General features: G+C 38.0%; 357 protein-coding genes, 13 tRNA genes, 2 other RNA genes and 10 pseudogenes (1 of these 382 running past the window's edge). 208 read left to right on the top strand and 174 right to left on the bottom strand.

Annotated elements, in window-relative coordinates; genetic code table 11:
* Window positions 1-719: 719 nt before the first annotated feature.
* From FJG96_RS08695 to FJG96_RS08865, 9 genes are all read right to left on the bottom strand, one after another.
* The gene (locus tag FJG96_RS08695; RefSeq protein ID WP_139413602.1) at window positions 720-2084 is read right to left on the bottom strand and encodes an MFS transporter; all 1365 of its coding nucleotides are present in this window, start codon (window positions 2082-2084) and stop codon (window positions 720-722) included.
* A gap of 424 nt (window positions 2085-2508) precedes the next feature.
* Window positions 2509-3375: an abortive infection family protein gene (locus FJG96_RS08690; protein ID WP_139413601.1), complete on the bottom strand. Its 867-nt coding sequence runs from the start codon at window positions 3373-3375 to the stop codon at window positions 2509-2511.
* A 230-nt stretch (window positions 3376-3605) separates the two neighbouring features.
* The gene (locus FJG96_RS08685; protein WP_139413600.1) at window positions 3606-4775 is read right to left on the bottom strand and encodes an MFS transporter; all 1170 of its coding nucleotides are present in this window, start codon (window positions 4773-4775) and stop codon (window positions 3606-3608) included.
* An 829-nt stretch (window positions 4776-5604) separates the two neighbouring features.
* Complete coding sequence (locus tag FJG96_RS08680) at window positions 5605-6759, bottom strand: MFS transporter (protein WP_139413599.1); 1155 nt, start codon at window positions 6757-6759, stop codon at window positions 5605-5607.
* A gap of 799 nt (window positions 6760-7558) precedes the next feature.
* Entirely contained in the window at window positions 7559-8800 is a 1242-nt protein-coding gene (locus tag FJG96_RS08675) for a DUF2087 domain-containing protein (protein WP_139413598.1), read from the bottom strand.
* A 289-nt stretch (window positions 8801-9089) separates the two neighbouring features.
* The gene (locus FJG96_RS08670) at window positions 9090-10271 is read right to left on the bottom strand and encodes an MFS transporter (RefSeq protein ID WP_139413597.1); all 1182 of its coding nucleotides are present in this window, start codon (window positions 10269-10271) and stop codon (window positions 9090-9092) included.
* Window positions 10272-10493: 222 nt separating this feature from the next.
* A complete protein-coding gene (locus FJG96_RS08665; RefSeq protein ID WP_139413596.1) occupies window positions 10494-11582 on the bottom strand; it encodes a DUF3792 domain-containing protein in 1089 nt (362 codons plus the stop codon).
* A gap of 847 nt (window positions 11583-12429) precedes the next feature.
* Complete coding sequence (locus tag FJG96_RS08870) at window positions 12430-13047, bottom strand: hypothetical protein (RefSeq protein WP_180338256.1); 618 nt, start codon at window positions 13045-13047, stop codon at window positions 12430-12432.
* 3 nt (window positions 13048-13050) lie between these two features.
* Entirely contained in the window at window positions 13051-13155 is a 105-nt protein-coding gene (locus tag FJG96_RS08865; RefSeq protein ID WP_180338255.1) for a phage tail assembly protein, read from the bottom strand.
* 619 nt (window positions 13156-13774) lie between these two features.
* On the opposite strand from FJG96_RS08865, the pseudogene FJG96_RS08650 reads away from it, so the two are divergent.
* The 5 genes and pseudogenes from FJG96_RS08650 to FJG96_RS08630 all read left to right on the top strand — a co-directional run.
* Window positions 13775-14629, top strand: a pseudogene (locus FJG96_RS08650) (Bcr/CflA family efflux MFS transporter); the annotation flags it as partial.
* 20 nt (window positions 14630-14649) lie between these two features.
* Window positions 14650-15153: pseudogene (locus FJG96_RS08645) on the top strand (MFS transporter); the annotation flags it as partial.
* A 264-nt stretch (window positions 15154-15417) separates the two neighbouring features.
* Window positions 15418-16149 carry an alpha/beta hydrolase family protein gene (locus FJG96_RS08640; protein ID WP_139413594.1) on the top strand — a complete coding sequence of 244 codons (732 nt, stop codon included), beginning with the start codon at window positions 15418-15420 and terminating at the stop codon, window positions 16147-16149.
* A 604-nt stretch (window positions 16150-16753) separates the two neighbouring features.
* Window positions 16754-17011, top strand: a complete 258-nt coding sequence (locus tag FJG96_RS08635) for a hypothetical protein (RefSeq protein WP_139413593.1) — start codon at window positions 16754-16756, stop codon at window positions 17009-17011.
* 464 nt (window positions 17012-17475) lie between these two features.
* Window positions 17476-18282, top strand: a complete 807-nt coding sequence (locus FJG96_RS08630; protein WP_139413592.1) for an N-acetylmuramoyl-L-alanine amidase — start codon at window positions 17476-17478, stop codon at window positions 18280-18282.
* Window positions 18283-19577: 1295 nt separating this feature from the next.
* Here FJG96_RS08630 and FJG96_RS08625 read toward each other — a convergent pair.
* On the bottom strand, window positions 19578-20792 hold the full coding sequence (locus tag FJG96_RS08625) for a porin (RefSeq protein WP_139413591.1): 1215 nt from the start codon (window positions 20790-20792) through the stop codon (window positions 19578-19580).
* A gap of 314 nt (window positions 20793-21106) precedes the next feature.
* Here FJG96_RS08625 and FJG96_RS08620 point away from each other — a divergent pair.
* A tRNA-Ser gene (locus tag FJG96_RS08620) sits at window positions 21107-21197 on the top strand.
* Between the two features lie 353 nt (window positions 21198-21550).
* Here the strand turns inward: FJG96_RS08620 and FJG96_RS08615 are convergent.
* A pseudogene (locus tag FJG96_RS08615) lies at window positions 21551-22769 on the bottom strand (MFS transporter).
* Between the two features lie 994 nt (window positions 22770-23763).
* Between FJG96_RS08615 and FJG96_RS08610 the strand changes: the two are divergent.
* The 6 genes from FJG96_RS08610 (at window position 23764) to FJG96_RS08585 (ending at window position 28768) form a co-directional block, all read left to right on the top strand.
* Window positions 23764-24354 (top strand): hypothetical protein, encoded by a 591-nt coding sequence (locus FJG96_RS08610; protein ID WP_139413590.1) that lies wholly within the window; start codon window positions 23764-23766, stop codon window positions 24352-24354.
* 642 nt (window positions 24355-24996) lie between these two features.
* A complete protein-coding gene (locus FJG96_RS08605; protein ID WP_139413589.1) occupies window positions 24997-25197 on the top strand; it encodes a hypothetical protein in 201 nt (66 codons plus the stop codon).
* 859 nt (window positions 25198-26056) lie between these two features.
* Window positions 26057-27214, top strand: a complete 1158-nt coding sequence (locus FJG96_RS08600; protein ID WP_139413588.1) for a tyrosine-type recombinase/integrase — start codon at window positions 26057-26059, stop codon at window positions 27212-27214.
* Window positions 27215-27487: 273 nt separating this feature from the next.
* Window positions 27488-28078: an antA/AntB antirepressor family protein gene (locus tag FJG96_RS08595; protein ID WP_139413587.1), complete on the top strand. Its 591-nt coding sequence runs from the start codon at window positions 27488-27490 to the stop codon at window positions 28076-28078.
* Between the two features lie 120 nt (window positions 28079-28198).
* Entirely contained in the window at window positions 28199-28474 is a 276-nt protein-coding gene (locus FJG96_RS08590; RefSeq protein WP_139413586.1) for a type II toxin-antitoxin system RelB/DinJ family antitoxin, read from the top strand.
* A 12-nt stretch (window positions 28475-28486) separates the two neighbouring features.
* Window positions 28487-28768, top strand: a complete 282-nt coding sequence (locus tag FJG96_RS08585) for a type II toxin-antitoxin system YafQ family toxin (RefSeq protein WP_139413585.1) — start codon at window positions 28487-28489, stop codon at window positions 28766-28768.
* 120 nt (window positions 28769-28888) lie between these two features.
* On the opposite strand, the gene FJG96_RS08580 is transcribed toward FJG96_RS08585, so the two are convergent.
* The 4 genes from FJG96_RS08580 to FJG96_RS08565 are packed head-to-tail and all read right to left on the bottom strand — an operon-like array spanning window position 28889 to window position 30116.
* On the bottom strand, window positions 28889-29101 hold the full coding sequence (locus FJG96_RS08580) for a hypothetical protein (RefSeq protein ID WP_139413584.1): 213 nt from the start codon (window positions 29099-29101) through the stop codon (window positions 28889-28891).
* The gene (locus FJG96_RS09160; RefSeq protein WP_139413583.1) at window positions 29094-29297 is read right to left on the bottom strand and encodes a hypothetical protein; all 204 of its coding nucleotides are present in this window, start codon (window positions 29295-29297) and stop codon (window positions 29094-29096) included. Before FJG96_RS09160 ends, FJG96_RS08580 begins: the two co-directional genes overlap by 8 nt.
* Entirely contained in the window at window positions 29230-29457 is a 228-nt protein-coding gene (locus FJG96_RS08570; protein ID WP_139413582.1) for a hypothetical protein, read from the bottom strand. Before FJG96_RS08570 ends, FJG96_RS09160 begins: the two co-directional genes overlap by 68 nt.
* Window positions 29454-30116, bottom strand: coding sequence for a lysozyme (locus FJG96_RS08565; protein WP_139413581.1), 663 nt, complete (start codon window positions 30114-30116; stop codon window positions 29454-29456). The genes FJG96_RS08570 and FJG96_RS08565 overlap by 4 nt, the downstream gene beginning before the upstream one ends.
* 106 nt (window positions 30117-30222) lie before the next feature.
* On the opposite strand from FJG96_RS08565, the gene FJG96_RS08560 reads away from it, so the two are divergent.
* Together FJG96_RS08560 and FJG96_RS08555 are read left to right on the top strand one after the other, a co-directional pair.
* Window positions 30223-30546: a type II toxin-antitoxin system RelE/ParE family toxin gene (locus FJG96_RS08560; protein ID WP_139413580.1), complete on the top strand. Its 324-nt coding sequence runs from the start codon at window positions 30223-30225 to the stop codon at window positions 30544-30546.
* Between the two features lie 12 nt (window positions 30547-30558).
* A complete protein-coding gene (locus FJG96_RS08555) occupies window positions 30559-30870 on the top strand; it encodes a helix-turn-helix domain-containing transcriptional regulator (protein WP_139413579.1) in 312 nt (103 codons plus the stop codon).
* Window positions 30871-30939: 69 nt separating this feature from the next.
* Here the strand turns inward: FJG96_RS08555 and FJG96_RS08550 are convergent, their stop codons facing one another.
* From FJG96_RS08550 to FJG96_RS08515, 8 genes are read right to left on the bottom strand one after another with little or no spacing between them, the layout of a single operon-like run.
* Window positions 30940-32250 (bottom strand): phage late control D family protein, encoded by a 1311-nt coding sequence (locus FJG96_RS08550; protein WP_139413578.1) that lies wholly within the window; start codon window positions 32248-32250, stop codon window positions 30940-30942.
* On the bottom strand, window positions 32247-32471 hold the full coding sequence (locus FJG96_RS08545; protein WP_139413577.1) for a tail protein X: 225 nt from the start codon (window positions 32469-32471) through the stop codon (window positions 32247-32249). Before FJG96_RS08545 ends, FJG96_RS08550 begins: the two co-directional genes overlap by 4 nt.
* On the bottom strand, window positions 32468-32848 hold the full coding sequence (locus FJG96_RS08540) for a phage tail protein (RefSeq protein ID WP_139413576.1): 381 nt from the start codon (window positions 32846-32848) through the stop codon (window positions 32468-32470). Before FJG96_RS08540 ends, FJG96_RS08545 begins: the two co-directional genes overlap by 4 nt.
* Window positions 32849-32853: 5 nt before the next feature.
* Complete coding sequence (locus tag FJG96_RS08535; RefSeq protein ID WP_139413575.1) at window positions 32854-34989, bottom strand: phage tail tape measure protein; 2136 nt, start codon at window positions 34987-34989, stop codon at window positions 32854-32856.
* Window positions 34986-35090, bottom strand: a complete 105-nt coding sequence (locus tag FJG96_RS09325) for a GpE family phage tail protein (RefSeq protein WP_281279031.1) — start codon at window positions 35088-35090, stop codon at window positions 34986-34988. The genes FJG96_RS08535 and FJG96_RS09325 overlap by 4 nt, the downstream gene beginning before the upstream one ends.
* Window positions 35091-35098: 8 nt before the next feature.
* Window positions 35099-35383 carry a phage tail assembly protein gene (locus FJG96_RS08525; protein WP_139413574.1) on the bottom strand — a complete coding sequence of 95 codons (285 nt, stop codon included), beginning with the start codon at window positions 35381-35383 and terminating at the stop codon, window positions 35099-35101.
* A gap of 1 nt (window position 35384) precedes the next feature.
* A complete protein-coding gene (locus FJG96_RS08520) occupies window positions 35385-35891 on the bottom strand; it encodes a phage major tail tube protein (protein WP_139413573.1) in 507 nt (168 codons plus the stop codon).
* Window positions 35891-37102, bottom strand: a complete 1212-nt coding sequence (locus tag FJG96_RS08515; RefSeq protein ID WP_139413572.1) for a phage tail sheath subtilisin-like domain-containing protein — start codon at window positions 37100-37102, stop codon at window positions 35891-35893. The genes FJG96_RS08520 and FJG96_RS08515 overlap by 1 nt, the downstream gene beginning before the upstream one ends.
* Before the next feature lie 470 nt (window positions 37103-37572).
* Here FJG96_RS08515 and FJG96_RS08510 point away from each other — a divergent pair, with 470 nt between their 5' ends.
* From FJG96_RS08510 to FJG96_RS08500, 3 genes are all read left to right on the top strand, one after another.
* Window positions 37573-38094 carry a Rha family transcriptional regulator gene (locus tag FJG96_RS08510; RefSeq protein WP_139413571.1) on the top strand — a complete coding sequence of 174 codons (522 nt, stop codon included), beginning with the start codon at window positions 37573-37575 and terminating at the stop codon, window positions 38092-38094.
* 186 nt (window positions 38095-38280) lie between these two features.
* The gene (locus tag FJG96_RS08505; RefSeq protein ID WP_139413570.1) at window positions 38281-38532 is read left to right on the top strand and encodes a type II toxin-antitoxin system Phd/YefM family antitoxin; all 252 of its coding nucleotides are present in this window, start codon (window positions 38281-38283) and stop codon (window positions 38530-38532) included.
* Window positions 38525-38911, top strand: a complete 387-nt coding sequence (locus FJG96_RS08500; protein ID WP_139413569.1) for a hypothetical protein — start codon at window positions 38525-38527, stop codon at window positions 38909-38911. Before FJG96_RS08505 ends, FJG96_RS08500 begins: the two co-directional genes overlap by 8 nt.
* A 9-nt stretch (window positions 38912-38920) precedes the next feature.
* On the opposite strand, the pseudogene FJG96_RS08495 reads toward FJG96_RS08500, so the two are convergent.
* Window positions 38921-39216: pseudogene (locus tag FJG96_RS08495) on the bottom strand (HigA family addiction module antitoxin).
* Window positions 39217-39304: 88 nt separating this feature from the next.
* Between FJG96_RS08495 and FJG96_RS08490 the strand changes: the two are divergent.
* Complete coding sequence (locus FJG96_RS08490) at window positions 39305-39484, top strand: helix-turn-helix domain-containing protein (protein WP_139413568.1); 180 nt, start codon at window positions 39305-39307, stop codon at window positions 39482-39484.
* 258 nt (window positions 39485-39742) lie between these two features.
* Here FJG96_RS08490 and FJG96_RS08485 read toward each other — a convergent pair whose 3' ends face one another.
* The 29 genes from FJG96_RS08485 to FJG96_RS08340 form a co-directional block, all read right to left on the bottom strand.
* Window positions 39743-41170, bottom strand: a complete 1428-nt coding sequence (locus tag FJG96_RS08485; protein ID WP_139413567.1) for a Bgr_08870 family protein — start codon at window positions 41168-41170, stop codon at window positions 39743-39745.
* Between the two features lie 14 nt (window positions 41171-41184).
* Window positions 41185-44328 carry a DUF4815 domain-containing protein gene (locus tag FJG96_RS08480; RefSeq protein WP_139413566.1) on the bottom strand — a complete coding sequence of 1048 codons (3144 nt, stop codon included), beginning with the start codon at window positions 44326-44328 and terminating at the stop codon, window positions 41185-41187.
* Window position 44329: 1 nt separating this feature from the next.
* Window positions 44330-45436, bottom strand: coding sequence for a phage tail protein (locus FJG96_RS08475; RefSeq protein WP_139413565.1), 1107 nt, complete (start codon window positions 45434-45436; stop codon window positions 44330-44332).
* Window positions 45436-46260: a baseplate J/gp47 family protein gene (locus tag FJG96_RS08470; protein ID WP_139413564.1), complete on the bottom strand. Its 825-nt coding sequence runs from the start codon at window positions 46258-46260 to the stop codon at window positions 45436-45438. The genes FJG96_RS08475 and FJG96_RS08470 overlap by 1 nt, the downstream gene beginning before the upstream one ends.
* Window positions 46257-46598, bottom strand: coding sequence for a GPW/gp25 family protein (locus FJG96_RS08465; RefSeq protein ID WP_139413563.1), 342 nt, complete (start codon window positions 46596-46598; stop codon window positions 46257-46259). The genes FJG96_RS08470 and FJG96_RS08465 overlap by 4 nt, the downstream gene beginning before the upstream one ends.
* Window positions 46595-47260: a phage baseplate assembly protein V gene (locus FJG96_RS08460; protein WP_139413562.1), complete on the bottom strand. Its 666-nt coding sequence runs from the start codon at window positions 47258-47260 to the stop codon at window positions 46595-46597. The genes FJG96_RS08465 and FJG96_RS08460 overlap by 4 nt, the downstream gene beginning before the upstream one ends.
* On the bottom strand, window positions 47241-47786 hold the full coding sequence (locus FJG96_RS08455) for a hypothetical protein (RefSeq protein WP_139413561.1): 546 nt from the start codon (window positions 47784-47786) through the stop codon (window positions 47241-47243). The genes FJG96_RS08460 and FJG96_RS08455 overlap by 20 nt, the downstream gene beginning before the upstream one ends.
* Window positions 47783-48127: a head-tail joining protein gene (locus FJG96_RS08450; protein WP_139413560.1), complete on the bottom strand. Its 345-nt coding sequence runs from the start codon at window positions 48125-48127 to the stop codon at window positions 47783-47785. The genes FJG96_RS08455 and FJG96_RS08450 overlap by 4 nt, the downstream gene beginning before the upstream one ends.
* 1 nt (window position 48128) lies before the next feature.
* Window positions 48129-49205 (bottom strand): major capsid protein, encoded by a 1077-nt coding sequence (locus FJG96_RS08445; RefSeq protein WP_139413559.1) that lies wholly within the window; start codon window positions 49203-49205, stop codon window positions 48129-48131.
* A 12-nt stretch (window positions 49206-49217) separates the two neighbouring features.
* Complete coding sequence (locus tag FJG96_RS08440; protein WP_139413558.1) at window positions 49218-49589, bottom strand: head decoration protein; 372 nt, start codon at window positions 49587-49589, stop codon at window positions 49218-49220.
* Window positions 49586-49954, bottom strand: a complete 369-nt coding sequence (locus tag FJG96_RS08435) for a hypothetical protein (RefSeq protein WP_246046926.1) — start codon at window positions 49952-49954, stop codon at window positions 49586-49588. The genes FJG96_RS08440 and FJG96_RS08435 overlap by 4 nt, the downstream gene beginning before the upstream one ends.
* Window positions 49849-50904, bottom strand: a complete 1056-nt coding sequence (locus tag FJG96_RS08430; RefSeq protein ID WP_139413557.1) for a S49 family peptidase — start codon at window positions 50902-50904, stop codon at window positions 49849-49851. The genes FJG96_RS08435 and FJG96_RS08430 overlap by 106 nt, the downstream gene beginning before the upstream one ends.
* Window positions 50894-52441 (bottom strand): phage portal protein, encoded by a 1548-nt coding sequence (locus FJG96_RS08425; RefSeq protein ID WP_139413556.1) that lies wholly within the window; start codon window positions 52439-52441, stop codon window positions 50894-50896. The genes FJG96_RS08430 and FJG96_RS08425 overlap by 11 nt, the downstream gene beginning before the upstream one ends.
* On the bottom strand, window positions 52441-52689 hold the full coding sequence (locus FJG96_RS08420) for a phage head-tail joining protein (protein WP_139413555.1): 249 nt from the start codon (window positions 52687-52689) through the stop codon (window positions 52441-52443). The genes FJG96_RS08425 and FJG96_RS08420 overlap by 1 nt, the downstream gene beginning before the upstream one ends.
* A 3-nt stretch (window positions 52690-52692) precedes the next feature.
* Complete coding sequence (locus tag FJG96_RS08415) at window positions 52693-54621, bottom strand: phage terminase large subunit family protein (protein ID WP_139413554.1); 1929 nt, start codon at window positions 54619-54621, stop codon at window positions 52693-52695.
* 30 nt (window positions 54622-54651) lie between these two features.
* Window positions 54652-55203 carry a hypothetical protein gene (locus tag FJG96_RS08410; protein WP_139413553.1) on the bottom strand — a complete coding sequence of 184 codons (552 nt, stop codon included), beginning with the start codon at window positions 55201-55203 and terminating at the stop codon, window positions 54652-54654.
* Window positions 55204-55582: 379 nt separating this feature from the next.
* Window positions 55583-56161, bottom strand: a complete 579-nt coding sequence (locus tag FJG96_RS08400) for a hypothetical protein (protein ID WP_139413551.1) — start codon at window positions 56159-56161, stop codon at window positions 55583-55585.
* Window positions 56158-56484: a hypothetical protein gene (locus FJG96_RS08395; protein WP_139413550.1), complete on the bottom strand. Its 327-nt coding sequence runs from the start codon at window positions 56482-56484 to the stop codon at window positions 56158-56160. Before FJG96_RS08395 ends, FJG96_RS08400 begins: the two co-directional genes overlap by 4 nt.
* Before the next feature lie 445 nt (window positions 56485-56929).
* The gene (locus FJG96_RS08390) at window positions 56930-57325 is read right to left on the bottom strand and encodes a type II toxin-antitoxin system HicB family antitoxin (protein WP_005774032.1); all 396 of its coding nucleotides are present in this window, start codon (window positions 57323-57325) and stop codon (window positions 56930-56932) included.
* Window positions 57322-57522: a type II toxin-antitoxin system HicA family toxin gene (locus FJG96_RS08385; protein WP_005774031.1), complete on the bottom strand. Its 201-nt coding sequence runs from the start codon at window positions 57520-57522 to the stop codon at window positions 57322-57324. Before FJG96_RS08385 ends, FJG96_RS08390 begins: the two co-directional genes overlap by 4 nt.
* A gap of 63 nt (window positions 57523-57585) precedes the next feature.
* Complete coding sequence (locus FJG96_RS08380) at window positions 57586-58122, bottom strand: hypothetical protein (RefSeq protein ID WP_139413549.1); 537 nt, start codon at window positions 58120-58122, stop codon at window positions 57586-57588.
* An 11-nt stretch (window positions 58123-58133) separates the two neighbouring features.
* On the bottom strand, window positions 58134-58577 hold the full coding sequence (gene ssb / locus FJG96_RS08375; RefSeq protein ID WP_139413548.1) for a single-stranded DNA-binding protein: 444 nt from the start codon (window positions 58575-58577) through the stop codon (window positions 58134-58136).
* 142 nt (window positions 58578-58719) lie between these two features.
* A complete protein-coding gene (locus tag FJG96_RS08370; protein ID WP_139413547.1) occupies window positions 58720-59094 on the bottom strand; it encodes a helix-turn-helix domain-containing protein in 375 nt (124 codons plus the stop codon).
* Between the two features lie 25 nt (window positions 59095-59119).
* A complete protein-coding gene (locus FJG96_RS08365; protein WP_139413546.1) occupies window positions 59120-59992 on the bottom strand; it encodes a DNA adenine methylase in 873 nt (290 codons plus the stop codon).
* 111 nt (window positions 59993-60103) lie between these two features.
* Window positions 60104-60619 carry a hypothetical protein gene (locus FJG96_RS09150; protein ID WP_139413545.1) on the bottom strand — a complete coding sequence of 172 codons (516 nt, stop codon included), beginning with the start codon at window positions 60617-60619 and terminating at the stop codon, window positions 60104-60106.
* The gene (locus tag FJG96_RS08355; RefSeq protein ID WP_139413544.1) at window positions 60606-60953 is read right to left on the bottom strand and encodes a hypothetical protein; all 348 of its coding nucleotides are present in this window, start codon (window positions 60951-60953) and stop codon (window positions 60606-60608) included. The genes FJG96_RS09150 and FJG96_RS08355 overlap by 14 nt, the downstream gene beginning before the upstream one ends.
* Before the next feature lie 166 nt (window positions 60954-61119).
* Window positions 61120-61470 carry a hypothetical protein gene (locus FJG96_RS08350; RefSeq protein ID WP_246046918.1) on the bottom strand — a complete coding sequence of 117 codons (351 nt, stop codon included), beginning with the start codon at window positions 61468-61470 and terminating at the stop codon, window positions 61120-61122.
* The gene (locus tag FJG96_RS08345) at window positions 61448-62596 is read right to left on the bottom strand and encodes a DUF1376 domain-containing protein (protein ID WP_139413542.1); all 1149 of its coding nucleotides are present in this window, start codon (window positions 62594-62596) and stop codon (window positions 61448-61450) included. Before FJG96_RS08345 ends, FJG96_RS08350 begins: the two co-directional genes overlap by 23 nt.
* A complete protein-coding gene (locus FJG96_RS08340; RefSeq protein WP_139413541.1) occupies window positions 62589-63065 on the bottom strand; it encodes a crossover junction endodeoxyribonuclease RuvC in 477 nt (158 codons plus the stop codon). Before FJG96_RS08340 ends, FJG96_RS08345 begins: the two co-directional genes overlap by 8 nt.
* A 126-nt stretch (window positions 63066-63191) precedes the next feature.
* Between FJG96_RS08340 and FJG96_RS08335 the strand changes: the two genes are divergently transcribed.
* Window positions 63192-63971 (top strand): hypothetical protein, encoded by a 780-nt coding sequence (locus FJG96_RS08335; protein ID WP_139413540.1) that lies wholly within the window; start codon window positions 63192-63194, stop codon window positions 63969-63971.
* Between the two features lies 1 nt (window position 63972).
* On the opposite strand, the gene FJG96_RS08330 is transcribed toward FJG96_RS08335, so the two are convergent.
* Both FJG96_RS08330 and FJG96_RS08325 read right to left on the bottom strand, forming a co-directional pair.
* Window positions 63973-64410, bottom strand: a complete 438-nt coding sequence (locus FJG96_RS08330; RefSeq protein ID WP_139413539.1) for a hypothetical protein — start codon at window positions 64408-64410, stop codon at window positions 63973-63975.
* Between the two features lie 15 nt (window positions 64411-64425).
* A complete protein-coding gene (locus FJG96_RS08325; RefSeq protein WP_139413538.1) occupies window positions 64426-64674 on the bottom strand; it encodes a helix-turn-helix transcriptional regulator in 249 nt (82 codons plus the stop codon).
* A 110-nt stretch (window positions 64675-64784) separates the two neighbouring features.
* Here FJG96_RS08325 and FJG96_RS08320 point away from each other — a divergent pair, with 110 nt between their 5' ends.
* The 10 genes from FJG96_RS08320 (at window position 64785) to FJG96_RS08270 (ending at window position 70386) form a co-directional block, all read left to right on the top strand.
* Window positions 64785-65402, top strand: coding sequence for an XRE family transcriptional regulator (locus FJG96_RS08320; RefSeq protein ID WP_139413537.1), 618 nt, complete (start codon window positions 64785-64787; stop codon window positions 65400-65402).
* A 176-nt stretch (window positions 65403-65578) separates the two neighbouring features.
* The gene (locus FJG96_RS08315) at window positions 65579-65947 is read left to right on the top strand and encodes a hypothetical protein (protein ID WP_139413536.1); all 369 of its coding nucleotides are present in this window, start codon (window positions 65579-65581) and stop codon (window positions 65945-65947) included.
* A gap of 75 nt (window positions 65948-66022) precedes the next feature.
* A complete protein-coding gene (locus tag FJG96_RS08310; protein ID WP_139413535.1) occupies window positions 66023-66379 on the top strand; it encodes an antA/AntB antirepressor family protein in 357 nt (118 codons plus the stop codon).
* 71 nt (window positions 66380-66450) lie between these two features.
* Window positions 66451-67182 carry a Rha family transcriptional regulator gene (locus tag FJG96_RS08305; RefSeq protein ID WP_139413534.1) on the top strand — a complete coding sequence of 244 codons (732 nt, stop codon included), beginning with the start codon at window positions 66451-66453 and terminating at the stop codon, window positions 67180-67182.
* A gap of 12 nt (window positions 67183-67194) precedes the next feature.
* A complete protein-coding gene (locus tag FJG96_RS08300) occupies window positions 67195-67512 on the top strand; it encodes a hypothetical protein (protein ID WP_139413533.1) in 318 nt (105 codons plus the stop codon).
* Between the two features lie 9 nt (window positions 67513-67521).
* On the top strand, window positions 67522-68187 hold the full coding sequence (locus tag FJG96_RS08295) for a hypothetical protein (protein WP_139413532.1): 666 nt from the start codon (window positions 67522-67524) through the stop codon (window positions 68185-68187).
* A gap of 2 nt (window positions 68188-68189) precedes the next feature.
* Window positions 68190-68648, top strand: coding sequence for a hypothetical protein (locus FJG96_RS08290; protein ID WP_139413531.1), 459 nt, complete (start codon window positions 68190-68192; stop codon window positions 68646-68648).
* A gap of 72 nt (window positions 68649-68720) precedes the next feature.
* Complete coding sequence (locus FJG96_RS08280) at window positions 68721-69485, top strand: ERF family protein (RefSeq protein WP_180338254.1); 765 nt, start codon at window positions 68721-68723, stop codon at window positions 69483-69485.
* A gap of 1 nt (window position 69486) precedes the next feature.
* A complete protein-coding gene (locus FJG96_RS08275) occupies window positions 69487-70110 on the top strand; it encodes a lambda exonuclease family protein (RefSeq protein WP_139413529.1) in 624 nt (207 codons plus the stop codon).
* Window positions 70111-70182: 72 nt separating this feature from the next.
* Window positions 70183-70386, top strand: a complete 204-nt coding sequence (locus tag FJG96_RS08270; protein ID WP_139413528.1) for a helix-turn-helix transcriptional regulator — start codon at window positions 70183-70185, stop codon at window positions 70384-70386.
* Window positions 70387-70484: 98 nt separating this feature from the next.
* Here the strand turns inward: FJG96_RS08270 and FJG96_RS08265 are convergent.
* From FJG96_RS08265 to rpmH, 8 genes are all read right to left on the bottom strand, one after another.
* A tRNA-Leu gene (locus tag FJG96_RS08265) sits at window positions 70485-70569 on the bottom strand.
* 114 nt (window positions 70570-70683) lie between these two features.
* On the bottom strand, window positions 70684-71304 hold the full coding sequence (locus FJG96_RS08260) for a 2,3-bisphosphoglycerate-dependent phosphoglycerate mutase (protein WP_005773103.1): 621 nt from the start codon (window positions 71302-71304) through the stop codon (window positions 70684-70686).
* A gap of 28 nt (window positions 71305-71332) precedes the next feature.
* Window positions 71333-72145 carry a 4-hydroxy-tetrahydrodipicolinate reductase gene (gene dapB, locus FJG96_RS08255; protein WP_139413527.1) on the bottom strand — a complete coding sequence of 271 codons (813 nt, stop codon included), beginning with the start codon at window positions 72143-72145 and terminating at the stop codon, window positions 71333-71335.
* A 1206-nt stretch (window positions 72146-73351) separates the two neighbouring features.
* Window positions 73352-74044: a glutathione S-transferase family protein gene (locus tag FJG96_RS08250; protein ID WP_139413526.1), complete on the bottom strand. Its 693-nt coding sequence runs from the start codon at window positions 74042-74044 to the stop codon at window positions 73352-73354.
* Between the two features lie 140 nt (window positions 74045-74184).
* Entirely contained in the window at window positions 74185-74829 is a 645-nt protein-coding gene (gene yihA / locus FJG96_RS08245) for a ribosome biogenesis GTP-binding protein YihA/YsxC (protein ID WP_139413525.1), read from the bottom strand.
* Entirely contained in the window at window positions 74826-76688 is a 1863-nt protein-coding gene (yidC, locus tag FJG96_RS08240) for a membrane protein insertase YidC (RefSeq protein WP_139413524.1), read from the bottom strand. The genes yihA and yidC overlap by 4 nt, the downstream gene beginning before the upstream one ends.
* Entirely contained in the window at window positions 76678-77070 is a 393-nt protein-coding gene (gene rnpA / locus FJG96_RS08235) for a ribonuclease P protein component (RefSeq protein ID WP_139413523.1), read from the bottom strand. Before rnpA ends, yidC begins: the two co-directional genes overlap by 11 nt.
* Before the next feature lie 119 nt (window positions 77071-77189).
* Window positions 77190-77324, bottom strand: a complete 135-nt coding sequence (rpmH, locus tag FJG96_RS08230; RefSeq protein WP_139413522.1) for a 50S ribosomal protein L34 — start codon at window positions 77322-77324, stop codon at window positions 77190-77192.
* A 592-nt stretch (window positions 77325-77916) separates the two neighbouring features.
* Here rpmH and FJG96_RS08225 point away from each other — a divergent pair.
* A complete protein-coding gene (locus FJG96_RS08225; RefSeq protein WP_139413521.1) occupies window positions 77917-78978 on the top strand; it encodes an Mrp/NBP35 family ATP-binding protein in 1062 nt (353 codons plus the stop codon).
* Between the two features lie 858 nt (window positions 78979-79836).
* On the opposite strand, the gene FJG96_RS08220 is transcribed toward FJG96_RS08225, so the two are convergent.
* The 5 genes from FJG96_RS08220 to FJG96_RS08200 form a co-directional block, all read right to left on the bottom strand.
* Window positions 79837-80628, bottom strand: a complete 792-nt coding sequence (locus FJG96_RS08220) for a pyrroline-5-carboxylate reductase (RefSeq protein WP_139413520.1) — start codon at window positions 80626-80628, stop codon at window positions 79837-79839.
* A gap of 55 nt (window positions 80629-80683) precedes the next feature.
* On the bottom strand, window positions 80684-80929 hold the full coding sequence (locus tag FJG96_RS08215; RefSeq protein ID WP_005773112.1) for a hypothetical protein: 246 nt from the start codon (window positions 80927-80929) through the stop codon (window positions 80684-80686).
* A gap of 103 nt (window positions 80930-81032) precedes the next feature.
* A complete protein-coding gene (locus FJG96_RS08210) occupies window positions 81033-81401 on the bottom strand; it encodes a YraN family protein (protein ID WP_180338264.1) in 369 nt (122 codons plus the stop codon).
* A gap of 4 nt (window positions 81402-81405) precedes the next feature.
* Window positions 81406-82296 carry a 16S rRNA (cytidine(1402)-2'-O)-methyltransferase gene (rsmI, locus tag FJG96_RS08205; RefSeq protein ID WP_139413518.1) on the bottom strand — a complete coding sequence of 297 codons (891 nt, stop codon included), beginning with the start codon at window positions 82294-82296 and terminating at the stop codon, window positions 81406-81408.
* Window positions 82297-82590: 294 nt separating this feature from the next.
* Window positions 82591-84252, bottom strand: a complete 1662-nt coding sequence (locus FJG96_RS08200) for an electron transfer flavoprotein-ubiquinone oxidoreductase (protein ID WP_139413517.1) — start codon at window positions 84250-84252, stop codon at window positions 82591-82593.
* Here FJG96_RS08200 and FJG96_RS08860 point away from each other — a divergent pair.
* Window positions 84251-84421, top strand: coding sequence for a hypothetical protein (locus tag FJG96_RS08860; RefSeq protein ID WP_180338253.1), 171 nt, complete (start codon window positions 84251-84253; stop codon window positions 84419-84421). The genes FJG96_RS08200 and FJG96_RS08860 overlap by 2 nt on opposite strands.
* A 1-nt stretch (window position 84422) precedes the next feature.
* Here the strand turns inward: FJG96_RS08860 and FJG96_RS08195 are convergent, their stop codons facing one another.
* Window positions 84423-85343 carry an electron transfer flavoprotein subunit alpha/FixB family protein gene (locus FJG96_RS08195; RefSeq protein WP_139413516.1) on the bottom strand — a complete coding sequence of 307 codons (921 nt, stop codon included), beginning with the start codon at window positions 85341-85343 and terminating at the stop codon, window positions 84423-84425.
* A 47-nt stretch (window positions 85344-85390) separates the two neighbouring features.
* A complete protein-coding gene (locus FJG96_RS08190) occupies window positions 85391-86137 on the bottom strand; it encodes an electron transfer flavoprotein subunit beta/FixA family protein (RefSeq protein WP_139413515.1) in 747 nt (248 codons plus the stop codon).
* Between the two features lie 533 nt (window positions 86138-86670).
* Between FJG96_RS08190 and FJG96_RS08185 the strand changes: the two genes are divergently transcribed.
* The 3 genes from FJG96_RS08185 to FJG96_RS08175 all read left to right on the top strand — a co-directional run bounded on the left by FJG96_RS08185 (window position 86671) and on the right by FJG96_RS08175 (window position 89473).
* The gene (locus FJG96_RS08185) at window positions 86671-87555 is read left to right on the top strand and encodes a hypothetical protein (RefSeq protein ID WP_139413514.1); all 885 of its coding nucleotides are present in this window, start codon (window positions 86671-86673) and stop codon (window positions 87553-87555) included.
* A 179-nt stretch (window positions 87556-87734) separates the two neighbouring features.
* Entirely contained in the window at window positions 87735-88661 is a 927-nt protein-coding gene (locus FJG96_RS08180) for a sulfite exporter TauE/SafE family protein (RefSeq protein ID WP_139413646.1), read from the top strand.
* Between the two features lie 2 nt (window positions 88662-88663).
* Window positions 88664-89473, top strand: coding sequence for a TIGR02186 family protein (locus FJG96_RS08175; RefSeq protein WP_139413513.1), 810 nt, complete (start codon window positions 88664-88666; stop codon window positions 89471-89473).
* Window positions 89474-89498: 25 nt separating this feature from the next.
* Here FJG96_RS08175 and FJG96_RS09145 read toward each other — a convergent pair whose 3' ends face one another.
* Entirely contained in the window at window positions 89499-89780 is a 282-nt protein-coding gene (locus FJG96_RS09145; RefSeq protein ID WP_026500923.1) for a DUF6460 domain-containing protein, read from the bottom strand.
* A gap of 1079 nt (window positions 89781-90859) precedes the next feature.
* On the opposite strand from FJG96_RS09145, the gene FJG96_RS08165 reads away from it, so the two are divergent.
* From FJG96_RS08165 to FJG96_RS08110, 12 genes are all read left to right on the top strand, one after another.
* Window positions 90860-92485, top strand: coding sequence for an ABC transporter substrate-binding protein (locus FJG96_RS08165; RefSeq protein WP_139413512.1), 1626 nt, complete (start codon window positions 90860-90862; stop codon window positions 92483-92485).
* Between the two features lie 335 nt (window positions 92486-92820).
* Window positions 92821-93027: a hypothetical protein gene (locus tag FJG96_RS08160; RefSeq protein ID WP_139413511.1), complete on the top strand. Its 207-nt coding sequence runs from the start codon at window positions 92821-92823 to the stop codon at window positions 93025-93027.
* A gap of 165 nt (window positions 93028-93192) precedes the next feature.
* Window positions 93193-94824: an ABC transporter substrate-binding protein gene (locus FJG96_RS08155; protein ID WP_139413510.1), complete on the top strand. Its 1632-nt coding sequence runs from the start codon at window positions 93193-93195 to the stop codon at window positions 94822-94824.
* Window positions 94825-95722: 898 nt separating this feature from the next.
* Window positions 95723-97354, top strand: coding sequence for an ABC transporter substrate-binding protein (locus tag FJG96_RS08150; protein ID WP_139413509.1), 1632 nt, complete (start codon window positions 95723-95725; stop codon window positions 97352-97354).
* Between the two features lie 402 nt (window positions 97355-97756).
* Complete coding sequence (gene xseA, locus FJG96_RS08145; RefSeq protein ID WP_139413508.1) at window positions 97757-99187, top strand: exodeoxyribonuclease VII large subunit; 1431 nt, start codon at window positions 97757-97759, stop codon at window positions 99185-99187.
* The gene (locus tag FJG96_RS08140) at window positions 99165-99791 is read left to right on the top strand and encodes a DNA-3-methyladenine glycosylase I (protein ID WP_139413507.1); all 627 of its coding nucleotides are present in this window, start codon (window positions 99165-99167) and stop codon (window positions 99789-99791) included. Before xseA ends, FJG96_RS08140 begins: the two co-directional genes overlap by 23 nt.
* Before the next feature lie 1269 nt (window positions 99792-101060).
* Complete coding sequence (locus FJG96_RS08135) at window positions 101061-102686, top strand: ABC transporter substrate-binding protein (protein ID WP_139413506.1); 1626 nt, start codon at window positions 101061-101063, stop codon at window positions 102684-102686.
* A 386-nt stretch (window positions 102687-103072) separates the two neighbouring features.
* Entirely contained in the window at window positions 103073-104674 is a 1602-nt protein-coding gene (locus FJG96_RS08130; RefSeq protein ID WP_139413505.1) for an ABC transporter substrate-binding protein, read from the top strand.
* Between the two features lie 112 nt (window positions 104675-104786).
* Window positions 104787-105860 carry an ABC transporter permease gene (locus tag FJG96_RS08125; protein WP_139413504.1) on the top strand — a complete coding sequence of 358 codons (1074 nt, stop codon included), beginning with the start codon at window positions 104787-104789 and terminating at the stop codon, window positions 105858-105860.
* A gap of 2 nt (window positions 105861-105862) precedes the next feature.
* A complete protein-coding gene (locus FJG96_RS08120; protein WP_139413503.1) occupies window positions 105863-106792 on the top strand; it encodes an ABC transporter permease in 930 nt (309 codons plus the stop codon).
* Window positions 106785-107669, top strand: a complete 885-nt coding sequence (locus FJG96_RS08115; RefSeq protein WP_139413502.1) for an ABC transporter ATP-binding protein — start codon at window positions 106785-106787, stop codon at window positions 107667-107669. The genes FJG96_RS08120 and FJG96_RS08115 overlap by 8 nt, the downstream gene beginning before the upstream one ends.
* On the top strand, window positions 107656-108438 hold the full coding sequence (locus FJG96_RS08110) for an ABC transporter ATP-binding protein (protein ID WP_139413501.1): 783 nt from the start codon (window positions 107656-107658) through the stop codon (window positions 108436-108438). Before FJG96_RS08115 ends, FJG96_RS08110 begins: the two co-directional genes overlap by 14 nt.
* A 609-nt stretch (window positions 108439-109047) precedes the next feature.
* Here the strand turns inward: FJG96_RS08110 and FJG96_RS08105 are convergent.
* The gene (locus tag FJG96_RS08105; RefSeq protein WP_139413500.1) at window positions 109048-112425 is read right to left on the bottom strand and encodes an autotransporter family protein; all 3378 of its coding nucleotides are present in this window, start codon (window positions 112423-112425) and stop codon (window positions 109048-109050) included.
* Between the two features lie 198 nt (window positions 112426-112623).
* On the opposite strand from FJG96_RS08105, the pseudogene FJG96_RS08100 reads away from it, so the two are divergent.
* Window positions 112624-113155 (top strand): annotated as a pseudogene (locus tag FJG96_RS08100) (late control protein); the annotation flags it as partial.
* Window positions 113156-113683: 528 nt separating this feature from the next.
* Here FJG96_RS08100 and FJG96_RS08095 read toward each other — a convergent pair.
* Window positions 113684-113760, bottom strand: a tRNA-Met gene (locus tag FJG96_RS08095).
* 160 nt (window positions 113761-113920) lie between these two features.
* On the opposite strand from FJG96_RS08095, the gene FJG96_RS08090 reads away from it, so the two are divergent.
* Window positions 113921-114877, top strand: a complete 957-nt coding sequence (locus tag FJG96_RS08090; RefSeq protein WP_139413499.1) for a Gfo/Idh/MocA family protein — start codon at window positions 113921-113923, stop codon at window positions 114875-114877.
* 50 nt (window positions 114878-114927) lie between these two features.
* Window positions 114928-116046: a DegT/DnrJ/EryC1/StrS family aminotransferase gene (locus FJG96_RS08085; protein WP_139413498.1), complete on the top strand. Its 1119-nt coding sequence runs from the start codon at window positions 114928-114930 to the stop codon at window positions 116044-116046.
* A 271-nt stretch (window positions 116047-116317) separates the two neighbouring features.
* On the opposite strand, the pseudogene FJG96_RS09140 reads toward FJG96_RS08085, so the two are convergent.
* Window positions 116318-116963: pseudogene (locus tag FJG96_RS09140) on the bottom strand (hypothetical protein).
* Window positions 116964-116990: 27 nt separating this feature from the next.
* Window positions 116991-117587, bottom strand: a complete 597-nt coding sequence (locus tag FJG96_RS08070; protein WP_139413496.1) for a DUF1134 domain-containing protein — start codon at window positions 117585-117587, stop codon at window positions 116991-116993.
* A gap of 214 nt (window positions 117588-117801) precedes the next feature.
* On the opposite strand from FJG96_RS08070, the gene chpT reads away from it, so the two are divergent.
* Window positions 117802-118440, top strand: a complete 639-nt coding sequence (chpT, locus tag FJG96_RS08065; RefSeq protein WP_139413495.1) for a histidine phosphotransferase ChpT — start codon at window positions 117802-117804, stop codon at window positions 118438-118440.
* Between the two features lie 223 nt (window positions 118441-118663).
* Here the strand turns inward: chpT and ctrA are convergent, their stop codons facing one another.
* The gene (ctrA, locus tag FJG96_RS08060; protein ID WP_005773147.1) at window positions 118664-119365 is read right to left on the bottom strand and encodes a response regulator transcription factor CtrA; all 702 of its coding nucleotides are present in this window, start codon (window positions 119363-119365) and stop codon (window positions 118664-118666) included.
* Window positions 119366-119927: 562 nt separating this feature from the next.
* Between ctrA and FJG96_RS08055 the strand changes: the two genes are divergently transcribed.
* Complete coding sequence (locus FJG96_RS08055) at window positions 119928-120323, top strand: flagellar export protein FliJ (RefSeq protein ID WP_139413494.1); 396 nt, start codon at window positions 119928-119930, stop codon at window positions 120321-120323.
* A gap of 148 nt (window positions 120324-120471) precedes the next feature.
* On the opposite strand, the gene sciP is transcribed toward FJG96_RS08055, so the two are convergent.
* On the bottom strand, window positions 120472-120747 hold the full coding sequence (gene sciP / locus FJG96_RS08050) for a CtrA inhibitor SciP (protein ID WP_005773151.1): 276 nt from the start codon (window positions 120745-120747) through the stop codon (window positions 120472-120474).
* Window positions 120748-121186: 439 nt separating this feature from the next.
* On the opposite strand from sciP, the gene mnmA reads away from it, so the two are divergent.
* Entirely contained in the window at window positions 121187-122410 is a 1224-nt protein-coding gene (gene mnmA, locus FJG96_RS08045) for a tRNA 2-thiouridine(34) synthase MnmA (RefSeq protein WP_005773152.1), read from the top strand.
* A 280-nt stretch (window positions 122411-122690) separates the two neighbouring features.
* Here mnmA and FJG96_RS08040 read toward each other — a convergent pair whose 3' ends face one another.
* Complete coding sequence (locus FJG96_RS08040; RefSeq protein ID WP_139413493.1) at window positions 122691-123506, bottom strand: TrmH family RNA methyltransferase; 816 nt, start codon at window positions 123504-123506, stop codon at window positions 122691-122693.
* Window positions 123507-124255: 749 nt separating this feature from the next.
* Here FJG96_RS08040 and FJG96_RS08035 point away from each other — a divergent pair.
* Window positions 124256-125164: a cation diffusion facilitator family transporter gene (locus tag FJG96_RS08035; RefSeq protein WP_139413492.1), complete on the top strand. Its 909-nt coding sequence runs from the start codon at window positions 124256-124258 to the stop codon at window positions 125162-125164.
* A gap of 103 nt (window positions 125165-125267) precedes the next feature.
* On the opposite strand, the gene FJG96_RS08030 is transcribed toward FJG96_RS08035, so the two are convergent.
* Window positions 125268-126104 (bottom strand): DUF1460 domain-containing protein, encoded by an 837-nt coding sequence (locus tag FJG96_RS08030; RefSeq protein WP_139413491.1) that lies wholly within the window; start codon window positions 126102-126104, stop codon window positions 125268-125270.
* A 647-nt stretch (window positions 126105-126751) separates the two neighbouring features.
* Here FJG96_RS08030 and FJG96_RS08025 point away from each other — a divergent pair.
* The gene (locus tag FJG96_RS08025) at window positions 126752-127972 is read left to right on the top strand and encodes an MFS transporter (protein WP_425456572.1); all 1221 of its coding nucleotides are present in this window, start codon (window positions 126752-126754) and stop codon (window positions 127970-127972) included.
* Window positions 127973-128203: 231 nt separating this feature from the next.
* Here the strand turns inward: FJG96_RS08025 and carA are convergent, their stop codons facing one another.
* Entirely contained in the window at window positions 128204-129400 is a 1197-nt protein-coding gene (gene carA, locus FJG96_RS08020) for a glutamine-hydrolyzing carbamoyl-phosphate synthase small subunit (RefSeq protein ID WP_139413489.1), read from the bottom strand.
* Window positions 129401-129659: 259 nt separating this feature from the next.
* Here carA and FJG96_RS08015 point away from each other — a divergent pair, with 259 nt between their 5' ends.
* Window positions 129660-130112 (top strand): GatB/YqeY domain-containing protein, encoded by a 453-nt coding sequence (locus FJG96_RS08015; RefSeq protein ID WP_139413488.1) that lies wholly within the window; start codon window positions 129660-129662, stop codon window positions 130110-130112.
* 597 nt (window positions 130113-130709) lie between these two features.
* Here the strand turns inward: FJG96_RS08015 and ubiC are convergent.
* The 4 genes from ubiC to FJG96_RS07995 all read right to left on the bottom strand — a co-directional run bounded on the left by ubiC (window position 130710) and on the right by FJG96_RS07995 (window position 136739).
* A complete protein-coding gene (ubiC, locus tag FJG96_RS08010) occupies window positions 130710-131216 on the bottom strand; it encodes a chorismate lyase (RefSeq protein ID WP_139413487.1) in 507 nt (168 codons plus the stop codon).
* A gap of 1059 nt (window positions 131217-132275) precedes the next feature.
* Entirely contained in the window at window positions 132276-132527 is a 252-nt protein-coding gene (locus tag FJG96_RS08005; RefSeq protein WP_139413486.1) for a GlsB/YeaQ/YmgE family stress response membrane protein, read from the bottom strand.
* Window positions 132528-133759: 1232 nt separating this feature from the next.
* Entirely contained in the window at window positions 133760-135451 is a 1692-nt protein-coding gene (locus FJG96_RS08000) for a Na/Pi cotransporter family protein (RefSeq protein ID WP_139413485.1), read from the bottom strand.
* A gap of 70 nt (window positions 135452-135521) precedes the next feature.
* Complete coding sequence (locus tag FJG96_RS07995) at window positions 135522-136739, bottom strand: mechanosensitive ion channel family protein (RefSeq protein WP_139413484.1); 1218 nt, start codon at window positions 136737-136739, stop codon at window positions 135522-135524.
* A gap of 135 nt (window positions 136740-136874) precedes the next feature.
* Between FJG96_RS07995 and dnaG the strand changes: the two genes are divergently transcribed.
* The 3 genes from dnaG (at window position 136875) to FJG96_RS07980 (ending at window position 142300) form a co-directional block, all read left to right on the top strand.
* A complete protein-coding gene (gene dnaG, locus FJG96_RS07990) occupies window positions 136875-138812 on the top strand; it encodes a DNA primase (RefSeq protein WP_139413483.1) in 1938 nt (645 codons plus the stop codon).
* A gap of 403 nt (window positions 138813-139215) precedes the next feature.
* Entirely contained in the window at window positions 139216-141231 is a 2016-nt protein-coding gene (gene rpoD / locus FJG96_RS07985; protein WP_139413482.1) for an RNA polymerase sigma factor RpoD, read from the top strand.
* Window positions 141232-141838: 607 nt separating this feature from the next.
* Window positions 141839-142300 (top strand): YcgN family cysteine cluster protein, encoded by a 462-nt coding sequence (locus FJG96_RS07980; protein ID WP_139413481.1) that lies wholly within the window; start codon window positions 141839-141841, stop codon window positions 142298-142300.
* A gap of 29 nt (window positions 142301-142329) precedes the next feature.
* Here FJG96_RS07980 and FJG96_RS07975 read toward each other — a convergent pair whose 3' ends face one another.
* Complete coding sequence (locus FJG96_RS07975; RefSeq protein WP_139413480.1) at window positions 142330-143061, bottom strand: SIMPL domain-containing protein; 732 nt, start codon at window positions 143059-143061, stop codon at window positions 142330-142332.
* A gap of 168 nt (window positions 143062-143229) precedes the next feature.
* Here FJG96_RS07975 and FJG96_RS07970 point away from each other — a divergent pair.
* Window positions 143230-143306 (top strand) — tRNA-Ile (locus FJG96_RS07970).
* Between the two features lie 1145 nt (window positions 143307-144451).
* Window positions 144452-144634 carry a hypothetical protein gene (locus tag FJG96_RS09135; protein WP_139413479.1) on the top strand — a complete coding sequence of 61 codons (183 nt, stop codon included), beginning with the start codon at window positions 144452-144454 and terminating at the stop codon, window positions 144632-144634.
* Here the strand turns inward: FJG96_RS09135 and FJG96_RS07960 are convergent.
* Complete coding sequence (locus tag FJG96_RS07960) at window positions 144558-144872, bottom strand: helix-turn-helix domain-containing protein (protein ID WP_005773173.1); 315 nt, start codon at window positions 144870-144872, stop codon at window positions 144558-144560. The two genes, FJG96_RS09135 and FJG96_RS07960, sit on opposite strands and share 77 nt — an antisense overlap.
* Window positions 144873-146190: 1318 nt before the next feature.
* On the opposite strand from FJG96_RS07960, the gene FJG96_RS07950 reads away from it, so the two are divergent.
* Entirely contained in the window at window positions 146191-146502 is a 312-nt protein-coding gene (locus FJG96_RS07950; RefSeq protein ID WP_139413478.1) for a hypothetical protein, read from the top strand.
* Window positions 146503-147315: 813 nt separating this feature from the next.
* Here FJG96_RS07950 and FJG96_RS07945 read toward each other — a convergent pair.
* Both FJG96_RS07945 and FJG96_RS07940 read right to left on the bottom strand, forming a co-directional pair.
* Window positions 147316-147495, bottom strand: a complete 180-nt coding sequence (locus FJG96_RS07945; protein WP_139413477.1) for a YegP family protein — start codon at window positions 147493-147495, stop codon at window positions 147316-147318.
* Window positions 147496-147881: 386 nt separating this feature from the next.
* Complete coding sequence (locus FJG96_RS07940) at window positions 147882-148421, bottom strand: helix-turn-helix domain-containing protein (protein ID WP_139413476.1); 540 nt, start codon at window positions 148419-148421, stop codon at window positions 147882-147884.
* A gap of 364 nt (window positions 148422-148785) precedes the next feature.
* Here FJG96_RS07940 and FJG96_RS07935 point away from each other — a divergent pair, with 364 nt between their 5' ends.
* Window positions 148786-149835: a DUF475 domain-containing protein gene (locus FJG96_RS07935; RefSeq protein WP_139413475.1), complete on the top strand. Its 1050-nt coding sequence runs from the start codon at window positions 148786-148788 to the stop codon at window positions 149833-149835.
* Window positions 149836-150297: 462 nt separating this feature from the next.
* Here the strand turns inward: FJG96_RS07935 and pncA are convergent, their stop codons facing one another.
* Together pncA and FJG96_RS07925 are read right to left on the bottom strand one after the other, a co-directional pair.
* A complete protein-coding gene (gene pncA, locus FJG96_RS07930; RefSeq protein ID WP_139413474.1) occupies window positions 150298-150906 on the bottom strand; it encodes a bifunctional nicotinamidase/pyrazinamidase in 609 nt (202 codons plus the stop codon).
* A 46-nt stretch (window positions 150907-150952) separates the two neighbouring features.
* On the bottom strand, window positions 150953-151489 hold the full coding sequence (locus FJG96_RS07925; RefSeq protein WP_139413473.1) for a hypothetical protein: 537 nt from the start codon (window positions 151487-151489) through the stop codon (window positions 150953-150955).
* A 178-nt stretch (window positions 151490-151667) separates the two neighbouring features.
* On the opposite strand from FJG96_RS07925, the gene ettA reads away from it, so the two are divergent.
* The 24 genes from ettA (at window position 151668) to ligA (ending at window position 184499) form a co-directional block, all read left to right on the top strand.
* The gene (ettA, locus tag FJG96_RS07920; protein WP_139413472.1) at window positions 151668-153317 is read left to right on the top strand and encodes an energy-dependent translational throttle protein EttA; all 1650 of its coding nucleotides are present in this window, start codon (window positions 151668-151670) and stop codon (window positions 153315-153317) included.
* A 671-nt stretch (window positions 153318-153988) separates the two neighbouring features.
* Complete coding sequence (locus FJG96_RS07915) at window positions 153989-154927, top strand: ArsR/SmtB family transcription factor (RefSeq protein WP_139413471.1); 939 nt, start codon at window positions 153989-153991, stop codon at window positions 154925-154927.
* Window positions 154928-157010: 2083 nt separating this feature from the next.
* Complete coding sequence (locus FJG96_RS07905) at window positions 157011-157397, top strand: hypothetical protein (protein WP_139413469.1); 387 nt, start codon at window positions 157011-157013, stop codon at window positions 157395-157397.
* A 1228-nt stretch (window positions 157398-158625) separates the two neighbouring features.
* Window positions 158626-159135 (top strand): lytic transglycosylase domain-containing protein, encoded by a 510-nt coding sequence (locus tag FJG96_RS07900; RefSeq protein ID WP_139413468.1) that lies wholly within the window; start codon window positions 158626-158628, stop codon window positions 159133-159135.
* A gap of 83 nt (window positions 159136-159218) precedes the next feature.
* Window positions 159219-159609: RNase P RNA component class A (gene rnpB / locus FJG96_RS07895), an RNA gene on the top strand.
* Between the two features lie 263 nt (window positions 159610-159872).
* The gene (gene rsmH, locus FJG96_RS07890) at window positions 159873-160871 is read left to right on the top strand and encodes a 16S rRNA (cytosine(1402)-N(4))-methyltransferase RsmH (protein ID WP_139413467.1); all 999 of its coding nucleotides are present in this window, start codon (window positions 159873-159875) and stop codon (window positions 160869-160871) included.
* Complete coding sequence (ftsL, locus tag FJG96_RS07885; RefSeq protein ID WP_139413466.1) at window positions 160868-161275, top strand: cell division protein FtsL; 408 nt, start codon at window positions 160868-160870, stop codon at window positions 161273-161275. Before rsmH ends, ftsL begins: the two co-directional genes overlap by 4 nt.
* Window positions 161272-163014, top strand: a complete 1743-nt coding sequence (locus tag FJG96_RS07880) for a peptidoglycan D,D-transpeptidase FtsI family protein (protein ID WP_139413465.1) — start codon at window positions 161272-161274, stop codon at window positions 163012-163014. Before ftsL ends, FJG96_RS07880 begins: the two co-directional genes overlap by 4 nt.
* A gap of 23 nt (window positions 163015-163037) precedes the next feature.
* Entirely contained in the window at window positions 163038-164489 is a 1452-nt protein-coding gene (locus tag FJG96_RS07875; protein WP_139413464.1) for a UDP-N-acetylmuramoyl-L-alanyl-D-glutamate--2,6-diaminopimelate ligase, read from the top strand.
* Window positions 164486-165907: a UDP-N-acetylmuramoylalanyl-D-glutamyl-2,6-diaminopimelate--D-alanyl-D-alanine ligase gene (locus FJG96_RS07870; RefSeq protein WP_139413463.1), complete on the top strand. Its 1422-nt coding sequence runs from the start codon at window positions 164486-164488 to the stop codon at window positions 165905-165907. The genes FJG96_RS07875 and FJG96_RS07870 overlap by 4 nt, the downstream gene beginning before the upstream one ends.
* Before the next feature lie 21 nt (window positions 165908-165928).
* A complete protein-coding gene (mraY, locus tag FJG96_RS07865; protein ID WP_139413462.1) occupies window positions 165929-166999 on the top strand; it encodes a phospho-N-acetylmuramoyl-pentapeptide-transferase in 1071 nt (356 codons plus the stop codon).
* Window positions 167000-167003: 4 nt separating this feature from the next.
* Window positions 167004-168398 carry a UDP-N-acetylmuramoyl-L-alanine--D-glutamate ligase gene (gene murD / locus FJG96_RS07860; RefSeq protein WP_139413461.1) on the top strand — a complete coding sequence of 465 codons (1395 nt, stop codon included), beginning with the start codon at window positions 167004-167006 and terminating at the stop codon, window positions 168396-168398.
* A 145-nt stretch (window positions 168399-168543) separates the two neighbouring features.
* Window positions 168544-169692, top strand: a complete 1149-nt coding sequence (locus FJG96_RS07855) for an FtsW/RodA/SpoVE family cell cycle protein (protein WP_139413460.1) — start codon at window positions 168544-168546, stop codon at window positions 169690-169692.
* Window positions 169689-170825: an undecaprenyldiphospho-muramoylpentapeptide beta-N-acetylglucosaminyltransferase gene (gene murG, locus FJG96_RS07850; RefSeq protein ID WP_139413459.1), complete on the top strand. Its 1137-nt coding sequence runs from the start codon at window positions 169689-169691 to the stop codon at window positions 170823-170825. The genes FJG96_RS07855 and murG overlap by 4 nt, the downstream gene beginning before the upstream one ends.
* A complete protein-coding gene (gene murC, locus FJG96_RS07845; RefSeq protein ID WP_139413458.1) occupies window positions 170809-172236 on the top strand; it encodes a UDP-N-acetylmuramate--L-alanine ligase in 1428 nt (475 codons plus the stop codon). The genes murG and murC overlap by 17 nt, the downstream gene beginning before the upstream one ends.
* Entirely contained in the window at window positions 172214-173191 is a 978-nt protein-coding gene (gene murB, locus FJG96_RS07840; protein WP_139413457.1) for a UDP-N-acetylmuramate dehydrogenase, read from the top strand. The genes murC and murB overlap by 23 nt, the downstream gene beginning before the upstream one ends.
* 238 nt (window positions 173192-173429) lie before the next feature.
* Window positions 173430-174350 (top strand): D-alanine--D-alanine ligase, encoded by a 921-nt coding sequence (locus tag FJG96_RS07835; RefSeq protein WP_139413456.1) that lies wholly within the window; start codon window positions 173430-173432, stop codon window positions 174348-174350.
* The gene (locus tag FJG96_RS07830; RefSeq protein WP_139413455.1) at window positions 174338-175249 is read left to right on the top strand and encodes a cell division protein FtsQ/DivIB; all 912 of its coding nucleotides are present in this window, start codon (window positions 174338-174340) and stop codon (window positions 175247-175249) included. The genes FJG96_RS07835 and FJG96_RS07830 overlap by 13 nt, the downstream gene beginning before the upstream one ends.
* Entirely contained in the window at window positions 175246-176547 is a 1302-nt protein-coding gene (gene ftsA / locus FJG96_RS07825) for a cell division protein FtsA (RefSeq protein WP_139413454.1), read from the top strand. The genes FJG96_RS07830 and ftsA overlap by 4 nt, the downstream gene beginning before the upstream one ends.
* A gap of 63 nt (window positions 176548-176610) precedes the next feature.
* Window positions 176611-178383: a cell division protein FtsZ gene (gene ftsZ / locus FJG96_RS07820; protein ID WP_139413453.1), complete on the top strand. Its 1773-nt coding sequence runs from the start codon at window positions 176611-176613 to the stop codon at window positions 178381-178383.
* Between the two features lie 213 nt (window positions 178384-178596).
* Window positions 178597-179481 carry a UDP-3-O-acyl-N-acetylglucosamine deacetylase gene (gene lpxC / locus FJG96_RS07815; protein ID WP_139413452.1) on the top strand — a complete coding sequence of 295 codons (885 nt, stop codon included), beginning with the start codon at window positions 178597-178599 and terminating at the stop codon, window positions 179479-179481.
* A gap of 162 nt (window positions 179482-179643) precedes the next feature.
* A complete protein-coding gene (locus FJG96_RS07810; protein ID WP_139413451.1) occupies window positions 179644-180537 on the top strand; it encodes an outer membrane protein assembly factor BamD in 894 nt (297 codons plus the stop codon).
* A gap of 7 nt (window positions 180538-180544) precedes the next feature.
* Entirely contained in the window at window positions 180545-182206 is a 1662-nt protein-coding gene (gene recN, locus FJG96_RS07805) for a DNA repair protein RecN (RefSeq protein ID WP_139413644.1), read from the top strand.
* 133 nt (window positions 182207-182339) lie between these two features.
* Window positions 182340-184499 (top strand): NAD-dependent DNA ligase LigA, encoded by a 2160-nt coding sequence (gene ligA, locus FJG96_RS07800; protein WP_139413450.1) that lies wholly within the window; start codon window positions 182340-182342, stop codon window positions 184497-184499.
* Window positions 184500-184729: 230 nt separating this feature from the next.
* On the opposite strand, the gene FJG96_RS07795 is transcribed toward ligA, so the two are convergent.
* The 3 genes from FJG96_RS07795 to FJG96_RS07785 are packed head-to-tail and all read right to left on the bottom strand — an operon-like array spanning window position 184730 to window position 188055.
* A complete protein-coding gene (locus tag FJG96_RS07795; RefSeq protein WP_139413449.1) occupies window positions 184730-186556 on the bottom strand; it encodes an aminopeptidase P family protein in 1827 nt (608 codons plus the stop codon).
* Between the two features lie 17 nt (window positions 186557-186573).
* Entirely contained in the window at window positions 186574-187443 is an 870-nt protein-coding gene (locus FJG96_RS07790; protein WP_139413448.1) for a 50S ribosomal protein L11 methyltransferase, read from the bottom strand.
* Between the two features lie 30 nt (window positions 187444-187473).
* Window positions 187474-188055: an SCO family protein gene (locus tag FJG96_RS07785; RefSeq protein ID WP_139413447.1), complete on the bottom strand. Its 582-nt coding sequence runs from the start codon at window positions 188053-188055 to the stop codon at window positions 187474-187476.
* Between the two features lie 138 nt (window positions 188056-188193).
* Here FJG96_RS07785 and FJG96_RS07780 point away from each other — a divergent pair, with 138 nt between their 5' ends.
* Window positions 188194-188835 (top strand): DapH/DapD/GlmU-related protein, encoded by a 642-nt coding sequence (locus FJG96_RS07780; protein WP_139413446.1) that lies wholly within the window; start codon window positions 188194-188196, stop codon window positions 188833-188835.
* Between the two features lie 38 nt (window positions 188836-188873).
* Here the strand turns inward: FJG96_RS07780 and FJG96_RS07775 are convergent, their stop codons facing one another.
* From FJG96_RS07775 to ssrA, 5 genes are all read right to left on the bottom strand, one after another.
* Window positions 188874-191210, bottom strand: a complete 2337-nt coding sequence (locus FJG96_RS07775) for an ATP-dependent helicase (protein WP_139413445.1) — start codon at window positions 191208-191210, stop codon at window positions 188874-188876.
* Window positions 191211-191317: 107 nt separating this feature from the next.
* Entirely contained in the window at window positions 191318-191569 is a 252-nt protein-coding gene (locus FJG96_RS07770) for a ribbon-helix-helix domain-containing protein (protein WP_139413444.1), read from the bottom strand.
* A gap of 10 nt (window positions 191570-191579) precedes the next feature.
* Window positions 191580-191762: a DUF4169 family protein gene (locus FJG96_RS07765; RefSeq protein WP_120101773.1), complete on the bottom strand. Its 183-nt coding sequence runs from the start codon at window positions 191760-191762 to the stop codon at window positions 191580-191582.
* Window positions 191763-191770: 8 nt separating this feature from the next.
* The gene (locus FJG96_RS07760; RefSeq protein WP_139413443.1) at window positions 191771-192316 is read right to left on the bottom strand and encodes an SspB family protein; all 546 of its coding nucleotides are present in this window, start codon (window positions 192314-192316) and stop codon (window positions 191771-191773) included.
* 179 nt (window positions 192317-192495) lie between these two features.
* Window positions 192496-192852: a transfer-messenger RNA gene (ssrA, locus tag FJG96_RS07755) on the bottom strand.
* Between the two features lie 97 nt (window positions 192853-192949).
* On the opposite strand from ssrA, the gene FJG96_RS07750 reads away from it, so the two are divergent.
* Window positions 192950-193255 (top strand): DUF2853 family protein, encoded by a 306-nt coding sequence (locus FJG96_RS07750; RefSeq protein ID WP_139413442.1) that lies wholly within the window; start codon window positions 192950-192952, stop codon window positions 193253-193255.
* Window positions 193256-193322: 67 nt separating this feature from the next.
* Here FJG96_RS07750 and FJG96_RS07745 read toward each other — a convergent pair whose 3' ends face one another.
* The 3 genes from FJG96_RS07745 to FJG96_RS07735 all read right to left on the bottom strand — a co-directional run bounded on the left by FJG96_RS07745 (window position 193323) and on the right by FJG96_RS07735 (window position 198654).
* The gene (locus FJG96_RS07745) at window positions 193323-194630 is read right to left on the bottom strand and encodes an MFS transporter (RefSeq protein WP_139413441.1); all 1308 of its coding nucleotides are present in this window, start codon (window positions 194628-194630) and stop codon (window positions 193323-193325) included.
* 522 nt (window positions 194631-195152) lie between these two features.
* Window positions 195153-196460: an MFS family transporter gene (locus tag FJG96_RS07740; protein ID WP_139413440.1), complete on the bottom strand. Its 1308-nt coding sequence runs from the start codon at window positions 196458-196460 to the stop codon at window positions 195153-195155.
* Between the two features lie 886 nt (window positions 196461-197346).
* Window positions 197347-198654 carry an MFS family transporter gene (locus FJG96_RS07735; RefSeq protein ID WP_139413643.1) on the bottom strand — a complete coding sequence of 436 codons (1308 nt, stop codon included), beginning with the start codon at window positions 198652-198654 and terminating at the stop codon, window positions 197347-197349.
* A 220-nt stretch (window positions 198655-198874) separates the two neighbouring features.
* On the opposite strand from FJG96_RS07735, the gene FJG96_RS07730 reads away from it, so the two are divergent.
* The 7 genes from FJG96_RS07730 to FJG96_RS07700 all read left to right on the top strand — a co-directional run bounded on the left by FJG96_RS07730 (window position 198875) and on the right by FJG96_RS07700 (window position 207805).
* Window positions 198875-199669 carry a thymidylate synthase gene (locus FJG96_RS07730; RefSeq protein ID WP_139413439.1) on the top strand — a complete coding sequence of 265 codons (795 nt, stop codon included), beginning with the start codon at window positions 198875-198877 and terminating at the stop codon, window positions 199667-199669.
* Window positions 199666-200175: a dihydrofolate reductase gene (locus FJG96_RS07725; protein WP_139413438.1), complete on the top strand. Its 510-nt coding sequence runs from the start codon at window positions 199666-199668 to the stop codon at window positions 200173-200175. The genes FJG96_RS07730 and FJG96_RS07725 overlap by 4 nt, the downstream gene beginning before the upstream one ends.
* A gap of 120 nt (window positions 200176-200295) precedes the next feature.
* Window positions 200296-201441 (top strand): FtsH protease activity modulator HflK, encoded by a 1146-nt coding sequence (gene hflK / locus FJG96_RS07720; RefSeq protein ID WP_139413437.1) that lies wholly within the window; start codon window positions 200296-200298, stop codon window positions 201439-201441.
* A 2-nt stretch (window positions 201442-201443) separates the two neighbouring features.
* Entirely contained in the window at window positions 201444-202379 is a 936-nt protein-coding gene (hflC, locus tag FJG96_RS07715) for a protease modulator HflC (protein WP_139413436.1), read from the top strand.
* A gap of 148 nt (window positions 202380-202527) precedes the next feature.
* Entirely contained in the window at window positions 202528-204057 is a 1530-nt protein-coding gene (locus FJG96_RS07710) for a Do family serine endopeptidase (RefSeq protein WP_139413435.1), read from the top strand.
* An 837-nt stretch (window positions 204058-204894) separates the two neighbouring features.
* Window positions 204895-205767 (top strand): tRNA (adenosine(37)-N6)-dimethylallyltransferase MiaA, encoded by an 873-nt coding sequence (miaA, locus tag FJG96_RS07705; protein WP_139413434.1) that lies wholly within the window; start codon window positions 204895-204897, stop codon window positions 205765-205767.
* A 235-nt stretch (window positions 205768-206002) separates the two neighbouring features.
* Window positions 206003-207805, top strand: a complete 1803-nt coding sequence (locus tag FJG96_RS07700; protein ID WP_139413433.1) for an acetolactate synthase 3 large subunit — start codon at window positions 206003-206005, stop codon at window positions 207803-207805.
* Between the two features lie 225 nt (window positions 207806-208030).
* On the opposite strand, the gene FJG96_RS09225 is transcribed toward FJG96_RS07700, so the two are convergent.
* The 3 genes from FJG96_RS09225 to FJG96_RS07690 form a co-directional block, all read right to left on the bottom strand.
* Window positions 208031-208162, bottom strand: coding sequence for a hypothetical protein (locus tag FJG96_RS09225; protein ID WP_281279024.1), 132 nt, complete (start codon window positions 208160-208162; stop codon window positions 208031-208033).
* Window positions 208163-208189: 27 nt separating this feature from the next.
* On the bottom strand, window positions 208190-209398 hold the full coding sequence (locus tag FJG96_RS07695; protein ID WP_139413432.1) for an MFS transporter: 1209 nt from the start codon (window positions 209396-209398) through the stop codon (window positions 208190-208192).
* A 231-nt stretch (window positions 209399-209629) separates the two neighbouring features.
* Window positions 209630-210556: a D-2-hydroxyacid dehydrogenase family protein gene (locus FJG96_RS07690; protein ID WP_139413431.1), complete on the bottom strand. Its 927-nt coding sequence runs from the start codon at window positions 210554-210556 to the stop codon at window positions 209630-209632.
* Window positions 210557-211586: 1030 nt separating this feature from the next.
* Here FJG96_RS07690 and FJG96_RS07685 point away from each other — a divergent pair.
* From FJG96_RS07685 to ilvC, 3 genes are all read left to right on the top strand, one after another.
* The gene (locus tag FJG96_RS07685) at window positions 211587-212708 is read left to right on the top strand and encodes an ATP-dependent DNA helicase (RefSeq protein WP_139413430.1); all 1122 of its coding nucleotides are present in this window, start codon (window positions 211587-211589) and stop codon (window positions 212706-212708) included.
* A gap of 86 nt (window positions 212709-212794) precedes the next feature.
* The gene (locus FJG96_RS07680) at window positions 212795-213529 is read left to right on the top strand and encodes a pyridoxine 5'-phosphate synthase (protein WP_139413429.1); all 735 of its coding nucleotides are present in this window, start codon (window positions 212795-212797) and stop codon (window positions 213527-213529) included.
* A gap of 1148 nt (window positions 213530-214677) precedes the next feature.
* Window positions 214678-215697: a ketol-acid reductoisomerase gene (gene ilvC, locus FJG96_RS07675; protein ID WP_139413428.1), complete on the top strand. Its 1020-nt coding sequence runs from the start codon at window positions 214678-214680 to the stop codon at window positions 215695-215697.
* 127 nt (window positions 215698-215824) lie between these two features.
* On the opposite strand, the gene FJG96_RS07670 is transcribed toward ilvC, so the two are convergent.
* From FJG96_RS07670 to FJG96_RS07640, 7 genes are all read right to left on the bottom strand, one after another.
* Window positions 215825-217216: an amino acid permease gene (locus FJG96_RS07670; protein ID WP_139413427.1), complete on the bottom strand. Its 1392-nt coding sequence runs from the start codon at window positions 217214-217216 to the stop codon at window positions 215825-215827.
* A 708-nt stretch (window positions 217217-217924) separates the two neighbouring features.
* Window positions 217925-219325 carry an amino acid permease gene (locus FJG96_RS07665; RefSeq protein ID WP_139413426.1) on the bottom strand — a complete coding sequence of 467 codons (1401 nt, stop codon included), beginning with the start codon at window positions 219323-219325 and terminating at the stop codon, window positions 217925-217927.
* A 770-nt stretch (window positions 219326-220095) separates the two neighbouring features.
* Window positions 220096-220728 (bottom strand): LysE family translocator, encoded by a 633-nt coding sequence (locus FJG96_RS07660; protein ID WP_139413425.1) that lies wholly within the window; start codon window positions 220726-220728, stop codon window positions 220096-220098.
* Window positions 220725-221333, bottom strand: a complete 609-nt coding sequence (locus tag FJG96_RS07655) for a fumarylacetoacetate hydrolase family protein (RefSeq protein WP_139413424.1) — start codon at window positions 221331-221333, stop codon at window positions 220725-220727. The genes FJG96_RS07660 and FJG96_RS07655 overlap by 4 nt, the downstream gene beginning before the upstream one ends.
* The gene (locus FJG96_RS07650; protein WP_180338252.1) at window positions 221326-222315 is read right to left on the bottom strand and encodes an NAD(P)-dependent oxidoreductase; all 990 of its coding nucleotides are present in this window, start codon (window positions 222313-222315) and stop codon (window positions 221326-221328) included. Before FJG96_RS07650 ends, FJG96_RS07655 begins: the two co-directional genes overlap by 8 nt.
* The gene (locus tag FJG96_RS07645; RefSeq protein WP_139413423.1) at window positions 222312-223031 is read right to left on the bottom strand and encodes a 2OG-Fe dioxygenase family protein; all 720 of its coding nucleotides are present in this window, start codon (window positions 223029-223031) and stop codon (window positions 222312-222314) included. Before FJG96_RS07645 ends, FJG96_RS07650 begins: the two co-directional genes overlap by 4 nt.
* Window positions 223032-223979: 948 nt before the next feature.
* The gene (locus tag FJG96_RS07640) at window positions 223980-225548 is read right to left on the bottom strand and encodes a TerC family protein (protein WP_139413422.1); all 1569 of its coding nucleotides are present in this window, start codon (window positions 225546-225548) and stop codon (window positions 223980-223982) included.
* Between the two features lie 446 nt (window positions 225549-225994).
* Here FJG96_RS07640 and FJG96_RS07635 point away from each other — a divergent pair.
* Window positions 225995-226070, top strand: a tRNA-Lys gene (locus FJG96_RS07635).
* 588 nt (window positions 226071-226658) lie between these two features.
* Here FJG96_RS07635 and FJG96_RS07630 read toward each other — a convergent pair.
* The 3 genes from FJG96_RS07630 to secD form a co-directional block, all read right to left on the bottom strand.
* A complete protein-coding gene (locus FJG96_RS07630; RefSeq protein ID WP_139413421.1) occupies window positions 226659-227612 on the bottom strand; it encodes a lysylphosphatidylglycerol synthase transmembrane domain-containing protein in 954 nt (317 codons plus the stop codon).
* 24 nt (window positions 227613-227636) lie between these two features.
* Entirely contained in the window at window positions 227637-229379 is a 1743-nt protein-coding gene (locus tag FJG96_RS07625) for a cation:proton antiporter domain-containing protein (RefSeq protein ID WP_139413420.1), read from the bottom strand.
* A 100-nt stretch (window positions 229380-229479) separates the two neighbouring features.
* Window positions 229480-231993, bottom strand: a complete 2514-nt coding sequence (secD, locus tag FJG96_RS07620) for a protein translocase subunit SecD (RefSeq protein ID WP_139413419.1) — start codon at window positions 231991-231993, stop codon at window positions 229480-229482.
* 666 nt (window positions 231994-232659) lie between these two features.
* Here secD and FJG96_RS07610 point away from each other — a divergent pair.
* From FJG96_RS07610 to FJG96_RS07600, 3 genes are all read left to right on the top strand, one after another.
* Window positions 232660-235035, top strand: coding sequence for a mechanosensitive ion channel domain-containing protein (locus FJG96_RS07610; protein ID WP_139413417.1), 2376 nt, complete (start codon window positions 232660-232662; stop codon window positions 235033-235035).
* A complete protein-coding gene (locus FJG96_RS07605; protein WP_139413416.1) occupies window positions 235029-235301 on the top strand; it encodes a hypothetical protein in 273 nt (90 codons plus the stop codon). Before FJG96_RS07610 ends, FJG96_RS07605 begins: the two co-directional genes overlap by 7 nt.
* A gap of 585 nt (window positions 235302-235886) precedes the next feature.
* On the top strand, window positions 235887-236813 hold the full coding sequence (locus FJG96_RS07600; protein ID WP_180338251.1) for an outer membrane protein: 927 nt from the start codon (window positions 235887-235889) through the stop codon (window positions 236811-236813).
* A 360-nt stretch (window positions 236814-237173) separates the two neighbouring features.
* Here FJG96_RS07600 and FJG96_RS07595 read toward each other — a convergent pair.
* A tRNA-Leu gene (locus FJG96_RS07595) sits at window positions 237174-237259 on the bottom strand.
* A gap of 150 nt (window positions 237260-237409) precedes the next feature.
* On the opposite strand from FJG96_RS07595, the gene ilvA reads away from it, so the two are divergent.
* From ilvA to FJG96_RS07580, 3 genes are all read left to right on the top strand, one after another.
* Window positions 237410-238687 carry a threonine ammonia-lyase IlvA gene (gene ilvA, locus FJG96_RS07590; protein ID WP_139413414.1) on the top strand — a complete coding sequence of 426 codons (1278 nt, stop codon included), beginning with the start codon at window positions 237410-237412 and terminating at the stop codon, window positions 238685-238687.
* Between the two features lie 35 nt (window positions 238688-238722).
* The gene (locus FJG96_RS07585) at window positions 238723-239253 is read left to right on the top strand and encodes a hypothetical protein (RefSeq protein WP_139413413.1); all 531 of its coding nucleotides are present in this window, start codon (window positions 238723-238725) and stop codon (window positions 239251-239253) included.
* A gap of 287 nt (window positions 239254-239540) precedes the next feature.
* Window positions 239541-240923 (top strand): DEAD/DEAH box helicase, encoded by a 1383-nt coding sequence (locus tag FJG96_RS07580; protein ID WP_180338263.1) that lies wholly within the window; start codon window positions 239541-239543, stop codon window positions 240921-240923.
* 1421 nt (window positions 240924-242344) lie between these two features.
* Here the strand turns inward: FJG96_RS07580 and FJG96_RS07575 are convergent.
* Window positions 242345-242419 (bottom strand) — tRNA-Asn (locus FJG96_RS07575).
* 187 nt (window positions 242420-242606) lie between these two features.
* Between FJG96_RS07575 and FJG96_RS07570 the strand changes: the two genes are divergently transcribed.
* The 6 genes from FJG96_RS07570 (at window position 242607) to FJG96_RS07545 (ending at window position 250051) form a co-directional block, all read left to right on the top strand.
* A tRNA-Cys gene (locus FJG96_RS07570) sits at window positions 242607-242680 on the top strand.
* Window positions 242681-242895: 215 nt separating this feature from the next.
* A complete protein-coding gene (locus tag FJG96_RS07565; protein WP_139413411.1) occupies window positions 242896-243570 on the top strand; it encodes a protein-L-isoaspartate O-methyltransferase family protein in 675 nt (224 codons plus the stop codon).
* 57 nt (window positions 243571-243627) lie between these two features.
* Window positions 243628-244929 carry a TolC family outer membrane protein gene (locus tag FJG96_RS07560; protein WP_180338250.1) on the top strand — a complete coding sequence of 434 codons (1302 nt, stop codon included), beginning with the start codon at window positions 243628-243630 and terminating at the stop codon, window positions 244927-244929.
* Window positions 244930-245176: 247 nt separating this feature from the next.
* Window positions 245177-245743 carry a DUF2497 domain-containing protein gene (locus FJG96_RS07555; protein WP_139413410.1) on the top strand — a complete coding sequence of 189 codons (567 nt, stop codon included), beginning with the start codon at window positions 245177-245179 and terminating at the stop codon, window positions 245741-245743.
* Between the two features lie 125 nt (window positions 245744-245868).
* On the top strand, window positions 245869-248592 hold the full coding sequence (locus FJG96_RS07550; RefSeq protein ID WP_139413409.1) for a valine--tRNA ligase: 2724 nt from the start codon (window positions 245869-245871) through the stop codon (window positions 248590-248592).
* Between the two features lie 667 nt (window positions 248593-249259).
* Window positions 249260-250051: a tetratricopeptide repeat protein gene (locus FJG96_RS07545; RefSeq protein WP_139413408.1), complete on the top strand. Its 792-nt coding sequence runs from the start codon at window positions 249260-249262 to the stop codon at window positions 250049-250051.
* Between the two features lie 103 nt (window positions 250052-250154).
* On the opposite strand, the gene FJG96_RS07540 is transcribed toward FJG96_RS07545, so the two are convergent.
* The 5 genes from FJG96_RS07540 to xth all read right to left on the bottom strand — a co-directional run bounded on the left by FJG96_RS07540 (window position 250155) and on the right by xth (window position 254336).
* Window positions 250155-250901 (bottom strand): amino acid ABC transporter ATP-binding protein, encoded by a 747-nt coding sequence (locus FJG96_RS07540; RefSeq protein WP_139413407.1) that lies wholly within the window; start codon window positions 250899-250901, stop codon window positions 250155-250157.
* Window positions 250902-250912: 11 nt separating this feature from the next.
* The gene (locus tag FJG96_RS07535) at window positions 250913-251629 is read right to left on the bottom strand and encodes an amino acid ABC transporter permease (protein WP_139413406.1); all 717 of its coding nucleotides are present in this window, start codon (window positions 251627-251629) and stop codon (window positions 250913-250915) included.
* A gap of 2 nt (window positions 251630-251631) precedes the next feature.
* Window positions 251632-252384, bottom strand: coding sequence for an amino acid ABC transporter permease (locus tag FJG96_RS07530; RefSeq protein WP_139413405.1), 753 nt, complete (start codon window positions 252382-252384; stop codon window positions 251632-251634).
* 140 nt (window positions 252385-252524) lie between these two features.
* A complete protein-coding gene (locus FJG96_RS07525) occupies window positions 252525-253430 on the bottom strand; it encodes a transporter substrate-binding domain-containing protein (RefSeq protein WP_139413404.1) in 906 nt (301 codons plus the stop codon).
* Between the two features lie 123 nt (window positions 253431-253553).
* Window positions 253554-254336: an exodeoxyribonuclease III gene (gene xth / locus FJG96_RS07520; protein WP_139413403.1), complete on the bottom strand. Its 783-nt coding sequence runs from the start codon at window positions 254334-254336 to the stop codon at window positions 253554-253556.
* Window positions 254337-254832: 496 nt separating this feature from the next.
* Here xth and rpsL point away from each other — a divergent pair, with 496 nt between their 5' ends.
* The 36 genes from rpsL (at window position 254833) to alaS (ending at window position 281316) form a co-directional block, all read left to right on the top strand.
* Window positions 254833-255204, top strand: a complete 372-nt coding sequence (gene rpsL, locus FJG96_RS07515) for a 30S ribosomal protein S12 (protein WP_005773262.1) — start codon at window positions 254833-254835, stop codon at window positions 255202-255204.
* A gap of 18 nt (window positions 255205-255222) precedes the next feature.
* Window positions 255223-255693 carry a 30S ribosomal protein S7 gene (gene rpsG / locus FJG96_RS07510; RefSeq protein ID WP_005773264.1) on the top strand — a complete coding sequence of 157 codons (471 nt, stop codon included), beginning with the start codon at window positions 255223-255225 and terminating at the stop codon, window positions 255691-255693.
* A gap of 24 nt (window positions 255694-255717) precedes the next feature.
* Window positions 255718-257802 carry an elongation factor G gene (gene fusA, locus FJG96_RS07505; RefSeq protein WP_139413402.1) on the top strand — a complete coding sequence of 695 codons (2085 nt, stop codon included), beginning with the start codon at window positions 255718-255720 and terminating at the stop codon, window positions 257800-257802.
* 63 nt (window positions 257803-257865) lie between these two features.
* The gene (gene tuf / locus FJG96_RS07500) at window positions 257866-259041 is read left to right on the top strand and encodes an elongation factor Tu (RefSeq protein ID WP_039761634.1); all 1176 of its coding nucleotides are present in this window, start codon (window positions 257866-257868) and stop codon (window positions 259039-259041) included.
* A gap of 61 nt (window positions 259042-259102) precedes the next feature.
* Window positions 259103-259411, top strand: coding sequence for a 30S ribosomal protein S10 (rpsJ, locus tag FJG96_RS07495; RefSeq protein WP_005773267.1), 309 nt, complete (start codon window positions 259103-259105; stop codon window positions 259409-259411).
* Between the two features lie 27 nt (window positions 259412-259438).
* Window positions 259439-260176, top strand: a complete 738-nt coding sequence (gene rplC / locus FJG96_RS07490) for a 50S ribosomal protein L3 (RefSeq protein ID WP_139413401.1) — start codon at window positions 259439-259441, stop codon at window positions 260174-260176.
* A 2-nt stretch (window positions 260177-260178) separates the two neighbouring features.
* Window positions 260179-260799 (top strand): 50S ribosomal protein L4, encoded by a 621-nt coding sequence (gene rplD / locus FJG96_RS07485; RefSeq protein WP_139413400.1) that lies wholly within the window; start codon window positions 260179-260181, stop codon window positions 260797-260799.
* A complete protein-coding gene (locus FJG96_RS07480) occupies window positions 260796-261089 on the top strand; it encodes a 50S ribosomal protein L23 (protein ID WP_005773270.1) in 294 nt (97 codons plus the stop codon). Before rplD ends, FJG96_RS07480 begins: the two co-directional genes overlap by 4 nt.
* Window positions 261090-261110: 21 nt before the next feature.
* Window positions 261111-261944, top strand: a complete 834-nt coding sequence (gene rplB, locus FJG96_RS07475; RefSeq protein WP_139413399.1) for a 50S ribosomal protein L2 — start codon at window positions 261111-261113, stop codon at window positions 261942-261944.
* 15 nt (window positions 261945-261959) lie between these two features.
* Window positions 261960-262238: a 30S ribosomal protein S19 gene (gene rpsS, locus FJG96_RS07470; RefSeq protein ID WP_004855734.1), complete on the top strand. Its 279-nt coding sequence runs from the start codon at window positions 261960-261962 to the stop codon at window positions 262236-262238.
* A 2-nt stretch (window positions 262239-262240) separates the two neighbouring features.
* The gene (gene rplV / locus FJG96_RS07465; RefSeq protein WP_139413398.1) at window positions 262241-262627 is read left to right on the top strand and encodes a 50S ribosomal protein L22; all 387 of its coding nucleotides are present in this window, start codon (window positions 262241-262243) and stop codon (window positions 262625-262627) included.
* Window positions 262627-263337: a 30S ribosomal protein S3 gene (rpsC, locus tag FJG96_RS07460; protein ID WP_005773275.1), complete on the top strand. Its 711-nt coding sequence runs from the start codon at window positions 262627-262629 to the stop codon at window positions 263335-263337. The genes rplV and rpsC overlap by 1 nt, the downstream gene beginning before the upstream one ends.
* Window positions 263338-263373: 36 nt before the next feature.
* Window positions 263374-263787, top strand: coding sequence for a 50S ribosomal protein L16 (rplP, locus tag FJG96_RS07455; protein WP_139413397.1), 414 nt, complete (start codon window positions 263374-263376; stop codon window positions 263785-263787).
* 12 nt (window positions 263788-263799) lie between these two features.
* Complete coding sequence (gene rpmC, locus FJG96_RS07450) at window positions 263800-264000, top strand: 50S ribosomal protein L29 (RefSeq protein WP_120100732.1); 201 nt, start codon at window positions 263800-263802, stop codon at window positions 263998-264000.
* Between the two features lie 11 nt (window positions 264001-264011).
* The gene (gene rpsQ / locus FJG96_RS07445) at window positions 264012-264251 is read left to right on the top strand and encodes a 30S ribosomal protein S17 (RefSeq protein ID WP_012231991.1); all 240 of its coding nucleotides are present in this window, start codon (window positions 264012-264014) and stop codon (window positions 264249-264251) included.
* Window positions 264252-264394: 143 nt separating this feature from the next.
* Window positions 264395-264763, top strand: coding sequence for a 50S ribosomal protein L14 (rplN, locus tag FJG96_RS07440; RefSeq protein WP_004855715.1), 369 nt, complete (start codon window positions 264395-264397; stop codon window positions 264761-264763).
* A 12-nt stretch (window positions 264764-264775) separates the two neighbouring features.
* Window positions 264776-265090, top strand: a complete 315-nt coding sequence (gene rplX / locus FJG96_RS07435; protein WP_139413396.1) for a 50S ribosomal protein L24 — start codon at window positions 264776-264778, stop codon at window positions 265088-265090.
* On the top strand, window positions 265083-265640 hold the full coding sequence (gene rplE / locus FJG96_RS07430; protein WP_100129417.1) for a 50S ribosomal protein L5: 558 nt from the start codon (window positions 265083-265085) through the stop codon (window positions 265638-265640). Before rplX ends, rplE begins: the two co-directional genes overlap by 8 nt.
* 24 nt (window positions 265641-265664) lie before the next feature.
* A complete protein-coding gene (gene rpsN, locus FJG96_RS07425; RefSeq protein ID WP_005773283.1) occupies window positions 265665-265970 on the top strand; it encodes a 30S ribosomal protein S14 in 306 nt (101 codons plus the stop codon).
* Between the two features lie 14 nt (window positions 265971-265984).
* Entirely contained in the window at window positions 265985-266383 is a 399-nt protein-coding gene (rpsH, locus tag FJG96_RS07420; protein WP_139413395.1) for a 30S ribosomal protein S8, read from the top strand.
* A gap of 39 nt (window positions 266384-266422) precedes the next feature.
* Window positions 266423-266956, top strand: a complete 534-nt coding sequence (gene rplF / locus FJG96_RS07415) for a 50S ribosomal protein L6 (protein WP_005773285.1) — start codon at window positions 266423-266425, stop codon at window positions 266954-266956.
* Between the two features lie 12 nt (window positions 266957-266968).
* A complete protein-coding gene (gene rplR / locus FJG96_RS07410) occupies window positions 266969-267331 on the top strand; it encodes a 50S ribosomal protein L18 (RefSeq protein ID WP_120122465.1) in 363 nt (120 codons plus the stop codon).
* Window positions 267332-267442: 111 nt separating this feature from the next.
* Window positions 267443-267997, top strand: coding sequence for a 30S ribosomal protein S5 (rpsE, locus tag FJG96_RS07405; protein WP_139413394.1), 555 nt, complete (start codon window positions 267443-267445; stop codon window positions 267995-267997).
* A gap of 31 nt (window positions 267998-268028) precedes the next feature.
* A complete protein-coding gene (gene rpmD / locus FJG96_RS07400; protein ID WP_005773288.1) occupies window positions 268029-268235 on the top strand; it encodes a 50S ribosomal protein L30 in 207 nt (68 codons plus the stop codon).
* 20 nt (window positions 268236-268255) lie between these two features.
* On the top strand, window positions 268256-268723 hold the full coding sequence (gene rplO, locus FJG96_RS07395; RefSeq protein ID WP_139413393.1) for a 50S ribosomal protein L15: 468 nt from the start codon (window positions 268256-268258) through the stop codon (window positions 268721-268723).
* Between the two features lie 161 nt (window positions 268724-268884).
* Window positions 268885-270231, top strand: coding sequence for a preprotein translocase subunit SecY (gene secY, locus FJG96_RS07390; RefSeq protein WP_139413392.1), 1347 nt, complete (start codon window positions 268885-268887; stop codon window positions 270229-270231).
* The gene (locus FJG96_RS07385) at window positions 270228-270806 is read left to right on the top strand and encodes an adenylate kinase (RefSeq protein ID WP_139413391.1); all 579 of its coding nucleotides are present in this window, start codon (window positions 270228-270230) and stop codon (window positions 270804-270806) included. The genes secY and FJG96_RS07385 overlap by 4 nt, the downstream gene beginning before the upstream one ends.
* Before the next feature lie 181 nt (window positions 270807-270987).
* A complete protein-coding gene (gene rpsM / locus FJG96_RS07380; RefSeq protein ID WP_100129410.1) occupies window positions 270988-271356 on the top strand; it encodes a 30S ribosomal protein S13 in 369 nt (122 codons plus the stop codon).
* Window positions 271357-271472: 116 nt separating this feature from the next.
* Entirely contained in the window at window positions 271473-271862 is a 390-nt protein-coding gene (rpsK, locus tag FJG96_RS07375; protein WP_005773294.1) for a 30S ribosomal protein S11, read from the top strand.
* Between the two features lie 94 nt (window positions 271863-271956).
* Window positions 271957-272970, top strand: coding sequence for a DNA-directed RNA polymerase subunit alpha (locus tag FJG96_RS07370; protein ID WP_139413390.1), 1014 nt, complete (start codon window positions 271957-271959; stop codon window positions 272968-272970).
* Between the two features lie 23 nt (window positions 272971-272993).
* Window positions 272994-273422, top strand: coding sequence for a 50S ribosomal protein L17 (rplQ, locus tag FJG96_RS07365; RefSeq protein ID WP_139413389.1), 429 nt, complete (start codon window positions 272994-272996; stop codon window positions 273420-273422).
* Between the two features lie 267 nt (window positions 273423-273689).
* Window positions 273690-275084: a DegQ family serine endoprotease gene (locus FJG96_RS07360; protein ID WP_139413388.1), complete on the top strand. Its 1395-nt coding sequence runs from the start codon at window positions 273690-273692 to the stop codon at window positions 275082-275084.
* A gap of 8 nt (window positions 275085-275092) precedes the next feature.
* Window positions 275093-276412 carry a replication-associated recombination protein A gene (locus FJG96_RS07355; RefSeq protein ID WP_139413387.1) on the top strand — a complete coding sequence of 440 codons (1320 nt, stop codon included), beginning with the start codon at window positions 275093-275095 and terminating at the stop codon, window positions 276410-276412.
* A gap of 344 nt (window positions 276413-276756) precedes the next feature.
* The gene (locus FJG96_RS07350) at window positions 276757-276966 is read left to right on the top strand and encodes a hypothetical protein (RefSeq protein WP_139413386.1); all 210 of its coding nucleotides are present in this window, start codon (window positions 276757-276759) and stop codon (window positions 276964-276966) included.
* A gap of 424 nt (window positions 276967-277390) precedes the next feature.
* Window positions 277391-278434 (top strand): recombinase RecA, encoded by a 1044-nt coding sequence (recA, locus tag FJG96_RS07345; protein ID WP_005773299.1) that lies wholly within the window; start codon window positions 277391-277393, stop codon window positions 278432-278434.
* Window positions 278435-278643: 209 nt separating this feature from the next.
* Window positions 278644-281316 (top strand): alanine--tRNA ligase, encoded by a 2673-nt coding sequence (alaS, locus tag FJG96_RS07340; protein ID WP_139413385.1) that lies wholly within the window; start codon window positions 278644-278646, stop codon window positions 281314-281316.
* Between the two features lie 669 nt (window positions 281317-281985).
* On the opposite strand, the gene FJG96_RS07335 is transcribed toward alaS, so the two are convergent.
* The gene (locus FJG96_RS07335; RefSeq protein ID WP_139413384.1) at window positions 281986-283773 is read right to left on the bottom strand and encodes a glucan ABC transporter ATP-binding protein/ permease; all 1788 of its coding nucleotides are present in this window, start codon (window positions 283771-283773) and stop codon (window positions 281986-281988) included.
* Between the two features lie 203 nt (window positions 283774-283976).
* Here FJG96_RS07335 and FJG96_RS07330 point away from each other — a divergent pair, with 203 nt between their 5' ends.
* From FJG96_RS07330 to FJG96_RS07310, 7 genes are all read left to right on the top strand, one after another.
* The gene (locus FJG96_RS07330) at window positions 283977-284960 is read left to right on the top strand and encodes an RluA family pseudouridine synthase (protein WP_139413383.1); all 984 of its coding nucleotides are present in this window, start codon (window positions 283977-283979) and stop codon (window positions 284958-284960) included.
* 769 nt (window positions 284961-285729) lie between these two features.
* Window positions 285730-286203 (top strand): ATP-binding cassette domain-containing protein, encoded by a 474-nt coding sequence (locus FJG96_RS09125; protein WP_281279017.1) that lies wholly within the window; start codon window positions 285730-285732, stop codon window positions 286201-286203.
* Entirely contained in the window at window positions 286191-286406 is a 216-nt protein-coding gene (locus tag FJG96_RS09120) for a P-loop NTPase family protein (RefSeq protein WP_246046916.1), read from the top strand. Before FJG96_RS09125 ends, FJG96_RS09120 begins: the two co-directional genes overlap by 13 nt.
* Entirely contained in the window at window positions 286393-286746 is a 354-nt protein-coding gene (locus tag FJG96_RS09115) for an ATP-binding cassette domain-containing protein (RefSeq protein WP_246046915.1), read from the top strand. The genes FJG96_RS09120 and FJG96_RS09115 overlap by 14 nt, the downstream gene beginning before the upstream one ends.
* Before the next feature lie 64 nt (window positions 286747-286810).
* Window positions 286811-287545 (top strand): ABC-2 family transporter protein, encoded by a 735-nt coding sequence (locus FJG96_RS07320; protein ID WP_246046914.1) that lies wholly within the window; start codon window positions 286811-286813, stop codon window positions 287543-287545.
* On the top strand, window positions 287529-288317 hold the full coding sequence (locus FJG96_RS07315; protein ID WP_139413381.1) for an ABC-2 family transporter protein: 789 nt from the start codon (window positions 287529-287531) through the stop codon (window positions 288315-288317). Before FJG96_RS07320 ends, FJG96_RS07315 begins: the two co-directional genes overlap by 17 nt.
* A 712-nt stretch (window positions 288318-289029) precedes the next feature.
* Window positions 289030-289395 carry a response regulator gene (locus FJG96_RS07310; RefSeq protein ID WP_005773308.1) on the top strand — a complete coding sequence of 122 codons (366 nt, stop codon included), beginning with the start codon at window positions 289030-289032 and terminating at the stop codon, window positions 289393-289395.
* A 304-nt stretch (window positions 289396-289699) separates the two neighbouring features.
* Here the strand turns inward: FJG96_RS07310 and rpsI are convergent, their stop codons facing one another.
* Together rpsI and rplM are read right to left on the bottom strand one after the other, a co-directional pair.
* Window positions 289700-290185: a 30S ribosomal protein S9 gene (rpsI, locus tag FJG96_RS07305; protein WP_139413380.1), complete on the bottom strand. Its 486-nt coding sequence runs from the start codon at window positions 290183-290185 to the stop codon at window positions 289700-289702.
* Between the two features lie 2 nt (window positions 290186-290187).
* Complete coding sequence (gene rplM, locus FJG96_RS07300) at window positions 290188-290652, bottom strand: 50S ribosomal protein L13 (RefSeq protein ID WP_120100763.1); 465 nt, start codon at window positions 290650-290652, stop codon at window positions 290188-290190.
* Between the two features lie 295 nt (window positions 290653-290947).
* Between rplM and recJ the strand changes: the two genes are divergently transcribed.
* A complete protein-coding gene (gene recJ / locus FJG96_RS07295) occupies window positions 290948-292732 on the top strand; it encodes a single-stranded-DNA-specific exonuclease RecJ (RefSeq protein ID WP_139413379.1) in 1785 nt (594 codons plus the stop codon).
* A gap of 17 nt (window positions 292733-292749) precedes the next feature.
* On the opposite strand, the gene parE is transcribed toward recJ, so the two are convergent.
* The 4 genes from parE to FJG96_RS07275 form a co-directional block, all read right to left on the bottom strand.
* Entirely contained in the window at window positions 292750-294816 is a 2067-nt protein-coding gene (gene parE, locus FJG96_RS07290; RefSeq protein ID WP_139413378.1) for a DNA topoisomerase IV subunit B, read from the bottom strand.
* A gap of 83 nt (window positions 294817-294899) precedes the next feature.
* Window positions 294900-295637, bottom strand: coding sequence for a lipoyl(octanoyl) transferase LipB (gene lipB / locus FJG96_RS07285; protein ID WP_139413377.1), 738 nt, complete (start codon window positions 295635-295637; stop codon window positions 294900-294902).
* A 147-nt stretch (window positions 295638-295784) separates the two neighbouring features.
* Entirely contained in the window at window positions 295785-296636 is an 852-nt protein-coding gene (locus FJG96_RS07280) for a TPM domain-containing protein (RefSeq protein WP_139413376.1), read from the bottom strand.
* On the bottom strand, window positions 296636-297262 hold the full coding sequence (locus tag FJG96_RS07275; protein ID WP_139413375.1) for a LemA family protein: 627 nt from the start codon (window positions 297260-297262) through the stop codon (window positions 296636-296638). Before FJG96_RS07275 ends, FJG96_RS07280 begins: the two co-directional genes overlap by 1 nt.
* A gap of 420 nt (window positions 297263-297682) precedes the next feature.
* Between FJG96_RS07275 and FJG96_RS09110 the strand changes: the two are divergent.
* The 9 genes and pseudogenes from FJG96_RS09110 to FJG96_RS07230 form a co-directional block, all read left to right on the top strand.
* Window positions 297683-297847, top strand: a pseudogene (locus tag FJG96_RS09110) (class I SAM-dependent methyltransferase); the annotation flags it as partial.
* Between the two features lie 182 nt (window positions 297848-298029).
* The gene (gene hutH, locus FJG96_RS07265; RefSeq protein WP_139413374.1) at window positions 298030-299568 is read left to right on the top strand and encodes a histidine ammonia-lyase; all 1539 of its coding nucleotides are present in this window, start codon (window positions 298030-298032) and stop codon (window positions 299566-299568) included.
* A 408-nt stretch (window positions 299569-299976) separates the two neighbouring features.
* Window positions 299977-300339 (top strand): hypothetical protein, encoded by a 363-nt coding sequence (locus FJG96_RS07260; protein ID WP_139413373.1) that lies wholly within the window; start codon window positions 299977-299979, stop codon window positions 300337-300339.
* A gap of 451 nt (window positions 300340-300790) precedes the next feature.
* Complete coding sequence (locus FJG96_RS07255; protein ID WP_139413372.1) at window positions 300791-302167, top strand: amino acid permease; 1377 nt, start codon at window positions 300791-300793, stop codon at window positions 302165-302167.
* Between the two features lie 458 nt (window positions 302168-302625).
* Window positions 302626-304485, top strand: a pseudogene (locus FJG96_RS07250) (hemagglutinin repeat-containing protein); the annotation flags it as partial.
* Window positions 304482-304885 (top strand): annotated as a pseudogene (locus FJG96_RS07245) (hypothetical protein). The pseudogenes FJG96_RS07250 and FJG96_RS07245, both read left to right, overlap by 4 nt.
* A 374-nt stretch (window positions 304886-305259) precedes the next feature.
* Window positions 305260-305661, top strand: coding sequence for a hypothetical protein (locus FJG96_RS07240; RefSeq protein WP_139413370.1), 402 nt, complete (start codon window positions 305260-305262; stop codon window positions 305659-305661).
* Window positions 305662-306047: 386 nt separating this feature from the next.
* Complete coding sequence (locus tag FJG96_RS09105; protein ID WP_246046912.1) at window positions 306048-306260, top strand: hypothetical protein; 213 nt, start codon at window positions 306048-306050, stop codon at window positions 306258-306260.
* A 759-nt stretch (window positions 306261-307019) separates the two neighbouring features.
* A complete protein-coding gene (locus FJG96_RS07230; protein ID WP_139413369.1) occupies window positions 307020-309773 on the top strand; it encodes an autotransporter outer membrane beta-barrel domain-containing protein in 2754 nt (917 codons plus the stop codon).
* 537 nt (window positions 309774-310310) lie between these two features.
* On the opposite strand, the gene FJG96_RS07225 is transcribed toward FJG96_RS07230, so the two are convergent.
* From FJG96_RS07225 to FJG96_RS07215, 3 genes are all read right to left on the bottom strand, one after another.
* On the bottom strand, window positions 310311-311570 hold the full coding sequence (locus tag FJG96_RS07225) for an ATP-grasp domain-containing protein (protein ID WP_139413368.1): 1260 nt from the start codon (window positions 311568-311570) through the stop codon (window positions 310311-310313).
* Window positions 311567-312427, bottom strand: a complete 861-nt coding sequence (locus tag FJG96_RS07220) for a DMT family transporter (protein ID WP_246046925.1) — start codon at window positions 312425-312427, stop codon at window positions 311567-311569. Before FJG96_RS07220 ends, FJG96_RS07225 begins: the two co-directional genes overlap by 4 nt.
* 83 nt (window positions 312428-312510) lie before the next feature.
* Window positions 312511-312744: a hypothetical protein gene (locus tag FJG96_RS07215; protein ID WP_246046911.1), complete on the bottom strand. Its 234-nt coding sequence runs from the start codon at window positions 312742-312744 to the stop codon at window positions 312511-312513.
* 263 nt (window positions 312745-313007) lie between these two features.
* Between FJG96_RS07215 and FJG96_RS07210 the strand changes: the two genes are divergently transcribed.
* Window positions 313008-313805 (top strand): ATP12 family chaperone protein, encoded by a 798-nt coding sequence (locus FJG96_RS07210; protein WP_139413366.1) that lies wholly within the window; start codon window positions 313008-313010, stop codon window positions 313803-313805.
* 44 nt (window positions 313806-313849) lie between these two features.
* Here FJG96_RS07210 and FJG96_RS07205 read toward each other — a convergent pair whose 3' ends face one another.
* From FJG96_RS07205 to uvrA, 4 genes are all read right to left on the bottom strand, one after another.
* Complete coding sequence (locus FJG96_RS07205; protein ID WP_139413365.1) at window positions 313850-314410, bottom strand: hypothetical protein; 561 nt, start codon at window positions 314408-314410, stop codon at window positions 313850-313852.
* A gap of 156 nt (window positions 314411-314566) precedes the next feature.
* Window positions 314567-315976, bottom strand: coding sequence for a type I glutamate--ammonia ligase (gene glnA, locus FJG96_RS07200; protein WP_139413364.1), 1410 nt, complete (start codon window positions 315974-315976; stop codon window positions 314567-314569).
* 57 nt (window positions 315977-316033) lie between these two features.
* Window positions 316034-316372 carry a P-II family nitrogen regulator gene (locus tag FJG96_RS07195; RefSeq protein ID WP_139413363.1) on the bottom strand — a complete coding sequence of 113 codons (339 nt, stop codon included), beginning with the start codon at window positions 316370-316372 and terminating at the stop codon, window positions 316034-316036.
* A gap of 1087 nt (window positions 316373-317459) precedes the next feature.
* Window positions 317460-320375, bottom strand: coding sequence for an excinuclease ABC subunit UvrA (uvrA, locus tag FJG96_RS07190; RefSeq protein WP_139413362.1), 2916 nt, complete (start codon window positions 320373-320375; stop codon window positions 317460-317462).
* Between the two features lie 331 nt (window positions 320376-320706).
* On the opposite strand from uvrA, the gene ssb (FJG96_RS07185) reads away from it, so the two are divergent.
* The 7 genes from ssb (FJG96_RS07185) (at window position 320707) to FJG96_RS07155 (ending at window position 330917) form a co-directional block, all read left to right on the top strand.
* Window positions 320707-321213, top strand: a complete 507-nt coding sequence (gene ssb, locus FJG96_RS07185; RefSeq protein WP_139413361.1) for a single-stranded DNA-binding protein — start codon at window positions 320707-320709, stop codon at window positions 321211-321213.
* A gap of 231 nt (window positions 321214-321444) precedes the next feature.
* A complete protein-coding gene (gene gyrA / locus FJG96_RS07180) occupies window positions 321445-324228 on the top strand; it encodes a DNA gyrase subunit A (RefSeq protein WP_139413360.1) in 2784 nt (927 codons plus the stop codon).
* 24 nt (window positions 324229-324252) lie between these two features.
* Complete coding sequence (gene coaD / locus FJG96_RS07175; RefSeq protein ID WP_139413359.1) at window positions 324253-324750, top strand: pantetheine-phosphate adenylyltransferase; 498 nt, start codon at window positions 324253-324255, stop codon at window positions 324748-324750.
* A gap of 9 nt (window positions 324751-324759) precedes the next feature.
* Window positions 324760-325365, top strand: coding sequence for a peptidylprolyl isomerase (locus tag FJG96_RS07170; RefSeq protein WP_425456571.1), 606 nt, complete (start codon window positions 324760-324762; stop codon window positions 325363-325365).
* Window positions 325366-325383: 18 nt separating this feature from the next.
* On the top strand, window positions 325384-325896 hold the full coding sequence (locus FJG96_RS07165; protein WP_139413358.1) for a peptidylprolyl isomerase: 513 nt from the start codon (window positions 325384-325386) through the stop codon (window positions 325894-325896).
* 1470 nt (window positions 325897-327366) lie between these two features.
* Window positions 327367-328485 carry a tRNA guanosine(34) transglycosylase Tgt gene (gene tgt / locus FJG96_RS07160; protein WP_139413639.1) on the top strand — a complete coding sequence of 373 codons (1119 nt, stop codon included), beginning with the start codon at window positions 327367-327369 and terminating at the stop codon, window positions 328483-328485.
* Between the two features lie 1232 nt (window positions 328486-329717).
* Window positions 329718-330917, top strand: a complete 1200-nt coding sequence (locus FJG96_RS07155; protein WP_139413357.1) for an MFS transporter — start codon at window positions 329718-329720, stop codon at window positions 330915-330917.
* A gap of 43 nt (window positions 330918-330960) precedes the next feature.
* Here the strand turns inward: FJG96_RS07155 and FJG96_RS07150 are convergent, their stop codons facing one another.
* From FJG96_RS07150 to FJG96_RS07140, 3 genes are all read right to left on the bottom strand, one after another.
* Window positions 330961-332391 carry an MFS transporter gene (locus FJG96_RS07150; protein ID WP_139413356.1) on the bottom strand — a complete coding sequence of 477 codons (1431 nt, stop codon included), beginning with the start codon at window positions 332389-332391 and terminating at the stop codon, window positions 330961-330963.
* Between the two features lie 116 nt (window positions 332392-332507).
* Window positions 332508-333722 (bottom strand): NADP-dependent isocitrate dehydrogenase, encoded by a 1215-nt coding sequence (locus FJG96_RS07145; protein ID WP_139413355.1) that lies wholly within the window; start codon window positions 333720-333722, stop codon window positions 332508-332510.
* A gap of 768 nt (window positions 333723-334490) precedes the next feature.
* Window positions 334491-334565, bottom strand: a tRNA-Glu gene (locus FJG96_RS07140).
* Between the two features lie 1424 nt (window positions 334566-335989).
* Between FJG96_RS07140 and FJG96_RS07135 the strand changes: the two genes are divergently transcribed.
* Both FJG96_RS07135 and glpX read left to right on the top strand, forming a co-directional pair.
* On the top strand, window positions 335990-337306 hold the full coding sequence (locus FJG96_RS07135) for a homoserine dehydrogenase (protein WP_139413354.1): 1317 nt from the start codon (window positions 335990-335992) through the stop codon (window positions 337304-337306).
* A 133-nt stretch (window positions 337307-337439) separates the two neighbouring features.
* On the top strand, window positions 337440-338426 hold the full coding sequence (glpX, locus tag FJG96_RS07130) for a class II fructose-bisphosphatase (protein ID WP_139413353.1): 987 nt from the start codon (window positions 337440-337442) through the stop codon (window positions 338424-338426).
* Window positions 338427-338543: 117 nt separating this feature from the next.
* Here the strand turns inward: glpX and FJG96_RS07125 are convergent, their stop codons facing one another.
* Window positions 338544-339650: a branched-chain amino acid aminotransferase gene (locus tag FJG96_RS07125; RefSeq protein ID WP_139413352.1), complete on the bottom strand. Its 1107-nt coding sequence runs from the start codon at window positions 339648-339650 to the stop codon at window positions 338544-338546.
* A gap of 309 nt (window positions 339651-339959) precedes the next feature.
* On the opposite strand from FJG96_RS07125, the gene FJG96_RS07120 reads away from it, so the two are divergent.
* Window positions 339960-340235: a hypothetical protein gene (locus FJG96_RS07120; protein ID WP_139413351.1), complete on the top strand. Its 276-nt coding sequence runs from the start codon at window positions 339960-339962 to the stop codon at window positions 340233-340235.
* 175 nt (window positions 340236-340410) lie between these two features.
* Here the strand turns inward: FJG96_RS07120 and FJG96_RS07115 are convergent, their stop codons facing one another.
* The 3 genes from FJG96_RS07115 to FJG96_RS07105 all read right to left on the bottom strand — a co-directional run bounded on the left by FJG96_RS07115 (window position 340411) and on the right by FJG96_RS07105 (window position 346039).
* Window positions 340411-342897 (bottom strand): SPOR domain-containing protein, encoded by a 2487-nt coding sequence (locus FJG96_RS07115; protein WP_139413350.1) that lies wholly within the window; start codon window positions 342895-342897, stop codon window positions 340411-340413.
* A gap of 151 nt (window positions 342898-343048) precedes the next feature.
* A complete protein-coding gene (gene argS / locus FJG96_RS07110) occupies window positions 343049-344806 on the bottom strand; it encodes an arginine--tRNA ligase (protein ID WP_139413349.1) in 1758 nt (585 codons plus the stop codon).
* 30 nt (window positions 344807-344836) lie between these two features.
* Entirely contained in the window at window positions 344837-346039 is a 1203-nt protein-coding gene (locus FJG96_RS07105; RefSeq protein ID WP_139413348.1) for a deoxyguanosinetriphosphate triphosphohydrolase, read from the bottom strand.
* Window positions 346040-346149: 110 nt separating this feature from the next.
* Here FJG96_RS07105 and FJG96_RS07100 point away from each other — a divergent pair, with 110 nt between their 5' ends.
* From FJG96_RS07100 to glmS, 5 genes are all read left to right on the top strand, one after another.
* Window positions 346150-346473, top strand: coding sequence for a HesB/IscA family protein (locus tag FJG96_RS07100; protein ID WP_005775141.1), 324 nt, complete (start codon window positions 346150-346152; stop codon window positions 346471-346473).
* Between the two features lie 40 nt (window positions 346474-346513).
* Entirely contained in the window at window positions 346514-347497 is a 984-nt protein-coding gene (locus FJG96_RS07095; RefSeq protein ID WP_180338261.1) for a carboxypeptidase regulatory-like domain-containing protein, read from the top strand.
* A 25-nt stretch (window positions 347498-347522) separates the two neighbouring features.
* Complete coding sequence (locus FJG96_RS07090; protein ID WP_005773411.1) at window positions 347523-348329, top strand: cytochrome c biogenesis CcdA family protein; 807 nt, start codon at window positions 347523-347525, stop codon at window positions 348327-348329.
* A gap of 14 nt (window positions 348330-348343) precedes the next feature.
* Window positions 348344-349693, top strand: a complete 1350-nt coding sequence (glmU, locus tag FJG96_RS07085; RefSeq protein ID WP_139413347.1) for a bifunctional UDP-N-acetylglucosamine diphosphorylase/glucosamine-1-phosphate N-acetyltransferase GlmU — start codon at window positions 348344-348346, stop codon at window positions 349691-349693.
* Window positions 349694-349868: 175 nt separating this feature from the next.
* Window positions 349869-351692 carry a glutamine--fructose-6-phosphate transaminase (isomerizing) gene (gene glmS, locus FJG96_RS07080; protein ID WP_139413346.1) on the top strand — a complete coding sequence of 608 codons (1824 nt, stop codon included), beginning with the start codon at window positions 349869-349871 and terminating at the stop codon, window positions 351690-351692.
* Window positions 351693-352092: 400 nt separating this feature from the next.
* Here glmS and recG read toward each other — a convergent pair whose 3' ends face one another.
* Window positions 352093-354201: an ATP-dependent DNA helicase RecG gene (recG, locus tag FJG96_RS07075; protein WP_139413345.1), complete on the bottom strand. Its 2109-nt coding sequence runs from the start codon at window positions 354199-354201 to the stop codon at window positions 352093-352095.
* A gap of 374 nt (window positions 354202-354575) precedes the next feature.
* Here recG and dnaE point away from each other — a divergent pair, with 374 nt between their 5' ends.
* Window positions 354576-358064 (top strand): DNA polymerase III subunit alpha, encoded by a 3489-nt coding sequence (gene dnaE, locus FJG96_RS07070; protein ID WP_139413344.1) that lies wholly within the window; start codon window positions 354576-354578, stop codon window positions 358062-358064.
* A gap of 190 nt (window positions 358065-358254) precedes the next feature.
* Here dnaE and FJG96_RS07065 read toward each other — a convergent pair whose 3' ends face one another.
* Together FJG96_RS07065 and FJG96_RS07060 are read right to left on the bottom strand one after the other, a co-directional pair.
* Complete coding sequence (locus FJG96_RS07065; protein WP_139413343.1) at window positions 358255-359502, bottom strand: FAD-binding protein; 1248 nt, start codon at window positions 359500-359502, stop codon at window positions 358255-358257.
* Window positions 359503-359548: 46 nt separating this feature from the next.
* Entirely contained in the window at window positions 359549-359797 is a 249-nt protein-coding gene (locus FJG96_RS07060; protein ID WP_120100827.1) for a zinc-finger domain-containing protein, read from the bottom strand.
* Between the two features lie 327 nt (window positions 359798-360124).
* Here FJG96_RS07060 and FJG96_RS07055 point away from each other — a divergent pair, with 327 nt between their 5' ends.
* Together FJG96_RS07055 and ppx are read left to right on the top strand one after the other, a co-directional pair.
* Window positions 360125-362305, top strand: a complete 2181-nt coding sequence (locus FJG96_RS07055) for an RNA degradosome polyphosphate kinase (protein WP_139413342.1) — start codon at window positions 360125-360127, stop codon at window positions 362303-362305.
* 6 nt (window positions 362306-362311) lie between these two features.
* On the top strand, window positions 362312-363829 hold the full coding sequence (gene ppx, locus FJG96_RS07050) for an exopolyphosphatase (protein ID WP_139413341.1): 1518 nt from the start codon (window positions 362312-362314) through the stop codon (window positions 363827-363829).
* 481 nt (window positions 363830-364310) lie between these two features.
* Here ppx and rnd read toward each other — a convergent pair whose 3' ends face one another.
* Window positions 364311-365465, bottom strand: coding sequence for a ribonuclease D (gene rnd, locus FJG96_RS07045; RefSeq protein ID WP_139413340.1), 1155 nt, complete (start codon window positions 365463-365465; stop codon window positions 364311-364313).
* 132 nt (window positions 365466-365597) lie between these two features.
* Here rnd and aspS point away from each other — a divergent pair, with 132 nt between their 5' ends.
* Complete coding sequence (aspS, locus tag FJG96_RS07040) at window positions 365598-367391, top strand: aspartate--tRNA ligase (RefSeq protein WP_139413339.1); 1794 nt, start codon at window positions 365598-365600, stop codon at window positions 367389-367391.
* Between the two features lie 1190 nt (window positions 367392-368581).
* The gene (gene parC, locus FJG96_RS07035; RefSeq protein ID WP_139413338.1) at window positions 368582-370831 is read left to right on the top strand and encodes a DNA topoisomerase IV subunit A; all 2250 of its coding nucleotides are present in this window, start codon (window positions 368582-368584) and stop codon (window positions 370829-370831) included.
* Window positions 370832-371363: 532 nt separating this feature from the next.
* Here parC and FJG96_RS07030 read toward each other — a convergent pair.
* The 10 genes from FJG96_RS07030 to rpe form a co-directional block, all read right to left on the bottom strand.
* A complete protein-coding gene (locus FJG96_RS07030; protein ID WP_139413337.1) occupies window positions 371364-372620 on the bottom strand; it encodes a multidrug effflux MFS transporter in 1257 nt (418 codons plus the stop codon).
* A gap of 73 nt (window positions 372621-372693) precedes the next feature.
* Entirely contained in the window at window positions 372694-373026 is a 333-nt protein-coding gene (grxD, locus tag FJG96_RS07025) for a Grx4 family monothiol glutaredoxin (protein ID WP_139413336.1), read from the bottom strand.
* 94 nt (window positions 373027-373120) lie between these two features.
* Window positions 373121-373354, bottom strand: coding sequence for a BolA/IbaG family iron-sulfur metabolism protein (locus FJG96_RS07020; protein WP_139413637.1), 234 nt, complete (start codon window positions 373352-373354; stop codon window positions 373121-373123).
* A gap of 60 nt (window positions 373355-373414) precedes the next feature.
* Window positions 373415-375625: a phosphoribosylformylglycinamidine synthase subunit PurL gene (purL, locus tag FJG96_RS07015; protein ID WP_139413335.1), complete on the bottom strand. Its 2211-nt coding sequence runs from the start codon at window positions 375623-375625 to the stop codon at window positions 373415-373417.
* Between the two features lie 288 nt (window positions 375626-375913).
* Window positions 375914-376585 carry a phosphoribosylformylglycinamidine synthase subunit PurQ gene (gene purQ / locus FJG96_RS07010; RefSeq protein ID WP_139413334.1) on the bottom strand — a complete coding sequence of 224 codons (672 nt, stop codon included), beginning with the start codon at window positions 376583-376585 and terminating at the stop codon, window positions 375914-375916.
* An 11-nt stretch (window positions 376586-376596) separates the two neighbouring features.
* Window positions 376597-376836, bottom strand: coding sequence for a phosphoribosylformylglycinamidine synthase subunit PurS (purS, locus tag FJG96_RS07005; protein ID WP_139413333.1), 240 nt, complete (start codon window positions 376834-376836; stop codon window positions 376597-376599).
* A gap of 84 nt (window positions 376837-376920) precedes the next feature.
* Entirely contained in the window at window positions 376921-377685 is a 765-nt protein-coding gene (gene purC / locus FJG96_RS07000) for a phosphoribosylaminoimidazolesuccinocarboxamide synthase (protein ID WP_139413332.1), read from the bottom strand.
* Window positions 377686-377845: 160 nt separating this feature from the next.
* A complete protein-coding gene (locus tag FJG96_RS06995) occupies window positions 377846-378394 on the bottom strand; it encodes an RBBP9/YdeN family alpha/beta hydrolase (protein WP_139413331.1) in 549 nt (182 codons plus the stop codon).
* A 66-nt stretch (window positions 378395-378460) separates the two neighbouring features.
* The gene (purB, locus tag FJG96_RS06990) at window positions 378461-379768 is read right to left on the bottom strand and encodes an adenylosuccinate lyase (protein WP_139413636.1); all 1308 of its coding nucleotides are present in this window, start codon (window positions 379766-379768) and stop codon (window positions 378461-378463) included.
* Window positions 379768-380454: a ribulose-phosphate 3-epimerase gene (gene rpe / locus FJG96_RS06985; RefSeq protein WP_139413330.1), complete on the bottom strand. Its 687-nt coding sequence runs from the start codon at window positions 380452-380454 to the stop codon at window positions 379768-379770. Before rpe ends, purB begins: the two co-directional genes overlap by 1 nt.
* A 143-nt stretch (window positions 380455-380597) precedes the next feature.
* On the opposite strand from rpe, the gene FJG96_RS06980 reads away from it, so the two are divergent.
* Together FJG96_RS06980 and dksA are read left to right on the top strand one after the other, a co-directional pair.
* On the top strand, window positions 380598-381131 hold the full coding sequence (locus tag FJG96_RS06980) for a flavin reductase (protein ID WP_139413329.1): 534 nt from the start codon (window positions 380598-380600) through the stop codon (window positions 381129-381131).
* A gap of 310 nt (window positions 381132-381441) precedes the next feature.
* Entirely contained in the window at window positions 381442-381858 is a 417-nt protein-coding gene (dksA, locus tag FJG96_RS06975) for an RNA polymerase-binding protein DksA (RefSeq protein ID WP_139413328.1), read from the top strand.
* Window positions 381859-381910: 52 nt separating this feature from the next.
* Here the strand turns inward: dksA and FJG96_RS06970 are convergent, their stop codons facing one another.
* Complete coding sequence (locus FJG96_RS06970) at window positions 381911-382378, bottom strand: flagellar biosynthetic protein FliO (RefSeq protein WP_139413327.1); 468 nt, start codon at window positions 382376-382378, stop codon at window positions 381911-381913.
* Window positions 382379-382592: 214 nt separating this feature from the next.
* On the opposite strand from FJG96_RS06970, the gene FJG96_RS06965 reads away from it, so the two are divergent.
* Window positions 382593-385136, top strand: coding sequence for a hybrid sensor histidine kinase/response regulator (locus FJG96_RS06965; protein ID WP_139413326.1), 2544 nt, complete (start codon window positions 382593-382595; stop codon window positions 385134-385136).
* 278 nt (window positions 385137-385414) lie between these two features.
* Here FJG96_RS06965 and purN read toward each other — a convergent pair whose 3' ends face one another.
* A complete protein-coding gene (gene purN, locus FJG96_RS06960; protein ID WP_139413325.1) occupies window positions 385415-386026 on the bottom strand; it encodes a phosphoribosylglycinamide formyltransferase in 612 nt (203 codons plus the stop codon).
* Entirely contained in the window at window positions 386023-387114 is a 1092-nt protein-coding gene (gene purM / locus FJG96_RS06955) for a phosphoribosylformylglycinamidine cyclo-ligase (protein WP_139413324.1), read from the bottom strand. The genes purN and purM overlap by 4 nt, the downstream gene beginning before the upstream one ends.
* A 158-nt stretch (window positions 387115-387272) precedes the next feature.
* On the opposite strand from purM, the gene FJG96_RS06950 reads away from it, so the two are divergent.
* From FJG96_RS06950 to FJG96_RS06930, 5 genes are all read left to right on the top strand, one after another.
* Window positions 387273-388484 (top strand): AI-2E family transporter, encoded by a 1212-nt coding sequence (locus tag FJG96_RS06950; RefSeq protein WP_139413323.1) that lies wholly within the window; start codon window positions 387273-387275, stop codon window positions 388482-388484.
* Window positions 388481-389170, top strand: a complete 690-nt coding sequence (hdaA, locus tag FJG96_RS06945) for a DnaA regulatory inactivator HdaA (RefSeq protein ID WP_139413322.1) — start codon at window positions 388481-388483, stop codon at window positions 389168-389170. The genes FJG96_RS06950 and hdaA overlap by 4 nt, the downstream gene beginning before the upstream one ends.
* Window positions 389171-389604: 434 nt before the next feature.
* Window positions 389605-389681, top strand: a tRNA-Pro gene (locus tag FJG96_RS06940).
* 88 nt (window positions 389682-389769) lie between these two features.
* Entirely contained in the window at window positions 389770-390075 is a 306-nt protein-coding gene (locus FJG96_RS06935) for an ETC complex I subunit (protein WP_139413321.1), read from the top strand.
* A gap of 39 nt (window positions 390076-390114) precedes the next feature.
* A tRNA-Arg gene (locus FJG96_RS06930) sits at window positions 390115-390191 on the top strand.
* A gap of 1511 nt (window positions 390192-391702) precedes the next feature.
* On the opposite strand, the gene FJG96_RS06925 is transcribed toward FJG96_RS06930, so the two are convergent.
* The 3 genes from FJG96_RS06925 to FJG96_RS06915 all read right to left on the bottom strand — a co-directional run bounded on the left by FJG96_RS06925 (window position 391703) and on the right by FJG96_RS06915 (window position 393937).
* A tRNA-Val gene (locus FJG96_RS06925) sits at window positions 391703-391777 on the bottom strand.
* 98 nt (window positions 391778-391875) lie between these two features.
* Window positions 391876-392238 (bottom strand): cell cycle two-component system response regulator CpdR, encoded by a 363-nt coding sequence (gene cpdR / locus FJG96_RS06920; protein WP_005773448.1) that lies wholly within the window; start codon window positions 392236-392238, stop codon window positions 391876-391878.
* A 781-nt stretch (window positions 392239-393019) separates the two neighbouring features.
* The gene (locus tag FJG96_RS06915; RefSeq protein ID WP_139413320.1) at window positions 393020-393937 is read right to left on the bottom strand and encodes a serine aminopeptidase domain-containing protein; all 918 of its coding nucleotides are present in this window, start codon (window positions 393935-393937) and stop codon (window positions 393020-393022) included.
* Between the two features lie 279 nt (window positions 393938-394216).
* Here FJG96_RS06915 and FJG96_RS06910 point away from each other — a divergent pair, with 279 nt between their 5' ends.
* Window positions 394217-394684 (top strand): Hsp20 family protein, encoded by a 468-nt coding sequence (locus FJG96_RS06910; RefSeq protein ID WP_139413319.1) that lies wholly within the window; start codon window positions 394217-394219, stop codon window positions 394682-394684.
* A gap of 246 nt (window positions 394685-394930) precedes the next feature.
* Here the strand turns inward: FJG96_RS06910 and FJG96_RS06905 are convergent.
* Window positions 394931-395007: transfer RNA gene (locus FJG96_RS06905), tRNA-Pro, on the bottom strand.
* A gap of 531 nt (window positions 395008-395538) precedes the next feature.
* Between FJG96_RS06905 and FJG96_RS06900 the strand changes: the two genes are divergently transcribed.
* Window positions 395539-395913, top strand: a complete 375-nt coding sequence (locus FJG96_RS06900) for an iron-sulfur cluster assembly accessory protein (RefSeq protein ID WP_005773451.1) — start codon at window positions 395539-395541, stop codon at window positions 395911-395913.
* Window positions 395914-395993: 80 nt separating this feature from the next.
* Here the strand turns inward: FJG96_RS06900 and mazG are convergent, their stop codons facing one another.
* The 9 genes and pseudogenes from mazG to FJG96_RS06855 form a co-directional block, all read right to left on the bottom strand.
* On the bottom strand, window positions 395994-396800 hold the full coding sequence (mazG, locus tag FJG96_RS06895; protein ID WP_139413318.1) for a nucleoside triphosphate pyrophosphohydrolase: 807 nt from the start codon (window positions 396798-396800) through the stop codon (window positions 395994-395996).
* 32 nt (window positions 396801-396832) lie between these two features.
* Complete coding sequence (locus FJG96_RS06890) at window positions 396833-397762, bottom strand: lipid A biosynthesis lauroyl acyltransferase (RefSeq protein ID WP_139413635.1); 930 nt, start codon at window positions 397760-397762, stop codon at window positions 396833-396835.
* A 6-nt stretch (window positions 397763-397768) separates the two neighbouring features.
* The gene (locus FJG96_RS06885; RefSeq protein ID WP_139413317.1) at window positions 397769-398797 is read right to left on the bottom strand and encodes a zinc-binding dehydrogenase; all 1029 of its coding nucleotides are present in this window, start codon (window positions 398795-398797) and stop codon (window positions 397769-397771) included.
* 68 nt (window positions 398798-398865) lie between these two features.
* Window positions 398866-400140 carry a beta-ketoacyl-ACP synthase gene (locus tag FJG96_RS06880; protein ID WP_139413316.1) on the bottom strand — a complete coding sequence of 425 codons (1275 nt, stop codon included), beginning with the start codon at window positions 400138-400140 and terminating at the stop codon, window positions 398866-398868.
* 15 nt (window positions 400141-400155) lie between these two features.
* A complete protein-coding gene (locus FJG96_RS06875) occupies window positions 400156-401331 on the bottom strand; it encodes a beta-ketoacyl-ACP synthase (RefSeq protein ID WP_139413315.1) in 1176 nt (391 codons plus the stop codon).
* 10 nt (window positions 401332-401341) lie between these two features.
* The gene (locus FJG96_RS06870; protein ID WP_005773457.1) at window positions 401342-401626 is read right to left on the bottom strand and encodes an acyl carrier protein; all 285 of its coding nucleotides are present in this window, start codon (window positions 401624-401626) and stop codon (window positions 401342-401344) included.
* A gap of 187 nt (window positions 401627-401813) precedes the next feature.
* Window positions 401814-403403 (bottom strand): phosphate acyltransferase, encoded by a 1590-nt coding sequence (locus FJG96_RS06865; RefSeq protein ID WP_425456570.1) that lies wholly within the window; start codon window positions 403401-403403, stop codon window positions 401814-401816.
* A gap of 26 nt (window positions 403404-403429) precedes the next feature.
* Window positions 403430-404248: pseudogene (locus FJG96_RS09220) on the bottom strand (malic enzyme-like NAD(P)-binding protein); the annotation flags it as partial.
* Window positions 404249-405280: 1032 nt separating this feature from the next.
* On the bottom strand, window positions 405281-409840 hold the full coding sequence (locus FJG96_RS06855) for a rhoptry family protein (RefSeq protein ID WP_139413314.1): 4560 nt from the start codon (window positions 409838-409840) through the stop codon (window positions 405281-405283).
* A gap of 671 nt (window positions 409841-410511) precedes the next feature.
* Here FJG96_RS06855 and hfq point away from each other — a divergent pair.
* From hfq to FJG96_RS06835, 4 genes are all read left to right on the top strand, one after another.
* Window positions 410512-410751, top strand: a complete 240-nt coding sequence (gene hfq, locus FJG96_RS06850) for an RNA chaperone Hfq (protein WP_005773461.1) — start codon at window positions 410512-410514, stop codon at window positions 410749-410751.
* Between the two features lie 54 nt (window positions 410752-410805).
* Window positions 410806-412149, top strand: coding sequence for a GTPase HflX (hflX, locus tag FJG96_RS06845; protein WP_139413313.1), 1344 nt, complete (start codon window positions 410806-410808; stop codon window positions 412147-412149).
* Window positions 412150-412293: 144 nt separating this feature from the next.
* A complete protein-coding gene (locus tag FJG96_RS06840; protein WP_180338249.1) occupies window positions 412294-414117 on the top strand; it encodes a hypothetical protein in 1824 nt (607 codons plus the stop codon).
* Between the two features lie 144 nt (window positions 414118-414261).
* The gene (locus tag FJG96_RS06835) at window positions 414262-415338 is read left to right on the top strand and encodes a COX15/CtaA family protein (protein WP_246046910.1); all 1077 of its coding nucleotides are present in this window, start codon (window positions 414262-414264) and stop codon (window positions 415336-415338) included.
* Between the two features lie 21 nt (window positions 415339-415359).
* Here the strand turns inward: FJG96_RS06835 and argC are convergent, their stop codons facing one another.
* A complete protein-coding gene (argC, locus tag FJG96_RS06830) occupies window positions 415360-416292 on the bottom strand; it encodes an N-acetyl-gamma-glutamyl-phosphate reductase (protein ID WP_139413311.1) in 933 nt (310 codons plus the stop codon).
* A 338-nt stretch (window positions 416293-416630) separates the two neighbouring features.
* On the opposite strand from argC, the gene glyA reads away from it, so the two are divergent.
* The 6 genes from glyA (at window position 416631) to nusB (ending at window position 421166) form a co-directional block, all read left to right on the top strand.
* Complete coding sequence (gene glyA, locus FJG96_RS06825) at window positions 416631-417944, top strand: serine hydroxymethyltransferase (protein WP_139413310.1); 1314 nt, start codon at window positions 416631-416633, stop codon at window positions 417942-417944.
* Window positions 417945-417954: 10 nt separating this feature from the next.
* Window positions 417955-418437 carry a transcriptional regulator NrdR gene (nrdR, locus tag FJG96_RS06820; protein WP_139413309.1) on the top strand — a complete coding sequence of 161 codons (483 nt, stop codon included), beginning with the start codon at window positions 417955-417957 and terminating at the stop codon, window positions 418435-418437.
* Window positions 418430-419557 (top strand): bifunctional diaminohydroxyphosphoribosylaminopyrimidine deaminase/5-amino-6-(5-phosphoribosylamino)uracil reductase RibD, encoded by a 1128-nt coding sequence (gene ribD, locus FJG96_RS06815; protein ID WP_139413308.1) that lies wholly within the window; start codon window positions 418430-418432, stop codon window positions 419555-419557. The genes nrdR and ribD overlap by 8 nt, the downstream gene beginning before the upstream one ends.
* The gene (locus tag FJG96_RS06810; protein WP_139413307.1) at window positions 419539-420156 is read left to right on the top strand and encodes a riboflavin synthase; all 618 of its coding nucleotides are present in this window, start codon (window positions 419539-419541) and stop codon (window positions 420154-420156) included. Before ribD ends, FJG96_RS06810 begins: the two co-directional genes overlap by 19 nt.
* A gap of 81 nt (window positions 420157-420237) precedes the next feature.
* Window positions 420238-420693, top strand: coding sequence for a 6,7-dimethyl-8-ribityllumazine synthase (locus FJG96_RS06805; RefSeq protein WP_139413306.1), 456 nt, complete (start codon window positions 420238-420240; stop codon window positions 420691-420693).
* A 2-nt stretch (window positions 420694-420695) separates the two neighbouring features.
* On the top strand, window positions 420696-421166 hold the full coding sequence (nusB, locus tag FJG96_RS06800) for a transcription antitermination factor NusB (RefSeq protein ID WP_139413305.1): 471 nt from the start codon (window positions 420696-420698) through the stop codon (window positions 421164-421166).
* 77 nt (window positions 421167-421243) lie between these two features.
* Here nusB and FJG96_RS06795 read toward each other — a convergent pair whose 3' ends face one another.
* A complete protein-coding gene (locus tag FJG96_RS06795) occupies window positions 421244-421723 on the bottom strand; it encodes an outer membrane protein assembly factor BamE (RefSeq protein ID WP_139413633.1) in 480 nt (159 codons plus the stop codon).
* Window positions 421724-421945: 222 nt separating this feature from the next.
* Between FJG96_RS06795 and FJG96_RS06790 the strand changes: the two genes are divergently transcribed.
* From FJG96_RS06790 to FJG96_RS06780, 3 genes are all read left to right on the top strand, one after another.
* Window positions 421946-422503 carry a YceD family protein gene (locus tag FJG96_RS06790; RefSeq protein WP_139413304.1) on the top strand — a complete coding sequence of 186 codons (558 nt, stop codon included), beginning with the start codon at window positions 421946-421948 and terminating at the stop codon, window positions 422501-422503.
* 156 nt (window positions 422504-422659) lie between these two features.
* Window positions 422660-423730: a phosphate acyltransferase PlsX gene (gene plsX / locus FJG96_RS06785; RefSeq protein ID WP_139413303.1), complete on the top strand. Its 1071-nt coding sequence runs from the start codon at window positions 422660-422662 to the stop codon at window positions 423728-423730.
* Between the two features lie 49 nt (window positions 423731-423779).
* Window positions 423780-423890, top strand: the start of a protein-coding gene (locus FJG96_RS06780; RefSeq protein ID WP_139413302.1) for a beta-ketoacyl-ACP synthase III. It continues 864 nt past the right edge of the window; only the first 111 of its 975 coding nucleotides appear in the window; the start codon lies at window positions 423780-423782; the stop codon falls past the right edge of the window.

The following is a 423890-nucleotide window of genomic DNA, read 5'->3' as shown; positions in this document are numbered from 1 at the left end:
TGCTCTCTATTCCCCTTTATGTGCCATCAAGATAAACACCATGAAAGCATATGTTACTGTGCTCATATAGTCGACGACAACGCTAGAAAAATATCTCCAGTATAAATAAACACATTATGCGCGCAAAAGTTAAAAACGTCAAAAAATGACACACTTCCCAAAGCATTAAAGACCTAAAATAACACTTGCAACCATTCTACTAGCGGAGAAAAAAACACATGCAAAGCTATAAAACATGAAAGTTTGGAGATAGTAGATGCGCGCAAAAGCCAATTTGTTCCTCCTATAGGCTTTGAGAGTGCAGTATGATTTGCCATAATCACGGCTGCATGCCAGAGAAGCTTGAGGAATGCATGCTTATATTGTGCTGGAGTGCCTTTCGTCAGTAAGCTTATGGGATTATCCAACATCGATAATCCATACTTAATCCTATGAAAATCTTCAAAAACGCTAAAACCCCTATGCAACAGGTTAAAAAAACTCCATAGAATATGTTTAAAACCTTCTTCCTATCCTTTAGTAAAAAAATATAAGGATCAAGGAAGAACAAGTGACTGGGTGTGACCAATGTTAGAACTTAAGGAGTTTTGCGGGTTAGTACTGCTTATAAAGATGAAGGCTGGAGTTAAAGTTACAGCGTAGTGGTGTTTTTAAACCAAAGCACATGCTCTATATTCTTATTACAATTGCAAATGTTTATGAGGTTTCAACAAAGCATCTCATAAATCAGCGTTTTTTTCTTTACGCGATAAGAAGAGTGTGAGGCAAAACAGTAAAAATACAGCGATAGAGAAGAGGAAGAATATGAGATATGTTTGGTTGAGAGAAAGAACTCCTTTTGTTAGCGTATGGAGTAAATAGCCAGAGAACACACCTCCTAAAGCGCCACCTATTTGCTGTAATATACGTGTGATAACCGCCGTATCTTTGACGTATAAAGGATTGACATATTGAATAGGGGCAGACAGGCATACAATGGTGGCAATACCAAGCCCTATACCTCTTAGTAAGAAACCCAGACCATCCATGCTTGTCTGATAGCCAAAGCATAATAAGCCAAAACTTGAGATTAGCAAACCAATTCCTATCATGAAAAAGGGAGATTTTTCTTTCCATTTCTGGTAAATAAATTTTCTGCCAATCCATGCTCCCACCCCTTGTAGTGCAAGGAGGGCACCGATGATAAGAAGGCTTTTTTCATGGGGTTCTTCTGTGGTGCGTGCTAATGGAAAATAAACGAGAAAGCTATAAAAAAGAAAGGAAGCAATAAGCCCCATGATCATGAGCAATGTATAGCGCACATTTGTAAATCCGCTAAAGACGATTAATTTGTTTTTTGCTTTCTGATTAGAAACAATGAAGAATATGAGAGAGATTACCGCTATCAATGCTATGGTATATATGGTTGTGTTATTATTGATGTTTCTGGCTTCTGTGAGGTAAAAAAACGAAATAAGCGATAGGGAAAAAGCTACAAATGCCAGTAGGTTAAATTTTGTTTTTGCCGTTTCATTGGTTTTTAAATGTTTCGCTCCAATGGCAAGTGCTAATAAAATAAGCGGAATATTGATAAAAAATAACAATCGCCAAGACATATACTGAGCAATGGAAGCTCCTACCAGCGGACCAAAGGCAGGAGCAAAAACCGTTGGTACAGCTATGGTACCCATGGCTTGGCGAACGCGGTCTTGTCCAAATTGTAAGGCGATAATGGTTTGGCTTAGGGGCAGCAAGAGACCGGTTCCAAAACCTTGAACGATACGGGCAGAGATAATGCTTTGAAAATTATCGCTTAATCCCACTCCCAGTGATCCAAGCATAAAAATGCAGTTTGCAAGCAGCCACGTTTTTTTTACGCCTATTCTCCCTTGCAGAAAAGCTGCCATTAACAGTCCTGGCACAGTGGCGAGGAAATAGGAAGTTACAACCCATTGTATATTTTTTTCTCCCGTTGAAAAATAATGCGCAAGATTAGGAAGGATGACATTCACAATGCTGCCGTCTAGCAAAGGTAGTATACTGGAAATAATGACGGTATAAATGACAGACTTTTCTGATTTGCTATAGGAATCTCTTTTTTGCATTCTTATGCCCCCTGCTGATATTCTTGACAATATTGGTTCTGCCTCATAAATCACAGGCTTTGAGAATGAATACCTGTTTGCGAGGACTGTGCCTATTGGGATAAATGTGATGGGGAGTGCTGATGACTTCCCCCAATGCTTGTCTCCCCTGATATTCCCTTTGTGTAAGCCCTTTTTTTCCTAAATAAAGCTCTTGTTTAAACGGATTTTGGTGAGTTTATCGAGGAGTCTGTTTGCTGTCAATTCTCTTGGCATGAGAGCAAAACAGAGCCTACACAAATATGTAGGCTCTGCTCCAAAGGTTAATGGTTTGTGGTTCTTATAAGATCCGGTCCGGTTTTACGGAGCCTGTTTGCGTTCTCGTATGAAATTCATGAGGAGAAAATGTTAGGATCAATCTGTTTCGTTTATCGAGAATATTTTTTTATGATGTTTTTTGGCGCAACTTTAAGATATACATTGCAAGGGCAGAGGCGGCATTAACAACTAAACACGCATGACGAGGTTTGAGATTGATTTCTCGAAAACTTGCCTCCGAGCGACCATGGGCTGCACTTTCGTTGTTTCTTAGATTCATGGTACCTTGTACAACTTGGTAGAGACCAGATGCTACCATTTTTAAGTTCTTTTTATCCAGATCGTTTAAGTTTTTTTTCTCCATATCTTTTGGACGAAGCTCAGCATGTTCTATGACTTGTTGCCATAAAGCGGGTAGCGTACAAGCGGTTTCTTTATAGGAGAGAGCGTGGTGGTCGAGATAAACTTTACAAGATGCCTCTAATATATTTGCAGCATAGAGAGCTGAAGCCATTGGATCAGTTTCTATGTTTTCCAATGCTCTCTTTATTTCAGTTTTTATTGCTAATAATCCGTTCTTTGCAACTTCTTTTTGCAATTCTTCTATAGAGAGCAAGCCAGCTTTGATGATATATCCTCCACGGTGGTATTGTAATCCATTCTTCTTTAAAATTTCTAGAACTTTACATTTATCTTCTTCTAGCTGGGGATTTTTGTGAGGATAATAATAATGCTCTTTGTTCATAAAATCCGCAAGAAGATTGCTAAGAATTTCAAGCGGTTCATCGCATTCCATGTTGATGGCTTGGAGTCGTTTCTTGGTTCTAAAGGCTTTGCTATCTCCTTCTGTTTCATCAGGAGCAGATAATTTAAAAAATAAGTGGTTTAACTCCTTCTTCGTATAATGGTCTGAAAATATTTGAGGGAGTAGTCCAATGATTGCTGGAGGGATTTTGTTTTTTTGAGATATTTTTTGCGGGGATGATAATTGCATTGTATGCCTTTATAATATCAAAAATAATCTGTGGATTAGTTTTTAGAATATGATTTTGCTGCTTTCCCTTTGGTAAAAGGTCGCACGCATCATATAGTGTCTGATATAAGAATTTTGCATGAAAAATACTATATCATGTTTAAAAAAATGTTTTCTTTTTTACTGTTATCGTCGTAAGGCGGAATGCTTTTATTGCATGATGAGATAAATAGACGTGAGATAGCTTGAATTTACTTTTTTGCTTTTTTCATAAAAAGCAGGAGAGAGAGAAAAGCAGCGCTGATGGATGCAATGCTTAAGAGTTGCCAAACCGATAAGCCAAAAACAGCTTTGTTGTATAAGAGAGAACCGAAGTAACTGCCTGCCATTCCTCCAAAAGCACTCGACAAACTCATGATGCCAAATGCGCTCGCAATGAGGCGTTCATCTATATTTGTGGCCTCATAATCGAGGCGTATGCGCATAATGATTTCGGCAAAGGTAAAAAGTACGATCGCTAAAAAGAGACTAAAGTAAGAAGGATTAAGAGCGTGGAGAATAAAGAATGAGAGCCAAAAAAACACAAAGGATAACACTATAGGTGTTTTGGAATTTTCCCGACAAGACCATCTTGAGACAGGTATTTGGAAAAAGATAACAATGAGGGCATTGAGGAGAAAAATATAGGAGGGGGTGCTTTTCCCAAAAGTTTCGTCACCAAACAGCGGTATTGTGACTTCAAGTTGTATGTAAAGAAAGAGAAATAAAAACGTGAAAAATGCTACACGCAGCATTGTCTTGTTGGTAAGCAGATTGCAAAAATCAGAAAAATTTATTTTACTGCCTGTGTCGGTAACTCGGCTTTCTTTTAATGTGCAGTTGATAAGCAATAATAAAATAAAGATGAAGCCAACAAGGCTAAATAAGAGTTGAGGATGAACTTTTAAAATAAGCATTCCAAGTAATGGGCCAATGGCAGTCCCTATGTTGGTAAAAATCGATCTGATGGCAAGAATATCAACTTTGTCAGCTTGAGAGACGTTTTTTACTAAAAAAGATTTTGCTGCGGGAAAATACATACTGCTTCCTAGTCCAATCAGGATACAGGAGAGAAGTAGGATGTAAAAATTATGCGTAAAACCAATGATAAAATAACCTGGAATCCGCAGCGCTAAACCCAAAAGCATGGTTTTTTTGATATGCACATAATCGGAAAGGATTCCTCCTAAAAGGGAGCCTGCTCTTTGGCACCAAAAAGCTATTCCAATGATAGTACCTACTTCTATCGCACTGAGCGAATTCAATTTGTTTAAGTAGATCGCCAGAAAAGGAACGACCATAAAAGCACCAATATTGCTCAAAAGTATGGTTATGAGAATAAGGTGTATGCTTGCCTTGAAACTGAGAATTTTCCGTAACATTGATTTTTCTATTACAATATTGACTTTATTCGCTTTGGAGAGTGTCTTTCATAGCGCTGTTTTTGCAGCGATACTAGTCGTAAAAAAATCCTGATACAGGTTTGGTTCATGAGGTTGAGAACTTTTTCTGTAAGCTGTAAAGCGAGAGGTATTTATTTGCGCACTGTATATTTTAAGTGCATATGCTTAAGTGTTCCAGTTATTTTGGTGGTGAGAAATATTTGATCTGTGTGTTTTGGGGGAGTCAATTCTTTACCAAAACATTCAGGCTCTTTTCCTTTTGTCGAGGTGTACATATAAGATGATAAATGTTTTCATCAAGTTTAGAACATGGTAATCCTATGGGACCGATTTCTTGTGTGGTAAAGCTAAGGGGGTAATACCTAAGTCAGGAATTATCTCTCTTATTTTCAAAACAGATTCAGTTTGAAAGGATTCTCCAAGATAGAATAGGTTTTTTCGAGGTTTTAATTTTTGCTTCCAAGATACGATAATAAGTTTATCTGCAAAACTTGGCAAGCATATTATGGTATCAATAGAAAATTCTTCGATAGCTGAACTGAAAGTCTCAAGATCAACCATAGAGGCAAATGGGTAATATGGTACTTTGAGAAGGCGACAAATTTCATGTGCAAGTAAAAATCTGCCCCATAATCCCTCAGCTCTAAGGCAATTGGCTTGAGAGCTTACAGAGAAATTCTTAAAAACAGTTTCGCGTTTTTTGCAGAAGAGTGTGTTACAAACTCATAATTAAGTCACTTATGACGAAGTGTTGTAGGTGCTCTTGTTATGTCATTGGTTGCAAAAATGATATACGACATTGGAGCCCTTATTTTTTCGTTTGCATGAGACAGAGGCAAGAAAAAAAGGAAGATGCAACAATGATCATGCAAAAGATGAAATCGATATAATTGTTGCAATAGCTGATGATCCATCCACTTGCCCATGAGCCTGTCGCTTGACCAATATTTGAAACAACAAGAATATAACTAAAAAGAACACTGGCAGAGAGGGATGCGGTTGTTTTGTTTGCTTGATAGTATATCTCTGGAATCATGATAGATTCATAGATACTGTAGGCAATTAACGCAGTTACAGCGGTAAAGATTCCACCCATGAGAAAGAATGAAGCGAAACTTCCCATAAGCCATAGTAGGTAAAAGGTTGATTTATCGGAAAGGCTAAGGTGTTTATTGATTATTCCTTGCCAGATACAAATACTGATTCCAACAATTGAAAAGAAAATTCCGCTATACGGGGCCAGATTGCTGTCAAATTTACTGAGAAGTGTTGTGGTGGTGATAAAAATTCCCATGATAAACGTGCAAAGAAAAGCTGTGACCAGTAAATAAACAATAGCATGATTATGTGTTATTTTTTTTAAAGAAGAAAGAAGAGAGGCGTTTGTTTTTTTATTCTTTTCAACGGATGCTTTTTTATGGGGGTAGTGATAAACAATTTGAATCGATAGAACACAAAGATACAAACCAATGATTGCAAAACAAGCCATAAAAAAAACCGATGCATTATATTTTATGGCTATCATTGCAACGAGAGGGGCGATAACAACCGCAGCGTTTTGAAAAAAAGAATAGAGTGTTAATGCGCGTTTAAGAGCACTTCCATTGAGATGTTCTGATAAAATTTCTCTCAAAAATGGCTTTGAAATTGCTTTTGAAAAAGCTGTTAAGGTGAAAAAGACCAGCCATGCAGAAGCTGTGGTTGACAGGATAACGCATAGGAAAGCGCTACTCCTTAAAATAAAGGTGGTAGCCATTAAAAGTTTACGCGAAAATCTCTCTAATAAACCCGTTGTGGTTACCATGAGAATGCTTTCGAGGATTACTGATCCAGCGAGATAAAACGCAACATTTGCCGCAGTTATGAGAGAAGAGTTTCCAAGGAGTGGGAGTACAAAGAAATAGGAAAATTCAGAAAGAAAAACCGCGCTATAGATGAAAAAAGTTATTTTATTTTTGCCCATGGAATTTCCATAGAAGTGTTGTTAAATGATCAAAGACATTTTGTTGTATCTTTTGGGGAAGTTTTGTTAGCTCTGTTTTTGCTGTACACATTTCGTTGAAAGAGTATCCTTCCTGATTTACTAGCCAGTCCACTTCAAGAATATTGTTTTTGGTTTTTTCTACGATGTTTTTAGAAATATTAAGCATTTTAAGATAGAATTTTTCCTTGCCCTATACGGTTATAAAAGCTGCTTCTGTTAGGATCTTTTTGGTGCCTCCACGTGCAGCATTTCTTATAGTGTTGTCTCCTCATATGAAGAAATATGCCAGAATGGGAATCGAGAAAAATGGTATTTAATTTTAATGCAAGCCTATCAAATAATAATACGCTTTGCGTAGCTACATATTGCAACCAAATCTCTCTACGGAAGATTCTACGGCATCACTTAATGCTGGATGACGTTATAACCCAGATAGGAAGATGATTATACAATCAATGTAAGTTTCCCCTGATTGAGCAACAACACTGTGCACTGATATCCGCGTAACAATCGTGAGATCATTGAAGACCTTGATCCCATATCTTCTCCTGATGATTTTGACTGTTTCTAATTCTATTTGATAACCAATTGACATTCCCGCATTCTTGTTCCTCCCATGAAACTTTTACAAAGAGGGTGTACTCATTTCTATAGATTGTCAACATATGAATGATTTAATAAGTTTTTCATGAAACGAGATTTTTCGTGAACGGTTACCCATTCTTTTGAAGTGTAGAAGAAAAATGATTGCGTTCATTAATCATTATTTAATTCTTTTTTAGCGTATGCGTTGATATTTGCCGGCATGGCGTTGTAAAAATCCTCTCTCGATAAGGGTGCGTCTTAATCTGGCAAAATCTACCGTAAAGAGGCTGCATATCTTGGAGACTTCCGTTTCACTATAGATTTTTTTCCTTTGAAAGGCTTGGGCAATTTTTGTAAGCATCTCTTCTGTTTCTAAATGGCGATCACTTAAATTTTCTCTCTCCCGCACATTTTTATCTTCTAGTGCTTTCCAAAGTGTTCCTTCTGCTTGAAATCCGGCTGTTGTGTTTTGAATAAGACCAAGGTTTAAAAGACGGTTGATGGATTTGTGAATGGTTTTCGCATCACAATCGACAGTTTTTAGGATCTCAGAAAGATTTTTTGCACCAAGGATAATGGCGGCATAAACAGTGCGCAGTGTTGGTGAGGTCATGGCAGAAATTAGTGAATTCACTTTACTGCGTTTGTGAAGGGTTTCTTTTCCCATAGGCAAAAGATCATTGCGAAGGGGCAGTTCGTTGATTTCTATGAGTTCTGCTTGGAGCGATTGTGTGCGGACAATTTGCTCAGTAGGGGTGCGTTTGCGAATAATCCCCAGACCACTTTGGCAATATTTATGGTTTTCAGGGAGGGTTAAAGCTTCATAGGATCCATCAAGACGGTAGAGAATTTCTTCCCACAAAGGGGTTCTAACACGTCGAACCCGTTGCTCTCCATTAAGAGCAACGGTTGTGGTCATGGTTGGTTCATGCAGACAGAGATAACCACCAGCGGTGATATGTTCCCAAAGTGTGATAACAAATCGCACATCATCTGCGGGCGTTCCAGCATCAAGCCAAGCAAAATCTATGGGGCCCCAAGATTTGAACGTTGCATCATCAAGAGAGAAGAAATTTTCATGGATGAATGTTACCATGTCTTTTTCGATGTCCTCGTCTTTGAGCAGTTTTTGCCATGTTTCTTCAGCGGACTGACTGTCTCCTGAAAAATCATCGATGGTGATCAATCGTGGTTGGTAATTTTCAAGAACCCCTGAAGGGTCAAGCAAAGCTGTGCGTTCTTCCCAAGTGGAGGATTCTAAAAGTTTTTTATCCTGTTGCCATGCTTGTTTTACTTTTTGCAGGGCTTTAGCAATCAAGCGTGTGCTATCGCCTGCGCCGATTTCAAGGACTGTGTGCGGTCTTGCCATTTGAATGAGCGTATAAAGAAGCTTTGTACTGTTTTCTGTTCCCATATCCGGTCTTATCAAGGGCATCTGTTGATCCTTATCCTTTACCCAAGCGCAGCATTCCTGCTTTGATAAAAAATGTGGTTGTTTGTTCCATGGGGTATTGTTGCATGATGTTATCGTTTTTTGCTTTTAAATATCAAATTTTGCAATAATTGTTTGCTGTTCCACACGGAGTGGCTTAGCAAAATCCCATTGATTGGTAGGGGGGAGAGACAATGATGTTGGTTGGGATTTTATCCGGTGGTGATTGTTATCTCCTTTTTGTGCATGGTTTGTCTTAGAGAATAGACGGCAAAGTCTATTAGGTATTATCCTATTCCTTTTTTTGCAGAGTGCTGTTTACGATAAAGCCTAAGATGCCTGTGATCATGGTGGCGATTCCGATGATAAAGAGTGTGTGTTGGGTATGGTGCACTTTTACAAAACCTGCACTGATAAAACCAATGCATACGGCTGTTTGTATGATAAAGATATAGGCAGGCATTTGGCTGTTTCGTTGTTCTTTCTGGATAGCTTTCATCATAAAACTTGCCATCAGAGAATTTTGCACGCCGTTAGCACTCCCAAGAATAAAAAATGACAGCATCATCAGCCATGCGAAGCTCGTTAAAGAAAAGCAGAAAATGGCAAAACCAATGGTTGCGGCAGCCAATGATGCTCCAGCGGCATTGCCAAAGCGGTGGAAAAGGCTGGAAAAGCAGAGTGGGCCAACCACAAGACCGAGACTGATCATGCTGCTGATTATGCCATAGGTTTGTGCACTAAACGCTAGCTCAGTGCGGATGCGGACAATCGACAACACATTGAGAGCTGAAGTGAGGATGATGGTGGTAATAAGGGGCATAAGAGCATAGACAACCTTTTTTTTACGCAAAAGCCCTGTTAAGTCTAGCCCCTTTTTGCTTTTCTGTGATGGGTTTATCGTTTTCTCATGCACTTTTAAACTTTTAAAACAGACTATGGTGATCAAGGCTGCACAGAAAACCATGATGGAGAGTGCAAAGAGTCCTTTTTGCCCGTTTGATAGACCATATAATACGCCCCCTAACAGTGGTCCAGCAATATAACCAAGATTACGAACTGTTTGGATAATGCGATTGATATAGTCTAATTGCTGATCATTTTTTGCGAAGTCAGGTACAGCAACAAGGATAGCGGACCAAAAGATTGAACCAGCACAGCCTAGTGCAAAAGAAAGGGCAATATAAAACCAAAACTGGTTAGCAATTGCAGCTGTAGCTATGAAAAGTGCTTCAAATAATAAAACAACAGTGACTGTGTGCACTGGCTCGAAGCGATGTAAAAGGCGCGGGGCAATGGGGCCTGCACAAATTGCTCCTATAAGCCCTGCAAAAAGTAGCATGGAAATAGAGGCTGTACTTTCTGCTAAGTGTAAAGCAAATGTAACTTGAGCCGTTTCATCGGCAAAGCTGCTAAGCCCCAAAACGAGAAAAAGTCCTATTTGGGCGAAAATCATGGATTTTTTCTTTATCACAATGCTCCTCCCCAAGGTGCTAAAGTTATCATTTTCTCCTGTGTGTTGATGGTATATCACAGGTTTTTGCTCTGTCTATTTTTTTTCCGGATGATTAAGTTTGAGAACATAATCTTTCTCATTCTCATGGCTATATGATGCCAAAAGCTTTTCAAGCCGAGTATAAAAAAAGCTGTACAAAACTGTACAGCTTTTTTTAGGTTCATTTTAGAGCTAGAAATTTTAAAGTTTGAAAAAGTCCTTACGGCTTCTGTAACCATAATAACCACAAACACTGGAAATTATGGCGCCTATCAGACTCCCTAAAAAGCCCCACCATCCCATCTTGGAGGCTGTGTTTGTGACTTTTGTGGCGGTGTTTTTGGCACCTTTGATAGCTCCTTCAAGATTGTCAGAGAGGGTTTCAGCCCGTTCTTCAAGCACTTTTATCGCTTTTGCAGTTTTTTCCTCTGCACTTTGATAAAGTTGAAGAGCACGAGTGGTTGCTGTTTGTGCATCTGCGCGAGTCATGCCATCCTTCATGAGGGCATTGATGATATCGCTTCGATTAAATTTTGCTGTCAGATCTTCTACACGATCAGAAAGACGTTCTTCTAGATCTTTCAGAGTGGTGCGGTAATGAGAAGGATCCTTTTTAAAGGCTGTGATTGCCTCCCCAATATCACTGAGTGCTGCCTGATAGGATGTTTTTAAGCGCTCAGGATTGAGGGCAGGAATATCGCTTTTATGGAGAAGGGTACGCAACTCATTGCCAAGTTGGTCAAAATTGATGCCATCATCGCTGTTTTTTGTTAAAAACTTTGCAAAATCCTCGCTATTTAATTTTGTAAGCAGGGGGGAAATATTTGTTTTGAAACTGTCGACAGTTTGTTGGACCATCGAGCTGTTTTCTAGGGCAGCTTTAGCTCCTATTTTTGCTGTGCTTGAAACGACATGGATGGCTTGGAGGGTCATAAGAAGTGTTATGAGAGCCCAAGTTAAGAAACCATGAAGAGCTCCTGTGGTTTCAGCAAAACGCCCAGCCACAAAACCTCCCAAAGCAAGGCTGATCAGTATAACGATAAGAGAGCCTGTGCCCATCGAGAGGAACGAACCTTCAAAAGGGGAGGACGAAGTGAAATCCATTTGGCTCAATCCTAATGCTCCTACCAGAAAAGAGAGGCAGATTGAGGTGGCTAGAGCCGTTACCAGACCGGCAAAAATGGCTGACCATGAAATGGGTGTTTGAAAAAATGAATATTCTGTTTCTAGAGATGTTTCTCCTAGAAAATTCGTATCGAAAGGTGTTTTTTCAGGAATGCGGGTTTCCATGTTTTATCTCCTTGAATATGCTGGAGATACAATGCCTTATTACCAATTATGTTCCAAAATAGATGGATAGACGCTAAAATGAAGAGAAAAAATGCCTTAACGTTTCTTATGAGAGAAAAAATGTGAAATAAACAGCTCTAAAGATCTAATTTACGCTTGAGGAAAAATGTGTTCGTATGATCATTTTATCTCTTATGAGGCAGCATAATTTTTAATTGTACCTCGTATTGTGGAGGAGAGAGAAGCTGTTTAAGCTGTTGCTTGTGCTGTAGGCTGTGGGGGGCAATGCTGCAAGATCTCAATTGTCTGCTTAGTTTTTTTCTGCTCTTTGGACTTCTTAGGGTGGAAAAAAACGAATTAACCAAAGCGAAAGATTATATATCATCAGAAGATTTATTTGCTTTTGAAGTTTTTTTAGAGCTATTCATGAAGAATTTTGTTGAGCGTTTAAGGTGTAAACAGATTAAACGTTTTTTTATATTATGCGTTGGTTGTGCAAAATGATGTCATAGGCTTGTTCTATCAGGGCTCTGTTGGAAAATTTAAAAAGAGTGTTTTTACGATAATGTTTTGATCAACATATAATCAGCTTCATAAAGAGTATCATTACTCTTGTGTGAAGATTCTTTTGGTTGTTGTTTGCTTTTTTCTAAGAAATCATGGTCGCTATAATTTTTGTCTTTATGCGCTGCTTTTATGACGAATAGTATGTTTTTTATGATCAATAATATTGATACGCTTCAATTTGAAAAGCCTTAAAAAGCTTAGATAAGTGAAGAGGGGAGAAGACCGCTTGATTGTACTCTCTCCTCCTTGTTTTTTTTACTTAGTACTAATGCCCGAAAAATTATTTCAATCTTTTGAATAAAAACTCCCAACACCAAAAGAATAGATGCAAAATTTTTGAGGCAATGCCTAACGATTTTAAGATTATATCCAACGTTGATTTTTTTGTTTTATTTCCAGTTTTTTGATAAGATGTAATATGCATAGATCCTGATGGACTATTTTGTACGAAGGTGCCATAATTTATAATGTTTATTTGAACCTGTGTATTAGAAGGGTTATGCGCTGTTACGGGTGTATAGTCGTTAAATATTTCTTCTTTTATATTTTTTATATTCTGTGTTTCAAATGTATCTTTATAAAAACTGTTTTTGCATTTTTCCGATATGGTGTTGTTGAAAATACAGACACTCATTATTTTTTCCATGTGTAATTTTAGGCTCTTTATTTCATGGTTAAAATCTTTGAGATAGCCTGTGAATGGATTTTTCAAAGTCATTTTTAGATTGTTACTGATGCTGATTATTTTGTCGAGCACTTCTTTTAATGAGGAGTCCAAAATATCTTTGATATTTGAAAAGTCGTGCTTATCAAGTTTGTTGATCATATCATAAGACCATCCTGAAAAACAGGCAATTATTTTTATTGTTTGCTTGATTCCTTCCTTTATGCTTATCAATTCTCAATCTTTAACTTTTGTGCGCCGTAAACAGGTCTCTGTATATGTTTTTCCTTCAACCGTAAGAGGTACCAGCAACGGAATACGTTTTATTTTTATTATGCACATTCATTGCTCCTATAGGTAAATTAAATAATTTCTAACTATATGATATTTATCAATAAGTTATACAGTTTTTATTTTTTTATCTTAAGTAAAAAGCTTTGTGAAATGAGCACATATATTGGATTGTTTGCAGAAGTGTCATTATACTCTATGAGCAGATAGAGTTAAACTCTTTACAATAATGATTTATGTTGATACGGTTCTTAAGTTATTGTCGTATTATACACTCTGTTTATACTATAACGATTTTGGGGTAGAGGCGTTAGAGGTTGTTTTTCTGCTTTGTGTTTTATCGATCAACTTTGGTGGAGCCTGTAGAGAAAGTGGCATTGTTGCCGTGGAAAGAGATTGTGCTTTTGTTTATGTTATCAATGGAAAAAGCAGCGAAAGATTGTGGCAAAGTGTGTGTAAAGGAAAGATTCTTCATGGGTTGAATTTTTTCATGTGAAGCGTGGAAAATAGAATTTTATTTATTAAAAAATAATAGAAATTTTATTTCACAAAGTAAAATAATAACACTTTTCATCATGATTATTTATCTATATAAGAAAAAATATCATTATATTTTTCATTTTTAATTAAATACTATTTAAGCTCTAACTTTAAAAGTGTGATTTTATTTATGGATCGTAAATATACTTTACCATTTATTATACTTATTATATGTTTATCGACAGGGGGATTAATCTCTACTGATATTTTTTTACCAGCACTGGGGGATATGCGTCAGTATTATCAAGTGACTCAATCTCAAATTCAAAGTGCAGTGGCTGTTTTTTTGTTTGCATTGGCACTTGGACAGCTTATTTATGGACCGCTGAGTGATAATTTTGGACGTAAAAAAACACTTCTATTAGGCTTATTCTTGTGGTTATTCACAACAATTGGTGTGATTTATGCCGTTCATATTCATGCTTTTCTTGTATTACGTTTCTTGCAAGGTCTTGGAGCTTGTGCGGGGCTTGTCTTAAGTCGCGCGATCATCAATGATTTGTTGGATAAAAAAGCAGCAGGAAAACTTTATTTGATTGTTTTCCCTTTTATTGGAATGTCGCCAGCACTTGCACCTTTCATTGGTGGACTTTTGATACAAGCTTTTCATTGGCACGCAACTTTTATCTTTTTAGGCTTTTTTATATTTTTGACCATCTTACTGTGTTGTGTTGTGCTCACCGAAACTCTCCCCCCAAAAAAGCGACAGCCTTTTTCTCCGGTAGGATTTATGAAGGGATATTTAGCCGTTCTCAGAAATAAACAATTTATTTTTTATGCACTTATTCCCTGTTTTTCTTACGCGGCTTATTTTGCTTATATTGTGGAGTCGCCTTTTTTACTCACGACTTTGGGTTTATCGCCGATACACATTAGTTACAGCTATATTGGTGTTTCGTTGCCCTATATTTTGGGAAATTTTTTGGCGCGATGGTTTTTTGAACGCGAATCTATGGAAAAGACTGTGGGAAGAGGGTACATTATTTTTGCTGTAGGAGGTGTGNTGTGGAGTCGCCTTTTTTACTCACGACTTTGGGTTTATCGCCGATACACATTAGTTACAGCTATATTGGTGTTTCGTTGCCCTATATTTTGGGAAATTTTTTGGCGCGATGGTTTTTTGAACGCGAATCTATGGAAAAGACTGTGGGAAGAGGGTACATTATTTTTGCTGTAGGAGGTGTGCTTTTTGCCTTGCAAATGTATCTAAGCCCATGGCCCCTTGTGACAAGTTTTATGGCAATTGCTGTTCTTACTTTCGGCAATGGTTTTTTATTACCCTTAGGGACAGCATTGGCTATTTCATCACATCCGAAAGCGGCGGGAGCGGCTTCTGGTGTTATGGGCTCTTTGCAATTGGGAAGTGCAGCGCTTAGTGCGGCGGTTATCGGAAAGATCTCTGGTCATAGCCCACGGGCTATGGCAACTTTGTTAGCCGCCTGTTGTATGATTGGTTTTATCATTTATATTCAAAAAGCGCGTCATTTTATGACTTCAGAAATAAGCTGAGTGAAATGATCAAAAGAGAGCATTATGCAGAAATATTTTTGATGTTTTACATGTTTTTGGACTCTGTTGTTGAATGATTTTTTTATTTAGTGGTTTGATTGAGGGGCTTTAAAATTGGTCATAAGCTTCGTTTAAATTTAACAAATTGGGTGTTATGGGAGGGGTTGTGGGCGTAGAGTTTCAACATACTTGTATTTTTATGACATTTGAGGGAAAGAGTTTGGCTTCTGATGCGTGTGTTGAAGCAAGAGGAACGATCGATCAATGAGTCTTCCTGTTGTTATTCTTTCTCCTGTAATGCCAATTTGGGATGAGGGTGTTTTTTGCTCTTCACTGACAAAGCTCTGCGCAACAAAAGGATTCCAAGTAACGCTGCTGGATACACTCTCGCTTTTTCCTAAGAGTGCTCATTTTCTCAATTATTCTGCTATTGAAACGTTATCTTTTATGATAAAAAAACTCGAAAAGTATTTTAAAGAGCCTGCGGTGCTTGTGGGATTTTCTATGGCTGGAATGTTAGTACAAATATTGGCACCACGGCTTTCCAATGTTCAAGCGGTACTTGCTGTCAATGCACCTGGCTATCCAGATAAACCTTTGCAACGGCGCCTTGGAGATATTTTGTTTCATTTAGAAAATAATGATTTGGTGGGAGCTTTGGAAACACTCAATGCTTTTATGCATTCTCGTGGCGTTATTAAAAAAAGAGTTGCCTTAGAAATTCCACAAGATCAAAAAAGCATGGCCATTGAACGGATGACAAGAGGATTTAAACTCTTATTGGCATTGGATGCTAGAGACGAGATTGTTAAGTATACGGGTAAGTTTTTAGCGTTGGTGGGTGAAAAATCGCAACTTGCAACGGTTGATAATCAAACAAAAAGCCAATGTGTCAATCATGAATATCGAATAATTTCTGGGGCGGGTACGCGTTTGTGGGATGATAATCCTGTTATGACGAATACAATCGTTAGCGAATGGATGGAGGGATTATGAAAAAAAGTTCTTGTGCTATTGGGTCGTGGGTTGGGACCAGAAATCCGCGAGGGGCGTTGAAAGGTCTTTGAGTTATGACTGTTGCTATTCATTTCACTTATGGTGATATGGGGTGGGAATGTTGAAAAAGGGAAGGGGATTGTCTTCCTCAAGTAACTTGGTAAACAGTTTTGGTAAAAAATTACAGAATGCGATGCTCTTTTGCTTGCTGCTGTTGCTGATCTAGGAGATGCAGCAAAAGAATTTGTCCTTCATTTAAGAGAGTATCGATTTCTGTATCTTTCTCCTGTTCTTCTTTAGTGCCAAAAGTTAGGCCTGTTTGCTGATAGATGTTTCGTAAGATACATCATTGGTTCTCAGCCGTCTTTTCATTTTTGTGTTATCAAAAAATATTGAAGGTTTATGTGCTGAATTGGATTGTCGGAGTATTACTTTTCTAACATCCAATTGTGTAATGGATTTTACTCTTGAGATTAAGGGGATAAGATACATGCATCATACAATGTTTTTTTTATCTTTTATGAGAAGTATTTTTACATCTTTCTTCAATGGGTTTTTATCTAACCATTAATTTTGGCTTTTGATGTGCAAATGAAAGGCTTTAATGAACTCAATAGCAGAGGACTTATCCGGTTCTTCCATCCAAGATGCAAAAAAGATTAATGATCATTATAAACTAATCTGTTATCTTGCCTTAGGAGCATATGAAGGAAATCTAGAGGCTTTGTGTGCTTCAAAAGCGTTGTTAATCATCGATATTCTTTCTAAATCAGGAAGAGATGTTGTGAAAAGACAAGATACAGTGTCATTAGACAGAAAAGCTTTGCGAATTTTATTGAAAAATATGTCCATGAAGCATTGATGGTGAATATGGGCTGTTCAGTTGGTGTTCAATAAATTGCTGTAAAGATCTCATAAAATGTTTCCTTTATACTTTTGTCTAGATTGCGTGATAGCTCTGTGTTCGCTTCGGGGAATATTTCCCAATTTGATAATAGGAACAGCTCTTTTTTCTGTAAGATGTGAAGATGTAACAAGTGATCATTTTATGCTTTTATTTCCTTTTTAATTGATCATTGTGTGGGAATTTTTAGGGAAAATATTTGATGTGGTGTGTTTGTGGATGTTGTCAAAAATATTTTATGCGTCTGTGAGGAGAAATAAAAAAATCTGTCTTGATTGTTGATAAGAATGTTGATGGTGTGGGTGAACAAATTTTTGACGTAATCCGCCTAGATAGAAAGTCCATAATGATTTTTTCAACAGCTCGTGTCCTAATCTGTTGTGATACGCGGTGGTTTTTTAAGCAAAAAAGAAAGGGCTTTTATGTATCGGATTGATTACAACAGTTATCGTTCTGTCAAGAGTTTTAGTCGTCGCGTTCGTTTTCTTGTCATGCATTATACGGCTATTGATTTTAAAGCCTCAGTCATGGCGCTTACGGGACAAAAGGTTAGTGCACACTATCTTGTTCCTGATCCTTCAGAGCAGACATATCGTGAAGCTGGATTTAAAGATATGCGTATTTTTAATCTGGTTGATGAGAATGAGCGTGCGTGGCATGCAGGTGTTAGTGCATGGGCTGGGTATAGTCATCTCAATGATTCATCTATTGGGATAGAAATCGTTAATTTAGCAACGAGTCGTTCTAAGTCTTCAGAAGAGACCGCTGATTTAATGAATCATCATAACGAGGTGTTTAGCTTTCCTCCTTATAATCCGATACAAATTGATGCCGTGAAAGAGCTTGCATTGAATATTCTTCAACGCTATCCCAGTATTACGCCAACGAATGTTGTGGGGCATAGTGATATTGCCATTGGAAGAAAAAGTGATCCAGGAGCAGCTTTCCCGTGGAAAGAGCTTTATGAGGCAGGGATAGGGGCGTGGTATGATGATGAGCCCAAAAATCGCTATCAGGAACAATTTTCTAAGAGTTTTCCGTCCAAGGAGGAGGCTTTGGAAAAGCTGAAATGTTATGGGTATGATATTTCAGCAGCATCTACTGAAATAGGATATAAAAATTTGATCCGAGCTTTTCAACTTCATTTTCGTCAAGAAAAGTATGATGGAATTCTCGATGTTGAAACAGCAGCCATTCTTTACGCATTAGTTGATAAATATTTTTCGTGAATTCAATTCTTTTGAATTAAAAGGTATTTTATGATGACATGTGAGCGCTTTTTGTTTCTTAAAAGCGCTCATTTTTTGCTGATTGGTTTCATATAAAAAAGAGCATTTATCGTTTTAGAAAATCGTATAGATGCTATAAGGCATTTTATGGAAACATAACTCTATAGCAAACTTTGTGGTTTGCAGAGATGGAGGTTTGCTGTTTCTTTCTTATATTCTGTTTCGTTTAAAAGTATCCAAAGTTATAAGATGTTGTGTATAATGGGATCATGTAAGATAGAATGTCTCAAACAAAATGGACTTCTCTTGCGTATTTAGCTACTTGTTTTAGAAAATATTTTTTGGTGTGTATCACACACATATTTTGCAACGATCTTCGTAAAGAGTATAAAATCTTTTGTGAAGTGTGTTGTCTATTGTGCATCATTATTCTTATGCTTAATAAAAGAGCAAATCGGCATCATTCTACACGTTGCTCGCTTTCTTTGACATTTGAAACGATTCATAGGTATTTGTCGTTCTTTTTTATTCAGCTTTTATTTATACGCTAATCTTCCTTGTGATGCGTAAGGGGATGATTTTGATTGATTCAACAGGGAGGAATTTGAAATGAGAGAATCTGACGGTATTCAGGTTTTTCATTCAAGTTGAATAAAGATAAATTATCATTATAAATCAATATTCTGTTTTGTTTGAATGTTTTATTCTATGCTGTAAAACACCATCATTAAAGGTGTGATACAGGGACATAAAGTAATATACACTTAATTGAAGTATTTTAAAAATAGAGAGGGGGAAATATTAAGGGTGGAACTTGTCTGTAGAGCCTTATGCAAATGAATCATAAAGAATCCAATCAAGCGTCTCCCCAAAGCAATTTAATTATTTACAAACTGGTGCTGGTAGGAATTTTCGTACTTTGAGAGGAGATAAGGGTTCTTGTTCAGTACAGTTAAACTGAATATTCAGGGTGAGACTTACTTGAGAAGATCATGTCTTAAATTACAAAGGTTAGGTGTAAAAAAACAAAGAAAGATCAATTGGGGAATAAAGTAATGGGGCACGCTTTAAAGAGCAAGAAAGAGATTGTTTGAATTGATGGGTAACATCCTATGAAGTCTTTTTATCAAACTCATAAGGTTAATTTTCTAAGAATATTTTTGTGAAACTAAGCTGTTTTGTCAGAAGGATTAAGAAAATAAGTATCCGGAAAGATTGTTCATGATATTTGATTGAAAAAAATAAAAAACTGGCAACATGAGTTGCCAGTTTTTGAAAGCTCTAGCTTAATAGAATTAGAATGAACGCTGTAAACGGATCATACCTTGGAAAGCACTTTTTCCATGAAAGAGACGTTTTTCATTCTCATGTGCATCCTTTACAATCCGATCATCGTTCCAAGAAACGTAGGTTAATTCAGGTGTAATCACAAACCCTGGAACCAGCGTGTAGGCAATATTGACAGATGTTGCAAAGGTTTTTACAGCACTATAAGAAACTTGCGCATTCAAATCTGCTTTTGGCGTGAGTTTGTAAGTAGCACCTGCCCAAGCAGCCCATTTACCGCCCCAGTTTGCATAGATCGTTGTGCTGCGTCGTGATAACTCACCATCTGCATTTTCTGTGTAGTAATCAACACCATTTTTATAGCCAGCCATCACCCATAGGTTGAAACGGTCGTTAACATTGAAATCTGCACGAACCTTCCCAGCCCACTTTTTGTAGTAAGCATCATATGCAGCAACAGCTGAAAAACCACCCCATTTTTGCATAAACTTTATACCCAAAACCACATTGGGGGTGTAATTTTTAATTCCTTTACTTGGAAGCGTATCGTCTGTGACAGGAATAAGTTTCCCATCTTTCTCAATATAGTTGTCTCCTATTACTTTTGTTTCTTTTACCCCAGGAAGAGAATCTGCATTATTGCCTACTTCAACTCCGATAATAGCAGAAAAGCCGGAATCACCGTTAAAGGTGTAGGAAATAAAATTAGTGCGTGTTGTACCGGCAGGCGCTACACTGTCATCATTGAGCACATTCCCATACCCACCAGTCCAGCTGTTGAAAATGGTATCGTCAAGACCTACACGAAAGCCCCCCAGTTCAATATAAGCGGCTGAAAGTTTTGCACCAGAGCCATCTTTACCATCACCCCAGCTTGAGAAAATTCTCGCATATGAACGAAGGGTTCCCATTTCTGTTTCAGAAGCGGCTTGAAAAACAAGAGTAAGCCGTGATGATGCACCATAGGTTTTTCTTTTGTCGTTCAGTTCATCTTCAGTGGTTGCATCGATATTACCACCGCCAACAAAATCAGTACGAACACTTCCTGACAAACGCATGCAGGTTTCTGTTCCAGGGATATAGAAATATCCTTTTCCGTAGGCATCACAAACGCGAACATATTCTACGGGTTCAGGTTCGGCAACAATTGTTGAAGCAGCATGTGCTCCAGAAATTGCTAAAAAAGCTGCTGTAGAGCTTAAAAAGAGGGATTTAATATTCATATGGGATCTCCGAGGTCCGTTTAATTTTCTTTTAAAGAATATCATTTGCCTAATGCATTAAAGATAAAGGCATAAATAAAATACGCGGTACTTATCATTCTAGCTATACTAATCTTTTTAGAGTTTCAAATATGAAATGAACTTTTTGTAATCTATCTATGTACTATTCGAGAAGATGTGGTAAAAAAGACACAGTTTTTGTTTTGTTAACTTTGGGCCCTATGGAGTGAATAAAGAAAAAAAACTTCAGATATTTGGGAAAAAAAATCGAAAATGTCTTGAACTTTCTATTGATACCATTTATGCAACTCCTTGGAGAGGTGGCCGAGTGGTCGAAGGCGCTCCCCTGCTAAGGGAGTAGGGCTCAAAAGGCTCTCGAGAGTTCGAATCTCTTCCTCTCCGCCATTCTTCTATAAAATCACTGTGTTATAGTGAAGTGTAGGAATTTTAAGCGCGTGTGGCAATAGCTCTTGACACTGAGCGTTTGTTAAGAGTCTTTTTCCTTTTTACATCGTTTTTACCCATACGGTTCTTTCTGCTTATGATGTGCAAGCAAATGATCTTGATTGATTCAACATAAAAACAGATTTGAAAAAATCTTATGATATTTGAGTTCGGTCTATGATCATTATAAATTGTTGTTTTATCGATACGTTGTCTTTTGAAAGCTCGATATAGCAAGGATCTAAAAAAGTTTTGATCTCTTTTAGAAGGAAATCTTGTAGAAAAAACTTTATCAGGGTTGGTTTTCTTCTTACTTAAGACTTTTGAGAGTGTTTTATCCATCTCATGATGATCAAACCACATAGGAAAAAAGTAAGGGTCGGTAAGATGAGGTAATAAGAGGGAGAAATTTTTGCAGGAAGAAAAGAAATAATACTTAATACGATAATTGAAAATAGTCTGCCGCTAAAAGATACAGCACCGATAACACCAGAAATATGCTGTGTTTGTGTTTGATTCAGTTCTGAGAAAAATAAGCTTTTTGCCCCTATCGGGACAGTGCAAATAAATCCATGAATTAAAGAGAACGCAATGACGGATGCAGCTGTTTGATTGTTATGAACGAAAAAATAGAGTGCAATGCACATCAGAGAAGAAAAGAAAGAAAAATATTTGATAGAATTCTTATAATTTTTATCAAGGACATGATACTTAGACATCAGTAAATTTGAAAAATACTGTGCTGAAAAGGCTCCAATATGACAGCACATGAGGACCAACATTTGCGAACCATTGAGGTGATCAATTGTCCCCCCCTTGCCAAGGATAATGGGTTGCCAGAAATGATAAATAATTTGAATTCCAGCGCTAAAAAGACACATGAGGAAAATAAACCATGCTCCTCCCACGGTGTTTTGAAAAATCCACAGCGTTTCCTTGGCATTGTGCAAGATTGTTTTTGTTTTGTGTGTTTCAATCAGCGATTTTTTTCTTCAGGAATAATAAGGAAAACCAAAAAAATAATTTCCATCATGAGGCATGAGATAATATATCCCATAAAATATTGTTCAGAATAATAGATCGTTCCAATGCCTACAATTCCACTGAAAATACTCCCGAAAGAGTTCACTTGGTGATAAAGATGCGCATAATGCGAAAAGTGATCGTGTTTATCACTAAGAGAATGGTAAATCCATCCGTCAATGGCACTGACAATGATGCAAATGTCTGCTGCATAGAGAATTTGCGCAATAATAAGCGCCGTCATATTAGGGTCTTGAAGACAGAGAAGATAAAATATTCCCGTCATAAAGACACCAGCTATTACGGAATATTTACGTCGATATCTATCCGTTAAAACAGCACAAGGAAAATCAAGCAAGAGAATAGTTGTGGAAAAGACAACTTGAAGTGGCGCTAGTTGCGCGAGATTCACCCCCATAGACATTAAAAAATCGCATGGTAGACACCAATGAGCATGCGTACGGCATTATAAGAGCCATAGGTGAGAGCAAGGGTACGTGGTCTGTTCATTGTGTTGTTCCATAGATGATTGTACAGTGGGAACGCTCACTGAAGAGAATGTTTTTCTGTATATTTCGAAATGATGATCCTCTTGTGGAAAACGGTATCCTAAATAGAAAATCGATAACCATTACTTTTATCATGAAAACAACAACCTAAAAGAGCGCTTAATTGAAGATAGTCTTTAGAGATTACAGACAGAAAAAACAAAGAAGTCAAACGTGAGATGAAAGCTTTCATCTCATGACGAATAATGGTGAATTTTAAATTTCATCTACCGTTTTTTGATCTACTGCACTGTAAGAAAAACCAAATTCCCCCAATTCATACTTCTCATTTATCATTGATTATAAACACTTTTTAGCACACTCCAAAACGGCATCTTTTTACGAATAACAATATATCCTGTCTCTCAAATTATAGCTTTGCTCATTGCTTATCCCCATTGATTAAATCAATTTTCTCCTGAAAAATGCTATTTGAGAAAAATGCATCCTATCAGTTTATATTCTACGATCTTTAATTAATTTAAGGAACGTAGCAATAAAATATACTATAGAAAATGAATAAATTCGAAGTTTTGTAAAAAACGCAATTTTTTATGGCTGCGGATAAAAAAACAAATCTACATTAAAAGTAGTCTTTATACCATTCAAGATCGTTGATTATTTTTATCCGTTTTTATGCATCTTTATGCATCCTTCATTTTATAAGTGGAAGTATAATTATTAATTAAAATATTAATTTTGAGCTATTTATAATATTATATTATAATTATTTGTTAATTCACGTATAAAGTGATTAAATTTCTCCCATGGACATATAGAAATAAACAGAAAAGTTTATAACTAATCTGTTGAATAAATTAGTTTTTATAGCTTTATTTTTTTGTATAATTTATCCTTTTTTTATTTTTATTATAGATTATTTTAAAGGGATTGAATAAATTTAATTCCGAATCTTTTAATGAGAATTTAGGTGTTTTGTACGAGAAAATGGAAAAATGTTTATAAAAAAAATTCTGTTGAGAGAAGGCTTATTGCTGATCATATTTTTGCTGGCATATCTTGTGTCCGTCTCGCATGGCTATACGGGCGTGGATAAATTATTTTGTTCCCAAGTTGTTAAGGAGCGGGATGATGCTGTCCAGAGGCTGGATTCTGTTGAGTTTGAAAAAGAAAATGCGCAACGGGGATGGAATGATACAATGAAGCTATTAGGGATAGCGGTAGAGGATTTGAAGAGAATAGCTCTTGAACAGCAGGAACTTTATTTGGCATTGCTGAAGACTATGCCAAACAACAAACAACTTACTTATAAATATGAGATAACGCAAAAACGAAACACTGCAATTTTGGAGCGGATTGAGAAGTTTTTTACGCTATTTGAACATGTTGAGAAAAGAACAAAAGCCTTTCGAGGATTCAACAAAGTCGATCAACTTAAGGATCAGTCTCAGTCATTACATACTTTAGAAGTGATTTCTAAACATCATGGGCATGTTGATGGACTTAATAGAGAACTTGAAAGGCTTAATCACGAAGTTGATCGTTTAAACAACAAACTTAAAAGTCTGAAGAAAATATCGCAATAAAGAAACAGAAAATTATTCATCGATGCAATGGGAAGAGCGCATGAGATGATTAACAACAATTTTATTGAAAAAGGAATAATCGGTGGGATTTGCAATAGTACTCATCATATCCGTTATGGTTATTATAGGAACCCTTTGTTTTTTGTGTAATAGGAACTGTGAAAGAGCAGAAAAGGATAGATGGAAAAGATATAGAGAAGCACGAGAAACACACTCTGAAAATGAAGAATAAAATGAGGCTAATATGACAACACAAGAAATACAGCCATTGTATAAGACGCTTTAAAATTCAGATCATAAAATTTCGGGAGTCTCTTTAGAACTTGGCAAAGAATCTAAAGTCTTAACGTGAAGCTATGGTACTTTCATCGAGGGATTGTAAAATAATCTTTTGCCTATTTATGATAAATATGGCTGTAGGCTTTGTTATCCAGATGTTGGGTGAAGCCAATAGAGAGTTTGATATTCTTACTTTTATATGTGTTTTTATCGCATTCATTTTGTTATATTTTTCGATAGCTTCTCCGATTATTTTAATTTTACACATACGATTGACAAAGAAATTAAAAAAACACTTCAGCAATTAGAAGATACTCTTGAGCAGCGAGATAAAGCTCTTATAGCACAAAAAAGGAGAGAAAAATGAACGGCTCTCTTATGATTTTGTTTTTTCTCGCTATTATAACTATTGGATGTGTTTTAAACACAGCAATTATTACGCTTTATTATTCTTTTATGAAGCGTTTGAAATTGTACAAAAAGGTCATTGCAGAATTAGAAAAAGTGATTAAAGAATGGGATACAGCAATCGAGGGATTATTCGAGAAAGAACAAAAAAAGTGATACAAGGCTTCAAATTTTCTTATGGCACTCGTTTTTGAGCATCGAGATGTGTTATACTGATGATTGAATAGAGTGTATCATGTTTTAGATAGAACAAAAAAGAAGGTTAAAAAATACAGCTTAGATGTGTCTTTAGAATTTTTATCTGCTGTTAAGATTGGCAAAAGTTTGTACCATATTGATATGGGAGCTAAAATCATAGAGCTCTTAGATTAAGAAAAGGCTTTTCTTTTCAGAAAAGGAGTCTCTATCTTTCTCAAAAGAATTCCAAAATTGGAGCTTTCTACTCTGTTGCAACATGAAACTGTTATCACGTGTATGAGAGTTTTAAATGGTTTGATGCAAGAGAGCTTACTCGTGCTCAAAAAATTATTAGAATTTTTCTAAAACGTACTTTGTTGAGGCATATTGAAAAAATTTATTTCCGCAATTTTATTCTCGTATCCCTTACGTTAAAAAATAACAAATTACACACGATAAAAAAGAGCGTGCTGCTCAGAGAGGGCTTTAAAGATTTTGACCTTTTAGAAGTGTAAGTTCTTTGGGCATTGAGCAAATAAGCCTTGATTTTAAATAATTGAGGGACGTGTTAAAAAATCCTATACCCTTAATGTTTATTTGCGTGGCTCTCACATAAAAAATGTGTATAAAATAAAAAAGTTACTATTGATATAAAGTTGATGGTGCCCGGAAGAGGCTAGCTAGGCTTTATCAACGAGATTCAAAGTATATAAATATGTGTAAGAGCGTATTGATATGTATAGTTTTTTATGTTCCAATAAAAAAATTAAGAATTAAAGAAAAAATCTCAAATCAAAAATTTAAGGTGGTCTAAAAGGTGGACGAGAAGGTAAATTAAGTGAGGGCGATTCATAGATTATCAGCTGCATTCGTAAAGGCATCTCCTCAAGGTAAATATTGTGATGGGGCAGGGTTGTGGTTGAATGTTCGAAAAGACAATACTCGCTCTTGGTTTTTTCGCTATACACACCACAATAAGCGCCGTGAAATGGGGCTTGGTTCTGTCACAAGACTTTCTTTAAAAGAAGCGCGAGAACTTGCAAGGCATTATAGCGATATTCTTAAAGAAGGCAATGATCCTATTGTCTTTCGAGAACAAACTGTCTTAAAACAGCAAAGCAATATGTTTAAAGAAATTGCACAAGCAGCTTTTGAAAGTAAAAAAGCTGAGTTAAAAAATGAAGGCAAAAATGGGCGTTGGTTTTCTCCACTGGAATTGCATGTTATTCCACACATAGGTAGCCTATCTATAGAAAAATTAACAGCAAATATCATTCGCAATGTTTTGGCACCTCTTTGGCATGAAAAAGCAGATACGGCACGAAAAGCACTTAATCGTATTAACATTTGCTTGAAATATGCTGCAGCTCTTGGTTTAGATGTTGATCTACAGGCTTGTATGAAAGCACGTGCCCTTTTAGGAAAGCCTCGTGTTACATCAACAAACATTCCAGCTATGCCATGGCAAGAAGTTCCTACTTTTTATCAGAATTTGGATGATAAGATTCTTTCAAATTTAGCACTGAAGCTTTTGATTTTGACTGGAGTACGGTCATATCCATTGCGATATTTACGTCTTGAACAAATAAATAAGGATATATGGACAATACCGAAAGAAAATATGAAAGGTATTGTAGGAAAGGTTTCCGATTTTCGCGTGCCATTAAGTCATGAAGCTTTGAAAGTGATTGAAAAATCTCTCCCTTTTGAGAAAAAAGGTTTTTTATTTGCTGGGAGTTCTGGAAAGCCTATATCTGATGTAACACTATCTAAATTCATGAAAGACAAAGGTTTTGATTATAGACCCCATGGTTTCAGATCTAGTCTTCGTGACTGGATAGCAGAGACAACGTCAACACCATTTGAGATTGCCGAAACTGTTCTTGCGCATTCCGTTGGGAGTTCAGTGACCAAAGCTTATATGCGGACAGATTTTTTAGAACAACGACATGCTCTCTTAGAACAGTGGGCTGTATTTATAACAGGAGCGACTTGACAGAGTTATAACAATGTGTCTATTGTTGAAGCAGGTGCCTAGAAAACACCCTAAAACAACAAGCGGATTGGTTGCCGAAATAACTAATTCTCCGCAAACTAAAAGCTTTGACTCATTGTATGCTGTACGCATATAATAATGTTGTCGGGTGTGGTTATGCTATACAATACTCTTTTAGGGGAAGGCATAACGACGGGCTTGTTGCCGTGTTTTCTAGCACCCGGCATTCTTTGTTGGATGTCAATAGAAAACCTAATCAACAAGGAGTTCATAATGAACACTCTCATTAAAATTACGGAACAAACGATTGATCAAGAAACTGTTCAGACAGTAAATGCACGCGAATTGCATGCATTTTTAGAAGTTAAATCTAATTTTAGAGATTGGATTAAAAATCGTATTGAGGAATACGGCTTCCTAGAAAATAAGGACTTTATAAGTTTCGCTAAAATTTTAGCGAAACCTAATACCTCTCAAGAAAATCAAGACTTTGTGAGTTTTACTCAAAAAAGAGTAAAACCTAAAGGTGGTCGTCCAAGTACAGAATATCATCTCACTTTAGATATGGCAAAGGAACTCTCTATGGTAGAACGCAATGAGAAAGGTAGGCAGGCGCGTCGTTACTTTATTGAGTGTGAGAAAAAGTTAAAAAGCCAATCTGTTGATTATGACAATGATAAACGCTTTGATTTACCAAGTCATTGGGAAGGTATGAATGCTGGTGAAAAAGCTTTGTATCTTTTAGGTCCTATTCATGTTCGTCTTGTTGATGCTTTTAGAGTAGATGAAGAGAACAGAAAATATAAAGCTCTTATTAAAGAAGCAAAGCAGGTTTTAGCAAGATCTGTTGTGAAAGCAGCTTAATTTTAAAAGTATGGTTTATCTCCCCGTTTTAAAAGCGGGGAGGGAATTATTAGATAAATCTCTTGACATGAGTCTTAAATGTAGTACATTGTAGTACAAGTAAATAGGATATTGAGGAAAATGGGTAAAATTCAAGCACGCATCCCTGATGAAGTTCAAGAAGTTGCAAGCGCAGTGATAAAATCTACGGGTTTGACTGTATCGGATGCGGTCCGTATGTTTATGACCCGAATTGCTAGAGATAGAGCATTGCCACTTGATCTCTTTCAACCCAATCCAGAAACATTGCAAGCTATTGAAGATGCAGAGATGGGGCGTGTCGAACGTACGTCATTGGATGATTTGCGTGCCATGATTCGTGCGGATAAAGCAGAAGTATGTAAATCTGCAAAGTGATTTTGGTTAGCTATGCGGGAAATTGTTTATACGAAGTCTTTTCGGCGTGATCTTAAACGTGAAAGTAGGGGGAGATATGCTGATACATTAGAGACAAACTTGCTGCTTGTGATCAAAACATTAGCGGAAAACAAACCCTTAAAAGTTCAGTGGAAAGATCACGCACTAACAGGTCAATGGAAGAACTGTCGTGATTGCCATATCAAACCAGATTTGGTTTTGATCTATCGAAAGCCTGATGATGAAACATTAGAACTTTTAAGGCTTGGTTCACATTCTGAATTGCGTTTATGACAATTTTTCAATTTTTAAAACCACTGTTTTCAACGTGCAAAGACATTATCTCATGCCTTCATGAGACGTGCAAAATTAAAAATCTATTGGCTAAAAAATTTAGCACGTCTCAGAGCGTATTTAGAGTCGGATATTTGGTTTTTGTGTAAAAATACTCTCTATGGCATCTAGGATCCGTGAAAAATCAAGCGCTAATAAGAGTATAATCAGTACAATCCATTTCGTATAACGCGACATCACCTTTACACTTTTATAGGTCATGATGATTTCTTGAAGGATTTCTTTTTCCGCTTCTGTAAGCTCTATATCATCTCTTGTTTTTCTTCTAGCCATGTTTCCATCCACACAAACGTTCACCTAGAGTGTTATGTTTTAAGATATCTCTTGCTAAGCTTGAACTGATGACGTTAACATCTCTTTTGTTTAAATAAATGGGTAACCAGCCAATACAAGAGACATACTTATTTGCCCCGCAGCCAACGAGAGAGAGCAGCGCGCACATCAGAATCGCTTTTTTGATTAACTTCATTTTCCACCTCCAGACGTTTTGTTGCTGCCTTTAGCGTTTTTTCTGTTTGCTTTTGCTGTTCTGCTTTTTTGCCAAGCATGAAAGCTTTGGCTAAAGCCATAAAAAAAGCAGCAAAAGCTGCACCTGTTAACAGCAGATTTTTTTTCATCCATAAGATCATAGGCGGTGCTCTTGAAAGCGTTTGGCAACAAAGAAAAGACCAACACCTGCAGCTAGAACCATAATGCTAGCGAGAGCCCATTGCACTGGACCGTTGCCCGCTAATAAGCCGCCAAGACCTGAAAAGGAGCCAATGACTGGTGCCAATGCTTCTGCTTTAAAGAGCGCTGTTGAATCCTTTGTTTCTACGGTTTGATAGTTGGAGGAAACATAAGCGCCTTTTGCCCATAATCCGGCTTCTGCGACACGCCGGTGGACAAGACCTTGCAAGCGTTTACCACCCGCTTTGGTCCATTTTTGTAATTCGGCCGGTACTGCTTCATATTCACCATTATTAAGCTTTTTTAGCAGTGTAGAATTGCAAAAAGCTGTTGTTCCTACATTATAGCAAAAGGAAACCAATGCCGCGAATTGCCAAGAATTTAAAGAGACTGTAACGGCTTTTGCAACAGTGTTTTTAAATTGTTTTAAGTCTTTACAAAGAAGTTCTTCGGCTTGTTTTTCAGTAATTGTCATGCCCTTGTGAACAAAAGGTTTTCCTGCGGCGCTGGTATGTCCATAACCAATAGTCCACACACCGATGGTGTCTTTATAAGCGTTTAAGCGCAAGCCTTCCCATTGTTTGATAAGCTCTAAGCCTTCTTTCGATATTTTTCTCATCTGGTTCTCCATAAAAAAAGCCCCACACAAGGTGAGGCTGAGTGAAAATCTAAAAATAAAATTCTTTCTATCTTGACAAATGTTCGTTTATAAACGAATATGGATTATGTTTGAAATACGTCACTACCTTACCTCTGATGGCAAAGACTTGATAAATGATTGGCTGCGAAAGCTGCGTGATGTGCAGGCTAAAGCTGCAATTATTCGCCGTCTTAATCGTTTAGAGCAAGGAAACTTTGGCGATTTCAAACCGCTTCGTGATGGTGTCTATGAATTGCGTATGAATATTGGTCCTGGTTACCGCGTTTATTATGCCCAGTCTGGCAAGACCGTATTATTGCTCTTATGCGGTGGTAGCAAAAAAACACAAGACACTGATATCACTCGCGCATGTGCCTGCTGGCGTGATTGGCAAAACCGTGAAGATTAAAGGAGTGCAAGAATGAAAGACCGTAACCATGATGATGCGATGGCAGAAATATTTCATGATGATCCTGAGTTGGCGGCAGCTACCCTTGATGCCATTTTAGCAGATGGTGACCAGGGGGAATTGCTTGTAACACTGCGTCAAATGGCAAAAGCTTATGGTGGTGTTCAAGCTGTCGCTAAAGCAGCCAACCTGAATCCAACACAACTTTATCGGACACTGTCAGAAAAAGGTAATCCAGAGCTCCGTAGTTTAAATGTTTTGCTGCGTACTATGGGGTTTCGCCTGGCTGTACGACCTCTTGAACAACCCGTTCCACACATTTGATATCAGTGTTGAGTGTATTAAACACTTTCCACTCCTAAACAACAGTGTTTTACAGCAAATCATGATAATCTATTCTATATCTTCTTTATCCATATGAATAACGCCGTCTCCTTCGTCATATGCATTGGGAGGGGCGTTTGGATCAAGGGTATCATCTTTGTCTGGTGTGGTATTGGCTACGTTTTTGGCAGCATCTTCTTGGGCTTTATCAAAAAGTTCGCAGTCTATTTTTGTTGTATAGCCACCTGTTTTATCAAGCTTGTGTTTGACGCTTTTGATGCGCCATTCTGCTGGAATATAGGGGCGGAAAGGGGGCTCTTGAATAAGTTTTGCCTCTGCTTGCACAAAGGGATCACCACCGATATCACATGAGAAAGAAGATTTTCCACGCGATGATTTATTGCGATAAGTAGCAATGGCCGCAACAGCTTCTGATTGATTGTGGTAGGTATATTTGAGTTCGTGAAAAGGTTCTTTACCAACCTTAACTTCCTTTTTCTCACCAGTGCGGATATCATGATAGGTGGCAAGTACACCGCCCTTTTTCTCTTCTTCTTGCTCTTGTTTTTCGGGTGTTTCTGCTGTTGTCTCTTCTTTAGGCAAATTAGGAGTATCACTTTCATCCATATGGATCACATCTTCACCTTCCTCAATTTCCTCTGGTTCCCTTGCATCAGCGGCGGCTTTTTGGTCATCTCCTGCATCTGTTGCTAAGCCATTGGCGGCACCTGCTTCATCGCGTGCACTGTATTTAAAATCCCAAGAGGTACATTGTTTTTCATGAATAACAACGACGGGCAGTGTTTCACCGGTAATGGCTTTGCCTTCTCCTCGTTTGGCAAGCACCAATTTGCCATCAACAGGCTTTGCGACCGCGTCATATTCTTCTGCAAGGCGTGTGGCAAAAGCCATATCACTTTCTGCTGTTTGATCAATGTGACGCACGATAATTTTGGCAAGAGCAGGGTCGATTTTTGCTGTATAGCCATTGCGCTGTGCTATCTCTTGAATGATACCCCCGAGGGTTTGTTGATGATAGGATTGACTTTTGGGTGTTCTATAAGATGTGTTCATAGAAGCAGAACGCCCTGTAACATTTAAGGTTTGTGGTGGACTGCTTACAGAGATTTCATCAATCAGATAGGCGCCCATATCGCGGTTTTTACCCCCTTCATAGCCAAGGGTGACAGAAAGGATAGTTCCGATGAGAGGAATATCAAGAAAGCCGTTATCACATTCACGGGCGCGGTCATCAAGCTCTATGGTAATACGGTCGCTTTTGTCTTCTGCTTCATCGGTAATTTCAATCGATAAGACATAGTCCATAAGTATGCGTGTAATATCTTCTCCATTTGCCATCACTGTGCAAAAAGGTTTCATGATTGACTGCCCCAAATTCTAATGACCGGTGTGGTTTTGGGATAGGGGAGGGATGGCAAGAGGATTGTGATACCTGCTTTTAAGATGGGGCCATAGTCTGCAAGACCAAAATTAGCTGCATAAACGCGTTCAACAGCAAGAGCTTGTTGACCCTTGGCATAATATCTCCAGCAAATAGCATCAACCATATCGCCTTCTTTGGTTACGTAAAGATCACTCATAGTTCTTCACCATATTCTCTCAAATTGACGGTAAATTCTTGTTTTTTTGGGCTACCATTTTGATGAAAGAAGCTTTGCTTTTCTTTTACAGAAAGGATGACAAATTTGCCTAAAATCCTCCCCTGACCTGTTACGAGGATATGAGGTCCCTCATGTGCCATTTGCCGCAAATATTCCAGTTGTCTATAACCGCCTTTAAAGTCTGGATAAACCACACCTGTTAGGGAAAATTCCGCATTGGCAACAGCTGGTAATTGAAGAGCAGCCTTGCGCCTCAATCGCCCTTGCTCGACCCATGGAATGTTATAGGTCATATCGAGAGCTTGATAAGCTGCTGTTTCAATGGAAAAGATAAAACGACCTAAAGCTAACATCATGATGATTAATCCGAAAGGCTAGAAGCGATAGCCAAACGCTGTTGTTTGGCATAGTGTTCAAGGGCTTGATTTACGGCGGCGCGGATTTCGTCTTTTAAACCATTGGGAACAGAAATATTTAAATTTGAAATCATCACGCGGGCATCGATTTCTACCGGCTTATGAACGGTAATGGGTTCTGAAACTTTGAAAGAGTCAACCTTTACATTTGTCGCCTGCATTTGTCCTGTTTGAACTATGCCACTATTAGAACTGCTCTTACCTTTCCCAGATGGCGCATTGGGGACAATGGCTGTATCAAGCATTTTTTTGACGGGAGCTTTGGTTTCATCGTTAAGGGTTTTAATGGTTTGGGTTGAATTTTTGTCGATTGTAGCCTTAAATCCTAGCTTTTTTCTCATCCAGTTTGGCATCCAACTGGTTAAACCATCCATATGCTTGCCAAGCCAGTTATACAGATCATTCCATTTGTTTTTGATACCTTCCCAAAGTCCGTTAATCAGATTGGTTCCTGCTGCCATTAAATCGATACCAAACAGCCATTTAATGAGGTCATTGATTTTTTTTGCAATCCAAGAGAGGGGTGAAAACTTTTTAAAGAGACTAAAGAGTTTATTAAAAATAGTACTACATAAGTTGGCAAAAGAATTCCACAAATTTCGTAAGAAATTCATGACCGTATCCCAGTTTTTGTAAAGCAGATATCCAATTCCAATAAGGGCTGCAATACCAGCCATTATCCAGCCTATGGGGGTTGTCATGATGGCAATACCAAGCGATATAAATGAGACTGTAGCGGAGATTATTGCTGGAATAAGTGAAGCGATAAGACTTACCGCGAGACCGGCAACTGCGGAAGCAGCTGGAACCATTGCTGCAATGAATAATCCGATAAGAACGGCTCCAACTGCGGCCAAAGATGCTGCTACCCAGCCATTGAGTTTACCCCAACTTTTGTAAAGTACAACGAGGACAGCAATACCGCCAATGAGCCAACCGATAGGGGTGGTCATCATAGCATAGCCAAGGCTAACAAACGCTATTCCTACGGCTGCTAATGCGGCAATGAGTGGACCAAAAATAAATGAACCAAGGGAGACAAGTCCAACTTTAAAGAGGGTTATTTCACCAATTAAGGGCTCGAGCCATTGGAACCAGCCTTTAATCCTCTCTATGAGATCACTGATGCCCTGTCTTAAATCAGAGGTAGGATTAAGTAAATCCTGCAAGACTTGTTTTAAGGTTTTAGCCCAGCTTGCCACGGTTGTTTGGATGAGGTCACGGTTTTCATCAATCAACTTTGAAAATGCATCAACTAAATCATTGATCACGGGCATGAAGCGTGCGCCAATAAAGCTTGCAATACCACCTATTTTTTTCTTAAAAGCACCAAGCTTATCACTTAAATCTGCTGCATAGCGTGCAACATCGGCACCAATGAGCCATTTTCCTTTTCTCGCCTTTGCAAAGAGCTCTTTAATAGGCGCCATGCCTTGTGAAAGCATGGATGCCATCTCTTTACCATCTCCACCAAACAGTAGGGCAGCAATGTGCTGTCTTTGTGCTTGATTTTTCATCTTACTCATTTTTTCGGTAATTTCTTCTAGTAAGAGAGAATTTGATTTGAGTTTACCAGAAGCGTTTTTGACAGAAATGCCAAGCGCTTCAAATCCCATCATGCCTCTTTTTTGTCCAGCATATGCTTGCGCAGAACGCCTATTTAAGGTTGCCAAGGATTGTTGAAAGAGTTCGGCAGAATATCCTGAATTATCGGCTGCATCACCCCATAATTGAAGGGCTGTGACACTCATTCCTAAATGGCGTGAGGCATGGTGAAGACTATCACCCATATGCATGGTTTTCATGGTAACGGCGGTCAAGCTTGCGACAAGACCACCCCCAGCAAGCCCTAAGATACCGGTAAAGAGCGAAGCACGACTTGCCGCTGTACCAAGAGCACTTTGAACGCCATGAAGGCTTTTTGTCATGTTTTTTACAGCAGCAGAAAAGCGCGGAATACGCAAACTATGAGATAATTTTTTTGATAAATTGTCGAATTCCTTTTGCACACGTTTTAAAGGCGCGGTGAGTTTGTCTTCAAGAGACAACTTGACCTTTGCATCGGCAACTTTTTTACTCATTTTGTCTTATACCTTTCTGCTGCTTGTTTTCGCCAAAAGAGCAACTCTCTTGCTTCCATTTCCATCATCTCTGAAAGAGACCAATGGAACACAATGGCAATATCGGCAATCAGTTTAGCGGCGGTTTCCCAGTCGAGGTTTCCCGCCGTTTGATAAAAGATTCCAAAATTTCTCCAATACTCGATAAGTCATTGATATCGAGTTCACTGATAGCATCATGTGGCCATCCAGAAAGACGTGCAATCATAGCGATTGTTTGCTCTACACCTTCTTTTTTATCAATAGCTTGCAAATCTTTTGTTTTGGGGCGCCGTAAGGTAATTTCGGCGTGTTCTTTTCCTTCAAAGGTAATAGGGATAAGCAATTGATGGGTAACACTTTGTTGTATAGTCATTTTATAATCCTATGTTTTCTCTGTGGCCTGCGAGTTGATTGACGCCATTGAATTTTCTCACCATATTGAGGACGTCTATCTCAACAATTTCAACGTCCTTTTGGACATATTTGAAATATTGCAATGTGAATGTTGCTGTAGAAGTTGCTTTGCCTCCCGGTTGCCATTCTGCCATTTCAAAGCCTTTGCAAAGTCCTCTCATGGTAATGACAACTCCTTCTGCGGGTGTGCCTTGGGCTTGCATTGAACTGCGCAATGAGATGTCAACATCGGTGCGTCCCAACAGTGCCATTAATTCTGGTGAACAATCAGAAATGGTCATGGTAAGGGAGAGGGTTTCAAGACCAAGATCAACCTCAATGGCGCTATCCATGCCGCCGCCGCGATAACTTTCAACGACCAAGTTCAAATTCGGTAGGGTGACGCTTTCACACTTTGCTTGATAGGGAATACCGTCGACAAAAATGTTAAAATATTTCAAAACTCTTGGTAAAACAGGGATAGTCATTAAAAGATCTCCTCTAGGTAATCATTGATGATTTGTGAACGGAAGGTGATGTGTTCTGCGGGTGTTGTGGGCGTGAATTCCACATTGAAATAGACTCTGCCATCTTCAATAGCACTTGCTGTGTTAAGCTCTAGATCTGGTGTACAGCGCCCCCCAAGAATGGCGCCTTGCGCTTTTAAATCACGCAAATAAGCATTGACGCTTTCACTCACATCATTCAGATAGGTCTTTTTGATATTGCGGTCGACCGCCCACAGATGTCCGCGCAAAATAGCATCATTGATCATATCGGCAGTGCGTACTACCGATAAAAAGGCAAATTTTGTATCGCTTGAAAGGGTGCGATTGCCCCAGAGGCGATAACCGTTTTCACGAATAATGGTTGTGATATTTTGTTCGTTAAGAAGGTTAGCGCGGCTTGCACGATCACCAATAGAAAAATCAATGGGGCGCGCAGTTCCTACAATTCCATTGATCACTTTATTGGAAGGGGAATGCCAAAAACCATTGGTAAAATCATTTTTAGCAATGACCCCAGCAACCACCGCACTTGCTGGCTCTTCTAAGATCTTGCCATTGCGATTAACTTTGACAAATGGATCAATGAGAAAAGCGCGTTTTGAATCAAAATCCTTTGCTGCGCTAAGGGCTGCTTCATCTGTTGTGTTGGGGGCATCAATTACCACAATCGCACGTAAACGCTCGGCAATGCCAATCAGCTCTGCTGCAACCGGGTTAGAGGTTGTACTGCTTTCATCTCCTTCAATATTCACACTGGATGGGCGTTGATGGGTAAAGCCTGGAGCAATCAGAATACGTGGTGTTTGTCCCACAACAGATTGTGCTCCAATGAAAGCATGAACACCTTCATAGGCGCCATGTTCGTTCACACCACCTAGAATGTTGGTGATTGTTGCGTTTTCATTGTCTCCTTCTTTCACACGGATAACAACAACAATAGCTCCCACTTGCTTGAAAATAAGATCAAGGGCATTGGGTAAAGTACCACGTCGTTTACCTGTTTTGTCCAGTTTTGCGGCTTGTGAAAGAGAGCCTGCGACCAAGACCGGTGTGTTAAGAGGAAAGGCTTGTTCATCCGCATCGGGTGCTGTGCCGATAATTCCGATAACGCCAGACTGAACTGCACGAAGGGGGCGTGTGCCGTCATCAACCTCGACGACTTCAACACCGTGTAGAAAACCTGTTGCCATTTTATGCTCCTTTAAAATAGTGGCTAATGAAATGAATATGAAAAATGAGGGTTGGATTTGAAATCTCACCCTTTAAAACAGCAAATCATAAGGATTTTGGTTCACTCGCATTTCAAATGCGAGTGAATAGTAAAGGGTAGCATTTCAAATGCGATCCTTTGAAAACAACAATATGTGAAATAATTTTTTAAAAGCATATTGACACTAATAAACCCTTATGTTACCCGAATCACAAGTGCTAGAAACACTAAACCATTAGCGGATAGGTCACGTAAGATCTCTCCCATGCATTTAAAATACTGATTGTCTTTTATGCTATTATTGGCATATAACGATTTTGTCGGGTGTAGCTATGCTATACAATACCTTCTCACGAGGGGAAGGCATAGCGACGGACTAATGGCCGTGTTTCTACCACCCGGCACTCTTGGGGGTGTCAATAGAGACATTAAAACCATTAGGAGTTAATCATGAACAATTTAGTAACAATCAACAATGATGGTATCATTGTCACAACCTCTTTAAAAATTGCTGAGGGTGTAGGGAATACGCATAAAACAGTTATACAGTTAGTACGCAATAATCGTAAGGATTTTGAGGAATTTGGTTCACTTGGATTTGAAATCCAAGTGAGTAAAAAAGATGGTAAAGGTGGTCAAAAGAGAGAAGTCGCTATCCTCAATGAACCACAAGCGACCTTACTCATGACCTATATGCGTAATAATGATACGGTGCGTGCGTTTAAAAAAGCTCTTGTTAAAGCTTTCTATGATTTAAAAAATCAGTTGATTGATAATGACCGCGATACACGGTTTTCTTTTCCAAGCAACTGGGATGAGATGTCTCCAACCGAAAAGGCTGTTTATATTTATGGTCCACTCCATATGCATCTTGTTAAAGCTTTTACGTTAGTAGAAGAAAGCAAACATTATAAAAAACTTGTTGAAGAAGCCAAGAAAGTCTTAGAAAAATCCGTTGTAAAAGCTGCTTAATTAGAAAAGCATAACCTCTCTTCCCTGCTTCTAAGTGGGGAAGAGTTGAGTAGATCCCCTTAAAGAAGCTTATTCCAATTACAAAAATGTGTTTTTTCTCCAGTGTGTTGTAAAACATCTTTACATAATACATATTATACGTACAATATACGTACAATACGTATTGTCTATTAAAGGGCTGTACTGATGAAAAAATATAGTTTTACAGATGTAAATCGCGGGGCAGGTGATATTTTAGACGAGGCGATGTCAAAGCCTGTTGCTTTAACGAAGCGAGGGCGTGAAAAAATCATTATGCTTCCTGTTGATTTATATCATGAATTAATAAAAGCGCGTTCTCACGCACAGTCTTTTTCCTATGCAGATGCACCTCAAAATATATTAGACGATTTAGATCGTGGTTTAGATGACATTTTAAATAGTGATGAACATGTTTAAAGCAGGGGATGTTGTTCGATATTATTATTTATGGCACGAACAAGCACAAAAAGGTGAACATTCAGGGCGGAAATTTCGTCCTTCGTGTGTTATGGTCAAAACTGAAAAGCATCTTTTTTTATTTCCTATCACTTCTCAAGAGCCTCATAATTTGCAGTATAGTTTAAAGGTCCCTGAGATAGAATGTCAGCGTGCGGGTTTGCAAAAGCAATCTTGGGTACGTGTTGATGAATTTAATGTTGTTCCTTGCGAATCTTTGTTTGACTTTGAAGATTTGAAGCCACAAGGGCGTTTTAGCCTTGCTTTCATGCGTAAAATTGCAGTTAAAATTAAAGAAGTTAAAGCAATAAAATCACTTAAAAAAGTTTCTAGAGATTAAGTCACAAAGTCAAACAGCGTGGAGTATCGGAACTTTGCTAACATCTGTTTCACGCTCTGCATGCCAAGCATCATAATTGGCTTGCATACGTAACCATATGCCTGCTCCATTCCCAAACATCTTTCCAAGACAAGCAGAAAGAGAAGGAGAGATAGGTTTTTTGCATTCAGGATATCATAAAGATGTTGGTGTGATATACCAAGCATTTGTGCGATTTCTGAATTTGTTTTACCAGTTTCTGGAATAATATCTGCTAAAAGCTCTCCTGGATGAGTAGGACAACGGTTAGGATTACGTGTGGTCATGGGATAGTCTTCTTTGCAATTAATTTTAAAGCTATTACAATCTAAATAGTATGACTTCAATATTGTGTAATTTAAAGAAATTAAAAAAATGAATATTAAGCCTATTCGCACTGAAGAGGATTATCAAGAAGCCTTAGAAATTGTATCTGCACTGTTTGATAATCAACCTCAAGAGAACACTCCAGAATTTGATCAAATGGAGGCTCTTGTATTATTAATTGAAGCATATGAAGCAAAGCATTATCCTGTTTCTCCACCTCATGCGTAAAGAGAAGCACAAACTTATGGAAGGAATAAATTTGCACGTCAACATCTAGGATTTTCCAACCGCACCAAAGGCTGTCTGATCAAATATTGCTAAAAACTCAGATTTCTTGCCATTTTGCTCTCCAAATCAATGAAGAGACTATAGCAACCAAAAACACTCCCTCATAAGCCTGACAGTGTCAGTCAAAAAAAGCCCTTTAAAAGCCCTTTAAAAGCCCTTTAAAAGAGCGATAAAAGAGCTTTGAAAATATATAAGTTCTTATACAAAAACCTTTAATTTAACTGCGCCATCTCCACCCCGTCCAGCACCACTTGCTGTTCCATCCTCGCCATCTCGATACCCGCCGCCACCGCCGCCGCCATTGCCTGTTTCAGCACCGTTTCCTCCATTGCCACCATACTGGCTTTTCCCACCTTTGCTTCCATTATTATGTACACTACTACCACCACTACCACCTCCACCTGCACCACCATAGCTACTATCGCCACCATCACCGCCACGACTATTATTATAACCTCCGCCGCCGCCTCCACCTCCATGCCAAGGATCTTTTTCCCCCGCATAACCATTACTATTACCACTTGCAACTCCATACCCACCTGGAGTTCCACCACCACTATTCCCACCAATATAACCGTTATTCCCCTTACCACCTCGTGCTGTAAGAATAGAACCAACTAGCGTATTACCACCATTAACACCATTTCCATATCCGCCTTTTCCAATAGTCACTACATCATTATTCTGTAATTGGCGTTTTTGAATCTTTAAAGAAATACATTCACCACCACCTCCTCCTCCACGTTGGCCACCGCTGCCGCCACCTCCCCAAGCCATGATTTCAATATCAGTGTCATCTCTCACCCCATCAGGCCAAGGAATATTACCACTCTGCAACATGGTGATTTCAATGTATTCTTCTTTACGCTTTTTGATTAAAGCATCTAAAAGAGCATCCACTTGCGCCTTGGTATAAACAAGATCACCGTCAACGGTTAGTGGTCCTTTCAGCATACTTCCATTTGCGCTTAAACGGGTAACCACTGATTCTGAGACTGAAAAACTTCTTTTAAGCTCGATGGAGCCGGCGGATAAACCAACTAATGGAGATGTGCTAAATGATGAATTCTTGACGATTTCCAAACCACCACTCATGCTTGAAGATGCCTTAAATGGTGAGTTATCGACGATCTTCAAACCACCACTCATGGTGACTTTACTGGTAAATTTGTTCTCATTTTGCCATTCATTGGCTTGTTTGAGATGTCCATAACTTGTCAGATCTTCGTTAATCTTGGCTCTAAAGTCATCAAGCCCCACGATATCTTCTGTTTTATGTTGATGGGTGCCTAACAGAGAGATGGCACTGCCAAAGGTAAAATTATTGTTGCCTGATTTATAGAGCACATAATTGTTTGCCGCATCTTTTGCGCCCTCGATATCGCTTAAATCGGCAAAAGTGAAGGTTTTATCGGCGGACATCTTGCCATTAAGAGCGCTTTCTAAACCTGTCACATCGCTTATGGTATGTGTATGCTTTGAAGGGGCTTTTCCCTCTATCTTTTCCTCAACAGTTATAAGAGCTTGATCAAGTTTACCCAAGTTTTCACGTAAAATGGGGAATTCAGAACTGATAAAACGTCCTTCTTTGGGTAATTCCATGTCGAGTTTTTTAGTTTTGCTCATTTTTCGTTCTCCCATCATATGATGCCAGCGCCAAAATCACACACCATGGAGCGTGCAGCTGGTCCACCGGTAAGGGTGAGTTTTAAGCGTGCTTGTCGTGCTGTCTTGTCACCACTGATAAATTTGCGCTCTGTCCAAAGCGGTTCAGTAAGCTGTTCTGTCTCATCCAGTTTTAAAGGGACAAAGGTACCATCATCCAGTTGCATCTCCAGTGAGAGGCAAGAACCACCTGGCAAAAAGGTTTTGATATAGCTGGTCAATCTTGCCTTTTCCCCAAAGGCAAAAGCTCTTGTGATATAAGTTGCTGTTTTATGAATCTTTCCTGCAATCAATTGCACAGGGGCAAATAAGACGGGTGAGAGCTTCTCTGTGCCTTTAAGAATGGCGCGAAGGTGAACTCTTTCACTAATATATTCGGTCAGACTAAGCAATTGAAAGGGCAGCAGTTGATAAACTGTACCGTTGTTTCTTTCAATTTCAAAGATGACAGAACAATCGCTTGAAGGCAATTCAATGGCTGCACGCACTTGCAAATCAGAGCAATCCACAAGATCAAAGGTGCCTAAATCCACCGTTTTTTCTGTTTGCCTATAGCGGGCGGCCAACACTCGAAATGCCAAGGCTTCGTCTTGGTGCGCTGTCCAGCTCTGCGCATTGACAGAAGAAAAGCGCGGACCCGTCACATAAGGGTGGCTTGAAACATATCTTTGGTGCTCTTTATCAAAATCCCCAAGTTTGGCAAGTGAGACGGAATGATCCCCATCATCAGTTTTAAGCACAAAGGCGGTCAGACGATCATCGGGCACTAACAAAGGAACAGCGTAACGTGCGCCAGCCCAGCCGGTTTTAGCGCCCTTCATGGAATAGGATGTTTGGGCTTGAATATCGGCGGTAGGATAGCCGTTTTCAGTGGTGACCAAATCAATGACGAGATCATGGGCTTGATTGCCAATTTTACAAAGATGGAAATCAATCCCAGTGATTTGCCGTGTTTCATCGGGGGTAAAGACTTGGGCTTGCGGGTCGACTTGTGTCCAGATTTTTACCGTGGTGGTGCGTCGCATGACTTTTACATCAATCACCCCTTGACCGGTAAAAAGCCCTGTTGCTGTTGTCCCACCTTTCCCTCGTGCGATCATATTTTTTGTCCCAGCGGGAATGTTTGGAGGAATCTTGAAACTCCCTTCAAGGGTACCTTTGCTATCGGCACTAAGGCGGCTTGTTGGCAAGACATTCACGCCATCAAAGCTAAGGCTTTCCAAGATTTCGCCACTGCCAAAGCCTTCAATCTTAAAGTTCAACGGAATTTGTCTTAAAAAATCGATTTGCTCGCTTGTTGTATTTACCAAATCATCACTGATTTCTGTCTTAACGATGCTTCTCCCACCGTTCCAGCCCATATTGAGTTGATTGGTCACACTGGAGAGCCAATCAGTGCGTTCAACATGCCAAAAGTCTGTCGCGGGGGTCAGGGTGACTGTTCCAGGGAGAGGTGCAAAATTTTGATAAGGATTGATCTTTTCACAAGCGGTTGTCAATTCTTGTGCAATGATCACTTCATTGGTCCAGTCAAGCGTGACAGGGGCGTTCAAGGGGGCAGTATAAAATGTTGGATCAATGGCAAGCTGTAAAATACCGTTTCCCACAGCCCCTGTTTGTTCAAAACCTTCGTCTCTATAACTGTCATCGAGAAAAGGGTCTGCAAACATGCCTTTTTTGGCAACAGGCTCTTTAGAGTCAACATTGCTTTTAATGCGCTCTAATTGCATGAGGCGGTCAAGGGAGAGTACGCGTTGAAAATAGCGCCACATCTCATCATAGGGGGCAACACGTGTGCCATCATTTTTCACAAGCGGTACATCAATCCAGTTATTGGTAATGGTGGCAAGGGAGAGCACATCTTCAGGAACGCTTGGCGCCATGGGTTGGTCTGCCGAAACACCTTTGATATAGACAACATCACCTCCTGTATTCAGTCCAATACGGTCAATGCGAGGGAGTTTGTAAGAGTAATTCACAATAATATCACCCCCCTCAGCCCCCTCTGAGACAGTGATTTCTTGTGCTGTGACTTTATCAGCCTTCACACTTGCGCGGTAACGGTAAGTCACCGTATAGCTACTGCCAGGGAGAGGTTCATCTCCAACGGGAGCCCAATCAATGGTATCTCCGGTTTTTTTAAAGTCCTTGCCCTCTTTAAATTCTTTACTTCCTTGCACAATTTTAAGAAAAGCTGTGATACTTTTGTCAGGAACGCCATCACGCCCAGATGTAATAGCCCCGCGGGTGATGTTAACGGTTTTTTCTTTTGTCAATAAAATAGAATGAACATCGGCAATGGGTGCATAATAGGTTTTAAAGGTAAAGCTTTTTTCTTGATTTTTAGGCGCAAAAATATGGGTTTCACTAGGAACTTCGCTTGTTGAAAAGTCCTCTTGTTCTTCATGGCGCAAAGCGGCTAAGCGTTTGCGTTTAAAGCCATTGATATTGGCTTCTCCCTCTTGAATACTGAACACTTGCTTTTGTCCCTCTTGTCCCAAAGCTGTGACACGGCAACCGTTCACGATATAATGTCCATGGGCGCGGTCATAACTGGCAATAGCTTGCATGGCGGGTTCAAGCAGTGAGGGTGATTTTTGATCAATGAGAACACCATCTTGCAAAATATAAACCGGAAAAAATGTACCTTGCTGTCCATCATCTTTGAGAGCCCAGACAAGTTTTGCCACCTCACGGGCGGCACCAGGCTCTCCTTCTGCTAAAGATCCCGGAACTTGCCCCAAGAGCTGTGGATCATCTTCATGATTTACCCAGCTTTTTTGCAGTTTTACACCGATTTCCATCCGTCCAACCATGGAAACATTCTCTAAGACGGCATTTGAGACAGGAAAGATATCGCCGGCGATATAAATCTTGCCCTCTGTTAAAGTGACGGTTTTTGTATCTTTATTGACAAAGGCATCTGCTCGTTCAACACGGTCTCCTTCTTGTGCCACAAGGCGCCCTAAGCGGTTATGGCGCCCCCTTATGATGGTTTGAATTTCATTGAGTTCAGCTGATTGCAGAAAAGGGCGCTGTCCATAAAACACAACGCTTTGTTGTTCATCTTTGCCAACGGATCTGTCAATTGCAAAGGGTAAGCCACTTTCATGCTTCATATTAAAACCTCAATAAAATCTTGAATTGTTCGCGAACATCTGCACGCAAAGGAATATCGACGGGTGTTTTGAGAATCTCTACACCCCCCTTTAGTTCACCAGCGTCACACCAAAGTTTTCCTGGAGATGTCTGCTCTGCTGGCGTGCCATGAACGAGAAGGGAAACAGAGGCGGCTTGTTTGTCTTCAACATCTCCAAAATCGGTGCGCGCTGCAAGAAACAACATTGTCCCTGTTTTCGAGGGCTTAAATCTGTTGCCACAATGGCTGTAAACACCCTCTAAAGCTTGTTCAACAGGCGCTACAGCATAGCAGCGGCGATAGCCAATCAGAGCATTGTCTGGATCTCTTAAAGCGAGATAAAGGGAACGGTTTTGGAACCATTCTGCCATCAATATATCGCGTTCGTGCTTTTTGACCGAACACCATGGAAAATTTGCCAACTCCCAAGGGTAATCGATATGTTCCCAACTTAACTCCTCATCGAAATCATCAATCCAGTTACCAATGAGTGTTCCTTCTTCTTTTGTGAGAACGTGGTTGATTTCTGTTGTGCGTCCAAAGGAAAACAGTGTGCCAAGAGCTGTTACGCGGATGCCACTCTCAAAATCCAGCATGCTGTCATCAAGCCTTGACATATTGGCTTGTATAGCCCCTACATCATAACCAATGACACCACGGCGAAAATCAGAACGCAAGCTTTTGGAAAGGTCGACAATGGCTTCAATCGCCTCAAGATTACCTCGTTCAGGCAATTGATCAAATTCAAGTTGGAAGGAATTCCACCATGCACGCTCTGTCCACGCGGGTATGAATTGTGCAGAAAGTCCAAGCCATTGAAGACCCATATCAATTGCAGCTACAGAGCCACGTATCCGCTGCCATTGGAGACCTTGGTCAAGAAGATCATAGAGGTTTGGAACATAAGGGGTAAGTTCTCCAAGCCCATATTCTTCAATCAACCATGGCAAGAAACGGGGAGGGCGTGTGATCAGTTTAGAGCGTGAAATCCCCAAAACAGAACCATCAACATCTTGATGAAAATCGCAAACATCAGCAAGGCGCCTTTCAAATTCCGTTGCATTTGTTGGGAGTAAAGTACCACCCATTAGCGCGCCCGCCCTTTAAAGTTTAAGGTAACCTTGCCAATGGATAATACTTCCTCATCACAAACGGCATTATCCGTTGTAGGTTCAACGGCAATCACTTTTTGCACACCAGGAATCATCAGTTTAGAAATCCACCACGAGAGGCTTAATTCACGCCCAAGGGCTTGTTCTTGTTTCCAAGCGGTACGTAAATGTGCCTCCATTTGGGTTAAAACGGTCAGTGCCGTTTCTGGTAACAGCCAAACATCAGCTGTTAAGTCCACAACTTTTGCAACAGCCGCGTGCACAAGAATAGTATCATTGGTCATGATGACATTCTTATCGTGAAGAGCTTGTGAGACTTTGTCTAGCAAGTCTTGGCTTGCTGTTTCTTCTTCATTATTGCCAAAAAGTGCAACATGAATAGTTGGGTTTTTCCCCTTTCGATAAATAATGGCATCTTTCACGCGGTTATCTGCGGATAAAGCAATAAATTTGTAATAAGGTTCTGTTCCACTGCCTTTGCCACTGCGGGTATGAAGTCTTATGCGTTCGCGGTATCTCTCATCACTCTCACCGTCCATGCGTTGAACACCGTGCCAATCGCCCAAAGCATCAAGAGATTCCTCTTTTGCAAAATCAAGAATATTATTGCGTGCCGCCTCATTAATGCGTTGTCTTAAAAGAAGCTCTCGATAGCTAAAAGCCTCAATGATTTTTAAAGCGGGATCACTTTCTAAAAAGATATAGGTAGGCAAAAGTTCTTTTAAATGTTCAATATTTGCTGCGCGGATTTCTTCAAAGGAAAGTTCTGAGATGATTTCGGGATTGGCAAGGTTCTTCATTGTATCAATATTCCTTCCATGGTAATGGGCTTGCCTGATGGTAAGTAAATGCCAGCAAAGGATAAGGATACTTTTCCATCATCACCCCTTTTAAAATCAATTTTTTTCAGTTTAAAACGTGGTTCCCACTTGTCTAAAGCCTCGGCAACGGCGGCATAAAGGGCAACGGCAAAGGCGTTATTGGCTGGTGCATCAATGAGTTCTCCAACACGTGAACCATAATTGCGCCGCATCACCCGTGTGCCAATCCGTGTTGTTAAAATATCAAGAATTGATTGGCGCAAATGATCAATACCAGAGAGAGGCTTTCCTGTTGTGCGGTCCATTCCACTATTCATTTTGGACCTCCTGTCATAGCGCCACCAGGAGAAACACCCCCATGAACATGGGTTGCTCCTACATTGGTGCCATTATGCTTTAAGTCACTAGAATGAAGAGCAATGCCATCATCCGCATGGAGTGAAATTCCCCCACCTGCTTTTAGGGCAATGGCTTTTTCTGCGTTTAAATTCAGATCACCTTGTGCGGTAATTTTGATACCTTCTGGTGCTTGCAGCTCTAATTTCTTGCCATCACCTTTTATCGATACACCATCAGAAATCGTGAGACTAAACTTTCCTCCTGATGTGAGATTAAGGGTATAGCTGTTTTGTTTATCATCATATTCAACGGTAGTGCCATCCGGATAAAGTGTCCTATGGATATTGCCTTTATCGGCGACTTGGTTTGCATCCGTGTGGAGTGAACCAACAATTATCCCTTGTGATAAATCGCCAGAGGAAGAGACAACAACGACTTGCTCTCCAACGTCACGCCCTTCATAAGAACGGGTTTTTCCAGCACGGGCTTGTGTATCTGGAATCCAATCACTGACAAGATTGCCACTCTTTACCCGATAGCGTGCATTTTTATGGTCGACATGGCTAATTTTTCCAACCACCACCATATTGGCCACACGTCTTTTTAAATCCGTGATCTCTTTATCGCGTCGCTCTAACATGGGATTCCTCAATTTTTACGTATTTTCCTTCGTTTTCCACACCGGTTTCGGGTTTAAAACCGACAAGAGGTTTAACAATTTCTGCGGTTGTATTTCCTTCATGAGGGGAGGGGATATTGGTCACGTAAGTGACTTCAAAGGTTAAAATGGCACCATGGAGCGCTAGAGCCCCGTTATCGCCAAAGGCAAAAGCAATATTTTGCAAGCGGCATGTCTCAACGGTGTTGTTAAGATTGGGATTGGCATGGAAAATCTCTTCAACTTGCCATGCCAATTGGTCGACGAAGGATGCTCCATTTTCTTGTGTGCTATAACATTCAACATCTACTGTTAAGACGCGCCGCCTTAAGCCAAAATCATGCCCATCTTCAATGGTTTCGTTTTGCGTTGAGATATTAATGGCCGGCATTGCTTCAATAAATAAATTGAAGTCACGCATATTGAAAACATTATCACCCGCTGTTGTTTTGGCTGCTTTGATCAACCCAACAAATGTTTCTCTTATCGTTTCGCGTGGATGTTTCATTGTTTTATCTCCCGCAGAATAAGCTTGTACATACCGGATTCAGAGGCTTGTACCTCTGTGATCACGAAGTGCTCTTGAGAAGTATCTTCAGGAGAAATAATGACAACACTATCTTGAGGCTTTGGGGGTAAGCCGCCGATATCATGGATACAGACATCAAGTTCTTTTCGAGGTACTGTTGTGGGGATTCTCCCACCAGCGTCCGATTCTGAATGTTTAATGCCGTAAATCGCTGTAATCCGAAACGATTGTTGATTGTCTTTTCGCGTGTAGATGACGGGTTGCCCAAAGGTGTTACGTACATCTTGAATCATTTTATGAAGCAACCCGTGCCATCGCATATTATTTTCCTCCACTAACCGCTTTAAAGAGCATTTCAGGGCGTGTGCAGATGTAAAGCGGATAGCTATAGACCTCCGGTTTTACCCATGCATTACGGTCGTTATCGACAATCAACATGGTGTAGAGAGGTCTTCCAACGGTGTTGGCAAAATCCAAGCTTTCTCCCGGTGCAAAGGTTTTTTGGAATACGCCAGGCGCATTGGCAGGAAAGAATTGGCATTCATCAGGCTTAATCCCTATGGCGCGTTTTGTCCCAGCTTTTGCACTCACATTATAGTTATGAATACTCCGGTAATTAATGAAAGTAACACCCGCAAAGTCAAAACTGCCAAAGCTTCCAGAACCAATGGCACTTGGTGTTGCAACACCTCCAGCGCTATTGAGTGTTTGTGCAAGAGCTGTGTTGAGATAGGTTTCACGAATTGTTTTATGGTTTTTCAATTTGGAAAAAAATTCATTTCCACAAAGCCCAATAATCCGTGAACGATCAGAAAATGCTCCCTTTGAAGCTTCAATCATTCTCATAATGACTTGATCAACATGGTCGGCAACATTTGTTGTCTCAACATTGAGTTTAAAATCAATTGGCTTTGGGGGTGCAATTTCCCATTCCTTGTACCAATCAACAATAACAGAGCCATCAGCATCAAGCACAACACCTTGAACAGCGCCAAGCTGCATGTTTTCCCATGTCAATTCGATTTCAGAAATCAGCTTCTTTTGTTTTCTAGCAATATATTTCATTGCTGTCTCTAACTGATCTTCTGTACCAAATTCACGACGGTTCTGGATTTCATCTGATTTTACCGTATCACTTTTGGCAATCCGTGTTGTTTTGAAAAACCTTAGATTACGCCCCTCTCTATCTCCTTCAACCAAAGGGGCGCCCCGTTCACTGGTTTGAATCAAGGACAATGTATTGTCACGTCTTTCAATGCCAACCACTGTGGTGCTTGTTTCCACTTCTTCAAAAAGATCAAGAGAGCTAATGAGACCAGGTTGAAACTCATAGTTTTCAATCGCTTTCATCATGGTAACGGCAGAGAAAGCATCGTGTTTAAAAAAGTTCATATCCATGTGCGCATTCTCCTATCGCAACAGTATTTTGTTATTGTCTTCTAAAGACTGAATGGCAGCACTTTTCTGTTCATCGGTGATGGCATCTGGCCAGAGCAGTTCAGAAGCCTTTACGGTACTCAAGCGCGCTGTAATGACTGCACGTTGCTCTTCCTCTGTTACATCAACAGTGGCATAAGAAATTCCTGCCGGCGTTTGACTGCCATCTGATAGTGCTGGATTAAGGGGAACATATTTTCCCGTTGCTGTTACTTTTCCCATAACAGTGCCGGCTTCAACAAATGCCCCTGATGCAAAAACCACTTCTTCATTGGACATATCCGTGTCATAGCGTCCAAGATAAGCGCCATTGCGAACATCTTCATAAAAAACTTGATTATTCATTTTATTGCCCTCCAAGCTGCTTCCCATTTTGTATGAATTTTTGCCTTGCTCGCCCCATCACTATGGGGCGCTGTGGTCGAGAGTTTTAAAGAGGAACTTTTCGAGACAGCAGCAGATAAGACAACATTTTTAGCCTTCTCAACATTCATGCCACTTTGAATGGCTTTTGCGGCATCAAAAGAAACACCTAAACGCTTTGCTTGCTTTTCAAGGTTTGTCAGTGCCTGTGCGCGTTTTCTTTCCTTTTCAAGAGCTGCTTTTATGGTTTCTTGCTTATCTTCGTTGTCTTCCTCTTCTTCTTCATCATCGTCGAAGTCTTCGGCATCTTCGTCAATGTCGAGAGTGTCTTCTTCGTCTTCATGGATGACGTCGACAATCTTTTCATCATCGTCTTCTTTGGCGCGATAGTGTGTGCGTGCCATGTGTTTTGTCCTTCTTTTGTTGCTGTTGGGGGTGAGTGAATGGAAGCTGTTAAGGCTTCCAAAGCTTGCGCAAGAGTCCCTTGCGCATCTGCTAATCCAAGCGTGATAGCTTGGTTGCCTATAAAAGTTTCTGCTTTGGTGTCGCGGATTGCAGCCGCATTCAGAGGTCTGTTTTGTGCAACCAAATCCACAAACATCTCGTAGAGTAGGGCGCAATCTGCTTGTATTTTTATCTGTGCTGTATCGCTCAAAGGTTCGTGAGAATTTCCATGAACTTTGTGATCCCCTTCAAAAACAAAGGTCCATTTAATCCCATGTTTTTCATCTGCACGGGACTGGTCAAGATGGGCACAAACAACACCAATCGAGCCCACAACTCCTGTACGGGCAATCCATATTTGAGAAGCCGCACAAGCAATGGCATAAGCTGCCGAACAAGCAACCTCATTGGCATGTGCCCAAATGGGTTTGTTATATTTTTGTGAGAGTGCTTGAAACTCTTCCACAAGATCAAACACACCGCCGGCTTCTCCGCCGCTACTGTCAATATCCAGCAATATCGCGCGAACATCAGGTTGCCTAATCGCTTCACAAAAAGAAGCTCTCAAACCTTCATAAGAGGTTAGACCCGATAAAGCCCCGAGCCATGCACCACGGCGTACAAGTGTGCCGTGAACCGGTATGATGGCAATATTGTTTTGCACTACGTAAGTTTCTGGTGGTCTTAAAGGAGCACCGTCTTTTTCTAACAATGCTCTCACAGTAAACTTTTCTCCTTCAAAAAGCCGTGGTGCAAGAGCATTGAGAATAATATCAAGCTTTGTGGAGGCAAGCATGAGGGGAACACCAAAAAGCCGGGATGCCAAAAACGGCATATCAAGATTATTCGCCATTTGCATGTGCCTTACTGTCTTGGTTACTTTCATAAGTTTCAGAAGTCTCTGAATCTTCCGTATCAATCAGTTGATTGGCTGTTGAGGGCGCTAGCGCATTATCGGTATCAAAGGATAAACCCCGCGTGCGCGCATCTGTGCGTTCTTCTTCGAGTTCGGCATGAATGTTATCAATATCAAAGCCTCGTTCAGCCAACGCCATACGTCGTGTTTTCAAGCCAGCACGAATTTCTTCTTTTTCTGCCGAGATATCCTTGATGGGATCAATCATTTCAAGGGGTGGTGCAAAGCTTTCACATTGCAGCCATGGCAAGGAATTTTCTTCCCATCCGGGTAAATTCACGCATCTGCCAAGCACTGCCATTTCGACAAAACGTTCCCAAACAATGCGATTAAACTGAAAGGCAATGATATGTTCTCGCCATTGTTTAACATGGCGTCTAAACTGAATAATGGAGGTTCGCACATTGGAAAAGTTTCCTCGCGTAACATCCCCTGTCACAACGGCATAAGGCATATTGAGAGCAGAACAAATTTTCAAGATATTGCGAAATTGAAAAGCCTCATAAGAGCCACCAACCTCAACAGGATTTGAGAATGTAACCTCTTTATTCTCTCCTAAATAAAGGGATGCACCGGGCACAATGACAGGTGCTTTGTATTCTTCTTCAACGTTGTTTTTATCACGATTATCGGATAATTTTTCGACGTTTGGGGAACTGTCCTTGACAAACGCCGCAAAAAGAGCCGCTGTCCTTTTTCGATCAAGTTCTGCATCATCATAGGATTCGAGTTGAAAGATCTTTGTCATAGAGCGCGTTATTTTGGGAGAACCGCGCAATTGTCCAGCAATACGGCGCTCTTTGATATGAATGACCATTTCAGCAGGTATACGCACGCGCTCTTGGCTCTCAAAGACTGTATTGGAAGGGCAATCATCATAAGGGTGATGTTTCCAGAAATGATAAGCAACACGCTTACCACTGGCATTAAATTCAATCCCCATACGAATGTAATTGCCTTTAATTTCAGCTGGTCCATTGTAAGTTAAATCCAGCATTTCGGTTGGATAAACTTGTAATTGAAGAGGTACACCAGAGCGTCCATAAAGGTCAACATAATGCAGTCTTACAAAGCATTCACCAGTTAAAAAGACCTCTCGTGCAATGGTTGCCTGCAGCCCATAAAAGCTGGCATCTTCATCATAGTCCGCTTCATCAACCCATTGCCACCATAAATCTAAAAGCTTTTTCTTTTCTTCTTGAAAACCTTCAATACGAGGATAAGGTTTAATCCCATCACTCACCGCCGCAGAGACCCATTCTTCCGTTGCAGAACCATAAAGAGCTTCATTGTCATAAAGCCATCTTGAACGAGCAACAATGGTATCACCGCATTCTTCAATGGCTTTATTGATGTGTTTTTTTGCGGGGTCAAAACCACCCATACGGCGGCTTTTGCTTGCCGCTTCAAAATGGGGATTGTGTTGACGAGAAATTGTAAAAAATCCCGTAATTTTATTGAACAAACCAGCCATTAATAGCCTCGTGATATATTAAAATAGAACACGCGTGAACGTTTGCGTCCTTCAAGGTCTGCTATTTGTGTGTTCAGCATCTCAAGCGCTCTGCGCAGTTCCTCAACAGAGCGGTTGCTGACTTGCTTATCGCCATGGCGTACCGATTGTGCTCCCGAATAAAGAGCTTCTTCAATTTGTTCACGCCGTCTTTTTAAACTTTCAAGTCTTTCAATTTTGCTGTTAAATTGTCCTAAAGTTTCATCCACAAATTACCTCCAATCCCCTTGCATATAAGGATTCATCACCGTTCTGGATTGCTTCCTTTGAGGCTGTGCCGTCTGAGATCTTCTTGGAGCAGGAGAGGGGAGATGTCTTGGTGTTGGCTGCTTTATAGAGCCTTCAATTTTAAGTTTTTCCAAACGCTCTTCTAAGATATCGACTTCTCGATTAAGGTTTATTCCTGCCGAAATCAGACCTTGTAAAGCCGCATAAGCATAGACCCTACAATCCAAGGCTTCGTTTCTTGCCTTTTCACTTTTTTGCCATTCAATACGCTTGAAGCCTTTAAAAAATTTGATCACTTTTCTTTCAGCGGTTAGCTGGTCAAAATATTCTCGATCAAGGCTTTTGTGAAAATGTGTTGCACCAGCCCCCGTTGCTTCGGGACCCGATTTTTTAAAGCGCGCTGTGATGATATCTTTCGCCGCATCAACCCCAACAATATAGAGATTAATCTGCCCTTTGTTGTTTCTGCTTGGGCGGCGTGGCCATACCGCGCGCCAGCCAGCTTGTCCCTTAATGCCCCAAATGCGCCGCCCTTCACGGGGGCGCACATAATTATAAACAGCCTGTGTATGTCCACCACCGGTATCAATACAAGCCGCCGTTATCTTAATCCCCTCTTTATAGCCTGGATGTGGCCAACGTTTTGCAAGATATTCATCCAATTGGTCCCACACTTCAAAAGAAGAGGGGTCACCAGGGATAACTTGATAATCAATATGCCAGCTTTCTTCGCTGCGTCCCCATCCCACCACTTCAAGCTCTAAACGGTCATTTTGCACATCAATGCCTGCCGTCAACACGACAGCTTGTTCTGGTGCTAAAGGATATTCTTCGCGTTTTGCATAAAGGCTGTCTGGATCAATAACTTCGCCTGTTCTGTCCTCCCATGGTTCTCCAAGAACAGTATTTACAAAAGGCTGTAGAAGTGCTGGATCATCCTTGGCATTTAAAAACTCGCGTGCACATTCACCCCACGTTAGCCAAGGGGAATAGAGTGCCGAAATATGATAAGAGCGCAAATTGGGTCTGCTTGACTCACTCGTTGGAACCCAACATGCGCCTTTTTCTTCACACATGAGATCTGTTTTTCGGTGTTCGGCATGCTCATGACCACAATGGGCACAAACAAAAACAGCTTTTTCAGGGGCGCCTTTTGGCCATTTAATTTGTGACCAAACAATAGGTTGGAGTGTACGACACTTATCACAAGGGACATTGTAATATCGCTGGTCTCCTAGCACAAAATCCTTGGCAATACGGCTTGTGTCACGGTGGGTGGGCGTGGACAATTTAAAGATCTTTCGTTGTACAAAGGTTGATGTGCGCTTTTCCGCAATCATCACTGGATCACCTTCGTTATCGACACTGAGAGGATAACCATCAACCTCATCCAAAATCAGATAACGAATAGGCATAGAGCGCAAACCAGCTGCACTGTTGGCTCCTGTAAGCATCAGCGCTCCACCATCAAACTCTTTAGAAAACATCGTATTGCCACTATCACGTGCACGAGCAGGGGCTATGCGTTCACTTAAAACGGGACTCGCCATAATCATAGGATCAAGCCGCGTCTTTGAAAGCTTTTTGGCTGTCTCAACGGTGGGCATCACATAAAGGGCAGGTCCTGGACTATAATGAATAGCATAACCACAAAAGTTTAGTCCCGCCTCTGACATGCCAACTTGCGCCCCTTTCATGACAATGGTTGTTTCAATTGGCACGTACGAGGAAAGATTATCCATGATTTCGCGCAAATAGGGGGTGCGTTTTGTTCTCCACAATCCAGGTTCAGCACTTGCTACGGTGCTAAGGTATCTATTCTTATCCGCCCATTCGGAAACCGTGTATGGTTGGTCCGGTTGTCTTGCATCATTGGCATGGGAGAAAAATTCTGTAACAGCATTCTCATCCATTATTCATTCTTTGCTCGCCCCAAAACTCTCTCATTCTGGAGGTTGAGGATCATGATAAGGAACTGGAATATGAACAGCTTCAAGCAAAGCCTTTCGTATGTAATAATCAATAGCCCCTATCAGGCTTGCGGCATCACACCCAACCTGTGCAGCAATGCTTGCACCAAAACGGTGAGGAAAATTCAACATGGCATCACGGTGTGCTCTTCCAAACTCACGCGCTGCTCTCTTGACTTCTTCACGGTCAACGGTTGTTTCGCGTAAGCGTTCAAGGGCAATCTTTTCGCTTTCAAGGGCAACTTGCATTCGCTCCAGTTTAATTTTGTATTCATTTGCACCCTCTGTAGAGATTTGTTTGATCTTTGTGCGTGCTTGACCATCCGGTGCTAAAAATGGGGCAGGGCGCTTTGTTGGATTCTCATTCCAGATAGCTGTTGCAAGCGCTTCATTAACAGAACCATCTTCAAAAAGAGCCTTATCAAATTTTCCAGTTTTAAAACGCGAAACCACCGCATTGGGTGAAACACGCATCTTTTTGGCAAAGGCACGAAGCGATAAACCTTTTCGAGATTTCTTATTCATAATTGCCCCTTTCTTGCTTCTTTGTCCTAAGAAGTAAGTTTTACGGTGTATCAGGATAAAGAGAGATTTATGGTCCCATCTGAAAAACAAGCTTCAATATGATAAGAAAATACTTAACACATTAAATTCGTTATTTATCAATATGTTATGTGTACAATGTCCAGTCAATTTGAAAATTCTGTCGCTAGCGATAGTTCGCGCTCGCCTGCCCCGCAACGAAGCCAACCCGCTGGGAAGTACCTTTTGCATTGATTTTATTGGTTTTTTTATGGAAAAAACAAAGTGTAAGAGATAATCTCTTTTTGAAATTACAATAAGAATAAGTAAGGCATAAACCAATAAGGATATGTAATATAGAGATAGAGTTTAAGAACATGATCTAGCCTCTTTTATTGGTAGCGTATTCTTGACGAGCAAGTTGTCTCTGTATGTTTTTGGTTAGTCTTTCACTGGCATATTGTGCGATAGCATTTGCAATTTCTGGCTTAGACATAACTGTCGCAATTGATGGTCCTTCTTGTTTTGCAATGGGAAATTTATCTCCGTCATCTTTTTGAAAGACGTTTCCTCCCATTTTTAAATCAACCCGCTTAGGAAAACTTCCTCCCTTGATAAAACCATGGGGCAAGATTTGTTTTTTCCCAAACAATTTGTAAGTCACGCCGCGTTTTGTTTCTTTTGCCTTAAAAAATTTAAGAGGTATCGGTGTTCCAGAACCAATGATATCTGTCTCGAGAAACTGTGCGGTAGCCTTGTCTTTAATATAAACGCCTTTTTTAACGCGCTTTGGTTGGGCGGATGAGAGGTCGGCAACTTGCTTCTCAGTAAAGCGCTCGACTTGCTTTGCTGAAGTATTTATAGCGTTGCGTAAAGCCCAATTAAGGCGTGGTGCTTGAAGATTGGTAAAGGTATCTTTTAGCTGTTTAAGATACCATTCTTGATGAATGATTAATTTCAACTTTTAAGCTTTTTAGCAGGAGGTGTTGATGGCTTGGAAACTTTAGGTGTTTCGGTCTGTTGAAGTGAAGTTTCTTCTGCTCCTAGTTTAGAAGATGTTTGTATAACTTCTTTTTCGATTGGCTTAGTCTGTTCAATTACCTTTTCAGATTTTGTTGTGGTTTTACTTTCAACAAAGGGTTTTACGGCATTGGCGCGCTTGAGGCGTGCATAGACTTGATTGGAAATCTCTACAAATGGATTACTTGAAGTTGATGGTTCAAAACGAATAGTGCTTTTGTTATCGCCAACAACACACATTGGTTTTGTGATGATTGCTTTCATCTTGACTCCTTTTGAGGCAATTAATTAATGACATCATTGATCAATTAATGGCTTTTGATATTTGCAAAATAGATAAGCAAATTTTATCAATAAAAACAGTAAGTTAAACTACTTTTAAAGCTTAATATTTTAACAAATTTTAGGGGATATTTTTGAATTTTAGATACAATACGACCAGGGACAGCACTGACATTAAATAAAATTTTTCACACATTGTCAACAGAAAAATCTAAATATTGTATAATTTCTATTTTAAAGAAAAATATGTAGAATTCTAAAAACATTTTACATGTTATAAATTAATTAAACAGTTATTGTAGCAGGGAAGAGAAGTGACAGGTTCAGAAATATTAGATGCCGTGTATATGATATCAATGATAGTCATATCCCTCTTAACTATAGCAATTTGTTTACCAGCTGCTTTTTGATTTTCATTAATATATAGCTAAATATTAAGCTCATGGCGGGCTGCTGTTGCCAAAAAAGCAGATCTTGTTAAACCTCTCTCTTGTGCGCAATTATCAATTGCACGTAAAAGCCCTCGTTCAATTGATATATTTGTACGTACTACTTCTGCATCATTTTCAATAAAAGGAACTTGTATTAAAAAAGCTCCTTCTGATAAAGCTTTTTTAACAGCTTTCTGTTGTATTACTTCTTCAAATTTTAAAGGAACAGGCACTGTATCCATATCTTCACAATAAAGTTGTAAGGCTTCGGTAGCATTTATAATAAGATTTTCTTCTTCATCAGCAGCAGAGAATAGACCTTCAAAATCAGGAAACTGAACACCAAAAGCAGAATCTTCATCTTTATGAACAAGAGCAAAAAATCTTTTCATTCTTCTTCTCCTTTTTTTAACCAGCCTGCTTGTAATGCAATAGAACGCGCTGTACCGATTGGAAGATTTTTCTTAGGATGTGGAACAATAACAACCTTACCATCTTTTTTAAATTTATGGTGTGAACCTTTCACTTTCACAAGTTCAAAGCCATCGCGTTTTAATTTTGCAATTATCTTTCGGCTGTTTTGTTCCATTACCCAATCTCATAATGTGTATATATTTACACACTATACTTTTTCTTATTTTAAGTCAAGTTTTTAATAACCAAAATATTTTTGGAGAGTATTAAGAACGATACGCAATGAAGGTACAAGGTATGCTAACTCTTGATCTTCTACAACAAGGTATTGTAATGCAGCATAAAAATTGTGCTGTCTGTAAAGGTGTTGTGTTTCTTTTATTACCTCTTGCATATTCAAAAATTGTTTTGTTGCAAATTCAACCCATTTCTCTCTTGCTACCTCATCAGAAGATGAGGGCATTTCGTCATAAACAGCACTAGGCAATGTTTTTGCGCACGAATAGTCATTTCTCACTTCAAGATATTTTTGTGCAGCATCGTATTGATCTTGATTGAGATTTCCTTGTAAGTAAAGCCGTCCGATATAAGTACCGGCAAGCGGATTTTTTGCCTCTTCTATGGTCAAACAGAAGCGTTTGGCACGCATTTCTATTGCCAATTTATCGATAGGATCACGAGGCATTTTTGTCCGTGAGATACGACCATTGGGTTCTCTGATACATCCTTCAATGCGTGGGCGACCACGTTTTGCTCGTTTTTTTCTTTTTGTCATATTTTTTTCAATCAGAATGGCATACTGTCATTAAAAGATGCGCTATAATCGGAGGCACCAGAGGCGATAGCATAATTTTGAGAAGTCACGGGTGAGGGGGGAGATTGCTCTTTCTTTGCATCAAGTAGGTGCAATTCACCTTTATATTGTGATAAGACAATCTCTGTTGTGTAACGGTCAATACCGTTTTTATCTTGCCATTTACGGGTTTGTAATTTTCCTTCTACATAAACCTTTGAACCTTTGTTTAAGTATTGAAGAGCGATTTTTGCCAAATGTGGATTAAAAACCACCACAGAATGCCATTCAGTTTTCTCTACTTTTTGATGCGTGTTTTTATCTGTATAGCTCTCAGAAGTAGCCAACCGAAAATTGACGACTTCAGCACCAGAATTCATTGTTTTGCTTTCGGGATCTGCCCCTAAATAGCCAATTAAGATCACTTTATTCAACATATTTGTAAGTTCCATTTGATTTGCATTTTATACACATAAAACCTTATCATAATTTGTTTATTTTTTCAATTATTTCAAAAGGATATTATTAAATATTAACATATAACATTATGTTTTACAGCATACCTATACGATAAGGAGATCAAGGTAATTTATTTTGCTGTTTCTTTTCTATTTTCTTCATGAATTCCTTGAACTCTGTTAGATCTTTTTGTGAAAGGCACTTAAAATTTTTAACAAACGTGTTAGGCATTTCATGGTTAAGTGGATCAGAAGAGTTCATTGTAAAATTTTTGCGACAAATATCAGCTTCTTTTTTTAAGAGAGAAGCCGTATTTTGATCTAAATCGTATAATTCTATGATCTTTTCTTCCATACCAACGGGCACAGATTTTTTGCCAATCTCCACAGAAGATAAAAACGCTACAGATATACCTAATTTATCAGCCATATCTAAAAGACGCTCTGCATGATCTATACGAATTTTACGTAAGGTTTTGCCAAATGATGTAAGCATTTGATTAAAGCTCCTATTCATGCAATCAAGCTGCTTTGAGAAGTGATATTGTGTTCTTTTCTAAGAATGGAGGCACTTTGATTTTAGGTGAAAAAATCATTAGTTCTGTAGCTTGCCTTTTCTCTTGTAGAGAATACTGTATGTTGAATTCTATAAAGAGGTATTTTCTGTACAAAGATTTAATTTCTTCCGCATTATCATAGGTGATTAACCAAGGCACATTCACATATTTGGAGATAGTATTTTCTAAACTTTTATGATCATCAGTTCGATAAAATGAAGAGTATAATCCTCGTCCTTTTTTAAAATAAGGAGGGTCCATATAAAAGAAAATGTTTTCGTTTTTATCTGTTCCATAACGTAGTAAAAACTCTTGTGCATCTAACTGTGTTAAATGTATCCTATTTTTTTGCGTACTTATGCGAAGAATGCGTTCAATGATATTTTTTTTGTTAAACCGGCAATTTATTTTATAATTACCATTTTGTCCTTTGCCTCCAATTGGACCAGAATTTTTAATAATTCCAGATCTATTTGTACGATTTAGAAAGAGTGCAGAAAACCCTAGGCTAAGTACATCTGCATGTTCAGGAGAAATTTCTTTTTGTTTATACCATTCTTCTAAGCTAACGGCCGTTGTGTTAATTTTTTCTATTAATTCTTCTGTTTTGTGTAAGACACAATGCCAAAAGCTCCAGATGAATGGATCAATATCGTTAATATGAATATCTTTAACGTCATCATTCAAAAGAAGCTTGAGAGCAAGCCCACATCCACCAGCAAAAGGTTCCCTATAGGAACATCCATTTAATCCATTTTTTTCAAAAATTTCTTTGATTTTTCCATAAAGTATAGCTTTACCGCCTGGATATCTCAATGGTGAGCAGATATGAGTCATTGCTACACCCCTTTCAATATTTTTGTGATTTCTTTAGTTGATTTCATTAATAGAGTGTTAAGAAGATACAGCACCGATTAACCTAAAAAGTCTTATAAATCGGAAATTTTGCTATGGCTTTTTAGTACAAGACTGTAGTGTGGAGATGGATATGTTTATTAAACTGTGTGTACGAAACATAAGAAATAATACACAGCATAAAAAATAGTACCAAAGTACAATGTCTAAATACCCAAATACGGTATCCAATGAAAAAGAAAATTGATGTTCCACGTGCTTAGAAGTGACAGGCAAAGAAACAGCCTTTTCATAACTATTGGGAAAAATTAAAACGACAAGCGCTAAAATTATTATCTTTAAGAGTTTGTGCATATATTGTTGTAAATCATGTGTTAGGATCACCCAACCCGTTGTATCATTATGTTTATATTTTGGATTATTTTGCAATTCAAAAGGAATATGAGAATTGCATAAAATTACAAAAATATTTGTTATTATTATCAAACCAAAAGATGCAAATATCAAAATACTCTGAATAAAATAGGGATTTTTTTTAATTCCTAAGAAATATAAAAATATAAAGGTTATAATACCAAACAAAGTTTTTATCTGCTTATCTGTAAACATGTTCATTTCCTGCGGCTTTTGATAATTTTTTGATTTTCTTGTTGATTTCATCAATGAGCGGTTCGTAACTGAGAACGCTTTTAGGTACTGCACCACCATAAATCCACGCTTTCACTTGCGCCTTGGTACTGAAATCTGCATTCTTTGGTGTTTTGTAATATTGAGCACCATCAAACTTTTCACACTCTCTCCTGCCGTCTTCATATTCGTAAAGGTTGTAAAAATACTCTGCTGCTCCATCTCCCCATGGAACATAACCAACAGCTGTTGCTACGAACTTTTTTTTCATGGGCTGTTTACGGTTTATTAAGGATAAATGTTTTAAAATTGACATGCTTTAATCCTAACTTTACCTATGGGTTTATTTATCTCAAATTTGATCACACAGAGCGTTTTGTATTTCAAATATAATTTAATCATAAAATCTTCAAATCGCCTTGTACGGTACTTTTTTATCGATTTAAACGCATATCTAATCATAAAATGATCAGCACTTTTCACTATTTTGCTGTTCTCTTAGGTGACGTTAAATACAATTTTACAACTGATGCTTCTGACAAAAGATCTGCTTTCAAATTTCTGCAATAATCTGCAAGCTCTGCCCCTGTTGGCATAAAGGTTTTTGATAACCCCTTTGCTTCTCCACGTATAACGTCCTTAACAGCTCGTTTAAGAGCGTGCTCTGAAGCGTCTGCTAACGCTATGCTATAGTTCAAAGCGATAACATCAGAGTCTGTATTTGCCGGTATTTTGAGACCAGAAAGCAAATAAGCTGCCGCCCCGATATGTTCAACTGTAACTTGCCGTGAAAGCAGTGTTTGTAAGCGGTTACAATCTTGCAAAGTTTGCACTTCTTCCTCCTGCGTCAACGGCTTTCCTCTCATAGAGATCCGAGGATACCAACTCCGGTCCACCCTCTTTGCAAGTTCTTTCAAATGAATTGATAGTCTCTGTATTTCTGCTGCATTCTGATCCGTAAGTATCGCCAGCATAGATTGCTGCTTTGAGGTCACTGAAGCTTTCTGCGAGGTTGCTGGAGAAGTTGTTTGCTGGTCGCTTATAGCGTTCATTCGCATAGCGTTTTTCCCTTTCTAATCTTTCTCGTTTCTTGGCTAGAAATCCATATTCTTGGTGTGTAATCCACTTGTACCATGCCTTTTGCCAATCACTTTTTTTAGCATTTCGATTTGGATTATCTTGCCAATGAAGTTTAAATCTTTCGAATTCTAATAACGCCTCATCATGTGTTAATCCTTGATCAACAGCGTATTGCAAATTAGGTTTGAAATCGGCAGGTAATCGACACTCTCGATTAGTTTTCGCTTGTTTCGTTTTTTTAGGAACGCTTTCTTGCTCGTGAATGGGAGGTTGGTTTTCTGATGACGTTTCGATTTGTTCTGATTGGCTTTTGAGAGCATCATCTTCTGTTGGATCTTCAACTAAATCGTTTGTTTCTAAATTTTCAGAATTAATTTCTTTTTTTGCTAAAACGATAGTTTTAGTTTTTTTATATATATTCTTATTCTGGTTCTTTATAGCTTGATTTTGCTTAGCGTTTGCTTCAGCAAAAAAAACGTTTTGCTTATCATTTGCTTCAGCAAAATTATTAACATGTTGTTTTATCGCATTTTTTGCTTGCGCACCTTTTTTACCAGCTTCACTACGAACTTGTGATATGTGGTCTTTTTTATCAGCAAAATCTTTTAGCTCTTCTTCAACACGCGTATTCCACAATCCATCATCTGTCTCAATAAGTTTATCATTCTTCATGAGATATTCGACAATCATTGCAAATTTTTTCTGCGAACAATGACAAATGCGTGCAAGCGTTTGAAAGTCTGTTTTAAGTGGTTCTTTTTTTTCATACATGCAAACGAGAAGGGTTATATAAACGCCCCGTTGTTCAGATGTCATTCCATTTGTACCACTTATCCAGTCATACAAATAAAATCTTACCCATGGCATACCATTAGACATGCGCACCCCCTTCTTTCATTAAATATAAAATTGCTAAAGCATCTGCTTCATTATCATCTTCAGGCGCGTGCCCTTTTGCATACATCGCCTTAATCATTTCTACTTTTGAGGCGTTCCCTTTTCCTGTCGTTGCTTTTTTAATTGTGCTAACAGGAATGCCTTCATACGGTATCTGATGATGTTCACACCACGCCGTTAAGGTTGCTAACAAACCGCCATACACATGGGCTGCATCAGTACCGATATGCCGGCGTACTTCTTCAAAATACACGGCATTAATGCTGCCTACTGCCTGCTTTATTTCTGATAGCCCCCCCTTAAAGCGTAAGTAACGCATACCACCGCCTTCAAAACGACGTGGCTGGAAATTCATGATACCACTGACGATATGACCATCAGCACCGCATATAGCCCAACCTGTCTTAAACCCTAGATCAAGACATAAAATGGTTTGTGCGTTAGTGATCATTATCCCCCCTTAAGGCTGTTGTATGTTTATGCGTGCGTTATGACAGAGCGCGTTGCGATTGCCTGTCTTGCAAAAATGTTTGTGAAAAAGTAACCTCCCAGCGATTCTAAAAAAGTGGGGGGAGTTATGATGCAAGAATGGATAAAGATATTTCTTACAGGTTTTGTTTCATTTGTTGTATCGCTTTCAGTAGCGCTTATTTTAAGAAATAAAGACCGTAAAGAAGCAGCTAAAATCCGCAAAGATGATTTAGAAAAAGCTGCAAGAAAACGAGAAGAAGATATAGAATGGATAAGCAAGCAATTTGCAGAAAGCCAAGAACAGACGATAGCCCTTAAAGAGCAAGCGATATCGACAAAAGATCTTGCCAAATGGTCAGAAGAACATATTAAAATTTTGTTAGATAACAAAAGATTACAGGATTTAGGGATGCCCCCTTCCATATATACCACTGGACCACATTCTCCAACAATGGGCAAGTGGACACTTCTTTTTTTTAAGATAAAAAACAATGCACAAACTGTCATCCACGTTTTAAATATAAAGCTAAAAGATGGTTCTCGCTTTATTCTTGGATATGGCATTAGATACAAACCTGAAATAGTATGGCGGCAAAAACAATCAACATGTGTTAATCCTGATGCCGTTGAAACGTCACACACAATATCGCATGGCAACTGTGATAAAGCAGAGAATTTTCGAACGGGACAAGAAATCGATGTTAATATTCCCATAGCTCCCTCAGAAGATAGATACACAAGAATCCTTATTGTTGTGGCAGCGCGTGAAGAAGATATAAAAGACCAAGTTACTTTAATCATTACCCACACATCTCCACTGCAACCAGAAATAACAATGACTGTAACTACGCAAACCGACCTCATAGACTTTAAAAAAGTGGATTAACTTACTTAGAAGATACACTGCATGCATTATCTATTAATTTGATTTCTTCTTTTCTTTTTTCGATGAGTTCATCCCTTAAGAAATCAAGCCTACTTTTGACTAAGGCTATAAACAAAATCATTTCATTTAAGTGATAAAAAGATGACAACTTTTGAGAAAAATAATTATCAAACCAACTTGTAAAAGCTTGCGTAAACACAGATAAAAACCATTGCTTAAAATCATCATACGGCGATAACGGAAAATATTTTCTATCATCACGCGCAAAGATACTATGCAGCATATAGACAAGACAACCTGTTGATGAGCGATCTATGCTTATTTCAAAACATACATCTTGAGATGAAAGAGCACCATAATATATGTCTTCCCGTCCAATTTTATTAACAAGGTCGATCAACTGAACTTTGCTTATAGAGATCTGTGGTTCATTTATCATCTCTGATCTTTCTTCTTAAGAGTGTGAGCGCTGCTGGTGCTCGTTGTTATCTGTAGGGGTAGCAATAAAAGCAGGCATAGAACTAGAACTGTTCTTTAATTTTTGTAGTTTCAGGTAATTTATTACAGAGATAGATCCTCTTGTTTCCCATTTGCAAACAGCTGCCTGAGTTACACCAAGCATTTTAGCCATTTCTGATTGTGTCCAATTAAATCTGCCTCGTATTGACTTAGTCAAATTCTTAAAATCTTCTCGTTGATCCATTTAAAAGCTCCAATTACAGCTTTGCCTTATTTTTATAAATATAATTATAGTTATATAAAGTCAAGGAAATTTATCTTTATCAACGACAAAAAAATAAGGTAGACAAAAGTATGAGTAATAAATCTAACATCATAAGCACGTTAAAAAAGATTTTAACTGAATTTAACTTAACGCAAGAAGATGTAGCTAAGCGGCTAAATGTAACGCAAGCTTCAGTGTCTAAGTGGTTAAAAGATTCTGATCCGCGTGGTTCTAACAGAGATGCCATTTTAGAACTATATAAAGAACTAACAGGCGACAATCACTTAACTACTTTTGTTCCTCTTATGGGGTATATCGGAGCAGGAACACAGATAGATCCAAGCTTTGAACAAATTCCAGAAGATGGGCTTGAACAAGTAGAAATCCCTTTTGCTTTACCTGATGATATGGTTGCTTTTGAAGTTAAAGGCGATTCTATGCTTCCTGCATACAAAGATGGGGACATGGTTATTGTAAGACGGCGCCAAATCAAAACAATAGAATCCTTCTTTGGCAAAGAAGCCGTTATTCTTACACATGATAATAAAAGATATATAAAGCAGATTAGCAGAGGGATAAATGGAGAGATAGATTTGCTTTCTTGGAATGCACTCCCCATTAAAAATGTTAAAATTGCATGGATTGGAGAAATCTTTGCTATCTTACCAACGAATTCTTACAATAAACCGATTCGGTTTTCTCGCTAATTATCATCTATATTAGAAAGCACTTTTCTCTTCTTATTTTACAAGATGTTATAATATTTTTTATAAAAAAATATAACTTTTTATAATTTTTTGCTTGATATTTTATAATTATAGTTATATAAATATATTATAAATTAACACAAACAATCGCTATTAGGCGTTAGGGAGGGGAAATTATGGAAAAGCCAATTCTTATAAATTCTAATGAAATTCTCTTAGTTCATTCAGTTTACTTCGATAGAGATGAACACATTGCAGAATCTGGACCGCTTGATGCAAGTCAAATTCTAAGCATTGTTAATGGGGTAGATGATGTTATCCAAATCTTTCGTATAAATCCTTCTGAAAATAGTTGTGAAGATATCTCTGAAGAAATTGCAGACGCATATGTAGAAGAAAATATCGATCATCTCCATGAGGAGAGTGTGGTTCATTACTTTGTACGCGAAAGTGATACTTACAATGACTTTTTAGATGATTTAGCAAAAGAAAGATATAATGATGAGGTCTACGGTACTTATGAACAACAGCACCGTTATCCTTGAGATGTGCTTTAAAATTCTGAAGGGCGTTTAAAAAGCGTCCCCTTTTTCCTATCAATAATTGATTAGAGTAAACTTATGAACACACATGATAATGATAGTGAAGGATATCTCATACCTGAAAACGAGGCAGACAATAGTATTGGTTATGTCCAAATGGTCAATGCCCATGTCATGCATAGGTACTTAAATTTAAAACAAGATTTTAATACTTGGTTTAATGATTGTGTTGAAAAGCTTGATCTAAAAGAAGGTGTGGATTTTGTTTTTACAAAACAAGAATGGAACAAAAAAAAGATTTGTCCAAAATCTGAAATAGAAACAGATAAAACCGATAATCATCACTTCAAAATTCACGCAGCAAGAAAAGTTGCTCAAACAGAACGCCATAGGAACTATGGCAGAATATTATATCAAATCTTGCATTTTCTTTAATTAAGGAAGTGATGATGCAAAATTTTATTAGAACATATGAAAAAAATACAAGCTTCTTAAAGGGGGCCATCATGCATAATTTTGTCACAACGGCCAAAAGCAATTTTAATAACCAAACTGTTCAAACTATGTCCAGTCGTGAAATTGCTGAACTATGTGGTAAACAACATGCACACATTATGCGTGACATCAGACAAATGCTTGAAGAACTTAACGGCTCCAAATTTGGATTGGTTGATTTTATTGGTACTTATGTTGATGCAAAAGGTGAAAGCCGTCCTTGTTATAATCTCCCCAAACGTGAATGCCTCATCTTAGTTTCAGGTTACAACATGACATTACGTGCTAGGATTATAGATCGTTGGCAAGAATTGGAAAAGCAAGTGGTAGCACCACAAATCGACTATTCAAGTCCAAAAGCTATGATTGGCTTTTTGAATTACCTCCAAGGGCAAATAGATCAAAAAGACAGCATTATTGAAGATTTAACACCAAAAGCCATGGCTCTTGAAAGTTTACAGCGCCATGATGGGCTCTTTGGTCTTACAGAAGCGGCTAAAATACTCGAGATACAACCAAAACAATTCATTCAATTTTTACAGCAAAAAGGTTGGATTTACAGACGTGCAGCAGGTGGAAATTTACTCCCTTATCAAGACAAAATCCAAAAGCAACTAATGGATTGTCCAACCATCACACTTCAAACCGCCAGTGGAATAGAAAAAGTCATTCCTTGCGCAAAAATTACCACAAAAGGCATGGGGCTGCTGTCTCAAGAGCTTAAAAGACAAAGCATGCATTAAGAGGAGGTTATCATGATAAAAAAGAAATATAAACTCACTGATGAGAAAATCAAAGTTGATGGAACAACGCTTTATCGCATACGCGCCTTAAAAGATTTTGATGATGTCAAAGAAGGCGACCTTGGAGGCTTTGTCGAGAGTGAATGGAATCTTAGCCATGATGATAATTGCTGGGTTGGAGGTAACGCTTGTGTTTATCAAAATGCATATATTTCTGAAAATGCCAAGGTTTATGATGCTGCCGAAGTTTATAATAACGCAAAAGTTCGTGGTAATGCCATAGTAGCCGGCGAGACAGCTTTTTGTGGAAGTGACGCTATTTTAAGGTAGGGGAAAATCATGGAAAAGAAATACGAACTGACTGATGAGACAATTGAGGTTGCCCTTATGACACTTCATAGAATTAGAGCATTGAGAGACTTTGGAGATGTTAAAGCTGGTGATATCGGCGGCTTTATAGAAAAAGAAGAGAACTTAAGCCATGAGGGTAACTGTTGGGTTGGGGATGATGCCTATGTTTGTGCTTGTGCACAGATTTTTGGCAATGCCAAGGTCTATGGTAATGCCAAGGTTGGTCGTGATGCCAAGGTTTCTAATGATGCCCGTGTTTATGGGAAAGCATGGGTTATTGATGATGCACATGTTTCAAGAAATGCCGAAGTTTATGGTGATGCCATGGTTTATGACAATGCAGAGGCTTCTGGCGGCGCCAAGATTTTTGATAATGCAAAGGTTTTTGGAAATGCACGTATTGGTAGTAGGTTTGATGTTTCTAGAAATACCGAAGTTTATGGTGATGCCATGGTTTATGACAATGCAGAGGCTTTTGGCGGCGCCAAGATTTATGAGAATGCTAAGGTTTATGGCAATGCACGTGTTGGTAGCAGGGCTCGTGTTTTTGGAAATGCTAAGATTTTTGGTGACGCAAGGATTTTTGGTGACGCCGAAATAACTGGAAATACAAAAATATCCATAATGGACCCTCTTTTAATGGAGGAGGAATAATCATGGAAAAGAAATACGAACTTACTGATGAGACAGTTGAGATTGATGGATACATTAATCTTTTCCGTATCCGTGCTTTAAAAGATTTTGGTGATGTTAAAAAAGGTGATCTAGGCGGTTGGGTAGGGTGTGAAGATAATCTCAGTCATGAAGGTGATTGTTGGATTTATAATGATGCCAAAGCGTATTTCTGTGCAAGGATTTACGATAGTGCTAAGGTTTATGATAACGCACAAGTTTGTTATTCTGCACAAGTTTATGGCAATGCACAAATTTATAATAACGCCAAAATAGAGGGGGGTCATTTTTTTGGACATGCACAAATTTATGGAAATGTCATTATTCACAACCATTCAAGAATTTATGGCTATACGAAAATTTACGATAATTCAGAAGCTTGTGAACAAACTATGACAGCCCAGAACAGCGGCTCTTCAGAAAAGGATGTCATTCCTTTCTAGCAAACTAACCAACTTTTAACACATGCGTGATTCACGCCACGGGTGAGTTGCGCTTTAATGGAGGAAATCAAGATGAGAGAACTAAGTACCACACAAACGGAATTAGTGGAAAAAACAAACGCTTGTGAAACCAACTCTACAGCTATGGAGCTTATTTTAGAAAGAGCTTTACAAAGTGATGTCGATCTGGACCGTCTCAAGAGCCTTCTTGAATTGCGAGAAAAGGAGATAGAACGACAAGAGCGCCAAGACTTTGTCCGTGATCTTTCTGCTATGCAAATGGAATATAAAAACATCGAACAAAATGCCCTTAATACACATACTAAAAGTATCTATACAACGCTTGATAAATATATTGATGCAATCAAGGAAACTCTTACAAAACATCACTTTGCCTTGTTTTCTCAGATCAAAGAACAGGATTCAAACGGTATAACCGTAGAAATGACTTTAAAGCATATATCTGGTAATGAAATATCAACACAAGGAACATTTCCCTTTGACACTACAGGGAGCAAAAATAGCATACAAGCGGTTGGCTCTACAATTACCTATGCACGAAGATACCTGCTAGGCATGCTTCTTAATGTAGCAAGAAAAGAAGACGATACAGATGGAGTCACAATTCTTGCTGGTATCTCTTCTGAACAGATGAATGAAATCAAAGAATTAATGGAACAGACACAATCAAAGGAAAGCGATATTATTTCTTTCATAGGAGTAAAAAGCCTAACACAGATGTCTTATAAACAAGCACAAACCGTTTTGTTTGCTTTGAAAAAAAAGCAACGCTCGCAAATGAATAAAGTACAACAAGAGCAACAAAAGGCGGTGTGAAATGGAACAAAGAACAGCAGAATGGTTTCAAGCCCGTTTAGGTAAAGTCACCGCTTCAAACGTTTATAACGTACTCAGTAAAACAGCCAAGGGAATGCCTACGAGCAAATATGAAGACTACAAAATAAAGCTTATGACAGAGCGGTTAACAGAGGAAATAAGCCAATCTTATATAACGCCAGCTATGCAATGGGGCATTGAACATGAAGAAGATGCCTTGAGAGAATATGCCTTTATTTATGATACAGAGGTCACAGGGTGCGGTTTTATTCAACATCCCACAATCCAAATGGCTGGCGCAAGTCCTGATGGATTTGTTGGTGAAGACGGTTTAGTAGAGGTTAAATGCCCACAATCCCCAAACCATCTACGCTTCTTTATAGATAGTAATATCAAGCCTGAATATCTTGCGCAAATGCAATTCCAGATGGCTTGTACGGGACGTAAATGGTGTGATTTTGTTAGCTATAATCCAAACTTTGTAGGCAAATCTACTGGTTTGAGAATGAAAATCAAGCGCATTCACCGTGATGAAGAACAAATTGAACGGATTAATCAAGCGGTCGAAATCTTTTTAGCAGAAATAGACCAAGAGATGCAAAAGATTTTAGCGAAAGCCGCTTGATGTTATGGGGGTGCTTTCTCCTCCCAGCACCCCCACCCATTTACATAATATAAAAAATAGAAAGGCAATGAGATGATATTTGATGATGGCGATAGATATGTAACAACCCGTGAATGTGCAGAGCTTTTTAGTGTGTCGACAACAACGATTCGCAATTGGGTGCTTCAAGGGGTATTTCCAGAGCCATATAAGCTAGGGAGAGCAGTAAGGTGGAGAAAAAAAGAGATTCTAGCCTTTACTCCAAAGAAAAATACGGAGCAAATAACAACAAATTAGATAAAATTGTATAAACCGTAGAAGGTGGTCTAAAAGGTGGTCTTAAAATAATTATTTAAAGAAAAATCTATATATTTCAATGCCATAAAGACACAAAATGGTGCCCGGAAGAGGACTCGAACCTCCACGCCTTGCGGCACAGGTACCTGAAACCTGCGCGTCTACCAATTCCGCCATCTGGGCTCATAAAAATCATCTAAGCGTGTGAAGCAATTCTGTCAATAAAATTATAGAATTTATTTTCTCTGTTTAAAATGATTGAATTAAATTTTGGGGTGGCATCATGGTTTTGAAAGTTTAAGGTGTGATGATTGTCTTTGATGCAATGGTTGAATCGGGATTAAAGGTGTAAAGAATAGGAATGCCGGTTGCTAATTCTTGAGATATAATTTCCTCACTGCTAAGACCTTCAAGCGCCATAATAAGAGCACGAAGAGAATTCCCATGTGCTGCCATCAAAACAGTTTGAGAGCGCAAAATGTGAGGCTGAATATGGTAAAGATAATAAGGCCAAATGCGTGCACCGGTATCGCGTAGACTTTCTCCATTCGGAGGGGCAATCGTATAGGAGCGGCGCCACATTTGCACTTGCTCTTGCCCCCATTGTTGGCGCACTTCATCTTTATTTAAACCAGAAAGATCACCATAATTACGTTCATTCAATGCGGAGGTTTTGATCACTTCTAAATCTGATTGTCCCATTTGCTCTAAAATGTGCTGAGCTGTTTTTTGGGCGCGCTGTAGAGCAGATGTATACGCGATATCAAACTTCAAACCAGATTCTTTCAGTTTTTTTCCTGCTGCTATCGCTTCGGCATGACCTTTTTCTGTTAAATCAGGGTCTTTCCAACCCGTAAAAAGGTTTTTGAGATTCCATTCGCTTTGTCCGTGACGGATGAGTACAAGTGTGCGTCCCATTCTGAATTGCCTCTATTTTATTGATTGTTTAAAATTCATCGTTTAATCCCAAGACATCAAGCATTGAATAAAGACCATTTCCATGGGTTTTTGCCCATAAAGCTGCTTTTAATGCACCATTAGCAAAGATGGAGCGTTCTTGCGCTGTATGGGAGAGAACAATGCGCTCATGGGAACCGGCAAAAATGACATTGTGTTCGCCAACAACTGTTCCGCCCCGTGAACAAGAAAAGCCAATGGAGCCTTTTTCGCGTTTCCCTGTATGGCCATTGCGTTCGTTGACACGGACATCTTGCAGCATGACATTTCGACCTTCAGCTGCTGCTTGTCCAAGAAGAAGGGCTGTTCCAGAAGGGGCATCAACTTTATTCGCGTGATGCATTTCATAAATTTCGATATCAAAATCATTGGCTTCTAATGCTTTGGCTGCTTTCTTTACAAGGTTGGCTAAAAGATTTATTCCAAGGCTCATATTTCCAGATTTGACGATTGTTGTATGTTTTGCAAACTCTGCAATTTTTTTTTCTTCTGTTTGGCTAAATCCTGTGGTGCCAATAATATGGACAAGTTTTCTTTGAGCAGCATAGTGAGCATAAAGAATACTCGCTTGGGGTTGTGAAAAATCTACAATCCCTTCTGTGTTTGAAAAAGCCTTTTCGAGATCATCTGTGATGCACACCCCAAGAGAATCTGAACCGATTAAGGTACTGGCATCTTTTCCTACAAAAGGTGAGCCTTTGCGTACAAGAACAGTACAAAGCTCTACATCCTTCCTCTGCCGGATTGCTGTAATGAGTTCACGTCCCATTCTTCCATTTGCACCAACAACTGTAAGGCGCATTTTTATCTCCTTATGATGCTTTACTGCCTCGTAGTATAGGCAAATTCTTGCCTTCTTTCCAACCGTTCTTTTTCTTTATAGGGAAAAATTTTTTCTTGCTTTAATTTATCCTTTTGTACTGTAAAATTCTATCGTTTAAGCTAAGTGGATAAGATGTACAAATTTATAGAGAGGTGTTTTTTGTTCAAGTGTGTGATGGAGGGGGTGAGATTTTCTTGTAAAGCCTAATAGGGATTGTTCATTGCTTGACGTTTTTATTTCTCTCGTTCTTTAATGGGGCACAGCCCTCGTGTAAAATAAAATACTTCAAAATAAAATACACTTCACTTATGCGCTCGTCTTAAAGAAATAGGGTCTCAATGCTCTTAAAGCTCGTTTTGTGATGGCGTGCGTGAAGGGGATAACGAGAAATCTCCATGAATAATATAAAATCTATTCTGTACGGCTACCTTTCATAAAAGCGCAAATTGGCACCCTCATACGCTTTGCTCACTCTTGAACCTTGGAATGTTTCATAGGCATTTTTATTCTTTTCTTATACAATTTTTTGCATCCCAATCCCCCCTTATGATGCATAAGAAAAAGATTTTAATTGGTTCAAGTGAGAAATATCGTGCCTGAAAACTATTTAAAATTCATGATTCAATTTTAAAATTTATCATTTAAAATCGATATTTATCTATGAATAAAGCACATAAAAGGAAGAAGAAACAGGAAGATGTCTGAGAAGTTGCATTATTGACACATGGGCGTTGATCGGATTCTGTATCTTTTAGGGCAGTCAATTGAAAAAATCGTTATTTTTTAAAAATGCATGATGGTGCTTTTTTTATTAAAAGCAAATAGTGTGCATGTTATACACTGCGTTTTTTCATAGATTGGGAAGAATGGAGGGTAACATGTATTAAGTATTGTTATCTTATTTTTTAGCTTCCAATGGCGTTACAGCTCTCGTCTTTAAAGAGAGACTCTAAAATCCTTTGTTAAATATTTTTATCTCTATAATTGGTCTTTTTGTAAAAATGATTTTTGGGGAGCAGGATAAGAGGGCTTGAAATAAGAGATTATGAGGGGTTCTTATTTTCTGTTCAATAGGATTATGAATTAATCTATTCTTGTATTATTTATATGCAGGCATAAAAATTTATAAACGGAGAAGCTTCCTTTAGGTAAAATATCACTTTTACTTGTGTTGGTGAGAGAAAATTAGAAATCAAGATCAGCATAGTGAGCACTTGCAACAATGCCACGGACACGATCTGTTAAAAGAGAACGAAAAGAAGGTCGTGATTTTATCCGCATATACCAGTCTTTGGCAGCAGGGGATTGTTCCCAGTCAATTTCCCCTAAAAAGTCAAGGACGGAAACAGCAGCGGCGGCTGCTAGGTCAGCATAGGATAAGGTAGAACCCACTAAACTATCGCGAGAGGCACAGAGCCAATTGAGATAGTTCATATGGGGTGGGATATTGGCGCGTGCATTGCGTAAAATTTGTGAATTTGGAGCCCCACCGCCAATGGAAAGGGGCATTTCACGTTTATGAATCCGTTCTCGTACAATATGACGTGTTGCTTCATTTTCAAATTTATTTAAAAACCAGTCATTAAGGCGGCGTACTTCCGCACGATCTAAAGGATTTTCCGGAAAGAGTTTATTTTCTTGTCGTAAACTTCCATGCGTTTCATCTAAATATTCACAGATAACAAAGGGACCTGATAATGGAACTTCGTGTTCATCGAGAAAAACAGGAACATGACCAGCGGGATTGAGAGCGAGAAATTCATGTCTTCTTGCCCATTCATATTCTTCAATCAGTTGTGTGGCTACACCATATTCCCCAAGAATGAGGCGTATGAAGCGCGAAGCGGTGGATAGGGGAGAGTGAAAAAGTGTCAGCATAATTTACACGATTAAATAGAGTTGATAAGAATTCTTTCAAGTCATTCTTTTTTATAAAGGTGCTTGATGAGAAGTACAAGATCATTAGCAGCTGCTGGCAATTATGCTTAATAAATTGTTAATAATATGAATGTCTTTTCTTATGCAATGGTTTGCAAAATGGCAGTACGTAATTCTTCCAAACCGTATGCTTTTTCTGAAGAGGTTGCAAGGATCTCAGGATACGCTGCTGGACGTTTGAGAAGTTTTGTTTGTGTGGTCATCATTAATTTTTCCAAAGCATTTGACTTGATTTTATCGCTTTTTGTCAAAACAATTTGGTAAGAAACGGCTGCTTTATCAAGGAGTGCAAGAACATCTTCATCATTATTTTTGATTCCGTGTCGTGAATCAATCAAGATATACACACGCTTTAGTGTTGTGCGGCCTCGTAAATAGCTAAAAATCAAATTTGTCCAAGCATCAACCAGATTTTTAGGCGCAGCAGCAAAACCATAACCTGGCATATCTACCAATGCGAATGGGGGAAGGTCTCCCTGTTGTCCACTGAAGCCATCGGGGACAAAATAATTAAGCTCTTGAGTGCGTCCTGGTGTATTTGAGGTTCGTGCTAAGCCTTTTTGCTGGACAAGTGCGTTGATTAAAGAGGATTTTCCAACATTAGAACGTCCCGCAAATGCGATTTCTGGTGGTCCTTCAGGGGGAAGAAAGCGTATTGCGGGAACACCACGAATAAAAACCCAATTGCGCGAAAAAATTCCAGAAAGGGAAGAATCTCTTGTCATTCTTGCACTTCTTTTTGGGGGTGCACTTCTTTTTTGGGTGATTTTCTCCACATGGCTTTCAAATTGTCAAAAAGCTCAATTTTAACTCCTTGGCGCTTCATCATGATACCTTGCTGAATGATTGACAATATATTGTTCCATGCCCAATAAATGACAAGACCAACAGGAAAAGAGGCGAGCATAAAAGTAAAGACAACAGGCATCCATGTGAAAATCATCGCTTGGGTTTGATCTTGAGGAGCGGGATTCATACGCATTTGTAAAAACATTGTTATTCCCATAATCAAAGGCCATGCACCAATCATAAGAAATGCTGGGGTTGCGTATGGCAAGAGACCAAACAAATTGAAAAGAGACGTTGGATCAGGGGCTGCTAAATCTTGAATCCAGCCAAAGAAAGGGGCATGGCGCATTTCAATGGTGATATAGAGAACTTTATAAAGAGCAAAGAATATTGGAAATTGAACCAACATTGGCCAACAACCGGCAAGGGGATTAATTTTTTCGGTTTTATACAGTTCTATGATTGCTTGCTGTTGTTTAGTCCGGTCATCAGGATATTTTTCTTTTATTTCTAGCAACCGCGGTTGTATAAGCTTCATGCGCGCCATAGATTTATAAGATTTATTGGCGAGAGGGAAAAGAAGTGTTTTCAAGAGCACTGTAACCAGAAGGATGGCAATACCAAAATTTCCTGTTTGCTTATAAAGAATGTCAATGAGGGCAAACATGGGTTTTGTGATGAAATCAAACCAGCCCCAATCAATTAAGAGAGCAAATTTGTTGATTTTTAGGTCATTTTGATAGTGATTAATGATTTCAACTTGTTTTGCACCAGCAAAAAGACGATTTGTAACGGTTTTTGTTTCATTGGGGGCAATCGTTAAAGGCGATCCTAGCAAGTCAGATTGATAATGCGTTTGCAAACGATCAAAATAAATAAAACGGCTTGTATATTCTTTATCTTGCGGGGGAATAACCGCTACAGCCCAATATTTATCGGTAATACCAATCCAGCCTCCTGTTACTTTGGAAAAAGTCATGCTCTTTTGTCCATTATCAGGATTTGGATCAAGCTCTGCTAAGGTTTTATATTTTTCAGTTTTGAGCGAATCTCCAGCAATACCGATCATCCCCTCATGAAGCAAATAGGTTGCATTGGTATGTTCTGGTGGTGCTGCACGTGCAACGCGGGCATAGGAGGAGAGATAGATCGGTTGATCACTTTCATTGCTGATAGAATCCTCAATGGTAAACATGTAATGATCATCAACAGAAAGGGTACGGCGGAAGATTTGCCCCTGTCCGTTATTATAGATTAAAGTGATGGGTGTTGAAGGGGTCAGGGTTGTATTGTTTCCCTCTATTTGCCACTGTGTATCGGATTGTGGCAAGGCTTTTGCTGGCAAGGATGCACTTGCAAAACCAAATTCGGCCAAGTAGGTCGTTTTGAACCCTTTAGGATTCAGCAAATCGATTTCTGGTGATTTCTTATCGACGGTTACACGATATCTCTTGAGGTAAAGATCATCAAATTGTGCACCAACAAGATTAATAGAGCCTTCCAATTCATCTGTTTTGATCGCAACACGCTCTGTTTTGGCCAATACAGCTTTTCGGATTTCAGGAGTCATTGGCTGTTCGATGATTGATGTTGCTTGATGCGTCAAGGGATCGTCAGAAGAATTCGTCGTGGTCGTAGAAAGGGCTGACTGCTGTTTTGACAATTGCTGTTGTTGTGCGATGACCTGTTGTTTTTGTAACTTTGCTTGTTTGGGAGCAACATGAAGAAATTGCCATGCGACGAGCACTACGAAAGATAAGCCAATAGCGATAAAGAAATTGCGGTTATATTCCATTCGTATTCCCTTGTTGTCGTTGCTGATGTTTTATTTTTGGTTTTATTCGCCGATTCAATTCACTAATTAAAGATGTGAAAGGCGCATGTAATGCGTCACGATACGCTACAATGACATAGTCAGTCCCTGCTTCCATGTGGTTTGTTACACCAACTCTTACAGCTTCACGCAAGCGCCTTTTGATACGATTCCGTTTCACAGCATTCCCGTTTTTGCGGGTAACAGTGAAGCCTACACGCGCAGCAAGAGAAGATTTTTTTTCTGCTGTTTGTTCACGAGATTTAACTTCGAGTAAAAATAAAGGACCACGTCGTTTCTCTCCTGTACGGACAGACAAAAAGTCTGCTCTTTTACGAATGCGGCAGGGATGTTTTTTCTTCATAAAAGAACATTTCGCAATTTCACTAAATGCTTGGCTGACCAAGCATTAGAGGTTCATAACAAAAGTTTCACAACGAAGAAATAATGAGAAGTCCTCAACGGTTGTGAAAATTTAAGTGGTTAAGCAGAGAGCCGCTTACGTCCACGAGCACGTCTTGCAGCAATAACTTTACGTCCTCCAGCTGTAGCCATGCGTGCACGAAATCCATGGCGGCGTTTACGGACAAGTTTAGAGGATTGGTACGTACGTTTCATTTATTTAAATACCGCGGAGTGCGGCCCTTCTTAATCTTCGTTTTATGAGCAGTTCTGCGCGAGATGAATAATTTTATCCTACCAGACAGCTGTTAATCCATAAGAAAAAATATAAAAAAAGTCAATCTCAGATTGTTTTTCTTTCGCTTGAAAAAATATAAAGCAGCTTATAACTGTTTGTGACATTTTTTTATGATACTTCGAAAGTGTCAGAAAATAGCAATTGAGTCTACAGAAAATGAATGGCAAGAACGTTAAAGACTTTAAAGAGAGCATGACAGATTATTGTATGCTCAATTTAAAAAATGCTTTGATATTAAGAGTTTTTCTCAAGTTTTGTGTTTTATAAAGTCCTTATCAAAATATTCATTAAAGTGTTAGCGCACAAACGGGATTGATCGTCTTTTAATAGCAAATTTTGTGCTTGAGTTTTTTTTATTTAAGGATGTTTTTGTGTTTCTAAAGAGATAAAATATAAGTCATTTATACTTTGTAACTCTTAAACTAAAATAGAAAATGTTAGGTGATGAACCTGTCAGTATTTTTCGTTCTTATACTTGTATTTGTTGGTATTTTATAGAGAGGAAAGAGCGTGGATCCTATCACAAGTGAGGCTGTCCGCAACGTGTTACGTAAAGTCACAGGACCAGGTCTTGAAAGCGATATTGTATCGTTGGGGCTTCTTTCAGAAATATTCATTGCTGATGGCAAGGTTTTCTTTTCCATTACAGTTCCTGATGGACGTGTGCAAGAATGGGAATCATTGCGTCGTTCTGCTGAGGAACTGGTGTGCGCTTTGGAGGGGGTCCAATCTGTTGTTGTTACGCTTACAGCAGAAAAAACAACAAAGGGAGTACCTCGACGCAGAGCAAATCTCTTGCCTGTGAAAATGCCCATAGAAGGGGTACGTCATGTCATGGCTGTTGCTTCTGGAAAAGGAGGGGTGGGAAAATCGACGATGGCGATCAATATCGCCTTGGCTTTACAAGATTCAGGTTTCAAAACAGGGGTGATGGATGCAGATATCTATGGTCCATCTTTGCCACGTTTGACAGGACTTGTTAACCAAAAACCACAGCTCATGGGAGGAAAAAAAATTCAACCTCTTGAAAAATTCGGTCTTAAATTGATGTCGATGGGATTTTTGGTTGAGGAAGAAAAGCCGGTGGTCTGGCGTGGTCCTATGGTTATGGCTGCTGTAACGCAATTGTTACGAGATGTTTTATGGGGGCCTTTGGACGTTTTAGTCGTCGATATGCCACCAGGTACAGGGGATGCACAACTAACACTTGCACAACAGGTACAATTAACGGGGGCGTTGGTTGTTTCTACACCTCAGGATCTTGCTTTAGTTGATGCACGTAAAGCAATAGAAATGTTTATGAAAGTTAATGTTCCTATTTTAGGATTGATTGAGAATATGAGTTATTTTATCGCTCCTGATACAGGAAAACGCTACGATATTTTTGGCCATGGTGGTGCGCGGGGAGAAGCAGAACGTCGAGAGGTTCCTTTCTTAGCAGAAATACCGCTTGATGCAGCTTTACGATTTTCTTCAGATGAGGGAATCCCTATTTTTGTTGCTCAGCCTGATGGCGAGCATGCTCAACTGTATCGTACAATTGTTGATCAAATAAAAAATAAACTCTTTTGAATGTGTGTTTGTTTAGGAGAGTTTGTTAAAACATAACGATGAAAGATATAAGAATAGTTGTTCCTTTATAAGGGAAATATGAATTCTAATGCGGAGAAAATGAGTTTCTATCATCATCTTTTTATTTGATTTTTCTATGTTCAAAAGCATTGAAAGAAAGATCTTTAAAAAAAGTAAAGATAACGCATTCTTTTACATTTTCATTTTTCTTGGTTTTTATTAGGCTATGCTTTTTACGTAACAACAAAATTCTCAAGAATATATTTGTATTTCTTATGCAAGCGTTTGTTTTAAAGAGAATATTCCTTAATGCTTTTCATCCATTTCACGAGAGGGGTTGTGAAGGATATAATGTGAAAACTCTTGTGAAGTGTATCGATTTCATACCATTTTTACTTCAATAAAAGAGATAAGCTATACCCATCATTGTGCTCTTTGCGTTCTCAAAGTTTTCCTCTCTTTTTGCATAAAGTTAGCAAGCCTATTTACGTCTTCTTAAACAACTTTATCTCAATGTTGTTTCCTTTTTCGGTAGATAAACAACCCTTTTTTATTTTACGATAAGAGAAAACAAAATGGGAAAAGATTTTGTCAGTCTTTTCATTCAAATGTTAAAGGATGAATGATCCTTCTATAAGCAATTTAGTGCTATAAAAATATCTTGAGTATTAACCAAAAGATTTATTGCTATTCATGTCAATTAAAAGAATGGGGCAATTAAAGGAATAGGCACTTAAAAAGCCAATTTGTTCTGCTCTTGAAAGAGCTATAGCAGACAATTTTATCAATTCATGTTCACAATAAGCTAAATCGATCGATTCATAATTCTCTCTTCATTGAGATGAGAAAAAATATTGGTCAAGCCTTTTTAGAAGCGTTCATTTTTTGTAAAGTTGCCTCAAGAGCCGTTGTTAAAGCTCTTCTTCCCCCTTGATGAGAAAAATAATTTGATAAAAATTCATTTGTTCCCCCCTTTGTTGAAAATTCTTTTTCAAGCAGTGCAAAATTAAGAGTGGTAGAACGATCCGTTGCTATAATTTTACGCATTTCATCTGTAAGATTTCCAAACATCATGGTAAGGAACTCTGCTGATTGCTGTTTTTTTAACCCTTGTGTTATAAACCATTGATGGGCTGTTTCTATAAAATTAAAGTATACGCCCATAAGAGAACCCGCTGTCATAAAAAGATTAAACTGCTCTTCTTCCTCTAGCACCAAGGTGCCCCCCAATGCATCAAATAAACTGCGTAAAAAGGGATGATCTGGATAAATGGGTGTCAAATTTTTGCACTCTGCGACAAAAGGTAACGGAACAGCACGATAAACTTTATGGTTGATCCACGCTTCCACTTGTGCTGCTGTTGCCATAGCGAGAACGGAAATAACCAACTGTTCTGGACGAAAACGAAGAGAGCGCAAAACGCTTTCTGCATTTTGGTTGGGCAAACAAAGAAAAATACACTCACTCACATCGAGCAACGCTTGGTTATTTTCAGCGATCATAACCTTATCATAAGTGCGTGAAAGACGCTCTGCTATTTCAGCATTGCGCGGTGAAACAATAATGGAAGAAACATTAAAGGCGCTTGTCATGAGGCCATCGATTATGCAAGCGCTGATTGTACCTGTTCCCAAAAAGCCTAGTTTCATTTTTATTTCTCAGTTTTATCTTTTAAAAGGAATCTCAATCAATATTTCAGGTGTTTTAACTAACATAAATGCTAATTGAAGAAGCAACACAGAGCATTGCAAGAATAATTAACCCCAAATAAATTTTGGGCTTGTCAAACAGAACGGCAAAAGCAGAAAACCAACCAACAATAGCTGCGGCTAATGCAAATAAAAAACCTGGTTTATTCATCAGTACAATATGCATTGCCATTAAACCACCAATAATCAGCGCTCCAAAAACAATGAGCAAACCTGTTGCAAACTTTTCATAATCATCCATATTCCGCTCCTTCTAGCGCTCAAATTGTTACACACTTTTTAACGCATATATCCATAAAGACGAAATGTTTTTTATGGAGTATGGTTAAAACGTGGGGCGCCTCTTATTGATCAGAGGTAAAAAATGCGGGGATATGCTGTGGCAAACGCCAAGGTAAAATTGCAATCAAATCAAAGCGTACAGACAAAAGCGCATAATCTTTTTGTCGTGCGAGCCAAATATCGGCTGCTGCTTCAATTCGCCTTTCATTCATTCGGGAAATCGCCTCCATTGCTTCTACCAACGTTGAACGTGCTTTAACTTCAACAATTAACACAAGGTTTCCACGTCGTGCAATTAAATCAATTTCCCCACACTTTGTTTTAAAACGCATTTCGGCTATGTGAAATCCTTTAAAACGCAACCACCAAGCGGCCAATTTTTCTGCACGAACCCCTCGATAAAAAGACTTTTGTCTCTGTTTTTTTTGTATCGTCTTACGCATTTTTTAAAAAAATCAATCGCTGAAAAAGTTCTTGCTTTTTAAACCCAGTCTTTCTTGCAACCAAAGCTGCGGCTTGAGCCGCGGAATGTGTTTGTGCGTGTTCTAATAACATTTCATCAATTTCTTGATCACTTATTACATTTAAGCAAGAAGATGATGACTCTCCAACAAGCACAACAATTTCCCCACGAATCTGTGTCTGTTTTTTATAACTCTCCAACAAACTTCCCAAATTAGAAACGTCTACGGTTTCAAATTTTTTGGTTAATTCACGACAAATGGCGGCAGGTCTATCCGCCGAAAAAAGAGCGACCATATCCTGTAAAGTTTCAACAAGTCGATGTGGTGCTTCATAAAAAATCAAAGTCGCTGGAATCTCTTTTAATTGTTCCAATCGTTTTTGACGCTGTGCTTTGCGGGAACTCAAAAAACCTGCAAAGAAAAAGCTATCGGTCGGAAGCCCTGTCGGTATCAGAGCAGCTAAAAGAGCGGAGGCTCCAGGGATCGGAATAACTTTATGACCTCCCTTACGGGCTTCTTCAACTAATCGAAATCCAGGGTCAGAGATAAGCGGTGTTCCCGCATCTGAAACAAGCGCTACCGTTTTGTTTTCCGCTAAAGCCGCTAAGAGCTTCGGGCCTGCTTTTTGCGCATTATATTCGTGATAGAGAAAAGCTTTTTTTTGAATACCGTATCGTTCCAACAAAATACGTGTTACCCGTGTATCCTCACACGCTAGAATATCAACACCTGCCAGCACTTGCAAAGCACGAAGCGTAATATCTGCAAGATTTCCAATAGGCGTTGCTACAAGATAAAGCCCTGGCTCTATGATGGGGGCCGAATAAGCATGCGTACCTATAAAATATGCTTTTTCACACATGCTCTTTTCTCTTCATCAAATTTTCCTTACCACAATAAGATTTTTATCCGTACTCATAAGTTATTTTTTCTCACTTTTTACCAGCAGATTTTTATCATTACAACGGCTTATTTGCTCGAAACTCCTTGCTGAAATCGTTGATCACTTCACAAGAGAATAACTTTTTGTATCGTGAAAGAGCTTAATGCATGAAGGTGATTGATAGACTTCTGATTTGAAGGAAAATATTTTGATTCATTGCGTTTTGTCTATTTCAATTTTAGGAGAACAAACAATGATGATATTGGGGGGAGGTTACATATTGGGGTAGAAGGGACCCTCGCTGCCTTGTGGACAGGTCCAAGTGATGTTTTGATTTGGATCTTTGAGGTCGCACGTTTTACAATGTATGCAATTTGAAGCGTTGATCCTATACGTTAGATGATCATGAGACTCTAGCCATTCGTAAACAGCGGCGGGGCAATAGCGTGTAGAAGGTCCTCCATAGATTGCATATTCGGAGTCCTTTTGTTTTTCTAAAGAGGCTATTTTTAAATGACAAGGCTGATTTTCTTCATGGTGCGTATTGGAAAGGGCAACACTTGTAAGGCGGTCAAAAGTTATAATACCATCGGGCTTTGGGTAAGCAATGGGGTGAAATTTTTCTGCTGGTTCAAGACAGGCATAATCTTCCTTACCATGGGAGAGTGTTTTAAATAAGGAAAATCCGAACAGTTGTTGCCACCACATATCAAAACCGGCAAGTTTAATTCCATATTTTGTCCCATATTTTGCCCATAGCGGTTTGGCATTTCGCACTTTATAAAGATCTTTACCGATGGGCCCTTTTCGCCATTGTTCTTCGATTTCTTTAACTTCATCGTGGGCACGACCTTGTGCGAGAGCGGTAGCAATTTTATCGGCGGCTAATATGCCCGATAAGATGGCATTGTGTGATCCTTTGATACGGGGAACATTGACAAAGCCAGCCGAGCAGCCAATAAGCACTCCACCAGGAAAGGTGAGTTTTGGTACAGATTGCCATCCTCCTTCACTGATCACACGCGCTCCATAGGAAAGGCGTTTTGCCCCTTTGAAGATTTCATAGAATTTTGGATGGGTTTTAAAACGTTGAAATTCTTCAAAGGGAGAAAGATAAGGATTTTTGTAATCTAAGTGCACAACAAAACCGATAGAAATGATATTGTTTTCTTGGTGATAAAGAAAACCACCCCCACCGGTATGATTGTCTAAGGGCCAACCGGTGAAATGTTGCACTAAACCGCGTTGGTGTTTTTCGGGATCAATTTCCCAGAGCTCTTTGAGACCGAGACCAAATTTCTGGGGTTCACGATTCTTGCTAAGGTTAAAATGCTGTATCAGTTGTTTTGCAATAGAGCCGCGTGCGCCTTCCGCAATTAGTGTATATTTTGCCAATAATGCCATACCAGGCATATAATTTTTTCCAAGCGTTCCATCTTTGTTAAGTCCCATATCATTGGTGAGAACACCAATGATGGCTCCGTTCTCATTCTGGATGGTTTCTGTTGCAGCAAAACCTGAATAAATTTCTACACCCAGTGCTTCGGCTTTTTTGCTGAGCCAGCGGCAAACATTCCCAAGTGAAACGATATAACACTCGTCATTGGATAAGATTTTGGGGTACAAGATATTGGGCAATCGTGTCGCTTTTTGAGGCTTTAGAAAAAAAAACTGATCACGGGTGACAGGGGTTGTGAAGGGATGGTCGTGATCACTTCTCCATTCCGGCAAGAGTGTATCAATACCGATGGGGTCAACAACGGCGCCAGAAAGAATATGGGCTCCAACTTCAGACCCTTTTTCAACAATTGTGACAGAAAGCTCAGGATTAATTTGTTTCAGACGAATGGCAGCAGAAAGCCCTGCAGGACCTGCTCCGACAATGACGATGTCAAACTCCATACTTTCACGCTGGTCATGCAGAGGTGCTTTCATGGCTTATAAAGCTTTCTCCAATTCTGGAACAATTTGGCGTGGATTGCCCACAAGAGGTAAAACAACGATTTGCATGGCGAAAAGTTCTATTAGTGCCGATTTTCTGTTTGAACAATCATTTTGTGAAATTTCATCTCTTTCTGTTGAAGATGCTGAGAAGTATTCATAGCTTATAAAGCTTTCTCCAATTCTGGAATAATTTGGTGGAGATCACCGACAAGGGCGTAATCGGCAATTTGCATGATGGGCGCTTCTTCATCTTTATTAATGGCAACAATAATTTGTGCATCCATTATACCGGCTAAATGCTGGATTGCACCGGAAATGCCAACAGCGATATAGAGTTTTGGGGCAACGACTTTTCCTGTTTGTCCAATTTGCCAATCATTGGGAGCATAGCCTGCGTCAACGGCTGCGCGGCTGGCACCTAAAGCAGCATTTAATTTGTTTGCAAGGGGAAGAAGAAGGTCCATAAATTGTTCTTGTGAACCAAGACCACGCCCGCCTGAGATAATAACACGTGCTGAGGTAAGATCAGGACGATCACTTTTGTTGGTTTCTGCTTTTACAAAAGAAGAAAGATTGGGATTAGGTGCTGGTGTTATTGTTTTAATGGGGGCAGCATTATTTTGAGAAGGCGTTGGTGGGAAAGAGGCTGTGCGAACGGTGATAATCTTTTTGTGATCATTGCTGCGGACAGTTTCAATTGCATTGCCTGCATAAATGGGACGTTTGAAGGTATCGGGTGAAAGAACAGCGGTAATATCTGAAATTTGCATAAGATCAAGAAGAGCAGCTACGCGGGGCATCACATTTTTTCCAGTACTACTGGATGGCGCCATGATCACATCATAATCATTGGCTAATGCGATAATCGTATCGGCCATAGGCTCGGCAAGTTGATGAGCTAAATAGTCAGCCTCAGCAATAAGAATTTGCCGCACACCATTAAGTTTAGCACTCCTTTCCGCTATCGTTTGAATGTTTTCTCCGCAAACCAAAATATCGACATCGCTTTTGAGAGCGTGCGCTGCAGTGAGAACTTTTGCGGTTTCTTCTGGATTATGATCGGCTAATAAAAGAATTGCCATAAATTTTTACCCTTTTATGTTGAGTATTGCTTTTACTCTAGAGAATATTAAATGCAGCTTTTTTGTTTGAGTGCACTGACAAGCTCTGCGACATTCGCCACTTTAATCCCAGACTGACGGGGTTTGGGCTCTTCAACACTTAAAATTGCCAAGCGCGCTTTCGTATCGATGCCAAGATCAGCAAGAGTTTTTTGTTCAATGTTTTTCTTTTTTGCTTTCATGATATTGGGGAGAGAGGTGTAACGCGGTTCGTTGAGCCGTAGATCGGCAGTCATAACCATGGGAAGAGGAAGACAAAGGGTTTGTGTTCCATTATCAACCTCACGTGTAACGGTAGCATATCCATTTTCTATGTTAAGATGTGAGGCAAAAGTTGCCTGTCCCCAACCAAGAAGAGCGGCGAGCATTTGTCCAGTTTGGTTGTTATCGTCATCAATTGCTTGTTTTCCTAAAAAGACCATGTCGGGTTTTTCTTCATGAACAATGGCTTTGAGAACCTTAGCGATGCTTAAGGGTTCAAGTGTTTGATCTGTTGTGACAAGAAGGGCGCGATCAGCCCCCATGGCAAGTCCTGTTCGTAAAGTTTCTTGGGCTGTTTCTGGTCCAATTGAAACAAGAACAACTTCTGAAATTTTACCAGATTCTTTTTGGCGAATTGCCTCTTCCACGGCGATTTCGTCAAAGGGATTCATAGACATTTTTACATGAGATAGATCAACACCTGTATTATCGGGCTTGACGCGTATCTTGATATTATAATCAACAACACGTTTGACAGCGACAATTATCTTCATGATGATCCTCTTTGTTTGTCTGGTCACAAGTTTATAGCAATCTTCATAAGAAACCAAATTGTTTAGAATGAAATCTCATTGATAACTTGTGTTTTCTTTCATATAAGCTTTTTTATGTTTACTTGTACTTTCTTGTCGTCATTTTCAATCGTCATCTCTTTTGCCTTTTTATAATTGCCTTATTTGCTTGAATAAAAAGTAAAAAAATAATCAGTCTTGTAAGAATATTCTTTTTTCGTTTTATAGACTCTGTTTATGATGAGGAATAGAGATTTTATGCAATGAAAAATAAGTGAAAAAAATAAAAATGGGGAATGGTTTTACGCTTCAAATTTTGAGGGTAGAAAAATTAAAGATCTTTCTTTCAAATAGTTGGAGTGAATATTAAGCAAATATTGTAGATAAAGATTGGGGAAAAAATATTTCTAACAAAAAAATTGGGAGTTCTTAAAGCTCTATTTACTAAAATAGCGCATACTTTCTCATCATTTCTTGTGATTCTTTTCAAAAAGGTTAATGAGGGGTAAGCATTTGTGAATACGAAGGGTCATACGATCGACCAAGCAGCCAATCAGGTTCGGAGTGATCAATTCTCTTCTTTTATTGAACAGAAGGGGAGAATGGATACGAGAGTGGATACGCCTGTGGAAGTAACAATGTCGGATATTGCTCAAAAATTACGCACTGTTTATGCACAAATGCAAATGAAACACTCACCTCGTCCTTTGGAACAGCAGGGGGCTGTCGAGGAACATTTTAAATCTTACTTAGATGATATTAGTCGGGCCATTTTGGCTGAATATTATATTCGTCGCCAAAGGGAAAAAAGACTTTTTGAGTCTTTAGAGCAGATTAAAACACTTATTCAAAGTTTGCAGAGTGAAAAAAAAAGCTTAGAAGAAGCAGCAATAACACGACAGGTGTCTCGTTCAAAATCATCTGATTCCGTTGTGCAGAAACTTGCTCATATGGAATGTGAGGGAAATCAAGAACGCTTATTCCTTCAAAAGGTGCAAAATTTTTCAAGACAAAACAGTATAACACCATGCCAAACAAATGTTGAAAATGCCTTGCCGCAAGAAAATGAAAGCTCTCTATCCAGTGATGCACTTTTGCCAAGCGAGGCCCTTTTGCCAAGGGATGCTCTGAAGTCTTCTTTTAAAAAGACTGAAGGAGCAGCGGAGCACACTGTGATAGAAGAAAAAAGTATGGGGGTTCCAGCATCTAACCATTGCTCAGTATCTCATCATTGCATGGAGAATGATTTTTCTCCTCCCTTAAAGGCGCGGTCTCGCAGACATGTCTCTTTTTTATCTGTTTTTATAAAAAAAAGTGTCCTTTGTTTTTTAACCGTTGCATTTATGGGGGCGATAACGTTATGTTTTTATAGCTTTTTAAAAGGAACTCGTTTTTTTTAATTTTTACGCTGTTGATGTTAATAGATGTGAAATATATTGCGCATTCGTAAATTGTGCAAAAGTTATAGGAATTCAAATTATCCTTTATAAACACGCAACAGAGATTATTGGAAAAGGGAGAGTTGGAGAAAGACTCTCCAATTGCTAAAAAGCCTCAAATTATCTTAAAGGTTCTGCCAGTGAGTATTTATTTACCAATTGCTGAAATGTCACTCAATATGCTGATCTTAATTGGTATGGGAGTCGTTGCTGGTTTTTTTTCAGGTCTTTTTGGCATTGGGGGTGGTTTTCTCATCACGCCTTTATTGATTTTTTATAATATTCCTCCTGCTATTGCTGTTGGAACAGGCGCTAATCAGATGATTGCATCATCTGTAACGGGGGCAATTACACATTTTAGACGACGGACTCTTGATATCAAACTTGGTATTATTTTGGCGATTGGAGGAGGGCTTGGTTCGTTAATTGGAATTCAGATTTTTTCTGTTTTGAAAAAATTAGGTCAATTAGACCTCATGATTTCGCTTCTTTATGTGATTCTTCTTGGAAGTATAGGAAGCTTGATGATTGTTGAAAGTTGGTATGATATGATGCGCAAGCGTAGGTTAGGGAAAGCCAATGTTCGTCTTGCAGGTCGACATCGACATAACTGGATTCACCGTTTACCGTTAAAAATGCGTTTTCGAACATCTATGATCTATGTCAGCATTATTCCAGTGTTAGGGATTGGTCTCATTGTGGGGTTGTTGTCTTCTATTATGGGAATTGGTGGGGGATTCTTTATGATCCCTGCATTGATTTATCTTTTGCGTGTTCCAACCAGTGTTGTGATAGGGACTTCACTTTTTCAGATTACATTTGTGTCTTCTTTCACGACAATTTTGCAAAGTATGACTCATCAGTCCGTTGATATTGTTTTGGCTTTTTTGTTAATGCTTGGAGGAAGTATTGGTGCACAATATGGAACACGGGCTGGACGGAAGTTAAAGGCTGAACAATTGCGTATGGCTCTTGCATGTTTGGTGTTGATTGTGTGTATGCGTCTTGCTTTTCAATTATTTGTACGCCCTGATAATCTTTTCTCTCTGGATATTCTTATGAGATAAAAATGGGTAGATTATTTTCTTTATGCTTCATTGCAGGTTGCTTTTGTTTTGTTTCTTTTTCTACATGGTCACATGTTGGGACGACAGAAACATTCATTGATCAAGTTGATCACGAAACTGTGCAAATTATCGTCACAACGAATACGATTACGGTGGATACAAATTTTGCTGGTCGTGATCTTTATATTGCTGGTGTTTTGGAAAATATTGATCCATTATATTCTCAACAGAACCGTTATGATGTTGTTGTAAGCTTGGAAGGACAAACTCGGCCAATGGTCATGCGGGAAAAAAAACGCAATGCCGGTGTATGGGTTAATACGGATTCCCTTATTTTTAAAAATGTTCCTCTTTTTTACTCTATGGTTACAACGCGTGAAATTGATGAGATTACTAGCATCGAAGATTATAAACGTTTGGGGTTAGGGGTATCCTATTTGCCATTACAGACAGATGAAAAGGATCAGAAAAAAGTACAAATCTTTCGTGATGAACTTACAAAACTGCAAAAAGCTAAAAATCTTTATTATGAAGAAGTCGGCGGTGTTCGTTTTGGTTCTGATAAACTTTTCACAGCACATTTTCGTTTACCTGCCAATATTCCTGTTGGGCATTATAAGGCTCGTGCTTATCTTTTTCGTGATGGGCAGTTTATTGATAGTGCAACAACGACTCTTGAAATTGTTAAAGCGCATATTGCTTATACAATTTTCTATGCAGCACACAAGTATCGTTTCCTCTATGGTATTGTTGCGGTGATTATCGCTGTGAGCACAGGATTTTTATGTCGTTTGATTTTTCGGAAAGACTAACACCCAAGAAAAATATTTAAGGCGTCTATTTTTTATGAAAAATGCGTAAGATGAGAAAAATAGGCACAACAATAATAGCGCCCATCATGGTTATGTGGAAGAAGTTTTTAAGCGTTATAAATCCTGTTCCCCATAAAGAGTGAAGAAAATCTAATATTTTTTGTATGAGGTTGTGAGGTGTCCATCCAAAAAATTTCATTACAATACCCATGAAGAATGAAAGGATAAGTAATTTTAGACTGACACGACTGAATGTTTCTTTAAGAAATACATAAAAAGAATTTGACAATTTTTTCTTTCGGCTCATTTAAATATACTTTCGAATCTCTAGTGTTTTTGTTATATTATCATTGGACAGTGATATTATTATCATAAAGAAAAAATGTTTTCTTATTTTTTTACCACCTTTGTACTGGTGTAATATCGATGCCGGTCGTTGAAATATACGCGTATTTTTATTATTTCTTGCGTTATTTTCAGGGGACTTCTTTTATTAAATAAAAAAATCCTTTTTTCTAAGGACTTGTAAGGGAATTTTTATAACATTTTGATGTTTCGCATCAGAGTGAAAGCTCTCATCCGTTGAAGATTTTGTAACGGACTTATTATTATTTCGTGTATAGAAATAATATTTCCAAGCAATTTACTTAAAAAAGACTATCTATTCTGATAATGCTGTGCTTATATAGGGGTTATATTTAGATATTTCAACCTTAGTGAATTGAAAAGATACTTTTTGCTGAAAAGTGTAAGCAATGAATTGAGTGTTGTTAAAGGAGCGGGGTATTAAAATAGGATGTTGAAAAAAGTTTTGTGCTGTATAAACACGTGAGTAAATATCAGGGGGTTGCGGTGCTCATGCGCTTTTTGTTTTGAAATAAGATATAATGAGGAGCTTGTTATTGAGCGGGGAATTCAAAGCTTCCTTTTGCAGAAGGCGGAGAGGTGTTTGATATTGAAAAATGGGTGAATTTTCCTGTTTTGTTGAAAGATCAAATTTTTGTTAAGGCTCGTTATTATTAAGGTGCTGGCACTAACAGAGGGGTGTATTTTGATGAGGGAAAAAACACTGGAAGAGAAAAGAAGAGATAAGCTTGCTCGACAAGAGAGAAAAAATCTCTGTTTTATAGTTTTCAAGGGTGAATGTTTTTATATCATCAGTAGATTTTGTTATCGGTTCTACCATTTTATTGTATATTAAATTGTCTTTTGGTGCATATGGGAGGGGATAGCTTATAAGGGTGGCAGGAGGAGTGGTTAGTCAAGGAGTGTTGTCTGAATTTTTAAACCTTTGTTTCTTAGAGCCTATGGTTCATCTAATCTTGTTATTTTGCACGTTCTTATTGCGTGGGGAATTTATACAATAAACGTTAAAAGGAAAAGTCTATGAACTTGAAAAGAAAAATATTGAAAAGTAGCGGCTCTCTTGTTTCTGTTCTTATGGTCCTTGGAGTGGTTGCACAACAGGCTTCAGCAAAAACGCCGGCGAATACTCTTGTGATGGCTTGGAATATGGATGCAATTAGTACATTTGATCCCGCGCAACTCACAGATGTTTATGGAAGTGAAATTATTCGCAATGTTTGTGATAATTTGGTGAGTGGTGCGACAGATAATCCTGCTAAAATGGTTCCATCTTTAGCAACGCATTGGGATGTTTCTGGGGATGATCACAGTACGGTGATTACCTTTCATTTGCGTGATGGTTTAAAGTTTAATGATGGGAGAGCAGCCAACGCCGATGATCTTGTTTGGGGCATGAAGCGGGTTGTTAAATTGAAGATGGGGAATGCAGCAATTTTTAATGAATATGGCATTACAGAGCAAAATGTTGATGATGCTTTGCAAGCGCCTGATGAAAAAACAGTGGTAATGAAATTTGATAAGCCTTATCCAGCAGAGCTTATTCTTAATAATATTGTTGCAAGTCCTGCGACAGCTTTGCTTGATCGTAAAACCATTATGAAGCATGAAAAAGATGGCGATCTGGGCAATCAGTATTTAAAAACACATGCTGCTTGTGTTGGTCCTTATCAGTTAAAAAGTTGGCGCCCTGGAGAAGCTCTTTTGTTGCGTGCAAGCGCCCATTATTGGGGGGAAGCACCAAAATTAAAGCAGATACTCATTCGTCATGTTGCAGAGCCTGGAACACAACGTTTATTGTTGCAAAAACATGATATTGATGTTGCTCGTAATTTGACCCCTGAAGATCTTGCAGACTTGAAAAAAACCACAGATGTTAAAATCGAGGAAGTGTTAGAGCCATCCATGATGTATTGGGGCTTCAACATGACAAATCCCATTTTTGCGAAGGAAAAAGTACGCTTGGCGATGCGCTATCTCATAGACTATGAAGGTCTTGGTAAAAAGCTTCTCAAAGGTGTTGGTGTTCCACGGGCAAGTTTTATTCCTCTTGGCAACCTTGGGGCTTTGGATGAAAAAGAAGGGCAGCCTTTTAAGCTTGATATTCAAAAAGCCAAGAAACTTTTAGCAGAGGCTGGTTATCCGAACGGATTTGAGGCCAATTTCCTCGTTTCAAATGATCCTTATAGGCTGCTCCTTGCTCAATCAATCCAAGATAGTGCAGAACAGGCGGGGGTACATCTTAAAATTGAGCGTTTGGCAGGGACACAGTTGTTTTCCAAACTTTATGCACGTAGCTTTGATACGATTTTTGTCGGATGGAATAATGATTCTGCAGATCCCCATACAATGGCTTCACGTCTTATATATAATCCGGATAATCGGTTTGAGGCAAAAAATACAGCCTATCCTAGTTGGCAGCATGGGTATTTTGATACGAAGATGAATAAAAAAGTTGAAGAGGCTTTATTTCAAAAAGATCCACAAAAACGGGCCAAAATATATGCTGATTTACAACGTGAATTGATGCAAAAAGGACCTTATGCGTTTATCTTCCAGAAATATACTGTTATCGGGATGACACCTAATGTCAAAAAGTGGGTTTGGAATAGCGCACCACAAATTTTTTATAATAAAATTGAAAAATAAGTGGGTCTTTAATGCTGTCAAATAGATAAAAAGCATAGCCATAATATATTCGGCGTTTTGCATAAGTTTTTGAGCTTTACAATACGCCGAATTTATGGCTGAGGAGTGCGTGTGTTGTTGAATGCCTTTTCAAGACATTCTGTAAAGAGAGATTTTCTCTTCTCATTGAGGATGTGTTTGCATGGCTGTTAAGATTGAATATTTTAACTTTTCTGAATGGGAAAGAGGCAATTTCTTTTCTGAAAAAAATCACAACCAATGCCGCATAATTTATTATTTCTAAAGGATAAAAGGCTTTGCAGTGTTGAAGAAAAAATTCTTTATGGAAGTGTCTTGTGGGCAGTGATGAATATCAGCTTTTTTATGGTGTCCGTGTTTTCTTTTGCTTTGAAAAGATGATGAGATGCCCATTGGGAGGTATTGTTTTACAGGGAGTGAAGCAAAAACTTGAAGAAAGAGTAAAAGTCGTTGCACTTGGCAAATTGACGAATTTTTCTGTTTTACCGATGTTTCAAATTATTATGAAGGCTTTTTGTTGTTAAGGTACGTGAGCCAATAGGGGGAGTGCCTTGATGATATTTAAGAGGTTTTGGAGTGAAGGGTTTTAAAACTTTATCTTTTAGAGCCTATGGTTCATCCCATTTTATTATTTTGTGCATCTTTGTAGCATGGAGAATTTATACAATAACTTTTAAAGGGAGAAATCTATGAATTTAAAAAGAAAAATATTAAAAGGGAGCAGTCCTTTTATTTCTGCTCTTATGGCTTTGGGGATGGTTGTGCAACCAGTTTTAGCCAAAACACCGGCTGATACTCTTGTAATGGCTTTGAATCTTGATTCAATTGAGACTTTTGATCCTGCACAGATCAATGAACGTTATGGCAATGAAATCGTTGCCAATATTTGTGATAACCTCATCGATTCTGCAACAGATGATGCAGCAAAAATAGCGCCTTCTTTGGCAAAGAGTTGGGATGTTTCAAATGAGGGCGGGGGTACAGTCATTACTTTTCATTTGCGTGATGGTTTGAAGTTTAATGATGGTCGACCTGCTGGTGCTCGTGATCTTGTTTGGAGTATGAGGCGGGTTGTTAAATTAAAATTGTCTGCAGCGGCAATATTTAACGAGTATGGAATTACAGAACAAAATGTTGATTCTACTCTTCAAGCCCCAGATGATAAGACAGTGGTGATGAAATTTGATAAGCTTTATCCAGCAGAGATAATCCTTGGGCATATTCTTACTACGCGTACTGCTGCTTTGCTTGATCGTGAAACAATTATGAAACATGAACAAGATGGTGATATGGGAAATCATTATTTGGCAAGTCATGCTGCTTGTGTAGGTCCTTATCAGTTAGTGAACTGGCATTCTGGAGAGGCAATTTTGTTGCGTGCAAGTTCCCATTATTGGGGTGAGGCGCCCAAATTAAAACAGGTTCTCATTCGTCATATTGCAGAGCCTGGTACACAACGTTTGTTGTTGGAAAAACACGATATTGATGTGGCCCGTAATTTGATGCCAGAAGATATAGCCGATCTCCAAGCAAAAACAGATATTAAGATTGAAAAAGTGTTGGCTCCATCTGTGATCATGTGGGGATTCAATGTGACAAATCCTATTTTTGCCAATGAAAAGGTGCGTTTGGCAATGCGCTATCTTATCGATTATGACACTTTGGGAAAGACTCTTCTTAAAGATGTGGGTATTCCACGGGCAAGCTTTATTCCCATTGGAAATCTTGGTGCTTTGGATGAAAAAGAAGGGCAACCCTTTAAACTTGATCTTCAAAAAGCCAAGCAGCTTTTAACAGAAGCAGGGTATCCAAATGGTTTTGAGGCTAATATTTATGCAGGAAAATCTCCTTATCCTTTTGCTTTGCCTATTGCTCAGTCCATTCAAGATAATGCAAAAAAAATAGGTGTGCGCTTTAAGATTGAACATTTTGTGGGGACACAGTTGTTTTCAAAGCTTTATGCACGAGGTTTTGATACAATTTTTATGGGATGGAATAACGATTCTGCAGATCCTTATACAATGGCTTCACGTCTTGTTTATAATCCGGATAATCGGTTTGAAGCTAAAAATACAGGCTATCCTAGTTGGTGCCACGGCTATTTTGATGAAGATATGAATAAAAAGGTAAGGGAAGCATTGTTTGAAAAAGATCCACAGAAACGGGCACAAATGTATGCTGACTTACAGCGTGAGTTTATGCAAAAAGGACCATTTGCCTTTATCTATCAGACATATAGCATTATCGCTATGACACCTGATGTTAAAAAATGGGTGTGGAATAGTGCACCACGTATTTTTTATAATGCCATTGAAAAATAAACACGTTTTAAATGTTGTAACATACAACAATGAATGTGATGATGATATCTTCGGTGTTTTGCACAGGGCTTAAAGGCTTTGCAAAATATCGGAGTTTATCGGTAAAATGCATTACAGAATAATTCTCACATACTCTTCTTGAAAGAAGGGCTATGAATTTTTATTAAATGTGTATATATAGGTATTAGGATTGGAGATTTCAATCTTAAGTGAAGTAAAAAATAATAAATTTGTTTATTCAAGAAGTGGGCATACTGAATATAAGCAGAATTTAGTATTTTTTAGAAAAAGCGGGGACCTTAAAGTGTGCTGTTGAGAAAAAATTGGGTTATATGCAGGTGCGTTGGGGGAATATGAGGTTATTGTGGAGCGAATGCTTCAAATTTATCGTCTTTCCTTAAAAAATGATGAGATGCTGGGATTGTCCTTTGTATGGGGTCGTGAAAATACTCAAATTCCTTGTTAGGAAGGAGAGGGGTGGGCATTGTTGGAAACTATACTTGTGAGGATTGTCAAAGGATCAAAGAGTGATTGAGTTTTTTTAAAGCAACCAAAATTGGTGCTCTGAAGACTCTTTTGGAAAAATCACAAAAGGCTTTTAAAGTAGAAGTTCTGTTTGATGCGATAAAGAAGATCTTTGGCTTGTATGTTCAAAGTTACAGGTGTTGTGACATCACCAATAGACGCTGTCATTTGTGGTGTCACTCATCGTTTATCAGATCATTTTCCGTTGTCTCTTTTGTTTTAGCTACCAATATCGTTTAGGGGGCTGCTCCTGCTGTTTCAAGGGCTTGATATTTTGTCTTTAGGAGGTGTGTTTTCTAAGTTTGAACTTTTTATTTATGCACGTTTTTATGGCGTGAAAAATTTATATAATAAACTCTAAGGGGAAAAATCTATGAACTTAAAAAGAAAAATATTCAAAGGAAGCAGTTCTTTTGCCTCTGCAATTATTGCGTTTGGGATGTTAGTGCAACAAGTTGCAGCCAAAACACCGGCCGATACCCTCGTGATGGCTTGGGATCTTGATGCGATTAGTAATTTTGATCCTGCGCAGCTCAATGACCGGTATGGCGCTGAAATTGTTGTCAATGTTTGTGACAATTTGGTCGATTCTGCTAAAAATGATGGAACTAAAATCGTTCCTTCTTTGGCAAAGAGTTGGGATGTTGCAAGCGATGACCAGAGTACAGTCATTACTTTTCATTTGCGCGATGATTTAAAGTTTAATGATGGTCGACCTGCTGGTGCTCGTGATCTTGTTTGGGGGATGAGGCGGGTTGTCAAATTGAAACTGTCTAATGCGGCAACTTTTAATGAATATGGTATCACAGAAAAAAATGTTGATGAGGCTTTTCAAGCACCCGATGAGAAGACTGTGGTGATGAAATTTGATAAACCCTATCCAGCAGAGCTTATTCTGAGCAATATTTCTACTAATCGTACTGTTGCTTTACTTGATCGTGAGACACTTATGAAACACGAACAAGATGGTGATATGGGAAATCGCTATTTGGCAAGTCATGCTGCTTGTGTTGGTCCTTATCAGTTAGAAAGTTGGCGTCCTGGAGAAGGAATTTTGTTGCGGGCAAGTTCCCATTATTGGGGAGAGGCACCCAAATTGAAGAAGATTCTCATTCGGCATATTGCAGAGCCTGGTACACAACGTTTGTTGTTGGAAAAACACGATATTGATGTGGCTCGTAATTTAACACCAGAAAATATAGCCGATCTCCAAGCAACAACAGATATTAAGGTGGAAAAAATATTGGCTCCATCTCTGATCGTATGGGGGTTCAATGTAACAAATCCTATTTTTGCCAATGAAAAGGTGCGTTTGGCAATGCGCTATCTTATCGATTATGACACTTTAGGAAAGACTCTTCTTAAAGATGTGGGTATTCCACGGGCAAGCTTTATTCCTCTTGGTAATTTTGGGGCTTTGGATGAAAAAGAAGGGCAACCCTTTAAACTTGATCTTCAAAAAGCCAAGCAGCTTTTAACAGAAGCAGGGTATCCAGATGGTTTTGAAGCTAATATTTTTGCAGGAAAATCTCCTTACCCTTTTGCTTTGCCTATTGCTCAGTCTATTCAGGACAATGCAAAAAAGGTGGGTGTACGCTTTAAGATTGAACATTTTATCGGGACGCAGTTGTTTTCAAAACTTTATGCCCGCAGTTTTGATACCATTTTTATAGGATGGAATAACTCTTCTTCCGATCCTCATACAATGGCTGCACGTTTTATTTTAAACCCTGACAATCGGTTTGAAGCTAAAAACACAGGTTATCCTAGTTGGTGCCATGGCTATTTGGATGAAGATATGAATAAAAAGGTAAAAGATGCTCTCTTTCAAAGAGATCCACAGAAACGGGCACAAATGTATGCTGATTTACAGCGTGAATTTATGCAAAAAGGACCCTATGCTTTTATCTATCAGACATATAATATTGTCGCTATGACACCTGATGTCAAAAAATGGGTGTGGAATGGTGCACCGCGTATTTTTTATGCTTCCATTGAAAAATAATTTTTATTGGAAAAATAGAAAAATACAATCATGATAGCTTCGACGTTTTGCGTGTGGTTTAAAAGCTTTGCAAAACGTTGAAGTTTATCGCTAACAAACCGATCTATTGTATAGGGAAGGGCTTTCTAAAGAGAGAGCTCTTTTAGAGAAGAGGTTCTTTTTCTCATTAAATTTTTATGGATGTTGAGATTGAATATTTAAACCTTCATTGATAAAATTCTAGATGCAACAATCAGCTGATCTCCATGTTTTTAGCCTTGATGGTTTTGATCATCGGCGTGAGAGGTTAAGGGTGGACACTATTTGCTTATTGGTGTTACGGACATTGGGTAAAGCTATATTAAAAATTAAAGATGCGTTTTTTTAAAAAGATTCACAGAAACGGGCGTAAAGAATTAAAAAATGGTAGGTTTGTTTGGTGAAAAGACAAGTGCAACGAATGTTGCGGAATTTACTGTTTCCGAAATAGCAGGCGCTTTAAAGCGTGTTGTGGAAGAAAAGTTTGGATATGTACGGGTGCGTGGAGAGATCTCGGGTTATCGCGGTGCTCATGCTTCGGGTCATGCTTATTTTGCCTTAAAAGATGATAAGGCGCGGTTGGAAGCTGTTATTTGGCGCGGCGTGATGGAAAAGCTCAAATTTCCTCCTGAAGAAGGGATGGAAGTTATTGCTGTGGGCAAGCTTACAACTTATCCAGGGTCATCGAAATATCAAATTGTCATTGAGGCTCTTGAACCAACAGGGGTTGGTGCTTTGATGACTCTTCTTGAAAATCGTAAAAAAAAATTTGCAGAAGAAGGCTTATTTGATGAAGCAAAGAAAAAGCCTTTGCCTTATATGCCTCGGATTATAGGGGTTGTAACATCACCAACAGGGGCTGTTATTCGCGATATTATTCATCGTATCTCTGATCGTTTTCCGCTGCATGTTTTAGTTTGGCCTGTTCGTGTGCAGGGAGAAACAAGCGGGAGTGAAGTGGCTGCTGCTGTTGAAGGTTTTAATGCACTTGCTTCAGGAGGGCTTATTCCAAAGCCTGATCTGCTTATTGTTGCACGAGGAGGGGGAAGTTTAGAAGATTTATGGGGGTTTAATGATGAAGCTGTTGTTCGTGCTGTTTATGCTTCTGACCTCCCTGTTATTTCTGCTGTTGGGCATGAAACAGACTGGACTTTGATTGATTATGTCGCTGATTGGCGTGCTCCAACCCCTACAGGAGCCGCAGAAAAGGCTGTTCCTGTTAAGCTTGATCTTGAAGTAAGTGTTGCATCACTTGGGGCACGTTTGCGTAAAGGACTTGCACGTTCTTTTGATTTTCATCAACAAAAGTTGCGTGCAGCCAGACGAGGTCTTCCCACTGTCGACCAACTTTTTGCTCTACCGCGGCGTGGTTTTGATGAAATTTCAAGTCGATTACAGCGTGCTCTTTGTGCGAGCTACGATAAAAAACGTTTTTCTTTTCATGCTCTTCACTTCCGTCTTTCGCCACGTTTGTTAAAGAGTGAAAAAGCACAACGCCACACAAAGGAATATACAGCACGTCTTCATCGTGCTTTTATGCGCAGTGTAGAAAAACAACGTGCGGCGTTAGAGTTGGCATGTAGGCTTTTAAAAAGCACTTCTTATCAGAATATTTTAGAGCGTGGTTTTGTTTTGGCTTTGGGGCAAGATCATAAACCTATTAAACGGTTGGCACAGTTTCCGGAAAGTGGACAAATAAATTTACGCTTTTTTGATGGAGATATCTGTGTTGCAACAAAAGAGCCTGTTTCTCCGACACGTTCAAAACATAGGAAGATAAAGTCGCCAAGCGATGATCAAGGAACACTCTTTTAATATGGTGAAGATTATGCTTGCCGATGGTCTTCTTAAGGGAGTGGATGGAAAAGTTCGTTGCGCATGGGCAGGAACGGATCCTCTTTATTGCGCTTATCATGATAACGAATGGGGAAAACCTATTTTTGAGGATATTCCTCTGTTTGAAAAAATTTGTCTTGAAGGTTTTCAAGCGGGGCTTTCTTGGTTTACGATTTTAAAAAAACGCTCTTCTTTTCGCATTGCATTTGATGATTTTGACTTTGAAAAGATTGCTCATTACGATGCGCTAAAGGTGCAAATGTTGATGCAGAATAAAGGCATTGTTCGTCATCAAGGAAAAATTCGTTCAGTGCTTAATAATGCCTTGAGAGTGCAGGAAATTATAACTGAGTGGGGGAGTTTGTCCCACTATTTCTGGTCTTTTCAGCCACCACAATCGGAGCGTTATGAAAAGATAGATTTTCAAACATTGTTAGCAAATCCCATCACTCCAGCTTCTCTTCGTCTTTCTCAAGACTTAAAGAAGCGCGGTTGGACATTTGTTGGCCCCACGATTTGTTATGCTTTTATGCAGTCTGTAGGGATTGTCAATGATCATCTTGAAGGGTGTTTTTGTCGATAAATTGGTAAAATTTCTGTCATAAGGGCCACTGATCGACTAGGATAACCATCGAATTGTTTCATAAATGTGCAATTATAAAATTCTATCGTATAAGATAATTGAAGCATACAAACGATACAATAGTAATGATTTTTTAATTTTTGTTAGCCTTCAAAATGACAAAAGTATACTTTTGGGAATAAAAAAAATGCAAAAAAAGTGTAATATCTTAACCCTCCTGTATCTGGAGTTCGATAAGGACGATATTTTATTATAAAGCAGGATACCATTAGGTTGCTAATTCACATGCCTTCTTTAAAAAACATTTCGCCCCTCAGCTCATTTTCGACGGTGGTGGTGAATGGTATAACAGCGAAGCTATTGAGCATCACTATCTTACGCTTATGAAGGAATGAGCTGGTACCATCATACACACTTTGTCAGTCCTAAAATATTATGACAGTGTTTGGCATTTGAAAGGGTTTAGAAAAGGTATTTTATTTCCGTTAATGCCGTGGACGTTATCATAAGTAATGAATATTTTATTCATGTTTATTGATGAATGCAAAATGGCTTTTAGAGGGAGCTGGTGCTGCATTGTTATATTTTGCTGGGGTTGTATGATCGTTGGTTTATTTGTGGGGAGGTTGATTGTTCAAGACTTTCCTAGGTGATACAAAATAAAATGCAGTGATGAAAAATTGACGCTAAATAACTCAAGCTGCTTGTGTTAGGGGTGATTATCTGATAACTTTCCTCTATGAGAGAGGGGGTTTGCTGCGTGTGAGCTCCAGTTTTGGGGAGGATACTTAAGCTCAGACAGGCTGGTATTCACAACATTGCTCATTGAATCTCTGTGTGTGGCTGTTGAAACTAAACGTTTTATTACAGCATGTTGTTGGCTATTCTATTTTTATAGCGGCAAAGCAATGATGCGTACTAAAGTTTAGAAGGATTTATATTCGTTATGTCTTTGGGGAAAATTATATCATGAATTTTGTTTTGATACTTAATTGGGGGCTGATAAAGCGCATTGTTGTGTGCAAAGAGCTATTATGAAAAGAGTGTGATATTGGTTGGTAAGACATACATTCCATGTTCACTATGGTTTGGTTGAGACTGTCAATCAATGAATTTATAAAGTGTATGGGATTTAAAAGAAGATGACTCTGTATAAGTGATGAGAACGTATTTTCTCAATCTTTATAATTATAAATAGTGCCCTTTATGATTATAAATTTGCATGTCATTTCAGTGTCATTCATTGATAGAAAATAAAGGGGAAATTTTATGAACTTGAAGAAAAAAATATTAAAAGGGAGCAGCTCCCTTATTTCTGTTCTTATGGTACTGGGCGTGGTTGCACAACAGGCTTCAGCTAAAACACCCGCTGATACCCTTGTGATGGCTTGGAATATGGATGCAATCAGTACGTTTGATCCAGCTCAAAGCAATGATGTTTATGCAAGTGAAATTATTGAAAACGTTTGTGATAATTTGGTCAGTATTGCGACAGATGATCCAACGAAAATGGTTCCGGCATTAGCAACACATTGGGATGTTTCTGGGGATGATCACAGTACGGTGATTACCTTTCATTTGCGTGATGGTTTAAAGTTTAATGATGGGAGAGCAGCCAACGCCAATGATCTTGTTTGGGGCATGAAGAGGGTTGTCAAATTAAAAATGGCCGATGCGGCAACTTTTAATGAATACGGAATTACAGAGCAAAATATTGATGATGCTTTGCAAGCGCCTGATGAAAAAACAGTGGTAATGAAATTTGATAAGCCTTATCCAGCAGAGCTTATTCTTAATAATGTTGTTGCAAATCATGTAACGGCTTTGCTTGATCGCGAGACTATTATGAAGCATGAAAAAGATGGCGATTTGGGCAATCAGTATTTAAAAACACATGCTGCTTGTGTTGGTCCTTATCAGTTAAAAAGTTGGCGCCCTGGAGAAGCTCTTTTGTTGCGTGCAAGCGCCCATTATTGGGGGGAAGCACCAAAATTGAAGCAGATACTCATTCGTCATGTTGCAGAGCCTGGAACACAACGTTTATTGTTGCAAAAACACGATATTGATGTTGCTCGTAATTTGACCTCTGAAGATCTTGCAGATCTACAAAAAACAACAGATATTAAAGTCGAAAAGGTGTTGGTGCCAAGCATGATGTATTGGGGCTTCAACATGACAAATCCCATTTTTGCGAATGAAAAAGTACGCTTGGCGATGCGTTATCTCATAGACTATGAGGGTTTTGGTAAGAAGCTTCTCAAAGGTGTTGGTGTTCCACGGGCAAGTTTTATTCCTCTTGGCAACTTTGGCGCTTTGGATGAAAAAGAAGGGCAGCCTTTTAAGCTTGATATTCAAAAAGCCAAGAAACTTTTAGCAGAGGGTGGTTATCCAAATGGATTTGAGGCAAAATTTCTTGTTTCAAATACTCCTTATACTTTAGCTCTTGCCCAGTCACTCCAAGATAGTGCAGCACAGGCGGGGGTGCATCTTAAAATTGAACGTGTGGCAGGGACACAGTTGTTTTCAAAGGTGGATGCTCGAGCTTTTGATACCACTTTTATCGGATGGAATAGCGGGTCTACGGATCCTCATACAATGGCTTCACGTCTTGTATATAATCCGGATAATCGGTTTGAGGCAAAAAATACAGCCTATCCTAGTTGGCAGCATGGGTATTTTGATAAAGAGATGAATAAAAAAGTTGAAGAGGCTTTATTTCAAAAAGATCCACAAAAGCGGGCACAACTCTATGCTGATTTACAACGTGAGTTAATGCAAAAAGGCCCTTATGCATTTATCTTTCAGAAATATAATGTTATCGCGATGACACCTGATGTCAAAAAATGGGTTTGGAATAGTGCGCCGCGTGTTTTTTATAATGAAATTGAAAAATAAGCGTGTCTTTTTGTGTTCTCAAAGGTAAAGAGAGCTTGATCATAATTGTATGATGAAAATATTCTTCCATATAGAAGCTCTTCAGTCTTTTAAAGGAGAATGGAATTGTGGGGGATTGTGCCGTATAAGTTTGAGGTTACTTATAGGGAGAGGTAAATATGGAAAGTTATAATGGGGAGGCTTTGTTTATTGTTACAGATTCTCTTTATCTCGAATATAGATTGATATATGAGAGAATTAATTTATAGATACCTCGTTTGATTAAATGAAGTTGATGTTTGATACTATGCTGTTTAAAAGGTGAAAGACCAAAATCACAATCACTGTGTGTGAAAAGCTACAGAAATACAAAAGCAAGAGACAAGAGATAAAATGGGGAAAAAAGAATGTTGAAAAGAATTTGTGTTTTATTAAGCACAGTAGGATTTTTAAATGGGGCTATAGTCTCAGCATTTAGTGCTTCATCTAAAGATATATTGGTGATGGCATGGAATATTGATTCAATTAGTGGTTTTGATCCAGCGCAAACCGTTGAGGTTGTGACAAGTGAATTATTGACGAATATTTGTAGCGCGCTCGTGCAATATGATGAGCATGATCCTACAAAAATTCGTCCTGCTATGGCAAAATCTTGGGATGTTTTAGATCATGGCAAAAGAATAGTTTTTCATCTTCGTGATGACTTAAAGTTTGATGATGGAAGAGTGGCGACGGCACAAGATCTCGTATGGTCGATGCGACGGATTATTAAATTAGGCTTAAGCTATGCTCAATCTTTAATGGATTATGGGTTTACCAAAGATAATGTTGAAACAAATATTCAGGCTCTTGATGATAAGACTTTACAATTAAAATTAGATAAACCCTATCCTATTCAGCTCATATTGACTGTTATTGGACAATCCTATGCTTCTGCTCTGCTTGATCGCAAAACAATTGAAGCGCAGAGTATTAATGGTGATATGGGGAATAAATACTTAGCAACACATTCGGCTTGTGTTGGACCTTATAAATTGGCAAATTGGTCTCCAGGGGACAAAGTTGTGTTAGAGGCTACACAGCATTATTGGGGGAATGTGCCTAAAATTAAGCAAATTGTCGTGCGGCATGTAGCGGATTCAGCAAGTCAAAGGCTTCTTTTGGAAAAAGGTGATGTGGATATAGCGCGTGATCTTTCTTCAGAGGATATTTTAGACCTTGAAAAAAAAGGTGGCTCGGTCAAAATTAGTCGTGTTTTGCGTCCGCAGATCATTTATCTATCGTTAAACAATAAGAATGCAATTTTTGCAAACGAAAAAGTCAGATTAGCGCTTCGTTATTTGGTTGATTATGAAGGTCTTGGAAAAACTGTGTTGAAGGGGATTGCTATTCCACGGGCAACTTATATGTCTTTAGGTGTTCCAGGTGCTTTGGATGAAAAAGAAGGGCTTCCCTTTAAGTTAGATTTGGAAAAAGCCAAACAGTTAATTACTGAAGCTGGTTATCCTAAAGGTTTTAAAGCTAATCTTTTAGTGGGTAGCCTTAGTTATATGTCGTCTGTTGCGCAGTCTATTCAAGCGAATGCACACAAAATTGGTGTTGAGCTGACACTTGAAAAAATGGCGCAAAATCAATTGTTGAGTCGTGTACGCGGTGGAAATTATGATACAGCCCTTATGGGGTGGGGGAGTGCTGATCCTGATGGGCATCCTGCTTCATTAAATCACGTGTTTAATCCTGATCCAACTTTTACGAAAAAGTATAATATGTATTTAGCTTGGCGCGCTGGTTATTATGATGAAAATGTTAATAAAATGGTGACGGATGCTTTGTTTGAACAAGACCCTAAGAAGCGTATTATGCAATATCGTACTTTACAGCATTATGTGCTAGAGCATGGTCCTATGGTTTATTTATTTCAGACATATTATACCGTTGGTATGGGACCTGATGTCAAAAAATGGGTTTGGAATAGTTACAGACTTTACTACAATGAAGCAGAAAAATAAAAAGAAGCATGTTAGGGAGAAGCGTTGCAGAACATGCTTAATAAGAAATTGTTTCATTCTATAAAAAAAGGTATTCGCTTTATGTTTTATCGCTACAGAGGGGATTTTTATAATGGTTTTGCCACTTTCAGAGACTGAAAGAGCTGTATCAGAAAAGCAGAAAAAATTATTTTTATGGGATTTTTTGTCCAAGGGATTAAAACTTCTTATTTCAGTTTTTATTACATTGCTTGGGTTGGTGACGATCACTTTTTTTCTTGGTCATCTTCTTCCTCTCGATCCTGTTCTGTCTATTCTTGGTGATAATATTAGTCAGGAAGCTTATGATGCCATGTATTATAAGCTGGGTCTTGATAAGCCGTTGATTGTTCAATATTGGAAGTATCTTCATAATGTATTTTTGTTTGATTTTGGAGATGCCTTAACGTCTGGACGTCCTGTTTTAGAAGACATTATGCGCGTATTTCCGGCAACATTAGAGCTTGCAACGGTTGCTATTGTTATTGGCACAACTCTTGGAATCCCTTTTGGTGTTTTTGCAGCAATGTATCGCGATTCATTTATTGATTATGTTGTCCGTGTTTTTACACTTTTGAGTTATTCTACGCCGACATTTTGGCTTGGGCTGATGGCGTTGTTAATCTTTTATGCTAAACTGAGCTGGGTTGGTGGTCCAGGGCGACTTGATTTTCTTTATGAATATTCTTTTGAACCCAAAACAGGATTTTTTCTTTGGGATACCGCGAGCCAAGGACAATGGGAGGCTTTTGGGAATGTCTTTAGTCACATTATTACGCCTGCTTTGATCTTGGCTTTCGGGGCTATGGCTTATATTAGTCGTATGACTCGTGGGTTTATGATTGAGCAACTCAATCAGGAATATATCATTACGGCACGTGTAAAGGGGTTATCGTGGGCGCGAACGGTTTGGGGACATGCCTTTCGGAATGCTGCTGTTCAAGTTATTACCGTTGTTGCACTTTCTTATGCTTTTTTATTAGAAGGGGCTGTTTTGACGGAGACAGTTTTTGCTTGGCCTGGTTTTGGACATTATTTGACAAATGCTCTTCTCGCTGGAGATATGAATGCAGTTGTCGGATGTACTTTACTTGTAGGATTTATCTTTGTCGCCATTAATTTATTTTCTGATTTGCTTTATCGCATTTTTGATCCAAGGACACGTTGAATATGACAGTCAGTAATCATCATAAATCGCCATCATCATCTTCTTTGAGTTCTTGGTTAAATGATCCTGTTCCAAGGTCCGTAATTCAAGCAAACATACAAAGAATTTATCACGCACTGGTTAAATTTTTTCATAACTTTTCGGCTGTATTTGGTCTGCTTATTATTTGTATTATTGTCATATGTGCACTTTTTGCTCCTTGGATTGCGACGCACGATTTTCTGAGCAACGATCTGGGGCATCGATTACAGCCCCCCTCTATGGCTCATTATTTTGGGACAGATGAATTAGGACGTGATATTTTTAGCCGTCTTGTTTTTGGTTCTCGTATTACTCTTTATGTTGTTTTTCTCACAACCATTATTGTCGGACCAATAGGGCTTATTGTTGGAACTGTCTCTGGTTATGTGGGTGGATGGGTTGATACTGTGCTCATGCGTATTGTTGATATTTTTCTCGCTTTTCCAGCGTTGATTTTAGCTCTTGCTTTTTCAGCTGCATTGGGACCAGGGATTGAAAATGCTTCTATTGCCATTTCAATTGCAGCATGGCCGCCAATCGCACGTTTAGCGCGCGCTGAGACTTTGACAATACGTTCTTCTGATTATGTTTCTGTGGTGCGCTTGCAGGGGGCTTCTGCTTGGCGGATTATTTTGTTTCATGTTGCGCCCATGTGTATTCCTTCGGTGATTGTGCGATTAACTTTGGATATGTCTGGGATTATTCTCACGGCTGCAGGCCTTGGATTTTTAGGGTTGGGAGCTCAACTTCCAAGTCCTGAATGGGGGGCGATGCTTTCTTCAGGGCGGGAATTTATGATGACAAATTGGTGGTTGGCGGCAATACCAGGCTGTGCAATATTATTTGCAAGCCTTGCTTTCAATCTTTTAGGTGATGGTCTTCGTGATGTATTGGATCCACGCAATGGGTAATAAATTATTAGAAGTAGAAGATTTACGTATTTCTTTTCCTACAACGCGCGGTATGGCAGAAGTTGTGCGCGGTGTTAGCTTTTCTGTCGGAAAAGAAAAAATTGGCATTGTTGGTGAATCCGGATCTGGAAAATCGATGACTGGACGGGCAATACTAAAGCTGAGTCCAAAATCAGCCATTGTTAAAGCCAAAAAAATGCGCTTTGAGGATGTCGATTTATTGACGGCAAGTGAAGCTCAGATGCGAAAAATCCGCGGTAAGCGTATTTCAATGATTTTACAGGACCCCAAATATTCACTTAATCCACTCATCCGGATTGGGGAACAGATTATGGAGGCTTACCGTATTCATTACCGTGTTTCAAAAGCTGAAGCGCGGGAGCGAACCATATCTATGTTAGAATCTGTTCATATTCGTGATCCTGAACATGTGATGCGTCTCTTTCCTCATGAAATATCTGGGGGGATGGGGCAACGTGTGATGATTGCAATGATGCTCATTCCAAAACCTGATTTAATTATTGCCGATGAACCAACATCTGCGCTTGATATTACAGTCAGACGACAAGTTTTGTCCGTATTAGATGAACTTGTGACAAAGTCGGGAACGGGGCTTATTTTTATTAGTCATGATTTGAATATGATTGCTGATTTTTGTGATCGTATTTTGGTGATGTATGCGGGCCGTGTGCTAGAAGAATTGCCTGCTTCTGATTTGTCTCACGCTTGTCATCCTTATACAAAGGCTTTGCTCGCCAGTTTGCCACGGCTTGATAATCCTGTCGATGTTTTGGCTGTTCCTGAGCGCGATCCTGATTGGTTGTATAATCCTACGATTGTTAATGGTGTTGAGGAGGTTCATCATGACAAATTGTAAGAATATTATTGATGTTTCTAATTTATCTGTCACGTTTGGGCACAGACATAAGGCTGTAACCGTTGTTAGAAATGTTAATTTTCATATTAAGCGTGGAGAAGCTTATGGTTTGATTGGTGAATCTGGATGTGGAAAATCAACTATTTTGAATACATTGGTAGGGCTTATTTCAGAGTATAGTGGACAGTTTCTTTTTGATGGAGAAGAGGTTGCAAAAAAAAGGGACAAGAGTTTTCTGCGTCGTATTCAAATGGTTTTTCAAGATCCTTATGCGTCCCTTCATCCAAGAAAAATGGTTCATACGGTTCTTTCTGAATCGCTTAAAATTCATGGTATGGATAATCAAAGAGAACGGGTAGAGGATGCTTTAGATTCCGTTGGCTTAAATTCTTCGTTTCTTTATCGTTATCCTCATGAATTATCTGGAGGGCAGCGTCAACGTATTGCTCTTGCTCGTGCTTTAATTATCGAGCCAGAGGTTTTGTTGCTTGATGAGCCAACATCTGCATTGGATGTGTCGGTACAGGCTGAAATTTTAAACTTGTTGAAATCGTTACGTGAGAGAAAAAAGCTTACTTATTTGATGGTATCCCATGATCTTGCTGTTGTAGCACATATTTGTGAACGGGTTGGCATTATGCATAAAGGGATTATTCTTGAAGAGCTTAGCAATGATGAATTGCGTAATCTACATGCACAAAACGATTATACAAAGAAGTTTTTTGAAGCCAGTATTGAGCCTATCGTTCATAGAGAACAAAGAGCGTGATTAATTTTCCAGAAGAGAAAATGTCGTTTTTTCTGTGTTGAAGTTTCTGAAGATGCTTGGCGGCTTTGTGAAAGGGAAGGGAGAATAATAGGATTTTTTTTAGTTATGAATTTGCTGGATAGTGTTTGAGCTATAATATTTAAAATCCTATTAGAACTCTGGTTGTGAAATATACAACTGGCTTATAACACACATCCTTTGTTTGATAGTATTGTCTTGTTTTTTGCTTATCATTTTCTGTTTAGTTTTTTTATTTTAAGATTTTAAGCATTAAATGTGTGAGAAATAACAGAAGAGAATAATGGCTGCGTGTTCGGGAAAAGCTTCTTAATTATTTTATAATATCGTCTTATTTTTTAGTTGTGCTCTTTTTTAGAGCTTTGCGTATTATTCATCAAAAAATGCTCAGCTTTCTGCTTTATAAAAGAGAAGTTCTTGTAAAAAGTTTTCAATGGTCAATGACAGTCTTCAATTATTTTGCTGTTTTTGATTTTAAAAAACCGTTTAAAAAACAAATTGTCATAAATTAAAAAAGGCAGCATATTATGCTGCCTTTTTTGTTTGATGCAGTGTATAGAATAACAATACACCTGTTGTTAAAGTTTTGCCTCAAAACTGATAGCGTATTCCGCCTGAAAAACTTGCTCCAGAAATCCCCGTTTTTTGCAGCTTTTGTTGATAACTCACATCACCATGAAGGGAGAGGTTTGTGGACAATTGTGCACTGATACCAAGCCCACCTTCAAGTGCAGATCCCATAGCATCAAGTTTATAATCTTTATCAATATGGAGTGCTTGATCATCTCCAAAAGTTTTGATCAAGTTAACTTTTCCATAGAAAGACATAGGACGGTTGTTTTCAGTGGTAATGCTTTTGGTCAAACGCCCGCCAACACGGATCATCCATTGGTGAGGATTTTGCATGTCAATGGTCAGATTATCAGCATCTAAAATGGTATCAAATGCCAAATGTTGATAAGCAAGTTGTGCCTGCGGTTCGAATGTTACACCCTGAATTCCTGTTGCAAATTGTTTGCCAACGGTTGTGGAGATGTTCAACATTTTGGCATTCTTCAATTTTGCGGTTGTCCCAATGAGGGCATTGGTGATCTCTCCCTTTAAGATGCCATAGGATAACAGCGTATCAAGATAAAAGCCATTGTCGTATTGTATGGTTCCATAAGCTGTGAGGGACCATTTATCAACGGTGTTTTTTCCAGCATCTTGCATATCTTTTGGCGTAAAGGAAAGCTGTCCATAGGTTCCTAAAAGACCGAAATGTGTTGTGGTATTATGTCCTTCCAGTGTTGCGAAGTTCACCCCTCCTTGTAGAGCGGCATAGCGAAGATCAGCACCGCTATAACCATATTGGCGTGGCGCGCTTTCAGAGGAGAAGGTTCCTGTGCTTCCATAGGTGTGTAAGAAAAAGCCATTCTGTTTTTCTTGTCCTTTATCTATGAGCGCTGTTCTGATATTTGCCAACAATGCGTTTTGTTCAGCCATATCAGTCAATCCACTATAGAAGAGAGCATTTGGCATGACCAAATAGCTTGCCATTTGTGCTACAGGCGCATGTACATTTGCTTCAGGATGAGAACCGGACTCTGGATTAGAACCTGATCCCTCTGGATTAGAGCCGGACTCTGGATTAGAATTAAGAAACTCCGGTTGTAGACGAAAATCCCAGAAATTTTCATTTTTTTCATCAAAGAGATTTTGTTTTATATCCGCTTTGCCTTGGCTTGAGTTTGGTCCATAGACACGGAGCATATATTTATCTGGTGAACCATTTATTGTGGTATAGCCATGGGCTAATTTAAAAGAGCTTTCTTCAGCTGTTCCAGAAACTTGGATAAGAGAAAGTCCCCGTATATTTTTCTCAACATCAGAAGGTTTTTGTTGAGTGGTATTTCCTTTTAAATTAACAAAAATATTTGTAGTTCCCGAAACATCCCCATTGATCAAAAGCCGATCGGTTTTTTGGTCAGCAATTGGTTTACCATCACTCCACCAAGTATTGAAAGAAATCTGTGCATCGCCTGTTGCATTATAGACGGCTTTAGTCTCTGGTTTACCAGAGCCTATATGCAATGTGTGGTAATGATTTTCTGTTGGTTCTTGAAAAATAACAGAGCTGTTTTCGAGATCTAGCACAGAAATGTCAGAACGTGACCTTTGAGTGATATCAAGCAAATTGCCCTCAGCATTTTTCTCTTGTGTACTGTTTTTTAAGAACCATTTTGTCCCGTTTTTCAGGTCAAAGCGTACATTTCTCTCTTGTGCAATGTTTGCTCTGCCTTCTAAGGTGGAATGATCTGCATTTAATGTGAAACTGCCGATGGGTATTGCTTTTGCATCTATATAATCCCAAAATTCTTTGTCTCTTACAAAAGTTCCATTGCCTAATAAAACATCGGCATGAATTTCTGAATTTATGAGATTGGCTGTACCGATTGACAGATTGGTAATATTTTCAATGGTATGATCACTGAAAGCTCCAATGAGAATTCCAGCGCCATTATCGACATGAATTTTTGTATCGGTCAAATTAATCTCAGCATTTTGATAATCTTTAAGATCATATAATTCATTGGGAATAGTATGAAGAAGGGACATGAGCTGCACCCCCCCAATTTTCGCTGTTGCAGAAACGTTTGTGGCATCAATATGCCCCCCGTTTGCAGTGTACAAGGAAGCTTCTTTTGCGTTTACTGTTCCTCCCATCATGGTGATTTTAGATTGAGAATCGCTTGCATATAATCCACCACCATTAGATGAGGTAATGTGAGCTTCATCTTTTATATTAATGATGCTTCCAGATTCAGCAGACATCCCTACGGTGCTTGCAGAAACTGATCCTCCTGATACTGTTACTTGAGAATGACCATGAGCATATATGCCTTTATTTGCTTGAGTAATTGTTACATTTTTCAGAGATAGATTGCTGTTGTAGGTGACATATAATCCGACGAATGGTATTTTATCATCTTTAGGACTCGATATCAGCACATTTTCCAATTTGTTTTCTTTGCTGTCACTGTGATATATGTTACCTCCCATGATAGAAGCTGTAATGGAGCCTCCGGTCATTTTGATTATGCCACTCTCAATTGTGTCAATTCCGGTTGAAACATCTTTAATCGTTGTGCCATGTAATTCAATTACACTTCCCTCATTTTCTACGAAAGCACCAGTTCCTGTACTATCTATTGATGTTATAACAGCATCTGTAACATCAATATGACCGCCGTTTTCTGCATGCAATGTGCCTAGAGCATATCCGCTTACAGTTCCTCCTGTCATTGTGATTTTTGATTGTGGTCCATCTGCACGTAAGCCGCTAGAAAGAGATGAGGTAATCTTAGCATTGTTGTTTATATCAATGATGCTGCCTTGCTTAGCAGATACTCCATCAAGCTTTCCATTAAATTCCCCTCCTGATATTGTTATTTGAGAATGATCAGCTGCCTCTAGAGCATTGAAAGCATGAACAGTTACGTCTTTTAAGGTAAGATTGCTGTTCTTAGTAACTATTCCTGAAGTTGTTTCTAGGTCATCCTTTGCATTCGTTATGAGTACATTTTCTAGCATATTTTCTTTGCTCTTACTGTTATTGAAAGAAGCACCAGTGCTGAAAGTTATAATAGAACCTCCAATCATTTTGATTGTAGCTCCGTCTTTGGCTTCAAGACCTAAGTTAATTTCATTATCTTTGTTTTCTATGATTGTATTATCTAATAACTCAATCATACTGTTAGCGCCTTCAGCTGTTACAGCGTATGTATCATAGTAATATGGTGCTTTTACCGTTAAATGGTTGCCGATGATTTGACCGCCTTTTAGAGCATGAAGAGTCTCATAAGTGGCATCTTTGATCTCTTTTTTTTCTCCAGAAACTTCAAGAGATTCAGCATGAACATTGAATTGGATATTAAACAGCACGATAGCGGCTGTCGCCATAGATGACAGAAGGGATTTTTTATACACGAATACTCTCCTTTTGAAGCCCCCAATATTATTCCCCACACTCTTCAAAAGAAGAAAAGAAATAGATATTGCTTTTCGTTAATTACGCATAACTTTGGTAATTTATTTTGTTTTCTCTGTCAAAGTTAAAGTTGAATTTATCGTTACATACGCAATATATGAGTTTAATTTATAATTTATTTTTCAGTATATTAAAAAAATAAGTTTTTATTTTTAAGCGGGGACAATCTCCTCCTCTAGACAATTTATTAACATGAGTGTTCACATTGAGAGTTTAGTCTCGAGCTGCGCATCCAATATAGCATGATAGAAACACGATATTTTGATCGCGCAAAAGGGCAACAGCACGTTGTTACGCATCGCACAGGGTATACGGGGCTCATTCGCCGTCTGCGGACGTGTTACCCTTGTGAGGCAGAAACACAAGCTGCGGCTGCTTTCTGAGTCGGATAGGCTTTGTCGAGCCATGGGCAGTGGTTCTTTAAGCCTTGAGGGGCGCCCTGAAATCATGGCAGGTCAACAGCTTCTCCTGCAAGGGTTTCGAGACGAAATCAATGGTGCATAGAAGGTTGCTACTGTGTTCATCACTATGAAAAGTAAAGCGGATACATCACAGAAATAACCTTTGAAGCACCAGATAAGGGAAAAGAGGCATGAGAAAATTAAACGTATCAGAAACAGAAAATCAAAGGTGCAACCTGCTCCTTTGATCGGTCGTGATGTTTCTTGAGATTAAAGTGCAAGGTTTGCACTTTGGGTGGGAGAGAGTAATTGGGACAAGTTGTCCCTATTCCTTAAAGGAGCAATAGGATCATGTTGATCCAATTGCATGAGGATAGCAATAGGGTAATGTTTATCCAATTTCTCAAACAAGTAATAGTGCAAACATTGCACAATTGCATTAATGGTACGCAATACGGTCAAGTTGACTAAATTTCTCCAAGCTTCTTTTGTTTTTTAATAATACCTCAGAAAACCGAAAAACTGTCACGCAGTTTATGCTAAAGAAAAGATACCATTTTATGCATGCTTCTTCTCAAATAATACGATTCTTTTAATGCGATTCTTGCTCATGACGGATCATCAGAAATTGAGATCTTTAAGAGAAGAAAAATAAAGACTCATTAAAGAGGCTTTAAATGATCTCTGAAAGATCTTTGAAGCCCCTTTGAAAACCCCTTAAAAATCATTTGAAAGAAAATAGATTGGTAGAAAACCTGCTGGCAAGCTACAACTATAAAAACTACTGTGAAAAAAATGGTAGCGGAGGAGGGATTTGAACCCCCGACACAAGGATTATGATTCCTCTGCTCTAACCTACTGAGCTACTCCGCCAAAATAAAATTATAAGTGCAAATAATTACATCTTCTGCGGATATAAGAGGTAGAATAGGGAGATGTCAAGCATCGTTTTTAAGCTTTTCTCTTGTCATTCTATTTTATCCTCGATATGTAAAAGTATAATTTTGTAGATAAAGTAAGGTAAGGCATAAAAATGGTGCCACGTGTAGCGGTTTTAGGTTGCGGTCATTGGGGTGAAAACCATATACGGACACTCCACTCTCTTGGGGCTTTAGCAGCAGTTTCTGATATTAATGCTGATCGTGCTGCCAGTTTTGCAGCGATGTATGGTGTAGAGGTTATTCCACCAGATGATCTTTTCACTCATCAAAATATTGATGCGCTCGTATTAGCGCTGCCGCCACAATTTCATACGCAAAATGTGCTGCGTGCTGTTAAAAATGGCAAAGATGTTTTGGTGGAAAAACCAATAGCCTTGAGTGTTGCTGATGCTAAACGCCAAGTTCAGGAGGCTGAGGACTATGCGCGGGTTTTTATGGTGGGCCATATTTTACGTTTCCATCCGGCTTTTGAAAAAATGTGTGAATTGGTGAAAAACGGGGAATTGGGGGAGGTGCGATATATTTACTCTCATCGATTAGGCTTTGGAAAATTTCACACACACAGTGATGCTTTATGGGATCTTGCCCCTCATGATCTCTCAATGATTTTAGCGTTGACAGGATGTGAGCCTTCCGAAATTCGCGGTGAGGGGGCTGCTGTCGTTGATCAGATTTCTGATTTTTCTCATGTTCATATGACTTTTCCAAATGGTGTACGTAGTCATCTTTTTGCTTCACGTTTGAGCCCTTATCGTGAGAGGCGTTTAACTGTTGTTGGGACAAAGGCTATGCTCGTTTTTGATGATATGGAACCGTGGAGTCGTAAATTGGCAATGCACCATTTTGCCGTTTGGAAAGAGAAGCAAGAGTGGGCTTTTAGCATGGATGAGCTGAGTTACATTGATGTTTGTGAAGATTTGCCCCTTACTTGCGAATTACGGCATTTTCTTTATTGTATTCAAACACGTCAATTGCCTCGTACAAATGGTGATGATGCTATTGCGGTTTTACGGATTTTAACAGCTGCTGGTGTCAATTATGATAAATAAAAAGAGATAAGTAGTGCTTTTGTATTCTTGTGATGATCAATGGAGTTAATATGCAATTCATCGACCTTGGGGCGCAGCGGGCGCGTATTGAAGATAAAATTAATTCTGCAATTGCGCATGTGGTTGCGAGTGGTCAGTATATTTTGGGGCCAAAAGTAACAGAGTTTGAAGAAAAATTGGCTGAGTATCTTGGCGTTAAACATGTCATTGCATGTGCTAATGGAACAGATGCTTTGAAGATGCCTCTTATGGCTAAAAATATCGGTCCAGGGGATGCTGTGTTTTGTCCTAGCTTTACTTTTTCGGCGACGGCTGAAGTTGTTGCTTTGGTGGGGGCTGAGCCTGTTTTTGTGGATGTTTTACCCGATACATTTAATATTGATGTTGAAAAACTTTCTCGCGCTATCGAAATGGTTAAAAAAGAGGGAAGGCTAAAGCCAAAGGCTATTATTGCTGTTGATTTATTTGGGCTTCCTGCTGACTATGTGCAAATTGCTCAAGTGGCAGCAAAGGAAAATCTGTTTGTCATTGAAGATGCTGCTCAATCTATGGGGGGAAGAAGCGGTAAGACGATGTGCGGTGCTTTTGGTGATGTGGCGGCCACAAGCTTTTATCCTGCAAAACCATTAGGGTGTTATGGCGATGGAGGCGCTATGATGACTAATGATGATGATTTGGCAGAACTTTTACGCTCTATTTTGTTTCATGGGAAAGGTGAAACACAATATGATAATGTACGGATTGGTATGAATTCACGTCTTGATAGTATTCAGGCTGCAATTTTACTCGAAAAGTTTGTAATTTTTGAAGATGAAATGGAAAAGCGTGTAGAAATTGCTCAACGCTATTCCAATGGGTTAAGAGATACTGTTACTGTTCCAGAAATAGGAGAAAATATTCGTTCTGCTTATGCACAATATACAATTAAGGTAAGAGAGCGTGATAAATTAAAAGATTTTTTACAAAAAAATTCTATTCCTACCATGATTTATTATAAAACTCCTTTACACCAACAGCTAGCTTATAAACGCTTTCCTTATGTAGAAGATTCCCTTTCTGTTTCAGAGTCTTTAGGAGAGTGTGTGTTAAGTTTACCAATGCATCCTTACTTGGCGCAAGCGGATCAGGATATGATTATCCAAAAGATAAGAGATTTTTATCATTCTTGAGAGCGTGCTTTTATCTTTAAAACTTATGGTAAAAGCTTTATGGGTGATCTATCTTAGATGGTATTTTTTGTTAGAATGTATGATGAATATTTTTTAAGTGTTATTTGCCTTTAGGATTCATGAAATGCTGTCCTTTAAAGCGGTGTAGGGTAAGAAATTTTTTCTTTAGTTTAGCGAGAAAGTCACGTTTAATAAAAGGCATTTGGATTATGAGAGCTACAATGAACCTTTATTGATTTTACTCTTCATTGAAGGTGTTTTAAGAGATAACTTATTTAACAGGGCCTTTAGAGGAGAGATAAGTTATTTTTTTGCGAATACGTGATGCTAAATCATTTTTGCTTTTGGATTTTTGAATCAGTGTGTTGATGGGTGATGTGTGCCCCTCCTGTAGCGCTATTTGGGCCGCTAATGTTGCGGCAAGATCTTTTGTTTCTTCACGGAATTCTTCTAGCAGCTGGTGGTTAGCCGTTATATCAAGCTCATGAGTTTGGATTTTTTGTAAACGTTGCTGATACTGTGCGATTTTTTCATGCATCAGTTTGCTTTCCTGTGAAGGTGTTTGTGTTGACAATATTTTGTTTGATGGCGATCGATTCTTTGGGAGAAGTGTTTTGTGCGGGGAGGTATAGCCGATAAAGTTGTTCTATGACTTGACTCAGATGTATTTTTTGATGGGCATATTTTTTTTGCAAAGATTCATACTTTTGTTGGTTCTTTGCTAATTCTACAGCATGTTGTGCACAGATAAAATCGTGGTTTGCTTGTATTTCTGTGAGTGATAATGGAAGTTGTGCACAAACATCTTTATGCGCAAAATGAACGGCTTTACGCCAAATAAGAGGGGATAAAAGAACGAATAGCCAAGAAGTGGTGGCAACCCCAAGAATAAAAAAAAGAAACGATTGAATAAGCATAATACCCCCTTTCAAATAAGAAGACGTTTAAAACGGATTCCATGTCGGTTTCGGTGTTAATTTTAAATATCCTATGTTGATACCAAGACGTGCACCGATTCCTGTTCGTATTGGGATTAACAAGGTATCATGGTATTTGAGCACATGAAAACCAACCCCTGCAATTAAATAGGCCGAACCTGAAATACCACCATAGCGTCCCCATAAATTATTTATGCTCTTAAGATTGTAAACCAAGATCATGAGACGAGAACCTTGGCCACCAAAATCCCAGCCTACTGAAGGACCTTGCCAAAAAACTTTATGCTGACCATAACTTTTGGTAAAAACTTTTCCTTCGCCATAGGTTAATCCAGCAAAAAAGGCGCCCGAAGCCTCTTCTCCTAAAATATAGGCATTGGGATAACCGTATTGTGAAAAAATATTTTGAATTGCGATCGCTAAACCACTGGTTGTTTTTCCAAAAAAAATATGACCAGAATCAATAATTTCTTGAAGTGAATAATGAGGCTCGCTTTGCTCTATCGGTTTTAGTTGAGCATATGCAGTGTTTATGGTGACGAATAAAAGGAAGATTAAAGATATAATATTTTTGTACCAGTATTTTAGCAGAGAGAGAGCCATAGAGTTTTCTCCTTTTATTAGTGACAAACAAAAAGATAATATTAGGATTTTCATTCTATTCAAATAAAAAATAAGATGTAAGGTTATTTAAATTCTTGAATTTATTTCTAAAAATTTTTTAGCATGACTGTTAATGTTTTCTCTTATGCATCAGATGTTAAGAGTTTTTCTTTAAAATGAAGTTTATTTTTTGAATATAGGAGTTTTCAATCGTATGACGTTTGCTATTTCTTTGAAGCCTATGGATCTTGCTGCTTTGCTTTGTAGTCGACTTTGCCATGATTTAATTTCACCTGTGGGGGCTATTCAAAATGCAATGGAGCTTTATGACGAGGGAGGCGCAGAAGAAGAGGCTTTGCAATTGGTGCGTTTATCCGTTGCGAGTGCTTCTGCACGTCTACAATTTGCGCGATTGGCTTTTGGTTTTGCTGGTGCAAGTGGGGGACAAATAGAGACACGTGCTGCAGAGCAGGTTGCGCAACAATATATGCTGCAAGAAAAAGCAACTTTAAAATGGCAGGTTCCCTCTCTTTTGTTACAAAAAGATGAAGTTAAACTTTTGCTGAATTTGTTATTGATTGCAAATGCAACAGTTTCTCGTGGCGGTGAAATTGTTGTTATGATTGTGCAAGAGGAAAATAAACGTTCTTTTCGATTTGAGATTGTGGGTGAAATTCTTCGTATTCCTCCACATTTTCTTGCGTTATATCATGGAGAAGCTCAAGAAGAGCTTATTGATGCACATGTCATCCAATTTTATTACACAATGTTACTTGCTGAAGTGACAGAGATGAAAATAAATATTGATAAAAGGGATCATTGTATTGTTTTAGAAAGTGTGAAAAAGCTTTGAATAAGAGAGAAGCGCTTAAGCCGTATTGGGGAAAAAGAAACTTCGATCAAACTTATGAGCGATAAAATTATATTTGCGAATAGAGTGTATTATTTCTTAAGCTTTAAGCGCTTTCTATATCAGATTTTTTGTGTGCGAGTTTTTTTACTTGTGACAGAGAAAAATCTCGGGAAAAATCTCGGCCCGCTACACCCCGAGATTTTACAATGTGTATTTTCACTGCTTAAGCGGTTTTTCGTACGTTCTCTTCAACTGGATCACGCAAGACATAACCACGTCCCCAAACGGTATCAATATAATTTGCATTAGAAGAGACTGCTTCCAATTTTTTCCGTAGTTTACAGATAAAAACATCAATAATTTTTAGTTCTGGTTCATCCATTCCACCGTAGAGATGATTGAGAAACATTTCTTTGGTAAGTGTTGTGCCTTTGCGCAAAGAAAGAAGCTCTAGCATTTGGTACTCTTTACCGGTTAAGTGAACAGGGCGTCCTGCAACTTCGACAGTTTTTGCGTCAAGGTTAACAGTGAGATCACCAGTAACAATAACTGATTGTGCATGTCCTTTAGAACGACGAACAACTGCATGAATACGCGCAATAAGCTCATCCTTATGAAAAGGTTTTGTCATATAATCGTCTGCCCCAGAGCCAAAACCACGAACCTTGTCCTCAATGGCATTCATACCAGAAAGGATAAGGACAGGCGTTTTTATTTTTGCCAACCTTAGAGTGCGCAAGACATCGTACCCTGACATATCGGGTAAATTTAGATCAAGCAAAATGATATCATAATCATAGAGTTTTCCTAAATCGATACCTTCTTCACCAAGATCAGTGATATAAACATTAAAATTGGCTGACTTTAGCATCAACTCAATGCTTTGAGTAACCGCTCTATCATCTTCAATTAATAATACGCGCATTTTAGATCCCTCACTTTGCTCCTTTACGAATCACAAGGAGCATTTCTATTTTATAAACAGTTGGTAAAACCACTGTTGATAAAAACAATTCATGAAATCAAACACTTAGCAATAAAGCGTTTATGAATATTTCAGTAGTACGCGTAACAATCACTACTAAATTCCCCACTATCCATGATAGTGGTTAACAAAATATTGTTATTTTTAAAAGAGGCTACAAAATTATTTTAAAAAAATTGCGTACTTTTTAACATAATAAAAAATGAAGGGCTTTTCTTATAAACTGTAATCTAAAAAAATCTTTTAAAAAAAGCTTTATAAATTACTTTTTTACAATTTCAGTGTTTATTTACGGAGCTTTAAACCTCTTCATTTTATAGTGGGGGAAAAAGTGAAGAAATAGTTATGGCTCTTTAAAGAAGGTTGTGTTTGCAGATGCTTTAAGGAAGGGCGGAGTTATGGTCTTATTAATAGACTGTTTTTCGGCTAGACATATAACTAAAACGATATGAATTGAGTATGAATGCGCGTTTTGAGTTGGCACAATCAAGGAGTAGTGAGTATGAAGCCACGGGAAAATATGGTGCGATTGAGGATGTTTCAAGTGCGTGGAAAGCGCCGTGAAATTGCACAGCTTGAAATGATGATCGCAGAATTTGAACGAATGGTGTTAGAACTGGAAACGCAGATTTCTCATGAAGAACGTAAATCTGGAAACAGTGATGTTCACCATTTTGCTTATTCTGCTTTTGCGCGTGCGGCTCGGCAAAGACGTGATAATTTGCTCAATTCCATTCGTGATTTACAGCTTCAAAAAACAAATGCTGAAATTGCTCTTCATGAAGCGCATACCGAGTTGCAACATGCACAACTTTTGGAAGCACGAGAAAAAAAGACTGCTGCGGATGATGTGGATGATGAAGATATTTTGATTCAATCTAATTCAATGGTTGGCTAATTCAATGAATGAGTAATCAAAACAATTCTTAAAAAAGCAATTCTTTCAGATTTATCTGTTGAGAATAATATAAAAACAGCCAAACTTTTATTAAGTTTGGCTGTTTTTATAAAGTGCTTTATGTTATCAAATCATGATCAGTGGCAATTTAATGCCTGTAATCTTGAATCTTGGTCGTTCGCAATCCCGCTAAACCGTGTTCATCGATCAAACTTTGCCATGAAAGAAATTCTTCTACAGTCAAAGTATAGCGTTGACACGCTTCGTCAAGACTTAACAATCCACCTCTGACAGCCGCCACAACTTCAGCTTTGCGACGAATCACCCAGCGCCGTGTTGTTTGTGGCGGTAGGTCGGCAATTGTCAGTGGACTTCCATCTGGCCCAATAACATATTTCATTTGTGTTTTTATCAAATTGGTCATTCGTATCCTCTACCTTTCGTCAAGGACTTGATTCGTTTATAGGGCATGAAATTTAAAAAAGAGCTAAACGCGCTGAAAGAAAAAATTAATAAAGTGATTGAGCGGGTAATAAGGAAGCTTAAGCAAACTGTGTAGAAGCGCCTCTTGCAATATTTTACCAGATTTTATTTTGCTAGATTGAAAAAAAGAGAAAAAAATTTTCCTCAATGATTTTTCTAACTGATTTCTCCCAAATGATTACTATTATGCCTTATTTCTATCACTCTTTTTTATTTACAGCTGCTTTTAAGAAAATGATGCTATGGTTGTAGAAAGGATAAAAAAACAATATAAGGGCAATCAATAGCATAAAAGTGGCAAAAGCATAAAAGAAGAAGCGCATATCAGAATGTTAACATATGGCTATCCATTAATAGAGTACTAAATAGAGAATGAATACATGTTTTTGAACAGTCTTGATTTACCAGGACAACCTAAGGATTCTCGCATTGTTGTTGCAATGTCGGGGGGGGTTGATTCATCGGTTGTTGCAGGTCTTCTAAAAAAGGAAGGGTATAATGTCATTGGCATTACATTGCAGCTTTATGATCATGGGGCTGCAACGCATCGGGTAGGGGCGTGTTGTGCGGGACAAGATATTGAAGATGCGCGTCGTGTTGCAGAAACGTTAGGAATACCGCATTATGTTCTTGATTATGAGAAACGCTTTCGCGAAGCTGTTATTGATCCTTTCGCAGAAAGCTATGCTCATGGAGAGACTCCAGTTCCATGTATTGCATGCAATCAGACAGTTAAGTTTGCTGATTTGTTAGCAACAGCTCGTGAATTGGGAGCCGATGCTTTGGCAACGGGACATTATATTCGTTCGCGTTCTCATGGGGCACATCGAGCACTCTTTCGTCCTCTTGATAATGATCGTGATCAAAGTTATTTTCTTTTTGCAACAACACAAGAACAGATTGATTATTTGCGTTTCCCCCTTGGAGATCTTCCAAAAGCGCGCGTTCGCGAAATGGCTGCAGAAATGGGCTTTGTGGTTGCCAATAAGCATGATAGTCAGGATATTTGTTTTGTTCCACAGGGAAAATATTCAGATGTTATCGCAAAGCTACGTCCAGAAGCTGCTAATCCTGGTTTTATTGTCCATATTGATGGAAAGATTTTAGGCAAACACTCGGGGATTGTTAATTATACTGTTGGTCAACGTCGTGGTATTGGAGTATCAACGGGGGAAGCGCTTTATGTGGTTTATCTCGATGTGGAAAATGCCCGTGTTATTGTTGGTCCGCGTGAAATGTTAGAAACGCATAAGCTTTTTTTACGGGATGTGAATTGGCTTGGTGATGAGTCGTTGGATAATTTTCCTTCTCAAGGTATTGAAGTGGCGGTAAAGGTCCGTTCAACGCGTCCGCCTCATCTTGCGCGCTTGCATTATAAAGAAGGTGTTTTTTCCGTTGATTTGTTGGAATGTGAAAACGGTGTGGCACCAGGGCAAGCTTGCGTTCTTTATGATGGAAATGGTCATGAGGCACGTATTCTTGGGGGAGGATTTGTAACGCATTCAGAGCGTGCGGCTGACATTGAAATGATGTTGAAACGTGTGTTGTGCAATCTTGAAACAAAAGATTCTGTTTCCTCTGAACTTAAGACAACAGCTTCATAAAAAGATAATAAATTGATTGATAATTTTATCCTTCAATGTGAATGAAAGACTTGTGTAGAACTTTCTCATTGCAAATTTGTTTTTGTGATTGAATCCATTCAACCCGTGTCTTTTGCACATTACAAGGGGGATGGTGGATAACTGGGCTTATGGTGGGGAAGTTGATAAAAGAAATGTAAAAAATGTCTTTGTTAAATGTTTTCAAATGCTAGGAGATAGCAACTTGTGGGGTTGGTAAAGAACACACATCATCGAATATTTGTTACAACTTAAAATCTTATCATCTTGAATGGTCAAAGTCGGTAAAATGGGCGAGAGCAATCCCTGAGGCTGTGGCAACATTGAGGCTATCAAAGCCATCAGTCATGGGAATCCGTAAGGCTTGTGATTGTTGTAGTATATGAGGTGGTAAGCCATCACCTTCTGTTCCAAAAATAAGGGCTATTCTTTTAGTTTTGTTTGCTTGCTTGAGCGTGTGTGAGGCAGAGGGAGAGAGTGCATAAAGATGAAAATTTTCATCGTTTAGAGCAGCTATAATGTCATTTATATGAGCGTTTTGCGTATAGGGTACTTTTAGGGCAGCACCAGCAGAAACTCTGATTGATTTGCGATAAAGCGGATCGCAAGAGGTTTTGTCGACAATAATGCCGTGACTGGCAAAGGCTGCTGCATTACGAAAAATTGATCCCATATTATCATGATTTGAGATACCACATAAAACCAGAATCAAAGCTTTTTCTGGTAGGTTGTGTAAAAAACTTTGTAATGATGGGAGCGTTTTGCGTTTACCGATACCCAGAATACCACGATGAACATGAAAACCGGTGATACCATCCATGACTTTTTGTGAAACGCAATAAATGGGACATTGAGGTTGTGTTTTTTCTAAAAGCGGTAGAAGTCCAGGGAGGCGTTTTGCTAGGATAAGCAGCGAGAGAGGAGAAAATTCTTTTGAATGCAATAATGCGGACAATGTTATTTTACCTTCAGCAATAAATTGCTGTTGTCGTCCAACAAGATCTTTTTCACGGATATTATGATAGTCTTTTAGGCGTGGGTCATTGGTTTCGTCAATTGTTGTAATATTTAAATGCATGCGAAATTCTTAATGCTTTTTTCTTTTAATTTCCAGTTGTTAGAATTTGCTTTATTTTTAAAATAAAGAGATAAAAAATATTATTTTAAAACTTATGGTAGAATTTTTGTTGACAACATATACATTTTAGTGTATCGTAAAAACACTGATGCGGGATAATAAGTTTTGTTTTCGTATCGGGTGCAGTGTCTTGGGTCCCCGCTATTTCCCAAGTTCTGTATGCCCTTAGTTATAAGGGAAAAGAATCTGGGTCCCCAATGCCCAGATTCTTTTTGGGGTCCGTGAATCTTTTTCTAAGTCTTTTGGCAGTCCTATTTTAAAATTTCCTTAAGCTGTAGGGGGATAAGGGAGTGCTCAGTCATTTTTTCTAAGATACAGAGATGTTTATAGGTGGCGTCATTATGCATATCATAAAATGTGAAAAAAAATGCGTGATCATGACACATTTGAGCAAAAGAAGTTTTTTCGTTCATAAAACGTGAGATGGTTTTAAGTTGTTCAGAAGATGATTCATGAAGGGAATTTGTTTATTTCCTCTTGGGAAAAGCTGTTTGTTTATGCCTTGTTTTCTTTATCCTTTATTGCTGATGTCTGGTAACTGGGGAGTCTTTTGCGATAACAAGGGTGCGTTGAGGCGTTTAGCGTATGGTAGCTTCTGTAATATTGAGAAAATATTGGTGATATGTCAAAAATATCGTTATAGGGTTTAAAATATTATTCCTTGTTTCCTGAAGAAAAGGACGCGTTTCATGAATGTGAAAATCAATATACAAAGCTTAACTTTATACTCCATTTTTATTGCGTGTATTGTTTTTGCTTTGAAATATTGGGCATATCACATCACAGGGTCGGTTGCACTTTATTCTGACGCGTTGGAATCAATTGTCAATATCCTTGCATCATTGGCGGCATGGTGGGCTGTTAAAGTGAGTTTGAAGCCAGCGGATCATGATCATCCTTTTGGGCATCATAAAGCGGAATATTTTTCCGCGATTCTTGAAGGAATCCTCATTATTATTGCGGCAATTGTTATTTTAAGAGAAGCGTGGATAGCACTTGCCACCGTTAAATTATTGCAGAAACCTGGAATATGGCTTGTTATTCATCTTGTTGCAACTGTTATAAATTGCATGTGGGGAATGGTTCTGCTTTGGCAGGGAAAACATCATCGCTCACCGGCTCTTAAAGCTGATGGGGTACATTTTATAACGGATGTTTTTACGTCGCTTGCAATTTTAATTGGTTTGATTGCTGGTTTTGTAGGGGGATGGGGCGTTTTAGATCCTATTTTAGCGATAATCGTTGCTGTTAATATTCTCTTACAGGGTTGGAAGGTGATTAGGAATGCTGTTCAAGGATTAATGGATGTTGGCGTTGAATTGAATGAAACCATGCGGATTCGGGAGCTGATTTCTGCCAATGCAGATGGCGCACTTGAAATCCATGATTTACGCACGCGTGTTGCTGGTAGAGTTACTTTTATAGAGTTTCATTTGGTTGTACCAGCTGTCATGCAGGTCGGAGAAGCCCATAAAATTTGCGATAAAATTGAAGGTGTTCTTCAAAAAGAATTTGATAATGTGCGTATCTCTATTCATGTCGAACCTGAAGATGAAGCCAAATTGCCTCCCGGTACCACAATGATCCCTTTTATATAAAAGGGATAATTTGTATAAAATACTTTATGAGATAACAATCATAACATATCTCGCTTCATTTATTCTTTCCCAAAAATATGTTTTTCATATCACTATGATGTTATTAAAGAGCCCTTAAAACAATGATTCCTGGTGTTTTTGCAACATAATCCATAAAAGGGGAATCAACGACTTTTTCATTTGCTTTTCGTGAAGAGGCATTTCGTAACATTGGGCCTTTGTCTGTCATGATAAAGAACCCCACGTGTGTCACATCCAATCCAGCAAGTGTTGTATAAATGCCAATGAAATCACCTGATTTTAAACGGCTTATAACCTCTTCATTAATAAAGTTACTCGGAATATACGTTATTGTGCGTTTTACAACAGGAAGTCCAGGAAGATAGTTTCCATCATCAGCTTTTTTATTGAGATATTTTTCTATACTCACCGCATGAGGACTTATTTCAGCGGTAATATCAGCGGCGAGTTTATATTCTCTATAAGCCCAGTCTGTAAAAAAATGTTTTCGATTTAAAAAATGAACTTTACCCTTAATGTAACGCGTTTTTATGACGTTATTAATGAATTCTTTTGGGGATGTTGAGTTGCGCAATGCTTCAACATAATCTAGATACGTGAAGCAATCTAAGCCTCTAAAATCAATAATGAGTTTTTCTGGTATCTTTTCTGAGCCCTGTAACATATTTGCTTTGTAAGGTATCCCTAAAAAAGCTTTAGAAAAAAAATCAATCAGGGCTCCCTTTTCGGGATCATTTATTTCTGAACGTTTTTTGAGAAGAGCATTTAACTTATTTAAAGTGTAGGGATCTAGCTCTATGTTGGTTGTTTGTTGGGTGTCTCTTTTATTTTCTAAAATACCCTTTTGTGAATCAGAGTTTTGAACATCACATCCTGTTACGAATATTAAAGTGAGAATTAATAGGGATATTTTTCGCATTTTATACACTATTTTAAAATTCACAGCTCATGGAGAACTTTCACTAAAAGGGGTATTGCCTCATGCTTATTCGTTAGACCATTATTGGATTTAATAATAGCATATAATCATTGATGGCCTTAATAAATATGATCTGTTTTTACAGTATTAAGCTATTCTGATGATGCTTCTTTAATCTTATCGTATATTCTGAGGATGAGGAAAATTCTTAAGAGCTTATCTTTTGTAATGTTTTAATGATTATCGGCTCTCTGATTTATTCAATAAAATTACGATTTTTAAAAGGTGTGGTATGAGTGGGGGGAATAATGATTGATAAAGTCAATTATGATTTCTTGAAAACTATATAATGTCTCTAAAATTATTAGGGTGTTCTATCTCTTCGGAGATCTTATTAATGATTTTCTCTCATGAATGTTTGTTCGTTTAATGTAAAAAAAATATACTTCATACCTCGATAATTATATATAAAGTAAAAAATAATTTTATATTTTTATCTTGACTCTTTTTAAAATTTTTACTTTGTTATTATTTTGCATGTGAAATTTATACGGTATAGAATACTTAAAAAAGAAGAGGGTAAAAGAAAGCGGGGGTGTAACTGTACGTGTAAAATGAGTAACTGAGTGTAAAATAGTATGTATGTTATGCAAGACCACATGCTCAATCCGAAATTTGTTCGGCGTGGGCTCATTTTAGTGTTCATCACTTTATTGTTAGATATTCTTGGCATTGCAATTATTTGTCCCGTTTTGCCTGAATATTTTTCTCAGTTAACTGGAAAAGATGTCAGTACATCTTTTGTAGAAAGAGGAAAATTACTTGCAGCTTATTCAGTGATGCAGTTTTTATTTGCTCCTGTTATTGGCAATCTTTCTGATCGTTATGGTCGTCGTCCTGTTTTACTTGTTTCTATTATCTGTTTTGCTCTTGATAATCTGATATGTGCTATAGCATGGTGCTATTCTATGTTATTTATCGGGCGTCTTTTATCAGGAATAAGTGGTGCTAGTTTTGCAACGTGTACAGCTTATCTTGCTGATATATCTGATGAAAAAAACCGTACACGCAATTTTGGTCTATTAGGGGTTGCCTCCGCATTAGGGTTTATTTTGGGGTCATTTATTGGTGGTTTTTTAGGTCAGTTTGGTCCGCGTATTCCGTTTTATTTTGCTGCTGGTTTTTCACTCATTAATTTTATTTTTGCTTGGGTTATGCTTCCTGAGACTCTTTCTTTATGGAATCGGCGCTTTTTTGATATTAAGCGGGCAAATCCCTTAGGTGCTTTTTGGCAATTGAAGCAATATCCGATGGTTCTTTGGGTATTGTTGGTCTTTTTTCTTTATTGGTTTGCGGAATCTGTATGGCTAAGCATTTGGGCGTTCATTGCAAAAGAACGCTATGAGTGGAGTTCGTTTTCCATAGGAATATCCTATAGCGTTTTTGGGATAGGCCAATTTATTGTTGTCGCTCTTATTTTGCCTTATTTTTCTAAACGATGGAGCGATTGGCGTATTACAATAGTGGGGCTTTTGTTTGCATCCGTTGCTATGCTAGGCTATACCTTCGCAACAAAGGGGTGGATGGTTTATATGGTTTGTGCGTGTACAATGCTTGAATATCTTGTTCATGCACCTATTCGTGCTATTGCTTCAGCGAAGGTGCCGACAAATGTACAAGGAGAACTACAAGGAGTCATGACATCCGTTGTTTCATTGAGTTTAATATTTGGTTCTGTTTTTTATGTGTTTCTCTTTGAATGTTTTACAGATAAAAATGCACTGTTTTATTTTTCTGGTGCTCCCTTTGTTGGGGGCTTTTTGCTTCTTATCGTAGCAACGGTCATTTTTACTTTGCGCGTACGTTAATTTGTTGAAGGGAGCTGGTCAGAATATTTTACGAGAGAAGACAAAATTTTTCTGTGATGTTTGTTTTGCAAATATGGGGATGCATCGTAAAAGCTTACGTTTTTTGCTTATCTCCATTTAGTGTTCAGAGAGCAACCTGTTGAAAAACCGCATCAGTGTTGTACAAACAATTTCAGGTTTTTATACTCAAATGGGAAGTAAAATACTGCGTATGTTTATTTGCATCTTATTTTAAGATATTTTTTTATAATTCATAATGAGATCAGAAAAATGCTGAAAGAGGTAGTGACTATCTTGTGGTCCTGGGGAAGCTTCGGGGTGATATTGAACAGAAAAAACGGGTTTTCCAATGATTCGAATACCACAGTTTGAACCGTCAAAGAGAGAGATATGTGTTTCTTGAACATGTTTTGGTAAAGAGGTGGCATCGACAGCAAAGCCATGATTCATCGATACAATTTCAACTTTTCCACTGTTAAGGTCTTTAACGGGGTGGTTTGCACCATGATGTCCTTGGTGCATTTTTACAGTTTTTGCGCCAACTGTCAGAGCGAGAAGTTGATGACCAAGACATATTCCAAAAATTGGTAAATGATGATCAATCAATGCGTTGATTGTTGGAATGGCATATTGAGCTGTTGCTGCGGGATCTCCTGGACCATTAGAAAGAAAAACACCATCAGGATTCATCGCCAGAATTTCTTTTGCCGTCGTGTGGGCGGGCACAACAGTAATGCGTGCTTTTTGTGTTGCCATAAGGCGAAGAATATTGCGTTTAATACCATAGTCAATGGCAACAATATGAAGATTGTGCACATTATTTGTGCCATATCCTTTATTCCAACGCCATGGTTCTTCATCCCATTGCATTGACGATTGAGATGTCACTTCTTTCGTAAGATCAAGATTGACGAGACCATGCCATTTTTGTGCACGTTTTTTTAAAGAAGGAATATCAAAATTTCCATCAGGATCATGCACAATGACAGCATTTTGCGCACCTTTTTCACGAATAAGAATTGTGAGTGCGCGTGTATCAATACCACAAAGGGCAATAATTTTATGGGCTTTAAGCCATTGATGAAGGTTTTCATTGGCACGATAGTTTGAAGGATGTGTAATATCTGCCTTGAAAATAGCGCCAACAGCACCGTGGTTGTTGAGAGGCGTGAGAGCTTCAATATCCTCATTATTTGCTCCTACATTTCCTATATGAGGAAATGTAAAATTAACGATTTGTTGTGTGTATGATGGGTCTGTGAGGATCTCTTCATAGCCTGTGATGGCGGTATTAAAACATACTTCAGCTTCAGCAATACCTGTCGCACCTGCTCCTTTGCCTTCAATGACAGTTCCATCAGCAAGAACTAAGAGGGCTGTAGGTTTGCTAACACTCCAAGGGCTGCTCGATGAAATTGTTTGTATCATAATGTCTATCCACAATTTATTTTCTGAAAGGTATAATGATTGACTTTACACAAAAATTATACCGCTAACAGATGCTGTGTCTATTATTCTAGTCATGTTTTGCTTAAAGCAGAGAGTATAAGGACATTCCATGAAGAGGTAAAGTCTTGTTTTTATCTTTTCTAAAATCGAGTTCTCAATTATTTTTTTATCTTCCATTGCAAGATGGATAAAGATTGGTTAAAAGGCGTTTTCCGCTTGGACAAAATTGGATAAATTTATGTTGCGTGATCAGATTGATGGGGCTCTTAAGATTGCTTTGAAAACGCAGGATAGTGTGCGTCTTGCTACACTTCGTTTAATGAATGCTGCGGTTAGGGATCGTGATATTCTTTATTACGATGAAGGGAAGCAAGAAGTCGATGATCAGCAGATACAGTCTGTTTTTACGAAAATGCTTCAACAGCGTGAAGCATTAATGCGTGTCTATAAAGAGTCTGGCTGCTTGGAGTTAGCAGAGAAAGAACAAGCAGAAATAGAAGTTATCCGTGAATTTCTTCCCTATCAGCTTAAGGAGATAGAAGTAGAACAGGTTATTTGTGAAGCCTTGGTACAAACGAAAGCTGAAAAATTACGTGATATCGGTAAGGTGATGGCGTGGCTTAAGGAACGGTATGCGGGGCAAATGAATTTTTCTAAAGTGTGCAATAGTCTTCGTAAAAAATTGCAATAGATCTTATTGATTCTAAGGAATTGTAAAGTAATTTTTATTACGCAAGGACTTTGTCTGTCAGTAGAATATTGGTCAACGGTATTATCTTACACATAAGACTCTTATAAAAAATATTTCTTTGGAATGAACAAGCTTGTTTTTTTGGATTCAGTGAGCAATAAAATATTTTTTCTGTCTCATGTTTCGTTGTTCTTCAAAGCTGTTACATCATTACAAAACAAAAAGATTATAGTTTTTTTACTTTTAAAAGGATTTATTGTCGTCTTTATTTGATGTTTCAAAGCGCTTATTTGATGAAAGAGTTGCTGTTATTTCCCAAGAGTGGTGATTATTTGGCAAGAAGTTTAAATGCAGATGGTTTTATCAATATGGTGCGTATCTGCTTAATTCAAGCGCTGGTTTTCATGATTGTGATAAGGAAAGCAGAACTTTAAAACGCTTTTTTATGGGAAATATTTTAAAGCTGAGATACAGAGATATTTCGAATAGAAGTCTTGATTCGTAATTTGTTTTGAGACGATTTTGAATTTTTTTGCTCTGATACCCCTTTTAAGCTATGCAAAATCCATACATTATGCAGAATAAAATGAATATCCTCTATTTATGGGTATACAGGGGTGAATCGGTTAAAAACAGTTCAGTGAGCAACAATGGCTTACCCGTTAGCCGCAAACGGGAACGGCGTGCCCATAGCGTGCCTTGTTGTCCAATATGAATGTAATCGCGGGTTAGTTTGTCACTGTTAAATAAATAGTGTCCTAAGGGGGTCGTTCCTAAATGCATCAAGGCTTGATTGTGGTGGAGGGTTTCTTGTGGAATGACAGTGCGTCCGAGGAGCCAAGGTTTATTATCGCCCATTAAGATGACTTCGCGTAGCCAATAACGCGCACTTTTGGGGAGATGTTCTGCTTCTTCCTTTAATTTATCGCGTGTAATAAAACATTCGCGTTGTTGTTGAACTTGGAAACAGGTGCAATATTTTTTTAATCGAAGCGTCATCGAGCCCGATTCCATGAGCCAGTCCCGTATGTTTTCTGGTATGGGAGGCTTTTGATCAAAGAGCCACTTCAGAGGTGGTAAGATGGAATCTTCAAGATCAGACATCGTTTTACTCCACATCTAAAATTCTATTCCATATGTTATGCTGAGTGCGCTAAAGAGATGGCTTTATGTCGTACAGGCGTATAAAAGCAGCAAGATTTTAACAGAAAAATATCAAAGGGAACACCGAAAGAAAAGATCTTTAAAAGAAGATATGTGGAAAATAGATTATAGAGTTTTTTGATAACACGAGGGGAATGGGTAGATATTTCGTGTTTTAGCATTCGTTTGTAACGCTGAGGAAAAAGAGAGGAAGAATTCATCTATATAAGACGATATAAAGAGGAAACTTTAAAAGGAGCAAAACCCTTATATTATCGTTTTAAAAGTGGGATACTCAGAGCTTTTGAATTAAGGTGGAAAGGTGATCGTATTTTTTATAATACAGGGAGCATTAATTCGATAGATTTTAAGTATAAGTATTAATATATTTTCATTGTTATAAATCAATGTAAAAGAATATATCATTATTTAAATTTTTTATATTCAATACTTTGGATCCCTTTAATTGATCAACAATAAAAAATACTGAAAAGAAAAAGAAAGATATAAACTTTATCGCGTTTATTTTTCATACTAGAAAAATTCTTTTTATCATTTTGCGCTTACTTCCTATCTTTATCTTTTAAAAATGCAAAAGAGCTCTTCGTTTTTTTTAGTAAAAATGGTCTTATTGGTGAAGTGTATAGGCGTTAAATATTATGCGGTAGGATCTTTAATCATCATTATTATTGGTTCTTGTAACCTTGTAGATTATGATGATAGGGCGATGAGCTGGATTTGCGCGTTTGGTGCAAAAACACGGTACAAAAATAAGTTCGTATTTCATTAAAATGATGCATATACCCTTTCTGATATGCGTAGGCTTATATAGATATGGAAGGGTGCATTATAAAAGTTTTTGCCGTTTTTTTTAAAGATGTATGATGGTGTATGCTAGAAATTGTAACTTAAGCACTTCACCATCATAACAAAAATGATATCAACGCATTACGGGGAAATATTTCAAAATATTCCAATTGTTTTACTGAATACCAAAAGGTGATTGAATAAATAAATGCCCTATGATCGAATTTTTCGTCCTATCCATATAAGAATACAAGCTCCTATAAAACCTGAAATAAGATAACCGAGCCAACCCGCAAAACTTACGCCTAAAAGACTAAAAAGGAAGCTTGCTAAGGCAGCGCCAATAATCCCTAAGATAATATTTAACAATATTCCTGTTTGGCTTTTCATAATATATTGTGCAGCCCACCCAGCAACTCCGCCGATAATAATAGCTGCAATCCAACCGAGGTTTGCATTTTCCATGATACTCTCCTTTGCCTGCATTTAGATTGTAACTAGAGTAAACTTTGTAAAGATCAAGGTTTATTCCCTTTTTACCCAGTGGAAAGGATATTTTTGTTAGAGATTTTACTTATTAATTTCCTGTATATTAAAATAATATTGATATTTATATCAGTATAATATCTAATTATTATAAATATATATAACAAATTTTAATTTATAAAGAAATTATTTAATTTAAAATATGATTTAAAAATAAAATATTTATAAAAATATTTTAAGAATAAATAAAGTGTATTTATCATTTTTTTAAACTATTGTTTTCTAAAAATTTTTGAAAAATAATTCACATTAAAATAATAAGATAAATGGATATTTAAAGCTTTGGCACTTGCCAATTGATATCAACATTGTTTGCAATGAGATTAAAACTGTTTTTTAAATGCGTTATAAAATGCTGTATAAATTCAATCTCTACAAATATTGATATAAATATTTATGGACATAAACGTTGCAATTAGGAGGCATTTTGCATTCCTTATTAGATATTTCTTTATTTTGTTAGACCTGTGAAGTGGAAGCTTTTTTACAAGGTGAATTTAGGCTGGCACGATCATACTTTTTGCCATTGCCTTACGAACCCTCTTTTAAAGCTTCCAAGCGTCATTTTACAATGGTGCCCGTAAAGGGTGATAAATTCATTGAGCACTCGCGCCTTTAGGCTTCATAAAAGAGTAAGCCGGTGGTATCACAACACTTGTCCCGAATGGTTCTTGGTTCTTAAGGCAGTTCACAAGAGACGTGTTAAGTCCTTTTTGTATATTTTTTATCGTCTCATTATTCCACGCAGGATTATCTACTTTTACTGTGTAAGCGGATGGTTTTGATTGATTTAATAGGGGGCAGCTGGGGAATGAGAGAATCTTATGATATTCAGGGTGATCATTCAATATAAATGAGTAAATTATCATTATAAATCAATCTGTTGTTTTATACGACACACAGTTTTTTCTTTGAGAGGAGGAAAACCTTCTTTCTTCAAGAGCTTTATTCTACATGGTTGAATCACTTGTAGAAGTGCAAACGAATAATTTTAAGGAATTTATTATGAATAGATTAACAGTAAAAGAAATTTACTCTATTGAAGAGAGCTCATTTAAAACTTATTACATCAATAGGTTAAGCAAGATATTTGAAGGTTCAAAATTGAATAATTGATGGGATGTGTTTCTTGTTTGATTTATTTTATAAGTTTAAGATTTTTCTATCTGTTCTTCAGCAGGATTGCGTAGGCGTGAACTTTGAAGAAGCCCTTGTTCTTCTAAAATAGGGTAGATCATTGAGGTCAACAGAGAGTTAATTTGTTTAAGGTCACGGACAGTATCAAGATGAAGACTAGATGATTCTATATTTTTGAGATCTCCCTCACGCAAGCGTTTAAAATGTTTTAAACTCATCTCTTTTTCTAAGTTTCGTAGTTGATCTTTTTTTTGCACCAATAGATGGGCCGTGTGGGTATCACGGGAGACGAGAACATTAAATGCGATATGCGCGTTGGCCAGCACAATGGCATGGAAACGAAGGAGATCATCCCAACCTTCACTGCTGAACTTGAGACTTTTTTGTTGTTTCTTTTTAACCAGCATCAGCATATTGTGAATAATGATATCGCCTGCTTGGTCTAATTTTATACAGGCGCCTAGAAGCTCTTGTGTTTTTAGAGCTTCTTCATCCGATAATTTTTGTCCTGCTAATCGCGCAAGATAAAGTTTGATGGCGATATGTTTTTTGTCCAATATGGTATTTAGTTGATTGAGCTCAGCAATAATATTGGGATTTGGCTCTTCATAAAGTCCCATGATTTTTTCTAGCATGATGTCGACAAGATCACAAATATGAATAACTTCACGCATGACATTGGAGAGCGCTAGAGCTGGGCGTTCAAGAACGCTATCATCAAGAGCTGTTTGATCCGATAAATTGAGCGTTTTATCGGCGTGTGTTTTTTTTGTACTCATATAAACGATTTGAGTGGTCAATTTTAAAACCCATTTTGAAAGCGGTATTCCAGCGAGGAGAATGAAAATATTAAAAATAATATGGGCGTTGATCACTTGAGTAGGAGCGTCATTGCCAAGCCATGTGATGGGTGGTTTAAAAGACAAAAATAAGATCAGCACAAGGATTGAACCGGCTCCACGCATGAGTAAATTGCCTAAGGGAACAAGACGGGTATTGGGAGAAGCGTTGCGTGTTAAAAGCGGTGCTATAAGAGAAGAGCCAAAGTTGACACCAAGAACCATGATAACGCAAAGTTGTGTATGGATAAGGTCGTAGTTGGCAAAATTAACCAGCAAAATGATTCCTGCAATGGATGAATGTAAGAGATAGGTTAAAGCCGCAGCCAACAAAAAAGTTGAAACAGGATCAGTTGAAAGGTAACGAATGATGCTTGGCAAAATTTCACTATCCCGCAAAGGTTCTGTCGCTGTACTTATCATTTGTAAAGACAAAATCAAAAGACCAATACCGATGACAATGCGTCCTATTTGGCGCCACTCACGTTTTTGTGTTGTCATGAAGATACAAGTGCCAATTAAAAGACAAAGGGGCACAACAAGTGTGAGATCGTAGGTGAGAATTTTAACAACGAGTGCTGATCCTAATTCTCCTCCACGTACAGCCATAAGTCCCGCTACTCCAGAGACAAAACCAGATTCAACAAAAGAACCAACGAGGAGCGTTATGGCTGTAGAGCTCTGTAAGATCATCGCTGTAAAAAGTCCAAAACTTACAGCAAACAATGGTTTCGAGATGACATGGCGTAGGTTATATTTAAGCCTGTCACCATAGGCGCGTTCAATTCCTGTGCGCACCATGCGTGTCGCCCAGAGAAGTAAAGAAACAGCGCCAGCAAGATGGAGGAGTACCAATGAACCATTCATGATACTTTTTCTTTCTCTTTTGTTTATGAATAGGGTTAACTCAAAATTGATAACTTGAAGTTTATTGTTTTTACTTTGCTTTTACTTTTAATACTTGGTTAAAATCAGAACCGCTTGGATTTTGAAAAACCTTTAGACCAAAACAGTGAAGAATGGAATAAAGATGGTCGAAAATATCACCTTGAATTTGTTCATAGTCTAGCCAAACGGTGGTGTTCGTAAAGCAATAGATTTCCAAGGGTAAACCATTTTCTGTAGGGGGCAATTGTCGGGCCATAAAGGTCATATTGGGGTTGATGTTGAGATGCTGTTGTAGATAAGCAAAAACATAAGCACGAAAAGTTCCAATGTTGGTTAAACGGCGCGTATTGGCGACAACATCATGATTTTTATCTAATTGAGCGTTCCATTGATCAATTTCTGCTCTTTTTTGCGTGAAATAATTTTCTAATAAATTAAACCGAGAAAGATATTTTTGTTCTTCTTCTGTGAGAAAATGGATACTAGATTGATCAATAAAAAGGGAGCGTTTGATGCGTCTGCCTCCTGATTCTTGCATTCCACGCCAATTCTTAAAAGGGTCGGTTACAAGTTTGCGGATCGGTACTGAAGTGATGGTGTTGTCGAAATTTTGAACTTTAACAGTATGAAGGGCAATTTCAATTACATCACCATCAGCACCAAGATTGGGAATTTCAATCCAATCACCAACACGAACCATATCGGTGGATGAAATTTGAATACCGGCAACAAGAGAAAGAAGTGTATCTTGAAAAATTAACATGAGAACTGCGGCCATTGCACCAAGACCGGAGAAAAGAATAAGAGGGGAACGGTCAATTAAGGTGGCGACCATTAAAACGGCTGCAATAGCAAAAAGTGCAATTTTAGCAATTTGAATATACCCTTTTATTGGTTTTAATCGTGCTGTTGGTCGTTGTTCGTAAAGGATATTAATGATATTGAGACAGGCAGAAATTGTTAGAACAACAAAAAAGATAATGAAGGCGTTGGCAACATTATTGATGACAGTGCTGAATGCATCGGGCAATGTTGGTATAAAATTAACACCGACTGAAAGAATAAAAGCTGAAATGATATTCGCTAGGTATTGAATAGCATTTTGAATATCGGTTGTTGTATTCTTGGGGAGGAGAGAAGAAAGTTTTTTTGCTCCGTGAATCAGTAATTTTCGTCCTACAAAGTTGATTAAAAGGGCAAATATAGTAAGAATAACAAGCCAAGAAGTAGCTTCTAACCACGGATATTGAACAATAAATTCGATCACTTTTTTACTCTCCATTTCTAAAATTATAGGCTCTCAAGAGATTAAAATTTTACAACTGCTTAAGAGGAAGTCTTGGAATTATGCTCTAAAGTCGTTAAATATGCAAAAAAGAATTTTTAAACTCTGTGAGAGATAATGCGTTTTCCGCCTGATTTCCTTAATGAACTGCGTAGCAGACTCCCAATTTCAACAGTGATTGGTCAACGGGTAGACTTTGATCCTCGAAAAAGTAAGCCTTCACGGGGAGATTTTTGGTGTTGTTGTCCATTTCATGGTGAGAAAACGCCCAGTTTTCATTGTGATGATCATAAAGGGCGTTATTATTGTTTTGGTTGTGGGGTCAGCGGAGATATTTTTACCTTCCTGTGCGAGCTTGATGGATTGCATTTTTCAGAGAGTGTTGAGCGTTTGGCTGATTTTGCAGGAATGAAACTCCCTGTTTTGGATCCACAAAGTCATCAACGTCAAATGGAAAAAGCTGACCTTTATGACGTAATGAAAATTGCGACAGATTTTTTTCAGTATCATTTACGCTGTCAAGAAGGGGCGCAGGCACGTCGTTATCTGGAGGAACGTGGTGTTACGCAAAAGCTTATAGAGCGTTTTAAAATTGGTTTTGCACCGGTAAGGCGTACAGCTTTGAAAGACGCTTTAAGGGCGCGGGGTATCTCAATAAAGCAAATGGAAGAATGTGGACTTCTCACAGCGCATGAGGAGAGGGCGGATTCTTATGACCGATTTAGAAATCGCATTATGTTTCCTATCGAAGATTTGCGCGGTCGTGTGGTGGCCTTTGGAGGGCGTGCGTTAGAGAAAGAAACACGTGCAAAATACCTTAACAGCCCTGAAACAGTGCTCTTTCATAAAGGCAATATACTTTACAATGCAGCATCGGCGCGCAAAAATAGTCGCTTTGTTGGCGATGAAAAAATTCATTCACTTCTGGTTGTCGAGGGGTATATGGATGTCATTGCATTGACTAAGGCCGGTTTTGAAGGAGTTGTAGCGCCCTTAGGGACAGCATTAACGGAAGCGCAAATTGAGCTGTTATGGCAGATGGGCAAGGAGCCTATTTTGTGCTTTGATGGTGATGATGCTGGTGTAAAGGCTGCTTTTCGCGTTGCTGATAGGGTATTGCCTCTTTTAAAGGTAGGGGTTTGTGTCCACTTTGTTTTATTGCCACAAGGAAAAGATCCTGATGAAATTGTTGGTGCTGGTGGTGCGCCCCTTTTTTCTTCTTTTTTGCAAAAAGCCATCCCTTTGATTGAGCTTTTATGGTGGCGTGCTACCTATGGAAGGCGTTTTGAAACGCCAGAGACACGTGCGGCGCTTGAAAAACAACTCAAACAACAAATTTTTATGATTAAGGATGAAGATGTCCGTCGTTATTATTTGCAAGATATAAAACAACGCCTTTTTGAGTTTTTTCGTCCCTCTTTTTCAAAAAAGAAGGGGGGAGGACGCTATGAACAGACTTCATCCAATAGGGTCTTTAAAGATCAATCCTTTTCTCTGTTAGAAAATTCTGAAATAGTGCGCAATTCTTCACAGGCTATTCCTTTACGTGAAGCTGTGATTTTACTTACTTTAGCTTACTATCCTGAGTTATGGCATGAAAATTTTGAAATTCTCTCTGAGTTAGAATTAAAAAATACACAATTGATATATTTTCACCAAACGATGTTGGAAATTCTCGGGGATCAGTCGCTTCATGATAAAGAAACGATGGTTGCGTTCTTAGAAAAAAGAGGGCAAAAAGCTTTATTAGAGCGTATGAAACATCTTGTGCAGAATATTGGTATGCGTATTATTTTTTCTGGAGCTCCTATAGAAGATGCACGTGCTATATTAAAACAAGCTGTCTACTTGCATCTTCAGGAACACCACCTACATAAGAGGTTACAGGATATTGAAGAGCAACTTGTAGAAAATCCTAAGAGTGAGGTTTTTGATCTGCTTCGGGAGATAAAAAGTGAACTGGAGCAGATGCAGGCAACAGAAGCGTTAATTGAAGGGTTTGGAAGTTGGTTGGATGAAAAAATAGACGGGAACATACAAGATACGATAAAATGATTCGCTTTTTTAATGCGAATCAGTCACTTAAGTTTTAGATGAGGAAGTGTATGTGGAGTGATATTTTCATAAAGATGACAGTTAATTCATAAAGATGATAATGAAATTTTAGAATGAATTTTAGGAAAAGCGGGAAATTGGTTCTTACGATAGGGTGCAGAGATTATCTCAGAAGGGCTGAGAGGTGTCGGGGAAACTTCTGGAGTTTTCCCGCGTTTTTGTTTGGATGACAAGTTTATCTGGATATCAAGGCGTATACAAAATGTATTCTTTCCAATAGTAATCTCTTAAAAGGAAGTATATATGAGAAACTGTTGGTCGATTTAAGTGAGAACAAAAAAGCTGGTCACATGAAGACTATGGTTACATGGAAGCTATGAAGTGATCGAGTGGAGTTTATGGTATGGCAACAAAGGTTAAACAGAAAGATAATGCGGAAGTAACAAGCCAAGCGAGTTTGGATGGTCCTCTTCTTGATTTTTCTGATGATGCCGTCAAGAAAATGATTAAACTTGCCAAAAAAAATGGTTACGTAACGATGGATGAACTCAATGCTGTTCTTCCTTCCGATGAGGTTACGTCCGAACAAATTGAAGATATCTTGGCAATGTTTTCTGAGATGGGGGTTAATGTTGTCGATGATGAGGATGAAGTTGAGTCTGACAATTATGAAGACGAAGTTATGGTAGAGGGAGGGGACTTAGTAGAGGCCTCTAGCCACGCACTTGCGACGACAACAAATAAGCGCGAAGTAACAGATCGTACGGATGATCCGGTGCGTATGTATTTACGTGAAATGGGTGCTGTTGAGCTTCTGTCACGGGAGGGTGAAATTGCCATTGCCAAGCGTATTGAGGCAGGGCGTGAGACAATGATTGCCGGACTTTGTGAAAGTCCTTTGACTTTTCAGGCCCTGATTATCTGGCGTGATGAGTTAAAAGAACAGCGTATTCTTCTTCGTGAAATTATTGATCTTGAAACGACTTATGCTGGTCCAGAAGCAAAACAGGCTCCTGTTATTGAGCGAAGTGAAGTTGATAAGATAAAAGAAGAAAAGATGTCTTCTGCTATACGTAATATGGGGGAAAATGTAGGAGAAAGAAGCATTGAAGAAGATGATGATGAAGACGATGATGATGTTAACTTATCTCTTGCGGCAATGGAAAATGAACTGTGTCCTCAAGTTATGGAAACATTGGATTTCATTGCTCAAACCTATGTAAAATTACGCAAATTACAAGATCAGCATGTTGAAAGCAGTTTGGCAGAGCGTAAAGAGGGGGCTCTTACAGCTTCTCAAAAGAAAAAATACATTCAACTAAAGGGTGAGTTGATTCAAGCCGTAAAGTCTCTCTCTTTAAATCAAAATCGTATCGAAGCTTTGGTTGAACAGCTTTATGACATCAATAAGAGACTCATTCATAATGAAGGTAAGCTGAAACGAATCGCTAATAGTTATGGTATTGGCCATGAAGATTTTTTAAGAGAATACCAAGGACGTGAATTGGATGCAGATTGGATGAATTATATTGCCACTTTGCCTGCACCGGGTTGGAAAGAATTTTCATTGCGTGAGGCAAAAGAAATTCAAAAATTGCGGAGTGAAATACAAAATCTTGCGCAAGAAACGGCTATTTCGATTGGTGAATTTCGTCGGATTGTTATGCAGGTGCAGAAAGGTGAACGCGAATCAACCATTGCAAAAAAAGAGATGGTCGAATCTAATTTACGTCTTGTCATTTCAATTGCAAAAAAATATACGAATCGCGGTTTGCAGTTTCTTGACCTTATTCAAGAGGGCAATATCGGTTTGATGAAAGCTGTGGATAAGTTTGAATATCGGCGCGGTTACAAGTTTTCAACTTATGCAACATGGTGGATTCGTCAGGCCATTACGCGTTCGATTGCGGATCAGGCACGTACTATCCGTATCCCTGTTCATATGATTGAAACAATTAATAAAATCGTTCGTACCTCACGTCAGATTCTCCATGAAATTGGACGAGAGCCAACACCAGAAGAACTCTCTAGCAAGCTTTCTATGCCGTTAGAAAAAGTGCGAAAGGTTCTTAAAATTGCAAAAGAACCTATTTCACTGGAGACGCCTGTTGGTGATGAAGATGATTCCCATTTGGGCGATTTTATTGAGGATAGGAATGCATTACTCCCTATTGATGCTGCTATCCAAGCGAACTTACGCGATACGACAACACGCGTTCTTGCTTCATTAACCCCACGCGAAGAACGTGTTTTGCGGATGCGTTTTGGGATAGGGATGAATACAGATCACACACTAGAGGAAGTAGGACAACAGTTCTCAGTGACGAGAGAACGTATTCGTCAGATTGAAGCAAAGGCACTTCGTAAATTGAAGCATCCTAGCCGCTCACGAAAATTACGCAGTTTTCTTGATTCTTAAATGAAGGAATTGATGTATTTTAATCATTCTCCCTTTCTTTTTCATAGGGGGAGCGTTTGGGGACTGTATGCTTGGATGCTTTTTTGAGAAAAATATGGAAAGACTTCGAATAGTTTAGAAAATTTATGATATTTAACGTTTTCGTAGCTTTGAGACTTTGTGCTTCTCTGTCTCAAAAGAACAGATATAGGGTAAAGAGTGGTTATGAAACAGAGAGGTGAGGGAGGCTCTCTTAAGAAGTGAACGATAAAATATTCTTCTTCCTAGAGCGGTTTGTTTTTTTTAAGATTAAATATCTCAAGAATAAACTATAGTGCAGATTCCTGTCTTTTTGATGAAAAAGGTGTATTCTTTGTAAAATTATTCTACTATTTTAGGAGACGTAATTTGTTCTTTCTCAATTGACGAAGGAATTTTTCAATAGGTTATGTTTATTGATATAGGCTATTTTTTCAATACTCCCTTTTTTCCAGATCAATTTTTAGAAAATTGTATGAAGTATGCATTGAGTTGAAGCTTTTTAAGAGACAGAAATCGATGAAATTATAGAAATTAAATTTTTTCTTTTTTATCGATCGTCGTCATTAAAAAAGGTATATTCAAGTTTATGAGTGGAGAACTTCCTTTTTGGAAAGTAAAAAAATTAGAAGAGCTTTCCTCCTCTGAGTGGGAAAGCCTTTGTGATGGCTGTGGTCGTTGTTGTCTCCACAAAGTTGAGGATGATGATACGGGTGATCTCTATGCGACCAGTATTGCTTGTCGTCTTTTAGATGGGGAAACTTGTCAGTGTCGAGACTATGTTCATCGTAAATCAATTGTACCAGATTGTATATCATTAGACATTACAACAGTTAAAACGGCGCGTTGGCTTCCAGAAAGTTGTGCTTATAAATTAATTTATGAAGGAAAAGATCTCCCATGGTGGCATCCATTGGTATCAGGAGATTGTCAGACGGTGCATAAAGCACACATTTCTGCACGTGGATCCATAGAGATCTACGAAGATGAATTATCATCTGAAGAAGATTATCTCACTCATATTACTGGTCTTCTCTGTGAAGGCCAGTGATATGAGCGTTTTATATAATGCTTGGTGATTTAATCGATCGCAAAGACGACAGTGACACTCACATTATAATTTAATTCACCCCCTGCAAAATTTGTATCTGCGTAGCTTGCATCTGCTGCTCTACTCATGAGACGTGGCGTTGGACGATAGTAATCATCTTTTTCATTGATCTCAATAATTTTTCCTAATTTTAAATCAGCCGCTTGTGCTATTGTTTGCGCTTTTTCAATGGCTTCAGTAATGGCTTTTTTACGTGCTTCTTGATAAAATGGCTTCGTATCTGCATTGGTAAAAGTAATGCCATTCACTGAATTAATTCCCAGTGCCATCGCCTGATCAAAGATCTTACCAGCATTGCTAAGATCACGAATACGTACAGTTAAAGAATTTGAAACTTGATAGAGTTTTTCATTATTCTTTTTTTCGTGGGATGACTGGTAAATAGATAAACCTGATGTTTGCAAATCATTTGCTTGGATGCCATTATTTTTAAAAGCTTTTATAATATCATTGATTGATTGATTATTGGACGCTAATGCTTTCTGAGCTGTTTTGTCATGGGTAACAACAGCGAGATTAATAATTGCCATATCTGGTGCAGCTTGACTTTCTCCGACTGCAGTCACTGTAATTGTTGCATCTCTTTTACTTTCTTCAGCATAAGCATGGACAACAGTCAATGAAGTGGCTAAGAGTGTGAACGTTAATATAGCTATTTTAACCAAAGAACTTTTCAGTGGTTGAATTCTCTCTTCTATCATATCTACTCCTTTACATTTATTATGACGACTCTCTCATTTTTGAGAGTTCTTGTAAAGAAATTAGGGCATTAGAAAAAAAACCAATAGAAAAGAGAAAAAGATGGATTATAATCTACGTCAGCTCTTGTATCATAGAGCATTTTAGTTTAGAGAAAGACCACCTATATGGGGCCTGTAGCTCAATTGGTTAGAGCCAGCGGCTCATAACCGCTTGGTTGGGGGTTCGAGTCCCTCCGGGCCCACCAATAGGAAGTTGTCCGAGAGAAAAATGGATAGCTTAGTAAAAGTTTGAAGATGCTCCTTCCTTCATTTTTTTGATTTATTTCCCTGTTTGTTCTAAATCGTTTTGTCGTTTTTTGTTGCGGTGTTTTTTATCAGCCATTTTAATATATAAAATGATGATATACTTTTCAGTCTCATCAAAAAAATGCTTGCATTTGCAACGTTAGTGCATCTGGATTAATTCGATAGGTTTTGCTGTTTGCATTCTTATTTTTACCATTGTGCATTTTCTGCTTCATGCTCAAATTCCAGTTTTTATGTCATTCAAATTGTTATTGTTATTGTTATTGAAGTTACGAGGTCTTTTTTGGTTTTACACTCATAAAGTATTGGTAATGTTGGGGGGAGCTTTGCTCTTTTTTGTATTTCTAAAATTTTCTCGTATTGATTGTGAAGAGAGTTTTTTCTTTTCTGCAAAATAACTGGCAAGGAAAGTGATTTTTTTAGGAAAAATACACTTCTTCTTCAAAGATCATAATTTTTTATTGACGTGAGAGAATTTCTCCCTTGTTGTGAATCTACATACAATTTACGTATGGAGATCATCGGTGATGATTCATTTTATTTTTTTAACATCGCCATTTTTATTCATAATAGAGAATCAGTATTTAAACAGTGTTTTTGAGGGGAGGTTGCCTTGTCAATGTGTTACAGGTTTTTAGGGGATGTGGCGGTTTATAAGCACTGATTCCAATAACATTGTTATATTCTTGCCTTGTAATATTATTTAAAACATATAGGTGGTGCTAGGTAGAATAAAACTTTGATATATTTTTCTTTTGAAATAAGCTTTTTCGTGTTCCCTTATAAAGAGTTCAGAAGTATTTTCAGAGATATTTTCACATTAATTTGTTATTGGTTCGAATCACAAGATTTGCGTAACATTATTTGCGTTGTTGATAGATCATATCAATTTTCATAAGAAGGTTTGGATCGAGCGATGCTTTCTTTGTCACCCTAGTACATAACTCATAGAACTTTATCTGATTTTATAAAATAAGTTTGTACACAATTGCTTCCATACTGCCTATTGCAAATATTTTTTTCTAAGGTATGAGATATGTTAAACGCTTTAGCGTTATATAGTTTGACAATATGGAGTGTGACTATGAAGAATGGTGAAAAGTTTGAGGCGGCTTTATCGGATATTATTGTGAAATGGGAGTCTTTATCGACGTCTCAAAAGCAAGCGATATTGGATAGAGTGGAAAATTCTACAACTGCTTCTCATTCAACAGAACATTTAAAGCTTCAATCTTCTTTTTATCTCCCGACGAAATCAAAGCTATAAGTTTTAAGTCTTCATCAGAGATGTTAAAGCCAGTTATGACATATATGGCACTAGCATTTCCGAGTGTGTTTAGAATCGCCATAAGTTTATCAACTGAAGGTCTCTTTCCTCCTTTTATCATTTGTTGGACATAGTTTTGTCCACAGCCTGCTGCTCTGCTTATTTCGATCATCGTCCGTCCGTCACTTTTTATTAATTCAATTAAGCGTTGGAACCAATCTTTTTCAGTCTTTGTCATTTTTAGACCTTTACACATTTACGCTATAGCGTTAATATTGCATCGCGAATCCAGAATACATGATACAAGGAGCGTGAAAATATCCATGTGTAGCTCTTCGCTAATGAAGCATATAGAGTTGTTTTTAACTAATAACAAAATGTCCCCATACACTTTTAGATTCGAATCAATAAAAATGGTTCCTTAGTTCCACGGTTGTGAAGAAATCAGCGCGTATACCAGAAACGGTGATGCGCACGCGTGTGTTCATAAGATTTCGCTGTAATAGTATACGTAGCAGCATTATAAATCAAGATATACCCCAACATCAGCATTTGTAAAAAATTCTGTGTTAAGTCGGTATGTGAGCATATAACGAAGCTTTACAGCCTTAAGAGATAAGATCGCGATTGGAGAAAAAAAACATAAATTCATAGGTTTTAAATGCCTATTTCTCTTTTATTGTAATAAATTAGGTCACTATCAGATGGTATGTCGTATGTGTGCGTTAAAAAACTTTGGAAATATCAAAAAAATGATTTTGGTGTTTTTATAGAACATAAAAATAATTTGGAGCACGAAGGTCGTCGTTGGCTAGAATGTGATACATGATACCAATGTTCCTATGAGGTTGGGTGTTCTTTTGATGATGCAAGGGTTTATAATAAAGTCTGTTTACGATGATATTTTTTATTTATGACAATGCGCTATAGGGTCGTCTAGGGGCCAAGAATTTGCATGTTTATGAGAGGGGGGAGCTTTTATTGTCATTGAATATAAGTGGAGAGGCATATGTTTATACTAGTGTAGTTGTTTTTAGCCAAATTTTGAATGCTCAATATATTGAGTTTTTAGGGATACTGGAGATTATAGAAAGATTTGTGTTGATAATAATGCTTTAGTTTGTGGTGATGTAAAGATTTATGGGAAGATAAAACTTTACAGAAAAGCTGTGTTTTGTGACACCGAAGATTTTTGTAGTAATAAAAAAAACTTCCACATACAGCCATATTCCACATAGCGTGAAAGAGGAAGATAGGAGTGTTTCAGAGAAGACATGTATTGATTTTATCACGTCGTTTGTTTTGTTGGAAGTTCCTTATTTTTTATATCTTGGATCAATAAATATGTCGCAAATAATTAGTGTGAGCGTGTGGATTTAGACGCTTTCAGAGTGTTTTTGCGTCATTTGTCAATGTTTAAATGGAGAAAATACGAATGCCGAGGGCGGATTATTCGCACTTGGAATATGTAGTTTATTGCCTTCTTTTTTGATGGAGGATGAATCAAAACAAATTGCTTAAGATGATCACTTGAGCGGCAATGAGAGGAGATCAAAATGAGTATAAACGAAATTTTATTGGGAGCAATGATTGTTGTTTTGTTGTTCAGTGGAGTTATATTTCGGTTTTCTTTATATTATCGCAGTCAAATTAAAGCTCTAAAAGAGGAATCCAGAAGGATAAAGCATGAGTTTTTAAAGGATTCTATGAAGATGACTGAAGAACGAGATAGAACTCTTAGAGAGCAAAATATGGTGATTAAAAGACGCGATCAAGCAATTGAAAAACTGAAAAAACAAATTAGACAATATCAAGAAAACGAAAAAAAATATCAAAAAGTGCTTCAATATGAAGATGATAAAGGGTGATTGTTGTATTCATATTTTGCATCCAGTTTATGCATTAAAGGATTTGGAGATATGTTAGAAAGATTGGAAATAATGAGAAAGAGATAGACTTTCATGAAGTCCATGACGGTGCTTGTGGAGAGGTTGTCTTGGAAGAGAATGTTCAAGCTTACTCTGATCTATAATTTATAAAATCGTTAAAGTTGATAGAAAGGTAATCATTGGCGACAAGATAAAGTTTATGATAATGACCCAGTTTATCGCTATGCTAGAGTATTAAAAAAAGAGAATCTATATGATTCAGCTATTGTTGTGGCGATTTATATTATTCTAGAAAATAATTTTGCGCGTTCCTTTTAGATTTTAGGTATAATATTGCGATAGTTTCAAGGAATAGGCATAAAAAATTGCATCATAATAGAAAGAAAGAGATATTTGATTTTGATGAAGACGAAAGGCATAAGTCAGTTATGATGATACGCTATAAAATAGGACGATGAACGCAAACGACATTGATAGCTAGGAAAGCACTCACATTCCTAATTTATAATTTATTCTCTTCATAGGCGTTTGTTCTATGAAGAGACGCTTTGTTGTATAAAGAGACACAAGGCTTGAGGGATGTTCTTCCTGATAGATGCTATCAAAACTAATTATGTTTGAATATAAACATACACCCTGCAAAAATTTAATTGTGATGCACACGCGTTAAAAATAATACAAAAAATTTTCTCTCATTGAGAAAAAATCAGTCATCTTTTATTGATTACAAAAATGTAAACAAAAAACTCATTATACACAAATTAAACTCTTATATCTTAATGGTAAAGAAAGTTAAGATTGCAATTCTTTAATAAGAGCCTTGTGGGTAATTTCTTTTATTTGCTCAATATTCATTAAGATATCTTGTTTTGTTGGATATCCTTTACTCGAAAAAGCAATTTTTTGTGCATCTCCTGAGATTAAGCGCCAGTACCATTGATTGTGAACTCCTTGAAACACCTCAAAATACATGTTTCTCACCTCATAAAATAGCTGATAATTTTCAGGATAAATACTCAACTAACCCATTTACGAATACTAATGTATGCCTCTATAGGAAGTCGTCAATATATTCCCCTTAAATTTTCTGACCTAAAAAATAATTTCTATGAGAGCTATTACCCTTTTAACAAGAAAAAAATTCTTGTCAATAAGATGTGAATGAGAATTTTATACTATAAAATCATTTTTTTTAATTTAATGACACTATAGGTCTATTTACAATACAAATATTTTTCTTTTACAGAAGTAGATTTTATAAAGCATACAAACCCTCACCAGCATGAAGAGAGAAAAAATACCTCTTTCCATGCTGGTGGCACTTAATCATTTCTTGTTTTTTCTTTTGAAATAGACGTTTATTGATTAGCGATAACTTCTTTTTGCGACACGCTTCGAATGAGTAAATCAATGAATAAGCTAAGCGTATAAGAATTAGCCATTTTGGCTTTCATATCGATTAGAGATGTTGCAGTTTTAGGGTTAAGGCCATTTGATAAACCTTGTCTTGACAAATATTGCTGCAATTTTTCATACGAGCTGTCGATTTTTTCTTGATCGAGTTTTTCATTACGATCACTATTGGCAAGCGTTTCTTCTAGTCCCTCAATTTTTTTTATAAAATAATTCCAGTCAAAATCGCCTTTTGTATATTCGGCGTCAAACATTTTTCCTTGTCCGGTTAAAAGCCAATTAATGTTGACGCCATATAATGTGCGGTATGTTTGTAAGACACTAAGATTGGGTTCTCTTTCTCCACGCTCATAAAAAGCAATAGAATTTTTTGTCATGCTAAAACTTTTAGCTAAGGTCTCACGTGATGGATCGCCTAAAGCAAGGCGTACATAACGTAAACGTTTTCCAAATATGGTTTTTGATTCAGTTTCAGGACGTGCCACGAATTATCTCCCTCAGTAAATCATCATGGTATAAATCATTAAATAATAAAAGCACACTATGTATTAATATTCTCTGACATAATGTCAATATTTATCGTTTTAATTTTTCTTTATTTTTTTATTTTAAGGGTAGAAAACAATCTTTCAACTCTATTGTATTGACGATTAATATTCAGTTCAAAACAAAATTCCCTGTTTATTGCACTTGTCTCTTGCTTTTTTTGAGAAAATTTTCATGTAACTTTACCATATATATTCTATACACCCCTGCATTAGAAGATGCAACTTTAAAGAAATATAAGCTTTCAATTTGCACTATGTGTGTGTTGTAAATGAATGAGAAAATAAATTTTGAGGAACGATCATGGCCCTGTTACGCTATTTTGGGTTTGCTTTTTTTTTCACGATTATTGGTGTCTTTTTAGGAGGAGCTATTGGTTGGTTTGAAACGGGGAGCATGATTGGTTTTCTTAAATATTTTTTTATTTGCTGTGTTTTAGGGGTTTTGGAAATTTCTTTATCCTTTGATAATTCTATTATCAATGCACGTGTTCTTGGTAGGATGAATCCGTTATGGCGTCGTCGTTTTCTTATATGGGGTATTTTGATCGCTGTATTTGGGATGCGGATTGTTTTTCCGTTGTTGGTGGTTGTCGTGGCTGTTGGAATTAATCCAATTGCGGCAGTTCAATTAGCAATAGGGGAGCCACATCGATATGCTGAAGTCTTAACTGATGCGCATATGGGAATTGCCGCTTTTGGAGGAACTTTCCTGATGATGGTTGGCTTAAAATATTTTTTTGATTCTGAAAAAGAGATCCATTGGCTTAATGCTATAGAGAGACCTGCTCAAAAGTTTGGGGCACTTATGGGGATTGATATTGCAATTGTTTTGATTTTGATCTTATTTGTGTCAGGCCAGATTGGTGCGGAAGATAAAGTCACTTTTTTATTAGCAGCTCTTTATGGACTTTTGACTTTTATCGGGGTTGAAGCTGTCGGTCATCTGTTGGATGCTCCTCAGAGGACTTTGACGACAGTGGCTCAAGGGGGACTCGGGGCATTCCTTTATTTAGAAGTTCTTGATGCAAGTTTTTCTTTTGATGGTGTGGTTGGTGCTTTTGCCTTTTCACACAACCTTTTTATTATCGCAATTGGTCTTGGGATCGGTGCATTTTACGTTCGTTCTATGACAATTATGTTAGTCGAATCAGGGACATTGCTGCATTATCGTTATTTGGAGCATGGTGCTTTTTATGCAATTTTAGTTCTTGCCGTGATTATGTATCTGCAAACAATTATATCGGTTCCTGAAGTTTTAACAGGACTTGTGGGAGTCTGTATTATTGGAATGGCATTGTATTCTTCGATTCGTTTTAAGCGTCGTCAATTGGATAAACATGTTGCGTCTTAATTTATTAAAACTTCATATTTTTTCACGCTTTTGTTTTTCGCATATCCTTAATAGAAGAGACCTTTCATGCAAAACAAGATGCTCTTGTCTTTCTTATTGGCTTCCTTATTTTAAAGTTAAATCCATGGCATGATCCTTCCCGTGGAGGAAATACTGTCAAATTTTTTGGAGAGTTTTGACCTAAATACAAGGTGCAAATGGGCATTATACTTTTTACCTGCTTTCAGGTCGAAGACAGCTCTTATCTTTAACGATGCATAAGAGGCATTTTAGCCACTTTTTTGAATGTTTTTATTTCCATATTGATTGATTTGTGACGTGTAAGAGAATGGTTTATTCATTATGAAGAGGTTTGAAATGAGAGAATCTTATCCTATGCTGGTCCCTCACTTAAATATGTAAAAAAAATAATTTATTTCTTATGAATCAGTACATTATAATAGATCATTAGAAAACAATAATTTAGGAGAGCATTAACAGTTCGATACCAGCTTCGTTCATCGTTTTAAGTATCGTGTTCAGAGATTCGTTTACATCAATTCCCGCGCAAGCATTTAATGAAACACTGACTTTAAAACCACATTGTATGGCGTGAAGAGCAGAAAATCCAACACAAAAGTCCGTTGCTAAGCCACACATAACAAGCTTGGTAAAACCAAGTTCTTTGAGATAAACTTGTAAACCTGTTGGTGTTTTTTGATCATTTTCAAGAAAAGCAGAATAACTATCCATTTTTTGATTATAGCCTTTTCTAAGGATAAGTTGTGCCTTTTCCGTTCTGAGAGATGGATGAAATTCTGCCCCGTGTGTTCCTTGTATGCAATGATCAGGCCAAAGTATTTGCGGACCATAGTCAAGATTGATGGTATCATAGGGCTTTTTTTCTGGATAGCAGGAAGCAAAGCTGCAATGGTTTTTGGGGTGCCAGTCCTGGGTTAAGATAACGTGGTCAAAATGATTGATGAGATTATTGACGGCGGGTAAAATAGCATCACCTTGTGGTACTGCAAGCGCTCCACCAGGTAAGAAGTCATTTTGAACATCAATGACGAGTAAGGCTTTTTTTTCCATAAATATATTCCTATAGGAGATGAGCTTTTATCGTACTTTTAAAAAGCTATATTTCGTCTTGAAGTTTTGAAATGATTTGTTGAATATTGATCTTATTTTTATAATTATCAAGCCAAAAGAGGGGAATAGATAAGTTTTTACAATTCATCTTATAATTTTTTACAAAGTGTAACCACGTACCAATGGGAAGTGCACTGTCGTTATTTGTTGCGACATGTTGACGCAAAGCTTTCATGATCATTGGGCTTGGGACGTCAGACCCCATAAGGCGACGGTCGTTTTGTAAACGTAATTTAAGCCACATCAAGGCAAGAGGTGAAGTCCATTGTTTTCCGTAACAAACAATTGATGAAAAGAGGGAAGGATTTTTTACTGCGTAATATAAAGCCCATAAAGAAAAAAAAGAAGGCGCATAGAGAATTGTTTTTCTTTCTGGTCTCATATTACATTGATAGGTTGGTTTAATACGGTAAAAATATAATGTTATATCTGGTATGGAAAAGAGAGGTAATGTTTGATAACACGTTTCAGGTACCGCTAAAAAGATTTTTTTTTTGCTTCTTGAAGAGATGTTTTTTTGCATTTAGAACCATACTGGGGCTTGTGAGATGAGAAAAAATGTACCAATATTAAAGTGAAAAGCTGTTGAGACGATGTAAGCTCTATTTACTGTACAGTTTCAAAAAGCGAAAGCAGTTTTTTCAAAATCCTAATCTTTAATATCGCACAATATAAAAAGAAATTTATATAAAGAGAAATTTATGGCACGTCAATTTATCTACCATATGGCTGGGCTCAACAAGTCTTACGGCAATAAAAAAATTTTAGAAAATATTCATTTGTCTTTTTATCCAGATGCGAAGATCGGCATTTTAGGACCAAATGGTGCAGGTAAATCAACTATTTTACGGATTATGGCGGGGTTAGACAAGGAATATACGGGAGAAGCATGGCTTTCTGAAGGGGCACGTTGTGGCTATCTACCACAAGAACCTGTGCTTGATGCAAGCAAAGATGTGCGTGGCAATGTGATGGAAGGTGTCGCAGATAAACAGGCAATTGTCGAGCGTTATAACGAATTGATGATGAATTATAGTGAGGAAACGGCTGATGAAAGTGCAAAGCTTCAGGATATTATTGACAGTCAGAATCTTTGGGATTTAGAAAGTCAAGTGGAAATGGCGATGGCTGCTCTTGGTTGTCCGCCAGCTGAAGCAGATGTAACAAAACTTTCGGGGGGTGAAAAGCGGCGTGTGGCGCTTTGCAAATTGCTTTTGTCAAAACCTGATTTGTTGCTTTTGGATGAGCCGACAAACCATTTAGATGCTGAAACGACGGCTTGGCTTGAAAGGCATCTGCGTGAATATCTTGGTGCTGTGCTTTTGATAACCCATGATCGTTATTTTCTCGACAATGTTACGGGGTGGATTTTAGAGTTAGATCGCGGTAAAGGTATCCCTTATGAGGGGAATTATTCTGCTTATTTGGGCGCTAAAGCTAAACGTTTGGCTCAAGAGGGGCGTGAAGAGGCTGCGCGTCAACGTGCTTTATCGCGTGAGCAAGAGTGGATTGCTTCTAGTCCAAAAGGGCGACAAGCAAAGTCAAAAGCGCGGATTAAAGCTTACGATGAGTTGGTTCAGGCGGCACGTGAGCGCCGTCCAGGAGAGGCGCAAATCATTATTCCTATTGGAGAAAGATTAGGACAGGTTGTCATTGAAGTTGATCACCTCTCTAAAGCTTATGGCGAACGTGTGTTGATTGATTCTCTTTCTTTTAAACTTCCCGCTGGGGGTATTGTCGGTGTTATTGGGGCCAATGGTATGGGAAAGTCGACTTTGTTTAAAATGTTGACAGGACAAGAACAGCCCGATTCAGGTCAAATACGGATCGGTGAAACAGTTCACATGAGTTATGTCGATCAGAGTCGCGATTCCTTAGCAGGAGATAAGACTGTTTGGGAGGAGATTTCTGGTGGAAATGACATTATTAAGTTAGGCAAGTATGAGATGAATAGTCGTGCTTATTGTGGGGCTTTTAATTTCAAGGGGAGCGATCAGCAGCAGAAGGTGGCAAATTTATCAGGAGGGCAGCGTAATCGCGTCCATTTGGCGAAACTTCTAAAAGAGGGGGGCAATGTGCTTCTTCTTGATGAACCGACAAATGATCTTGATACTGAAACCTTGGGTGCATTGGAAGATGCATTAGAAAATTTTGCTGGTTGTGCAGTGATTATATCGCACGATCGTATGTTTCTTGATCGATTGGCAACGCATATTTTAGCCTTTGAAGGTGATGGTCATGTGGAATGGTTTGAAGGAAATTTTGCTGAATATGAGGCTGATAAAGTTCGCCGTCTTGGGGCAGAATCCCTTAATCCTAAGCACGCAAATTATAAGCCTCTTACACGCTAGAATTTCTTAATCTTATTGGAACTTTATTGAGAAAATAGTGTGTTTTTGTGTTGATGATATTTATCAATAGAGTCGTGTGTGTTTCGTGGAAGTTTTTATTTATTGGAAAGAGGAGAGACTCTTTATGAGTCCATGTTGTCAATAACGCCATTCTACTCGTGATATATAGCTATCCTTACTTGTAAAATTACCATGAAGAGGGAAAATCTTTTTATGGAAAGTGCTATTCTATAAATGCTCTGGTCATTGAGCATGGCGTCTTTTCTTAAAAAGCGACAAGTAAAATCATCCTATTATTTATTCTCTCCCCATGTTGGATTGTTTGTGTTTTGAGATAGTATTTCATTTACCTTTATGTTTTTTTATTCATAGGCGCTGTTTCTGAGGTGCGAGAGAATGGTGTTGTTTGATTTACCATGAATAGGTTTTAAAGGAGAAAAAATTACGATACTTTAGCTTTTTATTGAGGTTATAAATTATGGATTACTATTATAAATCAATGTATTAGAATAATTTTTGGCAATTGGATAAGATCTGTTCATCTTTTACAGTGGCCTGTTTTTTTCGTAGGGTGATAAAATAGCGGGAACGAAATAGATGAGAATATGCGATTGTGTGCTTGACTTTTGTTCCTATAAACAAATCTTTATAGGAAAGTTTAGGGAATAATTATGAAAAAAAGTGCAAATTTAGATGCAATGATTGTACTGCTGAAAGCGGTTGCAGAAGTGAGTCATTTACGTATTCTCAGGCTCTTAAATCATGAAGACTTAACAATTCCTGATTTTATTTTTATTCTTGATCAGTCGCAAGCGTGTATATCACGACATTTATGTTTATTGTACGAAGCACGATTGATTGAGCGTTATCAGAAGGGAGGTTGTCTTTATTTTAAGCTTTGTCATGATTTTTGGGGTAAAGATATTGTAATGAGCATTCTTTCGGCTTTGCCAAAGCATGATATGTTGTTAGCACACGATTTAGAACGTTTGAAGGATATCAAAACGCAGCGTCAAAAAACGAGAAAAAAACATTTCTTACAAAATACGTCGCAATGGGATGTTTTACGGTCATCCTATACGGCAGATCATGGTGTGGAAAGTGCTTTACTTAAAATCGTGGGTGATAGGCCATTTCAGACGATGCTGAATATTGGGATGGGGGGAGATTCTGTCTTAAAATTGTTTTCTGATCTTTATACGCATGCAGTTGAAGTTGTGCTTGATCGTGATGTTTTGCACTTGCCTGTTGGAGAGACAACTTTTGATTTAGTCATTCTCCATTGGGTTTTACATTTTCTTGAAAACCCTGAAATGGTTCTTCATAAGATATCAGGTGTTTTGCGTCCTCATGGGCGTTTATTGATTGTGGATTTTTGTGATCATAAAGTTGAATCTTCATATTCTGATCAAGCGCCTATGCGTCTTGGATTTTCGGCTTTACAAATAGAACAATGGCTTAAAAATGCGGGGCTTGTTTTAGAACAAACTATTTCTCTTACTCCTATACAAAGTAAAAACAGTGAGGCATGTGTGGTGACAATTTGGCTTGCTCGTGATCCGCGCTTATTGGTTGATGATATTAAAGATAAACAAATCGATTTTGCATAAATTGCGTTTGTTAATGTGCTGTATTTTCGGATTTTTCTCAAGGATATAGCGCAGAGATAAGCTTTAATTAAATCATTGAAAAGTTATTGTTTTTTTGTATTTTATTATGTCTTTATATAAGGGTATTGCTATTTCATAGCGGCGCGGAGGCCTGTGTCATGAATTCTTATAGGGTAAGGCTATAAGAATTGTCATTTAAGGTGTTTTGATATCATATTTTTATTAATCAATAAATTGATTTTAAAAGATCATTCAGCTTTTAAAATTCCAATAACAGTCTAGAATACAAGAATATTTTTATTTCAAACCTTTTGTTTTTATAATCCAAAAGTGTCTGTTTGCCTGTTACAAGAAGAGGTTTTTATGTCAATGAAACCGTTTGAAAAAGGAAATATACCTTTTATGCTTATTTCTCAAGCAGCTACAATATAAGGTGGTGGTTTGTGCCTTCATACATGTTAAAGAGGCTGCTTCTCAATCTTATCTTACAAGCATTCATATATATGCTTTGTGTTATATTTATTAAAAATTAGATTGGCGGTGGTCTATGGGGAAGCCGTGGTTGAAAGTAATAAGGAAAAGCGTTATATTATATGAAAGTTTTGTATCTCCTGATCATGAAAAATCATGAAGGTTATTAAATAAGCCCATTTTTCTTGCCAAAAGTGAATTTCTTTTTTGCTTACACGCGCATCTTATGGCGCATTTCATGAGTGATATAGCGTAAAATTCATAGGGCAGCATCGTTTTTCGTTTAAATAAAAGTTGTAAGCCAGCATCATCATTCTATTTCCAGTTTTCAATATTGTGTCTTCCTTGTTTTAAAATAGCTCATAGGAAATATTTTGACTCTTTTTTATTGTTTTTATCCCTATGCCAACCTTATTTATGATGTGCGATAGTATATAGCTGTAATTGATTCAATATTAGAAGATGTTAAATAGGGGGGGCTTATAAGGTTGGGGACAGCCATTTAATATGAACATGATCAATAATTATTAAGATCAATATCTTGATATGTGAAAAAAGTAGAGCAATTTTTGAATACAAAAATTGTTTTATTGATCATTTTGCAAGGCAGTTTAAGGGGTAAAGATTAAAAGAAAATATCTACATTCATCATTTTTGTTATGATAGCATAGAGGGGTTTGTTGGCTATTGTAAGATAGTTTATCATTATTGGGTATGATCATGGGGCATGATTCAAAATAAATACCTTTAGAATTTTCGTTTTTTGTAAGCTGGTCAAATTCTTCATTGATGCTAACAGTCAAGAGATTTGACAATATTTTTTAATGATCATTTTCAGATTTTTTTATGAAGATAGATAAGATTTTTCTCTAATTTATTGTTTTTACTTAAATAATTCATTTGTTCGTTTGAACAGACGTCTCTGCTGTTATTGTATTATATAATAAGGTTTAAAGACAATATTTTTCTTTTGTGGTGATCGCTGTTGGACAAGAGATTCTGTTGATTCTATTTTTTATAGGATGAATATATACAGATTACTTGTTTTTTAATGATGATCATCAAAGTCGCGAAAGAAATTATTATAAAAATTATAATGGTTGTAGATTCTGATTGATATCTTGGGGAATAAAATTGCTTCAAATTGGGTCATTTTAAATTTTTTTTGCCTAAATTTCACCATTTTTAAACAATTTATAATTCTTTTTTGTTTTTTTGCGTAGAAGATGATAAGAATTTCTTGTTGTTTAAAGCATTTTATTCCATAGCAAGAATATTGCATCGGTTATCTTAGTGGTCGATGCGAGAGGACGATCGGGGAACCTCCTCCCCCCCCCCGCGTGGATCCCCTAGATTGTCTGGCCTGACTGAGGATTTCCTCAGTCAGGTTTTTTTGTGATTTGTTTTTAGGGCTTTGTAAGGTGTCATCAGGGGCCTTAAAAGGTGTAAGATTTATTATTGCGTATCATGGAGTACTAGGGGGATAAGAGTTCATTGAGTGGTTAGTATTATCGTATTCATTTTCAGTAATGAGAGTTTTTCTTTATTGAGAAATCGTTGAATGCTATAAGAAGAATCTGTGTTTGATTCTGTAATCTTTAGGTAAGAGATAATGGGATTTTTCTCCGGTCGTATTGCTTTAATTTTATTTATGTTTCTTATTTTGAGCGTTGGCATTTTTGCTCCTCGCAGTGCTGTTGTTCAGAAGTTTCTTTCCGGCTACATATCTTCTTCATCATCATCTTCTCAGCAGGTTGAGGTAACAGAGGCGTTATTGCTAGAGAGATGGGCGATGGCTTTTCCAGATATTATCGTGCAGCTTTCTAAGATGAGTCCTCAGCAGCAAGAGCTGTTTATTGAGCAAGTGCGTCGCGATGCAGTTTCATTTGCTTCTGCAAGCGGTCAGAGTCGTGAAGAGGCTCACAAGTTTGGAGAAACTGTTGCTATGGCTCTCTCAAAGGCAATGTCTCGTCCTTCTATTGCAAATGCTTATTTTTAACTGTTTTTTAATTGCGCTTTTGAGTTTTGTTTTAGAGGTGAGGCTTTTTGTAAAGTTTTGAAAAGCACGAGGGAAATAATCAGAACATAATGATAAGGTTGCGGTCATTACAAGAGTAATCGCAAGTTTATTGAGGGCACTTCAGGCTAACTGCATTATCAATGGCGACAATGACAAAGGAATAAAAAAAAGCTTATATTTTTTAGAGAAGCAAAGATATGAATTGTTATAACAAAACATGTTAAGCCGATTTTAGGTGTTTATTCATTGGTATAATTTGTAAAGATAAGGCGCAAGACTGATAAGATGCCAATCTGGAATTAAGTAAAAAATATTTAGATGAGGGGGAGAGGTCTCTTTTCCTTCATAACTCTTTGAAAGTGTAGCATTTTCGAGAAGTAAAAAACAGATAAAAATGATCGTTACGCTCTGTTATAGCAACAAAGAGTGTTGTAATTTTTTCTAGCATATCGTTTTATAATTGTTATTTATCCTTTTACATGTGAAGTGAATATCTCGAATATTTTGGAATTCTCTTGTTTTCAATCTTTTAAGAAATCAAAATCAGTTTTTTACACAACACAAAGTGGGGAGCTTTTGTGGATAAAAGCTCTTTGAGTTATCTCAAAGACCAAGGCTGTGGCCATATTTTGAATTGGTAAAGAGTATGAGGGTTTTGGTATATTTATGAGCTTTTTATGCACGATGGTGGAATGAGGGATTGGTTTTGGTTAATGGTTTATTGAGGATAAAGAGTGTTGTGGTCATTCATTGGCGTGTGAGAAGTATGGATAACGGTTTTTATTTTTTGTGAAACTTTTGCGATATCGAGGTTCTCCAGTAAAGATGCTTCTATCTCTATTGCTTTGTGGAATTGATCTCAATAAAGAATTTAATCATCGTCTGTAAAAAAGTATTATGTCTATTTAAATTTCCATCTTTGTACTCTAAAAATTTGTGGTACAAAAGCAATAACAGAAATGGATCGAGTATATCATTTTATTGAATGTGTTATAAGATTAACTATAGTCTCTTTATTTTTTTTTATTTTATGATATAGGACAATCTATAATTTGTGCATAAAGAGATTTTCTTTTGATACAGAATTTTATTTTGAAATTGTCTTAGTATTTCCTTTTTCAAGCCGTTCTTTTGCTTTCTTTTTTTGTACAATACGCTTGCAAACTATTTGCGGATAGAATTTGAGAATGTTGTGAAGAGAAAGAAAATGCAATTTTTAAAAATCTTGTTAAGTACAGCGTGTGCTGTATTTTTTATATTTGATATAAACTGGACTCATAGTGCCTTAAATATTGCGGAATCAAAAGAAGGCTCAGTGATTGTTGCTTCTAAGACACCTGCGCGTCCTTATGAGTTTCTTATTCAGAAACTTGCAACGAAGCATAATGTTCCCGTTAATTTAGCTCATGCTGTTGTAAAAGTTGAAAGTAATTATAAGGCAAGCATAAAAGGAGCAGCGGGCGAAATAGGTTTGATGCAAATAAAACCCTCTACGGCGCGAGGGTTGGGCTTTAGTGGTTCTGTAAAAGATTTGTACGATCCTGCGACCAATCTTGAATATGGTATGCGTTATTTAGCGCGGGCCTATAAGCTCAGTGGTGGAAGTACGTGTGGTACAATTCTTAAATATAACGCAGGTCATGCTGCAAAAAAAATGAATTCCATTTCGGCCAAATATTGCGCAAAAGTGAAAATGTATTTGGCTTCATTAAAATAACAACGTCTTTTGAAAGGGATTAGCTATAAAATATTTTAAGATGCTATTTTCACGGAGCAGAAAATGTTTTATAAGTTAATACGTCAGTCGGCTGGGCAGCCGCGCTTGTCCAATGCTGAAAAGCGGCAGGTGAGGAAAGTCCGGGCTCCATGGAAAGACGGTGCCGGGTAACACCCGGCGGGGGTGACCCTAGGGAAAGTGCCACAGAAAGTAAACCGCCTATTTTTATAGGTAAGGGTGAAAGGGTGGAGTAAGAGCCCACCGCGCATTCAGTAATGAATGTGGCAAGGTAAACCCCACCGGGAGCAAGACCAAATAGAAATGACGTGCAAGATTTAATTTGCAGCCGATTTCCGGGCGAGTCATTCGGGTAGGTTGCACGAGGCGGATGGTAACATCCGTCCAAGATGAATGGTTGCCATGTAAAGTATGAGCTTTACTATACAGAACCCGGCTTATAGGCCGACTGATATTTCATGATGATCCGCAATATTTTACACGTTCAATGACGTAGGGGATTTTATGAAGTCTGTGTTTGAAATAGGCACTTGAATAAAGAGTGTTTTAAAAAATTATAACATTTCTTTAAGTATAATACGTTAGGATGTGTCTTGGGATAGCTTTAGCTTTTTTCGTTCATAGTCATTCATATGAAAGTTGAGGGTTGGGTTATTCTGATATTGGTTGCTATGAGAGAGCTGTTGATTTGAAACAGCATAACTTCAAGACGGATTATTTTGACAAAACAGGATCAAAGAGCTGAACGCCATATTCCAGTGTTGTTGCAGCCAGTTTTGGCTGGGCTTATGCCATTGGTTGGAGCAAAAGTGATTGATGGCACCTTTGGAGCTGGTGGTTATACGCGCGCCTTGTTAAAGGCAGGGGCACAAGTGATTGCTCTTGATCGTGATCCGCATGCTATTGGTGCTGGTCAACCCCTTGTTGATGAATTTTTTCCACGACTTCGTTTGGTCCATATGGAATTTTCACAGCTCGATCGTGTCGTTGAAGAAAAGGTGGATGCGGTTATTTTGGATATTGGTGTCTCTTCAATGCAGCTTGATGAAGCAGAAAGAGGCTTTTCTTTTCAAAAAGATGGTCCCTTAGATATGCGAATGGCTCAGACGGGTTTTACAGCGAGCGATGTTGTAAACCATCTACAAGCAAGAGATTTAGCGCGTATTTTTAAGATCTTAGGAGAAGAGCGTTATGCAGGGCGAATTGCACGAATGATTGAAAAGCGTCGTGTTGTTCAGCCTTTTTTGCGGACAGGTGATCTTGCGCATGCCATTGAGGCGTTGGTAGGGCGAAAGCCTGGAGATCGTATTCATCCTGCAACACGGGTATTTCAGGCTCTTCGCATCTATGTTAATGATGAAATTGGTGAATTAGCGCGTGGTTTATTTGCTGCTGAACGCGTTTTAAAAGCTGGAGGCCGTTTGGGGGTTGTCAGTTTTCATTCTCTTGAAGATCGTATGGTCAAAAGATTTTTTGTCTCTCGTTCTGGAGAAGGTATGAGATCACGCTATTTGCCTGAAATAAAGCATTCTCCAGCAACATTTTCCCCTTTGTTTAAAGGAGGAATAACGGCAAATAAAGAGGAATTACAGCAAAATCCTCGTTCACGTTCTGCGAGATTGCGTATGGGGGTGCGGACTGAAGCAGAAGCTCTTTCAGAAGATATGAAATTATTTGGTTTAGCAGAAATTGTCAGTTTTGAAGGCGGCAAGAAATGACAGTTTTCCGTACATTTGATATGATTTTAGTGATGATTATGATTTGTATGGCAGGTCTTACCTATAAAGTAAAATATGATGTTCAAAAACGAATGAGCGAGGTTCGTCATCTAGAGCATGAAATTGCTGCAGCAAAAAATACCGTGAGTTTGCTTCATGCTGAGTGGGCTGTCATGATAAAGCCTTCACGCATGCAAAAACTTGCGAAACGTTATCAAAAAGAACTTGGATTAGAGGTTATAGAGCCGCATCAAATCGTGGAGCTTAAAGATATTCCGGTACGAGAACACGATCCAATTGAAGAAATAATTAAACAAAATATCTTGGAAGATCATCAGGATATTTTGGCAAATAATCGGGCTTCTCAAGTCAATCGCGTTGTTCAAAAAGGCGCACAGCAATGAAATCGTCCTTTTTATTCTCAAAGAAAAAAAAGCGCTTAAAGGATTCGTTGAATCATCATCATGTTTCTGTTCGTCGTTCGTACTCTGGTCGTCCACGTTTACTTTTTTCGTTGTTCTGCTTTTTAATTTTATATGGCATCATGGGAGCTTGCCTTATTTCTTACGGGCTGGAAGGTGGACAGATTGAAGAAGCAAAAGGGCCAAGCATTCTGCAATTGACGGCACGACCTGATATTGTTGATCGTAATGGTCGGCTATTAGCAACAGATATTAAAACCTATTCACTTTTTGCTGAGCCACGACGTATTATTGATGTGGATGAAACAATTGAATTGCTTTCAACAGTTTTGCCTGATCTCAATTGGCAGGAAACCTATAAGCGTTTAAAAAGAAAAACCGGTTTTTCTTGGATACAGCGTGGGTTAACACCCATGCAGAAAACGCAAATTATGGCTCTTGGTATTCCAGGAATTGGTTTTCGGACTGAAATTCGTCGTTTTTATCCCGATGGACCCATAACTTCCCATATTCTCGGCATGGTCAATGTTGATAATCAGGGCATTGCAGGTATGGAAAAATATATTGATGATACGGGGTTGAGTGCTCTGCGTGCAGCTGGTCTTGCCGTGGAAGAATCGTTAAAACAAGTTCAGCTTTCGATTGATGTGCGACTTCAGGCAATTGTTCATGATGAACTTATTCAGGCTATGAAGCGTTATAAGGCAATTGCTGCAGGCGCTGTTATTTTAAATATACATACGGGGGAAATTTTGGCTTTGGCATCACTCCCAGATTTTGATCCTGGAAATCCTATTGAAGCTTTAAAAAGTGATCGTCTTAATCGGATGACGGCTGGAACCTTTGAAATGGGGTCGATCATTAAAAGTTTTACAACCGCCATGGCCCTTGATTCCGATATTTTTCACTTAAACAGTATTATTGATGCCTCAAAGCCCATAAAAGCAAGTAGTGGCTACACGATCCATGATTTTCACGGAAAAAACCGTCCTTTAACGTTATGGGAGGTTTTTATTTATTCTTCCAACATTGGTTCTGCTAAAGAGGCATTGGCGATAGGGATTGATAAACATCGCGATTTTTTACAAAAACTTGGGCTTTTAGATCGCCTTACAACAGAGTTGCCTGAAGTTGCCCATCCTATTGTGCCCCATCATTGGAAGGATATCCATTCTATGACAATTTCTTTTGGGCATGGTATGGCGACAACACCTTTGCAAACAGCTGTTGGGGCTGCTGCTTTAATGAATGGTGGTTGGTTGATTACACCGACATTTTTAAAACGAACAAAAGAACAAACTTTGCACCATGCAAAACAGGTTTTGAAAGCTAAAACAAGTCAAAATATGCGTTACCTTTATAAATTAAATAGTGATATTGGCTCTGGACGTAATGCAAAAGTAGAAGGCTATCGGGTGGGGGGGAAGACAGGAACAGCTGAGAAAGTTGAAAATGGGAAATATTCTAAAACAAAAAATTTCAATAGTTTTCTGGCTGCTTTTCCGATTGATGATCCTGCTTATGTTGTTTTAACAATTATTGATGAACCTAAGCCAGAGGAGGGAAAACATTCCGCAACAGCAGGGATGAATGCTGGACCGATGCTTGCGAATATTGTTCGTCGCTCAGCCAGTTTTCTTGGTGTAAAACCCGATTTTAAAAAAGAATATGAGCCTCTTTTAGGTCAAAAGAGCCATTCAAATTTCGTTAAACAGCGGTAAAATGAATATAAAGGTGCGTCGTTATGTTGTTTGGAACAGTTTTTACAGAATGTCTTGAAGATCAGAAGCTTTCTTCAATGGAAATAACAGGGATCAGTGCAGATTCTCGACAAGTCTTGCCGGGCTATGTTTTTGTTGCTGTTCAAGGAAAACAAGGGGATGGAAGAGACTATATCAATGATGCGATAAAGCGGGGAGCATGCGCAATCGTTACGGATTGCGAGGCTGTTCTTGAGGATTTATCTGTTCCAATTTTACGTGTTTCTAATGTTCGTCATAGTCTCGCGTTGGCCGCTGCCCGTTTTTACGGTTCTCAGCCTGAAACGGTCGTGGCTGTAACGGGTACAAGTGGTAAAACATCTGTTGTTTCTTTTATTCGGCAAATTTGGTCTCATGTTGGATTGTGTGCTGCCAGTATAGGAACAGTTGGTGTTGTTTCACCTCACCGGAATGATTATGGTTCTCTCACAACACCTGATCCGGTTGTCTTGCACCGTCTTCTTTGTGAAATTTCTCGTGAAGGTGTAACCCATGCCGCTCTTGAAGCTTCTTCACATGGGCTTGATCAAGGACGCCTTGATGGAGTCCGTTTAACGGCTGGTGCCTTTACCAATTTAGGGCGAGATCACATGGATTATCACAAATGCGTAGAGGATTATTTGCGGGCTAAAATGAGGTTGTTTGATACACTTTTGCCTGTATCTGCTCCTGCTTTGATTTTTGCTGATGATGTCTATTCACAAAAAGTTATTGATGCTGTTACACAAGCGCGCCGCCGTGTCTTGACAATTGGACGTAAGGGACAATTTATCACAATTAATCGCGTTGAACATCAACGCTCAAAACAGTGTATCGAATGTCGTGTGGAAAATAAGATTTATACATTTGATTTGCCTTTAGCTGGAGATTTTCAGGTAACCAATGCACTTGTGGCGGCTGGGCTAGCCATTGCAACGGGCCTTTCTCCTGATAAGGTTTTTTCTGCACTTGAAACTTTGCAGGGTGCTCCTGGTCGGTTGGAGCTTGTTGGAAAGACAGAAAATAATGCGCCTGTTTATATTGATTATGCGCATAAACCAGAAGCTTTGGAGCAGGTTTTGCTTTCTGTTCGTCCCTTTACGCAAGGACGTTTGGTTGTTGTTTTTGGTTGTGGAGGAGATCGAGATCAAGGAAAAAGAGCTTTGATGGGAAAAATTGCAGCGGATAAAGCGGATATTGTTATTGTAACGGATGATAATCCGCGTACAGAAATACCAGAAAAAATACGCAAGGATATTTTACTGGCGGTCCCAACAGCCACAGAGATAGCAGATCGTGGTGAAGCTATTTCTTATGCGGTGGGGCTTTTGAAAGCTGGTGATACACTCATCATTGCTGGAAAAGGTCATGAAGATGGCCAAATTATAGGGCAGACAACGTATCCTTTTTCAGATCGTTTGAAAGCGATAGAAGCTCTAGAGGACCGGAGGAAATGACAGCTTTATGGGATAAACAAGCACTTGTTGCGGCTATTGATGGTATTGTAATGGGAAACGTGCCAGAAACTTTTCCTGGTGTTTCCATTGATAGCCGTACTCTTGCAGAAGGCGATATTTTTTTCTGCATCAAGGGGCATCATCTTGATGGACATGATTTTGCTGCGCAGGCTTATGCACGAGGTGCAGGCGTTCTTATTGTTGCAGAACACCGTTTGAAGGATATGGAAAAGATATCGGCTCCATTGATTGTTGTTCCTGATGTTTTGCAAGCCCTAGAAAAACTTGGGAAAGCTGCACGCAAACGTTCAAGAGCTAAAATTATCGCGATAACAGGATCGGTGGGAAAAACAACAACAAAAGAAGCTTTAAAACAAGTCCTTGCAACGGCTGGGAAGGTTCATGCCAATCTCGCTTCTTTCAATAATTGCTGGGGGGTTCCGCTTACTTTAGCGCGGATGCCGATGGAGAGTGATTATGGTATCTTTGAAATTGGCATGAATCATAAAGATGAAATTCGCCCTCTGGTTAAACTGGTTTGTCCGCATGTTGCTCTCATTACGCATATTTGTGCAGGACATATGGGTTTTTTCAAAGATCTTGAAGAAATAGCAGAGGCAAAAGCTGAAATTTTTGAAGGGTTGGATGAAGAGGGCATTGCCATTTTAAATGCAGATAGTAATTTTTTTTCTTATCTCGTTCAAAAAGCAAAGCAATGTGGTGTGAAAAAGATCTTAAGCTTTGGTGAGGCTGAAAATGCTGATTATCAAGCGCGGGATATATGTCTTTTAACCGATTGTTCTTCTATGATGGTGCGCATTGAAGGACAGGATAGGCAGGTCAAAATTGGTGCTCCTGGACGCCATATTGTGCAAAATAGTTTAGCTGTTCTTGCGACTTGTGATGCTATTGGTGTTGATTTGGATCCTATTGTGCTTTCTTTGAGCCATTTTTCTTCTCAAAAAGGGCGTGGTGTTCGTTATCGGTTGTCTTTATCGAATGGAGGCGAATTTTATCTCATTGATGAAAGCTATAATGCTAATCCCGCATCTATGCGTGCGGCTCTTGAGCTTCTTGCGACAGGACCCGTTGGGGAAGGGGGGCGGCGAATTGCTGTTTTAGGGGATATGCTAGAGTTAGGGGGGTATAGTGAAAAGCTTCATCGTGATTTAAGGGAGCCAATACGTCTTTCTGGTGCTAATCCCGTTTTTTTATTTGGTGAGGCGATGAAATCTTTAGTCAGTGATTTATCTGCTGATGTTGAGGTTTATTATGCTGAAAATATTGAGAAAATTTTACCGCTTCTTTTGGAAGAAATTTCTCCTGGGGATCTCTTGATGATTAAATCATCCAATAGCCTTTGTTCATCAAATATTGTGACGGCATTGCTTGAGCGCTATAAAGCGGTTTCTTCATAGTTTTAAGAGGTTTTTTGTCCCATGATGCTGTTTTTTTCTTCGTTGAGTGATTGGCTTCCAGGTGTGAATGTTTTTCGCTACATTACTTTTCGCACGATAGCAGCGATGCTGACTTCGGGACTCATTGTTTTTTTGTTTGGACCTAGCATCATTGCTTCTCTTAAGTTGCGGCAGGGCAAAGGGCAACCAATTCGTGCCGATGGTCCTCAAACACATTTTAAAAAGGCTGGAACACCTACAATGGGTGGATTGATGATTTTAACCGGCATTGTTGTATCGGCATTTTTGTGGTGTAATTTATCGAATATTTATTTTTGGGTGTCGCTCTTGGTTATGCTTTCTTTTGGAGCCATTGGATTTTATGATGATTATCTTAAGGTTACAAAACAAACAGACAAAGGATTTTCTGGGAAAGCACGTCTCAGCTTGGAGTTTGTTGTTGCAGCAATTGCTGCTTTTATCATCCTGCAAATTGGCTCAACTGGATTCGCTTTGCCTTTTTTGAAAGATTATCTTATTGATTTAGGTTGGTTTTTCATTCCTTTTTCTGCTTTTGTTATTGTCGCCACGGGGAATGCCGTTAATTTGACGGATGGTCTTGATGGTCTTGCGATTGTTCCTGTGATGGTTGCGGCCTTATCTTTTGCTTTGATTGCTTATCTTTGTGTTAATATGAACTTTGCTGATTATCTCCAAATACACTATGTATCGGGAACAGGTGAACTGGCTGTTTTATTGGGAGCTGTTGTGGGGGCAGGGCTTGGTTTTTTATGGTTTAATGCACCGCCTGCTGCTATTTTTATGGGGGATACCGGCTCGTTGGCTCTTGGAGGTCTATTGGGGACTGTGGCGGTTGCTACGAAGCACGAAATTGTTTTGGCTCTTATTGGTGGGCTGTTTGTTGTGGAAGCTTTTTCAGTCGTTATTCAGGTTGGTTATTTCAAATTGACAAGAAAACGCGTGTTTCTTATGGCACCAATCCATCATCATTTTGAGAAAAAAGGCTGGACTGAAAGCCAAGTGGTGATACGCTTCTGGATTATTTCAATTGTTCTTGCTCTCATTGGTCTTTCAACACTTAAATTGCGGTGAGATTTTGATTTCTGTTGCGTGTTATAAGGGGAAAAAAGTTGCTCTGTTTGGATTAGGGAAGTCTGGATTAGCAACGGCACAAGCGTTGATGCGTGGCGGTGCAGAAGTGGTGGCATGGGATGATCATCCTGCGAGTGTGCAAGCAGCTTTTCGGCAAAATATTCCAACAAGAGATCTTCACGGTGAAGATTGGTCAGAATTTGTGGCATTGATTCTCGCACCTGGCGTTCCTTTAAATTATCCTAAACCCCATTGGGTTGTTGAAAAAGCACGTCAAGCAAATATAGAAATTATCGGTGATATTGAATTATTTGTTCGTGCGCGCCATCATTTTTTACAGCGTTATGGTTTTTGTGATGAGGATGTTCCTTTCATTGCGATTACGGGGACGAATGGAAAGTCGACAACAACGGCTTTGCTTGCACATTTGTTGGAAAAAATGGGTTATGATGTGCAAATGGGGGGAAATATTGGAAATGCAATATTGACGCTTAAGCCTTTTGTTAAACAACGTATCTATGTGATTGAATGTTCATCATTTCAAATTGATCTTACACCCTCTCTTCAGCCAACCATTGGGCTTTTATTGAATTTGTCACCTGATCATATTGATCGTCATGGGAGTTTTGCTGGTTATGTGCAAACCAAAAGGCATCTGGTTGCTCAGGCTTCTCAGGCTTTTATTTCCGTTGATGATGCAGCTTGTGAGATGTTGTATCAACAATTGCTTCACGAGGGGTATCCAATTAAGGCAATTTCCAAGGATCATTTTGTTAAAAATGGTTTTTATGCAGAGGGGACCAAGCTCTTTTCTGTCCGTCAAGGACAGCGACATATGCTTGCAGATCTTGCTTCTATGTCTGCTTTGCGCGGAGGTCATAATGCACAAAATGCTCTTATGGCCTTGGCAACTTTGCAAGCTTTAAAAATAACCGATCCCTCTATAAGCAAGCATTTAGCAAGCTATAAAGGACTGCCTCATCGTATGCAGCAAGTTCGTAAAATGGGGGCGGTTTTATTTATTAATGATAGCAAGGCGACGAATGCAGATGCAACAGCGCCAGCACTTTGCGCTTTTAATGATATTTTTTGGATTGTTGGGGGGCAGGCAAAAAAGGGAGGAATTGAGTCTCTTAGAGAATTTTTTCCTAAAATTCGTAAAGCCTATTTGATTGGGAGTGCAGCAGAAGAATTTGCGCGCATTATTGGATCTTCTTTTCCCTTTTCTATGAGCTTAACTTTGGAAAGTGCAGTGCGTGAAGCCACCATTGACGCAATGCATTGCAAGGCAAAGGAGGTGGTGGTTCTTTTGTCACCTGCTTGTGCAAGTTATGACCAATTTAAAAATTATGAAGTGCGGGGCGAAGCATTTATCTCTTTGGTGATGCAATTACAATAACAAGAAGCATCTCTTATAAAAAATATTTTTACGTTAAGACTCCAGAATCTTTTTTTGTGTAATTTAGTTTTTAAAGTGTTTGTTGAATAGGTTGGGGAACCTTATCACTTTAAGACAATTTATAAAACGGATAAGGTGGCTATAAATGATTACGCGTGCAGATAGGGACCCAATTGCGAATTGGTGGTGGACGATTGATCGCTCTATCTTTGCGGCTTGTTTAATTTTAATGGGGATTGGCATTATGCTGTCTTTTGCTGCTAGCCCCACTATTGCAAAAAAAATCGGAATTGCTGATAGTTTTTATTTTGTTCGCTGGCATATCATTTTTAGCATTTCAGCATTTTTTACGATGGTTACCATTTCTTTTTTTTCGCTTCCTAATATTCGTCGCTTATGTGCTCTTTTGCTCATTGTAACGCTTGCTCTTATGATTGCGACCCTATTTTGGGGCCCTGAATTAAAGGGAGCACGACGGTGGATTTTGCTTTTTGGTTTTTCTGTACAAGCTTCAGAGTTTATGAAGCCAGCTTTTGTGGTGATGTCCGCTTGGCTTTTTTCAGAGCAGATACGCAGGAGGGGAATTCCAGGTTACATGTTAGCAACTCTCCTTTATGCCATTTGTTGTGTTCTTCTGGTTTTACAGCCTGATATTGGACAAACAATTTTAATAAGTGCAACATGGGGAGGGCTGTTTTTTATTGCTGGTGTGCCTCTTACGGTTATTTTTTTCTTTCTTATTTTCGGCGTTGTAGGAATTATTCTCGCTTATCTTTTTCTGCCCCATGTGCGCGATCGTATCAATGGTTTTTTGACAGGGGAAGGAGATACCTTTCAAGTGGATGTAGGACGTGAGGCTATTTTAAATGGTGGTTGGTTTGGGCAAGGTCCCGGAGAGGGAACAGTAAAACGGATCATTCCTGATAGCCATACAGATTTTGTATTTTCTGTTGCTGCGGAAGAATATGGTATTATTCTTTGTTTGTTAATTATGATGCTTTTTGGCTTTATCGTTATGCGTTCATTATATATAGCTATGAATACGCGTGATTCCTTTATACGTCTAGGTATTACGGGTATAGCCATGATGATAGGCTTTCAATCAGCTATTAATATGGCTGTTAATCTTCATTTAATCCCTCCCAAAGGCATGACATTGCCGTTTATTTCTTATGGTGGTTCATCAATGGTGGCAATTGCGTTTTCAATGGGAATTTTACTCAGTTTAACACGTCGTTGGCCAGAAGCACGCCTTTCAGCTTTTTCTTCTTCTGTCTTGGATAGCTCTTCATGAATGATAAAAAAGTTATTGTTTTAGTGGCGGGGGGTACTGGTGGACATCTTTTTCCTGCTGAAGCACTTGCTGTTGAATTAAGGCGACGTGGATATGATGTTCATTTAATAACAGATGAAAGAGCGCGATCTTTTGTAAGGAGCTTTGATAAAGAACATATACATATCGTTTCATCGGCAACATTTACACGACGTCATCCTTTTGCTTTGATAAAAACGTTTTGGTCTTTGCTTAAAGGTATGGGGCAATCGTTGGGGCTGTTTTATAAATTACGTCCTGTTCTGGTTGGTGGTTTTGGGGGGTATCCGAGTTTTCCTCCTCTTTTTATTGCGGCCTTAATGCGGCGTGTAACATTTATTCATGAGCAAAATGCTGTTATGGGGCGTGCCAACCGGATGTTGGCAATTTTTGTGCGTGCAATCGCTGGTGGTTTGTTGTCCCCACATGGTCCTTATGCTCATAAAACGCTTTTGACGGGGAATCCAGTGCGTAAGGCTGTGTTGAAGGCGGCTGCAATTTCCTATCAGCCTTCTACAGGTGATGAGCCATTTTATTTTTTGATTTTTGGGGGTAGCCAAGGGGCTTCTTTTTTTTCACATATTGTTCCAGAAGCGATTGCTTTGCTTGATGATCAGAACCGTAAACGCTTGCGCATTGTACAGCAAATTCGAGGTGAAGCAGTAGAGTTGATTAAAACCTATCGTGATATGGGTGTACAAGCTGAGGTTGCTCCTTTCTTTGATGATATGGCTGAACGTATGGCGCATGCCCATTTTATTTTGTCGCGTGCTGGTGCTTCATCGGTTTGTGAGATAGCGGTGATTGGTAGACCTGCTTTGCTTATTCCTTATCCTCATGCTTTGGATCATGATCAGTCTGCCAATGCTGCCCTTCTTGCACGTGTGGGTGGTGCGCAAATTATATTAGAAAAAGATTTAAATGCGCAAAAACTTGCGACTCTTCTAACGCAAGCTTGTTGTGCACCCCATTTATTGGAAAAACAAGCGCTTGCTGCAAAAAAAGTTGGGCAACCTCGTGCAACGTGTTGCCTTGCTGATATGGCTGAAGCCTTAATTGCAGGGCGATTGTTGTCAGATATAAAAGAGGAGCTTTTTGATGAAAATGCCACTTGATATAGGCGTTATCCATTTTATTGGAATCGGGGGGATCGGTATGAGTGGAATTGCGGAGGTTTTTTATAATCTTGGCTATAAAGTTCAAGGGTCTGATCAAGTTGAGAGTGCCAATGTTGAACGTTTGAAGAGAAAAGGAATTAACGTTCATATCGGTCATTGTGCTGAAAATTTAGGAAATGCTGAGGTTGTTGTTTTTTCTACTGCCGTTAAAAAAACAAATCCTGAGTATATTGCTGCAAAGGAAAGACATTTGCCGCTTGTCAGACGTGCAGAAATGCTTGCCGAGCTGATGCGGTTTAGGCGTGCAATTGCAGTGGGTGGTACACATGGTAAAACAACGACCACATCAATGGTCGCAGCGCTTCTTGATGCTGGTCATTTTGATCCGGTGGTGATTAATGGCGGTATTATTAATGCTTATGGTACGAATTCTCGGACAGGAGAGGGCGATTGGATGATTGTTGAAGCCGATGAAAGCGATGGCACATTTTTAAAACTGCCTGCTGATATTGCTGTCGTTACCAATATTGATGCTGAGCATTTGGATCATTATGGAAGTTTTGATGCTGTCCGCGCAGCTTTTCGACAATTTGTAGAAAATGTTCCTTTTTATGGTTTTGCTGTTTTGTGCCTTGATCATCCAGAGGTTCAGTCATTGGCGGGTCGTATTGATGATCGTTGGGTGATTACTTATGGTGCAAATCCACAAGCGGATGTTCGTTTTCTTAATCTTTCGATGGATGGTCAAAAAACGTATTTTGATGTTCTTATTCGTTCACGCAAGACAGGAAGAAAGATTGAGTTGAAAAATTTGCTCCTGCCCATGGCAGGAGAACATAATGTTGCCAATGCAACAGCGGCAATAGCCATTGCGCATGAACTTGGCATTTCAAATGAATTGATAAAGAAGGGCTTAGCGGAATTTGGGGGCGTAAAACGACGTTTTACCCGAACAGGAAGTTGGCGTGGTATTGAAATATTTGATGATTATGGACATCACCCTGTTGAAATAAAGGCTGTTTTGCGCGCCGCACGTGAGAGTGCAAAAGGGCGTGTCATTGCCATTGCACAACCGCATCGTTATTCACGTTTGCATCATTTATTTGATGAGTTTGCTACTTGTTTTAATGATGCCGATACAGTGTTGATTACCCCCGTATATGCGGCTGGTGAAGAGCCTATTGTAGGCTTTGGTTCGCAAGAATTGGTCGAGCATATTAAAATGGCTGGTCATCGTGATGTGCGTTTGATCCATGGTCTGGAAGATGTTGTGTCTCTTGTCTCAAAATTTGCGCAGCCAGAGGATTATGTTGTTTTTCTTGGTGCGGGCAATATCACCCAATGGGCTTGTGCGTTGCCTCATCAGTTGTCGGGACTTGGTGGTCATGATAAATTTTCAGAACATTGATGGTGAGGCGCTATTGGCGCAATTGCAACCGCTGTTGGGTAATGTCAGAGGCAAGCTTACGCCGAATGTTGAGATGCGTAAGGTGACATGGTTTCGCACTGGTGGGTTAGCAGAGCTTTTTTATCAGCCTGTTGATGAAGAAGATTTGGCTCTCTTTCTTCAAAATTTGCCTGAAACTGTTCCCGTAACAATTGTAGGTATCGGTTCTAATCTTCTGGTGCGTGATGGGGGCGTTCCGGGGGTCGTGATTCGTCTTTCACCTAAAAATTTTGGGCAAGTGCAGCAAGTTTCTTCAAAAGGTTTTTTAGTTGGTGCTGGTACGGCGGATAAACATTTAGCTGCCGCTGCTTTAAAGGCAGAAATTGCAGGTTTTCATTTTTATCATGGTATTCCTGGTGGTCTTGGAGGGGCTCTCAAAATGAATGCGGGGGCGAATGGTGTTGAAACAGCCGCACGTGTTGTTGAGGTCTATGCGCTGGATCGTAAAGGACAACGTCATATCTTAAATTTGAAAGATATGCATTATTCTTATCGCCATTGTGATATTCCTAAAGATTTTATTTTTACGGCTGCTTTATTGGAAGGTGAGCCCGGTCATAGAGATACTATTCGTGCTGCTATGGATGAAGTTGCCCTCCACAGAGAAACAGTGCAACCTATTCGTGAAAAGACAGGAGGCTCAACCTTCAAAAATCCTGAGAATACATCCGCGTGGCGCGTTATTGATGAAGCAGGGTGTCGTGGTTTACAGATTGGTGGTGCTCAAATGAGTGAAATGCACTGTAATTTTATGATTAATACAGGCCAAGCAACAGGCTATGATCTTGAAGCATTGGGAGAAACAGTACGTGCGCGTGTTTTTGCACATTCAGCCCACCTTTTACAATGGGAAATAGAGCGTATCGGTCAATTTGAGCAGGGTCGAAGTGTTTCTCCTTTTGATCCATTTCATTGATTTATTGTTCACTAAAAAAGTGTCAATAAAAAATTGAGTCATTTCAAAGAGATAATAAAAAATTTCTATTAAGAATCAATAAATTAACAAAGAATCTCTTGCATCAGGCTTTTGAGTCTGATTCATTATGCAAAATGCTAGGTTATTGATTCGCAAGGATAAACTTTGTTTTTCCTGTATGTGGTGCTGATGTCTTCTGTATAGACTACATATAGTATGCGAAAGAGGGTGATTGATTATGAGAGATAAACATATAGCTGTGTTAATGGGAGGTTTTTCTTCTGAACGGTCTGTAAGTTTATCTTCAGGAACGGCTTGTGCTGATGTTCTTGAGATGCAAGGGTATCGCGTGAGCCGCGTGGATGTTGATGCTCATATTGCTTCTGTTCTTGAACAGTTGCAGCCTGATATTGCTTTCAATGCATTGCATGGCCCATTTGGTGAAGACGGCCGGATTCAGGGGATTCTTGAATATTTAAAAATTCCTTATACTCATTCTGGTGTGATGGCATCTGCTTTGGCCATGGATAAGGGGCGTGCAAAAATTATTGTTGAAAGTGTGGGGGTTTGTGTTGCTCCTTCTCGTATTATGAATCGCTTTGCTGTTGGGCAAGTGCATCCCATGGAGCCTCCTTATGTCATTAAGCCTGTGTGTGAAGGATCAAGTTTTGGTGTTGTCATTGTCCAGGAAAATGAAGCAGCACCACCTAATAATATTGGGGGAGCTGATTGGGGATATGCCGATGAGGTGATGGTTGAAAAATATATTCCTGGTCGTGAATTGACTTGCGCTGTTTTAGGCAATGAAGTGCTGGATGTGTGTGAAATTCTCCCCAACCAACATTTTCCATTCTACGATTATGACTCAAAATATAAGACGGGTGGTTCTCTTCACATTTGTCCTGCACAACTTTCACTAAATATTTACCAAAGTGTGCAAAGAATGTCTTTAGCAGCCCATCAGGCGATAGGGTGTCGAGGTGTTAGCCGTTCTGATTTTCGTTTTGATGAGAAAACGGGAGAATTGGTTTGGCTTGAAATTAATACGCAACCCGGTATGACATCGACGTCTCTTCTTCCTGATATTGCAAAAGCGAGCGGTCGTACTTACGGCGATATTGTTCAATGGATGGTGGAGGACGCATCATGTATGCGTTGAATGTTAATAAAACAAATGTTCCGATGGAGGTACTTTTAGTGCCGGCTTTACCACGTCTTTATCGTCGTTTTCTTCGCTTTATGTTTGAGTTTGTTTTTGTCAATATTCATATTCCGCGCCATTTCGGTTCTTTTGCTGTTGTATGGTTTTTCTTTGTGACAGCTTTTTATGGACTTTCATCAAGTGGTCAGATGGCTGTGATTGTAAACACGATCATATCGGATAGTGGCTTTGTGGTCACGCAAGTCGATATCAGTGGTAATAAGCGCTTGGCAAAGCAAGATATTTTGAAAATTTTAGGACTTGATGTTGCGCCCTCTATATTCACTTTTGATGTTGAAAGAGCGCGTTCTCTTTTGGAAAAACAGGCTTGGGTTCAATCGGCAAATGTTCAAAAAATTTATCCCAATAGAATGCGTATTTCCATCGTGGAGCGTGAGCCTTATGCTATTTGGCAACATGATAGCATAATGGATATTGTTGATCATACGGGGCGTGTCATTGTGCCCTTTAAAGGAGGAATTGTTCGGGATTTGCCTCTTGTGGTTGGGCAGGGTGCGCAAAATGCAGCTAAAGGATTTATTCAAGCGCTGTCAGTTTATCGGCAAGTGTATGATCGTGTTCGTGCTTTTGTACGGGTAGGTGATCGGCGTTGGGATCTTGTTTTGGATAATGGAATGCGCGTTATGCTGCCTGAAAATGGTGCTCTTGAAAGGCTTTCCTCTCTTATTTCATCCGGTACAATGAAAGATCTTTTATCACGCGATGTTCTCAGTGTTGATTTACGTCTTGCTGATCGAATTACTGTTTCTTTATCAGATGAAACGTTGGAGCGTTATCAAGCTCGTGTCGCAGAAGAAGAGCGTATTTTAAAGGCGCGAAAGGTAGGAAACCCATGATGTTGTTCAGATCACATCATCGGGGGGGGCGTAAGACACGTTTTTTAACGGTTCTTGATGTTGGCTCAAGTAAGATTGTCTGTCTGATTGCCTGTTTGCGTCCTTTGAAGTATGCACACTATTTACATGGTCGTACGCATTCTATGGAAATTCTAGGCTTTGGAGTACAGCGTTCACGCGGTATTAAATCTGGTGTTGTCATGGATATGTTTGCAGCAGAACAATCCATACGCTTGGCTGTTGATGCGGCAGAAAAAATGGCTGGTTTGGTGGTGGATTCAGTAATTGTGAATTTTTCCTCAAGTCGATTACAAAGTGCTTTGATTCATGGAAAGGTCGATTTGAATGGTCGTGAAGTCACTAAGCGTGATATGCGTATGGCCTTTTCAGATGTTTCGCGTAAAGCTTTTGATGCTGAACGTCATATTATGCACTCAGTTCCAGTTTCTTATATCTTGGATGGAGATAAAGGAATTTCTGACCCCGTCGGCATGGCAGGGGAAATATTTGGTGTCGATGTACATGTGGTAACCGCAGAAACAGCCTCTTTGCGTAATTTAGAAACGTGTATTAATCGTGCACATTTGAGTGTTGAAGCAATGGTTGCTACTCCCTTTGCAAGTGGTCTTGCTGTCTTGATGAATGATGAGGCTCATTTAGGAGCTGCATGTATTGATTTTGGTGGTGGAACAACAACGTTTTCAGTGTTTTTTGAAGGAAAATTTGTTCATGCGGATGCTCTTGCTGTTGGCGGGCATCATGTCACTCTTGATGTCGCGCGCGGATTTTCTATGTCTCTAACAGAAGCGGAACGTTTAAAAGTTGTTTATGGTTCAGCACTTTTAACAAGTGCCGATGAGCGGCAAATGATTAATGTCGCAGAAATTGGCAGTGAACAGCGTGAAACGCAATATCCTCGCGCGGTTCTTGGTCGCATCATTCGTGCGCGTGTTGAAGAAATTTTAGAAATGGTGCGTGATTGTTTAAATCGTTCTGGTTTTGGTCACATCATTGGTAAGCGTGTTATTTTAACTGGGGGAGCAAGCCAGTTAACAGGATTGCCAGAAATGGCACGTACTATATTAGGAAGAAATGTTCGTATCGGGCGGCCTTTAGGGATTTCAAGGCTTCCTACTCTTGCAAAAGGGGCGGCGTTTACATCTGCTGTTGGGTTGTTAATTTATCCGCAATTGGTGGGTTTTGAAGAAAAAACAATGCAGGCGGCAGGAAATCATTTATCGATGGGCACGCGTGGGTATTTTCAGCGTGTTGGTCAGTGGTTGCGTGAGAGTTTTTAGTTAAGTCTAGTTGGATAAATTTCATCGCTTTGGCTTGCGGTGTCTTATGAGAAGGAAAAGAAAATGACGATTAATCTGCATCGGCCAGATATCGCGGAATTGAAGCCACGCATTACCGTTTTTGGTGTTGGAGGTGGTGGCGGGAATGCCGTGAATAATATGATAAATGCTGGTCTTCAGGGAGTTGACTTTGTTGTTGCTAATACGGATGCACAGGCTTTGGCTATGTCAAAGGCTGAACGTGTTATCCAGCTTGGTGCTGCTGTGACAGAAGGTTTGGGTGCTGGGGCTTTACCAGAAGTTGGACAAGCCGCGGCAGAGGAATGTATTGATGAAATTATCGATCATCTTGCAGACTCTCATATGGTTTTTATTACTGCTGGTATGGGGGGCGGAACTGGAACAGGGGCTGCTCCCGTTGTTGCGCGCGCAGCGCGTGAAAAAGGTATTTTGACCGTTGGTGTTGTGACAAAGCCATTTCAGTTTGAAGGGGCGCGTCGGATGAAAACGGCAGAGGCTGGTATTGAAGAATTACAAAAGTCTGTCGATACATTGATTGTTATTCCCAATCAAAATCTTTTCCGTATTGCGAATGATAAAACAACGTTTGCTGATGCTTTTGCTATGGCTGACCAAGTGCTTTATTCTGGTGTTGCTTCCATTACGGATTTGATGATTAAAGAGGGCTTGATTAACCTCGATTTTGCTGATGTTCGTTCTGTTATGCACGAAATGGGCCGAGCCATGATGGGAACAGGTGAAGCATCTGGTGAGGGACGAGCTTTGGCTGCTGCTGAAGCGGCTATTGCAAACCCATTGTTGGATGATACCTCTATGCGTGGAGCACGTGGTTTATTGATTTCTATTACAGGTGGGCGTGATATGACCCTCTTTGAGGTTGATGAAGCTGCTAATCGTATTCGTGAAGAAGTGGATGCTGATGCGAATGTGATCTTTGGCGCCATTGATGATGAGTCCTTAGAAGGTGTTATTCGTGTTTCTGTGGTTGCCACCGGTATTGATCGTGAGGTTAGTGATGTGGTTCAGCCCTCTCAGCCTCAGCTCCAAAGGCAAACTTCTTCAATACGCAAGAATGATCCTGGAACGCCACACAGTTCTTTTCATGTTCAGTCACCGCCTTTGCGTTCTGAATCAATGGTAGAAGTTATCGAATCACTTGAAATAGAAAAAGGTAAGCCAACGGGAGAACAGTTTCGTCCCAAAAGTCAAATTTTTGCACAGCCTGCAGAAGCAATGGCGACACGAAATGCGACAAAAGCTGTTGCTTATGGTTCAAATGTTGTGCAGGATCAGATATCAAATGCTCCACGTATGCAAGGAGGTCGTATTTCTCAACAAACTATGACGGTTCCTGTGAGCATGGAGGCTACAGCGCATGTTCTTGATGAGATGACAGGGGTTGTAAAGCAAAAAGAAAAGCTAGTACAACCAAAACAAACACAACATATGCAAGCGCGCGCTCCAATGCGGATGCCTGAGTTAAAGGATTTTCCTCCTGTTGCTCATGGACAGAGACAAAGAACATCTGTGACTGATCAAGGTCCTCGTAATCTTTGGCAGCGTTTGAAACAGAGCTTGACACATCGTGAGGATGAAGAGCCAGAAGCAAGGTTAGAACCTGCTGTGAGATCGTCACAGCAGCAAGAGTCTTCTCTTTACAATAAAAAATCTCAGGCGCTTTCTCAAGATGCTTCTGTTTATATTCCACGCCGTTCTGGTGAGTTGCATCCTCAGGTTCCACAAGATCAGCGTACTTTTATCAGTGAAGAAGATCAGTTAGAAATACCGGCGTTTTTACGTCGTCAGGCAAATTAATTGGTAAAAAATGAGGCAAAGTAAGAAATTTTATATCTTCTTTGGCGATGAGTCAGAATTTATAAAGTAAAATATACTGTTATTTTAGATAAAATACTTTGTTTTAAAAAAAACCGCTTATAACAAGCGGTTTTTTTATTATTTACTATGAATATTTTTTTTATAGTTTTATAAATTTTGTTAAAAGATGTAAAAGAAATGCAATAAAATAATATGATGAATTTAGTGCCAAGATATCAGTCTACTCTTAAAAAAGCAGTAACATTTAAGGGGATTGGCGTTCATAGTGGCTGTTTGTCAGAGGTCAAGGTTTGTCCAGCCGATGTTGGATGTGGTATTCTTTTTAAACGTCGTGGATTAGACGGAACAGAGAAAATATTTCAAGCCCATGCATCGCAAATGGGAGAAACTGAGTTATCAACGGTGCTTGGAGGTGGAGAAGTAAGGGTTGAAACAATTGAACATTTGATGGCAGCCATTGCTGCTTATAATTTAGATAATCTTGTGATTGAAGTGTCGCATAATGAGATCCCTATTTTAGATGGTTCTGCATGGCAATATTGTCAAGCTTTTGAGGATGTTGGTATTGTCCAGCAAAATGCATACCGTTCTTATTTCATGATAAAAAAGCCGTTACGGGTTGAAGACGCTCATGGTTTTGCAGAGCTTTTGCCATTTGATGGGCGTCGTTTTGATATAACGATTTCTTTTCCTTCTTCTGCCATTGGTAGGCAACATTTCAGTTTTGATCTTACCACACAAGGGTTTCGAGATGATTTGTCACGTGCACGTACTTTTGGTTTTATTAAAGACGTGGAAAAATTACGGCTTTCTGGAAAGGCGAGAGGCGCTTCTTTGGAAAATTCTCTTGTTATCGGTTTTGATGACAAAATTTTAAATTCTGATGGTCCTTATTGGGAAAATGAATGTGTTCGGCACAAAATGCTTGATGCGATTGGTGATACTGCTTTACTTGGAGGGCCTTTTATTGGATTATTTCGTTCTTACTGTAGTGGCCATAGAATTAATGCAAAATTGGTGAAAGCTATTTTGGCAGACGAATCATATTACGAAAAAAGCTCTTTAGAGAAAGAGTAAAGGAAAATTGAAAAGATTTTTTTATTGTTTTTTTGATTTTTAAGGGGATGATTGACCTAAATTGCTAAATTGGTTATGTGCATTTTAAAGTGATATGGTATAAAAACTTTTAATAAATTATTTTTGCTACAAAAGTGGTATTCTGTGGAGGCCGGAAAAACTATGAAAAAATCTCATGTGTGCATTAGAAGTATGGCATATAGAAAATCTAGCATTGTACGCAAGATATTAGGGGTGGTGCTTTTGGGAAGCACCTGTATGTTAGCGGGATGTCTCTTTAAAGAGAAAAATACCCTTGATCCATCTGCTTATGTTTTAAAAATGGATCCACCAGATGTTCTCTATAATCAGGGGCTTGCGAGCCTTGAGAGTGGGCGGCTTGGAGATGCTGCGAAAAAGTTTTTGAAGATTGAAAAACAGTATGCTTATACAGATTGGGGCCGTAAATCTTTAGTCATGGGGGCCTTTACAAATTATCGTCTCGGAAAATATGATGATTCAATTAGTATGGCTCAACGCTATATTACTCTTTATCCAGGGTCTAGTGACTCGGCTTATGCGTACTATATTATTGGTCTTTCTTCTTTTCGTCGGATTCCTGATGTTACGCGTGATCAACGTGATACCAAACGCGCTATTGCTGCGATGCAGCTCCTTATAGAGCGTTATCCTAATTCTGAATATGTCAAGGATGCTAAGGATAAAATACGTTTCGGGCGTGAACAATTGGCTGGTAAAGAAATGCAGATTGGCCGTTATTATGAAGAAGGGCGGCGTTATCTTGCTGCAAGTAGAAGGTTTCGTACCGTCGTTGAAGAGTATTCCGATACAAATCAAATTGAAGAAGCGCTTTTCCGCTTAACGGAAGTTAATCTGGCTCTTGGTTTAACGGCGGAAGCACAAACGGCAGCAGCTATTTTAGGACGGAATTATCCCAAAAGTGAGTGGTATAAATTTTCTTATAATCTCTTGCAGAAGAATAAAATAGTGCCACATGAGCATAAATCTTCTTGGATCTCAAATGCTTTAGGTGGTGATAAGAAGAGGGCTCGTTGATTCTCTCATGCTCGTACAGCTTTCGATTCATAATATTGTTTTGATCGAAACGCTCGATATTCATTTTACGGCGGGGTTGACGGTTTTAACTGGAGAAACAGGGGCGGGAAAATCTATTTTACTTGATGCTTTGTCGCTTGCTCTTGGGGGACGGGGAGATGCTTTGCTTGTGCGTCATGGTACTGATCGCGGACAGGTCACCGCTGTTTTTGATGTCCCTCTTTCACATCCTGCACGTCAGCTTATTCGTGAGAATGGTCTTGATGATGAAGGGGATATTATTTTACGACGTGTGCAATCGAGTGATGGACGCAGTCGTGTCTTTATCAATGATCAGGTGGCGAGTGTTGCATTGATGCGGAGTGTTGGTTGTCACTTGGTTGAAATCCATGGACAGCATGATGATCGTGCGCTTGTTGATGTTGCGACACATCGCCAGTTATTAGATGCCTTTGGGGGGCTTGAAGGTGACGTGGAAAATTTACGTCAATGTTATCGGGTATGGCATGAATGTGAAGAGCGTTTGCAACAACAGCGTCTTAAAGTAGAAAATGCAACGCGCGAGATGGATTATCTTCGGGCGTGTGTGGAAGAGCTTGAAAAGCTTGATTTTCAAGTTGGTGAAGAGGAGGCTCTTTCTCTTCGTCGTGCGGATATGCTTAAGTTAGAAAAAATAGCGACGGATATTAAGGAAGCTGATGATCTTTTGAGTGGTCAAAAATCGCCAGTTCCGGTGCTTTCTAATTTGGTGAGGCGTTTGGAGCGAAAAATCCCTGAGGCAGAAGAGCTCATTACACCAGTGGTGAAATCACTTGACGATGCGTTGCATGCACTTGCAACAGCACAAGAAGGCATTGAGACAGCAATACGGGCATTGGATTTTGAACCTGATGAATTGGAACGGATAGAAGAGCGTCTTTTTACGCTTCGCGGTTTTGCGCGTAAATATCAAGTTTCTGCGGATGAATTGGTTCAGTTACGCGATAAAATGGATGCTGAACTTACTGATTTTGAAGAGGCTCAGAACACGTTAATGCGTTTTGAAGATGAGGCAAGAGAGGCACAGAAAAATTATGATACATTGGCACAAACCTTAACAATAAAACGTCGAGAAACAGCAAAGCATTTATCTGAAAGTGTTATGGCTGAGTTGCCGGCATTAAAATTAGAAAAGGCAGAATTTATTGTTGAAATGCAGACTGATGTTGAAAGGCGAAGTGCAGAGGGGTGTGATCGTATTGAATATTGGGTGCGGACCAATCCTGGAACACGGGCTGGCCCCATGCTGAGTGTTGCTTCTGGTGGTGAATTGTCTCGCTTTTTATTGGCATTAAAGGTTGTGTTATCTGATCGCGGATCAGCTCCCACGTTGATTTTTGATGAAATTGATACAGGTGCTGGGGGCGCTGTTGCGGCCGCTATTGGGCAACGGTTGCAACGTTTGTCGGAAAAGATTCAGGTTTTTGCTATTACGCATGCACCCCAAGTTGCATCGAAAGCGCATAGTCATTTTCTTATTTCAAAGATTGAAAGTGATGATAAGGGGTGCTTTATGACTGTTCTTCATAAAATGGAAGAGGAGGAGCGTGCAGAAGAAATTGCTCGTATGTTGGCAGGAGAACAGATTACCGAGGAAGCACGAGCTGCTGCTCAAAAACTTCTTGCATAAAGATTCAGTGATTTAACGATAAAAATATCGCTTATTAATTATTTTACTGACAAGCGTGTGTTCATTTGAGTTCACTTTATAATTTAAAGAGTGAGATTTTTATGACTATAGACCATCATTTGGAATAGATTTTATGAACAAGGACGGAATTAAAAACCTCACTGCTCTTGAAGCAGAAAGTGAATTAGAGTGGTTAGCAAAAGAGATTGCACGTCATGATGTGCTTTATAATCGTGATGATCAACCTGAAATTTCTGATGCTGAATATGATGCTCTTCGCCAGCGTAACGCAGAAATTGAAGCTCTCTTTCCCGAACTCGTTCGTATAGACTCTCCTTCACATAAAATTGGAGCACCGGTTTCTGAAAAGTTTGAAAAATCTGTTCATACACAACCGATGCTTTCCCTTGATAATGCGTTTAGCTCTGAAGATGTTACTGAATTTGTTGAACGTGTGCGTCGTTTTTTACGGTTTTCAGAAACACAAATATTAGAAATAACGGCGGAGCCAAAAATTGATGGTTTATCGTTGTCTTTGCGCTATGAAAAAGGGCGGCTTGTATGTGCTGCAACGCGGGGTGATGGAGCAGTTGGTGAAAATGTGACAGCGAATGCACGAACAATTTCTGATATTCCAAAAGTTTTGCAAGGCAAATTTCCTGATATTCTTGAGGTTCGTGGTGAAGTTTATATGGGACGGGAGGATTTCCAAGCGCTTAATATCAGCCAGCAAGAGAAGGGTAAGTTAACCTTTGCTAACCCTCGAAATGCTGCGGCTGGATCACTGCGTCAACTGGATTCACGGATAACTGCTAGCAGAAAGCTGCGATTTTTTGCTTATGGTTGTGGTGAGGTGAGCAAAATATTTGCAGAAAGCCAAATGGAGATGATAAAAAATCTCGAAAAATATGGCTTTATTATCAATCCATTAACAAAATTTTTTAAGACAGTAGAAGAAATTATTTCCTATTATCATGATATCGAAGAACGCCGTTATTCTTTAAACTATGATATTGATGGCATTGTTTATAAGGTTAATGATTTGATGCTCCAAAAGCGTTTGGGATTTGTTTCTCGTTCGCCGCGTTGGGCTATTGCGCATAAATTTCCAGCAGAAAAGGCTACGGCACTTTTGGAAGACATTGATATTCAAGTGGGGCGCACTGGAGCATTAACACCTGTTGCACGTCTTACGCCTATTACTGTTGGTGGGGTGGTGGTGACCAATGCAAGTTTGCATAATGAGGATTATATTAAAGGAATTGGTCATAAAGGAGAGCCCATTCGTGAGGGGCGCGATATTCGTATCGGCGATACGGTGATTATACAACGTGCTGGCGATGTAATTCCTCAAGTTGTTGATATCGTTGTGGAAAAACGTAAAAAAGATTCTTTTGCTTTTGTTTTTCCTCACCTTTGTCCTGCTTGTGGCAGTCATGCTGTTCGTGAAGCAGGAGAAGCTGTGCGTCGGTGTACCGGTGGGCTTATCTGTCCTGCACAAGCGATTGAGCGTATTCGTCATTTTGTTGCACGCAATGCCTTTGATATTGAAGGGCTTGGAAAAAAACAGGTGGAGTTTTTCTTTCATATTCAAGAAAAAACGCTTCGGATTCATACACCTGCTGATATTTTTACTTTACAGCGGCGCCAAGAAAACTCGTTGGTACGTTTGGAAAATATGGAGGGTTTTGGTGCTGTTTCAGTGCGCAAACTTTATGATGCCATTAATGCACGTCGAAAAATTCCTCTCAGTCGTTTTTTGTTTGCATTGGGCATTCGCCATGTTGGAGAGGTCAATGCACGCCGTCTTGCGCGGGCTTATCAAACTTATACAGCTTTTGAAACTGCGGCGATGGAAGCACTTATGCCATGTGAGAAAGAAAATAAAGAAGGCAATGAAGCTTGGCTGGAGCTTACCAATATTGAAGGAATTGGACCACAGGTAGGGGAGGCAATTATTGATTTTTATCAAGAAGCCCATAACCGTGAGGTTTTGGCTATTTTGCTTGAAGAAGTGACTCCTCTCGATGAGGAGCCTGTTTTGACAGAATCTTCACCGTTAGCGGGAAAGATCATAGTTTTTACAGGAACTTTAGCGCATATGTCTCGCGATGAAGCAAAAGCATTGGCAGAGCGATTAGGGGCAAAGACTTCCGGTTCACTTTCTAAAAAAACAGATCTTCTTGTTGCAGGGCCTGGAGCAGGATCAAAATTGACTAAAGCTGGGGAGTTAGGTGTTGAGGTTATCGATGAAGAGGCTTGGCTACAGCTGATTGAGGGACATTATGGTTAAGAGGGAAAATGACGCTCAAGCATGATGGATATGCTTATCTTTTTTTCTCATTAGATGAGATTTACTGATATTGAAAGCCAATTTATAATTATTAATGCTGTGAAAGTCTTATCAAGACGATAAAATAATGAGGCATTTTAATTATTTCCTTATGTTTAGTCTACATTTTTGCTTGAAAAAAGAGCAAGAGCATTCTTGTTGAAAGCGTAAAAGAAATTGTATTTCTTCACTTAAAGAGGCATAGTTGCCTCTTTTACCCATTCTTTCTCTTCTTCATTTAAATAAGGTTCATTCATTTGATAAACACGTGCATGGTAATTATTGAGCCATTGTCGCTCTTCTTGTGTTAAAAGCTCTGGAAGAATGAGCTTTCGATCGATGGGGCAATGGGTGAGTGTTTCAAACGAGAGCATTTCTTTCTCTCCACCAGCAATTTTTTGTGCTGGCTTTACAATAAGCAAATTTTCAAGACGGATACCAAAAGCACCTTCACGATAATATCCAGGTTCATTAGAAACAATCATTCCAGGAATCAATTCTTGGCATCCTTTGCTTGAAATATTTTGTGGTCCTTCATGAACAGAGAGATAAGAACCAACGCCATGACCCGTACCATGGGCATAATCAAAACCGGCTTTCCACAAGGCAATGCGTGCTAGAACATCAATGTCTTGTCCGCGTGTTCCTTTTGGAAAACATGCTGTTGAAAGAGCAATCATGCCTTTAAGGACGAGAGTAAAACAGCGTTTTTCTTCTTCTCCAATATCCCCAATTGCAACTGTGCGTGTGACATCTGTGGTGCCATCCCTGTATTGTCCACCTGAATCCACAAGATAAAGTTCACCAACCTTGAGTTGTTTATTGGTTTCATTTGTTACACGGTAATGGATAATTGCTCCATTTGCACCTGCTGCTGAGATTGTATCAAAAGAGAGATCTTCAAGTTTTTTTCCCATGTCTTTTGCTGTATTTATGCGAAATTCTTCTAATTTCTGAGCAGCAGAAATTTCATTTATTGTGCTTGGTGTTTGTTTGTCTAACCAAGTAAAAAAACGGGTAAGAGCAACACCATCGCACAGATGTGCTTTCCGCGCTCCTTCTTGTTCTGTGGCATTTTTAATGGCTCGGGGTAGAGCTGCAGGATCGGTCAGTGTGATGAAAGATTTGCCACTTTCTTCAAGGATAGTGCGTAACTTTTCACATGTTAACTGTGGATCTAAAGCAAAAATCATGCCTTTTTGACTATAATCTTGAATCTTTGCAATAAGCTGTTCTGGTTCATATAATTTTGTATAACGTTCCAGATATTGTTTTTGTTCTTCACCAAGCTTGTTGCTATCAATGAATAAGGCTGGTGTTTCGTTTACAGGTATTAGGGCAAAACAAAGAGAAAAAGGTGTGTTGGAAACATCATTGCCACGTATATTGAACATCCATGCAATAGAGGAGGGATCTGTAAAAATAAAAGCATCTGCATTGGCTTGTTGTATGGTTTTGCGAACTAAGGAGAGCTTTTCATCGCTATCCCATCCTGCATATTGGAGAGGATGAATCGATAAGGCAGATTGTGGTGATGGTGGTTGATCATGCCAGATAAGATCAATAGGATTTTGTTGGACTGCTATAAGCTTTCCACCTGTTTTTATCTCTAAGGATTTTTTCAGTGTATCTGTAGCGGCAATGGTGTGGAGCCATGGATCAAAGCCAATAGAAAGTTGTGTTCCATTTTTTTCAAGCCATTGTGAGGGGGGGCACGTTACGAGATCTTCATATTCAAAAATATGAGGATTAGTTTGTTGGCGAACTTGGAGTTTATAGCGTCCATCAGTAAAGATAATAGCTTTATTTTTTAAAATGAGAGCGATCCCTGCTGAACCCGTAAAGCCAGTGAGCCAGCTTAAGCGTTGAGCATGGGGGGGAACATATTCTCCTTGATGTTCATCGCACCGGGGAACAAGAAAACCATCGAGCCCAAGACGATCGAGTTCTTTACGAAGAGAGGAAATACGCCCGAGGGCATGGCGGGGATTTGTTGTTGCTTCAAAAGATTGATACATAACAACGTCCTTTTCATTTATTTAAGATGTATCGTAACCCATCCTTGACGGTGGTATGTTTCAAGATGTTTTAATCCCTGTTTTACATAAGCTTCCAATACAAGATCATGTTGTTCTTCAAGGATTCCAGAAAGTACAAGTGATCCACCTTTTTGAAGGATTTGAACCATTTCTGGAGCAAGTTCAATAAGCGGATTGGCAAGGATATTGGCAATGATGAGATCAAAGGGCGCACGTGATGCAATTTCATCATGAGCAAAACCTATTGCTGTAATTGCCCTAATATATTTTTCTACGCCATTGAGTGCGATATTGTGTTGTGCAACTTTAATAGCAATGGGATCAATATCAGATGCAAGTATAGCAATAGGTTTGAGCTTTGCTATGCCAATGGCTAAGACACCACTGCCAGTTCCAAGATCAAGGGCATTTTGTGGATTCTCGTGTTTCATGATTTTGGCAATCATTTCTAAACAACCGGCTGTTGTTCCATGATGTCCAGTGCCAAAAGCTTGATTTGCGTCAATTTCAATGGGAAAAACACCTTGTGGGATATCATTACGGTTATGGCTTCCATGAAGGAAAAAAGGGCCAGCATGTACAGGTTGTAGTCCTTCTAGGCTTTTTTGCACCCAATCAATATTAGGTAAAACTTCCCTATTAATTTTATCAGAATCTATAGAAAGGGTCTGTGCAAAACGTTGCAGAACACGCTCTTCATTGTCTTGATCTACATAGAGTGAAAGCTCATAGATGGCATTTTTTTCATCTATCTCTGTAAGAGCCAAAGGATACCCTTCTTCGTCAAAAGCTGCTTCTATAAGCGTATAAAATCGTTCTGCTTCACTTTTAAAAGCAGTATAATACAGACGAATTTGCTGTGACATCCTGTTCTTTCTTTATAATTGGCTTTTTATTTAGTTTGAGACAAGTTTTTTGAGTCGTTCAATGGCGATTTCGTCTTTTAATTCATTATCATCTTCTTTGGGTTCATAAGGTATAATACCAGCGAGTTTGCCACCTTTTTTAAGCAAAAAAATTGCTGCTGTATGATCATAAGTATAATTTCCATCTGTTCCAGGTACTTTTTTAGCAAAAATATTAAATGAATTAACCATTTTATGAACTTTCTCAGGCTCTCCGCTAATGCCAATAATTTTATTGGTAAAATTACTGAGATATTCATGAAGAGCTTCCGGTGTATCTCGTTCAGGATCAACGGTCACAAACCATATTCCTAATTTATCAGCCTTTGGTCCAAGAGCTGTTAACCATCGATCAAGATTCATCAATGTTGTAGGACAGATTTCAGGGCACATCGTAAAACCGAAGAAAATAATTGAAGGTTTACTGCGAACATCCGCTTGCGTAACAGTTTGTCCATTTGAATCGGTGAGAGTAAACTCATCACCTAAAGGTTTATTGATCAATGTATCATAAATAGAAATCCCCGTAAGAAATATAACTGTTAGTCCTAAGATGCGGATTACATTTTTCATCGCTTGTCTTTCTTAAAAGTGTCAAAAAAATCTAGCATTGGTTGGTTTGTTTTGCAATGTTTGTTTCACGGTTGATTTTATGGGTTTGCTTGGTATGTCTTTTCATATCTCTTGATGAAACAATTGATGGAAGGTAATATGAATATTGAGAATGATCTTCGATTCCATGAAAGTAAACCGCGTATTCATACAACGGCACGATTGCATGGTTGTAAATTAGGGCGCTATGTGGAAATTAATGAGCGGGTGATTTTGCGGGATGTGACTGTTGGGGATTTTTCTTATTTAGAACGTAACAGTGAGGCTATTTATAGCGATATTGGTCGTTTTTGTTCTATTGCATCTCATGTACGGATGAATGCGTTGGAGCATCCCATGGAGCGCGTTTCAACGCATAAAATAACCTATCGTCCAAATGAATATTTTCGTTATAGGACACTCGATTGTTCTTTTCGCGAAAAGCGTTATGCAAAACGTGTTATCATTGGGCATGATGTGTGGATTGGGCATGGAGCGGTTATTATGCCTGGGGTAACAGTTGGACATGGTGCAATTATTGGAGCTAATGCTGTTATAACAAAAGATATTATGCCTTATACGATTGTTGCTGGGGTTCCAGCTCAACAATTGCGGATGCGTTTTCCCGATCATGTGATAGAAGATCTTTTAGATATGGCTTGGTGGGATTGGCCACTTGATAAAATTTACAACGCATTGCCTGATATGCAAAACCTCTCCATTGAAGCTTTTGTTCGCAAATGGCAAAGGCATTCAAAATAAAGAGGTCTTTTGAAAAAATAGATTGTGGTTTTCTTTCGTTAAGCTTTGTCTACAAAATTATCTAGAACACGCTTTTCTCCAGCTTTTTCAAACATGATTGTCAATTTATGATCATCTATCGCTGTAATACGACCATAACCAAATTTTATGTGAAAAATGCGATCATTGATAGAAAAATCTGATGGTGCGTGAGGGATTGATTGAGCGATAACGCTCCCTTCAATATTTTTGTTTTTTTGTACACGCTTTTGTCTTGGTGTTGCATAGTCATTATAGAAGCAATTGTGATGTTGAAAGGAGGGTTTTCCATAACCACCATAAGATGTTTCCATGGCTATGGCTTCTATATGTTCTGTTGGTAGTTCATCTAAAAAACGGGAGGGAAGAGCTGATTGCCAAAGTCCGTGAACTCTTCGGTTGGATACAAACCATATATGCAGATATTTTTTTGCTCTTGTAAGCCCCACATAAGCAAGACGCCGTTCTTCTTCTAATCCTGAACGTCCACCTTCATCTAATGAGCGCTGATGGGGAAAGAGTCCTTCTTCCCAACCTGGAAGAAAAACGGTTTCAAATTCAAGTCCTTTGGCTGAATGAAGTGTCATGATGTTGACGGCATCCATGTTTTCATTATTTTCTGTTTCCATAACCAGTGCAACATGTTCTAAAAAGCTTTGAAGATTTTCAAATTGTTCCATGGAACGGATCATTTCTTTAAGGTTCTCTAGTCGTGTGGGCGCTTCTGGTGAGCGGTCTTCTAACCACATGGTTGTGTAACCAGAATCATCAAGAATGATCTCGGCAAGCTCTCTGTGGGGGGTGTCTTGCAGCATATTTTGCCAGCGGCGGAAGTTTTCAATAAGGTTTCGTAAAGCACTGCGTGCTTTAGGTTTTAGTTCGTCTGTTTCAATGATGTCAGCGGCCGCAGAAAAAAGAGAAACAGCACGTGCGCGTGCACTCTCATAAAGGATGCGCAAGGTTGCATCGCCTATGCTGCGTTTAGGGGTATTGATAATACGCTCAAAGGCTAAATCATCAGCCGGTTGGACAACAACGCGCAAATAAGCCATGGCATCACGTATTTCCATTCGTTCATAAAAACGCGGACCACCAATAACGCGATAGTTAAGACCAAGCGTTACAAAGCGATCTTCAAATTCACGCATTTGAAATGATGCGCGTACCAAAATAGCCATATGATTTAAGGCATGACCGGTTAGTTTAGCGCGTTCGATTTCTTCTCCGATGGCTCGCGCTTCTTCTGCAGAATCCCATGCTGAATGAATTTTTACTTTTTCTTCCTCACTCTTTATTTGAGCAGAAAAAAGAACTTTGCCCAGTCTTTCTTCATTATGAGCAATCAGATGCGAGGCGGCTTTAAGAATATGAGATGTTGAGCGATAATTGCGTTCTAGACGAATAATTTGGGCAGAAGGAAAATCTTTTTCAAATCGTAATATGTTTTCGACTTTTGCACCACGCCATCCATAAATGGATTGGTCATCATCGCCAACACAACAAAGATTAACATGATGACCTTGAGGATGTTGCGCCAAAAGGCGGAGCCAAAGATATTGTGCTGTATTTGTATCTTGATATTCATCGACAAGAATATAGCGAAATTGAGAATGATATTCGCGAAGAATATCTGGATTGTGTTGGAAGATAGAGATAGAGTGAAGCAGAAGATCGCCAAAATCACAAGCATTAAGATCTTTTAATCGATTTTGATAACTGTGATAAAGATCGCGTCCCATGCCATTGCCAAAGGAATGCGCATCACTTTTTGAGAGATGTTCTGGTGAAAGCCCTTGATTTTTCCAAGAATCAATCATCATGGCAAGGTTTCGTGCGGGCCAGCGCTTGTCGTCTAATCCTTCAGCTTGAATAAGCTGTTTTAAAAGCCGAAGAACATCATCGCTATCGAGAATTGTAAAGTTTCTTTTTAAATCAACAAGCTCTGCGTGGCGGCGTAAAATTTTAGCACCAGTAGAATGAAAAGTTCCAAGCCAAGGCATCCCTTCAACAACTTCACCAATGAGTTCACCAATACGTATTTTCATTTCACGGGCTGCTTTGTTGGTGAAAGTGACAGCAAGTATTTGTTGAGGAGAGGCAAGTCCAGAGCGCAGAATGTGAGAAATACGGGTTGTTAAAACGCGTGTTTTTCCAGTACCAGCACCTGCAAGGACTAAAAGAGGCCCCTCAGTATTCATAACAGCTTGTTGCTGTTCTGGATTGAGCTGTTCTAAATAGTCTGTGTTATATGATTTTTTTTCCTTTAGAACATGGGAAGAAATCCCAGAGTTTTTCTCATCATGGGTTAGGGGGGCATCTTCTTCAAAGAAAGGTATGTGATCGGAAAAATTATTCATTATACCTTTTTTGTAATCTTTTTTTCATTAAAGTGCTAGGTTTAAAAAACTTTTCTTTTAAAAGCTACAACAGTCTTAAATTGAACGAGAGATGTTAAAAGCAAGTATTAAAGACGTTGAGTAAGAATACTTTGAAGGGCGTAAACGCGCAATGAAGCTGAAAGATTGACTTGTTGTGGCCTTTGGCTATCAATATCAGTGATAATAAAGGCTAAAGATTGTCCTTTTTTGCGGGCTATATCTTTGAGAATATCTAAAAATGGCGGTTCTAAAGAGACGCTGGTTGCATGTCCATCAACGCGAACAGATATCTTTTGCGGAATGACTTTTGACCAATCAATAAAATTACTTTCGTTCATTTTTCCCCCTTTACTCGTCGTTTCGTAAACGATTTTGATCAAGAAATTTTTGCGTTTTGAAAGATTTTTGTTGCTCGAAAAGTTTTTCAGTTTTTGTCCGTCCAAAACGATAACGATTTTCCGCAGCATGAAGAGCTTTTTCTGCACGCTTTTTTTGTTTTCGAAATTGGCGAAGATTTATCGGTTCAGTCATGAGAAAATTTATTTTTTCCGAAAAGAATCTAAAGAGACAACATCAGCACTTTGTTTTGTATCGTTATTTGAAAGTTCTTTATTGGTACTGAGATTTTGTTCTTTTGTGAGCATATTGTCCTTTTTTTGTTTGTTTGATGGAGCGAGGGGCGTAGATGGGATATTTTCTGAATCTTCACTTTCTACAGAGGGAAGTTTTGAAGGCAGATCAAATGCAGCTTCAAATGTTGCTACAGGATCGTAAAAAACTTGAATAGAAGTAAAAGGAATTACGAGTTTTTCAGTAATTTCCCTGAAAGAGAGGGTTACTTCGAAGGCTGTTTCTGAAACACTGAGATCTCTAAACTGATGTTGCAAGACAATCGTCATTTGCTCAGGATAGCGATTTTTTAGCCGAGGAGAAATTTTAACGCCTGGGGCATTTGTAAAAAAAGTTATAAAAAAATGATGATTTCCCGGAAGTCCTGCTTTAGAAACTTCCGATAAAACTTTACGGATAACTCCACGAAGCGCATCCTGAACGAGAATATCGTAACGGATTTGATCTTTAACCATCGAAGTTTATTCCTTTTATTTCACGTAGCAGAATGGGTCGTATTGATGTGTTGATATTGTGTAATAGAATATATTTAAAAGTTAGCAGTATTTTGTCTACGAGGTACCTCATTGAATCAAAAAAATAAGAAAAATAATGTCTGATAATGTTTGAAAGATCAATCAATAACATTTTAAAAAGTGAAGGCTTCTGTTGCCAGGTGCCTTCCAACCCCGCTTAAACCTGCGACGGTTTAAGAGTCAATTTGAAACATTCACACCACCTTAGGCGGCGAGACGTGCTTCCGCATAGTTGTCATTTGCAACTACTCATTTAGCCCGATAACGGTGGTACAATGCCGAGTAAAAGAGCGATCTTTACACCCTTGTCGATCCTATTTCGCCCCCACCAAAATATAATTTTGGTTGTTTATATTTTGGTGGAGGCGCCGGGTACCGCCCCCGGGTCCAATAGGTTTATTTCACCGTCCATTTATTACCATAGCTGGAAAGCCAGCTCTCTAAATATAGATGAAGAACAGCCTTAGGAAAAGGGGGGGTTGTTAATATTTTTAATCCTCTAATTATTTATGGAGCTATATGATGCAGCTATAAAAGTATAGCCGCTCATTTTTGGAGAGGAGATGATGTAAAATGACAAATTATCTAGCAGATATTAAAGTATATGATTCAAACCCTGATGCAGCAGCAGTCGAACGACTTAGTCAGCGTTTAGCTTTGGTGATGAAAAAGCAGGATGCAGCGCTTGTTGCAACATCGGATCCAAAAGAATTAGAACGTGTTGAAAAATGGGTTCAAGATGTTTTAGAAGCTGATGAGCAGAGTGCTAAAATGGCTGTTTCAAAAGTTGCTCAGATGATGGCTGGAGAACGTAGAAAAAGTCGTGTAACTTTTTATTATTTAGTCGCTAAGATACTCAATGCACTTGATAAAATTTAAACAATATTAAATTTGTGATAATGATAAAAAAGCCCAATTTTTTGGGCTTTTTCGTTTATAGAAGGTGTTAACGTTTTTCATCCTCTTGGAGGTATCCTCCTTTACGCATACTCGGGACAAAGAGAAGCGCAATGAAAGCCATAATCATTACGATGGTTATGTAAAAATAAAAGAGTGATTCATATCCAACCTTTTTTAATCCAAACGCGACGTATTCAGCAGAACCACCAAATAAAGCATTGCCAATAGCATGAGAGATGCTAACGCCTAATGCACGTATGGAAGAGGGAAACATGGCTGATTTTACGACACCAGAGATAGATGTATACATGCTCATAATGAAGAGCAAGCCAATAATAACAGATAAGGCAACCCATATACTATGGGTGTTACCGATGATCCATAGCCCAGGAAATGTAAAGAGCACAGAGAGTATACTCCAAATGATGAGTAAAGTTTTGGTTCCAATTTTATCGGCGATGATTCCCGCTATGGGTTGGAACAGGATGAAAATAAACAGTACAGCTGTCATTATCGTTGTTGCGGTATGTTTATCAAAGCCGGTGGTGGTGATCAGGTATTTTTGCATATAAGTTGTAAAGGTATAAAATGTGAGTGATCCTCCTGATGCAAAGCAGGCAATGACGACAACGGCTTTTGTATGTTTGGTGAGAAGTTCCTTAAGACTCCCAGAGTGTTTTTGAGAGCGACTTTCTTTTGTGGTTGTTTCATGGAGTGAACGGCGCAGATAAATCGCAACGATTGCTCCACATCCACCAATCACAAAAGGAATACGCCATCCCCATGCTTTTAACTGATCTTCAGTGAGATAAATTGCTAAAATAAATATAGTAAAACTAGCGAGAAGTTGACCTGTAATAAGGGTGCCAGATTGGAAAGAAGCAAAAAGCCCACGATGTTTTTTGAGGGAAACTTCGCTTATATAAGTGGCGGCTGTACCATATTCGCCACCTGCTGAAAGTCCTTGCATCATCCGAGCTAAAAGTAAAAGGATTGCTGATGTTATTCCCAAGGTTTTATAGGTGGGAAGGATGGCAATGAAAAAAGAACCTCCACACATCATAAAAATGGAGACAAGCATCGAGAATTTACGTCCATAACGATCAGCGATAAATCCCAAAAACCAAGCTCCAATAGGGCGCATAAGAAAGCCAATAAAAAAGACACCTGCAGTTTTCAATAGGGGCGTAATCGTATCACCATCTGAAGGAAAAAATTGTGAGGCAAAATAAATTGATGCAAATGAATAAACGTAAAAATCATACCATTCTACGAGATTTCCTGATGCGCTTGCTATAATAGCAAAAATACGTTTTCTTGCATCCTGTGATGCTGAAGTTGTTCCATTTTTCATGAAATGTTCCCCTTTTAGATTTATAATTTATTTTTTTATTATTAAGTTTGTTTTATAATTTGTATCACTAAAATTTAATTATATCATAGTAATTTTTTATGAAAGCTCTTTAAGAGAGTCTGTTTGTATACAGGCTTGAGCCTTTTGAGGGTATTATTGCCGTTGTAGGATAAAGTGCTTCACAGCGTATGTAAGGGAAGGGGGCATTGAACAGGAGATTTAAACGGGATGAAATGTTGGTAAAAAGAGTGCTTAAATAACTGGTTTAAGAATTTCCTATAGGATATTTGAAAAGTGCAAAAAAAGTTGTGTAACTTTTTATGACTTTGTCGCTTCGTGATTAAAGATCTTTGAAAAATTTCAATAATATAGATTTATAGATTCCCCACCTTGTGCAAGAAGCATAAGGGTTTTTCTTGTATGGTAAACGGTCGAAAATGAATTGTTTTATGTTTGTTTTTTAAGATTTTATCACATTCATAAAAAGCCCAATTTCTTGGGCTTTTTATTGTGTGTAAAAATTTAATGGATCTCATCATCTTTCAGATATCCCCCCTTGTCTATATCTGGCATTAAAAGAATTGAGATAAGTGCAATAATCATCATACCAATTATGTAAAAAAAGAAAACAGATTCGTATCCCATATTTTTTAATCCAAGCGCTACATATTCCGCAGAGCCACCAAACAGTGCATTTCCAATGGCAAAGGCAAATCCGACTCCGATTGCTCGGATTGAAGCAGGGAACAATTCTGCTTTTATGATACCAGCGATGGATGTATAAAAACTCATAATACAGAGCATTCCAATAATGATTAATAGTGCACTCCATGCATTATGGGCATTCCCGATCATTTTAAGAACAGGAATTGTGCAGATAATAGATAAGCCTGCCCAACTGATAAGCGAAGCTCTTGCTCCAATTTTATCAGCAAGCGCACCAAAGAGCGGTTGAAGTAAGACAAAAATAAACAGTGCAGCAGTCATTATCGTTGTAGCGGTTTGTTTATCAAATCCGGTGGTTGTAATGAGATATTTTTGCATATAAGTGGTGTACGTGTAAAATGTGAGCGATCCGCCTGCTGTAAAACCAACAACCAAAAAGAACGCTTTTTTATGATTGCGAAAAAGTTCTTTAAGACTACCAGCATGTTGTTCAGAGCGGCTTTTGAGGGTCGTTGTTTCATGAAGCAAGCTACGCAGATAAATTGAAACGATTGCTCCAAAGCCACCAATGACAAAAGGAATACGCCATCCCCACGCTTTTAACTGATCTTCAGTAAGGTAAATGGCTAAGATAAATATTATAAAACTCGCGAGAAGTTGACCTGATATCGTTGTTGCATATTGAAAAGAAGCAAAGAGTCCTCGTCTGTTTTTGGGCGCCACTTCGCTCATATAAGTTGCTGCCGTACCGTATTCACCACCAACGGAGAGCCCTTGAAACATGCGGATTAAAAGCAGCAGGAATGCTGCTGTTATTCCCAAGGTTTCGTAAGTGGGAAGTATAGCAATGAGAAAAGATCCCCCACACATCATAAAAACAGAAATCAGCATGGAGCGTTTGCGTCCATAACGGTCGGCAATGAAACCAAAGAGCCATGCTCCAATAGGACGCATAAGAAAGCCAATAAAAAATATTCCTGCAGTTTTTAATAGCTGTGTAACGTTATCATTATCTTTAGGAAAAAATTGTGATGCAAAATAAACCGATGCAAAGGAGTAAGCATAAAAGTCGTACCATTCTACCAGATTTCCTGAGGCACTGGATATGATAGCAAAAATACGTTTTCTTGTATCATGTGGATCTAAAGTTATTTGGTGATTCATGATGTTTTCCCCTTTTACATTAATAATTTTTATACTCGTCAAAGTTGTTGATGATCTGTATCATAAAAACTTAATTGTATCATGATAATTTCTTAGGAAAACACTTTAAGATCATTTGTTGTATTTTTATTTTTTTAAGAGTTTTTCTTTGCAGCTTAAAAATAATAAACAATATTTATATTAATATAAATAACTCAAATAAAATAAAGTTAAATTATATTATGAGTTATAATTTAATTTATACTGTTTATAATTATTACTTTTATTTCATAATTATATTCTTTTATAGAGGCTAATGGAGAGGTTAAAAGTTTACAATGGTAAAAGAATGATATTGCAACTTAAATTTTAGTGGTCTCACTGTAAGATTTTTTCTAGAGTGATTAATGCTGTTTTGGGCTTATAGATTTGATGTTGTGTCGTGAAATGGACTTGAGTATATTTGAGAAACGTGTCTTTAAAAAGTGCGAAAGTTCATAACATAACGGGTATTTTCTATTTTTCATGGGAGCTTTGTTTTGCATGTAGGCGACCATAAAAGAATGTATTAAACAAAAGCATGAGACAATGTGTCATTTATTATTGATAATATTATTGATAAAACCTCTTGGAGGGTAATCGTTTAGCTTCGACTTTGATGAAGAATAGAAGTATTAAAATAAATCAAATGTTTTTTGTCTTCAGTAAACGAAATTTAGCCCCAAAAGTATCTCTTCATAACAGTGTGGAGTCATAGATTTTTTATAAATGACCCATGCGGGAGGAGAGAAAATTTCTTCTTTAGCGTGTTTAGAGGGATAAAAATAAAAAATTGTAAGTTTTAAATTTCCGTAGAGCAGATATAAAAAAAGCCCAGAATACTGGGCTTTTTTGTTACGATCAAAAGTTAATCGATATCATCTCCTTGTAAATACCCTTTTTTACGAGCATCTGGCATTAAGAGAATTGCGATGAAGGCAATGATCATCATGCCGGCTATGTAAAAGTGGAATATAGATTCATAACCGATTTTTTTAAATTCAAGCGCCACAGCTTCAGCAGAACCACCAAATAGCGCATTAGCAATAGCATAAGAGAGACCAACTCCCATTGCTCGGATTGAAGCAGGAAACATTTCTGCTTTTACGATACCAGAGACGGACGTATAAAAGCTCATAATACAAAGCATACCAATAATAATAGAGAGAGCAACCCACATATCATTAGTGTTTCCAATAATTTTAAGTGCAGGAATTGTAAAGATGATAGATAAGGAACTCCAAATAAGCAGTGAAGCTTTTGTGCCAATTTTATCTGCGAGAGAACCAAAGAACGGTTGGAGTAGCATAAAAACAAATAGTGCGGCAGTCATTATTGTTGTCGCAGTATGCTTATCAAATCCGGTTGTTGTTATCAGATATTTTTGCATATAAGTCGTACAGGTATAAAATGTCAGCGATCCTCCTGCTGTAAAACCGATAACTAAAAGGAACGCTTTTGTGTGATTGCGTAGAAGTTCTTTAAGACTGCCAGCTTGTTTTTTAGAGCGGCTTTCTTTAGTGGTTGTTTCGTGAAGTGAACGACGCAGATAAATTGCAACAATTGCGCCAAATCCACCAATCGCAAAAGGAATACGCCAGCCCCATGCTTTTAACTGATCTTCTGTGAGATAGAGGGCAAGAATAAACATAACCAAACTTGCAAGGAGTTGACCTCCAATGAGCGTGGCGTATTGAAACGAGCTAAAGAAACCACGACGTTTTTTAAGAGCAACTTCACTCATATAAGTCGCTGTTGTTCCGTATTCACCGCCGACTGAGAGCCCTTGAAGCATGCGGAGTAAAATAAGAAGAATTGGTGCTACTGCTCCAATTGTTTCATATGTAGGAAGAAGAGCGATGAGAAATGAACCACCACACATCATAAAAACAGAAATCAGCAAAGAGCGTTTACGTCCATAACGATCCGCAATAAATCCAAAGAGCCAACCGCCAATTGGACGCATGAGGAAGCCTATAAAAAAGACGAAGGAAGATTTTAAAAGTTCGGTAACAACATCTCCATTGGAGGGAAAAAACTGTGAGGCAAAATAAATAGATGTAAAAGAATAAACATAAAAATCATACCATTCCACCAGATTCCCTGATGCACTCGATATGATTGAAAGAACACGTTTTCTTGTATCATGTGGTGCTAAAGATTCTTGTTTTTCCATAGTCAATCCCTTCATTTTACGTTCATCCATCTTTGTTCATTATCCCTCTATGTTATTTTCTTAGAAGCTGTCTATAGTATTTTATCTTTTGCATCAAAATTTTAATCAGATCATGATAATTTCTTGTGTAAGATGTTTTCGGAAAAAGATTTGAATTGTGTTTATACGGATTTTATAGTTTTTGTTTTCTATAATGAAAAGAATCGGACATAATAGCTCTATGAAATCATATCTTGCTCTTTTATCTCATGTTTTAAATCAGGGTATTGATCGCACAGATCGAACGGGGGTGGGGACGCGATCTATTTTTGGCTATCAGATGCGCTTTGATTTACAAGCAGGATTTCCATTGTTAACAACAAAGAAATTACATTTACGTTCAATTATTTATGAGCTTTTGTGGTTTCTTAAAGGCGATACAAATATCGCATGGTTGAAAGAGCATGGTGTGTCTATTTGGGATGAATGGGCTGATGAAAAGGGTGATCTTGGTCCTGTTTATGGGTATCAGTGGCGCTCTTGGCCTGCTCCTGATGGACGCCATATTGATCAAATCAGTAATCTGTTGAGGATGATTAAGGAGATGCCTCATTCTCGTCGTCTCATTGTATCGGCATGGAATCCTGCATTGATAGAAGAGATGGCTCTGCCACCGTGTCATTGTTTTTTTCAATTTTACATTGCTGAGGGTAAATTATCCTGTCAACTTTACCAGCGTTCGGCGGATATTTTCTTAGGGGTTCCATTTAATATTGCATCCTATGCATTGTTAACGATGATGATTGCACAAGTTAGTGGCCTTAAAGTTGGTGATTTTATTCATACGCTGGGGGACGCGCATCTTTATTCTAATCATTTTGAACAGGCAAAATATCAATTGTCTCGTATACCAAATGCTTTGCCCTATATGCGTATAAATCCAACGGTAACAGATCTTTTTTCTTTTAAATTTGAGGATTTTGAATTGCTTAATTATGATGCTCACCCCCATATTAAAGCGCCGGTAGCAATATGAGGATTTCCATTTGTTTAATTGCTGCTGTTGCAGAAAATGGTGTTATCGGTCGTGAAGGTGCAATGCCGTGGCATTTATCAACAGATTTGCAACGCTTTAAGGCGTTGACGTTGGGTAAGCCTATTATAATGGGGCGAAAAACTTGGGACTCTATCGGAAGACCTTTACCAGGGCGCACAAATATCGTCATTACGCGCGATGGTACCTTTAGCGCTGAAGGGGCTGTTGTTGCACATTCTTTATCACAAGCTTGTTCTCTTGCAACAAGTTTTGTTTCTCAAAAGAATGTAGAGGAAATTTTTATTATTGGTGGGGGTGAAATTTTTCAACAAGGGCTTAGTCTTGCTGATAAAATATTCCTTACAGAAGTTTTAGCTTCTATAGATGGTGATTGTTTTTTTCCTATTTTTGATAAAGAAAAGTGGACTATTGTGCAAACACAAGATATTCCAAAAGGGGATAAAGATAGTCATCCGACACGTTTTGTTGTTTATGAGCGGAAATAATTTTTTGTCATATGAAGTGGAAAGGGTTTATCCGTTGCGTAATTGAGATAAGAGGAACCCTATAGGCTTTAAGTGAAGGGTTGGTATTTGAATGAATGGTAGTCAGTTAAAGAGGTGATAATGCCCTGGACAAATCAAAATGGTGGTGGCCCGTGGAGTGGCGATAAAAACAAGAACAGTGGTGATAAAAAAACATCGGCTAAGAATCTTTTTGGTTCTGGTGGCAATAATGGTGGCGGAAATGGCCCCAATCTTGATGATATTTTGCGTAAAGGACAGGATCAGTTTAAACAATTTAGTCGAGGGGGCGTTTTTGTCTTGTTCTTTCTGCTTGTTGTGTTTTTTTTCCTCTATCAGTCACTTTATATTGTTCAACAAAATGAGCAAGCCGTAGAATTGCGTTTCGGTGTGCCTAAGGAAGAAATTATCGGTGATGGATTGCATTTTCATTTTTGGCCTATTGAGACTTATATGAAAGTTCCTTTAACGGAAAAAACAATTGCAATTGGTGGACAGCCTGGACAGAGACAACAAAGTGAAGGTTTGATGCTGTCGAGTGATCAAAATATTGTGAATGTCAATTTTTCTGTTTACTATCGCATTTCACACCCAGGGCAATTTTTATTTAATGTGAATGATCAAGAAGGAACTGTTCGTCAGGTCGCTGAAAGTGCAATGCGAGAGGTTATTGGCTCAAGACCTGTTGATGATGTTTTACGTGATAAAAAAGAAGAAGTTGCTAACGATGTGAGAAAGATTACCCAGTTGACTGTCGATAAATATCAACTCGGGGTTGAAATAAGCCGTGTATCGATTAGTGAAGCTGCTCCTCCTACCAAAGTTGCTGCGGCGTTTAATTCTGTGCAGCAGGCTGAGCAAGAACGTGGACGAATGATTGAAGAAGGAAATCGTGTGCGTTTTACAAAAATTGGTTTAGCAAATGGTGAAGCTTCACGGACACGGGAAATCGCAAAAGGTGAAAAAGCACAAATGGTTGAAGAGGCAACAGGACGTGCTGAACGTTTCCAAGCCATAGCTCGTGAGGCTGCAATTTCACCAGAGGCTGCGCGTTATCGTCTTTATATGGAGACGATGGGGCGTATTTTTTCTTCACCCAATAAATTGCTTCTCGATCAAATTAATTCTCCTGCGGTGCCTTATCTTCCTTTGAATGAATTGCTGCGTCATAATTTATCAGAAAAAGCAAAGATAAAATCAGCACGTTCTACATCGCTCTTGGATACTCAGATTTCTGGAGGACGTTAATCATGCAGCAGTCTCGTTTTTTGTTTGTTTTTAGTACCATAATAATTTTTTTGGTCATGTTGTGGATGTCATTTTTTATTGTCTATCCTCGTCAACAAGTTGCTATTAAGCGCTTTGGACAGATTGTTAAGGTGGAATCTAATCCTGGAATTTATGTAAAAATACCTTTTGTGGATAAGATGATTGTGGTGGATAATCGGTTGTTGCGTTACGATGTTCCTACACAATCTGTGCAAGTTCGTGGGGGGGCTTATTATGAAGTGGATGCGTTCTTTATTTATCGTATTACAGATCCTAAATTGTTTTTACAGCGTATTGCTTCAGGGCGCCCGCAAATTGCAGCACGTGAAAATCTCGCACCACGCTTTATTGACGCTTTGCGGGCTGTTTATGGTAAGCGAGAATTTAAAGCAGCCTTATCAGATGAACGAGGTGCGATGATGGCTGAGGTTCAAAAGCAATTTTCTATAGATGCGGGTTCGCTGGGTATTAAGATTGTTGATGTGCGTATTCGAAAAACCGATTTAACCGATGCTGTTTCCGAAGATGTTTATCGGCAAATGGCTGCGGAGCGGGAAGCGGTTGCGGAAAATATTCGCGCTCGTGGTCAACAAGAACGAGATCGTATCATTGCAGAGGCAAATCGTGAATATGAAGAAATTGTGGCGGCTGCAAAGCGTGATGCTGAAATTACCCGCGGTGAAGGACAGGCTGAAAGTATTCGCATTTTACTCAAAGCGCGAGAAGTTAATCCATCTTTTTACGATTTTTGGTTAGCGATGGAGCAGTATAAGAATTTAGAGAGAATACCGATGGTGATTTCATCAAATGAGGATTTCTTTTTTTATTTTCGAAATTCTCCGCAAGCAAAGAAAAAACTTTCATCAACAATGAGTCCTAATTTGAATAAAACTGATTCAAAGTCCAATGGGGAATAGATGAAACAATGTATGGAGGGTACGTGTCTGAGCAGTATCCTCTATAGCTCCTTGTTTTTATGATGAATATAAAAGAATGTTAAGCCATACTGATTTTGCATAATAAATATTGAGTAAGGCTCTTTACAGCTTTGGTTTAAGGCATGTCATGGGTAGAAGTATCGTGAGTAGAAATATATTTTTGAAGTCTTTTATCACAAGAGTTATTTTTTGTGTGATTTTGCTTTTATTAGGATCCATGCGTTTGTCTTGGAGCGCGGAGACAAATAAGACATTGCCTTCTGTTCCTGATTTAGCTTCTGAGCTTTTGGAGACGGTTGTGAATATTTCTACGGCACAGACTGTTGAAGGAACAGAACAGGATGAAAATACTTCGATACCCGTTATTCCCAAAGATTCATTGCTGGAAGAATATTTTAATGATTTTTTTACACCCAAAGAAGGGGAAAAAAATAGTCAATTTCAAAAGGTGCGTTCTTTGGGGTCTGGTTTTGTAATTGATGCGCAAGAAGGGCTTATTGTTACAAATTATCATGTTATCGTTGATGCTGATGATATTGAAGTGAATTTTACGGATGGTACAAAACTCAAGGCAAAGCTCCTTGGTAAGGATAGCAAAACGGATTTAGCGTTGCTTCAAGTGGATGCGGGACGTAAAAAATTAAAAGCTGTGCGTTTTGGTGACTCAGAAAAAGCGCGTATTGGTGACTGGGTTATGGCTATTGGTAATCCTTATGGTTTTGGTGGGAGTGTAACGGTTGGTATTATTTCTGCACGTAACCGTGATCTTAATGCTGGTCCTTATGATAATTTTATTCAAACAGATGCAGCGATTAATCGAGGCAATTCTGGTGGTCCGTTATTTGATAGAAATGGTGAAGTCATTGGCATTAATACAGCCATTGTTTCTATTTCTGGAGGATCGATTGGTATTGGGTTTGCTATTCCATCGGATATGGCTCTTTCTGTGATTAACCAGTTGCGTGATTTTGGAGAAATAAGGCGTGGGTGGTTGGCTATTCGTATTCAGCCGGTGACAGAGGATATTGCAAAAAGTTTAAAACTAGACAATGCTGTAGGAGCGTTGGTGGCTGGTAAAGTAGAACAGACGGAAAAAAATAATGTCGATAATAGCCAATTGCAAACAGGAGATGTTATTCTTTCCTTTGGGAATTCCAAAATTAAACATGCACATGATTTACCCCGTTTAGTTGCGGAGAGTCCAGAAGGAAGAGTTGTGGATGTCACTATTTTTCGGAATGGGAAAGAAAAAACCGTAAAAGTTAAGCTTGGACGTTTGATTGAGACCGATGACGATGAAGATACAGAAGAAGAAGAAGTCGAAGATAAAAAAGGTAATGATCTGCCGAAAAGTGCAACAATGCAATTGATGGGCATGACGTTATCTGAATTGACAGAGGATTTGCGTCATCGTTATTCAATTTCAGATAAACTTCGAGGACTCGTGGTGACATCTGTTACACAAAATAGTGCTGCGGATAAAAAGCGTATTCGCGTTGGTGAAGTGATTGTTGATATCAATCAGAGCGCTATTACAACAATTGATGAGGCTAAAAAGCGTTTTCATAAATTACGTGAAGCTGGACGCAAAAATGCTCTCTTCATTGTAGCGCGTCCAGATGGAGAGTTACGGTTCGTAACGATCCCAATGGATTGATGCCTTATAGGATTGATGTTTGAAAAACTCGTTTTTTTGTTTTTATTGGCTTTAATATATGGGTATTTAAGTAGCTCAACCTTATATCTATCTCGTGTTTTTTTAAGTCTATTTCACGATGGAGAGTGTGGATTGTATGACATAAAGTCCATTGGACGGCTCCATTTTTGAGCTAAATAAAAGTACAAGTTAGCAGTCATATTTTCCGTCTTTTTAAAGAGATTTTTATAATTTCTGTCGCTTAGGTGAATGGTATTGATATCGTATCTTATGAGAGAGGCAGACTTTCAGCACTTTGTAATTATACGTTTTGTACTGTAGAGAACGTTTTTTCTCTTCAGTTTGAAAAAGCCATTCTGTAGAAAAATCGTATTAGGCTCAATCAAGTTATGGATATATTGACATCTTTCTTTATGATGAATGAAAAAAAGTGCTGATAAAAAAGAAAGTGTGAAGAAGAAAATTTCAGAGGCTCTTATGATAACTCAAAGCAATATGCTGTTTTTATAGAAAAAATAAATCTGTTTGATTGTATAGTTTTAACTTAGTATTATTGACATAAATGAAGATAAAGGCCTAATAGACAGAATGATTATGCTTATGGTTTATTATTGAAGTATGATCGCACAAAATGCTTGGAACATTCCTTTGATGTTGTTATTAAATCCATTCTTTTCTTTTATAGTTTTCATACAAGTTTTCTTTATTTTGAAGGGGAAATCTTGTTCGTATTTTTTTTAAAGTTTTTACTTTATGATAATGGAAGGGAAAATACAGGCGCTTTGCGGACAGTCATGCATGTTGCAATAAGTTGCTAATTGATAGGAATTGCTCTTCATGACAGAGAGAACAATTACATTGATAGCAGGGCCCACGGCGAGTGGAAAATCAGAACTTGCTTTGCAAATGGCTCAAGAAAGAAATGCTCTCATTATTAATACTGATTCAATGCAGGTTTATGACGTTTTAAATATTTTAACGGCACGTCCGAGGGAAGCTGATACCGCGATTGTTCCCCATTATCTTTACGGTCATGTGAGTCCTCGTTTGAATTATTCAGTAGGACAATGGTTGTGTGATGTTGAGAAGCTGTTGGTTACTTTTTCATCGAGATCCGTTATTTTTGTTGGTGGAACAGGACTTTATTTTCGTGCTCTTTTGGAGGGGATTTCGCAAATCCCTCGTGTTCCAGATGTTGTGCGGCAGAAATGGCGCTTGCTGCTTGATAAAGAGGGTGTTGCAAGTCTTTATCGCCAATTGTTACAGATTGATGCTGTTGTTGCTGAAAAGATTTCTTCGCAAGATGGACAGCGTATTGTTCGTGCTTTAGAAGTTTATGAGGCAACCGGTGAGAAGCTCAGTTGGTGGCAGAAGCAAAAAACAACACCTCTCATTGCGCCTAGTTGTGCTGAAAAAATTCTTCTCATGCCACCTCGCCCTCTGCTTTATGAACGTATTCATAAACGTTTGGACACTATGATTGAAGGAGGGGTTTTAGAAGAGGTGGTGGCCATAAAGAAACTTATGCTTTCCCCTTCGTTACCAGCGATGAAAGCAATTGGTATACCTGAATTTATGGCTTATTTGGATGGAGATAGAAGCTTTGAAAATGCTCTGGAAGCGGTGAAAACACAAACGAGGAGATACGCAAAAAGACAAATGACATGGTTTCGTCATCAATTTGATAAAGAATGGATTCTTACTTCTTGATGAAAAAACTGGAGCTTTAAGAAGAAATTTTTGAGAAAATATTAATTTTTTATTGACGAATGGGTTCAATGGAATTAGAAATTCCTCTATAAAGAGTTTTTTTATATATTTTATGCGTTGGAATAATGGGGGAGATCGTACAATATGTGTTGTGTAGAGGGCTCCTTGAGAGTCTTTTTTTATGGGCTCCGTTAGGGGCTTTTTTATTGTCCTATCAAGTAGGTGAGTGGGAAAAATGAGAAATGATCCAAGACAGCAAGAGAGTGCAGATGGAAAAGTAATGTCGGGGGCTGAAATAGTGGTTCAGGCTCTTATAGATCAAGGGGTTACACATATTTTTGGTTATCCTGGTGGGGCTGTTCTTCCTATTTTTGACGTTCTTTATCACCAAGATACACTCCAGCATATTTTGGTACGCCATGAACAAGCAGCGGGGCATGCTGCGGAAGGCTATGCACGCAGTACTGGAAAGGTCGGTGTTATGCTTGTAACTTCTGGTCCAGGAGCAACGAATGCTGTGACACCTTTGCAAGATGCTCTCATGGATTCTATCCCTCTTGTTTGTTTTTCTGGTCAGGTAGCGACAACGCTAATTGGAACAAATGCTTTTCAAGAGGCTGATACAGTTGGAATTACAAAGCCTTGTACGAAGCGTAATTGGTTGGTTAAAGATGTCAATGATCTTGCGAATATTATTCATGAAGCTTTTTCTCTTGCGCGTTCGGGACGCCCAGGACCGGTTTTGATCGATATTCCCAAGGATGTTCAATTTGCTTCAGGATTTTATAGGGCGCCTCAAGTTCAAGAGTCTTCGCGTTCTTCTCTACCGTTGAAAGGGAATAATCGTGAGGCTATTGAAACGGCTGTTTCTCTTTTAGTTGAGGCAAAACGCCCTGTTATTTATTCTGGTGGTGGTGTTATTTCATCGGGAGGGGAGGCTATCCAGCTCTTGCGTAATTTAGTTCAATGGGGAGATTTTCCCATTACCTCAACTTTAATGGGACTTGGTGCTTATCCTGCTTCTGGAAAAAATTGGCTCGGAATGCTGGGAATGCATGGAACCTATGAGGCTAATATGGCCATGCATGATTGTGATGTCATGTTGGCTGTTGGCGCTCGGTTTGATGATCGTATCACAGGGCGCCTTGATGCATTTGCACCTCATGCACGTATTATTCATATTGATATTGATCCTTCTTCCATCAATAAAATCGTCAAAGCAGAAGTTCCACTTATTGGCGATGTAGGGCATGTTTTGGCAGATATAATGCAACATTTGCATGAGCAGAAATCAAAGTTTGATCAAGAAAGTCGAAAAATATGGTGGACGCAAATTAATCGCTGGAAAGCTCGTAATTCATTGGCATATATGGAAAAAAAAGATGTTATCATGCCCCAATATGCTCTTGAACGGCTTTATGCACTGACCAAAGATGCTCGTGCTTATATTACAACGGATGTTGGACAGCATCAGATGTGGGCGGCGCAATATTATCATTTTGATGAACCAAAACATTGGATGACTTCTGGTGGTCTTGGAACAATGGGGTATGGTCTTCCTGCGGCAATTGGTGTTCAAATAGCCCATCCTGATGCGCTTGTTGTTTGTATTTCTGGTGATGCTTCCATTCAGATGAATATTCAAGAGCTAGCAACAGCCATTCAACATGACACACCTGTGAAAATTTTTATTTTAAATAATCAATATATGGGAATGGTTCGTCAGTGGCAGCAATTACTGCATGGTAATCGTCTTTCTCACTCTTATACGGAATCGATGCCTGACTTTGTGAAATTGGCACAAGCTTATGGAGCGGTGGGAATTTATTGTTCAAAACCCGATGAACTTGATGATAAAATTCAGCAAATGATTGACAGTGATAAGCCTGTTCTTTTTGATTGTCGTGTTTATCATTTAGAAAATTGTTTTCCCATGATCCCATCGGGATGTGCCCATAATGAGATGTTATTACCTGATGAAGCAAGCGAGGAAACTGTTGCAAATGCTGTTTCTTCTGCGGGGAAAATTCTTGTATAAAATGAATATGTTCGCAAAATGGTGAAGGATGGTGATGATGAAGTCTTTGGAGGCTTCATCTCTGTCTCTTCTTTGTGTATTATCCTTAGAGCTCATTTTATGATTTTTATTCTTTGTTTAAAGACATGGGGCTTTATTTAAAGATACGGGGTATATTATTATTTGTACACGCTGTTTGTTTTTTTAATTCATACGTTCACATTAATAGCTATTTCGTTGCATCTTTTAGATAATAGATTTTTTTAACTCAACCGAGTATTCAATACCACCGTATGGATCATAAATAGCATGGTCTAAAGTTTCCCAAAGTTTGTTTCTTTCGCCATTGCTCAACTCAAAAGTATTTTCATTTATCATTATAATTTTCTCTCCAATTATATTTGCCTACTTTTTTATTAAGAAAAGTGAAAAAACAATCATTAAAATTAAAATCAGCCATGTTAGTAAATAAGTGTCTGTAAAATCTTGGATTAATCCAAATAATGGTGGGGCAGTAATAATTGCGATTTGGTTGACAGACATTGCTAAACCCAGAGAAAAGCCAATGCTTTCTTTTGGCGAGGAGTCTACAATATAAGCAACCCAAGGGCCATACCATCCCATTCCAAAAAAACCTAACCAAGCAGATAAAAGCGTTAAATAAATTATGGATCCATGAATGCTCAAAATTAATATTAATAATCCAAAAACGACTGCAATCATGCAAAACAAGACTGGAAAAAATCGTCCTTTTCTACAATGATCACTCCACGCTGCTAAGATAATTCTTCCTAAGGCACCAGAAGTTTGTGATACAAAAAACAAATAAGCACTTTTATCTAAAGACAGGTGATAGATTCTATGAAAATAAATCGTTATAAAAATGGTTAAAACATATTGAACTATCGTAAGTGAAACGCCTGAAAAAATAATATTCTTCATATGTGGCGCAGCCAACATTGCAAGACGAGACCTTACATTTGTATAGAATGAAACTCTTCCCCTTTTTTCTGGAACGATAGCGATAACTTTTGCTCGTGAGTGATAAAAAATAATAAATAGACATCCACCTAAAAAAGAAACGATGGCACCAACCAAAAACGCACCTTGTATACCATAGATACGTGCACTCGCAGGAAGAACTATTCCAGCCAAAGCTCCACCTAATGGTAGTCCTGCCTGTCTTATTCCCATTGCAAATCCGCGCTGGGATTGTGGAAACCATGAAGAAACAGATTTAGCACCACCGGGTTGAACAGAACTATAAAATCCCCCGACAATGAGCAAACAAAGCAAAAGGGAAATATAGTTATCTGCGATTGTTCCCAACAAAAGAGTGGCAGAAACACCGACCGCGCCAACGCCAACAATATAGCGCTCGTTAAACTTATCTAGTAATTCGCCAGCTACAAGTAATCCAATAATAGGGAGGAACTGCGCAGCTGAAGACAGCAAACCTATCTGAGAGTCACTGAGCGAAAAATCCTTCTTAAAAAATTCAGCTAAAGGACCAATCCCTTGAACAAAGAAGCAGGCTGATGTTTGGGCGATCGTGGCAACAAGTAATATAATCCATCGATAATAATTTTTTTCTATAAATTTATTATTGCCCACTATGCCCTCCCTCCAATTAAAGAGTAATCCAATAAAATTGCCTTTTTAAATAATGATTGCAACAATAAATTAGTATTTTATGCTGATTACATAAAAATCTATCAATACGATTGGTATTCATATGAAAGCTAAGAAATACGCTTAATTCAAGGAAATAACCTATGATGTGTCGTGCAAATTTGATATGCTAGCGATAAAGAATAAATTTTATAAACATTGACTCAACCGGCATTAAGCGCTCTTCATAAAAGACGCTATATTTTGACAAGCTTTTTCAATATAATTCTCAAAACTTTCTTTAGTCACATAGCCCAGATGCGGTGTGCACAGAACTCTGTCTGATTGCAATAATTTGCTCTCATATACTGGCTCGCTGTCATAAACATCCAGTGCAAAGTAAGTTGAATTTTCCAAAGTTAGTATTTTTTCTATTGCCCCTTTTTCAACCAAAGCTGAACGCGCTGTGTTGACAAAAATAGCATGAGGCTTCATACTCAATAGATCATTTAGTTTAATGATTTCTCTGGTTTTATCGCTTAAACGCAAATGTAGAGATATAATGTCAGGACGTGTAAAAAACTCATCTTTTGAATGCGTAAAATGATAACCTAAATTTTTTGCTTCTTGCGTTGAACGCTCGCTCCCATAAACCAAAATGGACATGCCAAAAGCTTGAGCATATTGAGCAACCATTTTGCCGATACGCCCAAACCCGAATATTCCAAGAGTAGCCCCTTTCATTTGGTTGCCAAATGTTGTTTGCCATTGTCCTTTTTTCATATCAGACACAGATTGATAGAGTTTTCTACGCGCAGACATCATTAAGAGCCATGCAAATTCAGCAGCAGAAGTTGGATCTCCACCACCGTCTAATATTTCAATTCCGAACTCTCTACAAGCTTCTATATCAATATGTGAACCTATAGGACCTGTTTGGCAGATTAATTTTAAATTTGGCAGTTTTAGGAGAAGATTTCTATCAACAATAGTCCGCTCTCTGATTAAGATAAGAATGTCTATTTCTCTGAGCTTATCTTCTAAATTACATTCTTTAGCTAAATTGTTTATAACCAGCACTTCATGCGATTTCATTAATTTTGTAATAGGCTGTAATGTTAGAGTGGCTTTTTGATAATCGTCTGGAATCAATATTTTCAATTTAAACCTCTCGTTTCATTAATATTTGAGCTTATTATTTCATTTCTAAAACAATTAAAAAGCAATATCACCGCTGATATTTTGACATAACAACAAGCCTTATTAACAAATTGTCTTTCTTGATTTCATTATTATTTCTAGCAATAAGAATAGCATTAATCAGTTAGTTTTTATAAACTTTAAAACATTGTGACAAAAAAGTTTGACTGAGTAGATGGAGAATTGCACTTTTCTCATATTTTAGAGGACGAATCTGAAGTGCTAGGCTGGACTGAAACCATGTCCCAGTTGTCTTATAATAGACTACCAAGAAGGCCATCTTTACGAACCAGATTTTATTGTCGAAACAGGAAAAGCTACATATATTTGTGCGAGATAAAGCGTGCTTCATATAAGCGTGATGTCTCTCTTTATTCATTGAGATATAACTTATTTGTAGCATGAAGAGTAAAATTTATTAAAATCATGATAAGAGGGAGATAGGAACTTTATAGGTATATCTTCATGGGATTAAGGAGTTTTGTTGAGAGCTCTTTCTATTTCTGCCAAAAGGTTTTTGATATATTTAATTATTATTTCGTAATAATGGATGTACTTTATTTTATGTGCCAGAAAGCTGATTGATTGTGTAAAATAGTATTCATAAAATTACATACTTCTTATCCTGTTACGGACATTTTTTCTCGCGAGGGTGTTGCACTTGCAATGCTCTTTTTCTCATTCTAAACTTTGGTTCGAAAAAGCGTACAATAGGTGTTATTTTAAATTTAAGATATGCATATTCCATTGTTGGTGTTACTGTTGTAAAAAATGATATTTTATTGGATAAGTATAAGGTGTTACATCGAGGATCGATGTATAGGTAGGATTTAGATTGTTACCAGATCTTGAAAAAGCAATGGGTAAATAATTGATAATTGTGCTACGAAAGTTATTCAATAGCCTGTGTATGAGAAATTCTTAATGACAGTTTTTTGGGTCATGTTTTTTAATGCTTGCTCTTTTTATGCGAATCTTATTTTGATAAATCATGCAATTTTCGTCGGAACAGAATAATGCATTGAAGGCTGTTGCCGCGTGGTTGAGGGAAGGGCATTCTCCTCTTTTTCGCCTTTTTGGCTATGCGGGAACGGGTAAGACGACACTCGCACGCTATTTTGCAGAGACAGTTGATGGTTCTGTCCAGTTTGCTGCTTTTACGGGCAAGGCAGCGCAGGTTTTGCGTTCTAAAGGTGCAAGCAATGCTTGTACAATTCATTCATTGATTTATTGTCCACGTGGAGAAGAGGAAGTTTCCGATGAAATTACGGGAAAAAAGTCTATTGCTCCAACATTTACATTAAATCGAAGAAGTGCTGCTGCACAAGCTAAACTCATTATTGTTGATGAATGCTCGATGGTCGATGAACAATTGGCGCGTGATTTAATGAGTTTTCGGACGCCAATTCTTGTTCTTGGTGATCCAGGTCAATTGCCTCCTATTTCAGGTGGAGGCTTTTTTTCCAATGGGGAACCAGATTTTCTTCTCTCAGAAATTCATCGGCAAGCGAGAGATAATCCGATTATCCGGCTTGCTATGGATGTGCGTGAAGGACGCGATATTGCTTATGGTGACTATGGAGAAGCGCGCGTTGTGACACGTAAAGAGGTTAATCAACAATTGGTTTTGGATGCGGATCAGGTCTTGGTCGGAATTAATCGTACACGTCACCTTTATAATCAGCGTTTGCGTATGTTAAAGGGATTTACAGCAGATTATCCGCAAGCGGGAGATAAGCTTGTGTGTTTGCGAAATGATCCTCCTAAAGGTTTATTAAATGGCTCTTTATGGAAGGTGATGACTTCACAGAAAGAGACGGTTAAACCAAGTATTAATCTTCTGGTAAAACCAGAAGAGAGTGAGCGTGGGGTAACAAAAATTAAACTTTTAAAAGCAGCTTTTGAAAATCCTGATCAGGAAATTTCGTGGGCATTAAAAAAGCGATATGATGATTTTGATTATGGGTATGCTTTGACGGTTCATAAAGCGCAAGGTTCTCAATGGAACAATGTCGTTTTGTTTGATGAAAGTTTTGCCTTTCGTGATATGTATGCACGCTGGCTTTATACGGGAATTACCCGCGCAGCAGAGCGTTTAACGATTGTCCGATAGAAAAAATATGTATATCATCTGAGTTTTAGATGGAAAATGCCTTTTTTCTATCTTGTGATACACTGTAAAAAAATGGAAATATGGGCATGGCGGTAAAACTTTCCGTTAATCTTAATGCTGTTGCTGTTTTGCGCAACCGACGTAATCTTCCGTGGCCAAGTATCAAGAATATTGGGCATATAGCGCTTGCCGCTGGAGCGGCAGGGGTGACGGTTCATCCGCGCCCTGATGAAAGGCATATTCGTTTTGCGGATTTGCCAGATATATATGGTTTAATAAAAAACACTTTTCCTACGGCTGAGTTTAATATTGAAGGTTATCCAAGTGATCAGTTTTTGGGTATTGCTGAAAACTATGCTGACCAGATCACTCTTGTCCCTGATGATCCAGATCAATCAACATCTGATCATGGGTGGAATTTTGCTCAGAGTGCAGAATTTTTAGCCCCTATTATTCAGAATTTAAAAAAAAGAAAGATTCGTGTATCATTGTTTGCTAATCCTTCTATCGATGGTCTTGATATTGCTAAAGCACTAGGGGCTGATCGTGTAGAATTTTACACGGGACCTTACGGTGGTGCATTTCAGGACAAAATAAAACAAAATCAAGAGCTCGATAAACTTGTTCTAGCGGCAAAAAGAGCGAAAGAGTTGCAGTTAGGTATGAATGCAGGGCATGATCTGACGATTATGAATCTTTCTGCTCTAGTCAAAAATATTCCTTGGCTTGATGAAGTTTCTATTGGCCATGGGCTTATTGCTGATGCGTTGGAGTATGGAATGCATGAGACTATTCAGCGTTTTCTCCGGTTATTATCGTAATCCTTTTCTCTCTATAAAATTGGAAAAGAAACTTTTATAAAGTCCAGTTTATCTTAAAAAAATAATTTTATATCTGTTTAAATAAATAGCACTGTTAACACGTGTTATAAATATTCTATTATTTCTCTGTTTATTGATCGTTTTTTGTTTTTTTGAGTGCTTGAGACACTTTTTATTTAGATCGTCATTATGAGTGACCTTCTTACTATACTTTCTTCAAAGGGATAAGATATAGGGGGATGAAAAATAGAATTTTGAAAGTATTTTTCATTATGAGGAAATTTCTAGGACTTTTAATGAATGAGTATACAGAATTTTCTTGGGCTCATTTCATGGTTTTTCTTGTGAAATGCGAGGATTTCAATGATTTCATCAGGAATGGATTTAAAATCAGAAAATACTTTTTATAAATGAGATCCATGCAATACGCGTTGCTGTATATTGGGAGCAAAAAATAGAGTGATGATATCAACTTATCGCTTTATGAAGGAAAGAGGGGGCACCATAAATCTTAGACTTTTACAAATCTTAGGCTAGGGCTTCTTGAAAAGAGCTCGAGCACAGTGAGATATTTAAAAAAAAGTGCATGGGTGAATAACACAAGAGTGTTCTATTTGGGACATTTTGTTTTGTGAGACAGGCGTGGCTATTAGAGAATGTAAAAAGTAAAAGTTGTAAGGGAATGCATATTCTCTGTTATTTCAGAGATATTACTGTCTATATGCTTTTGAAGGTTGTATTAAACAATCTTTGTTATTTTGTAATTTTTCTTGCTATCCATATTAATTTGGTTCATGCTAGAAGTTATATGTTGTATCTTAATTTTAGGCTATAACGTTTTGTTGCGCGATAGAAGAATAGAATCTTAGCAAATATATTTTCTTTGGAAATCTTGTTTTGTGTAAGTATCGCCTTTGTAGGACAGCAGTTGAAGTTTATTTGGGGATTCATATATGTTTTGGGAATGTTTGGGGGCTACAGTTTTTCTATGCAATATGTAAACTTTAAAAAATTATTCAATTGCTGTGTTTTTATAAGCAGCGTTTTTTATCTTTATGAGTGTGTGATGCACTGAAGATAATAGTGTTTCTTATTTAATAAAAATAATCTGAAATCCAGTTTAAATAGAGAAGGAAGGAAGTGTTTTTATGCGTGTTTATTATGATCGTGATGCGGATGTTAATCTCATTAAAGGAAAAAAAGTGGCCATTATTGGTTATGGTTCTCAAGGGCGTGCACACGCTTTGAATTTGAAAGATTCCGGTGTACAAAATGTGCAGATAGCTTTGCGTTCAGGGTCGCAAACAGTTAAAAAGGCTAAGGCCGATGGGTTTGAAGTGGTGAGTGTTGCTGAGGCAGCAAAATGGGCAGATCTTATCATGATGGCAACACCAGATGAGTTGCAAGCTGATATTTATAAAGAGCATATTCATGACCATTTACGTGATGGGGCGGCGATTGCTTTTGCTCATGGTTTGAGCATTCATTTTGGCTTGATTGAACCTAAAAAAACCGTTGATATTGTGATGATTGCTCCTAAAGGTCCAGGGCATACAGTTCGTCATGAATACCAACGGGGTTGTGGTGTTCCTTGCTTAATAGCGGTGGCGCAAGATGCTTCAGGGCATGCTCATAGTGTAGCATTATCTTATGCATGTGGACTTGGTGGTGGACGTGCTGGGGTGATTGAAACAACATTTAAAGAAGAGTGTGAAACGGATCTTTTTGGTGAACAAGCAGTTCTGTGTGGTGGTCTTGTTGAACTGATTCGAGCAGGGTATGAAACACTCACACAAGCAGGTTATGCACCAGAAATGGCTTATTTTGAATGTTTACATGAGGTTAAACTGATTGTTGATCTCATGTATGAAGGGGGCATTGCAAATATGAATTATTCGATTTCTAATACAGCAGAGTGGGGTGAATATATGTCTGGTCCACGTGTGATTACGGATGAAACCAGAGCAGAAATGAAGCGTATATTGAAAGATATTCAAACAGGTAAATTTACATCGAATTGGATTCAAGAATATAAGGCAGGTGCGGCTCATTTTAAAACTATGCGGCGTTTAAATGATAATCATCCTATTGAAGAAGTTGGTAAAAAACTTCGTTCTATGATGCCTTGGATAAAATCTAACGCTTTGGTTGATAAAGAACGTAATTGAAGTCTCTCCAGAGATCTTTTATCAGCTTTATAATTTTATAGACAAATATCAAAAAAGGGTAACTTGAGTTACCCTTTTTATATGTTTTCTTGCAACACAAGCTTTATTGTTTAAAGGGCTTTATTTTTTAAGTTTTCGCATAATTCTTTCTTCCAAAAAGAAAATATACAATGCCTAAAAATATAAACCATGCTGGAGTATATTTTAAAGCTATGGCAGTATCTGCTTCTAATGACAATAAATAAATAATGAATGCAAAGAAAACGAGAAGGATCCAACACATAATAACACCTCCTGGCATTTTATAGGGAGAGACAGCATGCTGGAGAGGACGGTTGCGACGATAGACGATATAGCTGATCAAAATGATAGACCATACAAATATAAACAACGTTGCGGCAATTGTCGTAACAATTGTAAAAGCAGCTATGAGAGTTTGAGATAACGTTACAACCGTATAACCTAATAAGATGCATAAACATGAAAAGAATAATGCGTTGGCTGGAACGTGATTACGAGAAAGTTTTCCTAAAAATTTAGGTGCTCCTTTTTGTGTTGCGAGCCCATATACCATACGGCTGGTAGAAAAAATTCCACTATTTGCGGAAGAAGCTGCTGCTGTGAGGACAACAAAGTTCATCAAACCAGCAGCAGTTGGGATACCAATAAGGGCATACATTGTTACAAAAGGGCTTTTATCTGGACTGATTTGATTCCAAGGCGTCACAGACATAATCACAAGAAGAGAGAAAATATAAAAGAATACAATGCGGATTGGTATTGAATTGACAGCTTGTGGTAGGGCTGTTTGAGGCTCTTTTACTTCAGCAGCCGCTGTTCCTGCCAGCTCAATGCCAACAAAAGCAAAAATAACAATTTGAAATCCAGCAAAAAAGCCTGTAATCCCTCGCGGGAAAAGGTTTCCCCCATTCCATATATTGCTAAGGGAAGCAACTGTACCGTTTGGAGAAATAAAACCGGTGAAGATCATATAAAATCCCACAACAATTAAAACTAAAATTGCTATGATTTTGATAAAACCAAACCAAAACTCAAGTTCGCCAAAGAGTTTTACGGCGACGAGGTTAAGGATTAAAAAGGACATAAGACCAATGATAACAGGAATCCATGGATTGAGTTCAGGCCACCAAAAGTGTGCATAACTGACAATAGCAATAATTTCAGCAGTTCCAGTGACAATCCAACACAACCAATATGTCCAGCCGATGAAGAATCCAGCACATGGCCCTAGAAGATCGGTCGAGAAGTCAATAAAAGATCGATATTGCGTATTAGAAAGCAATAATTCTCCCATAGCACGCATGACAAAGTATAGAGCACAACCAATAATCGCATAAACGAGGAGGATTGAGGGACCTGCTACACTGATTGTTTTTCCTGATCCCATAAAAAGACCTGTTCCAATCGCTCCACCAAGGGCTATAAGTTGTATGTGGCGGTTATGGAGTCCACGTTGCAATTTCTTCTTAGTTTTTTTTTCTAAATTTTGCTTGTTCATTTTTGGGAAGTTCCCTTTAGTTATTTTGAAATAAAAATTATCCTAAAAAAGGTAATACCTTCTATCGGAACACGATATGGTTGATGAGTAAAGGAATTTTTTTCTATGATTTTATATAAATAAAGAAAAAATTTTACCATTTAATGAAATAATTATTTTTTATAAAATTATTGTCATATAAATCTTAGTATAAAATTTTAATTTTTTATTGTTTATACATGGTAATATTAAAAATATAGTATTATTTATTTTGATAAAATAATTTTTTATATAAATATACTTAAAATAATAATTATAATTTATTTAAAAATAAAAAATATTTTTATAGTTTTTTTGGGGGGAAGTACAATCTAAATATTTTTAGTCACCAAGGTAGGTGAAGTTTTATAGAAAATTCTTTGCAGAATAGCTCGTATCTTATCCTATTATGCCGTACAACAACCCTTGTTGAGAGCAGTGATAAAGCATAGAAAATTTTATACATTTTAGGTATTTTAAGAATGTGTGGTCAGTATTCAGGGGAGGCTTTGCTAGAGCCTTATGTAGGCTAGAACCATATGAGTGGTTAGCAGCACACTTCCTTTAACAGGTCAGATTATTTACAAATTTGTGCTGAGAGAAATTCTCTTTTTTTGAGGTGTTGGGAGACAGGTTAAGTAGAAAAAGGGTAACCCTTAGTTACCCTTTTTTGAAATGTTTTGTATAATCTTATTTATTTTTTGGAGCAATTTTTTTTCTTATAAACATAAAGTACATGATGCCTAAGAAAATAAACCAAAAGATACTGTATTTTAAAGCTGTTAGGGTGTCATGTTCTAATGTCAACAAATAAAGCATAAAAGCAAAGAAAACTAACACAACCCCGCACATAATGGGACCTCCCGGCATTTTGTAGACGGATTCAGCATGTAAATGAGGGTGATTGCGACGATACACAATATAGCTAATTAAAATAACGGACCATACGAATAAAAATGCAATCGCTGAAATGCAGGTCACAATTGTAAAAGCACTTATGATGCTTGGAGATGATGATGCAATTGTATATCCTACTAAAATACATAAACAAGAAAAGAAAAGAGCATTGGCTGGAACACGGTATTTAGAAAGTTTGCCCAAAATTGGAGGGGCACCTTTTTGTGTTGCAAGCCCGTATATCATGCGGCTAGTCGAAAAAATACCACTATTGGCTGAAGAAGCTGCTGAGGTGAGAACAACAAAATTGACCAAACCCGCAGCTATTGGAATGCCTGCAAGCCAAAACATGGAGACAAAGGGGCTTTTTTCTGGAACAATTTGATTCCAAGGTGTAACGGACATAATTACAGCAAGAGAAAGGATGTAAAAAAGGACAATACGCACCGGTATTGCATTAATTGCTTTAGGGAGAACTTTTTTAGGTTCTTTGACTTCAGCTGCCGTTGTTCCAGCAATTTCTATACCAACAAAAGAAAAAATGGCAATTTGAAATCCAGCAAAAAAACCTGTAATTCCTCGGGGGAATATGTCTCCACCATTCCATACGTGACTGAGAGAAGCAACCGTACCATTTGGAGAGGTAAAGCCTGTAGCGATCATATAAAATCCAACAATAACTAATGCTAAAATTGCTACAACTTTGATAAGACCAAACCAGAATTCAAGTTCACCGAAAAACTTTACGGCAAGGAGGTTAAGGATTAAAAAGAAACCAATGCAAGCAAAAACAACAATCCACGGATTAAGTGTTGGCCACCAGAAATGCATATAGTTAATGATAGCAATAATATCTGCTGCTCCAGTCACAACCCAGCTTAACCAATAGTTCCAGCCAACAAAAAAAGCGATTCCCGGCCCTAGCATATCGGTTGAAAAATCAACAAGAGATCGATATTGTGAATTAGAAAGCAATAATTCTCCCATTGCACGCATGACAAAGTATAGGGCACATCCAATAATAGCATAAACGAGTATGATAGAAGGGCCTGCTACACTAATTGTTTTTCCTGATCCCATGAAGAGTCCTGTTCCAATAGCTCCTCCCAGCGCTATAAGTTGTACGTGACGATTATCGAGGCCACGTTGTAGTTTCTTTTGAGGATCATCTTTTAAATTTTGTTTATGGTTCATTTTTTGGGGGTTCCCTTTGAATTATTTTGAAATTAAATGACACTAAAAAGGTATATTTCGTATCGAAGCATGATATAAATGAGGTGTAAAGGAAAAAAACATTTTTTATGATTTTGTGTGGATAAAGAAAAGAATATGATTTTGAAAAAGAGAATGTTTTTCTCTTAAACAACATAACAGATATTTGAAGAAGGAGCTTATTATTGTTATTAATAACAAATAAATATGGTTCATAAAAAGGATTCGATAGAGTACTCCTTTAAAATTATCTCTGAGAATTGTTAGACTTTTTTATGACTTTATAATAAATTATCATTTATCATCAGTATATTGTTATTCATAAGAGAGCATTTTAATTTTTTCTCAAGGAGCGTTAGAGAATTGTCATTTTAGTTTAGGGAAAAGTCTTTAATGATCGAAAGTTTAAGTGCTTTCTAAAATCACTTTTTTTATTTTTATGATGCTATCATAAGTGAGAAGGAGTTATCCTTTTCACAAAGAAAAAGAGGAATGCTATACTTTTCTCTTTTAAAGTTGTGAATAATAATTTCCCTTATCTATTGATAATATTTTATAAAATTTTGCGTAAGATTTTTACTTGTTTATACAAAAATTCTTTAGACGATGATAAAGAAATGCGGTTTCATTCAGTTATACAGAGAACATGAGAAGCAACTAGTGGTTGATCAGCTCTGTTAGAGGTTCAAATATTCATAACGATAGATAGAATCACGGAATTAGCTTTGCGATCTCTTATCAAAGAGGAAGTATTATCCAAAGAAAATGAAAAAAGAAAATAGAGACAAAACTGTTCCTGTCGCTATATTAATGCATCCTTTTATTTTTTTCTTTTTTAAAGTGGTGCGAGCAAATGATATAAAAATGGTCATTAAAGTAAACCATGCAAAGATATTAAAGGAATGTATCGTTACAAGTTCAAAACCTTTTTTATGACCGCCGCCAGACGCCAAAAATTTAGGAAAGGCCGCTATATAGAACATAGATACTTTAGGATTGAGTATTTGTGTCATAAAACCATCTACGTAGCTGGTTAAAAACTTCACTTTAGCTTCAGTATTCTTTTCATTTTTTTGTATTATTTCTTTTGAGTTTAAGGTGTTAATTCCAGATTTAATCGATTTAATGCCCATATATAATAAATAGCAGCTCCCCATGAGCTTTACCAAAAAAAAGAGCGTTTTGTTATTGAGAACAATTGCTGATACACCTAGTATGGAAAATGCACCATGTGCATATGTTGCTGTACACAATCCTAAAACATTAGCAAATGCATTCTTTTTCCCCAGTCTCGCTGCATTATCAATGATAAGGGCCATATTCGGCCCTGGTGAGATGACTAAAAAAAATGAAACGATGAAAAAGGTCAGTATTTGATGATTCATTTTACTTTTAGCTCTGAAATTAATTGATCTTCGAGATATAGTTCTATTTCATCAAATGAGGAAAGTTTTCCTACGCCTTGTGGAGTGCCTGTATATATGATATCACCATCTCTTAGCTGAATGTAGTGACTTAAAAATGATATTATTTTTTCAAAGCTAAAGATCATATTTTTCGTATTGTCAACTTGCCTCGTTTCACCATTCAACTTCATTGTAAAGGCTATTGGGGCATTCATTTTTTCTTTTTTTATGAAGTCAGAGACGTATGCAGCTCCTTTAAAGCCTTTAGATAAAAGCCAAGGAAGCTTTTTTTCTTTTAGTTTCGTTTGCAAATCTCTAGCGGTTAGATCAAGACCTATTGCTACAGCATCATAACATTCTTCAGCTTCTCTCTCATTGACCATAAAGGTATCCTTTGAGATTCTGAGCACAATTTCAGTTTCAAAATGTATTTCTTCAGAAAAGCTAGGAAGATCAATTTGATTTCCTAAGATGAGTGAACTATTCGGTTTGCTAAAGATAACAGGTTCATCTTGAACAACATTCCCTAGTTCATGGGCATGTTCCACATAATTGCGTCCAACGCAGTAAATATTATTAATCATAGGAAACTACCAAGTTTTTCATTTTCTTTTTGTATAGGCAAGATATAACAGTTGAAACAATATCTTTTCTCATATCGATGTGTGAACTTTCTGAAAAATACGCGTTGTGTGGGTTAATAACTAACCGCGACGACAGCCACTTCGCATTGTTTCTCCAAGCTTTAATAAGAGGATGGTTATTTGGTGGCTCCATAGGAAGAACGTCAAGGAATACATGAAACTCAGGATTTTTTCTTAAATGTTTTTCTAAGCAATCAAAATCGCTGAGGATTTTCCCTCTTGCGGTATTCACTAAGATAGCGTTTTTTTTCATCCTGTTGAGAAATTCTGAATTAATCATTCCTATTGTTTTGTGTGTAAGAGGACAGTGTAGGGATACCACATCAGACTTTCCTAGAAGGGTATTCATATCTTCTAAAAGTTTGAAGTTAAGCGATTTAGCGAGCCCATCGTCAATATATGGATCATAGACCAAAATTTCAAACCCAAAAGGCCTTAGGCGTTCTAGCGTTGCTTTTCCTATTTTACCCAAGCCAATCAATCCAATAGTTTTATGTTTTGGACGGAATGTTTTAAGATTGTTTTCTTGCCATGTTTTATCATATTTTTTTGCTAAATCATTATGTCTGGACACTTGCCTGCATCCTTCCAAAATCATTGTTAATGCAGTGTCAGCTACTTCATCTATACAATAAGAAGGGTTGTTAGCAAATTCAACGCCGTGTTTTCTGAGCTTTTCGTAATCTACTTGGTCATAACCAATACCAAATCGTACTGCTATTTTACATTTACGCAACTTCTTGGCTGTTTTCTCTGTTATTTTTGCATGCCAGATCAATAAGGCATCAATTTCTTCCAAAATTTCATCAGGAAAGTCGTCTTCATTTAAAGAGTTGAAAAAATAAAATTGAGCGCCCAAATCAGCCAGGGGTTTTTCAAATTCACTGATTTCAGTTATTCTATCGGTTATAGCGATTTTCATTGTCGTTTTTCTCTATAATCGATAACCATCAAATCTCTAAAGCCGTCTTCATCATTTATTGATGAAATTACAGATGCTGAATGGTACATTTCCATATCATCGAGCAGTATACTCTCTAAGTTTCCTTTCAAAACAATCTCTTTTATTTTGTTTCTATTTTCATCATAGATATAGGATGTACCACCTTCAATATTATATCTACCGATCATGTGCATACTTATAAATGTATGACCATCTTTATGAATACCCTCTGGTGTAGGATTTCCTTGCATTCCTTTTTTTGATTCAATACGAAATTGGTGTACAAAAACATCCCATACATTGCTTTCTTTCTTTTTATACATTAAAAAAGCGTTCAGCGTATTTTCAATGATTTTCCGTAATACAATATTAGATGATATTACGTCTGACATTTTAGGCAGTTTTCTTTCAATCCCACCTGCATAACGATTGATTTCAGAGCTCTGAAAAAAAGTATTATCATCTACAAAGTCTATTGTTTTATTCACTATATCTACGATAAATTTGCCGAAGCATCTTCTCCTGTAGGTATCATCTTTTTTCATGTAAGGATCGATTGGCAAATAGTCCCAGCTCTTTTTTAGTAAGGCTAAATCAGTTATCTCATTTGCTTTGATATTGATTTTTTCAGAAGGTATATGGGAAAATTTATTTTGTTTTAGTTCCTCAATGACCTTATCTATATTTACAAACATATATCCCCCCTTTTTTCTATATTAATGAATTTTTTATATCATGGTTTTATTATTAGGTATTTAAATAGTAAAATATTTGTAATTTTTTAGCAACAGTTTTTATAAGGCTTAAATGATTTAAGATGTTAGCGCGATTTACGGCTATGGAGGGGAAGATTCATGATAACTTATACTTTAGCGATGTCGCGCAATACATTGTAATAAAACATATTGTATACTAAAGATATCGCAGAGACATTAAAAAATTTAACACCAGAACCTTATCGTGATTGAAGTGGAGGACACTTTTGCGTGTTATCATTTTATTGATCGTATTATAGACATTCGTTATGATATATTAAATTATGGAGCGGAGAAGAAAGGTTTCGGTTACAGGTTAAATATAACTACTGCTGCTTATTGTTTTGCTTGAGAATATTCTGGTGATAAAGATTCATAGAATAATTATGAAGATACGCTGTTGAGCTATCTTTTGATTGAATCGGAAAATAAGATAAGAAATAGCTCCTTAAGAAATATAAAAAAATCTCAAATTTTACAGAAAATAGAGTGTTGCTCAAAGCCGTCTTCATCAGTTAAGTGAACGCATCAGTGATGGTAATTTAATGTTTAAAAAGCTTTCTTGATATGAAGATGGCGGAGTATTTTAATAAAAAATGATAAATAATTTATTATGCCTCAATATGTTGTATAAAATTATCATTTTTGAGATTAATGACCATTTATAAATGTAATTATGCACCATTTTTCCTTTTAGTGCTCTTTGCAAATCATCAGTGAAAACTTTTTTGTACTGAAAATTTATTGATAACTTAATTTTTGTATATTCATTCTTTTCGCTTAAAAATATAAAATAAGGACAATACAATTAAGTTATCAATTTCTTATTCTTTTCACTTTCTCATCATGAAGAAAAATCTTTTTACTTAACCTTATGGATCAAAAAAATTAGCTTTTTTCTGGTAATACAAGTGGAGAAATAAGGATTTTAGATATGTTTCGCCGTTCCATTTCAACCACTTTAAAGCGTAAACCATCGGTTTCAAAACTTTCCCCTTCATTCGGCAAATGACCAAATTGCCAAAGCATAAAGCCTGCCAGAGTCGTATAACGGTCTGCCTCATCAACAAGATTTCGTCCAAGATAGCCACTTAAACGGCGAATATCAGCGTATCCCTCTACAAGAAGGCTGCCATTTTCAAGTTGTTCTGCGATCATGAGCTCTTCATCGTCATCAGGAAAATCTCCTGCAATAGCTTCAAGAATATCAGTTGGTGTTGCAATTCCTTCAAAAGAGCCATGCTCATCAACAATAATTGCAAGCTGAATCGAAGAATGACGTAATTGCTCCATCAATCGTAAAACACTTGTGTTTTCATGAACAACAAGCGGTTCTCGCATCGCTTTTTTCCAATTAATCTTTTTACCCTCAGCCAGATTCAAAAGAAGATCTTTTGTTAACGCGACGCCAACAAATTCATCCACTTTTTCACGCGCAAGAATTAAGCGGCTATGTTTAACTTTTTGTAATTCTTCACGCATTTCATTTTCATCAGCATTTAAATCTAACCACTCAATCTCATTGCGCGGCGACATGATAGAGCGAACAGGACGATCTGCTAAATCGAGAACACCACGAATCATCTCTTTTTCTTCAGGTCTAAATAACTCAGAAGCTGCGGCTTGTTCAGCAATGACATCTACAGTTTCAGCAAGATGACTATCTTTACTTCCTCCTCCTAAGAGCCTTAAAACAGCATCAGCTGTTCTACTGCGTAGATCATTCGTTGTAATCATCTTTTCACGGTTACGACGTCCAATTTGATTAAAAGCTTCGATGAGAACAGAAAAACCAATAGCGGCATATAAATATCCTTTGGGAATATGAAAACCAAATCCTTCAACGATGAGCGTGAAACCAATCATCATCAAAAATCCAAGACAAAGGATTACAATGGTGGGATGACGATTAATAAAACGCATAAGAGGGCCAGAGCCACACATCATGACTCCCATAGCGGCAATGACTGCGATATACATAACTGTTGCTTGTTCTTTTGCAATCATACCTGTTGCGGTAATAATACTATCGAGTGAAAAAACAGCATCTAGCACCACGACTTGAACAATTACTTGCCAAAAAACAGCATAAGCAACGCCTGTTTTCCTTTCATGTGATACTCCTTCTAACCTTTCATGCAATTCTAACGTTCCTTTTGCCAGCAAAAAGGCTCCTCCACCAATTAAAATAAAGCTATGCCAACTAAAGACAAAAGATGAAAGTGAAAGAATGACCATATCGAGTCTCATGACCCATCCAATAACTGTAAGAAGGAAAAGCCGCATGATTAATGCTAAAGTAAGACCTATCAAGCGTGCTCGGTCACGCAAATGTAGTGGCAATTTTTCAGCTAAAATTGCAATAAAGATAAGGTTATCTATTCCTAAAACAATTTCGAGGAAAACCAACGTGACCAAACCAAACCACGCATGGGGATCAGTGATCCATTCCATCATTTCTCACCTTTTAAAAGCTTAAAAGCGCGCGATTGACAAAAAAATCATGGGCTTTTATTCGTATATTGGATCATGAATTTTGAATGTAAAAAACTTACATTCAAAGGGAAAAACAGAAAAATATTTCCTAAACGCATATGATTATTGATAAAACAAAGCGACGCCCCATTCCGCTGATAACGACAAGAAGGTTCCTCTAAATTTTGCTCGGGCATTATGCTCGATAATCCTCCAGTTATAGATTCTGTATAACAATCAGAATATTTATGTATAGAGCTTCTTATAATGGGTTTATTTTTATGTAAGATCAAGTGGTCAATAGCATATTTTAACCCCTACAGACAATGAGGCTATATAAAAAACAACAAAATATCTAGACATCCACCCTTAGGAGCGTTATAGAAACGCTCATTCTCATTTTTTGGCTCATCTTTTGGGAAGCTTATGGGTGATTAGCTCAGTCGGTAGAGCAGCTGACTCTTAATCAGCGGGTCGTGGGTTCGATCCCCTCATCACCCACCATTTATTTTGCATTATAAATAATTTGTTGATTGCGTAAAATTTTTTAAGATATAAGAGCTTCAATAAAATTGGGGAGGAGGAACAATCCGATACCATCATACTGTTTGCCAGCTCCCAATGGTATTCCAACTGCTCTTGGTACTTGAGTCTCTTGATAAGCAAGAAAGGCGTTTTTAGTCTTTTTGTATAGTTTTATGCCATAAGACTCTTCCCGTTTATAACATGCAAGCGAAGAGTTTTGATTGATTCAATGTGGAAGAAATTGGAAATGAGAAAAATTTACAGTATTCAGGTTTTCATTCAAGTTGAATAAAAATAAATTATATTTATAAATCAACATGTTATATGTTTTGGAAACGATTGTTTTTTACACGGATAACTATTTTCAAGTTTATGGGCATTTTTTTGAAGGAAAATAGATAAATATTTCTCTGTTTTTATTCAGAATAAGTTTCTTATAAAGGGGGCATTTCAAGTTCGAAGGTAAAAAAGATAAATGAAAATAATGATTGTATTAATTTACAGATGCAATTAGACTGCGGTAATGATTATATCATTGATAGGCACATAAAAAACATAGATAGTCTTTTATTTAGGGGGTGTTTTAGGGGATCTTTTCCAATATTGTTGCGCTTCAAAGATGGCGACCACGAATAATGAAATGATGAGTGGTATGATCAAATAAAGTATTCTAAAAACAATAAGTGCTGCGATAACATCGGTTGGATTTATATGGGGCATACCTGTTATGAAGAGCGCTTCAAGAACGCCGACACCTCCTGCTGGTGCATTGGAGAGAAGCGTTATCGTAAAAGATGCTAAGAAAACGCCAAGAACAGAAATAAAATGAATATCTGCATTGTAGGGGAGAACAGCATATATAATTCCTGCTGCTCCTAAAAGCTCTAGGGGGCTAATGAGGAGCTGTTGAATAACAATTTTTAGCCGTGGATAGGAAAGCTGAATTTTCTTGCCCAAGCGTAAGGGTTTCAATTGAAGCCAACTCCCAAACGTATAAAGCGCTATGCAACTGAGTAAAATGACTCCAACTGTCGTTCCAAGCCATTCAGGAAGCCCTTCATGAATGAGGGTGATAAGTTCGGGTTGCAGAACCAAAACGATCCCTAACAGTAAGATTGTGCCGATGACAAAAGTAAAAGAACAAAAACCTACTAATATGGCGATTTCTGTTCCATTTAATCCTTTCATTTTATAGGCACGATAACGCACGACGGCACCAGAAAAAACTGAAGCACCGATATTATGTGAAAGAGCGTAAGTTGTGAATGAACAGATAGCGATGAAAATCCAAGAAATTTTATGGCCTAGGTGTTGTAAGGCAATACGATCGTAGCCAGCAAGAGCAGCATAAGCAAGCAGGGAACATAAACAGGCTAATAACCAGTGCTGTGCATTTAAATCGCTCAAGCGTTCCAACACGTCTTCGAACGAAATGGCAGAGAGCTTTATATAAAGAATCCGAATAGATATCAGCATTGCTAAGATACCAATTAAGGGCCATATAAATTGCTTTATTTTCACGCTTCTTTATCCATTTTTAGTTTTCTATAAATTTTCATGATTATGCATATTTTTGACAGACCTTTGTTCTGTTATATGCTCTATAATGCCATTGGCAATTTCTTCATCATCCGTTACTACAACATCAGCCCCTAAATCAATGAGATAAGCTGTTTCTGTGTCGGATAATGCATGTGTGATTATCTGGATATCCTTCTGCATATCACGTATATTCACGATACATTCTCCGACTTCAATGGTACTTCGCATTGTAATAACAACTTTATGTGCATTATTTATATTGGCTGCGTTTATTATTTCTTGTTGAATGATATTACCACAAATAGCCTCAAAACCATCTGAAATCGCTTTATCAGCGAGGCGTTTTGATTCTTCTACAATCACTATGGGTTTATCTCTATTTATTAAAGATAACGCAACACACTGACCAATACGACCATAGCCAATAATGACAATATGGTTGTTTTTTATGGTCATTGGTAAAAAATCTTGGTCAGGATCTTGTGGATCAATATCAATAATTGTTTGGGTGTTTTTTGAAGAGGCAGAATTTTTTTCTAAACGTTTTTTAATTTTATTACAGGCAATGAACACAAGCGGATTGAGCAAAATAGAAAAAATTGCTCCTCCAAGAATTAAATCATGAGCGTCATTGTTTAAAAGTCCTAAGCTTAGACTTAAACCAGCAAGGATAAAGGAAAATTCTCCGATTTGAGCAAGGCTTGCAGCAATCGTCAAAGCCGTTGCATTTGAATAGCGAAAAGCTTTAACGATGAAAAAAGCGACAGCAGATTTTCCAATGACGATAATAAATAAGGTTGCTAAGAGAGGAAAAAAATGAGTCAAGAGTTTTTCTGGATCAAATAACATGCCTACAGAAACAAAAAAGAGAACAGAAAAGGCATCGCGCAGGGGTAAAGATTCTTCAGCAGCATGGTGACTTAATTCTGATTCGCTCATGACCATACCGGCAAAAAAAGCACCAAGAGAAAGAGAAACCCCAAATAAATGAGCGGCTCCGAAAGCTACGCCTAGGGCAATGGCAAAGACGCTGAGACGAAATAATTCACGTGATCCCGATTGTGCACTCATTTTTAAGAGCCATGGGATGACGCGTCGCCCAATGACGAGCATTAATGCGATAAATATAATGACTTTCAGGATGGTGAGACCAAAAACACCCCAAATACTTAAATCCAACCATTGAACGAGAGGGTCTAATGCTTCTTTTTTTGTATTGTTGAGGGTGCTTGCCAAGGATGGAATGAGGACAAGTATAAGGACCATTGCTAAATCCTCAATAATCAACCATCCAACGGCAATACGGCCTTTTTCTGTTTCAATAAGATGACGCTCTTGCAAAGCACGTAACAGGATAACAGTACTTGCTATGGATAAAGCAAGACCGAAGATCAAACTTCCGCTAACGCCCCATCCCATAATCAGACCAAGACATAAGCCTAAAAAAGTAGAAAATGCCATTTGCGCAATGGCAGCGGGGACAGCAATCGCTTTGACAGATAAAAGGTCTTTTAAGGAAAAGTGGAGCCCAACACCAAACATGAGCAAAATAATACCAATTTCAGCAAGTTGATTGATAATAACGGAATCTATTTTAAATCCACCTGTATTGGGGCCCACAATAACACCAGCTAACAAATAGCCCACAAGGGGTGAAATCCGCAAACGGCTAGCAATCATTCCCAAAAGAAATGCTAAACATAAACCTGCAACAATGGTTGTGATAAGTGGTGTGTCGTGGAGCATGGACTATTTACTATTCTTGATCAAAAAGCGAATGAATGAAAATGCCTCTTATTTCTTTGAAACGGGAGGAATGATGTATCATATGTATCAAAGAACATTTTCATTTTGCTTTCGTATTTACACGATTATTTCGTTCACGCCACCAATTTCCTAGTAGGAGTAAAATAGGAGCAGCAATAAAGATAGAAGATGATGTTGCAATAATAATCCCAAAGACTATGGGCAATGCAAAATTATGGACGGCACTTCCACCCCATATTGCCATAGGAAGCATAGCAAGAATTGTTGTGGCGGATGTAAAAAAGCAACGGACAAGAACCTGATTAATTGATAGATCAATCAGTTCGCGCAATGGCATTTTTTTATAAAGACGCATATTCTCGCGCATCCTATCGTAGACGACAACCTTATCATTTATAGAATATCCAACAATTGTTAAGAGTGCAGCAATGGCTGTTAAATTAAAATCAAATTGAAATAAAGCAAAAAAGCCGATCATTTTTGTGGTGTCTAGAATGAGTGTGACAATGGCTCCAATAGCAAAAAACCATTCGAAGCGTAACCATATATAGAGAGTCATGGCAATGGCTGCGAGAATAACAGCTGTAAACGCAGCCGTGGCAAGTTCGCCTGAAATTTTAGGGCCAACAACTTCTATTTGATCAAATGTGGTATCAGGATAGATATTTTGTACAGCTGTTTTGACCTTATCAATGGCGATGCTTTGTTGTGCTTCGCTTCCACTTTGTTTCTGCATGCGAATGAGTACGGTGTTTTCGTTATCGATATTTTGCAGGCTAATTTCCCCAATATTAAGGGTAGAAAGCTTGGAACGCAGGGTTGCTAGGTCTGCTGGTGCTTTTGTGGTAATACTCATTTGGCTGCCGCCAATAAAATCAATTCCAAAATTCAAGCCAGGCTTAAAAAAGAGAAAAACTGAAGCTATTGATAAAATAATTGAGACACCAATCCCAATGAACCGCGCTTTCATAAAGTGAAAAGTTGTATGTTGGGGGAGAATGTTAAAAGCAGAGTGAATATGCAATTTTTTAATTTTCCATTTACGAACAATCCAAATCATGATGATGCGTACAATGGTGATATTTGTGAACATGGAGATGATAATCCCAAGCAACATAGTTACGGCAAAACCACGAACGGGACCGGTACCAAACCAAAAGAGTAAAACAGTCGCTATAATTGCCGTAACATTTGCATCAACAATGGTTGCAAAAGCCTGTTTAAAACCACGATCTAGAGCAGCAAAAGCACTCACACCTTTTCGACTTTCTTCACGGATACGTTCATTGATGAGAATATTTGCATCAACGGCAATACCGATGCCTAAGATAATACCTGCAATACCAGGCAGGGTCAGCGTCGCACCGAGAAGACTGAGGGCTGCAAATGTTAAAATCGTGTGGAGCGCTAGGGCTATATTGGCAATAAGCCCCCAAATTCGGTAGAGAAGAAAAATAAAAATTGCAACAAGTATAAAACCGATTATACCAGTGTAAAGTCCCATTTGGATAGCATCAGCACCAAGATTTGGTCCTACCGTCCTCTCTTCAATGACTGTGAGTGGAGCAGGGAGAGAACCAGCGCGGAGCAAAGCAGCCAGAGTTGAGGCTTCTTTGGGGTCAAAGTTTCCTGTAATTTGACCTTGCCCATTGGGTATGACACTATTGATGGTAGGAGCGGTTAAAACCTTATGATCCAGAACAATGGCAAAAGGACGATTAATATTTTGTCGTGTTATATCGGCAAATATTTTTGCACCAGCAGAATCTAGCGTAAATGAAATAATAGAACGCCCTGGCATTTGCGGGTCAAAACCAGCGCGGGCGTCTTTAAGGACATTTCCATCTAAGGCAATTTGATCATAAATTGCATAATGTTGTGTTTCATCAGTATATCCAGGAAGAATAGAAACACCTATAGGGGGATTATTGGGGTCCACATTAGAGGGAACAAGATGAAAACTCATCTTAGCGGTCGTGCCTAAAAGATCTCGCAGTTGTTTTGGATCTTGTAAGCCAGGCAATTGAACCATAATACGGTCATTTCCAACCTTTTGGATCGCTGGTTCTGAAACACCAACTTGATCGATACGGCGACGGATGATTTCTAAGCTTTGTTCAATAGCATTGCTTACACGATCTTTTATTCCCGCTTGTGTTAATGTGACACGAAGCATTTCATTTTGAGCACTGATGGTGATGTTATGTTCTGTCGTCCCAAAACTGCTGTGTATGGGGGTTATTAATGTTTTTAAGGCTGCGAGAGCTTTTTCAGTTTGTGATGCATCAGAAATAACGGCAACAACACTATCTTCGACGATACGAACACTTGAGGTACGGATTTGCTTTTCACGCAATGTATTGCGCACGTTGTTTAAAACGATGTGTAATTGATCGCGTTTTAACGTTTTGCTATCGACCTCGAGTAGGAGAGAAGAGCCTCCTTGAAGATCAAGACCAAGGGCTACACGGGTGTCGGGTAAGAATTTTGAATTTTTAACTTGTTCGTGTGAAAATAAATTGGGTAAGGCAATATAAATGCTGCTTAAAAGGATAAAGCAATAAAGGGTAGTTAACCAACGAGGTGTACGCATGATATATTCCGCTAATAGGCAATCTAACAGTGATTCAAAGTTAAAAGCACAAGTAAAGTAAGATGATTGTTTTATAATTCAAGGAAGAAAATTAGGTGTATTCATTGGGAGGAGCCCGTTTATTTGAGAAATATTGTGCTTTTGCGTTATGAAGTTGTTTATAACTAGCTGGAATTTTTATTAAAAAGAGTTCCAATGTTAGAATCTTTTGAAAGGTCCTCATAAAAATAGATTCTGCATGGAATGTTACAATTTTTTTGGTTTCAGTTGTTAGAACATTCAACTGATCACATTTGTTGTGTATGTTTTGTAAATCAAATCTATTCGTTTTAATAATATTCCTAATGATATTATCGGCGTGTGATTGTTTGATTGAAGAGGCACGCGCTCCTAGGTTACTCATCAAAAATATACCCAAACTGGATAGAAAAATCCAGCTCATCAAAGGGAGCAAATTTTCTTTTTTGCAATAGAGGTACAAAAAAATCATGCGAGAGTGTCTTCTTTAATCTTATTAAGTTCAGCTTACAATTATTCCCTCTTATTATCAGTATTATAGGATAAGGGAAAGCTTTTATAAGATTATTCTACAAAAGTTGAAAATATTTGTCTTATACTATATTTAAAAAGAGCGGATAAAATCCTTTTTGTATACCTAAGGTAGATATGTATTCATTTTGTAGAAAAAATACCCATATACTTTTCCTTCTTTTGGGGATTATCGTTATTTTTAATTCTGGTGCATGGGGAAATGAGGGGGCGCACAGTACAATTGTCGAACAGACAATAGCTTCTTATTCAGTTGATGAAATTATTCAAAAACAACAGTTGATTATTGAGAATCTTGAAGAAAATACTGAAACTTTAAAAAGAGATTTTGACAGAAAATTAGAAGATGAGCATGCTCTGGAAGAATTGCGCTTACGTGCACAAGATATCAGTGAACGTGCGCTCGAGGCAGCATTTGTTTTGCGTTCTCCTCTTAATGAGATTAATGCACTTCTTGATCAATTAACCGAGCTTAATCATGATGTAAAAAAACTGAAAAGTTCAGTGAAAGAATACGCTTACTTGATAGAGCAAAAAGCTAAAATTAATCGTATTATGCTTCGCTTTGAAGCAATTTTTTTGGCGACAAATAGAATAGCTGAACTTTCTATTTCTCAATCTCGTGAGCTTTTTAAACGCACACTGACCGATAGGCTTGAATTTTCGATTCCGATGATTAAACATCTTATCCAGAAAACAAAAGAAGCTTCATCAGATTTTCTTTTGCTGTTGAGTTCTTGGTGTGGTTTTATCTTTTATTTCAAGCCTTTACAGCTTTTTCTTTGCTTTTTGATTCCACTTTTCATCACTTTGGGACTTTCATATTTTTCTCGTAAGATTCTTGTCCATGTATATTGCCATTTTACCAAGTCTAATGAGGAAATATCCTATTTACAACGCTTATTGATCGCCTTTATTTCAGTTCTTCTCCCTTCGCTTATCTGTGTTCTTTGCGTTTATCTTGTGTTGTTTTTGTTTCGTAATTTTAATTTAGATCCAGGTAAGCTTACAACTGTTTTTAATACGATCGGTTGTCAAATAATTTTAGTCTTTTTAATCAATCGCTTAGCAGTTGTTCTTTTATCATCAAATATGCCCCATATACGTCTTTTCAATGTTGCACCATCATCGGCTTATCAATTGGTGATTTTACTCACTTCTTTAGGGGGTGTTTTGGCATTTGATGCTGTTTTTGATAGTATTTATCAAATTATTTCAGCACCTCTATCTTTGACAATTGCTAAAAGTTTTATTGCTGTTTTTCTTGTCGCGATATTGCTGTTTATAATAGCATTTATCCCTTTGCGCTTTAGACGTCAGTCTTTTCTAGGAGAGAAAAGAGAAGCATATTTTTGGCCATTTTATATACGCATTCCTTTTATTGGCTTGGGATTATTGCTCTTTGTGTTGAATTTTTTAGGCTATGTTGGTCTCGCGCGTTTTATTATGCAGCAAATTATGATTGGTGGAGCATTTTTAGTTCTCATGTATTTAGGCATAAAAAGCGCTCAAGCAATTGGAACTAAAGGACAATTTATGAAGACAACTGTTGGTCATTTTTTGATGCAGAGGTTTCATTTAGAAGAAAAAACAATGAATCAATTGGGAATTGTTTTAAGCGTTTTTCTCAATTTTTTTGTTGTTGTATTTTGTGCAATGCCAATCGCTGCACAGTTTGGATTTTCCTATTCCGATTTTAAAGCAGTTTTGTGGCAATCGGTGAGCGGTTTTCAGATCGGAAATATGACTCTTTCTTTGATCTCTCTTCTAACAGGAATTATTTCCTTTTGTGTTTGTTGGTTCCTTATTCGCCGATTTATTGGTTGGTTAGATCATGTGGTGTTAGACCATGGAGAATTCGATTCTGGTGTCCGTAATTCTATCAAAACAGTGATAAGTTATGGAGGCGTTGTTCTGTCTGCTTTGACAGGACTATCAATGGCAGGTTTGGATCTTAGAAATTTTGCTCTTATTGCTGGAGGACTTTCGCTTGGTATAGGTTTTGGTTTACAGAATATTGTTCAAAACTTTGTTTCTGGACTTATTATTTTAGTTGGAAGACCATTTAAAATAGGAGATTATATAGAAGCTGGATCAGTCGGGGGGGTTGTTAAGCGTATTAGTGTACGAGCAACAGAACTTGAGACCATTCAGCGCAAAACGATTATTATTCCCAATTCAAGTCTTATTAATAATAACGTTAGTAATTGGACACGACGCAATAAAGTAGGAAGAATTGATATTCCGGTGACTGTGTCATCTAAGGTTGCTCCAGAGCATGTTGTTGAAATTTTACTAGAGATTGCTTCTTCGACAGAAGGTGTTTTAAAAAATCCTCTCCCACAGGTGAGTTTTACAGCATTTGATAATAAGAGCTTTTCCTTTAATTTGGCTGTTTATGTCCCTAATATTACCGCACCTTCTCATGTAACCAATACTCTTCGATTTGTCTTATATAAGCGCTTTACTGAGGAAGGAATCTTAGAATGCTAAAATATATTTATGCTTTGATGATAGGTATTCTGTTGAATATTTTTACCATAACGGCTTTTGCAGCAACAGTGAAAAATATTGATTTAAAGATACAGCCTCTCATTGTTGTCGAAGGAAGTATACCTTCAAAGTTTTCTTTAAATACACATCAAACAATAACAATTTGTATGAAGGGATGCTTTATCACTTTTCCTAATAAAGATCGTTTTGTAATAAAGGCAGATGATATTGTAGAAATTAGTAGGGGAAGGGCAATTTTTAAATAAAATGATTGAGAACTTTTGTTCAGAGACAAGTTTTAGAAGGATAATAAACTTGCACGTGTTTATCATCTTACCTTGTGAAAATTGATAGAAAAAAACGGATGATTTTCGTGTATGATAGTTTTACTCTATATATAGAGTAATCTATAGTATATATTTTTGATATATAAATATTAAGTTATATTTATAATACTTTTAATAAATATTGATTTTATAAAAATAATTACATCATTTTTAGCAATTTTAATAATTTATCTCATTAAAAAAAACGAAAAATATTGTTTTTTGTGTTTTTAGCGAGATATTTTTAATACAAAATGTTTTATATTTACTCATTTCAAAATATACAATAGATGTTTTTGTTAAATATTTATTATTTAAAGTATTAAAATTCTAATATTTTTAAATTTATTAAAATTTATTTGCTAAACTTCAATTTTGATGTAATGATGTATTTATATAGTGATTGTTTTAAATGTAACTATACAAGGAGTAAATGCAATTATTTTGGTGTAATATTTTATAAAACTTTGTTTTTCTAAATGTGATTTTTGATTATATTTAAATTTAGCAATGGGGTATAATTTTATGAATACAAAATTTCTAACAGCATCTATTTTTTCTTTTATTTCACCTTCTATCGTACAGGCTGCCGATGTGGTGGCTCCGGAAGAGCCAATACATGTTGTCTCAGAAGTTGTTGCTTCTTCACCTTTTTCTTGGGCTGGTTTTTATTTTGGAGGTCAAATTGGTGGCTTTTCAAGTAAAGTTTCTGGAACAACGCGTGATGTTGATATTCCTCTCTATCCTGATGAGGAGAGTAAAACTAAGCCATGGGTGCCCCTTGAGAAACAGTATAAGCCTGAACTTTCTGGGTTTATAGGTGGTTTATATGCGGGTGTTAATTTTGATCTTGGTAATAATTTGATTGTTGGGCTTGATACGGATATCATTTTAACGGAAAAAAAGGATACAAAAACGAAATTTCAAGCTGAGAAATCCGGTTCTGATGGATCGAGCACTGAAGAACCTGCATCTGATGGATCGGGCACTGATTCTGAAGATACAGTAGATGGAAAGGAGAAAAAGGCTAAATTTGTCCGTGGATTGGGGCAAGGTCTTTCTCGATCTGATCCAGAGAGTAAAGAAGAGAAAAATAGTTTAACTTTTAATCATACGTTAAAGCAAAAATGGACGGGTGCCACACGGGTACGTGTTGGGTTTTCTACTGGTCGGGTGATGCCTTATATTGCTGGTGGTGTTGCTTATGGACAGTTTGAAGATATTTTATCGACAGTCATTACGGGAGAAGAGCCTTTCAATAAGACAGAAGATGCTACAAAAACGATGATTGGTTATACTCTCGGTGGTGGTATTGATTTTGCAATGACAGATAATCTTGTTGTACGTGCGGAATATCGTTACTCGGATTTTGGTAAAAAGAAATTTAAAGACGAGATTGAAGTTAAGTATAAGACGAATGACTTTCGTGCAGGAATAGCTTACAAATTCTAATTTTGTGGAAATAAAGAAGCTCAAGTTTAAGAGGTCCTATTTTTGATAGGGCCTTTATCTTTTGAAATTTTATGCATTATCAATAGTATATCATAATAAAGAAAGAGATTGTTGATTTTGAATGATGATGAGAAGGTAAGGAAGCCTTACTCAGATTCTTAATTATTAAGAATGAATTTTCTTAAACTCATAGGGTATGGTGATTTAGTGCCAAAAATGTGTCTCAAAAAAGCAGCAATGATTCGTATTTTGTACTATCTCAGTACCATTTGAGAGCGTGATGATAGGGTTTTAAAAGGTGGTTTAATTTCTTTCTGCCTTCTATAACCCATTCAAAAATAAAGGAAAATACACATGTTGTGGTGCGGACGGCGGGACTTGAACCCGCAAGGTCTTCGACCGGCAGATTTTAAGTCTGCTATGTTTACCGTTTTCATCACGTCCGCGATGAGGGTTCTCTCATAAGCTATATCTTTTATTGAATCAAGAATTAATGACAAAAGAAAAAAATTTCATTTTTTTTTCGTGAAATTTTGACTGACAATGGTTTTCTTTATCGTTAGAAGAAGCCTTTAATAATATAAACAAAGTATGAAATGATCAGTGTTATGAGTAAATTTATTCAAGACGTTACAAAAGCTATGGTGGGATTGCATCACGTGTTTGCTGAAACTCCCCTTCAAAGGAATGATTTTCTAAGCCAAAAATATGATGCAGAAATTTATTTGAAGCGTGAAGATTTAACACCGGTGCGGTCTTATAAGATTCGTGGTGCTTTCAATTTTGTTTCAGAAATGCTGAGCAGTATATCGTCAGATTCCGCATTTGTGTGTGCTTCAGCAGGGAATCACGCACAAGGGGTTTCTTTTGTTTGTCGTTATTTTAAACGTAAAGGCGTGATTTTTATGCCTATGACAACGCCACAACAGAAAATTGAGAAGACACGTATTTTTGGTGAAGAGTTTATTGATATTCGTTTGGTTGGTGAAACATTTGATCAATGTTATGAAGCTGCGCAATCTTTTGTCGTGGAGAACGGTGGTGTGATGGCTCCTCCGTTTGATGATATTCGCATTATTACGGGGCAAGCAACAGTGCTCTGTGAAGCTGCTTTGCAATGGAAAAAACTCAATGGAGAAAGTGAGCCAGATTTAATGATTGTGCCGGTAGGGGGAGGTGGTTTGGCAAGTGGGATAAGCAAGTTCTTACGCGAATATGGTTGGAATACAAAGCTTCGTTTTGTTGAGCCCCAAAGAGCTGCAAGTTTGCTTGCTTGTTTGGAGAGTGGAAAAAGGGTCAAACTAGAAAATATTGATACTTTTGTAGATGGGGCTGCGGTGGCTGAAATTGGTGCACTAAACTATACAATTTTAAAGCATTTTTCTCCTGATTCTGTCATTACGGTTCCTGAAAATCGCGTTTGTTCTACGATGGTTGAAATGCTTAATGTAGAAGGTGTGGTTCTTGAACCAGCTGGTGCTTTATCGATTGATGCGCTTAACAGCATTCCATCTCAAGAGTTAAAGGGTAAAAAAATTATTCTCGTTATTTCAGGAGGTAATTTTGATTTTGCGCGTTTGCCAGAGATTAAAGAGCGTTCTTTACGTTTTGAAGGCTTGAGAAAATATTTTATTTTTAGTTTTCCGCAACATCCTGGTGCATTGCGTCATTTTCTGTCCACATTATCACCGGATGATGATATTGTGCGCTTTGAATATTTTAAAAAATCAGCGAGAAATTTTGGTTCTGTATTGGTGGCGATTGAAACAAAAAAATACGGCAATTTTCGTCTCTTAGAAGAAAAATTTCAAGCGTTAGGTTGGCGCTATCGTGATATTACGGATGATCAAACATTATTTGATTTTGTTATTTGAAAAATTGAAATTTTACTAAAACGAGAAGTGTAAAAATGAAATCTATTTTTTATTTTGTGCTGAGTCTATTTTTCTTTTTGATTGTTCATCAACAGAGTTTAGCATCTCAGCCAACAGCACTACAAAAAACTGAACTGTCCAAAATAGTTGTTGATGTCAATAATGCTATAAAAAGTGAGGACTTTTCGCTTATATCTCATTATATGCCTGAGCGGCTTTATAAAGAGATGGCACGTCGATTGAATACAACAGAGGATGCTTTACGTGATAATTTTCTTCAACAGTTGCAGAAGCAATTTGAGAACTTGCCTTCTGGTGCTTATTGTTTAGACAAAGAAAATATTGATTATCTTCAAACAGATAACGGTACTTTATATGCTCTAATTCCAACGATTCTGGAGAAGAAGGATCGCATTATTCAATATAAAACTTTGGCGATTTTTGATAAAACCCAATGGTATTTAATTTATGGCGGTCAAAAAACTTTACAAAATCCAGTTTTTCTCGAGATTTATCCTGATTTTATCAAGGTACATTTACCAATGGAGACAATCATTAAGAAATAAACGATTTCAATATTTGGGGGTCGTGATAAATGTATTTCGTAAAGTCCTTGCTTTTTTATCATAATCCAATGATAATGAGGGTAAGGGTATTTAAGCTGGTTTGTTAGCTTTTTGTAAAGTGAAGTTATATGCCTTTACCTTGACTTCAAGGTACTCATGAGTTGCGCAGGTCGCTTTTCAAGCGTTGCTTCGTTTAAAATGTCAAGGATTTCTCTTGCGCGGATTCTTGAGTGGAGAGTTCAGTTGATGACTTCGTAAAAGTTGCTCAGCTGAGGGAAGATTTTATTTTGCCTATAAAAAAAGAAGATGTTTTTAAGAAGTTAGGTTTGCCTACTCTTTTGATTAAAAATTTACGCATTTCTGGGATGAGTAAACCTAAACCTATACAAGAACAAGCTATTCCAATGATGTTGAAAGGACACGATATTTTAGGGATTGCACAGACAGGTTCTGGAAAAACTTTGGCATTTGGCTTACCTATTTTAAGTCGAGTTTTAACTTTGGGTGATAAACGCTGTCCTAAAACTGCACGCGCTTTGATTTTAGCGCCAACCCGTGAACTTGCTGTTCAGATTGATGAAGCAATTCGTACTGTAGCGAAAGGAACGCATCTTTCGACGTGTCTTATTTTTGGGGGAGTATCACGTTTAAAACAAATTAAACGTATGGAAGCAGGAGTGGATGTTTTGATAGCCACTCCAGGGCGTTTGAGAGATCTTGTTCGTGAAAAGTGTGTTGATCTTTCTCAATCTCGTTTTTTGATATTGGATGAAGCAGATCGTATGTTGGATATGGGATTTATTCATGATGTTAAGCAAATTGCAAAGCTTTTGCATCAAGAGCGTCAAACAGCACTTTTTTCTGCAACAATGCCGAAAGAAATTGCTGCGCTCGCAAAGTGTTTACTCAATGATCCGGTGAAGATTGAAGTTGTTCCTCAAGGCACTACAGCTGTAGAGATTACCCAGAAATTATATTGTGTTCCTACGAGTGAAAAAAAGAATGTTTTAAGTAAAATTTTGACAAATCCAGCTTTTAATTCGGTTATTGTTTTTACGCGAACGAAACATGGGGCTGATGCTGTCACACGTCATTTAGCAAAGATAGGCTATTTAGTTGCAACAATTCATGGGAATAAATCACAAGGTGCTCGCCAATCTGCTTTAAAAGCTTTTCGTGAAAGATCGGTCCAGATCCTTGTTGCAACAGATATTGCTGCACGCGGTATTGATATACCAGGAATAAGCCATGTTATTAATTACGACTTACCAGATGAAGCTGAAAGTTATGTGCATCGTATTGGTCGTACAGGACGCAATGGTGCATCGGGTGAAGCACTGACGCTTTTTGATGAAAAAATAGAAAGGGCTCGGTTGCGTGCCATAGAGCGCTTGATTCGTATGAAATTGGTGCCTGAATCTGTTCCAGAACAATTTGCAGCATTTCCAGAAAAGCTGATTGTGCCAAAAAGTGAAGAAAGAGAAAACAATAAAGAACGCCGTTTAAAAAAATCTAAACGTCAGAAACGATTTTTAGATCGAAAAGATGATGCTGCACAGTTACAGCGGAAGAATGCTTCCTCTCCAAATGAGAGACATAAAAAAGCAAAAGCAGCGGCAAAGCGTGCAAAGGCTTTTCGTTTTCGCAAGTCAGTCAAGAAGGCGGCTTAAATAAAATCTTGAAAAGAAATTATGTCTTGAGAGTTTTTTTTACTTTTATCGATTTCTTTTCAATTAAAAAGAGACATACAACATTCTTGCTAAAACAAGAGAGATCTTCAAAGGTTTTCATTTTTTAGAAATGGGAACCTTTGGATGTTTGGACTGATTTAAAAATCTTTTGAAAAAAAGTTTTATTGTAGAGATGATTATTCATTTGCTTTATTCCCATTTTTAAAAATAGGGATAAAGATCAATTTTATTTATATAAAAGATGCATTTTATTGTTCATGATAACTTTTAATTTAATAATTTTATTATCTGATAATAACTGATTGTTTTATATATTAAATAATCTACCTCTATTGTAAAAATTTTTTCATTTTGAATCTGTTTATATTGATCCCTTAAAACTATTTGTTTGCGTGTTACAAACGAGATTGCCGTATGGATAAAACATTTAAGAAATCAATAAAATGATTCTTATAACCTATTGCAAAAAAGGAATATTTTTAACATTGAGTGTTAGAAAATAGCATGAAGGTATGGCTTTTATGGTAGGTCAAAGATGGTGCTCATCAATGGTTTTTATTATACTATTTACGAGAGCTATTGTAAAACGGATTTGGCAGATTTAAGGGATGTCTCTTTAAATATGGTGTAGATGCACAATACAATGGAGAAAGTACCCATGATTTGTTGAAGGTTTTCACAGGATTTTCATCAACTTAGATTGCTATATTGTTTGTGCTGTAAAACACTCTCGTTTAGGGATGTTATATAAAGCCCATAACACTTTTACGCACTTAGTGTTTTTATGACAGTATAAGAAATATTCAAGACAAGGCTGTTTTTAGAATTTATGAAGTGATGAGAAGGGGGAATCTGTGAGAGTAAGAAGCTAGACTTTATTACAGACTTTTCGGTTGGGAGTTTCTGCTTTCAAGGTAGGAAGGAAGTATGAGGTGTAGGGAGATAATATAAATGATTTTGATTGTGTTTTCCCGTTTTTCAAAATGATTGCTTCAAGAGCAGATTTTTGAGTTTAATTGTTTTATTGAGTAAAAATCATTTTTGGATTGGAAAACAAAGTTTATACGAAATCTTTTTCATTACTGGTGGTGTTTAATAATTTTTTCTCATGAAAGAAATCATCATTTGTAATGTGCAAAAAATTATGGTGTTTTTTGATAGAGATGCGGTGGTTTGAAAAAAGTAATTCTTTCAAATTAACCAATAAGAAAAATACTTGTACAACAGTTTTCTCTTTAAAATGAGTTAATCATTTTCGCGTTCATTGCAAAAAATACATCCCGTAGGACATTGCATTTCTACTTTATTGCAAAAATCCTCTTTCCTAACTTTTATTAACAAATCTCTCATGTTTAAAAAGTGTTAGAAAAAACAATAAACTATATAGGATAAAAAAGAAGTGGCTCCCCGGGCCGGATTCGAACCAGCGACCAACCGGTTAACAGCCGGTTGCTCTACCGCTGAGCTACCGGGGAACGATGCTCAACCATTTAGCTGAAGAGGCTATAGCAAAGCAATACTGATTTGCAAAGGATAAAATTACTTTTTTTAAAAAAAATATGATAAATTGTGTGAGTTAAGAGGAAAAAAGGCGAGAGAAGGTTTCTACACCTTGACGGATGCTTTACCTTCCCTTATTGAGACCTTTATATTTGTTGATGAGGCCTTGTGGCGGAATGGTTACGCAGAGGACTGCAAATCCTTGTATCCCGGTTCGATTCCGGGCGAGGCCTCCAGCCGATTTTAAACAAAACGGCTTTTAGGGGAGGTATAAGCTAAGAGATTATTTTCCTCTACAGTTGTAAAGACACTTTTGTATGACAGACTCTCCTGTTAGAATCGAGTTGTTGACTGTCGTATCTTTTTTTGTAACACCTATAGTTTAAGAGAGCTTAGTCCCTCATTGTTGCTATTTTGTTTATTTTTTGTAGGTTAGGAGAAAATAGTCGTTATGGTTGCAGATTTTGCTGAGCTTCGTCGCAAAATGGTTGACAATCAAATTCGTACAGTTGATGTAACGGATTTATCAGTTCTTGAAGCGTTTTTAACGATATCTCGTGAAGACTTTGTATCGGAAGATATGAAAGCATTAAGCTATCTTGATACCGATATTGTTTTATGTTCAGTACGAGATGAGGTTCCTGCACGCTATTTGATGAAACCTGCATCTCTCGCGAAATTGTTACAGCTTGCTGCTGTAAAATCATCAGATGTTGTTTTAAATATTGGTGCAAATAGTGGTTATTGTGCAGCTTTGCTTTCAAAACTTGCAGGGTCTGTGATTGCGTTGGAAAGTAATCAGTCTCTTTTTGAACATGCTCTTGAAGCTTTGGAACGTAATCAATGTGATAATGTGGTTGTCATTCATGGTCCCTTAGAGCAGGGATACGCTGTTGAAGGGCCTTATGATGTGATTTTTATAGAGGGATCTGTCGATTTTATTCCACAAGGTATCTTTGATCAAATGAAAGACAGTGGACGTCTTGTTGTGGTTGAAGGGGATGGAAATGCTGCTGTAGCACGAATCTATATAAAAGAAGATGGAATCATTTCTCCTCGTCGAGCTTTTAATCTCGCCGTAAAGCCTCTTCCTTGTTTTTTAAAAACACCTAGTTTTGTGTTTTAGTGCTTGTTCGTTTTATGAATAAAAGATAATTTCGTCATTTATTTGGGGTTTGTTATTGTGTGTATTGTGTTTAAGTTAAGCAAGAAGTTTCAGGCGTGTTTTTTATTGGTGTTGAGTCTTTTACTCTCAGAGACTGTTTGTGCTGAAACATTGATGGATGCCTTTTCGAAAGCTTATAAACACAATGCTAAGTTAAATAGTGAACGGGCGGCTGTCCGTATAGCCAGTGATGATGTTGTCATTGCGCGATCAGGGTTCTTACCACAAGTTGAAGGGGTTGGAAGCTATGGACGGAATAAGTCTTTTACAGGTCCTTATGTTACTTCTGGATCTATAGGCGTGAGATTAAATCAAAGATTATTTGACGGTTTTATTACGCAAAATATGTTTTCTTCAGCTCAAGTTAAGCTGCAAGCTCAACGGGAATATCTTCGTAATGCTGAACAAAATACCTTTCTGGAGACTGTGACAGCTTATGCAAATGTCTATCAAGCACGTCGTGTTGCTGATCTTCGGAGAGAAAATTTAGCAGCTCTTGAAGAGCAAGTTCGTTCTAATAAAGCAAAATTTGATGTGGGTGAGGGAGGGCGCGTCGATCTTGCTCAAGCTCAAGCGGCACGTTCCGTGGCTATTTCAGAATTGAGTCTTGCTCGTGCTGATGTAAAAGCAGCAGAGGCAGTTTATCGACAAATTATTGGTTCCGATCCTGAAAAGTTAAAACGCCCACCCATTGCTACAGATTTTCCCGTCAATCTTGATACGGCTTACCAAATGAGCGTTGTGATGCATCCAGCAATCCTTTATGCTCAATATTTAGTCGATGCGAGTGGTTATAATGTAAAGGCGAAAGAAGGAGCACTGCTCCCTAAAGTTGATTTTTCTGCAACAGCTTCTTATAATCGGATTTACAGTGGTGCTGGAGAGGATGGCGTTTCTAAATCGATAGGATTGTCTGTGAGTGTTCCGATCTTTGAAGGGGGACGTACGTCTGCGCAGATTCGCCAGTCGAAGGAACAGCTTGGGCAGGCGCAGCTTCAACTCGATTTGGCCTATAGTAATACGAGACAAGCCCTTACTTCTGCTTGGTTCCAGTTGGAAGGTGCACGCGCATCTGTTATTGCTTACCGTGAAAGTGTTCGTGCTGCTGAAATTGCTCTAAAAGGTCGTGTTCAAGAAAATCGTGTAGGGCAGGCAACGACATTAGATGTTTTAAATTCTCGTACTCAATTGATTAATGCTCAAATTGCGCTTGCAATGGCAGAGCGTAATGCTGTTGTGGCAAGCTATAGTGTTCAATCATCTATTGGTAAATTGACAGCAAATTATCTCGGCTTAAAAACAATTCAATATATTCGATAACACATAAAAATAGCCCCTTTGATTTCAAATCATTTTAGTTTTTAAAAAATTGGTTAATCTGTCGTTGGATATGTCGAAAAATAGCGCAGTAATATGTTCTTTTAAAGTGCAGAAAGTTGTGTGTAGGGCCCTCTTTATGACAAGCATATTTGAAAATATCACGAGAGGCATGTTGATCTTATGATTCTTTTGCATACACTGAAAATATGATTCTATTTGTTGTTGCGTCTTTGAGAGGTTGTAAAGTATGGTACAGAGTTCAAGCGTGTTACGTGAGCCAAGCATGGATGAAATTTTGACATCTATTCGTGAAATAATCGAAGAAAATGCGGTTCAATCTGATCACTTTTTAAATGAAGATGTTGCAGTAAATGCTTCGGAAGATCGTTCAGAAATTGCATCAGAAGGTGTTTATGATACAACTCTATCGGTTGATGATGCTATGAAGGCTTTAGCTGATCGCATTGGTCTTTCTACTGAAAACCAAGGGGGAAGGATAGCACAAGAGAAAGAGGATACAGCGGTAGAAAATAATACAGTTGGTGTGGATGTGCAAAAGATGAAGCTTTCTTCTGAGGAACGGAATTCTGTTTATAAAGCAAAAGAATATGAAGATGAGATCAGGAAGTCACAATCAGAAACTGAAAAGGCTGGTCGTGTGGAATTGTCTGCGTATTGTATTTCTTCCGCGGAAAAAATTGCAAAGGATGTGTTGCGTCCGGCTATAGCAGAATGGTTGCAGTCTAAATTGCCTGTTTTGCTGGAAGATATTTTACGTGAAGAGATTGTGAAGGCGATAAAAAAATCGTCTTAATTATTTTTATGTTTTTTATTTTATGAAAAATTTGTTTGAGGTTTTGCGAGCTCTCTAGTGAGGGATGGGCTTTGCGGGATTTTGATCATATATTGTGTTTTTCAGCGGCGTTATGGATGGATAGAATGTTAGAAAAAAACTATGATGCTGCTTCCATAGAGCAACGGGTTGCAAAGAGATGGGAGACTCGTGGGGCTTTTAAAGCGGGAGCGGGTTCTAAAAGTGGTGCAGAACCTTTTTGCGTTATGCTTCCACCGCCTAATGTTACAGGCTCACTTCATATGGGGCATGCGCTCAATACGACAATTCAAGATATAATGGTTAGATTTCAGCGGATGCGTGGCAGGAATGTGTTGTGGCAGCCTGGTATGGATCATGCTGGGATTGCTACCCAAATGGTTGTAGAGCGTCAGCTTGCAGAGCGCCAAGAGCCAACGCGTCAGGAAATGGGAAGAGAAAAGTTTATTGAGCGTATTTGGGAATGGCGTCATGAAACGGGAGGCATTATTGCAAACCAATTGCGTCGCCTTGGCGTTTCATGTGATTGGTCACGTGAGCGCTTTACAATGGATGAGGGGTTGTCGCAGGCTGTTCGTGAAGTCTTTGTTACGCTTTATAAGCAAGGGTTGATATATAGAGATAAACGCCTCGTCAATTGGGATCCTAAATTGTTGACCGCTATTTCCGATCTTGAAGTTGAGCAAAAAGAAGTTCAAGGACATTTGTGGCATTTTAGATATCCACTTGAGGGTAAAGTTTTTGATCCAAATGATGCGACAACTTTTATAACAGTGGCGACAACACGACCAGAAACAATGCTTGGTGATACAGGAATTGCCGTTAATCCTGAAGATGAGCGTTATAAAAATCTTATCGGTAAAAATGCTCTTTTGCCGCTTGTTGGTCGTAAGTTATTGATTGTTGGTGATACGCACGCTGATCCTGAGGCTGGGAGTGGTGCGGTAAAAATCACACCCGCTCATGATTTTAATGACTTTGAAGTAGGACAGCGTAATGGTTTACGCTTAATCAATATTTTTACCCAAAAAGCCGAGATTTTTCTCCATGAGAATGAGGCATTTTTTGATGATTTGATTTTATCAGATGAATTAAAAATGTTAGTAGAAAATCTTGATAAATCCGATCGTTTTGTTGCGCGCCAGAAGATTATTTCTTTGATGGAAGAACGAGGGTATTTAGCTTCTGTTGATGAACATTCCCATATGGTTCCTCATGGAGATCGTAGTGGTGTGCCTATTGAACCTTTTTTGACAGATCAATGGTATGTTCATGCTGCTGAATTAGCAAAGCCCGCGATAGAAGCTGTGCAACAAGGAAAAACGCAGTTTGTTCCCGATAATTGGAAAAAGACCTATTTCAATTGGATGCAAAATATTCAGCCTTGGTGCATTTCTCGCCAATTATGGTGGGGACATCAGATTCCTGCTTGGTATGGCCCTGATGGAACAGTTTTTGTTGAAAAAAGTGAAAAAGAGGCTTTAGATTCGGCTTTTGCTCATTATGGTGAGATGGTTGATTTAATCCGTGATCCGGATGTTTTAGATACTTGGTTTTCATCAGCTCTTTGGCCTTTTTCAACATTAGGATGGCCCGATAAAACAACTGAATTATCTACTTTTTATCCAACATCTTTATCCGTGACAGGATTTGATATTATTTTTTTCTGGGTTGCTCGTATGATGATGATGGGACTTCACTTTATGGGTGAAGTTCCTTTCCCAACGGTTTATGTGCACGCTCTTGTCCGAGATCAAAAGGGTGCAAAGATGTCAAAATCAAAGGGAAATATTATTGATCCCTTAGAGCTTATTGATCAGTATAGCGCTGATGCTCTTCGTTTTACTTTGGCTATTATGGCAGCGCAAGGTCGTGATGTAAAACTTGATACTTCTCGCATTGCTGGTTATCGTAATTTTGCTACGAAGTTGTGGAATGCAACCCGATTTGCACAGATGAATGGTGTAAAACATGATCCTGCTTTTAAGCCAGAACAAACAAAGCTAGCGCTTAATCGTTGGATTTTAACAGAGCTCTCTAAAACAATTTCAGCAGTGACGACGGGTATTGAACACTACAAGTTTAATGAATCAGCAGCTGCACTTTATCGTTTCATTTGGAATACATTTTGTGACTGGTATTTAGAACTTCTCAAACCTATTTTTCAGGGCGAAAATGAAGAGGCTAAAAATGAGGCTCAAGCTTGTACTGCTTGGGTGTTAGATGAAGTCTATAAACTTCTTCATCCCTTTATGCCGCATATGACAGAAGAGTTGTGGTCTCTTACAGAAACGCAAGAGATAAAGCGTGAAGATATGCTCGCATTGACAAAATGGCCAGAGAAAATATTGATCGATGAAGAGGCTGCTGCTGATATTAATTGGCTTATTGATGTGGTCACAGGGATTCGTTCTGTACGTTTTGAAATGAATATTCCAGCCGCTACACGAGCACCTCTTGTTGTTGTCGAAGCAGGGGAAGTGACGCGAGAGCGTGTGCAGCGTTATGAGGCGCTTCTTAAAAAGTTGGCGCGTATCGAAGTCATTGATTTCTCTGATAAGGTTCCAGAAGTATCGGCACAAATGATTTTGGGAGAGGCTGTTTTTTGTTTGCCATTAGGACAGTTGATTGATTTGGAGGCTGAGCGTGTTCGTTTGAGGAAGGAGGCTTGTAAAATTGAACAAGATATTGAAAAAATATCACTTAAGTTAAATAATCCCAAATTTATAGCAAATGCAAAAACAGAAATTGTTGAAAGTGAACAAAATAGGGTTGTAGAACTGCGTGCTGCGCAAAAGAAGATATCTATTGCTTTAGAGCGGTTGGGCTGATTTTTACTTTTTTAATGGATGATTTTATAGCATTATGGCTGGTATCGATTTTTTTTAGGAAAAACTTTTCTTTTTTTCGTCTTTCGCGAATGCGATTATGAAATCTTTGTGGGGAGTCACAACGTTTTTGTGCTTATCATGAAAGAGACATCTCTTAAGGCACTCAAAGCTCATTTCGCGCCGGCACTCATGAATGGTATAACGGTAAAGCTATTGAACCTCCTCATCTTTACGCTTGTGAAGTAACGAGTCAGTGCCATTGCACACACTTTGGTCAGCGCCCAATATTGCGCGAAAATAGTCTTTGGAATTTGTGACTGTTCATATGAGGCGTTTTAAATTCTCTTTTAAGCTCATCTGCAAATCTCACGCATCGCTTATGAACAAGTGATTTTAATTACTTCAATATAAAAGGGAGAAGGAAGATTCCTGTATTGGAGGGTTTTATTCAAATTGAAATTGATAATTTATCTTTATAAATCAATTGATTGTATATGAAAATAAATGTTTAATTTTATTGAATACTTTTGATAATTTTCATTTATTGGTCTTTTCTTTTAAAAATTTTACTTTAGAATCTCTCGTATTTCTTACGAAGAAGAAGCGTTTAAAGATCTACAAAGAAATTTGTTACAGATAGAACAATTAACATTAAGAGAGGGGGAAAATGGTCAATCGATTTCAGATATGGAAGAAAGCTACGATTATTGTGACGTTAGGGGGATTTTTTTCGACTGTTTATATAATAGAAGCTAATAGCTTGCAGGAAGTGCATGATGGTTCGTTTTATTTTTTGAAACGTGGCATGTCTGCTTATAAAAATGGGCAGATAAATCAGGCTATTTCAGCGCTACATTGTGCCGCTAAGAGAGGTCATATTGGTGCGAATTGGAAACTTGGCTCTATTTACGCAAACGGTGATGGTGTCCCTAAAGATGATTACAAGGCCTATCATTTTTTTGCATACATCGTTGAAAAAGGTACAGATCTTGGCTCAGAGGATCAAAGTTATGTCTCTGATGCATTGGTTAGGCTTGCTGGGTATATAAAAAAAGGTATCCCTCAATCACCTGTGAAACCTAATCTCTCTTATGCGACTCGTCTTTATATGCAGGCTGCGGTGAACTATGGAAATCCTAAAGCTCAGTATCAATTAGGAAAAATATTTTTAAAGGGAGAGGGAAGGGAGAAGAATCTTATACAAGCAGCACGATGGTTTCAACTTTCAGCAAAAAAAGGAAATTCTTCTGCCCAAGCGATGCTCGGAAATATGCTGATTCAAGAAGGAAAAATCATTCGCGGGACGGCAATGTTAACTGCAGCCTATGAAAAAGCTGACGTAAAAGATAAAAATTGGATTTACCCTTTGCAAGAAAAGGCCTTTGCTCTTTGTAATGAATTTGAGAGACGTACAGCAATTTCACTGGTTGCTGATATTTTAAAAAATAAGAACTTTTAACTATCTAATTGTAATATTTTTTACATTCTCTTATTCGTTATTAAACTCTATTGTTTTTTGTGTTCAAGTTTATAGTAGAGAGAGCTTTTTCGATGATATAAAGCTAATGACTTAGGATTTTAGACAAAAACTCTTGCGTTCTTGGTGTTCTAGATTGTGGATTAGAAAAGAATTCTTTAGATGAACAGTCTTCAAGAATTGTTCCTTGATCCATGAAAATAACACGCTCAGAGACTTTTTGTGCAAATCCCATTTCATGCGTTACACACATCATTGTCATCCCTTCTTCGGCTAAGCTGATCATGACGTCAAGTACTTCACCTACCATTTCAGGATCTAGAGCAGAGGTTGGTTCATCAAAAAGCATAACAAGTGGATCCATGGTTAAAGCACGCGCAATAGCAACACGCTGTTGTTGCCCTCCAGAGAGTTGTCCCGGATATTTGTCTTTATGTTCAATGAGTCCAACGCGTTCAAGATACAACAACCCACGTTCAAGTGCTTCTTTTTTGCTTCGTTTTAAGACTTTGATTTGTGCAATTGTCAAGTTTTCTGTGACAGATAAGTGAGGAAAAAGCTCGAAGTGCTGAAAGACCATTCCTACATGGCTACGCAATTTAGGCAGATTTGTTTTTTTTGAATGAACTGGTGTTCCATCAATCCAAATTTCACCTTTTTGAAAAGGAACAAGAGCATTAATTGTTTTAATGAGTGTTGATTTTCCTGAGCCTGATGGCCCACAAACTACAACAACTTCTCCTTTGTTAATATTGGTTGTACAGTTTTTAAGAACTTTAATTTCGCCATACCAATTAGAAACATTTTTTATTTCGATCATATGCGTAGACATTTTTTTTCCTATTAGCGAATAATGGATACTTTTTTTTGTAAATATAAAACGATTTGTGACAGTGTAAAACAGATAACAAAATAGAAAATAGCTGCTAAAATATAAGCTTCTTGCTTTACACCAAAATTATTAGCAGCAATATCAAAACCATTCAAAAGGCTATGACCGCTGATAGCATAAACAAGGGTTGTATCCTGAAAAAGGATAATAACTTGTGTTAAAAAGACTGGAAGCATATCTCTAAAGGCTTGAGGAAGAATGACAATGTACATACTTTGCCAATACGTCATCCCAAGAGCTTGTCCTGCATATTTTTGTCCTTGCGGAACCGAATTGATACCAGCACGCATAATTTCAGCAAAATAAGCTGTTTCAAATGCGGTAAAGGTAATAAGTGCTGATTTATTGGCGCCGATAGATGTCCCCGTTAAAAAAGGCAGAAGCACAAAAAACCATAAGATAACCATCACAAGTGGTATCGAACGCATCGCTGTTATGTAAACGATTGCAACCCAAGAAAGAAGTTTTATGGAAGAAAGGCGCATCATTGCTAAAAGTGTGCCGAAAACAAATCCCAATATCGTTGCAAAAAGCGTTAGAAAAACGCTAAAGAGTAAACCTGATAAAATATAAGAACGAAATACATCAAAGGTAAAAAAGGAAAAATCAAAGTCGGAAAAATTGAAAGGAAAATAAAGTCCAAACTGAGAGCTTATGAAATTTATCATATTCAATTTCCCTTTGTTTGAAAATTAGGAATTTTGAGCATTTGTTCAATGACTGTCATTACAATGAATACGAATAAAGCTATAAGAATATAAAGAATCGTAACAAGCAAATAGTTTTCGTAAACATGGCTTATTTCTTCAATTGCTTGGTATTGAAATTGCATGAGCTCATTTATTGAAACGGCGAATGCTATAGACGAATTCTTTACAATGCCCATTGCTTCTGAAGTAAGCGGCGGCATAATTGTCCGAATAGCACGTGGTAATATGATATAGCGATAACTTTGATAAGTTGTAAACCCCATTGCCATAGCAGCATAGCGTTGTCCTGAAGAAATCGCTTCAATGCCTGAACGAACCTGTTCTGCAATACGTGCCGATGTAAAGAACCCCAACGCGCATGTTACTAAGAGAATAGGGGAAAATTTCATCGCTGGCGGATAAATCTTAGGAACAACAAAATACCATAAAAATACCTGTACAAGAAGGGGAATATTACGCATAATTTCTACCCAAATAGTCCCGATCGTGCGAACAACACAATTGATGATGGACGTTTTAGGTAAAGTGCGCATTGTTCCTATAATAACACCACAAAATATAGCTAATATAAGTGAAGTGATGGACAATATAACCGTATTTTTTAAGCCATCAAGAAGTGTATCTAAATAGGTATGACTTACGCCGGGCGTGCCCAAGCATCCCGTTACTAGTGTTTGAGTAAGGTCATCTCTACAAAGGAAAGAAAAGTCCATTAATTGATATTCCCTCAAATTAGTCATTCACAAATAGGACAATAAATTAAGCGTATCTACATAAGCAGAATTTATTAAAAAGTGAACTAAAATATAAACCACACTCAATTTTTAAAGAGTGTGGTTCTTCTTTTCAAATTCTATAAATCTTTTTCTGTGTAGCTTTCCCGAGGCTTATTGTTTGGGTGATCCCAAGCATATCTTGTTTGTTTTGATAAGGGAAGGTTCATAACAGTATTTGCAGGCGGAATCGGTTTCATAAACCACTTATTATAAAGCTTTTCAAGTGATTCGTCTTTAATTTGACGTAGGATACTATCATTGATTGCTTGTTCAAATGGTTTGTCATGTAATCTCAGCATGCAGGCGATGGGTTCAACTGAAAGTACGGTGTCAAGAATGACGTAATCCGATGGATTTTTTGATTTTGCAATATGTCCTGCAAGAATTGAGGCATCCATAACAAATGCATCGGCACGACCTGATTCGAGTAATAAGAAGCTATCTCCGTGGTCTTTTCCTTTAATGACCTTAAAGTGAATGTTTTTTGCACGTTTGTTTTTACGAATAAGTTGAACAGATGTCGTACCGGTGGTCGTTGCAACTGTTTTTCCATTTAAATCATCAAGAGATTTAATGTTAGAGTTTTTCTTTACAGCAATCCGAACTTCTTCAACGTATGTTGTATAAGCAAATGCCGCTTCTTTGCTGCGTGCAATATCATTTGTTGTTGAACCGCACTCAAAATCATAGGTCTTATTTTTTAAGAGGGGAATTCTATTTTGAGATGTGATGGGAAGATAATGGATTTTAATCGGTTTACCAATTTTTTTTGAGATATCATCAATGATACGTTCTGCCATTTCTGTATGAAAGCCTACATATTTATTATTACCAAGGGCGTAGGCCAAACCAGATGATTCACGAACACCTAAAGTGATTTCCCCTGTTTGTTTTATTTTTTCAAGCGTATCATTTTCAGCATGCGCGACGCTTGTGAGCCCAATGGCTGCTGCTGCAATAAACATTAACAATGATTTCTTCATTTATGTCCTCCATTCATTGATTTTTATTTTAGTTACTTAAGATATACTGTTTGAACGGTGTAGCATAGTTATTCTTCTGAGTGGAATTTTTTTGTTATCTTATGAGGTGAGAGTTATACTTTCTTAATTGATATTAAGATGAATCCAGACAGGAACATGGTCGGATGGTTTTTGGTATCCCCTTACTTCTGTTTGACTATGAGCGCAAATAAGGTGATCAACTGCTTCTGGTGATAAGAGTAAATGATCAATGCGAATCCCATTATTTTTAGGCCATGCTCCAGCTTGGAAATCCCAAAAACTAAAGGAAGGTGTATCGGTGACATTTCGGATAGCATCGTAAAGACCTAAATGAAGGATACGCTGGAATGCTTTTCTTGTTTTTTGAAGAAATAAGGCATCTTGATTCCATTCTTGAGGGTTTTTTGCATCGAGTGGGGTAGGGATGACATTATAATCACCGGCTAGAACAAGGGGCTCCTCATAGGCAAGCAGTGATTTTGCATGTTCATATAACCTTTCCATCCATTCCATTTTATAGGAATATTTTTCACTCTCAATAGGATTTCCATTTGGCAAATAGAGAGATGCAATACGCACAACACCTTTGTTTGTCGAATAAACGGCTTCAATGTAACGTGTTTGTTCATCATTATTGTTGCCTGGTAATCGACGGATCACTTCATCCGGTGTTTTTTTAGAAAGAATTGCAACGCCATTAAAACTTTTTTGTCCGTGTGTTTCTATATGATAGCCTAGATTTTCTATTGCATCACGTGGAAAATTTTCATCAATACTTTTAATTTCCTGTAGACAGACTATGTCTGGCTGACTCTTCTGTAGCCATTGATATAATGTCTCATGTCGTGCTTTTATTCCGGCAATATTCCACGTTGCTATTTTCATGGCGCTCATCATTCGATATCGAGTATGCAATTTAAATTGCTGAATTAATGTTTTACTGCAGTCACATTATTGCTTTTTTTTATTTATAGGGCGATATTACTATGGTAAATTGATTTATCAAGAGTCCTGATAAAGGCAAATTTAAAGTTTTAAAATTTAATTTATTTTGATTTTTGAAAACTTTCTGCTGTTTAGTTCTTGACGAATGTCTGTGTTCTCGCTATTAGAGGCGAACATAACTGATGTGGAGATGACCGTTTATTTTGGATATGAAGCAAAAGGTCATTTAAACGGGTGTTAAGAAGATTAAAAGCAAATGCTAGTGCAAAAGGCTATTGCCTTCTCTGCTTATGATCGGGTAGACTGTTTTTAACAGCTATGCCCGATTTTGTGTGTAGAATTAGACATCTGTTCCTATTCTGTTGGAGTGGATGGAAATAGAAATAGAAATGCCCGATTGGGTGAGACGAATGTAGATCGAAAAGAGGAAGGTTACATGCCTACCGTAAACCAGTTGATTCGCAAGCCGCGTGTGGCGCCAGTTAAACGTAATAAGGTTCCTGCTCTGCAGTCGAATCCTCAGAAGCGTGGTGTTTGTACGCGTGTTTATACAACAACACCGAAGAAGCCTAATTCTGCTCTTCGTAAAGTTGCTAAAATTCGTTTGACGAATGGATTTGAAGTGATTGGTTATATTCCCGGAGAGGGACATAATCTTCAAGAGCACTCTGTTGTGATGATCCGTGGTGGTCGTGTGAAAGATTTGCCAGGGGTTCGTTATCACATTATTCGTGGTTTGCTTGATACTCAAGGTGTCAAGAATCGTAAACAGCGTCGTTCAAAGTATGGCGCGAAGCGTCCGAAATAATATTGAGAGACAAAGCCAATGTCCCGTCGTCATAGAGCAGAAAAGCGTGAAATTAATCCAGATCCTAAGTTTGGTGATTTGGTTATTACAAAATTTATGAATGCCATTATGTTTGATGGTAAGAAGTCAGTTGCAGAGCGTATTGTTTATGGTGCGCTTGATTCTGTAGAGAAAAAAGTAAAAACAGATCCAGTAGATCTCTTTCATCGGGCTTTAGAGAACGTTGCTCCTCATATTGAGGTTCGTTCTCGTCGTGTTGGGGGGGCTACTTATCAGGTTCCGATTGATGTTCGTCCTGATCGTCGTCAGGCTCTTGCTATTCGTTGGTTGATTTCGGCAGCGCGTGGGCGGAATGAGACGACGATGATTGAGCGTTTATCTGGTGAACTCATGGATGCAGCTAATAATCGCGGTTCTGCCGTGAAAAAGCGTGAAGATGTTCATCGTATGGCTGAGGCTAACCGCGCATTCTCGCATTATCGCTGGTAGAAGTTTTAAACTAAGGCAAATATAATGGCTCGCGAATATAAAATTGAAGATTATCGTAATTTTGGTATTATGGCGCATATTGATGCCGGTAAGACTACGATGACTGAACGTATTCTGTTCTATACGGGTAAGAATCATAAAATCGGTGAGACCCATGATGGTGCTTCTACGATGGATTGGATGGAGCAGGAACAAGAACGCGGCATTACCATCACATCTGCTGCGACGACGACTTTTTGGGAAGGGCGTGATGGTCGCAAGCGTCGCTTTAATATCATTGATACGCCAGGACACGTTGATTTTACTATTGAGGTTGAGCGTTCTTTGCGTGTTCTTGATGGGGCGATAGCGTTATTGGATGCGAATGCTGGTGTTGAGCCTCAGACGGAAACTGTTTGGCGGCAAGCTGAGAAATATCGCGTGCCGCGTATGGTTTTTGTTAATAAAATGGATAAAATAGGTGCTGATTTCTATCGCAGTGTAGAAATGGTTGGTTCTCGGTTGGGGGCTAAGGCACTTGTTTTGCAGCTGCCAATTGGTGCTGAAAATGACTTTGAAGGTGTTGTTGATCTCGTTGAGATGAAGGCTTTAAAGTGGGATGGTTCTATTGGTGCCTCAGCAGTGATAAGTGAAATTCCTTCTGACTTAAAGGAAAAAGCTGAAGAATATCGCGAAAAACTTATTGAAATGGCTGTGGAGGTTGATGAGGCTGCTATGGAGGCTTATTTGGAAGGTGTTATGCCAACCAATGAGCAACTTGTTGCTCTCATTCGTAAGGGAACCGTAGAGGTTCAGTTTCATCCTGTTCTTTGTGGTACGGCTTTTAAAAACAAGGGTGTACAACCGCTTTTGGATGCTGTTGTTTCTTATCTTCCTTCTCCGATTGATATTCCGGCGATTAAGGGTGTTGATGTGAAGACTGAAGCTGAGACGACGCGTGAATCTTCTGATGAAGCTCCGCTCTCTATGCTTGCTTTTAAAATTATGAATGACCCTTTTGTTGGTTCGTTGACTTTCTGTCGTATTTACTCTGGTAAGGTTCACAAAGGTATTTCTCTTGAGAATACTGTGAAGAAGAAGAAAGAGCGTTTGGGGCGTATGCTTCAAATGCATTCAAATTCTCGTGAGGATATTGAAGAGGCATTCGCTGGTGATATTGTTGCTCTTGCTGGTCTTAAGGAGACAACAACAGGTGATACGCTTTGTGATCCTTTGAAACCTGTTATTTTGGAGCGGATGGAATTTCCAGAACCTGTTATTGAGATTGCAATTGAACCGAAAACAAAAGCAGATCAGGAAAAAATGGGTATTGCTCTTAATCGTTTAGCTGCGGAAGATCCTTCGTTTCGTGTTAAGTCGGATGAGGAATCAGGTCAGACTATTATCGCTGGAATGGGTGAACTTCATCTTGATATTATTGTCGATCGTATGCGGCGTGAATTTAAGGTTGAAGCAAATGTAGGGCAGCCTCAAGTTGCTTATCGTGAGTCAATTACTAAAATGGCGGAAATTGACTATACCCATAAAAAACAATCGGGTGGCGCTGGTCAATTTGCTCGTGTAAAGATTATTTTTGAGCCTCATGAAGGTGATGATTTTATTTTTGAGTCGAAGATTGTTGGTGGTGCTGTTCCTAAAGAATATATTCCGGGCGTTCAAAAGGGGATTGAAAGTGTTATGGGGTCGGGTCCTCTTGCGGGATTCCCTATGCTCGGTGTAAAGGCAACACTCATTGACGGTGCTTATCACGATGTTGATTCGTCTGTGTTGGCTTTTGAGATTGCTGCTCGTGCTGCTTTTCGTGATGGAGCAAAGAAGGCTGGTGCACAGCTTCTTGAACCAATCATGAAGGTGGAGGTTGTTACACCAGATGATTATGTTGGTGATGTTATTGGTGATCTCAATTCTCGTCGGGGGCAGATTTCAGGAACTGAAGCACGCGGTATTGCAACGGTTGTGAATGCGATGGTTCCATTGGCAAATATGTTTGGTTATGTGAATACCCTTCGCTCTATGAGCCAAGGGCGTGCACAGTATACGATGCAGTTTGATCATTACGAGCCTGTCCCTTCGGCTGTTGCTTTGGAGATTCAAAAGAAATACGCGTAATTTCAGGTTGGTAAATTAATTTTTAACTTAGTCCGTGGCTTGGACAGAAAATGGAGAGCTCAAATGGCAAAGAGCAAATTTGAACGAACGAAACCGCATGTTAATATTGGTACGATTGGTCACGTTGATCATGGGAAGACTTCATTGACAGCAGCGATTACGAAGTTTTTTGGTGAGTTTAAAGCATATGATCAAATTGATGCAGCACCAGAAGAGCGTGCCCGTGGTATTACCATTTCTACAGCACACGTTGAATATGAAACGGAAAATCGTCACTATGCTCACGTTGATTGTCCAGGACACGCAGATTATGTGAAAAACATGATCACAGGGGCAGCGCAGATGGATGGTGCTATTCTTGTTGTTTCTGCAGCTGATGGTCCAATGCCTCAGACACGTGAGCATATTTTGCTTGCTCGTCAGGTTGGTGTTCCAGCGATTGTTGTTTTTCTTAATAAAGTTGATCAGGTTGATGATACCGAACTTTTGGATCTTGTAGAGCTTGAGGTTCGGGAGCTTTTATCCAAATATGATTTCCCAGGAGATGATGTTCCAATTGTAAAGGGTTCTGCGTTGGCTGCCCTTGAGGATAAGGATAAGAGCATTGGTGAAGATGCGGTTCGTCTTTTGATGAGTGAGGTTGATAATTATATTCCAACCCCTGAGCGTCCTGTTGATCAACCATTCTTGATGCCGATAGAAGATGTGTTTTCGATATCGGGACGTGGAACGGTTGTTACGGGTCGTGTTGAGCGTGGTGTTATTAAAGTTGGCGAGGAAATTGAGATTATCGGTATTCGTCCAACATCTAAGACGACGGTGACGGGTGTTGAAATGTTCCGCAAGCTTTTAGATCAAGGTCAAGCTGGTGATAATATTGGTGCGTTGCTTCGTGGTGTTGATCGTGAAGGGATTGAGCGTGGTCAGGTTTTAGCGAAGCCTGGGTCGGTTACTCCTCATACACGTTTTAAAGCCGAGGCTTACATTTTGACGAAAGATGAAGGAGGTCGTCATACGCCTTTTTTCACGAATTATCGTCCACAATTTTACTTCCGTACGACGGATGTTACGGGTATTGTTACGCTTCCCGAAGGAACAGAAATGGTTATGCCCGGTGATAATGTTGCGATGGATGTGTCATTGATTGTGCCGATAGCGATGGAAGAGAAGCTTCGTTTTGCTATTCGTGAAGGTGGTCGTACTGTTGGTGCCGGTATCGTCTCTAAGATCATTGAATAAATAATGCTTGTTGAGCGCCTTAATTATTGAAGGCGCTTTATATGACAGGGAAATAAAGAGCATGAACAGTCAAAATATTCGCATTCGCTTGAAAGCGTTTGATCATAGAATTCTTGATACATCGACACGTGAGATTGTATCGACTGCTAAGCGGACTGGTGCAAATGTCCGTGGTCCTATTCCGCTTCCGACGCGGATTGAGAAATTTACGGTCAATCGTGGACCGCATATCGATAAGAAGAGCCGTGAGCAATTTGAAATGCGTACCCATAAGCGTCTTCTTGATATTGTTGATCCAACGCCACAAACAGTGGATGCGCTTATGAAGCTCGATCTTTCTGCTGGTGTGGATGTAGAAATTAAGCTCTGAGGTTTGAGGACAGAAGGAACAGACCCGATGCGTTCAGGTGTAATAGCACAGAAGCTGGGCATGACCCGTATTTATAATGATGCTGGTGAGCATGTGCCGGTGACAGTACTTCGTTTGGAGAATTGTCAAGTCGTTGCTCAGCGTACAGTTGAAAAGAATGGTTATACTGCTGTTCAATTAGGTGTAGGCTTTGCTAAGGTTAAGAATACTTCACAAGCTCTTCGTGGACATTTTGCTAAGGCTTCTGTTGAGCCTAAAGCGAAAATAGCAGAGTTTCGTGTCAGTCCCGATAATCTTCTTGATATCGGTACAGAGATTACAGTGGAACATTTTGTTCCAGGACAGAGAGTTGATGTGACTGGTACCAGTATTGGTAAGGGGTTTGCTGGTGTTATGAAACGGCATAACTTTGGCGGGCATCGTGCTTCCCATGGTAATTCGATTACACATCGTGCTCATGGTTCTACAGGGCAGTGCCAAGATCCTGGTAAAGTGTTTAAAGGGAAAAAAATGGCTGGCCATATGGGGCAGGTGCGTGTAACAACACAAAATATTGAAGTTGTTTCCACTGATATTGAGCGTGGTTTAATTTTAGTGCGTGGTGCTGTTTCTGGTTCGAAGGGGTCTTGGATCTTGGTAAGAGATGCCGTGAAGAAACCTCTTCCTGATAATGCTCCAAAGCCTGCTGGTATTCGCCGTCTTGTGAAGGAGAAAACAGAAATGGTTACTCCGGTGATGGAAACCTCTGAAGTTGAGGGAGCCTAATAATGGATCTTGTAATTAAAACACTTGATGGAAATGAAGCTGGTAAATTAAAAGTTTCTGAGTCTATCTTTGATCTTGTCCCACGTGAGGACATTTTGCAACGTGTTGTTCGTTGGCAGCTTGCTCGTCGTCAACAGGGAACGCATCAGTCCCAAGGGCGGTCTGATGTGTCACGAACGGGGGCAAAGATGTTTAAACAAAAGGGAACTGGGCGTGCTCGACATTCATCTGCACGTGCACCACAGTTTCGAGGTGGGGGTAAAGCACATGGGCCGGTGGTTCGTAGCCATGCGCATGATCTTCCTAAAAAGATTCGTGCCCTTGGGTTACGTCTTGCTTTATCTGCAAAATTAAAAGCAAAAGATTTAATTATTGTGGATGAGTTGACTGTTAAAGATGCTAAAACGAAAAAGCTTGTTTCTCATTTTTCTAAACTTGGCTTTAATAATGCTCTGTTGATTGGTGGTAAAGAGATTGATATTAACTTTTTTCGTGCAGCATCGAATATCCCTAATATCGATATTTTGCCCATCCAGGGAATTAATGTTTATGATATTTTGCGTCGCAGCAAACTTGTTTTATCAAAGGCAGCTGTTGAGGCTCTTGAGGAGCGTTTTAAATGACAGATCTTCGCCATTATGATGTAATTATTAGTCCAGTTATTACTGAAAAGTCGACTATGATTTCTGAATATAATCAAGTTGCTTTTAATGTCGCGCCGAAAGCGACGAAACCTGAAATTAAGGCTGCTGTTGAAGCGCTTTTTAGCGTGAAAGTAAAAGCAGTTAACACGATCGTCCGTAAGGGTAAAGTGAAACGTTTTAAAGGTATTGTTGGTCGGCAGAGTGATGTCAAAAAAGCGATCGTAACTCTGGCCAGTGGTCAGACTATCGACGTTTCGACAGGTCTTTAAAGAGGCTCGGAGATAGGAATAATGGCACTTAAGCAATTTAATCCAACGACACCTGGGCAGCGTCAGCTTGTCATTGTGGAACGTTCTTGTCTTTATAAGGGAAAACCTGTAAAGATGTTGACAGAAGGTTTGTCTTCAAAGGGAGGACGTAATAATCGCGGTCGTGTCACTGCTCGTTTTCAGGGTGGTGGTCATAAACGGAGTTACCGTTTTGTCGATTTTAAGCGTCTTAAGCGTGATGTTTCAGCGAAAGTTGAGCGTTTAGAGTATGATCCTAATCGCACTGCTTTTATTGCACTCATTCGCTATGAGGATGGACAATTAAGTTATATCCTTGCACCACAGCGCCTTGGTGTTGGTGATTGTGTCGTTGCTGGTTTAAATGTTGATGTTAAACCAGGAAATGCTATGCCCCTTGGTAATATGCCGGTAGGCACAATTATTCATAATGTTGAAATGAAGCCGGGAAAAGGGGGGCAGATTGCACGTTCAGCGGGTACTTATGCGCAGTTGGTCGGGCGAGATCATGGCATGGCTATTCTTCGTTTGAATTCTGGTGAACAGCGTTTGGTCTCTAGCAGCTGTTTTGCAACGGTTGGTGCTGTTTCAAATCCTGATCATGGGAATATTAATGATGGTAAGGCAGGTCGGTCACGTTGGCGTGGTAAGCGTCCACATGTTCGTGGTGTTGCTATGAACCCCGTTGATCATCCACACGGTGGTGGTGAAGGTCGTACATCGGGGGGGCGTCACCCAGTGTCTCCTTGGGGTAAACCTACGAAAGGTAAGCGTACGCGCTCCAATAAAGCCACTGATAAGTTTATTATGCGTACGCGTCATCAGCGCAAGAAATAAGAAAGGTAGTCTGAAGTGGTTCGTTCAGTTTGGAAAGGTCCGTTTGTTGACGGCTATCTTCTTGGTAAAGCAGAGAAGGTACGTGCAAGCGGGCGCAATGAAGTTATAAAAATATGGAGTCGTCGCTCTACTATTTTGCCGCAATTTGTTGGTTTGACTTTTGGTGTTTACAACGGCAATAAGCATATTCCTGTTTCTGTTTCTGAAGAGATGGTTGGACATAAGTTTGGTGAGTTCGCTCCTACCCGGACTTATTATGGTCATGGTGCCGATAAAAAAGCGAAGAGGAAGTAGGAATGGGAAAAGCTAAGGTTCCACGCCAGCTTAAAGATAATGAAGCAAAGGCTGTCACACGAACGATTCGTGTTAGTCCGCAAAAGCTTAATTTGGTTGCTGCAATGATTCGTGGTAAAAGAGTTAATGTAGCGCTCGCTGATTTAATGTTTTCGCGTAAACGTATTGCTGCTACTGTGAAAAAAACGCTTGAATCAGCGATTGCAAACGCAGAAAATAATCACGATCTTGATATTGATTCGCTTGTTGTCGCCGAGGCTTATGTTGGTAAGTCGATCGTGATGAAGCGCTTTCATGTTCGTGGTCGCGGGCGTGCTAGTCGAATTGAGCGTCCATTTTCACATCTTACTGTTATTGTTCGTGAAGTTAGCGAAGTGGAGGCCGCGTAATGGGTCAGAAGATCAATCCAATAGGACTTCGTCTTGGTGTTAATCGGACTTGGGATTCTCGTTGGTATGCTGATAGTGGTGAATATGGACGTCTTCTTCATGAAGATTTGAAAATTCGCTCTTATGTGCTTGAAGAGCTTAAACAGGCTGCGATATCTAAGGTTGTTATTGAGCGTCCTCATAAAAAATGTCGTGTTACGATTCATTCTGCACGTCCTGGTTTGATTATCGGTAAAAAGGGTGCTGATATCGAAAAGCTTCGTCGTAAGCTTTCAGAAATGACTAATGCTGAGACTTCGTTGAATATTGTGGAGATTCGTAAACCAGAGATTGATGCGACGATTATTGCACAATCAATTGCTCAACAGTTAGAGCGTCGGGTTGCTTTTCGTCGCGCCATGAAGCGTGCTGTTCAGTCTGCTATGCGTCTTGGTGCAGAAGGTATTCGTATCAATTGTTCTGGTCGTCTTGGTGGTGCTGAAATTGCGCGTATGGAATGGTATCGTGAAGGTCGTGTTCCACTTCATACCTTGCGTTCTGATGTCGATTACGGTACAGCAGAAGCTAAGACCGCTTACGGTATTTGTGGTATTAAAGTTTGGGTCTTTAAGGGTGAGATTCTTGAACATGATCCGATGGCTTCGGAACGTCGTGCTACGGAAGCTGATCAATCTGGTTCTTCATCGAATCGTCGCCGCGAAAATGCTTAGTTTTTGAAATTGAACTAAAATTTGGAGTAGAGAACAATGTTGCAGCCAAAGCGCACAAAGTTCCGTAAGCAGTTCAAGGGCCGTATTCACGGTGTTGCGAAGGGTGGTACGGATTTGAATTTCGGTGCCTACGGTTTGAAAGCTGTTGAACCGGAGCGGGTTACTGCTCGTCAAATTGAAGCGGCACGTCGTGCGATTACACGTTATATGAAACGTTCTGGTCGTGTATGGATTCGCATTTTTCCAGATCTTCCGGTTACATCTAAACCAACGGAAGTTCGTATGGGTAAAGGTAAGGGAAGTGTTGATTATTGGGCTGCACGTGTTGCTCCTGGGCGCATCATGTTTGAGCTTGATGGGGTTCCTGAAGATGTTGCACGTGAAGCACTAAGGTTGGGCGCTGCAAAGTTGCCTATCAAAACGCGTTTCATCCAGCGGATTGCTGAATAAAGAGGTTAAGCGATGAGAGCCAGAGAATTACGGGCGCAAACGCTCGACCAAATGAAAGATGAATTGGCTAAACTAAAGAAAGAGCAATTTAATTTGCGCTTTCAAAAAGCAACAGGTCAATTAGAAAAGACTGCACGTGTTAGACAAGTCCGTCGTGATATTGCGCGCATTAAGACTTTTCTTCGTCAAAAGTTAAGTGAAAGTAAGGTTTAAGGAAATAAGAGATGCCTAAACGCGTTTTGCAGGGTGTTGTTATTAGCGACAAAAGCGATAAAACTGTTGTTGTTAAAGTTGAGCGTCGTTATTCTCATCCGCTTCTGAAAAAGACTGTTCGGCAGTCTAAAAATTATAAAGCGCATGACGAAAACAACCAATTCAAGATTGGGGATCAAGTTTCTATTCAGGAATCTAGACCAATTTCGAAAGATAAATGTTGGATTGTTGTAAAAGACAATGTAGCATAATGAGCTAAGTTTATTGTTTTAGAATTTAACAGTGGTTTTTCGTTGATAAATTTGAAGACGATGACTTTGTGTATATTTGGCAGGCAAGTCTGAGTGTATAAAAGATACAAGCGGATATATATGTTAAGAAAAGGTGGCCAGTCATGATTCAGATGCAAACAAACCTCGACGTTGCTGATAATTCTGGTGCTCGTCGTGTCATGTGCATCAAGGTGTTAGGCGGTTCAAAGCGGAAATATGCTTCGGTCGGTGACATTATTGTTGTTTCGGTTAAGGATGCTATTCCTCGTGGCCGTGTTAAAAAAGGTGATGTTATGAAAGCTGTTGTGGTGCGTACTGCTAAGGATATTCGTCGCGCAGATGGTAGTGTCATTCGTTTTGATAGTAATGCTGCGGTTTTAGTGGATAATAAAAAAGAGCCGATCGGTACGCGTATCTTTGGACCTGTCCCCCGTGAATTGCGTGGGAGGAATCATATGAAGATCATCTCACTCGCTCCTGAAGTGTTGTAAGGAGTTAATGTTATGCAGAAGATTCGAAAAGGTGATAGAGTTGTTGTTTTATCCGGTAAGGATAAAGGCTCGAGTGGTGAAGTAATTAAGGTTAGTCCAAAAGAGAATAAGGCTTTTGTTCGTGGGATTAATATGATTAAACGTCATCAACGTCAAACGCAGAAGCAAGAAGCTGGAATTATTTCTAAAGAAGCTCCGATTCATCTGTCTAATTTGGCGATTGCTGATCCTAAAGATGGTAAGCCTACGCGTGTAGGCTTTCGTGTGAATGCAGATGGTAATAAGGTACGTTTTGCCAAGCGTTCGGGAGAGTTGATTAATGGCTGAGGAAAGACAAATACCGCGTATGAAAGCGTATTATTTTGAGGTGATTCGTAAAGCACTTCAAGAGAAGTTTAATTACAAGAATGCGATGCAAATTCCGCGGATTGATAAAATTGTAATTAATATGGGGATAGGTGAAGCAACTGCTGATTCAAAGAAGCCTTCCCTTGCTGCTGAGGATTTAGGTCTCATAACAGGTCAGAAGGCTGTTGTTACTCGTGCGCGTAATTCTATTGCGACCTTTAAGGTTCGTGAAGGAATGCCTCTTGGGGCTAAAGTGACATTGCGTAAGGATCGTATGTTTGAGTTTTTGGATCGTCTTGTTACGATTGCTCTTCCACGCGTTCGTGACTTTCGTGGTTTAAATCCAAAGAGTTTTGATGGTCGTGGCAATTTTGCTATGGGTATTAAAGAACACATTGTGTTTCCAGAAATCAACTATGATAAAGTTGATCAAATTTGGGGCATGGATATTATCGTTTGTACGACAGCAAAAACGGATGATGAAGCGCGTGAGTTATTGCGTGCTTTTAATTTTCCTTTTCGTTCGTAACGGCAAACGTAGCGAGGTGAAATTATGGCCAAAGTAAGTGCCGTTGAAAAAAATAAGCGTCGTGAGGTGATGGTGAAGCGTTATGCTGCACGTCGTGCACGTTTGAAAGCAATCGTTATGGATCAGAAGGTTTCTCTTGAGGAACGTTTTAAAGCTTCTGTTCAGTTGGCAGAATTGCCGCGCAATTCTTCGAAAGTTCGTATTCGTAATCGCTGTGAGGTTTCGGGTCGTCCTCGGGCTTATTATCGTAAGTTAAAAATGTCACGGATTGCATTGCGTGAACTTGGCTCTATTGGCCATATTCCTGGTATTGTAAAATCTAGTTGGTAAGAGGAGATTATTTAATGTCTATGTCAGATCCTCTTGGTGATATGTTAACGCGTATTCGTAATGCACTTGGTCGTAAAAAAGGCAAAGTGGTTACTCCAGCTTCGAAGCTTCGTGCCCACGTTCTTGATGTCCTTCAGTCGGAAGGTTATATTCGCGGATATAATCGAGTTGATTTGGGTGATGGAAAAGCTGAACTTGAAATCGAATTGAAGTATTTTGAAGGGATGGCTGCTATTCGTGAGATTTCACGTGTGTCAAAGCCTGGTCGTCGTGTGTATGTCTCTGCTAAGTCACTTCCACAGGTGGCAAACGGTTTAGGTATTTCGATCTTATCGACTCCTAAAGGCGTTATGGCTGATCATGAAGCGCGTGAACAGAATGTTGGTGGAGAACTCCTTTGTCGTGTTTTCTAATTATGTCCAAGAAAACGGAAGAAAAAGTAGGTTAGAACAATGTCTCGTATTGGAAAAAAACCCATTTCAATTCCTTCTGGGGTTACTGCTACTGTTGAAGGTCAGCTGGTTAAGGCCAAAGGTCCAAAAGGTGAATTAAGTTACGTCGTTAATGATGAAGTCTTAGTTAAATTCGAGGACAATGTCATATCCGTTATGCCGCGGGATCAGTCAAAAGATGCGCGCTCTAAATGGGGTATGTCACGTTCAATGATTGAAAACATTTTTTGTGGTGTAAAAGATGGTTTTGAAAAAAGGTTAGAGATCAATGGGGTTGGTTATCGTGCAGCTTTACAGGGTAAGGATATTCAACTCTCTCTAGGCTTTTCACATGATGTGGTTTATAAAGTTCCATCAGGTGTTACTGTAACTGTTCCTAAGCCCACAGAGATTGTTATTTCTGGAATTGATAAACAGCAAGTTGGACAAGTTGCAGCGGAGATTCGCGAGTATCGTAGACCTGAGCCTTATAAAGGTAAAGGTGTTAAGCATGCAGATGAACGTATCTTCCGTAAAGAAGGTAAAAAGAAATAAGGATTTTGTATTATGGTTTCATCTAAGGACATTATCCAGCGTCGTGCAAGACGTGTTCGTCGTAGAATCAAGATGGTTTCTCATGATCGTCCACGGCTTAGCGTTTATCGTTCAAATCAGAACATCTACGCGCAAGTTATTGATGATTTACGGGGATGTACACTTGTTTCAGCTTCTACTCTTGAAAGTGATTTGAAAAAATCATTAAAAAGTGGGGCTGATAAAGAAGCCGCTTTTGCTGTGGGTAAGTTAATTGCTGAGCGTGCAAAGCAAGCTGGTGTTAATGAAGTGGTTTTTGATCGTGGCGCTTATGTGTACCATGGTCGAGTAAAAGCTTTGGCTGAGGCTGCTCGTGAAGGTGGTTTGAATTTTTAAAGTTTCCTCCTTACGGATGGGGATGGATACTTTAGAGTATTTCGTTTAAGTTCTTCCGATTTGATGAAGGGCTTTGTTATCGTGCTTCCGGAAAAGAAAAAGGAATGAGGAATGGCACAAAAAGAACGTGGTGAAAGAGAAGAACGCGATCGCGATAATGAGTTTGTCGATAGACTCGTTCATATTAATCGTGTTGCTAAAGTTGTAAAGGGTGGTAGGCGTTTTGGTTTTGCTGCTCTCGTTGTCGTTGGAGATCAAAAAGGGCGTGTGGGCTTTGGACACGGTAAGGCTCGTGAAGTTCCTGAAGCCGTTCGTAAAGCAACGGAATCTGCAAAACGTGGAATGATTTATGTCCCACTTCGGTCTGGACGTACATTGCATCATGATCTTGAAGGTCGTCACGGGGCTGGGCGTGTTTTGCTTCGTTCAGCGTCTGCTGGTACTGGTATTATTGCTGGGGGACCGATGCGTGCTATTTTTGAAGCTCTTGGTATGCAGGATGTTGTTGCAAAATCACTAGGATCATCAAATCCTTATAACATGGTTCGTGCAACATTTGATGCACTAAAACATCAAATGCATCCGAGAGATATTGCTGCTCAGCGTGGTATAAAATATTCGACTTTGCAGGCGCGTCGTCGCCATTTAGTCGACGTAGAAGGGTAGTTTCTGAGATTGTCAGAAAAGGAATTAGGAAATGGTTCAGAAAAAATCTCAGAGTGGTAAAACTGTGACAGTAGAGCAAATTGGAAGCCCTATTCGAAATTCACAGATTCAGCGTGCAACCTTGAAGGGGCTTGGGCTCAATAAAATGCGTCGCCGGCGCGTTTTGGAAGATACACTTTGTGTACGGGGTATGATTGCTCGGGTTCGGCATCTTGTTCGCATTATAGATGAAGATTAAAGGTTGCGGGAGTATTAGATATGAAACTCAATGAACTACGTGATTGCAAAGGCGCAACAAAAAATCGTAAGCGTGTTGGCCGTGGTATTGGTTCGGGGACTGGTAAGACTGGTGGTCGTGGTGTAAAAGGGCAAAAATCCCGTTCTGGCGTCTCTCTTAATGGTTTTGAAGGTGGGCAAATGCCTATCTATCGGCGTTTACCAAAACGTGGATTTAAAAATTTCTTTTCTAAAGCTTATAATGAAGTCTCACTGGGACGTATTCAGTTGGCCGTTGATGCTGGTAAGTTGAACATTGAAAAGCCTGTTGATATGATTGCTTTGAAAGAGGCTGGTATTATTCGTCGCGAGAAAGACGGAGTTCGCCTTCTTTCTGATGGTGATTTGAAAGCTAAGATTATCTTTCATGTTTCTGGTGCTTCACAAGCTGCTCGTGTTAAGATCGAAAAAGTGGGAGGTCAGGTTATTTTTCCTGATGTTGTTCAATAGTTTTTTGATATAAGTCGTGATTTAAAGAAGAGGTATATCTATTCTTTTGAATATTTTGTGGAGAATAGTTTAAGTTCTGCAATTATTTATGTATAAAGATATGAATTTTAGAGTTATAGTTCTGTGATTTAAAGAACTGGAGTGTGAAGTGGAGACGTTTTATGGCATCAGCAGCAGAGCAATTTGCTTCCAATATAAACTTCGGTACTTTTTCGCGTGCAACTGAATTAAAAAAACGCATATGGTTTACTCTGGCAGCGCTTCTTGTCTATCGTTTCGGTACTTATATTTCTCTTCCAGGTATTAATATCGACGCTTTGCGGCAAACATTTGAGCATCATGCATCCGGTGTCTTAGGACTTTTTAATATGTTTGCTGGAGGCGCTGTTGGGCGTATGGCAATTTTTGCCTTGGGTATTATGCCCTATATATCGGCATCTATTATTGTACAATTACTCACGTCTGTTATTCCTTCTTTGGAAACTCTTAAAAAAGAAGGAGACGTTGGTCGTAAGGTTATTAATCAATATACGCGTTATGTGACAGTCGTATTGGCTATTCTGCAGGCTTTTGGTATTGCGGTTGCTCTTGAAAGTGGTATAGGAACAGGGCTTCAAATTGTTGTAGAACCAGGTTTCATGTTTCGTGTCTCTTCTGTTATTACACTTGTTGGGGGGACAATGTTTCTCATGTGGCTTGGTGAGCAAATTACCTCACGCGGTGTTGGTAATGGAGTTTCTCTCATCATTTTTACAGGGATCGTAGCCAATTTCCCTTCCACTTTTGCTCAGCTTTTGACCGCGCATAGTCAAGCTGATCTATCAACTTTTCTTTTAATTGCAATCGTTTTTATTGCTGTTTTGGTTATCGGACTTATTGTTTTTATAGAGCGTGCGCAACGGCGAATTATTATTCAATACCCGAAACGTCAGGTTGGTAATCAAATGTTTCAAGGCGATATGTCGCATCTTCCTTTAAAATTGAATACTGCTGGTGTTATTCCGCCTATTTTTGCTTCATCTTTATTGTTATTACCCGCCACTATTAATAATTTTTCTGATAAAATGCCACAATGGATGCAAACTATTTCTTATTCTCTTGGTCATGGGCAGCCACTGTATATGATTGTTTATGCATTTTTAATGGCGTTTTTTTGTTTTTTTTATACAGCTATTGTGTTTAATCCGAGTGATACTGCGGATCAGTTGAAGAAACATTCTGGTTTTATTCCAGGAATTCGTCCAGGTGAGCGTACAGCGGAATATATTGATTATGTTTTGACGCGTATTACTGTTGTGGGCGCTATTTATATTATTTTGGTTTGTTTGCTCCCTGAATTTATGATATCTGCATTCCAGGTTCCTTTTTATCTTGGGGGGACGTCTTTGTTGATTGTTGTGACTGTTACTCTTGATACGGTTGCTCAAATCCAGGGGCATCTTGTTGCGCACCAATATGAAGGGTTGATAAAAAAATCAAAACTTCGTGGAGGTCGAAGAAATCGATGAGAGTTGTTCTTTTAGGTCCTCCTGGAGCGGGAAAAGGCACGCAAGCTAAAATGTTGACGGAGGAATATAATATTCCTCATTTATCAACAGGAGATATGTTGCGTGAAGCTATTGCTAAAGAAACGGAAGTTGGTAAAAAAGCTGAAGCTATTATAAGTTCTGGTTCTTTGGTTCCCGATAGTCTTGTTAATCAAATCGTGTCAGATCGGATTGATGAAGCTGATTGTATAAATGGTTTTATTTTGGATGGATATCCAAGGACTGTAGGACAGGCAGAAGCATTACAACAGATCCTTGAGTCAAAAAATATGCGTCTTGATGCCGTTATTGAGTTGCGTGTTGATGAAGATGCATTGATTGAGCGTATGAAAAAGCGTGTTCAGGAGACAGTCGCGGCTGGTGGACAGATCCGTTTAGATGATAACCCTGTTGCTTTTGCAAAAAGATTAGTAGAATATCGTGAAAAAACGGCTCCTTTATCAAAATTTTATTCAGAAAGAGAAATGTTGAAGGTCATTGATGGAATGATTGGTATTGCTGAAGTAACACGTATGATTAAAGGTTTTCTTTCATGAGATTTTTTTTAGAAGGAAATGAAAAGAGTTGACTTTTGAGATAAAATCTATCACAAACAACTTTAATTTATTTCAGTTGAATAAGCGGATTCGGAAGAATTTTGTTCTGAGTCTATTTTTTTTCTGTAAGGTACATCAGGTATTTTATAACAATTTGTCAACATAACTAAGGAGAGTAGGCGTGGCTCGTATTGCTGGCGTCAATATCCCGACAAATAAGCGTGTAATTATTGCGCTTCAATATATCCACGGGATTGGACCAAAATTTGCTCAAGAAATTATTGAAAAGGTTGGCATTCCTACAGGGCGTCGTGTGCATGAGCTTTCAGACGCTGAGGTGTTGCAGATTCGTGAGGCGATCGATCAGGGATATCAAGTTGAAGGTGATCTTCGTCGTGAAGTTGCTATGAATGTTAAGCGTTTGATGGACCTTGGTTGTTATCGTGGATTGCGTCATCGTCGGTCTTTGCCTGTCCGAGGACAACGTACACATACGAATGCTCGTACGCGTAAGGGGCCTGCTAAGGCAATCGCTGGTAAAAAGAAATAAAGAACTTTGAGAGAGGTTTTTTGTATATTCTATTTCTTGTTGAGCTTCGTTTGACAAGGAAAAGAGGGTGGAGCTGCTGATATTACGGCAGTGTTGAGATCGTTGAAAGGAAAATTATGGCCAAGGAAGCCACACGTGTTCGTCGTCGCGAACGTAAAAATATTTCATCGGGTGTTGTGCATATCAATTCAACATTTAATAATACAATGATTACAATTACTGATGCTCAGGGGAATGCGATTGCGTGGTCATCTGCAGGGGCTCAAGGTTTTAAAGGGGCACGTAAATCTACACCTTTTGCCGCTCAAGTTGCTGCGGAAGATTGTGCGAGAAAAGCACAAGAACATGGTATGCGTTCTTTGGAAGTTGAAGTTTGTGGTCCTGGGGCAGGGCGTGAATCTGCTTTACGTGCGTTACAATCTGTTGGTTTTGTCATTACTTCTATTCGTGATGTAACACCAATTCCTCATAATGGATGTCGTCCGCGGAAACGGCGGCGTGTTTAATTGGGTGTTGTTTTTTGTTGTCGGAGATTTCTCTGATGTTCACATTGGTCGTTACGATTGAATGGTAACGGAACTAAAGAACGGGAATAAAAATATGATCCAGAAAAACTGGCAGGAACTTATTAAACCCAATAAGGTTGAATCATGTGCGCATGATAATCCGAATATTACAAGCGTAATTGCTGAGCCTCTGGAGCGAGGATTTGGTTTAACATTAGGAAATGCACTTCGTCGTGTGTTGTTATCTTCGCTTCGTGGGGCTGCTATTACTGCTGTACAGATTGATGGTGTCTTACATGAATTTTCATCCATTCCAGGTGTTCGTGAAGATGTGACGGATATTATCCTGAATATAAAGGAAATTGCACTTCGTATGGAAGAAGAAGGGCCTAAACGTCTCGTCGTTTATAAAGAAGGTCCTGGTGTGGTGAAAGCAGGAGATATTAATACCGTTGGGGATATGGAAATTCTCAATCCAGATCATGTTATCTGTACCCTTGATGAAGAGGCTGAAATTCGTATGGAATTTATTGTCAATACAGGGAAGGGGTATGTTCCATCTGATCGTAATTATGTTGATGATGGTCGTATAGGGCTTATTCCAATTGATAGTCTTTATTCGCCAATTCGCAAAGTGTCTTATAAAGTGGAAAATACGCGTGAAGGTCAAGTTCTCGATTATGATAAATTGACGTTAACGATTGAAACAAATGGTGCTGTGAATGGAGAAGATGCTGTTGCTTTTGCAGCGCGCATTCTTCAGGATCAATTATCGTTATTTATTAACTTTGAAGAACCACAGAAAGAGCCTGTTGAAGAGGCGGATTCTGAGCTTTCCTTTAATCCAGCGCTTCTCAAAAAAGTGGATGAATTAGAGCTTTCTGTTCGTTCGGCAAATTGTCTTAAGAATGATAATATTGTCTATATTGGTGATCTTATTCAAAAAACAGAATCTGAAATGCTTCGGACACCAAATTTTGGTCGTAAGTCTTTGAATGAGATTAAGGAAGTTTTGGCATGTATGGGGTTACATCTTGGAATGGAAATTCCTGCATGGCCGCCTGAAAACATTGATGATCTTGCTAAACGCTATGAAGATCAGTATTAAAATTAGAATTTAGGAGAGAGCTTATGCGCCATAGTAACTCAGGCCGCAAGTTGAACCGGACTGCCAGTCACCGTAAAGCGATGTTTGCAAATATGGCGACTTCGTTGATCGAGCATGAGCAGATTGTGACAACACTTCCAAAGGCTAAAGAAATTCGCCCTATTGTTGAAAAACTTGTTACTCTCGGTAAGCGTGGTGGTTTGCATGCGCGTCGACAAGCGATTGCAGCACTTCGTGATACAGAGAAAGTTGCAAAGTTATTTGATACACTGGCACCGCGTTATGCATCACGCAACGGTGGGTATTTGCGTATTATGAAAGCGGGGTTTCGTACCGGTGATAATGCGCCCATGGCTGTCATAGAATTTGTTGATCGTGATGTCGAAGCAAAGGGGGCAGCGGATCGTGCTCGTATCGAGGCTTCAGAGAATGAGAAGGGTACGTCCTCATAAGTTTTTTATTCTATTGCATTTAAAAAGGCCGCCTTTTCTTAGGCGGTTTTTTTATGTGTATTTTTGAAGTTTTTTTTACTTGAAAAATAGATGGTGAGAGAAAATTATAGGATATTGAATTATTTGATTTTTATAATATTTACTGTTTAAATGGCTTGTTTTTATTCTCTATTGTGAAATATTAATAGAGATCCTTCATTTGCGGGGTTGTTTTTTTTAATTCTATGAATCTTCAACAGAATGGGCTGATTTTATAAGGAGTAGGTTATGAGGTATTCTTTTTGGGTGCGGCTTTTTTTTGCGGTTATGATGCTGATATCGTTTGATCATATCTATGCTCATGTTCCTCAAACACAAAAAGAAATCACTCTTTCATTTTCTCCTTTAGTTAAAAAGACAGTTCCATCTGTTGTCAATATTTACGCAGCTCGACAAATTAGAGCACGCTCACCTTTTGAGGGTGATCCATTTTTTGAGCAATTTTTTGGTCGTTTGCAAAATAATTTTCCTGTCCGGAAGCAATCATCATTAGGGTCAGGAGTGATTGTTGATGCACGTGGTTTGATTGTTACAAATTACCATGTCATTAAAGATGCAAGCGAAATTAAGGTAGCTTTTTCTGATGGGCGAGAATTTGAGAGTAAGGTCGTGCTCAAAGATGAAGCAACGGATATTGCTATTTTGGAAGTTGATGTAAAAGATACTCAGTTTCCTGTTCTTCCTTTGGGGGATTCTGATACTGTTGAAGTTGGTGATCTTGTTCTAGCTATTGGTAATCCTTTTGGTGTTGGTCAAACGGTTACAAGTGGTATTGTTTCAGCGCAAGCGCGTACACGTGTTGGGATTTCTGATTTTGATTTTTTTATTCAAACAGATGCTGCCATTAATCCAGGAAATTCTGGTGGCGCTTTAATTGATATGAAAGGTCAATTAATCGGAATTAATACGGCTATTTATTCACGTTCTGGTGGTTCTGTAGGGATTGGTTTTGCTATTCCAGTTAATCTTGTAAAAGTGATGCTTGATACCGTTAAACGTGGTGGAAAATATTTTGTGCCACCTTATATTGGGGCATCCTTTCAAAATGTTACACCTGATATTGCTAGTGGTTTAGGTTTAGAACGGCCCTATGGTGCTCTTATTATTGAAGTTATCAAAGACAGTCCTGCTGAAAAAGCCGGTTTGAAAGTAGGTGATGTTATTTTGAGTGTGCAGGGGATGCGCGTTGATAGTCCAGATAGTCTTGGCTATCGTTTGATGACAGCGGACGTTGGCCATAGTCTTGCTTTAGAATATTTGCGAGGTGGAAAAACTTTAAAAACACAGATAAAGGTTGCATCGATATCGGAAACTGCATTTTTAAAATCTGAAAAAATTACAGGTGACAGTCCTCTTGCTGGTGCCGAAGTGTTAGATTTAACACCACAAAATAGTCGACGTTTTCATCTTCCTATATCGGCAAAGGGTGTTGTGGTTACCAATCTTGATGAAATGAGCAATGCTGCGGGAATTTTTCGGCCCGGAGATATTTTACGTGTTGTCAATGGCTATAAGATTCAAACAGTTCATCAGTTGAAAAAGATTCTTATGCAAATGCGTTCGCGTACTTGGCAATTGGAATATGAACGTGATGGTATGTATATTCGTCAATTTATTCGTTGAGGTTTTTTTTGAAGAAAGATTTTTTTACTTCATCGATTGATCCTAAAATTAATAAAAATCAGCCACTTGCGGAAAGAATGCGTCCTTGTTCTCTCAATGATGTTGTGGGACAAAAGCATTTAATTGGAGAAGATGGTTTGCTTTCACGGATGGTGGCATCGGGCTCAATTGGATCGATGATTTTTTGGGGGCCTCCAGGGACGGGAAAAACAACGGTTGCACGTTTGTTAGCACTTGAAACAAATTTCGCGTTTGAACAAGTTTCTGCTATTTTTACAGGCGTTTCTGAACTTAAAAAGATTTTTGAAGTTGCACAGAGGCGTTTTATGTCTGGGGATAAAACACTTCTTTTTGTTGATGAAATTCATCGGTTTAATCGTGCACAGCAGGATAGTTTTCTTCCTGTGATGGAAGATGGTACGGTGGTCCTGATCGGTGCAACAACTGAAAATCCTTCTTTTGAACTTAATGCTGCTCTTCTTTCGCGTGCGCGGGTTTTAACATTTCTTTCTCATGATCATGAAAGTTTAGGCATGCTTTTGAAGCGTGCTGAAAAAGTGATAGGAAAGTTGCTTCCTTTAGATGATGGGGCCAGAGACGTTTTGATAGGGATGTCTGATGGTGATGCGCGGGTAGCATTGACATTAGCAGAGGAAGTTTGGTCTGTTGTGCGTTCCGCAGAGATTCTTGATGCTGGTGCGTTGCAAAAAGTTATTCAGCGTCGTGCACCCATTTATGATAAAGGACGAGATGGGCACTATAATCTCATTTCAGCGTTGCATAAATCTGTTCGCGGCTCTGATCCTGATGCGGCGCTTTATTATTTAGCACGTATGTTGGATGCTGGTGAAGATCCTCTCTATATTGGGCGAAGATTGGTTCGTATGGCTGTTGAAGATGTTGGTTTGGCGGATCCTCAAGCTCTTGTCATTTGTAATGCGGCAAAAGACGCCTATGATTACTTAGGATCACCAGAAGGAGAATTGGCTTTGGCGCAGGCATGTCTCTATGTTGCAACTGCACCAAAGTCAAATGCGACATATCTCGCATATAAAGCTGCATTGCGTTGTGCACAAAAAAATGGTTCTTTACCACCTCCTAAACATATCCTTAATGCACCGACGAAATTAATGAAGGAGGAAGGGTATGGAGAGGGTTATTGTTATGACCATGATGAACCAGATGCTTTCTCTGGACAAGAATATTTTCCTGAAAAACTTGGACGCCAGAGTTATTATAAACCAGTTGAGCGTGGTTTTGAGCGTGAAATTGTCAAACGTCTTGAATGGTGGAAACAATTGCGCAAAAAACGTAAAAATCAACCATAAAATTGGGATTGGAACACATTTTTTATTGATTTTGAATTTATTTTTTATTCCTCATGTCGTTGTATGAACTTTAGTTTATATTTTAAACACTTATTGCATTATTCGTAGAACAATTTTTTGATCCCTGCAAAGGCATATCTTTTTATGGATTCAAATTTAAGAAATATGTTATTCAACTCTTAAAATTACTTTATTTTTGTGGTTTTAATTGACTAAGATATTGATTATAATCATTATTAACTGTTTTGTATGTTGAATGAGAGCTCCAAATACCGTACGATTCTCTCATTCTAAATCTCGTTAATTACAACCATTCGCTTGTATGTTACATGCTGGATTGACATGTGATAAAAACTGTACAGGAAAAAACTAAAAATGACTCTTATGAAGAGTTTCAAGGGTCGAGAGCCTTTGCAACATTGGGGGCTGGAAAAGCGTGTGGTGAGGTAATGATCGTGGTGCTGAGTTGTTCCAAGCGTAAAGAGGTTGGTACTCAAGATTTTGCATACACCATTTCACGAGTGCTGTCGCAAAATGGGTGTAACGAGCGTTAAAAAATCCCTTTTAAAAACAAGTGCGTGAATATGCAAACACAAAGGTGTTCTGTTCTTTGATGCAGTAGGGGGGTGATTAATGAGGCGTTTTTATGTGATTAAGGGGGCGTTTTTTCTTAGGGACATAGGGGTAAGCAGGAAGGTTAAACATTGTGTTGAAATTTAAATTGTTACTTTTCTAGAGAGAGATAAATGTGTTAATTTGCTCTCTTATAGAAAGTATTATTTTATTTTGAGTTTATGTTGTGTCATAAGATAGGGAGTGTCAGTTCTTTATTTTGCTGGTCATGATATGTTATAGACATAACGTGGGGATAGAAGTGAAAATAGTCTGTGAAAATCTAAACTCAAGGCTTTAGTTAAATTAAAAGGGCAATATACACTTTAAGTGTTAGATTATTATGAATCGGTCAAGGATATAATCGTGGATAAAACAAAAGCTCTCGATGCTGCTCTCTCACAAATTGAACGTTCTTTTGGTAAAGGCTCGATTATGCGTCTTGGGCAAAAAGAGCAAGTTGTTGAAATTGAAACCGTTCCAACAGGATCATTATCCTTGGATATTGCTTTAGGGATTGGTGGGTTACCCAAGGGGCGTATTGTGGAGATCTATGGACCAGAAAGTTCTGGGAAGACAACATTGGCGCTGCATGCTATTGCTGAGGCTCAGAAAGGAGGGGGAATTTGCGCTTTTATTGATGCTGAACATGCGCTTGATCCTATCTATGCGCGTAAACTTGGTGTTGATTTAGAGAATTTATTCATTTCTCAGCCAGATACTGGTGAACAGGCGTTGGAAATTACAGAGACGTTGGTTCGTTCTGGTGCTGTTGATGTGCTTGTTGTGGATTCTGTTGCAGCTTTAACACCGCGAGCGGAAATTGATGGTGAAATGGGCGATGCTTTACCAGGATTACAGGCGCGATTGATGAGCAAAGCTTTGCGGAAACTTACAGCTTCTATTTTTCGCTCTAACTGCATGGTGATTTTTATTAATCAAATTCGCATGAAAATTGGTGTGATGTTTGGTTCGCCTGAAACAACAACGGGGGGAAATGCTTTAAAGTTTTATGCTTCTGTTCGTTTGGATATTCGTCGTATTGGCTCTATTAAAGATCGGGATATGATTGTTGGTAATCAGACGCGTGTTAAAGTGGTGAAGAATAAGTTGGCTCCTCCCTTCAAACAGGTTGAGTTTGATATTATTTATGGGGAAGGGATTTCCAAGCTAGGTGAATTGATTGATTTAGGAGTCAAAGTGGGTATCGTAGAAAAATCTGGCTCGTGGTTTTCTTATAATTCTCAACGCTTAGGACAGGGACGTGAAAATGCAAAACAGTTTTTACGCGAACATGCAGAAATAGCGGCAGAAATTGAAACGGCTTTGCGTCAAAATGCTGGTTTGATTGCGATTGAGTTGTTAGAAAATGCAGGATCTGAAAATACGGAAGGTGATGAAGTCCTTTAATAGACCGTTTTTTCGTTTATAATTTTTTTTATTTAAGATGTTTTCTGTTTTTATTTGTTTGAGTTTTTAAATATACAGTTATTTTTTTCTCAATTTTTTTTAATAAATATTCCGTTCTTTGATTAAATTGACTCCATGCGTGGCAAAGAGGATATTTAATGGGGGGATTTTTCTTTTAAGGTTTTTTGCGGTATTCTGCAGGTGTAGATATGAATAGTGTTAATAATATCCGGTCAACATTTTTGGATTATTTTCATCGTCATGGGCATCAAGTTCTTTCTTCTAGCCCACTTGTTCCACGCAATGATCCTACACTCATGTTTACAAATGCAGGGATGGTGCAGTTTAAAAATGTTTTTACGGGACTTGAACAGCATCCTTATAAAAAGGCGACAACAGCACAAAAATGTGTTCGTGCGGGTGGAAAGCATAATGATCTTGATAATGTTGGCTATACGGCACGCCATCATACATTTTTTGAAATGTTGGGGAATTTTTCTTTCGGCGATTATTTCAAAGAAGAGGCCATTTTTTTATCATGGGATCTTTTAACAAAAGAATTTTGTCTACCAAAAGATAAATTGTTGGTAACCGTTTATCAAAGTGATGATGTTGCTGCTAAATTATGGCGCAAAATTTCAGGCCTTCCCGATGAAAAAATCATTCGTATTGCGACAGTTGATAATTTTTGGTCAATGGGAGAAACAGGCCCTTGTGGTCCCTGTTCGGAGATTTTTTATGATCATGGTGATGAAATTTGGGGTGGTCCTCCTGGAAGTGTGGATGAAGATGGTGATCGCTTTATTGAGATTTGGAACCTTGTGTTTATGCAGTATGAGCAGCTTTCTAAGGAAGACCGTGTTGACTTGCCTCATCCTTCTATTGATACCGGTATGGGGTTAGAGCGTATTGCGGCTGTTTTACAGGGTGTTCATGATAATTACGACATTAATCTTTTTCGTGCATTAATTGGAGTATCAGAAGAAATTACAGGGGTTGAGGCAAAGGGTGATTTTATTGCTAGTCATCGTGTTATTGCTGATCATCTTCGCTCGTGCGCATTTTTAATTGCCGATGGTGTTCTTCCTTCCAATGAGGGAAGAGGATATGTTTTACGTCGCATTATGCGTCGTGCTATGCGTCATGCACATCTTCTTGGTGTTAAAGAACCTTTAATGTGGCAGCTTTTGCCTGCTCTCATTCGTGAAATGGGACAAGCTTATCCTGAATTGGTGCGGGCTGAATCTTTGATTTCTGAAACTTTAAAATTAGAAGAAATACGTTTTCGTAAAACGCTTGAACGAGGACTGGGTTTGTTAAATGAAGAAAGTGCAAAGCTTAAAGAAGGGGATCACTTAAAGGGTGATGTTGCTTTCAAGCTTTATGATACCTATGGTTTTCCACTTGATTTGACGCAAGATGTTCTTCGGCGTCGTGGAATATCTGTTGATGTTGATGCCTTTGACAAAGCAATGGAACGCCAGAAAGAGGAAGCTCGTGCTCATTGGTCGGGTTCAGGTGAAGCTGTTACGGAGACAATTTGGTTTTCTGTTCGTGATCAGGTTGGGGGTACAGAATTTTTAGGGTATGAAACAGAAAAAGCTAAAGGTATTCTTACAGCTCTTGTGTGTGATGGTAAAATTGTTGATGAGGTTTCTTCAGGGCAGAAAGCCATTCTTGTGTTAAATCAGACTCCTTTTTATGGTGAATCTGGTGGACAAATTGGTGATAGCGGTATCATTTCTAATGAAGGTTTTATTTTTGAGGTGCATGATACGCAGAAAAGAGCTGATGGTGTTTTTATTCATCTTGGAGAAGTTAAATCTGGTCATGCTAAGATCTCTGATTGTGTAGAATTAACCGTTGATGGTGTTCGTCGTAAAAAAATTCGTGCGAACCATTCTGCTACCCATCTATTACACCAAGCTTTACGGCAAGTATTGGGATCTCATGTTACTCAAAAGGGCTCTCTTGTGTCGCCAGAACGGTTACGTTTTGATTTTTCTCATCCAAAAGCTATTTCGGCAGAAGAATTGAAAAAAATAGAAGATTTAGCAAATGAGATTGTTTTGCAAAATAATAAAGTGACAACGCGCCTTATGGCTGTTGATGATGCAATTTCTGAAGGAGCAATGGCACTCTTTGGGGAAAAATATGGAGATGAAGTTCGCGTTGTTTCTATGGGAGAGTTGCTTGAAAAGGAAGATTTAAAAAGGTCTTGGTCACTTGAGCTTTGTGGAGGGACACATGTGGAAAGAACAGGGGATATTGGTTTGATTCATATCGTTTCTGAAAGTTCTGTTTCAGCTGGAGTGCGCCGTATTGAAGCTTTAACAGGTGCCGCAGCGCGTCTTTATCTTAGCCGCCAAGATGTACGCATCCGTGAAATTGCTGATCTTTTAAAAACTTCTTCTTCTGATTTAGAAGAACGGGTGAGAGTTTTGCTTGATGATCGTCGTAAACTTGAAAAAGAGTTGAATGATGTGCGTAAGAAAATGGTGTTGAGTGGGGGAATAACAGAAAGTGGTCAAAGTGATATTACTATCATCAATGGATTTTCTTTTATGGGACGTGTTGTAAATAATATTCCACCACGGGATCTTAAAGCACTCGTTGATTCTGGGAAAAAACAAATTGGATCTGGAGTGGTTGCTTTTATTAGTGTTTCAGAGGATGGCAAGGGGAGTGCTGTTGTTGGCATTACGGATGATTTAACGGATCAGTTAAACGCTGTTGATCTCGTTCGTATTCTTTCATCTGTTCTTGGTGGGAAAGGCGGTGGAGGGCGTCCTGATATGGCGCAGGCTGGTGGTCCTGAGGGAACCAAAGCTGATGAAGCATTTGCAGTATTAAAAGATTTTCTAGAAAAATTTAAAAAGTAAAAAATTTCCTTATCGGTTTTTTTACATTGGTATGTTAGATTGGCGTATAAAAATCACGAATATCTATCGAGTGGATTGCTGAAATATAGATACAGTATTATTGAGAGAGATAAAATCATCAAGATAAAAAAGGGGGGGCGTTAGCAAGATTGTGTTGTGCTTCATGCTTTTGTTTATGATGTAGACGAACCATATCTTTCATAAAAGAAAGTATCTATTATATTGATTTTAAAAGAAACATCTCTACCCTATTTTACAATAGGAATTGTGAAGAGGATAACGCAAGATTTATTGCAAAACAGCTTCTTAAGCTTATGAAGTTGTAAGGTATCGCTTTTTCACTTTCAAATTGCTTAAATTATTTCTCGCTCTTCATAAGAGGCTCGTTTTTTAGAGCCGTTTTATTGGTTTCCTTTGCGGCTCATGTGTAAGAGAACAGATTTTTCTTGCAAGTTATGGAACGTAAATTAATCATATAAATCATATAAATCAGATAAATATTGCACAAAACTAAATATTTATATTAATTCAAGTTTTTCTCTGTGCATTTGCTGCATTTAAAATAGATTATGGCATTTTTAGAAATTTTTGCTTACCCACGAACAAAGCATTTTTGCAATGTTTTGTATTGAGAGATTTTTTGCATAAGATTTGTGAAGAGTGTTATTTTTATGATGCTATGGCTTCATGTAAGGGGATGACGTTTTCATTTTCTCCTTCTCTTTCTGGTGGCGTGATTGTTAAATCGCTTGCTTTTAAAAATTTAGAGAAACGGCCCCCTTTATCGATCAACTCTTGAAAGCTTCCTTTTTCAATTAAATAACCCTGTTCCAGAAAGAGGATCACATCAGCATTGCGTATTGTTGAGAGGCGATGTGCTATAATGAAAGTGGTGCGGTTATGGCTTATGCCCTCAAGAGCATCTTTGACACGTGCTTCTGTTTCAACATCAAGAGCGCTTGTGGCTTCATCGAGAATGAGAATGGGGGCATTTTTTAAAACAGCACGTGCAATTGCTAACCGTTGTTTTTCTCCACCTGATAATCGAGTTCCTCGTTCGCCCACCATTGTGTTATAACAATCAGCTTTTTTTAGAATAAAATCATGAGCTTCTGCTATTTTTGCTGCTTCATAAAGCTCTTCGTTTGTTGCACTTGCTTTTCCTATTGAGATATTGTCATGAATACTGCGATTAAAAAGACCCGCATCTTGAAACACTGTCGCTAGAGATTTTCGTAAAGATTCGCGATTGATTGAGCGTATATTTATTCCATCAATGGAGATATGTCCGAAGGTAGGGTCGTATATGCGCTGCAATAAATTGATTAATGTTGTCTTCCCAGCTCCTGTTGGTCCTACAATCGCAATAGTTTTCCCTGCTTCCACTTTAAAGGAAATGTCAAAAACACCTTGAGAAGAATTTGGAAATTTATAGGTAACGTGGTGAAATTGTATGGCGCCCTTAACATTTTTGAGGGAAGGGAGATTTTGTGGTTCGTTGATATTAAAGGTTGAGTCTTCCATTTCAAAAAACTCTTGCAGTTTTGCTTGTGAGGATATCGCGCAATTAATAAAATTGCTCATTTGGTCTAGACGGCTAATCATGAGTTGTGCAAATCCGACAAAAGCAACGACTTCACCTACCCTTAATTGATCTCTTGCAACAAAAAAAGCTCCAAGGAGAAGAACACAAACGATTGAAACTGTTGAAGCCATTCTATTTAAGCCACTGGCGAGCGCCCACCAATTGAGAACAGGATTTTGTGCTTTAAGAAGGTCATTTGTATGTTGGTACAGTATGGATGTTTCTTCTTTTATTCGATTATAACTTTGTACAATAGAAACATTAGAGATTGAATCACTAACATGTTTAAAAAGGTTATGATGATAGCATTCTACAGCGGCTTGTCCGTCTTTTGTTTTTCGCATCACTAAACGGGCAATTAAGACATAGATGATGGCAAGTACAACTAAGACTATTGAAAGACGCCAATTCATGTTAAAGGCTGTGGGGATGAGAACCAATAAGGCGACAAGTGTTGAAAGATGTTGACGCATAAAATCAAGCCATATGGTTGACATGGCGTCTATTGCACGCAAAAGTGTATGGAGTGCGTTGGACGTTCCGCGTTGTTGATGCCAAATTAAAGGCATGGCAATGATACGTTCAAAAGATTCTGTTAAAACCGTTAAACGGAGTCTATGGGCTAAGCGGTCCGCACCACGAGCAACAAGGACATAAGCGATGATATGGGAAAGGCCAAAACAAACCCAAATGGCAAGGGTAGGGATGATTCCTGATTTTTCTGTAATGGAATCAATAACGTGTCCAAATAAAATAGGTTCTGCAATGGTGATAATCGCTAACATAACATTAGCGTTACAGATTAAAAGAGATGCATTTTTTTCTCTCTTTAGGTAAGTGAGAACACGTGCATAGGTTTTGAATAAGGACACTATTAATGATCTCCATTCGCTGTTAAGCGTAAAGGCTACTGATTTTTATATCGAATTTCTAACTAATAAAAATTGAACGTTAAGAAAAGGCAATTTTGGATACTCATTGTAATATGGTGTGATAAAGCCAACGAGAATATGAATTTTTGTGTTTATAAAGGCGCAAAAATAGATCAATAAAATTATCAGGTAAGGGAACTTTCATGGCAGGTGTCGAAATAAAAAAGGTTGAGACAGACGAAAATGGAATGCGTTTAGATCGTTGGTTTAAAGCGCATTATCCAGGACTTGGGTTTGGAGCTTTACAAAAATTGTTGCGTTCTGGTCAGATACGGGTTGATGGTGGACGTGTTAAAGCTGATACGCGTCTTTGTATGGGACAGTCTGTTCGTGTTCCACCTCTCCCTCTTGATGATACGATAAATCTTCCAATAACGGATAAAACACTTCGTGGGAAAGATGATGGAACTGTTTTGAAAAAAATGCTGCTTTATGAAGACCCAAAGGTCTTTGTTTTTAACAAACCAGCAGGCCTTGCTGTACAAGGAGGCTCTGGTTTAACACGTCATATAGACAGTATGCTTGAGGTATGGCGCAATAAAAAAGGTGAAAAGCCGCGTTTAGTTCATCGCCTTGATCGCGAGACATCAGGAGTGCTTATTGTTGCCCGCTCTAGGGGAGCTGCGCAGGCCTTAACAGCTGCTTTTAGAGAACGGGAAACAAAAAAGACTTATTGGGCGTTGGTTCGGGGTGTTCCTAAAAAAAAACAGGACAAAATTTCGACATGGATGGTTAAGGAAATGACCGCACAAGGTGACAAAATGCGTGTTTGTGACCATGGGGAACCCGATTCACATCATGCAGTTTCCTACTACCGCGTTTTAGAGTCACGTGGGCGGGCTCTTTCGTGGCTTGAAATGGAACCTTATACGGGAAGAACACATCAGCTTCGTGTGCATGCTGCCCATATGGATCATCCTATCATTGGCGATTCAAAGTATTTTTTTTCTGATAGTAATTGGACATTACCAGGAGGCATTCAAAATCGCCTTCACCTTCATGCACGTCGTATTCGTATTCCTCATCCTTCAGGAGGCATCTTGGATATTGTTGCACCTTTACCCCCTCATATGGTCCAAAGTTTTAATCTTTTGTCTTTTAATGAGCGCGATGTTGAAACAGAATAATTTATCTTTATTTGTTCTTTTTGGTTGGTGCAAATTTTGTCTGTAAATTTGATTAAGATGGATAGGGTATCATTTATAAAGAGCTTTAGTAATCGCTATAAGAAAATTGTGTTTTTGAGTAATGAATTTTCAAATATCATAAATTTTTTTCCTACAGTTTTTTTATTTGATTGTATTGTTATTTCTAGATAAGATGTATCTTTAATAATCTGGGCTTATAAAGCTGTTCCTTTGCATTATCTACAGAGGTCATATATTGGGGAGGCATGTTTGTTAAGGAAGATGAATGAGATAAAATCTGAAGGATATTGACTGAAACAGTAAGGGCAATTTTTGATTTTTTCATGGAGAATAATTGAGGACTTTTACAGGAACTCTTAGGGAGAGCAGGTTCTAAACAAATTATTGTTTTCAAGGAAGTTTATCCTGTTAGCAGTGTGATTTGATATATTTATAGATTTATGCTTTTTACCTTTGCTTATACAGTGAAACTTATCAGCAAAGTATTCCTTACAATGATTAATTATTCTTCTGTTCGTTTCTTTGAAAGATTATTTTTCACAAAAGAAAAACAAGTTTTTAGAGTCTTAGCGCTTCATTGAAGTGAATTCATTATATGTGTCATATTAGAAATTGGTGAGAAAGCATCAGGTGTGTTTTAGTGTTCTAAGGATGGCATGAATACTTTTGTTTTTTCCAGTGAAAAAACAAATATTCAAAAATTGTGGAAATGTTCCAAGAGGGGATAAGTTGAAATGAGGAATGACTAATGGGATCATTATTGATTGACGTTAAGAGCGTCTCAAAAATATACCGCAGCATAAACAATGCAACGGGTTTTACCAATAAAGTGTTTTCTCTTTTCAAGCCTACTTATGCAAAATATCAAGCGCTAAAAGAGATCAGTTTTACCTTGTGTTCAGGGCAAGCACTCGCAATTGTTGGTCCTAACGGAGCGGGAAAATCAACATTGATTAAAATACTTTCTGGCATACAAGTTGCTGATGAGGGAGATGTTAAAGTTTTAGGCGTTAATCCCTATAATGCCAAAAAAATTCTGTTCAAGTCTCTGGGGGTGGTCTTTGGTCACAAAAATTGCTTATGGTGGGATTTACCCCTACGTTATAGTTTGGAAATGGCGCGCCCCTTATATAACCTTGAGCCAAGCTCTTTTCACCGTGATCTTAAAGAAATTACCGAGCTCTTGAATATTATATCATGGATAAGCCAGTGCGTATGCTAAGCCTTGGTGAGAGAGTAAAAAGTGAGTTAGCGTTTAATTTGTCCTTTAGACCTCAATTATTGTTTCTCGATGAGCTAACGATTGGTCTTGATATTACCTCCAAACATGAAATCAGGGAGCTGCTTAAAAAACTCAAAAAAGAGAAAGCTATGGGATACATCATTACCAGTCATGACATGGGAGATATCGATGGTTACCGTTGATGATATTCTTCTTTTACATAAAGGAAAAAAGCAGTTTCATGGCGCTATTGATACGTTAAAAGAGATGATCCCCTCAAATGTAAGAATAACGCTTTTTTGTGAACATTTACCAACAGTTTCAACGCTTATAAAGGATATTGATGAACTGGCAATAAAATTGTCCACTCCTTTAAAAGAGAAATACTTTAATGATAAAAAATGTACACTAGAGATTTCACTCCCGCGTGAAGATGTGCCACGTTTTATCAGAGAAATCACAACAGAACTTAACTGTCCCTTTTCTGTATCTACTCCCTCACTTGAAGAGATGCTCCGTGTTAAATTTAAAGAATTTCTCTAACTATTTTTTTGCTCTCTTTCTCTTTGCCAAGAATGGATTGCTCACAATCCTTAGTGACAGAGCAATGTTTTTTACCGATATCGTTATGGGGACGCTCTCACCCTTTGTGATTCAACTTTTGTTGTGGAATGCACTTTTTTCTGACACAAGCAATAGCATAAACGGTTTTAGTTTTCATGATATGATATATTATTATGCCTTTGCCTTAATTTTCTCACGCTTAAATAATGGTTATGGTGTTATTCAATCTTTCTCTCAGCATGTTAAAGAAGGGAAGTTAGAAGTCTATCTCACCAAACCATTCAGTTACATGATGCAAATGCTGTTTACCTTTTTGGGTGAAAGTGTGCTCTATGTTATGCCTTTACTTGCTATTTTTGCTGTAAAGCTTAGTTTATCCTCTGAGAATATTTTAGCATTGCTTATAGCTTTCCTGTCATTTTTTCTCATTGTTGTTTTCTCACAACTGCTGTGCTTTTTTCTCTCCTTTGCCATTGCCTTATTAAGTTTTTGGGTAATTGAATATAATATTTTGCTTTCTTTTAGTATTCTCAGTTCAGCGCTTCTTGGTGGCACTCTTCTGCCTCCCTCTTTTTGGCCAACATGGCTCATTCCAGTGATGCAGTTTAATCCTTATCGTTTTACCATCTCAGCTCCTGCCGAATTTCTTTCAGCGCATGATCTGAAAGTGTTCGAGCAATTTATTGTGGGGTGTGTTTTTTATATTTTGTGTCTTTTATTCTTCATTCATATTGCTTGGAAAAAAGGAATGAAAGCCTATCATGGAGCAGGGGGATGAGGTGAAAACAATCCTTTATTTTATCAGCATGAATGTGCGCCGACAAACTGTTTACGGTAAAAACTTCATTGGAGAATTTATTCTTTCTCTGTGCTATTATTTTATTCAGTTTATCTTTATTGATAAAATCTCTTGCTTTTCAGGAAATATTGGAAACTATAGCAGAGATGAAATTCATCTTATCTTTGTTGTTTTCCTTTTACTTGGGATATTTTTGAATATTTTTACCACCTCTATTGAAACATTTTTTGAAAAAGTAGCCGAAGGGAAAATTGAGGGATATCTGACAAAGCCTGTTTCAGTTTGGCTGTTAATTCTGTTTGGCTGGTGTAAACCTCTTTATTTGATTAAGCTTTTTATTGTTTGTGTGAGTGCTTATTCATTTGTCTTGCTACCAGATATGTTAGAAATAAAGCTGAAATGGTTTTCCTTTATCGTTGCAATTGGTTGTGTCTTTATCGTAAACATGTGTTTTTTCATGATGTTCAACTTTATAACATTCATAACCAGCCGTAAGATGCCCGTTGCTTATTTTCATGCAATGCTTTACCAACTTTCTTTTATTCCCATAGCTATCTATCCCTTAAATCTTGTAAAATGGCTGCTGTTTTTTCTGCCTCTAGCTTTTTCTGCTTCCCTCCCTGTATCATTTCTGCTTGGTAAAAATGAATGGAATATTGGATATCTTCTGTTGAGCACTTGTCTTTCTATTGCTATGACTTTCATAAGTTATAAGAAAGCAATGCGTAAATTTAATGGATTAGGGGGATAATGTAAAATTCTGCCTGATGTAAATAAAAAATTGAGCGAATAATTTTATTTTGCCGTAAAATATTTTGTTATTTATGTTGACGCTATAAGGCATGTAAAATTTGTACAGGGGTGTTTTTTGTTAGATATATTGACGAGTGATATTGGCATGTTCTCACAGCTGTTAGTAAGGAAGAACAAAAGCCAGAGATAATGGCTTGATTTTAGATCAAGTTTGTTTGAGTTAGATGGTAGTTTGATACCAAAAGCGTTTAAGACAACATAAGATTATAAGAATAAATTTTTGATTAGATATATAGACTACCGATTGCTTACAGATCAAAAAATCTATGTATACCAAAGTTACTTAAGTTTTTTTCTCTTTAAAATGCACATTTGAACTAAGTTTGTCGTTGATATTTTTTCTATGATGAAAATACATATCTTTTTGCAAAAGCAACAGGGGTATCATCTGCTTTAATTGAGATATCCATAAACTTTGTGTACTTACTTAAAAAACACAGAGTCATACAATCATGGTTATTGTGGATTTGCATTCTGATGAACTGAAAAAGCATAGTGAAGCGTTTTACAAATATTCGTAAAAATTTTTTTATTGGAAGCTTTTCGTCTCTTTGTAGTTTACAATTTTTTTTATCATTTTATCTTAAGCAAAGAGAATGGGGATTCATTTCTATTTCTTTATTTTATCTGAGAAGGGCGGAGTTATACGAATGTCAAAGAAAGTCATGATCGTGGAAGATAATGAGCTTAATATGAAGTTATTCCGTGATCTTGTAGAAGCGAGTGGCTATGAAACCGTTGAAACACGGAATGGTCTTATGGCATTAGATTTGGCGCGTTCATCGATGCCATCTCTTATCCTTGTGGATATTCAGTTGCCAGAGGTCTCTGGAATAGATGTTATTAAACAATTAAAAGAAGATGAGGAACTAAGATCAATTCCTGTTGTGGCTGTAACAGCTTTTGCTATGAAGGGGGATGAGGAGCGAATTCGAGCAAGTGGATGTGAAGAATATATGTCAAAGCCTATTTCTGTCCCTCATTTTATCACAATGGTAAAGCATTTTGTGGACTAAAGATTTGTTACGTGATGATAGAAAAAGACGTTGAAAAGCGTATGAGATCGCTAAAGTTAGTGTGCAAGTATTTTTGTATTTTAGCAGGTGGATATATTTAAGTTACCAAAACAGACTTGAAAAATTGAAAGGAAATTTTGATTTTTTAGTTTTTGTTTTAAGAGAAGTTGTTTTTTGTACTCTTGTTTTCTTCTAAGTGGTATAAGATTTTTTCCTGCATTCATCTCAAAGTCTGTTTTAGCAGGGCGAAAAAAGCCCCGATGAAAACGGGGCTCTATATCTATATATTGCACAAATATTGAAATTAACGTTTCGAAAATTGGAAAGAACGACGCGCTTTTGCTTTACCGTATTTTTTACGTTCAACGACACGGCTATCGCGGGTAAGAAATCCCCCTTTTTTCAAAATTGGGCGAAGTTCTGGTTCATAATAAGTTAAAGCTTTGGAAATACCATGACGTACTGCACCAGCTTGTCCAGAAAGACCTCCACCTGCAACGGTTGCAATAATATCAAATTGGGTATCCCTATTTGTTGCAACAATTGGTTGACGAAGAATCATTCTCAAAACAGGACGAGCAAAATATTTGTCAAATTCTTTGTTGTTAATGATAATTTTTCCAGAACCTGGTTTAATCCATACGCGAGCAACAGCATCTTTACGTTTTCCTGTTGCATAGGCACGCCCTTGTGAATCAAGCTTTTGCACATGGACAGGAGCGATGTTTTCATGAGCTTCCACAGTATTTGTTACGACACTGAGCTCAGCAAGAGAATTAATTTCAGCCATAATCAAGCAATCCTTTTGTTTTTGCGGTTTAAAGCACTAACGTCAAGAGACTCGGGCTGTTGTGCTTCATGCGGATGTTGGCTTCCAGCATAAACACGGAGATTCTTCAATTGACGGCGACCAAGGGGACCACGCGGAATCATACGTTCTACAGCTTTTTCAACAACGCGTTCAGGAAAACGTCCTTCAAGAAGCTGACGCGCTGTACGTTCTTTGATTCCACCAATATAACCGGTATGCCAATAATATTTTTTATCTGTATATTTTTTACCGGTAAGAGCTATTTTATCAGCATTGATGACAATAACGTTGTCTCCATCATCAACATGTGGCGTAAATGTAGCTTTATGTTTGCCCCGTAAGCGGTTCGCAACAAATGTAGCAAGACGCCCTAAAACAAGGTTTTCTGCGTCAATAATAACCCATTTTTTCACCACTTCAGTTGGCTTTTGTGAAAAAGTTGCCATAGAAGTATCCTTTAATTAACGCCCTCTATCATGAGGGAAATTTTATTGTTGTGTGTTGAAAATTGTTCTCATAGCGAAATATCTAACGCACACTTTTCACTCTGATATAATGTCTTTTGATTGACGTCAAGAGAAAATAAAAACTTTATAAAACAATACATTACGAGAGAGGTATTATGATACCTCGTATGAGGAGGTGTTTTATGTACATTTTTTGGGGTGAATGTTGCAAAAGGCTATTTTGTCTTTAACACATGATTGTATTTTATTAATCTCCATTATAAAATAAATAGTAATGCAGCTGTCTCGTTATTTTCTCAATGTTGAATCTTCTGCTTGTGGTCAGGCTTGGTTAGATGCCCTTGATGTTAAAGGGGTAAGTAATGCGCGTGCGATTTCTCAGAAATTTGGTTTTCCTGATCAGTTAGCACGAGTTCTTTCAGCAAGAGATGTGGATGAAACTGAAGCTGTTGCTTTTATTAATCCAACATTGCGCATGCTCATGCCTGATCCAGAAAGTTTTGTTGATATGCAATGCGCAGCAGAGCGTATTATTAAGGCTCTTCTTAATCAAGAACAGGTTGCTGTTTTTGGTGATTATGATGTTGATGGCGCTTGCGCATCAGCACTTATCGCGCGGTTTTTTCGTTATTTTGGGATTGAAGTCAAAATTTATATTCCTGATCGTATTGTTGAAGGCTATGGGCCAAATGAACAAGCTATGAAAATGCTTGTGCAAGAAGGTGCCCGTTTAATTATTACTGTTGATTGTGGAGCAAATAGTCCAGATGCTGTAAAAGCAGCAAGATTAGCAGGTGCTGATGTTGTAATTTTAGATCATCATCAAATGTCAGAAGTTCATCAAGAAGCTGTTGCTCTTGTTAATCCTAATCGCCCTGATGATTTTTCTGGACAAGGGCATTTATGTGCAGCAGGTGTTGTCTTTGTTACGTTAGCTTGGGTCCATCGTTTACTGCGGCAAAAAAAGTTCGAAGGGCCATTGCCTGATCTTCTCAGTATGCTTGATCTTGTTGCCTTGGCAACCATATGTGATGTTGTTCCATTACAGGGGGTTAACCGCGCTTTTGTGGTAAAAGGACTTCAAGTTGCTCGTTCTATGCATAATCCTGGGGTCGCTGCTTTAACAAAAGTTGCAAGGATAGGCGAACCGCTTAATAGTTTTCATTTAGGCTTTTTGTTAGGTCCTAGAATTAATGCGGGAGGACGCATTGGTGACCAGGCTTTGGGGGCACGTTTGCTCAGCTGTGAGGATAAAGAGGAGGCGAACAGAATAGCAGAACAATTAAATCAACTTAACCAAGAACGCCAAGAAATGGAGAATATTCAATTAGCACAAGCGGAATCTTATATTGCTTCTCTTTATCAAGATCAAGAAACACCATTGTCACTTGTTATTTCTCATCAAGAATGGCATCCAGGGATTATTGGTATTCTTGCTTCCCGCCTCAAAGAGCGTTTTTTTTGTCCTGTTTTTGCTATTGCATTGAGAGAAGATGGAAATGGCGTAGGGTCAGGACGCTCAATTAGCGGCATAGATCTAGGGGCACTCGTTCGTGAGGCTGTTACACTCAATTTATTAGAAAAAGGAGGGGGGCATAGTATGGCAGCAGGCATTACAATTCAATCGACAAAAATTGAAATTTTTCGAACATGGCTAGAAGAAAAAGTTTCTGTCATGGTTTCGCAATTGCATGCCAAAAAGTCTCTTAGTATAGATGGCTCTCTTTCTGCTTCTGGTGTTAATCAAGCACTATTTGAGTTGCTTGAAAAGGCAGGGCCTTTTGGGACAGGGAATGCAACACCTGTTTTTGTTCTTCCCTCTCATCGATTAATGAACCTATCTGAAGTTGGTAAAGGACATCTTCGCCTTATTGTATCTAATGTGGAGGGCAAAAAACTACAAGGAATAGCTTTTCGTGCTGTAGGGACAGCGCTTGGTGATTTTCTGTCGAGAAATATTGGCGAAATGATTCATTTAGCTGGCCATCTTAGTTTGAATTATTGGAATGGGACGATCAATCCACAACTGCGTGTGATTGACGCTGCTGCAGTAGTTTAAAAGAGATATTTTTTACATTAGATGTCTAAATTAGAAGCAAAAGTAGAATTTTCTTGTATAAAACGAAATCGTGCTTCTGGTTTTGTTCCCATGAGACTTTCTACAGTCTTTTTTGTTTCTTGCATTTCCACAGCATCAATAGAAACACGCAGCAGTGTGCGTTTTTGGGGATGCATCGTCGTTTCTTTAAGTTGTTCTGCGCGCATCTCACCCAGTCCTTTAAAACGACCAATTTCAATTTTCGCTTTTCCCGTAAATTCAGTTTTGAGCAATTCATCCTTATGGATGTCATCGCGTGCATAAGCAACTTTTCCGCCTTGCGATATTCTATAAAGGGGAGGGACGGCGAGATATAAATGTCCCTGATGAATAAGATCTGGCATTTCTTGAAAAAAGAAGGTAATGAGCAGTGATGCAATATGAGCACCATCAACATCTGCATCTGTCATGATGATAATACGTTCATATCTGAGATCTTTTTCACGATATTTAGAGCGTGTTCCACATCCAAGAGCAAGAATAAGATCGCTAATTGTTTGGCTTGAGTTCATTTTTTCATGGGCAGCACTGGCAACATTGAGGATTTTACCACGAAGAGGTAAAATTGCTTGGTTTGCTCTATTTCTTGCTTGTTTAGCCGATCCCCCTGCAGAATCCCCTTCAACAATGAATAATTCAGCACCTGTAGCATGGTTTTGGCTACAATCTGCAAGTTTACCGGGCAGACGTAATTTACGGACAGCTGTTTTGCGACTTATTTCTCTATCTTGGCGTCGTCTAACGCGTTCTTCAGCACGTTCAATAACCCAATCAAGAAGTTTTGTTGCTTCTTGGGGGGAATTTGCTAACCAATGGTCAAAAGGATCACGGATTGCATTCTCAACAATACGTTGCGCTTCGATTGTGGCTAGTCGATCTTTTGTTTGTCCAACAAATTCAGGATTTTTGATAAAAATTGAAAGTATTGCAGCCGTTGAAATCATAATATCGTCTGATGTAATGATCGCTGCACGCTTGTTTCCTATTAACTCAGCATAGGATTTCAGTCCACGCAAAAGAGCTTGACGTAATCCTGTTTCGTGCGTTCCACCTTCTCCTGTAGGAATAGTATTGCAATAAGATTGCACATGAGCATCACCGCCATGCCAAGCGATGGCCCATTCAACACAGCCATGACCATTATTTTGTTGTGTTTTGCCAGAAAAAATTTCTGATGTGACGCGATATTCGTCTTTTAATGACGCGAGTAAATAGTCTTTAAGCCCATTGGGAAAATGAAAAATAGCTTTTTCAGGAATATTTTTTACGCCTTCAAGTATGGCGGGATCACAAGTCCAGCGAATTTTTACGCCGCCAAAAAGATAGGCTTTAGAGCACGCCATCTGATAAATTTTTTCTGGATCAAAAGCTGCTTTTTCACCAAAAATTTCACTATCAGGATGAAAACGAACACGCGTACCACGACGATTATAAACATCTCCCAAATCTTCTAATCCAGATTGAGGAATACCACGTGAAAAACGTTGGCGGTAAAGTTTTCGTTCTCGTGCAACTTCAACTTCCATATCATCTGATAGAGCATTGACGACAGAAATTCCTACTCCATGAAGCCCGCCCGCAGTTTGATAAGCTTTTCCATCAAACTTTCCTCCAGAGTGGAGTTGTGTCATAATAACTTCTAGAGTTGATTTATCAGGCATTTGAGGATGATTTTCGACAGGAATACCGCGTCCATTATCTGTAACGGTTATATAACCGTTCCTATCTAATGAGACCTCAATGGAATCTGCATAACCAGCAACAGCTTCATCCATCGCATTATCAATAATTTCAGCAAATAAATGGTGAAGCGCTTTACTGTCTGTTCCACCAATATACATTCCAGGGCGTAAACGTACAGGCTCTAAACCCTCAAGCACTCGAATAGAGAGGGCATTATAGTCGTCTTCTTGCGTATTTTTTGCACTTTTTTTTGAAACCATTGCTTTTGATTTCATTGGAGACTGCAGAGTGCTTTCTTTTGTATTTACCCTAGATTGGGCTTTATTTAAAACACTAAAAAGATCCTTGTTGTTATCGCTCATAGCGTTTAACTATCCACCTCATAAAATAAAAATATTTATTAGAATAAATTTTATGCCTGTTTTTTATTTAAAAATCAATGCAGTTAGGAAACATCAATTGTTGGACCAAAAATTTGTTCAAAAGCCTGTTTGAGAGCAATATCAATATCATGCATTGTTACAGGACATCCTAAATCAAGAAAGCTTGTTACACCGTGGTTTGTAATTCCACAAGGAACAATTCCTGAGTAATGGGCTAAATTAGGATTAACATTGATAGAAACGCCATGAAAACTTATCCATTTGCGCACTCGAATGCCAATCGCCGCAATTTTATCTTCAGAAGAAAGATCATTTTGTTTTGATGGGTTATGAGATTGTTTAATCCAGACACCAACGCGATCTTCTCTGCGTTCGCCTTTAATATTAAAGCTTGCGAGCATCTGTATGATCCATTCTTCTAATGCACTAATGAAAGCACGAATGTCTTGTTTTCGGCGTTTAAGATCAAGCATAATATAAGCAATACGCTGTCCTGGTCCATGATAGGTAAATTCACCTCCACGTCCTGCTTCGTAAACAGGAAATAAATGAGGCGCTAAGAGATCCTTTTTATCTGCACTCGTACCCGCAGTATAAAGGGAAGGGTGCTCAAGAAGCCAAACCTGTTCATGGGCCGTTTTTGCAAGAATTTTTTCCACACGTTCCTGCATGTAACGCAGCGCTTCAGGATATTCAACCAAATGATCACTTATTTTCCATTCAACGGGTGGATTCCCTAGAATTGCATTAAAATGATGTGATAAGTGACTACGATCCCTATGTTTCAATTCAAATGTCATTGGCAATATTTATCTTAATGTTTGAGTTTGTATTGTAATCAGAAAAATAACAAAAGCGTAAGATTAAGAGACACTTTATGAGAAATGCAATGAATTTTTAATGAGAAATGTAATAAGTTTTATTAAAAAGAACGTGTTATGTTCGTTTTACCATCTTCCTGTTGCACCACCACCACCTGATGATCCACCACCACCTCTGAATCCTCCTCCTCCTGAATGTCCACCAAAAATTCCACCAGAACCTCTACCCCTCGTATTTAAGTTTAAAAACCAAGGTGTGAAGACAATACCCATCCAAAGATACTTTCGTGGACCTATTTTCTGACCAAAAATCATAGCAAGAATGGGTAAACCCATGGCTATAAAGAGAATGAAAAACATGACTGTATTTATAATCATTTCTTCTTTTGCAGCTTGTTTACGTTGTTCTTCAACAGCTTTAGCTTTTTGTTTGAGTCGAAAAGAAAAATCTGCATCACTTTGTGTGATCACTTTGATAATTGCATGAACCGATTCAACAATTCCTTTTTGATAATTTCCTTCACGAAAATGAGGAATCATGAAGCTATTAATGATGACAGAGGAAATAGCATCTGTTAGTTCTCCTTCCAGACCATAGCCTACCTCAATACGTGCTTCACGTTCATTGGGTGCAATGACGATTAATACGCCATTATTGATTTCTTTTTGGCCTAACTTCCATGTGCGAAAAAGAGAATTGCTGTAAGTTTCTATATCATTTCCCGAAAGAGTAGGGAGCGTTACAAGAACAATTTGATCTCCCGTTTTCTCTTCGAGTGTAGCAAGCTTTTCCGTTAAATTTCTCTTTGTTGCATGGTCAAGTAAATGAGCTATATCGTTGATATAGCCGGTTAAGGGAGGAAATTGAGTGTATGCGTAAGAGACATTCCCCAATGCAATGATTAAGTATAGAATGCTTAAAGGAACCCATAAACGTCGAAAAAAACGACGTTGTATAAAGTGTTGAAATGGTTTCATTAATTAAAATTAACCTTTGGAGTTTGTTGGCTATCCGTATCGATGGTAAAAGTTGGCATCGGTTTAGCGTCACGAAACCATAATTTTGCCCAAATCATTGTTGGCATTGTTTTGAGTGCCGTGTTGTAGGCACGAACTGTTTCAATATAATCGCGGCGTGCAACGGAGATACGGTTTTCAGTTCCTTCTAGTTGTGATTGAAGAGCAAGAAAGTTCTGGTTTGCTTTAAGATCCGGATAGTTTTCGACAACTGCCATAAGTCGCGAAAGTGCACTTGATAAATTGGCTTGATTTTTGAGATATTGCTGCATAATTTCCGGATTATTCAACATATCTGCATTAATGTTGACTTGTGTTGCTTTGGCACGTGCTTCAATGACATTTGTGAAAACGCTTTGTTCATGGGCGGCGTAAGCTTTAACTGTTTCTACAAGATTGGGGATGAGATCTGTACGGCGTTGATATTGATTGAGTACTTCACTCCATGCGGCGTGTGCTTTTTCTTCATTTGTTGGTATTGTGTTAAATCCGCAGCCACTTAAAAATGGTATTAACCCTGCCAAAAAAATAATGATTGAAAATTGTTTTAATATTTTAAACATTGAAGAAGTTTGTACATTTAACATAAAGATGTCTCCACAGATATTTTATGTATCATATAGGGTTTATCTTACTTGTGGAAAGTATTTTGAATTTTATAAACAGCTATTGTTATCAATAAATTGACATCTCTCTGCGTTTTTAGCACGCTTAAGTCACTTGTTGATATGAAAATAATAGTGAGAGTATAGATGTCAGCTTATGAAAGATCAACATTATTCATATCAATTATTCTTTACAGAAAATTATATTATTTTCATAGGACTTTTTTATTTTAGAACGTAGAAAATAACAATTAACGAAGGGGAGAATGTCGGTATCAAGCTTATAAAAAGAAGAGGCCGTTCCCATTTTTCTTCCTTTAGAAGATAAGCTTAACCTATTGGATAAAAAGGCTTTTAAATTATGGATAGCAACAATTATGAAGAAGGGGGGAAATTCCTGCATTGCAAAATGTTCAATGGCAAAATGAAAAGTTTGACGGATTAGCTGATGATTATGATCGCTATCCTCTTCGCTGCCGTCCTCACTTTATTTAAGATCATGTTTCTCCCTTTTAAGAATAAAAAGCATTTGTCCATCGTGATGTAGGGATTGGAATAGGCATTGCATGAGAGGGAATTGTTAAATTTTTAGGGAATAGCAGCAATATCATGCTATTTTTATCCTAAGGAATGGCTTTTAAAAAAGCATTTTCATTCAAAGAGAGATTATATCTTTTTTATTTTATAGGTTTTATAGAAGGGTTAATAATGTTAAGAATTATACTTTAATTGAATAAAGAAAGAAAATTATGACGATTATACTAAAACCGGGTGAGGTAACACTTAGCGAACTTGAAGCTATTTATTTTAATGGTGAAGTGAGTAAACTTCATCATGACACGCATTTAGCTATCGAGAAAGGAGCGCAGCGCATTGCTGAAATTGCTGCTGGAAGCGAGCCTGTATATGGGATTAATACTGGTTTTGGGAAATTGGCTTCCATTAAAATTGGTGCAGACAAAGTCACTGTTTTACAGAGAAATCTTATTTTGTCCCATTGTTGTGGGGTAGGAGATCCTCTTGCTGAAGATATTGTGCGTTTGATGATGAGTTTAAAGCTTATCTCTTTGGGAAGAGGGGCTTCTGGGGTTCGTCTAGAATTGGTCAATTTGCTGGAAAATATGCTGGTAAGGGGTGTTATTCCTGTCATCCCAGAAAAAGGATCTGTTGGCGCTTCAGGTGATCTTGCCCCACTTGCTCACATGGCTGCTGTTATGATGGGAGAAGGAGAAGCGTTTTTTCAAAAGGTTCGTATGAGTGGAGCGACTGCGTTAGAAAAAGCAGGGTTATCTCCTATTATTCTAGAGGCAAAGGAAGGTTTAGCTCTTATTAATGGGACTCAAACATCAACAGCACTTGCACTTGCTAACCTTTTCCGAGCTTATCGGGCATTGTGTGGTGGATTGTTGGCTGGGGCTTTAACGACAGATGCTACCATGGGGTCAACAGCGCCATTTCACCCTGATATCCATATTTTACGAGGCCATTATGGGCAGATTGCTGTATCGAAAACATTGGAAAAACTTGTAGAAGATTCAGAAATTCGTGCAGCACATTTACGGGGTGATGAGCGTGTACAAGATCCTTATTGTATACGTTGTCAGCCACAGGTTATGGGGGCATGTTTTGATATTTTGCGAGCAGCAGCCAAAACACTGATTATTGAAGCAAATGCTGTTACAGATAATCCATTAATTTTAAGGAATGGTGAAGTTGTATCAGGTGGAAATTTTCATGCTGAGCCTGTAGCATTTGCTGCTGATCAGATTGCTCTTGCTTTGTGTGAAATAGGGGCTATTTCTCAACGGCGTATTGCTCTTATGGTTGATCCAGCAGTTTCTTATGGTCTTCCAGCTTTTTTAGCCAATAATGCAGGTCTTAATTCAGGTTTTATGATTGCTGAAGTAACAGCAGCAGCTTTAATGTCTGAAAATAAACAAATGGCTCATCCTGCTTCCGTTGATTCAACACCAACTTCAGCCAATCAAGAAGATCATGTTTCAATGGCTTGCCATGGTGCTCGTCGGTTATTGGTAATGAGCGAAAACCTTTTTACAATTATTGGCATTGAAACGCTTATTGCAGCACAAGGAATTGAATATCGCGCACCTTTAAAAACAAGTACTCTTTTGCAGTCTGTTATGGAATGTTTACGCAAAAATATTGCTTCTCTTAAGGAAGATCGCTATCTGGCTCCAGATCTTCATCAAGCACATATACTTGTACGTGAGGGGCATTTATTATCTGTTTTACCAGAAACAATTTTCCCTTCATTAAGTTTTCAATGATATTTGTTTTAAGGCTAATGAGGAAGGATGGATATTAGATTTTGAAACTTCCTCATATAAAAATATAGAAAATCAATACTATATTTGAATTATTGAATCAATTGTGTATATATCTTCTGTTTGTAACCAACTATATATATTTTACTTTATAGTGATCTGAATTTATCATCATAAGTTTATAATCTATTAAATTGAAATAAGTATACTTTATAATTCCTATCAGAGATTTTTAATTTAATTTAAATAATATCCAAAAATTATATATTGTGATATTATGTTTTTATAATTATAAATTATATTATATGCATTATATTAAATAAAAATTTTATTTTATATTCTTCTTATTTGTTAATACTTTATGAGTTTTATAGTTCATTTTTTGTATTTTAAGTAAAAAAGGAGAAATAAATGTTTAAAAGTACTAGATTAGGTATTTTAACAACAATTCTTTTTTGTTTTTCACAAACTCTTGAGGTTCATGCAAATTTTAGGAGAGGTAGCTTTCCAGAGGGAATTTTTATTATGATGGTGTCTCAAGAGAAAGAGCCTCTTATTTTAGCTAAAAACAAAGGTTTTAGTGATATCTCAGGGCAAATTCCCAGAGGAAAGGAGGGAGATATTATTGGACCAACAGTTAAAGATGCTATTTTTACCGTATATTTTTTTTTCATTGGAAAGCTTGTCGTTAAGGCTGTGGGAGCCCTTAGAAGATGGGCTGTAGATTCACTTTCTCATACTTTTAAAAATTGGCGAGATTCGCTTTATCATTGATTGAGTTTTTCAATTGGCGTAAAAAGTTTGTTTTATGGGCTCAAAGAGAATTTGCTTAAAGTCACAAAAATTAATTGTATGCATAGTTAGTGCGCTTGTTATGAACTTTTAGGCTTCTATTTCGGTGTACTGAAATAGAAGCCTAAAAGTTCACACTACATTAAGACTAATTTTCTTTGTAAAAAGCCATGGAATACGAAATGAATTAAATGACAATTATAAAAAAATTCATTATCACTTTATTTCAATAAAATAATACGAAATTGCAGGTTATAAAAACTGTATAATTTGCCATATAAGTATTTTTTATTGTTTAGAGCAAAGCGTTGGACTGGCTGGTTTTTGATGTTTTTTGAAATATATTCGTGAAAGAAACATGAGATTTTATTTATCATAAAGCTGTTTATTGTGGTGTGGATTTTCGCCAACATTTTAATAAAGAAGGAAAGTAATGGCAAGAAATGAACTGAAACGAGGGATGAGTAAGCGCCAAGTTATTTTTTTAGCTCTTGGCTCTGCTATTGGAACAGGTCTTTTTTATGGATCAGCCCAAGCAATTAAGCTTGCGGGTCCCAGTGTTTTGATTGCCTATTGTATTTCTGGTTTAGCTATTTTTATGGTTATGCGGGCTTTAGGAGAGATGATCCTTCATAATCCATTACCTGGTTCTTTTGCGCGTTATGCGGCAAATTATATATCGCCATTGGCAGGTTTTTTAACGGGGTGGACATATGTATTTGAGATGATTCTTGTTGGTTTGGCTGATATTACAGCTTTTGCGACTTATATGGGGTTTTGGTACCCTGAAGTTGCTCCTTGGGTATGGGCACTGAGTATTACACTCATCATTACAGGTATTAATTTAGCTGCTGTAGAAGTCTATGGTGAGCTAGAATTTTGGCTGTCTTCTATTAAAGTGATCGCTATCATTGCGATGATTATTTTAGGCATAGCAATTATTTTTTGGGGGTGGGGTGAAGATGCTCATTCTTCTACTGTTACTGTTCATAATTTATGGAAGAATGGTGGTATTTTCCCTAATGGTTGGTTTGGTTTTTTAGCTTGCTTTAGTGTTGTTGTTTTTGCTTTTGGTGGTATAGAAATCATTGGCATGGCAGTCATGGAAGTTCAAAATCCTCATCAAACGATTTCAAAGGCAATTAATTCTACTCCATTTCGTATTTTGCTTTTTTACATCATGACATTAGCTATTTTAATGTCTCTTTATCCTTGGAATGAGATTGGTCTTATGGATAGTCCTTTTGTATCCATTTTTGAAAATCTTGGGATTTCATATGCAGCAAATATTTTAAATATTGTTGTTGTTACAGCGGCTATTTCGGCAATGAATAGTGGAATGTATGGTGCTTGTCGTATGATCCATGGTTTATCGCAGGAGGGTTATGCTTTAAAGAAGTTTCAATATTTATCAAAAAACGGTATACCAGTTTTTGTTATTTTGATGATCTTCACTATTTTTCTTCTTGGTGCTGTCCTTAATTATTTTTATCATGAAAAGCTTTTTTTTCTTATTGCGGCAATGGCAACATTTGCAACAGTTTTTGTTTGGATGATGATTCTACTTTCGCAAATTTTTATGCGAATTAAGATGCCTAAAGAAGTACAGAATGCTTTAAACTTTCCCATTCCATTTTGGCCGATAGGGTCAATTTTTTCTATTTTATTTATGGTTTTTATTTTTATTCTCTTATGGTACTTTGATGAGACGCGACCAGTTTTAATTGTTGGTGTTGCTTGGATTGCTTGGCTTGTTATTTGTTTCTATGCCCTTAAGCTTTACAATTTTAAGCAAAAGAAACTGCAATAAAATAAAGATTATAAACTAAAAAGAAAGAATGAATGTCTTCAGAAGAACGGGTATTCGATTGTTATCTTCTAAAGATTGGAATAATTTAAATTGAAAACAATCTGCTCGTTATCGTTTTGCTTTGGAATATTTTGTAAACTATTGCTTATTTTAATGGTAAGCTATTAATAATAATTTCATCATATGAATATCAGACATTACTATCAAGATAAGTATTTCATGTTAAAACGTTTTTATATTAAAATGCCTAACAGTACTAATAGGTTTTATTAGATACAAGGCTATAAAAAATATCTTTTTCTAAACTTATTAATGAAGTTCTCTTTCATAAGAGAAGTTATTGTGAGAATTGTTTCTATATTTTGATTTGTATTTTTTTCATCGTTACTCAACTGAACCAAATAAATTATTTTATAGGCTTTTTTAAAATTGAGTTTTTAAATTTTGTTATTAAAGAAGCGGATATTATCGCTGGCACAAACCCTCTGAGCAAAGATGAACAGAGCAGGAATATTAATCTGACAGCGGGGTAAGATATCACCTTTGAAAGTGGAAAAAATACGCAAACAACGCAAAATCATTCGCAAAGTGCCTCCATGAATGTTGGCTACAGCTACGGCACGAGTGGGTCAGGGGGGATGGGGAATGCTTCTTTTAGTAAAGGAAATGGCTCGAGTGAACAGGTGCAACACAAAAACAGCCATATTATAGGCACTAACACTATTCATACTAACAGTAGGCAAAACACCACATTGGCGGGGGCAGTGCTTTTTGCAAATCTTATAGAGATGGGTGTTGGTAGCGCTCTCACTATTACCAGCCTCAGTGATACAGGAAAAACCTTTAGCAAGCAAAATTCTGTTTCTGTTGTATTTGGTGCAGAAACAACGGGTGGAGGAGGTTCAATGAACGCCTCTTTCCAAAAAGACAAATCCTCTAGTGATTATCACAATGTTGGGGAGCAATCAGGCATCAAAGCAGGGGCAGACGGCTTTGAGATCAACGTTAAAGATAAAACAACGCTGACCGGCGGCATTATTGCCAGCACTGCCTCGGCAGACAAAAACAAACTGACCACCGGAACCATTGCGACGAGTGATATTATCAACAGTGCTCATGCTACAGCCAGCAGCCAAGGTTTTAGCATTTCAGCAGGTGGTCCGATACATCAAGGCAAATATGGCGTTGTAAAAAACATTGTTAAAAATGTCTTCGATCATTCTAAAGCCTATGATGAAGAGGAAGGTTACACCAAATCCGCCATCAGTGATGCTACCACTGTGATAACCAATGAAGACGGGCAAATGGCAATGACAGGGCAAAATGGGGACCAAGCCATTGCTTCCCTTAATCGCGATACCGTCAACGCCCATAAGGGCGTCTCACCCATCGATGTAGGCAAACTGGAACAAATCGTTCATGAAAACCGTGAGATGGCCACCCAATTGCTGGAAGAAGGATTTAAATATAGCGATGACTCCTATAAAACCATGTTTCTTAAAGAACACCCTCTCGCTGTGGTCGACCGTGATGAACAGGGCAATATAATCTATAAAACAGATGAAAATGGAGAACCTATAGAAGACGCCCGCGGGCAAAAAATTCCTAAGTTTCATTATTTAACGGAGGAAGAGAAGCAGCATTTACAGGAGGGGGCTGACGGTAAGGTACATGTGCCCCTCAATGGCATCTTTACACCACCAGAGGAAGCTGCTGTTTATGCAGAGCAACATGCCAAGGATAAAAATGCACCGCTTTATTTTGTTGTGTTCCCAGAAGCCGATTCTGCTATCTCAGAACTTCTGGTTGCAGGCTATCAGAAGATTTTTGAAAATAACTTTTGGGGTCTGACCAATTCAACACAAGAAGCAAAAAATCTGGTGTCTGGCTATGGCAATACAGGGTTGGAGCTTAACGGCCATAGCCGCGGTGGCATGACAGTGGGAAATACGCTGAATTCTTTAAAACAAGAAGGTGTAAATGATATAGCAGGCAATACAAGGGTCAACCTCTATGCGCCAGCCTTTAATGCATTTGTTGCAGCGGGTCTGTTATCTTATGTGAGTGGTGGCAAACAAACCACTGTTGGTTTTGATGGGCATAAATATGACTTTGTAAGCCGATGGATTGGCGGCAATGACTATACGTATGAGACAATACCTGCTGGCAGCAATGCTTGGAAAGAAGCATGGAGAATGTTCACAGATCCCAACAGTGTTCACACATGTCTTGGAAATGCAAATGCTATGTGCAACACACTTTACGGTACATCTCATCTAGAACAATTTCCTTTAAGTAAATCATGGAGTAAAAAATGAAACAAATTCAAAAGCTATTAAGTGCAATAACTTTGTTGATCATAACTGGATGCCAATTTAATAAACCTCCTGTATCTTCTATAGGGGCATGGGAAAAGCCAGGAGCGGACTTTACAGAGATAGGAAAAGCCTTGTTAGAATGTGGCATGCCAACTCCTTATGATCGCGATCCAGAAAACGATAATCGTAGTTTCAATCAAATGGCAACCATTGATGCTTGCATGCTCCAAGCAGGATTCCGCTATAAATATGATGTGGGGGGGGGTGGTGTGGAAATCATAAAGCCGAAAACTTGCCGATTTGTCGTCCAGGCGCTGTTATACCACAGCGAAGTGTCAAGAGGCGCTTAAACAGCCCGTTTTGTAAAAAATATAAAAATAGCCGTAAATGCCAACCTTAAGTTTTACTGTTAATGGAAAGTAACAATCCCCACATTCATGTATTCCCTTGGCAGTGCGGGATTGTTTCTTCAACCAACCGTCCTGACGCTATTTATCTATAGCGTCTACAAATATAGGACAACAATTTATAAAAATATCTATTTCAATTATAATCAAAATATTGAGAGTAATTATAAGCATAACGTTGATAGAATATGATTTTAGTAGTAATTTTACTGTATTTTTGATATAATACCCAATGGCATAATCATCGGAAAAAGATAAATGATAATAAAGAGTGAGAATGTCTATCATTGTTTTGGAAATGAAAACGCAGCATGTAAAATAATTTATAGATTGTTTCGTGATATCAAAATTATTCAAGGATAGGAAAATGAAGCAGATTTTAAAATTATTAAGCGGGATAGCCTTACTTATTATGGCTGGGTGTTACCCAGAACAGCCTTCGCAAACGGCTGTAGATGTATGGGAAAAGTCTGGTGCAGATCAACTTGAGGTTAAAAAAGCTTTGTTAGAGTGCGGAATGCAGCATCTTGATGGGCGTCTTGATACAGAAAAAAGTACCGATGAAAAGTTCAATGCAGAGGAGTCTGTGAATGCATGCATGATACAAGCAGGTTTCCAAGATAAATTGGGAAGGGTGAAATGGTGTGAGAAATATGAAAATCTTCCAATTTGTCAGCCTGATGCTGTTATTCCTCAGCGAAGTGTGGAGAGGCGCTTAAATAGTCCTCATTGTGAAGAGAACAAAGAACAACCCGAATGTCAGCCTTAAGTTGAGGTCGCTATAATCAAATCCTCGTATTTCTTATTCTCGCAGGGGGGGCGAAGCGGGGATACTTTTTCGATGTACGATCTCTATGCTCTCTAAAGTTGTTTTACGTACGAGAAAATATTGGCAGACTTATCAGCCTTTTTATTGTAATTATTAAAGGAGGGGGAAAATGAAAAAAATATTGAAGTTATTAGTGCTATAGTTTTATAAAATTCTGCTGGATGTATCAGTAAACTTCTCTCATCGACTTTTGCATTATGGGAAAGTCCCAGTGTCGATAAGTCTGTGGTCCAACAAGCACTATCAAAATACGGCTGGAAACCAATTTATGCTTCTTCTGAAAATATGGATTCGCGTGTAAATGAATTTGCAGCAATTTAGAGTGCATGATTAAAGCAGATTATCGCTACAAATTGCAAGATTTAAAGGGAATTTATTTTTCATCAGTGCCGCGGAGTGATTCATTTTTAGTCAATTTAATGGTAGCAGGGTATCAGCAGATTATGGAAAATGATACTTTTGCTGTAACCAACTCGACAAAACAAGAGCGAGATCTGATGTTACGACTTGGGAATGATATAAAAAACGTCAGAAAATAAAAAAACTCTGAAAAAGTGAAATATTCATCTTTAAAGCAGTAATTGAATGAAATATTATGGAGAAGAAAGAGAAAATATAGTTCTTTACCTCTTGATATAGTGATATTCATTGGCTTTGATAGTGTAATAGTGTTATTATCAGATGATAATAGTGGGGAATATTTGAAAATTTATTTGATATAAAGAGTGGCAAAGAATGGTTTTGCTAACATAGCTACTTTAACGGTAATAAATAGTTTTTTTTCAATAGCACTGATTTAATGTAGAAATTGTGTACATTCGCTTCCATTTCAGTGCAAAGTTTTATTGGATTTGTGTTGTTATTGAAGAAATGATGCGGTTATAAATTTTACTGTATCTTATTATGTGATATTTGTATTAGTATATTTTGATCGTTTGAATCTTAAAAATTATTCTCATTTTGTTATATTTTTATTTTTGGGAAATGAGATAAGTTAAACATTATATCTCTTCAAAATTCAGGTTTTTTCGCATTGTTTGAGATTAATTTTATGGTGTTTTGTGCCAAAACTCTCAATATTTTTAGGATGAATCTTTAAAGAAATTGTTATTCTCAAGGGTATTTTTAAATTTTTTGTTCTTTCTTTACACAAAATACAAAACGTATTATGAAACGCTGTCACTTATCAAAAAAAATAAAATAACTTTGTTTATTTTATTCTTAATGTATTTAATTTGTCGTTTATTGTTTTGCTCACATTTTTTGTTTTTGTTGTAAAAAGAAAGTTTTGAAAAGCAATGGTAATCAAGGTATCTCATAATCGCTTGTATTCGTGCGTTTTTACAGCAGCTATTTTTTCTTTTTTATTCAATATGGATATTGAAGTACATTCTCGCCCATTTGTGTCACTGTCATGTGAAGAAAACAAATTGCCCTATGAATGCAGTGATGGTGCAAAGCATACAATTAGCGATAAAATATATAAGATCACGGCACTTGTTCAACCAAAGAGTGAGGAGGAGAGTTCTCTGTCCTTGCCTTTTGCTATAGCAGTACAGGAGCCCAATACAGTTATTCAGGCAATGCGTATAGAAGTTGAAGGTACTGAAAGTATAGAAGATATTTATGGTGCGGTTGCATCACGAGGAGGAAAAATTGTCTTGAGCGATTCAGCTTTTAAAAATGTGTCAATAGGTCTTAAAGCTGATCGTGGAATAATTGAGGTCAATCGTGGAACAATTGAAGCTACTCAGGTCGCTGCTTATGCAGAGAAGGTAGGAGCATCTGTTACGTTAACGGATACAAAAATTAAAGTGGAAGGTCAGGGGATTGGTCAAGAGAGTGCCCTTTTTGTTACGGCTGATGCGGGTGTTCAGATGAAGGGTGGATTTATTGATGTGAATGATGCCGCTGCGCTTTATGTAGAGAGAGGAGGGAGTGCAACTCTAGATGGTGTTACCATTACTTCAAAACGTCAAAAAACAGAAGATAGAAAAAATACAAATGAAAAAATTGCGCATACAGTTTTCAATTTAAAACAACAGGGCTCTGTTTATTTAAAAAAGGCGAATATTGTTTCTACGGATGTTCATGTTTTAACAGTTGGAAAAGATTTTAACACACAATCTGCTGTCGGCAGGGACGGAAATCTTTTAATCTCGCGGGTGAATATTGAAGATTCAACCATTAAGGCAATGGGAAACAAGCATGGTATGCGTTTTGAAACGGGAGGGGAGACTAGTGCGTACGAACAGGGACTTGTTTTTTTGAAAAGGACGGTTTTTGAGGTTCCTGCTGGAACAGCTATTCATAGTCATAACAGTCAGAGTTATATTGCTGTAACAGAAGGCACTAAAATTTCTGGTGATTTATTATTAACAGCTGAAAAAGGGGGGACTGTCGCGATTTTGGCTGATTCTTCTTCATTGATAGGAGGGACTCGTGTTGCCGACGATTCTATTGTTGAGCTTTATTTGACAAAAGGATCAAAATGGTTTTTGACAAGAAGAAGAGAGATAGATTTGCACGTTGCAAATCGTACAAGTTCATTTATTTCATTTGTAAAACTTTCTGATAGTTTTATCGCTTTTGAAACTCCAATGTTTCACATGTATCAGACACTTTATATCGGAAAAGGAGAGAAAGAAGTTTATAGTGCGCAAGATCGTGCGGATATTTATCTCAATACCTATCTCAGGCGTGATGGGTTGCTTGATAATAAAAAGACTGATCGACTTTTAATACAGGGTGATGTTTCTGGAAAAACAACAGTTTATGTGCAATTTATTGCGGAAAATCTGGAGGAGACAGTAACCAGTGAAAATGCTCAGAGTATTTCACTTATTCAGGTTTCTGGAAAAGCAGCAGAGGATTCTTTTCAATTAAATCGTGCTTATATTGCATTAGAGGGTTCGCCTTACCAATATTATCTTCATGCCTATGGTCCAGATTCTTCTCTTGGACAAGCACAAACTTCTCAAAGATTGGTTGAGGGAGAGGGAGATTTTTGGGATTTTCGCCTTGAAAGTAAATATATTCAGCCTGCTTTAGGGGAGTCTAATCTTCCTCATTCTAAGTTAAAGATCAGAGAAGTTGTTCCACAAGTTCCGACCTATCTTCTGTTACAAAATGCTTTGTTTCATGTTGGATTCATGGATATCCGTAATCAACAAAAGCAATTGCAAGCTACACGGTCTATTTCTCGTAAGTTATTAAAAGGTAAAGAGAATTTTGCATTATCTGTTTACGGTTACGGTGGGAGTTATCGTTATGTCTCAGATTTATCTCTCCTTGAATATGGGTACGATGGGAATGTTGATTATAACGCTATAGAAACAGATATTTTATTCAAAACAATAGAGAGGGCATATAGTACGATATCTTTTGGGATTATGGGAACCTATGGAAAGCTTTCCTTACAACCTTGTGGCGTGGAACAAAGTCAAAAAAGTCCGTTTAATAAATGGACATTTACGGCATACGGTCGTGTGAAACACAATACGGGTTTTTATGGAGATGGTCTTTTATCTTATGGTTTGGTTAAAGGCGATGTTCTTACTCATGCTTGGGGTAAGACGGCGACATTAAAAGCAAATCCTCTGAGCGTTTCGTTGTCTGTTGGTAAAGCGTTTATGACAGGACAGGGTGGTCTTCTTTTTGATCCGCAGATTCAGCTTATTTATCAACATCTTCAATTTGATAAGTTTCGTGATATTGATGGATTTGATGTTGAGATGAAAAAAGCAGATCAATGGTTGATGCGTATTGGAGGGTATTTAAGTAAAACATTTACGGCATATGAAAAGGATCGTATTATTTCTTTAAATGGCAATATTCATCTTGCTCATCGTTTTGGTGAAAAACAATTTGTTCATCTAAAAGATGTTTTCCAGTTAGGGGCTTTTGGTTCTTCTTTAGAAGCAGGTTTGGGGATTAACGCACAATTTTCTTCTAAAGTGTCACTTCACAGTAATCTTAGCTATCAGCATAAGCTAACCAAGGCAGGCTTTTCTGGCGTTCGTTTTTCTGGTGGATTGCGTTATCATTTTTAGTAGATGTGAAAGGATCACGTTGATTTAAATTTTTTTATCTGGTTGATAGGAGGCTCAGATACTTTAAAAAAATTTATCAATGAAACTCTAAATCTATTTGTATTTTTGGGGCTACGAATATATGAGATGCATCCGTCATTAGCTTTTTAAAATAGCAACACTGTTATCCTATTATGCTGTAAAACACCGTTATTTAAGGGAGGTGAATATCAATTATAACAGGAAGGAGTATTGATTTTTGATTGGGGGCTTTTGCCGTTAAGCAAAGAGGGGTGATGCGTAAAATGCACAACTTCATATTCTTACTTCGCTTTATAGACTATAAGAAGCATTTTAAAAGCATGTGAGTGTGTGTAAATACCTCTTCTTTTAGATGGAGCGTATGCAAAGTTATGAATCAATGATCACTATCAAACTCAACATCTCCTTTAAGGAGAAGGCTTTTGCAAAATTTTAGGTAATCGCATTGTGATTTTGCCTGTATTGATAAGATTCATATCAACATTAAGAGTCGTAGAAATATCTCTATCAGGGTGTTTAAATATCGGTTTTCCATATAATCCTTAAGGTATCATCAAGCCATTTATGGTAATCGCGTGCTTCTTGATCTGAGGCATGAACAGAGAAAATAAAACCAGGATATCCACCAAATGCTGGTGGAGGTGGTGAGATATGATTAGTTTCAAAGAAAATTATTGTTCTGGCGGTTTGAGGATGTTGTGCAACCTTATCGAGACCTAAAAATCCAGAAAAATGTCCATACCCATGAAGAGGAATAATGTAATTTGCAGCCACTTTTTTAGCTGGGAGTATATCAGGAAGGTCGGGGTTTTGTTCAGCTAAAGCGGCATTCATACAAAGTTTTGCAAATGAAACTCCTGTGCCTTGCTCTACAATAAAATGGGAGACACCTGATCCACCGATACGAGCACCGATCTCAATGATATAAGGCAAGTTATTGGCATCTAGGCGTAGCTCTACATGGGCAGCACCCATATTTATACCAAGAGCTTTCACCCCAGAGCATGCAACCTCACATAAAGCAATAACGAGAGGATCATCTAGATCACAGCGTTGACGATAAATTGTTTCTTCAAACCATGGCCCTTCAGGTTGTCCTTTGTCGCCAACGGCTAGAACATGTACACCTGCTGTATCAACAAAACATTCTACGACAAATTCTTTTCCTGACAAATACTGTTCAACAACTAAACCTAAAGGTTTATTTGCATCGTTAAAACGTGCCATGTCTTTATGCTGAACATTCCATACTGCTTTAATGAGATCAGGAAGTTTGGTGGAATTTTTAGCTAACATTACGCCTGTACTTGCCCATCCAGAGATGGGTTTAATGACGAGCGGATAGTCTAAGGTATGCACTTGTGATAGGTCTTCTGGATTATCTATATAAAGAAATCTTGGTGTTCTAAGCCCTGCTTTAGCAAAAGCTTGACGCATGAGATATTTATTTCGGGTTAATGCTGCTACTTCTGGTTCAATACTTGGAGCATTGATTTTTTTGGCAGCCAAAGCGGTCCATAGAATGGCTTCTTCACGTAGGGTCATAACCCCACAAATATTGCGTTCTTTTACGCCTGCTGCAAAAGCGTCTAGAGCTGCCTCTGGATTATCAAAAATAGGAAGTTGCCAAGTTGAAGTGACTGCTGCAGGGAGCTGAATAGGAGTGCTTTCAGCGGTATCATAGATCATGACTAATTCAATATTAGCGGCTTGTGCTGCTTCAAATATAAAGGGTAGTTTTGCATTACGTTGGCAAACTAACGCGAGTTTTTTCATTTTATTTCCTCATTAAATTTGGAATTTTGGGAATGGCGTTTCTGTTGCCATTTAGATACCTTTGATGCATCTATAAATAAGAGTGACATCCCTATAACAGCCATTATCATGGCAATTATTTTGATCATATTGAGAGAAGGGCTCGAGCCGATGATCCATTCACATGCAACCACTGCAAAAGGAGATAATACGCCAATAGTGTTGGCATATAATACGCCTCCCTCAGCGAGAACTTTTTGGTACAATACGTAAACGGGTGCTGAGCAAACAGTTGCTAAAATCAATATTTTCAATATATCTTCTAACTTAAGATAGAAGAGTGGGGTGGGATCAAAAATGAAGAATAGCATAAACGATGCTGCAGAAATTGTCGTGATCCAAGCCAATGAGGTGAGCAAAGGTAAATTTTTAAGATAACGTTTAGACAATAAACCATATGTAGAGTAAGAAAGCGCTGCTATTAAAGCAAGAGCTATTCCTATTAGGCTGTAAGATTCACCCTCTACACTGTTTATATTAAATGCTATAGCTGCTACACTGACAATGATCATACCGATAAGCTTGAACCATGAGAACATAAGGCACTTCGTCAGAGTCCCCAGTAGATAGGTAATGCCTGGAATAGTGGCTAAAACCATGGTTAAATCACTGGCTTTGAGTGATTTTAATGCACCAAAACTGCAGATAAAATATAGCGAAAATCCTAACACCGATAGAATTAAAAAAGAAGGTATCATGGAAAGCAAGGGAAGGGATCTGAAAATAGCTTTCTCACGAAAAAGTGCCATCAACCATAAGGCTACAGCAGTCGCACACAACCTCAGTCCAACCGCATGCATGACAGGTATATTGCTCACCAAATTCTTAGATAATAACCAACTTATGGAAAACAATGCGAGAATGGCAAAGGTAAATAAGAATAACCGTCCTTTTAAGAAATTCAACGATTTAATCCCCCAATAACGCGCTGTGCATAGTGTGATGTTGAAAAATTAAATCGTGACTGTGAGGTTTTTGGTTTTCCAAGATTATTTTGGATATAATCCTTAGCCCCTGCCAAATAAGCGTCATCATCTAATGTTTCAAGTGCTTCTATATCTGTAATTATCAGTGATATTACTTTCTTAAGACGCTCTAAGTCAAATTGAATATAATCTTGAATCGTTTTAATCAATGTTTGTTTCGAATCAATATTTCTAAAAGCAAGATATAAGAAAAACAAATTTTTTAAAAAAATTATTCTAACAACTGTTGCTGTATATATGGAGAAAGGCATTGTCTTGTTTGTTCAATAAAGGATATATTTTAAAATCGGTTTGGATTAATAGAATTTTTTCCTTCTTGTAAGGTAGAGAAAGAAATCAATTTAAACCTTAAATCAGATACAGAGAGCTTTGAAAACAAGTCATTTTTTTGAAATGTCAGAGGTAAAACAATATGCGTGAAATTTTGAATCATTTTGATAGGCCCTTGAATAAAAATAGTTTAAATAAAGATAGTTCTGTCCAAAAGACTCAAAACCTTTCATGCCAACCTCATCCTAAACGGTTTTATAGAGAAGTGAAAATTGCTTGTGAGGAGGGAGGCTTTACGATCTTGTTAGATGAACGTCCGGTTAAGACACCAGCAAAGCGTCATTTTCTTGTACCAACGCAAGTGTTTGCTGAATTCATTGCTCAGGAATTTGAGAGCCAAAAGAACGTTATTGATCCAGCAACAATGCCGATGACGCGTCTGGTTAATACTGTTATTGATGGTATCGCTGATGATATGCAAGTTGTTTTTGAGGATTTATTGCGTTTTGTTGCTTGTGATATGATCTTTTATCGTGCACAAACTCCTAGAGGGTTGGTGCAAAAGCAATCTGAGCAATGGGATCCTTTATTGGATTGGGCAGAAGAAAAACTTGGTGCACGATTTTATTTGACAGAAGGGTTGATGCATGTGGAACAATCACCAGAAGCACTTCAAGCTGTGAGTCATTATTTGCGTCGCGTTGAGTCCCCTTATATGCTTGCTGCACTCCATGTGATGACAACTTTAACGGGATCTGCTCTTATTGCTCTTGCGGTTGCTGCGGGACAAATTGATGCGGATCATGCTTGGTCTATTGCCCATTTAGATGAAGATTGGATGATGGAACAATGGGGAACGGATAAGGAAGCAATGGTGTGTCGCGCTCATAAAAAAGTTGAATTTAATGCTGCTGCTACAATTGTTAGAACTTGTTTATAATTGTTTATAAAGTTAAATCCTTTATTTATATACATTCTCTTTAATTATTGTATTTTTGTAATTTTTAGAGGATTGATTTTAATTTTTTTAAGTCCAGGAAATGCTTCAGTTGTTATGTCTAAGAGCGCTTCTTCATTCCCATGAATAAAATACCATTGAGGATAGCCAAGGTGGGGATGGTTAAGTAGAGCGATAATCTCAGTTTGGATAGAGCATTTTTGCCCAGAATTTGTTGTCGTTACAAACTCTACCGGTATAACAAAATAAAGAACACCATTATCAAGTTCGCCTTCACGTCTTTGCTCTTGATTGATGTGTACACTTTCAATTTTATAACGTTCTGTCAACCGTTCTATTTGGCTGTTCATGATGAGTCGAAATTGTGATCGGCTAAGATTTTTTTTGGCTGTGAAGCTGTTGATAATTTGGGGAGGGATAGCATCTAAAATGGCATTCGCATTGGCGTTTTGAAGTGCTTCACTGTAAGCTAATATTTCTTCTTCAAAGAGACGAAATATTGGGTTTTTCATGGGACTTGCTTGCGTTATCGGTGCGATAGTGATCATGTATAAAAAAACGGGAACGAGAAAACAAATTCGCAGCATTAGAAACCTCGTTAGTCAATTTAAAAAAATCCAAAATGATTATAAAGGAAAAGCAGATAAGAAAAAAGCTTCTCATGCTCTGGCATGAGACAGATATCCACAAAAATGGAGGCTTTCGCCCCCATTTTAAAAATCAAAAGAATACGTATTGATTTTTTAAACAGAATAGTACATATCAAATTCAACAGGATGAGGCGTTGTTTCGTAACGCAAGACTTCTTGCATCTTTATTTGAATAAAGGAATTGATCTGATCATCATCAAAAACATCGCCCATTTTTAGAAAGCTACGATCTTTGTCGAGCGCTTCAAGCGCTTCACGCAGACTTCCTGAAACGGTAGGGATATCTTTGAGTTCTTTTAAGGGAAGATCATAAAGATCTTTATCCATAGCATGTCCAGGGTGAATTTTGTTTTTGATGCCATCAAGACCAGCCATTAAGAGGGCTGCAAATGCTAAATAGGGATTTGCTGTTGGGTCTGGAAAACGAACTTCTACGCGTTTTGAATTTGGCGAAGAACTCATTGGAATACGGCAAGAAGCAGAACGATTACGTGCCGAATAGGCAAGAAGGACAGGAGCTTCATAACCAGGAACTAAGCGCTTGTAGGAGTTTGTGGATGGATTGGTAAAGGCATTGATTGCTTTTGCGTGCTTAATAACACCACCAATAAAAAATAAACATGTTTCTGAGAGGCCGGCATATTCATTTCCCGCAAAAATGGGTTTTCCATCTTTCCAAATGGACATATGGACATGCATTCCTGAGCCATTGTCACCAAAAATAGGCTTTGGCATAAAAGTTGCTGTTTTTCCATAGCTGTTTGCTATTTGATGCACAACATATTTAAAAATTTGCATCTTATCAGCTTCGCGAACAAGCGTGTCAAAACGAATCCCCAACTCATGTTGACCGGCAGCTACTTCATGATGGTGTTTTTCAACCTGCACCCCCATATCTTTGAGTGCTGTGAGCATTTCAGAACGCATATCTTGGCAGGAATCAATCGGTGGGACAGGAAGATAGCCTCCCTTCATTCGTGGACGATGTCCTAGATTGCCTGTTTCATATTCCGTATCATCATTGGAAGGAAGTTCACTTGAATCGAGTTTAAACCCTGTGTTGTAAGGGTCCGTTTTATAGCGCACATCATCAAAAATAAAAAACTCTGCTTCTGGGCCTATATTGATTGTATCTCCAATACCTAAAGATTTCATATAAACCTCAGCTCTTTTGGCGATAGAACGAGGATCTCTACGATAAAACTCACCAGAGACAGGATCAAGGATGTCACAAAATATGACCAAAGTAGACTGAGCAAAAAAAGGATCAATATGCGCCGTTTGGGGATCAGGCATTAAAACCATGTCAGATTCATTAATTGTTTTCCAACCAGCAATTGAGGAACCATCAAACATAACACCATCACTAAAGGTATCTTCGCTGATTTCTGCGATATCCATTGTAATATGATGCAATTTTCCTCGTGGATCAGTAAAACGTAAATCAACAAAACGGATTTCGTTGTCTGTAATCTGTTTGATAATATCTGATGCGGTTGTCATATTCAATTTCCTTAATATGGCGTTGAGGGTGATAAAAGGTGAATTTTTCGTTGTTGATTAAAGAGCATCGATCCCAGTTTCGTCAGTGCCTATATGAATGGCATCATCAATGGAAAAAACAAATATCTTTCCATCTCCTATATGTTTTGTTTGTGCTGCTTTGCGTATTGCATCAACAGTTTGTTCCAGTTTTTCATCGGATACAACAATTTCAATCTTTACTTTAGGCAGAAAGTCAACAACATATTTCGTACCACGATAAAGTTCTGTATGTTCCTTTTGACGACCAAAACCTTTCGCTTCTGTGACTGTAATACCATGTAGGCCAATTTTTTGAAGCGCTTCTTTTACTTCATCAAGTTTGAAAGGTTTTATAATGGCTTCAATTTTTTTCATGCTGAAATTATCTCCAACGTTATTTTGTCTTTTTAGACTGCATCACATTATATTGACAACTCTAAGATGTCCAACAGATACTTTGTGCACAAAAACTCGAAAAAAATGACGCTCTATGCTCTTGAAGGAGAGTTTTTTGTAGAATAAAGCGCAATGCTGTTGTTTTGGAAAAAATCTTACAATTCTTTGTATAGAATTAAAATAATAATATAATAAGAGAGTTTTTTCTTTTTTATTGAATAATACATTGATTTATAAAGATAATTAAACGTTTCTCATATTGAATGAGAAACTCTAATAGCGTGATTTTTTTTCACTTTAGATCTTTTTATCATCAATCAATTTAAAAAATATCTTTGTATATTATTCAGTCGTACGAGGTGTGGATAAAAACGGTTAAGAGAGAAATAAAATACCGATAATGAATGACATTTCAAATGTAAGGGCTTTGAGGTAGTAATGGAGAGTAGAAAATATTGGTAAATATCATGATAGCGACGATTTATCCTGCCATAAATATAAAGATGTTGGTATACAATAATTGATGTATCAAAATGCCATTTCAGGGGATGTCGTGAAATGAGCTTTAGAGCATTGGGAAATATTTTTTAAATAAGCGTCTGGAATTGGCAACGCAAATTATTCCATTTGGGGCGTTCCATCCCTTCGTGAGGATCCTGATCTTATTAAAGAACGTGATAAACAAAAGTGTAAAGCGATGTGCAATCTGCATTATAAGATTTTGCTGTGGATGCTTTTGAAAATCGTTAAGATCAAGATGAATGAAAAGGAGATGGAAAAGATGAAAACTTTTTATATCCTCAAGACTTTGTATTTTTCCCCAAATTAGACTGTTTGATCGTTTCAGATATAAACAAACAGGGGAAAAAGATACGCCATTATGCGCGCGTTCCTATTGGTAATACGAAAACGGAAACAGCTTATAAAGCGCTAAAAAACGTTTCAGTCTTTGTTTCAAATATGCTGCTGTACTGGTATGAGATATTAATTTAGAGGCAACAATAACAACACAGGCTTTATTTGTATACTGTCTTTTACAAGGTAAGCCTTTCAAGGGGAAGCCTTTTTAAGAGTTGGAATTGTAGAGAGAGTGACGCAGTAAAACATCTTTTAGAAATTTTCCCGTATAGGAAGCAGGAACTTTAATAATATCTTCAGGGCGTCCAATTGCAACGATTTCACCACCGCGATCTCCACCTTCTGGTCCTAAATCAATAATCCAGTCGGCTGTTTTGATAACATCAAGGTTATGTTCAATGACAATAACGGTGTTGCCTTGATTGACTAGTTCATGGAGTACTTCAAGAAGTTTAGCAATATCATGAAAATGTAAACCTGTTGTCGGTTCATCCAAAATATAAAGTGTACGTCCCGTTGTTTTGCGTGAAAGTTCTTTTGCAAGTTTGACACGTTGTGCTTCCCCACCAGAAAGCGTGGTTGCTTGCTGTCCTACTTTTATGTAACCCAATCCTACTTTAATGAGGGTTTCCATTTTATGATGAATAGCTGGAACAGCGTGGAAAAATTCCTCTGCCTTTTCGATTGTCATATCCAAAATATCGGCGATAGATTGCCCTTTGAATTTTATTTCTAGTGTTTCTCGATTATAGCGCTTTCCTTTACAGACATCACAAGTCACATAGACATCCGGTAAAAAGTGCATTTCAATTTTGATGACTCCATCACCTTGACAGGCTTCGCAGCGTCCTCCTTTAACATTAAATGAAAAACGCCCCGCTTTATAACCACGGGCTTTTGATTCTGGAAGTTCGGCAAACCAATCACGAATCGGTGTAAAAGCACCTGTATAGGTTGCGGGATTAGAGCGTGGGGTGCGCCCAATGGGAGACTGGTTGATATCAATGACTTTATCAAGAAATTCTAAGCCTTCAATTTTATCATAGCTTGCAGGACTGTGATGACTGCCCATGATCTGATGGGATGCTGCTTTAAAAAGCGTTTCAATAAGAAATGTTGATTTTCCTCCTCCAGAAACACCGGTGATGCATGTGAAGGTTCCAAGAGGGATATTTGCACTGATATTTTTAAGGTTATTGCCTTTGGCGCCGATGATTTTAAGGGTTTTCGATTTTGATATTTTGCGTCGCTCTGTCGGCAGTCTAATAGCCATTTTTCCTGAAAGATATTGGCCTGTGAGAGAGGATGGATTCTCTATAACTTCTTGCGGTGTCCCTTGTGCTATGATTTTACCACCATGAACCCCTGCCGCAGGGCCCATATCAACAACATGGTCTGCTGTGCGAATGGCATCTTCATCATGTTCCACGACAATGACTGTATTGCCAAGATCGCGTAAATGGCGCAGCATTTCCAAAAGACGTTCATTATCACGTTGGTGTAAACCGATAGATGGTTCGTCTAAAATATAAAGGACTCCTGTAAGACCAGAACCAATCTGAGAGGCTAATCGAATGCGTTGACTTTCTCCTCCTGAAAGCGTCCCTGAATTTCGAGATAAGGTGAGATATTCCAATCCTACATGATTTAAAAAAGCTAAGCGTTCGCGAATTTCTTTTAAAATACGTACCGCGATATTGCGTTGTTTTTCCGTGAGATATTGATGAATATTGGCAAACCAATCATCTGCTTTGAGAATAGAAAGATTTGATATTTGCCCAATATGCATCCCATGGATTTTTACAGCGAGTGCCTCTGGTTTTAAACGATAACCGTGACAGGCTTCGCAAGGGGAAGAAGACATATAACGCTCAATTTCTTCACGGGACCAAGCAGAATCAGTTTCCTTCCAGCGTCTCTCCATATTGGGGATGACTCCTTCAAAAGGTTGAGTCATTTTATGTGAACCAGAATTATTTTTGTAGATAAAAGAAATTTCATTTCTTTTTGTACCGTAGAGAATAGCCTGTTGTGCTTCATGAGAGAGTTCACACCACTGATCTGTGAGTTTGAAACCATAAGTTTTTCCTAATGCTTCTAAGGTTTGGCTATAATAAAGTGAATCTGATTTAGCCCAAGGTGCAATGGCTCCGCCTTTTAAGGTAAGATTTTTATTGGGTACAACTTTCAGTGGGTCCATTCTTTTTTTGATGCCAAGTCCATCACAGAGAGGACAGGCTCCAAAAGGGTTATTGAACGAAAAAAGACGTGGTTCAATTTCAGGGATAGAAAAACCTGATACAGGGCAGGAAAACTTTTCTGAAAAAAGAAGTCGTTTATGTGTGTCATTTTTTGACTTATGAGCTGATTCCTTTGTCGTTTCTTTTTGTGCCAAGGGTTGGTCAGCCATTTCAGCAATGGCAAGTCCATTTGCTAGCTGTAAACAAGTTTCTATACTATCAGCCAAGCGAGAGGTGATATCTTTATTGATAACAATGCGGTCTACCACGACATCAATGTCATGTTTATACTTTTTATCAAGAGGTGGAATATCAGGGATTTCATAGAATTTTCCATCGACTTTAGCGCGTTGAAATCCTTTTTTTAAAAGTTCTGTGAGCTCTTTTTTATATTCTCCCTTGCGACCGCGCACTAAGGGAGCCATAATAAAAATTCGCGTTCCTTCTGGTAAGGCCATAATTTGATCAACCATTTGGCTTACCGTTTGACTTTCAATGGGGCGTCCTGTCGCAGGGGAATGAGGAATACCAATACGAGCAAAGAGGAGGCGCATATAGTCGTGGATTTCAGTGACGGTACCAACTGTTGAGCGCGGGTTGCGGCTGGTGGTTTTTTGTTCAATGGAGATGGCTGGAGAAAGGCCGTCTATGCGATCAACGTCGGGTTTTTGCATGACTTCGAGAAATTGTCGTGCATAAGCTGAAAGGCTTTCGACATAGCGGCGTTGTCCTTCAGCGTAAATTGTATCAAAAGCTAAAGACGATTTTCCTGATCCAGAAAGACCTGTTATAACAATGAGTTGATCACGAGGAAGATCGAGATCAATATTTTTAAGGTTATGCTCACGTGCACCGCGAATGGAGATATATTTTTGATGAGTCATATTTTATCCTTAGCATATGTGACAAAAACTGAGCCTCTAAAATGGAATAAAACTGTTTTTCTAGAATTACAACGTGCTTAACTGCTTTAACGCAGAAAGAAGGTATAAGTTTTATGAAAAGAAAATACAAATGAGCAGCTTTTTATTCTCTATTGATGGAATAAACTATGCGTTGTTATCATATTTTGTTATAATCACATTGGATCCAATATTGGGAAAGGGTAGCAATATCCATATTGAAGGTCAATTACAAACGCGTAAATTGAAGGTCAAGATGGTTATAACTATTCTATAACAGTATTTTACGAATTAAAATTTTGGAGTTTATGCGATGGCTGGTAGCCTTAATAAAGTTATTTTGATTGGTAATCTCGGGTCAGATCCCGAAATCCGCCGTTTGAATTCTGGGGATCAAGTGGCAAATTTGCGTATTGCTACTTCGGAAAGTTGGCGTGATCGGAATACAAATGAGCGAAAAGAACGCACCGAGTGGCATAGTATTGTTATTTTTAATGAAAACCTTGTCAAAATTGCAGAGCAATATTTAAAAAAAGGCAGCAAAATTTATATTGAGGGACAGTTACAGACACGGAAATGGCAAGATCAAAATGGAAATGATCGTTATACAACGGAGGTTGTTTTGCAAAAATACCGTGGTGAATTACAAATGCTTGATGGGCGCGGGGGAGCTAGTGGAGAGCAAGGAGCCAGTCAAGGGGGAAGTTACAGTGGTGGCTTTGCGGATAGTAGCTCAAATCAGAGAAATGCTTTTGGTCAAAATAATAGCCAAATGGGAGAAGACTTTGCTCACAAATTAGATGATGACGTCCCTTTCTAAGAGTCTTTAAAATTACAGTATTACGACTTCTTTATGGTTTGTTTGTTTTAGATTTTTGAAGTTTAGCGAAGTGGAAATTGTTTATTATTATTGATAATTTTTAACAGAGATTAATAACATCTTGAAAAATATTGTTAAATTTCTCCTTTGTTATGGGCGATAAATTAGCATTCTGGTGTATTTTTCGATATAAACAAAGTGAAATGATTCTTTTTTGAAAGTTTAAAAATTGTGACCGATCTTACTCCGCAGCTAGAACGTGATGTGCTGACCGGTATTGAACCAATCAGCATTATTGATGAAATGCAACGCTCTTATCTCGATTATGCGATGAGCGTCATTGTTTCGCGTGCACTCCCTGATGTCCGTGATGGTCTTAAACCTGTTCATCGACGTATCCTTCATGCTATGAATGAGATGGGGCTTGTCTTTAATAAACCGTATCGTAAATCTGCTGGTGTTGTTGGGGAGGTTATGGGAAAATTCCATCCCCATGGTGATGCTTCGATTTATGATGCTTTGGTGCGTATGGCGCAGGATTTCTCTCTGAGAAATCCATTGATTGATGGTCAGGGGAATTTTGGTTCCGTGGATGGTGATCCACCGGCGGCAATGCGCTATACGGAGTGTCGTTTAGAAAAAGTTTCAGAAGCGCTTTTAGCTGACATTGATAAAGATACTGTTGATTTTCAAGATAATTATGATGGGCGTGAACGTGAACCGGTTGTTTTACCAGCGCGTTTTCCTAATCTTTTGGTTAATGGATCAGGGGGGATTGCTGTGGGAATGGCAACCAATATTCCACCTCATAATCTTGGTGAAGTTGTTGATGGTTGTATCGCTCTGATTGATAATCCAAGTATCACACTCGATCAAATCATTGAAATTATTCCTGGTCCAGACTTTCCTACAGGGGGGATTATTCTGGGCCATTCTGGTGTCCGTTCAGCTTATGAGACAGGGCGTGGCTCAATTATTATGCGTGCTAAAGTTGAGATTGAAGAAATTCGCAGTGGTCGACAGGCAATCATTGTGAGTGAGATTCCTTATCAGGTTAATAAGGCAACGATGATTGAGAAAATGGCGGAATTGGTACGTGATAAACGCATTGAGGGAATCTCTGATTTGCGTGACGAATCTGATCGTGATGGCTATCGTGTCGTTATTGAGTTGAAGAAAGATGTTGTTGCGGAAGTTGTTTTAAACCAATTATATCGTTATACGCCGCTGCAAACTTCTTTTGGTTGTAATATGGTTGCGTTGAACGGCGGAAAACCCGAACAAATGACGTTGCTTGATATGCTTCGTGCATTTGTTAATTTTCGGGAAGAGGTTGTTAGTCGGCGAACAAAATATCTTTTGCGTAAAGCCCGTGAGCGGGCCCATGTTTTGGTTGGTCTTGCCCTTGCAGTTGCCAATATTGATGAAATCATAGCGCTTATTCGCAAAGCTCCTGATCCGCAGACAGCACGTACACAATTAATGGAGCGACGCTGGCCAGCGATGGATGTTGCGCCTTTGATTAAACTTATTGATGATCCCCGTCATATTATTCATGAGGATGGTACTTATAATCTTTCTGAAGAACAGGCGCGTGCTATTTTAGAATTGCGCTTACAAAGGTTGACAGCCCTTGGACGTGATGAAATCGCTGATGAGTTGAATAAAATTGGCGTGGATATTGCTGATTATCTTGATATCTTGGCATCACGTATACGCATTATGGGTATTGTTAAAGACGAGTTGAGTACTCTTCGTGAGGAATTTGCAACGCCGCGACGGAGCGTATTTGGTTTTGGTAGCGCTGAGATGGAGAGTGAAGATCTGATCGCGCCAGAGGATATGGTGGTAACGGTGAGCCATAGTGGCTATATTAAGCGCGTCCCTCTTAATACCTATCGTGCACAGCGTCGTGGTGGTAAGGGACGTTCTGGGATGTCGACGAAAGATGAGGATTTTGTAACGCGTTTATTTGTCGCTAATACGCATACTCCAGTTCTTTTCTTTTCATCACGGGGGATTGTTTATAAGGAAAAAGTTTGGCGACTGCCTCTGGGGACACCGCAATCGCGCGGACGGGCTTTGATCAATATGCTTCCCTTACAACAAGGCGAGCGTATTACAACCATTATGCCTTTGCCTGAAGATGAAGCAAGCTGGAGTGCATTGGATGTCATGTTTGCGACAACACGTGGAACTGTGCGTCGTAATAAGTTATCAGACTTCGTTCAGGTTAATCGTAATGGTAAAATTGCTATGAAACTTGATGAAGAAGATGAAATTCTTTCGGTTGAAACTTGTACAGAATATGATGATGTCGTTCTCACAACAGCGAATGGACAATGTATTCGTTTCCCTGTTGTGGATGTTCGTGTCTTTGCAGGGCGTAATTCTGTAGGAGTTCGTGGTATCAATTTGGCTAAAGGCGATAAAGTTATTTCGATGACAATCTTAGAGCATGTTGAAGCGACGTCTGTTGAGCGTTCTGCTTATATTAAACGTGTGATGAATGAACGGCGTGCTGCTGGTGCAGAGGCTGATGTTGAAGATATTGTTACGCTTGATGAGGAAGATGGGGGTATTGCAACAGAGTTAACGGATGAGCGTTATGCAGAACTTCATGCACGTGAACAAATGCTTTTAACCGTGAGTGAATTTGGTTATGGCAAACGCTCTTCTTCCTATGAGTTCCGGATTTCGGGACGTGGGGGAAAAGGGATTCGTGCAACAGATCCATCTAAGACGGCTGAAATTGGTAAATTAGTAGCGGCTTTCCCCGTGAAGGCGCAAGATCAAATTATGTTGGTATCAGATGGGGGACAGCTTATTCGCGTCCCTGTTGAGGGAATTCGTACGGCTGGGCGCTCAACGAAGGGGGTAACCATTTTTAATACAGCTGAAGGTGAAAGAGTCGTATCGGTTGAGCGTATTTCTGAACCTGAAGATGATACGCGTTCATTAGAGGATGAAGGTGAGAAGCATTCTGATACAGTTGATATGAGCGAAGAAAAGTAATTTTGAAAAGGATGGAATAAAATCATGAAAATTGCTTTTTATGCTGGTTCCTTTGATCCTCTTACAAACGGTCATCTTGATGTTTTAAAAGGGTGTTTTGTGTTAGCTGATAAGGTGGTCATTGCTATAGGTATACAAGCGGGCAAGAAAACACTCTTTAGCTTTGAAGAGCGCGTTGGTTTGATTGTGCAGGTAGGGAAAGACTTGTTTGGTGCAGATTCTGATCGGTTGCAGGTTCTTTCATTTGATAACCTTCTCATTGAGAAGGCGCGTGAAGTTGGTGCTTCATTTCTCATTCGTGGATTGCGTGATGGGACTGATCTTGATTATGAAATGCAAATGGCAGGGATGAATGCTATTATGGCCCCTGAATTGCAAACTGTTTTTTTGCCGGCAAGCGTTTCTGGACGTGCGATAACATCTACATTGGTTCGTCAAATTGCCTCTATGGGAGGGGATGTGACACCATTTGTGCCGACCAATATTGCACAAGCTTTACGTTCAAAATTCCAGTCTTTATAGGGGTGAATAATGGTGTCTCGTAGATTCTTTGCTGTTTTGATATGTATTTTTTGTTTTTTTTCATTGCCCGCTGTTGCTGATAATCCTAACCTAACAAGCTCAGCAAGTGATTCAAGCCTGCTTGTTTTATCTCTCAAAGACGGTGATGTTATTATTCGTTTGCGTCCTGATTTGGCGCCAAAACACGTTGCGCAAATCAAAAAACTAACAGAGGTGGGGGCTTATGATAATGTTGTGTTTCATCGCGTTATTCCTGGCTTTATGGCACAAACTGGTGATGTAAAGTTTGGAAAAAAAGGCAGTAGAGATTTTGACCTGAAACGCGTTGGTATGGGAGGTTCAAATTATCCCAATATACCGGCTGAGTTTTCAAAGCAGCCGTTTCAGCGCGGTACTGTTGGGATGGCACGTTCACAAGATCCAGATTCCGCGAATTCTCAATTCTTCATTTGTTTTGATGATGCTCCTTTTTTAAATGGTCAGTATACGGTTGTTGGAGAGGTCATAAAGGGGATGGATATCGTTGATAAAATTAAAAAAGGAACTGCAAGTAATAATGGGGCTGTAACAAATCCTGATGTTATTTATGCTGCTACTTTACAAATTGAAAGATAAATCATAAGGAGTTTTCATATGGCTGAGAATAAAAATCCAGAGAATATCTTAATTCTTGAAACGACGAAGGGTAGAGTTGTTATTGAGCTTTATGCTGATTTAGCGCCTGGTCATGTTGCACGTATTAAAGAACTTGTTCGTGAAGGTGCTTATGATAATGTTATTTTTCATCGCGTTATTGATGGTTTTATGGCGCAGACTGGTGATGTGCAATTTGGTAAGAAGGATGGTGAAAATTTTAATTTATCACGTGCGGGGACAGGTGGTTCGAAAAAACCAGATTTAACGGCAGAGTTTTCAAACCTTTCTCATAAGCGTGGTACAGTTTCTATGGCGCGGAGTCAGAATCCGAATTCTGCTAATTCGCAGTTTTTTATTTGTTTTGCAGATGCTCCGTGGCTTGATCGTCAATATTCCATATGGGGGAAGGTCGTTGAGGGTATGGAAAATGTTGATAAAATTAAGCGCGGTGAACCTGTTGTCGATCCTGATGCAATTACCAAAGCTGTTATTGCTGCAGATGCAAAGTAGTATAGATTATACTGATTTAAATTGTAAATTTCTGGGAAAAAATGTTCTTTTCTGATCAATAAAAGCGCACAAAACTCTTTTGTAATATTGCACTTATCTTTCATATTCTCGAGCCAAAAATTCGCCATTATTTTCTTCAATCTGATCTTTAAGAATTGACGCCAAGGATTTATTCGAGCAGCTGTCAGGATAAGAAAATGCAAAACCAGTTGTGTTAGGGGTGTTATTTAGCAAAGTGTTTTATAACGGCACTTCTCTCCGATCCATTGCTGGTCTCCTAGTGGTTTTGTTCCTTTCCTGAAAAAGAACGTGCTTTTGTTGCTGTTTGTATATCAACATCTAATCCTAATGCAGCAGCATATTCGAAAAACATATTGAGATGGATAAGAGCTTGGCTGTTTCAGTGTTCATATGCAAGGTGGAAGCGCGAGTGTATAATGTATATCCTTATTGGCATAATCTCGAAAACAGAAAGATTGCCTAATTGGGGAAGAATATAAAGACGTAAAAGTGAATATAAAAAGTTAGTTTTGCCATTTTCTTTTTAATTCAGCTTTACTTTTTTCAAAATCATTTAAAGCAGTATTTTTAAATAGCAAAGATTATGTATGGCCTTACGCTTTTGTTCTTCTCGTTTTTTATGGAGGAATGCCTTAAAAGGAATATACTTGTGTTGCATATTTACGCGCTTATTAAAAAAGACACCTGCTAAGCACATTCAAGCCCCTTTCGTGAATAATCTAACGGTAAAGCCGCTATGAATCATATAAAACTTATTGAGCAGCATTATCTTTATGCTTAATAGCTTAATAAAAGAGTAAGCTGGCACCATCACACATTTTACTATTTTCTAAGGTTGCAATCCAAAGCTCTTGGCACTTGAGAGCATTCACAAGAAGCATTTTTTAGTCTTTTTTTGTACAGATTCATTCCACATGACCTAGTCGTTTATAACGTGTAAGTAAGTGATTTTGAGTGATTTAATATGGTATAAGTTTGGAATGAGAGAATCTGACGCTATACGAGTCTTTCATTCAATATGCAAAAAGTAAATTATTTTTATAAATCAATCTATTGTCCAATAAATAAAAACTTATCTTTCAAAGTGAGAAATATTGAAAGCGAATGTGATTAAAATTTTCCTCTATTCCTACAAAAACATTGCTTATGAAAATGCGTAAAGAGGAGATTATTGAGATAATAATTTAACAGTTCTATTTTAAGGCTTTGGTGCGTTAAACATCGATATTTTGAGGTATAATATTTTGTTATTTTCTGAAGCTAGATTATTTCTTTATTATGGTGATTTCTTGATAGTAAATGTTCTTTTATCTCGTTTATCTTTTTATACTGGTTTGAGTGAATCAAAAATTAATTCATAAAATTTATGGCAATGCTTGTAAGGAAGATATCTTTTTTCTTTCTATAGAAGTATGCATTGATGGAATCAAATCAAAGAAGATAACAGTGATGATAAAAACGTTTCATTATAGAAAAATTGCTCAAGATGGATGGGCGCGTCGAGGCGAAATTATTACCGGACGTGGGTGTGTTCGTACACCTGCTTTTATGCCTGTGGGGACGGCAGGAACCATTAAGGCTATGTATATGGATCAAATACGTGATCTTGGGGCGGATATTATTTTGGGGAATACTTATCATTTAATGTTACGCCCAGGCGCTGAACGTGTTGCTCGTTTGGGAGGATTACATGAATTTTCACGCTGGAATGGACCTATTTTAACCGATTCTGGTGGTTTTCAGGTTATGTCATTGGCGAGCATCCGTAAAATTAACGAACAAGGTGTGATTTTTCGCTCTTACATTAATGGAGCCTACTATGAAATGAGTCCAGAGCGTTCTATCGAAATTCAAGGACTTCTTGATGCCGATATCCAGATGCAGTTGGATCAATGTATTGCATTACCAGCCACTGAAAAAGAGATGGAAGAAGCTATGGAGCTTTCATTACGGTGGGCACAACGTTGTAAAACAGCTTTTGGAGAACAGCCAGATAAAGCATTGTTTGGGATTGTTCAAGGGGGAGATAATATGAAACTACGTGAACGTTCTGCTCAGGCATTAAAAGAAATGGATTTAAAAGGTTATGCGATTGGAGGGCTTGCTGTTGGTGAGCCGCAGAGTGTTATGACAGCAGTGTTGGATACGACTTGTCCGATTTTGCCAGAGGGTAAACCGCGCTATCTTATGGGAGTTGGGACACCTGATGATATTTTACAAAGTGTTGCACGTGGTATTGATATGTTTGATTGTGTTATGCCAACGCGTGCAGGACGTCATGGTTTAGCTTTTACGCGCTTTGGTAGAATTAATTTACGCAATGCGCGTTATGCAGAAGATCCCCATCCTCTTGATCCACAGTCACTTTGTCCAGCAGCAAATAATTATAGTTGTGCTTATTTACATCATTTGATCAAATCTGGTGAATCTCTGGGAGGGATGTTGTTGACTTGGAATAATCTTTTTTATTACCAACAATTGATGCAAGGAATTCGTGATGCCATTGAAGAGGGCTGTTATGCTGATTTTTGCGCTGAAACGCGTGCTCTATGGGCACAAGGACGCTAAAAAACTATTCATCTAATATAGCGTTTTATTTTTTATTGAATTTATTTTTTTACTTACAAATTTTACTAAAAAATAAAATTATAAATATCTTTTTAAAATATAAAATTGCACTATTTTAAAATCTGAAGGTGCTATTTTATGGGGCATATATTCTTTTTGCAATTATCATATAAAACAGAAACTGTTACTCCGGTACGCGCTACCTGATCCGGAGAAAAACAGTTTATTTCTGTTTCTGATGACTGTTTAAAACAACAATGTTAATGAGGCGTTAGCGAACTCTTAAAGAAGTATGAAAATTGTATTTTTATGAGTTCTTTTGTGTTTTTGATTAATTAAGGTAAAGAATGTGTTACATGCAGAAGAAGAAATAAAATCTTAGAAAATTAAAGTAATAATAAATTAATATTATAATCTTTAAAAGTTATAAAATTATATTTTATGTTTTTATTATTTTTATATAATTATTATTTATAATATAATTATACTCTTATAAAATATCCATAAATATCTTTAATCAAAAATTATCATATTTATTATCTTTTCTATTTATAGAATATTATATAAAAATCATAATATATTACGTTAATATTTCAAATTTACAGATAGTGAATTAGATCAAAAACGATCTTATGCTGTTTTTCTATGAGATGAGATAGGGGTAAATGTCTCTAGAATAGGATTATTTAATCAATGGAGAAATCAAACACTCTTATCATGAGAATTTTTAAAAGATTCTCCAACAACACATAAGGATGGTGTATTCGTTGAAATTATAGCTTATCGATTGGGGGAGGGGCACTCAGGTCATAAAAATGAAGAAATAATAAATTGGGAAGAAGTTTTATACTTATATCAAAATAATTGAGATATTGTTTAGCTGTTTGGAATGTATTCTTCGATAAGTTTTAGAGTTGTTTATCGTGTGTAGTACATTGTATTATAAAGATTTTAGGGTAGAATTGAAACTGCTGAAAAAAAACGAAATTTATTATCTTAGGTTTATTTTCTGGCAAGACTTATAAAAATAGTTGAATACATCTATAATCGTTAGCTTTTTTAAAGATCTTCCATTAAAGGATTTTACTAAAAGTTTCATAAAATTCTTATATATCAAAATGTTTCTAAGACTTTATTGGGGACGATTTGGCACGCATGTAACAATATTTTGAATTTTTATTTTTACGTATTACAGATATCTACAGCAAAAACGCTTATCCAGAAGTGATGATATGATGGATTCTCATAAACAAAACATTTTTGCATTGGAGATTGATGCGAAAATACGATGTTTAGCAATTTTAGCCCTTGCGGTGGGGAGTTTTGCTATTGGAACGGCAGAGTTTGTTGCAATGGGGCTTCTACCAGAAATGGCACGAAGTTCATCTGTTGATATTCCTACTGCGGGTCAATATATTTCTGCTTATGCCTTAGGGGTTGTGATTGGAGCCCCTCTTTTGGCTATTACAACTGCTCAATTTTTACGCAAAACTGTTTTGATAGGGTTGATGTTTTTTTATGCCTTAGCAAATATTGCGAGTGCTTTTTTTTCTGATTTTAGCATATTAGTCGCATTACGCTTTCTCAGTGGTCTTCCCCATGGAATCTATTTTGGACTTGCAGCTATGGTTGCCTCTTCAATGGTGGAAATGAATGAACGTTCTAAAGCTGTTGGGTATGTTATGCTTGGCTTAACCATTGCAACCGTTTTAGGAGCACCAAGTGCAACTTGGATTGGTCAACTTATTGGTTGGCAGATTGCTTTCATCCTTGTAGGTATGATTGCCTTATTGTGTTGTTTGCTTATTTGGAATTTTTTGCCTTGCGATTCAAGGATCCAAAGAACGAGCCCTTTACGTGAAATGAGTGCATTAAAGCAAAAGCAGGTGTGGCTTCTTTTGACAATGGTTTCGGTGGGAGCGTCAGGATTATTTTCTGTTTTCACTTATATTAAGTCAACATTAATGCATATTTCTGGTGTGCCGCTTGAGTGGATACCCTTTATTATGCCCTTAGTTGGATTGGGGATGGTGGGTGGAAATCTCTTGGGACCTAAACTGGCTGTTAAAATAGGCATTTCGCCGATGATATTTTTTTCTATGCTTTGGAGCGTATTTGTTTTTTTTCTTTTTTTCTTTTTATCCTGTGCTCCATTAACAGCTGCAATAGGATGCTTTTTTGTTGGGACTTCTTTTGCGGCTATGCCTTCTATACAAACAAAAATTATGGATGTTGCACTACAGGGACAGATTTTGGCAGGAGCATTAATGCAGTCTGCTTTTAATATTGCCAACGCTCTTGGTGCAGAATCTGGAGCATTGGTTTTAAAATTAGGCTATAGTTATGAATATACAGCTGTTTTAGGGAGTATTCTAACTTTTTGCGGATTAATGGTTTTTTGCGTCTCATGGTTTATGGAGAAGCGTGCTTAATATTGTTCTTTTTTGAGTGGAGAGAGAATTTCTATATTTATTTTTAGTTATTATTGGAATGTCCTATTGGATTTTTTAATATGCAGTAGGAAATGCGCAGCGCTAATGGAATAGCAAAACAAAATAAAAGCCCCATGAGCACGATCAGAAGCGTTTTTGCTGCTAAGATCATTCCTATTTTCCCTCCAGGATTAAAAAGGCCAGCAAGATTAGTGATGACTCCCGCTAGAGTTGCACTTAAGGCCGCTGAAAATAGTTGTACAGAGGTAAGGGATTCACTTGCACGCAGAGCATCTTCATCATTTACACATTGTAAGATCCTTGTGAGCAAATGTGGCCATGCTATGCCTGCACTTATTCCAATAGAAAATAGTGCTAAGCAAATAATAAAAATATATTCAAGTGTGGAAACTTCTGTTGGAATAAGCCATAAAAGAATGGTGATGCCTAACAGTTTTAATAAGGGGGAGTATACAATGATGTTGCGAATTTTCCTTGCGGATATACCAGCACTTGAGAGGGCTCCGCATGTCCACCCTAGGCTCATGAGTGCTGCTATATAACCAGCAATAAGTGGAGCTTGCCCATGAAGCTCTTGAAGAAAAAGCGGAAAATAAAGTTCTATACTGTATACGACTGTTGTCATAACGAGGATTAATGCGTAAACAGGAAAAATTTCAGAAGAAAAAGAAAAGGATTTGTGTGGCAACATAGGGTGAAAATTAGATGATTCGATTTTTGCTAGAACAAAGAGAAGACTAAGTCCGATAATGAGTCCGCAGATTTTTGCCATTGTCGACTCCATAGCTCCTCCAACCGAAATGATAAAAATCAATAAGGTGAGTGTGAAAAGCTGAAGAAGAGGGAGAGGGGATGTTGGAATATCATTTTCATTCTTTTTTGGTAAAAGTTTAAAGGCGATGATTGAGAAGAATATAGCGAATACACCAATGATCCAAAAGGATGCTCGCCATAGGCCATAATATACAGAAAGTCCCCCGATCGCTGGCCCTAATAAGGTTGATATTCCCCACATCCCAGAGATAACACTTAATGCGTGTGACCATAAAGATGGGCTGCAAACAATACGTACCATGGAATAAGATAAGGATAACAAAGAACCACTTCCAAAACCTTGAATAAAGCGTCCTATTAAAAATAATGGCATAGATGAAGAAATGCTGCACAGGAAAGTTCCTAGGGTAAAGATAAGTCCAGAGATAACATAAGCGTTACGAGGACCTAATTTCCCTAATATTTTTGTTGCAAGGGAAGTTCCTACGAGAGAAGCTGTAATGAAGACAGTTGCTACCCAAGAATAATATATCTCATTGCCAATATGATTCATGAGAGAAGGTAAAATAGTAATAACAATGTAAACGTTAGTGGCGTGCAACATAACTCCGCCTGTAAACGTTAAAAAGCAAAGACCATTTTTACCCAATAAAAGCGTAGACCAGCTTTGTTTTTTCACTGTTTTTGCTATTTAATAAAAGTTCATTCTCTTTTTACTTATAAGGTAGTTCTTTAAATTTTCCAAGAAAAATTCAAAGCTCTATTTAGAGCTTTGAATTTTAATTAAATTATCTCTTAATTGCCCATTGCTTTTTTGAGATTTTCATCAATTTTATCGAGAAAACCTGTCGTAGAAAGCCATTTTTGTTTAGGCCCAATCAAAAGTGCAAGATCTTTCGTCATAAAACCTTCTTCAACGGTTTTAATACAAACTTCTTCCAATGTTGTGGCAAAGTTTTTTAATTTCTCATTGTTATCCAGTTTGGCGCGGTGTGCTAATCCCCGAGTCCATGCAAAAATAGATGCAATAGAATTTGTTGAAGTTTCTTCATTCTTTTGATGCTGACGATAATGGCGTGTTACGGTGCCGTGTGCGGCCTCTGCTTCAACAATTTTACCATCTGGTGTCATGAGAACGGAAGTCATAAGACCAAGAGAACCAAAGCCTTGGGCAACAATATCGGATTGAACATCACCATCATAGTTTTTACATGCCCATACGTATCCGCCGGACCACTTTAATGCAGAAGCTACCATATCATCAATGAGACGGTGTTCGTAATATAATTGGCGGTTTTCAAATTCATCTTTAAATTCCGTATCAAATATTTCTTGAAAGATATCTTTAAAACGACCATCGTAAGTTTTTAAGATGGTATTTTTTGTTGAGAGATAAACCGGAACATTCCGCTGTAGTCCATAATTAAAAGATGCGCGGGCAAAATCACGAATTGACTCATCAAGGTTATACATTGCCATGGCAACCCCTGCGCTTGGGGCATCAAAAACATCATGCTCAATAACTTGGTTATCATCGCCGACAAATTTAATGCTTAATTTTCCTTTGCTTGGAAATTTAAAATCTGTTGCTTTATACTGATCACCAAAAGCGTGACGTCCGATAATAATCGGCTTTGTCCAGTTAGGAACAAGGCGAGGAACATTTTTACAGATAATGGGTTCGCGAAAAATGACTCCTCCTAAAATATTGCGGATAGTACCATTGGGTGATTTCCACATTTTTTTTAGGTTAAATTCTTTGACACGTGCTTCATCAGGTGTGATGGTTGCACATTTTATACCAACCCCATATTTCTTGATAGCATTGGCAGAATCAATCGTTACCTGATCATTGGTTGCATCACGGTTTTCGACGGAAAGATCATAATATTTGAGATCAATGTCGAGATAGGGATGGATTAATTTATCTTTGATATATTTCCAGATGATACGGGTCATTTCATCCCCATCGAGTTCAACAACGGGGTTTTCTACTTTGATCTTTGCCATTAGAAGTCCTTTTTCTTTTAAGTGATATTACTTTATAGCACTTTCAGGTTTATAATGAAAAGTAAAAAGGGCAAGTAAATATGGGTGTTAGAATATATGATCAATAGAGTGTAAACTTTTATTGAAGAGTTTAATTTTTTGAAAAGAGGTGATGTGTTTGCAAACCTATCATCATTGTGTAAGTGATAAAAAGTCTAATTAATCAATAAATTAAGGATATTTCTGGGGAATAGGGAGATGCATTTTTATTATCAAATTTTCTATTTAACGATTTGATAAGTTGATTGTATTCTCAGTGATGGTTTTCCGAGTTTTTTGCGTGAGTAAGCATCTATTTTTATATCGGCATTTGATCTAAAAAATTACGGCCTGTTTGTTTATAGAAAATTTAATGTGATATAAAGCCCTGTAGTGAGGAATGATTCATCTAAAATGCCTTTTTAGTAGTCAATTTCAGTTTTGAAAGTTAAAAGAAATGCATAAAGGGTGTGGCGGTTTTAATTCAAAAATTAACATCATACGTATGAATAGGCTTATAAACCACCCTATCGTGAGAGAAAGCTCTTTCTCCAACTTAGATTTTATTGCTGTTAAGACCTACATTAGAGTGCTTTTTCTGAAAAGAAACAAAAATGTATCACACGGTAATTTTTGCACCTTTTTTACGAAAAGACTCCTTTAAAAGCCTATTTCTTCATTTTTATTTATGATTCCTCATGTTTAAAAACATAAGTAAAATGAATATCTTATATAGAAGAAAAAGAAGAATGGTACGCCCAAGGGGAATCGAACCCCTGTTTCCGCCGTGAAAGGGCGATGTCCTAACCGCTAGACGATGGGCGCAAACCAATGATCAGGCTTATAGAGAGGATCTTTTTACTTCGCAAGCCCTCTGTGTCATTTTTTTTGAAAAAAGTGTGTTTTATTGAATAATTTTTTATGTGACTTTTGTTTGGATTGTTTTATTTTCTAAGATTTTTTCTCGAAAAAATATAGAGTTATCATGATGGATAGAAAATTTTACTGCGAACATCATATTAAGTGAATAATATTTATTGTTTATTTTCAGTTTGAGGCTTAGATAAAATGAGCATAACAGCATTTAAAAGATATTTATTTTTGCATATTTTATTCATCTTTGTTTCATACTTCTACATGTGAATATTCTGTGACTTGTTTGAGAGAGCTTTGATACAGAAAGCTGTTTATTTGAGCTTATCATAAAGAAAAACCATATAATTTATGAAGGAGAAAGCCAATATTTATGAGCAAGTTAACAAAGAGTACGAATCACATAAAAGTTTTCTTTTGAAGCATAAGCCGTAGATTCCTTTTAATTTCATAAAAAAATATATATGATAAAAATAAAAAATATTGAGGAAATTTTTACGAAATATTTTAAAAATTATTTTTCTTAACTTTATTTTTACAGGGCTGTAAAGAAAATTAAAGGCTTTTTATTTGTTCTCTCACATCTTTAGAAAGTTCTTTATTTGAAAGTGAAGCAGCACAGATAAAGGATTTATTGAGGTTTTTGTCATTTCAATTCGTTCGTTTTTCAAAAGAGTGCCAATAAGTTGAGATAAAATATTCGAATTTTGCAAATTTATTCTCCATATTTATAATATTTCAGAATTATGCTGTACACACATGAGTTTTTGCTTTTTACTTTAATGTAAGGTTCTGTTTTTATATAGGAGAGCGTTAAGATTTTTGCATTAAAGAACGAGTTTAAGCTATATAATGGTAGGAAGGAATGTGGTATTATTTACTCATCTGCTTTATTTTATCCATTCTCCTTACGTATCACATAAGAGAATGTTTTTTGTTTAATACTTGTTGATTTAGAAGAGTTATGTTTTTGTTTTCTTACTAAGTTTTCAGTATTCTTTCGTTTGTTATTGATTGTTTTTTGAGAGATTTTTTCTATCCGTTGTTGATAGAGTTGAGTTTTTATGGGAAGTTTTTTGCTTATTTTAAAATAAGAAAATTTTAAAAGGAAACTTGCATTTATCCGTTTTGCAGATTTTCATTTTGAATTAAATTTTTTATAAAGGTTATGAAATCTTTGAAAAAATAAATAAAAGAAAATAAATATTTTTATTTTTAGGAATTTTGATTGAACAAGCGGGGATAATTCTATTAGAAAAAAAGAAAGTGGAGTGAGCAGGGGATTTCTTTTATTCTGAGGGATATAAGCATTCTTTGTGTCGAAGACACATCATTTAAACGATTTTTCAATAAAGATAGGGATCAGTGGTTAGATAATGGCAGAAGCTTTAAAAGTTGGTGTTGCGGGACTTGGTACGGTTGGTACTTCAGTTGTTCGAGCTCTATGTGAAAAAGCGAATAGTTTAGCTTGTCAATGTGGGCGATCCATCAAAGTCGTTGCTGTTAGTGCACGCGATAAAGGCCGTGATCGTGGAATTGATCTCAGTAATATAAGATGGTTTGATTCACCTGTGGAGATGGCTGCCTTTGATGAGATTGATGTTTTTGTTGAGTTAATTGGTGGTGAATTGGATATTGTATATACTGCTGTTAAAAGGGCGCTTGAGGCAGGACATCATGTTGTGACAGCCAATAAAGCTCTTCTTGCTCGACATGGAGTAGAGCTAGCTATAATTGCAGAACAAAAGGGTGTTTTTCTTCATTTTGAAGCAGCTGTTGCAGGGGGAATCCCTGTTATTAAAGCGATGAGAGAATCACTTGTCAGTAATCACATATCGCGGATTTATGGTATTCTCAATGGAACCTGTAATTATATATTAACACGCATGTTTACAGAAGGTCTTTCATTCAAAGATTGTTTAGCAGATGCACAAAGACTGGGGTATGCTGAAGCAGATCCAACTTTTGATATTGAGGGAAATGATACGGCTCATAAATTAGCTTTGTTAACAAGCTTAGCATTTGGAACAGCTGTTTCGTTAGATGATGTTTATGTTGAAGGAATTCATAATATTTCACAAATTGATATTCGGGCGGCTGATGAATTGGGGTATCGAATTAAGCTTTTAGGGGTTGCATTAAAAACGGATTCTGGAATAGAGCAACGCGTTCACCCGACAATGGTCCCAACATCTTCAATGATTGCACAGATCAATGGTGTAACCAATGCTCTTTCTATTCAAAGTGATTTATTAGGTGAATTACTGTTTTCTGGTCCTGGCGCTGGAGGAATGGCAACAGCATCAGCTGTTATTGGTGATTTGGCTGATATAGCAAAAGCACGTTCTGATTTTCACTATGCACCTGTTTTAAGACGTCCCGCTTTAGAGCTTACTCCTCATAAAAAAGCACGCATTTCAAATCATGCAGGGGGCTATTTTATACGTTTAAATGTTCATGATCGTGCTGGTGTTTTTGCCACGGTTGCAAGGCATATGGCTGATAATCATATTTCGTTAGAGTCGATTGTTCAAAGACCTTTTATAGAAAACCAGATTGAAAAAACGATTATTTTAATCACGCATGAAACAACAGAAGTAAATGTACGACAGGCACTTGCAGAAATTGAAAAAGATGGACATCTTGTTGCAAAATCTCAATTCATTCGTATTGAACGTATGGCAGAGAATTGATAATTTATATTGATTTGACAAGCTGGAATACTTTTATCTCTTGTGGAAAGTTTTCATCTTTGCCAAAAGCTTTACTTTTAGAGCTTAATAGGGCTCATATTTTTCTGGTATTTATTCGGTAGGATTTTTTCACATGCCCACAACTCAGAAGACTTTAAATGGACTTGACCGTATTTTGACACTTGAATTGGTGCGTGTCACTGAACGTGCTGCTGTTGCTGCTGCGCGCTGGCGTGGACGTGGCGATGAAAAGGCTGCCGATCAAGCTGCTGTAGATGCAATGCGGAGGGAACTTAATCGATTGCCTATTGAGGGTACAGTGGTGATTGGTGAAGGTGAGCGGGATGAAGCGCCCATGCTTTATATTGGAGAAAAAGTAGGTCTTCAAAATGGACTGGCAATCGATATTGCACTTGATCCATTGGAAGGAACTACACTTTGTGCTAAAAATCTTGCCAATTCTTTGGCGGTGGTTGCCATTGCTGAAAAGGGGAACCTCCTTTATGCCCCTGATGTTTATATGAACAAAATTGCTATTGGTCCTGGGTACCCAAAGGGAGTGGTGGATATAGATGCTTGTCCTACCGATAATATTCATGCTCTTGCAAAGGCTAAAGGAGTGGCTGTTAATCAGATTACTGTTTGTATTATGGATAGACCTCGTCATCAAAATTTGATTGATCAAGTGCGAGCGACAGGGGCATCGATTCGCTTGATTGGTGATGGAGATGTCGCTGCTGTTATTGATACAACTGATCCAGAAGACACAGGTATTGATCTTTATATGGGGATTGGTGGAGCTCCAGAGGGTGTTTTAGCGTCTGCTGCTTTACGCTGCATTGGAGGACAGATGCAAGGTCGTTTGTTGCTTGATACAGAAGAGAAAATTGCTCGTGCAGCCAAAATGGGGATTAGTGATCCCAATAAGGTTTATACAATGGAAGAAATGGCAAGGGGTGACGTTTTGTTCTCGGCGACAGGGGTGACAGATGGTAATATGCTTTCTGGTGTTAAATTCACGCCTCGCTACATTCAAACAGAAACTCTTGTTATGCGTTCCCATACGGGGACAGTTCGTAATATTAAAGCACAGCATAGAGACCATTCGAAATTTGATTAAATATTTTTTCTTTTGTCATCCTTAGAAAAATAGAGAGATTATTTTTAGTATGTACACTTCCATGAAGGTCTAATATATCTTCATGGAAGTGTTTATAGATATGAGAACATCGACTTATTATGAGAGCTGGACAGAATAAACCCAGCCATTTTTATCTTCTATATTCCCTTTTTGAAGATCAACCAATTGTGTGCGAAGATGCTTTGTGACTTCTCCAACTGTTTCATTTCCGATAATAAATTCTCCCCCTTTATATCTAAAACGGCCGATTGATGTGACAACGGCAGCTGTACCACAAGCAAAAACTTCTTTAAGGTGTCCACTCTTTGCATCTTCTTGAAGCGATGCAAAAGAATAAGGACGCTCTTCTATCTTTAATCCCATTTGTTGAGCCAACTGCAAAATTGAATGACGTGTTATTCCCGGAAGAATCGTTCCATTAAGGGGAGGGGTTACGAGTGTATTATTGTCCATAATAAAGCAGACATTCATACCGCCAAGTTCTTCAATCCATGTATGTTCAACCATATCAAGGAAGAGCACTTGGCTACAATTGTTTTCAATTGCACTTTTTTGTGCAAGTAAGCTGGCTGCATAGTTTCCACCACATTTGGCAGCACCTGTCCCTCCTGGACCAGCACGACTATACTCTGTTTCAATCCAGACGCTGACAGGTTTTTCTTCTCCTTTAAAATAGGATTCAACTGGAGAGGCTATGATACAAAAAAGGTACTCTTGAGAAGGGCGAACGCCCAAAAAGTTTTCATTGCCAAACATAAATGGGCGGAGATAGAGGCTCGCATTAGGATGACTAGAAACCCATTTTTGATCAATTTTTACGAGTTGATGAACGGCATCCAGAAAAATATCTTTTGGTAATTCTGGCATGGCTAACCGTTTTGCTGACTCTATAAACCTTTGTGCATTGGCATCAGGACGGAAGAGTAAGATGCGTCCATCTTTTGCGCGATATGCTTTTAAACCCTCAAAAATTTCCTGTCCATAATGCAAAACGGTACTTGCGGGGTTAATTTCTAAAGCTTTGTATTGAGAAATAACGGCGTTATGCCAGCCTTTGTCTTCTGTCCATTGAATAGTGCACATATGGTCTGTAAAGAATTGACCAAAACCAGGATTTTTTAGAATTTCTTCACGTTTTTCTTCTGACAGAGGTGATGGGTGCTTTTCTATTTTAAAGGGAAGTGACGATAGGGGAGAGTTCATAAGAAAAACCTTTTGAGACTGTTTTATTTTTTATTAATAAAAATAATAAGATATTTTGATCATAACTCTATTATTAGCAAATCCTTTGTGTCAATGTTTTATTGTAGAACTCAAAGGGTTTTATTATAGAGTTCAAAGGTTATGGTAGATATTTTAATTCTATTCTCGGTTCTCTTTCCTTACTTTATGAAGATATCTGGAACCTTTATCTTTCTTTATCGTTTTCTAAAAATAAGTATCTGAATAATTTCATATATGCATGTTTTCTAAAAATTTGAAGGTTAAGGGGATTGAGAAAAGGAATCTACTATGATTGATAAAAATTATCACACATATGAAGAACGTATGGCTGAAGAAAGAAAAGATCGTGAACAGCGTGTTTCAATCGCTAAGGGTATTTTTGCTATTCTTCTTGCTCTGGCTATTATTTGGTTTATTTTTGGTTTTTTAGGATCTTTTTTTGCTAGATCTCCTGAACATAGTTCACATTATAGTACTCCAGAAACAAGCCAGACCATAACGACGCCCCAAAAAGATTTAAATTCATCCCCTCCTGTACCTTATACCTATAAGAGTACGCAGTGATTTTTTTTGTAAACATAATCTTTTAAATAAAGCGAAAACTGACGCAGATTAAAAAAATAAAGTCAGCGTAAATACATAAGTCAAAAAGCTTGAGATGATTTTAATTTCTGGAATTTTCGATAAATCATTGAGATAAACCATGTAACGGTTTTAATAACCGTTACATGGTTAACCTTTAACGTGTGATGAAGCAACTTCCACCAGAATTTTTAATGGTTTCACAAAGGATTATGGCTTCATTACGGTTCTGCGTTTGAATACGAACACGGTAATAGGTTCCTTTTCCTGGTATAAAAGCCGGTTGAATATTTAAAGGACGGGACCCGATAATGAATCCAAATTTGGATTTCATAATTTTCAAAGAATCTCTCGCTAATTCATGCGTTGGTTGAGAGGAAAGTTGTACATAATAACTCTCTGAATTTTGTGGTGCAACTCTATTTGCTGCTGTGGGGCGAGATGCAGCCTGCGTTTCAACTTCTGTATTTCTCTCTGCATGAGAAGGAATTGGGATAAATTTTTCTTCAATATTCGTATTAGAGGTATTTTCAGCGATTATTTTATCAATATTATTTTTGAGATCATAATCACTTTCTTGGTCATTTTTATCGGAATCATGCGACAAAACAACGGATGATTCTTGAAGCTCGTCAGGAATTTGATTAATGGATTCTGTAGATTGAGGAGCAGTTTTTTTCTCTGTTTGATGCACAGGAGACAGTGTAATTGTACCATCTTGATTGACAATAACGGTTTGTACTTCTCGCGTTGGAATAGTATGATTGATAGCTTCAGTAACTGCATCTTCAACATCAGATTCAGTTGAAGAAGATGGTGAAACGTGTGGAGATTCTTCTGTATTTAGACCCTCTAGGTTACTAGGTTGTTCAGAGCTGTCAATAAGAAATTGTTGTGTATGCTCTTGTTTGTCATTTTGTCCAGTCGTTTGTTTATAGACATCTAAATTATGGGCAACATCATTTTTCGTTTCAGTTGTTTCTGGTTTGAATTTAAAAGGTGTATTATCAGCGTGGATAATGACCCTTTCTTCATTTTTCTGTGATGACATGAAAAAATGAGAATAACCAGCAAATCCAATGGCTACTAAAATAAGAAGAAAAATACCTTTGAATAAAACTTTACTCAAAATAGAACTTTTAAGGAGAGGAGGCGCTGAGGGAGGCATAGAGATTTCATCTGAGCTTGTATATGGTGAATTCTCACTCAAAGAGGGGGAATTATATTCCATATTGGCAGCAGAGAAATAGTCGGCATTTTGTTCTTTAGAGTTTATATAAACTCCTTCTTTTGAATTTTGCATAGTTTGATGAAAAATTTCATTGAAAGTTTCATTTTTCTGTTGTTTTTGAGACAAATTATCCGTTGGAATATGTCCTACATTGAGTACATCTGCAAATTCTTCTTCCAAACCACCTGTTGGGACATCATATTCTGGGGCCTCATATGGGACTTCTGGAACCATAATAGGGCCAGTTTTTTCTACGATTTCTTCTGAAAATTTATAAGTATCAACATTGGGAGGGGGCGTATTTCTGTGTGTATAGTTATGGGCAAAAAAGCGATCAGTTTGTTTTGTATTAAGGGGTTTTGATGAGGAAAGAAACTCATCTAAATTATTTTGGTTATATGAAATTTCTCTGTTTGGGTTAGAGACATTTTCAGCTTTATTAAGGTATTGGGTTTGAACTTCATTATATGTTGGGATTTTTTCACTGTAAGTTTCTTGTTGTGAGGGATTTTCTTCAAAAAAATGGGGATAATCGGTTGTATGATCTTCTTGTGAAGATCCCTCTAAATAAGATTGTTTGTCAACGTGTGTAGAATCCAAAGGAGAGGAGAAGCCACTTGTTGTCTGATTTCTCGGCATGCTTTGTCTTTCTGACACAAGGTTAGAAGATGAAAAAGACTGATTTGCTTTTGAAGAAGAGGAGACATCCGTATAATCTTCTTGGGTCCAACTTTCTTGGTTCTCTGAAATTTTATAGGGATGGTTTATAGAAGGATCATAGAAGTTTTGATTGTCATCATAAGTTTTTTGTATATTCGAAGTTTTAGGCTGTTGTGAGGTCGTTTGTGAAAAACGATTGGTTTGTTCAACAGTTTCTGTCTCATTTCTTTTGTTTTCGCGCTTTTCAGATTCATTAAAAAAGAATTTTTCTGATTCTGAGGTAAAAGGATTATCACTTGTTGCGGTCTTTTTCTGTTGAAACAATTGATTCTTTTGGATTGGTAATGGAGAAAGCGCGTCTAAAATTTGTTCTTCATCATGACTGATCGGTGAAGAATATTTTTCTCCAGATAAATTATTTTGTTTTGTATGGTTGAAAGAACCAGTTTGTGCAATATCTGAGGCTGTTGCGTTGCTGGTTGCATGTAAGTTCCATTGCTTTTTTTGATCATCAAAGGTTGAGTCGTGTGTTAAATTGTTTTCAAGTTCTTCTTCTAAGAAGGACAAATCAAAGTCATCAGGGGATGATGTTTTAGAATGAGATGTCGAGTGATCTGTCTCTAAAGAAGAGTGCTCATTTTGGTTTCCGCTTTGTTTGGTCGGATTAAAAATGCGTGTAAGTCTTTCTAAAGGATCATGGTGTTCATGATCTTGTTTTGTTTCGTGCGGATTCTTGCGATCGTTATCGCTCATAGCTCTTCTCACATAATGATTTGCACTTACGTGCAATCAATGGTTAATTTTGATTTGTTATGTTAAAATTATAAATTTTCCCCCTCTCATGCAAGGATACATGAAAAAGTTTACCAATAAAGTATCTATTGTATGTATTTATAGAACTTTTTCAACGCATTTCTATTGGGGCTTCGACTCCTATGATGCTAAGTCCTGATGATAAAATATTGATAACAGCTTGTATCAAGCCCAATCTTGCAAAGGATAACTCTTTATCATTAGGCTGAATAAAACGTAAATTGAGACTTTCACTCCCTTTATTCCAATGGGTGTGAAAGCAGGAAGCAAGATCATAAAGATAAAACGCTAATCGATGGGGTTCTTTATGAACGACGGCTTGTTCAATGATACGCGGATATTCAGAAAGTTTGCGTATTAATAATATTTCATTGTCATCTGTTAGTCGATGAAGATGGGAGATCAATGTGTCCTTTGAAAAGCTTTCAATATGAAGTACTTCTTGTGCTTGACGAAAGACTGAGTGACAACGTGCGCTTGCATATTGTACGTAAAAGATGGGGTTATCTTTTGATTGTTCCGTTACTTTTGCAAAATCAAAATCAAGAGGTGCTTCGCATTTGCGGTAGAGCATCATAAAACGTACTGGATCACGACCAACTTCTTCGACAACATCTCTTAGAGTCACAAATGATCCGGCTCTTTTTGACATGCGTACAGGTTGACCATCGCGAAAGAGTTTTACCAATTGGCATAAGAAAACACTTAGTTTGGCTTTATCCCCAGAAATTGCTTTTGCCATAGCTTCTAGCCGCTTTATATAGCCAGCATGGTCTGCGCCTAGAATATAAATCATTTCATCAAAATGACGATTAAATTTATCCCGAAAATAAGCAACATCAGCAGCAAAATAAGTGTAAGAGCCGTCAGATTTAACCAAAACACGGTCTTGGTCATCACCAACATTTGTTGAACGAAACAAAGTTTGCTCGCTTGGTTCCCAATCTTCTATATTTTGTCCTTTGGGAGGGGGGAGTTTTCCTTTGTAAATATAACCATTTAAAGTGAGATCGTTAATGGTATTACGAATAGCGCGGGCATTATCTGCGTAAAGCATTCGCTCAGAGAAAAAGATATCATGATAAATATTAAGAGCTGCCAAATCTTCGCGAATCATGGACATCATTGCCTGAATCGCTCGTTCTTTCACGATAGATAAGGCTTCATCTTTATCCATGGAGAGGAGTTGGTCACCAAACTCTTGAGCCAACGATTGACCCAATGGTATCAAGTACTCTCCAGGATAGAGCCCCTCTGGAATTTCATTAATTTTTTGTCCAAGCGCTTCACGATAGCGCAACAGTACAGAATGAGCGAGAACTTCGATTTGTTGGCCAGCATCATTGATATAATATTCTTTCGTGATGTTATAGCCCGTAAATTGCAGCAAATTGGAGAGAACATCTCCCACCACAGCTCCGCGACAGTGCCCTACATGCATAGGGCCCGTCGGATTTGCTGAGACATATTCAACATTGACGCGTTTTCCCTGTCCCATCGGCATGCGACCATAAGAAAGGCCTAATTCAAGCATGGACTTTATAGCATTTTGCCAAAATAATTTTGTAAGCTTGATGTTGATAAAACCAGGACCGGCAACATCAATATTCTCAATAGAGGAATCATTTTTAAGCAGTTCTATGATTTTATCTGCAAGTGTACGGGGACCCATCCCAATAGATTTTGCAAGAACCATAGCAGCATTGGTTGATAAATGACCATGGGAGGAATCACGTGGGGGATCAACGGTGATTTTTGATAAATCTAGATCTTCTCCATTTTTTCCTTTTATATCAGATAATTCAATTGATTTTTTAATTTTTTTTTCGAAGTTTTTAAAGATATTCATATTGAGCTTCCATGATGATGCTAAAAGCCATTAAACGAAATGATCTGTATGGTCAAATAAACGGTGATATTCACGTAAAGCATAGTGATCAGTCATCCCTGAAAGAAAGTCAGCAATCAGACGTGCTAACTCTTGATTTTTTAAGTGCACTGCTTTTTTGCACCAACTTTCAGGCATTGTCTCTGGATTTTCATAATAACAATTGAATAATTTTTGTACAATGTCTTTTGCTGCATTGCGACGACTGAGAACTTGTTCGTGATAATAAAGATTTTTAAAAAGAAAATTTTTTAGTTCTTTTTCGTAAACGGTCATTGACGGTGAAAAGGTAACAATAGTTTGTTTTGCTTGGTAAATATCGCTTATGCTGGTTGGTTTGATGCGTGCCAAATTTTCATGTGATTGTTTGATAACATCTTCGACCATGGTTGTGATTTGTCTTCGTACCAGTGTGTAACCGCGTCGTGCTTGGTCAAGGCGGGGATGCTCATCGGTTATATCCTTTAAGATGGCTGCTGTTAGTGAAACGTGTTCAAATTGATCGAGAGTTAAAAATTGCGATCGTAAACCATCATCAATATCATGGGCATTGTATGCGATATCATCTGCAATCGCAGCACATTGTGCTTCTAGTCCTGCAAAACAATCGAGTGCAAGATCTTGCTTTGCATTGTATTGTAAAATATCGGTGGGAACTTCTTTATTTTTCGCGTGAGGACCTAGAAGAGGCCCGTTATGCTTTACAAGACCTTCGAGGGTTTCCCATGTAAGGTTGAGGCCATCAAAATTTGCATAGCGCTGTTCTAGTTTTGTAACAATGCGTAAGGCTTGTGCATTATGATCGAAGCCGCCATAATCCGCCATGGCTTCATTGAGAGCTTCTTCTCCTGCATGGCCAAAGGGCGTGTGCCCAAAGTCATGAGCAAGGGCAATGGCTTCGGCAAGATCTTCATCAAGATACAGAGCCCTAGCGAGTGTTCGTGCAATTTGAGAAACCTCTATGGAATGGGTAAGGCGGGTACGATAATGATCGCTTTCATCAGCAATAAACACTTGCGTTTTATGTTTAAGACGTCGAAATGCATTAGAATGGATAATACGATCTCTATCTCGTTGAAAGGGTGAGCGCGTAGAGCTCATCGTTTCATGGAATAATCGGCCGCGGCTTGTTTGCGGGTGAGCACTGTAGACGGCTCGAGATTGGTAATTGAAGTTGATCGTGCCTATATCCATTGCAAGCTGTCCATTATCATCTTAAAATTAAGAGTGGTTTATGTGAATAAATTTTCTCTTTAATAGTGTGGGATACTCTTTCTTGATGGTTTAATGCAAGGATATATAAAATGAATGTGAAAATTTCAGAGGCTGCTGCTCAGCAAATTGTACAGATACTTTTGCGTGAACCTGATAAAATAGCCTTACGTATTTCTGTTGAAGGCGGTGGATGTTCTGGTTTTTCTTATAAATATGACTTGGTTTCTGAAATGTGTAAAGATGACCTCGTTTTCAAAAAAGATGGGGCAACTGTGCTTATTGATTCACTATCGATTCCTTTCATGGAAGGAGCTGAGATTGATTTTGTTGATGATCTTATGGGACAGTCTTTTCAGATTCATAATCCCAATGCCGTTTCATCATGTGGTTGTGGTGTAAGTTTTTCAATTTGAGAGTGGGGACTTTGTGATATTGTTTCTTGAAAAAAATATCATGTTGGTCAACAATGTAAAAATGGCTAGTCTTATAAAAATAGTGCACCGATGTGTGCGGTTATGCGTGGTGCTTACTTTGTTGATCTGGAGCCATTGTGCTTTTTGTGAAGAAGGAGTAGATCAACAGCAGGGACAATCACGGAGTTTTATTCTAAAGTCCCAAGAGCAGCAAAAAGAGAATTTAGCATCTCAGGCGCAACTCATTTTGAATGCTCGATTAACAAATAGCCGTCAAGATATTGAGAAAGGGCTTGTCTGGCGCCTTTATGCCCCTATTCTAGGAATTGATAATAAATTACCATTAGTGGCAACCCATAAGGGGGGAAGTGCGCGTTTTGATTTAGAGCCAGGAAGTTATCTTGTTCATGTCTCATTTGGTCATATGAGTGCTATGCGCCATATTCGTTTAGAAAATGGGCAGAGTCTTGTGAAAAACTTTTATCTTGAGGCAGGGGGTCTTATTTTAAATGCAACACTGCTCAATGGTGAAATCAATGAAAAGGAATTACGTTTTACGATCTATGAGGATGAAAAAGAAAATGATGATACGGGGATCATTTTATCAAATGTTAAACCTCAATCTGTTGTGCGTTTAAAAGCTGGTCGCTACCATGTTGCTTCCCATTATGGTTCCATTAATGCGACGGCTCGTTCGGATATTCAAGTAGAGGCTGGTAAAATAACGGAAGTTACTCTTGAACATCAGGCTGCTCAAATTGTGTTAAAGCTGGTACGACAAGAAGGAGGAGAAGCACTTGCAGATACAAGTTGGTCTCTTGCCAATGATTCTGGTGATATTGTTTATGAAACAGTTGGGGCTTATGTTTCACTCGTGTTAGCGGAGGGAGAGTATATTGCCATTGCTAAAAATAAAGATAAAATTTATCAAAAGGTTTTTTCTGTCGTTTCTGGTCATGATGAAGATATAAGTGTGGTGGCGAATGAACAAAATATGCAACGAATTGATGAAGATATGGATTGATCGTTGTTCATAGAACTAAACCGTGATGAAAGATGGGGTGTGCGTTTTGATTGAAATTTCAACAATTAGTGTGTTTTTTGCGGGGGCTCTGTCTTTTCTGTCGCCATGTGTTTTGCCATTAGTTCCCCCTTATTTATGCTATATGGCAGGGATTGGTATTGATGACTTTCGATCAGAAAAGCGTGATGAGAAAGTCTTTATACGGTGGGCTTTATTGTCTTCTGTTATCGCTTTTGTTCTCGGGTTTACCACTGTTTTTGTTGCTTTAGGCGCTAGTGCAAGTACAATTGGTAAATTCATCGGTTATTATCGTGATTGGTTTGCTCTTGCTGCTGGAGTGATCATTATTATTTTTGGTTTAAATTTTCTAGGGCTTTTCAAGATTTCGTTTTTATTTCGTGAAGCGCGTTTTCAGACTCATAAAACACCTGCTGGTCCTTTAGGAGCTTATGTTATTGGTTTAGCTTTTGCCTTTGGTTGGACCCCGTGTATTGGTCCCATTTTAGGACCTATTATAACGCTTGCTGGAACAAAAGAAACTGTGGGTGAGGGCGCTATTCTATTAGCAGTTTATGCGTTAGGTCTTGCTGTTCCTTTTGTATTGGCAGCTTTATTTTCGAGTCATTTTATGCGGTTTTTAGCAGCTTTTCGTATTCATTTAGGAAAAGTTGAAAAAATTATTGGTGTTTTTCTTATTCTTACAGGGATTTTGTTTCTAACAGGCTCTATGCAGGATCTTTCATTTTGGCTTTTAGAGCATTATCCTTCATTGAGTTATGTTGAAGATATTCGTTGGCACGATATTGTAAACTTTTTTGGATTTTCTCGTTAGTCTGATGTGTTTTTATGGTTAGAAGTTGTCTTTCTATTGTTCTTGCTGCAGGTGAAGGGACGCGCATGAAATCGTCTCTGCCTAAAGTTCTTCATAAAATTGCTGGATTGCCTCTTATATGCCACGTTCTAAAACAAATAGAATTGGCAGGATCTTCACAATTGGCTGTTGTTGTGGGATTTGGTGCTCAAGAGGTTGCACATGTTGTTCAGTCATGTGTAAAAGATGTGATGATTTTTGAGCAAAAAGAGCGTTTAGGAACGGCGCATGCTGTTTTATCGGCTCGTTTAGCTTTGCAAAGGCGAGTGGATGATGTTCTCATTGTTTTTGGGGATACGCCTCTCATTCAGCAAGATTCATTGCAGCAAATGCGTACACAGCTTGCTGATGGAGCAGATGTTGTTTTTGCAGGCTTTCATACCCAAGATCCAACAGGTTATGGACGTCTTCTCGAGAAAAATGGTCAATTGATTGCAATTGTGGAAGAAAAAGACGCAAGCGACGAAGAAAAAAAGATTTCTTTTTGTAATGGGGGAATACTCGCTATGCGTGGAAAACATGCCCTTTCTCTTTTAGAGAAAATTGATAATAACAATGTGAAAAAAGAATACTACTTAACCGATATTGCTTCTCTGGCAACACGCGAAGGGTTGGATGTACGTGTTGTTGAAGTCCCTTTTGAAAATATCGCAGGAATTAACAACTGTCTTGAGCTTTCTGAGGCTGATTCTTTGTGGCAAAAACGTAAAGCGCGCGATTTAATGTTATCGGGTGTTACACTCTTAAAACCAGAAACAGTCTATTTTTCTCATGATACAGAAATTGAACCAGGTGTGGTGATAGAACCAAATGTTTATTTTGGACTCGGCGTGAAAGTACACTCTGGTGCTGTTATTCGTGCATTTAGTTATCTCGAAGGTGCTGTGGTGGGTCAAGATGCGCAGATTGGTCCCTATGCACGTTTGCGTCCTGGAACAGAGTTGGCAAAATCCGTAAAGGTTGGAAATTTTTGTGAAGTCAAACAAGCTAAGGTAGGAGAATCTTCTAAAATAAATCATTTAAGTTATATTGGTGATGCCGAAATTGGTGCACATACCAATATTGGAGCCGGTACGATTACGTGTAATTATGATGGATTTAACAAATATAAGACCACGATTGGTGATCATGCTTTTGTTGGGTCTAATACGGCGCTTGTTTCCCCATTGGTGATCGGGGATGGCTCTTATGTTGCTTCAGGAAGCGTTATTACTGAAAATATTCCTATGAACAGTATGGCTTTTGGGCGTGCACGACAGGTTATAAAAGAAGGCTATGCAACAAAATTTCGGGCACGCTTGTTAGAAAAAAAACAGAAAAAATGATCATTTTCAATCTATTCCTTTGTTTTGTACTGATTCAACGATGGAGAGGAGGTTAATTCTTAAAGATTGCCGTACTCCATGTTTGAATTATTTTATTATTTATCGTTTTAAATAAAGGCTGTTAGATTGTTTTATGATATTTAAATCTTAAAGATATGTGGGTTGGAGCTTTTTAATGTGTGGAATTATTGGAATTCTTGGAAAGAGGTGTGTTACATCCTCTTTGGTTGAGGGATTAAAACGTCTTGAATATAGGGGGTATGATTCATCTGGGGTGGCAACAGTTTATAATGGGCATCTTTATCGTGTACGTGCTGAGGGGAAGCTTGTTCATTTAGAAGAAAAATTAAAAAAAACTCCTCTGGAAGGAAATTTAGGGATTGGACATACACGTTGGGCGACACATGGCGTTGCTGTTGAGCGCAATGCGCATCCTCATGTAACTGAAAAGCTTGCGGTTGTGCATAATGGTATTATTGAAAATTTTGTAGAATTGCAAAAAGAACTCATCGAAGATGGTTATATCTTTGAGACAGAGACGGATACAGAAGTTATTGCACATTTAATAACGCGTGCATTAAAAAGTGGTCTTTCTCCGCAAGAAGCTATGCGTAATAGTTGGAAAAGGTTGCAGGGGGCTTTTGCACTTGCTCTTATTTTTGAAGGTGAAGATAACCTTATGATTGCGGCTCGCTCTGGTCCACCGTTGGCAATTGGTTACGGAAAAGATGAATTTTTTGTGGGATCAGATGCTATTGCTTTGGCCCCATTCGTTGATCATATTAGTTATTTGGAAGATGGGGATTGGGCTGTTCTCACACGGGAAGGCGTCACAATTTATGATGGAGACAATCAGCCGGTAAAACGTTCTGTGACAACCTTACTTGAAGAAGCATTATTGATTTCTAAGGGAAATCATCGTCATTTTATGCACAAGGAAATGTTTGAACAACCTGAAGTGATTTCTCATAATTTGGCGCATTATCTTGATCTTGGCAATTATACCGTTCGATCTTTTGAGAATTTGATTGATTGGAAAAATATTCATCGTCTCCTTTTTGCGAGTTGTGGAACGGCTTATTATTCAACCTTAGTTGCGCGCTATTGGTTTGAGAAATATGCCGCTTTGAGCGTTGATAATGATGTTGCGTCCGAGTTTCGTTATCGTGAACCCCCTATAACCTCTGATGTATTATCCCTGTTTGTTTCTCAATCTGGTGAAACAGCTGATACATTGGCTTCTTTGCGTTATTGTCGTGAGCGGGGTGTAAAAACAGCTACAATTGTGAATGTTAAGCAATCAACAATGGCAAGAGAGGCTGATTTTATTTTCCCAACACTTGCCGGACCGGAAATTGGTGTTGCTTCAACAAAAGCCTTTACCTGTCAATTGGCAACACTTGCTTCACTCGCACTTAGTGCGGCTAAACAACGTGGTTATCTCACGGTTCAAATGGAACAGCAATTGGTTCAACAGTTGGCAGAAGTTCCCCGTATTTTAAATGAGGTCTTAAAATTAGAAGGCAATATTGAATCTCTTTGTCGTGATTTGGTGAATGCAAAAAGTGTTCTTTATCTGGGACGTGGAACTTCTTATCCGATTGCTCTGGAGGGAGCTCTTAAACTGAAAGAGCTTTCTTATATTCATGCTGAAGGTTATGCGGCGGGGGAGTTGAAGCATGGACCAATTGCACTGGTAGATGAAACAATTCCCGTTATTGTTGTGGCTCCTTATGATCGGTGGTTTGAAAAAACTTTGTCTAATATGCAAGAAGTAGGAGCGCGCAATGGTCGTATTATTTTGATAACCGATAAAAAAGGAGCAGAAGCAGCTTGTCTTAAGACTTTATCAACGATTACTTTACCCGTTGTTCCAGAATTTATTGCTCCTATTATTTATGCGCTTCCCATTCAGTTAATCGCTTATCATACGGCTGTTTTATTAGGAACAGATGTTGATCAACCGCGTAATTTAGCAAAATCAGTCACCGTTGAATAAAAATAAATTGTATATTTCTGAATTTTTGGAGAATAATAAAGTATAACAAATTGATTTATAATGATAGTTTATTTTTTCATTTTTTCTGTTGAATGAGAATATCAAAGATAGGGTTTTTCATTCCAAATCCTTAATGAAAGAATAAAAAATATTCTCTTAAGCGATCAAAAAATGGATCAGATCTATGAAGATAAGGGGCAAAAGAACGCATTATGCTTCTCCTCTTTTAATGCAAGAGTAATCCAGATCGAGAGAAAAGATGCTGCTGTTGGTTTGTTTATACTTTCATGAAGCATAAATGACGTAGGAAGTGTGTTAAATCATTTATGAGTGATTCCAAGAAAAAAATATATTTGTATGGGAAATATTTTTATTTTTTATCAAAGGTTCTTTTCTATCATTATCCTGCTCGTAAGAGGCGTGTAGCATTATCGTGTCCGAAAAGATAAAGAAGCAACCGTAAAGCTTGTCCTTGCTCAGAAGAAAGATGAGGATCGCGTTGTAAAAATAAGCGTGCATCCTTTCTTGCTATTGATAAAAGATCACTGTGAACAGCAAGATTTGCTATATGAAATTCAGGGACGCCGGATTGTTTTGTGCCCAAAAGTTCTCCTTCGCCTCGCAAGCGCCAATCTTCTTCGGCAATTTCAAAACCGTCTTCTGTATTACGGATAATATTTAGGCGTTTTGCTGCTGTTTTGGTGAGTGGATCTTTATAGAGCAAAATGCAGGAGGATTTTTTATCACCTCGTCCTACACGTCCACGCAATTGGTGTAATTGTGAAAGACCAAAATGTTCTGCATGTTCGATGATAATAATTGAAGCGTCTGGGATATCCACGCCGACTTCAATGACGGTTGTTGCAACTAAAATACGTGTATTTCCGCATTTAAAAGATGCCATAGCAGCTTCTTTTTCTGCTGTAGACATTTTGCCATGAATCATCCCAACGCGAGCTCCAAAGCGTTCATGAAGAAACGCAAAACGATTTTCAATTGAAGTAAGATCAAGAGCTGTCGATTCCTCCACTAAAGGACAAATCCAATAGAGTTTTTCTCCTTTTTCGAGTGCAATTGCAATTCGTTCTATAAGCTCATGCATACGTTTCAAAGAAAGCATTGCTGTTGTAATGGGTTGTCGTCCCATTGGTTTTTCTGTAATTTTGGATACATCCATGTCACCAAAAGCTGTTAAGACAAGTGTGCGGGGAATGGGTGTCGCGGTCATGACCAGCATATCTGGTTTATTGCCTTTTTCTGTAAGGGCAATACGTTGATGCACACCAAAACGGTGTTGTTCATCGATAATGGTTAAAGCGAGATTGTTATAAGTAACGCTGTCTTGTATGAGAGCATGGGTCCCAATGACGATAGAAACTTGGCCTGATAAAATATCATTCAAAATATTTGTCCGCAATTTTCCTTTTTCTCGTCCTGTTAAAAGCGTTGTTTGTAAGCCTATCTTTTCGGCAAGAGGAGTGATGGTTGCAAAATGTTGCCGAGCAAGCACTTCTGTGGGGGCCATTAAAGCTGATTGTCCTGAATTTTCAGCAATTTGTGCCATTGCCATTAGTGCCACGACTGTTTTTCCTGCGCCTACATCACCTTGGAGCAGTCTTAGCATCGGTTCTGGTGAAGCAAGATCATTGGCGATATCCTCTACCGCTTTTATCTGTCCTTTTGTGAGCTGAAAGGGGAGAATATTAAGCAATTTTTTCGTATAAGTTTCCGTTGATGGTCGAGGAGTCCCAACAAGAGATTTTGTTTTCAAACGAACAAGACCTAGCGCCAATTGACAAGCGAGCAGTTCATCATAGGCAAGACGTTTACGTGCTGTACTTTCTAAGGATAGATCATCGGGGTTAATGGGGGCATGGATACGGCGTAAAGCAACAGAAAAGGAAGAAAAATTTTGCTGCTTTTTAATATTTTCATCTATCCATTCTGGGAGGAGAGGAATAAAATCGAGAGCGTTTTGTATAGCACGTCTTAACGTCTTTGAAGCGAGTCCGGCGGTAGAGGGATAAACAGGTTCGATGAGAGGAATCTGATTTGATTGTTCACTCGGGATAATATAGTCGGGATGCGCCATTGAAAGTTGTCCGTTAAACCATTCAACTTTTCCTGATACAATGACTTTTTTTCCCTCAGAGAGTTGTTTTTTGAGCCAAAGAGGCTGAGCATGAAAAAAGACTAAATTTATTTTTCCTGTTTGATCATGGGCAATAACACGATAGGGAATTTTCTTATGACCACGAGGGGGGGATTGATGTTGATCGATGACAATTTCCAGCGTAACAGTCTCTCCTTCTTTTGCGTAAGCAATGCTGGGACGCATTCTGCGATCTATAACAGAATGGGGCATTAATTGAAGAAGATCCATAAGGGTTGCTTCACGTTGTGTAGGATTCACATTTAAAAGTTTTGTCAGTAAACCATAGACTTTAGGTGTAATACCAGAAAGGGTTCGAATAGAATTAAAAAGAGGGGTAAGAAGACTTGGAGGCATAAGAAAATTTAACCTGCTCTTTTTGTTTTTTCTAGACCTTTAGAAGAGCTTTTTGGGGATAAATTCATAAAGAGGAAATTGTTTTATTAACTTATTGAATTTTAGGAAGAAAAATGAATATTTAAAGAGATATACTAAAAGAATGCTAAAATTAAAGGGCTTATATGAGGTATATTTTGCTTCTTTTTATTTTAGGCGTTTATTTGCTGTGAATAGAAGAATTTTCTTGATAGAACTCTCTTATAAAGATCAATAAAATTGAGATATTTTCCTATGTGGAATGATAAATTTATAGTTTTAAGGTTATGCTAGCCTGAAATTTTTGCTCTAAGGAGTTCTGTTTGGCATTTAGTTTGTAGTGGGAAATTGTGAGAGTGGTCAAAGATAAAAATAAACTGCAAGAGAACAAAAATTCTCTTCCTCGCTTTATTCATTTGAGAGTGCATTCAGCTTATTCCTTGCTTGAAGGAGCTTTAAAAATCCCACAAATTATTCAACAGGCGATTTCAGATCATGCCCCAGCGGTTGCTATTACCGATACCAATAATTTATTTGGGGCTTTGGAATTTTCTCAGTATTGTCTTTCTCATGGGGTTCAACCTATTATTGGTTGTCAGCTTACTGTTGATTTTTGTGATGAAAATGATCATTCACGTTTGGTTAAAGGACGGAATACTTCTGATTTTTGTTCTATCGTTCTGTTGGCTGCTAATGAGACCGGTTATGCTCATTTGGTTCGTCTTGTAAGCCGTTCTTATCTTGATAAATGTGATACTGATCCTCCTCATATTAAAGCTGATTGGTTGTCGGCACACAGTGAAGGCATCATTGCTTTAACGGGCGGCAAGGGAGGACCTATTAATCTTTCCTTGGCAGAAGAAAAAAAAGAACGCGCCCTTGAACGCTTAATTTATTTAAAAAAAATTTTTGCTGATCGTCTTTATGTGGAATTACAACGGCATGGCTCTTATGACAGAGGGGTAGAAGCAGATCTTATTGAATTGGCTTATGCGCATGAAGTTCCTCTTGTTGCAACGAATGAAGCTTTTTTTCTGAAGAGAGAAGGGTATGAAGCGCATGATGCATTAATGGCTGTTTCAGAAGGGCAAATCGTCTCTAATCCTGATCGCAAAAGGGTGACGCCAGATCATTACTTGAAGTCACAAGATGAAATGGTTGAACTGTTTTCTGATCTTCCAGAAGCTTTAGAAAATAGTGTTGAAATTGCATTGCGTTGTCATATTGCCACGCCTCTTCGAAAACCGATATTGCCTCGTTTTATAGAACAATCTGTTAGTTCAGAAACTACTTTAGAAGCAGAAGATAGTGAATTGTTAAATCAAGCTAAAGCTGGTTTAGAGATGCGACTTAAAACGATTGGATTGGCTGAAGGCTATACGATCACAGATTATGAACAGCGGCTTGATTATGAGGTCTCCGTTATTACGCGTATGCAATTTTCTGGATATTTTCTTATCGTTTCAGATTTCATAAAATGGGCGAAAATTCATGATATTCCTGTTGGTCCAGGGCGGGGTTCTGGTGCTGGTTCACTTGTTGCTTATGCATTGACGATTACCGATGTTGATCCATTACGTTTTTCTCTTCTCTTTGAACGTTTTCTCAATCCAGACCGTGTTTCGATGCCAGATTTTGATATCGACTTTTGTCAAGAGCGGCGTGAAGAAGTTATTCAATATGTTCAAAAAAAATATGGACGTGATCAAGTTGCTCAAATTATTACCTTTGGTAAGTTACAAGCTCGTGCGGTTTTGCGTGATGTAGGGCGTGTTTTAGAAGTTCCTTATCGTCAGGTGGATTATCTTACAAAATTAATTCCTGCCACGCCAGGAAGTCAGGTAGAATTAGCGGATGCGATTAAGGATGAACCCAAATTTGAAGAAGAAAAGAAAAAAGATCCCGTTGTTGGACGCACATTAGATATAGCACTTCAGTTAGAGGGACTTTATCGTCACGCTTCCACTCATGCTGCTGGGATTGTTATTGGAGATCGTCCGCTTTGGGAGCTTGTCCCGATGTATCGCGATCCTCGTTCTGATATGCCTGTTACGCAATTTAACATGAAATATGTTGAACAGGCTGGGCTGGTAAAGTTTGATTTTCTTGGGTTAAAAACGCTTACTGTTTTGAAAATGGCCGTTGATTTTGTTGCCAGACAAGGGATCAAAATAGATTTGTCAAATATTCCTCTGAATGATGAAGCAACCTACGCTATGATGGCACGTGGTGAAACGGTTGGCGTATTTCAGGTGGAAAGTTCTGGTATGCGCAAGGCGCTGATTGGAATGAAGCCAGACCGTATTGAAGATATTATTGCGCTGGTTGCGCTTTATCGTCCTGGTCCAATGGAGAATATTCCAACCTATAATGCTCGCAAACACGGAGAAGAGGAAATAGCTTCTATTCATCCTAAAATAGATCATCTGATTAAAGAAACACAAGGTGTTATAGTCTATCAAGAACAGGTGATGCAGATTGCTCAGGTGCTGGCTGGTTATTCGCTTGGAGAAGCTGATTTATTACGTCGTGCTATGGGGAAAAAAATTCATGCAGAAATGCAAAAACAGCGTACACGTTTTGTCAATGGAGCCGTTGCTGGTGGTGTTGATAAAGAGCAGGCTGATATTATCTTTGATCTTTTAGCAAAATTTGCCGATTATGGATTTAATAAATCTCATGCTGCTGCTTATGCAATTGTTTCTTATCAAACAGCTTATATGAAAGCCAATTATCCCGTTGAGTTTTTAGCTGCTTCAATGACGCATGATATGACAAATACGGATAAGCTCAATGATTTTCGGCGTGAGGCATTAAGGCTGGGTATTGAAGTTATTGCACCTTCTATACAAACATCTCATCGTGTTTTTGAAGTTGGTGATAACTGTATTTATTATTCTCTTGCTGCCATTAAAGGGGTAGGAGAAACAGTTGTCGATCATATCGTCGCTTGTCGTGGAAATAAGATTTTTAAGGATCTAGAAGATTTTTGTGCACGCGTTGATCTTCGTATTGTTAATAAGCGTGCAATGGAAAGTTTAGTTTGTGCTGGCGCTTTTGATTGTTTTAATATTGCGCGTGAGGTTTTATTAGCCAATCTTGGAACACTTCATGCGCGGGCACTTCGTATTCTCGATGACAACTCTAGCGGGCAGGTTGATATATTTGGAATGGAAGGTGGATTAAAAGAACCATTGATTTTATCCCAAACGACTCCTTGGTTGCCAGCTGAGAAACTTTATCGAGAATTTCAAGCAATAGGCTTTTACTTTTCGGCTCATCCATTGGATGAGTATCAGGTTATTCTTGCCAAAAAACGCGTTCAGACTTGGAGTCATTTTGCCAATGCCGTTAAAGGCGGAGCAACAGCTGCGCGTCTTGCTGGAACCGTTGTAGCAAAAAGTGTACGTAAAACAAAGTCCGGTAAAAAAATGGGAATTATTCATTTTTCTGATACAAGCGGACAATATGAGGCCGTTCTCTTTTCTGAAGCACTTTCGGATTATGAGGAGATGCTAGAACCTGGAAAATCTTTTATTATTACAGTGAGCGCAGAAAATCGCTCTGAAGGGGTTAGTTTGCGAATTGAGACAATTCAGTCTTTGGAAAAGGAAGCATTACAGCAGCATAAAATGATGCGTCTTTTTATAAAAACAGTTGATATGCTTCCACAAATTGAACAAAATTTAAAGCTTGGGGGAAATGGAGAGGTTGGGCTTATCTTAATTCAAGAAGAAGGATTGCGAGAAGTCGAAATTGCACTTCCCAAGCGATATAAGGTCAATTCACATGTTGCAAATGCTATGAAATTAATTCAGGGTATTGTCGAAGTGGAATTGAGTTAAAACGAGATTAAAGATAGAGGCTATTTGGGGGGGATTTTTGCTTTTGGAAAAGCTAAAAGTTGAGCTTTAAAATCAGATAGGGGATTGTGAAAAATCTTGTTTATATTTGAGTAAATTATGACGGGCTTTTAGTGTCATAAAGTCAAAAAAAATCTCTTTTCTTGGTGATATTCAAAGTACTGGAAGAACTTTATAAGTTTTGATCATTATTTTTTATGGAATTCATCGCATCATACCTATAAAGCCAATTGAGATTTGTCATAATGCTCTCAGATGTACGAATTTTCATCATGAGATTACGAGCAATGGCTATGGGGCCGGTTGCATGATAAGCTAATCTGTTGAACTCTCCACGTTTTTTTACTTTTTCAAGACGGGGGATGCGTGTTGTTTCGTAAAGCGAAAGTGCTTTTGTTAATGAAAGATCTTTCAATGAAAGTGCTTCTGCTAATGTGGCAGCATCTTCGATTGCCATAGCGGCACCTTGTGCTGCAAAAGGTAAAGCTGCATGCGCACAATCGCCAACAAATACTTGTCTCTCTAAGCCTAGAAAACGATTTTTTCTCATGTGAAAGAGCGGCCAATATCTCCATTCATCAATATGATCAAAGATTTGTAAGATTTTTGAATTCCAATCCTTAAAAAGAGATCTGAGTTTTTCTTTATCTCCTTTATGCGCCCATCCTTCTTTTGAATTTTCTCCATGCGTAATAGCGACAAAGTTAAAAATTTTTTCTGACGACTGAAGGGGATAGACAACAAGATGATTGTTTGGTCCCATCCACGCTGTGATTGTCTTCATATTCTGCAACGAAGAACAAAAGTTTTGAGGAAGATTATCACATGCCGTTGTTGCACGCCAAGCAATAAAGCCACTAAAATTTGCTTTTTCATGAAAAGGAGCTTGTTGCCTTAATGTTGACCAAACGCCATCACATCCGACCAGCAGGGGCGTTGAATAAAGCTGTTTTGTTGCTGTATCTGTTTTTATTGTCGTTATTTTAATGTTGGTTGCGGAGTGGGTAGAAGATATGATTGTTTCGCCTGCTTTGTATTTAATCAGAGGATTTTCAATCACTGCATTATATAAAATTTTTTGTAAAGCCGCACGATGAATGGTCATATAAGGGGCTTTCCAATATTTTTCGGTTAGATTGATAAGATGAGTATGTAGACGTGTTTTTAAGGATATTCCATCTTTTAACTCAAGAAAATCTGGGATTATCGCGACTTCTGTGAGTTTGTTAAGAAGTTTCCAGTGAGCAAGAATAGATGTTGCATTTGGAGTGAGTTGAATACCAGCACCTACCGCTTCAAGTTGCTTACACTTTTCTATAATGGTGCTTGCAATTCCTTTATGAGCGAGCGCTAAAGCGGTGCTTAAACCAGCAATTCCTCCTCCAACGATAATGGGTGATTGCTCCACAAATGATTTCATATTAAATAAGCAGAACTAAAAGAGTGGTAGAAAGCCGGATAACGCATTATACTCGCTCTTCTGGATGATATAAACATCCTGTTGGGTTTGTTTGATCGTAGGAGAGTGAGGGAACATAACGATAAAGAGTTGAGCAATAAGGGCAGATTTTCTCATCGGCTGCTCCCATGTCGATAAAGATATGAGGATGATCGAATGGTTGCGTTGCGCCTACACACATAAATTCTTTCACACCAATTTCGATTGTTTTATATCCAAGGTCATTTTGGAAATGGGGAATGTTATGATCAGCCATGGTGTATAAACTCCAGAATAAATTGTCTCATCCACACTATGATGAGGCTTTTCCATTTTACAAGCATGAGTTTGTAATAATGCTTATAATAATGCAAGATGCTTTTTAAGACAAAATGCTCTTCTTTTATGCTATATAGAATAATCGTTATGGTTTTAGCACTTTTCATATGGAACTTTTTTCTAAGTATTTTTAAATATTAAATGGAAATATAATAATAAAAATGAGACATTGATGTATTATGAGAAAAATAACGTATTATAGAATGTTATGTGAGGTATTTCATCAAGGATTTTAGATAGTATAAAAGAAGTTTAATGAATATATATGGAACAGAGGGTGGCAGATAAAATTTCTCTATCGGATATAACAATGAAAAATCCGGTGCGGTTTATTAATCGAGAGTTTTCATGGCTACAATTTAATAATCGTGTTTTGATGGAAGCGGCTAATTCGAAACATCCTTTATTAGAACGGTTACAATTTCTTTCGATTTCAGCAACAAATCTTGATGAATTTTTTATGGTGCGTGTTGCTGGTCTTGCGGCTCAAATTCGTGCTCATGTTACAGCACGCAGTGCAGATGGGTATACTCCACAGGAGCAACTTGATATTGTATTAGCTGAAATTTCAAAGTTGCAGATTCAGCAACTACGTGAATTGAATGTTTTACGTGGCGAATTAAAAAAGAATGATATTGAAATTATTTGTTCTGATGATCTTTCAGATATTGAAAAATCGTGGCTTGAAAAATATTTTCTTGATACAATTTTGCCTGTTTTAAAACCTTTGTCTGTTGATTCTACATATCCTTTTCCCTTTATCCCTAATTTAGGGCTTTCTCTTGCGTTTCAATTGTCTGAGGGGACCGGTCAACACGCACGTACAGTGTTATTGCCCATTTCAATGCTTTTAAGGCGTTTTATTCTTCTTCCTCAAGAGGGCAATCATTTTCGTTTTATTGCATTGGAAGATGTTATTTACCTTTTTATCAAATATCTTTTTCCTCACTATGAGATTAATGAAATTGGTACATTTAGGGTGATTCGGGACAGTGATATTGAAGTAGAAGAAGAAGCTGAGGATCTTGTTCATTTTTTTGAAAAGGCGCTTAAAAGGCGGAGGCGTGGGCAGGTTATTCGCGTTGAATTTGACGCAAAAATGCCAGAGAATTTACGCCAATTTATAGCGAATTGTCTTGCTGTTCCTGATAACTGTATTCATGTTCTTGATGGGCCTTTGGCACTTAATATGGTCTCAGAGATTGTTTCTATTCCCCGTGATGATCTCAAATTTATCCCTTATATTCCTCGTGTTCCCGAATCCCTTCGTAAACATAATGGGGATTGTTTTGCGGCTATTCGTGAAAATGATATTGTGATTCATCACCCTTATGAAACGTTTGATGCTGTTGTCCAATTTTTATGTCAAGCTGCCCACGATCCTGATGTTGTGGAAATCAAACAAACACTTTATCGGACTTCAAATGATAGCCCAATTGTTAGTGCTTTGATTGAAGCGGCTAAACGGGGAAAGTCTGTGACTGCTTTGGTGGAACTTAAAGCACGTTTTGATGAGGAAGCAAATATTCGTTGGGCTAGGGATCTTGAATGTGCTGGTGTTCAAGTTATTTTTGGTTTTATTACCTTAAAAACACACGCCAAGATGTCTCTGGTTGTGAGACGTGAAGGAAAACGTCTTCGTTCTTATGTTCATCTTGGAACAGGAAATTATCATCCCGTTAACGCTAAAACTTATACGGATCTTTCTTTTTTTTCCACAGACGATGATATCGCTCATGATGTTGTGTTATTGTTCAATTATATTGCGCAATATGAGCGTCCACATGAAACAATGAAGATTGCGTTTTCACCTTTAACATTGCGTGGTCGTATTCTTCAACACATTGAAGGAGAAATTGCTCATGCACAACAAGGAAAGTTTGCTGCTATTTGGATGAAAGTGAACGCATTGGTTGATCCTGAAATTATTGATGCTTTATATCGTGCTAGTCAAGCTGGGGTACAGATTGATTTGGTTGTGCGGGGGATATGTTGTTTACGTCCTTGTATTCTAGGAATTTCGGATAATATTCGTGTAAAATCGATCGTAGGGCGTTTTCTTGAACATAGTCGCATTTTTTGTTTTGGGAATGGTCAAGATTTACCTAACGAAAATGCACTTGTTTACCTCGGTTCTGCTGATATGATGCCTCGGAATCTAGACTACCGTATTGAAATATTGGTTCCAATTTTTAATAAAATGGTGCGGCGGAAGATTCTTTTACAAATTATGGTTGCCAATCTCATTGATAATCAACAAAGCTTTGATATACTGAAAGATGGAACATCAAAACGTATCGCACCGCAGAGAGGTGAAAGTCCGTTTAATGCGCAGGAGTATTTTATGGCCAATACAGGTTTTGCGGGGGAAAGTGAGTCTTTTGAATCTTCTATTTCGCGCTTGGTTGCGTTGCATCGCCAACAAGCTGAAGTGCATAAAGACTGAAATCCAATGACATATAGAGATGCTCAAGGCCGATTAAAAGGGCGTAAGCCTGTTGCTGTTATTGATATTGGATCAAATTCTGTTCGGTTGGTTATTTATGAGGGGCTTGTTCGCTCACCAACGGTTTTGTTTAATGAAAAGATTCTTTGTGGTCTCGGTCATGGTGTGGCAAAAACGGGATTTTTAGAAGAAAAAGCAATGAAAATGGCGTTGCAAACGCTCAAGCGATTTCGTACGCTTTGTCGACAGATTGGAGCTGATGAGGTCTATACTTTAGCAACGGCAGCAGCACGAGATGCAAAAAATGGCGTCGCGTTTATTCAAAGTGCTGAAGATATTTTACAAAATAAAATATATCTGCTTTCAGGAAGTGAAGAAGCGATGTATTCAGCCTATGGGGTTGTTTCTACGTTTTATCAACCAAAGGGACTTTCTGGAGATCTCGGGGGTGGAAGTCTAGAACTCATTGATATTGATCATTCTGATGTCGGTGAAGGGATAACGCTTCCATTAGGGGGGTTGCGGCTACAGTATATGTCAAATAATGATAGTGCGGTTGCTGCAAAAATTGTACATGAACAATTTTATAAATCTTCTGTTGCACGTACGCGTAAAGGTATGGCACGTTATTTTTATGCTGTAGGGGGAACATGGCGTAACTTGGCAAAACTCCATATGGCAATGAAACACTATCGACTTCCTGTTATGCATGGCTATGAAGTTGATGCCATGGAAATGGAGAGTTTTTTACGTCTTGTAGCAAGCGGTAATATTGATAATATGAGAGGAATTGCGGCGGTTTCACAGAATCGTCGGAAACTTTTATCATATGGGGCCATTGTCCTTATTGAACTCATTCAGTGTATGGGGTTTGAAAAGATAATCTTTTCTGGTGCTGGCGTTCGTGAAGGTTTTCTTTATTCACGCTTGCCGCAGGCGATTCGACTTTCAGACCCTCTCATTGCTGCTTGCACAGAAATGGCTATTTTACGGGCACGTTCACCAAAACAAGCAGAAGAACTTATTGATTTTACGACGAATGCCTTTGATGTTTTTGGAATTTCAGAAACTGAAAATGAAAGCCGTTATCGTCAAGCGGCTTGTCTTCTTGCTGATATTGGTTGGCGTATACATCCAGATTATCGAGGCAATGAAGCGGCCAATCAGATAGCATTAGGGTCTTATCCAGGAATTTCTCATGAGGGGCGTCTTTATGCAGCACTTGCTGTTTTTTTTCGCAATACGAGTTTATTGGTTGATAAAGAATCTCTTCCCATTTTTCAATTAGCAACGCAAAGTATCATTGAGAAAGCACGTATTCTTGGTGAAACCATGCGTATTGCTCACCTGTTTAGCGCTTCTGTTGCAGGGATTTTACCTCATTTATTGTGGCTTAAAAAAGAAGATCATATTGTTTTGCAGATTCCAAAAAATTATGCTGGATTATTAGGAGAACGTCCTCTTGGGCGATTAAAGAAGTTATCAAAAATAATAAAACAACCTCTTGCTTTTGAAGTTTCTTGATTTTTCCTGCTCATTTATTCGCATTTTAGATCTTAAAATATTAGATATTTTAGGTTTTATGCTCGCTCATTTTTAATTATTAGATTGCAATTTCGAATAAGATTTTTTTTTAACTTTTATGAAAAGCTTTCTGTTTTTTAGATTTTTTTAACAGGATTGTTATTTGGTTGATCTGATAAAGCTTAAGCTGTTCTCTTTAATAAGGGCTTACTATTTAATGTCAGTAGCCGACTTTATTTATCCTATTTGTATTGTCTTATAGCGGTACGAATTGGTATAGATATAAGGAGCATAATGGATCTTTAAAAATGAGAATGTTTAAAATTTACTCAGAAGTTCTTTTATATTATTTCAAATAAAATTGATTTAATAAGGTGCGATTGTAAAATTTTTCTCTTTTGATTTTCTACTCATTGTGACATAGAATAAGCTTTCCTTTAGAGATTTTATGGAAATCTGAGAATGCGGGGGAAATGTACATTTAGAGCTGTTTTGTGCTTATTTTTCCATCATTAAAGTAAAAACCTATCTGACCCTTTAGAAGTTGTTCGGCTTTTTGACCAAATATTTCATAGCGCCAGCCATTCATAGCAGGGATATTTTTCTTTATTCCTCCATTGGCGATTTTTTCTAAATCATTGGATGTTGCAATAATTTTAGGGGCAATGCTATTTTCGTTTGCAACAAGTTTTAATAAGACTTTAAGCAGATCGATAACAGCGGCTGTCGTATCATTGAGTGGATTATGTTTAGGAATGGGAGGTAAAGTAGAAAGATCGACCTCTAAGCCTTCATGGACAGCTTTGATTAATGATTGCGCAATTGAGTGTTTATCCCAATTTTTACTGAGACTACGCAACCGTTTTAATGCGGTTTCATCTTTTGGTTGTTGGGTTGCTATTTCTATAAGACATTCATCTTTCATAATATGGCGACGGGGCATATTGTATTTTCGCGCTTTACGTTCACGCCAAGCCGCTATCTTTTGTAATACAGCAAGTTCACGCGGTTTTTTAACTTTTCCTTTCACTTTTTTCCATGCTTCATCTTCTGGCATATCATAGGTTTTAGGATTTAAAAGAATCGTTATTTCGTCATCCATCCAGTGAACACGTTGACTCTTTTCTAATCTTTTTTTTAAGAGGAGGTAAACATCTCTTAAGTAGGTGACATCGGCAAGGGCATAGAGTAGTTGTTTTTCAGATAGGGGACGACAACTCCAGTCTGTAAAGCGGGAGGATTTATCAAGATGATGCCCTGTGCAGCGTTGTACAATTTGATCATAAGAGATCGAATCACCAAATCCACAAATCGATCCGGCTATTTGTGTATCGAAGAGAGGGGAAGGAATAACACCTCCAAGATGATAAATTGTTTCAATATCTTGGCGAGCAGCATGAAAAACTTTTATAACTTTTTTATTGATCATAAGGTCAAAAAAGGGTTGTAAATCAATATCTGGCGCTATGGGATCAATGAGAACTGTAACATCTGGTGATGCGAGCTGAATTAAACACAGTTGAGGCCAAAAAGTTGTTTCGCGGATAAACTCAGTATCAACTGTTACAAAATCAGAGGTCCGTAGAGCATTAAGTGCAATTTCAAGATCTGTTGTTTGTGTAATAAGATTCATCATTTTATTATCATTCGATACATTAAATTTGTCTTTTATTGACTTTATTTTCGCGTTTTTATTCTCATATCTTGACAAATGGTTATTAAAAAGCGTTTGTAGCGCATGTGAATATTATAATCAAAGGCAAAAAACATGCACCGTTATCGCAGTCATCATTGTGCGGCTCTTCGTAGATGTGATGTAGGAACACAAGTTCGTCTTTCGGGCTGGGTCCATCGTGTTCGTGATCATGGAGGAATTCTTTTTGTGGATTTGCGTGATCATTTTGGAATCACACAAATTGTTGCGGATCCTGCTTCGCCAGCTTTTAAAGTTATTGAAAAAGTGCGTTCTGAATGGGTCATTCGTGTTGATGGGGAGGTATGTGCACGTTCTGATGAGGTTATTAATGCAACGCTTCCAACAGGTGAGATTGAAATTTTTGCACAAGAGGTAGAAATTCTTTCAAAATCTGAAGAGCTTCCTTTACCGGTTTTTGGTGAGCCTGATTATCCAGAAGATATTCGATTAAAATATCGTTTTCTCGATTTGCGTCGGGAGACGATGCATAAAAATATTATGCGTCGGACTGAAATTATTGCGTCTATAAGACAGGCTATGCAAAATAATGGCTTTACGGAATTTACAACGCCGCTTTTGACAGCCTCATCGCCGGAAGGTGCACGTGATTTTTTGGTTCCAAGTCGTGTTCATCAGGGAAAATTTTATGCACTACCACAAGCACCACAGCAATATAAGCAGTTGTTGATGATGTCAGGTTTTGATCGTTATTTTCAAATTGCGCCATGTTTTAGAGATGAAGATCCGCGGGCTGATCGTCTTCCTGGTGAATTTTATCAATTAGATATTGAAATGAGTTTTGTTGAGCAGGAAGATGTTTTAGCAACGATGGAACCCATTATGCGTTCTATTTTTGAAGAATTTGCAGATGGGAAAACGGTGACACAAAACTTTCCTCGCATTTCTTATGAGGAAGCAATGCGGAAATACGGTTCTGATAAGCCTGACCTGCGTAATCCGATCATTATGGAAGATGTTTCTCAGCATTTTTATAATTCTGGTTTCAAAGTGTTTGCTCAAATTTTAGCGAATGATGAGAATGCACAAGTGTGGGCTATTCCGGCTAAAACGGGTGGAAGTCGTGCTTTTTGTGATCGTATGAATGGATGGGCACAAGGTGAGGGACAACCAGGGCTCGGTTATATTTTCTGGCGCGAAGAAGAAGGAAAATTTGAAGGAGCAGGGCCTATCGCCAAAAATATTGGTGAGCAGCGAACTGAAGCGCTTCGTATGCAACTTGGACTTGAAAATGGGGATGCTTGTTTTTTTGTAGCTGGAGATCCAAAAAAATTCGCATCTTTTGCTGGAGCAGCCCGCATACGGGTAGGAGAAGAATTAGGCCTTGTCGATAGAGAGAGTTTCTCTTTAGCGTGGATTGTTGATTTTCCATTTTTTGAATGGAATGAAGATGAGAAAAAAATTGATTTTGCTCATAATCCTTTTTCTATGCCTCAAGGGGGAGAAAATGCTCTGGAATCTCAAGATCCTCTTACGCTTAAAGCTTTTCAATATGATCTTGTTTGTAATGGTTATGAGATTGCATCCGGTGGAATTCGTAATCACTTGCCTGAAATGATGCTTAAAGTTTTTGAACTCGTAGGACTTTCTAAGGAAGTTGTGAAAGATCGTTTTGGTGCTCTTTATCGCGCATTCCATTATGGAGCTCCCCCCCATGGCGGTATGGCTGCGGGAATTGACCGCATTATTATGCTGTTGCAAGGTGTTAAAAATTTACGTGAAGTTGCTTTATTTCCTATGAATCAACAGGCACTTGATCTTTTGATGAGTGCGCCATCTGATGTTTCTTCTACGCAATTACGTGAGTTAGGAATCCGCATGGCTCCTACGCACAAAAATAGTTCATAAAGTGATTTATGGATTGTTGTCGTCTCTTTCTCCGTAGTGTGAAGTTTTTGATGTCTCTCAAGAGCGTATCTGTTGTTTATGGACTTAGAGAGGTGAAGAATGCTTATTGTATTAATCCTTCCAGAGGCATTGTTTTTAAAGAAATATCTCTCAATGCAGTCGATTTCATGCTACAATACTCACTCATGAAGGATATAACTTAAAACCTCATGAGTGCTATGAGACTATTGCCATCTTTGTTGAATAAAGAATAAGCTGTCATTTTCCTTTCTTAGATAGTCGCTCTTCCCTTTCTGATAAGCAGGAAAATGATTGTGATTGATTTATCATGAATAAATTGGAAATGAGAAAAATTTAGAATACTTGGGATCTTTATTTAAGTTATAAATGAATAAATTATCTTTATATATCAATTTGTTATTTATATTTTATTGAAGTTTTTACGACATTGTAAAAGATAATTATCTCTCTTCGCGTTTATGAAAATAATGCATTTTTGCTTCCTATGGATTTAACCTTGGGGAACTCTATAAGCTTTAAATATTTTTTAAGTTTTTCATAGAGAAACGGGATGAAGTTGTTATACAACTTGCCTTTATACTAAAAGATGATGTTTGAAAGGTGCTTTTTTCATTCCTAAAAGGATGAAATGACTCTTTGTGAGCCCTCAAATTATATTGTCGGATTTAGAAAAGCTTTCAATAAGGTTTTTGTTTAGAATAATCTGCACTCACAATATATTTTGGGAAAAATTGTTGTTGTTGGATAGACTATAAAAATCGATTTTACATCGTTTTGAAAAGTTATATCATAACTCCAGTTTGCTTAGATGTATCGGCCAATAATAGCATTGTTTTTAGATTTTTATTTATTTAAAAATGTTTGTCGCTTTCTTTAATAATGAAGATATTTTCTACTTCTTTTAGTTTATTTTATTTTTTTACCTCTTAAAGAGGATATTAAAAGAAGTTTTCGATAATGTATTAAATATTTTCATATATTGTTTAGGACAAGAGGAAAGAGGCATGTATAAATTTTTCAAATTGATATAATTTTCTGTTCATGTTCTAATCACAACGTTTATTTTTATGTCGTTGACTTTTAATAAAAAAGTTTACTCATAAAAGTTTTCATTAAATAAATCCTACACAATAATTTCTTATTATTGTGGGAGTTTTTGTTCTAATAGTATGTTTGATAAAATGAATTTACCTTTTGATAAAGAACATATTGAGCCAATAGAGTTACGTTCCGCTTTACAGGAACGCTATTTGGCTTATGCACTTTCTACGATTACGCATCGTGCATTGCCTGATGTGCGTGATGGATTGAAACCCGTCCATCGTCGGATTGTTCATGCAATGCGTCTTCTCAAACTGAATCCTGGACAATCTTATGCGAAATGTGCGCGGATTGTTGGTGATGTCATGGGAAAATTTCATCCTCATGGAGATGCCTCTATTTATGATGCTTTAGTGCGTTTGGCTCAAAGTTTTGCGGTTCGTTATCCGTTGGTTGATGGACAAGGCAATTTTGGTAATATTGATGGTGATAATGCTGCGGCTATGCGTTATACGGAAGCTCGCATGACTGAAGTGGCTGCGTTGTTACTTGAGGGAATTAATGAAAATGCTATTGATTTTCGTTTGACCTATAATGAAGAGGATGAAGAGCCTGTTGTTCTTCCAGGCGCTTTTCCTAATCTTTTAGCTAATGGTTCTTCAGGTATTGCTGTTGGTATGGCAACATCTATTCCTCCCCATAATGTTGCTGAGCTCTGTGACGCAGCTCTGCATTTGATTGCACACCCTGATACGCGTGATGAGGATTTAAACCAATTTGTGCTGGGACCTGATTTCCCAACCGGTGGCATTTTGGTTGAGCCTAAAAAAAGTATTGAGGAATCTTATCGTATCGGGCGGGGTTTTTTCCGATTACGTTCACGTTGGCATCAGGAAACTGGTAGCCGTGGTTCTTATGTGATTGTTGTGACTGAAATTCCCTACCAAGTTCAAAAGTCACGCCTTATTGAAAAAACTGCGGAATTGTTGCTTGCGCGGCGCTTACCAATGCTTGAAGATATTCAAGATGAATCAGCAGAAGATATCCGCATTGTGCTTGTTCCTAAAAATCGGTCGGTTGATCCTGAACTTCTTATGGAATCCCTTTTTAAATTGACTGATTTTGAAGTAAGGTTTCCTCTTAATCTTAATGTTTTATCGTTGGGAAAAATACCGAATGTGCTCTCGCTGCGAGAAAGTTTGCAACAATGGCTTGAACATCGTCAAGAAGTCCTTATTCGACGCTCTCACTATCGGCTTAATCAAATTGATGGCCGATTGGAAATTCTTCATGGTTATCTTATTGCCTATTTGAATCTCGATGAGGTTATTCAGATTATTCGTGAAGAGGATGAACCGAAAAGCAAGCTGATTAAGCGTTTTGAATTAACAGAAAATCAAGCTGAAGCTATTCTTAATATGCGCTTGCGTTCTTTACGCAAGCTTGAAGAATTTGAAATTCGTAAGGAGTTTGAAACGCTTCAGGATGAAAAAGAAAAACTACAGAATTTATTAGCTTCTCCTATAAAACAATGGAAAATAATTTCAGAAGAAATTAAAAAAGTTCGCAATACTTTTGCTCCTGAAACGCTCTTAGGAAAAAGGCGTACGACATTTGAAGAAGCGCCAAGACATGATCTTGACGATATTCAACAAGCAATGATTGAAAAAGAACCGGTGACTGTTGTTATTTCTGAAAAGGGGTGGATGCGTGCTTTGAAGGGGCATTTGAACGATTATAAAGCACTTTCTTTTAAAGAAGGAGACCGTTTAAAGTTAGCATTTCCAGCATTTACGACCGACAAGATTGTGCTGATAACTACTGGTGGAAAGTTTTTTGCACTTGGTGCAAATAGTTTGCCTGGAGGACGGGGACAGGGTGAACCCATCCGTCTTTTAGTTGATATGGATGATGAGCATGATGTTCTTACAGCTTTTGTGCATCATGCAGAAGAAAAATTGCTCTTGGTTTCATCTTATGGAAATGGCTTTATCGTTCCTGCTACAGAAGTGATTGCCAATACACGAAAAGGAAAGCAAGTGATGAATGTGAAGTCTCCTGATAAGGTAAATCTTTGTGTTCCAGTCAATGGTGATCATGTTGCCGTGGTTGGTGAAAACCGCAAAATGCTTATTTTTTCTATTGAACAAATACCAGAAATGAATCGTGGTAAAGGGGTTCGTTTACAACGTTACAAAGAGGGTGGCATTGTTGATGCCAAGACTTTTAATTTATCAGAAGGTTTAAGTTGGCAAGATACTGCTGAACGAATTTTTAACCGTCAAGCTGATGATCTCATTGAATGGATGGGAACACGTGCAGGTGTCGGGCGTCTGGTTCCAAAAGGATTTCCAAAATCAGGAAAATTTACCAATTAAGTAATAGAACGTTTTTATTTTAAGCCTATAAAAGCGTAAAAGAAATGCTTATGGGTTTTTATTATATGAATAAGGTATTGATTTATAACAATCATCCAATATAAATTCATGGTCAATGAGAGGCTCTAAGATCCATAGGTTTTCTTATTTCAATCTTCTTCATGTTGAAGCAATCAAAATGATCTGCTTGTTGTACATCACAAGTGGATTAGTATTGTAGATAGAGATTTATAAAGAAAAGAATTAAAAATTTCTTTTATGAGCTGTTTTAAGAGCCAAGAGCTGTTGTAACATTGGGGATAGAAATATAAAGGTAACAGCTTTACACGCTTCATAAGCGTGGGGATGATAGAATGTTTTATATCATGTATAAGGGCTATCGTGCAATAATTTGATGCTTTGAGAGGTATATCTTTAAGACAAATATGTGAATGTTTAACACAAAATGTTCTATTTGGAGGTATTCCGTTTTGTGTGAAAGACCTATTTTTCTTATTCAAGAGAGATGTTATTAGTCTTCTTTTAAGTATGTTTATTCGTTAGGATTATGATGATATTGCCTAAAGAGATGACCGCGTTCAGCCCATAAGATAAGAAGGATGGCAACGAGACTGAGAAAGAAAAATCCTGCTGAGTTTGGGATGGTTGTTTCATCAAATTGTTGTGCTACAAAAAAGCTCAGCCCTGCACCGATAGATGTTTGGAGAAATCCGGAGACAGAAGAGGCTGTACCAGCAATTTCTCCCAGAGATTCGAGAGCGAGTGTATTGAAATTGGCCATTATACCACCGCAGGTAAACATTAATATACAATATAACGTCATATAAAAAGGGAAAGGGAGAACACCACCTGCTAAGATGGATCCAATAAACCAAATACATGAAGTGGTACAAAAGAGCAAAAGCATCGTATGAGCAATGCGCCGCATTCCAAGACGTCCAACAAGTTGAGAATTCATGAATGATGAGAAAGCCTGAAATGCAGCACCGATGGCAAATGCTATCGGAAACCAAAAGCCTAAGTTATAAATTCCTTCATAGGTTTGTTGTGATGTATTAACAGCAATAAAAATACAGCCTAAAATGATGGACGTTGCGAGTGTGTAGCAAAGTGTTGTACGATTTGTCACAACAATCCATAAGTTGTGTTTAATGGAAGAAAAGGAAAGAGGGCGTTGTTTATGAAGTGTTTCAGGCAAGCGAAATAGAATCCAAATCATGAGCCCAAAACCAACCATTGCCATGAAAACGAAAATAAATTGCCAGTGCCCGAGCAGTAAAATGATCTGTCCTGTTGCGGGACCAACCATGGGTGCAACAAGAAAAACCATCATAACAATAGACATGACTTCTGCCATTTTTCGACCACTGTAGAGATCACGAACGACAGAAACTGTGAGAACGCGCATAGACGCTCCCCCAATCCCTTGCAAGACACGCAAAATAAGCAAGAGAGAAAAATCAGTTACAAAGGCACAACCAATCGCTGCAAATGAATAAAAAGCAAGCCCAATAAGCATAAGTTTACGTCGCCCATATCGATCGCTGATTGGACCAAAAAATATTTGAGCAATACCATAGCTAATAAGATAACTCGAAATGATATAATGTTGATCATTCTCGTTGAGAACATTTAATCCTTCCAAAATATTGGGCATAGCTGGCAACATAATATCTACAGCTATAGCATTAATAGCCATGAGTGAAGCAATTAGAATAACAAATTCTTTATAGCCAATTTTTTTTCTAATCGCATCACTATGCGTTTGTTCATCAACTGAATATGACATATGGCATCCTTGAAATAAAAATTTCGTCTAAAAACAGCTCTCTTTATAAGAGTCTGAATAAAATAAAAGATACCTATGATTGATTACACGGAATATTCTTTTCTTTTAAAAGTTCCTGTAACTCATTGTTTTGAAACATTTCTTTAACAATATCACACCCTCCAATAAATTCACCTTTAACATAAAGCTGTGGAATTGTTGGCCAATTTGAGTATTCTTTAATCCCTTGACGCAATTCGTCAGAAATCAGAATATTAATCCCTTTATAGTCCAATCCTAAATAGTTGAGAATCTGAACAACTTGCCCTGAAAAACCGCATTGTGGAGCGTCAGGTGTTCCTTTCATGAATAAAATGACGTCGTTTGTTTTAATCTCGTTGTCAATAAAATCATGAACAGTGGTCATTTTTATTCCTCGATATCTCAGATTTTTATAAGTGTGTAATGTTCGTATTATTTTTAATCGTATTGAATGAATGAATGCAAGAAGAAATTTTAGACTATTTTGGGATATTTGTCTGTAACATTAAGGCGTGAAGGTCATTTCCCATATTACCTTTAAGGGCATCATAGACCATTTTATGTTGCTGAACACGGGTTTTACCACGAAAACTTTCAGAGATAACTTCTGCAGCATAATGTTCCCCATCTCCAGCAAGATCACGAATTGTTACAGTCGCATCGGGAATACCTTCACGAATAAGCTTTTCAATTGTATGGGCACTCATTGCCATCATTATTCTCCTATATCGTTCATTTTTTCGTAAGAGTGTTTTAAGAGAAAGAATAAATTTTTATTTTTCACCCATAAATTGTGGAAACCAGTTCTCATAGGCTTGTGTGAGACTTTCTACTGAAAGTGCGAATATCCCATCTATATGAAGGGAATCTCCCTCAACTTGTCCTAGCTCTATTAAAGAAACGGCATGGGTTTGCGCATGCTCTTTAAGACTATTAAGAGCATCAGGTTTGACGGCTAAAAGATAACGTCCTTGGTCTTCTCCAAAAAGTTCTGCATGGTGGGGAGATTTATTGCTTAATTTTACCTTGATTCCCTTCTCTGCTTTAATGACCATTTCGGCAAGTGCAATCGCTAATCCCCCATCAGAAATGTCATGAGCGGCATGAACAAAACCGTTATGAATGACATCACGGACAAATTGACCATGCTTTTTTTCAAGTTGCAAATCTACAGGGGGAGGGGCCCCTGCATCAATATTTAAAATGTCACGTGCATAGATTGATTGTCCTAAATGAGAGCCACAATTTCCCACTAAAATGATACTATCTCCATTTTGCATACCACTTATTGTGACCATTTTTGACCAATCATTCAGAAGGCCTACACCAGCAATTGTAGGGGTAGGAAGAATAGCTTCCCCATTTGTTTCGTTGTAAAGAGAAACATTGCCTGAAACGATAGGGAAGTCGAGGATTCTGCAAGCTTCTCCGATGCCTTTAATTGCAAAAACCAGTTGTCCCATGATTTCAGGTTTTTCAGGGTTTCCAAAATTGAGATTATCTGTCGCAGCCAGTGGTGTTGCACCTGTCGTGCTAATATTTCTCCAGCATTCTGCGACAGCTTGTTTTCCTCCCTCATAAGGGTCCGCTTCACAATAGCGCGGGGTTACATCAGAAGAAAAAGCAAGAGCTCGTCTACTCTTATTGTTGACGCGGATGACGCCTGCGTCACTTCCTGGACAAATGAGGCTATTTCCTTGGATAAGCGTATCATATTGTTCATAAACCCATCGTCGTGAACTTTGATTAGCAGAATTCAATAAGGTTAAAAGCACATCACCAAGATTTTCAACTTTTTTGACGTCTTCTGCTTTCAGAAATGTTTTTTTTGCAGGCTCACTCCAAGGACGATCATAAACAGGCGCTTCATCACCAAGTTCTTTGATAGGAAGATTAACAACTTCTTCTCCCTGATGAAAGACACGAAAACGTAAATCATCGGTTGTTTTTCCAATAATGGAAAAATGGAGCCCCCACTTATGAAAAATTGCTGCTGCTTGCTTTTCTAGCTCTGGTTTAAGAACCATGAGCATACGCTCTTGACTTTCAGAAAGCATCATTTCATAGGCTGTCATGTTTTCTTCACGAACGGGAACTTTATCGAGATTAAGCTGTATTCCTAGATTTCCTTTTGCACCCATTTCAACGGCAGAAGAGGTGAGGCCTGCAGCCCCCATATCTTGAATAGCAACCACGGCTCCAAGTTCCATGAGCTCTAAACACGCTTCAAGAAGACATTTTTCTGTAAAAGGATCACCAACTTGAACAGTTGGGCGTTTTTCACTGATTGAATCATCAAATTCAGCGGAAGCCATTGTTGCTCCACCAACACCATCTCGCCCTGTTTTGGCACCAAGATAAACAACAGGGAGCCCTACGCCTTGTGCTTTAGAATAAAAAAGGGCGTCTGTCTTTGCAATACCGGCGACAAAAGCGTTAACGAGGATATTGCCATTATAACGCTCATCAAAATTGACTTCCCCACCAACTGTTGGAACGCCAAAAGAATTGCTGTAACCACCTATTCCAGAGACGACACCAGAGACAAGATGGCGTGTTCGGGGGTGTTGAGGGGCACCAAAACGCAATGCATTCATCGCTGCAACAGGACGGGCACCCATTGTAAAGACATCACGTAAAATACCACCAACACCTGTTGCGGCCCCTTGATACGGTTCAATATAAGAAGGATGGTTATGACTTTCCATTTTGAAAACAACACATTGCCCTTCACCAATATCAACAACACCAGCATTTTCACCAGGACCTTGAATGACACATTTTCCTTCTGTTGGAAGCGTTTTGAGCCATTTTTTAGAGGATTTATAGGAACAATGTTCGTTCCACATTGCAGAAAAAATTCCCAATTCAGTAAATGTTGGTTCTCTCCCGATTAATGTTAGGATACGTTGATATTCATCCTCTTTTAGACCGTGTTGTGCAATGAGCTCTGGTGTAATTGTGATGTTATTGCAAGGATTCATGAGTACTTATCCGTCAAATTAATCGAAATTCAGCATTTTATTTTTTTTTAATCTAGCAGTTTAGATTATGGAAAACTATGTGGTTTAATAAAAAAATATCCATCTGTAAGGTGGCAGATTTTGTTTGTTAGGTTAGGTGGATTTCAAGACCAAAAACAATCTTAAATAATTATGTATTTAATAATATCCATTGTTATTTGTATAGAATTCCCGTTTATAAATTTACAACGTGAGAAATGATATAAACTTTTGTTTTTAAAGTTATTGCGTATAGGGATTTTTGTAGCATCACCTATTAACTAATTCTAAAGTGCTTTGAAAAAGTAAACGACCGTCAATTCCTCCATGAGCAGCTTCAATAAAGTTTTCAGGATGGGGCATCATACCAAGAATATTACCAGCTTTATTAACAATACCAGCAATATCTTTTATTGAGCCGTTAGGGTTTGTATTTTCTGCGTAGCGAAAAACAATTTGTTCATTATCTTCCATCTGTTTTAATGTTTCGCTGTCAGCAAAGTAATTTCCATCGTGGTGAGCAACAGGACAACGAATAATTTGTCCTTTCGAATAATATCGAGAAAATTTTGTTTTGGCGTTAACGACTTCAAGTTTGACTTCACGACAAACAAATTTTAAGGAGGCGTTACGCATTAAAGTCCCAGGGAGCAATCCAGCTTCCAACAAAATTTGAAATCCATTACAAACACCTATTATTGTAACCCCTTTTTGTGCTTTTTCACGAATAGCTTTTAAGACGGGGGTTCGTGCTCCAATAGCTCCACATCGCAAATAGTCGCCATAAGAAAAACCACCCGGAATAATAATAACATCTACATCGGGAATTGTTGTTTCTGTTTGCCAAATTTTGAGAGGCTCAACTCCTGTTATATGATGCAATGCTGCAACCATATCTCGGTCGCGATTTAATCCAGGAAGTTGAATGATGGCAGTTTTCATAAGTGTCCCACTTAAAGAAGTTCGATAGTATAATTTTCAATGACAGTATTTGCGAGTAATTCTTCACACATCTTCTCAAGTTTTTTCTTTGCTGTTTCAGAGGGTTGATCATCAAGAACAATATCAAAAACTTTTCCTTGACGAATGGAGTGAATATCTTCGAAAGCTAAACTTTTAAAAGCACCGACAATTGCTTCTCCTTGTGGATCAAGGACACTTTCTTTTAAAGTAACTGTAATGCGTGCTTTCATTTTTTGCTTCCTGTTTTTAAAAGAACCTCTCCTTTGAAGAGGTGTATTGATAGAAGGTGGTAATTATTTTACCTTGACGCGTTTTTATTTTACCAAGACGGGACCGCTTGGCCGAGTTGGTTCATTTTCATTCATAATACCAAGGCGTTTGGCAACCTCTTGATAGGCATTAATAAGTCCCCCCATATCACGACGAAAACGATCTTTATCCATTTTTTCTCGTGTTTGCATATCCCATAGTCGCGCAGAATCAGGTGAAATTTCATCAGCAAGAACAATACGCATTGTTTCATCTTCCCATAGGCGACCAAACTCCATTTTAAAATCAATTAACTGAATATTGACACCGGCAAAAAGCCCAGAGAGAAAATCATTAATACGAATTGAAAGTTGCATGATATCTTCTAGCTCTTGTGGGACAGCCCACCCAAAAGCAGTGATATGTTCTTCTGTCACCATCGGATCATCAAGAGAATCATTCTTATAGTAGAACTCTATGATGGATTGCGGAAGTGGGGTTCCTTCTTCTAGTCCTAAACGTTTTGCAAGAGAGCCAGCCGCGATATTGCGAACAACAACTTCCAATGGAATAATTTCTACCGCTTTAATAAGCTGTTCGCGCATATTTATGCGTTTGATGAAATGTGTTGGGATACCCAAACGCCCAAGGTGGCTAAAGATATGTTCCGAAATTCGGTTGTTTAAAACCCCTTTTCCGTCGATAATTTCATGTTTTTTTGCATTAAAGGCTGTGGCATCATCTTTAAAAAATTGAATATACGTTCCTGGTTCAGGACCTTCATATAAAATTTTGGCCTTGCCTTCATAAATACGGTGGCGACGATTCATTATAATTCTCTATTTATCTTGAGAGGTTTTTAATAACATTAGTTAATGATACTATCCTAGTTGATCGAAATTCTCAATGATATTGCTATGATACTTTTATAATTTTTGTCATGATACATCAAAGATACAGAGGTAATGAGAAAAAGGCCCTCTCTTTGGATCAAATTTTTGCAAGAAAATGAGAGAGAACCATAAGTCCTTCAGGCCAAGGTCCGTGTCCAGATTCTGCGTTAATATGGCCGGAATACCCAGCATCAACAAGGAGTGAACCCCAGTCATGAGCGATTTTTTCTGCTACTGAAAATTGACAAAATTCATCGTTGCGGCTAGCTATGACAACAGAAGGAAAAGGCAACTTTTGACGATGATAGGGGCCAAATGTCATTAAATGTTTGGGACGTATTTTCTCATTAGCGACATCGGGAGGCGCAACAAAGAAAGCGCCACAAATTTTTTCTGCATTTTGTACCGTTGCATGAAGTGCGGTAGGAACGCCTAATGAGTGAGCAATAATCATAACAGGCTTTTGAGCTTGTGCGATGGCGGTTTTAACTTCATTAACCCACTCATCACAAACAGGTTTTGACCAATGGGCTTGTTCTATGCGGCGGGCTGTCGAGAGTTTTTTTTCCCAACGTGTTTGCCAATGATCAGGACCAGATCCTTTATAGCCTGGAACAATAAGAATATCGAGTTGATTTGCTTTCATAAATTGTTTTCTTTGTTACAATAGTTTTTTTTGATCATAACTGGAATTTGGGCTTTCTATGTTGTTCTATTGTTGTTCAAAAACACGTTTAAAAATCGTATTGATATGTTTGGTGTGATAAGAAAGATCAAATTTTTCTCGAAGCTCTGCTTCACTTAAAGCTTTGCTAACATCTTTGTCGTTGAGCAGTTCTTCTAAAAAATCTTTTCCTTGTTCCCAAACCTTCATCGCATTTCGTTGTACAATCCGATACGCATCTTCGCGACTGATTCCTGCTTGTGTGAGTGCTAAAAGTACCCGTTGTGAGTGAACAAGACCTCGGAATTTATTGAGATTTTTTTGCATATTTTCTGGATAGACAATGAGATTTTCAATGACAGATGTGAGGCGAGAAAGAGCAAAATCAAGTGTAATCGTTGCATCAGGGCCAATATAACGCTCGACAGATGAGTGAGAAATATCGCGTTCATGCCAAAGTGCTACATTTTCCATGGCAGGGAGTACAAATGCACGAACCATACGGGCTAATCCCGTTAAATTTTCTGTTAAAACTGGATTACGTTTATGAGGCATTGCCGAGGAGCCCTTTTGCCCTGGTGAGAAATGTTCCTCTGCTTCGAGAACTTCCGTTCGCTGTAAATGGCGTATTTCTATCGCGAGCCTTTCAATAGAGGACGCAATAACACCAAGTGTTGCAAAAAACATCGCATGACGATCCCGTGGTATAACTTGGGTGGAAACGGGTTCAGCACGCATTTTCAAGGCTTTTGCGACGTGTTCTTCAACGCGTGGATCGATATTGGCAAAAGTTCCTACAGCACCTGAAATTGCGCAAGTAGAAATTTCTTCGCGTGCAGCTAGAAGACGTTTGCGACAACGGGAAAATTCAGCATATGCAAGGGCAAATTTGACGCCGAATGTTGTTGGTTCAGCATGAATGCCGTGACTCCGCCCAATAGTGATGGTTTCTTTATGTTCAAAAGCACGTCTTTTTAAGGCTTCAAGGAGTTGGTCTATATCTTTGAGCAAAATATCACTCGCACGCATCAATTGAATGCTCAGCGTTGTATCAAGAACATCAGATGATGTCATGCCTTGGTGGATAAAACGTGCTTCTGGTCCAATGAACTCAGCGAGGTGGGTTAGAAAAGCAATAACATCATGTTTGGTAATGGCTTCAATTTCATCAATACGATTGACATCAAATTCAGCGGCTGCCCCTTTTTCCCAAATAACCTTGGCGGCTTCTTTCGGAATAACTCCCAGTTGAGCAAGAGCATCACAGGCATGGGCTTCAATTTCAAACCAAATACGATATTTCGTTTCGGGAGACCAAATTGCTACCATTTCAGGGCGGGAATAACGTGCGATCATCATTTTTTTCCTTGTTGTGAGAGGAGAGCTGCTTGGCGCAATGCATTCATGCGTGCTTTGTAAAGCTCTTTGTTTCCGTTTTTATAAATTGCAGAGCCTGCAACAAATACATTTGCACCAGCTTTTGCAGTTATTCCAATTGTATCAACGGTGATACCACCATCAACTTCAAGATCAATAGGGCGGTTTGCAATCATACTTTTAACGCGCTTAATTTTATCTTTTATTTCTGGAATAAAATTTTGTCCACCAAAACCGGGATTGACCGTCATGATGAGGATGAGATCTAATTGATCAAGCAAATATTCAAGGACATGTTCAGGGGTGCTTGGATTGAGTGCAATTCCTGCTTTTTTACCCATTGCTTTGATTGTTTGGAGTGAACGATGAAGATGGGGACTTGCTTCAGCATGAATAGTTATAATATCTGCACCCGCTTTTGCAAAAGCTTCCAAATAAGGATCAACTGGTTTGATCATCAGGTGGACATCAAATATTGCTTTGGTGAATGGACGCAGAGCCTTGACGATTTCAGGGCCAAAGGTGATGTTGGGAACAAAGTGCCCATCCATAATATCAAGATGGAGCCAATCTGCACCAGCATCAACAACATCTAATATTTCTTGCCCAAGTTTAGAAAAATCAGATGCCAAGAGTGAAGGTGAAATGAGATGAGAATGGGGCATAAAAATCTCCTTGATTGGCTGTTTTTATCATGTCGCTCTGTATACACAAATATCTTTTGTGTTATGACGAAAAAGAAAAATACGTATTATAGATTTTTTATACAAAGATCGCTTGAAATTTTAAAGTTTGATAAGTGAAAGATATGTCGAATCATAAAACATGTTTGAAGCCTGAACTTCAAGATAATATTACCGTTTCTTCGCAAGAATATCGAGATGCTATGAGTCATTTTGCAGGCGCTGTGCATATTGTGACAACAGATGGCATTAAAGGAAAGCGCGGGGTGACGGTTTCGGCGTGTTGTTCTTTATCAGATAATCCTCCAACGCTTCTTGTTTGTCTCATGCGCCACAACCTGAAGAATCATGTGTTTATGGAGAATGGAATTTTTTGTGTTAATAGCTTGGCAGGAAAACATCGTCCATTAGCGGATGTTTTTTCGAGGCGTTGCAACGTTACACAAAATGAACGTTTTGATGTGGCTCAATGGGGAACTTTGCAGACGGGGGCGCCTAGTCTTTCAGATGCTTTAGCCTCTTTTGATTGTCGTTTGATTTGCTGGCATGAACACGCAACCCATTGTGTCTTGATTGGTGAAGTTGTTGCAATCAACCGTAGTCAAGAAAAAGATGCTTTGATGTATTTGAATCGTGGATATCACACTTTGCCTTTATAAATATTTTTATTTTTTGGTATTGGTAAAATGATTTATTGGTGTTCCAATTTAAATGTGAGCGTACTGATGAAGGAGGAGGGGGGCTTTGAATTTTAAATTTTCTTCTTTTAAAGGTTTCTTAATAAATGAGAAAAATGATTTTTGGATGATCTTTGATCAAAAGTCCAAAATTAGACAAAAAAGCAATCAAGACTAAATAGCGCATTTGGACATATTTGTAGATTGTTATGAAAAAACATTTTACTCTTGTGTTGATGGGTATTGCACAATATATAGACCCCACAGAGCAGATGTGGAGGTTTTTTATTGCATGAGCGAAGAGATTGATGGTCAATATCGCCCTAGTGAAGATGAGCCTTTTATGAATGAACGGCAAAAGGCATATTTTCGTGCTAAATTGATTTCTTGGAAAAATGATATCTTAAAAGAAGCGCGTGAGACTTTGGAAAATTTGCAGGAAGAGAATGTTGGTCAACCAGATTTGACCGATCGGGCGTCTTGTGAAACTGATCGTACAATTGAATTACGTGCTCGTGATCGTCAAAGGAAACTTATTGCAAAAATAGATGCTGCCTTGGAGCGAATTGATAATGGGACATATGGTTTTTGTGAAGAAACCGGTGAGCCTATTAGTATAAAGCGTCTTGAGGCTCGGCCAATTGCCGTTTTGTCGCTAGAAGCACAAGAACGTCACGAACGACGTGAAAAAGTTTATCGTGATGATTAAAGTCATGAGAACGATAAACAAATGAAGTTTGTAAGTAATCAAATTGTATATTTTATTTTGGAGGGGTGGGAATAAACAAAGATGGCTCTTGTCTCCCTTCAATTTCTGCCGTGATGGCTGAATCTTTTACCGTTTGATTCGTAAAAGAAGAAGAGGTTTTATCTGTCGTCTCGTTTCTTTCTGTAAGGGAAGATGTGGGGTGGGGATGTATTTCTTTCTTCTGTGTGCTGGTAATATCCGATTCTACAACAACATCTGTTAATCCGCCAATAAGAAGTAAATGTTCTTTATTATCACAACGGACTAAAACAAGGCGGCGTGTTTTATCTATAGAAATTGCTTCACATAATGCTAATCGTGAGAGACTTTTTTTTCTATTCGTGTTGTATCTTCCCGTATTCAAACGGCGTAAAAACAAGATAATTATGATAAGAGCTGTGACTGTTATTATAAAAAACAAAAAACTTATTGTTACGTTTGCAGCAGATACACCTATTTGGTCTGATAACCAAGTAACCATAGATTTTCTCCCATTGTGGTATGGAAATTATCGTTTTTTATTGAGATAAATTTATAACATACCCTTAAAAGATTCACTTAAAGATAAAGAAATAAACTTTTTAACATTAAGTGAGCTTCCTTAGAAAGATAATATCATAGTATATATTGTATAACAATGGAATATAAAGGAAGTTTCTTAGCATAAGAGACAGCTAAATCTAAGGCAAAGAGAGATGGATAAAGGTTTTGAGAATAATGAAAGATCAGCGTCTTCGTCTTCTGTTCGTCGGAGAGTTGTGATTTTAGGTGTTATTTTTATCTTTGTTTTCCTTTTCACTGTGGGCATTTTAGATTTTTTTTATCCACAAAGTTATTTGCAAAAGGCTGTGGTAGCCTCTTTTTTGATTCTAGCAACTATCGGTGTTGCAACACTCATTTTAAGTGGAATGGGAATGTTAAGATACCATGCATTGTGGTTGCATGAAGATTTTGATTTTAGCATCTTTAATAGGAGCGATGATGCAATTGTAATCTCTGATCTTTCTGGTTTTGTTTATTATTCTAATCAAAATTATCAAAAAATTCTAACCTATAAGCCTGAAGGATCTTGTTATAGGGTTATTGCTGATCTTCCAGGAGCTGGTGCACTTTCCTATCGCTTAAAAGCTGCTGCCTATAATAATCTCTCAGCGCAAGAAGAGTTAAGAGTAGAGCAACCAATCTTTACCGATTCTACACAAAAAAAATCTGTTTGGTATAATATCTCTGTTCAACCTATTACAAAACGGAAAAAAAAGCTTTTATTTTGGCGTATTAGCGATATTTCGCATTTACAACAAAATCGAGAAGTTTTTTTCTCTAACCTTCAAGAGGCGATTAATCACTTAGATCAAGCACCTGTTGCTTTTATATCCGTTAATACACAAGGTACACTTCTTTATGCCAATGCGGTTTTTGCCGAATGGTTTTCAATTGATTTAGCAAATTTCTCAGTTGGTCAATATCATTTTGATTCATTATTTGAGAGCGTTGGTGCTAAAAGTTCATGGAGTGATATTTGTTTACAAACTAATAGATATCAAAACTCAGGTTACTCTTTACCTTATAGATTTTCATTGTGTTTAAATTCACAGACGATAGGTGAGAAAATATTTCATTGTTTTATTTCTGCTTCTCCTCTCTTAGAGGAGGAAGCCGTTTATCGTATTGTGATCATTCCACAACAAATACAAAAAGAAGAGGCTGATGAATCAAAATTACCCAGTATATTAGAAGAATATTTTGATGCGAGTCCTTTTGCAATTGCCGTGGTAAATCAGGAAGGGCAATTGATTCACATGAATAATGCTTTTTCATCACTTACGGCGTGTATGAATAAGACTATCAACTTTTATGATATTATTTCCCGTCGTGATTGTGTGCAGTTAGAGCGTGCTTTTCAGAAAATTGCGACCAATAAAAATTATTTTGTTTCTTTGGAGACGGTTTTAGAAAAGAATGAAGAACGCCATTTGCGCCTCCATGTGATGTCTGTACCACCCTATCATGGTGATGTGCTACAAGATTTGATCATTATCTCTGTCATTGAAACAACAGAACAAAAAACACTTGAAGATAAAATGATGCATAGTCAGAAAATGCAAGCTGTTGGACAATTGGCAGGTGGCATTGCGCATGATTTTAATAATGTTTTAACAGCAATTTTAATGTCATGTGATCTTCTTTTAAATACGCATCGGAGCTCTGATCCTGCGCATGCTGATCTGATCAATATTAAAAATAATGCTAATCGTGCGGCTGCTCTTGTCCAGCAATTACTCGCTTTTTCTAGAAAGCAAACCCTTCGACCTGAAGAGGTTGATTTCACAGAATTTTTATCCGATATTCGTAATCTTGTTTTACCACTTTTAGGGAATAATATTCAGTTAAAAATTATCCATGGAAGAGATTTGTGGAGCGTTGAGGTCGATCAAGCCTCTTTTCAGCGTGTGATTATGAATTTGGTTATTAATGCGCGTGATGCCATGTTTGATGGAGGTATTGTTACGATTGCGACAAATAATATTACAAAACAACAAAGTGCTGACTTTAATCATCTTGGTTTAGCAATTGGTGAATATGTGCAATTAACTATTTCAGATACAGGAACTGGGATATCTACTGCTATACAAGAAAAAATGTTTGAGCCTTTTTTTACAACTAAAGAAGTTGGAAAAGGAACAGGCCTTGGTTTATCAATGGTTTATGGAATTATCAAGCAGAGTGGTGGGTATATTTATTGTGAAAGTAAAGAGGGAGAAGGAGCAACATTTCATATTTTTCTGCCCCGTTATATTCCAGATATAAAAGGAGAAATTTCTCAAAAAATTGAAAAAGAGGAAGAGAAAGATAAAAATATAGACTTAACAGGATCTGCGACTGTTTTATTGGTTGAAGATGAGGATGCGGTCAGAATGGGGGGGGTAAGAGCTCTTCAAATGAGAGGATATAAGGTTTTGGAGGCAGCTAGTGGGGTGGAAGCCCTTTCTATTCTTGAGGAAAAAAAAGGCGTTGTTGATATTATTGTTTCCGATGTGGTGATGCCAGAAATGGATGGGCCTACTTTATTGAAGGAAGTCCGTAAAAGCTATCCTGATATCAAATTTCTTTTTGTTTCTGGATATGCAAAAGATGCTTTTGCTAAGAATCTTCCACAAGATGCTGTTTTTGGTTTTTTATCTAAACCTTTTACACTCAAACAGTTAGCTCTAACAGTTAAAGAAACACTTGCGTCATGACACCAAAATTAATGCAATAGAAAAATTACATATTTTAAGATTTTTTTGGAAGAAATACGAAAGTATTTTGATCAATAGACTGCGTATTAATGTCCAGAAAACGAAATGAAGAAGAACGATTTGGAAATTTAAATAAAATTCAAAACAATTGCACATTCTACGTAAAAAATTATGAAGAAATAGACTTAACCCCGTCAACTTCAGAGTTTTTTAACCATAGATTCTAAAGAGAAACTGTATCTACAACGTTAAAAAATGCTATAAGATTGCTGATACCTTCAAAAGGATAAGAGCTGTTGTTGCGTATCGGCTATTCTGCTCTTTCCTTCAATAAATACTTTTAGGGCTTCGGGATAGAGTTTATGCTCTGCTTTAAGAACTCTTTGTGCTAAGCACTCAGCAGTATCATCAGGATAGACTGGAACAGCTGCTTGGGCAAGGATTTTGCCAGCATCCATGTCTTCTGTAACAAGATGAACAGTGCAACCCGTGATTTTTACGCCTGCTTGTAAAACTCTTTCATGCGTGTTTAAGCCTTTAAATGAGGGTAAAAGAGAAGGATGAATGTTTAAAATTCGCCCCTCATAACGTTTGACGAAACGCGATGAGATAAGGCGCATATATCCTGCAAAGCAGATAAAATCCGGTTTATATTGATCTAAAATCTTGAAAATATCTTCTTCATGCTCTTCTTTTGTTTTGTAAATTTTGCGATCAACAATATGAATAGGTAGGTTGTGATTTTGTGCTTTTTCAATACCGTTTGCACGTGGATTATCGCAAATAACTGCCGCGATTTCAGCAGGATATTCCTTTTGCTGGCTTGCTTGAACAAGGGCAACCATGTTGGACCCATTACCAGAAATGAAAACGACGATTTGTTTTTTCATAAATGCAATACCCCTTTATAAAGTATTCCTTTATTTTGATCTTGGCGTTTTATTAAAATGCCAAGAGGTGTCACAGTTTCTCCATTTTTTTCAAGAGCTTGCGTAATTGTTCCAGCTGCATGCTGTGCAACGATAATGATCATGCCAATACCACAATTGAATGTTCGTAACATTTCTGTTTCTTCTATTTGACCTTGTTTGGCAATCCATGAAAAGACGGAGGGAACCTTGATGGTAGAAAGATTGATTTCAGCACAGAGAGAAGAAGGAATGACACGTGGAATATTTTCAGGAAAGCCTCCACCTGTAATATGTGCTAGAGCTTTAATTCCTTCGTATTTTCGCATGGTAGGAAGAAGCGATTTCACGTAGATGCGTGTTGGTGTTAGGAGTGCTGTACCAAGGCTGTTTTTGGGGGAAAAAGGGGCAGGGTCATTCCATTTGAGATGACTTTCTTGAATGATTCGGCGAACAAGCGAAAAGCCGTTGGAATGAATTCCAGAGGCGCTTAGACCTAAGATAATATCGCCTTCTGTCAAGTCTTTTGAAGGGAGAAGCGCGCTGCGTTCACATGCGCCTACCGCAAAACCTGCTAGATCATAATCCCCTTCTGCATAGATTCCTGGCATTTCTGCAGTTTCTCCCCCAATAAGAGCAGCGCCGGCTTGTTTACATCCTTCTGCAATGCCAGAAACAATTGCAGCACCTTGTTCAGGGTCAAGCTTACCCGTTGCAAAATAATCCAGAAAGAAAAGAGGTTCCGCTCCTTGTACAAGTAAATCATTGACACACATAGCGACCAGATCAATGCCTACAGTGTTATGGTGACCACTTTCAATGGCAATTTTTAGTTTTGTTCCCACTCCATCATTGGCTGCGACTAAGATGGGATCTGTAAAGCCCGCTGCTTTTAAATCAAAAAGACCACCAAAACCGCCAATTTCTGCATCTGCTCCGGCTCGTTTTGTCGCGCGTATAAAGGGTTTAATTTTTTCTACCATAGCATTACCCATATCGATGTTTACACCGGCTTTTGCGTAGGTAAGACCAGCTTTGGATTTTGTATTTGTAAGATCTTGATTGCTCATTGGAGCCTTCCTTTAATGGAAAATCAGGTTTTGATGTTATGCAATGCCATGATAGAGTTTTCTCTGCAAGAGATATTGATAACAAAATAAGCAACTTTACTTGTACCTTATTTTGAAGATGTTTATAATTTTTGTGAAGAATTTTTTTAGGATATTTTATGAGCAAGATATCAGATAATCATGGGCAGTCTTCGTGGAAACTTATGAAAAAGAAAGGGAGTGAGAGTACATCCCGTGACCGTTATAAGACTTATACGCCAGCATATACACAATTACCGTTGCCAAATAATATGAAAAGACAAATCTTTTTTTGGCTGGGGACGCTGATTTTTTTCATTTTTTTTATGTTTGTTTTTGGATCAATTTTGCTGCCTTTTGTGGCAGGAATTGTTTTGGCTTATTTTCTTAATCCCATTGTTCAACTCCTTGAAAAGTTTGGTATTCGCCGTGTTTTTGGTACTGTCCTTATTACCTTATTTATTGTTATTATCTTTGTTGCTGCTTTAGTTATTCTGATTCCTATTATTAGTTCACAAATACAGCAATTTGTGAGTGATGGCTTACCTGTTTATATTAATCGTATTCAAACTTTTTTCGTTGAGCATGATTTTGATTGGATAAGTCACTATTTTGGAAGTGATCCAAATGAATTACGGAGTAATATTAAAGGGCTTTTGGGAGAAGGTTCTGATTTTATTACATCTCTTTTGAATTCACTTTTGAAATCAGGAAAGTCTATTGTTAATATTGTTAGCTTATTTGTTGTGGCGCCTGTGGTGACATTTTACATGTTATTAGATTGGCCACGTATGGTGACAGCAATTGATTCGTTAATACCGCGTGATCATCTTGAAACCGTTCGAAGTATTTTTCATGAAATGGATAGAGCTATCGCAGGCTTTGTTCGCGGACAAGGAACCGTTTGCCTCATATTGGGGGGCTATTATGCGATTGGTTTAACGATTGCAGGGCTCAATTTTGGTCTTTTGGTGGGGATGTTTATTGGCCTTATTAGCTTTATTCCTTATATTGGAACAATGAGTGGTTTGGTTCTTTCTGTTGGAATTGCGTGGGTCCAATTTTATCCCAATAATTGGGGGGGAATCATTATTGTGATGGTACTTTTTTTAATTGGTCAATTTATTGAAGGCTATATTCTTCAACCAAAACTTGTTGGTTCATCAGTGGGATTACATCCCGTGTGGTTGATGTTTTCGCTTTTTGCTTTTTCTTCACTTTTTGGTTTTACTGGTATGCTTGTTGCTGTTCCTGCCGCGGCGGCTGTGGGCGTTTTAGTTCGTTTTGCCCTTCATACTTATCTTAGTTCTCAGATGTATTCGCGAAGCGGAAAGTCGGAGCCACTAAAATGAATGGGCGAGAAACGCAGTTATCTTTAAATTTTCCTTATGAGCCAATTTTTCAATTTGATGATTTAGTCGTAACCGATAGCAATCGTATGGCTTTTCAGCTTATTGATCATTGGCCCAATTGGAGTGTGCCTATTGCAGTTTTGGTTGGAAAAGAAGGATCTGGAAAAACGCACTTTTCGAGTATATGGCAGCAAAAAGCAAATGCATTCAGGATTCAGCGCAATAAAATTGATCAAGCTGTTGCTATGGCTTCTTTGGGCAGATCATTTTTAATAGAAGATATTGATGCTGGTGAAATTAGTGAAACAGAACTTTTTCATCTAATTAACAGTGTTAAGCAAGCAAATGTTGATGCACGACAAGCTACTTTATTGATGACGGCTCGAACACTCCCTTCTACTTGGAATTTAAAGTTAAATGATCTAAAAAGTCGTCTTAATTCGGTGATGTTTGTTGAAATTAATCAGCCTGATGATGCATTGTTAACAGCTGTTGCCTTTAAGCTTTTTTCCGATAGACAGCTTATTGTACATCCAGATACAGTTTATTATCTTATCAGCCGTTGTGAACGTTCTTTATTTTCATTGAAGCATGTTATTGATTCTGTTGATCAGTTGGCGTTACAAAGAAAAAGAAAAATAACGCGTGCTGTGATTGCTGAAGTTTTGAATAACAAAAAAACGTAAACACTTCTTATCATGACGTCACATGATATTTCCTTTTATTATTGTTTGAATATAAGGAAGGACACGTCATTTAAATTTTCTGCTTTCTTAATATCTGTTAAAAGTGAAAGATATTATTTTTACTTTTTTATGCGTGTCAGAAATGACTTTGAGATTTTATTGGATGAGTATTCTTTTCATCACTTTTACAAGCTTATATATTTTTGTGTTTGAAAATGTTTCTAAAAAGAGGCTTATTATTTTTTATATTGATGGAATTTTGATGCGGATGCTATTTTCTATTTTTGTCAATAAATATGTTATGGGGGGAGGAAAAAATTTAAAAACGTTCTTTTTTGTAAAGAAATGCAACAAAATTGAAAAAAAGTGTGTTTTTCTCTTGCACTTCTGTTGTGAAAATTTTAGGAAATGTGCATCAAATAGATGTTAAATGGCGGAGCGTAGCGCAGCCTGGTAGCGCACCTGATTTGGGATCAGGGGGTCGTAGGTTCGAATCCTATCGCTCCGACCATATTTGATAAGGTGTATGAAAATGGCCCAGTTGGGTACGTGTGGTGAAAACGATCATTCAAGAATTATGTAATCTGAAGGGAAAAGACATGATCGCACGTATTTATAGTCCTGCTAAAACAGCTATGCAGTCAGGGAAGGGGAATACAGGCTTTTGGATTCTGCAGTATGAGCCGATAAAAGCAAAAATGCTGGAGCCTCTTATGGGTTACACGGCAACATCTGATATAAATAGTCAGGTAAGAATCCGATTTAATAGAAAGGAAGAAGCGATTGCTTTTGCACGCAAGAATGCTATCCCTTATCGTGTGGAAAAGACACATATGTCGATTCGGCGTGCTGTTTCTTATTCTGATAATTTTCGCAGTGATCGGCAGCAATCTTGGACACATTGAGTTAAAGGTGCTATTTTGAATTGAGAAAATAATCAGTTGGGTCCCGTAGCTCAGCTGGATAGAGCAACGGCCTTCTAAGCCGTGGGTCACAGGTTCGAATCCTGTCGGGATCACCATGTTTAAGAAAATTAATAGATAAAAAAAGTTCGGGAGTTTTCCTCTAATTCTCTTAATTTATTTTTCTGTACACCTTGAACCTTTTTCATGTTTTTTATTAATGCTATTGCCTGTTTTGTTGGTTGTTTGAGTATAAAGTGATGACATGCTATTTTATGGACAGCCAAAAGTACTTTAAGTTGTGATATAGTAGCTCCTGTATTTGCTTACCACGTATTGCTGGTCATTTTTTACCCATTGCTGATTTTTTTAATGAAGCCGCATTCCATGCTTTAGAAAACAGATTGCCAAAACTTCCTTTTAGGCACTTCTTTCCATTTTTATGAAAATGAATGTGCTATTTCTTAGATGAGGTTTAAGCATTGCGACTAATGCCGGTACAATTACACAAAAATGCCTACTTTAAATTTTTTATATGAATAATATTACTAGGTTTTTCAGTATGATCTTTGGTAAAATGATTGGTTTTCAAGGCATGATAGATTCCGTTTAGAAACGTCTTATGAAACACTGAAGCATGAAAATGGTATCTGTTTATGATAAGAGTTCAAAAACATCCCTTTGGGGATAAAGGGTGTCTTTTTGTCTTGAAAGCTGTACCTTATAATCTGTTACTATTTTAGAGTTCTTTCTTGTATAAAAAGAGGCTGTGTGTTTTGCACAGATAAGATACTTCAATAAAAGATTGTGCAAAGAATAGAGTGCTACTGTATTGTATATTTATGCGCTTGTTTTAAAGAAATAGCCTTTAAAGCTCTCAAAAGCCTCATTTCAGGCTGGAGCTCGTGAATGATATAATGGGTGGCTGAAATTCATTAAGCATCATCATTTTCTACGCTGATGAAAGAATAAGCTAGCACATCGTACATTTTGCCCATTTGTTAGCCGCCAATATTGCGATAAACCTTAGCTTTTTAGATTGTTATAGGTATTTTAGTGCTTTTTTGTATAATGTTTATCTATATGGCAATCTTCTTTGTGACGTGCAAGAGGGATGGTTTTGATTGATTTAATATGGGAACAGTTTGAAATGAGAGAGCTTTACAAAATTTGGATTTCTTACTCTTTTGAATATTTCATGATGATCTGTCATTGCAGGCTTAAAATACTGCTTTAAAAGCAAGTGTTTCACGTACTGAAGAGGTTGTTATTATGTCTCTAGCTATTATTTAAACAATAGATGTTCCGTCAATAGAGAAGAAAGAATCAAAAAAATAGAAGATCGATCAGCAGCTAAACAATATTTTTTTAGAAAAGCAGTCGAATTTTTTCGGAAGAATTTTACAATAAAAACTTCTAATCCGTTGAAACTGAAACTGTTGTGGCGTTTATGATTCTTTTAAAGAGCTTATCTGAGGCATTGTAAGAACTCAAAAAGTATTAAAAAATACACCGCAAAGCATGCTCTTTGGAGAGGCGTGTTGTAAAATCCCATAACCTTTATTTCCGCCCCCTATACCCTGAAGAGAATATGACAAATCACTGAGTTATTGATGTTATAAAGGCTGAATGGTGGGCGTGACAGGGATTGAACCTGTGACCCCTACGATGTCAACGTAGTGCTCTCCCGCTGAGCTACACGCCCATTCATCGATGTTGCATACACCATATAGAATGACAAACGTCAATGCTTAATTTCATTTTCTCTTACAACAGATGCAAATAACTGAGAAAAACGTCCCTTTAAGCAGCAATAAGGATCTTTTCAACTTCATTGACAAGTTCACGTAAGTGAAATGGCTTAGAGAGAACTTTTGCATCGGGAGGAGCATCACTATTTGAATTAAGTGCAACCGCTGCAAAACCTGTAATGAACATGACTCGTAAATCAGGGTCAATCTCAGTAGCGCGTCGTGCCAGTTCGATTCCATCCATTTCTGGCATCACAATGTCAGTCAGGAGAAGAGAAAATGGTTCTTCTTGTAAACGTTCATATGCGCTAATACCATTATCGAAATCGGCAACTTCGTAGCCTGCACGTTCTAGGGCTTTTACAAGAAAGCGACGCATATCGTTATCATCTTCTGCGAGCAGGATTCTTTTCATGATTGTGTTCCAATGGCTCCATTTGTCACAGTTTTCGCCACATCAATTATACAATACAGAGTATTTATAAAAAAGATGGAAAAATACTCATAATTGAAATGAATGGCAAAATGGTTAATTCTTATATTTTTATGCAAAATACAACATATTCGTTGTGAGTTGGTTAAATTCGAAATATATGTGATTAAAAAAAGGAGGGACGATCTAAAACTTTTAAAATGATTCATTGCTATTTTTTCTTTTAAATTGTCTGATTCCTATCAGAGCTCCATTAAAAAAATTATGAAAACCGTTATTGTAGGGATTCTTTATATCGAAAAATTAGAAGAATATTATGTTAATTTATTGTTTTTTAAAGATTGTTTTTAAAAATAGTTTTTTATAGTGTAAATGAATATTACAACAATGTTTTTTAAAGAGTTTTTCTTTAAATGAATAAATCTATTACTTTTTAGATATACTATAAAATCAGGGTTAATAAGATATCATAAATATTATTTTGATGCATTATGTATCATGGTGTATTAATATATACTCATTATATTTGTTTTGTTAACTTATCTTATTATAAAAATCATAATATTATCCTTTGAATATAAGAATATACTTTTTATATTCGTTATTTTTGTTATGAGTTGTGATGAATATTTATTTCATGGCTTGCCTGTAGGGTCTATAAAACGAATCATATAAGTGGTTAAAAATAGAATCCATTATAGAATGATGTTGCTCATGGAAGTTTTTGCTTTTGGTGGAGCAAAATGAAAGTTAAGGTTTTGTATTATTTTATAGATGCGTTATCGGAGATAAATGCATCAAATGCCGCCCAAAATTGCTTTTTATAATCTTTGTTATACATGATTGTATCAAGTTCAGCACCTGTAATAGTAATACTTTCTGTCAGACGTGTGTGTTGGCATAATTTCCGTACTTCAATGCTGTTGGCAAGATTGTTTTGATTGGCGAGAATAAAGAGTGTTGGGATTTGTAAATGTCCGTGGCCTATATTTTTCTTCATAGAATCAATCGCATTAAATACCGATGCCATCCATCGAGATGTTGGGGACTTAATGGAAGGGAATAGCCCTTGATGCATGTGCTCTAACTGTATATTTTTTAGGTTTGTTTTTTTTAATTTTTTCCCGTTTTTTGCTGGGATAAAGCCAAGGCCTATATCAGAAAGAAATTGTGTTAATTTATGTTGAAAACTGTTCGTTTTATTGCCGAGTGGAGCAAAAAGGGGAGAAACACAGAGCAATCTGTTAAACTGATGATTAATGAGATCTAAGCCGCTAAGGGCGATCAATCCCCCCATACCATAGGCGAGCATAGAGTAAGGGGGGGGGCAATTAGGATAAACAATATTTTTAAGAAATTCATATAAGTCATTAATATCATTATTTATATCAAAATAATAATGTCGGCTTTTTTTTCTTGTCTTGAAGGACATTTTTTTTTGATCAAACCAGTCAAATATTGCTGTGTGAAAACCGCGTTTAGAAATTTCATTGATAGGTAAAAAATATGTTTCTAAAGTATTTGCGTCGTTTTCAAGAATAACAATTGTTCCCTTAGATTTTTCCGCTTCAGGACATGTTATTGCAAAACGAATTTCGCGATCTATTGCTATTTTAAGGATACCATGATGGATATGAGGAGGAGTGGAACCCCAGTCTATGGGATAAAGAGGTGTTTTCAATTGAAATCCTTTTAAGTGTATTTTCCGCTGAGTTCAACGTGAGATAATGAGAGGACTTTGATATTTATGTAATGATGAAGAAGGATTAAGAAAGGGGTAAGTTGTTTTTTAGATAGTTTTTGTCAATTTAGGTATAAAAGAGTTGAAATAAGAGAAAACGATTACCAAATAATACGGTGTGGTTGCCATGATGGGACCACAGCTTCACAAGTAAGTTTGCCATTTGGGAACTTTGTGAATCAATTATAAATTGTAGTCGCTCTAGAGGAGGGCAGTATTATGCGTCAAGTAGACTTTTCACCATTTTATCGTTCCACAGTAGGTTTTGATCATCTTTTTAACTGGTTTGATTCAAGAACACAACCGGAAGAAGTTTCTTCTTATCCCCCTTATAATATTGAACGTTTAACCGAAGATTCTTATAGAATCTCTATGGCTGTTGCTGGTTTTTCTCAAGATGAAATTGATATTGAAACGCATTGTAATCAGCTGATCGTTAAGGGAGACAGAAAGCCTGAAAAGGATGATGAAGAACGAGAATTTCTTTATCGAGGTATTGCTTCGCGTGCTTTTGAACGACGTTTTCATTTAGCTGATCATGTGAAGGTTATTGGGGCAGAGCTTGGAGATGGGCTTCTTCATATTCAGCTAAAAAGGGAAATGCCAGCTGAATTAAAACCCAAAAAAATAACTGTGCAAATGTCACCATCCATTACAAAAAATGATAACAGCAGCATTGTCGCATAAAGAAAATTTAAAAAATATGAAAAGTAAATAATTATAAATTTTTTAAAGAATAGTCTAACGCGAGGCAGAGGTCTCGCGTTTTCTGTGTGTTATTGTGAGAATAAAGATGATTCTCACAAAAACGTCCTCTCTAAAATTGATGATAAAAATATTATCGCACATTGTTCTATGTTGAAGAAAAAAATCATGGATGTGCAAGTGAAATAAAAAATTCTAAAATAAGCTTATTTTACAGTATTTAGAAAATGGTCGGAGCGGCGGGATTTGAACCCACGACCCCTTGACCCCCAGTCAAGTGCGCTACCAAGCTGCGCTACGCTCCGATTCCCGTGTGAAACGATTAAATGACTGTTTCTTTAAAGGCAAGAGAAAAAATAAACAGAACAAAATCTAAAATGCTCTTACACTGACAACTTTTGAAAGTGAAAAATTCTGCCCACCAATAGATTTATGCATTTAATTCTTTTGCAGATTGTGAAGAGAGAAGATTTGTGATTTTAGGGGTATTGGGGAAGAAGGGGAACGACCATAAGTATGGAAGATCTATTTTCTTTATCTCACAGGTCATAAAAATGAATGTTTTTAAAACGTTGAAATTGAATGTATGGCATTGAAACGTTTTCTTTCATTTAGAGTGTTTATAGCAGAGGTATTTTACTTCTTATGGGGAAAAAATTGTAAATTCTAGATTATACAATCAAAAATCTTATTCTATCAGGATACATTTTTATCCCAATAAAAAGGTTAGGATGTTTTAATTTATGTCTTGTTGTTTTTCTTCTAAAATACCAGATAGTAAATATGGTAGAGAAAAAACGTTTAAAGTGTCTATTGAGCTAAGAAAAGAGTAAACAATGAGTCGTTTTTCGGTAATAAGTTTAACACACGCCGCTGTGAATCGTGTTAAAGCGATTATGGATGCTAAAGATGCACGAGGTATTCTTGTTGGGATTAAAAAAGGCGGCTGTGCAGGGATGGAATATACAATTACTCTCGTCAAAGAAGAGGGGATAGATGCGGATGTTGTTGAAGTGAATGGTGCTCGTGTTTTTATCGCGCATGATGCGGTGTTATTTTTATTAGGAACGCAGATGGATTATGAAGTAACAACGCTTCGTTCGGGTTTTGTTTTTAAAAATCCTAATCAAGTTTCAGCATGTGGGTGTGGCGAGTCGGTAGAACTTCGTCCTGTTTCCCAAGATCAATATAAAACAAATCAAGCTTCGTAAAATTATCCAAGTTTAGAGAAATTATCATTAAGTAGATTCTGGGATATTTATTCTTTTGGGTAGGAAAAATCTGATATTTTTTATTGTTCTTTTTTAGCTTTCTTCCAAAGTGCTTCCATTTCACTTAAGGATGCGTCAGTGAGTCTTTTAGATTGAGTGGAGAGCTTTTCTTCAATATAGGCAAAACGACTTCGAAATTTTATATTTGTTTTTTTGAGTGCTTTTTGTGAATCAATTGCTAAGTGGCGCGCGAGATTAAGAAGAATAAAGTAGAGATCTCCAAACTCTGCTTCTATTTCTGAATTTTTTTTATTTTTGATGGCTTCTTTGAGCTCTTCGAGTTCTTCTTCTATTTTTGCAAAAATTTTATCACTTTCTTGCCAATCAAAACCCACTTTAGCCGCAGCTTCTTGTAAAGAAAGAGCTTCTTGATTTGCTGGCTGGATTGGTTTTATTTTTGCAAGAATGCTTGGATTGTTGTTTTCTTTGTGCAGTTTCTCTTGTGTAGCCTGTTCTTCTTTTTTTATATATTCCCACTCTTCTCTTATAAAACCTCGTTTTTTTTGTTCGGCATTTCCAAAAACGTGAGGATGGCGACGAATCATTTTTTCCGTAATTGCATAAACGACATCTTCAAAAGTAAAGCTACCTTCTTCTTGTGCAATGGTAGCATGATAAACAACCTGTAAAAGAAGGTCACCAAGTTCCTCACAGAGATCTTTTTGGTTTCTTCGTTCAATGGCGTCGATGACTTCGTAAGCTTCTTCGAGAAGATAGGGTATGAGGGATTCAAAAGTTTGTTTTTTATGCCAGAGACAACCATTATCAGGATTGCGTAAAGCAGTGATAATTGCGGTGAGATCTTTGATATTTTTTGAGGCTAACATTTGTACTTCCTCTGTAAGCAATAGAGCTTATGTTAAATGTCCCAACGTCTATGTAACCACATCCATTGTCCGGGGTATTCACGAACCCAAGTCTCAACAATATCATTTAGTTTTTGCGTAGAAGCAGCGATATCGATATCATTTTTTTCATCTCGTGGAAGTTCTACACGTTCATATAATTCTAAACGATGACGTCCTCCAGGCAGACGAATACAACGTGCTGGATAAATATCACAGTTATATTGTCGTGCAAGCTTTATAATTAAGGGATTTGTTTTAAGGGGTCTGTTAAAAAATGTTCCCATAATACCGCGGCGAAATTTTTGATCAACGAGCATACCAACATTTTCACCTTCTGCTAATTTACCTGCTAATGCCCATGCTGCACCGGCTTTTGAGGGAACAAGATGCCCCATAGAAGTTTGTCGTGCTTTAAGGACTCGTTTGGCAACATAAGGATTATTGGGTGGTCTAAATAAGACCGTAACATTTAGATCAAAACTTTGTGCGCAAATAGGCAGAAGTTCAAAATTTCCAGTATGCGCTGTGAAAAAAATATGGGGCTTTTTTTCTTCTTTTAATCGTTCAAAGATTTCAACTCCTTTAACTTCAATAAAACCTGGCTCATCTGCATGAGGATCAAAATCAAAAATTTTATCAAGAAAAATATATTCGGCTAGGAAGCGTCCTATATTTTCCCACATTTCTATTGCAATCGCATAGCGTTCTTGCTCTGTTTTTTCAGGATATGCATTCTTGAGGTTTGCAAGGGTTATTTGATGACGATGTACGAGGGGACCGATTTTTTTTGCCAACCAAGAAAAAAAAGAAATTCCCATTTTGGCTGGAAAGCATTTTAGAATAAATAAAGAACCAAAAAGCAGATATGCCCATAACAAGTAGGAGATTTTTTTAGCTATAACTTTAATACGATAGATGAGATTTTTAAGAGAAAGCTTCATCATGATTCAATTGATTTTAAGAATAATTTTACCAAAAACATCACGGCTCTCCATTCGTTTTAAAGCTGTATCCATTTCATCAAGTCCAACAATTGTATCAATGACAGGGTGTACGACTTTTTGTGCCATTTTTTGCATGGCATTTTTCATATTTTCCATACGGCAGCCAAATGAACCAAATATCTTAAGTTGTTGCTGAAATAATTGCATGAGATTTATTGATGCTGAAACACCAGAAGTAGAACCGCAAGTTACTAAGCGTGCTCCTTTTTTCATACACAACAAAGAACCGTTCCATGTATCGACCCCAACATGCTCGAAAACAACATCAACACCTTTTTTTTGGGTTAATTTACGCACCACACCTTCAAAACGATCTTTACGATAATTAATCACATGATCTGCTCCAAGAGACTGTGCTTTTGCAACTTTTTCATCTGAACCTACTGTCGTTATAACGGTACATCCCATATGTTTTGCAAGTTGAATGGCAGCAGAACCAATACCGGAACCACCAGCTTGTATCAGGATTGTTTCTCCTGCCTGTAGTTTTGCGTTATCGAAAAGCATATGTTCTACGGTACCAAAAGTAATTGGAGCAACAGCGGCTTGAAGTTCATCACATTGGGGAGGAGCTGGAATCAATAAACGTGCTGGTAAATTGACAAGCTCACAAGCAAATCCATCAAGATGAAAACCGTAGACTCCCTTTACATCTGTACAAAGATTATCCCTTCCTTCTTGACAAGCTTGGCACACCCCACAGGTTTGTGCTCCATAAATTGAGACAATCTGTCCAAGTTGGAGATTTTCAACGCTATCTCCTATTTGTATAACCTCACCGGAAGCTTCTGCACCAATGATAAGGGGCATTTTTCTTTTCGCGAAAGCCATTCCACGCCAGCCCCATACATCAATATGATTAAGAGCAACAGCTTTGATCCGCACTGTTACTTCATTAGGGCCAGGTGAAGGTGGTGGTGCAATATTGGTGATTTCAAGCCGACGTTCATTTAGCAATTGTAGCGCACGCATTATTCTTCCCCTTCAATTCATAATTGCTATTGCTTCAGTATGATTAATTTTGGTTAGTATGGAAAAGATTATCCTTTATAGGCTGTGAGAACAAGACTCGTGTTTTGACCACCAAATCCAAATGAGTTTGACAAAACTGCATTGACATTGGCTTTACGGCTATGATGAGGAACAACATCTAAAGGGATAGCAGGGTCAGGATTATCGTAATTTATTGTAGGTGGAAGTATCCCCGATTGAATAGTTAAAAGCGAAAAAACAGCTTCTATGGCACCAGCAGCCGTTAAGGTATGCCCAATCATTGATTTATTAGAAGAAACTGGAATATGCTCTAGAATGTCACCGAAGACTGTCGATAACGCAAGATATTCCATTTTCTCATTTTCAGGCGTTGAAGTGCCATGGGCATTAATATAGTCAATTTCATGGATGGTTATTTGTGCATCATTTAAGGCTTTGCGAACGGATCCAATGGCTGGTGATGCATCGGGTTTTGAACGTGTACGGTGAAAATCATCGGCTGTTTCTCCACAGCCCGCTAAAATTCCTAAAATTGTAGCATTACGGTTTAATGCGCTTTGAAGAGATTCAAGAACAAGAGCGCCTGAGCCTTCTGCCATAACAAATCCATCTCGATCTCGACTAAAGGGTTTTGCTGCTTTTTCTGCAGGTTCATTTTGAGTGGAAAGAGCAGAGAGTAATGAAAAGCGAATGAGAGATTCTGCTGAAACGGATCCATCTGTCGCAATGGTAAGAGCGCGATTTGTTTCACCTCGTCGAATAGCTTCAACACCTAATTGAATTGCTGTTGCCCCAGATGCACAAGCCGTAGAAAGTGTAACGGGAAGACCCTTTGTGCCAAACGTTTTTTGCAGTTTTTCTGCAATGGCACCAAATTGTGTGGTTTCAAAAAGTGCCTCATGGCGTTTATGCTTACAGATTCTAAGAAGATGTGCATAAGAAGGCTCATTATTGAATTCTTCTTCTTGGTCAAGACTAAAACGTGCTTGCCATTCAAGTTCAACAGGAGGCGCAGCTAAAAAGAGTGGTCCATTAAAATTTGTTTTATCAAGAGCAGCTTGTTCTAAAGCCTCTTCAGCAGAAAGATGGGCAAGCTTTTCAGAAAGAGCTGAAGCACCAAGCGTACTTTCTTTAAGAAAATCAATTGTCCCAGCAATATATGTATTTAATCCTTCAACGGGAAAACGCGTTATTTTGTGGATGCCGCTTACACCGCTTGTTAGTTTTTGCCAATTTTCATGTTTCCCTTGTCCTAGTGATGTAACAACGCCAGCTCCAGTGATGGCCACAAGTGGACGTCCAAAATGATCATGATATTTCACGATAGAAATTCCCCTTCAAACAGCCGTAAGACGCACAACACCTTCAGCTCTTTTTATACCAATAGTGGTAACAAATATTTCATGGACTTCTTTAGAAAAAGGTCTTTCATGAGGGCTTAACGCTGGAAAACAGTGTTTTTTTTCAATTGAAAGTGCTGCAAGGGCAAGAGCTAAGGGAAATTGTGCTTCTCGCATATAACCGAATAATGTTGTAATACCTCGGTAAGATAGATTAGCGTCATCAAGAGCATTTTGTTCTGCTTTTGTTGCTTCATGAGCACCTGATGCCGCTGAAATGGTTAAGGAGTCTTTAGCGCCTATTGTTTTCAACATTGTTGCAATTGATTCCTTAAGCGGCGTTTTGGTTCTATCTGTTTGGTCTGTAAGAATTTGGCTAATTTCAGCATAAGCACGTGCATTTCGTTTTTTTGCATGTTCTCCACTTTCAAGAACAAGAAAGACACCACCAGAACCGGTGATAATACCACCACCAGGGTGAGCTCCACGATTCCACACAGGGCTCCATCCATTGTGGCTTAAAAGACCACCAAGTTCATGAGCCAACAACATATCATAACTTTGCGCATTATAGGAACTTCCCACAAGAGCATGGGTACTTTGTCCTGATTTAATACGGGCGACAGCAATTTGAAGTGAAGAAAGTCCACTGCCTTCTTCTCCCATAAATGTGCGAGATGATCCAGTGACTTTATGAACGATTGAAATGTTTCCCGCTAGAAGATTTGAAAGTTGTGCCAAAAATAATGTTGGACGAAGCTCAGACGAAAGTGCAACATTTAATATAGAGGCAGGATCGGTGACTGTACGTGCCTTAGAAAGAATTTGTGTATCAACAGTAATATCACGTTCTCCTCCACTTGCAGCTACGATCATGTCCATTGTTGACGTGAATTGTTCATTATTTTTCATGCCGGCATCATCAAGAGCAAGACCAGCCGCATAGGTACCAAGACGCTGCCATGTTCCCATTTGCCGTTGATCACTTTTTTTGGGAATTTGTAGGTTCCAATCAATTTCAGGCAATTTATGAACTGTGTAGGGCGAAAAAGTTGTACAGTCTAGGTTTGGTGTACAGATTGGATCATTTAAGAGGCTCCAATGTTGATCAGTTCCTTCCCCCAGAGAGCTTATGAGACCTATACCAGTGATGAATACAGATTGATCATGCATAATGAAAAAATTACTCCGCCTGTTTTAAGGCAACGAGATCATCAATTTTTGCACAAAGGTTTTTGAGAACAAAGTACTCTTCTGTAGCAACTGTACCTTCATTGACTTCTTGCGTCCATTGCTCTAGGGGAACTTTTATTCCAAAAGCTTTATCAATAGCGAAGACAATATCAAGAAAATCAAGACTGTCGATTCCCAAATCATCAATTGTATGACTTTCAGGTGTGATTGTATTGCGATCAATTTCACTGATTTCTGCAATAATATCAGCAACTTTATCAAACGTGGAAGGCAATGTATGGATTCCTTATTATAGAGTTAGCAAATTCAAAATATATTTAATATTATTTTCTAGCCTTTTTTCTCTTTAAAAAAAAGCCTTAATCCAGAATATAACTGTCTTTTCTAGAGAGAAAAGAGCTTTACAGTATGTGAAATACTATATCTCAATATTTAAAAAACTTTGAAGTTTTATTGTACATTTATTTTACGGATTTATTTTTTCTATTTGCTGCAAGGACGGCAAGGGCTGTGATATTAACAACGCCTCGTGAAGTTACTGAAGGTGTTAGTATATGGGCGGGACGTGCTGCCCCTATTAAGATAGGACCAACATGAAGTGCATTTGTGAGGCTTTTAACAGTATTGAGCGTGATGTTGGCTGAATCAAGTGTTGGAAAGACAAGCAAATTTGCTTCACTTTTGAGACGAGAATCAGGAAAAACACGATCACGAAAAACTTTGGAAAGAGCTGCATCACCATGCATTTCACCATCTGCTTCTAAATGAGGGTGTAATTTTGCAAGAATTTCCGTTGCTCGGCGCATTTTACGCGCACTTTCTGTGTTTTTAGAACCAAAGTTTGAGTGTGATAATAAGGCTGCTTTGGGGGTTATTCCAAATGCTTCAACTTCTTGAGCTGCTAATACAGTCATTTCAGCAATTTCTTCTGCAGAAGGATTTTCATTAACATAAGTATCTGTGAGAAAAAGAGTACGCTGTTGAGAGATAAGCAAACTCATAGCAGAAAAACGATGAACATGAGGATCAAGTCCGATAATTTGTTCGATCAATTCAAGTTGACGTTCAAAACGTCCCTCTAAGCCGCAAATCATCGCATCTGCTTCTTCACGCATGACGGCAAGGGCAGCAATAGCGGTTGTGGATGTTCTCACGATTGTTTTTGCCATTTCAGGCGTAACACCACGCCTTCCTGTATAATGAAAAAATAAATTAACATAATCACGAAAACGTGGATCATCTTCAGGGTTTGTTAATTCAAAATCTATATTAGGACGAATTTTCAAACCAAAGCGTTTTAATCTTGCTTCTACAACATGTGGACGGCCAATAAGGAGAGGTGTTGCTGTTTGTTCCTCAATAACAACTTGCGCTGCGCGAAGGACGCGTTCATCTTCACCATTGGCATAGATGACACGTTTACGTTTTGCTGTTTTTGCGGCAGCAAAAACAGGCTTCATTGTTAAACCAGAAAGAAAAACAAATCGATTGAGGATATCATGGTAGGCTTCCATATCGTCAATGGGACGAAGAGCGACACCCGTTGCCATTGCTGCTTTAGCAACAGCGGGAGCAATACGTAGGATTAAACGCGGATCGAAAGGAGAGGGGATTAGATAGTTAGGTCCAAAATTGGGTGGTTCTTTTGCGTATGCACGTGCGACAACATCTGAAGTTTCTTCACGAGCAAGGCCAGCTATCGCATGAACAGCAGCCATTTTCATTTCTTCATTAATGGCAGTCGCACCTACGTCTAATGCACCACGAAAAATATAGGGAAAACAAAGGACATTATTAACTTGATTGGGATAATCAGAGCGCCCTGTGCAGATCATTGCATCGGGGCGTATAGAATGTGCTTCTTCGGGCATAATTTCTGGTATTGGATTAGCCAGCGCTAAAATGAGTGGATTTTGAGCCATTCTTTTAAGATATTCAGGCTTTAAAACCCCCCCCGCCGATAGACCTAGAAAAATATCTGCATCATCAATAATATCAGATAAAGTTCGTGCGTCAGTTTTTTGTGCGTAATTGACTTTCCAACGATCCATAANGTCTAAAACCCCCCCCCCGCCGATAGACCTAGAAAAATATCTGCATCATCAATAATATCAGATAAAGTTCGTGCGTCAGTTTTTTGTGCGTAATTGACTTTCCAACGATCCATAAGGGTTTGGCGACCTTCATAAACAACGCCCTCTAAATCACTAAGCCAAATATTTTCAACTTTTGCTCCAAGACGGACCAAAAGATTAAGACAAGCGAGGGCGGCAGCACCGGCACCTGAAGTAACTATTTTTGCATTTTCAATTTTTTTTCCTGAAAGATTTAAAGCATTTAATACAGCCGCAGAAACAATAATGGCCGTTCCATGTTGATCATCATGAAAAACTGGAATATTCATCTTAGCGCGCAGCTTTTCTTCGATTTCAAAACATTCAGGAGCCTTAATATCTTCAAGATTAATACCACCAAATGTAGGTTCTAAGGTCGCTACTGTTTGTATCATTTGTTCTATATCGGATGCATCAATTTCAATATCAAAAACATCAATATTGGCAAATTTTTTGAATAAAACAGCTTTGCCTTCCATAACTGGCTTTGAAGCGAGGGGGCCAATGTTTCCTAAACCAAGAACAGCCGTTCCATTTGATATAACAGCGACTAAATTAGAACGAGACGTATATTGAGCAGCAAGATTGGGATCTTCATGAATTGCAAGACATGGTGCGGCAACGCCTGGGGAATAAGCAAGAGCTAAATCACGTTGATTATCAAGAGGTTTTGTTGCTTGTATTTCCAATTTTCCAGGTTTGGGGTGTTCGTGATAAAAAAGTGCAGCACTGTCAAGTTCAGCTATTGGTGAACTGAAATTACTCTTTCGTTCTTTAGACATATTCATGATATCCAAGTTAGTGTGTGTTTATATAAGTGTTTCATCTACGATAAGGTTTTGTCCACTAATAGATCCTCATTTCTCTGAATATCAAAATGCATGAGCATGAGCAAATTTTTTTGGATCGTGAAACCAGTTTGATGTTCCTTTTATTTGTGCCCATGAATAATTTCATTGAATGTAGCACGTTTGGTTTTCTTTCCTTAATAAAAACGTGTAAAAATTGATTAGTCTACAAACAAGTAAAATATTTAATAATGATTACATTATAAAGCCATTATTGTTTTTACAATTCTTACAAAATAAGGAAATAACATAAGAGAGTTTACTGTTTATTTCATCCGATTTTTATAAATATATATTTTATTTAAAGTTTTATACGGAAGTAGAGGAAATTTTAAAACAGAAATTTGAACGTTATAAACTGTTTATTCAGCTCGTTATAAGAAGATGGGAGCATTTAAATTGTTAATCGTTTAGAGCTGTATTTTTTATATACTGGTAGCCATGTGTTTTAATAAACGAAGATGTCACTGAAAAAGTTATCATTGTGCATTTTATACACGAATTCATATATTCCGTCTAACGCGTTACTTTATAATTTAGAATGAAATATTCGTATGTTAAATGGGAAATTTGAATACACTAAGATTCATCCATTTTAAATTCGTCTATATAATAAAAAATATTTACTTATATATTTCAAATGAGCTGTTTTAATAAAAAGAATGAAAAATTTTGAGAGTTAGAAAATAAAATAATATTATTGGTTTTGTGCTTATAAAAAATGAAATGATTAAGGGGAGGATAAGGAAGTAGAAAATATGCTTGATCGTTTTTAAAATGTTAGGCTATTTGATGAGTTGTTATGCTTTCTTTAGGGTTATCGCTTAGGTTCTCAAAGAGAAATGTATGCCAATTATCAGCCTTTGAAGTAAAAGCTCCAGTTGATCGCAAAGCACTTTATGATGAGCAATTAAGATATTTAGAAAAAGAAAAGTGGAAAAACATTTCCTCCACTTTTCTTATTGTCTATTGGATTCGTCCACTTGCATGAGCAAGCATGGTATAAACTTTCCCTGTATCTGATATCAGGTATTTGCGAACTGAGTTGGAAGAACCAGAACTGCGCGATATATCACGTAAGAGCTTTTCGAAATCCGCAACATATTGATTCACTGAACGTTTAAACTCAGAATCGCTCATATATTTTTTCTTAATCATTTCAAATATTGTTTTTCCATTCAAGGTATAAAGGCGTTCTGTTACGATATTTTTTTGTCCACGTTGATAATGATCCCATAGCTCAACAATGGCATTGTGATTAATCGCTTGCACAATACCTGATGCTAACGCGTTAAGAGAACTGTTTGCAGGACGTGGTTTTGTTTGCACAGATGTTAAAACAGCATCATTTGGGGTTTCATCATAAAATGTTTCTTCACGTGAAGCTCTTTCTAAGAGGTTTGATACCCATTTATTTGGTCTTTTTTTGCTTTGGTCTTGTTGCAAAACAGGCTTAGGGGGAATGATCTTTTTAATGGATTCAGGGGAATTTTCACTTCTCTTATTAAGTATTGAAGATGTAGGAAATGCCGATATTAACTGTTCTTTTGCACCCTTTTGATCATGTTGTATAACACTGACAAGATCTTTTAATGCTGTAATTTGCTCATTCAAAGCTGTACGAATTGTTTGTGTTGTTTCTTTTGTTTTTTCAGGAAGCTTTTTAGCATTTTCATGAATATCATTATTAATCTTTGAAAGCTCTAAACGAACTTCATCCGCGGAGCGGCGTATATCTTCTGCTGCTCCTGAAAAACGCGTTGATGCTTCACTAATAAGCTTATTGAGGGATTGTTGAAATGAATCTGTGGCGTTACGCGCATTCTTATCAGAGCGTTCAAGGGCTAAGTTGAAGATTTTTTCATAATGCTCAATCATTTGATTAATTTCATGAGACTTGGAGACAAGAGCATCGCTTAATGCAGAAAGCGTATTATGTTTTTCTTCAAGCGTTGAACTCAATGAATTTTCTGACTGTTCAAGAACGTGAATAGTTTGGGAAAGTGTTTTTGCATGTTCACCAAAACTGCTCGTTATATGATTAATTTGTTCAAAGGTGTTGTTTGACAGTCCTTGTAGAATTTCAACATTATTATTAAGTGCTTGATTTGAGGCTGATAAACGCTCCGCTACTTGGTTTGTATTGCGGAAGAAATTGTTCGTCGTTTCATTAAGCTGACCATCAATATTTTGAACAGCTGATAATAAAACATTACTATTTTCGTGGAAGTTGTAAATTGATTGATTCAACTGCTGTAAGATGGATGAGACATTATCAACAAGCTCTTCCTTCATAGCCGTTACTGTTTGAAGTGTTTCAGAGTTCGCTTTGTTTAAGCTATTCACTAAAGATTCATTATGTGCATAAATTCTTTGTTCAGCATCTTGTGTGGAGAGAGAGAGTTGTTCACCGATATGCTGTGTTAAAGAATCAATTGATTCTGTTGTACTTTGTGCTGCTTGATTTAAGTGATTTGTTAGCTCTGTTATTTTTCCAACATGTTCTGAAATTTGTGTTGCTGTCTGATTCTTCGCATCTTCCAGACGGCTTGTTACATCAGAGAGCTGATGGCCTAAATTATTTTTAAGATTTTGTATAGAGTGATGAAGAACATCACAACGTTCGTTAAGAACTTGCTCTATTGCTGTTGTTGATGTGTGAATTGTTTCATTCAATAATGCTTGTGCATTATGACTGGCTGTTGCGAAAGCTTCGACAGTATGCGCTGTTTGTTCAGACAAAACGGATAGAACTTTTTCACTGGTATCATAAACTGTTTTTTTAACGTTTGATACAATGCGATTGCCTGACTCTGAAAGAATACTTTCAGCTTGTGCGGTAACATTCGTAACAGATGAGAGAATTTTTTCACCTGTAGAAGAAAGAATATCAGAAGCTTTTATAATGTTATTATGCAGATTATCTGTGACTGTATTAACAGAATCCTCTAAGCTAACACGCAGATTACCAACACTGTTTTCCAGCGCTTGTTGAATTATCTGACTTTGCTCATTACTCAGCATGAGAGACGTTTTTAACGTGTCAGAACGTTCCTCAATAACAGATGTTTGCATATCAATAGCTTCACAGACTTGGCTAAATTTTTCAGATAATGTTTCCTCTAGCGTTGTTGTCCGTTCAAAAATTTGGTGTGCACGATCTTCTAAATTTGTATCAAATGATTCCATGCGTGTTTCAAGGGTTTCAAAGAAAACACCACTCGATTGAGAGAGAGTATTCTTTAAAATTTCAGCGTGGCTCTCAAGGTTTTTGATATGATCTTGAACCGTTTCAGTAATGTTTTTATTATTGGCGGCGATTGCACTCTCAACTAAATCTATTTGTTGTTTTAATGCAACATCGACACGTATATCACTTTTTGCGATAAGGTTATGGATTGTTTCCATGCGTTGCTCGAGTGTACGTGCTTGATCAGCAAGAACTTCATTGAGAGAAAAGCTATTAATTGCTAAAGAGTCACGCAGAGCATCAGCGCGGATGTCAATATTTCGCGCTTGTGCTTCTAAAGCATCTTGCGCTGTATTGCAGCTTTGTACAATGACTTCTTGTAGTTTATCAGTGCATTGAATGATGTTTGCAATATGATTTTCAGCTTGTTTATCAACGCCTTGAGCATTATCAGTTAAAACTTTTTCAATATGAGAAGTATTTTGGACCAAGATATCAATCTGATTTCTTAATGCATCAGTGATTTTATTCTTCTCGTTATCAAGCATGTCCGCCATGAGAGCTCGTTGATCAGAAAGCTGCAATTTAAAATCTTGTGAACGTTCTTGTATAATATCAACAATGGCATTGTCGACATGTTGAATTTCTTCTCTCAAATTTTCTTTACTTTTATCAATTGCAGACAGAATAGCTTCACGTCCATTTGTAAATGCATGGGTAATGTCTGCTGTTTTTTCTTGGAGGTTTTCATTTATTTTCAAGACATGAGCTTCCAAGAAGTTCCCAAGTTTTTCAGCATTATCCTCTAAAGCTTGACTGCGTTCTATAAAGGAATCGATAATGGAGTTACTGTGTTCTTTAAGAGAGAGATCAACAGTTGCTAAACGTTGTTCAAAGGCTCCAATGGCTTGTGAGGTTACGTTATCAAATTTAGAAGAGAGTTTATGTGCTTGGTCGTCAAGCTTTAAGATCTTCTCATCAAAATTCTGGAGAGATTGATTATTGCGATCAAGAAGAGCTTTATCTAAGGCTTTAAACTTTTCATCGACAACGTGCAAAGTTTGATCTGTGACTGCTTGTATATGTGTTGCAATTTTAGCCGCATGCACTTCTGCTTTTGCTGCTGTTTCATTGAAGGTTTTTTCTATTTGTTTTTCATTATGATCAAATCGTTTTGCAAAACCATCAAAGTTTTTTCCTAATTCATCGAAAAATTCTGTGTTTTTCTGCTGAATTTGTGTTGTTGTTTCGTTAAATTTTTCAACAAGCTGATTTGTTACACCATCACCGGCATAGGAAAGTTTTTCAACAAGGTCTTCACCTTGCTTTTGTAAAGTTTGAGAAAGAGTTTGTGCAAGCTTTTCAACATTGGTGACAATTTTAGAGGTAACCAAGCCAAATTCATCGCTCAGTTGTTCTTGGGTTCCTTTAATCGTTGATTGTACACGATCGGCGTGATTCAAAATGGCTATGCGTTCATTACTCAATTCTTTGATGAGTGTATGAATGCGTGATTCGTTTTCAGCATAGGCTTGTTCTAGGTTGTGAACTTCACCTTGTATGATTGCTTCAAGTTCAACAGCACGTCCGAGGGTACGTTCAATACCTTCATTCATTGCTGCGACTTCTTCACGAATGGTTTGCCCTATAGCAATAGCTTGTTTTTCAGATAATTGTTGTGGCTCACTAAGGCGTTGTGCAGCATTTGTCATAAGAAGAGCAATATTATGCAATTCGTTCGAACGTTTTGTTAATTGAGCAACACCCCAAGATATAAGGATAGGAATTGCTGTTCCGGCCGCTACAGCGAGTCCTGTTGGGGATGTCACAAAAGTACTGATATTAGACAAGGAGCTTAGACCAGCAGGGGCGAGCTTATGGGCAATAAAAGCTCCCCCAGTTGCCCATAAGGCACTAAGCGCTGTTGTATACCAATAGATTCGAGAGGAAGAACGTTGCCTTAAGTGTCCAAAATTTACAGGGCTTGTTATATCATCATTTGCAGGAAGAAGTTTCGTTGACAATAGTGTATTGTGAACCGTTCCTCCTGAAATATCAGGTGAAGGCTTTGGAGCAAAAAGCTGCCCAACAACGGATTTGTCAATAACAGCATCATCATGAATATTAGAGACAAAAGTTGAAGGACCATTTTCAGCAAAAAACTCTTCTTCTGCCATTGCAATTTTTTGAATCAAATCATCAACATTAACAATATTTTCAGAATTATTGGATGATATTGTTTCAAATGCTGTGTCATCGAAATCAAAGTTCATCGCTTTTGTGAGGGCTTCTTCAACTTCAACTTCAAATGTTTGCAATTTGGTTCTGCGTGCCATACTCGCCTCGTACTCTTACAGACGGAAAAAGGGATACATCCTCTTCCACATAATTTCCGCATAGTAGCTGTTAATTATTTAGAAAGGAATATGCCGAGGAAAAAAATTTAAAAACTTATCAAAATAAAGTTAACGCGGTATCTTATACTCTGCTTAAGAAGGTTATAAAATGTAATAAAAACAATTTATTATTTAATTCTCAAAAAAACAAAAATACTGTTTACAACTTGTGTTTATAAAAAACTTTATTAACCTATTTTCTTTGAGATAAAGACAATTTAATGGCAGTTATATATTAATGTTGAAAAAATAGTGCAGTGCGAATGCATTCTTGAGTTTCAATGCTCGATAATAAATGTTGTGGTCCCTTTACTTTTATTGATTCTAAAGGAAGAGGATTCATTATCTCGTACATCGTCTGTAATAGATTAGGATGTATAAAAATTTGTTTCTTAACTGTAAGTCCATAAAAAAGTAAATGCGAAAAAAATTTTAAATTTAATGATAGATTTTCATAAGTTGTACTTTATTATTGCTTTAAAGAGCAGTTTTTTCTAATATTTCAGTTGTTTGTTGCTAAAATTTGAAGCTTCTACGTTGACAATTGAATATTTTTCAGTCGATATGCATGCACGAATATTTTATGCAATCGAGATGAAGGTGTAAGAATAATGGCAGAGCGATCACAACACCTGCAAGATGTGTTTTTAAATACGGTGCGTAAGCAAAAAATTTCCCTTACCATTTTTCTTGTTAATGGCGTTAAACTCACGGGTATTGTAACTTCATTTGATAATTTTTGTGTCCTTTTGCGCCGAGATGGACACGCGCAATTGGTTTATAAGCATGCTATTTCTACAATTATGCCCGGACAGCCTGTACAGATGTTTGAAGGAGAAAGTCCTGAGTAAACATATCATTTTAAGATAAACCTCTTATCCCATTTTTAAAGTACTTAGATTGCTATGATAAATGAAAATGAGAGATTAGGAGGGGTATTTTCGCAAATTATAAAACAAGTGCGCGCACTTGTTTTGATACCGATTTTTCAGGAGAATAGAACTGAAAATTCTTTGAGAGAGTGTTCTGTATCTTCTCGCGTTCAGGAGGCATTGGGGTTAGCGCGTGCTATAAGGTTAGAAGTTGTTCATTATGAAACAATTAATATTACAACACCTCGCCCTGCGACTCTCTTTGGAAAAGGTAAAGCAGATGTGCTCGCCGATTATATCGATGAATATTCTATCGAGCTTGCGATTATAGATCACTTTTTAACACCAGTACAGCAGCGTAATTTAGAAAAATTATGGAATTGTAAAGTTATTGATAGAACAGCTTTGATTCTTGAAATTTTTGGTGATCGTGCACGAACAAAAGAAGGGGTTTTGCAAGTAGAATTGGCGCATTTGTCCTATCAAAAAGGGCGGCTTGTGCGGAGTTGGACGCACTTGGAACGGCAACGGGGGGGGCGTGGGTTCCTAGGTGGACCTGGTGAAACGCAAATTGAAGCAGACAGGCGTCTTTTACAAGAAAAAATCATTCGTATTCGCCACGAATTGGAAACGGTTATTAAAACACGTACACTTCATAGAGCAAAAAGAAAAAAAACATCCTATCCTGTTGTTGCTTTGGTTGGATACACAAACACAGGAAAATCAACTCTTTTTAACCGTTTAAGCGGTGCTGACGTTTTAGCAAAGAATATGTTATTTGCAACGCTTGATCCGACTTTGCGCAAAGTTGTTCTTCCCCATGGAAAAACGATTCTTTTGTCTGATACTGTAGGTTTTATCTCTAACTTGCCAACAAATTTGATTGCAGCTTTTAGAGCAACCCTTGAAGAAGTGGTTGAAGCGGATCTCATTCTGCATGTAAGAGATATGTCAGACCTTGATCACCGTGTCCATGCCCAAGATGTCTTAGAAGTGCTTTCAAGTCTTGATATCGATATTAATGATACAGAGCATATCATAGAAGTTTGGAATAAGATTGATATATTAGATGAGCAAGCTTTGAATGTTTTACAAACGAGTGCAAAAACACGATTAAATCCTGCTCTCATGGTATCAGCCCTTAAAGGGGATGGACTTGATCAATTATTAAGAACTATTGAAAAGCGAATTTTTGGAGAGGTGCAAAGCATTGAATATCTTTTAAAACCTCATGAAATGTCACTTATTGATTGGTTTTATGAAAACTCTGCAGAAATAAAGCAGGAAGGGCATGATGATGGCTCTGTTACCATTAGAGCCGTTCTTACTTCTGAAGCAAAAAAACAACTAGAAAATATCAAAAAAAATATGAATTAAGTTTTTTAAACTATTGTTGAACTTTTTTGCTCAAAATTTTATGTTTTTCTTATCTCAAAATAATATGACAGCAAGTTAAGAGGATAGTTACTACTTTCTCTTAATAAAACAATATGAAGAAGTATTTTGCTGGTTAAAATAAAGATGAGTCTTAAATGCAATAAAAGACTGTTTGTACGCACAATATGGCGAAACATTTTGATTGTTTTGCTGTTACAAATGATGTGTATCTCTTTGATTTGGTTGTATTATTTTATTCAACCTCGTGGTTACCAAGCAACTTTAACCTTTTCAATATCTGATTCTGTAGGAAAGCCACTCACAATTGAAAAACAAGATAATATTATCGCCTTTTTGTTTTCACAGCCCATATTTTTAGATGATTCGTCTTCTTCTTTAAGTGCTTCTTATAAGAAACAAAAACGAGAAAATATTCGTTTATCGCGTCATGGTGATCTTATCAATCTTACTTTTCACGCTGAAACACTTGAAGCAGCGCAACAGGGTGTGGAAACTTGGTTTTCTGCATTTTCACAAGCAATCATAAAACAAAAACAATCTTTGTTAAATGAGAAATTAAAAGACAAACAATACGATAATGCTGCAATCGTTAATATCATGCAAGGATTTCGTGCCTCTGTTGATTCTTTTATTCAGCATGGTGTAAAACAAACAGAGCTTCATGATCTTTCGACGCAATTAACGCAAGCAACTTTAAAGCGTATTCATTTAACAAGTTTGAATTCAACAATTAACATGATGCGTGAAAAGGGGCAGTCTTTACTGTCTTTATCACTTATTGCAGGCAATTCAGCAATTGTATCTCTGGAATCTAAACGTGATCTCTTGGAAGCACAAAGAGCACATATGGCTGTGCAATTGGGATGGACACATCCTCAAATTAAGGCCATGACTGCGGAATTAGAGGCGGTTTCTTATCAATTAAAAAATAAAATTTCACAGATCGCTGACCAAGTTCATTCAGATGAAGTTATTGCAACGGAATTGGAAAAACAGCTCAAAAAAAAGATGAGCTTTTTTGTAAAAGATCAATCACAATCTTTAAATCAAATCTTTAATGTGTTTGAAAATAAAATAAAAGCAGAGATCGATGCACAAAATAAAGCGATGAGTAAGTCTGCTCAAGGGAGCAAAAAAGTTATGGGTTCACAGGGATTGAGTGATGATTCTCTTCTCTTGAAAAATATGAAGATCCACGTGGTTACACCAACAAAGTTAGCGCCAATTTCTTTTATGGCTCTTTATGGAAAAAATGTTCTTGTGAGTGCATTGGCGAGCTTCCTTACCCTTTTGTTTGGAATAATGTTATTTTCTCTATACTTTAGAAGCAAAAAAGATCAACTCTCAGAAGAGGATTTGAGATCAAAAGAAAAAGCTCTTAAGAAGAATGAGAGTATTTTAGTTTCTCAAGAAATAAAAAATCTTGAAGCTTTTATTACGATAGAGGGATTATCTGATGTTTTAAAATGGCGTGCTTCAACGGTTATTGCAATCATTGGACAAGAAGCTGCAAGGACAGCGGCAAAACTTTCACTTCATCTTACAAAAGAGCACAAAACAATTTTGTTGGTTGATATCTCTGGTCAACAAATCGAGAAAGTCATTGGACCACATCGGGGATTGAGTGATATTTTAACGGGTAATGCTCAGTTACATGACGTTATTTACCGTGATTATGATACGGGGGTTGATATTCTCCCTCAGGGCTTAACAAGCGCTGTTTCTGCACAAGATTTTTCAGATAACATTTCTCATATATTACAAGAATTTAAAAAAGAGTATGATTTTATCATTTTAGAGATGGCAAGCGAACCTAAATATGGGTTTGAGCAATTTGCAGAGCTAACGGACTATTATATTTGTAATACTGCTCTTAATGAACAGAATTGGATGGTACGGATGGTTAGTCACTTTCCAAAGACTGTGTATCGTGTTGTTGCATTATGAATTTCGTAAAAAAAGAAATATGTATCGCATGTTATAGTGGTACGCTTGTTTTTTGCTAAAGTTATAGTACATACTAGCATGCGAAGATTTTGTGTTTAAATTTAAAATGCATTGTAGTTGGAGAGAAGCGTGGGGCAATCAGAGATGGCAATAAAAAGATTAAACAATAACTTTTTAACACCTGTGCAAAAGAGAAATCGAAAGCAAATTCAGGTGTGGCTTTACTCTATTTTATTGCTTTGCTTAGCAATTGTTTTGGTAGGGGGCGCAACCCGTTTGACGGGATCAGGATTATCAATAACGGAATGGAAGCCAATTCATGGTATTATTCCACCGATCGGTGTGGATCAATGGCAAGAGGAATTTTTAAAGTATCAACAAATAGCGCAGTATAAGTTGCTTAATCCTGATATGACTTTAAGTTCTTTTAAGGTCATTTTTTGGTGGGAATGGGCGCACCGTATTCTCGGGCGTCTTGTTGGCCTTGTCGCTTTATTAGGGATAATTTGGTTTTGGGCGACGAAACGTATTGAAAAAAATATTTTACTTCCGCTTATTGTTGTGCCGATCCTTATCGCTTTTCAAGGCTTTATTGGTTGGTGGATGGTCGCTTCAGGGATTGGGCAAAGTAATCTAACAAGTGTGAGCCAATATCGTTTGGCTTTTCATCTTATAACGGCATGTTTGGTTATTATTTTTGTTACTTATTTATCTCGCGGACTTGCAGAATATTCAGAAAAACCAACCAATCAAAAGGTGCAATATTTTGCGGCTTGGCTCGTTATTTTCGTCTTGATAGAGATTTATTTGGGCGCTTTGGTTGCAGGGCTTCACGCTGGAAAAGTCTATAATACATGGCCCCTTATGGATGGTCAGATTATTCCTGATGGATTGTTGCAGCATCGTCCTGTTTGGCTTAATTTATTCGAAAATCCCTTGACGGTTCAATTTATTCATCGGTTTTTTGCTTATTTTTTATTTATTGTCTCGGCTCTTCATGCTTTCTATGTGCAAAAAAATGTTCCGCATTCAACGCACTCTCGTCGAGCATTTCTTATCTGCGTTATGATCATTATCCAAGCATTTTTAGGTATTTTGACACTGTTACATGAGGTTCCGATAAGTTTAGGGCTCATTCATCAAAGTATGGCATTAGCCGTGTTATGTTTTGCGGTTGCACACTGGCGAGCAACAAAAGGGGCATATCGCGTTGCTGAATGAACGTTGGTGTCTAGGTGGCGTTTAATTGCTTGAGAGCATTAAATCGAGGTTTTGGATAGCAGCAGCTGATGCGCCTTTTCCTAAGTTATCGAAGAGGGCACAGAGATTAAAAATTCCTTCGCGATCATTTCCAAAAACGAACAGTTTCATACCATCTTTATGAGCAAAACATTCTGGATTCAGTCTTTGAAGAGAAGCCGTTTCATCTTGTGATGCCACTGAAATGATGTTTTGTCCATCGTAATGGTTTGCAAGAATTTCACGCAGATCAGAACAGTTTGCTGATTTTGTGAATAAATGGCGGTGTAGTGGAAGATTCACAATCATTCCTTGAGGAAAACGACCAACACTAGGCATAAAAAGCGGCGTTTGATTAATTTGTCCATGGAGTTTAATTTCTGGCACATGTTTGTGTTCAAGATTGAGTCCATAGATAAAATAATTTTCCTGAATATTGTGTTGAGATTGATTTTCCATTTGTGCAATCAGTTGTTTTCCACCACCGGTATAGCCGGAGATTGCATGAATCGAGATGGGATAATCGGCGTCTAACAATCCTGCTTCGCGAAGGGGGCGAATCAAGCTAATGGCCCCTGTGGGATAACATCCAGGATTAGAGACGTAATGGGCTGCTTGAATGCGTTTTCTTTGACCTTCTGTCATTTCAGGAAAACCGTAGACCCAGTTTGGCGCAACACGGTGAGCTGTTGAGCTATCAATAACCCTAATGTTTTTATTTTTTTTTAGCCAATGAACAGTTTTACGTGCTGCATCATCTGGAAGACATAAAATGGCAATATCCGTTTGAGTAAGATAGTCTTGTCGCAGATGAACATTATGGCGATCCTTATGAGCAAGAGAGAGCAGTTTTAAATCTGTACGTTTCTCTAAACGCTTTTGTATTTGTAGCCCAGTTGTGCCGTGTTCACCATCAATAAAAACTTTGGTTACCATTCTTAACTTGCCTTGTATTAATTTCCCTACGATATCCAGCTTTTCTCATTATAATTTATTTTAAATCATTACCAACTTAAATCATAATCATTAACTTATTGAATTTCTTTAGGTTATAGATATTTTTTATAAAAGCTATCAATAAGGGCGTAAAAGAAAAAACTTAACTTCATTTTTTACTCTTCTTATGAGCGAAGTTTTTTACTGTTTCTACGCGAGGAATAAGATAGATATTTGTATCAGTATTTTTGAGTGTAAGTGGTTTAAAATGTTTGGTTTGCGTGGTTTGCTGTGTTATCGTTTAGTGACTTTATTTTTTAATGTTAGGAATGTGTTTTATGACTCAGCAAGAAAATGACGCACAAAAGCGCTTTTTTAATGATAATTTACAGACAGTTGATGGTGCAATTTTTAATGCCATTAGAGGGGAATTTGAGCGGCAACAACATGAAATTGAGCTGATTGCCTCAGAGAATATTGTTTCAAGAGCAGTTCTTGAAGCACAGGGGTCTGTTCTAACCAATAAATATGCAGAAGGTTATCCAAGAAAGCGTTACTATGGCGGGTGTCAATTTGTCGATGTTGTTGAGGATTTAGCTATTGAAAGAGCAAAACAGCTTTTTGGTGCTGCTTTTGCCAATGTACAACCCAATTCTGGTAGCCAAATGAATCAAGCTGTCTTTCTGGCGCTACTCCAGCCTGGTGACACATTTATGGGATTGGATTTAAATGCTGGTGGTCATCTTACGCATGGTTCATCTGTCAATATGTCAGGAAAATGGTTTGATGTTGTTTCCTATGGTGTGCGTCTGGAAGATCAGATTATTGATATGGATGAGGTTGAGCGGCTTGCAAAAGAACGTAAGCCAAAACTTATTATAGCTGGCGGGTCATCTTATCCTCGATTCTGGGATTGGGAACGATTCCGTGAAATTGCAGATGAGATCGGTGCTCATCTCCTTGTTGATATGTCCCATATTGCTGGTCTTGTTGCTGGTGGTGTGCATCCTTCCCCTGTTCCCCATGCGCATATTGTAACGACAACAACACATAAATCACTTCGAGGTCCTCGGGGTGGTTTGATATTGACAAATGATGAGGCTTTATCCAGAAAAATTAATTCTGCTATTTTCCCTGGTCTTCAAGGGGGGCCTTTAATGCATGTGATTGCAGCAAAGGCTATTGCATTTAAGGAGGCTTTGCACCCTTCTTTCAAGAGCTACAGTGCCAATGTTGTTGCTAATGCGAAAACTTTAGCAAAAACATTACAGAATAATGGTTTTAATATCGTTTCTGGCGGTACAGACAATCATTTATTGTTGGTTGATTTACGTTCGAAAAATCTAACAGGAAAACGTGCTGAATTGGCTTTGGGACGCGCTCATATGACCTGCAATAAAAATGGCGTTCCTTTTGACCCTGAAACACCATCTATAACATCGGGAATTCGTTTGGGATCACCTGCTGCCACAACCCGTGGTTTTTTAGAAAAAGAGTTTACACAAGTTGGTCATCTGATTTCAGAAGTCCTTGATGGCCTTCGAAATGCAAAAAGTGATGAAGATAATCATGCCGTTGAAATGGCTGTTAAGAAAAAGGTGGAAGATATAACGAATCAATTTCCTCTTTATTCTTACCTTAGCATGCGGTAAGGATAAAAAAATGCGCTGTCCTTACTGTCAATATGAGGATACACAAGTAAAAGACTCACGTCCAGCAGAAGAGGGGGCGGTGATTCGCCGCCGCCGTGTGTGTCCCGTTTGCGGTGGTCGTTTTACAACTTTTGAACGTGTTCAATTGCGTGAGCTTTTGGTTACTAAAAAAAGTGGACGATGTGAGCCATTTGATCGTGATAAATTAATGCGATCAGTTGATGTGGCTGTACGAAAGCGCAATATTGATCCTGATCGTATTGAACGAGCAATCTCTGGCATTGTACGCCAGCTTGAGAGTTCGGGGGAACCAGAGGTTGCTTCAGAAAAAATTGGGCATCTTGTAATGGAAGCGTTAAAAAGAATTGATGATATTGCTTATATTCGTTTTGCTTCTGTATATCGAGATTTTCGTAATGCAAGCGATTTTCACGATATTATCGATGAGTTGTCAAAGGCTGTAGCGGATACAGAATCTCGTTTTGATGAATAAAAAAGTGCAAGATGAACGGTTTATGGCTGTCGCTATCCGTTTAGCAGAGCGTCATGTGGGACTTACAGGTGAGAATCCTTCCGTGGGTACGCTAATTGTGCAAAATGATGGCGGTACGGGGCCATTTATTGTGGGCTATGGTGTAACAGCTCTTCATGGGAGGCCTCATGCGGAAGTGCAAGCTCTACGCATGGCTGGCTCTTTGGCTCAGGGAGCAACTGCTTATGTTACTTTAGAACCTTGCGCACATTATGGAAAAACTTCTCCGTGTGTTAATGCACTTATTGATTCGGGTATTTCCCGCGTTGTTGTTGCTCTGACCGATTGTGACAAGCGTGTGGATGGTCGTGGTCTTGCTCTTTTGCGTGCGGCGGGTGTTGAAGTCGTTGAGGGTATTTTAGCTGAAGAGGCTTTTGAAGCTTTATGGACGCATTGGTGTATAAGAAAGTTGCAACGTTGTGCTGTCACTTTTAAAATGGCAATTTCTGCCGATAATAGCGTGGGAAAAAGAGAGGAGAGGGGAATAAAAATTAGTGGAACGCTTTCCCATACCTATACGCATATTCTACGGGCTCAAAATAACGCTATTCTCGTTGGTATTGGGACTATATTAGCCGATGATCCACAACTTAATTGCCGCTTGCCAGGAATGGAAATGCGCTCGCCAATTCGTATTATTTTGGATGCAGATTTATCTATCCCCCTTGATGCAAAAGTTGTCCAAACAGCCATAAAAACTCCTACGTGGGTTATTTGTAATGGGGATCTTTCAAAAAAAAGCAAAAAAAATGCATTGGAGCACTATGGTGTGTCTGTTTATTCCGTAGAGATGAATAATGGTTTTGTAGAACCTTTTGTTCTTTTACAGATGCTTTATAAACAGGGGATTAATAGTGTTTTACTGGAAGGGGGCGTAAAGACAGGAGAAAAGTTTTTGAATGCTGGTTGTGTTGATCATTTGATATGTTTTTATAGTCCCGTTGTTTTAGGAGAAAAAGGGATTAGAGCCCCTCATTTTGAAAATTATCTCTCGCAATTTCATGAGGTTGAGACAAAAATGTTTGGAAATGACCGTTTTTATAAATGGAGACGTAAGACATTATGTTCACAGGAATTATAACCGATATCGGTTGTGTTGAAGAAGTTCAATCTTTAAAGCAGGGGATGCGTGTAAAGATTTCTACACGCTATGCTATAGAAAGCTTAGAAATTGGTGCCTCAATTGCGTGTTCAGGAATTTGTCTGACAGTTGTGGAACGAGGTTTTAAACAAGGACATTCCAATTGGTTTGTTGTTGAGGCGTGGGAAGAAACATTACGTTTAACAAATCTTGCCCAATGGAAAAAAGGAACTTTTGTTAATTTAGAGCGTTCGCTTCGATTGGGTGATGAGATGGGAGGGCATTTGGTTTCTGGTCATATTGATGGTTTAGCTGAAATCATTGAACAAAAAAATGAAGGAGATGCAATTCGTTTTTATTTAAAAGTTTCAAGACAATTTATGCCTTTCATTGTACCTAAGGGATCACTTGCACTTAATGGGACATCTTTGACTGTTAATGGTGTTGAGGATTGTATTTTTGATGTCCTTATTATTCGCCATACACTTGAAGTGACAACATGGGGAGAAGCTGAAATTGGAGATCGGGTCAATTTGGAAATTGACCAACTTGCTCGTTATGCTGCTAAGCTTTTTGCTTTTAAAAGAGACGATGAATAAGCTACAATTCTATTGATCGTTTTTAGAATTTTATGCTCTATATTTTTGATTTTTTTGATTCGTTTTTTATGGAATTTCATTATGATGAAAGAGATACGTAAAAAGCCTCACGTATTGATTGTTGAAGCACGTTTTTATGAAGAGATTTCTGATGCGCTTTTAAAAGGTGCTGTGAGTGCTTTGCAAAAAGCTGAAGCACGTTATGATATTATAACAGTTCCAGGAGCCTTAGAAATACCAGCTGCAATAGCTTTTGCTGAACAAAATAAAATATCTTATGATGGTTATGTTGCACTGGGTTGTGTTATTCGGGGGGAGACATATCACTTTGAAATTGTTGCCAACGATTCTTGTCGGGCCTTGATGGATTTAACCGTTCATAAGCATTTAGCTATTGGAAATGGTATTTTAACTGTTGAAAATAAAGAGCAAGCATGGGTACGCGCAAAACAAGATAGCAAAAATAAAGGTGGTTTTGCAGCTGAAGCTGCTTTATGTATGATCGCTCTAAAAAAGAGATTTGGAGATAATCGTTAAATATGGCTGATATAAAAAGCAGACATTTTCCGCGTTCAGCCAATAAACGTGGAGCAGCAAGACTGGCTGCGGTTCAGGCTCTCTATCAAATGGATATTGTGGGTTCGGGAGTGATGGAAACGGCCGCGGAGTATGAGGCTTATCGTTTGGGAAAAGATATTGATGGAGACCAGTATCTTGAAGCTGATTTTCAGTGGTTTTTGGCGATTATAACGGGTGTTGTAAAAGACCAAAAGCAGCTTGATCCTCTGCTTCATCAACAGCTTTCTGCAGAATGGTCTCTTTCGCGTCTTGATTCTATATTGCGAGCAATTTTACGAGCAGCTTTATGGGAGCTCATCAACCGTAAAGATGTTCCTATTGCGGTTGTCATGAATGAATATGTTGATATAGCCAAAGCATTTTTTGAAGGTGATGAGCCAAAACTTGTTAATGCAGTTCTCGACAGTATGGCAAAAAAAGTCCGTCTTTAAGAGTTAAGACTTCTTTCTTTATTAGGCCTGATAATATCAGACCTAATAAAATTGAAAAGGTAAGTAGACAATATACTTTAGTTAGGAGCTGGTAGATTTGCAGGGCCTTTTATAATTTGAATTAAGAAGGGATGTTCTTTTGTTAATGTTGGTGTTGTTTGCGTAATGAAATCAAATACTTGACCGTCTTGTAGACCATAGTTAGCAACTTTTGTAACCTGATTGTTTCCATTGAAATAAATAGCTAAAACTTTGCGATCAATAATCTTTGTTTTCATAAATTGCATCCCACGATAGCGTGTTTGTGAGATGTAATAAAAGACCTCATTATCATATTTTGTTTTTAATGAAGGGGTTCCTAAAGTTAAAAGAACTTGCTCCTGACTTGAGCCAATAGAAATAGAACTCAGAGCATTTTTATCAAGAATATAACCCTCTCTATAAATTTGGCTTGATCCTGAAGAATCAAGAAGACTACAACCCGCAAGTGTTACGATGCTTGCTATTGATAAACCAACCAATAATTTGCGTTTGATTAAGGCTATTATGTGAGGCATTTGAAACAATGATATCTCCTTTATACTGAGATGCGCGACAAGAAGGCAACCTCAAGTTTTTTCTAATTTTAGTTTAATCTACCGTAGCTTACATTGAGTTTCCCTGTTATAAGACGAATTATGCCATATAGAATTTCTTTAGAAAAGAAAAAAATGAATGAAATATACTTGAGCTAAATAAAAGTACTGTGCTTTATAGATTTTCATGTTTGGGAGTTGTCAATGAATGTTCAAAATATTTCTCAGATGGCATTTGCTTTGGCCTATCCAATATCCGTCCGTTCTCTTCCTGCTAAAGGGATAAGAGTTCATCTTTGTGCAAACAAAAAAGAATGTACACATTTAGCTCAAAACCATGATTTAGTTGAGGTAAAATCTTGTGAGGGAAAATTCCATATTCTTCCGTGGAAAAAACGCGGTGTGCGTATAAAAGGTTTGTTGAAAGCGCATATAATACAGTTATGTGTTGTTACATTAGAACCATTAGAAAATGTTCTTCGTGAAAATATTGAGGTTGTTTTTGTTCCCGAAGATTCAAATTTAACGAAGCCCAAAATATCTGAAGATACACGAGAATTGTTTTTAGATGTGGAAGGGCTTGATACACCGGAAGTATTTTATAATGATCGAATTGATATTGGTGCAATCATGGAAGAGTTTTTTGAGTTGTCTATTAATCATTATCCACGTAAAGAGGGGATAAAAATGCATGTGGTTAAAAATTTAGAAGAAGCAGAGCAAAAGTTTTCGCCATTTTCTGTTTTGAAAAGTTGGAAGTGATTGTAAAAACATAAAAAAATTATCTATTGTATGCTATGATAAAAACGGTATTTTCTGCGGAACTGTTTTCGCAAGGTATGTTTTATGAGTGTTTAGTCACCCAAAATCATAATATGCATTTAAAAATGTAAATGAAAAGATGTGGGATATGAAAGCGTGATTAGAATTTCTGTGGATGTCATGGGTGGTGATTACGGTCCAGAAGCAGCTATTGCAGGAGCAGCAATTGTCCAAAAATATTTATCAGATGTTTATTTTCTGTTTTATGGGATAGAGGAGGTCGTTCGGCCGGTTTTAAAAAAATATCCCCGTTTGGATTCTGTATCGCACTTTTATCCTACAGAAAGCTATACACGCATGGATGAAAAACCAAGCCAAGCCCTTCGCAATGGACGTGGTAAATCATCAATGTGGTATGCCATTGAAGCGGTAAAAAATGGTGAAGCTGATGCTTGCGTTTCTGCTGGTAATACGGGGGCGCTTATGGCCATGTCTTATTTTTGTTTAAAAATGTTGGCAGAGGCTGAACGTCCTGGTATTGCAGGTATCTGGCCAACCCTTCGCAGGGAGAGTATCGTTTTAGATATTGGAGCAACGATTGGTGCATCCGCTCGTCAATTGGTTGATTTGGCGGTTATGGGAGCAGGGATGTTTCGCGCTTTATATCATATTGAAAAACCAAGTGTTGGACTTTTAAATGTGGGGGTGGAAGAGGTTAAAGGACTTTATGAAATAAAAAAAGCAGGCATGATATTGCGTGAAGTGCAATTAGAAGGATTGGAATATAAAGGATTTGTTGAGGGCAATGATATTGGAAAAGGGACAGTCGATGTTGTTGTAACAGAAGGTTTTTCTGGTAATATTGCTTTAAAAACTGCAGAAGGAACCGCGCGACAGATAGCAGAAATTTTAAATTCTGCCTTGCGCAGTTCTTTTTTAACATCTCTTGGTTATTTTTTATCGCGGGGGGCTTTTCGTACACTGAAAAATAAAATGGATCCCGATAGGGTGAATGGAGGCGTTCTTTTAGGTTTGAATGGTGTGGTCATAAAAAGTCATGGAAGCGCTAATGCTAATGGCTTTGCTTCTGCTATTCGTGTTGGTTATGAAATGGTCAATAATGGACTTTTACAAAAAATAACGGCTGATTTACGGCGGTTTCATGAGAATAAAGATACACTTTTTGATCAGGAAGATGAAGTGGTGATGAGTGGAGAATCCTTATGATGAGCTCTTATAATGGAAATAAAAAGTTTGAAGAAAAGGTGAGAGCTGAATGATTCGATCAATTATACGTGGTGTAGGAAGTGCTTTGCCGAAAAAAAGTTTATCAAATGATGAGATTGCAAAGTTTGTTGAAACGTCAGATTCATGGATTGTTCAACGT

It is taken from the genome of Bartonella mastomydis (genome assembly GCF_900185775.1).
GTDB lineage: Bacteria > Pseudomonadota > Alphaproteobacteria > Rhizobiales > Rhizobiaceae > Bartonella > Bartonella elizabethae.
The sequence above is the reverse complement of the archived record's forward strand: the minus strand, read 5'-3'. Positions and strand labels throughout refer to the sequence as shown.

Coding starts and splice junctions, on each gene's coding strand:
- glpX (WP_139413353.1), top strand. CDS start 337,440: ATGCCCACAACTCAGAAGACTTTAAATGGACTTGACCGTATTTTGACA.
- FJG96_RS06900 (WP_005773451.1), top strand. CDS start 395,539: ATGAGTCGTTTTTCGGTAATAAGTTTAACACACGCCGCTGTGAATCGT.
- FJG96_RS07060 (WP_120100827.1), bottom strand. CDS start 359,797: ATGGCTGATCATAACATTCCCCATTTCCAAAATGACCTTGGATATAAA.
- FJG96_RS08595 (WP_139413587.1), top strand. CDS start 27,488: ATGAACACTCTCATTAAAATTACGGAACAAACGATTGATCAAGAAACT.
- argS (WP_139413349.1), bottom strand. CDS start 344,806: ATGAATATCTTTAAAAACTTCGAAAAAAAAATTAAAAAATCAATTGAA.
- tuf (WP_039761634.1), top strand. CDS start 257,866: ATGGCAAAGAGCAAATTTGAACGAACGAAACCGCATGTTAATATTGGT.
- ftsZ (WP_139413453.1), top strand. CDS start 176,611: ATGACGATTAATCTGCATCGGCCAGATATCGCGGAATTGAAGCCACGC.
- aspS (WP_139413339.1), top strand. CDS start 365,598: ATGCACCGTTATCGCAGTCATCATTGTGCGGCTCTTCGTAGATGTGAT.
- rplV (WP_139413398.1), top strand. CDS start 262,241: ATGGGAAAAGCTAAGGTTCCACGCCAGCTTAAAGATAATGAAGCAAAG.
- FJG96_RS07225 (WP_139413368.1), bottom strand. CDS start 311,570: ATGAAAAAACTCGCGTTAGTTTGCCAACGTAATGCAAAACTACCCTTT.
- FJG96_RS08275 (WP_139413529.1), top strand. CDS start 69,487: ATGGAACAAAGAACAGCAGAATGGTTTCAAGCCCGTTTAGGTAAAGTC.
- FJG96_RS08555 (WP_139413579.1), top strand. CDS start 30,559: ATGAAAGACCGTAACCATGATGATGCGATGGCAGAAATATTTCATGAT.
- FJG96_RS08515 (WP_139413572.1), bottom strand. CDS start 37,102: ATGGCAACAGGTTTTCTACACGGTGTTGAAGTCGTCGAGGTTGATGAC.
- rpmD (WP_005773288.1), top strand. CDS start 268,029: ATGGTTCAGAAAAAATCTCAGAGTGGTAAAACTGTGACAGTAGAGCAA.
- rplE (WP_100129417.1), top strand. CDS start 265,083: ATGGCTGAGGAAAGACAAATACCGCGTATGAAAGCGTATTATTTTGAG.
- nusB (WP_139413305.1), top strand. CDS start 420,696: ATGGCTGATATAAAAAGCAGACATTTTCCGCGTTCAGCCAATAAACGT.
- rpoD (WP_139413482.1), top strand. CDS start 139,216: ATGGCAACAAAGGTTAAACAGAAAGATAATGCGGAAGTAACAAGCCAA.
- rplP (WP_139413397.1), top strand. CDS start 263,374: ATGTTGCAGCCAAAGCGCACAAAGTTCCGTAAGCAGTTCAAGGGCCGT.
- FJG96_RS08365 (WP_139413546.1), bottom strand. CDS start 59,992: ATGACTCATATCTGCTCACCATTGAGATATCCAGGCGGTAAAGCTATA.
- rpe (WP_139413330.1), bottom strand. CDS start 380,454: ATGCCCCATTCTCATCTCATTTCACCTTCACTCTTGGCATCTGATTTT.
- FJG96_RS07700 (WP_139413433.1), top strand. CDS start 206,003: ATGAGAAATGATCCAAGACAGCAAGAGAGTGCAGATGGAAAAGTAATG.
- FJG96_RS08425 (WP_139413556.1), bottom strand. CDS start 52,441: ATGGCTGGTTTGTTCAATAAAATTACGGGATTTTTTACAATTTCTCGT.
- lpxC (WP_139413452.1), top strand. CDS start 178,597: ATGATGAATTTAGTGCCAAGATATCAGTCTACTCTTAAAAAAGCAGTA.
- FJG96_RS07605 (WP_139413416.1), top strand. CDS start 235,029: ATGCTAAAATATATTTATGCTTTGATGATAGGTATTCTGTTGAATATT.
- secD (WP_139413419.1), bottom strand. CDS start 231,993: ATGCGTACACCTCGTTGGTTAACTACCCTTTATTGCTTTATCCTTTTA.
- FJG96_RS06805 (WP_139413306.1), top strand. CDS start 420,238: ATGATGAAAGAGATACGTAAAAAGCCTCACGTATTGATTGTTGAAGCA.
- FJG96_RS08690 (WP_139413601.1), bottom strand. CDS start 3,375: ATGCAATTATCATCCCCGCAAAAAATATCTCAAAAAAACAAAATCCCT.
- dnaG (WP_139413483.1), top strand. CDS start 136,875: ATGCGTTTTCCGCCTGATTTCCTTAATGAACTGCGTAGCAGACTCCCA.
- mnmA (WP_005773152.1), top strand. CDS start 121,187: ATGTTTTTGAACAGTCTTGATTTACCAGGACAACCTAAGGATTCTCGC.
- rpsQ (WP_012231991.1), top strand. CDS start 264,012: ATGCCTAAACGCGTTTTGCAGGGTGTTGTTATTAGCGACAAAAGCGAT.
- FJG96_RS08685 (WP_139413600.1), bottom strand. CDS start 4,775: ATGTTACGGAAAATTCTCAGTTTCAAGGCAAGCATACACCTTATTCTC.
- FJG96_RS07975 (WP_139413480.1), bottom strand. CDS start 143,061: ATGATAGAAGAGAGAATTCAACCACTGAAAAGTTCTTTGGTTAAAATA.
- FJG96_RS07090 (WP_005773411.1), top strand. CDS start 347,523: ATGAAAGATGGGGTGTGCGTTTTGATTGAAATTTCAACAATTAGTGTG.
- FJG96_RS07670 (WP_139413427.1), bottom strand. CDS start 217,216: ATGAACAAGCAAAATTTAGAAAAAAAAACTAAGAAGAAATTGCAACGT.
- FJG96_RS08525 (WP_139413574.1), bottom strand. CDS start 35,383: ATGACTATACAACAAAGTGTTACCCATCAATTGCTTATCCCTATTACC.
- FJG96_RS08505 (WP_139413570.1), top strand. CDS start 38,281: ATGAAAAAATATAGTTTTACAGATGTAAATCGCGGGGCAGGTGATATT.
- FJG96_RS07830 (WP_139413455.1), top strand. CDS start 174,338: ATGTATGCGTTGAATGTTAATAAAACAAATGTTCCGATGGAGGTACTT.
- FJG96_RS07030 (WP_139413337.1), bottom strand. CDS start 372,620: ATGTCATATTCAGTTGATGAACAAACGCATAGTGATGCGATTAGAAAA.
- FJG96_RS07020 (WP_139413637.1), bottom strand. CDS start 373,354: ATGGCAATGAGTGCCCATACAATTGAAAAGCTTATTCGTGAAGGTATT.
- FJG96_RS08445 (WP_139413559.1), bottom strand. CDS start 49,205: ATGGATATGAACTTTTTTAAACACGATGCTTTCTCTGCCGTTACCATG.
- FJG96_RS08115 (WP_139413502.1), top strand. CDS start 106,785: ATGGGTAATAAATTATTAGAAGTAGAAGATTTACGTATTTCTTTTCCT.
- FJG96_RS09225 (WP_281279024.1), bottom strand. CDS start 208,162: ATGATAAATGAAAATACTTTTGAGTTGAGCAATGGCGAAAGAAACAAA.
- FJG96_RS07065 (WP_139413343.1), bottom strand. CDS start 359,502: ATGAAATCATTTGTGGAGCAATCACCCATTATCGTTGGAGGAGGAATT.
- FJG96_RS08860 (WP_180338253.1), top strand. CDS start 84,251: ATGGCTTATAAAGCTTTCTCCAATTCTGGAACAATTTGGCGTGGATTG.
- FJG96_RS07905 (WP_139413469.1), top strand. CDS start 157,011: ATGGGATTTTTCTCCGGTCGTATTGCTTTAATTTTATTTATGTTTCTT.
- FJG96_RS07760 (WP_139413443.1), bottom strand. CDS start 192,316: ATGGTTAAAGATCAAATCCGTTACGATATTCTCGTTCAGGATGCGCTT.
- purB (WP_139413636.1), bottom strand. CDS start 379,768: ATGATCGCACGTTATTCCCGCCCTGAAATGGTAGCAATTTGGTCTCCC.
- rpsI (WP_139413380.1), bottom strand. CDS start 290,185: ATGGCTGAAATTAATTCTCTTGCTGAGCTCAGTGTCGTAACAAATACT.
- FJG96_RS07480 (WP_005773270.1), top strand. CDS start 260,796: ATGACAGATCTTCGCCATTATGATGTAATTATTAGTCCAGTTATTACT.
- FJG96_RS08510 (WP_139413571.1), top strand. CDS start 37,573: ATGAACAATTTAGTAACAATCAACAATGATGGTATCATTGTCACAACC.
- FJG96_RS07280 (WP_139413376.1), bottom strand. CDS start 296,636: ATGAAACCATTTCAACACTTTATACAACGTCGTTTTTTTCGACGTTTA.
- FJG96_RS08315 (WP_139413536.1), top strand. CDS start 65,579: ATGGAAAAGCCAATTCTTATAAATTCTAATGAAATTCTCTTAGTTCAT.
- FJG96_RS09115 (WP_246046915.1), top strand. CDS start 286,393: ATGGTTACCGTTGATGATATTCTTCTTTTACATAAAGGAAAAAAGCAG.
- FJG96_RS07275 (WP_139413375.1), bottom strand. CDS start 297,262: ATGTTAAATGTACAAACTTCTTCAATGTTTAAAATATTAAAACAATTT.
- FJG96_RS07950 (WP_139413478.1), top strand. CDS start 146,191: ATGAGTATAAACGAAATTTTATTGGGAGCAATGATTGTTGTTTTGTTG.
- recJ (WP_139413379.1), top strand. CDS start 290,948: ATGCAGCTGTCTCGTTATTTTCTCAATGTTGAATCTTCTGCTTGTGGT.
- rplM (WP_120100763.1), bottom strand. CDS start 290,652: ATGGCAACTTTTTCACAAAAGCCAACTGAAGTGGTGAAAAAATGGGTT.
- FJG96_RS07710 (WP_139413435.1), top strand. CDS start 202,528: ATGGGTAGAAGTATCGTGAGTAGAAATATATTTTTGAAGTCTTTTATC.
- rpsK (WP_005773294.1), top strand. CDS start 271,473: ATGGCCAAGGAAGCCACACGTGTTCGTCGTCGCGAACGTAAAAATATT.
- xseA (WP_139413508.1), top strand. CDS start 97,757: ATGGTAGGTTTGTTTGGTGAAAAGACAAGTGCAACGAATGTTGCGGAA.
- FJG96_RS08640 (WP_139413594.1), top strand. CDS start 15,418: ATGAGTCTTCCTGTTGTTATTCTTTCTCCTGTAATGCCAATTTGGGAT.
- FJG96_RS08560 (WP_139413580.1), top strand. CDS start 30,223: ATGTTTGAAATACGTCACTACCTTACCTCTGATGGCAAAGACTTGATA.
- FJG96_RS07735 (WP_139413643.1), bottom strand. CDS start 198,654: ATGGAAAAACAAGAATCTTTAGCACCACATGATACAAGAAAACGTGTT.
- FJG96_RS08410 (WP_139413553.1), bottom strand. CDS start 55,203: ATGAATAAGAAATCTCGAAAAGGTTTATCGCTTCGTGCCTTTGCCAAA.
- FJG96_RS07165 (WP_139413358.1), top strand. CDS start 325,384: ATGGCTGAGAATAAAAATCCAGAGAATATCTTAATTCTTGAAACGACG.
- rplD (WP_139413400.1), top strand. CDS start 260,179: ATGGATCTTGTAATTAAAACACTTGATGGAAATGAAGCTGGTAAATTA.
- purC (WP_139413332.1), bottom strand. CDS start 377,685: ATGAATCGTCGCCACCGTATTTATGAAGGCAAGGCCAAAATTTTATAT.
- murC (WP_139413458.1), top strand. CDS start 170,809: ATGAAAATGCCACTTGATATAGGCGTTATCCATTTTATTGGAATCGGG.
- FJG96_RS07585 (WP_139413413.1), top strand. CDS start 238,723: ATGAAATCTATTTTTTATTTTGTGCTGAGTCTATTTTTCTTTTTGATT.
- nrdR (WP_139413309.1), top strand. CDS start 417,955: ATGCGCTGTCCTTACTGTCAATATGAGGATACACAAGTAAAAGACTCA.
- hdaA (WP_139413322.1), top strand. CDS start 388,481: ATGAATGGGCGAGAAACGCAGTTATCTTTAAATTTTCCTTATGAGCCA.
- FJG96_RS08630 (WP_139413592.1), top strand. CDS start 17,476: ATGTATCGGATTGATTACAACAGTTATCGTTCTGTCAAGAGTTTTAGT.
- purQ (WP_139413334.1), bottom strand. CDS start 376,585: ATGAAAACTGCCATCATTCAACTTCCTGGATTAAATCGCGACCGAGAT.
- yihA (WP_139413525.1), bottom strand. CDS start 74,829: ATGACAAGAGATTCTTCCCTTTCTGGAATTTTTTCGCGCAATTGGGTT.
- rplX (WP_139413396.1), top strand. CDS start 264,776: ATGCAGAAGATTCGAAAAGGTGATAGAGTTGTTGTTTTATCCGGTAAG.
- FJG96_RS08005 (WP_139413486.1), bottom strand. CDS start 132,527: ATGGAAAATGCAAACCTCGGTTGGATTGCAGCTATTATTATCGGCGGA.
- lipB (WP_139413377.1), bottom strand. CDS start 295,637: ATGACATTTGAATTGAAACATAGGGATCGTAGTCACTTATCACATCAT.
- FJG96_RS06875 (WP_139413315.1), bottom strand. CDS start 401,331: ATGCATGATCAATCTGTATTCATCACTGGTATAGGTCTCATAAGCTCT.
- FJG96_RS08695 (WP_139413602.1), bottom strand. CDS start 2,084: ATGCAAAAAAGAGATTCCTATAGCAAATCAGAAAAGTCTGTCATTTAT.
- ilvC (WP_139413428.1), top strand. CDS start 214,678: ATGCGTGTTTATTATGATCGTGATGCGGATGTTAATCTCATTAAAGGA.
- FJG96_RS08135 (WP_139413506.1), top strand. CDS start 101,061: ATGAACTTGAAGAAAAAAATATTAAAAGGGAGCAGCTCCCTTATTTCT.
- rpsG (WP_005773264.1), top strand. CDS start 255,223: ATGTCCCGTCGTCATAGAGCAGAAAAGCGTGAAATTAATCCAGATCCT.
- rplC (WP_139413401.1), top strand. CDS start 259,439: ATGCGTTCAGGTGTAATAGCACAGAAGCTGGGCATGACCCGTATTTAT.
- FJG96_RS08500 (WP_139413569.1), top strand. CDS start 38,525: ATGTTTAAAGCAGGGGATGTTGTTCGATATTATTATTTATGGCACGAA.
- hflC (WP_139413436.1), top strand. CDS start 201,444: ATGCAGCAGTCTCGTTTTTTGTTTGTTTTTAGTACCATAATAATTTTT.
- FJG96_RS07135 (WP_139413354.1), top strand. CDS start 335,990: ATGGCAGAAGCTTTAAAAGTTGGTGTTGCGGGACTTGGTACGGTTGGT.
- FJG96_RS07835 (WP_139413456.1), top strand. CDS start 173,430: ATGAGAGATAAACATATAGCTGTGTTAATGGGAGGTTTTTCTTCTGAA.
- rplR (WP_120122465.1), top strand. CDS start 266,969: ATGGTTTCATCTAAGGACATTATCCAGCGTCGTGCAAGACGTGTTCGT.
- FJG96_RS06935 (WP_139413321.1), top strand. CDS start 389,770: ATGATCGCACGTATTTATAGTCCTGCTAAAACAGCTATGCAGTCAGGG.
- purN (WP_139413325.1), bottom strand. CDS start 386,026: ATGAAAAAACAAATCGTCGTTTTCATTTCTGGTAATGGGTCCAACATG.
- FJG96_RS07915 (WP_139413471.1), top strand. CDS start 153,989: ATGAAAAAAAGTGCAAATTTAGATGCAATGATTGTACTGCTGAAAGCG.
- glmS (WP_139413346.1), top strand. CDS start 349,869: ATGTGTGGAATTATTGGAATTCTTGGAAAGAGGTGTGTTACATCCTCT.
- FJG96_RS07765 (WP_120101773.1), bottom strand. CDS start 191,762: ATGACTGAACCGATAAATCTTCGCCAATTTCGAAAACAAAAAAAGCGT.
- FJG96_RS08570 (WP_139413582.1), bottom strand. CDS start 29,457: ATGATCTTATGGATGAAAAAAAATCTGCTGTTAACAGGTGCAGCTTTT.
- FJG96_RS08380 (WP_139413549.1), bottom strand. CDS start 58,122: ATGACAAAAAGAAAAAAACGAGCAAAACGTGGTCGCCCACGCATTGAA.
- ssb (WP_139413548.1), bottom strand. CDS start 58,577: ATGTTGAATAAAGTGATCTTAATTGGCTATTTAGGGGCAGATCCCGAA.
- FJG96_RS08260 (WP_005773103.1), bottom strand. CDS start 71,304: ATGGGACGCACACTTGTACTCATCCGTCACGGACAAAGCGAATGGAAT.
- FJG96_RS07100 (WP_005775141.1), top strand. CDS start 346,150: ATGAATGTGAAAATTTCAGAGGCTGCTGCTCAGCAAATTGTACAGATA.
- rpsC (WP_005773275.1), top strand. CDS start 262,627: ATGGGTCAGAAGATCAATCCAATAGGACTTCGTCTTGGTGTTAATCGG.
- FJG96_RS07745 (WP_139413441.1), bottom strand. CDS start 194,630: ATGAAAAATGGAACAACTTCAGCATCACAGGATGCAAGAAAACGTATT.
- FJG96_RS08415 (WP_139413554.1), bottom strand. CDS start 54,621: ATGGATGAGAATGCTGTTACAGAATTTTTCTCCCATGCCAATGATGCA.
- FJG96_RS08035 (WP_139413492.1), top strand. CDS start 124,256: ATGAATGTGAAAATCAATATACAAAGCTTAACTTTATACTCCATTTTT.
- FJG96_RS08120 (WP_139413503.1), top strand. CDS start 105,863: ATGACAGTCAGTAATCATCATAAATCGCCATCATCATCTTCTTTGAGT.
- FJG96_RS07255 (WP_139413372.1), top strand. CDS start 300,791: ATGGCAAGAAATGAACTGAAACGAGGGATGAGTAAGCGCCAAGTTATT.
- FJG96_RS09125 (WP_281279017.1), top strand. CDS start 285,730: ATGGGATCATTATTGATTGACGTTAAGAGCGTCTCAAAAATATACCGC.
- FJG96_RS08295 (WP_139413532.1), top strand. CDS start 67,522: ATGGAAAAGAAATACGAACTGACTGATGAGACAATTGAGGTTGCCCTT.
- FJG96_RS07650 (WP_180338252.1), bottom strand. CDS start 222,315: ATGAAAATCGCTATAACCGATAGAATAACTGAAATCAGTGAATTTGAA.
- hflK (WP_139413437.1), top strand. CDS start 200,296: ATGCCCTGGACAAATCAAAATGGTGGTGGCCCGTGGAGTGGCGATAAA.
- FJG96_RS08300 (WP_139413533.1), top strand. CDS start 67,195: ATGATAAAAAAGAAATATAAACTCACTGATGAGAAAATCAAAGTTGAT.
- FJG96_RS06890 (WP_139413635.1), bottom strand. CDS start 397,762: ATGAAGCTTTCTCTTAAAAATCTCATCTATCGTATTAAAGTTATAGCT.
- miaA (WP_139413434.1), top strand. CDS start 204,895: ATGACAGAGAGAACAATTACATTGATAGCAGGGCCCACGGCGAGTGGA.
- FJG96_RS06910 (WP_139413319.1), top strand. CDS start 394,217: ATGCGTCAAGTAGACTTTTCACCATTTTATCGTTCCACAGTAGGTTTT.
- FJG96_RS07155 (WP_139413357.1), top strand. CDS start 329,718: ATGATGGATTCTCATAAACAAAACATTTTTGCATTGGAGATTGATGCG.
- rpmH (WP_139413522.1), bottom strand. CDS start 77,324: ATGAAACGTACGTACCAATCCTCTAAACTTGTCCGTAAACGCCGCCAT.
- FJG96_RS07320 (WP_246046914.1), top strand. CDS start 286,811: ATGTTTTTTACCGATATCGTTATGGGGACGCTCTCACCCTTTGTGATT.
- FJG96_RS08085 (WP_139413498.1), top strand. CDS start 114,928: ATGCAATTCATCGACCTTGGGGCGCAGCGGGCGCGTATTGAAGATAAA.
- FJG96_RS07945 (WP_139413477.1), bottom strand. CDS start 147,495: ATGTATTTTGAGGTGTTTCAAGGAGTTCACAATCAATGGTACTGGCGC.
- FJG96_RS07530 (WP_139413405.1), bottom strand. CDS start 252,384: ATGGACTTTTCTTTCCTTTGTAGAGATGACCTTACTCAAACACTAGTA.
- FJG96_RS07600 (WP_180338251.1), top strand. CDS start 235,887: ATGAATACAAAATTTCTAACAGCATCTATTTTTTCTTTTATTTCACCT.
- FJG96_RS08250 (WP_139413526.1), bottom strand. CDS start 74,044: ATGCTGACACTTTTTCACTCTCCCCTATCCACCGCTTCGCGCTTCATA.
- ctrA (WP_005773147.1), bottom strand. CDS start 119,365: ATGCGCGTATTATTAATTGAAGATGATAGAGCGGTTACTCAAAGCATT.
- coaD (WP_139413359.1), top strand. CDS start 324,253: ATGAAAATTGCTTTTTATGCTGGTTCCTTTGATCCTCTTACAAACGGT.
- FJG96_RS08040 (WP_139413493.1), bottom strand. CDS start 123,506: ATGCATTTAAATATTACAACAATTGACGAAACCAATGACCCACGCCTA.
- FJG96_RS08610 (WP_139413590.1), top strand. CDS start 23,764: ATGTTTATAAAAAAAATTCTGTTGAGAGAAGGCTTATTGCTGATCATA.
- FJG96_RS07385 (WP_139413391.1), top strand. CDS start 270,228: ATGAGAGTTGTTCTTTTAGGTCCTCCTGGAGCGGGAAAAGGCACGCAA.
- FJG96_RS08340 (WP_139413541.1), bottom strand. CDS start 63,065: ATGATCACTAACGCACAAACCATTTTATGTCTTGATCTAGGGTTTAAG.
- FJG96_RS08565 (WP_139413581.1), bottom strand. CDS start 30,116: ATGAGAAAAATATCGAAAGAAGGCTTAGAGCTTATCAAACAATGGGAA.
- FJG96_RS06835 (WP_246046910.1), top strand. CDS start 414,262: ATGGCAATAAAAAGATTAAACAATAACTTTTTAACACCTGTGCAAAAG.
- ubiC (WP_139413487.1), bottom strand. CDS start 131,216: ATGTCTGATCTTGAAGATTCCATCTTACCACCTCTGAAGTGGCTCTTT.
- FJG96_RS07855 (WP_139413460.1), top strand. CDS start 168,544: ATGATTACGCGTGCAGATAGGGACCCAATTGCGAATTGGTGGTGGACG.
- FJG96_RS07725 (WP_139413438.1), top strand. CDS start 199,666: ATGAGGATTTCCATTTGTTTAATTGCTGCTGTTGCAGAAAATGGTGTT.
- FJG96_RS08490 (WP_139413568.1), top strand. CDS start 39,305: ATGAATATTAAGCCTATTCGCACTGAAGAGGATTATCAAGAAGCCTTA.
- fusA (WP_139413402.1), top strand. CDS start 255,718: ATGGCTCGCGAATATAAAATTGAAGATTATCGTAATTTTGGTATTATG.
- FJG96_RS07935 (WP_139413475.1), top strand. CDS start 148,786: ATGGCCCTGTTACGCTATTTTGGGTTTGCTTTTTTTTTCACGATTATT.
- rpsJ (WP_005773267.1), top strand. CDS start 259,103: ATGAACAGTCAAAATATTCGCATTCGCTTGAAAGCGTTTGATCATAGA.
- mraY (WP_139413462.1), top strand. CDS start 165,929: ATGATGCTGTTTTTTTCTTCGTTGAGTGATTGGCTTCCAGGTGTGAAT.
- FJG96_RS07610 (WP_139413417.1), top strand. CDS start 232,660: ATGTATTCATTTTGTAGAAAAAATACCCATATACTTTTCCTTCTTTTG.
- carA (WP_139413489.1), bottom strand. CDS start 129,400: ATGATACAAACAATTTCATCGAGCAGCCCTTGGAGTGTTAGCAAACCT.
- FJG96_RS08370 (WP_139413547.1), bottom strand. CDS start 59,094: ATGCTTACATCATTTGGCAAAACCTTACGTAAAATTCGTATAGATCAT.
- FJG96_RS07685 (WP_139413430.1), top strand. CDS start 211,587: ATGCAATTTTCGTCGGAACAGAATAATGCATTGAAGGCTGTTGCCGCG.
- FJG96_RS08030 (WP_139413491.1), bottom strand. CDS start 126,104: ATGCGAAAAATATCCCTATTAATTCTCACTTTAATATTCGTAACAGGA.
- ettA (WP_139413472.1), top strand. CDS start 151,668: ATGGCACGTCAATTTATCTACCATATGGCTGGGCTCAACAAGTCTTAC.
- secY (WP_139413392.1), top strand. CDS start 268,885: ATGGCATCAGCAGCAGAGCAATTTGCTTCCAATATAAACTTCGGTACT.
- FJG96_RS07125 (WP_139413352.1), bottom strand. CDS start 339,650: ATGAACTCTCCCCTATCGTCACTTCCCTTTAAAATAGAAAAGCACCCA.
- FJG96_RS08430 (WP_139413557.1), bottom strand. CDS start 50,904: ATGGCGAATAATCTTGATATGCCGTTTTTGGCATCCCGGCTTTTTGGT.
- rpsH (WP_139413395.1), top strand. CDS start 265,985: ATGTCTATGTCAGATCCTCTTGGTGATATGTTAACGCGTATTCGTAAT.
- FJG96_RS07680 (WP_139413429.1), top strand. CDS start 212,795: ATGGCGGTAAAACTTTCCGTTAATCTTAATGCTGTTGCTGTTTTGCGC.
- ligA (WP_139413450.1), top strand. CDS start 182,340: ATGAACAAGGACGGAATTAAAAACCTCACTGCTCTTGAAGCAGAAAGT.
- FJG96_RS08175 (WP_139413513.1), top strand. CDS start 88,664: ATGGGTAGATTATTTTCTTTATGCTTCATTGCAGGTTGCTTTTGTTTT.
- yidC (WP_139413524.1), bottom strand. CDS start 76,688: ATGGAATATAACCGCAATTTCTTTATCGCTATTGGCTTATCTTTCGTA.
- FJG96_RS08545 (WP_139413577.1), bottom strand. CDS start 32,471: ATGAGTGATCTTTACGTAACCAAAGAAGGCGATATGGTTGATGCTATT.
- FJG96_RS06840 (WP_180338249.1), top strand. CDS start 412,294: ATGAGTCTTAAATGCAATAAAAGACTGTTTGTACGCACAATATGGCGA.
- FJG96_RS08475 (WP_139413565.1), bottom strand. CDS start 45,436: ATGGGTGGTACTTTACTCCCAACAAATGCAACGGAATTTGAAAGGCGC.
- rsmI (WP_139413518.1), bottom strand. CDS start 82,296: ATGTGTGAAAAAGCATATTTTATAGGTACGCATGCTTATTCGGCCCCC.
- FJG96_RS08330 (WP_139413539.1), bottom strand. CDS start 64,410: ATGATAAATGAACCACAGATCTCTATAAGCAAAGTTCAGTTGATCGAC.
- FJG96_RS08455 (WP_139413561.1), bottom strand. CDS start 47,786: ATGAAACATCCACGCGAAACGATAAGAGAAACATTTGTTGGGTTGATC.
- FJG96_RS08090 (WP_139413499.1), top strand. CDS start 113,921: ATGGTGCCACGTGTAGCGGTTTTAGGTTGCGGTCATTGGGGTGAAAAC.
- FJG96_RS06865 (WP_425456570.1), bottom strand. CDS start 403,403: ATGGATCGTTGGAAAGTCAATTACGCACAAAAAACTGACGCACGAACT.
- glnA (WP_139413364.1), bottom strand. CDS start 315,976: ATGACAACCGCATCAGATATTATCAAACAGATTACAGACAACGAAATC.
- FJG96_RS08520 (WP_139413573.1), bottom strand. CDS start 35,891: ATGACTATCCCTGTTTTACCAAGAGTTTTGAAATATTTTAACATTTTT.
- ilvA (WP_139413414.1), top strand. CDS start 237,410: ATGATCAGTGTTATGAGTAAATTTATTCAAGACGTTACAAAAGCTATG.
- FJG96_RS07875 (WP_139413464.1), top strand. CDS start 163,038: ATGTTGTTTGGAACAGTTTTTACAGAATGTCTTGAAGATCAGAAGCTT.
- FJG96_RS08025 (WP_425456572.1), top strand. CDS start 126,752: ATGCAAGACCACATGCTCAATCCGAAATTTGTTCGGCGTGGGCTCATT.
- FJG96_RS08320 (WP_139413537.1), top strand. CDS start 64,785: ATGAGTAATAAATCTAACATCATAAGCACGTTAAAAAAGATTTTAACT.
- ssb (WP_139413361.1), top strand. CDS start 320,707: ATGGCTGGTAGCCTTAATAAAGTTATTTTGATTGGTAATCTCGGGTCA.
- FJG96_RS07810 (WP_139413451.1), top strand. CDS start 179,644: ATGAAAAAATCTCATGTGTGCATTAGAAGTATGGCATATAGAAAATCT.
- hflX (WP_139413313.1), top strand. CDS start 410,806: ATGATAAATGAAAATGAGAGATTAGGAGGGGTATTTTCGCAAATTATA.
- FJG96_RS07095 (WP_180338261.1), top strand. CDS start 346,514: ATGTTGGTCAACAATGTAAAAATGGCTAGTCTTATAAAAATAGTGCAC.
- FJG96_RS08000 (WP_139413485.1), bottom strand. CDS start 135,451: ATGAATGGTTCATTGGTACTCCTCCATCTTGCTGGCGCTGTTTCTTTA.
- FJG96_RS07925 (WP_139413473.1), bottom strand. CDS start 151,489: ATGCAAAAAAACATCTCTTCAAGAAGCAAAAAAAAAATCTTTTTAGCG.
- FJG96_RS07660 (WP_139413425.1), bottom strand. CDS start 220,728: ATGAATCATCAAATACTGACCTTTTTCATCGTTTCATTTTTTTTAGTC.
- FJG96_RS07260 (WP_139413373.1), top strand. CDS start 299,977: ATGTTTAAAAGTACTAGATTAGGTATTTTAACAACAATTCTTTTTTGT.
- rpmC (WP_120100732.1), top strand. CDS start 263,800: ATGAGAGCCAGAGAATTACGGGCGCAAACGCTCGACCAAATGAAAGAT.
- FJG96_RS07170 (WP_425456571.1), top strand. CDS start 324,760: ATGGTGTCTCGTAGATTCTTTGCTGTTTTGATATGTATTTTTTGTTTT.
- FJG96_RS08150 (WP_139413509.1), top strand. CDS start 95,723: ATGAACTTAAAAAGAAAAATATTCAAAGGAAGCAGTTCTTTTGCCTCT.
- FJG96_RS07370 (WP_139413390.1), top strand. CDS start 271,957: ATGATCCAGAAAAACTGGCAGGAACTTATTAAACCCAATAAGGTTGAA.
- FJG96_RS08625 (WP_139413591.1), bottom strand. CDS start 20,792: ATGAATATTAAATCCCTCTTTTTAAGCTCTACAGCAGCTTTTTTAGCA.
- FJG96_RS07960 (WP_005773173.1), bottom strand. CDS start 144,872: ATGACAAAGACTGAAAAAGATTGGTTCCAACGCTTAATTGAATTAATA.
- alaS (WP_139413385.1), top strand. CDS start 278,644: ATGAATAGTGTTAATAATATCCGGTCAACATTTTTGGATTATTTTCAT.
- FJG96_RS06970 (WP_139413327.1), bottom strand. CDS start 382,378: ATGGTTACTTGGTTATCAGACCAAATAGGTGTATCTGCTGCAAACGTA.
- FJG96_RS08465 (WP_139413563.1), bottom strand. CDS start 46,598: ATGAATAGTGGAATGGACCGCACAACAGGAAAGCCTCTCTCTGGTATT.
- FJG96_RS07550 (WP_139413409.1), top strand. CDS start 245,869: ATGTTAGAAAAAAACTATGATGCTGCTTCCATAGAGCAACGGGTTGCA.
- FJG96_RS08460 (WP_139413562.1), bottom strand. CDS start 47,260: ATGTTAGAGCGACGCGATAAAGAGATCACGGATTTAAAAAGACGTGTG.
- FJG96_RS08130 (WP_139413505.1), top strand. CDS start 103,073: ATGTTGAAAAGAATTTGTGTTTTATTAAGCACAGTAGGATTTTTAAAT.
- xth (WP_139413403.1), bottom strand. CDS start 254,336: ATGAAAATAGCAACGTGGAATATTGCCGGAATAAAAGCACGACATGAG.
- FJG96_RS08385 (WP_005774031.1), bottom strand. CDS start 57,522: ATGGAACAAAACAGCCGAAAGATAATTGCAAAATTAAAACGCGATGGC.
- FJG96_RS09135 (WP_139413479.1), top strand. CDS start 144,452: ATGAAGAATGGTGAAAAGTTTGAGGCGGCTTTATCGGATATTATTGTG.
- FJG96_RS07240 (WP_139413370.1), top strand. CDS start 305,260: ATGAAGCAGATTTTAAAATTATTAAGCGGGATAGCCTTACTTATTATG.
- FJG96_RS08590 (WP_139413586.1), top strand. CDS start 28,199: ATGGGTAAAATTCAAGCACGCATCCCTGATGAAGTTCAAGAAGTTGCA.
- FJG96_RS07730 (WP_139413439.1), top strand. CDS start 198,875: ATGAAATCATATCTTGCTCTTTTATCTCATGTTTTAAATCAGGGTATT.
- FJG96_RS08345 (WP_139413542.1), bottom strand. CDS start 62,596: ATGTCTAATGGTATGCCATGGGTAAGATTTTATTTGTATGACTGGATA.
- FJG96_RS08215 (WP_005773112.1), bottom strand. CDS start 80,929: ATGGATGATTATGAAAAGTTTGCAACAGGTTTGCTCATTGTTTTTGGA.
- ftsL (WP_139413466.1), top strand. CDS start 160,868: ATGACAGTTTTCCGTACATTTGATATGATTTTAGTGATGATTATGATT.
- mazG (WP_139413318.1), bottom strand. CDS start 396,800: ATGTTAGCCTCAAAAAATATCAAAGATCTCACCGCAATTATCACTGCT.
- rpsE (WP_139413394.1), top strand. CDS start 267,443: ATGGCACAAAAAGAACGTGGTGAAAGAGAAGAACGCGATCGCGATAAT.
- FJG96_RS08325 (WP_139413538.1), bottom strand. CDS start 64,674: ATGGATCAACGAGAAGATTTTAAGAATTTGACTAAGTCAATACGAGGC.
- FJG96_RS08440 (WP_139413558.1), bottom strand. CDS start 49,589: ATGAATAATCAAGTTTTTTATGAAGATGTTCGCAATGGCGCTTATCTT.
- FJG96_RS07770 (WP_139413444.1), bottom strand. CDS start 191,569: ATGAACGAAAGTAATTTTATTGATTGGTCAAAAGTCATTCCGCAAAAG.
- FJG96_RS06950 (WP_139413323.1), top strand. CDS start 387,273: ATGAGCAAGATATCAGATAATCATGGGCAGTCTTCGTGGAAACTTATG.
- FJG96_RS07870 (WP_139413463.1), top strand. CDS start 164,486: ATGACAGCTTTATGGGATAAACAAGCACTTGTTGCGGCTATTGATGGT.
- FJG96_RS06885 (WP_139413317.1), bottom strand. CDS start 398,797: ATGCGTGCGCTACAATTGCTAAATGAACGTCGGCTTGAAATCACCAAT.
- FJG96_RS08140 (WP_139413507.1), top strand. CDS start 99,165: ATGATCAAGGAACACTCTTTTAATATGGTGAAGATTATGCTTGCCGAT.
- murG (WP_139413459.1), top strand. CDS start 169,689: ATGAATGATAAAAAAGTTATTGTTTTAGTGGCGGGGGGTACTGGTGGA.
- FJG96_RS07790 (WP_139413448.1), bottom strand. CDS start 187,443: ATGTCACAGCAAATTCGTCTGTATTATACTGCTTTTAAAAGTGAAGCA.
- FJG96_RS08480 (WP_139413566.1), bottom strand. CDS start 44,328: ATGAAGCATGAAAGTGGCTTACCCTTTGCAATTGACAGATCCGTTGGC.
- FJG96_RS07205 (WP_139413365.1), bottom strand. CDS start 314,410: ATGCTGCGAATTTGTTTTCTCGTTCCCGTTTTTTTATACATGATCACT.
- FJG96_RS08470 (WP_139413564.1), bottom strand. CDS start 46,260: ATGAAGAACCTTGCCAATCCCGAAATCATCTCAGAACTTTCCTTTGAA.
- purM (WP_139413324.1), bottom strand. CDS start 387,114: ATGAGCAATCAAGATCTTACAAATACAAAATCCAAAGCTGGTCTTACC.
- FJG96_RS08550 (WP_139413578.1), bottom strand. CDS start 32,250: ATGAAACCTTTTTGCACAGTGATGGCAAATGGAGAAGATATTACACGC.
- rpsN (WP_005773283.1), top strand. CDS start 265,665: ATGGCCAAAGTAAGTGCCGTTGAAAAAAATAAGCGTCGTGAGGTGATG.
- FJG96_RS06995 (WP_139413331.1), bottom strand. CDS start 378,394: ATGAAAGCAAATCAACTCGATATTCTTATTGTTCCAGGCTATAAAGGA.
- FJG96_RS09145 (WP_026500923.1), bottom strand. CDS start 89,780: ATGAGCCGAAAGAAAAAATTGTCAAATTCTTTTTATGTATTTCTTAAA.
- FJG96_RS08290 (WP_139413531.1), top strand. CDS start 68,190: ATGGAAAAGAAATACGAACTTACTGATGAGACAGTTGAGATTGATGGA.
- FJG96_RS07665 (WP_139413426.1), bottom strand. CDS start 219,325: ATGAACCATAAACAAAATTTAAAAGATGATCCTCAAAAGAAACTACAA.
- FJG96_RS08015 (WP_139413488.1), top strand. CDS start 129,660: ATGTTGCGTGATCAGATTGATGGGGCTCTTAAGATTGCTTTGAAAACG.
- FJG96_RS07880 (WP_139413465.1), top strand. CDS start 161,272: ATGAAATCGTCCTTTTTATTCTCAAAGAAAAAAAAGCGCTTAAAGGAT.
- purS (WP_139413333.1), bottom strand. CDS start 376,836: ATGAAAGCACGCATTACAGTTACTTTAAAAGAAAGTGTCCTTGATCCA.
- parC (WP_139413338.1), top strand. CDS start 368,582: ATGTTTGATAAAATGAATTTACCTTTTGATAAAGAACATATTGAGCCA.
- FJG96_RS07055 (WP_139413342.1), top strand. CDS start 360,125: ATGGAACAGAGGGTGGCAGATAAAATTTCTCTATCGGATATAACAATG.
- recG (WP_139413345.1), bottom strand. CDS start 354,201: ATGCCTCCAAGTCTTCTTACCCCTCTTTTTAATTCTATTCGAACCCTT.
- argC (WP_139413311.1), bottom strand. CDS start 416,292: ATGGTAACCAAAGTTTTTATTGATGGTGAACACGGCACAACTGGGCTA.
- FJG96_RS07310 (WP_005773308.1), top strand. CDS start 289,030: ATGTCAAAGAAAGTCATGATCGTGGAAGATAATGAGCTTAATATGAAG.
- FJG96_RS07645 (WP_139413423.1), bottom strand. CDS start 223,031: ATGTTTGTAAATATAGATAAGGTCATTGAGGAACTAAAACAAAATAAA.
- chpT (WP_139413495.1), top strand. CDS start 117,802: ATGACGTTTGCTATTTCTTTGAAGCCTATGGATCTTGCTGCTTTGCTT.
- FJG96_RS08280 (WP_180338254.1), top strand. CDS start 68,721: ATGAGAGAACTAAGTACCACACAAACGGAATTAGTGGAAAAAACAAAC.
- FJG96_RS08055 (WP_139413494.1), top strand. CDS start 119,928: ATGAAGCCACGGGAAAATATGGTGCGATTGAGGATGTTTCAAGTGCGT.
- uvrA (WP_139413362.1), bottom strand. CDS start 320,375: ATGACTCATCAAAAATATATCTCCATTCGCGGTGCACGTGAGCATAAC.
- FJG96_RS06795 (WP_139413633.1), bottom strand. CDS start 421,723: ATGCCTCACATAATAGCCTTAATCAAACGCAAATTATTGGTTGGTTTA.
- FJG96_RS07625 (WP_139413420.1), bottom strand. CDS start 229,379: ATGCTCCACGACACACCACTTATCACAACCATTGTTGCAGGTTTATGT.
- FJG96_RS07105 (WP_139413348.1), bottom strand. CDS start 346,039: ATGGATATAGGCACGATCAACTTCAATTACCAATCTCGAGCCGTCTAC.
- FJG96_RS08165 (WP_139413512.1), top strand. CDS start 90,860: ATGAACTTGAAAAGAAAAATATTGAAAAGTAGCGGCTCTCTTGTTTCT.
- recN (WP_139413644.1), top strand. CDS start 180,545: ATGCTCGTACAGCTTTCGATTCATAATATTGTTTTGATCGAAACGCTC.
- FJG96_RS07360 (WP_139413388.1), top strand. CDS start 273,690: ATGAGGTATTCTTTTTGGGTGCGGCTTTTTTTTGCGGTTATGATGCTG.
- FJG96_RS07230 (WP_139413369.1), top strand. CDS start 307,020: ATGGTAATCAAGGTATCTCATAATCGCTTGTATTCGTGCGTTTTTACA.
- FJG96_RS09150 (WP_139413545.1), bottom strand. CDS start 60,619: ATGTTTACAGATAAGCAGATAAAAACTTTGTTTGGTATTATAACCTTT.
- FJG96_RS08635 (WP_139413593.1), top strand. CDS start 16,754: ATGAACTCAATAGCAGAGGACTTATCCGGTTCTTCCATCCAAGATGCA.
- rnpA (WP_139413523.1), bottom strand. CDS start 77,070: ATGAAGAAAAAACATCCCTGCCGCATTCGTAAAAGAGCAGACTTTTTG.
- rplN (WP_004855715.1), top strand. CDS start 264,395: ATGATTCAGATGCAAACAAACCTCGACGTTGCTGATAATTCTGGTGCT.
- glmU (WP_139413347.1), top strand. CDS start 348,344: ATGGTTAGAAGTTGTCTTTCTATTGTTCTTGCTGCAGGTGAAGGGACG.
- FJG96_RS08195 (WP_139413516.1), bottom strand. CDS start 85,343: ATGGCAATTCTTTTATTAGCCGATCATAATCCAGAAGAAACCGCAAAA.
- FJG96_RS08310 (WP_139413535.1), top strand. CDS start 66,023: ATGAACACACATGATAATGATAGTGAAGGATATCTCATACCTGAAAAC.
- FJG96_RS07900 (WP_139413468.1), top strand. CDS start 158,626: ATGCAATTTTTAAAAATCTTGTTAAGTACAGCGTGTGCTGTATTTTTT.
- FJG96_RS08680 (WP_139413599.1), bottom strand. CDS start 6,759: ATGGGCAAAAATAAAATAACTTTTTTCATCTATAGCGCGGTTTTTCTT.
- FJG96_RS07740 (WP_139413440.1), bottom strand. CDS start 196,460: ATGAATCACCAAATAACTTTAGATCCACATGATACAAGAAAACGTATT.
- FJG96_RS08665 (WP_139413596.1), bottom strand. CDS start 11,582: ATGGAAACCCGCATTCCTGAAAAAACACCTTTCGATACGAATTTTCTA.
- FJG96_RS07330 (WP_139413383.1), top strand. CDS start 283,977: ATGGCAGGTGTCGAAATAAAAAAGGTTGAGACAGACGAAAATGGAATG.
- FJG96_RS08390 (WP_005774032.1), bottom strand. CDS start 57,325: ATGAAAAGATTTTTTGCTCTTGTTCATAAAGATGAAGATTCTGCTTTT.
- FJG96_RS06980 (WP_139413329.1), top strand. CDS start 380,598: ATGTCGAATCATAAAACATGTTTGAAGCCTGAACTTCAAGATAATATT.
- FJG96_RS08585 (WP_139413585.1), top strand. CDS start 28,487: ATGCGGGAAATTGTTTATACGAAGTCTTTTCGGCGTGATCTTAAACGT.
- FJG96_RS07210 (WP_139413366.1), top strand. CDS start 313,008: ATGCGTGAAATTTTGAATCATTTTGATAGGCCCTTGAATAAAAATAGT.
- FJG96_RS08535 (WP_139413575.1), bottom strand. CDS start 34,989: ATGAGTAAAAAAGTTGCCGATGCAAAGGTCAAGTTGTCTCTTGAAGAC.
- FJG96_RS08335 (WP_139413540.1), top strand. CDS start 63,192: ATGATGCAAGAATGGATAAAGATATTTCTTACAGGTTTTGTTTCATTT.
- FJG96_RS08865 (WP_180338255.1), bottom strand. CDS start 13,155: ATGTGCATAATAAAAATAAAACGTATTCCGTTGCTGGTACCTCTTACG.
- FJG96_RS09160 (WP_139413583.1), bottom strand. CDS start 29,297: ATGAAGTTAATCAAAAAAGCGATTCTGATGTGCGCGCTGCTCTCTCTC.
- FJG96_RS07655 (WP_139413424.1), bottom strand. CDS start 221,333: ATGATTAATAATATTTACTGCGTTGGACGCAATTATGTGGAACATGCC.
- FJG96_RS08580 (WP_139413584.1), bottom strand. CDS start 29,101: ATGGCTAGAAGAAAAACAAGAGATGATATAGAGCTTACAGAAGCGGAA.
- tgt (WP_139413639.1), top strand. CDS start 327,367: ATGATAAAAACGTTTCATTATAGAAAAATTGCTCAAGATGGATGGGCG.
- FJG96_RS07980 (WP_139413481.1), top strand. CDS start 141,839: ATGAGTGGAGAACTTCCTTTTTGGAAAGTAAAAAAATTAGAAGAGCTT.
- FJG96_RS08070 (WP_139413496.1), bottom strand. CDS start 117,587: ATGGCTCTCTCTCTGCTAAAATACTGGTACAAAAATATTATATCTTTA.
- FJG96_RS08450 (WP_139413560.1), bottom strand. CDS start 48,127: ATGCGATGGCACGGGTTGCTTCATAAAATGATTCAAGATGTACGTAAC.
- FJG96_RS07315 (WP_139413381.1), top strand. CDS start 287,529: ATGGAGCAGGGGGATGAGGTGAAAACAATCCTTTATTTTATCAGCATG.
- FJG96_RS08485 (WP_139413567.1), bottom strand. CDS start 41,170: ATGAGCAAAACTAAAAAACTCGACATGGAATTACCCAAAGAAGGACGT.
- FJG96_RS07750 (WP_139413442.1), top strand. CDS start 192,950: ATGACAAATTATCTAGCAGATATTAAAGTATATGATTCAAACCCTGAT.
- FJG96_RS07145 (WP_139413355.1), bottom strand. CDS start 333,722: ATGGCAAAGATCAAAGTAGAAAACCCCGTTGTTGAACTCGATGGGGAT.
- FJG96_RS07555 (WP_139413410.1), top strand. CDS start 245,177: ATGGTACAGAGTTCAAGCGTGTTACGTGAGCCAAGCATGGATGAAATT.
- FJG96_RS08155 (WP_139413510.1), top strand. CDS start 93,193: ATGAATTTAAAAAGAAAAATATTAAAAGGGAGCAGTCCTTTTATTTCT.
- pncA (WP_139413474.1), bottom strand. CDS start 150,906: ATGGAAAAAAAAGCCTTACTCGTCATTGATGTTCAAAATGACTTCTTA.
- FJG96_RS07640 (WP_139413422.1), bottom strand. CDS start 225,548: ATGATGGAATGGATCACTGATCCCCATGCGTGGTTTGGTTTGGTCACG.
- hfq (WP_005773461.1), top strand. CDS start 410,512: ATGGCAGAGCGATCACAACACCTGCAAGATGTGTTTTTAAATACGGTG.
- FJG96_RS07565 (WP_139413411.1), top strand. CDS start 242,896: ATGGTTGCAGATTTTGCTGAGCTTCGTCGCAAAATGGTTGACAATCAA.
- FJG96_RS08605 (WP_139413589.1), top strand. CDS start 24,997: ATGAACGGCTCTCTTATGATTTTGTTTTTTCTCGCTATTATAACTATT.
- parE (WP_139413378.1), bottom strand. CDS start 294,816: ATGAGCGATAACAACAAGGATCTTTTTAGTGTTTTAAATAAAGCCCAA.
- FJG96_RS08270 (WP_139413528.1), top strand. CDS start 70,183: ATGATATTTGATGATGGCGATAGATATGTAACAACCCGTGAATGTGCA.
- cpdR (WP_005773448.1), bottom strand. CDS start 392,238: ATGAAAAGAATCCTGCTCGCAGAAGATGATAACGATATGCGTCGCTTT.
- FJG96_RS07785 (WP_139413447.1), bottom strand. CDS start 188,055: ATGAAAAATGTAATCCGCATCTTAGGACTAACAGTTATATTTCTTACG.
- FJG96_RS07115 (WP_139413350.1), bottom strand. CDS start 342,897: ATGAGCGATAACGATCGCAAGAATCCGCACGAAACAAAACAAGATCAT.
- FJG96_RS07120 (WP_139413351.1), top strand. CDS start 339,960: ATGATTGATAAAAATTATCACACATATGAAGAACGTATGGCTGAAGAA.
- FJG96_RS06855 (WP_139413314.1), bottom strand. CDS start 409,840: ATGGCACGCAGAACCAAATTGCAAACATTTGAAGTTGAAGTTGAAGAA.
- FJG96_RS09105 (WP_246046912.1), top strand. CDS start 306,048: ATGATTAAAGCAGATTATCGCTACAAATTGCAAGATTTAAAGGGAATT.
- rplQ (WP_139413389.1), top strand. CDS start 272,994: ATGCGCCATAGTAACTCAGGCCGCAAGTTGAACCGGACTGCCAGTCAC.
- FJG96_RS06965 (WP_139413326.1), top strand. CDS start 382,593: ATGGATAAAGGTTTTGAGAATAATGAAAGATCAGCGTCTTCGTCTTCT.
- FJG96_RS07545 (WP_139413408.1), top strand. CDS start 249,260: ATGGTCAATCGATTTCAGATATGGAAGAAAGCTACGATTATTGTGACG.
- rnd (WP_139413340.1), bottom strand. CDS start 365,465: ATGATGAATCTTATTACACAAACAACAGATCTTGAAATTGCACTTAAT.
- ppx (WP_139413341.1), top strand. CDS start 362,312: ATGACATATAGAGATGCTCAAGGCCGATTAAAAGGGCGTAAGCCTGTT.
- rplO (WP_139413393.1), top strand. CDS start 268,256: ATGAAACTCAATGAACTACGTGATTGCAAAGGCGCAACAAAAAATCGT.
- FJG96_RS07195 (WP_139413363.1), bottom strand. CDS start 316,372: ATGAAAAAAATTGAAGCCATTATAAAACCTTTCAAACTTGATGAAGTA.
- FJG96_RS08200 (WP_139413517.1), bottom strand. CDS start 84,252: ATGAAAGCACCTCTGCATGACCAGCGTGAAAGTATGGAGTTTGACATC.
- FJG96_RS06790 (WP_139413304.1), top strand. CDS start 421,946: ATGAATGTTCAAAATATTTCTCAGATGGCATTTGCTTTGGCCTATCCA.
- FJG96_RS08190 (WP_139413515.1), bottom strand. CDS start 86,137: ATGAAGATAATTGTCGCTGTCAAACGTGTTGTTGATTATAATATCAAG.
- FJG96_RS08305 (WP_139413534.1), top strand. CDS start 66,451: ATGCATAATTTTGTCACAACGGCCAAAAGCAATTTTAATAACCAAACT.
- FJG96_RS08220 (WP_139413520.1), bottom strand. CDS start 80,628: ATGAAACTAGGCTTTTTGGGAACAGGTACAATCAGCGCTTGCATAATC.
- rpsL (WP_005773262.1), top strand. CDS start 254,833: ATGCCTACCGTAAACCAGTTGATTCGCAAGCCGCGTGTGGCGCCAGTT.
- FJG96_RS08395 (WP_139413550.1), bottom strand. CDS start 56,484: ATGAAAGCAATCATCACAAAACCAATGTGTGTTGTTGGCGATAACAAA.
- ftsA (WP_139413454.1), top strand. CDS start 175,246: ATGATGTTGTTCAGATCACATCATCGGGGGGGGCGTAAGACACGTTTT.
- rplB (WP_139413399.1), top strand. CDS start 261,111: ATGGCACTTAAGCAATTTAATCCAACGACACCTGGGCAGCGTCAGCTT.
- ribD (WP_139413308.1), top strand. CDS start 418,430: ATGAATAAAAAAGTGCAAGATGAACGGTTTATGGCTGTCGCTATCCGT.
- FJG96_RS08355 (WP_139413544.1), bottom strand. CDS start 60,953: ATGTCAATTTTAAAACATTTATCCTTAATAAACCGTAAACAGCCCATG.
- dksA (WP_139413328.1), top strand. CDS start 381,442: ATGAGCGAAGAGATTGATGGTCAATATCGCCCTAGTGAAGATGAGCCT.
- purL (WP_139413335.1), bottom strand. CDS start 375,625: ATGAATCCTTGCAATAACATCACAATTACACCAGAGCTCATTGCACAA.
- FJG96_RS07535 (WP_139413406.1), bottom strand. CDS start 251,629: ATGATAAATTTCATAAGCTCTCAGTTTGGACTTTATTTTCCTTTCAAT.
- FJG96_RS07525 (WP_139413404.1), bottom strand. CDS start 253,430: ATGAAGAAATCATTGTTAATGTTTATTGCAGCAGCAGCCATTGGGCTC.
- FJG96_RS07775 (WP_139413445.1), bottom strand. CDS start 191,210: ATGAATAATTTTTCCGATCACATACCTTTCTTTGAAGAAGATGCCCCC.
- glyA (WP_139413310.1), top strand. CDS start 416,631: ATGACTCAGCAAGAAAATGACGCACAAAAGCGCTTTTTTAATGATAAT.
- dapB (WP_139413527.1), bottom strand. CDS start 72,145: ATGCGCCTTACAGTTGTTGGTGCAAATGGAAGAATGGGACGTGAACTC.
- FJG96_RS08110 (WP_139413501.1), top strand. CDS start 107,656: ATGACAAATTGTAAGAATATTATTGATGTTTCTAATTTATCTGTCACG.
- sciP (WP_005773151.1), bottom strand. CDS start 120,747: ATGACCAATTTGATAAAAACACAAATGAAATATGTTATTGGGCCAGAT.
- FJG96_RS08540 (WP_139413576.1), bottom strand. CDS start 32,848: ATGATGTTAGCTTTAGGTCGTTTTATCTTTTCCATTGAAACAGCAGCT.
- FJG96_RS08675 (WP_139413598.1), bottom strand. CDS start 8,800: ATGCCCTTGATAAGACCGGATATGGGAACAGAAAACAGTACAAAGCTT.
- hutH (WP_139413374.1), top strand. CDS start 298,030: ATGACGATTATACTAAAACCGGGTGAGGTAACACTTAGCGAACTTGAA.
- rplF (WP_005773285.1), top strand. CDS start 266,423: ATGTCTCGTATTGGAAAAAAACCCATTTCAATTCCTTCTGGGGTTACT.
- FJG96_RS07795 (WP_139413449.1), bottom strand. CDS start 186,556: ATGTATCAATCTTTTGAAGCAACAACAAATCCCCGCCATGCCCTCGGG.
- FJG96_RS08125 (WP_139413504.1), top strand. CDS start 104,787: ATGGTTTTGCCACTTTCAGAGACTGAAAGAGCTGTATCAGAAAAGCAG.
- FJG96_RS07540 (WP_139413407.1), bottom strand. CDS start 250,901: ATGTCTACGCATATGATCGAAATAAAAAATGTTTCTAATTGGTATGGC.
- murB (WP_139413457.1), top strand. CDS start 172,214: ATGATAAATTTTCAGAACATTGATGGTGAGGCGCTATTGGCGCAATTG.
- FJG96_RS07780 (WP_139413446.1), top strand. CDS start 188,194: ATGAATATTGAGAATGATCTTCGATTCCATGAAAGTAAACCGCGTATT.
- FJG96_RS06810 (WP_139413307.1), top strand. CDS start 419,539: ATGTTCACAGGAATTATAACCGATATCGGTTGTGTTGAAGAAGTTCAA.
- grxD (WP_139413336.1), bottom strand. CDS start 373,026: ATGACCACTGTTCATGATTTTATTGACAACGAGATTAAAACAAACGAC.